General features: G+C 52.6%; 406 protein-coding genes, 9 tRNA genes, 1 other RNA gene, 2 pseudogenes and 1 riboswitch (2 of these 419 running past the window's edge). Of the genes and pseudogenes, 208 read left to right on the forward strand and 210 right to left on the reverse strand.

From position 1 onward, the window contains the following. Positions 1-111, forward strand: the 3' portion of a protein-coding gene (locus J4E05_RS02605) for a MarR family winged helix-turn-helix transcriptional regulator (protein WP_085591494.1). It extends 390 nt beyond the left edge of the window; 111 of the gene's 501 nt are visible here — the last part of the coding sequence; its start codon lies off the left edge, out of view; its stop codon occupies positions 109-111. After that, positions 108-1313, forward strand: coding sequence for a glycosyltransferase (locus tag J4E05_RS02610; protein WP_349592180.1), 1206 nt, complete (start codon positions 108-110; stop codon positions 1311-1313). The genes J4E05_RS02605 and J4E05_RS02610 overlap by 4 nt, the downstream gene beginning before the upstream one ends. A gap of 82 nt (positions 1314-1395) precedes the next feature. Here J4E05_RS02610 and J4E05_RS02615 read toward each other — a convergent pair whose 3' ends face one another. Together J4E05_RS02615 and J4E05_RS02620 are read right to left on the reverse strand one after the other, a co-directional pair. Continuing rightward, on the reverse strand, positions 1396-1863 hold the full coding sequence (locus tag J4E05_RS02615) for a M67 family metallopeptidase (protein WP_349592182.1): 468 nt from the start codon (positions 1861-1863) through the stop codon (positions 1396-1398). 64 nt (positions 1864-1927) lie between these two features. Beyond that, a complete protein-coding gene (locus J4E05_RS02620; RefSeq protein ID WP_349592184.1) occupies positions 1928-2335 on the reverse strand; it encodes a hypothetical protein in 408 nt (135 codons plus the stop codon). 252 nt (positions 2336-2587) lie between these two features. Here J4E05_RS02620 and J4E05_RS02625 point away from each other — a divergent pair, with 252 nt between their 5' ends. Beyond that, complete coding sequence (locus J4E05_RS02625; protein ID WP_349592186.1) at positions 2588-3586, forward strand: RluA family pseudouridine synthase; 999 nt, start codon at positions 2588-2590, stop codon at positions 3584-3586. A gap of 110 nt (positions 3587-3696) precedes the next feature. Then, the gene (gene rpoH, locus J4E05_RS02630; protein ID WP_085591503.1) at positions 3697-4551 is read left to right on the forward strand and encodes an RNA polymerase sigma factor RpoH; all 855 of its coding nucleotides are present in this window, start codon (positions 3697-3699) and stop codon (positions 4549-4551) included. Positions 4552-4893: 342 nt separating this feature from the next. On the opposite strand, the gene J4E05_RS02635 is transcribed toward rpoH, so the two are convergent. The 6 genes from J4E05_RS02635 to J4E05_RS02660 all read right to left on the reverse strand — a co-directional run bounded on the left by J4E05_RS02635 (position 4894) and on the right by J4E05_RS02660 (position 12799). After that, positions 4894-5394, reverse strand: a complete 501-nt coding sequence (locus J4E05_RS02635) for a hypothetical protein (protein WP_246832956.1) — start codon at positions 5392-5394, stop codon at positions 4894-4896. A gap of 11 nt (positions 5395-5405) precedes the next feature. Further along, positions 5406-7532 (reverse strand): protein kinase family protein, encoded by a 2127-nt coding sequence (locus tag J4E05_RS02640; RefSeq protein ID WP_349592188.1) that lies wholly within the window; start codon positions 7530-7532, stop codon positions 5406-5408. Positions 7533-7700: 168 nt separating this feature from the next. Further along, positions 7701-8996, reverse strand: coding sequence for an adenylosuccinate synthase (locus J4E05_RS02645; protein WP_085591508.1), 1296 nt, complete (start codon positions 8994-8996; stop codon positions 7701-7703). A gap of 50 nt (positions 8997-9046) precedes the next feature. Further along, complete coding sequence (locus tag J4E05_RS02650) at positions 9047-10213, reverse strand: ATP phosphoribosyltransferase regulatory subunit (protein ID WP_085591510.1); 1167 nt, start codon at positions 10211-10213, stop codon at positions 9047-9049. Between the two features lie 156 nt (positions 10214-10369). Beyond that, on the reverse strand, positions 10370-11551 hold the full coding sequence (locus tag J4E05_RS02655) for a phosphoserine transaminase (protein WP_349592191.1): 1182 nt from the start codon (positions 11549-11551) through the stop codon (positions 10370-10372). 306 nt (positions 11552-11857) lie between these two features. Further along, positions 11858-12799 carry an aromatic alcohol reductase gene (locus J4E05_RS02660; protein ID WP_349592192.1) on the reverse strand — a complete coding sequence of 314 codons (942 nt, stop codon included), beginning with the start codon at positions 12797-12799 and terminating at the stop codon, positions 11858-11860. 318 nt (positions 12800-13117) lie between these two features. On the opposite strand from J4E05_RS02660, the gene J4E05_RS02665 reads away from it, so the two are divergent. Further along, the gene (locus tag J4E05_RS02665; protein ID WP_349592193.1) at positions 13118-14014 is read left to right on the forward strand and encodes a LysR family transcriptional regulator; all 897 of its coding nucleotides are present in this window, start codon (positions 13118-13120) and stop codon (positions 14012-14014) included. A gap of 113 nt (positions 14015-14127) precedes the next feature. Here the strand turns inward: J4E05_RS02665 and J4E05_RS02670 are convergent, their stop codons facing one another. Both J4E05_RS02670 and J4E05_RS02675 read right to left on the reverse strand, forming a co-directional pair. Further along, positions 14128-15999: an SLC13 family permease gene (locus J4E05_RS02670; protein ID WP_349592195.1), complete on the reverse strand. Its 1872-nt coding sequence runs from the start codon at positions 15997-15999 to the stop codon at positions 14128-14130. 250 nt (positions 16000-16249) lie between these two features. After that, the gene (locus J4E05_RS02675; protein WP_349592197.1) at positions 16250-17275 is read right to left on the reverse strand and encodes a LysR substrate-binding domain-containing protein; all 1026 of its coding nucleotides are present in this window, start codon (positions 17273-17275) and stop codon (positions 16250-16252) included. A 131-nt stretch (positions 17276-17406) separates the two neighbouring features. On the opposite strand from J4E05_RS02675, the gene J4E05_RS02680 reads away from it, so the two are divergent. Together J4E05_RS02680 and J4E05_RS02685 are read left to right on the forward strand one after the other, a co-directional pair. Continuing rightward, a complete protein-coding gene (locus J4E05_RS02680) occupies positions 17407-18156 on the forward strand; it encodes an SDR family NAD(P)-dependent oxidoreductase (RefSeq protein WP_085591521.1) in 750 nt (249 codons plus the stop codon). A 124-nt stretch (positions 18157-18280) separates the two neighbouring features. After that, positions 18281-18943, forward strand: a complete 663-nt coding sequence (locus J4E05_RS02685; protein ID WP_085591524.1) for an SDR family NAD(P)-dependent oxidoreductase — start codon at positions 18281-18283, stop codon at positions 18941-18943. Positions 18944-19033: 90 nt separating this feature from the next. Here the strand turns inward: J4E05_RS02685 and J4E05_RS02690 are convergent, their stop codons facing one another. From J4E05_RS02690 to J4E05_RS02705, 4 genes are all read right to left on the reverse strand, one after another. Next, positions 19034-19858, reverse strand: a complete 825-nt coding sequence (locus J4E05_RS02690) for a PhzF family phenazine biosynthesis protein (RefSeq protein ID WP_349592200.1) — start codon at positions 19856-19858, stop codon at positions 19034-19036. Positions 19859-19918: 60 nt separating this feature from the next. After that, positions 19919-21301: a pyridoxal phosphate-dependent decarboxylase family protein gene (locus J4E05_RS02695; protein ID WP_349592201.1), complete on the reverse strand. Its 1383-nt coding sequence runs from the start codon at positions 21299-21301 to the stop codon at positions 19919-19921. Further along, positions 21285-22262, reverse strand: coding sequence for a threonine dehydratase (locus J4E05_RS02700; protein ID WP_085594146.1), 978 nt, complete (start codon positions 22260-22262; stop codon positions 21285-21287). Before J4E05_RS02700 ends, J4E05_RS02695 begins: the two co-directional genes overlap by 17 nt. A 135-nt stretch (positions 22263-22397) precedes the next feature. Next, positions 22398-22685: a DUF1127 domain-containing protein gene (locus J4E05_RS02705; protein WP_349592203.1), complete on the reverse strand. Its 288-nt coding sequence runs from the start codon at positions 22683-22685 to the stop codon at positions 22398-22400. A gap of 79 nt (positions 22686-22764) precedes the next feature. Between J4E05_RS02705 and J4E05_RS02710 the strand changes: the two genes are divergently transcribed. After that, positions 22765-24357 carry an aminotransferase-like domain-containing protein gene (locus J4E05_RS02710; RefSeq protein ID WP_349592205.1) on the forward strand — a complete coding sequence of 531 codons (1593 nt, stop codon included), beginning with the start codon at positions 22765-22767 and terminating at the stop codon, positions 24355-24357. Between the two features lie 140 nt (positions 24358-24497). After that, complete coding sequence (locus J4E05_RS02715; protein ID WP_349592207.1) at positions 24498-24878, forward strand: hypothetical protein; 381 nt, start codon at positions 24498-24500, stop codon at positions 24876-24878. On the opposite strand, the gene J4E05_RS02720 is transcribed toward J4E05_RS02715, so the two are convergent. Beyond that, the gene (locus J4E05_RS02720) at positions 24875-25840 is read right to left on the reverse strand and encodes a PaaX family transcriptional regulator (protein ID WP_349592209.1); all 966 of its coding nucleotides are present in this window, start codon (positions 25838-25840) and stop codon (positions 24875-24877) included. The two genes, J4E05_RS02715 and J4E05_RS02720, sit on opposite strands and share 4 nt — an antisense overlap. A 294-nt stretch (positions 25841-26134) precedes the next feature. On the opposite strand from J4E05_RS02720, the gene J4E05_RS02725 reads away from it, so the two are divergent. After that, positions 26135-28516 carry an AAA family ATPase gene (locus J4E05_RS02725; protein WP_349592211.1) on the forward strand — a complete coding sequence of 794 codons (2382 nt, stop codon included), beginning with the start codon at positions 26135-26137 and terminating at the stop codon, positions 28514-28516. Positions 28517-28518: 2 nt separating this feature from the next. Next, complete coding sequence (locus J4E05_RS02730; RefSeq protein ID WP_349592213.1) at positions 28519-29757, forward strand: SPOR domain-containing protein; 1239 nt, start codon at positions 28519-28521, stop codon at positions 29755-29757. A gap of 13 nt (positions 29758-29770) precedes the next feature. Here the strand turns inward: J4E05_RS02730 and J4E05_RS02735 are convergent, their stop codons facing one another. Then, positions 29771-30088, reverse strand: coding sequence for a DUF5818 domain-containing protein (locus tag J4E05_RS02735; RefSeq protein ID WP_349592215.1), 318 nt, complete (start codon positions 30086-30088; stop codon positions 29771-29773). Between the two features lie 156 nt (positions 30089-30244). Here J4E05_RS02735 and J4E05_RS02740 point away from each other — a divergent pair, with 156 nt between their 5' ends. The 4 genes from J4E05_RS02740 to J4E05_RS02755 all read left to right on the forward strand — a co-directional run bounded on the left by J4E05_RS02740 (position 30245) and on the right by J4E05_RS02755 (position 36366). Then, on the forward strand, positions 30245-30976 hold the full coding sequence (locus tag J4E05_RS02740) for a GGDEF domain-containing protein (RefSeq protein WP_349592217.1): 732 nt from the start codon (positions 30245-30247) through the stop codon (positions 30974-30976). Between the two features lie 126 nt (positions 30977-31102). Then, positions 31103-33118: a sensor domain-containing phosphodiesterase gene (locus tag J4E05_RS02745; RefSeq protein WP_349592219.1), complete on the forward strand. Its 2016-nt coding sequence runs from the start codon at positions 31103-31105 to the stop codon at positions 33116-33118. Further along, positions 33115-34983, forward strand: coding sequence for a diguanylate cyclase domain-containing protein (locus J4E05_RS02750; protein WP_085594164.1), 1869 nt, complete (start codon positions 33115-33117; stop codon positions 34981-34983). The genes J4E05_RS02745 and J4E05_RS02750 overlap by 4 nt, the downstream gene beginning before the upstream one ends. 12 nt (positions 34984-34995) lie before the next feature. Then, entirely contained in the window at positions 34996-36366 is a 1371-nt protein-coding gene (locus tag J4E05_RS02755; RefSeq protein ID WP_349592222.1) for a DUF2336 domain-containing protein, read from the forward strand. A 234-nt stretch (positions 36367-36600) separates the two neighbouring features. Here the strand turns inward: J4E05_RS02755 and J4E05_RS02760 are convergent, their stop codons facing one another. Together J4E05_RS02760 and J4E05_RS02765 are read right to left on the reverse strand one after the other, a co-directional pair. Then, the gene (locus tag J4E05_RS02760) at positions 36601-37080 is read right to left on the reverse strand and encodes a GNAT family N-acetyltransferase (RefSeq protein ID WP_349592224.1); all 480 of its coding nucleotides are present in this window, start codon (positions 37078-37080) and stop codon (positions 36601-36603) included. Positions 37081-37095: 15 nt separating this feature from the next. Next, entirely contained in the window at positions 37096-37347 is a 252-nt protein-coding gene (locus J4E05_RS02765; protein ID WP_349592225.1) for a sulfurtransferase TusA family protein, read from the reverse strand. A gap of 133 nt (positions 37348-37480) precedes the next feature. Between J4E05_RS02765 and J4E05_RS02770 the strand changes: the two genes are divergently transcribed. The 3 genes from J4E05_RS02770 (at position 37481) to J4E05_RS02780 (ending at position 40001) form a co-directional block, all read left to right on the forward strand. Further along, positions 37481-38404: a sulfite exporter TauE/SafE family protein gene (locus J4E05_RS02770; protein WP_349592227.1), complete on the forward strand. Its 924-nt coding sequence runs from the start codon at positions 37481-37483 to the stop codon at positions 38402-38404. 14 nt (positions 38405-38418) lie between these two features. Further along, complete coding sequence (locus tag J4E05_RS02775) at positions 38419-39246, forward strand: TIGR02186 family protein (RefSeq protein ID WP_349592229.1); 828 nt, start codon at positions 38419-38421, stop codon at positions 39244-39246. Between the two features lie 254 nt (positions 39247-39500). After that, complete coding sequence (locus J4E05_RS02780) at positions 39501-40001, forward strand: universal stress protein (protein ID WP_085594172.1); 501 nt, start codon at positions 39501-39503, stop codon at positions 39999-40001. Positions 40002-40068: 67 nt separating this feature from the next. Here the strand turns inward: J4E05_RS02780 and J4E05_RS02785 are convergent, their stop codons facing one another. From J4E05_RS02785 to J4E05_RS02815, 7 genes are all read right to left on the reverse strand, one after another. Further along, entirely contained in the window at positions 40069-42510 is a 2442-nt protein-coding gene (locus J4E05_RS02785) for a tetratricopeptide repeat protein (RefSeq protein ID WP_349592231.1), read from the reverse strand. A 187-nt stretch (positions 42511-42697) separates the two neighbouring features. Further along, complete coding sequence (locus J4E05_RS02790) at positions 42698-43621, reverse strand: hypothetical protein (protein WP_349592233.1); 924 nt, start codon at positions 43619-43621, stop codon at positions 42698-42700. Positions 43622-43843: 222 nt separating this feature from the next. After that, positions 43844-44281, reverse strand: coding sequence for a DMT family transporter (locus J4E05_RS02795; protein ID WP_349592234.1), 438 nt, complete (start codon positions 44279-44281; stop codon positions 43844-43846). A gap of 48 nt (positions 44282-44329) precedes the next feature. Continuing rightward, complete coding sequence (locus J4E05_RS02800; RefSeq protein WP_349592236.1) at positions 44330-45298, reverse strand: alpha/beta fold hydrolase; 969 nt, start codon at positions 45296-45298, stop codon at positions 44330-44332. 61 nt (positions 45299-45359) lie between these two features. Next, positions 45360-45977 (reverse strand): TetR/AcrR family transcriptional regulator, encoded by a 618-nt coding sequence (locus tag J4E05_RS02805; RefSeq protein ID WP_349592237.1) that lies wholly within the window; start codon positions 45975-45977, stop codon positions 45360-45362. Positions 45978-46214: 237 nt separating this feature from the next. Continuing rightward, complete coding sequence (locus J4E05_RS02810) at positions 46215-50078, reverse strand: PAS domain-containing hybrid sensor histidine kinase/response regulator (protein ID WP_349592239.1); 3864 nt, start codon at positions 50076-50078, stop codon at positions 46215-46217. A gap of 183 nt (positions 50079-50261) precedes the next feature. Next, entirely contained in the window at positions 50262-51344 is a 1083-nt protein-coding gene (locus J4E05_RS02815; protein WP_349592241.1) for a saccharopine dehydrogenase family protein, read from the reverse strand. Positions 51345-51504: 160 nt separating this feature from the next. On the opposite strand from J4E05_RS02815, the gene J4E05_RS02820 reads away from it, so the two are divergent. After that, entirely contained in the window at positions 51505-51951 is a 447-nt protein-coding gene (locus J4E05_RS02820; protein ID WP_085594182.1) for an Lrp/AsnC family transcriptional regulator, read from the forward strand. 78 nt (positions 51952-52029) lie between these two features. After that, positions 52030-53880, forward strand: coding sequence for an adenylate/guanylate cyclase domain-containing protein (locus J4E05_RS02825; RefSeq protein WP_085594184.1), 1851 nt, complete (start codon positions 52030-52032; stop codon positions 53878-53880). 183 nt (positions 53881-54063) lie between these two features. Here the strand turns inward: J4E05_RS02825 and ykgO are convergent, their stop codons facing one another. Together ykgO and J4E05_RS02835 are read right to left on the reverse strand one after the other, a co-directional pair. Then, the gene (ykgO, locus tag J4E05_RS02830; protein WP_007090004.1) at positions 54064-54189 is read right to left on the reverse strand and encodes a type B 50S ribosomal protein L36; all 126 of its coding nucleotides are present in this window, start codon (positions 54187-54189) and stop codon (positions 54064-54066) included. Positions 54190-54313: 124 nt separating this feature from the next. Beyond that, positions 54314-55357, reverse strand: a complete 1044-nt coding sequence (locus J4E05_RS02835) for a methyltransferase domain-containing protein (protein WP_349592244.1) — start codon at positions 55355-55357, stop codon at positions 54314-54316. Between the two features lie 397 nt (positions 55358-55754). Between J4E05_RS02835 and J4E05_RS02840 the strand changes: the two genes are divergently transcribed. Further along, the gene (locus tag J4E05_RS02840) at positions 55755-57098 is read left to right on the forward strand and encodes a DnaJ domain-containing protein (RefSeq protein ID WP_349592245.1); all 1344 of its coding nucleotides are present in this window, start codon (positions 55755-55757) and stop codon (positions 57096-57098) included. Between the two features lie 67 nt (positions 57099-57165). On the opposite strand, the gene J4E05_RS02845 is transcribed toward J4E05_RS02840, so the two are convergent. The 3 genes from J4E05_RS02845 to J4E05_RS02855 all read right to left on the reverse strand — a co-directional run bounded on the left by J4E05_RS02845 (position 57166) and on the right by J4E05_RS02855 (position 61517). After that, the gene (locus J4E05_RS02845) at positions 57166-58629 is read right to left on the reverse strand and encodes an aminoacyl-histidine dipeptidase (protein WP_349592247.1); all 1464 of its coding nucleotides are present in this window, start codon (positions 58627-58629) and stop codon (positions 57166-57168) included. Between the two features lie 299 nt (positions 58630-58928). Beyond that, positions 58929-60722, reverse strand: a complete 1794-nt coding sequence (locus J4E05_RS02850; RefSeq protein ID WP_349592249.1) for a sensor domain-containing diguanylate cyclase — start codon at positions 60720-60722, stop codon at positions 58929-58931. Positions 60723-61076: 354 nt separating this feature from the next. Next, a complete protein-coding gene (locus J4E05_RS02855; protein ID WP_085594209.1) occupies positions 61077-61517 on the reverse strand; it encodes a DUF3775 domain-containing protein in 441 nt (146 codons plus the stop codon). Between the two features lie 331 nt (positions 61518-61848). On the opposite strand from J4E05_RS02855, the gene J4E05_RS02860 reads away from it, so the two are divergent. Further along, the gene (locus J4E05_RS02860) at positions 61849-62481 is read left to right on the forward strand and encodes an NUDIX domain-containing protein (RefSeq protein ID WP_349592251.1); all 633 of its coding nucleotides are present in this window, start codon (positions 61849-61851) and stop codon (positions 62479-62481) included. A gap of 131 nt (positions 62482-62612) precedes the next feature. Beyond that, positions 62613-63611 carry a cysteine synthase A gene (locus tag J4E05_RS02865; protein ID WP_349592253.1) on the forward strand — a complete coding sequence of 333 codons (999 nt, stop codon included), beginning with the start codon at positions 62613-62615 and terminating at the stop codon, positions 63609-63611. A gap of 120 nt (positions 63612-63731) precedes the next feature. Here J4E05_RS02865 and J4E05_RS02870 read toward each other — a convergent pair whose 3' ends face one another. From J4E05_RS02870 to J4E05_RS02895, 7 genes are all read right to left on the reverse strand, one after another. Next, positions 63732-64769: an SGNH/GDSL hydrolase family protein gene (locus J4E05_RS02870; RefSeq protein ID WP_349592255.1), complete on the reverse strand. Its 1038-nt coding sequence runs from the start codon at positions 64767-64769 to the stop codon at positions 63732-63734. Positions 64770-64777: 8 nt separating this feature from the next. Continuing rightward, a complete protein-coding gene (locus J4E05_RS02875) occupies positions 64778-66121 on the reverse strand; it encodes an MBOAT family O-acyltransferase (RefSeq protein ID WP_349592257.1) in 1344 nt (447 codons plus the stop codon). A gap of 54 nt (positions 66122-66175) precedes the next feature. Continuing rightward, positions 66176-67900, reverse strand: a complete 1725-nt coding sequence (locus J4E05_RS02880; RefSeq protein ID WP_349592259.1) for a carbamoyltransferase family protein — start codon at positions 67898-67900, stop codon at positions 66176-66178. Between the two features lie 9 nt (positions 67901-67909). After that, the gene (locus tag J4E05_RS02885; protein ID WP_349592261.1) at positions 67910-68308 is read right to left on the reverse strand and encodes a hypothetical protein; all 399 of its coding nucleotides are present in this window, start codon (positions 68306-68308) and stop codon (positions 67910-67912) included. 23 nt (positions 68309-68331) lie between these two features. Further along, positions 68332-69264, reverse strand: coding sequence for an SGNH/GDSL hydrolase family protein (locus J4E05_RS02890; RefSeq protein WP_349592263.1), 933 nt, complete (start codon positions 69262-69264; stop codon positions 68332-68334). Between the two features lie 118 nt (positions 69265-69382). Then, the gene (locus tag J4E05_RS24055) at positions 69383-69538 is read right to left on the reverse strand and encodes a DUF5989 family protein (protein WP_503012320.1); all 156 of its coding nucleotides are present in this window, start codon (positions 69536-69538) and stop codon (positions 69383-69385) included. Between the two features lie 1056 nt (positions 69539-70594). Then, a complete protein-coding gene (locus tag J4E05_RS02895; protein ID WP_349592264.1) occupies positions 70595-71968 on the reverse strand; it encodes an MFS transporter in 1374 nt (457 codons plus the stop codon). A gap of 120 nt (positions 71969-72088) precedes the next feature. Here J4E05_RS02895 and J4E05_RS02900 point away from each other — a divergent pair, with 120 nt between their 5' ends. Then, on the forward strand, positions 72089-72976 hold the full coding sequence (locus tag J4E05_RS02900) for a LysR family transcriptional regulator (RefSeq protein WP_349592266.1): 888 nt from the start codon (positions 72089-72091) through the stop codon (positions 72974-72976). Positions 72977-73017: 41 nt separating this feature from the next. Here the strand turns inward: J4E05_RS02900 and J4E05_RS02905 are convergent, their stop codons facing one another. Further along, complete coding sequence (locus J4E05_RS02905) at positions 73018-73542, reverse strand: P-loop nucleotide/nucleoside kinase family protein (RefSeq protein ID WP_349592267.1); 525 nt, start codon at positions 73540-73542, stop codon at positions 73018-73020. Between the two features lie 165 nt (positions 73543-73707). On the opposite strand from J4E05_RS02905, the gene J4E05_RS02910 reads away from it, so the two are divergent. The 3 genes from J4E05_RS02910 to J4E05_RS02920 all read left to right on the forward strand — a co-directional run bounded on the left by J4E05_RS02910 (position 73708) and on the right by J4E05_RS02920 (position 76791). After that, positions 73708-74727, forward strand: a complete 1020-nt coding sequence (locus J4E05_RS02910) for an LLM class flavin-dependent oxidoreductase (RefSeq protein ID WP_349592269.1) — start codon at positions 73708-73710, stop codon at positions 74725-74727. A gap of 329 nt (positions 74728-75056) precedes the next feature. Next, a complete protein-coding gene (locus tag J4E05_RS02915; protein ID WP_349592271.1) occupies positions 75057-76631 on the forward strand; it encodes an L-lactate permease in 1575 nt (524 codons plus the stop codon). Position 76632: 1 nt separating this feature from the next. Continuing rightward, positions 76633-76791, forward strand: coding sequence for a hypothetical protein (locus tag J4E05_RS02920; protein WP_168184936.1), 159 nt, complete (start codon positions 76633-76635; stop codon positions 76789-76791). A gap of 75 nt (positions 76792-76866) precedes the next feature. On the opposite strand, the gene J4E05_RS02925 is transcribed toward J4E05_RS02920, so the two are convergent. The 4 genes from J4E05_RS02925 to rfbB form a co-directional block, all read right to left on the reverse strand. Next, on the reverse strand, positions 76867-78063 hold the full coding sequence (locus J4E05_RS02925; RefSeq protein WP_349592274.1) for an MFS transporter: 1197 nt from the start codon (positions 78061-78063) through the stop codon (positions 76867-76869). Next, positions 78060-78572, reverse strand: coding sequence for a TetR/AcrR family transcriptional regulator (locus J4E05_RS02930; protein WP_349592276.1), 513 nt, complete (start codon positions 78570-78572; stop codon positions 78060-78062). The genes J4E05_RS02925 and J4E05_RS02930 overlap by 4 nt, the downstream gene beginning before the upstream one ends. A 219-nt stretch (positions 78573-78791) precedes the next feature. Further along, on the reverse strand, positions 78792-79430 hold the full coding sequence (locus tag J4E05_RS02935; RefSeq protein ID WP_349592278.1) for a LysE family translocator: 639 nt from the start codon (positions 79428-79430) through the stop codon (positions 78792-78794). Between the two features lie 135 nt (positions 79431-79565). Beyond that, positions 79566-80618: a dTDP-glucose 4,6-dehydratase gene (rfbB, locus tag J4E05_RS02940; protein ID WP_085593357.1), complete on the reverse strand. Its 1053-nt coding sequence runs from the start codon at positions 80616-80618 to the stop codon at positions 79566-79568. 119 nt (positions 80619-80737) lie between these two features. Here rfbB and J4E05_RS02945 point away from each other — a divergent pair, with 119 nt between their 5' ends. After that, positions 80738-81928 carry a PA0069 family radical SAM protein gene (locus tag J4E05_RS02945; RefSeq protein ID WP_349592280.1) on the forward strand — a complete coding sequence of 397 codons (1191 nt, stop codon included), beginning with the start codon at positions 80738-80740 and terminating at the stop codon, positions 81926-81928. 25 nt (positions 81929-81953) lie between these two features. Here J4E05_RS02945 and J4E05_RS02950 read toward each other — a convergent pair whose 3' ends face one another. After that, a complete protein-coding gene (locus J4E05_RS02950) occupies positions 81954-82739 on the reverse strand; it encodes a helix-turn-helix domain-containing protein (protein ID WP_349592282.1) in 786 nt (261 codons plus the stop codon). Positions 82740-82853: 114 nt separating this feature from the next. On the opposite strand from J4E05_RS02950, the gene J4E05_RS02955 reads away from it, so the two are divergent. The 6 genes from J4E05_RS02955 (at position 82854) to rpmF (ending at position 86916) form a co-directional block, all read left to right on the forward strand. Next, positions 82854-83258 (forward strand): nuclear transport factor 2 family protein, encoded by a 405-nt coding sequence (locus J4E05_RS02955; protein WP_349592284.1) that lies wholly within the window; start codon positions 82854-82856, stop codon positions 83256-83258. Between the two features lie 236 nt (positions 83259-83494). Next, positions 83495-84208: an alanyl-tRNA editing protein gene (locus tag J4E05_RS02960; protein ID WP_349592286.1), complete on the forward strand. Its 714-nt coding sequence runs from the start codon at positions 83495-83497 to the stop codon at positions 84206-84208. A 128-nt stretch (positions 84209-84336) separates the two neighbouring features. Then, positions 84337-85197 (forward strand): sulfurtransferase, encoded by an 861-nt coding sequence (locus tag J4E05_RS02965; RefSeq protein ID WP_349592287.1) that lies wholly within the window; start codon positions 84337-84339, stop codon positions 85195-85197. A 182-nt stretch (positions 85198-85379) separates the two neighbouring features. Continuing rightward, positions 85380-86036, forward strand: coding sequence for a GNAT family N-acetyltransferase (locus J4E05_RS02970; protein ID WP_349592289.1), 657 nt, complete (start codon positions 85380-85382; stop codon positions 86034-86036). After that, a complete protein-coding gene (locus J4E05_RS02975; RefSeq protein ID WP_349592291.1) occupies positions 86033-86695 on the forward strand; it encodes a GNAT family N-acetyltransferase in 663 nt (220 codons plus the stop codon). Before J4E05_RS02970 ends, J4E05_RS02975 begins: the two co-directional genes overlap by 4 nt. Before the next feature lie 41 nt (positions 86696-86736). Next, a complete protein-coding gene (gene rpmF / locus J4E05_RS02980) occupies positions 86737-86916 on the forward strand; it encodes a 50S ribosomal protein L32 (protein ID WP_085593343.1) in 180 nt (59 codons plus the stop codon). A 171-nt stretch (positions 86917-87087) separates the two neighbouring features. On the opposite strand, the gene J4E05_RS02985 is transcribed toward rpmF, so the two are convergent. Then, positions 87088-88044, reverse strand: coding sequence for a threonine ammonia-lyase (locus tag J4E05_RS02985; protein ID WP_349592294.1), 957 nt, complete (start codon positions 88042-88044; stop codon positions 87088-87090). 255 nt (positions 88045-88299) lie between these two features. Here J4E05_RS02985 and metC point away from each other — a divergent pair, with 255 nt between their 5' ends. Further along, entirely contained in the window at positions 88300-89484 is a 1185-nt protein-coding gene (metC, locus tag J4E05_RS02990) for a cystathionine beta-lyase (RefSeq protein WP_349592296.1), read from the forward strand. Positions 89485-89564: 80 nt separating this feature from the next. On the opposite strand, the gene J4E05_RS02995 is transcribed toward metC, so the two are convergent. From J4E05_RS02995 to J4E05_RS03005, 3 genes are read right to left on the reverse strand one after another with little or no spacing between them, the layout of a single operon-like run. Beyond that, on the reverse strand, positions 89565-90374 hold the full coding sequence (locus J4E05_RS02995) for an iron chelate uptake ABC transporter family permease subunit (RefSeq protein ID WP_085593338.1): 810 nt from the start codon (positions 90372-90374) through the stop codon (positions 89565-89567). Then, on the reverse strand, positions 90367-91218 hold the full coding sequence (gene znuC / locus J4E05_RS03000) for a zinc ABC transporter ATP-binding protein ZnuC (RefSeq protein WP_349592298.1): 852 nt from the start codon (positions 91216-91218) through the stop codon (positions 90367-90369). The genes J4E05_RS02995 and znuC overlap by 8 nt, the downstream gene beginning before the upstream one ends. After that, positions 91199-91675 carry a Fur family transcriptional regulator gene (locus tag J4E05_RS03005; RefSeq protein WP_349592300.1) on the reverse strand — a complete coding sequence of 159 codons (477 nt, stop codon included), beginning with the start codon at positions 91673-91675 and terminating at the stop codon, positions 91199-91201. The genes znuC and J4E05_RS03005 overlap by 20 nt, the downstream gene beginning before the upstream one ends. Positions 91676-91810: 135 nt before the next feature. Between J4E05_RS03005 and hisI the strand changes: the two genes are divergently transcribed. The 4 genes from hisI to J4E05_RS03025 all read left to right on the forward strand — a co-directional run bounded on the left by hisI (position 91811) and on the right by J4E05_RS03025 (position 95459). Next, positions 91811-92212 (forward strand): phosphoribosyl-AMP cyclohydrolase, encoded by a 402-nt coding sequence (gene hisI, locus J4E05_RS03010; RefSeq protein WP_349592302.1) that lies wholly within the window; start codon positions 91811-91813, stop codon positions 92210-92212. A gap of 42 nt (positions 92213-92254) precedes the next feature. Next, positions 92255-93370, forward strand: coding sequence for a CobW family GTP-binding protein (locus J4E05_RS03015; RefSeq protein WP_349592304.1), 1116 nt, complete (start codon positions 92255-92257; stop codon positions 93368-93370). A 357-nt stretch (positions 93371-93727) separates the two neighbouring features. Further along, entirely contained in the window at positions 93728-94555 is an 828-nt protein-coding gene (locus tag J4E05_RS03020) for an aldo/keto reductase (protein ID WP_349592306.1), read from the forward strand. Positions 94556-94739: 184 nt separating this feature from the next. Next, positions 94740-95459, forward strand: coding sequence for a YitT family protein (locus J4E05_RS03025; RefSeq protein ID WP_349592308.1), 720 nt, complete (start codon positions 94740-94742; stop codon positions 95457-95459). Positions 95460-95530: 71 nt separating this feature from the next. Here the strand turns inward: J4E05_RS03025 and J4E05_RS03030 are convergent, their stop codons facing one another. From J4E05_RS03030 to J4E05_RS03065, 8 genes are all read right to left on the reverse strand, one after another. Then, positions 95531-96376, reverse strand: a complete 846-nt coding sequence (locus J4E05_RS03030) for a polysaccharide lyase family 20 protein (protein ID WP_349592310.1) — start codon at positions 96374-96376, stop codon at positions 95531-95533. 284 nt (positions 96377-96660) lie between these two features. After that, positions 96661-98358, reverse strand: coding sequence for a methyl-accepting chemotaxis protein (locus tag J4E05_RS03035; RefSeq protein ID WP_349592312.1), 1698 nt, complete (start codon positions 98356-98358; stop codon positions 96661-96663). Positions 98359-98785: 427 nt separating this feature from the next. Beyond that, positions 98786-98862: transfer RNA gene (locus J4E05_RS03040), tRNA-Arg, on the reverse strand. Positions 98863-98992: 130 nt separating this feature from the next. Beyond that, the gene (locus J4E05_RS03045; protein ID WP_085593328.1) at positions 98993-99286 is read right to left on the reverse strand and encodes an ETC complex I subunit; all 294 of its coding nucleotides are present in this window, start codon (positions 99284-99286) and stop codon (positions 98993-98995) included. A gap of 106 nt (positions 99287-99392) precedes the next feature. After that, positions 99393-99469, reverse strand: a tRNA-Pro gene (locus tag J4E05_RS03050). Positions 99470-99641: 172 nt separating this feature from the next. Beyond that, a complete protein-coding gene (locus J4E05_RS03055) occupies positions 99642-100088 on the reverse strand; it encodes a DUF192 domain-containing protein (RefSeq protein ID WP_085593326.1) in 447 nt (148 codons plus the stop codon). Then, entirely contained in the window at positions 100085-101197 is a 1113-nt protein-coding gene (locus J4E05_RS03060) for an acetoin utilization protein AcuC (protein WP_349592315.1), read from the reverse strand. Before J4E05_RS03060 ends, J4E05_RS03055 begins: the two co-directional genes overlap by 4 nt. A 204-nt stretch (positions 101198-101401) precedes the next feature. Continuing rightward, entirely contained in the window at positions 101402-102250 is an 849-nt protein-coding gene (locus J4E05_RS03065) for a LysR family transcriptional regulator (protein WP_349592317.1), read from the reverse strand. Positions 102251-102348: 98 nt separating this feature from the next. On the opposite strand from J4E05_RS03065, the gene J4E05_RS03070 reads away from it, so the two are divergent. The 6 genes from J4E05_RS03070 to J4E05_RS03095 all read left to right on the forward strand — a co-directional run bounded on the left by J4E05_RS03070 (position 102349) and on the right by J4E05_RS03095 (position 108487). Next, the gene (locus J4E05_RS03070; protein WP_349592319.1) at positions 102349-103317 is read left to right on the forward strand and encodes a quinone oxidoreductase family protein; all 969 of its coding nucleotides are present in this window, start codon (positions 102349-102351) and stop codon (positions 103315-103317) included. Positions 103318-103415: 98 nt separating this feature from the next. Next, positions 103416-103527, forward strand: a riboswitch (TPP riboswitch). Beyond that, positions 103518-104339 carry an ABC transporter ATP-binding protein gene (locus tag J4E05_RS03075; RefSeq protein WP_349592321.1) on the forward strand — a complete coding sequence of 274 codons (822 nt, stop codon included), beginning with the start codon at positions 103518-103520 and terminating at the stop codon, positions 104337-104339. It overlaps the preceding riboswitch by 10 nt. Next, positions 104336-105157 carry an ABC transporter permease gene (locus J4E05_RS03080; RefSeq protein ID WP_349592323.1) on the forward strand — a complete coding sequence of 274 codons (822 nt, stop codon included), beginning with the start codon at positions 104336-104338 and terminating at the stop codon, positions 105155-105157. Before J4E05_RS03075 ends, J4E05_RS03080 begins: the two co-directional genes overlap by 4 nt. A gap of 97 nt (positions 105158-105254) precedes the next feature. Continuing rightward, on the forward strand, positions 105255-106208 hold the full coding sequence (locus J4E05_RS03085) for an ABC transporter substrate-binding protein (protein WP_085593315.1): 954 nt from the start codon (positions 105255-105257) through the stop codon (positions 106206-106208). 180 nt (positions 106209-106388) lie between these two features. Next, a complete protein-coding gene (locus tag J4E05_RS03090; RefSeq protein ID WP_349592325.1) occupies positions 106389-107390 on the forward strand; it encodes an MBL fold metallo-hydrolase in 1002 nt (333 codons plus the stop codon). 248 nt (positions 107391-107638) lie between these two features. Further along, on the forward strand, positions 107639-108487 hold the full coding sequence (locus tag J4E05_RS03095; RefSeq protein WP_349592327.1) for an EamA family transporter: 849 nt from the start codon (positions 107639-107641) through the stop codon (positions 108485-108487). Positions 108488-108542: 55 nt separating this feature from the next. On the opposite strand, the gene J4E05_RS03100 is transcribed toward J4E05_RS03095, so the two are convergent. After that, a complete protein-coding gene (locus J4E05_RS03100; protein WP_349592329.1) occupies positions 108543-109847 on the reverse strand; it encodes an NAD(P)/FAD-dependent oxidoreductase in 1305 nt (434 codons plus the stop codon). Between the two features lie 115 nt (positions 109848-109962). Between J4E05_RS03100 and J4E05_RS03105 the strand changes: the two genes are divergently transcribed. Both J4E05_RS03105 and J4E05_RS03110 read left to right on the forward strand, forming a co-directional pair. Beyond that, positions 109963-111117: a trans-sulfuration enzyme family protein gene (locus J4E05_RS03105; protein ID WP_349592331.1), complete on the forward strand. Its 1155-nt coding sequence runs from the start codon at positions 109963-109965 to the stop codon at positions 111115-111117. Between the two features lie 169 nt (positions 111118-111286). Further along, positions 111287-112459, forward strand: a complete 1173-nt coding sequence (locus tag J4E05_RS03110) for a ChaN family lipoprotein (protein ID WP_349592332.1) — start codon at positions 111287-111289, stop codon at positions 112457-112459. A gap of 87 nt (positions 112460-112546) precedes the next feature. Here the strand turns inward: J4E05_RS03110 and J4E05_RS03115 are convergent, their stop codons facing one another. From J4E05_RS03115 to J4E05_RS03135, 5 genes are all read right to left on the reverse strand, one after another. Beyond that, positions 112547-113089: a Panacea domain-containing protein gene (locus tag J4E05_RS03115; protein ID WP_085593375.1), complete on the reverse strand. Its 543-nt coding sequence runs from the start codon at positions 113087-113089 to the stop codon at positions 112547-112549. 146 nt (positions 113090-113235) lie between these two features. Further along, complete coding sequence (locus J4E05_RS03120) at positions 113236-113700, reverse strand: hypothetical protein (RefSeq protein ID WP_349592334.1); 465 nt, start codon at positions 113698-113700, stop codon at positions 113236-113238. Positions 113701-113826: 126 nt separating this feature from the next. Continuing rightward, the gene (locus J4E05_RS03125; protein ID WP_349592336.1) at positions 113827-114354 is read right to left on the reverse strand and encodes an adenine phosphoribosyltransferase; all 528 of its coding nucleotides are present in this window, start codon (positions 114352-114354) and stop codon (positions 113827-113829) included. A gap of 127 nt (positions 114355-114481) precedes the next feature. After that, the gene (locus J4E05_RS03130) at positions 114482-114742 is read right to left on the reverse strand and encodes a hypothetical protein (protein WP_349592338.1); all 261 of its coding nucleotides are present in this window, start codon (positions 114740-114742) and stop codon (positions 114482-114484) included. 364 nt (positions 114743-115106) lie between these two features. Beyond that, entirely contained in the window at positions 115107-115376 is a 270-nt protein-coding gene (locus J4E05_RS03135) for a hypothetical protein (protein WP_085593373.1), read from the reverse strand. A 458-nt stretch (positions 115377-115834) separates the two neighbouring features. Here J4E05_RS03135 and J4E05_RS03140 point away from each other — a divergent pair, with 458 nt between their 5' ends. The 4 genes from J4E05_RS03140 (at position 115835) to J4E05_RS03155 (ending at position 120144) form a co-directional block, all read left to right on the forward strand. Further along, positions 115835-117550 (forward strand): methyl-accepting chemotaxis protein, encoded by a 1716-nt coding sequence (locus J4E05_RS03140; RefSeq protein ID WP_246833010.1) that lies wholly within the window; start codon positions 115835-115837, stop codon positions 117548-117550. Between the two features lie 573 nt (positions 117551-118123). Next, positions 118124-118918, forward strand: coding sequence for a motility protein A (locus J4E05_RS03145; RefSeq protein ID WP_085593295.1), 795 nt, complete (start codon positions 118124-118126; stop codon positions 118916-118918). A gap of 36 nt (positions 118919-118954) precedes the next feature. Beyond that, positions 118955-119650 carry an OmpA/MotB family protein gene (locus J4E05_RS03150; protein ID WP_085593293.1) on the forward strand — a complete coding sequence of 232 codons (696 nt, stop codon included), beginning with the start codon at positions 118955-118957 and terminating at the stop codon, positions 119648-119650. 122 nt (positions 119651-119772) lie between these two features. Then, the gene (locus tag J4E05_RS03155) at positions 119773-120144 is read left to right on the forward strand and encodes a VOC family protein (RefSeq protein WP_085593291.1); all 372 of its coding nucleotides are present in this window, start codon (positions 119773-119775) and stop codon (positions 120142-120144) included. A 186-nt stretch (positions 120145-120330) separates the two neighbouring features. Here J4E05_RS03155 and J4E05_RS03160 read toward each other — a convergent pair whose 3' ends face one another. From J4E05_RS03160 to J4E05_RS03170, 3 genes are all read right to left on the reverse strand, one after another. Continuing rightward, the gene (locus tag J4E05_RS03160; RefSeq protein ID WP_349592342.1) at positions 120331-121161 is read right to left on the reverse strand and encodes an MBL fold metallo-hydrolase; all 831 of its coding nucleotides are present in this window, start codon (positions 121159-121161) and stop codon (positions 120331-120333) included. Positions 121162-121310: 149 nt separating this feature from the next. Further along, positions 121311-122009 carry an SAM hydrolase/SAM-dependent halogenase family protein gene (locus tag J4E05_RS03165; protein ID WP_349592344.1) on the reverse strand — a complete coding sequence of 233 codons (699 nt, stop codon included), beginning with the start codon at positions 122007-122009 and terminating at the stop codon, positions 121311-121313. A gap of 123 nt (positions 122010-122132) precedes the next feature. Continuing rightward, positions 122133-123488, reverse strand: coding sequence for a tetratricopeptide repeat protein (locus J4E05_RS03170; protein ID WP_349592346.1), 1356 nt, complete (start codon positions 123486-123488; stop codon positions 122133-122135). 292 nt (positions 123489-123780) lie between these two features. Between J4E05_RS03170 and J4E05_RS03175 the strand changes: the two genes are divergently transcribed. Both J4E05_RS03175 and J4E05_RS03180 read left to right on the forward strand, forming a co-directional pair. Next, positions 123781-125052 carry an EAL domain-containing protein gene (locus J4E05_RS03175; protein WP_085593369.1) on the forward strand — a complete coding sequence of 424 codons (1272 nt, stop codon included), beginning with the start codon at positions 123781-123783 and terminating at the stop codon, positions 125050-125052. 102 nt (positions 125053-125154) lie between these two features. Next, positions 125155-126771: a DNA polymerase IV gene (locus J4E05_RS03180; RefSeq protein WP_349592348.1), complete on the forward strand. Its 1617-nt coding sequence runs from the start codon at positions 125155-125157 to the stop codon at positions 126769-126771. Positions 126772-127354: 583 nt separating this feature from the next. Here J4E05_RS03180 and J4E05_RS03185 read toward each other — a convergent pair. The 6 genes from J4E05_RS03185 to J4E05_RS03210 all read right to left on the reverse strand — a co-directional run bounded on the left by J4E05_RS03185 (position 127355) and on the right by J4E05_RS03210 (position 130725). After that, a tRNA-Glu gene (locus J4E05_RS03185) sits at positions 127355-127430 on the reverse strand. 36 nt (positions 127431-127466) lie between these two features. Further along, a tRNA-Glu gene (locus tag J4E05_RS03190) sits at positions 127467-127542 on the reverse strand. 35 nt (positions 127543-127577) lie between these two features. Further along, a tRNA-Glu gene (locus J4E05_RS03195) sits at positions 127578-127653 on the reverse strand. A 96-nt stretch (positions 127654-127749) separates the two neighbouring features. Then, positions 127750-129012: an MFS transporter gene (locus tag J4E05_RS03200; RefSeq protein ID WP_246833009.1), complete on the reverse strand. Its 1263-nt coding sequence runs from the start codon at positions 129010-129012 to the stop codon at positions 127750-127752. 42 nt (positions 129013-129054) lie between these two features. Further along, positions 129055-129747: a glutathione S-transferase family protein gene (locus J4E05_RS03205; RefSeq protein WP_349592351.1), complete on the reverse strand. Its 693-nt coding sequence runs from the start codon at positions 129745-129747 to the stop codon at positions 129055-129057. A 168-nt stretch (positions 129748-129915) separates the two neighbouring features. After that, on the reverse strand, positions 129916-130725 hold the full coding sequence (locus J4E05_RS03210; protein ID WP_349592353.1) for a substrate-binding periplasmic protein: 810 nt from the start codon (positions 130723-130725) through the stop codon (positions 129916-129918). A 592-nt stretch (positions 130726-131317) separates the two neighbouring features. Here J4E05_RS03210 and J4E05_RS03215 point away from each other — a divergent pair. Further along, entirely contained in the window at positions 131318-132046 is a 729-nt protein-coding gene (locus tag J4E05_RS03215; RefSeq protein ID WP_349592355.1) for a hypothetical protein, read from the forward strand. 165 nt (positions 132047-132211) lie between these two features. On the opposite strand, the gene recJ is transcribed toward J4E05_RS03215, so the two are convergent. The 9 genes from recJ to J4E05_RS03260 form a co-directional block, all read right to left on the reverse strand. Beyond that, the gene (gene recJ / locus J4E05_RS03220; RefSeq protein ID WP_349594634.1) at positions 132212-134011 is read right to left on the reverse strand and encodes a single-stranded-DNA-specific exonuclease RecJ; all 1800 of its coding nucleotides are present in this window, start codon (positions 134009-134011) and stop codon (positions 132212-132214) included. A gap of 1111 nt (positions 134012-135122) precedes the next feature. Next, entirely contained in the window at positions 135123-136175 is a 1053-nt protein-coding gene (locus tag J4E05_RS03225; RefSeq protein ID WP_085593267.1) for an NAD(P)-dependent alcohol dehydrogenase, read from the reverse strand. A gap of 50 nt (positions 136176-136225) precedes the next feature. Further along, positions 136226-136789: a TetR/AcrR family transcriptional regulator gene (locus J4E05_RS03230; protein WP_349592357.1), complete on the reverse strand. Its 564-nt coding sequence runs from the start codon at positions 136787-136789 to the stop codon at positions 136226-136228. A gap of 90 nt (positions 136790-136879) precedes the next feature. Continuing rightward, positions 136880-138172 (reverse strand): Hsp70 family protein, encoded by a 1293-nt coding sequence (locus J4E05_RS03235; protein WP_349592359.1) that lies wholly within the window; start codon positions 138170-138172, stop codon positions 136880-136882. Between the two features lie 280 nt (positions 138173-138452). Then, positions 138453-138899 (reverse strand): hypothetical protein, encoded by a 447-nt coding sequence (locus tag J4E05_RS03240; RefSeq protein WP_349592361.1) that lies wholly within the window; start codon positions 138897-138899, stop codon positions 138453-138455. 201 nt (positions 138900-139100) lie between these two features. Then, positions 139101-140060, reverse strand: coding sequence for a class II fructose-bisphosphatase (gene glpX / locus J4E05_RS03245; RefSeq protein ID WP_349592363.1), 960 nt, complete (start codon positions 140058-140060; stop codon positions 139101-139103). A 140-nt stretch (positions 140061-140200) separates the two neighbouring features. Next, complete coding sequence (locus J4E05_RS03250) at positions 140201-141505, reverse strand: homoserine dehydrogenase (RefSeq protein WP_085592618.1); 1305 nt, start codon at positions 141503-141505, stop codon at positions 140201-140203. A gap of 100 nt (positions 141506-141605) precedes the next feature. Continuing rightward, a complete protein-coding gene (locus J4E05_RS03255; protein ID WP_349592365.1) occupies positions 141606-142847 on the reverse strand; it encodes an LL-diaminopimelate aminotransferase in 1242 nt (413 codons plus the stop codon). Positions 142848-142984: 137 nt separating this feature from the next. After that, a complete protein-coding gene (locus J4E05_RS03260) occupies positions 142985-144517 on the reverse strand; it encodes an OmpA family protein (RefSeq protein ID WP_349592367.1) in 1533 nt (510 codons plus the stop codon). A gap of 191 nt (positions 144518-144708) precedes the next feature. On the opposite strand from J4E05_RS03260, the gene J4E05_RS03265 reads away from it, so the two are divergent. Together J4E05_RS03265 and J4E05_RS03270 are read left to right on the forward strand one after the other, a co-directional pair. After that, the gene (locus J4E05_RS03265) at positions 144709-146508 is read left to right on the forward strand and encodes a PHA/PHB synthase family protein (protein ID WP_085592623.1); all 1800 of its coding nucleotides are present in this window, start codon (positions 144709-144711) and stop codon (positions 146506-146508) included. Between the two features lie 123 nt (positions 146509-146631). Then, positions 146632-147504 (forward strand): NAD(P)-dependent oxidoreductase, encoded by an 873-nt coding sequence (locus tag J4E05_RS03270; protein WP_085592625.1) that lies wholly within the window; start codon positions 146632-146634, stop codon positions 147502-147504. 130 nt (positions 147505-147634) lie between these two features. Here the strand turns inward: J4E05_RS03270 and J4E05_RS03275 are convergent, their stop codons facing one another. From J4E05_RS03275 to J4E05_RS03300, 6 genes are all read right to left on the reverse strand, one after another. Then, the gene (locus J4E05_RS03275) at positions 147635-148606 is read right to left on the reverse strand and encodes a zinc-dependent alcohol dehydrogenase family protein (protein ID WP_349592369.1); all 972 of its coding nucleotides are present in this window, start codon (positions 148604-148606) and stop codon (positions 147635-147637) included. A 388-nt stretch (positions 148607-148994) separates the two neighbouring features. Further along, on the reverse strand, positions 148995-149297 hold the full coding sequence (locus tag J4E05_RS03280; RefSeq protein ID WP_349592371.1) for an ArsR/SmtB family transcription factor: 303 nt from the start codon (positions 149295-149297) through the stop codon (positions 148995-148997). Positions 149298-149573: 276 nt separating this feature from the next. Continuing rightward, entirely contained in the window at positions 149574-150845 is a 1272-nt protein-coding gene (locus J4E05_RS03285) for a cytochrome-c peroxidase (RefSeq protein WP_503012321.1), read from the reverse strand. 249 nt (positions 150846-151094) lie between these two features. Further along, complete coding sequence (locus J4E05_RS03290; protein ID WP_349592374.1) at positions 151095-151997, reverse strand: DMT family transporter; 903 nt, start codon at positions 151995-151997, stop codon at positions 151095-151097. 180 nt (positions 151998-152177) lie between these two features. Next, positions 152178-152738, reverse strand: coding sequence for a gamma carbonic anhydrase family protein (locus J4E05_RS03295; RefSeq protein WP_349592376.1), 561 nt, complete (start codon positions 152736-152738; stop codon positions 152178-152180). A gap of 103 nt (positions 152739-152841) precedes the next feature. Beyond that, complete coding sequence (locus J4E05_RS03300; RefSeq protein ID WP_349592378.1) at positions 152842-153714, reverse strand: DMT family transporter; 873 nt, start codon at positions 153712-153714, stop codon at positions 152842-152844. A 114-nt stretch (positions 153715-153828) separates the two neighbouring features. Here J4E05_RS03300 and J4E05_RS03305 point away from each other — a divergent pair, with 114 nt between their 5' ends. Then, positions 153829-155253, forward strand: coding sequence for an aminotransferase-like domain-containing protein (locus tag J4E05_RS03305; protein ID WP_349592380.1), 1425 nt, complete (start codon positions 153829-153831; stop codon positions 155251-155253). A 67-nt stretch (positions 155254-155320) separates the two neighbouring features. Here J4E05_RS03305 and argC read toward each other — a convergent pair whose 3' ends face one another. Continuing rightward, complete coding sequence (gene argC / locus J4E05_RS03310) at positions 155321-156367, reverse strand: N-acetyl-gamma-glutamyl-phosphate reductase (protein WP_349592382.1); 1047 nt, start codon at positions 156365-156367, stop codon at positions 155321-155323. A 158-nt stretch (positions 156368-156525) separates the two neighbouring features. Beyond that, on the reverse strand, positions 156526-157842 hold the full coding sequence (locus J4E05_RS03315) for a hypothetical protein (protein ID WP_349592384.1): 1317 nt from the start codon (positions 157840-157842) through the stop codon (positions 156526-156528). A gap of 292 nt (positions 157843-158134) precedes the next feature. Here J4E05_RS03315 and J4E05_RS03320 point away from each other — a divergent pair, with 292 nt between their 5' ends. Continuing rightward, positions 158135-158413, forward strand: a complete 279-nt coding sequence (locus tag J4E05_RS03320) for a hypothetical protein (RefSeq protein WP_349592385.1) — start codon at positions 158135-158137, stop codon at positions 158411-158413. A 92-nt stretch (positions 158414-158505) separates the two neighbouring features. Here J4E05_RS03320 and J4E05_RS03325 read toward each other — a convergent pair whose 3' ends face one another. From J4E05_RS03325 to J4E05_RS03345, 5 genes are all read right to left on the reverse strand, one after another. Continuing rightward, a complete protein-coding gene (locus tag J4E05_RS03325; RefSeq protein WP_349592387.1) occupies positions 158506-159402 on the reverse strand; it encodes a GNAT family N-acetyltransferase in 897 nt (298 codons plus the stop codon). Between the two features lie 114 nt (positions 159403-159516). Continuing rightward, positions 159517-160002 (reverse strand): 30S ribosomal protein S9, encoded by a 486-nt coding sequence (gene rpsI, locus J4E05_RS03330; protein ID WP_085592647.1) that lies wholly within the window; start codon positions 160000-160002, stop codon positions 159517-159519. Beyond that, a complete protein-coding gene (gene rplM, locus J4E05_RS03335; protein WP_085592649.1) occupies positions 160002-160469 on the reverse strand; it encodes a 50S ribosomal protein L13 in 468 nt (155 codons plus the stop codon). The genes rpsI and rplM overlap by 1 nt, the downstream gene beginning before the upstream one ends. A gap of 159 nt (positions 160470-160628) precedes the next feature. Next, a complete protein-coding gene (locus J4E05_RS03340; RefSeq protein ID WP_349592390.1) occupies positions 160629-161084 on the reverse strand; it encodes a PaaI family thioesterase in 456 nt (151 codons plus the stop codon). 251 nt (positions 161085-161335) lie between these two features. Continuing rightward, complete coding sequence (locus J4E05_RS03345; RefSeq protein ID WP_349592392.1) at positions 161336-162199, reverse strand: hypothetical protein; 864 nt, start codon at positions 162197-162199, stop codon at positions 161336-161338. 161 nt (positions 162200-162360) lie between these two features. On the opposite strand from J4E05_RS03345, the gene J4E05_RS03350 reads away from it, so the two are divergent. Next, positions 162361-163158, forward strand: a complete 798-nt coding sequence (locus J4E05_RS03350; RefSeq protein WP_349592394.1) for an enoyl-CoA hydratase — start codon at positions 162361-162363, stop codon at positions 163156-163158. Between the two features lie 166 nt (positions 163159-163324). Here J4E05_RS03350 and J4E05_RS03355 read toward each other — a convergent pair whose 3' ends face one another. Both J4E05_RS03355 and J4E05_RS03360 read right to left on the reverse strand, forming a co-directional pair. Beyond that, positions 163325-165052, reverse strand: a complete 1728-nt coding sequence (locus tag J4E05_RS03355) for an alpha/beta hydrolase-fold protein (protein ID WP_349592396.1) — start codon at positions 165050-165052, stop codon at positions 163325-163327. Positions 165053-165069: 17 nt separating this feature from the next. Beyond that, on the reverse strand, positions 165070-167301 hold the full coding sequence (locus J4E05_RS03360; protein WP_349592398.1) for a TonB-dependent siderophore receptor: 2232 nt from the start codon (positions 167299-167301) through the stop codon (positions 165070-165072). 583 nt (positions 167302-167884) lie between these two features. On the opposite strand from J4E05_RS03360, the gene J4E05_RS03365 reads away from it, so the two are divergent. Next, positions 167885-168520, forward strand: a complete 636-nt coding sequence (locus J4E05_RS03365) for a LysE family translocator (RefSeq protein WP_085592661.1) — start codon at positions 167885-167887, stop codon at positions 168518-168520. Positions 168521-168580: 60 nt separating this feature from the next. Here J4E05_RS03365 and msrQ read toward each other — a convergent pair whose 3' ends face one another. Next, positions 168581-169453 (reverse strand): protein-methionine-sulfoxide reductase heme-binding subunit MsrQ, encoded by an 873-nt coding sequence (msrQ, locus tag J4E05_RS03370; RefSeq protein WP_085592663.1) that lies wholly within the window; start codon positions 169451-169453, stop codon positions 168581-168583. Between the two features lie 240 nt (positions 169454-169693). Between msrQ and J4E05_RS03375 the strand changes: the two genes are divergently transcribed. Continuing rightward, positions 169694-170134, forward strand: coding sequence for a CoA-binding protein (locus J4E05_RS03375; RefSeq protein WP_349592401.1), 441 nt, complete (start codon positions 169694-169696; stop codon positions 170132-170134). A gap of 188 nt (positions 170135-170322) precedes the next feature. Here the strand turns inward: J4E05_RS03375 and J4E05_RS03380 are convergent, their stop codons facing one another. Both J4E05_RS03380 and J4E05_RS03385 read right to left on the reverse strand, forming a co-directional pair. Beyond that, positions 170323-171003 (reverse strand): hypothetical protein, encoded by a 681-nt coding sequence (locus J4E05_RS03380; RefSeq protein WP_085592667.1) that lies wholly within the window; start codon positions 171001-171003, stop codon positions 170323-170325. A gap of 182 nt (positions 171004-171185) precedes the next feature. Continuing rightward, a complete protein-coding gene (locus tag J4E05_RS03385; RefSeq protein ID WP_349592403.1) occupies positions 171186-172094 on the reverse strand; it encodes an OmpA family protein in 909 nt (302 codons plus the stop codon). Between the two features lie 264 nt (positions 172095-172358). Here J4E05_RS03385 and J4E05_RS03390 point away from each other — a divergent pair, with 264 nt between their 5' ends. The 3 genes from J4E05_RS03390 (at position 172359) to J4E05_RS03400 (ending at position 175163) form a co-directional block, all read left to right on the forward strand. Continuing rightward, positions 172359-173333 carry a mechanosensitive ion channel family protein gene (locus tag J4E05_RS03390; protein ID WP_349592405.1) on the forward strand — a complete coding sequence of 325 codons (975 nt, stop codon included), beginning with the start codon at positions 172359-172361 and terminating at the stop codon, positions 173331-173333. Positions 173334-173775: 442 nt separating this feature from the next. Next, complete coding sequence (locus J4E05_RS03395; protein WP_085592675.1) at positions 173776-174357, forward strand: DJ-1/PfpI family protein; 582 nt, start codon at positions 173776-173778, stop codon at positions 174355-174357. 455 nt (positions 174358-174812) lie between these two features. Beyond that, entirely contained in the window at positions 174813-175163 is a 351-nt protein-coding gene (locus tag J4E05_RS03400; protein ID WP_085592677.1) for a ribbon-helix-helix domain-containing protein, read from the forward strand. A 204-nt stretch (positions 175164-175367) separates the two neighbouring features. Here J4E05_RS03400 and J4E05_RS03405 read toward each other — a convergent pair whose 3' ends face one another. The 3 genes from J4E05_RS03405 to pyk form a co-directional block, all read right to left on the reverse strand. Beyond that, a complete protein-coding gene (locus tag J4E05_RS03405; protein WP_349592408.1) occupies positions 175368-176297 on the reverse strand; it encodes a hypothetical protein in 930 nt (309 codons plus the stop codon). Between the two features lie 6 nt (positions 176298-176303). Continuing rightward, positions 176304-177842, reverse strand: coding sequence for an HlyD family secretion protein (locus tag J4E05_RS03410; RefSeq protein ID WP_349592410.1), 1539 nt, complete (start codon positions 177840-177842; stop codon positions 176304-176306). A 475-nt stretch (positions 177843-178317) separates the two neighbouring features. After that, complete coding sequence (gene pyk, locus J4E05_RS03415; protein WP_085592683.1) at positions 178318-179742, reverse strand: pyruvate kinase; 1425 nt, start codon at positions 179740-179742, stop codon at positions 178318-178320. 272 nt (positions 179743-180014) lie between these two features. Here pyk and J4E05_RS03420 point away from each other — a divergent pair, with 272 nt between their 5' ends. The 3 genes from J4E05_RS03420 (at position 180015) to J4E05_RS03430 (ending at position 181866) form a co-directional block, all read left to right on the forward strand. Further along, positions 180015-180551, forward strand: coding sequence for a deoxycytidylate deaminase (locus tag J4E05_RS03420; protein WP_349592412.1), 537 nt, complete (start codon positions 180015-180017; stop codon positions 180549-180551). Positions 180552-180772: 221 nt separating this feature from the next. After that, a complete protein-coding gene (locus J4E05_RS03425; RefSeq protein ID WP_085592685.1) occupies positions 180773-181273 on the forward strand; it encodes a response regulator in 501 nt (166 codons plus the stop codon). A gap of 80 nt (positions 181274-181353) precedes the next feature. After that, positions 181354-181866, forward strand: a complete 513-nt coding sequence (locus tag J4E05_RS03430) for a transcriptional regulator (RefSeq protein WP_085592687.1) — start codon at positions 181354-181356, stop codon at positions 181864-181866. 97 nt (positions 181867-181963) lie between these two features. Here the strand turns inward: J4E05_RS03430 and J4E05_RS03435 are convergent, their stop codons facing one another. Then, the gene (locus tag J4E05_RS03435; protein WP_349592415.1) at positions 181964-182377 is read right to left on the reverse strand and encodes a hypothetical protein; all 414 of its coding nucleotides are present in this window, start codon (positions 182375-182377) and stop codon (positions 181964-181966) included. Between the two features lie 317 nt (positions 182378-182694). Here J4E05_RS03435 and J4E05_RS03440 point away from each other — a divergent pair. The 10 genes from J4E05_RS03440 to J4E05_RS03485 all read left to right on the forward strand — a co-directional run bounded on the left by J4E05_RS03440 (position 182695) and on the right by J4E05_RS03485 (position 192052). Beyond that, positions 182695-182771, forward strand: a tRNA-Asp gene (locus J4E05_RS03440). 526 nt (positions 182772-183297) lie between these two features. Continuing rightward, positions 183298-183374: transfer RNA gene (locus J4E05_RS03445), tRNA-Asp, on the forward strand. 462 nt (positions 183375-183836) lie between these two features. Next, positions 183837-185426: an ABC transporter substrate-binding protein gene (locus J4E05_RS03450; RefSeq protein WP_349592417.1), complete on the forward strand. Its 1590-nt coding sequence runs from the start codon at positions 183837-183839 to the stop codon at positions 185424-185426. Between the two features lie 11 nt (positions 185427-185437). Further along, a complete protein-coding gene (locus J4E05_RS03455; RefSeq protein ID WP_085592692.1) occupies positions 185438-186505 on the forward strand; it encodes an ABC transporter permease in 1068 nt (355 codons plus the stop codon). A 5-nt stretch (positions 186506-186510) separates the two neighbouring features. Then, a complete protein-coding gene (gene nikC / locus J4E05_RS03460; RefSeq protein WP_349592420.1) occupies positions 186511-187434 on the forward strand; it encodes a nickel transporter permease in 924 nt (307 codons plus the stop codon). A gap of 2 nt (positions 187435-187436) precedes the next feature. Next, complete coding sequence (locus J4E05_RS03465; protein ID WP_085592696.1) at positions 187437-188279, forward strand: ABC transporter ATP-binding protein; 843 nt, start codon at positions 187437-187439, stop codon at positions 188277-188279. Between the two features lie 4 nt (positions 188280-188283). Further along, a complete protein-coding gene (locus tag J4E05_RS03470; RefSeq protein ID WP_349592422.1) occupies positions 188284-189048 on the forward strand; it encodes an ABC transporter ATP-binding protein in 765 nt (254 codons plus the stop codon). Between the two features lie 11 nt (positions 189049-189059). Beyond that, on the forward strand, positions 189060-190109 hold the full coding sequence (locus J4E05_RS03475) for a dipeptidase (RefSeq protein ID WP_349592424.1): 1050 nt from the start codon (positions 189060-189062) through the stop codon (positions 190107-190109). 76 nt (positions 190110-190185) lie between these two features. Further along, entirely contained in the window at positions 190186-191136 is a 951-nt protein-coding gene (locus tag J4E05_RS03480) for an AraC family transcriptional regulator (RefSeq protein WP_349592426.1), read from the forward strand. Between the two features lie 166 nt (positions 191137-191302). Then, entirely contained in the window at positions 191303-192052 is a 750-nt protein-coding gene (locus J4E05_RS03485) for an SDR family oxidoreductase (protein ID WP_349592428.1), read from the forward strand. 99 nt (positions 192053-192151) lie between these two features. Here J4E05_RS03485 and J4E05_RS03490 read toward each other — a convergent pair whose 3' ends face one another. Beyond that, positions 192152-192574 (reverse strand): acyl-CoA thioesterase, encoded by a 423-nt coding sequence (locus J4E05_RS03490; RefSeq protein ID WP_085592706.1) that lies wholly within the window; start codon positions 192572-192574, stop codon positions 192152-192154. A 244-nt stretch (positions 192575-192818) separates the two neighbouring features. On the opposite strand from J4E05_RS03490, the gene parE reads away from it, so the two are divergent. Further along, positions 192819-194801: a DNA topoisomerase IV subunit B gene (parE, locus tag J4E05_RS03495; protein WP_085592759.1), complete on the forward strand. Its 1983-nt coding sequence runs from the start codon at positions 192819-192821 to the stop codon at positions 194799-194801. A 78-nt stretch (positions 194802-194879) separates the two neighbouring features. Next, entirely contained in the window at positions 194880-195800 is a 921-nt protein-coding gene (locus J4E05_RS03500; protein ID WP_349592430.1) for a glutaminase, read from the forward strand. A gap of 7 nt (positions 195801-195807) precedes the next feature. Here J4E05_RS03500 and J4E05_RS03505 read toward each other — a convergent pair whose 3' ends face one another. Then, complete coding sequence (locus tag J4E05_RS03505) at positions 195808-196395, reverse strand: cytochrome b (protein WP_349592432.1); 588 nt, start codon at positions 196393-196395, stop codon at positions 195808-195810. Positions 196396-196574: 179 nt separating this feature from the next. Between J4E05_RS03505 and J4E05_RS03510 the strand changes: the two genes are divergently transcribed. Beyond that, positions 196575-197186, forward strand: a complete 612-nt coding sequence (locus J4E05_RS03510; RefSeq protein WP_349592434.1) for a hypothetical protein — start codon at positions 196575-196577, stop codon at positions 197184-197186. A gap of 170 nt (positions 197187-197356) precedes the next feature. Here J4E05_RS03510 and J4E05_RS03515 read toward each other — a convergent pair whose 3' ends face one another. Together J4E05_RS03515 and J4E05_RS03520 are read right to left on the reverse strand one after the other, a co-directional pair. Beyond that, complete coding sequence (locus tag J4E05_RS03515) at positions 197357-198082, reverse strand: alpha/beta fold hydrolase (RefSeq protein ID WP_349592436.1); 726 nt, start codon at positions 198080-198082, stop codon at positions 197357-197359. A 9-nt stretch (positions 198083-198091) separates the two neighbouring features. Next, positions 198092-198658: a hydrolase gene (locus tag J4E05_RS03520; protein ID WP_349592438.1), complete on the reverse strand. Its 567-nt coding sequence runs from the start codon at positions 198656-198658 to the stop codon at positions 198092-198094. 206 nt (positions 198659-198864) lie between these two features. Between J4E05_RS03520 and J4E05_RS03525 the strand changes: the two genes are divergently transcribed. Next, on the forward strand, positions 198865-201129 hold the full coding sequence (locus tag J4E05_RS03525; protein ID WP_349592439.1) for a DEAD/DEAH box helicase: 2265 nt from the start codon (positions 198865-198867) through the stop codon (positions 201127-201129). 242 nt (positions 201130-201371) lie between these two features. On the opposite strand, the gene J4E05_RS03530 is transcribed toward J4E05_RS03525, so the two are convergent. Further along, positions 201372-201818 (reverse strand): Rrf2 family transcriptional regulator, encoded by a 447-nt coding sequence (locus J4E05_RS03530; protein WP_085592718.1) that lies wholly within the window; start codon positions 201816-201818, stop codon positions 201372-201374. A gap of 3 nt (positions 201819-201821) precedes the next feature. Further along, positions 201822-202319, reverse strand: coding sequence for a GNAT family N-acetyltransferase (locus J4E05_RS03535; RefSeq protein ID WP_246832990.1), 498 nt, complete (start codon positions 202317-202319; stop codon positions 201822-201824). Positions 202320-202898: 579 nt separating this feature from the next. On the opposite strand from J4E05_RS03535, the gene J4E05_RS03540 reads away from it, so the two are divergent. Further along, complete coding sequence (locus J4E05_RS03540; protein ID WP_085592724.1) at positions 202899-203378, forward strand: Lrp/AsnC family transcriptional regulator; 480 nt, start codon at positions 202899-202901, stop codon at positions 203376-203378. A gap of 162 nt (positions 203379-203540) precedes the next feature. On the opposite strand, the gene J4E05_RS03545 is transcribed toward J4E05_RS03540, so the two are convergent. Then, entirely contained in the window at positions 203541-204884 is a 1344-nt protein-coding gene (locus J4E05_RS03545) for an MATE family efflux transporter (protein ID WP_085592763.1), read from the reverse strand. A gap of 508 nt (positions 204885-205392) precedes the next feature. Here J4E05_RS03545 and J4E05_RS03550 point away from each other — a divergent pair. Both J4E05_RS03550 and J4E05_RS03555 read left to right on the forward strand, forming a co-directional pair. Continuing rightward, positions 205393-206088 carry an alpha/beta hydrolase gene (locus tag J4E05_RS03550; protein ID WP_349592442.1) on the forward strand — a complete coding sequence of 232 codons (696 nt, stop codon included), beginning with the start codon at positions 205393-205395 and terminating at the stop codon, positions 206086-206088. A 240-nt stretch (positions 206089-206328) separates the two neighbouring features. Further along, a complete protein-coding gene (locus J4E05_RS03555) occupies positions 206329-208026 on the forward strand; it encodes a methyl-accepting chemotaxis protein (RefSeq protein ID WP_085592728.1) in 1698 nt (565 codons plus the stop codon). A 162-nt stretch (positions 208027-208188) separates the two neighbouring features. Here the strand turns inward: J4E05_RS03555 and J4E05_RS03560 are convergent, their stop codons facing one another. The 4 genes from J4E05_RS03560 to J4E05_RS03575 all read right to left on the reverse strand — a co-directional run bounded on the left by J4E05_RS03560 (position 208189) and on the right by J4E05_RS03575 (position 209936). Continuing rightward, on the reverse strand, positions 208189-208629 hold the full coding sequence (locus J4E05_RS03560) for a DUF2155 domain-containing protein (RefSeq protein ID WP_349592444.1): 441 nt from the start codon (positions 208627-208629) through the stop codon (positions 208189-208191). Beyond that, positions 208629-208871: a hypothetical protein gene (locus J4E05_RS03565; RefSeq protein ID WP_085592732.1), complete on the reverse strand. Its 243-nt coding sequence runs from the start codon at positions 208869-208871 to the stop codon at positions 208629-208631. The genes J4E05_RS03560 and J4E05_RS03565 overlap by 1 nt, the downstream gene beginning before the upstream one ends. 135 nt (positions 208872-209006) lie before the next feature. Beyond that, a complete protein-coding gene (mlaD, locus tag J4E05_RS03570) occupies positions 209007-209498 on the reverse strand; it encodes an outer membrane lipid asymmetry maintenance protein MlaD (RefSeq protein WP_085592734.1) in 492 nt (163 codons plus the stop codon). Between the two features lie 75 nt (positions 209499-209573). After that, positions 209574-209936, reverse strand: coding sequence for an NADH:ubiquinone oxidoreductase subunit NDUFA12 (locus J4E05_RS03575; RefSeq protein WP_085592736.1), 363 nt, complete (start codon positions 209934-209936; stop codon positions 209574-209576). Between the two features lie 873 nt (positions 209937-210809). On the opposite strand from J4E05_RS03575, the gene J4E05_RS03580 reads away from it, so the two are divergent. The 5 genes from J4E05_RS03580 (at position 210810) to J4E05_RS03600 (ending at position 216779) form a co-directional block, all read left to right on the forward strand. Then, positions 210810-214532, forward strand: coding sequence for a vitamin B12-dependent ribonucleotide reductase (locus J4E05_RS03580; RefSeq protein ID WP_349592447.1), 3723 nt, complete (start codon positions 210810-210812; stop codon positions 214530-214532). 241 nt (positions 214533-214773) lie between these two features. Continuing rightward, positions 214774-214986 carry a DUF3185 family protein gene (locus J4E05_RS03585; protein WP_085592740.1) on the forward strand — a complete coding sequence of 71 codons (213 nt, stop codon included), beginning with the start codon at positions 214774-214776 and terminating at the stop codon, positions 214984-214986. A gap of 146 nt (positions 214987-215132) precedes the next feature. Continuing rightward, positions 215133-215360 carry a hypothetical protein gene (locus J4E05_RS03590; RefSeq protein ID WP_085592742.1) on the forward strand — a complete coding sequence of 76 codons (228 nt, stop codon included), beginning with the start codon at positions 215133-215135 and terminating at the stop codon, positions 215358-215360. Positions 215361-215519: 159 nt separating this feature from the next. Beyond that, on the forward strand, positions 215520-216344 hold the full coding sequence (locus J4E05_RS03595) for a DODA-type extradiol aromatic ring-opening family dioxygenase (RefSeq protein ID WP_349592449.1): 825 nt from the start codon (positions 215520-215522) through the stop codon (positions 216342-216344). A gap of 15 nt (positions 216345-216359) precedes the next feature. Beyond that, on the forward strand, positions 216360-216779 hold the full coding sequence (locus tag J4E05_RS03600; protein ID WP_349592451.1) for a secondary thiamine-phosphate synthase enzyme YjbQ: 420 nt from the start codon (positions 216360-216362) through the stop codon (positions 216777-216779). Between the two features lie 111 nt (positions 216780-216890). On the opposite strand, the gene J4E05_RS03605 is transcribed toward J4E05_RS03600, so the two are convergent. After that, a complete protein-coding gene (locus J4E05_RS03605) occupies positions 216891-218564 on the reverse strand; it encodes a phosphoethanolamine transferase (protein ID WP_349592453.1) in 1674 nt (557 codons plus the stop codon). A 187-nt stretch (positions 218565-218751) separates the two neighbouring features. Next, positions 218752-219657, reverse strand: a complete 906-nt coding sequence (locus J4E05_RS03610) for a DMT family transporter (RefSeq protein ID WP_349592455.1) — start codon at positions 219655-219657, stop codon at positions 218752-218754. A gap of 214 nt (positions 219658-219871) precedes the next feature. Between J4E05_RS03610 and J4E05_RS03615 the strand changes: the two genes are divergently transcribed. Then, positions 219872-220339, forward strand: coding sequence for a RidA family protein (locus tag J4E05_RS03615; RefSeq protein WP_349592457.1), 468 nt, complete (start codon positions 219872-219874; stop codon positions 220337-220339). Positions 220340-220528: 189 nt separating this feature from the next. Here the strand turns inward: J4E05_RS03615 and J4E05_RS03620 are convergent, their stop codons facing one another. Beyond that, on the reverse strand, positions 220529-221401 hold the full coding sequence (locus J4E05_RS03620; protein ID WP_349592458.1) for a LysR family transcriptional regulator: 873 nt from the start codon (positions 221399-221401) through the stop codon (positions 220529-220531). 116 nt (positions 221402-221517) lie between these two features. Here J4E05_RS03620 and J4E05_RS03625 point away from each other — a divergent pair, with 116 nt between their 5' ends. After that, positions 221518-222117, forward strand: coding sequence for a LysE family translocator (locus J4E05_RS03625; RefSeq protein ID WP_349592460.1), 600 nt, complete (start codon positions 221518-221520; stop codon positions 222115-222117). 16 nt (positions 222118-222133) lie between these two features. Here the strand turns inward: J4E05_RS03625 and J4E05_RS03630 are convergent, their stop codons facing one another. Further along, complete coding sequence (locus J4E05_RS03630) at positions 222134-222562, reverse strand: DMT family transporter (RefSeq protein ID WP_246832920.1); 429 nt, start codon at positions 222560-222562, stop codon at positions 222134-222136. 81 nt (positions 222563-222643) lie between these two features. On the opposite strand from J4E05_RS03630, the gene J4E05_RS03635 reads away from it, so the two are divergent. Next, positions 222644-223852: an FAD-dependent monooxygenase gene (locus tag J4E05_RS03635; protein WP_349592462.1), complete on the forward strand. Its 1209-nt coding sequence runs from the start codon at positions 222644-222646 to the stop codon at positions 223850-223852. A gap of 179 nt (positions 223853-224031) precedes the next feature. Continuing rightward, positions 224032-224499: a hypothetical protein gene (locus tag J4E05_RS03640; protein ID WP_349592464.1), complete on the forward strand. Its 468-nt coding sequence runs from the start codon at positions 224032-224034 to the stop codon at positions 224497-224499. Between the two features lie 165 nt (positions 224500-224664). On the opposite strand, the gene J4E05_RS03645 is transcribed toward J4E05_RS03640, so the two are convergent. Together J4E05_RS03645 and J4E05_RS03650 are read right to left on the reverse strand one after the other, a co-directional pair. Next, positions 224665-225210 (reverse strand): sugar O-acetyltransferase, encoded by a 546-nt coding sequence (locus J4E05_RS03645; protein WP_210402882.1) that lies wholly within the window; start codon positions 225208-225210, stop codon positions 224665-224667. A 189-nt stretch (positions 225211-225399) separates the two neighbouring features. Next, a complete protein-coding gene (locus J4E05_RS03650) occupies positions 225400-226323 on the reverse strand; it encodes an AraC family transcriptional regulator (protein ID WP_349592466.1) in 924 nt (307 codons plus the stop codon). 192 nt (positions 226324-226515) lie between these two features. Between J4E05_RS03650 and J4E05_RS03655 the strand changes: the two genes are divergently transcribed. Further along, positions 226516-227286 carry an SDR family NAD(P)-dependent oxidoreductase gene (locus tag J4E05_RS03655; protein ID WP_349592467.1) on the forward strand — a complete coding sequence of 257 codons (771 nt, stop codon included), beginning with the start codon at positions 226516-226518 and terminating at the stop codon, positions 227284-227286. Positions 227287-227399: 113 nt separating this feature from the next. Here J4E05_RS03655 and J4E05_RS03660 read toward each other — a convergent pair whose 3' ends face one another. The 3 genes from J4E05_RS03660 to J4E05_RS03670 form a co-directional block, all read right to left on the reverse strand. Then, positions 227400-228266, reverse strand: coding sequence for a phosphodiesterase (locus tag J4E05_RS03660; protein ID WP_349592469.1), 867 nt, complete (start codon positions 228264-228266; stop codon positions 227400-227402). 107 nt (positions 228267-228373) lie between these two features. After that, positions 228374-229378, reverse strand: coding sequence for a patatin-like phospholipase family protein (locus J4E05_RS03665; protein ID WP_246832921.1), 1005 nt, complete (start codon positions 229376-229378; stop codon positions 228374-228376). Positions 229379-229657: 279 nt separating this feature from the next. Further along, positions 229658-230704 (reverse strand): LysR family transcriptional regulator, encoded by a 1047-nt coding sequence (locus J4E05_RS03670; protein WP_349592471.1) that lies wholly within the window; start codon positions 230702-230704, stop codon positions 229658-229660. A 168-nt stretch (positions 230705-230872) separates the two neighbouring features. Between J4E05_RS03670 and J4E05_RS03675 the strand changes: the two genes are divergently transcribed. The 6 genes from J4E05_RS03675 (at position 230873) to J4E05_RS03700 (ending at position 240117) form a co-directional block, all read left to right on the forward strand. Then, positions 230873-233881: an FAD-binding and (Fe-S)-binding domain-containing protein gene (locus J4E05_RS03675; RefSeq protein WP_349592473.1), complete on the forward strand. Its 3009-nt coding sequence runs from the start codon at positions 230873-230875 to the stop codon at positions 233879-233881. A gap of 262 nt (positions 233882-234143) precedes the next feature. Continuing rightward, the gene (locus tag J4E05_RS03680; RefSeq protein WP_085590483.1) at positions 234144-235181 is read left to right on the forward strand and encodes an HlyD family secretion protein; all 1038 of its coding nucleotides are present in this window, start codon (positions 234144-234146) and stop codon (positions 235179-235181) included. 38 nt (positions 235182-235219) lie between these two features. Beyond that, positions 235220-238021 carry a ribosome-associated ATPase/putative transporter RbbA gene (gene rbbA / locus J4E05_RS03685; RefSeq protein ID WP_349592475.1) on the forward strand — a complete coding sequence of 934 codons (2802 nt, stop codon included), beginning with the start codon at positions 235220-235222 and terminating at the stop codon, positions 238019-238021. Positions 238022-238024: 3 nt separating this feature from the next. Next, the gene (locus J4E05_RS03690; RefSeq protein ID WP_085590485.1) at positions 238025-239173 is read left to right on the forward strand and encodes an ABC transporter permease; all 1149 of its coding nucleotides are present in this window, start codon (positions 238025-238027) and stop codon (positions 239171-239173) included. Between the two features lie 93 nt (positions 239174-239266). Continuing rightward, entirely contained in the window at positions 239267-239578 is a 312-nt protein-coding gene (locus J4E05_RS03695) for a Dabb family protein (RefSeq protein WP_349592477.1), read from the forward strand. A gap of 155 nt (positions 239579-239733) precedes the next feature. Further along, positions 239734-240117, forward strand: coding sequence for a DUF2750 domain-containing protein (locus J4E05_RS03700; RefSeq protein ID WP_349592479.1), 384 nt, complete (start codon positions 239734-239736; stop codon positions 240115-240117). Positions 240118-240290: 173 nt separating this feature from the next. Here the strand turns inward: J4E05_RS03700 and J4E05_RS03705 are convergent. The 4 genes and pseudogenes from J4E05_RS03705 to J4E05_RS03720 form a co-directional block, all read right to left on the reverse strand. Then, positions 240291-240519: pseudogene (locus J4E05_RS03705) on the reverse strand (transposase); the annotation flags it as partial. A gap of 128 nt (positions 240520-240647) precedes the next feature. Beyond that, positions 240648-240908, reverse strand: a complete 261-nt coding sequence (locus tag J4E05_RS03710) for a SemiSWEET transporter (RefSeq protein ID WP_349592481.1) — start codon at positions 240906-240908, stop codon at positions 240648-240650. A 193-nt stretch (positions 240909-241101) separates the two neighbouring features. After that, a tRNA-Val gene (locus tag J4E05_RS03715) sits at positions 241102-241178 on the reverse strand. Between the two features lie 15 nt (positions 241179-241193). Continuing rightward, a tRNA-Val gene (locus J4E05_RS03720) sits at positions 241194-241270 on the reverse strand. Positions 241271-241476: 206 nt separating this feature from the next. Between J4E05_RS03720 and J4E05_RS03725 the strand changes: the two genes are divergently transcribed. Together J4E05_RS03725 and J4E05_RS03730 are read left to right on the forward strand one after the other, a co-directional pair. After that, complete coding sequence (locus J4E05_RS03725; protein WP_349592483.1) at positions 241477-242346, forward strand: N-formylglutamate amidohydrolase; 870 nt, start codon at positions 241477-241479, stop codon at positions 242344-242346. Continuing rightward, positions 242343-242933 carry a GNAT family N-acetyltransferase gene (locus tag J4E05_RS03730; RefSeq protein ID WP_085590493.1) on the forward strand — a complete coding sequence of 197 codons (591 nt, stop codon included), beginning with the start codon at positions 242343-242345 and terminating at the stop codon, positions 242931-242933. Before J4E05_RS03725 ends, J4E05_RS03730 begins: the two co-directional genes overlap by 4 nt. A 1030-nt stretch (positions 242934-243963) precedes the next feature. Here the strand turns inward: J4E05_RS03730 and J4E05_RS03735 are convergent. The 3 genes from J4E05_RS03735 to dgcN all read right to left on the reverse strand — a co-directional run bounded on the left by J4E05_RS03735 (position 243964) and on the right by dgcN (position 247460). Then, positions 243964-245088, reverse strand: a complete 1125-nt coding sequence (locus J4E05_RS03735; protein ID WP_349592485.1) for a GGDEF domain-containing protein — start codon at positions 245086-245088, stop codon at positions 243964-243966. A 379-nt stretch (positions 245089-245467) separates the two neighbouring features. Next, complete coding sequence (gene dgcA / locus J4E05_RS03740) at positions 245468-246454, reverse strand: N-acetyl-D-Glu racemase DgcA (RefSeq protein ID WP_349592487.1); 987 nt, start codon at positions 246452-246454, stop codon at positions 245468-245470. Position 246455: 1 nt separating this feature from the next. Beyond that, positions 246456-247460 carry an N-acetyltransferase DgcN gene (dgcN, locus tag J4E05_RS03745; protein ID WP_085590502.1) on the reverse strand — a complete coding sequence of 335 codons (1005 nt, stop codon included), beginning with the start codon at positions 247458-247460 and terminating at the stop codon, positions 246456-246458. Positions 247461-247735: 275 nt separating this feature from the next. On the opposite strand from dgcN, the gene J4E05_RS03750 reads away from it, so the two are divergent. The 6 genes from J4E05_RS03750 to J4E05_RS03775 all read left to right on the forward strand — a co-directional run bounded on the left by J4E05_RS03750 (position 247736) and on the right by J4E05_RS03775 (position 254943). Then, positions 247736-249085: a glutamine synthetase family protein gene (locus J4E05_RS03750; RefSeq protein ID WP_085590746.1), complete on the forward strand. Its 1350-nt coding sequence runs from the start codon at positions 247736-247738 to the stop codon at positions 249083-249085. Between the two features lie 232 nt (positions 249086-249317). Then, positions 249318-250427, forward strand: a complete 1110-nt coding sequence (locus J4E05_RS03755; RefSeq protein ID WP_349592489.1) for a polyamine ABC transporter substrate-binding protein — start codon at positions 249318-249320, stop codon at positions 250425-250427. A gap of 169 nt (positions 250428-250596) precedes the next feature. After that, complete coding sequence (locus J4E05_RS03760) at positions 250597-251703, forward strand: polyamine ABC transporter substrate-binding protein (RefSeq protein ID WP_085590506.1); 1107 nt, start codon at positions 250597-250599, stop codon at positions 251701-251703. Between the two features lie 311 nt (positions 251704-252014). Continuing rightward, entirely contained in the window at positions 252015-253178 is a 1164-nt protein-coding gene (locus J4E05_RS03765) for an ABC transporter ATP-binding protein (RefSeq protein ID WP_085590510.1), read from the forward strand. Next, positions 253175-254104, forward strand: a complete 930-nt coding sequence (locus tag J4E05_RS03770) for an ABC transporter permease subunit (RefSeq protein WP_085581404.1) — start codon at positions 253175-253177, stop codon at positions 254102-254104. Before J4E05_RS03765 ends, J4E05_RS03770 begins: the two co-directional genes overlap by 4 nt. Next, the gene (locus tag J4E05_RS03775) at positions 254101-254943 is read left to right on the forward strand and encodes an ABC transporter permease subunit (protein ID WP_085590512.1); all 843 of its coding nucleotides are present in this window, start codon (positions 254101-254103) and stop codon (positions 254941-254943) included. Before J4E05_RS03770 ends, J4E05_RS03775 begins: the two co-directional genes overlap by 4 nt. 177 nt (positions 254944-255120) lie before the next feature. Here J4E05_RS03775 and J4E05_RS03780 read toward each other — a convergent pair whose 3' ends face one another. Both J4E05_RS03780 and J4E05_RS03785 read right to left on the reverse strand, forming a co-directional pair. After that, positions 255121-255831 carry a TetR/AcrR family transcriptional regulator gene (locus J4E05_RS03780; protein WP_085590513.1) on the reverse strand — a complete coding sequence of 237 codons (711 nt, stop codon included), beginning with the start codon at positions 255829-255831 and terminating at the stop codon, positions 255121-255123. Positions 255832-256142: 311 nt separating this feature from the next. Continuing rightward, positions 256143-256601 carry an Lrp/AsnC family transcriptional regulator gene (locus J4E05_RS03785; RefSeq protein WP_085582045.1) on the reverse strand — a complete coding sequence of 153 codons (459 nt, stop codon included), beginning with the start codon at positions 256599-256601 and terminating at the stop codon, positions 256143-256145. A 170-nt stretch (positions 256602-256771) separates the two neighbouring features. Here J4E05_RS03785 and ald point away from each other — a divergent pair, with 170 nt between their 5' ends. Then, entirely contained in the window at positions 256772-257887 is a 1116-nt protein-coding gene (gene ald / locus J4E05_RS03790; protein ID WP_349592494.1) for an alanine dehydrogenase, read from the forward strand. A 68-nt stretch (positions 257888-257955) separates the two neighbouring features. Here ald and J4E05_RS03795 read toward each other — a convergent pair whose 3' ends face one another. Further along, positions 257956-258423 (reverse strand): MarR family winged helix-turn-helix transcriptional regulator, encoded by a 468-nt coding sequence (locus J4E05_RS03795; RefSeq protein ID WP_349592496.1) that lies wholly within the window; start codon positions 258421-258423, stop codon positions 257956-257958. 142 nt (positions 258424-258565) lie between these two features. Here J4E05_RS03795 and J4E05_RS03800 point away from each other — a divergent pair, with 142 nt between their 5' ends. Further along, positions 258566-259753: a thiolase family protein gene (locus J4E05_RS03800; protein WP_349592497.1), complete on the forward strand. Its 1188-nt coding sequence runs from the start codon at positions 258566-258568 to the stop codon at positions 259751-259753. A 136-nt stretch (positions 259754-259889) separates the two neighbouring features. Here the strand turns inward: J4E05_RS03800 and ilvD are convergent, their stop codons facing one another. Next, on the reverse strand, positions 259890-261743 hold the full coding sequence (ilvD, locus tag J4E05_RS03805) for a dihydroxy-acid dehydratase (RefSeq protein ID WP_349592499.1): 1854 nt from the start codon (positions 261741-261743) through the stop codon (positions 259890-259892). 670 nt (positions 261744-262413) lie between these two features. Between ilvD and J4E05_RS03810 the strand changes: the two genes are divergently transcribed. Beyond that, the gene (locus J4E05_RS03810) at positions 262414-264483 is read left to right on the forward strand and encodes an O-linked N-acetylglucosamine transferase family protein (RefSeq protein WP_349592501.1); all 2070 of its coding nucleotides are present in this window, start codon (positions 262414-262416) and stop codon (positions 264481-264483) included. Positions 264484-264489: 6 nt separating this feature from the next. On the opposite strand, the gene J4E05_RS03815 is transcribed toward J4E05_RS03810, so the two are convergent. Continuing rightward, positions 264490-265131, reverse strand: coding sequence for a D-glycero-alpha-D-manno-heptose-1,7-bisphosphate 7-phosphatase (locus J4E05_RS03815; protein WP_349592503.1), 642 nt, complete (start codon positions 265129-265131; stop codon positions 264490-264492). A 271-nt stretch (positions 265132-265402) separates the two neighbouring features. Here J4E05_RS03815 and J4E05_RS03820 point away from each other — a divergent pair, with 271 nt between their 5' ends. Next, a complete protein-coding gene (locus J4E05_RS03820) occupies positions 265403-266278 on the forward strand; it encodes an AEC family transporter (protein WP_349592505.1) in 876 nt (291 codons plus the stop codon). A 15-nt stretch (positions 266279-266293) separates the two neighbouring features. On the opposite strand, the gene J4E05_RS03825 is transcribed toward J4E05_RS03820, so the two are convergent. From J4E05_RS03825 to glmM, 4 genes are read right to left on the reverse strand one after another with little or no spacing between them, the layout of a single operon-like run. Next, positions 266294-266653: a hypothetical protein gene (locus tag J4E05_RS03825; RefSeq protein ID WP_349592507.1), complete on the reverse strand. Its 360-nt coding sequence runs from the start codon at positions 266651-266653 to the stop codon at positions 266294-266296. Continuing rightward, on the reverse strand, positions 266650-267210 hold the full coding sequence (locus J4E05_RS03830) for a DinB family protein (protein ID WP_349592509.1): 561 nt from the start codon (positions 267208-267210) through the stop codon (positions 266650-266652). The genes J4E05_RS03825 and J4E05_RS03830 overlap by 4 nt, the downstream gene beginning before the upstream one ends. A gap of 23 nt (positions 267211-267233) precedes the next feature. After that, the gene (gene thiD / locus J4E05_RS03835) at positions 267234-268034 is read right to left on the reverse strand and encodes a bifunctional hydroxymethylpyrimidine kinase/phosphomethylpyrimidine kinase (RefSeq protein ID WP_349592511.1); all 801 of its coding nucleotides are present in this window, start codon (positions 268032-268034) and stop codon (positions 267234-267236) included. A gap of 56 nt (positions 268035-268090) precedes the next feature. Continuing rightward, positions 268091-269440, reverse strand: a complete 1350-nt coding sequence (gene glmM / locus J4E05_RS03840) for a phosphoglucosamine mutase (protein WP_349592513.1) — start codon at positions 269438-269440, stop codon at positions 268091-268093. A 374-nt stretch (positions 269441-269814) separates the two neighbouring features. On the opposite strand from glmM, the gene J4E05_RS03845 reads away from it, so the two are divergent. Both J4E05_RS03845 and J4E05_RS03850 read left to right on the forward strand, forming a co-directional pair. Further along, positions 269815-271857: a sensor histidine kinase gene (locus J4E05_RS03845; protein ID WP_349592515.1), complete on the forward strand. Its 2043-nt coding sequence runs from the start codon at positions 269815-269817 to the stop codon at positions 271855-271857. A gap of 2 nt (positions 271858-271859) precedes the next feature. Continuing rightward, the gene (locus J4E05_RS03850; RefSeq protein WP_349592517.1) at positions 271860-273944 is read left to right on the forward strand and encodes a sensor histidine kinase; all 2085 of its coding nucleotides are present in this window, start codon (positions 271860-271862) and stop codon (positions 273942-273944) included. 200 nt (positions 273945-274144) lie between these two features. Here the strand turns inward: J4E05_RS03850 and J4E05_RS03855 are convergent, their stop codons facing one another. The 15 genes from J4E05_RS03855 to J4E05_RS03925 form a co-directional block, all read right to left on the reverse strand. After that, positions 274145-274909, reverse strand: a complete 765-nt coding sequence (locus tag J4E05_RS03855) for a response regulator transcription factor (RefSeq protein ID WP_349592519.1) — start codon at positions 274907-274909, stop codon at positions 274145-274147. Positions 274910-275222: 313 nt separating this feature from the next. Beyond that, entirely contained in the window at positions 275223-276341 is a 1119-nt protein-coding gene (gene folP, locus J4E05_RS03860) for a dihydropteroate synthase (RefSeq protein ID WP_349592520.1), read from the reverse strand. Positions 276342-276360: 19 nt separating this feature from the next. Then, a complete protein-coding gene (ftsH, locus tag J4E05_RS03865) occupies positions 276361-278298 on the reverse strand; it encodes an ATP-dependent zinc metalloprotease FtsH (protein WP_349592522.1) in 1938 nt (645 codons plus the stop codon). Between the two features lie 111 nt (positions 278299-278409). Then, complete coding sequence (gene tilS, locus J4E05_RS03870) at positions 278410-279927, reverse strand: tRNA lysidine(34) synthetase TilS (protein WP_349592524.1); 1518 nt, start codon at positions 279925-279927, stop codon at positions 278410-278412. A gap of 16 nt (positions 279928-279943) precedes the next feature. Further along, the gene (gene ybgF / locus J4E05_RS03875; RefSeq protein ID WP_349592526.1) at positions 279944-281116 is read right to left on the reverse strand and encodes a tol-pal system protein YbgF; all 1173 of its coding nucleotides are present in this window, start codon (positions 281114-281116) and stop codon (positions 279944-279946) included. A gap of 145 nt (positions 281117-281261) precedes the next feature. After that, complete coding sequence (pal, locus tag J4E05_RS03880) at positions 281262-281765, reverse strand: peptidoglycan-associated lipoprotein Pal (RefSeq protein ID WP_085590554.1); 504 nt, start codon at positions 281763-281765, stop codon at positions 281262-281264. 129 nt (positions 281766-281894) lie between these two features. After that, positions 281895-283265, reverse strand: coding sequence for a Tol-Pal system beta propeller repeat protein TolB (tolB, locus tag J4E05_RS03885; protein ID WP_085590556.1), 1371 nt, complete (start codon positions 283263-283265; stop codon positions 281895-281897). Between the two features lie 347 nt (positions 283266-283612). After that, on the reverse strand, positions 283613-284653 hold the full coding sequence (gene tolA / locus J4E05_RS03890) for a cell envelope integrity protein TolA (RefSeq protein WP_349592530.1): 1041 nt from the start codon (positions 284651-284653) through the stop codon (positions 283613-283615). 6 nt (positions 284654-284659) lie between these two features. Then, a complete protein-coding gene (gene tolR, locus J4E05_RS03895; protein WP_085590560.1) occupies positions 284660-285121 on the reverse strand; it encodes a protein TolR in 462 nt (153 codons plus the stop codon). Between the two features lie 3 nt (positions 285122-285124). Then, positions 285125-285856, reverse strand: a complete 732-nt coding sequence (tolQ, locus tag J4E05_RS03900) for a protein TolQ (protein WP_085590562.1) — start codon at positions 285854-285856, stop codon at positions 285125-285127. Positions 285857-285863: 7 nt separating this feature from the next. Further along, a complete protein-coding gene (locus J4E05_RS03905) occupies positions 285864-286313 on the reverse strand; it encodes a YbgC/FadM family acyl-CoA thioesterase (RefSeq protein WP_085590564.1) in 450 nt (149 codons plus the stop codon). Then, the gene (ruvB, locus tag J4E05_RS03910; protein ID WP_085590566.1) at positions 286310-287389 is read right to left on the reverse strand and encodes a Holliday junction branch migration DNA helicase RuvB; all 1080 of its coding nucleotides are present in this window, start codon (positions 287387-287389) and stop codon (positions 286310-286312) included. Before ruvB ends, J4E05_RS03905 begins: the two co-directional genes overlap by 4 nt. After that, positions 287386-288087 carry a Holliday junction branch migration protein RuvA gene (ruvA, locus tag J4E05_RS03915; protein WP_349592535.1) on the reverse strand — a complete coding sequence of 234 codons (702 nt, stop codon included), beginning with the start codon at positions 288085-288087 and terminating at the stop codon, positions 287386-287388. Before ruvA ends, ruvB begins: the two co-directional genes overlap by 4 nt. Then, positions 288084-288605 carry a crossover junction endodeoxyribonuclease RuvC gene (gene ruvC, locus J4E05_RS03920; protein WP_349592537.1) on the reverse strand — a complete coding sequence of 174 codons (522 nt, stop codon included), beginning with the start codon at positions 288603-288605 and terminating at the stop codon, positions 288084-288086. Before ruvC ends, ruvA begins: the two co-directional genes overlap by 4 nt. An 81-nt stretch (positions 288606-288686) precedes the next feature. Further along, positions 288687-289433: a YebC/PmpR family DNA-binding transcriptional regulator gene (locus tag J4E05_RS03925; protein WP_085590572.1), complete on the reverse strand. Its 747-nt coding sequence runs from the start codon at positions 289431-289433 to the stop codon at positions 288687-288689. A gap of 654 nt (positions 289434-290087) precedes the next feature. On the opposite strand from J4E05_RS03925, the gene J4E05_RS03930 reads away from it, so the two are divergent. The 3 genes from J4E05_RS03930 (at position 290088) to J4E05_RS03940 (ending at position 297993) form a co-directional block, all read left to right on the forward strand. Further along, entirely contained in the window at positions 290088-292202 is a 2115-nt protein-coding gene (locus tag J4E05_RS03930) for a methyl-accepting chemotaxis protein (protein ID WP_246832925.1), read from the forward strand. 876 nt (positions 292203-293078) lie between these two features. Further along, positions 293079-295298 (forward strand): methyl-accepting chemotaxis protein, encoded by a 2220-nt coding sequence (locus J4E05_RS03935; protein ID WP_349592542.1) that lies wholly within the window; start codon positions 293079-293081, stop codon positions 295296-295298. A 478-nt stretch (positions 295299-295776) separates the two neighbouring features. Beyond that, positions 295777-297993 carry a methyl-accepting chemotaxis protein gene (locus tag J4E05_RS03940; RefSeq protein WP_349592544.1) on the forward strand — a complete coding sequence of 739 codons (2217 nt, stop codon included), beginning with the start codon at positions 295777-295779 and terminating at the stop codon, positions 297991-297993. Between the two features lie 115 nt (positions 297994-298108). On the opposite strand, the gene J4E05_RS03945 is transcribed toward J4E05_RS03940, so the two are convergent. The 8 genes from J4E05_RS03945 to J4E05_RS03980 all read right to left on the reverse strand — a co-directional run bounded on the left by J4E05_RS03945 (position 298109) and on the right by J4E05_RS03980 (position 304442). After that, positions 298109-298618 carry a copper chaperone PCu(A)C gene (locus J4E05_RS03945; protein WP_349592548.1) on the reverse strand — a complete coding sequence of 170 codons (510 nt, stop codon included), beginning with the start codon at positions 298616-298618 and terminating at the stop codon, positions 298109-298111. Between the two features lie 32 nt (positions 298619-298650). Continuing rightward, on the reverse strand, positions 298651-299367 hold the full coding sequence (locus tag J4E05_RS03950) for a cytochrome c oxidase assembly protein (RefSeq protein WP_085590748.1): 717 nt from the start codon (positions 299365-299367) through the stop codon (positions 298651-298653). A gap of 327 nt (positions 299368-299694) precedes the next feature. After that, a complete protein-coding gene (locus tag J4E05_RS03955) occupies positions 299695-301047 on the reverse strand; it encodes an Nramp family divalent metal transporter (RefSeq protein WP_085590583.1) in 1353 nt (450 codons plus the stop codon). 348 nt (positions 301048-301395) lie between these two features. After that, positions 301396-302313 (reverse strand): AraC family transcriptional regulator, encoded by a 918-nt coding sequence (locus J4E05_RS03960; RefSeq protein WP_349592553.1) that lies wholly within the window; start codon positions 302311-302313, stop codon positions 301396-301398. 337 nt (positions 302314-302650) lie between these two features. Continuing rightward, positions 302651-303466, reverse strand: coding sequence for a TIGR00282 family metallophosphoesterase (locus tag J4E05_RS03965; RefSeq protein ID WP_085590587.1), 816 nt, complete (start codon positions 303464-303466; stop codon positions 302651-302653). 126 nt (positions 303467-303592) lie between these two features. After that, positions 303593-303753: non-coding RNA, 6S RNA (ssrS, locus tag J4E05_RS03970), on the reverse strand. 58 nt (positions 303754-303811) lie between these two features. Continuing rightward, the gene (locus J4E05_RS03975; protein ID WP_085590588.1) at positions 303812-304150 is read right to left on the reverse strand and encodes a cell division protein ZapA; all 339 of its coding nucleotides are present in this window, start codon (positions 304148-304150) and stop codon (positions 303812-303814) included. Positions 304151-304154: 4 nt separating this feature from the next. Beyond that, entirely contained in the window at positions 304155-304442 is a 288-nt protein-coding gene (locus J4E05_RS03980) for a hypothetical protein (protein ID WP_085590590.1), read from the reverse strand. 240 nt (positions 304443-304682) lie between these two features. On the opposite strand from J4E05_RS03980, the gene tkt reads away from it, so the two are divergent. The 15 genes from tkt (at position 304683) to J4E05_RS04055 (ending at position 321531) form a co-directional block, all read left to right on the forward strand. Continuing rightward, on the forward strand, positions 304683-306692 hold the full coding sequence (gene tkt / locus J4E05_RS03985) for a transketolase (RefSeq protein WP_349594638.1): 2010 nt from the start codon (positions 304683-304685) through the stop codon (positions 306690-306692). A 102-nt stretch (positions 306693-306794) separates the two neighbouring features. Next, positions 306795-307802, forward strand: coding sequence for a type I glyceraldehyde-3-phosphate dehydrogenase (gene gap, locus J4E05_RS03990; protein ID WP_085590750.1), 1008 nt, complete (start codon positions 306795-306797; stop codon positions 307800-307802). Between the two features lie 113 nt (positions 307803-307915). After that, a complete protein-coding gene (locus J4E05_RS03995) occupies positions 307916-308389 on the forward strand; it encodes a hypothetical protein (RefSeq protein ID WP_349592558.1) in 474 nt (157 codons plus the stop codon). 60 nt (positions 308390-308449) lie between these two features. Further along, on the forward strand, positions 308450-309106 hold the full coding sequence (thiE, locus tag J4E05_RS04000; protein ID WP_349592561.1) for a thiamine phosphate synthase: 657 nt from the start codon (positions 308450-308452) through the stop codon (positions 309104-309106). A 102-nt stretch (positions 309107-309208) separates the two neighbouring features. Further along, complete coding sequence (locus J4E05_RS04005; RefSeq protein ID WP_349592564.1) at positions 309209-310153, forward strand: LysR family transcriptional regulator; 945 nt, start codon at positions 309209-309211, stop codon at positions 310151-310153. Positions 310154-310242: 89 nt separating this feature from the next. Beyond that, on the forward strand, positions 310243-311502 hold the full coding sequence (locus tag J4E05_RS04010; protein ID WP_349592567.1) for a YbfB/YjiJ family MFS transporter: 1260 nt from the start codon (positions 310243-310245) through the stop codon (positions 311500-311502). Between the two features lie 192 nt (positions 311503-311694). Beyond that, positions 311695-312261, forward strand: coding sequence for an elongation factor P (gene efp, locus J4E05_RS04015; protein WP_085590600.1), 567 nt, complete (start codon positions 311695-311697; stop codon positions 312259-312261). Positions 312262-312313: 52 nt separating this feature from the next. After that, positions 312314-313123 (forward strand): inositol monophosphatase family protein, encoded by an 810-nt coding sequence (locus J4E05_RS04020; RefSeq protein ID WP_246832926.1) that lies wholly within the window; start codon positions 312314-312316, stop codon positions 313121-313123. A 240-nt stretch (positions 313124-313363) separates the two neighbouring features. Further along, the gene (locus J4E05_RS04025; protein WP_349592570.1) at positions 313364-314968 is read left to right on the forward strand and encodes an OmpA family protein; all 1605 of its coding nucleotides are present in this window, start codon (positions 313364-313366) and stop codon (positions 314966-314968) included. A gap of 12 nt (positions 314969-314980) precedes the next feature. Next, entirely contained in the window at positions 314981-316165 is a 1185-nt protein-coding gene (locus J4E05_RS04030; RefSeq protein ID WP_085590604.1) for a flagellar motor protein MotA, read from the forward strand. Positions 316166-316169: 4 nt separating this feature from the next. Further along, positions 316170-317333 (forward strand): peptidoglycan -binding protein, encoded by a 1164-nt coding sequence (locus tag J4E05_RS04035; RefSeq protein ID WP_085590606.1) that lies wholly within the window; start codon positions 316170-316172, stop codon positions 317331-317333. Positions 317334-317542: 209 nt separating this feature from the next. Next, the gene (locus tag J4E05_RS04040) at positions 317543-318400 is read left to right on the forward strand and encodes a hypothetical protein (RefSeq protein ID WP_349592574.1); all 858 of its coding nucleotides are present in this window, start codon (positions 317543-317545) and stop codon (positions 318398-318400) included. 518 nt (positions 318401-318918) lie between these two features. Further along, positions 318919-319452 (forward strand): DUF2628 domain-containing protein, encoded by a 534-nt coding sequence (locus J4E05_RS04045; protein ID WP_085590610.1) that lies wholly within the window; start codon positions 318919-318921, stop codon positions 319450-319452. A gap of 153 nt (positions 319453-319605) precedes the next feature. Next, a complete protein-coding gene (locus J4E05_RS04050) occupies positions 319606-320178 on the forward strand; it encodes a hypothetical protein (protein WP_349592577.1) in 573 nt (190 codons plus the stop codon). A gap of 174 nt (positions 320179-320352) precedes the next feature. After that, positions 320353-321531, forward strand: coding sequence for a benzoate/H(+) symporter BenE family transporter (locus J4E05_RS04055; protein WP_349592580.1), 1179 nt, complete (start codon positions 320353-320355; stop codon positions 321529-321531). 54 nt (positions 321532-321585) lie between these two features. Here the strand turns inward: J4E05_RS04055 and J4E05_RS04060 are convergent, their stop codons facing one another. Further along, on the reverse strand, positions 321586-322017 hold the full coding sequence (locus J4E05_RS04060) for a VOC family protein (protein ID WP_085590616.1): 432 nt from the start codon (positions 322015-322017) through the stop codon (positions 321586-321588). A 354-nt stretch (positions 322018-322371) separates the two neighbouring features. On the opposite strand from J4E05_RS04060, the gene J4E05_RS04065 reads away from it, so the two are divergent. Then, entirely contained in the window at positions 322372-325854 is a 3483-nt protein-coding gene (locus J4E05_RS04065; RefSeq protein ID WP_349592583.1) for an indolepyruvate ferredoxin oxidoreductase family protein, read from the forward strand. A 74-nt stretch (positions 325855-325928) separates the two neighbouring features. On the opposite strand, the gene J4E05_RS04070 is transcribed toward J4E05_RS04065, so the two are convergent. The 4 genes from J4E05_RS04070 to J4E05_RS04085 all read right to left on the reverse strand — a co-directional run bounded on the left by J4E05_RS04070 (position 325929) and on the right by J4E05_RS04085 (position 328803). Further along, positions 325929-326372: an MmcB family DNA repair protein gene (locus J4E05_RS04070; protein ID WP_339779234.1), complete on the reverse strand. Its 444-nt coding sequence runs from the start codon at positions 326370-326372 to the stop codon at positions 325929-325931. Positions 326373-326466: 94 nt separating this feature from the next. After that, the gene (locus tag J4E05_RS04075) at positions 326467-326712 is read right to left on the reverse strand and encodes a DUF2312 domain-containing protein (protein WP_101268029.1); all 246 of its coding nucleotides are present in this window, start codon (positions 326710-326712) and stop codon (positions 326467-326469) included. Between the two features lie 119 nt (positions 326713-326831). Then, positions 326832-327992 (reverse strand): carboxylate-amine ligase, encoded by a 1161-nt coding sequence (locus J4E05_RS04080; protein ID WP_349594641.1) that lies wholly within the window; start codon positions 327990-327992, stop codon positions 326832-326834. 10 nt (positions 327993-328002) lie between these two features. Continuing rightward, positions 328003-328803, reverse strand: a complete 801-nt coding sequence (locus tag J4E05_RS04085) for an N-formylglutamate amidohydrolase (RefSeq protein ID WP_349592588.1) — start codon at positions 328801-328803, stop codon at positions 328003-328005. A 168-nt stretch (positions 328804-328971) separates the two neighbouring features. On the opposite strand from J4E05_RS04085, the gene J4E05_RS04090 reads away from it, so the two are divergent. The 3 genes from J4E05_RS04090 (at position 328972) to J4E05_RS04100 (ending at position 333296) form a co-directional block, all read left to right on the forward strand. After that, positions 328972-329784 (forward strand): FadR/GntR family transcriptional regulator, encoded by an 813-nt coding sequence (locus J4E05_RS04090; RefSeq protein ID WP_246832927.1) that lies wholly within the window; start codon positions 328972-328974, stop codon positions 329782-329784. A gap of 77 nt (positions 329785-329861) precedes the next feature. Further along, the gene (locus J4E05_RS04095) at positions 329862-331175 is read left to right on the forward strand and encodes a glycerate kinase type-2 family protein (protein WP_349592591.1); all 1314 of its coding nucleotides are present in this window, start codon (positions 329862-329864) and stop codon (positions 331173-331175) included. A gap of 405 nt (positions 331176-331580) precedes the next feature. Then, complete coding sequence (locus tag J4E05_RS04100; RefSeq protein WP_349592594.1) at positions 331581-333296, forward strand: methyl-accepting chemotaxis protein; 1716 nt, start codon at positions 331581-331583, stop codon at positions 333294-333296. 76 nt (positions 333297-333372) lie between these two features. On the opposite strand, the gene otnI is transcribed toward J4E05_RS04100, so the two are convergent. Beyond that, entirely contained in the window at positions 333373-334161 is a 789-nt protein-coding gene (gene otnI / locus J4E05_RS04105; protein ID WP_349592597.1) for a 2-oxo-tetronate isomerase, read from the reverse strand. A 170-nt stretch (positions 334162-334331) separates the two neighbouring features. After that, a complete protein-coding gene (gene gcvA, locus J4E05_RS04110) occupies positions 334332-335222 on the reverse strand; it encodes a transcriptional regulator GcvA (RefSeq protein WP_349592600.1) in 891 nt (296 codons plus the stop codon). Positions 335223-335346: 124 nt separating this feature from the next. Between gcvA and J4E05_RS04115 the strand changes: the two genes are divergently transcribed. Continuing rightward, entirely contained in the window at positions 335347-336024 is a 678-nt protein-coding gene (locus tag J4E05_RS04115; protein ID WP_349592602.1) for an FMN-dependent NADH-azoreductase, read from the forward strand. Positions 336025-336083: 59 nt separating this feature from the next. On the opposite strand, the gene J4E05_RS04120 is transcribed toward J4E05_RS04115, so the two are convergent. Then, a complete protein-coding gene (locus J4E05_RS04120; protein ID WP_349592605.1) occupies positions 336084-336998 on the reverse strand; it encodes a LysR family transcriptional regulator in 915 nt (304 codons plus the stop codon). Positions 336999-337116: 118 nt separating this feature from the next. Between J4E05_RS04120 and J4E05_RS04125 the strand changes: the two genes are divergently transcribed. Beyond that, a complete protein-coding gene (locus J4E05_RS04125) occupies positions 337117-338178 on the forward strand; it encodes an NAD-dependent epimerase/dehydratase family protein (protein WP_349592608.1) in 1062 nt (353 codons plus the stop codon). Here J4E05_RS04125 and J4E05_RS04130 read toward each other — a convergent pair. Then, the gene (locus tag J4E05_RS04130; RefSeq protein ID WP_349592610.1) at positions 338123-339430 is read right to left on the reverse strand and encodes an NAD(P)/FAD-dependent oxidoreductase; all 1308 of its coding nucleotides are present in this window, start codon (positions 339428-339430) and stop codon (positions 338123-338125) included. The two genes, J4E05_RS04125 and J4E05_RS04130, sit on opposite strands and share 56 nt — an antisense overlap. 211 nt (positions 339431-339641) lie before the next feature. On the opposite strand from J4E05_RS04130, the gene J4E05_RS04135 reads away from it, so the two are divergent. Both J4E05_RS04135 and hemN read left to right on the forward strand, forming a co-directional pair. After that, entirely contained in the window at positions 339642-340070 is a 429-nt protein-coding gene (locus J4E05_RS04135; protein WP_349592613.1) for an HIT domain-containing protein, read from the forward strand. Between the two features lie 40 nt (positions 340071-340110). Continuing rightward, a complete protein-coding gene (gene hemN / locus J4E05_RS04140; protein WP_349592616.1) occupies positions 340111-341505 on the forward strand; it encodes an oxygen-independent coproporphyrinogen III oxidase in 1395 nt (464 codons plus the stop codon). A gap of 129 nt (positions 341506-341634) precedes the next feature. Here the strand turns inward: hemN and J4E05_RS04145 are convergent, their stop codons facing one another. Continuing rightward, positions 341635-342696: an NAD(P)H-dependent flavin oxidoreductase gene (locus J4E05_RS04145; protein ID WP_349592619.1), complete on the reverse strand. Its 1062-nt coding sequence runs from the start codon at positions 342694-342696 to the stop codon at positions 341635-341637. Positions 342697-342872: 176 nt separating this feature from the next. On the opposite strand from J4E05_RS04145, the gene J4E05_RS04150 reads away from it, so the two are divergent. Further along, positions 342873-343760: a LysR family transcriptional regulator gene (locus tag J4E05_RS04150; protein WP_349592621.1), complete on the forward strand. Its 888-nt coding sequence runs from the start codon at positions 342873-342875 to the stop codon at positions 343758-343760. A 187-nt stretch (positions 343761-343947) separates the two neighbouring features. On the opposite strand, the gene J4E05_RS04155 is transcribed toward J4E05_RS04150, so the two are convergent. Continuing rightward, complete coding sequence (locus tag J4E05_RS04155; RefSeq protein ID WP_349592623.1) at positions 343948-344775, reverse strand: aldo/keto reductase; 828 nt, start codon at positions 344773-344775, stop codon at positions 343948-343950. A gap of 153 nt (positions 344776-344928) precedes the next feature. Next, a complete protein-coding gene (locus J4E05_RS04160; RefSeq protein WP_349592626.1) occupies positions 344929-345966 on the reverse strand; it encodes a mitochondrial fission ELM1 family protein in 1038 nt (345 codons plus the stop codon). 224 nt (positions 345967-346190) lie between these two features. On the opposite strand from J4E05_RS04160, the gene J4E05_RS04165 reads away from it, so the two are divergent. The 8 genes from J4E05_RS04165 to J4E05_RS04200 all read left to right on the forward strand — a co-directional run bounded on the left by J4E05_RS04165 (position 346191) and on the right by J4E05_RS04200 (position 356031). Then, positions 346191-348446, forward strand: coding sequence for a sensor histidine kinase (locus J4E05_RS04165; protein WP_349592629.1), 2256 nt, complete (start codon positions 346191-346193; stop codon positions 348444-348446). Then, positions 348443-349801 carry a sigma-54-dependent transcriptional regulator gene (locus tag J4E05_RS04170; protein ID WP_349592632.1) on the forward strand — a complete coding sequence of 453 codons (1359 nt, stop codon included), beginning with the start codon at positions 348443-348445 and terminating at the stop codon, positions 349799-349801. Before J4E05_RS04165 ends, J4E05_RS04170 begins: the two co-directional genes overlap by 4 nt. Before the next feature lie 530 nt (positions 349802-350331). Beyond that, positions 350332-351327, forward strand: coding sequence for a TRAP transporter substrate-binding protein (locus J4E05_RS04175; protein WP_085590661.1), 996 nt, complete (start codon positions 350332-350334; stop codon positions 351325-351327). A gap of 37 nt (positions 351328-351364) precedes the next feature. After that, positions 351365-351937: a TRAP transporter small permease gene (locus J4E05_RS04180; RefSeq protein ID WP_085590663.1), complete on the forward strand. Its 573-nt coding sequence runs from the start codon at positions 351365-351367 to the stop codon at positions 351935-351937. Positions 351938-351961: 24 nt separating this feature from the next. Then, positions 351962-353371, forward strand: coding sequence for a TRAP transporter large permease (locus J4E05_RS04185; protein ID WP_085590665.1), 1410 nt, complete (start codon positions 351962-351964; stop codon positions 353369-353371). Between the two features lie 308 nt (positions 353372-353679). Then, the gene (locus J4E05_RS04190) at positions 353680-354909 is read left to right on the forward strand and encodes a multidrug effflux MFS transporter (protein ID WP_349592636.1); all 1230 of its coding nucleotides are present in this window, start codon (positions 353680-353682) and stop codon (positions 354907-354909) included. 75 nt (positions 354910-354984) lie between these two features. Then, entirely contained in the window at positions 354985-355494 is a 510-nt protein-coding gene (locus J4E05_RS04195) for a DinB family protein (protein ID WP_349592639.1), read from the forward strand. Positions 355495-355521: 27 nt separating this feature from the next. Further along, positions 355522-356031: a DinB family protein gene (locus J4E05_RS04200; protein ID WP_349592642.1), complete on the forward strand. Its 510-nt coding sequence runs from the start codon at positions 355522-355524 to the stop codon at positions 356029-356031. A 16-nt stretch (positions 356032-356047) separates the two neighbouring features. Here the strand turns inward: J4E05_RS04200 and J4E05_RS04205 are convergent, their stop codons facing one another. Then, entirely contained in the window at positions 356048-356833 is a 786-nt protein-coding gene (locus tag J4E05_RS04205) for an enoyl-CoA hydratase/isomerase family protein (protein ID WP_349592645.1), read from the reverse strand. A gap of 341 nt (positions 356834-357174) precedes the next feature. Here J4E05_RS04205 and J4E05_RS04210 point away from each other — a divergent pair, with 341 nt between their 5' ends. The 10 genes from J4E05_RS04210 to olsC all read left to right on the forward strand — a co-directional run bounded on the left by J4E05_RS04210 (position 357175) and on the right by olsC (position 369035). Continuing rightward, on the forward strand, positions 357175-357867 hold the full coding sequence (locus tag J4E05_RS04210) for an orotate phosphoribosyltransferase (RefSeq protein ID WP_085590675.1): 693 nt from the start codon (positions 357175-357177) through the stop codon (positions 357865-357867). A 157-nt stretch (positions 357868-358024) separates the two neighbouring features. Continuing rightward, positions 358025-359689: a peptide ABC transporter substrate-binding protein gene (locus tag J4E05_RS04215; RefSeq protein WP_349592649.1), complete on the forward strand. Its 1665-nt coding sequence runs from the start codon at positions 358025-358027 to the stop codon at positions 359687-359689. Positions 359690-359695: 6 nt separating this feature from the next. Next, positions 359696-360649: an ABC transporter permease gene (locus J4E05_RS04220; protein WP_349592652.1), complete on the forward strand. Its 954-nt coding sequence runs from the start codon at positions 359696-359698 to the stop codon at positions 360647-360649. After that, positions 360646-361659, forward strand: a complete 1014-nt coding sequence (locus J4E05_RS04225) for an ABC transporter permease (RefSeq protein WP_349592655.1) — start codon at positions 360646-360648, stop codon at positions 361657-361659. The genes J4E05_RS04220 and J4E05_RS04225 overlap by 4 nt, the downstream gene beginning before the upstream one ends. Before the next feature lie 52 nt (positions 361660-361711). After that, entirely contained in the window at positions 361712-362314 is a 603-nt protein-coding gene (locus J4E05_RS04230; protein ID WP_349592657.1) for a hypothetical protein, read from the forward strand. Between the two features lie 246 nt (positions 362315-362560). Further along, positions 362561-363403, forward strand: a complete 843-nt coding sequence (locus J4E05_RS04235; RefSeq protein ID WP_085590685.1) for a universal stress protein — start codon at positions 362561-362563, stop codon at positions 363401-363403. A gap of 243 nt (positions 363404-363646) precedes the next feature. After that, positions 363647-365047: an aspartate aminotransferase family protein gene (locus J4E05_RS04240; RefSeq protein ID WP_349592660.1), complete on the forward strand. Its 1401-nt coding sequence runs from the start codon at positions 363647-363649 to the stop codon at positions 365045-365047. A gap of 602 nt (positions 365048-365649) precedes the next feature. After that, positions 365650-366867, forward strand: a complete 1218-nt coding sequence (hemA, locus tag J4E05_RS04245) for a 5-aminolevulinate synthase (protein ID WP_085590691.1) — start codon at positions 365650-365652, stop codon at positions 366865-366867. Between the two features lie 301 nt (positions 366868-367168). After that, positions 367169-367729 carry a hypothetical protein gene (locus J4E05_RS04250; RefSeq protein WP_349592663.1) on the forward strand — a complete coding sequence of 187 codons (561 nt, stop codon included), beginning with the start codon at positions 367169-367171 and terminating at the stop codon, positions 367727-367729. Positions 367730-368198: 469 nt separating this feature from the next. Further along, positions 368199-369035 (forward strand): ornithine lipid ester-linked acyl 2-hydroxylase OlsC, encoded by an 837-nt coding sequence (olsC, locus tag J4E05_RS04255; protein ID WP_503012322.1) that lies wholly within the window; start codon positions 368199-368201, stop codon positions 369033-369035. Positions 369036-369132: 97 nt separating this feature from the next. Here olsC and J4E05_RS04260 read toward each other — a convergent pair whose 3' ends face one another. After that, positions 369133-369879 (reverse strand): SDR family NAD(P)-dependent oxidoreductase, encoded by a 747-nt coding sequence (locus J4E05_RS04260; RefSeq protein WP_349592668.1) that lies wholly within the window; start codon positions 369877-369879, stop codon positions 369133-369135. A gap of 237 nt (positions 369880-370116) precedes the next feature. Between J4E05_RS04260 and J4E05_RS04265 the strand changes: the two genes are divergently transcribed. Beyond that, complete coding sequence (locus J4E05_RS04265; protein WP_349592670.1) at positions 370117-370983, forward strand: SOS response-associated peptidase; 867 nt, start codon at positions 370117-370119, stop codon at positions 370981-370983. 60 nt (positions 370984-371043) lie between these two features. Here J4E05_RS04265 and J4E05_RS04270 read toward each other — a convergent pair whose 3' ends face one another. Together J4E05_RS04270 and J4E05_RS04275 are read right to left on the reverse strand one after the other, a co-directional pair. Then, entirely contained in the window at positions 371044-371361 is a 318-nt protein-coding gene (locus J4E05_RS04270) for a hypothetical protein (RefSeq protein ID WP_349592672.1), read from the reverse strand. A 52-nt stretch (positions 371362-371413) separates the two neighbouring features. Beyond that, positions 371414-372271 carry a universal stress protein gene (locus J4E05_RS04275; RefSeq protein ID WP_349592674.1) on the reverse strand — a complete coding sequence of 286 codons (858 nt, stop codon included), beginning with the start codon at positions 372269-372271 and terminating at the stop codon, positions 371414-371416. A 441-nt stretch (positions 372272-372712) separates the two neighbouring features. Here J4E05_RS04275 and J4E05_RS04280 point away from each other — a divergent pair, with 441 nt between their 5' ends. Further along, the gene (locus tag J4E05_RS04280; RefSeq protein WP_085590706.1) at positions 372713-373033 is read left to right on the forward strand and encodes an ArsR/SmtB family transcription factor; all 321 of its coding nucleotides are present in this window, start codon (positions 372713-372715) and stop codon (positions 373031-373033) included. A gap of 71 nt (positions 373034-373104) precedes the next feature. On the opposite strand, the gene pdxH is transcribed toward J4E05_RS04280, so the two are convergent. Further along, positions 373105-373725: a pyridoxamine 5'-phosphate oxidase gene (gene pdxH / locus J4E05_RS04285; protein ID WP_085590708.1), complete on the reverse strand. Its 621-nt coding sequence runs from the start codon at positions 373723-373725 to the stop codon at positions 373105-373107. A gap of 139 nt (positions 373726-373864) precedes the next feature. Here pdxH and J4E05_RS04290 point away from each other — a divergent pair, with 139 nt between their 5' ends. From J4E05_RS04290 to J4E05_RS04335, 10 genes are all read left to right on the forward strand, one after another. Next, positions 373865-374344, forward strand: a complete 480-nt coding sequence (locus tag J4E05_RS04290; RefSeq protein ID WP_085590710.1) for an RT0821/Lpp0805 family surface protein — start codon at positions 373865-373867, stop codon at positions 374342-374344. A gap of 176 nt (positions 374345-374520) precedes the next feature. Then, on the forward strand, positions 374521-375441 hold the full coding sequence (locus J4E05_RS04295; protein ID WP_349592677.1) for a DnaJ C-terminal domain-containing protein: 921 nt from the start codon (positions 374521-374523) through the stop codon (positions 375439-375441). A 143-nt stretch (positions 375442-375584) separates the two neighbouring features. After that, a complete protein-coding gene (locus J4E05_RS04300) occupies positions 375585-376217 on the forward strand; it encodes an alpha/beta family hydrolase (RefSeq protein WP_349592679.1) in 633 nt (210 codons plus the stop codon). Positions 376218-376518: 301 nt separating this feature from the next. Then, on the forward strand, positions 376519-378015 hold the full coding sequence (gene scpC, locus J4E05_RS04305) for a succinyl-CoA:acetate CoA-transferase ScpC (RefSeq protein WP_349592681.1): 1497 nt from the start codon (positions 376519-376521) through the stop codon (positions 378013-378015). Positions 378016-378242: 227 nt separating this feature from the next. Beyond that, positions 378243-379598, forward strand: coding sequence for a mechanosensitive ion channel family protein (locus J4E05_RS04310; protein ID WP_349592683.1), 1356 nt, complete (start codon positions 378243-378245; stop codon positions 379596-379598). Positions 379599-379686: 88 nt separating this feature from the next. Then, a complete protein-coding gene (locus J4E05_RS04315; RefSeq protein WP_349592686.1) occupies positions 379687-380385 on the forward strand; it encodes a thermostable hemolysin in 699 nt (232 codons plus the stop codon). A 2-nt stretch (positions 380386-380387) separates the two neighbouring features. Then, the gene (locus tag J4E05_RS04320) at positions 380388-382406 is read left to right on the forward strand and encodes an AMP-binding protein (protein ID WP_349592688.1); all 2019 of its coding nucleotides are present in this window, start codon (positions 380388-380390) and stop codon (positions 382404-382406) included. After that, positions 382396-383187 (forward strand): SDR family NAD(P)-dependent oxidoreductase, encoded by a 792-nt coding sequence (locus tag J4E05_RS04325; RefSeq protein WP_349592691.1) that lies wholly within the window; start codon positions 382396-382398, stop codon positions 383185-383187. The genes J4E05_RS04320 and J4E05_RS04325 overlap by 11 nt, the downstream gene beginning before the upstream one ends. Next, entirely contained in the window at positions 383184-383888 is a 705-nt protein-coding gene (locus J4E05_RS04330; RefSeq protein WP_349592694.1) for a tetratricopeptide repeat protein, read from the forward strand. Before J4E05_RS04325 ends, J4E05_RS04330 begins: the two co-directional genes overlap by 4 nt. Before the next feature lie 199 nt (positions 383889-384087). Next, positions 384088-384537 carry a universal stress protein gene (locus J4E05_RS04335; protein WP_085590757.1) on the forward strand — a complete coding sequence of 150 codons (450 nt, stop codon included), beginning with the start codon at positions 384088-384090 and terminating at the stop codon, positions 384535-384537. A gap of 99 nt (positions 384538-384636) precedes the next feature. Here the strand turns inward: J4E05_RS04335 and J4E05_RS04340 are convergent, their stop codons facing one another. After that, positions 384637-385995, reverse strand: coding sequence for a YihY family inner membrane protein (locus J4E05_RS04340; protein ID WP_085590727.1), 1359 nt, complete (start codon positions 385993-385995; stop codon positions 384637-384639). Positions 385996-386199: 204 nt separating this feature from the next. Between J4E05_RS04340 and fabI the strand changes: the two genes are divergently transcribed. The 4 genes from fabI to J4E05_RS04360 all read left to right on the forward strand — a co-directional run bounded on the left by fabI (position 386200) and on the right by J4E05_RS04360 (position 389893). Further along, positions 386200-387030, forward strand: coding sequence for an enoyl-ACP reductase FabI (gene fabI, locus J4E05_RS04345; RefSeq protein WP_085590729.1), 831 nt, complete (start codon positions 386200-386202; stop codon positions 387028-387030). Positions 387031-387119: 89 nt separating this feature from the next. Next, the gene (gene aroC, locus J4E05_RS04350; RefSeq protein WP_349592698.1) at positions 387120-388208 is read left to right on the forward strand and encodes a chorismate synthase; all 1089 of its coding nucleotides are present in this window, start codon (positions 387120-387122) and stop codon (positions 388206-388208) included. 451 nt (positions 388209-388659) lie between these two features. Continuing rightward, on the forward strand, positions 388660-389280 hold the full coding sequence (locus J4E05_RS04355; RefSeq protein WP_085590733.1) for a TetR/AcrR family transcriptional regulator: 621 nt from the start codon (positions 388660-388662) through the stop codon (positions 389278-389280). A 157-nt stretch (positions 389281-389437) separates the two neighbouring features. Continuing rightward, the gene (locus J4E05_RS04360) at positions 389438-389893 is read left to right on the forward strand and encodes a DUF2269 family protein (RefSeq protein ID WP_246832930.1); all 456 of its coding nucleotides are present in this window, start codon (positions 389438-389440) and stop codon (positions 389891-389893) included. A gap of 74 nt (positions 389894-389967) precedes the next feature. On the opposite strand, the gene J4E05_RS04365 is transcribed toward J4E05_RS04360, so the two are convergent. Beyond that, positions 389968-391203 carry a DMT family transporter gene (locus tag J4E05_RS04365; protein ID WP_349592702.1) on the reverse strand — a complete coding sequence of 412 codons (1236 nt, stop codon included), beginning with the start codon at positions 391201-391203 and terminating at the stop codon, positions 389968-389970. Positions 391204-391322: 119 nt separating this feature from the next. Here J4E05_RS04365 and J4E05_RS04370 point away from each other — a divergent pair, with 119 nt between their 5' ends. The 6 genes from J4E05_RS04370 (at position 391323) to J4E05_RS04395 (ending at position 397384) form a co-directional block, all read left to right on the forward strand. After that, complete coding sequence (locus J4E05_RS04370) at positions 391323-392183, forward strand: LysR family transcriptional regulator (protein WP_349592705.1); 861 nt, start codon at positions 391323-391325, stop codon at positions 392181-392183. A gap of 401 nt (positions 392184-392584) precedes the next feature. Then, entirely contained in the window at positions 392585-393007 is a 423-nt protein-coding gene (locus J4E05_RS04375) for a GlcG/HbpS family heme-binding protein (protein ID WP_085593692.1), read from the forward strand. Positions 393008-393181: 174 nt separating this feature from the next. Then, entirely contained in the window at positions 393182-394297 is a 1116-nt protein-coding gene (dctP, locus tag J4E05_RS04380; RefSeq protein ID WP_349592708.1) for a TRAP transporter substrate-binding protein DctP, read from the forward strand. 77 nt (positions 394298-394374) lie between these two features. Beyond that, on the forward strand, positions 394375-395079 hold the full coding sequence (locus J4E05_RS04385) for a TRAP transporter small permease subunit (RefSeq protein ID WP_085593694.1): 705 nt from the start codon (positions 394375-394377) through the stop codon (positions 395077-395079). Then, positions 395076-396632 (forward strand): TRAP transporter large permease, encoded by a 1557-nt coding sequence (locus tag J4E05_RS04390; protein ID WP_349592711.1) that lies wholly within the window; start codon positions 395076-395078, stop codon positions 396630-396632. The genes J4E05_RS04385 and J4E05_RS04390 overlap by 4 nt, the downstream gene beginning before the upstream one ends. A 224-nt stretch (positions 396633-396856) precedes the next feature. Then, complete coding sequence (locus J4E05_RS04395) at positions 396857-397384, forward strand: DUF4760 domain-containing protein (RefSeq protein WP_085593696.1); 528 nt, start codon at positions 396857-396859, stop codon at positions 397382-397384. Here the strand turns inward: J4E05_RS04395 and J4E05_RS04400 are convergent. Continuing rightward, positions 397381-398142 (reverse strand): TlyA family RNA methyltransferase, encoded by a 762-nt coding sequence (locus J4E05_RS04400; protein WP_349592714.1) that lies wholly within the window; start codon positions 398140-398142, stop codon positions 397381-397383. The two genes, J4E05_RS04395 and J4E05_RS04400, sit on opposite strands and share 4 nt — an antisense overlap. 70 nt (positions 398143-398212) lie before the next feature. Then, positions 398213-398890, reverse strand: coding sequence for a GntR family transcriptional regulator (locus J4E05_RS04405; RefSeq protein WP_349592716.1), 678 nt, complete (start codon positions 398888-398890; stop codon positions 398213-398215). A 315-nt stretch (positions 398891-399205) separates the two neighbouring features. Between J4E05_RS04405 and dctP (J4E05_RS04410) the strand changes: the two genes are divergently transcribed. From dctP (J4E05_RS04410) to J4E05_RS04450, 9 genes are all read left to right on the forward strand, one after another. After that, positions 399206-400213, forward strand: a complete 1008-nt coding sequence (dctP, locus tag J4E05_RS04410; RefSeq protein WP_085593699.1) for a TRAP transporter substrate-binding protein DctP — start codon at positions 399206-399208, stop codon at positions 400211-400213. A 240-nt stretch (positions 400214-400453) separates the two neighbouring features. Further along, complete coding sequence (locus J4E05_RS04415) at positions 400454-401161, forward strand: TRAP transporter small permease (RefSeq protein WP_349592720.1); 708 nt, start codon at positions 400454-400456, stop codon at positions 401159-401161. A gap of 12 nt (positions 401162-401173) precedes the next feature. Then, on the forward strand, positions 401174-402493 hold the full coding sequence (locus J4E05_RS04420; protein WP_085593700.1) for a TRAP transporter large permease: 1320 nt from the start codon (positions 401174-401176) through the stop codon (positions 402491-402493). After that, positions 402493-403815 (forward strand): malonyl-CoA decarboxylase, encoded by a 1323-nt coding sequence (locus tag J4E05_RS04425; protein WP_349592723.1) that lies wholly within the window; start codon positions 402493-402495, stop codon positions 403813-403815. The genes J4E05_RS04420 and J4E05_RS04425 overlap by 1 nt, the downstream gene beginning before the upstream one ends. 6 nt (positions 403816-403821) lie before the next feature. Further along, complete coding sequence (locus J4E05_RS04430) at positions 403822-405348, forward strand: malonate--CoA ligase (RefSeq protein ID WP_349592726.1); 1527 nt, start codon at positions 403822-403824, stop codon at positions 405346-405348. 173 nt (positions 405349-405521) lie between these two features. Then, positions 405522-406508 carry a quinone oxidoreductase family protein gene (locus J4E05_RS04435; RefSeq protein ID WP_349592729.1) on the forward strand — a complete coding sequence of 329 codons (987 nt, stop codon included), beginning with the start codon at positions 405522-405524 and terminating at the stop codon, positions 406506-406508. Positions 406509-406647: 139 nt separating this feature from the next. Then, complete coding sequence (locus J4E05_RS04440; protein WP_349592732.1) at positions 406648-407598, forward strand: zinc-dependent alcohol dehydrogenase family protein; 951 nt, start codon at positions 406648-406650, stop codon at positions 407596-407598. A gap of 75 nt (positions 407599-407673) precedes the next feature. Then, entirely contained in the window at positions 407674-408456 is a 783-nt protein-coding gene (locus J4E05_RS04445; protein ID WP_349592734.1) for a glucose 1-dehydrogenase, read from the forward strand. Between the two features lie 318 nt (positions 408457-408774). After that, entirely contained in the window at positions 408775-410994 is a 2220-nt protein-coding gene (locus tag J4E05_RS04450) for a TonB-dependent receptor (RefSeq protein ID WP_349592737.1), read from the forward strand. A 243-nt stretch (positions 410995-411237) separates the two neighbouring features. Here the strand turns inward: J4E05_RS04450 and J4E05_RS04455 are convergent, their stop codons facing one another. The 6 genes from J4E05_RS04455 to J4E05_RS04480 all read right to left on the reverse strand — a co-directional run bounded on the left by J4E05_RS04455 (position 411238) and on the right by J4E05_RS04480 (position 417411). Further along, positions 411238-411591: a hypothetical protein gene (locus tag J4E05_RS04455; protein WP_349592740.1), complete on the reverse strand. Its 354-nt coding sequence runs from the start codon at positions 411589-411591 to the stop codon at positions 411238-411240. 558 nt (positions 411592-412149) lie between these two features. Further along, positions 412150-414066 (reverse strand): 1-deoxy-D-xylulose-5-phosphate synthase, encoded by a 1917-nt coding sequence (dxs, locus tag J4E05_RS04460; RefSeq protein WP_349592743.1) that lies wholly within the window; start codon positions 414064-414066, stop codon positions 412150-412152. A 131-nt stretch (positions 414067-414197) separates the two neighbouring features. After that, entirely contained in the window at positions 414198-415160 is a 963-nt protein-coding gene (locus tag J4E05_RS04465) for an alpha/beta hydrolase family protein (RefSeq protein WP_349592746.1), read from the reverse strand. 20 nt (positions 415161-415180) lie between these two features. Beyond that, a complete protein-coding gene (locus J4E05_RS04470; protein ID WP_349594644.1) occupies positions 415181-416020 on the reverse strand; it encodes a polyprenyl synthetase family protein in 840 nt (279 codons plus the stop codon). Between the two features lie 78 nt (positions 416021-416098). After that, positions 416099-416356 carry an exodeoxyribonuclease VII small subunit gene (locus tag J4E05_RS04475; RefSeq protein ID WP_085593708.1) on the reverse strand — a complete coding sequence of 86 codons (258 nt, stop codon included), beginning with the start codon at positions 416354-416356 and terminating at the stop codon, positions 416099-416101. A 125-nt stretch (positions 416357-416481) separates the two neighbouring features. Next, positions 416482-417411, reverse strand: a complete 930-nt coding sequence (locus tag J4E05_RS04480; protein ID WP_349592749.1) for a histone deacetylase family protein — start codon at positions 417409-417411, stop codon at positions 416482-416484. A gap of 482 nt (positions 417412-417893) precedes the next feature. Here J4E05_RS04480 and J4E05_RS04485 point away from each other — a divergent pair, with 482 nt between their 5' ends. Then, positions 417894-418211 (forward strand): ArsR/SmtB family transcription factor, encoded by a 318-nt coding sequence (locus J4E05_RS04485; RefSeq protein WP_085593711.1) that lies wholly within the window; start codon positions 417894-417896, stop codon positions 418209-418211. A gap of 129 nt (positions 418212-418340) precedes the next feature. Here J4E05_RS04485 and J4E05_RS04490 read toward each other — a convergent pair whose 3' ends face one another. From J4E05_RS04490 to J4E05_RS04505, 4 genes are all read right to left on the reverse strand, one after another. Then, positions 418341-419147, reverse strand: coding sequence for an EipB family protein (locus J4E05_RS04490; protein WP_246833032.1), 807 nt, complete (start codon positions 419145-419147; stop codon positions 418341-418343). A 38-nt stretch (positions 419148-419185) separates the two neighbouring features. After that, positions 419186-420253 (reverse strand): SPOR domain-containing protein, encoded by a 1068-nt coding sequence (locus tag J4E05_RS04495; RefSeq protein ID WP_349592752.1) that lies wholly within the window; start codon positions 420251-420253, stop codon positions 419186-419188. Between the two features lie 166 nt (positions 420254-420419). Beyond that, on the reverse strand, positions 420420-422207 hold the full coding sequence (aspS, locus tag J4E05_RS04500) for an aspartate--tRNA ligase (protein ID WP_349592755.1): 1788 nt from the start codon (positions 422205-422207) through the stop codon (positions 420420-420422). A 206-nt stretch (positions 422208-422413) separates the two neighbouring features. Further along, on the reverse strand, positions 422414-422992 hold the full coding sequence (locus J4E05_RS04505; RefSeq protein WP_349592758.1) for a SixA phosphatase family protein: 579 nt from the start codon (positions 422990-422992) through the stop codon (positions 422414-422416). Positions 422993-423271: 279 nt separating this feature from the next. Here J4E05_RS04505 and J4E05_RS04510 point away from each other — a divergent pair, with 279 nt between their 5' ends. From J4E05_RS04510 to J4E05_RS04520, 3 genes are all read left to right on the forward strand, one after another. Then, positions 423272-425422, forward strand: coding sequence for an RNA degradosome polyphosphate kinase (locus J4E05_RS04510; protein ID WP_349592760.1), 2151 nt, complete (start codon positions 423272-423274; stop codon positions 425420-425422). A gap of 41 nt (positions 425423-425463) precedes the next feature. Next, positions 425464-426933 (forward strand): Ppx/GppA phosphatase family protein, encoded by a 1470-nt coding sequence (locus J4E05_RS04515; protein WP_349592763.1) that lies wholly within the window; start codon positions 425464-425466, stop codon positions 426931-426933. A gap of 122 nt (positions 426934-427055) precedes the next feature. Further along, positions 427056-428351, forward strand: a complete 1296-nt coding sequence (locus tag J4E05_RS04520) for a DUF1835 domain-containing protein (RefSeq protein ID WP_349592766.1) — start codon at positions 427056-427058, stop codon at positions 428349-428351. A gap of 40 nt (positions 428352-428391) precedes the next feature. Here J4E05_RS04520 and J4E05_RS04525 read toward each other — a convergent pair whose 3' ends face one another. Further along, the gene (locus J4E05_RS04525; RefSeq protein ID WP_349592769.1) at positions 428392-429327 is read right to left on the reverse strand and encodes a LysR family transcriptional regulator; all 936 of its coding nucleotides are present in this window, start codon (positions 429325-429327) and stop codon (positions 428392-428394) included. Positions 429328-429424: 97 nt separating this feature from the next. On the opposite strand from J4E05_RS04525, the gene J4E05_RS04530 reads away from it, so the two are divergent. Further along, entirely contained in the window at positions 429425-430297 is an 873-nt protein-coding gene (locus J4E05_RS04530; protein WP_349592772.1) for an SDR family oxidoreductase, read from the forward strand. 69 nt (positions 430298-430366) lie between these two features. Here the strand turns inward: J4E05_RS04530 and J4E05_RS04535 are convergent, their stop codons facing one another. After that, positions 430367-430756 (reverse strand): winged helix-turn-helix transcriptional regulator, encoded by a 390-nt coding sequence (locus tag J4E05_RS04535; protein ID WP_503012323.1) that lies wholly within the window; start codon positions 430754-430756, stop codon positions 430367-430369. A gap of 116 nt (positions 430757-430872) precedes the next feature. On the opposite strand from J4E05_RS04535, the gene J4E05_RS04540 reads away from it, so the two are divergent. Together J4E05_RS04540 and J4E05_RS04545 are read left to right on the forward strand one after the other, a co-directional pair. Continuing rightward, the gene (locus tag J4E05_RS04540; RefSeq protein ID WP_349592775.1) at positions 430873-431244 is read left to right on the forward strand and encodes a nuclear transport factor 2 family protein; all 372 of its coding nucleotides are present in this window, start codon (positions 430873-430875) and stop codon (positions 431242-431244) included. Next, positions 431244-432038 (forward strand): SDR family oxidoreductase, encoded by a 795-nt coding sequence (locus J4E05_RS04545; RefSeq protein WP_349592778.1) that lies wholly within the window; start codon positions 431244-431246, stop codon positions 432036-432038. The genes J4E05_RS04540 and J4E05_RS04545 overlap by 1 nt, the downstream gene beginning before the upstream one ends. Positions 432039-432218: 180 nt before the next feature. On the opposite strand, the gene rnd is transcribed toward J4E05_RS04545, so the two are convergent. The 7 genes from rnd to J4E05_RS04580 all read right to left on the reverse strand — a co-directional run bounded on the left by rnd (position 432219) and on the right by J4E05_RS04580 (position 439639). Further along, entirely contained in the window at positions 432219-433454 is a 1236-nt protein-coding gene (gene rnd / locus J4E05_RS04550) for a ribonuclease D (RefSeq protein WP_349592781.1), read from the reverse strand. Between the two features lie 75 nt (positions 433455-433529). After that, positions 433530-434606, reverse strand: coding sequence for a succinylglutamate desuccinylase/aspartoacylase family protein (locus tag J4E05_RS04555; RefSeq protein ID WP_349592784.1), 1077 nt, complete (start codon positions 434604-434606; stop codon positions 433530-433532). 4 nt (positions 434607-434610) lie between these two features. After that, positions 434611-435516 carry a 30S ribosomal protein S6--L-glutamate ligase gene (rimK, locus tag J4E05_RS04560; protein WP_085593724.1) on the reverse strand — a complete coding sequence of 302 codons (906 nt, stop codon included), beginning with the start codon at positions 435514-435516 and terminating at the stop codon, positions 434611-434613. Positions 435517-435580: 64 nt separating this feature from the next. After that, the gene (locus tag J4E05_RS04565) at positions 435581-436108 is read right to left on the reverse strand and encodes an ATP-dependent zinc protease family protein (protein ID WP_349592788.1); all 528 of its coding nucleotides are present in this window, start codon (positions 436106-436108) and stop codon (positions 435581-435583) included. A gap of 223 nt (positions 436109-436331) precedes the next feature. Next, the gene (locus J4E05_RS04570; protein WP_349592790.1) at positions 436332-437024 is read right to left on the reverse strand and encodes an HdaA/DnaA family protein; all 693 of its coding nucleotides are present in this window, start codon (positions 437022-437024) and stop codon (positions 436332-436334) included. A gap of 19 nt (positions 437025-437043) precedes the next feature. Beyond that, the gene (locus J4E05_RS04575; RefSeq protein WP_349592793.1) at positions 437044-438276 is read right to left on the reverse strand and encodes an AI-2E family transporter; all 1233 of its coding nucleotides are present in this window, start codon (positions 438274-438276) and stop codon (positions 437044-437046) included. A 229-nt stretch (positions 438277-438505) separates the two neighbouring features. Beyond that, positions 438506-439639, reverse strand: coding sequence for a DUF2066 domain-containing protein (locus J4E05_RS04580; RefSeq protein ID WP_246833035.1), 1134 nt, complete (start codon positions 439637-439639; stop codon positions 438506-438508). A 294-nt stretch (positions 439640-439933) separates the two neighbouring features. On the opposite strand from J4E05_RS04580, the gene purM reads away from it, so the two are divergent. From purM to J4E05_RS04610, 6 genes are all read left to right on the forward strand, one after another. Continuing rightward, positions 439934-441007, forward strand: a complete 1074-nt coding sequence (gene purM, locus J4E05_RS04585; RefSeq protein ID WP_349592796.1) for a phosphoribosylformylglycinamidine cyclo-ligase — start codon at positions 439934-439936, stop codon at positions 441005-441007. Next, positions 440995-441669, forward strand: coding sequence for a phosphoribosylglycinamide formyltransferase (purN, locus tag J4E05_RS04590; protein WP_349592799.1), 675 nt, complete (start codon positions 440995-440997; stop codon positions 441667-441669). The genes purM and purN overlap by 13 nt, the downstream gene beginning before the upstream one ends. Continuing rightward, positions 441666-441872 (forward strand): hypothetical protein, encoded by a 207-nt coding sequence (locus tag J4E05_RS04595; RefSeq protein ID WP_349592802.1) that lies wholly within the window; start codon positions 441666-441668, stop codon positions 441870-441872. The genes purN and J4E05_RS04595 overlap by 4 nt, the downstream gene beginning before the upstream one ends. Before the next feature lie 15 nt (positions 441873-441887). Beyond that, positions 441888-442073: an aa3-type cytochrome c oxidase subunit IV gene (locus tag J4E05_RS04600; RefSeq protein ID WP_168184950.1), complete on the forward strand. Its 186-nt coding sequence runs from the start codon at positions 441888-441890 to the stop codon at positions 442071-442073. Positions 442074-442386: 313 nt separating this feature from the next. Then, the gene (locus J4E05_RS04605) at positions 442387-442521 is read left to right on the forward strand and encodes an aa3-type cytochrome c oxidase subunit IV (RefSeq protein ID WP_139835666.1); all 135 of its coding nucleotides are present in this window, start codon (positions 442387-442389) and stop codon (positions 442519-442521) included. Positions 442522-442784: 263 nt separating this feature from the next. After that, positions 442785-444491 (forward strand): methyl-accepting chemotaxis protein, encoded by a 1707-nt coding sequence (locus J4E05_RS04610; RefSeq protein ID WP_349592806.1) that lies wholly within the window; start codon positions 442785-442787, stop codon positions 444489-444491. A 181-nt stretch (positions 444492-444672) separates the two neighbouring features. Here the strand turns inward: J4E05_RS04610 and ndk are convergent, their stop codons facing one another. After that, positions 444673-445095, reverse strand: a complete 423-nt coding sequence (gene ndk, locus J4E05_RS04615) for a nucleoside-diphosphate kinase (protein ID WP_085595220.1) — start codon at positions 445093-445095, stop codon at positions 444673-444675. 308 nt (positions 445096-445403) lie between these two features. Here ndk and J4E05_RS04620 point away from each other — a divergent pair, with 308 nt between their 5' ends. Beyond that, on the forward strand, positions 445404-447296 hold the full coding sequence (locus J4E05_RS04620; protein ID WP_349592811.1) for an ATP-binding cassette domain-containing protein: 1893 nt from the start codon (positions 445404-445406) through the stop codon (positions 447294-447296). A gap of 62 nt (positions 447297-447358) precedes the next feature. Here the strand turns inward: J4E05_RS04620 and J4E05_RS04625 are convergent, their stop codons facing one another. Then, positions 447359-448351 carry a LysR family transcriptional regulator gene (locus tag J4E05_RS04625; RefSeq protein WP_349592814.1) on the reverse strand — a complete coding sequence of 331 codons (993 nt, stop codon included), beginning with the start codon at positions 448349-448351 and terminating at the stop codon, positions 447359-447361. A 57-nt stretch (positions 448352-448408) separates the two neighbouring features. Here J4E05_RS04625 and J4E05_RS04630 point away from each other — a divergent pair, with 57 nt between their 5' ends. Further along, entirely contained in the window at positions 448409-449401 is a 993-nt protein-coding gene (locus J4E05_RS04630; protein ID WP_349592817.1) for a carbon-nitrogen hydrolase family protein, read from the forward strand. An 87-nt stretch (positions 449402-449488) separates the two neighbouring features. Here the strand turns inward: J4E05_RS04630 and J4E05_RS04635 are convergent, their stop codons facing one another. The 6 genes and pseudogenes from J4E05_RS04635 to J4E05_RS04660 all read right to left on the reverse strand — a co-directional run bounded on the left by J4E05_RS04635 (position 449489) and on the right by J4E05_RS04660 (position 456118). Next, entirely contained in the window at positions 449489-450277 is a 789-nt protein-coding gene (locus J4E05_RS04635) for a MetQ/NlpA family ABC transporter substrate-binding protein (RefSeq protein WP_085595226.1), read from the reverse strand. Between the two features lie 57 nt (positions 450278-450334). Further along, the gene (locus J4E05_RS04640) at positions 450335-450994 is read right to left on the reverse strand and encodes a methionine ABC transporter permease (RefSeq protein WP_085595228.1); all 660 of its coding nucleotides are present in this window, start codon (positions 450992-450994) and stop codon (positions 450335-450337) included. 87 nt (positions 450995-451081) lie between these two features. After that, positions 451082-451810 (reverse strand): annotated as a pseudogene (locus J4E05_RS04645) (methionine ABC transporter ATP-binding protein); the annotation flags it as partial. Between the two features lie 369 nt (positions 451811-452179). Continuing rightward, complete coding sequence (locus J4E05_RS04650) at positions 452180-453871, reverse strand: methyl-accepting chemotaxis protein (protein ID WP_085595232.1); 1692 nt, start codon at positions 453869-453871, stop codon at positions 452180-452182. A gap of 251 nt (positions 453872-454122) precedes the next feature. Continuing rightward, positions 454123-454578: a DNA polymerase III subunit chi gene (locus J4E05_RS04655; protein ID WP_349592821.1), complete on the reverse strand. Its 456-nt coding sequence runs from the start codon at positions 454576-454578 to the stop codon at positions 454123-454125. 70 nt (positions 454579-454648) lie between these two features. Next, the gene (locus J4E05_RS04660) at positions 454649-456118 is read right to left on the reverse strand and encodes a leucyl aminopeptidase (protein ID WP_085595236.1); all 1470 of its coding nucleotides are present in this window, start codon (positions 456116-456118) and stop codon (positions 454649-454651) included. 285 nt (positions 456119-456403) lie between these two features. Between J4E05_RS04660 and J4E05_RS04665 the strand changes: the two genes are divergently transcribed. After that, a complete protein-coding gene (locus tag J4E05_RS04665; RefSeq protein WP_349592824.1) occupies positions 456404-457639 on the forward strand; it encodes an NnrS family protein in 1236 nt (411 codons plus the stop codon). A 15-nt stretch (positions 457640-457654) separates the two neighbouring features. Here J4E05_RS04665 and J4E05_RS04670 read toward each other — a convergent pair whose 3' ends face one another. Beyond that, positions 457655-458155, reverse strand: coding sequence for a GNAT family N-acetyltransferase (locus J4E05_RS04670; RefSeq protein ID WP_349592827.1), 501 nt, complete (start codon positions 458153-458155; stop codon positions 457655-457657). Positions 458156-458264: 109 nt separating this feature from the next. Then, a complete protein-coding gene (amrS, locus tag J4E05_RS04675) occupies positions 458265-459392 on the reverse strand; it encodes an AmmeMemoRadiSam system radical SAM enzyme (RefSeq protein WP_503012331.1) in 1128 nt (375 codons plus the stop codon). Between the two features lie 99 nt (positions 459393-459491). Between amrS and amrB the strand changes: the two genes are divergently transcribed. Together amrB and cysQ are read left to right on the forward strand one after the other, a co-directional pair. Then, entirely contained in the window at positions 459492-460961 is a 1470-nt protein-coding gene (gene amrB / locus J4E05_RS04680; RefSeq protein WP_349592832.1) for an AmmeMemoRadiSam system protein B, read from the forward strand. Between the two features lie 78 nt (positions 460962-461039). Beyond that, on the forward strand, positions 461040-461373 hold the beginning of the coding sequence (gene cysQ / locus J4E05_RS04685; protein WP_349592834.1) for a 3'(2'),5'-bisphosphate nucleotidase CysQ. The gene runs 482 nt beyond the window's last position; the window shows 334 of its 816 coding nt (coding positions 1-334); it begins with the start codon at positions 461040-461042; its stop codon lies beyond the right edge, outside the window.

Consider the following 461373-nt stretch of genomic DNA (forward strand, 5'->3'; position numbering starts at 1 on the left):
GCCCTGCATACATTACGCCGACTGGAGGAGTTCTGGACGCAAACCTTGCGTTACGGCGGCATCCCCGCATCAACAGCAATGATGACAAACGAGGCCCGTAACCGCCGATGAAAATCGTCTTTGTCCATCGTCGCGGACCGGGACAATTTGTACATCTCGCCTGCCACCTGGCAAATGCCGGGTGGCAGGTGTCGTTTCTTTGCGAAGGGATGAACGTAAAACTGCCCGGCATACGCGTATTACGGCATCGTTCCGCGAATGCCCTTCCCGATCACACCAAACCCGCCAGCCACATTGATTTACACAGCCAGATCGGACATCACGCCGCCGACACACTGGCAACCCTGGTGGCACAGGAAGGCAAACCCGACATCGTGTTTGGTCACATTGGCTGGGGCAGCATGATGTTTGCCCGCGATGTTTTACCTGACACCCCGTTATTGGGATATTGCGAACATTTTTATCATGCCAAGGGGCGTGACGTGGGGTTTGACCCCCGCGAACAGGTATCGTTTAACCAGCGCAAACAACTGCGCCTGCGCAACAGCAGCCAGCTTGTCACCCTGGAACAAATAGATGCCGGTGTCAGCCCGACACAATGGCAACGTGCGGCATATCCGCGCTTGTTGCGCAGTAAAATCGGTGTCTGTCATGACGGCATTAATATGCAACGCTGTAAACCTGACGCCAGCGTCAAATTCACCTTGCCCGATGGCCGGGTCATTGACCGCAATACACCTGTAATCACCTATGTTTCCCGCGACCTTGAACCCTATCGCGGCTTTCCCCAATTTATGCGCGCGGCAGCCAAAGTGGCCCAAACCCACCCCGACGCCATGTTTCTGGTTGCTGGTGGGGATGGGGTCAGTTACGGCGTCCCTGCCCCCGATGGCCGCCCGTGGCGCGAAGTCATGATGGACGAAACCGGCATGGACCCGGCACGGATCGTGTTTTTAGGGCAAATTCCGCACGAACAGCTTATCGCCCTGTTTCAGGTTAGCCGGGCGCATGTATATCTGACATTCCCGTTTGTATTGTCATGGTCGGTCCTTGAAGCCATGGGCTGTGCAACACTGGTGATCGGATCAAATACCGGCCCGGTCGAAGAAGTAATACAGCACGGAAAAAACGGCCTTCTGACCGATTTCTGGGACCCCGACCTGCTGGCAAGCCAGATTGGCGATGTGCTGGACCATCCGGCCCGCTACGAACCGTTGCGCCAGCTTGGCCGTCAACTGGTTCATCAAAAATACGACCTGGACCACTGCCTCGCCCGCCAGACCGGCGCGCTTGAACGATTGGCAGCCGGATAAAGCCATACGCGGAAAACCATCCGAATATCCGAATGAAGGGGGAAAGTATGAAAATGTGGGTGGATCCGATACAGATCCCCCCTTACAGAACCTGCCAGAGGCAATGCCGAAAGAACCTGGGGGCCGCATCATCTGATAAAATCGGCATGCGCTGATAAACCGCCCATTTGCGGGTGTTAACAGCGCTGCTGCCAACAATCAGCCAGTAAAATCCCGGTTGTTCAGCGCGCGCCAAATCTGTGTGCGAAGGTTCTGTCAGGCCATTCGGATGGGAATGGTAACAGCCAATAATATCCTCGCCCTGCGCGCGGGCTGTGCGATGCGTACGCAACAACACGGCAGGGTCAATTTCAAAGGTTATCGTCGGATCAGGCGACACATTACGTGCCGGGACATGCCGCAAAACCGGCCGCGCACAATCTTCAGGTGCGCCATCATCAACGGCCTTTGCAATAAGCAACCCGCAGCATTCCATCGGCCAGCTTTGCGACGCATGGTTCAATATGTCGTCAAGCACCTGTTGTGCGATAACGATTTTATCTTCTGGCATTTAATGTTGCCCTGCCCGGCCATGCTTCTGGTGTATCCGGTACCCGGGAATATTCCTGTTAGTGTTAGTTTGGCTTGATCAGCAATATCTGTCCCAGCACCGTTTTGTCCGTCATGGACACAACAATGATGCGTGCGCCCTTGGGGCCGGTCATATGCAAAAATGCCCGGTCACCTTCAATGCGAAAAGACAACAATGTTTCATCTGCTGCCAGATCAACATTAATTGTGCCAAACGGCCCGATCGTGGGTGCCACATCGCTGGCTGGAAAATGATCTGCCGTTGTTGCGGGTGCCGGGGCCGGGTTATTCCCGGCAACTGGGACTGAGGGCTGGGCAGATGTTGTTTGAGCAGGCACGTTTGCTGCCAGTCGCGCGGCTTTGTCACGCTGCAAGCCGTAAACAACCAAAACGATACCCACAAGGATCAACAACGCCATTACAGCGACAAGTATTTTAATAACGCGCATCATATTTCCGAAAAATGACTGATTTTCCTGCCCTGCCTGATCACAGGACACACCGACCATTATGATCGCAAGCACCCCATAAGGTGAAGCCCCGAATAAACACATATCCCCCTTGAATGCACGGGAATTGCAAATGGCGGTGTTTGCGCTATGTTGCGCCAACCCGCGTCGCACAAAACCAGACATTACCAAAATGGTCTTGTTGCATCGCTTTGTTTTCTTCCTGTGCTTCTATAGTGATGAAATACCAGTTCCATGTCTCTGCCATCTGCCCCTCAAGATAACCTTGTTTACACTGCACAGGCAAACGATGCCGGTGCGCGTCTTGACCGGGTACTGGCCACGGCCTGGCCCCAGGAATCGCGCTCGCGTCTGAAGGCACTGATTACCGATGGCCATTTGCTGGTTGATGGCGTGGTGCAAGACAGCGTGTCGGCAAAGGTCCGTGCCGGGCAAAACATGGTCTTGCAAATCCCGCCGGCTGAACCGGCAACACCGGAAGCCGAAGTCATCGCGCTTGATGTATTATATGAAGATGACGACCTGCTGGTAATCAACAAACCGGCGGGCATGGTGGTACACCCTGCCGCAGGGAATGAAAGTGGCACATTGGTCAATGCGCTTCTGGCCCATTGCGGCGACAGCCTTTCGGGTATTGGCGGCGTGAAACGACCCGGCATTGTGCACCGGCTGGACAAGGATACCAGCGGGGCAATGGTGGTTGCCAAAAATGACATGGCGCACCGTGCCCTTTCGAAATTATTTGCTGAAGACAAGGAAAATATCGAACGCACCTATATCGCTATTGTCTGGGGATGCCCCAAAGCGCTTGAAGGTAAAATCACAGGCAATATCGGGCGCAGCCCGCGTAACCGCAAAAAGATGGCTGTGCTTGTATCTGGCGGGAAACCGGCACTCACATATTATAATGTAGTGGATAAAAGGCCCGACTCCTTGGCTTCCGTCGTTAAATGCAAGCTCGCAACCGGCAGAACCCACCAAATTCGCGTTCATATGGCTCATATCGGGCATTCACTTGTATGTGATCCGGTTTACAGTCGCTCTCGTTCGGTCAGGCATCTTAGCCAAATGTCACAAGCAACCCTTACGGCATTCGGAAAACAGGCGCTACACGCGCAAACTCTTGGCTTTTCGCACCCCCGGACGGGTAACTTTATTACGTTCTCAGCCCCGATGCCGGATGATCTAAAAGCCGTATATGCTGCCCTGGACCTATCCTTAAGTTGTACATGATCTATACTTAATTATTATTTTTATATTGACGCCTCCTAATACCTATGTATACCCTATCTTCAGTGCTAGGGGATTTATGCACTTTTCCACAAGCGCATTGGGAGGCACCAATGAAACAGGGTAATGCAGTACCGACGATCTCTCCAGACGGCTTGACCGGCTATTTACAACGTATTCGTCGCTATCCGATGTTAGCACCAGACATCGAAACAGCCCTAGCCGAACGTTACCGTGATCATCAGGATGAAAAAGCCGCAGAAAAGCTGATTACCAGCCACCTGCGCCTTGTTGCGAAAATCGCCATGTCCTATCGCGGCTATGGCTTGCCAATCAACGAACTGATTTCCGAAGGTAATATCGGCCTTTTACAATCGGTTAAACGCTTTGACCCTGATAAAGGCTTCCGTATTGCCACATACGCCATGTGGTGGATCCGCGCTGCCATTCAGGAATATATTCTGCATTCGTGGTCGCTGGTAAAAATTGGCACCACGGCATCGCAAAAGAAACTGTTTTTCAACCTGCGCAAGTTGAAAAGCCAGATGCAGGCCATTGACGAAGGCGACATGACGCCCGAACAGGTTGAAACCATCGCTGAAAAGCTGAACGTTTCCGAAGACGACGTGATCATGATGAACCGCCGTTTAGCCGGCCCCGATCACTCGCTTAACGCCCCGGTTCGGGTTGAAGGCGAAGGCGAATGGGTTGATTGGCTGGAATGCGAAGACGACAATCAGGAAGTTCGCCTGGGTCGCCGCGAAGAATTTGTTGAGCGCATGAATTTGTTGAAAACCGCAATGTCGGGCCTAAATGATCGCGAACGCGATATTTTGACCCAACGCCGCCTGTGTGAAACGCCTGTCACCCTTGAAAACCTGAGCATGACTTACGGCATTTCGCGCGAACGTATTCGTCAAATTGAAGTCCGTGCATTTGAAAAAATCTGCCAGACGATGCACAACTAAAAAAGAAACCCCGTTGGTCCAACCCGATCAACGGGGCATCAATCTGGCTGGTAGTTATACGTAAACCACTGATATTTATGGCACAACACACCTAACGGCCCAGTTGGCGCCAGAAGCACCGTTAACAAATTGTCATCGACCTTTCGACAACACCATCACACCCCGCGCAGGCAAGTTTTCCCGTTTCTTGTCAGCGCCGAAAGAGCGGCCATTGCGGCCGTTCTTTTTGTATGCATCATTGCAAACCACCACGCATGAAATTACTGCGCCACCCTACGACACAGCCACAACGCCAGCGCAAAATGCCAAATTACATCAGAAACATGGTTTTAACCGCAAATTTCAGCGGCTGCCTTTTTCAATCTCGGAAATCAGGTTCTCGCCCCAAACCTTGATCAGGTCGCGCTGCTGTTCACGCAGTTCAACAGTTCGGCGCTGGGCAGTTAAATTCAGAACATTGGCAACAATCGGCGGCATTGCCAAATACATCAACCACCCCAGCCCGGCAGCACCATACATAATTGTCATTGTCATCGGATCAAGCAACTGATGGGTCGCCATTGCCATGCTTTGGCCCCCGTCCCGCCAAAGCTCCATCACATAAGGTGCCACGCCGGAAAAATTTAACCCGAAGACGCACCGCACCAGATACCGCCCCCGGTGACGATCAAAGAAAAATGCCAGCACCGATGGCAGCAACCCGACCACCAGCGTGATAAAGGTTGGCAAGGCGACCATAAACAGCAAAACAGCCATGACCAAAATCGCGAAAAACGATAATCCGCCCGACTTTTTACCTTGCTTGGACGATTTTCCCGCTGATTTGTCTTTTTTCTTTGCCATGCCTGATACCCTTACCAGACCGTCATCATGAACAAGGCCGAAACAGTCAAAAGCGCAATCATGGTCGAGGCAAAGGAGGCCACCTGACGGCCAATCTGTTCGGCCAAAATCAACCGCGCCGCCCCGGACGATTCCAGATCAAAAACTTCGCTATCGGCAGCGGAATATTCTTCGACGGCAGCGATAAATTCGTCCTGGTCCAAACGCCGTTCCTTCTCGTCGTTAATCAGATTGTACAATTCAACCAGATTACCGCGTTTCGCCAGTCTCGGAATTTCGCGTTCAACCTTTTCGCGCCGTTCCTTGTTATGGAAAACCTTGGTCGCCGGCTCCATCAGGCGCGCCACCCACAATCCCAGATGCGGCAAACTATCGGGGCCGTGACGCCATTGCACAAGGGCCAGCAAACTAATGATCGACCGGCTGAATTCAACTTCATCACCGGGGTTTTGCAACGCCGTTAACTGGGGTTCGGTGTCATCTTGCAACCGGACTGCGATAAACGCGGCAATATGCCGGTCCACCGGCCAGTTACTATGTGGTGTTACCGATGCAATTTTTTCCAGTGCGGGCAACAGCTGGGCGATATGAATAACATATTCGTTTTCCACCAGCGGGCTTAGGCAATGCTGGTTCTTAACCAGTGCATACAGGCAACGTTCATATCCGTATCCCATGCTTTGTTGCTGCATATAATATCGCAGGCCTTTATAAACCTGCTGCTGGGACTGAATTTCAGGCCGAAAACCGCTAATGCGCGAAAACCAGAATGTTGGCAAATCCCGAACCACGATTTCGGAAAATGCCTGGGCCCCGCGTCCATGCTGAACATCATAGGACAGCATGTATCCCAGACCATCGAGCATTGCCGAAAACGTTTTGTGACGTACGGGACCGTTCGGGTCCAAAATCGCAATCCCGCGCGATACCAAAACATCTTCCGCAGTGCGTTTATCACTGCCCGACCACGCCATTTGGCGCATCGCCTCGGACATCGCCTTGGATCGCTCAGCGTCATTCAGACCGCGTCGCAGCCAAACCTCGACCACGCCGTCGCGTAATGGTGCAAGAGATGCGGCCCAGTTATTGGCGATCCCGTTGGCTAGGCCACGTGCAGTATAATAATCGCGCCCGCCCACATTTTGCGCACGGGCTGCACGCCGGTCACTATTACCCTGCACCGGTTTCACACGGCGACCATCCAGCCAGTTATTTAGTTCCGACAGCCCCCAGCGTTCTTCAAAATCGTCGCATAACAACCCACGGATCGGTTCAATCAGGGTTAAGGGCAGCTTTTCATGCGCAGCAAGGGTTTGAAATGACCCGCGCGCCAGCTTCATCTCGATAATTTCCTTGTCGGAAAACTTTGACAGGGGCGTATGACCAATACCAAGGGCCGCAATTGTAATACCCAACGCATATAAATCATCGGACAAGGCACCGCCGCCCCGGCCTGCTGCTTCGGCTGTCATACGGTCAATCGGTTCATAAACCAATGGCTGCGCAAACCCTGGCGGGCACGATACACAGTCACCAACCACCACACTGGAGCGTTGCTCGTCGGCAAAAAACAGATTATCCGCACGCAAATTACGATGAGCCAGATTTTTATCCGACAAAATCGTCAGAATATTAATAACCGGCACAATAACTGCGGCAGGCAAATCATGTTCGTCGATAACGGCTTTTTTGCCACCATCGACAAATACCTTGCTGCCACCGGGCTTAGTGTAAAAACAAACAATGGTGCTGCGGTCCAGCGGGGGCCAATAAACAATTTCATAATCCAGCAAATCAAGCTGGCCTGACACCCGAACACCGGACAAAACACGCAACAGTTCTGATCGCGTTGGCAAGGAAGGGTCCGTTAACAGCGCAAAAATCGGACCATCATCGCGTTTAATGCCCTCGGCAACATAGGCCTGCGAAGGACCACAATCAAATTCCGGCAATCGCAAATCGGGGAAAACGCGGAAATTTCCGATATCGATATGCTTATTGCCAGCACCCCGGGGGGGAGCCGTTTCTGGTGACGGTGCTATCTGGTCTTCCTGACCATCGCCCGATATATCGCCATCCAAGCCAAACTCCAGCCCGGATTGTGCATCGTCGGGCTGCATCTTTGCGTTATCAGCCATCGAACCCGTGGTTTAACTGTTCATGAACAATCCAAACGATACTGCCGATACCCATAAGGGGCAAGACGTTATCGACAGGTCTTAAGATCGTCATCTATCCTTTTGCATTTAAACACAAAAAACCGCCCGTATTACCGGGCGGTTTTTACAATTAGGCATTCAGATATTCTAGGCGCTGAAAGGGTCGTGAACAAGGATGGTGTCGTCACGTTCCGGGCTGGTTGAAAGAAGCGCCACCGGTGCCTCAATCAATTCCTCGATACGGCGCACATATTTGATCGCAGTTGCCGGCAAATCGGCCCAGCTACGCGCGCCCATTGTGGTTTCCGACCAGCCGGGAATGGTTTCATAAACCGGCTTTGCCTTGGCCTGCAAACGCTGGTTAGCAGGCAAATGATCGTAAATTTCACCGTCAATGTCATAGGCGGTGCAAATTTTGATCTCGTCAAACCCGTCCAGAACATCAAGTTTGGTCAGGGCGATACCGTGAATACCATTCACCTTAACGGACTGGCGCACCAAAGTGGCATCAAACCAGCCGCAACGGCGTTTACGCCCGGTAACCACACCAAATTCATGGCCGCGTTCGCCCAAACGGTCGCCATCGGCATCAAACAGTTCAGACGGAAACGGTCCCTCGCCGACACGGGTGGTATAGGCCTTGGTAATCCCCAAAACATAACCAACACCCGACGGCCCAACGCCCGACCCGCCTGCAGCAGAACCGGAGATGGTATTGGACGATGTGACATACGGATATGTGCCGTGGTCGATGTCCAGCATCGTGCCCTGTGCACCTTCAAACAAAATACGCTTGCCGGCTTCTTTAAACTGATTAAGCGATTTCCAGACGGTGTCGGCAAATGGCAGAATTTTCGGCGCAATTTCTTTAAGCTGCGCCAGTAATTCGGCTCCATCCACTTCGGGCTGGCCCAAACCACGCAACAAGGCATTATGGTGGGTCAGAAGGTTATCAACCTTGGCTGCCAGCAATTCTTCATCCGCCAGATCGCCAACACGAATGGCGCGACGACCAACGCGGTCTTCATATGCCGGGCCGATACCACGACCGGTGGTGCCAATTTTGTTGTTGCCAGTGGCAGCCGCTTCGCGGGCCTTGTCCAGATTGCCATGCAGCGGCAAAATCAGGCAGGCATTTTCGGCAACACGCAGGTTTTCAGGCGTGATGGTCACACCCTGTTCCTGAAGACGTGAAATTTCAGCCAGCAAGGCCCATGGGTCAACAACCACACCGTTGCCGATCACCGACAGTTTCTTGTCGCGCACGATACCTGATGGCAACAGGCTTAATTTATAAACCTTGCCATCAATTACCAGCGTATGACCGGCATTGTGACCACCCTGAAAACGAACGACAACATCGGCACGTTCTGACAGCCAGTCAACGATCTTGCCTTTACCTTCGTCCCCCCACTGGGAACCGATCACGGCAACATTGGTCATCGCAAAACTCCTTGAGCGATAAAAAACAGCTTCACTTCTCCAGCGAAAGCCTACGCGTCCAGCGGTTGAACCCGCCCATCAAGATAAATGAAATCACAGCCCATCCGTGCCGCTTCCTTGCGGGCAGCATCGGCGGTTTTGGCTTCGGCCGCCCCTTCAAGGGCAGCAATGGTAACATGGCCTTCATGGCGCAATTTACGTGCTTCGCGCTGGGCAACACCCAAGGGCAAATAAACCCGCGCGGGTGATACCGGTGCATCAAGCCCGCGTAACACCGTATCCATAAATAATGACATACCGGTTGCCGCCTCGCCACTGGCCCCCCCGGCACGATAACGCCCGCCACGGCCCAGTTCGCCCCGCACATGCTTACCAAAAATGGTAAAGCTGACACCGGTCTGATAGCGGAAACCCGCCATTTCAACCGGGTCAATCGTCAAGGCGGCATCCAGGTCGGATGCTAAAATACGTTCGGCAACCTCGACCAGACGATGCAAATCTTCCGACGCGCCCAACGGCAATTCAAGCCGTTTCAGGCGCGGCAATGCGGTACTGGCCGGGCCTGCGGCCTCCAGCAAAGTTACCAGAACATCGGTTACCGGGCCGTTGGCCGCCTTGATTGCGGCAACGTCGCGGCGCTCCAGCGCTTCGGTCAGTTTTTCGCGATCATCAGGGGAAACCGAAAAGGCTTCAAACAGGCGGGTTGGCAGGGTCGGCAAATTCAAATCAACCGACACATCAGGCATACCGATATTTTCAAGGGCCTCAAGGGCCAGCAACACAATTTCGGTATCTGCCGCAGCACTGGAAACGCCAATCAGTTCCGCGCCGACCTGGGCAAACTGGCGTTCGGGGCGCAACTGCGTCCCCTGAATGCGCAAAACATCCCCGGAATAAGCCAGACGTAACGGACGAGGATCATCTTTTAACCGAGTGGCGGCAATGCGGCCCACTTGCGGGGTCATATCAGACCGAACACCCATCATCCGGTGCGAAACCGGGTCCATCAGGCGGAAGGTCTGCTTTGCCAATTCGGGTGCCGCCCCTTCAAGCAGGCTTTCTTCAAATTCAACCAAGGGGGTTTTTACGCGATCATAGCCAGCAAGGGCGAAACTCGCCATCAGCTTTTCGCGGATTTGCGCCTCTTGGGCAGCAACCACCGGCAGGACATCCTGCAAACCGGCGGGAAGAAGGGCTTTCCTGGCGAGTTCGGTCATATTTTCAGACTTTCCGGACTGTGCGTGCAAATTCGGGCAAGGCATCTGGTTCGCATGCGCCTTGCTCTGTGCATCCGGTAGCGGTTACTACCGTGTTGTGACGCACAGGGCAACGGGAAAACCCGAAAAACGCAAATAATATCTTGGGCGCTATCGTCAGCCTTGCTTGATTTCAGCTTTGGCAACGCCATATGCCCAATCAAGCCACGGCAACAACGCCTTGATATCGCTGGATTCTACCGTCGCACCACCCCAAATTCGCAAACCGGGAGGCGCATCGCGATAGCCATTAATATCATAGGCCACTTTTTCAGCATCCAGCAGTTGCGAAATCCGTTTTGGCAATAACGCCTGAATTTTTGCATCCTGTTCCAATGCCCACGGATCGACAATTTTAATGCACATCGATGTATTCGACGCCGTTTCCGGCTTGTCGGCCAAATCGGCCGCCCAGTCGCTTTGTACCAGCCATTCATCAAGCAAACGGCGATTTTCGCGGGTCCGTTCCAGCAAACCTTCCAGACCGCCAACATCCTGCGCCCACTTCAAGGCATCAATGGCATCTTCAACCACCAGCATCGACGGGGTATTGATGGTTTCACCCCGGAAAATACCGTCAATCAGCTTGCCGCCCTTGGTCATGCGGAAGATTTTCGGCATCGGCCAGGCCGGAACATGGCTTTCAAGGCGTTCAACCGCCCGCGGGCTTAAAATAATCACCCCGTGACCACCCTCGCCGCCCAGCACTTTTTGCCAGCTATAGGTCACAACGTCGAGCTTGTCCCACGGCAGTTCCATGGCAAAAATCGCCGATGTCGCGTCACAAAAGGTCAGGCCTTTGCGGTCGGCGGCAATCCAGTCACCATTGGGCACGCGCACACCAGCTGTCGTCCCGTTCCAGGTAAAAACCACGTCACGGTCAAAATCAACCTGGTCCAGATCCGGCAGCTTGCCGTAATCGGCCTCAAGCACGCGGACATCCTCAAGTTTCAGCTGCTTTACAACATCCGTCACCCAGGTCGAGCCAAAGCTTTCCCACGCCAGCATATCCACGCCGCGCGCGCCCAGCATCGACCATAATGCCATTTCCACCGCCCCGGTATCGGATGCGGGCACAACCCCCACCAAATAACCTTCGGGCAGGTTCAAAAGGTCGTGTGTGCGGTCAATCGCTTCTTCCAGGCGGGATTTGCCCAATGGAGATCGATGCGAACGCCCCAGAACCTCGGTTTCAAGCGCATCTGCGGACCAGCCGGGGCGTTTTTTACACGGACCCGACGAAAAATTAGGGCTGGCAGGGCGATTGGCGGGCTTGGGAAAATTGGCAATATCGACCATGGGGCTGTTCCTGATCAGACGGAAAAAACACCGCAATACCGGTTCTTCCGGCAATTTCACGGCACATTCACAAAAACGAAGCGCGATCCTATTGCCTTGATTGCAAAAGTCAAACGCGTTCAATGCAAGGGTTAATGCCGATTTGGGTATGCCCGCCCCCAAAACTGGTTTCATCCTGAGCACCGCAAAAGCCGGCCTGAAGGCACTTCTTCAAACCGGCTTTCAATTTTAAAACATTAACCAGGACATTTGTTCGTCAAGGAAATGCCCCAACAAGGCAAAATTCACCCTCACAAACAGAACATGCTAGCTTTTGGCCAACCGTTGGCGAAGCCAGCCTTTCACGTCTACCGTTTCAATATTGTTAGCAGCATTAAAAGTTTCGGACTTCGGCCAATGCATACCGTCACTTTGGGCAAATGCGGCACGGTATTTTGCCATGGTGTCCTCTGGCTGCCCTTCAAGATGTTTCGCCAGAATTGAATGCGTCCATTCTTCCCTGGTAAAAGTTTCGCCTGTAACTTCTTCGACGATGTCAGCCAGTTGACCGTAGGAAAGCGTATCCCCCGCCACAAACACCACTTCGTCAACAAACCTTGGTTCGGCGAGAATTATTTCTGTGGTTAACAACCCAATATCTTCCGGCGTTGTCACGGTAACCCTCGAATCCCAGCTCCCCAGCCCATGAATGGTTTTCCGCTCAAGGTTTACAACATCGAAGGCTGGCTCGAACAAAAAGCTGGTGAACATGCCGGTTGAAACAATGACCCATTCGGTCTTGTTTTGCGCCCGCAAAAGCAACCGCACATCATATTGTTCGTCAAAAACATCCTGATGGCTTCCATGGCCGACAATGTCGTAATCAACACCAAACTGCCATGGAAAATACCGCGAAACGCCCGCATCCAGGGCCGCATTGGTGATCTTTAGCTGGGTTCCCTTACCCGCAACGAACCCCGTACAACTTACAACCGTATGGAAAGGGCGAAAGAGGTCGGCCAGTTCGTCCGTTGATGTTTTCCCCAGATCAAAGCCCACGACCCTGGCCCCAAGTCCCTTCAGCTCACGGACAAGCGCTATATCTGCCGCATTTTCCGACTGAAGACTTGAGGGTGCAATAACAACCGTAAGCGGATTAAGCGCCGGGTCCAGCCGGGAGGCAAGTTCGCGCAAAACAGCAAGGCCAAGTTGACCCGCCCCCAAAACCAACACAGGCAACACCGAATTGGAAGAGATAGCATCAGGCATGATTATTCCTTTGTTACAAACATGGGAACGCCCGTATATGGCGTCCGTTGATGCGGAATAATCAGCCCAAACACCCCTTATAAACCATAATCGATTTCGAGTTTTTCTATTAGCAAAAATGGAATAATAAACCTAAAATCCAGCATCCAGTGCGAGATCTCTGATCAAAATTGTACACATTTTAACCATCGATACTTTTATTATTCCATAATCACCAATTGTTTGCGACGAGAGGTGCGCTCCCGCTTTCGCGCAACATCGCAAGACAGCGTTAACCAACAACGAATAGGGATTTGCTCATATCCCCAGGAGGTCGTCATGGATCGATTAAAAGCGATGCAGGTATTTATCAGGGTGGTCGACGCCGAAGGATTTGGCAAAGCCGCCGAAACACTCTCATTGCCCCCCTCTACGGTTACCCGTGCCATAAAGGAACTTGAAAGCAGCCTTGGCGTTCAGCTTCTCCAGCGCACAACCCGGCAAATCAGCCTTACGGCTGATGGCACAGCCTATTACGAGGCATGCCATCGCATTCTGGCCGAGATCGATGATGTCGAGGCATCCTTTCCCGGCCATGGTAAAACGATAAACGGCACATTACGGGTCGATGCCCCGGCCTCGATCACGCGTCATTTTATATTGCCCAAAATCAAAAACTTTATGGCCCGTTATCCCGATGTAAGGCTCAACCTGACGACCAGTGACCAAATTGCAGATTTGATAAAAACCGGGATCGATTGCGTTATTCGCACCGGCACCCCTGCAGATACAACCAGCCTCGTCATCCGCAAGATCGGAGACTTCAAATGGACCATTTGCGGGTCCCCCGACTATTTCAAACAATATGGCTATCCACAATCGCCTGGCGACCTGCAACACCATCGCAAAATAGGGTATTTATCAAGCAGAACCGGACGCCCGACGGACTGGACGTTCGAGATCGAGGGACGACCTGTAACCATGCGTGCCTCTGACACACCACGGGTCAATGATACCGAATCCTATTTGACGTGCGGTATCGAAGGGCTGGGCCTGATCCGTGCTGCCAGTTATGTTGTACAGTCAGCAATAAAAGACGGGAACCTGCAAGAAGTCCTACCGACTTTTCACGGGCCGCGCGAAACAATATCAATCATGTATCCGCGCAACCGGCATCTTTCGCCCACGGTGCGGGCATTTATTGACTGGTGCGTCGAAAGTTTCCCAAAATCATAGGCAACTGCGTTCCTAAAGCGGATATGCAAAAATTAACCCCGCCCTGAAAAAAAGCCCCGATGATCGGCTGTGATCATCGGGGCTTTGTATGCGCTAAAAGAAGGGCCCAAAGGCTACATTGAAAGCCCGTAATACCACGGCGCAAAGAGGCTAAACACAATCCACAACAAAAAGATAAGCGGCGTACCGGACTTGAGAAAGTCGATAAAACGGTAATGCCCGGGGCCCATCACCAAAAGGTTGGTTTGATAACCGACAGGCGATGCAAACGAACAGTTGGCCGCCATCACCACCGCAATCGCAAAAACATGCGGCGGCACATCAAGCTGTTGTGCCATGCCAATGCCAATCGGGGTAAACAGCACCGCACAGGCATTGTTGGATAAAACGTTGGTAAACAAGGCAACCATCAGGAAAAACACCGACAGAATAACCGGTGCCGGGGCCCCATGCAGCGCAGAAAGCAAAACATCCGCAACAAAGGACGCACCACCGGTTATTTGCAGGGCGTTGCCCAGTGCCAGTGCCGCAGCCACCAGCAATACAATTTTGCGGTCTATCGCCCGCGATGCCTGACGCATGTTCAGCGCACCTGATGCAATCATCAACCCGGCACCAATGAAGCTTGATATCATGATCGGCACTACCCCGGTCGCCGCCAATGCGATAACACCCAGGAAAATAAAGGCCGCCCGACGCGCATGAAACGGCCGCGGCAAGGCCCGGGTTGACCATTCCAGCAGCACCACATCACGGATGGTGCGCAATGCCTCGACATCCTCGGATCGGCCCTGCACCAGCAACACATCCCCGGCCTCAAGCCGGATTTCCGTCATCTGCGTGCGGATCATACGGGACCGTCGCTGAATGCCCAATACAAGGCATTTATACTGATAGCGAAAACCGATCTGTTCGAGGTTAAACCCGATAAGGCGCGACCCTGGCGGCAGCATAACCTCGGCCAGAAGCTGTGTTGTTTTGTTTTCGTCACTCGTGCTGCCATCATGCACAGCGGCGGCTTCGGCATGGATCAGGCCGGGATCTTTTTGCAGGGCTTCGGTCAATGCCTTGCGGGTTGCCGCCACCACCAGCACGTCGCCGGGCTGAATTTCCAGATGTTCATCAAACGGTGGCAAATCGGCATGTTCACGCCGGACAATCATTTGAATGGTGACATTGGGCAGGTTTTTAAAAAATCCGGCAACCGGCTTGGTCCCGATCATTTTTGATGCCGGACCAACGGTAATCTGGGCAATAAACTGTTTGCCACTTCCGTCCGGTTTTGTCAGGCGGCTGCTCATGGATGCAAGGGCAGGCAACAAACGGGGTGCAACCAGCAACACATAGAAAAAGCCTGAAAACGCCAGAACACAACCAACCACTGTAAATTCAAAAAATTCCAGCGGTTCCATGCCCAGTTCAATCAGTGAACTTGAAACCAGAAGGTTGGTCGAGGACCCGATAAGGGTGGTCATACCGCCGAGAATGGCAGCAAAAGACAGTGGAATCATCAATGAGCTTGGCGATCGCTGAATACGTTCGGCCAATGCCTGAATGATCGGAATAAAAATAACCACCACCGGCGTATTGTTCAAAAACGCCGACAGCAACATCACCACAAACAAGCCAACAAAAATCGCCAGCGAGGCGTTTTTACCGCCATGTTCCGTGATCAAACCGGCAATGTAACTGACCCCGCCGGTCAGAACCATGCCCTGCCCCACAACCAGCAACGCCAGAACGGTTAACAGGGCCGGGTTGGCAAAGCCCGACATCAACGTGTCCGGCCCTAGCAGGTTGTTGCCCTCGCCATCGTTCAGCGGGACGATATTAAAAAACAGCAACAACACCGCAATGATCGCCATTGACGTCATTTCAAGCGAGATGCGTTCCCATCCGTAAAGCACGAGCGAACCAGCGACCAGCGCAAGCACAACCCACATCTGCAACGGTGTCGCACTGTTTGCGACGACATTGTCTAGCACGTTGAATTTCCCCTGTCGCAAATGCCTTATACATCCCGCAATGCGGGCCGATATCCTTCAAAACCAAAGATATCATGCATGTTATTTCTATTACTTAGCCGAAAGCCCCGCCATGCGGTCAATAAAAATCGCGTGCGCACTATTGGGCAAGACGTTCAACATATCATTTTGCGCGTAAAAAAACGCCCTGACAATTGCATTTGCAACCCGGTCAGAGCGCCTTAAAAATAACCCGCCTCACCCAAAACGATCAGGCCGAAACCAGTTTTTTAACATCCGCAGGTGCCTGATTGTTCATCACACCATCCTCAATCGCACCTTCACGACAAATATAATGCGGGCACAGACGTTCAAGGGCTTCGTCACATTCCCACAGGGTGCGTTCCCGTGCCCGGTCGGTCAAATGATCGATCAGGGCGCGTACTGCCGGCGGCAAACCACGCCGCGCTTTAAACAGAATGTGCACAATGCCGCCCACAGCCCGCCATTCCGGCAATACCTGCACAAGCCGGCCCGCCTGAATGGCGTGGTGGGTGCTAAAACGCGGCAAAAGCGCAATGCCCTGCCCGCGCAATGCACATTGGCGAATCATGGAAATATCGCTGGTCGATAAACGCGGCGCAATATCAAGCATCCGCGTGTCGTCATTTGGGCCAACAAGCTGCCAGCGAATGGTATCGGCATCCTCGCCTTTGATGCTAAGGGTCGGAAAACGGTTAATGTCATCAACCGAAAAACCCGGCCCCAGTTTTTCCATCAAGGTCGGGCTGGCCACCATAATGGCGTCAGCAAGCCCCAGGGTTTTAACAATTAACGTCGCATCGCTATCAAGCGAATCGCGCACCCGAAACGCCACATCCACCCGATCTTCGATCAAATCCACCCGGCGGTTGGTTGCCATGATCCGCAATTGAACCTTGGGGAATTTTTCGCTGAAATCGGCCAAAACTTCGGCAAGGGCAGTTTCAAGCATTGCGGGCGGCACACTGATGCGCACAACACCTTGCTCAACACCTTTTGCTTCCGCCACAATGGCTTCGGCTTCCTCGGCTTCGTTCAAAATATTGGCACAGCGATCATAGAAAGCCTGGCCCAGTTCAGTCACCCGAAAGCGCCGACTTGATCTTTCGATTAACTTGACACCAAGCCGGTCTTCAAGTTGAGCTACCCGCCGGCTAAGTTTCGATTTTGGCTGATTAAGTGACCGGCCTGCCGGTGCAAATCCACCATGCGACACAACCTGCGCAAAGTAAAAAAGATCGTTTAAATCCTGCATGACCGACCTCATTGTTCCATATAATGAACGCAGAGTGCCGCAAAAAGGGACTTTTGTCTATATCTTACAAATCCTAAATTCTGTTGCATCGTCGACAAATCGGTTCTTTCCCACATTCCACCGGAGCCCCCATGAGTAAACTTCTTAACGGCAAGGTCGCCCTGATAACGGGGGGCGCATTTGGCATAGGTGCCGCAACCGCCCGGATGCTTGCCGAACAGGGCGCAAACATTGCCATTGGTTACGTTTGCGACCGCAAAATCGCCCGGGAAATGGTCGAGGAACTTGAGGCACTGGGGGTGAAAGCAAAATCGTTTGAAGCCGACCCGGCGGATAATTTGCAGGTCAGCGCAATGGTGCAAACGGCGTTCGCCCATTTTGGCCGCCTGGATATTCTGGTCAACGCAGCGTCAATTGCTGTTTGCGGCCAGGTAGACAACCCCGACGCCGACATCAATGGCTTAAAACGCCAGCAACAGGTTAATTTTTGCGCCACCGCCTATACCATTCGCACCGCCGCCCCCCTGATGCCGGAGGGCGGACGCATTATCACACTGGGGTCATGCCTGTGTGCCCATGCCGGGTCCAGCGGCCTGGCCGATTTTACCGCGACACAGGCGGCAATGGTGGGCTACACGCGAGGGGCAGCACGTGACCTTGGCCCGCGCAACATCACGGTAAACGTTGTGCAATCGGGCTTTGTAAATGACGAATTGCTGGACCCGCTGGCAAAATACCCCACCCCGATCCGAACCGCCGTCCCCCTGGGCCGCCCCGCCATGCCCGAAGAAGTCGCCGCCGCCATTGCCTTCCTCGCAAGCCCTGCCGCATCCTATATCACCGGCACCGTTCTAAATGTCGATGGCGGCTATGGTGCCTAGGCCAACACCTGGCACAGCGTTCCATAAAACGAACGCTAGGTCGCGACATTAGGGGCTATTGCCACGGCGATTTGGGTCGTAAGGTTTTTTCATACAGGAAAAACCTCTCTTTTGGAGAACGGCCATGAACAAACCATTGGCGGGCAAAATAGCCATCGTCACCGACGGACATTACGGCATTGGTGCCTTAAGCGCACAAACCCTGGCAGATCAGGGTGCCGACGTTATTATCAGCCACCCCGCACATGCATGGAATGCCGCCGGTATTGTTACCGGGCTTGAGGCACGCGGCGTTAACGCCCGCGCCTATGCCATTAATTGCGACAGGGTTTCGGGCATCAAAACCCTTGTTTCGCGCGTTATCGCCGATTTTGGCCAGGTTGATATTCTGGTCACCAACAATGTCTCTTTTGTTCTGCAAGATGACGAACGCATTTACAGTGCTGCCGCCATCGACGCCATTGCCCCGGTTATTCGCGAAGGCGGCCGGATCATTGCCATTGGCAAAACCGCAGCCGCACGTACAACCGAAAACATTAACGCCAGCAACAATAACAATGCCCGCCTTCATGACCTGATCACGCATAGTGCGAAATCACTACATGATCGCCACGTTACGGTTAACCGCCTGCAATCCAATATTCTGGGTCGCAAAAACCGGGCTTTGCCTGCCACGGACATATCGGTATTGGGCGACATTGCCAGCGGCCTGTCATTTCTCGCTGGCCCGGAATCAGATTTTGTCACCGGTACCACCTTTAACTTTAATGCCCTTCATGCTGCCTGAAAAACAACACCCCGCCAATGCTGCAAAACTGGCGGGGTGCTTCAGGCAGATATAGGGCGGGCAGGTAATTCAAACAGGCAAGACCAGTGCCTAGTCCGGCAAAAATATTTCACCTTTTAAATACAAAACCGCCAGCCCCTTAAGATGCACCCGATCGCCCTTGACGGTGCAGTCGATAAAACCGCCCCGCGATGATGCCTGATACCCAATCACATTGGTTTTGCCGGTTTTTAGCGCCCAATAAGGCGCAACAACGCAGTGCATATACCCCGTTACCGGGTCTTCATTAATACCCAATGCAGGTAAAAAATACCGCGACACCATGTCGCAGTCATCGCTGTCAGACGGTGCCGTTACAATCACGCCGCGCTCTGCCAGCGCTGCAAGAACCGACATGTCAGGCGTCATATGTCGCACGGTTCCGGCATCATCATAAACCAGCACATAATCGGTATCGCGACTGGCAACCTTAAAACAGGCAACAGCACGGTCTGATGACAGGGCGCTGGCAATATTTTCGGGCAACACCTCTTCGGTCAGCGGCTGCGCGGGAAAATTCAACACAATCGCCTCACCATCGCGCCGTGCAGTTAAAATGCCGCTTTTGCTTTGCAGGCGAATTTCATCGCCCGTAACGCCTAGCTGGTTAAACAGCACATAGGCACTGGCTAAGGTCGCATGGCCGCACAGCGGCACCTCAACAGTGGGGGTGAACCAGCGAATATGATAATCGGCATCACCATCGGCCACCTTCACGAAAAATGCGGTTTCCGAAAGATTGTTTTCCATCGCAATCTGTTGCATCACCCCGTCAGGCAACCAGCGTTCCAGCGGCACCACAGCCGCGGGATTACCGCCAAAAAGGTGGCTGGTAAATGCATCGACCTGATAAACCGGTAACGATGTATGGGTCATAAAAACTACCTTCTTCCCTGGCGTGGTCGCAAAACTTCCACGCAACATCACGTTTGACGACTATAGAACACCCTGAATGGCATTTTTAACAATAACCAGGTCATGGTCCCGGGTGCGCCAATTGCTAAACGCCGCGCGAAACCCGAAACGTTCATTATAAATGGTTGGCGTTAAAAACACCTTTTCGGTCGCATTTATACGGGCCAGAAGCTGGCGGTTGGCATCATCATTGCCGCGTCCGCAAAACATCACCACATTCAACAATGGGTCACGCAGCAAAATCAACTCGTCATGATCCGCCACCCAATGGGCAAGGTCACGTGCCTGATCACAATTACGTCGCACAATATCGGCAATACCATCCCGACCATAAGCCGTAATCGCCATCCAGATCGGCAAAGCCCGAAACCGGCGCGAATTTTCGACCCCGCGATTGATATAGTTATTGCCCGGCACAGTGGACGCCAGATACGGGGCAAAAGCCCGAAAACATTTTTCCAGCACCGAAATCTGCCGCGTCAGGAAAATACCGCAGTCATAAGGCACATTTAGCCATTTATGCCCGTCTGACGTAATAGAATCAGCCCGGTCAATACCGGCCAACAAATGTGCGCGACGCTCATCAAGGGCCGCAAACAACCCGAATGCAGCATCCACATGCAACCACGCGCCATGGGCCGCGCATAAATCGGCAATCGCGACCAGGTCATCAAAATCGGTTGCGTTCACCGTGCCCGCACTGGCAATAACCATTTTTGCCTTTGATGCACTGTTTACCAGTTTGTCAGCCAGATCCTGCACATGCATGGCTTCGGTGCCCGGCTCGGTCGCGACGCGAATAATATTGTTGCGCCCCACCCCGGAAACCGACAAATCCTTAATCATGCTGGCATGAGGGGTGGCGGAAAACACCTCGAACGAAGGCAGGGCAACAGCACCATCCGCGTCCACATCAATGCCAACCTGTTCGCCGCACCATTGCCGGGCTGTCACCACCGCCAAAAGGTTTGACGCCGTTGCCCCCGTGGTTAACGCACCATCAAACCGGGCACGCGGCAACCCGCCCAAATCACAAATCCAGTTAATAACCTGCTGTTCCACTGCCGATGCAACCGACCCTTCCGGCCCGGTCGCGTTCTGGTCAATGGTACTGGCGATCCAGTCGCCCGCAACCGCCGCCGGGGTGGCGCCACCGGTTACAAAGCCCAGGTATCGCGGGCCGCTGGATGTGGCAAGGTAAGGTAAAATATCCTGTTTCAGGGCATCAAGGGCCGCAAGCGCACCGTCACCCTGTGCCGGCAAGGGTAGGTAGGGGTTAAAGGTGCTGCTATCATGGCATACAACCGGGGCATCATCGCCCGATTTCAAATAATCCTGCGCAATTTCGCCAACTTTTGCAAAAATGTCGCCAATCTGGTTCAGGTCTTCAAATTTCCGGTTCATCTTCGTTACTTTCCTGCAGGATCTCTGCATAAGCATCGCGGTCAATATTGGCACCGCTTAAAATAACAGCGTTTTTCTTGCCAATGGCGCGGTTTTTATCTGCGATAATCGCGGCCAGGGCACAGGCACCGGCACCTTCGGTCAGGTTATGGGTGGCACTAAAATAAAGCCGCATCGCCTGTTTTATCTGATCATCGGATACGGCAATGATATCGGCCGCTCCGCGTTTGATAATTTCAAATGCTGAAGGGTCTGGCTTGCGACACGCCACACCGTCGGCAAAGGTCACAGCGGTTCCGGTTTCGCAAATCTCGCCCTTGTAAAAGGACTGGCGCACTGCATCGGCACCTGTGGCAACAACACCGATAATTTCCGTTTTAAGCCCCAGCGCATCGCGCGCCGTAATCAGGCTGCAAATCCCCGACCCCATGCCAATTGGCACATAAACCCGATCCAGTTTTTCGATGGCGCTGAACATCTCGATCCCGTAGGAGGCGACACCGCGCACCAGTTCGGGGTGAAACGGCGGCACCATAACCAAATCATCTTCAACCGCTTTTTGGCGGGCGAAATCGGCGGCGTCCTGAAAATCGTCACCATGTTCGATGACATCGGCACCCAGCGCACGCATGGAGGCATTTTTCTCACGCGAATTGCCAAAGGGTACAATAATGGTCGCCCGCAGGCCAAACACACTGGCAGCATAAGCCAGACTTTGGCCGTGATTACCCCGTGTTGCACTAATGATGCCGTTAATGATTTGTGTGGATCGTGACAAATATCGACAAAAAGTAAGGCCCCCACGCACTTTGAATGCACCCAGGCGCGTGTGGTTCTCGTGCTTGACATAAATGGACAATCCCGTTGCCCGGTCCAGAAGCGGCCATCGAATGGTTGGCGTTGGCGCAACATATTCATGCACAAAATCAGCAGCGTCGGTCAGTTCCCGAGCAGTAAACACATTGTACCCCTGTATAGAAATTGTAACCTTATGCTCAAATCTGCATTGTATGCCTATCCAGGATACAACATTGTCCCCGTTATGCGGGGTGGCGACCGGAACGCGAGGGAGCGGTGCGTTCCGGTCGCAACGCGGTTAAAAACCGCGCGGGGGGTGGTCCCGTAAAACCGGTGCAGAAACATACATATCGACATCGGCTCTTGTCAGCCCAACATCCTTAAGCAACCTGTCATCAAGCCGCTTTACATTGTTCTTTTCCCGGGATTCTTTTTGCATCCACACCAATTTTGCAAACAGGCGACGGATCGCTGTGCTCACAAAACCCTGGCGGGTTGCTTTTGCATCCCCTGCGCTCTGGTCTTGCGGCATTGCACCGCCTGCGAGAGTCGCAGGAAACCGGATTGTATCGTTACAATTCGTCATGATTTCCTCCTGCTTTCAAATTGTGTCGATTTCCTTTTGTCATTGACATTGTATCACTGTCAATTTAAACATTGTCACCATGACAATATGGATCCCCGACCTTTCATCCGGTAGCGGCCCGGTTTATCGCCGCATTGCGCAGGCCATTGGTGCTGCCGTTGAAAAAGGGCAATTGCAGGCGGGTGATCGCCTGCCGACCCATCGAGACATGGCTTATCATTTAGGTGTTACGGTTGGCACGGTAACGCGCGCCTATCGCGAGGCCGAACGCCTGGGCCTTGCCATTGGCGAGGTTGGGCGCGGCACATATGTCAGCGCACCCCTTGAAACGGACCCGCCCCTGTTGTTACCCGGCCATCCGGTTGCCTTTGGCAAAGGGTCGCAAGGCCCCCAGGCCCCGGTGATGAATGACGCCAACACAAACGCCCCCCATAGAACGGTTGCCGATATGCGACAAGACGTCGCAAATGGTTATGTTCAATCCGGCACCAACAGTGCCCCTGTCAATTTTGGCACCGCCGACGTTTCATTCACCCAAAACCGGGGCACAAACACGGCCTATCCGGTGACACTGGATGATGGACCGATCAATTTTCGTATGAATTGCCCCCTGCCCCCGCAGGAAACCCACATCAATCAGGTGTTGATCGACATCGCGCAAAGCGGCCCGATTGAAAACCTGATTACGTATAAAACCGAATATGGCATGCCCCATCATCGCCAGGCCCTGGCAAAAATGGCCGGGCGTTTCGGGCTGGATGACAACCCCGACCGGGTTTTGCCAACTGCGGGCGTGCAACATGCCATGACCGTCGCGCTAATGACGTTTACCCGACCAGGTGATCTGGTTCTGTGCGAGGAAATGACCTATCCCAACCTGCGCAGTCTGGCCGCAATGATGCAGTTTCGCCTGCGTGGCGTTGCGATGGATGAAGAAGGCATTTTGCCCGATGTTCTGGATAATTTGTGTCGCACACAATCGCCCAGGGTCATCTATTTAATGCCAACCCTGCATAACCCGCTATGCAGCACCATGAGCCACGAACGCCGCGTTGCCATTGCCGAAGTGCTGCGAAAACACAATCTGCTGCTAATCGAAGATGCCATTTATGGCTTTTTAAACCCCGAATCCCCCCCGCCCTTGTCATGCTTTGTCCCCGAACGGGCCATTTATCTGAATGGTATTTCCAAAAGTGTTGGCGGCGGTTTACGCATTGGTTTTATCCACGCCCCGATCCAGTATATTGCCAAACTGGCAAGCGGCATTCGCACCACCTGCTGGATGACACCTGGCATCAATCTGGAACTGGTCACCCGCCTGATCAATGACGGCACGGTTGAACGCTATGAACGCTGGCACCGCGAGGAAGCATCACGCCGGCTTGGCGTTATTCTGGGCAGCCTCAAGGGATATGATGTGCGCTTCCACCCCACCAATTATCACATCTGGCTAACCTTGCCCGACCATATCGAAACCAGCGAACTGGTCATGAATGCGGCAAATTCGGGTGTTATGTTAACTGCAGCCCAGCAATTTGCCGTTGGTGTCCCCCCACGTGGCTTGCGGCTGTCTTTTGGTGCCGAACGTTCAACCGAACGTATTCATCACGGCGTCAACATCATCCTTCGCCTGTTGCAAACCAGCGAATTTAGCGACGCCCAGGTCATGTAACGGCTATTAAAAAACGCACCCAAAACGGATTGGCCGGGTAGATTTACACATGCAATCACATTCACCCGCCAATCCGTAATGCCAGCCCTGCAATATGCATCCCCACAACGGACACTATTTTTATGCGCTAAAACCTTTATTTGGCGCAAATTCTTCCATGGCGCCGCCACTGCGTTTTTAATATTCTATTGCAATACACGCATTTTAAAGAGAAATACCGCGATGATCAAATGACGACAGATGCTATAAATCACGTCATTCCCGCCCCCAAACGCAATTCGCATTGGCTGGAAACAGTTTTTCAGGTCATCGCCTGGATTTTCCTTGTTCTTAACATCGCAATTGGCATGTCCATGCTATTTGCAAGCAATGTTTCAACAAACATGTTCTCCACTGCCATGGGCTACACATCAGGGATCACGTTTGCGATCAGTGGCATTATCCTTTGGGCCTTGTTTTTAGCTATTGCCTATGGCCTTAAATATCTGCGCAAAATCGAGGCAAATACAGCAAGGAACTAAACCGCAGCAGGCCCGCCCAGCCGGTTAAAAAACCAGGTGGCGAGTTCGGCTTTGCGCGATTTTAAATCCGGGGCAAGAATGTTTCCGCCCGGATACGGGCGCAAATGTTGCACAACAAATGGCTCGGATAACGGCACCAGTTGCCAATAAAGTTGCCTGATAACATCCCGTGCGCGGTGGCCGGCCCAGTTCGCAGGCAACAACCGGGCAGGCAGACCCGGGTCGCGCAACACCACCTGTTTAAAACCATGCATAAGCACCATGCGCAGCGCAAATGCCAGATCCGGCGTACATTCTGCAGCCAGATCAACCGATAACAGCGGTTCAAACAGGGCCAGTTTTTGCAGATATTCCTGCTGCAAGGATTGCAGGTCCCACGTCGATGCAACCATGTCCCGCAAGGATGCAGATTCGGCAATATCCTGCGTTTCCGCCCGCAACGAAATCGCGGCCGACGCCAGCCCGGTTTCCGCCAGAATTTGCCGGGTCAAGGCAATATCAATACCCGGATGGGCAAACACATTCCCCGATACGGCCCCAAACCCGCGCCAGGCCAGCATACGTGCAGCCACCCTTTTTTGTTCTGTTGTTATCACATGGTTATCAAACATGATCAGGGTCCATTGCCCATCCCATTCGGCAGCCGGGGCCGCATAAAACTGACGGCATCCGGGCTCGATCAATCGCCAGCCTTCCGACGTAACCCGATAAACCGCCTGCCGCCCCACCCTTTGGGTGTCAAGCCAGCCATCACGCGACATTCGAAACACAGCGGTACGCAACACCCGCTCACTAACCCCGACCGGCGCCAGCAAAGAAATCAGGTCGGCCAAAAAAACGGACTCGCCCCGTGGGCGCAACACATCACATAAAAAAGTAATGACAACCGCACGGCTGCTTAAATCAAGCCGGGAACGAATCATTTCAAACTGTGAATAAGTGTGGCTGGTTTGCCGGTTCATCCCTGTTCCCACCAATATATCCGGAATGGAAATTTTTGCATTTTTGCCCATTTCCATTATTGAGCCAGCTGGTCATTTTGCGTCTATGGCATCAGAATAAACATGATACACAATCATCTAAAATCGACAATATTTGTATCACGATGACGTAAATTATGCGGTGAAAGCACAGGAAAACAAATTTCACGGATGCAATGCTTGACCATTGCATATCCTTGCTTCCAAAATCACTTCGCACTTGCATTTGGCGACCTGCCAAATGCAAGTTTCCGGGGTCCTTACAAAAGAGCGCACATGCCGATTTCCCGCCTTGAAGCAGACGATTGCAGTTTTCCGCATTTCCGTATTCGCAGCCCGCAAAAGGACACAACGCCAGAAATTTTCGATTTCACATCGCATTACCGCGCGGCAGAGGCCCTGAAATTTGGCCTGTCGATGTCGGAGCCGGGCTTTAACGTGTTTGTGCTGGGTCTGGACCGGGCCGGGCGCATGACCGCGACAATGGATTATCTGAAAAAATCGATGGAGGACCATCCGGCCCCCGCCGACTGGGTGTATCTGAATAATTTCTCGCGCAGTAACCGCCCCCGCCCCTTTAGCCTGGAACCCGGCAATGGCCGCAAACTGACCGAGGCGATGGAAACCCTGATTTCCCATCTGCGCGAAGCCTTTGCCGCCGCTTTTAACGCCCCGGCGCACCTGACCGAAACCCAAGCCCAAACCGAAGAAGCGCGCCATCAGGTTCGCGATAAATTCGAGATTCTGCGCAATTTTGCCCGTGAACGCGGGCTTGATGTTCAGGAAAACGAAAAAGGTGTCATGATCGTCGCACTTGACGACGAAGGCGAACCCATCGCGATGGACAAACTTACCAAGGAACGCCGCGATACAGCCGACGCCGTTTTTGAAGAAGTCGCCGAAGAAGCCCGCAAAACCCTGCTGTCAACGCGCGACCTTGAAGACCAGATTGGCGATACGCTCGACAGTCTGCGCCGGTCGGCCGCGAGTGAGGTATTAAAACCCCGCATTGAAAAATTGCGCGAGGTTTTTACCGTGCCTGGCCTGAAGGCATGGTTCGACGCACTTGAAGCAGATATCCTCGATAATATTGATGCTTTTGAAGAACCCGACGATCAACCTGCAATCGACCTTGGCGATGGCAAAATGCCTGAAACGGTCGAAGATCGCTATGCCGTTAATTTGCTGATCGATCATTCCCGCGATGAGCATCCTGACGTGGTTCTGGAACCATCGCCCAGCTACGATAATTTGTTTGGTCAAATTCAATATCGCCCGATGGCAGGCGGAATGCACCCGCATTTCTCGCTGATCAAACCAGGGGCGTTGCATCGGGCAAATGGCGGTGTGCTGGTATTACGTGCAGAAAGCCTGGTTGAACATGAAGAAAGCTGGAACTACCTGAAAGCCGCCTTGCGCGACGGCGAAATCCGCATCGAGGAACGTCAAAAGTCCGGCCCGCCCACCGCAGGCGCGCCCGAACCGCGCGCCATTCCGCTTGATGTTAAAATTGTCATCGTTGGTGCGCCGAAATACTATTATTCGTTCTTTTCCCTGGATGTCGACTTTCGCAACCATTTTCGCGTCAAGGCCGATATCGACCCCGATATGCCAGCGATCGCCCGCAACATCACAACCTATACCGGGCTTTTGACCCGTTCGGTACAGGCACGTTCGGGCATCTCGATTGATACCGGCGCCATTCGCCAATTGCTGGGACAGGCCGCACGCTGGGCGGGCGAACGCGACAAAATTTCCGCCCAGATCGAACGGGTCGAAGATGTCGCGATCGAGGCCGGGGCACTGGCAAAAACAGCAGGCCGCACGACCATTCGTGCCGCCGATGTCAAACGTGCGATTGAAGAACGCCGCCATCGCAACAGCCGCCTTGAGGACAGATCCCACGAACGCGTGCAACGCCGCGAAGTCCTGATTGACAGCTTTGGCAGTGTTATCGGTCAGGTAAACGCGCTGACCGTGCTGGATTATGGCGATCACGCATTTGGCCTGCCCGCCCGTGTTACAGCCCGCAGCTATGTGGGCAACCTGGGTGTTTTAAATATTGAACGCATGGTCGATCTGTCTGGCCCGTTACAGCAGAAATCGGTCATGACAATCGAGGGTTTTTTAAAATCCCGCTTCGCCCAGGAATTTCCGCTGTCTTTTGCCTGTTCTGTCACGTTCGAGCAAAATTACGGCGGAATCGAAGGGGATTCAGCCTCGCTTGCCGAGTTATGTGCAATTATTTCAGCGATTTCTCAGGTGCCGGTTAAACAAAACATTGGCGTTACCGGGTCGATGAACCAGTTTGGCGAAGCACAGGTGGTAGGCGGTATTGCCCATAAAATCGAAGGATTTTATCGCATTTGCGCCGATCAGGGTTTTACCGGGGACCAAGGTGTTATTGTACCTGCAGCCAATGCCGAAAACATTATTCTGCGCGACGAAGTGGTTCATGCCATCCGTCAGGGCAAGTTTAATATCTGGACCATCGATAATATCAGCGATGCCATCGAAATTCTAACCGGCAAACCCTGTGGTGATACCGCAGATGGCAATTACCCCGAAGACAGCGTTTTTGCCAGGGCCATGGAACGATTACGCCGCAACGATGTGCTACTGCGCGAACGGCACGCTTATCCTAGCTGGTCGGAATAGTGATGCATTCTAACCCTAACATCCGATCTTGCGACCCTGCCCGTGCCCTGCCCAATGGTAAAACCGGCGGGCCGGGCCGCAATCTGGCACCTCAAAAATCGTCACAGGCCCGGCACCTGTTAGGCGTCACGGCACTGGTCGTATTGATGTGCCAGGCGGGGGGCGTCACACCCGCCCATGCCCAAAATGCCGCCCTTAACAGCAAGGCCGACACCGTATCCGGGCTTAATGCCATTCCCACCGACCTGCCCGGCAGTGCGCGGCGCAGCGCTGGCAACACAACAAACAGAAATGGGCCGCTTAACCTGCTGGAACTGGCAAAAGCACGCCACAAGAACGCAGGAAATACAGCCTATTCCCAAACATCTCCTGCCAGCACGGATCCCCGGACAACCGATTTCCTGCTTTCCAGCCGCTATCGCAATGACAAACTGGCAAAATCCGGCACCCCAAAATTAAAACGCCCGGCAGATGCCAATGTCATTCAGGCATCGATCATGCAATCAAATAACGGACAAAATGCCACCGCGTCACAATGGACGCAGCCAAGAATTCAAAACACCGCCCCGGTCAAAACTGTAACGCCCCCCACCATATCCAAACCGGTCATCTCACCACCAACACCGCCTGCCACCGCCCACCAACCCGCTCCTGCACCACAAAACAGCCAAATCATTACCCCGTGGGGCCACAAAAATAGTGATACAGATGCAGCCGGTACGACCAACAGGCCCCGCACCGGGAATACCGGCATAAACACGCAAAAAGACGATCCGGCAATGCCGCCAGTGGCAGGTTCTTCGGCGATTTTTGCTCTTCCCCTGGCGGCACCTGAACACCCCCAATCACAACCACCCGAACAAATGCCGACGGCACCGGCAATGACAAAACCCCATCAGGCAACAACACAGTCGCCATCACCGCAGGCAAACATGCACGCACCTGCCATCCCTGCACCCGACAGGACAGCGGCAATGCCACCAGTAACCAACGACGATTTTGTCATGCAGCTTGGCGCGTTTCGCACGGCCATTTCGGCTGAAACCTATTGGGCCAGTTTTGCCATTCGCTATCCCGACCTCGCGGCACAGCATCATCATTACCTTGGCGTTATTGATCTGGGCGAAAAAGGCCGGTTCCACCGCCTGCGTATTGGCGGCTTTGCCTCGCTTGCCCAAGCCAAAGAAAAATGCCGCCAGCTTGCAACTGACGGCACCGCCTGTATCGGGTTACCCCGATAGGACTTTATACAAATTACTGCCCGGTTTTTGCGGGTGCCAGCATGGTGATTTTATCAACAATCAGGGTCGACGCTTCACGGCATGTCGTCATTAGTGCCGAATGCCCGGTAACCCGTACAAGATCACCCGGGCGGAAACCTGATGCCTTGTTTGCCAGTGCATACAACGTCCCGTCATTGGCGCGGAATGTCACGCATTCCTGCCCCTGATCGGTAATTTCACCTGTTGTTGTAATCGTGTCGCGGTTAAATGTGCTGCATGCTCCAAGCATGACAACCAGAGAGGCTGCCGCAACAACTTTGACGTGCCTGTGACCCAACCAGAAACTCATTTCTCACGTCTCCTTGACGGATTTTCATTTAAAAAGCGGTTTCAAAGATATTGTTAAGACTCTTGTAACCGACAGCTTTTAAAAAAACACTTCTGATTCCATTTTGTAGCCGTTTCGACGTCCCCTGTCATTGCCTGAAACAAGCGATGGAACAACATGAAAGATGTTGATCTGCCCCTGCTGCAATCCTTATTAAAGGCTGCTTCCCTGCGCCCGGATCAAAAACAGCCGCGCCCGGATGAGCCGACACCGGAATTATCGACCCTGATTAAACATGTTCACAGCCTGCAAACCCGGCTTGATCAATCGGAAAACCGTGTTCGCCAGCTTGAAAATTTGCTTGATACCGACGATCTGACAGGCCTCCATAACCGGCGCGGTTTTTTGCGTTTGTTAAAACAAACCCTAGGCACTACCCCCAATTCCCGTCCTGAAACAAGCGTGATAATCGCCGACCTTGATGGTTTCAAAAAAACCAATGACCAACATGGCCATGCCGCAGGTGACACTGTTTTGCGCCATTTTGCCCACATCCTTAAAAAACACCTGGCCCTAAAAGATTTTGCCGGTCGGCTGGGCGGCGACGAATTTGCCGTTGCCCTGGTAAATCACGGCACCCCGCATGGTCATTCCTTTATTGATCGCGTCAAATCGTCCCTCGGCAGGTCACCGGTTTTATGGCACCATGCCCATATTGCGGTTGTTGCCAGTTTTGGTGTGGCAAGCAGCCATGATCACCGCAGCCTGAACCGTCTGTTGCACAGTGCTGACATGGAAATGTATCGTCACAAACATGGCACAGCTGGCATAACCCCAAAGGCTGGCTTGCAACAACGTGGTAAAAGCCACGATCCTGGCACAGGATGGGACCAGAACCTGGTATCGTGAAGCCGTTTATTTTTTGTGGTTTTCCTTCAATATCGCTGCAATAAGCGCTATCTATACCATTGGCGAGCATCAATCGGACCTGATAGCTGGTCTATAACAACATAAGAATAGCTTGGCGGTCATGGAATGACAGAACATTCTTCGGCAGATATTGGCGAAACAGACCGCGACCTTTTGGCCGCGATGGCGTTTTGCTGGGCCGACATGCTGCTTGAAGTGGACGAAAACGGCTATGTTCTTTTTGCTGCCGGTGCGATTGAAAGTTTGCTGGGCTGCACGCCCGAACGCCTTGTTGGCGAAGCCCTTGAACAATTGATTGTGGCGGCCGAACGTCCGCTTTTGCGGGCCTATCTGCACAGCAGCACCGGTATAAAACGGCTGGAAGAACTTGATCTCGACCTTCAGGTGCCCGCGACACACACCACGCCATCATCTGTTTTACCCATATCGATCAGCGGTTATCTGATCTCTGATCCGGTTGGCCGGTATTTTCTTGCAATTCGTCATCGGGCAATTCGCCCCCGTGCACGTCACGGCATCGACCGGCTTATCCTGCAACAGGGCATGTCTGGTCGAACCCGGCTGGCACGAAAAAAAACGACCGGAAAATTATCTGTGCCGGAAACAGCGATGTCGCGTTTTAACGAATTACCTGACACGGACGAACCAGATCAGCCAACACACCACAACACAGCACTGATTGTTCTTGAAAACCTGGCCGCCGCACGCAGCCGCGCCGAGACCGAAGCGGCCAACGAACTTTCCGACATGATCCGTCAACGCAACCGCGACGATCACCCCGGTGCGCAACCGTCTCACCGCCCGGGCATGCATGAACCCATGATCGAACTGGAACGCCGGATTGTGGCCTATGCCAGTGCCTTGCGCGCCGATTTAAACGACCCTGCCTTTTCTGAAACCGGCGACATACAGCAAGGCGAGCCCGCGCAGGACGCAACAGCATCAGCGTCGCCATCTGATGAAACCACCCAAACGACACCCGACATCGATAACACATCCCCCGCGTTGCAAACATTTCAGTCGGAAGGTAACCCGGCCAGTCTTGCACAGACCGAACAGGATGCGTTCGGTGTGCTGCACAATGTCGCCCATTCCCTAATCGAGCTTGAATCCGACGCCGACGAACCGGTTTTTGAAGGCCCTGACTATGAGGTTGCCCACGCGGTACATCATCAGCATGATGTTGAGGGAGATGGTTTCACCACCAACCTGACACGTGCGGTTGCCTATGCTCTTAACCGGTTGCACGCTCGACGCGATACCCGTGATGATGTCAGTGCCGAAAAACTTTCTGCCAGCCTGCCCGGGCTTATTCAGGAAACAATGAAATCGGTACGGGCATTTCGCGAAATTGTTAAAAACGGGTCCTTTACCGTCGCTCTTCAGCCAATCGTCAGCCTGAATGATGAAAAAATTCACCATTACGAGGCCCTCGCCCGCTTTACGGGAACAGACGACACCCTTGCCATCGACCAGATTATTCATTTTGCCGAAGGTACCGGCCTGATCACTGAATTTGACCTGGCGATGTGCCGCAAAGTGCTGGAATATATGTCGTCGGAACAATGCCCGCCCAACATGCATATCGCAATCAATCTGTCCGGGCATTCGCTTGAGCAGCACGAATTTGATACCGCCCTTTTGCAGGTTCTTGACGATTTCGCCATTGACCCGTCACTGGTTTATTTTGAAGTCACCGAAACAGCCCGCATCACCAATTTACGGCTGGTCAATGCCACCTTGCAGCAATTGCGGTCACGCGGGCATATGGTGTGCCTGGATGATTTTGGCGCCGGGGCCGCCAATTTTGAATATCTCAGCGCGCTTGACGTTGACGTTATCAAATTTGATGGTCGCGCCATGCAAACCGCCCTTGCCAACCCCAAGGGCCGGGCCTTTTTAAAGGCCACGGCGTCACTGTGTCGTGATTTGAAAATCAACACAATTGCCGAAATGATCCATAATGTCGCGACCTTCGAAATGCTGCGCGACCTTGGCATCGATTTTGGTCAGGGATACCATTTTGGTCATCCTGAAACTGTTCATTTTACCCTTAAAAACAATCCATTGGCGGGAAGCAATAACGCAAATACCCCCCCGCCAGCAGGAGACCGCCGATGATTTCTCGCCTGATCTATCGTAAAAAGAAATCAGTCCGTGAGAAAGTACCCTCCGCTGTCGACACACAGGTTGAAACGGTTGAACCTGCCCGTGCCAATCCTGCCGATATTGCCCAGTCTGACCCGAGCACCCTGCGCGAACGCCGCGCCGCTGCCATCAGCGGCACCCTGAACGCGCACGATGCCAGCGATGTTGACCAGAACGCCCTGCGATTTGAACTTGAACCATCCACCATGGCCCAGGCAGAGGCCCCGGTAATGGTGATGCGGCAAAACGGCACGCCATTATTTGCCAATAAAAACGCCATGGGTTTTGCCGACGGCATTCGCGAAGGACTGTTCCCGGAAATTGTCGCGCTGATCGCCCGTGCGCTTGAGACGCCAGGCGGCGTTGTCGAACTTTTGACATTCGAGGTTCAGCGCGGTACGGCAACGCTTGAACTCACCGCACTGCCAATGCGGGATGACTTTATTTTGTTGCTGCCCCGCGACGTATCGATGGACCGCAACCTGCGCGAGGCACTGATTGATTCGCGCCAGCGCTATCGCGATATCGTCGAGGTTTCATCGGCCTTTGCCTGGGAAACCGACGAAAGCGGCAAATTTGTTTTTGTATCCCCGCGTGGCGCGATGGATTATCAGGCAAAATCACTGTTGGGCCGCCTGCCAATCGATTTTATGATCGAAAAAAACGATCAGGATGCCGAACAGGTTTTTAAAACAATCCGTGCTGTACGCGACATGCCGATCTGGTTTTACCGTGCTAATGGCAACAGCGCCTGCCTGTCGGTTTCGGCAACGCCAATCATTAATCGCGACGGCAAATGGTGCGGGGCACGCGGCCTCGCCCATGACATTACCGAACAACGCCAGCATGAAACAGAAATTGCCAACGCCCGGAACCGCGACCGGTTAATTACCTATATCGTTCGGGCCATGCGCGATGAAATCAACCCGACCGAAGTGTTGCGCAATGCTGCCACGGCCAGTTCCCGGGCCCTTGCCTGTGCTGCCTGCGTCATTTTTCGTCCGGAACACGAAGATGGCGACATGGTTGACGTTGCCAGCCAAGGCGACGATGCCTGCAAAAAAATTGCTGCCGAAATTTTAAATTCCCTGCCTGTCGATATCGATAACCAGGAAATTGAAAATGGCAATTACTGGATCAAAATCCGCCGCTGTCATTATCACCACCGGGTTAATGGCGCTGTTGCCTTTATGTTTGAACGCGACCATCCCATTCCCAACGAGGGCGAACGCTCCATTATGGATGACGTTGCCGACCAAATCGGCATTGCTATTGAACAGGCTGATAACCACGACCGCATTGTTATGTTATCGCGAACGGATGGTATGACGGGCCTGTTAAACCGGCGGGCGTTTTTTGATGAATTGAAACGCCGTTATGCCCGCCTTATTCACCAGCCCAGCCCGGCCGCGCTGATGTATGTTGATATGGATAACTTCAAACTGGTCAATGATGTGCACGGGCATCAACGCGGTGACGAAGCCATCCTGACATTAAGCCGCATGCTGCAGGATAACACCCGCCCTGGCGACCTTGTTGCGCGACTGGGCGGCGACGAATTTGTCGTATGGCTGGATGGTGCTGATCGCAATGCCGCCGAAAGCCGCGCCAAAGACCTGATTAGCGCCAGCGCCACCTTGCGCCCGTTATCAGGCCGGGAAGACCGGCCATTGGGCATATCGCTGGGTATCGCGGTTCACGAAATCAATGAAACCGAAGACATTGACGATTTGGTGCAACGTGCTGATGACACAATGTATTTTGTAAAAAAACACGGCAAGGGCAGCTATGCCATTGCCGAACCTGTTGGTGTGCATACGCCAACCAGAACTGACTAGGGAGCCTACCCGATGAAGGGTTTTTTGCAGCGTGTCTTTACGCGGCGCAAGGAAACGCCAATTTCCTATGAGGAAGCCAAGGATATGGCCGCCAGTTCGGCAGCCCATGTTCGCGGAACCCTTGCGCAACGCCATGACACCCGACCGGAAATTTTATATTTTCTGGCAAATGACGCCGAGGCATCGGTTCGACGCCATGTCGCGGAAAACGAGGCAACACCGGTTCAGGCGGACCTGCTGTTAACCGACGACAAGGACGATGATGTCCGCGGGACACTGGCACAAAAAATTGCCAATCTGTCGGACGGGTTAACACCGAACGAAACCGATAAATTACGCCGCATGACCTATCAGGCGCTGGAAAAACTGGCGCGTGATCAGGCCATTCAGGTGCGGCAGGTTATTGCCGAAACACTGAAGGATCTGGTTCATGCGCCGCAACCGATTATTACCCAGCTTGCACGCGATACGGAAACGGTTGTTTGTGGTCCAATCCTGCAATATTCGCCGGTCCTGACCGAACTTGACCTGCTTGAAATCATTGAAACCAATACGGCATCAGGTGCGCTCAGTTTTGTGTCGCAGCGCCGTAATCTAAGCGAACGTCTGTCAGACGCCATTGCCGCCACCACCGATACCGATGCGATATCGCATTTGCTTGGCAACCGGTCTGCGCAAATTCGCGAGGAAACCCTCGATCAGCTTATTGATCGTGCCCCCGATATTCAGCAATGGCACGAACCGCTGGTACAGCGCCCCGCCCTTGGTCCGTCTGCAGCGGGCAAACTGGCCCGATTTGTCGCCCAGAACCTGATATCGGTGCTGGAGCGACGCAAGGATTTAAAAGACGACCAGCTTGCCATGGTGCGCAAAGTGGTTGAACGCCGGATCGAATCCGGTGAATTCAGTGCCGCAGTAAACCGTCAGGGAAAAGCTGACAAAAAAGGCAGCAAAAAGAACAATACCTACAAGGACAAAGCCGCAACACCAGACGACGAGGCCGCAGGCTCCAACGAAACCGAAGCCTATCAGATGGCACTGGACCTGCATGCCAAAGGCAAGCTGACGGACGCCCGCATTTCAACGGCGATGACCGAAAATGATGTTAAGTTTGCCCGGGCAGCGCTTGCTGTGAGGGCAGGAATTCCGTCCGAGGCCGTGGCAAAAGTGTTAAACACCCATTCAGCCAAAGGGGTTGTTTCATTGGCGTGGAAGGCAGGCCTCCCTGCCGATCTGGCCGTGAAAATACAGGTCAAACTGGGCCATGTCCCCCCCGGACAGGCACTTAACCCACGTTCAGGAAATACTTATCCGCTAAGCGAGGATGACATGCTCTGGCAGCTTGAGTTTTTTACCGGCATGGCAACAGTTGGCGTGCGTTAAAACAACAAGCCATCAAATATTTACAACAGGCTCCCCTGATATCGGGGCGTCTGTTGAATTATAAGGAAATATCTGCCGTTAAAAACTGCGCTTAGCATCACCTTGGCACCATCCTGCCCGCTATCTTCTGCCCCTAACCGTTTAGAATTCCGAGCGCGTTGATCTTTCTGCATTCGCGTGTGCATCGGGCAAAACCCGCGCCGGTTCACTATTTTCTGCCAGCCAATATGGGCCTTAAATGGCCGGGCGTCGCATGGAAATATGTGGGATACCGTCTTCGTCAAACGGATCACCTTCTGTAATAAAGCCCAGGCCCTGATAGAATCGTTCCAGATGTTGCTGGCCATTCAGGAACACCCCCAACCCCGAAAAATGTTTTTCACACGCCTGGATCGACTGCATCATAATAGCGCGACCAACACCCTGACCGCGCAAGGCCGATGCCGCAACCACCCGCCCGATTGCCGGGTCGCTTCCCTGCGCACTGTGATGCGGGTCAATACCGGCGGGCACAATGCGCGTTGCAGCCACCACCTTACCATCAATCTGGCCCAAAACATGAAATGACAGCGGATCAAGGCCATCAATTTCGGGAAAAATGCAGTTTTGCTCGATAATAAAAATTTGTTGGCGCAGCATCAGCAAATCATGCAACTGCCGCAGTCCCAGGTCATCAAAACGACCGTGCCACCAAACAATCTGTTCTGCTTTCATAGATATCAGGCTCCGTTAACTGGCGCGGTGTTCAATATGGTAAACAAACACATCGTCTTCCTGTAATGACGCCAGCAATACATTGCCCGTCATCTCGCAAAAAGACTTCATATCTGCAACCGAACCCGGGTCGGTTGCCATTACTTTTATAACGCCGCCTATCGGAACATCACGCAATGCCTTTTTGGTTTTCAAAACCGGCATCGGGCACATCAGGCCGCGTGCGTCCAAAACCAGGCTAAAAGGGTCCTGTGGCGAAACAGTCATGGCTTTTCCTTCATATTTTTCATCATCCGGCCGTTCAATTGGTCCCTGCGATGATTTGGCGATTGTTGCATTTGCACAATATGTTAGACTGGCCTTCAATAATCAATCAAACGCTCACGCCTGTGCTGCCGCAATGCAAATCTATCTGCCTATCGCCGAGATGTCGGTAAATGTACTGCTTATTTTAGGTCTTGGCGGCGGCGTCGGATTTGTGTCCGGATTGTTCGGCGTTGGTGGTGGATTTCTGATCACACCGCTTTTGATCTTTTTTGGCATTCCGCCTGCGGTTTCAGTTGCGACTGCCGCCAATCAAATTGTTGCGTCTTCATTGTCGGGTGTCATCGTCCATTGGCGGCGTGGCAATGTTGATGTCAAAATGGGTTTGGTGTTGCTGGTCGGCGGTCTTGCCGGGTCATCGTCCGGGGTGGGGATTTTTGCCTGGCTACGGTCGCTGGGGCAAATCGATCTGGTTATTTCGCTATGCTATGTGGTGTTTCTGGGCACCATTGGCGGCATGATGATGATCGAGGCATCGCGCGCCATTTTCCGCACCCGCCGCAAAAGCGGCACCGTCCGGCGCAGCAAAAAACATCAACACGGTTTTTTGCATCGTCTGCCGCTTAAGGTCCGGTTTTATCGTTCCGGCCTTTATGTCAGCGCGCTTTTACCCCTTCTGGTCGGGTTTCTGGTTGGTTTGCTGACGGCCTTAATGGGGGTTGGCGGCGGTTTTGTCATGGTTCCGGCCATGATTTACATTCTGGGTATGCCAACCAGCGTGGTTATCGGCACTTCCCTGTTTCAAATCATTTTCGTTTCAGCCAACGTTACCATCCTGCAATCGATCCAGACCCACACCGTGGATGTGGCCCTGGCATTGTTGCTGGTATCGGGCGCGGTTGTTGGTGCGCAGTTCGGGGCGCGGTTTGGTGCCAAAATCAAGGCTGAATATCTTCGTGCCGGTTTGGCCGCCCTTGTTCTGGCCGTGTGTATCAAGCTGGCACTCGACCTCGTCATCACCCCGAACGATCTGTTCTCTGTTGCGCCGGGGAATTTGTGATGGTGGCATCGGCTATGGCTTCGCTTGTCGCAATTGTTTGTCGCGCGCAAGCCGCTGCGCGACACAATCCTGTACAGCGCCAAAAATTCGGCCGTATTGACCTGTCTTTTGCCCTGTTCACCGCCCTGCTTTGCACAGCACTGGTGGCGATAAAACCTGCCAAAGCCGACCCTTTGGTCGTTGATCTGTCAAACCACCTGGTGGCGATCAGCACCGGTTTTACCGGCACCGATGTTTTGCTTTTTGGGGCGATTGAAAACAAGGGCGATGTTGTGATTACCGTTCGCGGCCCCGAACGCGACATGATTGTTCGCCGCAAGGAACGCAAGGCAGGCATCTGGATCAACACCAAAAGTGCTTATGTTCGCAATGTCCCTACATATTATGCCACAGCGGCCAGCCGCCCGATCGAGCTGATCGCCAATGACCGGCTGTTTGCGTCCTACCATATCGGGCTACAAAACCAGCGATTTGTCACCACGATGAATGGCGACGATACAGATGACAGCCTGTATCGCGATGCCTTGCTGCGCAATATGGAATATGTCGGCCTGTTTAACGACAAGCCCGCAAAAATTAGTTTTCTATCCAATCAGCTTTTTCGTACCGATGTTCATTTTCCGGCCAACACCCCAACCGGTACCTACGTGATTGATGTTTATTTGATCCGTGACGGGCGCATTGCCAGCATCAAAAGTACACCGCTTGTCGTTTCCAAAACCGGTGTCAGTGCCGATGTTTATGACTTTGCCCATCGCTATTCTGCGCTTTACGGCATTATCGCCGTCATCATTGCAGGGATCGCCGGTTGGGTTGCAAGTGTTCTGTTTCGCAAAAACTAACCCTCCCCGCCCCTTATTTTCCCATGCAATGCCACTGTAAAACTGGCCCGGTTTTCCTTACGACATGCTGCGGATTAATGCTGTCAAGCTGGCGTGCCGCAAATTTATTGCATGCAGCCATGCAGCAAACCGGCTAAAAATAGCTTGGATAATCGCCCTTTGATGCGGCACAATTTCAAAAAACATGGTGCCACCGCAGTCTGTGTTGAGGCGACACCGAACCCCACTGTAAAATCATCACAGGGCAGGAACCGATGAACTCCAACCAAGATGATCGAGAATTACTAAGTTCGAATAACCGAACATTTTTGGTAGTTGTCGATGACAGCGATGAAATGACCAAGGCATTGCGATATGCCTGTCGCCGCGCACAACATACCGGCGGACGGGTGGCTTTGCTTAGCGTTATCGAACCGGCAGAATTTCAGCACTGGATGGCCGTTGGTGATTTGATGCAGGAAGAAGCCCGCGAAAACGCCGAAAACCGGATCAATGATTTGGCAGGTTATGTGCATGAACAGACCGGCTTCATGCCATTGTTGTTCATTCGCGAAGGCCGCATCAAGGATGAACTTCTGAGTGTGCTGGAAGAAGAACAGATTTCAATTCTGGTTCTGGCTGCCAGCGCCAATAATGAAGGCCCGGGCCCCCTGATTACGGCCCTGACCAAAAGCGATGTTGTCGGCCAGCTTCGTTTGCCCCTGACCATCGTACCGGCAGCGCTATCCGATGCGGATATTGATGCGCTAAGCTAGGGCTGAACGACCAATTTTGCCCGCTATCAATATCGAACCCGACTTTAAAAACGGCCTGACAAATTGTTCAGGCCGTTTGCTGTTCAAGAAAATCCATATAAGCGACAAAAGATTCCTTTTGCCCAAACAAAACATGCGACCGGGTACGAATGGCTTGCGCAATAACCGACCGGCGACGTTTATCGGTCGCCAGTGTCAAAGCTGTTTCAACATAATCCGCCGAATTATAGGCAACGCAATCAAACACCGAAATTTGCCGGTAACAAGTGTGGCTGCGGCGTGTTCTGGCTTCCTTGCCTGGCAAGGTTACCAACGGCACACCCAGGCCAAGGCAATCAAACCCCAGCATGGCATCGTTCCAGGCCGGGCTTTCCAGCACCACATCAACCGCGCCAAGCAATGACAGCATTTCGGCACGGTTGCGCACATTCACAAACCGCATCCGTCCGGCAACATCACCATGATTAACGGCAAACCGCCGCCCCCATGCGGCGTCCCATGTGTCACGTTCCGGCGCAATCAGCAACAATTCGGCGGTTTCATCAAGACGCAAGATCTCGGCAATCAGCGGGTCAAAATCGGCACTTAACACATCAAGTGGCTGCGGGCATAAATAACTGTTGCGATCTTCATCTATCCGCCACTGGCGCTGTAAATCCCGCATTGACTGTTCGGGTACAGACGGACATTCCCCGTTGACAAACAAGCCCGGCAAACGCACCAGCTTTTCGGTATAGCGCCCTTCGCCACCAGCGGCTTCCCAGTCATCGGCGACAAAATGAAAATCCATATTCGATAAACCGGTCGTTGCGGCAATACCACCGCCCGCCACCTGTATCGGTGCCAAACGCCAGCTTGCCAGCAACATGGTATAGGCGTCGGCTTGCGCATCAACATAATGCAGCACATCAAATTCCAGCCCGGCAATTACTCCGGCGGAATGTTTCGGGTCCAGCGGCAGGCGCACCACCAGATCGGCATTAACATCAATGCGCGATGTAATGTCGTCCTCGCCCAGCGGCGGGCGCACCACGGTAATGTCAAACCGGTCACGATCCAGCGCGCTGACAAACCCCGCAATCCAGCGACCAATACCGTTATTGCACATATTGGCTGAAACAATACCCAGCCGCACCTTGCGTCCCTGCGTGGAAACCGCGTCCCGCACCACAGGAATATCGGCATCTGCCGCCAGTTGTTCCCAATAACGGCCCACCGCCATTAATTGCTCATCCCCGTGCGGGCGCAATGCCGCCCGCCAAACCGGCGGAAACCGGGTCAGTGTCATGGGGTCGATACGACCGGGTGCAGTCTGAGTACCATTTTCTTCATCCGATAAAATGGCATCTTCAACAATATCGCGAACGACCTCGTCATTTTGCGCATTGATATCAACTGGCACCGGCGAAAACAGCAACCGCCTGGCAGTGCGAAACAGGGTCGCGTCATCGCCATTGCGAATTTTACGGTCAATGGTTTTTTGTAAAACCTCGTGCGCCATCGCGGCGTCCGTCTGTTCGGAAAGCTCAACAGCCAGGCGAAACACGGCATCATCGCCGCCGCCAGCCCCAATCGCCGCGCCAAACCGTTCAACTGCTTCATTATGGCGGCCCGAAAGACTTAACCCCTCGCCCATCATCAGCAATAATTCGGGATCATCGGGATAGCGACGCACCAGTGGCTCAAGCGAGGCAATGGCCTCGCTGCCCTGGCCGGTCCGCAAATTAAGCAAAGCCAATGTGCGGCGTGCGCCTTCAGCATCGGGATCCAATGCCAGCACCTGACGCAAACAATGTAACGCCCCGGCAAACTGACCCAGACGAAACAGCGCCTCGCCATATGCCGTAAGGGCGGTCTTGTGTCCGGGCGATAGCCGCAAGGCCCGCATCAACGGATCACTGGCAGAAACGGTCCGCCCCTGATCAAGCAGAATTTGCCCTAACAGCACCAGTGCCATCACCATATCCTCGCGGATCGACAACGCATGTCGGCAGGCAGCTTCGGCCCCTTCCAGATCGCCGCTGTCGCGCAGACTGGCAGCATAATTTGCATTAATATCGGCGCTGTCGGGCGCCTGGTTCAGGGCAATCTGGTAATTTTCGCGGGCTTGATCCAAATCGCCAAGATCACGATAGGTATTGGCAAGGTTGCAATACAACGCCGGAGAATCGGGGCATAAGCGAATCGCCCGTTTAAACGCACCGACAGCATCGCGATTTTTACCTGCCGCTTTAAGCGCACGGGCATGGTCATGCTGAATTTCGGCATTGCTGGCATCGGCAATTGCCGCGCGGCCCATGCGTTCGGCAGCAATGTCAAACCGGCCCTGCTTTAATGCAACCAAACCCGCAAGATGCATGGGTTCAACCGCTTGCGGGTAAGCAAGCGTCAGCATGCGGCAGGCATCTTCGGCCTCCGCAAAATGACCGGCCTCGAACAAATCAAGTGCCGAATAAAACATCTCGCCCAGGTCAGACAATGAATTTTCAACCATTCGATCAGAACGCACATTTATATTCATGCGCGAACAATAACGACCAAGCGTTAACAAACCACGCAATTCAGTTGCGAACAATCAAACAGATCATTGATGTCGGGATCAATGATACATTCTGAATTATTTCAAGATGCATTGATCATAGCCGAGCCATCCGCCCGCAAATAATCGACAGAAACAACCCGGCGATATAAGACGATTAATAAAACCGGTTTTTTGCGACAATCCCCTTATCAGCATTTAATATTTTCCAGTCACGTGTACTGGCATTAACCAGCCCCCCCTGATGAAGGCACCGGGAAAGCAGCCCGTTTTCGCGAATTTTCATCAACCCCGAATTAAGGGTCTGAATAATTTCTTCGGCCCGGGGCGACTGGCGCGACACCATAAAATGTTGCGCATTTGGCATCGCCACTTTCAGGCCCGGCACCGGCAGCAACCTGCCGCCTTCAAATTCGCGCATCATGTCGGAACGTGGTGAAAATTCCAGCAACGTAAAATCAGCCCGGCCCTGTGCAATCAAATGATACATCTGTCCGGTTGTGCTCACCGGGTACAAACTGGCAAGGTTCATTTCAGTCAAAACCATCCAGTCCAGCCGCCAATGCGGGTTACTTACCGCAGTTAACCTGCGAATATCGTCAAGGTCGCGAGCCTTTTGCAAATTTGAATTATCCGGCAGGCCATATATGCCTTTAAACAGTTCGCCAGCCTCAATAAAAGCATCACTTTTCAACACACTGTCATTGCCAGCTATGTTAAAATCCCAGTCGGCTTTAACTGTTGCAACGCCATCTGCTACCATCAGGCGGCTGCGGGCGGAATTTGGCGAATCAATTCCGACCACATTCACATCCATCCCGCCTGCTTTCAGGGTTTCGCGCAACAAAACATAATTGGTTAGCGAAGTGTTGTTGTAATTTGGCCCGTTGCAACGGTCGCAAAAATCGCTCGATTGCGGGTCATCATAACATTTTTGCACACCGGGCAGGTCAATGGACCGCACAGGCATTATCACCGGCGGGTCGGCGTAACCGGCCACGGGCAGGCCAACAACCACAACAAACAGCACCACGGCGACCGCGCGGATCAGGCTGTTATGTAACATGTGCCAAAACTGCATTTGCCGCCCCTGCGCCAGGAACCTGAACAGAACCTTGATGGTTTATATCGGGTTTTGCCCGGCCATCTTCAACATGGCGCTGCCTTTATCCTTATCCGGTGTCAATGATACCAAACAAACAGCTGTCAAATAAGGCAAAATCCTGCGCAGCCCGGCCTGGACAATGACAATGGCAAAATAGCGAAACCACAATCACCTTCCGTCAAATGCCGGGCCACACATCTAGCGCAGCAAAAATGTTGCCATCAACAACAACCCGGCAGCAAGGCCGCGTTGCCATTCAAACGGCTGTGCATTCATACCAAGCATTCCAAAACTATCGATCACAAGGGCGCATAATACCTGCCCCGACATGATCAGGGCAATCATGCTTGCTGTGCCCAGGCGGGGTGCCACAATGGTGGTCGCCGATAAAACAACACAACCACATAATCCACCGGCCCAGGCCCACCACGGAACATGCCCTGCCCCTGTCATACGCGGCACACTGCCCAGCGACATAAACCCGGCAAGCGCTAAAATTAAAGTCAACACAAAACCGGAAAACGAGGCCGCCCACAGCGACGACCCCATTAATTTAGCCAACCGCGCATTCATCGCCGCCTGCACAGGCAACATGACACCGGCTGAAAATGCCAATACGGCATAAAACAGATACATGGGATTTTTCCATCAGGAATGGTGTGAACGCACAGCAGGAAACGAATTTTACCCGCCGCAAATGCGCCAGAATTCGTCGAGATGCGCCACCAGTTCAGCCGGGCATTCTTCGGGCATATAATGTCCAACCCCGGCAAAAACGCCGCCCCGGCAATCGGTTGCAATTTGATTTAGGGTATTAAACAAAACCGCACCCACACCATATTGCGCACCATAGGCCAATACCGGCATTGTCAGCGGGTCTAGCGCACGCTTACGCGATTGCGCCAGCCCTGCGTGTGAAAATGCCGTTTTGTAATATGCCAATGCGGCGCGCAAGGCCCCTGGCCGGGTGTTTACCCGCACATATTCATCCATTGTCGGACCATCAAAAACATGGCTTTGCACCGATTTGGCCGAAAAAAGCCAGGTCAAAAATGCCCGTTCACGCCCGGTAATTAAAATTTCCGGCAAATCATCCAACCGGTTAAAGGCAAAATGCCAGGTTTTAACGTTTACATCCTCGTCAGGAATGCCTGCTGGCGGCGGAGGTGTTATTCCCGGCAAGGCCCCGTCAAAAACCGCCAGGGTACGCACGACATCAGGGTAATCTACCGCCAGGGCATAGCCAATCCAGGTGCCAATATCATGGCCAACAACATCAATCGGCCCTTCTGCCAAAACTTCTGTTTGGTGCAAAAATGCATAAATTTCACTGGCAATTGTCGCCATGTCATATCCGGCAACGGGATGGTCTGAATCCCCCATGCCACGCGGGTCAATCGCAATTACCCTGCGTCCCTGTGCAACCAGTGTTTGCATCACAAATCGCCATGCAAACCAGCTTTGCGGCCAACCTGGAATTAACAAAACCGGCGCCCCCGTCCCGCCATCAACATAATGCAGGGACACATCCTTTATCAGGGCCGTATGCCGGTCAAAGACCTGCCAAAAACGCGGTGCATCAAAACCAGTTTCTTCACTATCCCAGGCTTTCGTCATTGCATTGCTCTTAAAAACTTCATTCTGTTTTGTCATTTTCATTTCCTGTTACAAAGGTTATTTTGGAAATAAACATTCCCAAAATAACCAAAAAAAATCACAGCAGCATTTTTAATGCCTGCGAAATCATCTGTTGCATGGCAACCAATGAATAGCCGCCCTTGCCAACAACCCGCATTCCCTGGATCAGGCACAGCAACATGGTTGCAGTACTCGCCGGGGCAATATCCTTACGAACAGACCCGTCGTTCTGGCCTTTTCTAATCAGGTCAGCAAATCGCTTTTCGTAACTGGAAAGCTGGCCTTCAATACGTCTGGCGATGTTTTCATCATTGCTTGCAAGTTCAACATTGCCTGCCACCACCAAACAGCCAAGCTGCCCAACCTTGCCCGATGCCAATTCGGCATAAACCTGTAATATCGCGGCAATTTCGTCATAACCGGTTGCAAACCCGGTTGTTTTTTGCGCCATTTCTTGCTGGCGTAATGCAATATACCGGTTCAATGCCGCCATAAAAATGGCCTGCTTGTCGGGAAAGGCCTTGTACAGGCTGCCTGCCGAAACCTTCATCGCGGCGGCCAGGTCACTAACCGATACCCCGTGAAACCCCTTTTGAGTGAAAACGGCAATGGCCCCGTCAAGGGCAGCGTCAATGTCAAATTCACGCGGGCGACCGCGCTGACCCGCTGTAAGCGATGAGGTTTTATTTGTCATGCACCGTATTTAGGAAACATTTATTCCCAAATCAAGCGTAAAATACAGTACCTTCATTCTTTGCTCTTATGTGATTGAATTTAAAACAAACGGGCATGTCGCCAGACATACCCGCTTGCACCATTACCTTCTGGAAACTCGCCGGATATCAATTCAAATCGCGACGATTCTTTCCTGAAATGCCAATCAAAATCGTAAATGCTGCAATTTGAAAATCCCGGGCAGCCTCTTGTCCGCCTAGATTGGCTGGTTTCCGCTCTCTTTGTAAAACCCAGTCAATATCCGCACAACATGCTCAAGGTCAATTGGCTTGCTGATATGGTCGTTCATACCTACCCCAAGGCAATCGGCCCGATCTGAAAGGGATGCATTTCCTGTCATGGCAATGATGGGCAAGTCAGCCGCTTTTTTAAATTTACGAATAATCCGCGTGGCTTCAAGCCCATCCATAACCGGCATCTGCACATCCATAATCACAACGTCATAGGTCTTATCTATATCCAATGCTTTTTGAACACCTTCTGCCCCGCTATTGGCCAAATCGACCAGCGCCCCTTCACTTCCCAAAAGCTCACTTGCGACAAAGCGGTTAATTTCGTTGTCTTCAACCACAAGCAATTTCATCCCCTGCAATCGCTTCATAGGCTCGGGCTCTGCCAGCGCTGACGAAGTTTCATCACTATCTGTGCCGGCATATTCAGCCAACACCTGCCCTAACTGCTTATATGAGAAGGGTTTATGCAGGTATTTATACAGCCCCGAAAATTTTTGCAGATCAAATTTGCTATCATCGCGCACCAGCGAAATAACGCCCAAACCATGCTCTGCGCCCTGGTCTATAGCCATTTGCAGCTTTAAAACATCACCATCAGGCAGGCGGAATTCATCGATAACAACCGTGCGCACAGCCCCCGTTTCAACAGGTTTTGTCATCTCGTTCTCAAACTCGGCAACAGATGAAATGACAAAAACCTCGTAGCCCATTTTACGGATTAAATCGGCGTAAACAGCACTGCTATGTGCCTGTGATGCAAACAGCATAACCGATACATCTGGCCGTGGTGCCAGCACCGTTGCGACATCCACACCCCCGTCAGAGGGCACATCAAACTTCAGTTCGAAAACAAATTTGCTGCCCTGCCCCAAAACACTTTCAACAGTAATTTGACCACCCAGCAACGATACCAGGCGATCACAAATCACCAGCCCCAACCCCGTTCCGCCAAATTCCCGCGATGTGGATGTTTCTGCCTGCGTAAAACCGGTAAACAACCGTGCCAGCTGATCTCGTGAAATGCCAATTCCAGTGTCCTCGACACAAAAACGCAGCATACAACTTTCGCGGTCTTTGGGACCGACCTGGGAAACAGAAACCCGCACAAATCCGTGTTTCGTAAATTTTAGCGCATTTCCTGCAAGGTTAATCAGGATTTGACGAAGCCTTAGACTATCGCCTTTCAAAAGCGGTGAAATACCCGGATCAATGTCAAAAACAATATCGACATCCTTACTTTGATTGGACCCGTATAATATGGCGCCAAGATCATGGAAAAGCTCGATAAGGTCAAACTCGTGAATATCAATTTCCAGCTTGTCGGCCTCGATTTTTGAATAATCAAGAATATCATTCAACAAACCCAGCAAAGCCTTTGCCGCACCGTGCGCCTTGCCCAGAAAGTCGCGCTGCCGGTCACTAAGATCGGTTTGCTGGGTAAGCTGTAACATCCCCAGAATGGCATTCATCGGCGTGCGAATTTCGTGGCTCATATTGGCAAGGAAATTAGACTTGGCAACACTGGCCTTGTCTGCATTTTCCCGGGCCTGATGCAGCAGGTCTTCCCGGTGTTTCTGGTCGGTAATATCGCGGTTAAAGCCCGTTATCCGTATTGCATTTCCATTCACGTCGCGTTCAACATTTGCACCCGCCTGAATGAATCGTGTATCGCCCGGTGAGGGAATAATGCGAAAAACAACATCGAAATCATCTGTCCCCCCGATCACAGCCTGCAACCTGTCTGTCAGTTCCCCCACTTCATCAGGATGCACTTTGGAACGCCAGTGCTCATAGCCAATGCCCGCTTCCTTTAAGGAAACCGGATAGCCATAAATCGAATACATCTGATCGTTCCATATGAGCGAATTATCGCCAATCTCCCACGACCATACGCCCATTTCGGCCACATCTGCGGCCATTTGCAACTGGTCCCGGGCCGCCTCAAGCTGACGCCCGAAATTTCGTTGTTCGGTAACATCTGTTGATACACACAAAAATCCGCTACGCACGCCGTTATCATCGCGAATTTCTGAAATAACCGTCGATGCCGTAAATTCACTTCCATCCGCGCGAACCTGGGTCCAGTCCCTGATCGTTGTCGCCCCGTTGCGCGGCTCAAAGAACAAAACATCCCCCGTCTGCACCCCGGCACATGCAATATCGGGCATTTCCTTGGCATATTTTTTCAATTCCGCATCTTTAAAAAATGCCTGTAACGAAACAAACCCGACAACATCATTTTCACGACACCGCAAAAGGTTTTCCGCCCCCGAATTGAAAACCCTGATGACGCCATTTTTGTCCGTCGCAATGATCGAAATTTCAGTCGCCGCGTGCAAAAGACTCAGAAGAAGCGAGTTCACATTTGTTAATTCGGTTGTCCGCAAGGCGATCTCTTTTTCCAGATGAAGGTTCATCTCGCTAATGCGTTTCCGTGCCTCCTTCTGGATCGTAAAGTCGCGCATGGTTTTAGATGAACCGATGACCTTTCCAGTTGGCGAAAGAATGGGCGAAATGGTGACGAACACCTCAATCATCCGCCCGTCCCGGTGCAAACGTTGCGTTTCAAAATTCTCAACGTCATCACCTTGTTCCAGGCGTTCTTTGATCGTTATTTCTTCGTTTCGCAAAAAATCCGGCACCAGAAAATCGGCAAAAATCCTGCCAATGGCATCTTCCTGGCTATAGCCAAACAATCTGGTTGCACCCGGGTTCCAACTGGTAATCACACCATTAAGGTCCTGGCCAATAACAGCATCAAACGAACTTTCAACAATAGATGCCAGTTCAGATCGCTGCTTGGCAATTTCGCGCCTGTTGCGCTGGCTCATCGAAACAACAGCAACAAGAAAGGCCAACGCAATACTGCCAACCGTCCCGCTAATCAGAACAATCTGGGGCGGAAACCGGTTTAAATTATCAATAAATTTTGCCCGGGGTGTCAGATTGACCAACCAGTTTCTGCCAAAAATACTGATATTGCCAATGGTCTCATATTCACTTTCATATGTGCTGGCTTCATCCATATTGGCAAAAAACCGTGCCGGATTTTCCGGGTCGGTAACATCCGCAAGGGTAACGCTAAATAAATCGTCATTAAGATGAAGATCGGCAAGAACCTCTTCCATCAGCAAAGGGGCATAACTCCAGCCAAAGGTGGCGGCAATTCTTTGTTGCGGGGTTAACACCGGCATGCCGGGCCGATAAATGGGCATCAATATCAAAAATGATTGCTGCGGGTTCCCGCTTGCCTGCACCAGTGTAATTGGCCCGGTTAACTGAACGCGCCCCGTTACCATTGCTTCATAAGCAGCCGTTCGCCGGTTTGTCTCCGAACCAATATCAAGCCCAACCGCCTCTGCATTGCGCTCAACCGGTTCAATATATTGAATAATATAACGTTCTTCGGTATGTGGATTTAATTGGCGAACGGCAAATCCCGGCGCGCCATCCTTTCGTGCCTGTTCAACAAAAACAGCTTCATCTTCGGGGAGGACCCGCCTGATAAAGCCAAATCCACGCGCGCCGGGAAATTCATCGTCCACGTCACGTGTTTTGCTGTAAGCGGCAAATTTCTGGCGCGTGATCCCGTTTTCACCTGCCGTCAGAATCGTTCCACGGGCACCGCGCAACCCGTATTGGTAAAGCGTAATACGCTCTATAATACTACCCGTCAGCAATTGTGACGTCTCGGCAACGGCCGATACAATATGGTTCCGGTTGCTATCACTTAACTTCCATGTTCCGCCAACTGTCAGCAGCACCCCGGCAAGTAATGTCGCAATTACAATAACATTCGGCTTGTGCCAATGCAGTTTTGTTTTCATTCGTCCACCCTGATGGCACCAGATCCTTCACTACATTGTTAAATTGGCCCTGACCGCTACGCTTTAAAGTCCCGAAACTTTAATTCTGCCGGTTTACCTTGCCGTCATTGCCACAAAGACATGCATGCAAAAACGGGCCTGCACATGACAGGCCCGTTTCCAAATACATATCGCTGGGATTAATCAACCTTCGTGCTGAAAATACCGGCCAAACCGGTTCCCCAGAAAATCATTCAGGGCAACCTGTTCTTGCTGGATATATCCTTTGCCCGGCAGCGTCCCGGTCAGAACCATATCCATTACCGCACACAGACCTGCCGATGTCGTCACCTGAATGGCCGACCAGTCGCGCGGGCCAATTCTGGTACCATGCACCTTGCGAATAAAGTTTTCCTCACACAGATACCCGTCGCGTTCCCCAACCGCATCGGCAAAGATCACAATGACATCCTGGCTGGTGATCGGCAGGGATTTTTCAAAAATATCTTTCATCAATTCCGGGCGTTGACCTAATGCCAGATCTTCGATCAGAATTTTCAAAATTTCCTGATGCCCGGGATAACGCACGGTTTTGTAGTCCAGGCTGTCAACCTTACCCTCAAGCATGTCACACAGCGCACCAACACCACCCGATGTGTTAAACGCTTCATATTCGGTGCCATCAATGGTGAAGCGTTCATAACCTTCCAATGGCAGAACCTCGATACGTTTGCCTTTATGAATGGCTTCGCACGGGTTCAGATATTCATTAATCAAGCCATCGGTTGACCATGTAAGGTTATATTTCAAACGATTGGTCGGGTTTTGCGGCAATGCCCCAACACGCAAACGCAAGCTGCGCACCTTATCAAACCGCTTGAACAAATCGTGGGCCGCAATTGAAATAAAGCCCGGGGCCAAACCACATTGCGGCACAAAGGCCCCATCGGCCCCCTTTGAAATTTCCCGAATGGCACGGGTCGTTTCAACATCTTCAGTAACATCAAAATAAGATGCACCAATGTCGCGCGCCACACGGGCAATCGCGACGTTCAAATAAAACGGGCATGTCGACAAAATCGCATCATGGCCGTTTGCAACCTCGCGCAAGGCGGCTTCGTCGGTTACATCAACTTTCACCAGTTTTGCCGCCCCATCCGGTGCGCAAACTTCCAGCATCTGGCCGTTTGCATCGGCAAGCGTCACCGAATAGTCGCCACTTTCATGCAACATAACCGAAACGATACGACCAATTTTGCCCGCACCCAGAACTAAAACTTTTTTCATTGCCATCTCCCGATAGGATTTTGCCGCCTGAAACAGCGATCATGGATCGTTGGGTTTGAATAATTTCAATCTTTGAATGCTCTGCCACTGGACTGCCGGAAACAACCCGGCAATACTGTCAATTCGTAATAATTAACCATCATTTTAATGGGTAAATCCGTTGAAACGTCAGCTTGATGATATCGACCGCCGCCTGATCGCCCGCCTGCAACAGGATGCCCGCCTTCCAACCGCCGCCCTTGCCCGCGATGTTGGACTGTCACGCAGTGCCGTTCAGGAACGGCTGGAGCGATTGCAAAAAAGCCAGATCATTCGTGGATATTCCGTAATTCTGGGGGAAGAAGCCCGCCCTCGCCTGCTGGCCGAGGTAATGATCCAGGTTGAACCGCAAAAATCGGCGGGCGTTGTTGGCGCGTTGCAAAAAATACCCGGCTGCATCCGCTGCCTTGCCATTTCCGGTGAATTTGACCTGATCGCCGAAATTTGTGCCGATACTCCCGAAGAACTCGATCAGATGCTGGACCGGATCGGAACATTAGGCGGGATCAAACGCACATCAAGTTCAATTATACTATCAACCAAGTTTGATCGCCGCCAATCACCTTAAACCATTCCCATTGGTCGCCAAACACAATAGAATTAAGCAATAATTTCCCGCTTTCGATCATGCCAGGGCTATTGATACGTGAACATAAAACGCCGTTTTTCTGTCCTGACCGTTCTTTTGACAAGTTTTCTGGCAACAAGTATTGGCGGGGTCGGACTTGCGCTGTATCTGGGCCTTGGTGCTGCCTATGAAAATACCCGCAATTTATGGGTTCTGGTCGCCGATAACGAACTGGTTTCGTTGCAGCGCGCGATGGGCGAACGCATGGACAATGTTGGCGCGCGCGCCAACTGGGTGGCATCGCAGGTGACGCAGGGGCGCCTTGACCCGGACTTTGATCTGGGGTGGGACAACACCATGCGTGCGCTGGCAGCCGATGAAATGAATGTCATGGCCTACGGTCTGGTCAATGGAGATCGCGAATTTACGGGCTATAACCCGCGCGACATGACCGAAATTCACCATATCCTGCCCGTTGACGACATGTTGATATCGGAAATATCGCAATTGCGCGGCCCAACCAATAACAGAACCAGTTTCCCCCGCTGGGACCCGTATTTCAAACAGCCGGTTATTGTCGACTGGGTGCCATTATTTCGCGACGGGCATTATCTGGGTGTTTTTGTTCAATATCTGTCGTTATCGAACCTGTCGCACAGTTTGGTACGCGGGCGCGAAAACGCGCCGGGTGTGCCTTTTATCATTATCGCCGGTAACCGCGTTCTGGCCCACCCAATGTTACAAAGCTGGGGTGATCACGTTGCCAGTGCGCTGTCTGATGGTGCTGATCAGATCGAACGCAGCCCAGTTCCCCTGCCCCGCACAGTTGATATTGGCGACCCGGTTCTGGCAGGCCTGGGCCAATCGGAGAAACTGGATTACCCTGCCTATAACAAGGGAACAACCACCAGCAACGTTCAACTTTCCGGGTTAAATATCGGCGGGACATATTCCGTTATCGTAACCAAGCAACTTGATAATACGCCGTTTTCTCCGCTGATATTGGGCATTCACTTTGAAGAAAGCCTGTTTGATGCCGAATTTGACAGGCTGGTTCTGACAGCCATTCTGGGCGGGATTGTCCTGCTGCTTTCGATTGTACTTGCCGTGTTTATGTCGCGGCACTTTACCCGGCCCATTCGCCGTTTCGCAACCGCCGCCCGCAGCCTGGAAGCGGGCCACCTTGATATGACCCCCATATTAACCGGTAGCCGCATTCGCGAATATGACGACGCAGCGCGATCATTTAACCATATGATTATTGCCCTGCGTGACCGTGACCGCATCAGCAGCCTGTTTGGCAAGTTCCTGCCGCCTTCAATTGCCCGTGATTTGCTGGCATCCGAAACTGATTCGGGCGTATTACCGCCCCAACAACGTGACGCCACCGTTCTGTTTGTTGATATTGTCGGTTTTACCACCATGTGCGAACAACTTGACCCCGCCCGGATTGTCGCCATGCTGAATGCCTATTTCGACACCGTCACCAACATCATCGAGGAACATGGCGGCATCATTACCCAGTTTCAGGGGGACGCCGTGCTGGCGGTTTATAATGCCTTTGACGAATTAAACGATCATGCCGACGCAGCCCTCGATACCGCCATTAAAATACAGCAGGCCGTTCAGGACCGCCTGTTTGACGGGCAGGAAATAACCTGTCGCTGTGGTATAAATACCGGTCGCATGATTGCAGGCAATGTCGGCGCCACTGATCGGCTTTCCTTTACCGTTCACGGCGATGCGGTGAACAGCGCATCCAGGCTGGAGGCCGAAAACAAACGCTTTGGCACCAAAATCCTGCTTGCAGACAGCACACGCAACCAGCTGTCCAACCCTGATCGCGTCATTGTCGCCGGGGATATCCTGTTGCGTGGCCGTAGCCAAACCACCGCCGTTTACACTGTCGCCAGCGACACCAGGTCATAGCCATTCATTGATGGCAATGCCCTGCCCCGCCTTGTGAAGCGTGATTAAGACCAGCAGGTAGCCAGACCATATTTATCAGGTCCACGACCGCAACACCGACGCGCAAAAATCTGCAAAAACAAAACGCCACCATCACAAGGATGGTGGCGTTTTGTAAAACCTGGTTTTAAGTCCGTAAGGGAACTAACCCTGACGTGCTTTAAAACGCGGATTCTTTTTATTGATGACATATACGCGGCCACGGCGGCGCACGATACGGCAGCCTTTTTCCCGCAGCTTCGCGGATTTCAATGAGTTCCGGATCTTCATAACAGTAAACCTTAGAAACTTTGGCCCTATTGGGAGCCGGGAAAATAGAAGGCACCCCAGTCCCTGTCAACACTTAAAACGCAATAATTTTGCCTCAAGTTATTAAACAGGCGGTGTCAGTGCGTTAGTCGTGCGTTGCGTAGAACCGATAATAGGCCAGTTCACCATTTTCAAGCATTTTTACCCGTCTCATCCACATTTCCATGTCATCTTCCAAAAAAGCGGCAAAATCGGGGTCCAAACCGCTCTTTTGTAGCTCGGCAAGCAGAATCATCCAGGCACTTTTGATCTGCTGGACATGCAATTCGGTTTCATCCTTGGCAATACGAATATCAAATCGCAGCTTTCCCAGCACATCTTTGTATCGATCTGCCGTCCATGGATGCGGTTTTTCGTCCTCTTTTTCAACCCAACTGCGATAATTGGCCGAAGACTCGTCGGCTTTTGCTGTCACCACATAATCGGTAATCAGCAATTGTCCCTGTTCACGTAGCGATTCGGTCAGTTTCAACAAAAAGGTATCTTTTTTATCGATGACGAACATTTCACCGAACGAATAGACCACGTTAAAATATTTCGACCGAAATTCAGGTGCCAGCGGGTCATATTGCTGAACCGGCACTTTTTTCTGGCTTCCCGTTGCAACAGACCGCTCCATCCCCAACAGGGCCAGTTCACCATCCTGTTCCAGCGCGGTCACCCACACCCCGAACTTATCGGCCAGCACACGTGCCGTACCACCAATGCGCGCCCCGATCTCAAGGCAGCTCATGGTTTCGTCCAATGCCAGCGGCTTTGCCAGTTCCAGCGCATATTCATGCCCGCCGGGTTTCATGATGCCGCGATCAAACAATTTGCCATACAGCTTTAATCGTTCCGGTGGCCAGCGGCCCACTTCTTCTTCCAGGTCAAGCTCGCCGGGTTCCTCTTCCACCGGGCGAGCGGCCAATACCAGCATTCGTTGCAACCAGCGCCGGTAATCAGCCAGTTGCTGTTCCATCAGGTAATATTCCGCCGGATCGTCATAGCCTTCCCAGCGCGCCCGAAGCCTTTTACGAAAAGGCACCTTAATTGCTTCCGTCGCGCCAAACGGGTCATCCGGTGAGATATTTTCATCCATATAGGGATTGGCATCCGATGATTTTCGTTGCCAGAACTTAAATTTCAATGGCACCGCCCGCTACACTATGCTGTTCAACATTCATGCGGGCCATCATCAATGATCGCCCCGGCAAGGTAAAGAGTGAAAGCACAACACATCACAAGCAACACGCACTATATCGCCCCCACGCCAGGCAGACGCACCATGGGCCGTCTCATTCGCAATAACGCCTAGCGATTTCACAAAACCGGCCCACACCACGCAATCGGGCCGCAATTGGCCCCGGCGTCGGTTAACTATTGTGCCAACGCCTTTGCTTTCTCAATAAAACACAAACAATTGTAGCGCCAAACGCCCTAATATTTCACAATATGCGTGCCAGCAATGGCAGCGTTGCCTGATAGACGGCGTTCTTGCGGGATACTCCGCTGGCCTGACTGATCCAAGAGACAATAAAAACCGCATGAGCCACGACCCCCTCATTCCCTATTACCGCCAACTGGGCCTTAAACCCGGTGCGAGTGAAAAAGAAATCAAACTGGCCTATCGCAAACTGGCGTTTGAATTTCATCCTGACCGGAATTCCGACGCCGATGCGGAAGAACGGTTCAAGGACGTCACCGAGGCTTATGAAATTCTGGCGGGGATCCGGCGTCGCCCGCCCACGGGCCCGTCTGGCGGCGCACGCGGCAACACAACAGCATCGGGTAAAAGCAATCCCTCCGGCGGCCCTGCACAGGGTGCAGAACGCCACCATACCACCAAACAGGGCTTTGCCGGGTCCGGCCGCAAACAGCAAAACAACCGGGAAGAAGACCGCTATGCCGAGGCAAGCTCGGCCTATCAGCGCCATCAGGCTAAAACCGGCCAGCGCGACCCAAAAGTAAACCCTGGCGCGCGCCGCCATCATAAATCGGCAAACCGAAATGGCGATACAAGCGGGTTTGCCCGCTGCGCCATTACCGATGTGATTTCAGCCCAGCCACGCCATATTGAATTTACAATCATTCACGGGTTTTTAAATTCCATCCGCCGGGAAACCATCAGCGCGGTTTTATCGCCGAAAGGTGCGCGCCGCATGGCTCTGCGCGCCAGCCTGCGTACATGGCTAAGCGGGTTTTGGGGCTGGCGCAGTTTTTTCCCCGCCTGGCGGGCCATTATTGCCAATATGCGGGGGGGAAACTTCCCTGCCGAAGCCAACGCACAACTTCTTTACAATCAGGCCACTGCATTTGAACGCACTGGCAATAAGCCACTGGCCCGTGCTGTTTTAATGCAGGCATCTGATTTTATTGGCAATAACAGGTCTGCACTGGCCGAACAGATACGCGCAAATTTACGCCGCCTTGATACCGGCCAACCGGCACGACGTGTACGCGATGAATGGAAACGCGTGGCCATGTTCGATGCCCTGATGCATCTGGGACCGGTATTTGTCGTTATTTTTGTCCTGTTGCTGGCCTTTGGACCGGCACATACGTATTTTAGCACCGAATTTCCCGGGCAGGTTCGCAACACAATCGAAACTGTCCGCAACAAGGTCGAAAACCTGATCTCCCCCAAAACCGATCCTTATTATGTCGATCAGCAATTTCTTAATTTGCGTACCGGGGCAGGTATTAAATTTCCGGTCATGCGACGGCTTTCACGCTTTGAAACCGTATTTCTTATTGGTGAAAACGAAAACTTCTGGATCCGGGTTGAAACAGAACTGGGTGAAGACGGCTATGTAAATGCCGACGCCCTGGTCCCCGGAGATGGCAGTGCGGCACGCGACGAATGGTGCAAACAAAATAAATGCGACTGACCCAACGGCCAGTCGCATTTAAAGAAAATCCTGAAACACCAATAACGCATATCGGCGTTAGACGATATTACACAGTCTTTGCCGGAATGGCCTTTAAGGCCGCCTGCAAATAATCCCAGAACCGGGCTACAGCCGGGATATGGGCACATTCATCGGGGCTATGTGCGCGTTTGATGGTTGGTCCAAACGATATCATATCCCAGTTCGGATATTTTGATCCCAGAACACCACATTCCAGCCCGGCATGGATCACTTTTACCTCGGCATCCCTGCCAAACAGGTCGCGATGTACAGCCTGCATCATATCAAGCACTTCGCTGTCCATATTGGGTTTCCAGCCAGGATAGGCATCGCCCCAGGTCACAGTTGCACCGATATTTTCAAAAACAGCCGTGGCAACATCCCGTGTTGCATCGCGCGCACTGGAAATGGAACTGCGTGCCGACAGGGTTACTTTAGCCTGCCCGTCGGCCACCGACACAATCGCCAGATTGATCGATGTTTCAACAACGCCGGGAACACTGGTGCTCATGGCTTGCACACCATTGGGGCTGCCCAGAATGGCATTGTTAAAGGTAATGCTATCAGCCGGGGTCATGGCACTTTCCGGCAAATCCACATTCGATGCGGCAATGGCGAAATTGGGCTCAAGATCGGCATATTCACCAGTCACGGCATCCTGAAATGCGGCCAGCGCGCGGTCAAAGGCACCTGCATTTTCCGCCGGTAAAACGATGGTGGCAAAGGATTCACGCGGAATGGCATTGCGTGCCGTACCTGCCTGGATCGACACGATCCGCGCATCCAGATCGCGCAATAACGGGCGCAAGAAACGCGCCATCAATTTATTGGCATTGCCCAGGCCCAAAATAATATCAATGCCCGAATGCCCGCCCTTAAGGCCGGTCAGCGCAATTTTACGTGCGATCAGGTCATTGGCAACCGTATCGGCACTATATTGCCAGCGCGCCACCAGGTCGCCGCCGCCAGCACAGCCGACATACAATTCATATTCATCTTCGGTATCAAGGTTTAACAGAATTTCGCCCTGCAAACGGCCCGGCTCCAGGTTCATCGCGCCGGTCAGGCCACGTTCCTCGTCCACCGTAAACAACAATTCCAGCGGGCCGTGCTCGACCGATTTATCGCACAGAACACCCAGCATTGCCGCAGCACCGATACCATTATCCGCGCCCAGTGTGGTGTTGTCCGCCGTAACCCATTCACCATCAACATAGGCGTTGATCGGGTCTGTATCAAAATTGTGGCTTGATCCGCTATTGGCCTGGGTCACCATATCAACATGGGATTGCAGAACCACCATTTTACGGTCTTCGTATCCCGGCGTTGCTGCAACATTCACCACCAGGTTGCTGCCGCTATCGCGATAATGGCTGCAACCATTGTCATCAGCCAGTTTTTCAATCATCTGCAACACCGCTTCTTCCTTGGTGGAAGGCCGCGGGATGTCGCACAGTTTTTGAAAATTGGCCCAAATTGCAGTTGGTTCTATTTGGCTGATATTGCCCACGGTGGCGCTCTCCTGTCTGGATCGAAACATACAGGCCCAAAGAACATATCAACATCCAGGACACAAACATTCCTGCGCAATGATCAACAAGATCCATCTTCCATCCGGCATTGTGAATGGAAAAAATTGGGGCAGCGCAGTGTATCCGGCCTGAAAACTGTTCTTAAAACCCGACAGCCTCCTAATTATCGCATATCCGAACCAATTTCCACCACCGCGTCAGGGATTTCCCGCAGATATCGGGTTAAGCGGGGCAAAACGGCAAAGTCAACGGTGCTGATCGGCATGGCACGAATGGCCTATTTTTCACCCGGTTCCAAATCAGTCCCGGCTTTTCCTTCACCATTGGATCGTGGCACATCATCGGGCATGATCATGGCTGCCGGCAGGGTCGGATCTGCATAGACAATCTGATTACGGCCATTTTGTTTCGCCTGATACAGGGCACGATCCCCCACCAGAAGGGCCGTTGGCAAATCGATTTCACTATCGCCAATATCGCCACCAATGGTCACCCCGATGCTGACGGTTACCGAAACGGCGTCGGCATTGCCCTCGTCATCCGGCAGGCGGATACTCCCAATCAGATTTGCCAGCTTTCGGGCAATTCCTGTTGTGACTTCGGCTGTGGCCGATGGCAATAACACAGCGAATTCCTCGCCACCCAAACGAACCACAAGGTCGTCCTCGCGCAAGGCACGCCGCAGCACTGCGGCAACTTCCTGCAACACCCGGTCGCCGCAAGTATGACCAAAACGGTCATTGATCTGCTTGAAATAATCCAGGTCCAGCATGGCAATGCCATATTGCCAGGCCTTGTTCCGCAACCGGCGAATATCCTGAAGGCGGCTAACGGCCCCTTCAAATCCACGCCGGTTCAAAACCTCGGTCAAAGGATCGGTCGATGCCAAAACCGCAAGCTGCTTTTCAACTTCCTTGTGGTCGGTCACATCCAGGGCAGAAACCATCATGCCCCCGCCCTGCAACCGGTTGGTCCGAATGTCGGCCAGGCGCCCGGACGGTGTCATCACCCCATTACGATCGGCATGGTCATGCCCGGCACGTGTCATTTCGCGGTAAATGGCGCGCAACCCCGATACATCAAATTCAGGGGTCGCTGCGGGGTAAACCGCCGGATTTTGCGCAAATAACCGCGAAAACTCGCGATTGAAATGCAAAACATGCAATTCCTCGTCAAACATTGCAACGGCGGTAGGCACCATACGAATGACTTCGGCCACCGCATTTTCAAGGCTGTTTTTATTGCGCATTAACATGCCTGTCATGCGCACTTCTTCGCGCACATCGTGGGCAGTCGTCAAAACGGCAGGCTTGCCATCATGCCACAAAATACGTTCATCGGTCAGGTCGCACCAAACTTCGCGCCCGTCATCAAGATAACTGCATTCCCGGCGCCGATCCCCGGCAACAACACCTTGCAAAACCTTCTGGCTATAGGCCGCACTTTGCTCACGCATGGACACATCAACAAACCGCGAAAGATCGGGGTTTGTCATAAAATCGCTTGCATTTTTGGCCCCGGTCAGCCGGGCGAATGCGTCATTTACATACAGGGCGGTCATGTCACGATGAACGGTTACACCGATAAATGACCGACCCAGCATATGATCAACCTGCATTGCGGTTGTGCCATTTTCGATCACTTGTGCCGTCGTCAACAACGCACGGCCATCTTCCCATTCAATGGTTTCGTCACTTATTTCCAGCCACACCGGAGAACCGTCACGGCGAATGTTATATACCTTTTTCCAGCCATGAAAGCCGACCGTCGCGATAAAACGATCATAAAGTTTCTGGGCTTCGCGATGAAAGGCTGGTGGAATATACTGCGCAATATCAGTATCTTGCATAAAATCGGCAGCATCCTTGCAGCCCATCATGCGCGCATAGGCATCATTGGCAAAAATTGCCTGCAAGCCCCGGTGAATAACGACACCTACAGCTGATTGCCCATAGAGACCTTCGATCTCTTTTTGCTCAAAGCGCGCCAACCCGTTCCCCTGACCGTGCCAGCCACCATGCCAAACGGCTTCATCCGTCAACAGGCAGCACACAACATTTTCTATCGTCAACTATAACCATTGGTTGATGCTTATTATATTCATTAAATATGAAGAAGCCGTAACGCACCAACACAATCATTTGTTCAACCCCGCACCCCAAACATCGGGCACCAGCGAAACCGTGCATATTGTATAGCTCCGGTACAGATACAGGAAAGACAAGATATGTCCAAAAAACAATAAATTATATGGCACGTCAAAAGCGGTCCATTCTACAGACCTATTCTTTCGAATATAATTCCATAGCGGCCTCGCCAACTGTACAGGCGCAAAACCGGGAACCGGGGGCCCATGCAACCATATCACTGGAAATCAGGCACCCGATTCAACTTCTAATGCAAATCACACAGAAACAACCCTGGGTTAACTTCCTAACATTTCAATCTCGCTAAGTGAAATGTCAAAGGCCGCCAGGCCTTCTTCGATGTAATCACCCAGCAAAGGAATTCCGGTTAAATACTCGGCGGTGTGGTTGGTATGGCCATCTTCGGCTTCGCTCAGCGCTTCCTGCCACTGATCGGCATCAAAACTGCCTCGCCCGATCCAGACCAGAGCGACAAGATGGCATTGCTCGTCCCAATTCAAATCATTAATCGCGTCAACCAGTTCGCTGTGGGTCGCATCGTCGCCATAGGCTTCCAAAACCTCACGAAACTGGTCGTCTGAGCCGTTTGATCCATAATCAGGCTCAACAACATCTTCCTGCACATCAAAGGCACGCGCCTTTAACAGGATAAAGGCAACCTTTTCCAGATCAATCGCTGGAAAATCCTCTGCTTCTGCATCATCGAGAACGTCCGACATAAAATTCTCCATTTGCCAACAAAAAATCACGTCATAACGCATCGGCACACGGCCAAAGCCGGGCCGGGAAACCAATATTTTATGTACATTTACCCGGCCCTGTCGGGGCAACACACATCATCGCCCGCGTCGCGCCATGATCCTGCCAATAGTTATGGTAACCATCTGTGCCCTGTAACAACGACAATCAGCACTTGTTCCCAAAACAGCACAGGCAATACCACAACAAGGACTGGCAACCACCCGCATCGCAAAACAACCCGGGATACTGGAAGCATCGGGCCAGCTACGATAAGGTCACAATTATACCGCGCACAACCGGAGAAAAAAATTGGATTATCGTGATGTCGACATCATCAATCACCAGCGGGGCTGGGATGGATATTTCAAACTTGACGTTTATGAACTGCGTCACAAACAGTTTAACGGCGACCAAAGCCAGATTATAAGGCGCGAAGTGTTAGAGCGCGGCCATGCGGTTGCCGTCCTGCCCTACGACCCGGTGCGTGACGAAGTAGTTTTAATCGAACAATTTCGCCCGGCCACCCTGAGCGTCCATAAAAACACCCCCGAAATGCCCGCCTGGCTAACCGAAATTGTCGCCGGCATTGTCGAACCCGGCGAAACCCTGCAAGACGTAGCCCGCCGCGAAACCATCGAAGAATCCGGCTGTTCGATTATCGGGGATCTCGAAATCATCATTCCGCGCTATTATGCATCGCCGGGGTGCAGCAGCGAAACAGTGCAAATATTCTACGGGCAGGTTGACAGCGAAAAGGCCGGCGGCCTGCATGGCCTTGACGAAGAAGGCGAAGATATTCGCGTTTTTACCAAATCATCCGACGAATGTTTTGCCATGTTACGCGACGGTATTTTCTGTAATGCCCCTACCATCATGGCCATACAATGGCTGACGTTAAACCGCGACCGATTACGCCACGCCGCCAGAACATCAATTAAATAACACAAATTTTGTGCGTATATTTTATTTGACACAAAATCTACGTGGTAATTTTAAAACTGACTTGACTTTTGTGTATAAAAGGACCAATCAACAGGCATATATTTTGTAATCTGATAATTCTGGAGTCTGTCATGGACATTCGCAATGGCACCATCGAGGCCATTGGCCGCACCCCGCTGATCCGCCTGAAAAAGGTATCGGAACTGACGGGCTGCACCATTTTGGGCAAGGCGGAATACACCAACCCCGGCGGGTCGGTGAAGGACCGTGCCGCCCTTGCCATTATTCGCGATGCCGAAAGAAACGGCCTGCTACAGCCTGGCGGCGTCATCGTCGAAGGCACGGCCGGCAATACCGGCATTGGCCTGGCAACGGTTGGCAATGCGCTGGGCTATCGCACGGTTATTGTCATTCCCGAAACCCAAAGCCAGGAAAAGAAAGACCTTCTGCGTCTGTTAGGGGCCGATCTTCGCGAGGTTCCGGCTGTGCCATACCGCGATGAAAACAACTATGTCCATGTGTCGCGCCGCCTGGCCGAAGAATTGGCAAAAACCGAACAAAATGGCGCGATTTGGGCCAACCAGTTTGACAATGTTGCCAACCGTCAGGGCCATTTTGACACCACCGGCCCTGAAATATGGGAACAAACCGACGGCAAGGTTGATGGCTTTATCGCCGCAGTTGGCACCGGCGGCACCCTTGCCGGTACGGCCATGGCTCTGCGCGAACGCAACAAAAACATTCAAATCGGCCTTGCCGACCCGATGGGTGCCGCCCTGTTTAACCATTATAAGCATGGCGAGTTGAAATCCGAAGGTGGATCAATTTCGGAAGGGATTGGCCAGGGGCGCATTACCGCCAATCTGGAAGGACTGGATATTGATCACCCCTTCCAGATCACCGACGCCGAAATGCTGCCAATCGTGTTTGACCTTTTAAAAGAAGAAGGCCTGTGCATGGGCGGCTCGACCGGCATCAACATTGCCGGTGCCGTCAAGCTCGCCCGCGAACTGGGGCCGGGCCATACCATCGTCACCATCCTGTGTGACCTTGGCACACGCTATCAAAGCAAGCTGTGGAACCCGGCATTCCTTAAGGAAAAAGGGCTGCCAAGCCCCGATTGGCTATAGTCAGTCGCCAGCCTTTTTGCCAACAAAAAACGCTCCCGAAAACATATCGGGGGCGTTTTTAATTCTGACAGCACGCCTTACTCAGGATCAATTATTACAATTAAGGTAGGTTAAAATATTTCAATTATAATCTGTTGATTTTACAAAATTCGCGACGGAATGTGCAAATACCTTGTTTCCCTTTGGCGTAAAGTGCCCGCCCCAATCCAAAAACATAGGCCCAGTACCCGAGAAAATATTCTTCATGTCGATCACTTGTGGAATATCTTGGTACTCCTTTTCCAAATCCACGCCTAATTCGGTCACCAGTCTCCTGAAAGCAAGATTATTTTTACTTAAATTCTCTACATTAACATTACCAACGTAAGGCGATGGCGGCACGACAATATATGTTTCGCTTCCAATATCACGACCGTATTCAATTATGCCTTTAAAATCGGAAAAAACATTTTTAATTAAAATATTCTTATAACTTTCATCAAGACAAGGTGATTGGTACTTATCTTGATCGCCGCTCAACACACTATATACTCGGGACGCTTTGTCGATCAATTTCATTACGGCCATTCTATGGACTTCTCTCGAAGAGAGATTGAACCCTGGAGTACAATAATTATAAAAATCAATTGGACCTTCTATTATAATAACCTTGTCGTACTTCTTCCCAAGCAGAGAAATCCTCTGCCAGTTTGCCTTTGTTTCTGCGATCATCTGTCCTGGGACCGAGAAATTACTAATTCGGTATTCTGGCAACTCCATTGCAAGCTGATTGGCGAAATTATCAACAGGACCACTAAAATAACCGAAACTCTGAGAACTTCCCAGGATAAGAATACGCTTCAAATTATTCTCTATGTTTTGATCATTATAATATTCAATTTCCCTATCCCCCCTCGCACCAATTTTATAAGAACCATAATCACCAGGTAGTGGAAGCTTACCAACGACACGCATCATCGAGTACTTAATGCCATTAACATCATCAAACGCCTGTGAAACATTTTTACGATCCACATCAACGGGCAAAGACTTAAGTTTTTTTACCCCCGCAAAATAATTCGTCAGACCTGGCTTCACATAAGAAATGAAATCCAGAAACCCATCAAACGAAAAGAAAAGAAAAGCAAGAAAAACGAGCACCGAAATTATCTTCTTCATTTCATTTCTCAAAAATCAAAATAATAAAAATTTTGCGGGTGAGAACTCGCGACAAAAGATCCGCCAACTATAAATCCAAGACAAGAAAAAAAAGTGATAAACGCCGGAACCTTCACAAACACCCCTCTAATCTTGTCCACTTGGTCAAAATAATGAAAAGAAAGTGCGATTAAAATTAGAAGAATGGTAGTCATGCCATCATCTGAAATATTACCAAAATTAAAATCCATAAAATAAGAGTAAAAACTAAAAGCCTCCTTTAAAGTTGAGGATCTAAAAATTACCAACAGAAAGGTCCATATTGAAAAATTTAAAAAAGTTCCTATGTATTCTAAATACCATTTTCTTTTTAAAATTCGATCGTAATCACAATAAGTCTCCAAGGCGATTATAATTCCTTGAACAGCACCCCACACCACAAAGGTCCAATTTGCTCCATGCCATAAACCGGACAGCGTCATAGTTAAAACAAAAGGAAGATATGGTAAGGATTTTCGCATTTTTTTATACATGGGTTTGAATAGATAGTCGCGTATCCAAAAACTAAGTGTCATGTGCCAACGGCGCCAAATTTCACGCATCGACTTCGATAAATAGGGAGAACTAAAATTCTCAGGAAAGTTAATGCCAATCATACCTGCTACTGCAATAGCCATATCAGAATAGGCGCTAAAATCACAATAAATTTGGATGGAAAATCCAATTGCAGCCACCAGCAACTCGGAACTATTATAGGAACCAGAATTAAAAAAAATGGGATCGGCATACCGAGCTATCGGGTCAGCAATAAAAACTTTCTTTCCCATTCCGGCGGCAAACAATGGAATATTATATATTATATTTTTACGAGTAACTTTAAATTTATCTAACTGCGGGATTAACTGACTTGTTCTGAGAATAGGTCCTGCAATCAAATGCGGAAAAAAAGATATATAGACGCTCGTATCCAGTATACTGTTTTCCGGGCGTTGCGATCTTGATAAATCCACCATCATACTGATCAATGTAAACGTAATAAACGATATACCAAGCGGCAGGTGAACCTGCAAATTAACAGATGACAACCCTATCGAATGCAAGAAAAAGTTCGCATATTTAAAATAAAAAAGAGGAAGAACCGAAATTACAATAAAGAACGGTAAAAGTTTAGTATTTTTACTTATGCATCGACATGCAACCCAACTAAAAATCATCAAAATTATTAGCAAAAAAACGTCGGAAACGAGCCAAAAAGAATAAAATAAAACACTTCCCAACAGGACATAATCCTTGACAAATCTCTTTGGCACAATAGATAGCATAAAACAAAATCCAACAAAAAATAAAATAAAACTTGGTAACTGAAAAAGCATTCCCACACCGCATAAAATAAGTAAAATCGCTAGCCAACGACCGCTAGGTTAGATTCATTTTTCCAGATAGACATTTCCGATAACAAGGCAATCGATACGTGTATTCATAAAGCATCTATATGCATCGGCCGGCGTCAAGACCATAGGTTCACCGCGGACATTTAAGCTTGTATTCACCAAAACAGGGCAATTTGTTAGAGATTTAAACTTAAGAATTAATTTATAAAAATCTGGGTTGAATTCTTCAGAAACGGTCTGAACCCGTGCCGTGCCGTCAACATGTACAACGCTAGGAACGACATCTCTGATTTCCGGTCTAGTTTTACATATAAAATTCATCAACGGAGACGGGGACGGTAAATCAAACCAGTTCGATGCATCCTCCTCCAAAACTGCCGGGGCAAACGGACGGAAAGATTCTCTGAATTTAATCTTAAGATTCAGCGTCTTCTTTAAATCTTTTACCCGAGGGTCGGCGAGAATCGAGCGATGACCAAGAGCTCTGGGACTAAACTCAGCACGTCCTTGCATCCACGCAAGTACTTTTCCATCAGCGAGGGCCTGGGCCGCCCGCTGCACCACCTGGTCAGGTGACAGCACCTGGTAACCGGCCTTACAGCTATCCAGATCCGCCAGAATCTGATCGAGTGTGAACTCTGGTCCAAGGAAAGGCATATAATTCTTCAAAACGGCTCTCGGGCGGCCCAAACCTATGTGATAATAAGCAAGCGCAGCCCCGAGTGCACTTCCTGCATCACCGGCAGATGGTTGCACCCAGACTTTATCAAAAATCTTGCTCTCTAATACCTTCCCGGTAGAAGCACAGTTCAAGGCGACTCCTCCACCAAGACAAAGAGACGATTGTTTCGTCAGTTTTTTTACATATGAAACAAGCATGAGAAATAGTTCGTCTGAGACCTGCTGCACTGATGCCGCAATGTCCATATGGATTTGCTCAATATTACTTTCTGGTTCTCTGGCTGATGTACAAAATATTTTTTCGAATTCTGAACCAAACATTCGCATTTCGGTGGCAAATCTAAAATTTTTCATCCGGAGACGAAAGCTACCGTCACTACGAATATCGACCAAGGTTTCCTTTATTTTTTCCGAATAAATAGGCGAACCGTATGGGGCCAGTCCCATAACTTTATATTCTCCGGAATTCACCTTGAAACCCAAAAATGCCGTTACTGCCGAATAAAGCAGGCCAAATGAGTGTGGGAAATTCAGTTCTGCCAAACGCTCAATCTTACCTTTACGCCCAATAGAAACTGTCGTTGTCACACGTTCGCCAACGCCATCAATCGTTAAAATTGCAGCATCTTCAAATGGAGACGGATAAAACGCCGCCGCACAATGGGAAAGATGATGTTCGGAAAAAAATAATTTCTTATTCCAGCCTGATTCAGGAAAATTATCCTGAAAATGGTTTTGTATTGTCTTTCTTTGAAATATCTTTTCTTTTAACCATGTTGGAACCTGCTTTTTAAAGAGACCGAACCCCTTTGGCGCAAAATGAATACAAGTCGCCAGTATTCTTTCAAATTTTACGAATGGCTTTTCATAAAAAACCACATGATCAATATCAGACAAGCCAAGATGACTATCAGATAATATCCATTTAATCGCCTCGATCGGGAAAGAACAATCATTCTTAACTCTGGAAAATCGCTCCTCCTGAACCGCAGAAACGATTTGACCATTCTTGATCAGAGCTGCAGCACTATCGTGATAAAACGCGGAAACACCAAGAATATAGATGTCTTTATTTTCCATAGTAAACCATCAAAACTGCTTCGTAAAATCAATATCGTTCGGGTCTTTTATATTTTCTATCTCCCAATAAGTTATGGGAGATTCCGACGGATTCGACGTCATGTCATCCAGTCGTAAAGCACGTAAAACCCAACTCATAGGCGTAATCACAAAAACAAAGACGACAAAAAACGCGACCACGCCAATTTTTTTGTGTAATTTTTGAATATAATAGAAAAAATTCGACAATTTCGACGGATAAAAAATCCCTAACATTATAATTATTACTGCGGCAGCAGTAAAGATCGGCCAAGCGAACCCATTATTGAAATATGAGATACCCGACAGAACCGAAAAGCCGCAACACATGGCGATGCTTTTTTTCCTGAGGAAAGATAAATCGTCATTTTCTTCCTTCTTATCAACCATTAAATTTCCCATCAAATAAATTTCTATTTATTAGATTCGTAAAATAATTTTATATCACCCACCGTCGCATCTGCCATTATCTTCAATGCTTTTCCATTCGGGTGAACATCTCGATCAGAAACCCAATAGCTGGAGGATGGTGGCCCCTTCAGCAAAGAAAGAGTACTTACATATTCAAATCCGTATTTGTCAGATAAACTCCTGATCTCTTGCTGCATAAAATTAAATTTATAGTCATTGAAATCATGCGGCTCAGGAACATCTAATATTATAATATTAGATTTATCTTTATTTTTTATTTTCAAAAGCTTGTCGAACGCGCTTTTTATAATTTTTTTACCTTCAGGGCTAGACCATTGTTTTTTATAACCATCAACCAGTGCCTGAGGACCATACTCGCCACTGGATAATTGTTCAAATATGGTTAAGCCTATTGCGGCCAACACACTATGCTCGACCAACCATCCGGCTGATTTGGTGGAAACCGAAGTTGTTGCGCGCGGAGCAACCATAATGACCAACGTGTCAGCTGTAATTTTATTTCTCAAGTCTATCCATTGCGATACAGCCTGATCAATATTACGGTTCCCAACTCCCACGTTTATGACATCAATAGAATCAGGCAATAACTTCACAAGATGGCCGCGGAGGGTATCATCCTCCGGAACCCCCCAGCCAAATGCGATGGAATCGCCGATTATAGCAACACGATGAGGCGCGTTTTTTACTGGCTCCGGCCCTCTCAATCCCAGACTATTAATTCTAACCGCAACATTTTCCAACATTGCTGTTCTGTTAGGGATATGATCATGCCCGACAGCAGGGTCCGCACTTTGTTTCTTCAATAACTTTGCGTAACGCCACATTTCAATTATATAATTCTGCTGGTTTGCCGTGGCAATCCGTATAATACCTTCACCAATTGCAAAAGCGACAACCACACCAGCGAAAGCCATAATTGAACTACGAACGAAATTCCGAAAATTCATGCTTCATACTCGCAATCATCCAAAAACAAAAAAAAAGCCTCAACGAACAACATTGAGGCTTGTTTAATTCGACATTCATAAAAATCTAAAATATCGCATACACGAATGGAGCCCATGCTGATCCGCTAGCGAAAAGAAAGAGAAAGGCACATAAGAACAAAACCAAAAAGAACGGTATAAGGAAAATTCGCCGACCTTTCGAGAAAAAAAATCCGCACAATTCTGATATAAAATCGCCCATTCCGTCCCCGACTGAAACCACAAAATTTAACTAATTAATTTTATTTTAACTACGACAACCAAGTAAATTTTAAGTAGACCAGCGTTAATTACAAAACACAGATCCACAAAAAACTTTGAGTATTGCAAATCATTTACGCCGCCCAAAACACCCTAACTTTACCTTGATACCATCATATCTCAATGCTGTCAAACATGCGCAAATAACCTCGACTAGCCATTCTCGCTACTAAAATATACGTAAGAATAGTCATTCACCGCTATCTTCGCCGCGAAATTTCATTTTTAACGATATAGACAACAATACGGCATCCTTTCAAAGTTTAAGGTTAATATATGTAAAATAAAATCGGCAGATCCTTACCGGACTGGATGTAATCCCGACCAACTTTTTTTCATCAGAAAATGATGATCTCCAAGCGGAACTACCTCCATAAAAGATGGGCATTTTGCAGGTTTGGATAATTTAAGGACTGAGTTCTATCTTGTACAAGACTCAGCTCTATGATTTTCAGTTTGCTACGGTCATTGTTGTAGTAATGAATATTCTCGTCGAGACGATTTCGATGCTGTCGATGCGGGTAAAGTGATTGGGATGAAATCATTCGTATCTAAGAACAGCAAAGAAGCTCTCCATGGCAGCGTTATCACGGCAGTTACCTTTGCGGGTCATGCTCTGTTCAATCTTGCGGCGCCGGGAGTGAGTACAAAAAAGATATTCTTGCGATCAAATACTTCCAAGAAAGTTCAAAAATAGGTTTTTTCTCCGGCCACAGCACACTCTGTCACATTGATCAGTCATTTCTGGGTATCTGAATTTCGTCATCGACCTCGAGATCCATGCGCGATAAGCGTCCTACTCAGTGACGCACTGTTGAACGATCGATACCAAAATGCTTGCTCACTTCCCGGCAAGCGGGCTCGCTGCTACCGTAGAATTCAACGACGCTATGTTTGAAAATCGTTGTGTATTTGGACATCCCTCCGAAGGTTAATGTCCAAATTTCGGGGGATCAGTTCAAGCTATGCTATGTCCGAGGCATTTCCATAGTCTACTTTATACAGGCCGGGTTTCAACCCTGCGCGCATAACACCATAAATGCCCGGAAACCAACAAGGCGATGATCAGCAACGCCCCGGCAAAACCGGCCACCGCCGACCAGCCCCTCTGCGTCCAGAACCAGCCGCCGATAGACCCCATCACGCTGGAACCCAGATAATAGGACAGCAAATAAAGCGACGATGCGTGACCCTTGGACTGTTTTGCCATCCGCCCGACCCAGCCACTCGCCACCGAATGGGCCATAAAAAAACCGCTGGTTAAAACAATGATACCGCCTATCACGCCATAAATTGACCCCATCAACGTCAAGGCAACCCCGGCCAGCGCAACCAGAATGCCAGCCGCCATTACCGGGCCACGCCCGTGTTTGTCCGCCAAGCCACCTGCGATAGAAGATGCCGCCATTCCAAACAGATAGACCATAAAAATAAGACTGATTGCGCCCTGCCCCAAATTATAAGGGTCCGCCACCAGTCGGAACCCGGCATAATTATAGACCGTCACAAAACAGCCCATCGACAGGGCGCCAATGACGAACACAAAGGGCAAGGCCGGGTGACGCAAATGTTTCGCCCACGCTTCAATATGATAAGCCAGTTGAAAACCCGGCCTGGTGGTGAAGTTCCGCGAAGGCGGCAGTAATATAAAAAAGCCAATCGCAGCCAGCAAATCCAACCCGCCCAAAACACCCAATGCCATTTCCCACGACGAAAATTCGGTTAGCAAACCCACACCAACACGCCCGGCCATACCGCCAAACGCCGTGCCGCCCACATACAAACCCATCGCCAGCCCCAACCCGCGCGGATGGATTTCCTCGGCCAGATAGGCCATCGCCACAGCAGGCACCCCGCCCAGAACAAAACCTTCAAGCGCGCGTGTCACCAGCAACACATGCCAGTCGGGAATAAATGCATCGGCAATATTTAAAGCCGATGCCGCGCACATCGACACAAACATCAACCGCCGCCGCCCAAACGCCTCGGACGCGGCCCCTGCCAGCAAAATTGAGAAAGCCAAAAACCCGGTCGTCAACGACAAGGCAAGCGAACTTTGCGTTGGGCTGACAGCAAAATCATCGGCAAAAGCCGGCAAAAGCGGCTGCACACAATAAATCAGCGAAAACGTCGCGAAACCGGCCAAAAACAGCGCCATTGCCACCCGGCGATAGGCTGGTGTCCCCGGCTCAACCCAGCTTTGGGCGGGATATGTCGTTTTAGGATCATCAACGTCGGCAAATTCGGGCCGGGTCGCCCTCATATCCTGATTTCGGTTATCCCGGCTCGTCTCGACTGCTTTTGCGGCTGCGTTTGCCGGTGCGGCGGTACTGCGAGGTGGCAGGTCCTGGTCTGCCTTTGGCTCTGTCATCTTCAATCCTTGGCGGGTAATAGGTCGCTGTTTTTATTTTATCCAAATTGTTGCACCCTGCGCGTCATCCGTCCAATATATGTTACTGCCATTTTCAATATGTTTTAGAGATACCAAAACGTGGAACTTCGTCATATCCGTTATTTTCTGGCTGTTGCCGAGCATGGCAACTTCACCCGGGCGGCCCAGCATGTCGGCATTGGTCAACCGCCGCTCAGCCAGCAAATAAAGGACCTGGAAACCGAAATTGGTGCAAAGCTGTTTCACCGTGTTCCGCACGGTGCCGAACTCACCGATGCGGGTGCGGCCTTTAAGGCCATTGTTGAACAGTTTCCCGACCTTGCCCAACAGGCCATACACGCAGCACAACGTGCTGCACGCGGCGAAGTCGGCACCATCCATGTTGGCTTTACCGGCTCTGCCGCGTTTAGCCCGGTTGTGCCCGCCGCCATTCGCGCCTTTCGCCGTGCCTGGCCCACCGTCAAACTTACCCTGACCGAAACCAATTCCACCCGGCTGTTAACCGACCTGATTGACGGGCAGCTTGACGCTGCCTTCCTGCGCCAAAACACCGTCGATCATGCCAACATCAAACTTCATGATCTGGGCGATGAACCAATGCTGGCCGTGCTGCCCACCGGCCACCCCGCCGCAACACACGAAACCATCCCGCTTGCCATGCTTGCGCATGACCCGTTTGTGTTAACCCCGCGCGAGGTTGGCCCCACCCATTTTGATACAGTGATAAATGCGTGTCGCAATGCCGGTTTTGAACCGGAGCTGGGGCAATCGGCCCCGCAAATCGGGTCGGTGATTAACCTGGTGGCTGCCGAAATGGGGGTGTCGCTTGTGCCCGCCGGCATGGGGCAATTGCAAGTCCGCGGGGTTGTTTATCGCCCGGTTAAGGGCACCCCTGCCATCGCATTTCTGGCACTGGCCTATCGACGCAATACCACATCAACCGTCATTCGCAACTTTATCAACAGCACAATTAACGGCCAAAATTAACCATTTTATCAATACCCGGGAATTAACCTTTAAACAAAAGCTCACCCTTTTCCGCCATCAAACAAGCGCGATATTACCTGTGTTACCAGTTGGGTGGCGGTGTTGCGCGCGCTATCAAGCACCCATTGCCCGTTTTGCCATGGTTGATAATCGCGTTTCTGTACAGCCTGCCAGTCCGGCAGCTTTAAATTTGGCACGCTTGGGTGCCGGGTTTCGATCCGCTTGCGATGCTCCGCCACATCCGAACAAATCAGTTCAATTTCAACAAATTTAACACCGGCCTTATGGGCCACATCGCGCCACGCGGCACGGGTTATTTCAAGCGGGTTCACACTATCGGCAATTACGTAATGGCCCAGCGCCAGATTATCGACCGCCAGCTGGTACGCAACCATGTATCCCTGCGGCCCCATTTCAAACGCGCCATCACCATATAAATCATGGGCATCACGCAAAGCCTGCTCGATGCTATCGATCCGCAGCCAAACTGCCGATAACTGTTCTGCCAGCATATGTGCCAGCGTGCTTTTGCCACAGCCCGGCAAACCGCCCAAAATAATCAACATGCGCAAAACCACCCGTCCATGCCCAACAATCCTATTATTTGACCGAGAAATAATACGCCAGCAACAGGTCGCGCTGGCGTTATGGCAATTTTACCCTAAATTAGGTCCTAACAGGCCCATTTGGCGCGGCTGAAAAATGCCCTGCGCCCAACAGGATATATTGTCATGACACGTTTCTCCATCCTTGACCTGTGCCCGGTAAACGACGGTGAACATCCGTCCGATGCCCTGCGCAAAACCCTTGAACTGGCCCAACAGGGCGAAAAGCTGGGCTATTACCGATATTGGCTGGCCGAACACCACAATATGCCCGGCATCGCCAGTGCGGCAACATCGGTGGTCATCGGCCATGTTGCCGGTGGCACCAAAACCATTCGCGTCGGGTCGGGCGGCGTTATGCTGCCCAACCACGCCCCTCTGGTCATTGCCGAACAGTTTGGCACCCTTGATGCCCTGTATCCTGGCCGGATCGACCTTGGCATTGGCCGCGCACCTGGCACGGACCAACGCACCGCCGCCGCCCTGCGCCGCGATATGCATGGCAGCGAAGAACGCTTTATTCAGGATGTTTTGCAGGTTCAGCAATTCCTTGCTCCGCTGGAAGGCAACCCGCCCATTCGTGCTGTACCGGGCTATGGGTCACAAGTTCCGATGTGGCTTTTGGGTTCCAGCCTGTTTTCGGCGGATCTTGCCGCCCGATTGGGCTTGCCTTTTGCCTTTGCATCGCACTTCGCCCCCGATTATCTCATGCAGGCGCTGGACCTTTACCGGTCCCGGTTTGAACCATCCGATCAGCTTGATAAACCTTACGCCGCCGCCGCGATGGGCTTTTTTGCCGCCGATAGCGACGAGGAAGCCCGGTTTATAGCAACCTCCATGCAACAACAATTCCTCAACCTGCGTCGTGGCAACCCCGGCAAATTACCGGCCCCGGTCAAGGATATGGATACGGTATGGAATTCAATTGAAAAAGCCGGTGTTAACCATGCCATGCGCTATGCCGCCGTTGGATCACGCGACACAGTACGCAGCAAGGTGCGCGAATTTTTGTATGAAACCCGCGTCGATGAACTGATTTTAACCGCCAATATTTTCGATCACGAGGCCCGCCTGAAATCGTTTGAAATCGGGGCCGAAATTCGCGATGACCTGACCGCAAAAACCGACAAGGCCGAGTGCGCCTGAGGCGCCACCGCCAAAATCAAAGACAGATCATAATTGTCTGTTTTGATTAAAACAGTCGCCTTATATTAAAAACCCGCCAGCCCGATAACACGGTTTGGCGGGTTTTCTATTTCCCCTGCCACCCCTGTATATGTTGAAAATAATGCCTTAACAGCCACTGCGTTATCTATCCCGAACCAATATACCAGCAAAGCAAACCACTTCCATAATGCGAAAATCCCCTTGCCGCACCTTGCGCAGATGTCAGGCATCGGACATGATACATGCGTGGTTAAAACGGTTTTGTGTTTAACCACAACGTCTTGTTCCCAAAGGTTCACGCATTCCCGATGATCAAGTTTATTCTGGCCGCCCTGCCCATTGCCACCATTCTGTTTTTAATGATCAAGGCAAACTGGGGCGCAGCCCGTGCCGGTGCGGCAGCATGGTTCATTACCGCCGCCATTGCGTTTTTTGCCTTTGGCACCCCGGTCGATATGCTGATCGTCGCCCAGGCCAAGGGCGTGATGCTGGCCCTGTATATTCTATATATCGTTTGGGCTGCCTTGATCCTGTATTTCGCGGCAGAGGAAGCCGGTGCCATTAAAACCATCGGGGCCGCCATTCGCAAACTGACCGACGACCGGCCGTTGCAATTGCTGATTTTGGGGTATGTTTTTGCCACCTTTTTGCAAGGTGTGGCCGGTTTTGGCGTGCCAATTGCCGTTATTGCCCCCTTGTTGCTGGGCATGGGCTTTTCACCGGTTCTGGCGGTTGCGGCCCCCATGATCGGGCATAGCTGGTCGGTTTTGTTTGGCAATATGGCCACCTCGTTTGAAGCCCTGATTGGCGTTACCGGCATCCCCGGCAGCGAGCTAACCCATTATTCAGCGATATTACTGGGCCTGTCGGGCTTTACCTGCGGGGCAGCTGTTTTGTGGCTGGATGGCGGGTTTTTAACCATTCGCCGCCGAATTGTGCCATTGGTAATCATTGCCGGGGTAATGGGTGTTGCCCAATATATGATGGCAAATTACGGCGTCTGGACGCTGGGTGGGCTAACCGCCGGAATTTTCGGTCTGATCGCATCGATCATTGTCACCCGGTTCTGGAAACCGCACCCCGACGACATTGCCGAACCGGGATCGGACGAAGCCCAAAAAATGCCCCTGATCGAGGGTTTAACCCCCTATCTGGTGTTCATGATCATTGTTGGCCTGGCAACATTCGTTGCCCCGGTCGAACATTTTTTATCCGGCGTGGAACTTACCCTGTCATTTCCGGCAATGGAAACCTCGCAAGGCTGGCAAATTGCGGCGGATAAAGCCAAGGCAATTGCCATTTTCGGCCATCCCGGCGCACTTTTGCTTTATACTGCTGCGATCAGCTTTACCTTTTTCAAATTGCGCGGGCGTTATGCCCCGGATATTGGCAAACGCATTGCCGGGCGCACCCTTAAAAGCGGCCTTCCCACCAGCATTGGCATGGTGCCGGTTATTGGTCTGGCGTTAATGATGGACCATGCTGGCATGACCTATGCGCTGGCGGAAGGCGGGTCAAAACTGTTTTCAGGTTCCTTTGCCATTGCTTACCCGGTGGTCGCCCCGGCGATTGGTGCCCTGGGGGCCTTCATGACCGGCAGTACCAATAATTCCAACGTGGTATTTGGCATGTTCCAGCGCCACACCGCCGAACTTTCAGGTCTTTCCACCGCCCTTATACTGGCAGCACAGGCCACCGGCGCGTCGCTTGGCAGTATGCTGGCCCCGTCAAAAATCATGGTGGGCTGTTCCACTGTTGGCCTGTCAGGCAAGGAAGGGCCGGTTTTGTCGGTTGTTTTAAAAACCGGGGTCATTTTAACCCTGCTATGTGGAGTTTGGACCCTGGGTATTTTGCTGGTCACAATGATACTGGGGGGAAACTAAGATGAAAAAGTTCCTGTTTAATCCGGTCTTTCTGGTACTGGCATCGCTTGTTTTACCGGTGGCATCGTTTCTGGCGATGAAAGGTAATGACAACCTGCTGGCCGATATCCTGTTTGGGATATTTGTTCTGGTGATGGCACTGATCGCCCTTCGCAAATAAAGCACTTGAATTTCAAATATAGAAATATCAAAACACCTGCCTGTCCCTTTGCATCACATGGCACACCCCACGCGCTTAAACCGTGGGGGAAGGCCCGCTCTTTTGCATGTCAGTTCGACGCTGGCCTTTTTGCGCCTTCATCACCCCGGGTAGCAGGGCAAGGCTGGCAAAAACAAGTACCGCCCCCGTAGGCCCAAACTCGTTTAACAAAAAGCCAAAAACAGGGGCGCCCGCTGTTTGCCCGATGGCGATGGTCAGAAAGCCAATCATTAACCCGGTAGCCGGCCGATCCGACAGGGCGGTTACCCCCCACACCAGATATACCCCGGTCAACATCACATAGGCCGCCCCGAACAAAACACCCCCGGCCAGGGTTGCGGCCATCACCGTGCCCAGCCCTGCCGCCAGAATACCGCAGGCCATTGCGGCCAGAAAAACCCGATGGACATGGTTAAGTCCGAACCGCGACACAAGTGCCCCGGCCCACGCCCCGACAATACCACCGCCCCCAATGGCAACCCACAACGCCCCGCTGCCCATGGCACCCCGGCCAAGCTGTAACGTGGCAAGCTGCCCGCCAAAGGACCAAATTGCCGTGCTTGCCGCCCCCATAAGAAAGGCCGCAAAAATCAAACGGGCGATATCGACTTTTAAAGGTGGCAACACCCCCTGTGCCAGGCCGGAACCGCTAGCAGCAACAGCCGGCGGAATGGTTCGCGCAAGCACACCCGCCAAAACAAGGGCCGCAACGGCAAATGCCGCAAATGCCAAACGCCATTGCCCACCAATGATCAGGGCGATGGGCCAGGACAACGCCACCCCCGCACTGGTCCCGGCATTGATTACGGTATTGGTGATATCCTGCCGGTCACGCCGCACCGCCGCAGCAACCGCCGCCGCCATTGGTGGCGATGCCAAACCGGTACTGGCCCCGGCAAGCATGACAGCACTGGCAAGCCAAAAGGCATTCGGGGCCGCCGCAATCCCGGCCATGCCGATGGCAGCAACCCCCGCCGCCGCCACCGCAACTGCCCGCGCGCCAAACCGCTCCGTCGCGAATGCCGATACAATGATGGAAATGCAATAGCCAAAAAATGACCCGCCGGAAATAACCCCGGCAAGGGAAGATCCAAGCGACAAATCGGCATCAATTTGCGGCAGGAACAGACCAAAGGCAAAGCGGGCAAAACCATAACATATGGCGATCAGGCCAAAGCCCACAGCGCCAAGACGTATGGCCGGGCTTATGGACAAGGTGACAGGCACGGTCATGGCCGGGCCTGCGCAACAAGTATGGCCGCTGCCTTGCGCGCCGCCATCACCGCCTCCGGCCCCCGATAAATGGCCGCGGCAGTGGCCCCTTCGATAAGAACAACAATCTGTTCCGTTAACATCGCATTGGTTTCATCATTGCTGCCAACTTCCTGCGCAATGATGTCCGCAATTTTTGCCCGCATTGCAGCCTTGTGCGCCAGAACGACCCGGGAAATTTCCGGCATGTCGCCGCCGGTTTCGCCATATGCACGCAAAAACAGGCAGCCGCGTGCCCCTTCGTCGCGCACCCAGCCTTCCAGAACCGCGAAAACAGCATCAATGCTATCGACCTCAAGGCGCGCCATGAAACGCTTTTCACGTTCGGACAATACCAGCCCCATAAGGGCAACTTTGCTGCCGACATGTTTGTAAAGGGTTCGGCTGGAAAGTCCTGCCGCCTGGGTTAACCGGTCCATCCCGGTTGCGGTGAAGCCGTTACGGTCAAAAAGCCGTTCAGCGGCTGTCATCAGATTTGTTTTGATATCCATAACCCAAGTGTAAAACGAACGTTTTACACTGTCAACAAACGACACCCGTCACTGGTTGCACACCACACAAAAAAACACCCCGTACAAAGGGGTGCCTTTACTTTAACCGATTGCAACATTGCACTTATTTTATGCCGGCGCCCACGAAACATGCCAGACTGCCCCCTGTTACAATCAGAAAGCAGCCTCGCAATATTCTTAAGGGCGAAAGGTTGCCAGCTTGACGCCAAAGGCAATAAACACACTGCCGGTAACGGCCTTTAGCACGCGCTGAAAGCGGCCATTACGCACGGCCCTTGTTAACCGGGCCAGCACCAGAATCATGGCTGTAAACCACACCGCGTTAATCAGGGCATGAACACAAACCAGCGTATAAGCCGCACTGATCGACCCCGCCCCCATCGGCACAAATTGCGGGAACGCGGCAAGATAAAAGATCGAGACTTTGGGATTTAACACATTGGTTAAAAACCCTTCGCCAAAGGCTTTGACAAGGGTCCGCTTACGCCGCGCGGGCGATGTTTCGCCAACGGTTTGAACGCCACGCCAGGCATCGCGCAGGGCCTTGATACCAACCCAGCACAAATAAGCAGCACCCAGCATTTTGACCGCAAAAAACAATTGCGCCGATTGCACCAGAATGACCGAAATACCCAGAATGGACAGGGTGCCGTGCACATAAAATGCGGTAACAAAGCCCGCAACATTAGCAAAGCCTGCCGCACGCCCCGATGTCGGCACGGTTTTGGCGATCAAAACACCATTAGGACCGGGCGACATCACCAGAAGCGACGTTACCAGTGCAAATGTCAGTATCTGGGACCATTCCATAGCCATAACCGCACCTTTTTGCCGGTTTGCAATTTACCGACAAAGGTTAGCTGATATTTTTTAAACCGGAAACAAACTTGACGTCAGGATACTAAAAAACCGGCGACTTTATATCGCAACCATCAGGCGCATATTTTGTTTTCAGGCGACGCCAAGACGCTGCCCCTGATATTTGCGGTCCAAAATAGGTTGCCACCATTGTTCATGGTTCAAATACCACGCCACCGTGTCACGCAACCCGCGATCCAGATCATACTGCGCCTGCCAGCCCAGCCGGTTTTCCAGTTTGGTGGCATCAATGGCATAGCGGCGGTCGTGGCCGGGGCGATCCTGCACAAATTCGATCAGGGCATCATCTTTGGGCAAGGTGCGATGGGGCGACAAATCGCGGACATGGGAAATAACCTGATGGACGATATCAATGTTGCGTGCTTCGTTGCGCCCGCCGACATTATAGGTTTCGCCCACCTGCCCGTGCTGCACGATCAGGCGCAAGGCGGCAACATGGTCATTCACATGCAACCAGTCGCGAATGTTGTGCCCATCGCCATAAACCGGCAATTTGCGACCGGCCATCGCGTTTAAAATCATCAATGGAATAAATTTTTCGGGAAATTGAAATGGCCCGTAATTGTTGGAACAATTCGATATCAATATCGGCAGGCCATAGGTGTGATGCCATGCACGCACCAGATGGTCGGACGATGCCTTGCTGGCCGAATAGGGCGAATTGGGCTGATAACGGCTGTTTTCATCAAACAAACCCTGTGCGCCCAGCGATCCATAAACCTCGTCGGTTGAAACATGCAAAAAACGGAAATTTTGCTGACGGTCAGGCGCCAGACCGCGCCAGTAATAAAGGGCCGCATCAAGCAACCGATAGGTGCCAACAATGTTGGTTTCAATAAAATCACCCGGCCCGTCAATAGACCGGTCCACATGGCTTTCCGCTGCCAGGTGCATAATGGCATCTGGTTTAAATTCATCCAGAATCCGTGCAATTTTGTCGCCATCGGCGATATCAGCCTGCATAAACCGATATCCCGGCGCCCCTTCAATTGCCGCAAGGGATCGCTGGTCGGCGGCATAGGTCAGTTTATCGATATTCAAAACCTGCCAGCCACATTCCGCGACCAGATACCGGCATAAGGCCGATCCGATAAAGCCGGCACCGCCGGTTACAACGACGCGCATGAAAACCCCTCGTTTCGTTAAGAATGACGACCACCAGACAACCATCCAAACATGGCCCGCAAAAGGCGTAATTAGGGTTTTGCGATTGCAATGTTCATTGTTTGTTCTATATTGGCGACATGGAAAAACGAACCGTCACCGCACCATCCGATTTTGAGGATTTTGACGCCGCCCACAACCGGCAGGCGCCGGACCCTGCGCTGCTGCCAGCACGGGCACAAAAAGGGCGCGGGGCGATTTCCAATATCAATGGCCGCTATGAAAAGCATTCCCATCATGCCTGGGATGACGGCTGGTTAATGGAAAATATCTACCACGACACTGGAGCAGGCGCGGACAGCAACGATGACTTTCCCCCTGCCCGCGTTAAAACCACACTGGGCGTGGATGGTGCGCGCAGTGTTATCACCCGCAATCAAAGCCCTGATGTACCATTTGACCGTTCGATCAACCCCTATCGCGGGTGTGAGCATGGCTGCATTTATTGTTTTGCCCGGCCAACACATGCCTATCTGGGCCTGTCACCCGGGCTGGATTTTGAAACAAAGCTGTTCTGGAAACCCGAGGCCCCGGCCCTGTTACGCAAACAGCTTGCCGCCAAAAGCTATATGCCGGCCCCCATCGTCATTGGCACCAGCACCGACCCGTACCAGCCCGTAGAGCGGGAAAAACAACTAACCCGTAACATCCTTCAGGTTCTCGGCGATTGCCATCATCCGTTTTCAATCATTACCAAATCCGCGCTGGTATGCCGGGATATCGACCTGATTGCGCCTATGGCAAAGCAAAACCGGGCCTCGGTTGCAGTATCGGTCACATCGTTTGATAACCGGTTATCGAACTTGTTAGAACCGCGTGCCAGTGCCCCGCATCGCAGGCTGGATGCTGTTGCAAAACTAAGCGATGCCGGGATTCCGGTAACGGTTTTATGTGCGCCGATCATTCCGGGTTTAAATGACAGTGAAATCGAAAATCTGGTCGCTGCCTGCCATAAGGCCGGGGCACAATCGGTTTCGCATATTGTGTTACGGTTGCCGTTAGAAATTGCCGATCTGTTTGATGAATGGCTGCAAAACCATTACCCGGACCGACGCGACAAGGTAATTTCCCTGATCCGGCAAATGCGCGATGGCAAATTATATGACGCAAATTTTGGCAGCCGCATGCGCGGCAACGGGCCAATAGCCGACCTGATTGCCCAACGCTTTAATCTGGCACGGCGCAAACATAATATGCAGGGGCGCTCGCTTAACCTTGATTGCAGCGGGTTTATTCGCCCCGGTGCGAACGGGCAATTATCCCTGTTTTAAAAACCGTTCGATGCTATTGCGGGGGCTAAAGACCCTGAATATCAAGATAGCGCCCCGGTGTTGTGCCGAATGTTTTTTTGAATGCTGCAATAAACGCGCTGATATTTTCATACCCCAGATCCAGTGCCACGGTTGTTACAGCCTGGCCCGCAGACAACATTTCCAATGCGGCCAGCAACCGTGCCCTTTGCCGCCACCCCTTAAACGTGAAGCCGGTTTCTGCGACAAAATAGCGGCTTAATGTTCGCGGGGCAATTCCCGCCCAATCGGCCCATTGCGCCATGGTTCGATTATCGGCCAGATCAATGGTAATTTGCCGGGCAATGCGACGCAAACGCGCGTCACCGGGTGCAGGCAAATTAAATGCAACCGGCTGTGCTGCTGCAATTTCGTCAATAATAACCTGCGCCAACCGATGCTGGGGCCCATTTTGCGGCCCCGCGGGCCAACTTGCGGCACGGGCAATAGCAGCCTGTAAAACATCATTGCCGTCAATGGTTTGTGGCGATGGTGGCAAACCGGCACATAAAGCCGGCGGGATATAAACGCTCCACCCTTGAAATGGCCCGTTTGATTGCAAAGCATGGTCATGGTGGGGCGGCACCCAGGCTGCATGCACCGCCGGAACAACCCAGTTCCCCGCCGTGGTTTCAATGCGGATCGACCCTTTTAACGGGCCGATCAACTGCCCATGGGCATGGTTATGCAACGCCGTTTCACGCATGGCAGAACTGCGCCGTAAAACAGCATGGATAGAAGATGACGCATTTACCGGGTCTAATACATTTGGGTCGATCAAATAATCAGGCATGGCCTTAAATCCGTATTCATTGGCATTGATACGTTAGCACGGCCAAATTTATAACGCTAATTTCCAGCAACCGGCAAATGGCATTGGGCCATTGCCCAACTGGAAGCAATCACCATGACCCAAACAAACGCAAAACAGCTTTTACAGAACCTGTTTGCAGCACTGAGCGACCCGGCGATAACGCTTGAGGATCTGTCCGGTTTTTTCACCAGCGACTATGTGCAACTCGTCGATGGCGAGACCCTGAACCTTGCAGGTTTTCTGGAACATGCCGCAACGTTGCGTGGCGCCCTTGAGACTGTCGATGTTGAATTTGAAACCATCATTGCCCGCGACAACACCATCGCCGACATCCATATTGTAAATGCCCGTAAAAAGAATGGCGGCAGGGTAAAAATGAAAGTAATCGCGTTTTACACGCTACGGGATGGCAAAATATCCCGGATCGAGGAATTAACCCACCTGATCAGTGGAAATGGTGCTGACCGCGATATGGGATCGCGCATTGACCCGAAATAACCGCAAATTCCTGAAATAAAACCAGGTTCACTCCGCCTAAACCAGCACATCCAGCCATGGTGTTGCACATCAAAACGGCGGGGTGAACGCAAACAAAATTGTGATGCCACAACCATTTGCTGGCGAAAATAGCAATTTTATCCTCGACAGCCCTGACAAAGCCGCGCCACCATGGTTTTAGAAAACGTAAAAACCGACGTCCGGCGCACCCGCGCCCGGAAAACAGGGAGCCCCAAATGACTGACCTTCTGTTTCGCAAGGATGCCTATCAGAAAGACTGTACTGCCACCGTTATTGCCCACCATGACCATGCCATCGCGCTTGATCAGACGGTTTTTTATGCCACCAGTGGTGGACAGACCGGCGACAAGGGAACGCTGGTTTTGGAAGATGGCAGCGAAGTGCCGGTAACCATTACCGTGAAAGACCGCGAATCGGGCACACCATTGCATGTGATTGCCGATGATCACGCCCTGCCGCCCATCGGCAGCAAGGTGCGCGCGGTGCTGGACTGGGAAACACGCCATCGTCACATGCGGTTTCACACCTGCCTGCATGTTTTATGCTCGCTTGTTGATGGCGGTGTTACCGGTGGCAACATTGCCAGCCACAAGGCCCGGCTGGATTTTGACATGGAAGACAGCCCGGACAAGGAAGAACTGACCGAAAAACTGAATGCCGTTCTGGCGCGCAATGCCGACGTTTATGACGGCGAAATCAGCATTGCCGAGTTGAAAGCCAACCCCGAACTGGTGCGTACCATGTCGGTGCAACCACCGATGGATGGCGACACGGTGCGTACCGTTACCATCGAAGGCATCGATTTTCAGCCCTGTGGCGGCACCCACGTGCGCAACACGTCGGAAATTGGCCAGGTTCGGGTATCGAAAATCGAAAAGAAAGGCCGACAGAACCGTCGCATCAATATTGTTTTTGACGAAGCCGAATAAAGTTTTCAGAATTGGTTGTCTGAACGGGCCGGTAAATTTAATAACGCCGGTTCGTATCTTTAAAAACAATGATCTTCGGAAACGACCGGGGACATGCAATACCCACCATTGCAAACCGGAGCTTGACCATGAGTGACCCCAAATCTGACGCGCTGGTTTCCACCCAGTGGCTGGCAGAGCATTTAAACGCCCCTGATGTGCGCGTGATTGATGCAAGCTGGTATATGCCTGGCAGCGGCAAGGACCCGCGCGCCATTTTTGATGCCAAACATATTCCCGGTGCCGTCTTTTTTGATATTGACGATATTGCCGCCGACGACAGTGCCCCCCTGCCCCATATGATGCCCGATGCCATCAAGTTTTCAGCCAAAGTCCGTAAACTGGGCCTGGGCGATGGTGTGCGCATTGTTGTTTACGCACAAACCGGTGTGGCATCCGCCGCTTGCCGGGCATGGTGGATGTTGCGCCATTTCGGCCATAACGATGTTGTGGTTCTTGATGGTGGATTACCGAAATGGGAAGCCGACGGCAACCCGGTGAGCGATGCGGCGACACCCCCACGCGAACGCCATTTCACCGCACGTGCCAACAGCTTTTTGCTGCGCGAATATGACCAGGTCCTGGCCAATGTTGATACCGGGCGCGAACAACTGGTTGATGCCCGTTCGGCCGAACGTTTTGCCGGCACCGCCGATGAACGTTGGGGCGCACCGGGCCGCATTCCCGGGGCCTATAATGTCCCGTTTGAAAAACTGCTTAATGCCGACGGCACCTTTAAGGATGGCGACGACATAAAAGTGGTTTTCAAGGATGCTGGCATAAACCTTGATAAACCGATGGTTACCAGTTGTGGCTCGGGTGTTACGGCCTGTGTGCTGGCCATGGGGGCCTATATTGCCGGTAAAAAACATACCGCTGTTTATGACGGATCGTGGGCGGAGTGGGCTTCGCGCCCCGAAAGCCCCCGCGCATCGGGCCAGCCCAAATAGGACCGCACAATGATTTTTTGGCCCCGCCCCCCTGCACCGTCACCGATATGCCCCGCGCGGCATAAACAGGTGCGGTGCAAGGCGGGGCCAAAGTTTTATGAATTGTACCATACCGCTTCATACAGCAATTACACCTGGGTCCCCGGCGCAAGGAACTGCCTGCAACCGGGCCGGAATTGCCCATGACCCAGCCCCCAACCGGCCAGCACCCTCGAAAACGACAACACCGCACCTGTTGTGATACTGATACGGCTGCCCCACCCCATCCAGCTGCCCCTGATGGCGCGGCTCCTGATCCAGGCCCGCAAACACCGCACCCCGTCCGCCCACCAATCCCTGCCGTTGCGAAGCCGGAAAATAGCGCACCCGAACAGGACATTATTATTGAGCGGCTATCGCTTGAGAATGCCGCTGATTGCGACGCGGTAATCAATTTGTGGTATGATGGGGACCTGATTAATCCGGACACCGCAAATGCCCGGGCGCATGATGATTTACAAAACTGTTATGCATCTGGTCGCGGATCGGTACTGATTGCCCGCCAGTCGCCCAAACGACCGGTAATTGCCACCATTATGGTGGGGCATGATAGCACTACCGGCTGGGTTCATTACCTTGTTGTTGCATCACGCGCCCGCGGACAGGGCCACGGGGCGACACTGCTGGAAACGGCCGAAAACATTTTATCGGCTGTTGGCCTGAAAAAATGCAAGGTTCACGCGGCATCGCCGCGTGCCGCAAAATTTTATCGTCGCCAGGGATATCGGCCATCAATGGCACCGGCCCAGGCCAGCCCCCTTGGCGACGACGGTTTTTTTGAAAAAAGGTTAACCTCATGACTGCAAAGACGCCCGGGAAACTGGAAGTCACCATCACCTATCTGGAAATGACCCATCAGCCAGATCGCCCGGCAGCGGTTATTCCGCCAGGCAAGGTTGCCATTGTGCGGGCCGAGGAACCGACAATATCGTTTTATCGCTATCTTTATAATACGGTCGGCGAACCGTGGATGTGGTGGTTTCGCCGCCAGCTTGGTGATCATGAACTTGAGCCGATTCTCTCAAGCCCGGAAAACCATGTTTATGTTCTTTATGTTGGGGGCGTTCCGGCCGGCTTTGCCGAACTTAGCCTGATCTTGCTGGAAGAAGAACGCCAGATCGACCTTTCCTATATGGGGCTGATCCCGGAATTTATCGGCAGGGGCTATGGCAAATACTTGCTGAACTGGGCTGTGGACACCGCCTGGAGCTTTTCCCCGCAACGTTTGACGGTAAATACCTGTTCAATGGACCATCCATCTGCGTTAGGGGCTTATCAACGGGCAGGCTTTACGGTATATGATCAGCGTACAGAGTTAATCGACGATCCCCGTGACACCGGGCTGATTCCTGCCACCGTAACCGTGGCGAACACGCCTGGCGCCCCAAAATCGCAAAAAGATGGCGAATTTGACAATTCGGATACTTTGATCGTTGACTTTCCCGACCGCGCAAGGTAACAAGCGCCCCTAAGTTTACCCAAGCCTGAGGATTATGACCCATGGCAGTGCCAAAAAGTAAAGTGACCAAGTCCCGTCAGGGCATGCGTCGCTCACATGACAAGCTCGCCGCGGGCTCGTACCGCGAAGACAAAGAAACCGGCGAACTGCATCGCCCGCACCACGTTGACCTGAAGACCGGTATGTACCGTGGTCGTCAGGTCATCGAACCGAAAATGTAATTTACGCCACGGCGGGTTATTACCCGCCTGCGTTATTGCATCGCGGTTTGCGACGCTGTTTTCCGCATCCCCTTTATCGGGGAATGCTGGTTTAAAAAAGGACGAGACCGCAAGGTTTCGTCCTTTTTTATTGCCTGATCGATAATCTCATGCCCGGTAAGGGACTGTTACCTATTGCCCGTCAGTTCCGGTGCCACACACGATAATGCCGGTTTTGCCCGGGTCAATATCGCCCAGTCGCCCTTGCATTACCGCGGCAATCCCGGCGGCTGCCGACAATTCAACCGACAACCCCAGATCACGCCACATCCAGCCTGCGGCGGCGCGCATTTCATCGTCCGATACCAGGACAATACGGTCAACATTTTTACCGATCAAATCGACATTTAATGCAGAGGACTGGCGGGGGGCCAAACTGGTTGCTGCGGTATTGACCGAAGGTAAAGTGACTACTTCGTTGTTTTTCAGGCTTTCAAACAGGGTCGGGGCCCCAACAGGTTCAACCCCGATAATGCGAATACCGGGACGCATCATTTTTGCCGCTGTTGCCACACCGGAAATCAGCCCGCCGCCCCCAACGGCCACCACCAGCGTATCAAGATCGGCGCGCTGTTCGAGCAGTTCCAGCGCAATTGTCCCCTGCCCCGCAATAACATTAGGGTCGGCAAAAGGATGGATATAGGCCATACCGGTTTCGCGCGCATGGGCGATGGCGGCATGGTTGGCCTCGTCCCAAACGGCACCGTACAATGTTACATCAACACCCGATTTTCGCAGTTTAGTGACCTTGGGCTTGGGTGTATTGGTTGGTAAAAATATTTTGACCGGCACATTTAAAACACGTGCCGCGTTGATAACCCCCATGCCATGGTTGCCGCCCGATGCCGTAACAAGCCCGTTTTTTAGAACATCCCCTTCAAGGTTAAGCGCTGCGTTCATCGCTCCACGCGCCTTGAATGACCCTGAAATCTGCAAATTCTCCAGTTTCAAAAACAAATCGGGGAATGTGACACCACCGTTTTTATAAACCGCCCCAAAATCGGGCTGACCAATGGCAAAAACCGGCGTGACACGCATGTGAGGCGAAATCAGACGGCGGGCTGCCCGAAAATCCTGAAGCTGAAGCACAAAACCTCCCTTGCAAAGCTGATAGCGGTTTTACATCATTTATCATCCCCGATGCGAGCCGCAATCGCAGGGACAAATTTACACACATCGCCCGTGTACGGCAAACAGGCCGCACTGGGCAACCAACATGCAAGATCTGGCCCATATCCACATCAAATTACCGTAAAAATCCTTGATCCCAATGCCTTGAGATGCTTTGTCTTAGCGAACAAATGACACATTGGTCGCCTTATTCGCGGCAAGGAGAAATGCCTTATGTCTACTGACAAAAATTTTAAATCATCGACACGGCTGGTTCATGCCGGGCGCCGGTCCAGCGAATATCATGGTGTGGTCAACCCGCCGGTTTTACATGCCTCGACCATTTTGTTTGAAAACCTTGAAGCCCTGGACAACGCCTCGCCCTTCCCGCACGGCAACAGCTTTTATGGCCGTCATGGCACCCCGACGCGCTATTTGCTGGAAGAAGCCATTGCCGAGCTGGAAGGCGGCCACGCCACCCTCTGCCTGTCATCAGGGGTGGCGGCCATTACCAATGCCATTCTGGCATTCGTTAAACCCGGCGACCATGTGCTGATCACGGATAGCACCTATTTACCTACCCGCAACCTTGCCAATACGTTTTTGAAAAAATTTGGCGTCGATGTCGAATATTACGACCCAACGCTGGGGGCTGATATTGCCGGTCTTATCCGCGATAATACCACCGTCATCTGGTGCGAAAGCCCCGGTTCGCTGACCTTTGAAATGCAGGATGTCCCGGCCATTGCCAAGGCCGCACACGCCAAAAACGCCAAGGTATTGCTTGATAACACCTGGGCCTCGCCCACCCTGTGCCGCCCGTTTGAGATGGGTGTGGATGTATCGGTTCAGGCCGGTACAAAATACATTGTCGGCCATTCCGATGTCATGATGGGTACCATTACCACCGCCACCGAAGAAGATTTTGTCACCTGTAAAAAGCAGGTTATCTTGTCGGGCGATTCAATTGGCCCGGATGACTGTTATCTGGCCCAGCGCGGGTTGCGCACCCTTAATGTGCGAATGCGCCAACATCACGAATCCGGTCTTGCCATTGCCAAATGGTTGCAAACCCGCCCCGAAGTAAGCCGCGTATTACACCCCGGTCTGCCCGATGACCCGGGACATGCAATCTGGAAACGTGATTTTATTGGGGCCAGCGGCCTGTTTTCCTTCATCCTGCACCCGGTCACCCGCCCACAACTGGCCAATATGCTGGACCATATGGACCTGTTTGGCATGGGCTTTAGCTGGGGCGGGTTTGAAAGCCTGCTTTTGCCATCTGATCCGAAAAAAATCCGCACCGCCACGACGTGGGACGACCCCGGCCAACTGGTGCGCATTCATGTCGGGCTGGAAGATACCGACGATCTGATCGCCGATCTGACCGCCGGATTTGAACGGTTGAAAACGGTATAATCAGTACTTACCGATCATAAAAAACGGCGCGGAATGGTTATTTCCCGCGCCGTTTTTTTATTTAGCCTGTTTTCCGGGGGCTAGCCCGATATACGGGCCAGACGGCGAAAAACAGGGGCAATCGCACTGCTGATTAAAAATAACCCTGCGGCCGAGATCACAATGCTGGGGCCTGCCGGGCTGTCTATATGCCACGACAGCGCGATACCGGCCAAAACCGCTGCCACACCAAACAAGGCAGCACCGATTGCCATTTGTTCGGGCGTGCGCGAAAAAAAACGTGCACTGGCGGCAGGGACGATCAACAAGGCCGTAATTAACAACACACCAACAATTTTAATGGCAATGCCAATCACCAGCGCCATTAACAACATGAAAACAACCCGCAGCCATTCAACCTTTACCCCCTCAACAGCGGCAATTTCGGGTGAAACGGTTAAGGCCAGAAGTGGTCGCCACATCCAGACAAGAGCAGTCACCGCCGCCCCGCCTCCAAGGCCCAGCAACCATAAATCGGTGGTATTGATCGCCAGAATATCCCCGAACAAATAGGCCATGATATCAACCGCGACACCCTGTACGAAGGCCAGCGCCACCATGCCCAGGGCCAGGGTTGAATGGGCCAGCATCCCCAAAACCGTATCACTGCCCAATTTGCTTTGCCGTTGCCCAAGGGCCAGCAACAAGGCTGCCATCAGGCAGGTGACAATCATGCCAAAACGCACATCAATGCCAAACAGCAACCCGACAGCCACACCCAACAGGGCGGCGTGTGCCAGCGTATCGCCAAAAAAGGCCATGCGTCGCCAGACAATGAATGTGCCAAACGGACCACACACAAGGGCCAGCAACACACCACCTGTTATGGCGCGCACCAGAAAACTATCCATGGAAATGTTCCTTGACCTTATCGCCCTGCCCCACCTGGTTCACCATATTTTTGGTAGTATGGTTGGCATCACCATGGGAATGATTATGGCCGTGATCATGGCCGCAACCACCCACCACCTGCCCCGACAAATCATGCTCGTGGTCATGTTCGTGGTGGTAAATGCCAATGGCATCGGCGGCCTGATAGCCAAACAGCGAGCGATATTCGGGGTGCTGGCGCACGGTTTCAGGCAGGCCTGAACAACAGACATGGCGGTTAAAACATACCACCTTGTCCGTCTTGGCCATGACCAGATGCAAATCATGCGAAATCATTAAAACCGCACAACCCTGATCGCGGCGAATGGTTTCGATCAAACGATACAAGTCCGCCTGACCGGCGACATCAACACCCTGGGTCGGTTCGTCAAGCACCAGCAAATCCGGTTTGCGCAACAGTGCGCGGGCCAGCATCACACGCTGGGTTTCCCCACCCGATAAATCGCCGATCTGACTGTTTAAAACCGCACTTGCCCCCACCTGTTTCAAGGCGTCAACCCGGTCTGACAGGCTGGCATGATGGGTCAGGTTTAAAAACCGTTTCACCGTCATCGGTAAAACCCGGTCAATCGCCAGTTTTTGCGGCACATAACCCACGCGCAGGCCGAGTTTACGGGTAATTACGCCGCGCTCGACAGCCTGCAAACCCAACAACGCCTTGACCAGGGTGGATTTCCCCGCTCCATTTGGGCCGATCAGGGTTATAATTTCACCGGCCGAAATCGCCAGACTGACATTATCAAGAACCGCCTCGCCGCCAAAAGACAACGACAGTTCCTGCCCCTCAATGAGCGGCACAGTCATGGCATAGCCCCTTGATTTCAATGGTGGTGGCTTCGATTTTAAAGCCGACGATGCCGGCAGCGGTACGTACGGCGCGGCTCATGTCTTCGTTCACGGCTTCGGCAACACGTCCACAATTACGACAAATAAAATATTGCCCCAAATGTTCGCAATCAGGCATGTCGCAGCCAAAATAGGCATTTAGCGATTCGATACGGTGAATAAGCCGCAACCCGACCAGAAATTCCAGCGCCCGATACACGGTAGGCGGCTGCGCCCGAACCCCTTCGGCCTGCAACGCATCGAGCAATTCATAAGCGGTGATCGCCTTGTGTGACTGCCAGATCAGCGTGAAAACGCGGCGACGCATATCGGTAAAGCGGGCATTGTTTGCCTCGGCCACAATTTCGGCCTGGTGCAGGGCACTATCGATACAGCGACCGTGATCATGCCCCTTGTCGGGGAAAAGGTCCGTCATTGTTGCGAGATCCTGGTGACATGTGATTATTAAGATCGCGATTGGGGATCGCTTTTGTTGAAGTGTTATATTATATCATTTCGTCAAGAGCCAACAGACAATTTAACTTTTGCCGATATGCCGGAGCCCGCCCAAATGACCGCGCCCTTTGCCGACATTGCCGACCGTTTGAAATTTAATGAACAGGGATTGATCCCGGCCATTGCCCAGCAGCACGACAGCGGCGAGGTTTTAATGATGGCGTGGATGAACCGTGACGCCGTGATTGAAACGTTAACGACCGGACGTGTCTGTTATTTTTCACGGTCGCGCAACAAACTCTGGCGCAAGGGCGAAAGCTCCGGTCAGGAACAGCGTCTGGTTGATTTTCGCTATGACTGCGACCAGGACACCATTTTGGTGCAGGTTGATCAAAAAGGAGTGGCCTGCCACACCGGGCGGCGAAACTGTTTTTATTTTGCCGTGCGCAACGGGGTGGAAACCATTATTTCCGAGCCGGAAATTTCGGTTGAAGACCTTTATGGCACCCAAAAATAATCTACTTCCACAAATTTCAATCGCGACCACAAAGGTATGATCATGGCGATCCGGGACGAACAAAATGAACGTATTGCGGCAACGGTTATTACCGGCTTTTTAGGCAGTGGGAAAACCACCTTGCTAAATGCGTTACTATCGCACCCGGGCATGAGCAATACCGCCGTTCTGATCAATGAATTTGGCGAAATCGGCCTAGACCATTTACTGGTGCGCGAAATTTCCGAAGATGTGGTTTTACTTAATTCCGGCTGTATTTGCTGTTCCGTACGTGGCGACCTGATCAACGGCTTGCGCGATTTGTTTTTGAAACGCACACGGGGCGAAATTGCCGCCTTTGAGCGCGTGATCATTGAAACCACCGGTCTTGCCGACCCGGCGCCGATCCTGCATACCCTGATGACTGACCCGCTTCTGACCAACAAATTCCGCCTTGATAGCGTGGTAAGCACGGTTGACGGAATTTATGGCAATAAACAGCTTGATGACCATGCCGAAAGCGTCAAACAGGCGGCCGTCGCCGACCGCATTTTGATCACCAAGGCCGATTTGGCGGCCGGGGATGATTTGGAAACCCTGGAAAAACGCCTGCACAGCCTTAACCCGGCTGCGCCACGTTATCGCGTGCATTTGGGCGATATTGCCCCCGACAAACTGTTTAATGCAGGGCTTTATAACCCCGAAACCAAGTCGCTTGACGTGCAAAAATGGCTGCGCGACGAAGCCTATGGCGATGACAGGGATGCCGGGCATAATCACAGCGACGAACACGAACACGAACATCATCATGAACATAGCCATGATGTAAACCGGCATGACGACCATATTTCGTCATTCTGTCTGACATTTGATGAACCGCTGCACTGGGATGCCTTTGTAACATGGGCTGAAATATTCACCCAAATGCGCGGCGAGAATCTGTTGCGGATAAAAGGCGTGCTGAACATTGCCGGTGAGGACAAACCGGTCGCCATTCATGCGGTGCAACATATATTTCATGCACCCGCCACCCTTCCTGCCTGGCCCAGCGATGATCATCGATCAAAACTGGTGTTTATCACCCGCGATCTGGGGCCGGATGTTATTCGCCAGTCTTTGCTGCAATTAAATGCAGCGGCGATTGAAACGCAGGGCCAAAACACCCCCAAATCCAATTAAATCAGCCAATTTGACGCATATCAAGGTATAGGCACCATCGACCTGTCAGGTTAGGGAAGGCTTGATACAGCCTCACTCTAAGTCCTGAAACTTTATAGCCGGTCGCGGCATTCACGGCCGGCTTTTTTCCTGTTTTCAGCGGATTTTACAGGCATTCCAATCCCCTTTTCCGCACAGGTATCAATCCCTCATCCCCCCGTACAGGTTGCAGATCATTTGATCTAAACTAATTCTCGGATTAAAATCACACTTAAATTGTACCATGGTTTTTGAAGCACAGGCATCACAGGGCCGCAAAATACGCCCATTTGTGCATCAACATGGCAAAATGACAATCATACACAGGGGATACGCACCATGATCACACGTGACATTCACGGGGTTTCGATACCTGCGCTTGGCTTTGGGACCTTCCAGCTTGATCCGCAGGCCGCCGAAACCATGGTGGCAAAAGCCGCCGAGATCGGATATCGCCATTTTGATACAGCCCAGATGTACCATAATGAAGATGGCGTTGGCCGGGGCTTAAAAGCAAGCGGCCTTGCGCGCGATGATTATTTCCTAACCACCAAGGTATGGCCCGATCAATTCCAAAGCGGCGACCTGCAAACGTCCGTAGTCGAATCTCTGCGCAAGCTAGACCTTAACCATGTTGATTTGTTATTACTGCATTGGCCCAACGATGACATCCCGCTTGAGGAAACCATTGCCGCCCTTAACGAAGTACGCAATCTGGGCATGACAAAACATATCGGCATTTCAAATTTTCCAACGGCCCTGATCGAAAAGGCAGTGGCCTATAGCAATCTGCCCCTTATGTGCAATCAGGTAGAATATCACCCGTACCTGTCGCAAAAAGCGGTGATGTCGTGCCTGAAAAAGCACGACATGTTACTGACCGCCTATTGCCCGCTGGCACGTGCCGAAGTGCTAAAGGATGATACCCTGATTGCGATTGGTAAAACCCACGGCAAATCGGCAACGCAGGTAACCTTGCGCTGGTTGATGCAACAGGATGGGGTTATGGCCATTCCCAAGTCGGGATCACCCAAAAATGCCAAAGCCAACTTTGATATTTTTGATTTCGAACTTAGCGATGCGGAAATGGCCCAAATAAATGGCCTTGCCCGCCCCGATGGCCGCATGATCAACCCTGATTTCGCCCCGAAATGGGATGCGGCATAAATTTCCCACGCAAATTGCCGCACAAAACCACCCGGACCGGCCCTTAAAAGGCCGGTCTTTTGCGTTGATGCGGCCATTTAAGGCATAAAACAGCGAATAAAAGACCCGTTGATGCCCGTGCTTGTTTCGCACCTGCGAAATACGTAACATTCGGCTATCCCCAAACATATCAATGATGGTGGCAATGGCCGAAATTCAGCAAACCCAGCCGGACCTGTCGACGATACCGGCAAATGCCGATCAAAAAACGGCAGAAGGTGCGACAACCGAGGCAGCACCACCGCCAACGCCAGACAAGCCCGCAAACTTACCAGGGCATCGCCTGTATGAAGATGCGATTGCCCTTATACTGGGCACATTGATTGTTTCGCTTGGGATCACCTTTTATACACAGGCCGTTTTAATTACCGGCAGCACGGCGGGTGCCGCTCTTTTGATCCATCATGCGACCGGGCTTGGTTTCGGCATTGTCTTTTTTGCCTTGAACCTGCCGTTTTACTGGCTGGCCTTTAAGCGCATGGGATGGGAATTTACCCTTAAAACCTTTATCGCTGTTGGCCTGGTATCAGCGTTCTCCCGCCTGACACCCCTTTGGATCAGCGTTGATATGCTGCATCCGCTTTACGCCGCACTTATTGGCGGGGGGTTAATGGGCGTTGGTTTGCTAATGCTGTTTCGGCATCGCGCGGGATTGGGCGGTATTAATATTCTGGCCCTGTATTTACAGGAACATCATGGCATTCGTGCCGGTTATTTCCAACTCGGCATTGATGCCAGTATTATGGTTTGCGCCCTGTTTTTATTGCCGTTTGACAAAGTACTGTTGTCGCTGGCCGGGGCCACTGTTTTAAACCTGATCATCGCCATCAACCATCGTCCGGGCCGGTATTTTGGCGTGCGTTAATCTGTAGAACCATTTTGAACCTTGAAATCATCTCGCGATATCAGGTTATGATCTCAAAGAGATAAAACGTTCTATTGCAACAGTTCTGATCGGCTGTTGGCGCGCTTGACATTTTTAAAATAAACCGTTTGCGCTGGTACTTTATCGGTTTCATTGGCGTTTTGATAACGCGAAACAAAGGACCGATACAGGCCATACTTAAAGTAAACCTTATCCGCCGTCATGGTCGGCCCGTGATAATCAAATTTAAGGATATTATCGGCCCATACCTGCAAAACACCGTCCGAACCTGCCGTCCAATGGGCATACACCGTAATATCGTGCCAACGCCCCCGCAAAACATCATCATTGATCAGTGTGTGATACCGGGGCTTGCTGCCGGTTACATGATTGTCAATGTGATAACCGGACTGATCAATTTCAAACATCCACGCCGGATGACTGCCTTCCTGATGAAACTGGCCCAGTGCCACCTTTGTCGGGGCGACATTGGCAAAATTATCAGGGATATAAAGCGACCAGCCATACCAGTATGAACTACCTTGCGGGTTACGATCGCCGCGCTCGCTTAGTTCTGAACGTTCCCGGTCACGGCCACAATCAATGGCGTTTTCACCCCCGCAATCACCGGGCCGCACCTCAAACCGTTCAACCACAGGTGTGCTTGCATCCGGTTTATTACCAGGTGCCAGAACGGGATCTGCCACCTGTTGATACCCATAGGTTTTATCATTTAACGACCGTACAAACGGACCAAAATTACCGCGCAACACCTGATCGGGTGACACTGCAGGCAACGAAACACTACCCGCATTTCCCACCATGACCCGGTTATTGGCAACAGCGGCCCCTGCCGCCAACGCTGTTATCAGCAACACACCGAAACATAACACCTGCCATCCCGTTTTTCGCGACATCAAGGCACATCCCATCGCCATTAGCCAAAGGCAATGTGACGTGTGATCATGTCGGCATCACGGCGAAAACAGGCGCCCTGACCAGACTTTCGCCGTAATTAACGCTGGCACCGCGATACGCGCATAACCACCGGTCACACGGCGGGAAAAACACCCTCCAGCCCATGCAAAACCTGCAGATCATTTATTGTTTGATAAGGATGCAGCAAAGTATTGTGATTGGCGCAAAACACACACCATCATTACTGTGTGATAACGGCAAAGCACTATTATAATATCAGCGATTATTTTGTAATTCCGCGCACACAATTTGTCAGTTCGACAATTCCCTGAAAAACAATATCGATATTGCGGGAAATGTCCTTGGTAACCGCTGTTTGTTCCTCAACCGCCGAAGCAACGGCATTTACATAATCACTTACAGAACTGGCTGAACTGGCAATATCCTGTGTCGAGGTTGTCACCCGCCGGGTAATACTTTGCATGGCATCAATCTGCGTTGCGATCTCGTCTGTTGCCCTGGCCGTCTGGGTTGCAAGACTTTTGACCTCGCCTGCCACCACAGCAAACCCCTTGCCCGCATCACCGGCCCGTGCCGCCTCGATTGTCGCATTTAAGGCCAGCAGGTTAACCTGATCGGCCAGATCCCGGATAATACCGACAACTCCCTCCATTGCTTCCGAAGTTTGTTCAAGATCGACACGTACCTGTTCTGCGGCATCACTTCTGGCAACAATCTCGTCAGCGACAGCTTGGGTTCTTTGCATGTTTAAGCTAATTTCGCCAATGGAGCTCAGCATTTCCTCGGACGAACTGGCGACGATCTCGGCACTTCCCGTAGAGTTTTCGGCCAATCCTGCCAAAACACCGCGAGCATGAACCTGAAGGGTAATATCGGAAGCAAATTTGACCACCTTGAACGGTTTGCCGTTCAAGTCCAGAACAGGGTTATAACTTGCGTTGATCCAGACTTCCTTGCCATCTTTTGCAATACGTTTGTAGTTCGATTCCAGAAAATCTCCGGAACGCAACGTTGCCCAGAATTCCTGATATTCCTTACTTTGGGCATAGTGTTTCTCGACAAACAACTGATGATATTTGCCTTTGATCTCGTCTAGCCGGTACCCCATCAGATCAAGAAATTTCTTGTTGGCATCCAGAATTTTGCCGTTCATATCAAACGAAATAACAGCCTGTACTTTATGAATGGCAGCAATTTGCGCAGCAGCATCAAGCGACGTCATTTTTTGCGTTGTAATGTCGGTAGCATATTTCACAACCTTGAACGGTCGCCCTGCCATGTCAAAAATTGGATTATAGGAGGCCTGAATCCAGACTTCCCTGTTTCCCTTGCCAAACCGCTGATACTCGGCAGACATATATTTTCCTGCCGATAGCTGTTTCCAGAATTCCTCATATTCCCGGCTTTTCGCAAACTCTGCCCCCACAAAGATTTTGTGGTGCTTGCCCTTGATCTCGTCAAGGCGATACCCCATCGCCCCTAAAAAATGGTCGTTGGCATACAATATCGTGCCATCAAGCGCGAATTCGATCACAGCCTGGGATTTACGAATGGCATCAACCTGCCCCGCATAATCGGCATTTTGCAGTTTTTGCTGGGTAACATCAGTCGCGATCTTGAATATCTTGCAGGGATTACCGCGGCGGTCCAGCACCGCATTATACGTAGCCTGCAGCCAGACCTCATGGCCGTCGCGGGCAATCCGGCGAAAAACCGCGGTAAAAGATTCGCCTGCCTTAAGTCGCTGCCAGAACTCCTGATATTCTACTGAACCGGCATCTTCCGGTGCCATGAAAATACGATGATGCTGGCCAACCACCTCGGCTCGGTCATAGCCCATAAGCTTTAAGAACAGCGGGTTGGCATCAACAATTTTACCATCAATTGTAAATTCGATCGTCCCTTGAGAATGCTTGATCGCGTCAAGAATATGATCCGCATCAGATCGGATACCAAACATGGAGCCCCTCCGCACAACCGTCATTGAACTGCGCTACCCCGCGCTTTCCCGACATGACACCTTGATTATTTACGAACAGTTGCCGGGTACAAAACAGCCAGCCCAATGGAAACACCCTTTATAACCGATCATTCCATAAGACCCTGATTGCATTCACACACAACCAACCTTCGACATAAAATGCACTGATAAACATATTGGAGTGCGCAATTGGACTTTTAATAGCACCGGCAGTATTTTAATATAATTTGCATACCATAGCACGAATGCAATCATTCCGTGTGCGCAAAAGGCAGGGGACCGTGGCATAACCATACACAAAGCACCGCATCGCCGCCCTCTCGGATCAAATCTGGTCGCAGCCCCACTTGCAAGCGCCCAAAACAAAAGGCTTGGGAACCATAAGCTCCCAAGCCTTTGAATTTATTGGCGATCCCTGCAGGACTTGAACCTGCAACCTACAGATTAGAAGTCTGTTGCTCTATCCAGTTGAGCTAAGGGACCGTAGAGCCGGGACTACAGGAAATTTACAAATCACACATTGGTGCAACTGTAATCTCAAACCCGGTTTCACAGCAAAACGGGGCGATAATCGCCCCGTGGTCCGGCTTGAAAAACAAACCCGGCAAATTAATCAGACAACACGCTTGAAAGCGAAATTGTCGGCATAGGATTTAAGCTGAATTTTGCGGCTTTTCGGCTGTTCGATCTCGGCAATCAGATTATGCTTGGCAGCAAACGCCTGTGCTTCTTCGAGCGTATCAAATTCCATCCGAACCTGACCACGGGTATCGGTTGACCCGATCCAGCCCATCAGATGATCCGGAAGTTTCTGGGCGCGGGGTTCAAATTCCATAACCCAATGCTTGGTCGCGGCGCGGCCGGACTGCATGGCATTTTTCGCGGGTTTGAAAACACGAACCTTCATCGACACCCTCGTTTAACTTGTCAACTGGCTGAAATACGACGTTACAAAATTCAGTCTACACCCAATCGGGCAACTTGAAAATGCAATCACCCGTTTCAAGATGAAATGGTCGGGAAGGCGGGATTCGAACCCACGGCCCCCTGCTCCCAAAGCAGGTACGCTACCAGACTGCGCCACTTCCCGACACGGGGAGGGATTTAGCACCTTAATCTGTTCGCGGCAAGCCCGGTTTAATGCTTTTTATCACCTTTTTTACAACAACATGTCGTTTTGGCGTTTCAAACAAAACCGGCAAGGGCAAACCAGATCGCGGAACCCGGCATAAAGCCGCCCCACCCTTTAAACCAATGCGCTATTAACGCGGCAAACCATCAACCGTATCGCCGACCTTGAAATCAAACTTGTCGGCCAGCCCCGCGTTTAGTTCCAGAACGAACCGTACCGGGCGCGGTGCCGAAATGATCGCTTCGGATTTTGGAACCGTGCGCGGCGCAATACCAACAATTTTGCCATCTTGCCCGATAAACAGCATATCAAGCGAAATAAACGTATTTTTCATCCACATCGACACATCGCGTGGCTGGCCGAAATCGAACAACATACCGTTATCGTCTTCCATGTGGGTCCGAAACATCAACCCCCGCGCCCTTTCATCGGGGCTTAAGGCAAGTTCCACATTAAAGACCTGTCCGTCGACCAAAAGACGCGATCGCTCAAAACCTGTGGCTTTTGCATTCAGGCCAGCCATAACCGCCGCACTGACAAAAAAGAATACAAACACCGTTTGAACGAAAGACTTCATACCCCATACCCTTTAAGAAACTGCACATGACCCCGGACTTCCGCCCGGATTTCCCCACCCCGCCAATCATCGGCAAGGGTTGTAAGCAAGTTGGCCGCCGGCTGTCTGCCAAGACGATGCGACCATTTTATGTCACGCAGTATTTCTTCTGCCGATTCCGGTAATTTTTCCGGAATTTCATTATTATTCACAGTTGCCCATATCCCGGCCCAACATCGGGCCACCCCGTAGGGATTGTATCCACCGCCGCCTAACACCATCAGTCGCGGTGCTATTTTTGCAAACTCCCTTACCACTTCCCAAACCGACCGGTTTCCCAGCATTTGTCGCGATTGTGGATCTTCTGCCAGCGCATCACACCCACATTGTAAAACCACCGCCTGCGGGCCGAAGTCTGCCGCCAGAGGCAATAAATACTCAAACAGCACAAAACGCATTTCATCGTCATTCATACCCGCAGGTATTGGCACATTGCGCGCCATGCCCCCGGCCATGTCGGTAACAGCGCCGGTTCGCGGCCATAAATCATGCTGATGAACCGAAACTGTTAAAACCCTGTCGTCATTTGTAAAGGCAAGCTGCACCCCGTCGCCATGATGCGCATCAATATCCACATACAAAATCCGCTCCAGCCCGCCATCCAGCAATGCCAGAATGCCCAGCACCGGATCGTTAAAATAACAAAACCCCGATGCCTCGGCGGCGCGACCATGGTGGGTCCCGCCCGCCGGATGATGGACAATGCCACCATCACGCAAAAACTCTGCCGCCAAAATCGATGATCCTGCCGACGTTGCCGGACGCCGGAAAATTTCCGGGTATATCGGGTTGCCGTTTTTCCCCAGCTTGTAGCGTTCCATCATATCGTCGGGCAGGCTTTGATCCCGTTCGGCCTGCATAACGGCAGCAATATAATCCGGCGCATGAAATCGTGCCAATTGCGCCGGTGTGGCCAATGGTCCGACAACATAATTATCCGCATTCACCCAGCCCAGCGCATGGACCATGTCAACCACCAGTGACACCCGTGGAATACCCAATGGATGTTTGGGACCATAGGACGAACCGCGATAAATTTCGGCGGCAATCATACGTGGCGGGTAGACCATAAAATGCCAGGACACCAGGGCGTGAACAAATGCAGCGAAACAACCAAGACCAAAGTATAGCCTTGACGGCCTCTGATATTAGGGTTTGCAGAAGCGTGCATAAATTTCAAGGGGGAATACGCAAAACCCCGCAAAATATTCGCGTTTATGTAACATTTCAAAATTTGAAGGATCTTCTTCCCTGCTGTCAACGATTTCAACCCGTCACGATCCAAGGCGGCCTATCGTTTTAATCAGAAAATCCATTCCGCTTCGCACCCGCGGGGCATGGCGCAAATCAGCATGAACCAGCATCCAGATTTCGCGGGCGGGGAAACTCTCGCGCTCCTGCAGTCTTTTCAAATCAGGATCCGCATCGCCAAGATAACAGGGCAACAAGGCAACCCCCAACCCGGAGCGCGCAGCAGACGCCTGCACATCCATATCATTAGATCGCAAAACAACACGCCGCCCGTCTAACCTGTCTTCCAGCCAGCGATATTGCGGAATATCTGCGCTGCTTTCGTCCCAACTGATCAGGTCCCAGTCTGGCTCGGCTTTGGTATAATCCCGGGCACCATAAAACCCCAATGGCATATCGGCCAGTTTGCGGGTAATCACGCTGGATTTTCGCGGCCGCGACAGTCTTATGGCGATATCAGCCTGGCGACGGTTCAAGTCGGCCGATTGTGTTTGCCCCTGCAAAATCACCTCGATATCAGGGCGCATTTCACAAAACCGGTTCAGGCCTGGCGCTATCACATGTCGCGCCAATGATGGCGGGGCGCTGATACATAATGGCACCGACACACCGGCAACCGCCCCTGCCGCCGCCCGCTCGACGGCAAACATCGCATCAAGTGCGCCCTGGCCTCGCCTGGCAAGGGCATGACCTTCCTGCGTTAACATCACAGCCTTGGGCAAACGATCGATCAAGCGAACGCCAAATGCCGTTTCAAGCGCCGCCACGCGCCGGGCAACCGTGCTGTGATCCACACCAAGCGTGCGTGCCGCGCCGGAAAAACTGCCCGCATTGGCAAGCGTTAGAAAATAACGAAAATCTTCCCAGTTCATTTGCGCATTATCACCCATTTACTATGCAAATATATGCAATTTCCCCCAAGAGAAATACCCCTTAATCCTGAGCCTGTCACAACATTCAGGAGAGAAACATGACCCGTATCATTCACATGGACCAGACCGGAGAACCATCGGTTTTATACGCCACTGATATTGCTTTACCTGCTCCACAGGACAACGAAATACAAATCAAACAAAGCCTGATCGGCGTTAATTTTGTGGATGTTTATTTCCGCAAAGGCCTGTATCCCATGCCCGCCCTGCCCGGCTGCATTGGTGTTGAAGCCGTGGGAACGGTTTGTGCCATCGGCAAGGATGTGCGTGATTTTAACATTGGCGAGCGGGTTGCCTATGCCGGTTTCCCGGTGGGCAGCTATAGCGCCCAGCGCAATGTTGCCGCCAACCGCGTGATAAAACTGCCCGATGACCTAAGTGATCAACAAATTGCAGGGTCATTGCTACGCGGACTAACCGCCTATTTCCTGCTGGTTCATCTGTGCAAAGTCCAAGCCGGGCAAAGCATTCTTGTCCATGCAGCGGCGGGAGGCCTGGGGCAAATAATGGTGCATTGGGCAAAACGGTTAGGTGCCACCACAATTGGCACCCTCAGCACGCCAGAAAAAGCCGAACTTGCCAAACAGCAAGGACTTGACCACGCCATATTCTATAAAGAACAGGATTTTGAAACCGCCATTGTCGCCCTGACGAACGGCCGTGGCGTTGATTATGCCTTTGACGGGATTGGCGGAGAAACACTGAGCAAAACCATCCGCACAACCAAACCATTTGGTACAACAGTCAATATTGGCCAAATCGGCGGTGATATGCCTTTGCTTGACGTCAGCGCGTTGACAAACCGGTTTTTAACTCGTGCCAGTGTTTTGGCCTTTATCAATGACCTGCAAGGATATCATCATGCGGCAAGCGCATGGTTTGATGTTTTACGCCAGTCATCTTTTCCGCTGGCCCAGGCATATGATTTTGAAAACGCATCACAAGCACATACCGATCTGGAAACCGGGGCGACAAGTGGTGCAGTTTACCTGCAAGTTAACCCCTAAACGCCCAACAGGTCCTTGTCGGCATCCAGATTGGCAAGGACCAAACGAAAAACATTAATCACGAAACTTGACGCAAGGGTTTCATCTGCGCATAGTCGCGTCATCTCCAGGGGGGCCTGTCGTAAACAGGCTGAGAGGTTCGGTGTTGCCGAACGACCCTTTGAACCTGAACCGGTTAAGACCGGCGTAGGAAGGATCGTATGACGTATACCGATGCAAAAACGCCCAATATAAGGCACATACCGGCACCAACTGACAGCAATCCGACATCTTTTGATGTTCATTTGCGCGGTGCCGGTGTTGAATTTAACGGCACCAGCCTTTTTCACGACCTTTCCCTTGATCTAAGTGCCAACAGCTTTACCTGTTTGCTAGGGCCATCCGGCGTGGGCAAAAGCACCCTTTTAAGATTTCTGGCCGGGCTTGTCGGCGACGCTGCCAGCGGCATTATTACCTGTGGCGACGGATTACCCTTGGCCGGGCGGGTTGCCTATATGGCGCAGCAAGATTTGCTGTTGCCGTGGCGATCCGTGCGCGAAAACGTTGTTCTTGGGGCGGTGTTACGTGGCGAAAAGCCTGATTTTTCCCGGGCCGATCATTTGATTGCCGAAGTCGGGCTTGGCAAAGCCGCCCAGATGCGCCCTGCCCAGTTATCTGGCGGCATGAAGCAGCGCGCGGCCCTGGCCCGCACCTTGATGGAAGATCGCCCGGTTGTTTTAATGGACGAACCCTTTTCGGCCCTGGACCCGCTAAACCGAATGCGCATTCAGGATCTGGCAGCCCGGGTTTTACACGGCAAAACCGTTTTGCTGGTCACACATGACCCGCTTGAAGCCCTTAGGGTTGGCCACAAGGTTGTGGTGTTGCAGGGCACACCGGCAATATTGTCCGATGCCGTTATTCCCCAAGGCACGATCCCGCGCGACATTACCGACCCCGCGATATTGAGCCATCAAGCCCGCCTGTTACACCAGCTGGGCGCAATATCGCCCCAAACCGGTGCGACGGAGGCCCCCCAATGACCCCGCCGCCGACAAAGCCCGCCCGTCATATATCGCGAAAACCGTTGGCCGAACGGAAACTGCTGAAACTGGCACGGCCCATTATCATCATCGTGGCCTTAATCGCCACCTGGCAGATCGTTGTAATGGTGACGGGCGCACCAAAATACATGCTGCCTGCCCCCTATGACGTGTGGCTGGCGCTGACCAACCGCCATGCGGTGCTGCTGGACCATGCGGGTTATACAATTGCCGAAACCGTAATTGGCCTGTTTGCCGGGGCACTTCTGGGCGCGCTTGCCGCCCTGCCAATGGCATTGTTCAGCCCGATACGGTTTTGGTTGATGCCGATATTGCTGGTATCACAAGCCATTCCGTTTTTTGCGATTGCCCCGTTGCTGGTGCTGTGGCTGGGGTTTGGCATGGCCTCAAAAATTGCCATGGCTGCCCTGATCATTTTCTTTCCGGTCACTGTGGCGTTTTTTGATGGATTATCCCGGACAGAACCGGGCTGGCTTGATCTGGCGCACACGATGGGCACACATCGCTGGCGTTTGTTAACACATATTCGGTTGCCAGCTGCCTTGCCCGCCTTTGCGTCGGGCTTTCGCGTGGCGACGGCGGTTGCCCCGATCGGGGCAATCATTGGCGAATGGGTCGGCTCCAGTCATGGGCTGGGATATTTAATGCTGCAAGCCAATGCCCGGGTTCAAATCGACATGGTTTTTGCCTGCCTTCTGATCCTGTGTGCCTTTTCGATCATGCAATATTTCATTGTCGATCAACTGTTACGCAGGCTGTTGCCCTGGCAACCCGACAGCCTTGCCCGTCACGATTAAACTTGCTGCTTATGCGCCAATAATCGCGGCCTGCCCGCAATTTTGCCACTGCATTTTTTTCATTTTCACCGTGCTTGTTTGAAACAGGGAAATAGTGATGTCACGCCTAAAATCCATATTATCGGCTGCAACCATCGGGGCGTCTTTGGCGCTGTCCGCATTACCCGCCCATGCCAACGAAAAACTGACGATCCTGCTGGACTGGTTTGTAAACCCCGACCACGCGCCGCTGATTGTTGCCAAGGAAAAGGGATTTTTCACCAAACACGGGCTGGATGTGGAATTGGTTGAACCGGCGGACCCTTCGGCCCCGCCGCGCCTGGTCGCCGCCGGGCAAGGCGATGTGGCGGTCAATTACCAACCGCAATTGCATGTTCAGGTCGCACAGGGTTTGCCGCTAACACGCATTGGCACCCTGGTGGCAACGCCGCTAAACGCGCTGGTGGTGTTAAAAGACGGGCCCATTAAAGATATCGCCGACCTGAAAGGCAAAAAAGTCGGTTATTCTCTGGCCGGTTTTGAAGATGCAGTTCTGGGAACCATGCTAAAAAGTCACGGTGTTGATATCAAATCGGTCGAACTGGTGAACGTCAATTTCTCGCTGTCGCCGTCATTATATTCAGGCCAGGTTGATGCGGTGATTGGTGCCTATCGCAATTTCGAATTGAACCAGATGGATATCGAAGGCAAACCGGGCAAGGCATTTTACGTCGAGGAAGAAGGTGTTCCACCTTATGACGAGTTGATCCTGACCATACGCAAGGACCATGTGGGCGACCCGCGCATGAAAAAGATGCTTGATGCCCTGGAAGAAGCCACCCAATATCTGATCAACCACCCCGATGATAGCTGGAAGGCGTTTGTCGCCGCCTATCCCAACCTGGATGATGAATTGAACAAACGCGCCTGGGCCGACACATTACCACGCTTTGCCTTACGCCCGGCCGCCGTTGATCGGGGGCGGTATGCCCGTTTTGCCCAATATTTGCTTGATGAAGGCATTATCGACCAAACACCTGACCTTGATAGCTATGTCGATGTAGTCGAATAACGTATTCATTTTAACGTGCCTGTCATTAAATGGGCCGGCATGACGAAACGGGCGGTACCTGCGGGTACTGCCTTTTTTTTGGGCAATATACAAATCGCACAGCACAAAATAATTCGCCCACTTGCGCAGCGTTGTAAATGCAACACATAGTAAAAGAACAAAAATGATAAGGGAAAACCTGTGAATTCTGTATCGCGCCCGGACCATCACACCGAAAACGGCTTTGAAAACCGCTATCCTTTACCGGAAGGCAAAAAATCGTTTTTTACGTTTTTACGCCGCCGGTTGTTTGGGCGTGAAAGCTGGCCCAAGGCCAAAGACCAGATCGGTAAAACCCCTGTTGTTTCACCCGATCTGGATGCCATTCACACCCCCAATCCCGATGTCGCCCAGGTCACCTGGATTGGCCATGCCACTGTATTATTGCAATATCAAGGACTGAACATTCTAACCGATCCGGTTTTTTCAGACCGGGCATCGCCCTTTGCCCGGATCGGACCCAAACGATACAGCCCGCCCGGCCTTGGCATTGATCAATTGCCAAAAATCGACATTATCCTTCTTTCGCACAATCATTATGATCATTGCGACCTTGAATCATTACGCCAAATTGGCAACGGCCCCACCCATGTCGTGCCGTTGAAAAATGCCTCGCTGTTAAAAGAAGCCGGGATTGACGGTTGCCTTGAAATGGACTGGGGCCAATACGCCGAAGTTAACGGTGTTAAAATTGTACACACGTCGTCCTATCACTGGTCCAGCCGCAAAATTAGCGACCGCAAGGAAATGCTTTGGGGTGGTTATGCCCTGACATTTCCCAACGGGTTTAAATTCTATTTTGTTGGCGACAGCGGTTGGAACGAACAATTATTTGCCGAAATGGGCGAAAAATATGGCCCGTTTGATTTAGGGCTTATTCCGATTGGGGCCTATGACCCGCGCGACTTCATGAAAACCGCCCACGTTAACCCCGAAGAAGCCGTTATGATCAAACAGGTGATGGGCGTAAAACAGGCCATTGCCATTCATTGGGGGACGTTTGTTTTAACCGCCGAACCTGTTGATGAACCACCCAAACGGCTTCATATCGCAATGGAGCGCGCCGGGTTAAACCCTGAACATTTTTTGGCGCTGCCGGTCGGCGGAACGCATCATCATATATCCGCGCCAGCGCAGGCGTAAACCGGTGCCGATGGGCATGCATCCCCCATCGGATTACCGATTAATCAAACCGCAAAGGCAGCAACGATGATTGCCTTTGCGGTTTTTTTTACATCATTTTCAAATCATTTTTAATCTTGGGCATTTTCCGCTATCCCGGCACTTGAACTGCCTGCAAAATTAGGAAACGATACCGCTTTCAAACTGGCACCCTCCAGGTGCCCGCAATCCCTTCCGGATTAATTGCCTCGCCAAAGGAAACAGCCCCAATGACCACAACAGTTTTTTTGGCGGTAATTGGCGCAGCCCTGATGCATGCGATCTGGAATGCCCTGATCAAGGGTGGCAAAGACAAAATGCTCAATATGACTGCCGTCATTTTTGGGCACGCCCCATTGTTATTGCTGCTTTTACCCTTTACCAGCCTGCCTGCCCCGGCAAGCTGGCAATATCTGGCGGGGTCGGTGGCATTGCATTTGGGGTATCAGTGGTTTTTGATCAATTCCTATCAATGGGGTGACCTTAGCCAGGTTTATCCAATTGCCCGCGGGTCGGCCCCGCTGATTGTTGCGACAGTTTCGGTCCTGTTTTTGGGCGTCGTGCTGGCCCCTATTGAAGGGATCGCCATTGCCCTGATCGGTTGCGGCATTATCAGCCTGTGCCTGGTGCGACATGCTGACGGATTACGCAACGGGCGGGCGGCACTGCTGGCATTGATTACCGGCTGTTTTATCAGCGCCTATTCCCTGACCGATGGCAACGGGGTGCGGGTGGCTGGCAATGTGATGGATTATTACGCCTGGCACACCATCGGCAATATTCTGGTTTTTGGCATTTTTGCGCATATTCAGCGGCCAGCAATTGGGCGGGACATTGCCCAACGTGGCAAAATTGCCTTTTTCATTGGTGGCAGCGCGTCCTTCACTGCTTACTGCACTGTCATGTGGGCGTTTTCACAGGCCCCCATCGCCCTGGTGGTGGCCTTGCGCGAAACCAGTATCATCTTTGCCTTGTTAATTGGCGTAGTGATGATGGGCGAAAAACTTAACCTGGTGAAACTGGCATCGACAATGATGACGGTGTGCGGCGCGGTGTTGCTGCGTTTTTCGCGCAGCTAACAATCACACCATAGCCCCCTGAAACGATGCCAGGCAGTTCCAAACGCCAAGGCTCTTATGGTAAATCATAGGGATGCCGTTTTTGCCCGGTTTCAAAACGCGAGAGCCGGAAAGCATCGAGATTAATTGACGCTTGCCCGGTTGTGATCCATTCCGACAACACCTTGCCAACAATTGGCCCCATGGCAAAACCATGGCCTGAAAAACCGGTAGCAATAAAAAAGCCCGCGGGATTTTCAAGCTGGTCAATCACCGGGACGGCATCGGGGGTCACATCGATGTCGCCGGCCCATTGATCAACAATTTGTGGTGTTTCGATATGGGGAAACAGGCGTTTAAACGCGGCCAGCGAGTTGCGAATACGTTTCGGGTTGGGCAAGGCTGTAGTTTGTCGACGCCCCATAAGCGGTTTATCCGCGGCCGGGCTACCGGGTAAATGATCAGCCAGATCATCGATAAACCGCATATCAAGATGGAAATTGAAATTGCGCCAGTTCGATTTGTAGCCCGGCAGGAAATCGGCAGCATAGCGAAAGCGCGACAGGGTAAGGTCGATATCGGTATTGATATCGTCCGACAGATTGAGCGACCCGTCGGCGCGCTGGCGAAACCCCAAACCATCGACAACCGCGCTGACCGCCGAAATCGGCGGCACCGGTTTGGTACGTATCACCGTGCCCCGGGTTGTTTGTTGCGGCAAACGACGGCCAAATCTGGCAACAAACTTATGCGTCAGGGCCCCGGCAGCGCAAATGACAATGCGGGTTTTAATCAATCCGCGTTCGCTGATAACACCGCTAACCTGCCCGCCTTCGGTTTCAATGCCCAATGCACCGCAACCCTGCAAAATTACCGCCCCCAGGTCGTGCGCCTTCTTTGCCAGCGCCGGGGCAGCTTTTTTTGGTTCGGCCTGCCCGTCATTCGCCGTGAAAATCCCCCCGACACCGGGCGATGTAATGCCGGGCATCAGGCTTTTCACCTCGGCCTGACCCAGCTTGCGCGTACCAATATCATAAGGTTGGGCATCGACCAGCCAGCGTTCATAACGGGCCATTTCGGCGTCATCCTTGGCAACATATAAAACGCCGCCCTGTCGCCATTCCAGATCGGCGCCAAGGTCGCGCTCCAGATTTGGCCAAATATCGATACAGGCCTTCATCAGGGGAAGTTCAACCGGATCGCGCCCCTGCTGGCGCACAAACCCCCATGCCCGGCCCGACTGATGCGATGCCACCGTATCCTTTTCCAGCAAAACAACCGACATTCCGGCCTTTTGCAGGTAATACGCGCTGGCGGCCCCCTGAATACCACCGCCAATAATGACAATGTCGGCCTGTTTTGGAAAGGTTTGCGTCTGCATGTGCATCATATCCCTGATAGAGGATCAACCGGGTATTTTTGTGGTTCCCCAAACTGATAGGGCGCATTAGGGTATACCCATTAAGCATGGCCACCACCATCAGGGAAACCAAAAAATGCCCCCGAAAACCAATAATCAGCACCCGGCCACTGTGGCCGCACAGGCACTGGGCTGGGTTGATGAAACAACACGGTCGGTCACCCCGCCGCTATACCCGTCAACCACATTTGAACGTAATACCGACCTTAGCTATCACGACGGGCGCTGTTACACCCGCGCCGATAACCCGACCTATGATCAGGCCTGTGCCGTTTTAAACGCCCTTGAAGGCGGCGCGGACAGCCGGTTGTTTGCATCGGGCATGGCGGCAGCAGTTTGTGTGCTGCAAGCCCTGCAACCGGGCGACCATGTGGTTGCGCCCAAGATTATGTATTGGGCCCTGCGCGGGTTTATGCAGGATGTTGGCGTACGGTCGGGCCTGACATTTGATTTTGTTGATAATGGCGACGCGGACGCATGGGCCAAACACATGCAGCCCGGTAAAACAAAGTTGGTATGGCTGGAAACCCCCGCCAACCCTGACTGGCAAATTACCGATATTGCTGCGGTTGCCAGTGCGGCCCACAAGATTGGCGCGGTCGTGGCCGTTGATAATACGGTGGCAACACCGCTAATTACCCGGCCAATTGAATTTGGCGCCGATATTGTCATGCATTCGGCCACCAAATACCTGAACGGACATAGCGATGTTTTGGCAGGCACATTAACCTGTGCAAAAAAAGATGCTTTCTGGGAACAGGTTTGCAAACAGCACAAAGGCGGCGGGGCCGTTCTGGGTGTGTTTGAAACGTGGCTGTTATTGCGCGGTATGCGAACCCTTTCGATACGGGTGGAACGCGCCAGCAGCAATGCGATGGCAATTGCCCGGCACTTTGAAAACCATGCCGAAATTGAACAGGTGCAATATCCGGGCCTTGAAAGCCACATTGGCCACGAGATAGCCAAAAAGCAAATGCACGGTGGCTTTGGTGGCATGATGTCACTGCGGGTTAAAGGCGGCACCGAACGCGCAGTCGCCTTTCATAATGCCTGCAAACTGTTTAAACGTGCGACGTCACTGGGCGGCGTTGAAAGCCTGATAGAACATCGCGCCTCTGTCGAAGGGCCAGCCAGCCCGGTTCCCGGCGATCTTTTGCGTATGTCTGTCGGCATCGAAAACATCGACGACCTGATTGACGACATTGAAACGGCCTTGAACCACACAAAATAACCATCGTCAGGTATCTTTTTTGCCAACAACACCGAACCGGAACATGCCAACAATTCACAACAAACCCCGGGCCGGGAAAACCGGCTTTCCGTTTATTGTTTATCTGCTGATTGTTCTATGCGTTGGTGCCGGTAAACCGGCGCAGGCGGCCGGCGGGGATATAAGCCCCATGTCGCCTGCGCCGGGATTAATCTATGATGTTGCCAAAGGCGACTATGTGCGGCTGGAAACCCTGCAATCCGCCGCAGCCGGGGCAAAATACATTTTACTGGGTGAAACCCACGACAACCTGATCCATCATCAACGTCAGGCCGAACTGGTGGATGTGCTATCGGGCGATGGTCTGAAACGGGCCGTTGTGTGGGAAATGATCAACCGGGACCAGCAAAAGGACCTGGATGATGCATGGCACGACAAAAAACGCGCGATCGATGATATTGGCGTCGCACTGGACTGGGACAACAGCGGCTGGCCGTCCTGGCAGGATTATTCGCCCATCGCCGAAGCCGCACGCCAGCACCAGTTACCCATGATTGCCGGAAACCTGCCCGATGACATCATTGGCCCCCTGATCGAAAAAGGCAACGCTGCCTTGCCTGCCAGCCTGGAAAAAAAGCTGGCTTTGCCACCTTTGCCCGATGAAACAAAAACACTGTTTGATCGTGAAATTGTCGATGTCCATTGCGGTGTTTTATCGCCCGATCAGGCACCACCTTTTAGCACCATCCAGTTCGCGCGTGATGCCTCGCTGGCACGTGCGATGTTTGATGCAAGCAAACAAAAAGGGATTAAGGGCGCGTTCCTGATCACCGGTGCCATGCATGCACGGGCCAACGTTGCAGTCCCCTGGCATTTAAAACGGTTTGACCCCAAAGGAACCAGCATTGTTATCATCATGCGAGAAGCCCCCAACCCCGGTGATCCATCGGTTTCGCCTGCAAATTATCTAAAGGCCTATGGCCCGGGTCATAGTGTTGATTTTATCTGGTTTACATCCGACCTTGCACGGTCAAACCCGTGCGATGGTATTACAATGCCACATGCCACGAAGCCGGATGCCCAAAATGGCACAGCGGACGACAACGAGGCAGTCGCCCCGGCGACCAGTGAAAATACCGGCCCGCCCCTGCCCGATGCCCCGGCAGCAAACGATGACATTACACAAGGCGATGATCAAAGCGACGATTTAACAACGCCGCCCGCAAACCAGGATAATTCAGCAAAGACAGCCCCCCTGAAAACCGGCCCCGCACCGCATTCGGGCCCAATAATTGACCCGGAACCCTCAAACAACCCGATGCGCCGCATCATGCCAATTCCCCCGGCGCGCCCGCAGGAATAGGCAAACAGGCCCCTAAAGGCAGCAAAGTTAACCGCCCGCGATGCCTGTTATTTGCCGAAAAACAACCGTTTTAATGCTGAAAACTGCCTATTTTAACCGCCGGGGTCGCCAATCGGTTGTGGCAACAGGCTTGCCTTTGTGCGAACGCATCACACGCGGGCGCACCACATCCTCGGCCTCGGGCGTGGTAGCTGTTTTACGAACCGCGGTATAGAACGTCACCATTTCATCAAATGATATCAATGTTCCCGGCCCGGCCCGCCATGCATCCTGATAGGGGGCGTGGTTCCGAATGGAGGCATTTAAATGATCCACCGAATGATGCCCAAATTGCCGCCAGACGCTTTCGATAAAGTGTTTTGTTTTATCATTGATAGATTTTAGCCGCACATCGGGGCGGGTTTCTTCCATCAACACATAAAGATTGGGTTCTATCGGGCCGGCTTCTTCGGCTACGAACAGGGCGGGCATCAACATTGCCCCATGATAGGACGCCCCAAAATAGCCCTGCGCCAGATATAACAACCGGTGCAATTTCTGGGGTTGCAGATATTCATTATCGTTCAGCGCGTGATCGATCAGCCGAAACGCAACATCAAATACCGAATAAAGAACCGGTTTTTGTTTCATACCTGCCCAGATCAAAACGAAAAACAATTACCCATTGGCAGGTTTAACCTGCATTGCACATGATAGCCAGCCCACCGCCATGCAACAAGGGGGGCAATAGCACAGCCCCACCACATAAATGCAGACCACCGCAAATACGTCCAAAATCAAATTTGGAAATCAAGCCGCTGACCACGTGCAGGCATGGCACCATGCGTTACGGCATTTACCATCGCATACATAGACTGGGGCGACCGGCGCGCGCCCAAATCAAGCGGACCTTCAAAGTTCAGAAAATCGGCAAAGCGCCAGTCCCCCCCTGAACCAGGACCGCTGGCATCACGCCCTGCCGCATCACGATTACCGCGCAACCGGGCCTGGGCACTGTTATTATCCTGAGGGCTTTGTCCGCCTTTGCCACCGCCATGCGGGGTGCCACGGCCATTTTTTTCGTCGATAAAGGCATTAAACAGGGTTCCGTCGGTATCGGAATGATAACCGAATTGTTCGTTGGTTTGTTCAATGCCCGCATCGCGGGTAACCGATGCAATACCGCGCGCGCCAGCCGGGGCAAGCCGCGTCATATGCATGGCGGCACTGGTTACCTGGACGGGGGGCAGTTGCGGTATCATCACCTTCACCATCGTTGAAAAGATGGGCGCTTAATTTATCTACCTTTGAGATTATACATTAAATGTCTGAAAAAATCACAAAAATCAGGCGATATTAAACTCCCGATTGCTCCGCTATATCGGTCGTCAGTCGCCTTCAAATTCAACAATATTAAACACCGGAACGCCCCGCTCACGTATACGAGCGGCCCCGCCAATATCGGGCAAATCAATAATAAAGGCGCAGGAAACCGGAACGGCCCCGGCCTTTTCAATCAGATCAATTGCGGCAAGGGCTGTGCCGCCCGTTGCAATTAAATCATCCAGGATCAGAACCCGCTGCCCCGGTTTGACAGCATCGACATGCATTTCAATAATGTCGGAGCCATATTCCAGGTCATACTCAACCGACACGGTTTTGGCGGGCAATTTTCCTTTTTTACGAATGGGCACAAACCCCACCCCCAACGCCAGCGCCACCGCCGGACCAATGATAAAACCACGGGCTTCAATACCGGCAATCACGTCAATTTTCTGGTCCTGAAACTCTCCGGCCAGGGTGTCTATCACTTCGCGCAACCCTTCGGCATCACCAAACAAAGTTGTGATATCGCGAAACATAATTCCCTTTTTCGGATAATCAGGAATGGAACGAATCAGCGATTTAATCGACATAACAGATGTGGCCTCCGGCCCGAAAATGACAAAACAAAGCCGCCATCGAAGTATCGACTGGCGGCCTAAAATCGGGCAGCGGAGCAAAAAATGCAATGCTGCAATATCTGATTTTTTCTATGTGCAATCAGGCGGCGTTATGAAATTCCATTTTGCGCCCGCCAACAATGGCCTGTCCGGTAACACCGCCCCCTACTACAATATGTGCAGCAGGTGTAAAGTCATCGGCCAGTTTACGGCTTATCTCGGCACGGGTTCCACGTGGCATGCCGATATCCGCAGCGCGCCGGTTGCCCCAGACGGCGCGATATAAACGGTAGTCATGATCGTTGATCTGACCAAATACCCTTTCGACTTCCATCAAGGTCTGAACATAACTTTTATTCATGTCCGCCATCCTGTTGCTCGTTTTCCCGGTATGCCCGGCAAACTGCCGGCACGGTCGCACGCCTTTTGTGTACTTCGTGGTACAGCGCATCGACCCCCGCGATATAGGCCGGGAAATACGGTTTCTCAACTGCAAGACGGTGACATGTTGGCGAACATTTTGTGACGATGCCCTGCGTCATTGCCCCTTTCATACAGAAAACCGCCAGTTTTTCCCGACGCGACGGCAACTTCCCTGTCACAACACGATGGCAAAAAACTTTTCACATCGGTGTCAATCAACATCGTCCACCCGCAAAAACAGCGGCGCGATGCGACAACACGATATGATCACTTTCCGTCGGTTCCGATTATGGTGTCAGGGATCAATGGATATTGTTAAGCGCGTCTTCAGCGTTTTCAGCCTGCTGGTCCATCTGTTTTTGCAGGGCTTCGGCATATTCCCCATAGATCCGCCCCTCAAGCGAGAGCTCGAGAAAACGGATATAATCCTGCTCGTTACCAATTTTATTGCGCGCCACAGTAATCACATCAAACGGGGATTCGGCATCCAGACCGTATTGCCGAATCAAAATCAGCATTTCAGCGGTGATTTCTTCCAGCTTCTTTTGTGCGTCGGCAAAAGTAATATTCATTATCAACCCCAATTTCTGATCTGTCTGACCTGATCTTTGATCGTTGGCACTATGTCCCATTTTGGTCAGGTATGCCTGCCTATCGCGGTAATTTCAACCATCGCGCCGCAACATTGTGCCCCGATGCACCGTCCCGGGCGGCAAACGCCCTGTGCCCTACCGGGCAGCACCGCCATCATCATAATAACGTTCCATTATCCGTTACTATTTAAATCACAAAATACGGGCAGATTACCCCTGTGATGCGATGACGGGACATACCACCATCACATTAGATTTAAATTTGGAATATTTCTGAATGACACCACCGACTTGAGGCAAATCAATGTTTCACCCGGGTAAAAGGGCGATTGGTATAAACACCAAATCAGGATGGTTAACTAGTCGTTGCACAGGCAGGTTTGGGAAATTTTTGCATGTGTGTTCATTTCCGGTTTTGACGGGTTCGAGGGAAATTGATGGCGCTTTTATCCAGTTGGAAACGGATGGGAATTCGTAAACGGTTTATGGTTGCATCGGCATTTGGTGTAACGGCAGTCATGGTGATTGCCCTGATCATGATCGCCATGACAGAACGCCACGCCATGGATGCCAAGCTAAAACAGCTTAGCGACAATGAACTGACATCCCTCCATGCCCTGATTGTGAACGTTATGGCCGCCCGGGTTGATGATTCGGACGATATCGGCATTCGCGTTTTCAATAACTGGTTTGACAGCCGCAACCAGGATTACCCCGGCGAATTATGGTCGGTCTGGGCACCCAAAACCTTGGCCTATATGCAGGAAAACGAAGAAAAACCCCTGAAACTGCCCCGCGACGCCATTGATGAAGAAGCCATTCAAACCGGTAAACTGGTTGGCCGTTACACCGATGATGGCACTTATCGCATGTCGATGCCGATTGTTTTAGGTGTGACCAAGGGTGCAGACAAGGAAGTATGTTTTACCTGCCACGGCGGGTTAATGGGCGAAGAAAAAGGCGACGTTATTGCCGTTTTGTCTTCCAGCCTTTCGGTGGCACCGGAACAGGCCAAAACCAACACCATCCTGATCGGCATTGTTATTGGCGGTATTATTGTTGCCATTTTAACCGTGGTCGGCATTCGCGCCCTGTTATCCAACATTGTGACCAACCCTTTGTCGCAGCTTGATGCCGTTATGCGTGATCTGGCCGAAGGCCGCATCGATGTGGATATTGATAATACCCAGCGTCATGACGAAATTGGAGCGATGGCCCGATCGGTAGAAGTGTTTAAAACCAATGCCATTGCCAAGGAACGGATGGAAAAAGAACAAAAAGCCGCCCAACAACAGCGTGAACAACGCATGGTACGGCTGGAATCGCTGATTGGGGATTTTGAAAAAATCATCGCAACGATTGTGTCGTCGGTTTCGACATCGGCAGACCGGATGCAAAACACCGCCCGCCAACTGGTAGGGGCCGCCGACCAGGCCAGTAAAAACGCCACCACGGTTGCCGCCGCATCCGAAGAAGCAACCACCAACGTTCAAACCGTATCTGAAGCTGCCGATCATTTATCGGCATCAATCACGCAAATTGGTGACAAGGCCCATCAATCAACCGAAATCACCGCCGAAGCATCACAGGAAGCCGACGTTTCAAGCCGCACTGTTGCCGGGCTTTCAGAAGCTGCGGGCAAGATTGGCGAAATTGTTAACCTGATTAGCGACATTGCCGGCCAGACCAACCTGTTGGCCCTGAACGCGACCATCGAGGCGGCCCGTGCCGGGGAAGCGGGCAAGGGATTTGCCGTGGTTGCCGCCGAAGTAAAAAACCTTGCCAATCAAACCGCGCGCGCCACTGACGAAATTTCGGAACAGATCAACGCCATTCAGAATGAAACGGGTAAAACAGTAAAATCCATTCAGGATATTTCCGAAGTCATCCTGCGTATCACCGACATCACGGGCACCATTTCCGAGGCCGTCCGCGAACAGGCCGATGCCACCAGCGAAATTGCCCGCAATGTTGAACAGGCCGCTATCGGCACCCAGGAAGTTACCCGCAATATTGAAAGGGTGAGCCACACCGTCGGCGAAACCGACAAATCAGCTCATTCCGTTCTGGAAGTGGCCGAAGAACTGGGCGAACTTTCGCAAAATCTGCGGATCGAGGTAGATCGCTTCCTTGATGGTATTCGCTCAGCCTGATACCTGAAACATTAAACAAAGCGCCCGGCGAAACCATTAATCGCCGGGCGCGTTTTTATACGCCTTGATAATGCTGTTACAGGCCTCATTAGCGCATCCCCTTTCCGATGATGCATGGAAACACTGCCCGAACGGGCGGCACCTGATGCCAATGTGAATGAGAATACGGTAAAGCTGCCGGCACCCTTGCATAAAGACAGACGGGAACTGCGGTAAGCGCACCTGCCCGGGCATATTCGATAATTGAAAAATCGTGGCACTGGTTCTTTTTTGGCAATCGGTGCCGGGGCTGAATTTTACCGCGACGCGATCACCCGAAAAAACAACGTCGCATCGTAAAGCGCACATCGCAGGTTCCCCCCCCCCTTATTTCTTGCAACTTTTGCGAACATCATGACACCTCAATAACGCAAAGGTCGAAAAACCGGCTTCATTCGTGCTTTGGGTGGCTCTTTGCTTAACAGGGGGGCAAACGCAGTCTATGATGATTACAGAAGTGCAACTGCCATTGGCAGATCTGCGAAGTGGGGGCGGAAGTCAGGAAGATTTCTGTTTGAAGGAACGTGAAAAGCGATGTCGCTGACAACGATTTTGGGGATTCTGGCCGGTATAGGCCTGTTTGTTGCGTCGATTTATATCTCGACTGACAACTATGTCGTCTTTCTTAGCCTATCGAGCGTGCTGATGGTGCTCGGCGGGACATTTGCGGCGACTTTTATTGCCTATGAGACAAGGTATGTCTGGCTGGCTGTAAAACTGATTTTTAAAATTTTCCGCGCCCAGCGTATGGGCCGCGGACAATTGACCGGTGAAGTTGGCCGCGTGGTCAAATGGGGTTACCTGATGCAGAAAAAGGGCATTAATGCCCTTGAACAGGAAATATCCCGGTTGGGCAAGGAAGAACCGTTTTTAGGCTGGGCAATGGAAATTGTCATTACCGGCTATAACGGTGATGACGTTGCCGACATGCTTTATAACGCCATCGACAGTTCCTATAACCGCAATCTGGTTCCGGTTGATATTTTACGCAGTATGGCAGGTGCCGCACCGGCATTTGGCATGATCGGAACGCTGGTGGGCCTTGTGATCATGCTTGATAAAATGGGCGATGACCCAACGTCACTGGGCGCAGGCCTTGCCATTGCATTGATCACGACGCTTTATGGCATTGTGGCGGCACGGTTCTTTTTCATTCCTGCGGCCAGTAAAATCCAGCAGCGCGAAGACATTATGAAATTTCGCAATTCGCTGATTGCCGAAGGCCTGATCATGCTGGCAGACCGCAAGGGGCCGCGCGCAATTCAGGACCGGATGAATTCGTTCCTGGACCCGGCCATCCATTTTAATATGGACAAGGCCCCGCAATAAACCGGTTTGGTTCTTTCTTGAATACAGGACATGCTTATGGCCCGGCGTCGCAGATCACCGCTCGACACTAAACGCCCCGCAGAAATCAACGAGGACTGGCTGGCAACCTATGCCGATGCCATCACCCTGCTGATGGCGTTTTTTGTCATGCTGGTCAGTTTTTCCAAAATTGAATTGCCGGTATTTGAAAAAATTCAGGCCGGGATCGCCCAGAATATTGGCAAACGCAGTGTTGTACGCCCCACCGAAATTCTTGAAACCGACCTGAAAGACGTTGTTTTCAACCTGGCACTCGACAAATCGGTCAAGGTGAAAACCGACGATGAAGGCATCGTGATGGAACTTGCCAGCGGGTCGTTTTTTCAATCTGGATCAGCCGATTTAACCCGCGATGCCGTTTTGTTTTTAAAGGATGTCGGCGACCTTTTAAAACAGCCCCGCTATATGGGCTTTCAGATCGAAGTCAAAGGGCACACCGACGATTCCCCGATTAACACCCCGCGCTTTCCATCGAACTGGGAACTCGCGGCGGGCCGGGCTATTGCGGTGGTCCGTTTTTTTGGCGCGGTGGGCGTTGATCCGCAATCAGACCGGATGCGTGCCATTTCCTATGGCGATACCATGCCCAAACTGCCCAATGAAGATGACCAGGGCAACCCGATACCGGAAAATCGTGAAGCCAACCGACGGATCGAAGTCCGTGTTTTCCCGAAATATTCACGCGGACTATAAGTCAGGTTAAATTACCGAACGCCAACACCCGCAGCGGCATGTTTTGTTTGCCGCTGTTTCAGCCCTTGCATAACTGTCGCAAGCAAAACAATGCTGCATTTCCCATCACATGGAGCCGCACCATGGCCCTTGGAAAAGTACTGATTTACGCCAAAAACATGGATGAAACTGCGCTTTTTTATCAAACGCATTTTGGCTTTAAGGCCGTGCAACTGGCAAATGACAGGATTATTGAACTGGTTGCCAGTGACGGGGGCGCAAATATCATGCTTCATCCTGCAGCCAAGGGACAAAAGCAGGGTCAAACAGGCGTGAAACTGATTTTCGACATTAAAGATGTTGAAGGTTTTTGTGCCCAGTCGGCAAAAAACGGATTGGATTTTGGCCCGATCCATCGGGCAGACGGCTATGTTTTTGCCAATGCCAAAGACCCCTGCCAAAACGCCATTTCGGTTTCAAGCCGGGCCTTTCGCAAAAATAACGATACTGCATAACCACAGCCGAAACGGACAAAGACGCAATCTTTGCCCCAAAAAAAGGACATATTGCCGGGCTTTATAACAGCACGTCATCGTGAAATGTCAACGCACGCACATGCCGTGCGAAGCAAAGACTACGTTCACGCCCCTAGGCCAACGGACGTAATTGGTTCAGATCAGCAGGGCTTGGAACCTGGCAGATTATTTTGCCCGAACCTCAACAACCATTTCGTCCCGGGCTGCAAAGACAGGAGGCCATTCACCTTGCGCCTGTTTTTCAATAGCTGCCATCATTGTATCATCGTGGTCTGGGTCATGGTGAAACAAAGCAAGCCGGGCAACCCCCGCCGCACGGCACAGGCGGATCCCCTCGCGCCAGGTTGAATGCCCCCAACCGATCCGTTTTTCAAATTCGGCGTCGGTATAGGTTGAATCATAAATTACCAGATCAGCGTCCCGAATAAATTCAAGCACTGTGTGGTCAATCTGCCCAATCTGATGTTCGGTATCGGTCACATAGCACACCGATACCCCGTCATATTCCACCCGATAGGCTGTCGCCCCGTTTGGATGGCGCAGGGGTGCTGTGCGTACGGCAATATCATCTGTTGGGTGCAGCGTCGTACCGGTTGCAAAATCGCAAAAAGACAACCCTGATCGCATTGCCGATAACGGTACAGGAAAAGTGGGGTTCGCCATTTGCGATGAAAATACTTTTTCGACCCCGCCCTGCCCGGTCAGATGACCGGCAAAAATTTCAAAACTATTGCCCGGGTCATAGGCGGGAACAAAAAACGGAAACCCGTTGATATGGTCCCAATGGGTATGCGTGAGAAAAATAGACGCATTTGATACCCCCCGGCGTACCAGATCGCGCCCAAGATTGCGAATGCCTGTTCCCGCATCAAAAATCAGAACCTTGCCACCGACCCGCATTTCAACACAACTGGTGTTGCCGCCATAAACAACATGTTCTGGCGACGGGCAGGCGATGCTGCCACGCACGCCCCAGAATTTGACCGTTATGGCCATATTGCGCGTTTCCCGTTCTTTTTGGCAGTCAGACCATGACTAAACTGCATTTGTAAACCTCGGCCTGGCATGGTGGCCTGTTCCGGGTATCTTTACGTTCTTTATTCTGCACTGGCCCAATCAACAATTGCGCCGGGTTTTATATCTGGTCATGCGCTTGCGCGTCCGCCATTAATTGCAATTTCAACCAGACCAAAAGCATTTTCGTACCAGAAAATGTCGCCCCGGCGAACATCGGAAAATGTCCGGGCCTGTTTAAGCGATAAATCACCGATTTTTAATGTCGCCCCGGCGTGATTTACGGTGGATGCCCGCAGACCCGTCATCGCGTTACCATAACCATCACAATAAATGACCTGCGAAAGATCATCCGGCCAGCGACAGGCATCGGCAAACCGGTCGTCCATGGTAATTTCATGGCGGGAAAATGCCTTGCCCGCCGCAATCATGCCTGCAACCGGCCCGAAAACATCCCGCCCGTGAAAGCTGGCGGACATGCGTTCAGGTTGCCAATCGATTTGCCAAAGCCGCGTCTGACGGGCCCTGCGCAGCAAAATTTCAAATAACCCATTATCCGGGCCAACAAACCATACCCCGTCACACTGGCAAACCAAACCACGCCGGTCACTGCCAACACCGGGGTCGACAACACACAACCCGACATCCCCGGGCATAAATTCACCCTGGCATGCCGCCAGCAAATAGGCTGCTTTTTGCGGGTCGCGATCCGGGGCATCGACCATCAGGTCAACCACCACGTCGCCCTGCCCGGCATAACGCAACGCCGCGGCGCGCATCGCCCCGCTATAAGGCCCGGTTGTATGAAAATCACTAAACACCAGAATCATGATTTTATCCTGTTATCATCACAGTTTGATCCTGGTTGACACAACCGCATATGACAAACATCACAACAAAGGCAAAGTTTATGGCACCGGAAAATCGACGGGCTGTCAGGCCCGCCGAAAGCATTATTTTACGTCGCAATACTGACCACGACGTTTTAAATCGGCACAAACTTTCGTGGCCCTGGCCGGGTCCATACCATCGGCCAGCAGGCGATAAAATGTACCTTTACCCGGCACCGATACCTTGCGAATTTCATGGTCCAGGCCACCAAGTTCATTGGCAAACCGGCTTCCCAAAATCAGCCAGCCCCGTTCGGCCTGGGTTTGATTACGATAGGATGCCAAATGAATTTCCGCCCCGCCCGATGATTTTACCGGCGCGCTGGCAACCTTGTTAACTGCGCGACTGGGGGCATCGGCACCGGTTGCCACCCGGCGCACCGGCTGGCCTTCCTGCGACACCATGCTGGCATTGGCCGGTTCAATAATCGATGCTTCAATCGCATTGCGTTCTTTTGTGAACTCGGTCGGTGTGATCAGCTTTTCTTTTTGCAAATCTTCAATGCGCGAAATTTTGCGCGCCGCATCCATCAAGCCCTGCGGGGCCGGGGCGGGTGTCGCGCGTTCGCGCGGTTCGGCCGGCAAAACCCCGTCAAGAATCGCGGTGCGTTCATTCACATGGTCCTGCACCGTAACAGCGCCCATTTGCAACGACTTATTAAGCTGCTCAAGTCGGCTTTGAATTTCGCGCCCGTCTGGCGGTTCACGGTCAAGATAAGCTGCGGGGGCCGGGGCTGTCATTGGCAATAGCGCGCCCAGATTAGCAGCTCGCCTGGCTGAAAACTCCTCGGGGGTGATGAGCCCGGCTGTTTGCAAGTTACGCAAAATTGAAAACCGCTTGGCGACATTTGCATTTGCCATCGCCGCATTTGCCGGCATCGATGGTTCGGCCCCGGCATCGAACGGAGCTTCCATCATCGGCATTCCATTAACCGGCGACGCCGCCACACTGTTGGCATCTGCGCTGACGCCAACCACACCTGGCAAGCCCTGTTCAAGCCGGTTCAGGTTATATTGGGCCGCGTCGCGCAGCGGATGCAACTGTGTGTTATTTGGCCCGGCCATCACAATGGTGCCGGGCGGATTGGATGCAATAACAGCGCTGTAATCCTGGCGGGCCTTATCGGGGCGGCCGGTATTCTGATAAACGATTCCGCGCCATAACAGCGCATATCCGTTTAACGGGTTGCGCGTAATAGCCGCATCAAGAAACTTTTCTGCCGCCGGATAATTCCCTGACACCACTTCGGACAAACCAAGGGCTGTATCGTCCTTGCCGGCAAATGATGTCGCCTGATTCCAGAAGTCGCGATCACCGATCGGGGCACATGCCGCCCCAACCGAAACCAGCCCTGCCAATATCAGGACACGCAGCCCACGACGACCAAAAGTCACGGTTTTATCTGTTACCGCGTTCATTACGCCAACCCCATATACCCAGATGCGAAACAAGGGACCACTTCCCCGTAGCCCTGTCAAGTTTGTGACACTGCGAATATTCATGTCCCATTCACAACAGTTTGGCTGATCGCCTTGCAATAATTCGTTAAAATCTCTTGGTTAATCCGTTGACTATGCGCTATGGCTTGCATTTGCCAGAAAAATGAAAACATACGCAAAAGTACAGATCTTAATCTCCCCTTCAGGGAGGTGTGCTTAAATTCACAAGCAAAGATACTAAAGTGCGTACCGTTTACTCAGGGGAATGTGCTTGATTGAGCCGCAACAATATGGGCAACAGGCATTGCAGGAACACCTGCTGCTTGATTATGTGCAACGCTTGGAAACCCGCAAGTTCGGGCATCGGGCGGTGCATATCCATTTGTCGCGCCTAAAACCGTTCCATCGACGCGATTATCATATCCGGGTTGCCACCAACACCTTTGAAAGTTACGTCAAACTTTTTGTCGGTCGCATTTTTGTGCTGAGCAATAATGACCTTTTGTTCATCTGGAAAGACAAGACCATTAGCGATGTTGAGCCGGGCGTTGAAACGCTAAGGTATCTTTTTCGCGACGACCCGGTGGCCCAGGACGAAAGCGAGGAAACCGGCTTTTGTACCTGGTATAACCTGAATACCGAGTTTCAGGAATTTTTGCTGCTTTGCCGCTATATGAGCGAAAGCGCGCAAAAACAGCAACGCCGGGATATGGCGGGCGAACAGAAATTCCAGTTGCAACCGATCAACGCCGACAATCTGGCACAGCTGGAAGAAACCATTCATACGGCTGATCTGTCTGCGCATATTCGCCAGCAACCGGTTTGTGTGCTGTCAAAAAACAATGGCGGCGAACTTCACCCCGTATTTGACGAATTTTTTGTCTCGATCGCCGAATTGCGTGACGCCGTCATGCCCAATATTGATCTGGCATCGAACAAGTGGCTGTTTCAGCACATGACCGAAGTGCTGGACAAACGCATGCTGAATTATTTGTGCAAGCGCACCTTCAAGACCCATGCATCATCCTTTTCAATCAACCTGAACCTTGCCACGTTAACATCGCGCGAGTTTGAACGGTTTGACGAAATCGTCCGCAAAGGGTGGCCCGGCAATGTAATTTTGGAATTCAACCAGGTTGATCTGTTTTCAAACCTGGAAACCTATTTGCGCCTGCGCGACGAATTTCATGAACGGGGCTACCGCATTCTGATCGACAATTTAACGGTTGAATCATTATCGTTTGTAGACCGTACCAGCCTGAAGGCGGATTTTATCAAAATCGCCTGGCGCGAAGAAATGACCGATAACGTCATTCGCAAAAAATACAGCGAAATGGATACGCTGGTTCAACAGTCTGGCCGGGAGCGCGTTATTTTATGCCGGTGCGACACGCCAACCGCCATTCGGTTTGGTCAGTCACTGGGCATTACGCTATTTCAGGGACGTTATGTTGACAATATGATTGCCCGTACCCGCCGGGCGAAAAATGCCAGCAAGGCCGCAAAAGCAGCCAAGGCCCCTGCCCCGAAAAAATCCCCCTGACACTGCCGCAACGGCATTTTATCCTGACAAAAACTGTCAGGCAGCTTTTGTTCGCGGCCAAATCTTCTTTGCAGATTGCGAACAAAAGAAGTACAAAAAGGTATGGTTTACGCAATTTGCCCCTCCTGCCTGCATAAATGGCGGCCATCTGTTTTGGCCGTATCTGCCATTTTATGCCCGCATTGCGGGGACAAACGCAGCATTGCCCATGCCGAATTACCTGAACTCGGTATCGGGCACCTAGATTGCGATGCTTTTTATGCCTCGATTGAGAAACGCGATCGCCCGGAGCTGGCCGATCAGCCTGTCATTATTGGCGGCGGCAAACGCGGTGTGGTGTCAACCTGCTGCTATATTGCGCGTAAATTTGGTATCCGTTCGGCCATGCCGGCCTTCAAGGCACGCGAACTTTGCCCCGATGGCATTTTTTTGCCACCCGACATGGCGAAATACCAGCGTGAAGGCATGCGGATTCGCGACATGATGCGGGCCGCAACCCCGGTTATTGAACCCCTGTCCATCGACGAAGCCTTTATGGATTTATCCGACGCCTATGAACGCACCGGCAAAAGCCCTGCGGAAAATCTCATTGCACTGCAAAAGCAGATTTTGCAAGAAGTCGGCATTACGGTATCCATCGGGCTATCCTATAACAAGTTTCTGGCAAAGATTGCATCTGACCTGAACAAACCGTTCGGCTTTTCGCTGATTGGCCAGGCGGAGGCCGTTGAATTTCTGTCTGACAAGCCGGTACGGATGATGTGGGGTGTTGGCCCGGCAATGGAGCGCAAACTGCATCAGGACGGCATTAAAACGATCGGGCAGCTACATGAAATCGATATCCACCGCCTTCAGGGGCGATATGGCAGTATCGGCAAGCGATTTTACCATTTTTCACGCGGACAGGATAACCGGCAGGTCGAAACCACGTCGGAACGTAAAAGCCTGTCATCGGAAACGACTTTTGGCGAAGACATTGCCGACAGCACCGCGCTGGGCGATGTTTTAACCCGGCTAACCGGGCGGGTAGCGCGGGACCTGGAACGCAAACGCATTGCCGGGCATACCGTTGTCCTGAAATTAAAGACAGCAGATTTCAAATCACGAACCCGCAACATGCGCCTTGCCTATCCAACCTTGCGCGAAGATGTCATTTTGCAAAGCGCGATGACCTTGTTACATCGTGAAATTGATGGCACCCGGTTTCGATTGCTGGGCGTGGGCGTGACCGACCTGTTTGATGCAGAAGATGCCGACCCGGATGACCTGTTTGCGATATCACCGGCAGCCGCCGCTGCACTGCCCGCCATAACAGACCCAACGGGCACCACGTTGCCCACCCCGCCTAAAACAGCCCCGTGCACCCTGACGGCAGGCGCAGCCGTCGCTGCACCACCACCTGCATCGCCCGCCATGGACGCGAAAAATGGCAGAACCGATAACGATAAACACGACAACACGTTGCCTCAGCCACATCCGCATACAGAACACCTGACACCGGCATTCGCGCACAGAGTGCCGTTCGCAGATAACCATGTTGCGATGACTGCGTCTGCGTCCTCGCATCCATCTTCAACATCATCAAACGCCACACAAACCGGCACGCCCCCTCAAAACAGTTTGTTGCCGCGCCCCACCGCCGAGCAATTGCGTGAAAGCCTGACGCGCCCCTATCGCAAGCACCTGAAACAGCCCCGTCAGCATAAATTCGTTTTTTAAAACGCCCCCCTTATCATCGTTGTAACGGCGCGGCTGCACGTGCCCGCAGGCGCACAGCCCGCCCCGGCACGCACTGTCAAATGCAGCCCGTGCAGATACCGGGGGCAAAGTATACAAGGCTTGGATAATTTCGGGCAGACTATGAACAATTCCAACCCATACGGCAATTGGGCAGCCGGCTTTGTTTTGCCCGGTTAAGGTACCGTTGCCAAAAGCAAGTAACATCGAAAAAATTCGCGTTTTAATAGAAATCAGAACGACACGAACCAAATGTGGTCTTTTACCCGCACCCTCCCTTTTGAACAGGTAAGGATAGGGATTTTTCGTTCCCTGACACGCTAGGCCAACCTATGCCGGGCTGTTCAAGCCTTATATCGCTGCGGCGGGCCGTAAAATGAAAATGGCACAAAATGAAAACAGGGAATATTGATTGCCGACCACGACGAAAATATATCGGGATCATGCCAACAAACCGAATCCTGATGTCAGAGGCGCCGTGCAAAATATTGAAATTATGCTGAAAAATAAAAAATCACCCAACCCGCTCGGGAAAGGTGATTGTGGGCATTTCCCAAAAAGGAAATGGCGTCCCCTAGGGGATTCGAACCCCTGTTGCCGCCGTGAAAGGGCAGTGTCCTAGGCCTCTAGACGAAGGGGACGCAGATCGCAAAGCGATTTTATGTTATGCTTACTGGTGGCGTCCCCTAGGGGATTCGAACCCCTGTTGCCGCCGTGAAAGGGCAGTGTCCTAGGCCTCTAGACGAAGGGGACACGGTCACCAATAAAGCATTTTCTTCGTTAACGGGTGGCGTCCCCTAGGGGATTCGAACCCCTGTTGCCGCCGTGAAAGGGCAGTGTCCTAGGCCTCTAGACGAAGGGGACGCGGTGCGTTAACGAGGCCGGTTTGTAGCGAGTGGACCGGGTAAGGTCAAGCGGGTTTTTTGCCCTTATGACGTTTTTTTTAATCCCTTCGCCATTTCAGCCATTTTTCTGGGCTTTCCGAGGTCGCCCGCCCAGCCAAAACGCCATTCCGGCAACACCAAGCCCGACCCCCAGAAAGCCAAACATCCATTGATAACCGATAATTGCCTGATCAGATGGATATTGGCCAATGATGACCCCTGCGAGCCCTTGCAAAACAAACAGCCCGCCAAAGGTCGCCAGATTAACTGTGGTCAGGGCCCGCCCGATCAGATGTTGTGGCACTGCCGCACGGCTGGCTGCATAATTCAGCGTTGCGCAGCTTCCTAAAAAACCATGTGCCATCATCAGAAAGGCCGCCAGCCACACGTGGGCCACACCAAAAGTTGCCTGCAACAGCAACAGAATGGTCGAGATAAAAACCGAAAACAGAATTAAGGGCCGTGCGCGCCCGCCCATCAAACGTGCCACATGCCCATAGCAAGGCGGCCCGGCGATCATGCCAATGGTCATCGCCAGCAAAATATTGCCAACCTGCACCGGAGCCAGATGAAACACATCATGCAAATATGGCCCGCCCCACAGGCCCCGCACCGTCAATATTGTCGGATAGGCAAAAAAACCAACCGCAACCAGCAACCACATCTGGCGGTTTTTCCAAACCTCCAGAATACCCTGCAGAACTTCACGCATGGTTTCACCCCGGCGGGGCTGTTTGCGTTGCATGTGCGGGGGTTCATCGCGGACCATAACAAATGTCAGGATCACAGCCAGCACACTTAACCCAGCCAGCCAGTAATATACGCCCCGCCAGCCCTGATATTCGATCAGGGCGGCAAGGGGCGTTGCCGAGGCCAGCACACCAAGCAGGCTGAGTGCGACGATAATGCCCGAGGTCGCCGCAAATTTTTCCGGCGCAACCCAGCGCGAAGCACAAACCAGCGTCGCCATAAAAGCAGCCGCACAGCCCATGCCGATAATCCCCTGCCCGATCATAAGGCCGGTCACGCTATGCGCCCTGGCAAAGACGATCACCCCCATCACGGTAATGATCATCATGACCCCATTGGTCTTGCGCGGGCCGAAACGATCCAGCATGACGCCAACGGGAATTTGCATCAGCGCAAAGGCAAAATGAAAACTGCCTGAAATAAGCCCAAGTTGCTCCGGGGTTACGCCCAGTTCCCCCCGAAGCGAGTCCGCAAGTAGCGCCTGCGCCGAGCGGTAAAACTGGCTAAGCGAAAAAGACAGCAAAAGCGGGACCAGAACCAGGACAAACGCAAGTTTGCTGTGGTTCGGGTGCTCCCGCTTTGTTGTCATATCTGTCTGGTTTTGTTCTGTCATCCTATCGGAATAGGACGATCAGGCCGCGCTCGCAAGCCTGTCTGCTACGTAACCGGGTGTATTGCCGTGATACGTTTTGTTTTGCAGGTAGGTCAGGAACTTCTCACGAAAACCTTCGCGAACCGAATGGATCACACTGTCGCGCGCCACCAGCGCGTTCGCCCAGGCCCGGATTTTGGGATAGGACGGCAGATAATCCTCGCCCAGCACATCTTCGACAATCAGCAACCGGGTAAACAGCGGCGCCCATGCGGTATCAACCAGGGAAAAATGATCACCGTTGAAAAATGTTCCACCAACCTGATCTTCCACCATACGAAACCCCTTGATCAGAGCATCACGATGGGCGTCGTAATCTTCACGGGTTTCGGCCATCATCATGCGAAAGGAATGCATCAGCTGATTGCCGCCAACTTCAACCCAGGCCCGATTTTGCGCCTTTTTAAGTGGATCGGCGGGATGCAGCGAGGGCGGGTTAACTTCGTCAAGGTATTCGTTAATGACGGCACTTTCAAAAAGGACTTCGCCCTTTTCACGCAGGACTGGCACCTTGCCCAATGGCGAAATTTCCAAAAACCAGTCTGGCTTGTTCGCAAGGTCAATATAGGTCAGGTCAAATTCAACGTTCTTTTCCAAAAGAGTAATGACAGAACGCTGAACAAAGGGACACAAATCAAAGCTGATTAATTCCGGTTTTGTGCTATCAGGCATAAAATATTCCCATGCAAATTATAAAAGGCCGACCAACGGCCAAGGATAACCCGGAAATAGGAAAATATTTTCTGTTTGCTACCCTTTGTCAAAAAATGACCCCGCAAAACAAAACAACACTGCAAAGTTAACAGCATCAACTTTTAGCGCAAAACGACGGCCGCAACACTAGTTCAAAAGGGAAAAACTGGTTTTGTGCGAAGACGGACGGTCAATATTAACGCCATAGCGCCGTTGAATTTCATCATAGACACCGTTGCGGTGCAATTCGTTAAGAGCCTGTCGCCATGGCACAATAACGGTATCGGGTGTGGACAGGGAAAAAGCCAGATACAGATCATATTCCCCCACCTCAAGTGCAGGTTCGACCAGATCAGTTGAAACACCAAGTTCGCGGCTTTGGCTTGCCATCACCAAATCAGCGGTTTCCCAAAGGGCTATACGCCCGCTTAGTAACATTTGCAGGCCATGATTTGGCGCATAAAGCGGCATCAGGTTGTCAAACCCAAGGGTTCGCAAAGCACGTTCCGATGCGCCGCCCGCCTGCACACCAATGGCAGATACCTTGCGTGCGTCCACAAGGGATCGCACTTTTACCGGGTTATCCGCCACCTGATAAAAGGCCGTCCTGGCATGGGTGATCGGGCCAACCCACTTAAATTCGCGTTCCCGTTCGGGGATACGCACCATGGAGAAAGCAGCGCTATAGGGTTCATTTTCCAAAACCGAAAGAACCCGCTTCCACGGCAGCATTTCAAATTCGCCGTTATGCCCTACCAGTTTTGCCATAGCAGCAACGATATCGGCACCAACACCGGCAATCCCGTTTTTAACGCGATAGTTAAACGGCGGCAGGTTTTCAGTATATAAATGGACAGATCTGGCGGCGCCAATATACCCCTGGTCTGGCAATTTTTCGGACAGGGACCCCGCAAATGCCATTCCGGGAATGGCAAGCAGTAACGCCAGTGCTGTCATTATGGGGGCAATCTGCCTGCACCATCCTAACCTATTGTCAGACATCAATTAAATACCGACACGCAGACACATCATTATCCCAAAAATGACACATGGCTGGTATCTTTTCAGCGCGCCGCTAAATACACGTTTTCAGGAAATTCAACCTGAAAAACACGACAAGCCATAAAAATACCTTGATCGCACAAGGACTTGTTGATTGCCAGCACAGCCAAACATCATTTACTGTAATCGACTTGCGATATTAAAAACAAAAGGACAAATCTTACCAAATTAATTCGCCCTGCAATTGTTCTTAATTTAATTCACGGCCACCAGATAAAGAACAGAATGTCCAAATCCTGTTGTTTGTCAGCAATGCTTTTCGGGCTTGATTTCGGTTGTTCCCACTATACTACCGTTTTACTACCCCCATCGCCCACTATACCGGCCTTTAACTCGAAAAAAAGTCAGCAATAGTTGAGCATGAAAAAGACTTATAACGAAAAAATTCGACATTCAACCAAAAAATTTCGCGGCGCATGTTTTTCGCGCCTTACGAGAACTTTACGCGACTTTTCGGCATGCCCCGCAACAAATCGGGACGGTGCAAATGGCAAAAAATAACCACGCCAAAGCGTTGCCAGTCCTTGACCCCGCCCTTGGCGAACGCATTCGGCATGTGGTTGAGATGTTTGACCGCAAAAAAGACGCAGCAGAAGTTGCCGGTGTCATTCCCGAACAACTTAATCGCTGGTGCCATGCGCAATCCGAACCCCGTTTTGTTGGCATTGCCCGGCTTGCCTCGGCGCAATCTGTTCGGCTGGAATGGATTGTAACAGGGCATGGCCCGGTTCATACCGACCCGGTGATGGAAACCACAGGCAGCCCGCAACATACCCGAGCCCGACGCGGCGCGCATCAGCATGTCAGCAACCTGGATCAAAGCAACGTTCATCACATGGGGGTGTCTGAAATTGTTGGCGCAAACATGGCCAATGGCGACGCCAATAACAGCGCCGAAGAAAAATCGTTGCCATCAGCAAAAGCGACCGCGATCAATAAAGATCAGGCAAACACGGCGAAAAGCCTTTCTCCTAATCGCCCCTATGACGACCTCGGCCTGCTTTCTGCGATTGTAACCGGATTTCTGACTGCCGAAGGCATTGATGATGCGCCGCGCATTACCCAGGATATTCTGGCAGCCTACAAGGAAATCACAACCCTGCTAGGGGATGAATTAAGCCAGGCAGATACCGGTATGATGATTGCGCAAATTGTTTCTGCCATTATCCGGCGTCATTCAATTTCCAATCGCAAAACCCCAACCGACACCCCCTGACATCAGCCCCGGGCAGGACAAAACTGCCGCAGTCCGGCACTGCTCATTACTTTGTCCAGCCCCCCCGCAAATTTTTATTATTTGTGATGTCGCAAACACCGCTATTCATCGCGCGCAAGAATAAACAGCGGCAAATGCAACCCTGCACCCCAACGGGCAAAACAATTAATCAAGTGCGGCGGGCAAGGCAACATCATCAATCATAAGCTGCACGCCTTCGCGTCCCTGCCAGTTATCACGGCGTAAATGCCCCAATATATGCAAGGGGCGCCCCCCGTGACGCAACAATGTTTGCCCCATATCATTATCCAGACACCGAAAGGCAATGGCTTTAAGGCGCCCCTTGCCATTACTGCCGGTTAAAATACATCGCACATGGTCAGCACCCACGACATCGGCCTTGATCACCCGGCATTCGGTAAAAACAAACCGCGGCTCTGCATTTCCGGCACCAAATGGCCCCATTTTTTCAAGTGCATCGATCAAATCCACCGAGGCCCCCATGGCGTGCAAGGCACCATCGACCGTCATGGTCGGGCGGATGTTGTTTTCAACAATCAGACGGGCAAAACGTTGTTCCAGAAAATCTTCAAATTCCGCATGATGGGCCGGATCAAGGGTAAAACCAGCCGCCATACCATGCCCCCCGCCATTGATCAGCAACCCCGCCTGACGGGCGGCGATAATAGCCGCACCAAGGTCAATGCCCCGCACAGATCGTGCCGATCCCTTATAAATTCCGTCCACCTGACCCATCACCAGTGCCGGCACATGGTAACGGTCCTTCAGGCGGCTGGCGACAATACCGATAACACCGGGGTGCCAGTCCTCGCCACCAACCAACACCATGGCACCGATCCGGTCCTTTTCTTCAACCTTGCGGATCGCCTGATCCAGCACGTAATCCTCGATCGATTTACGTTCGCGGTTATATTCATCCAACCGCACAGCAATCTTTCGGGCAGCTTCGGCGTCATCACCCGACAATAATGTGGTACCCAGCCCGGCTTCGCCCACACGACCGCCCGCATTCACCCGGGGCCCCAAAACAAACCCCAAATGATAGGCACTGAGGACTTCATTAACGCCACCAACGTCAGCGAGGGCTGAAATACCGCAATTACCACGATGGCGCATGATTTTAAGGCCCTGGGTAACAAAGGCGCGATTAAGGCCACGCAACGGCACCACATCACACACCGTTCCCAGCGCCACCAGGTCCAGCCATGTGCGCAAGTCTGGCGGGTGAATCCCCTTATCCTTAAAATATCCGCTTTCGCGCAAACTGCGACACAGGGCAACCGACACCAAAAAGGCGACCCCGGCGGCGCACAAATCGCCCATGCCACTATCATCATCAAGGCGATTGGGGTTTACAACGGCCAATGCCCGGGGCAGTTCGGGCTCGGCCGCGTGATGGTCAACCACAATTACATCCAGCCCGGCCTCGGCAGCGGTTTCCAGTGGCGCATAGGCAGTCACGCCACAATCCACCGTTAAAACCAGATCTGCACCACGGCGTTTCAGCTCAAGCAATGCAGGTGCATTCGGGCCATAGCCTTCGGTCAGGCGATCAGGGATGTGAACCACCACATCAAGCCCGATGGCACGAAACACACACACCAGCAAGGCCGTGCTGGTGGCACCATCAACATCATAATCCCCGAACAGGGCAATTTTCTCGCCATTAACCACCGCATCGACAATACGCGACACAGCCTTATCCATATCGCGCAGACTTGATGGATCAGGCATCAGATCACGTAATGTCGGTGTCAGAAATGTTTCCGCATCGTCAAGGCCAATACCGCGTGCGGCCATAACCCTGCCTACAATTTCGGGCACACCGAAACGCTGCGACAGGGTAACGGCCATACGGTCATCGCCCGGGCGTTGGCGCCACCATTTCCCGGTGACCGAATGTTCGATCCCCAAAAAAGTTGTTTCAAGAGATTGCTGTGTCATACCGCCATTGGATAGCGCAAACACGCATATCCTCAAACCCCGAAATCAGCATCACATCGTAAAAACTGCTTGCCAGTACGGGGCATCACGCAACTGGGCAGTATCAGTACAATACCGCCAGCACGAAGACTGGTTCCTTGATCCGGGTAACAAAGGAAATGCCAATGCCTACATCAAATAAGGAAAAACAGCAAAGCCCCGCACAGTACAATAGACCCGAGAAACAAAAACACAAAGACACCGATACACGACAATGCCCCTTTATGCTCTATCCATGCCCTGGATTATCGCCCCTCAAAGGCCAGTTCGCAACCACACCAGGTTACCCATCACACAAACCAGACATCAAGTATTTTCAAATTTTCATCTTACTTATATAAAAGCAGGATAAATATATAAACATTGCTACATTTCAAAAATCCGGAAAATTGCGTGATTTTGCAGAATATTTGAAATATTTATTTGAAAAACACATCAATAAATCCTTATAGAAACATATACTCTCCTGATTAAGCGTATAGTATCAACGATACTTTTGGCTTATATTATTCTGAAATCATCTTTTTTATTGACATTATTTCCAATTTTTGCCGCATCAAACACAGATGTTACTTGAGATCATCTTCATGTTATGAGAAATTCAAACCAATATCAAAAGGTGGTTCAAAACCACCGACGGTAAAATACCGTCAAAATCAACACGGGATCACGAGGCCTGTAAAATGAAGAAGTCCGCACGTCGCGGTCTTACCGCGATTTGTATTCTGGGAGGGATATTCTCCCTGCCCTTTGTTATGTTTTCACCCATGATGTTTGATGCCCCCGGGTCAGAAAACAATATCTATTTACACTTGCTGTTTGGCAGTGTGTTGCTGTTTCCATTGATGTCATTCTGCGGGGCATTTTTCCCGTGGGCGTTGCGACGGTGGGAATGGTCGGCATGGTTTTTTCTGTTCCCATTTTTCGGCACAGGATTTGTCGTGTTTTCGGCAACTCTTTTGCAAGTCAAATGCAGTGGCAATTTCGCCTGTATAACCTGACACTCAAAGCATCAAAAAAAGGCCCGCCACCATGGACGGGCCTTTCATCTATCTGATCGACAAAAGAAAAATTACGCCGCTGCGCGCAATGACTTCATATCGATAACAAAGCGATACTTCACATCGGATTTCTGCATCCGGTCATAGGCCTGATTAATGGTGTCGATGTTAATCATTTCAACATCAGACGTAATGCCATGCTCCGCACAGAAATCGAGCATTTCCTGGGTTTCGGCAATACCACCAATCAACGACCCGGCAATGCGTTTGCGACCCAAGATCAGACCCGCACCGTGAAAACCTTCCAAAGGCTCGACAGCACCAACAATAACCATCGTCGCATCCCGTTTAAGCAAACCGATATAGGGATTAAGGTCATGTTTGACCGGAATGGTATTAAGCAAAAAATCAAAGCTGCCAGTATGGGCCGCCATGGCATCGGCATCCTTTGATACCAGCACTTCATGCGCACCAAGGCGTTTGGCATCTTCGCCCTTGGCGGCTGATGTCGTGATCATGACGACATGGGCACCCAGGGCCGCGGCAAATTTAACGCCCATATGCCCCAAACCGCCAAGCCCGACAACACCGACCTTGTCGCCCTTTTTGACCTTCCAGTGACGTAGCGGTGACCAAGTGGTGATACCGGCACATAACAACGGCGCAACAGCCTTGGTATCGAGTTTATTCGATACACGCAGAACGAATTTTTCGTTTACCACCACTTTGCCGGAATAACCGCCAAAGGTGTGCCCGCCCAGTACTTTATCCTCGCCGTTATAGGTACCGACCATGCCGTTTTCGCAATATTGCTCCAGCCCTTCGTCGCAAGACGGGCAGGACTGGCAACTATCGACCATGCAGCCAACACCCACCAGGTCGCCGGGTTTAAACCCTTTGACATGGGCACCCACATCCGTCACCCGGCCAATAATTTCATGGCCCGGCACCACCGGATACATCGCCACACCCCAATCATTCCGGGCCATGTGCAAATCCGAATGGCAAACACCGCAATAATCAATCTCGATAGCAACGTCATGGGCGCCGGTCTGTCGACGTTCAATTGTCAGAGGTTCGATATCCGAGGTTGCCGATTTGGCACCATAAGCTGAAACTTGCATCTTCTCTCTCCGTGTATAGAGTGATCAGTCAGTCAATATATCGATAAAAATTATGCCTTTATGCCATTCCAAAAAACATCAAAGCTGCAATGGATATGCTTGCTGGCGTCAACACTGTCGAGTTTGAAACGCTGCAAAAAAGCAACCGCCACAGATAACTGTGCTGTAGATAACTCGCAGATATAGTCCACCGGCAAATCAACCAGCTGGTGCTGCTCAACGCCTTTGCGTAATTTGGCGACTTTAAGTTCAAATATTGCATCGGCACGTTCCAGTGTCGCAGCACTTAAAACCATGGCTGCTTTTAGCAATATTGAAACTTCATGATGCAAGGGATTGGCAAGTGCCCATTGAATATAGCCTCGCCAAATACCAAACATCACTTCTTTTACCGACATATCCTGACCCAGACTGGGCAGCACATTCCGGGCAATATCTTCCTTGATCGACAGATAAACACTGTCGATCAACTGTTGTTTTGTCGGAAAATAATTAAACAGCGTTCCGTTTGACACGCCCGCTTCCGAGGCAATTCGTGCTGTGGAAACCGACACGCCATCCCGGGCAAAAAGATTAATTGCCGTATCAATCAGATGTGTCTGCTTGTCTTTCATATCGGCAAACTATCAAAAAATGACTGATCAGTCAATCACACAGCGAAAACCTTTCTTCGTGCTCGCCCTGCCCTGAACTGACCAGCAATATCAGACAATCTGTTCGTCGGCGGCGATCATGGCCAGGCCGTGGGCAACCGACAAAAACGGCTGGCCGATTTCAACCTTGTCTTTGCCAAAACCGTCTTCAAACAACCGGCGCACAGCAGGCACATAGGATGTGCCGCCAGTCATAAAGACCTTGGAAATATCTCCGGCTTTCAACCCTGCCTGATCCAGGCATTGTTTGGCTGATTTTTCGATGTCGGCAATATCGGGGCTGATCCAGCTTTCAAAATCGGCACGGGACAGTTTTTCATCAATTTCGACGCCGCCATGTTTGAACTGCAACAACGCGTGATCACTTGATGACAACTCAGCCTTTACTTTCGATACCGACTGATACAGGAAAAAACCCAGTTCATCTTCGATGATGGTTACCAGATCGGCAATGTCATCGGCACTTTCGGCGGTGCGAATGATCGCCTGAAGATCCGCCATGGTCCGCTGGTTGCGCATCATCGAAAGATAATGCCACCGGGCAAAGGCAGTGTAATATTGACGCGGGACAGGCAATTTGCCGCCCATTGCCCGATAACTGGAGCCAAAGCCCAGGCGCGGCCAAACCACATTCTGGATAATACGATAATCAAAACTGTCGCCCGCAATGCCAAGGCCGGTATGCGCCAGCGCCTTAACCCCGGCAATCCCCTTGCCCGGTTCAAACCGGATCACGGAAAAGTCGCTGGTACCGCCGCCAAAGTCGGCAACCAGTACCGTTTCCGGGCGGTCCAGCGTGCGTCCATAATAATAGGATGCCGCTAGCGGCTCATAGACCATGGCTTCGACTTCAAAACCGGCCTGCTCGTATGATGCACGCAGGCGGGCCTCGGCAAAGGCATTGTCCGGGCGGCTACCGGCAAAGGCCACCGGACGCCCCGAAATTACCCGTCGCCCCAAATGTCCCAACTGATTTTCGGCATGATAATGAATTTGGTTTAGAAATGTCGAAATCAGATCTTCAAGGGAAAATGCCGTGCCGAAAATATCGGTCCCCTCAAAATCCTTGGCCGCCAAATAGGATTTGATCGACTGAATAAGCCGGCAATCCTGACTTTCACGCTGATATTCAGCAATGGCAAACGGGCCCGAACAGCTACGCAAGTGCGGAACAGACCCCGCAACCTTGATATCCTGTTCCTGCCAAAGATAAAGGATGGTGCGATAGGTATCGAAATGGTTGTTGCCGACTTCAAAGCTGGCAGACTTAACATTTCCTGCTTCATCTGCCACGGCGAGAACAGAATTGGTGGTGCCAAAATCCAGTGCAATAATTTCGGACATACGCGCAACCTTTCCAAACTGCTTGAATTTCTGTCCCGACAAGGGGGCGAAGGATGTACCCCAGCCATCGACGCACCGCAACCAAAAACCGCAGCACCGTCAATTTACGGGGCTGCGGTGAACACAAAACAGCAGAATTAAGGGAAATGATAAGCCAACACAGGCAAAGTTACCAAGACAGCGGCAGAAAATTGCGCCCCGGCATTCACGTTCATCACGTTAAAACCATATCGCCCCTACAGAGAGCCCATCGCACAGACAGGTCCTGGTGAATTTTCACCTAGGCGCTTCGATGGCGTGAGGGAAATACCATAGCAGTGCCCTCGTTCTGGCTGGAATGAGAAGGCCTTGCCGCCGCAAAACCCTTACGAAGCAAACAGGGAACCGCCAACATCGTCAGCAACAAAATGACACCCGGCAAAGCCAGACGTTGCCATAACGCCTGAAAATCGGCACCGACATCGGCAAATGTCCAGGCGGCGGTACCTGCGAATGTCAGCACGTAAAACCAGAAGCCCATCATTGACATGCGGATCATGAAAAATCCGGCCAAAAACAATCCGGCCCCCGCAGCCGCATAAAAAACCGATCCGCCCAGCATGATCAGCCAGACACCACCGGCGAAAATTGGCATCCCTGCACACAGAATTACAACCGCCAGTGCCAAAACGGCCCAATAGGCAATACCGCGCGATCTGGCGGGAGTTGGTGCTGTATCTGTACCCATAATGTCAAATACCCGAATGCAAGATCGTAAATGAAAACACTAGGATCAAAACGCTGCCGCATCTGGAAAGGTTCCAAATATTATTTGGCGACGACGCACTATTTGCTGCAAATTTCAAAACACACCAAATCAGCATTCGGACAACAAAAAACGGGATGCTTAAGCACCCCGTTTTTCAGTCTGGTCATAAAACCGGAAAACTTACTTGTACCAAACCTTACGGCTGAAATCATGCACTGCACGGATATAACGAACCGTGCCGCTTTGGCTGCGCATCACGATTGATTCTGTTTCTGCGCCATGCGCGAAACGCCGAACACCGCGCAACATGGCACCATCGGTCACGCCAGTGGCAGCAAACATCACATTGCCACGGGCAAGGTCCGTCAGGGTGTATTTACGGTTCAGATCCTCGATACCCCATTTATGGGCACGGGCAACTTCATCATCGTTACGAAACACCAACCGGGCCTGAAACTGACCCCCGATGCACCGCAGCGCCGCCGCGGCCAACACACCTTCAGGGGCTCCACCGGTTCCCATATAAATATCGATGCCCGAAGTTTTTTGCGACGTTGCAATAACGCCCGCCACATCACCATCGTCAATCAACATGATACGCGCACCGGCTTCGCGGGTTTTGGCAATCAATTCTTCGTGGCGCGGGCGGTTCAAAATGCAGGCAACCAGATCCGAAACATCACAACCTTTGGCCAATGCCATGCTTTTAAGGTTTTCACCGGGGGTCGCATCAAGATCGATGGCATCATCAGGCAAACCACCACCAACGGCAATTTTCTGCATATAGGTGTCAGGCGCGTTCAAAAAACCGCCCTTTTCAGCCATCGCAACAACTGCCAGCGAGTTCGGCCCGCCGGTCGCACAAATGGTGGTCCCTTCAAGCGGGTCCAGTGCGATGTCAATTTCAGGGCCTTCGCCACTGCCGACTTCTTCGCCAATAAACAGCATCGGCGCTTCGTCACGCTCGCCTTCGCCGATAACCACAGTGCCACGAATGTCGAGGCTGTTAAGCGCGTTGCGCATCGCATCGACGGCGGCCTGGTCGGCGGCCTTCTCGTCGCCGCGCCCCATCAACCCGGAACATGCCAATGCGGCTGCTTCGGTGACGCGTACTGTTTCAAGCGCAAGATTTCGATCCATATCTTCCGTCCTTGTCTGTTGGTGCGGGGTCTGGGGGCCCCGTCTCATTCTTCCCGGTAGGCGAATTCTTTGGTTATCCCAAAGTTATAACGCCCCGCTGGTGTAAACCTGCGGGGCGCATATGTCTTTTTTTTGTTTTGTTACGAAGCGAAATTTTCAATGCGCATCAAAACCGGCGGCTGCGAATTACTTTCGAATGCCGTAATGGTTTCAAGGGCCTCCTGCATCGCACCCTCGCTGGTTTCATGGGTAATGAAAACCACCGGCACCACGCCGCCTTCGGTTTCCGCCCGGCCATGCTGGATCATGGAAGCAACAGACACCCCATGCTGCGACAATGCCGTCGTCACCTTTGCCATCACACCAGGGCGATCCCACACCATCAGGCGCAGGTAATAAGGCCCTGAATGTTTTTCGAGCGAGGCACGCACGTTCTTTTTCAAACGCTTTGCCGGCACGCCAAAAACAGGTGCCGTGCGGTTTGACGCAATATCAACAATATCGGCAACAACAGCCGATGCTGTTGGACGCTCGCCTGCCCCTTTGCCTTGTAAAATAACCGGACCGACAAAATCGCCTTCAATCGCAACCGCGTTAAACACCCCCTCAACCTTGGAGATCTGGGTGTTACGATCCACCATTACCGGGGCGACACGTTGCTCGATACCTTCGGCAGTTTGCTTGGCAATACCCAGCAATTTAATGCGATATCCCAGTTCTTCGGCATATTCGATATCAAGGGCCGAAACACTGCGGATGCCTTCAATAGAAACCGCGTCAAAGTCAACCTCGATACCAAAGGCCAGACTGGCGAGGATGGCCAGCTTGTGCGCGGCATCAATCCCGTCAACATCAAAGCTGGGGTCAGCCTCGGCATAGCCCAGTTTCTGGGCTTCAGACAGGACATCACCAAAATCGCGGCCCTGCTCACGCATGGTCGTCAGAATATAGTTGCACGTACCGTTCAAAATGCCGGTGACGCGGCTGGCAGCATTGCCTGCCAAACCTTCGCGCAGGGCCTTGATCACGGGGATGCCCCCGGCAACGGCGGCCTCATAGGCGATGGTTACATTATGATCTTCGGCGATCTGGGCCAGTTCGGCCCCCTTCAGGGCCAAAAGCGCCTTATTCGCGGTAACAACATGTTTGCCTGCCATCAGGGCATTTTTGCAAACTTCATAGGCGATACCATCGGACCCGCCAATAAGTTCCACAACGATATCAACATTGTCATCGGTTGCCAAAAGCCGGGCATCTTCGTACCAGGTCAGGCCTTCGGTCGAAAAACCGCGATCACGAGTTCGATCCCGTGACGATACAGCTGTCACAATAATCTGGCGACCACAACGGTCGGTCAGAAGGTCGCGATGTTCACTGAGCAGTTTTACCGTACCGGCACCGACCGTACCCAGGCCAGCCACACCGATTTTGACAACGTCTTCCACGATAACTCCTTATCATTGCGGTATATTTTACCCATTATCGCACAAAATCCGGGGCGCAACACAGGCGCCCCGGAACATGTCGACAGTGAGTTATCGAATATTAGACGGTTTTCTTCAACAGTTCCCGTGCAGAATTTGCATCCGGGCATTTTTGGAAGAACTGTTTGATATTGCGATTGGCCTGGCGAATACGATGTTTGTTTTCAACCAGCGCAATACGAACATGGCGATCACCATATTCCCCAAAGCCCAGGCCCGGTGCCACGGCAACCCCTGCTTCCTGCAATAACAGTTTGGAAAATTCCAGCGAACCCAGTTCAGCAAACTGATCAGGGATAGGCGCCCAGGCAAACATGGTGGCCGCTGGCGACGGAATATTCCAGCCAGCCGACTGCATGCCCTCGATAAAAATATCGCGCCGGTCCCGATAAAGAGTACGAAACTCGTCGATGCAATCCTGCGGGCCGTTCAAGGCTGCCGTTGCTGCGACCTGAATCGGGGTGAAGGCACCGTAATCCAGATAGGATTTAATCCGCGTCAGGGCATTGATCAGTTTTTTATTACCGGTGGCAAAGCCAATACGCCAGCCTGCCATCGAATAGGTTTTTGACAGCGAATAAAATTCCACCGCAATTTCCTTGGCCCGCGGAATTTGCAGAATCGAGGGCGGCGGGTTGCCATCAAAATAAATTTCCGAATAGGCAATGTCCGACAGAATATAGATTTCATGCTCGCAGCAGAAATCGACCACTTCTTTGTAGAAGTTCAAATCCACCGTCAGGGCAGTTGGGTTGGCCGGGAAATTCAGCACCACGGCACTGGGTTTGGGCACGGAATGTTTCACTGCACGATGGAGTTGTTCCATGAAACTTTCGGCGTTAAACGTGCCCTGATCATCATGCCCGATTGGAATATGGCGCAGAGCGGCGCCGGCAATGATAAAGCCAAACGCGTGGATCGGATAACTGGGATTGGGCACCAGAATGATGTCGCCAGGGCTGGTAATGGCGGCGGCCAGATTGGCGAGACCTTCCTTGGAGCCGATGGTAACAACGGTTTCGGTTTCCGGATCAATATCAACACCAAAGCGACGGCCATAATAGGCGGCCAATGCCTTGCGCAAACCGGGAATGCCCCGCGACATCGAATAGCCATGCGTGCGCGGATTTTGCACCGTCTCTACCAGCTTATCGACGATATGTTGCGGTGTGGCCGGGTCCGGGTTGCCCATGCCGAAATCGATAATATCCTCTCCCGCTCGCCGCGCCGCCGCCTTCATCGCATTTACTTCTGCGAAGACATAAGGAGGGAGACGTTTTACGCGGTGAAATTCAGAGGACATTATCCTGTATCCTTATCAAACTCGCCCAAACGCAATTTTCTGCGACAAAGGCGACCTCTTGGTGAAAAAAGTTGCGCGCCACCCGACTTTATCCTGGTGGCGCGCCGTACAATTCGAAGGATGTACCTTTTTTACGCTCAATAATCCATAAAGATTTCGACGCGCCGATTTCCAGCTTCACCTGCCGGAACCCCTTCAAAATAGCGGGGATCAGACGCACCTTCGGCCGAAACGTAAATGGCGTCAGGGTTAACACCTAGGGCCAGCAACTGGTTGATTACTGCCGACGAACGGCGCTCTGAAATCATGCGATTGGTTTTTTCGTGTTCCTCGATCGACATGTTCTCGGTTCGGGACGACGCATGACCTATGACCTTCAAGCTGGCCGTACCATGTTTTTTCCAGGCGATGGCAACCTTGCGCAATACGGCTACATCGGTTGAACTTAATTTTGCCGACCCGTAAGCAAACTGGATTTGTGCAACTTGCGTATTATTCTCGGCATCTGGCATCCGGGTTACGGCCTTTACCCCAAGGCGCGATGCCAGTAATTCGTCGGGGGTTTCGCCAATCGCTTCGTCGTTAACGGTCACGTCCCCAACCACCGGCGCGGGTGGCACTTTGTTTTCAAGCTGGCTTTCGTCCACCTTGACCGACCCGTTATCGGTATACATCGAATAATCAAAATCGCCGCTGGCATCCTTACTGGTACCAGAGGGCATCGGATCCTTGTCAAACTGCCCCTGTCCTTCGGCAAGACGGCGTTTATACTGCGTCATCACCGGATCATCATCAGGAGCGGCAGGTGCAGGTTTTACGGCTGCCGAAGGGCTACTGGCTTCTGGCACCGGTGGTTCGGCATCAAGCTTTTTCGGCTCAAGTTTCGGTGCAGCCGGAACAGGCGGCGCATCGTTTATTTCAGCTTTGCTTTGTGCCTGTGCTGCGGCTTCGGCCTGTGTGTTGGCAGATGGGGCCTTTGCTCCGGTATCCTCGGCTTTCAGGTCGGGTGCGTCGGGCAACTCGGCAGCCTTGGGCACTGGCAGCGGATTATTGGCCGCCTTGGCGTTCCATTCATCGACAATCCGCGATCCGCTTGACGACGGGTCGGCATCGGCTATCGGTGTTGTTTTCAAATCAGCCGGCTTTGGTTCGGGCATGGCTGCGGCAGGTTCGGGCATTTTTTCCGGTGCGGCAGGTTTCGGGGCGGGGGCTGTGCCTTGTGTCGGCGTGCTAGTTGTCGCAACCGGTGCCGGTGCGGCTGGCGTGGCATCAGTCGATGCAGCCCCCTGCGGCGCAATCGGATTAACGGCAACATGGTCCGCCCTTCCTGTCGTATTGGTGTATTTGGCATTGGCACGGTCCGCGGCCAGACCGGCGATCAGGGTGTCGCGTTCGCTATCGCCAGTCACAACCGGGCGACTTGGGGTGTCGCCGAGACGGGGATAATCATTTTCCTGACCGGGAATCGGCTGTTCGGATTTTTCCGGCCCCTCGTCCCCGGTAAATGCATCGCCAATACTTTTGCCCCATTCAACAGGGTTGATGGCATCAGGCACCGACGAACAGGCCCCCAACATCAAGACCACGGCCAGTGCCGACCCTGTGTGAAGAAGACCGCGCAAGCCCGGCTGTTTATGCCCAGCGCGCAATGTCGGTTTCGAGACAGCCATTGATATTCCTTGCTCCAAAATGAAGAAACGCGTGCATATGATCTGCGACAAACACGTCATCTTATATTTCTTGTATCATGCCCTCGTGGCACGTTAGGCTGCGAAAGTCTAAGGATATGATAAGCTTGGGATCAAGCAGTGTTTCAACTTACGTGCCGATTATGACGGGCGATATCATAAAGGAATGCGCCATGACCGATCAACAGGCCAGCGAAACCGAAAATTCACATCCCGATCCCGAAGAAATTTCCGCCACGATGGCCGAAATTGCGGAAAGGAGCCAGCGTCTTGTTGCTGATTTTTTGGCACGCCAGGCCGACGACCCTGAAATAGCTGATCCTGACCCGCTAAATATCGGATCGGCCTTCATGGAACTTTGCACCCATATGATGCAAAACCCGACCAAACTGGTCGAAGCGCAGATGCAGTTATGGCAGAATTACATGCAACTGTGGCAAAATACCACGCTGCGGATGCTGGGCCAAGACGCCGAACCGATTGTAACGCCACTTAAAGGTGATCGTCGTTTTCGTGACGAAGCCTGGCAGGACAATGAAGTTTTCGACTATATCAAACAGTCCTATCTTTTGTCGTCGCAATGGATTCAGGGCCTAGTACACGACGTTGACGGGCTGGATGACAAAACAGCACAAAAAGTCGATTTTTATACCCGTCAGTTCGTTGATGCCATTTCACCAACCAATTTTTTGATGACCAACCCCGAAGTTTTGCGCACCACGGTCGAATCGGGTGGTGAAAACCTGGTTAAGGGTTTGCAAAACCTGCTTGATGATCTGGAACGGGGAAAAGGCAAACTTCAGATCAAAATGACCGACCTTGATGCCTTTAAGGTGGGTGAAAATGTGGCAACCACGCCGGGTGCCGTTATTGGCAAAACCGATTTGATGGAATTGCTGCAATATACCCCGTCGACCGACAAGGTGGCCAAGCGGCCGTTAATGATTATTCCGCCATGGATCAACAAATATTACATTCTTGATCTGCGCCCGGAAAATTCCTTTATCAAGTGGGCGGTTGACCAGGGGCACACCGTTTTTGTCCTGTCCTGGGTTAACCCTGATAGTGAACTGGCCGAAAAATCGTTTTCCGATTACGCCAAGGAAGGGATTCTGGCCGCACTCGACATGATCAAGGAAGCCACGGGCGAAGACGATGTAAATGCCATAGGCTATTGTCTGGGCGGCACATTGCTGACATCGACACTGGCCTATATGGCCAAAACAGGCGATGACCGCATTAAATCGGCAACGTTCTTTACCACCCTGACCGATTTTGAAAAACCGGGTGAACTTTCGGTATTTGTTGATGAAGAACAAATCGAAAGCCTGGAACAACGCATGGAAAAAGACGGCTTCCTTGATGGCCGCGACATGGCGACATCGTTTAACATGTTGCGCGCCAATGACCTGATCTGGTCGTTCGTTGTGAACAACTACATGCTGGGCAAGGACCCGTTCCCGTTTGACCTGCTATACTGGAATTCGGATTCGACCCGGATGCCAAAAGCAATGCACAGTTTTTATCTGCGCAACATGTACCAGAAAAACCTTCTGCGCGAGCCAGGTGGCATCAGTATTCTGGGCGAACGGATCGACCTGCGTGACATTAAAATTCCGGCCTATTTTCTGTCTACCCGCGAAGACCATATTGCGCCGTGGAAAGCAACCTATGCCGGAACGCAACTGTTATCAGGGCAGGTGAAATTTGTTCTGTCTGCATCGGGACATATTGCCGGTGTGGTTAACCCGCCAGCAGCCAACAAATATTGCCACTGGACTTATAACCGCAACCCGGCCGACCCGGACCAGTGGCTGGAAAAAGCGACCCAGCATGAAGGGTCCTGGTGGACGGACTGGCAAAACTGGATCAGCCGCCGCAGTGGTGGCGAGGTTGACGCCCGTAAACCCGGCGATGGCGACCGCAAGGTTATTGGCCCGGCACCGGGTGAATATGTAAAAGTCCGGCCATAATCACCGGTCTTTTTCCATAGCCAACAGGCACAGCATAAAAAACGATCGGAATACATATTCCGGTCGTTTTTTGATTTTATCAAAGCAGTCAGAACCCTGTTTTAAATGCGGACGGATACAAGCATGAGCAACACAATCGGCTTTTTGGGAGCAGGACGCATGGCAAGTGCCATGATCACGTGCCTTTTATCCAAGGGATATAAAATTCGCGTCTGGAATCGCAGCCCGGAAAAGCTGGCCCCGCTGACTGACCAGGGTGCCATTGCCTGTGAAACCCCCGCAGATACCGTTGAAAGCTGCGAATTTGTAATATCATTCATGGCTGACGACATTGCATCGCGTCACGTATGGCTGGGTGATAATGGTGCCCTTGATGCCATCGCCCCTGGTACGATTGCAATTGAATGTTCAACCCTGTCACACGCGTTCGTACGCGAACTTGCCGATATTATGGATGCTCAAAATATTCCCTATATTGATGCACCGGTTACGGCTGTTCCTGAACAGGTCGCACGCGGTGAAACCGTTTTTCTTATTGGTGCCGATCTGGCCGTTCTTGAACGCGCACGCCCGGTACTGGAATCTGTTGCCAGCAAAATTATCCATTTTGGACCTGCGGGGTCAGGAACGGTCTATAAACTGATGAACAATCTGATTGGCGCGGTTCACATTGCCTGCGCAGCCGAACTTGTCGCTATTGCCCAAAAGGCAGGGCTGGATAGCGAACAGGTTGCCCAAACCTTTTTAAGCGGGGCGCTTGCCAGCGGCCCCGCATCCATGACCCTGCCCGGCATGATTTCGGGCAACCACAATGAAGGCATTCATTTCACCACCGCCTTAAGGGCCAAGGACGCCAGCTATGCCATGCAACTGGCACAGGAACTACAACAGGCTGTACCGGTTGGGAATGCGGCCTGTTCCGTGTTTGAGCATGCTACCGAGGCCGGCATGGGTGATCTGGCACAAAGTGCAATTATCGACATTCTGAAAAATTAAACGGACGAACCGGGCGGTAAATCCGCCCGGTTATATGGACCGGCATCACAGATAAACCCGCCATCAATTAATAATCCGGGTATCGCCCGAAAGCACTGCGTTCGCGCTGCAATGCTTTCGGGTTTTGATTTTAAACCGTGACAACCACTTTCCCGCGCAGGTTATTTGCGGTTCCGGCTTCAAGATACGCATGGGCTTCGCCGATACGCTCAAGCGGAAAGGTCGCACCGATAACCGGTTTGACAAGGCCGCGTTCCAGAAGATCGGTCAGGGCATCAAGTTTTCCCCGGTTCTGACGTGTGAACACGAAATGATAGGATGCATTACGACCCCAGGCCTCGATCAGGTTTTGCGGTTGTGCAATATCGACCAATGTAACAACCCTGCCCATCTGGGCCAAGACAAGCGGGCTTCTTGTCAGGGTGTCGCCGCCTATTGTGTCAAAGACCACGTCAACACCTGCACCGCTGGTTGCTTCATTAACCACCGCAACGTAATCCTGTGCGTTGTAATCTATGGCAAGATCAGCACCAAGCCCCTCAACAAAGGCATGATGTTTCTGTGCTGCCGTCGTGAAAACACGGGCTCCCATGGCTTTGGCAACCTGGATTGCTATGCTGCCGACACCGCCAGCACCACCATGTACCAATATCGTTTCCCCAACCCTAAGCTGCGCGCGCGTAACGAACGCCTCCCAGACAGTACCCCCCACAAGCGTCATACTCGCCGCTTCCTCGTGCGTAAGGTTCTTTGGCTTGCGGGCAATCAAATCCACATTGGCGACATGCTGTTCGGCATAGGAACCCTGAGCGCCAAAAATCAAAGGCGTATAGTAAACCTCATCACCGACAGCAAACTCCGTTACTTCCTCGCCAATTTCCTCGATCACCCCGGAAATATCGTGCCCTGTGATTGCAGGAAGCGAAACATATTCTGCATAATCCCCCCGCCTGATTTGATAATCGAGCGGATTAACAGCCGTCGCGTGAACCCGTACACGTACCTCGCGCGCACCGACAGACGGCACGACAACATCTTTAATTTCAAAGGCGTCGTAGCCCCCGAATTTGGTTAGAACTGCAGCTTTCATTAAACGTTCCATTCTCTTATCCTTCTATTTATCGCGATATATCGATATATTAAACCGGTCTCGTTCCAGACAGGAGCATCGGCCCGAGACTTGTTATCTTCGAGTTCAAACCTCACCCCACATTGTTTGGGGTAAGTTATTTCCACTTTAACCTGTCATTGGCCCGGGCATACCGGCACGCTCAAGCTTGCCTGAAATATTACCCCCTGCCCGCAGGTCACTGATTAATAATCGTAACCTGAGAGCCTCAACGGCAGACATTGGGAGTAAAGCCCCGGATATCATCACGGCGAAAATATTGGCCACAACAGCGGTTTTGCTCGAACACTACATGCCTTATTCCTCTATTTATCGAGATATTTCGATGTATTGAGCCAAATTTAAAAGCCAAAACAGCCAGCTAGAGCTGCTGTTTTACAGCCTCTGCGAACTGACTAATCCCGTCCTCATCGCGCTTGTAATAGGTCCATCGCCCTCGCCGGGTTACTTTTACCAGCCCTGCCCTCTGAAGAAGTTCCAGATAACTGGACGTAGTGGACTGTGAAAGACCAATGCCTTCCTGAATGCTGCTTACGCAAACACCATCCACCGCAATATCGCCTTCATCCTGCGGCGGAAAATGCGCAGCAGGGTTCTTAAGGCCGTTCAAAATGGCGACCCGGGTTGGATTGGCAAGAGCCTTGATGACGAGATGAATGTCCATGTCATCTACATATCGGAATATATAGATTTGTCAAGCAGGCAAACAACCAATTTTTAAAACAAATGCATCTTGCCCCTACAGAGACAGCAAAAAACAACGATCAGTTCTGACTTAGGGGCAAACAACACGGCACCTATCGCCAAGCCGCTACCACCTTGTGGAAGGCCGTGCCCAGGCAAAACACTCGGCCGGAACGACCATAGCAATATCGATAACAAACAAAACACCCGCCTGAACTTATTCCAGGCGGGTGCATCAATGTTTTCCAGTACCAAATCAGTTTTGCGCGCTCTTTTCGGCTTTTGCCTGCTTCGCGGCTTCTTCCTGCGCCTTTAATAACGGTTCATACCGCTTGTCAGTCAGGGTTTTCAGAAACGCCACCAGCGCATTTTCACGACGGGTATCAAGGGCGTCACCCTTTTCAAGTTCAGTCAGTGAAATCGTGTCGGGGACTTCGGGTGCAGCCCACGGCTTTTTGGTTTCATTGTCGATCTGGGCGGCTTTGGACCGGCTGTTATATTTATTGTAAAATCGCACCACCGTTTTCAAATCATGAAATACACCGTTATGCATATAAGGTGCTGTCACCGCGACATTACGCAAGGACGGAACCTTGTATTTCCCCTTAAAGGACGGGTCGGTAATGGCCGGGTTATCCAAAAGGCCGTTATCAACAAAATCGGGGTTACGACCATCAGCCTCGCGCTGGGCGCGGTTCTGGGGAACACCAATATTGTGATACTGATAATTGGTAAAGGTTTCGCCTTTTGCACCGGCGGCCTTTAACTGGTGGCACTCGTTACAATTTGTAAATTGCTGGGAAAAGAACAACACCCGGCCCAGTTCTTCGTTCGGGGTCATTTTATAATCGCCTTGCAGCCAGCGGTCATATTTGGAATCAAATGGCGCGAACTGGTCGGTCTTTTCAAAGGCCGCAATGGCCTGTGTCATTGCGGTAAACGCGGCGTCATCATCATCCCAGATATTTTGGTCAAACAGCACCTTGAATGCGTTTACATAATCCCGGTCTTCCTTCAGGCGCGAAACAACATCATGAGCGCCGCCCATGCCCATTTCAATCGGGTTTAACGGCGGGCCACCGGCCTGTGCGGCAAGGTCCTTGGCGCGGCCATCCCAAAACTGCCCCCCAACCGGGACGCCGTCTTTGGTAATATGAAAATCGGGCGCCAGGCGTGCATAGGCCGCCATTGGCGCATTCCGATCACCAAAAGATGCCCCGTCATCGCCCATCGAAAACGACCCGTTGGCAACCGTATCGCGCGGGTCGCGAAATGCCGTTTCCGGGTCGTGGCAACTGGCACAGGCCTGACTGCGGTTTTTCGACAAATTGGTATCGAAATAAAGCGCTTCGCCCAGTTCGGACAAGGTTTTAAACGGCACCGACCCACCCGCCAGATGGGCATCACTGTTCGCGGCCCCCTGATCGTGCGGAACAACCTTTGAAGTTTGCGATGTTTCAGCACTATCGGGCGCTGCATTTGCCGCCAGGACCGGCAAGGGCATCATCGCCAAAATAGACAAGGCCACACCGCAACCAATGGCACTGGTCTTTATAAATGGCCGTAAAGCCAACAAAGATGGCTGATTTTTCAAAGCAGGACGATGCATGGTGGGACTTTCAGGCGCTGTGTGACCGCAAATCATTCTGAATTGCTTTCTACAGTCCCTATCTGTGCCATTCCTTGACAAAGGTCAAGACTCAACCGTTAAAAACAGCAAGAAACCCAAGGCTAAGACCAAACCATCAGGCACAACACCGATACCATGGGACACAGCCTAAACAGTCACCGAACGGCGGCGACGGCGAAGTAACGGCATAAGCTGCACACTTATAATGGCCACCAAAATCAGCCCGCATCCGGCATATTCCATGGGCAACAGACGTTCACCCAAAAATATGGCCCCGGCAATGGCCGCAAAAACGGCTTCCGCACTCATGATAATCGCGGCATCGGCCGCTTCGGTGTAATTTTGTGCGACACATTGCAGGGTAAAGGCCACCCCTGCCGACATGATACCGGCATATAGAATTTCAAACCCGGCACCATAAATGGATTGCAGGCTGAAATCCTCGGTGAAGGCCCCCATAACCATGCCCAACACACCGGTAACAAAAAACTGAACCGCCGCGACACTAAGCGGCGCGCGGGTTCGCTGTGCCATAATGCCAACAAGAACCACCTGACTGGCCCAGAAAAAGGCACTGCCAATAACCCAAAAATCACCACTGCCTAACCCGGAAAGATCCCCACCACTAAGCATATAGGTACCGATTACGCACAGCACCCCGCCGGGCCAAACTGCCCAATGCGGCACAATACGAAATACCAGCAACGCCAGGATCGGCACCGTCGGCACGTAAAATGCGGTTAAAAATGCAGCATTGGTTACCGACGTATCCATAATGCCAATTTGTTGCAGGATGGATGCCAGAAACATGGCAATGCCGGTTGCCAGCAAGCCCAGCTTATCGCGGGTGGAAAAACGATAACCGGCCAAATGCAGGCGTGAAACTTCGCGCAAGGCAAAGGGCAACACGGCCACCGTGCCAAGCAAGAACCGCACACCGGTAAAATAGAACGGACCGATGCTATCCATACTGGTTTGTTGCACAACAAAGGTCGTGCCCCAGATCAGGGCCACAAACAGGATAACGCCATTGGCTTGCCAGCGTGTCATGGTTTTGGTCCATCCCTAACGCGATCTGACGTCGCGATTTTAAAATTGTATAATATATAAATCCTCTTAGCGCAGGGGTCGCCGCGCTTCAAGAAATCTGTTTCATACATAAAAATTGCGATACCCGCCCCGCAGAACAGATATCGCAATGATTTGGTATAATGATCACAAACCGGTGCGTCAGTCTTCCGTATCAGGCAGGGAAACAATCGCATCGCCCGACGCAATACCGACACGATATTCTTCCGCCAGCCCGGCATAACGATCGGCCGACACCTTAAAAAATTCGATTTCTTCCTGGGTAAGTTCGCGAACCTTGCGTGCAGGGACACCAGCCCATAATTCGCCCGCCGGAATGCGTTTACCCGGCGACAACAAGGCCCCGGCACCCAGCATGGCACCCTGTTCAATCACACAGCCATCCATTACAGTGGCCCCCATGCCGACAAAACTGCGGTCTTCCAGCGTGCAGGCATGAATGACCGCCGAATGACCAATGGTAACATCATCGCCGATATAGGTGCCGAACTTGCCCTTGGCGACATGTACCATGGTCAGATCCTGGATATTGGTGCGCGCCCCGATGCGAATTTCATGCACATCCCCGCGAATCACACATCCAAACCAGATGCCGGTTTCCGGGCCGATTTCGACATCGCCAATGATGGTCGCATTGGGGGCGATAAAGGCAGTATCAGCAATTTGTGGCACTGCATCGCGATATTTCAGGATTGTTGGCATAATATCTGTCGTCCCTGTCTCTTTACGGGAATGGTTTGGCGCAGCTTACCGCCTTCACAACGCCAAGGGAACATGCAGCATTGCCAAACCGGCCCGGCAAATTTTAACGGCTCGGCCTGGCAAACCGCTTGGCCCCAAAAACACAGGCAATCACCGCGATCGTGACCATTACCATTGCCGGGTCTACGGTTTCCGATAAAATAACAGCAGCCAGCACCATGCCAAAAAACGGCTGCAACAATTGCAGTTGGCCAACCGCCCCGATACCACCCAGCGCCAACCCGCGATACCACAACAAAAATCCAACAAGGCTGCTAAAAACCGCGACATAGCCCAGCGACCACCACGACGCCCCGTCAATGCCGTGCAAATCAGCGGGAAAGGTAAAAAACAACAAAACCAGCATCAGGGGCAACGCAAATACCAGCGCCCAGCAAATCACCTGCCAGCCACCAATTTTACGCGACAAGGTTGCCCCTTCGGCATAACCCAGACCGCACACAACAATAGCGGCCAGCATTAACAGGTCGCCCCGGATCGCCCCTTGCACCCCGTTACGCAAGGCATAACCACAAATAAGCGCACTGCCCAGAATACTAAACAGCCAGAACACCGGGTTTAGACGTTCGCCGCCGCGCAGCACCCCGAATATGGCTGTTGATAACGGTAACAGGCCAATAAACACCAGCGAATGAGCCGATGTAATAAATTGCAACGCCAGTGCCGTTAACAGGGGAAAGCCGACAACAGTACCCAGCGAAACAATTAGCAATGACATATAATCGCGCCGTGATGGCAGCGATTGCCGTGTAACCAGCAACAGACAAAGTGCCACCCCTGCCGCCAAGACGGCCCGGGCCACGGTTAAAAACACCGGATCAAAACCGGTCATCGCCAGACGGGTGGCAGGCAAGGAACCACTAAAAATCAACATTCCCAAAAATCCGAATATCCAGCCCTGCGTTATGCGGCTCATCGCGAAATCCTCCTGTCTGTAAACAGGAACAGCAATCGCTTGCCCAACGCATTTGCACCAGACATAATACCAATACAATTTAACCAAACTGTATTGGTATTATTGGAAGTACAGATGACGATATCATCGCCCGTTGAAGACCATAACAGCACGCTTGTGGCTCAGGTTATGGCGCATATTAATGCCCGTATCGCGCAACGCAGCCTGATGCCTGGCGCGCGCCTGCCATCAATTCGGCAATGTGCGGATAAAATGGGTGTTTCCAAATCTACCGTGGTCGATGCCTATGACCGATTGGTCGCCGACGGTAAAATCACATCCCGGCGGGGTTCCGGCTTTTTTGTCGCAGGCCATTTACCCCCCTTGTCGATTGCGCAACTGGCCCCCAAACTGGACCGGGCGATTGACCCGTTCTGGGTATCGCGCCAATCACTTAGCACCGATGATAGCGTGTTAAAGCCTGGCTGTGGCTGGTTACCGCCAGACTGGATGCCACAGGATGCATTGCGCCGCGCCCTGCGTCAGATGGCCCGGGGCGAGCCTGGCAGCCTTACCGATTACGGGACCCCGCTAGGTTTACTGCCCCTGCGACAATTACTGGGGCGACGCATGGGAGATTACGGCATCCCCGCCCGACCGGATCAGATCATGCTAACGGAATCGGGCACACAGGCAATTGACCTGCTGTGCCGCATGTTGATTGAGCCAGGTGATACGGTTTTGGTAGATGACCCGTGTTATTTCAATTTCCAGGCATTGCTCCATGCCCATCGTGCAACAATTACAAGTGTCCCTTATCAAGCCGACGGCCCGGCAATGGATACATTCGAAAAAACCATCACCCATCATCAACCCCGGCTGTATGTCACCAATTCGGGCCTGCATAATCCAACCGGAGCCAGCCTGTCGCCGGCCAAGGCACACAGAATTTTAAAGCTGTGTGAAAAACACGGCGTCACCATTATTGAAGATGATATTTTCGCCGATTTTGAAACAACCGCCGCCCCGCGCCTAGCTGCGTTTGACGGACTGGAAAATGTTGTCCATATCGGCAGTTTTTCCAAGACCCTTTCGGCGTCGGTGCGCTGTGGCTATATCGCCACCCGGGGCAACTGGATCGACAAGCTGGTGGATTTGAAAATCGCCACCAGTTTTGGTGGCGGCAATCTGTCATCTGAAATTGTGCTGGCAGTTTTACGTGATGGTTCTTATCGCAAACATATGGAACAGGTGCGCCAAAAACTGGCACGCGCCATGACCGACGTTACCGCAAAATTTGGCCAATTGGGCATTACCCCGCTAACCCCGCCCACAGCGGGCATGTTTTTATGGGCGCGCCTGCCAAATGATATGGATGCAACCGCACTTGCCCATGCCGCCTTGCGCGAAAACATCATTCTGGCACCGGGTAATGTTTTCAGCCTGTCAAAAACAGCGGGCAATTTAATGCGGTTTAACGTTACCCAGTCGCAAGACCCACGGTTACTGGACTTCTTAAAAACCGGGATTTCAGAACAAAAACAAAACACAACATGTTGAAAAATAAAAAGACGCATTACCTGTTATGGGTAACGCGTCTTTGATTTGTCAGATTAGAAAGTACCGATCAGGGAAATAACGGCTCGATCTCAAGCCCCATGGTTTCGGGCAGGCCCATCATCACATTCATATTCTGCACCGCCTGACCAGACGCCCCCTTCACCAGATTGTCCTCAACCGCGACAATAATCACACGGCCTGGCACCCGGTCCCTGACGACACCAATCAACACATAGTTTGATCCGCGCACATGACGGGTTTGCGGTGTTGCACCAAAGGGCAAAACCCGCACAAACGGTTCATCCTCGTAACGTTTGGCAAGCACTTCGTGAATTTGCTCCGGCGTCACACCGTCAGCCATCTTCACATAGATGCTTTCCAGAATGCCCCGGCTCATCGGCATCAGGTGCGGGGAAAAGTTAATCACCACATCCTCGCCCGATGCCCATGCCAACCCCTGTTCAATTTCAGGTGCGTGGCGATGCCCGCCGGTACCATAGGCATGAATGCCTTCGGTCACCTCGGCATATAGCAGCCCTTCCTTGGGCGAACGGCCTGCACCGGTGGCACCGGATTTGGCATCAACGATCATGTCCTGCGCCAATACCAGTTTCTGTTCCAAAAGCGGCGTCAGGCTAAGCTGTACCGGGGTTGGATAACAGCCCGGGTTTGCAACAATCCGTGCCTTGGCAACTTTTTCGCGGTGCAGCTCGGTCAGGCCATAAACCACTTCTTTTTGCAATTCCTGGGCGGCATGTTCGGCCCCGTACCATTCCTTGTAGGTCGCGGCATCGAACAAACGAAAATCGGCCGACAGATCGACAACCTTGATATGGCATGGCAACCCGGCAATCACTTCCTGTGTCGTGCCATGCGGCAAGGCACAAAAAATGAAATCGACACTGTCCCAGTCTGCTTCGTCAATTCGGATCATAGTGGGCAGATTCAAATGGGCAAGATGGGGAAATACCTCGCCAAACGGACGCCCGGCGCGTCGGTCGGCGGTCAACAATACAATTTCGGCAGCGTCATGGTGCGCAAGAATGCGAACCAGTTCCGCGCCGGTGTATCCGCTGGCACCGAGAATTCCGACTTTAACCTTGACGTCGTTCATTTCAAATCTTGCTCCTTACAGCATATATTCGCGTTTGATTACGGGCGGATGTTGGCAAACATACCCCCATGATGCAAGACATTCCGCTCCGCGATCACACAGCCTCGCCATGCAACGGCTGCATATACGCAGAACCACGTGCAGATGGCATAAAAATATCATGGATTACGAGGCTTGCGCGCAATTGCGGGACAGGCGCTTTTCTCGGCCGGGCGGGCGGTAGCGAATCTTTTTATGGCTTCATAGCCGGTAACCGGCATTACCGGATAGGCCGGAACATAACGGTCATCTGAAAGCCCAAACGAACTGGCCCGCAACCCGGAACGCTTTTGCCAGATACGACGATGAGCATCGGACAGATCCACCTTGGGATCATCAATCAGAAAGATCGCATCGCGGGCCAGCCGATCGTTATATTTATGGGGAGATGGCAACCACGCGGCCAACTGACGGCGCATTTGCCCAGGCGATGGCACAATGCGGGTGCGAGAAACAAAATACTGCATTTTTTCGATCAGCGGGGCCAGGTTCCCTGGCGGGGCCCCGCCATGCGTGGCCCGGTCAATAAAAAAGGCCACATCAATTTCAGTCGGGTCGCGATGAATAACCGGCTTTAACGCCTTGTAAATCCTAAAAAACCGCTGCACCTTGCCGCCATCGGCATTGGCGGCTTCATACACCATGCTGTAGGCTTCCTGCACTTCGGGCAAGGCACCATAACGGGCAAACCGTTTTTTTAAATCGTTTCGCCGATGAGCATTGGCCCATGCGGCACACAATATGGTTTCCACACTGTCGTCATCGCCCAGCACCACCCGGCGCATGGTGTCGGCCTCTGGCCCAAATACGGTTTGCAATAATCCGGGATGAGCCTTTTCTGCCAGCACAATAATTTGCTGAATTTCAGCCCCATGCCCGGCCGTCGCCCCGCGCGGCCCCCATGTCAGATAGGATGCCTTGTCATTGGAATAACAGTTGCGGTCACCCTCGATAAATCTTTTACCGGTGGCTGGGTTACGTGACTGGCAAAAATTGAACTCCACCCGGTCAAAATCGGTTCCTTCCAACGCAAAGGTCAACTGATTTGCCCGCTCGATGGCATCGGGATATGGCATTATTTCGGGCATGATGGATTGCCACAGGCCAATGGTAACAGCCCCCTGATCCGCCGGGTCTTTTACCTTGTCCCTTCCCATTGGGCTGCACGGCAGGTAATCCTTCACAGCCTTTCGGGTGTTTTCTCCGATGGCACCGTCAGGTGCGCCATATTGCGAGGGTGATGTATGCTGGCATTTGGCGGCGGCAGCAAATAACCGTTCCTGAAACACCGAAACTATACTGAACTTTCCGACAGCAAGCGGGCGTTGATCATATTCATATAACACCTGATGCGGGTTGGCCGCGGCCTGCGCCCAGCCCCCCAACGGCATCATCATGCCTGCCATACACACCAGCATACATATAAATCGCTGCATCGTGCCGTGCCGCACCCAATTCATTCGTGCCTGCCAACCATGATAAAACCGTTTTGCGATACCAGTTCGTTCAGGTAGTCATTCCGCCATGCCAAAGTCAAACCAGCACCTGTTTTTACATCTATATTCCAATGATCAGGGCGACCAGCAAAATCCATCCATATCATTTTAAAGGCCGGCCTGTCACAGATTGGCCCTAAACCCTTGGCAGGGTTGGGCCCTGATACAGTTACCAATACGCTGATATTCACCCATAACCGTATGGTAAAAATTACAGCGAGATGACGATACCATGCCATCCGATAACGAGCCAAAACGCCATCGCCGCCCGGCCTTTACAGAAATGAGCCGTGACGCACAAAACGAACTTTTCAGCACGATGATCTATCTTGCGCTTTATATTGCAGGGCCAATGCTGGTGCTATTGGCCATCGCCCATACAGGGTTCGATCTGGTATCGCTGAACTTTGTTGTTTACAGCTTCATAGCGGTTATCGGGGCCATCATTCTGGCAAAATGCCTGCAACCCGTTGCCATTATCCTTATAAATAAAAGCAACAAACAGCGTTAACCGTTTTCAATAAAACGAAAAACCCCGAACCGTTTTACAAACCAGACAATCGTACCTTCTTGCATTTGATCCGGGGCTTTAAAACAACGTGATCACACGGCCTGCGCGACAACAAGGGTCTGTGGCTTTGCAAGCAGGGCCAGTCGATATGTGCCAATTACCTCAAAACCGACCGCTTCATATGCGCGGGCAGCAGCGGGATTATTTGTGAATAATACCGATGCCTTACACCCCCGTGCCCGGGCCGCCTGCAAACATTTGGCAACCAACAGGCGCGCATATCCCAAATTTCGGTATGCTGGCGGCGTCCAGACCGGGCCAAGCTGAACAATATCGGGTAATCGGGCATTAAAACCAGCCAGGGCAACCGGCTCCCCCTCCACGATCAACCCCCACCAGGCCCGATCTTCAAGGGCGGTAACCACACGCGCCGCGACCCGCCCGTCAAGTGACGGAGTTTCACCAGCACCCAGCGCTTCCATTTCATAATCGCGCATCCAGCGCAGCAATGTTGCTCGATCTATTTTTGCGGCATCAACCACCTGGTAACTATCGGCCAAAGGCGGCATTGATAGTTCAAGCCGATCAAGATCAAGGTGATAAAGGGCTTCGTCGTGGTTGGTTGCATAATGGCTATCCGTAAGGCCCCAGCACTGCATAACAGCTTGTGCCGCTTCTGATGGTCCCAATATGCCTGCAACAGGGCCTTTTACGTGATCCCGGCAAAAATCAGCCAATTGATTAATAATACCGACATTGCCGGGCGTCCCCTGCACCAGAACATTGCCAGCACGCATATGTGCAATCACAGCATGGACAGTGCCATCGGCAGCAACAGCGGCAAAATAATCGGCTGACAGGGGATGTTGACGTCGGCCCATACCGGCAGCACGCAAATTATTGCGCAGGAACATCGTGCTGCTGGTATGGGTCGACAAAAAGTGTTCAAGGGCGGCCCGGTCGGGCTCGTGCAGAAGTCTGAACTGCATGGTGTTTCCTGAAAATTAAGATGAATGACGGGTATAAATGAAAAGCTCAAAACAGAAAAAGCCCGCTGGCGTAACCAGCGGGCTTTGAAAATCGCGATTGCGTATAGCTGCCGGTTAGCGCTTCGAGAACTGGAAGCTGCGGCGGGCTTTGGCTTTACCGTATTTTTTACGTTCAACAGCACGTGAGTCACGGGTAAGGAACCCGCCGGCTTTCAGAACTTTGCGCAATTCCGGTTCGAAATTGATCAAAGCGCGTGAAATGCCATGACGCACAGCGCCGGCCTGGCCTGAAAGACCACCACCAACAACGGTGCAGAACACATCATACTGCTCGTTACGGGCAGCTGCACCGAACGGCTGGTTGATCAGCATGCGCAGAACCGGACGACCGAAATAATTTTCGAATTCACGGCCATTAACGGTGATCTTGCCTGAGCCGCGTTTGATCCAGACGCGTGCAATAGCATTTTTACGACGACCGGTCGCATAGGCGCGGCCCAGTTCGTCAATTTTCGGCTCCGGCAGGGTGCCTTCAGCAGCAGCGGCCTGACCGGCTGGCGCCAGATCCTTGAGATCTTCAAGAGTTTTGGTGTCGGCCATTACTTCGCGCTCCGCTTATTCTTTTCGTTCATTGCCGCCACATCCAGAACTTCCGGCTGCTGCGCTTCGTGCGGATGCTCGGTGCCTGCATAGACGTGCAATTTGGTCAGAACCTGGCTGCGCAGCGGACCACGTGACATCATACGCTCAACAGCTTTGATGATCACACGTTCCGGATGCTGACCGCCCAGGAGCTTGTCCATGGTGCGTTCTTTAATGCCGCCCGGGTAACCGGTATGCCAGTAAAATTTCTTGTCGGTCAGTTTACGACCGGTCAGTTTTACTTTTTCGGCATTGACGATAACGATGTGATCGCCACAATCCATATGAGGCGTAAACATCGCTTTGTGTTTGCCCCGAAGACGATTGGCAACAATTGCAGCCAAACGACCGAGAACGACGTCTTCGGCGTCGATCACGAACCATTTGCGCTCAATGTCGCTCGGTGTCGCAGTGAAGGTTTTCATAAATTCATTACCTGAAACTGGTTTTCACGGAGGGAATCGCCCCTCGCTGAAAGTGGGCGCAGTATGCCAATTTTTACCGGGAAAGCAACAGGAATAAAACGTTACAAAACAAACACTTATATAAATTGGTATTATTTTACCACATTGTTTTTCACTTTTTTATCCCGCTTTTGCCGCCGGCGGCATCGCATAGGTGCCCACGACATGCGCGCACAGGGTATTATCCACGGCAGAACGGATATGACATTGCGCGACCAGCAACCGCTTTCCAGCCTTTAGAACGCTGGCTTCTGCGATCAAATCCCCCGGCCTGGCCCCCGAAAGAAAATGCACCGTGGCCTCGGTCGTCACTGCATGATCGGCAACAGGAACATGCATCCAGGCAACAGCATAAAGAGCAATATCAGCCAATGCAAAAATTGCCGGTCCACATATCACATTGCCGGGCCTGATATGGCGCGGGTTAAAAGGTAACCGCAACCGCGCAACCGCACCGTCCAGACTTTCTGTTATAATTCCCATGTCACCGACAAACGGCACTTTTTCAGCCATGATCCGATCGAAATCGCGCTCGCTAATGCCAATTGTCGGCGCACCGTTTACGGTTTTATCCATTCCTGAAATATCCTGACGTTTTTCCAGCAGCTTTCGCTCGCCCGCTCATATTTACGTTAACGTTAACGTAAATATGAGTATCCGTCATTGAGGAATGTAACCATACCACCACATCCGGTATTCAATCGCGTTGGTGAACACTATCCAGCCCGGCCAATACCACACAACAACACTGTTATGCTGTCCGTAACAGGACAAATTGAACACGCAAGGAACCTGCCCGTCTGACGCTACGCCACAGCCGGTATATTTCAAAACAACGAATAAAGCTCGATCATGGTAAGCACCAGAACATACCCGACGGCTATTGCTGCAATCATATAGGCACCAATGCGCGGCGCCCATCTTTCAACCCCCTTGCGTTGCGGTTTTTCAACCGGCTTTGGCGGTCGGGATGCCAAACTGTCCAATGCAGCATAGCTTTCAGCCGTCGCACGCTTGCGTCCGGCATGTAACTGGTCAACCGGCTCGGTTGCCACAGGCTTTGGTGCTTTTGGGGTTCCCGGTTTTTTATCCGGCAAGCGCAACCCATGATGTTCAATTGCCATGTCAGTCAAATCCGGGTTGGGCACAGATGCCGCTGCATCATTTGATGGTACTTGTGTAAATCGCGAAAGAAGGTCATCTGTTTTAGAGTTTTCCGGTTGTGGTTTCTCCACGGCATCTTGTGGCTGATCTGTCGGGGCATCGCCCCGGGACGTGTTTGCATCGGCAATTGCAGCATTTTTGTTCGCATCTGTTTCATGTAGGTCGCCTTGCCCCCAATTATAAGAAGGTGGCGCTGCTGCCCTGTTTTCACCGGGCGTTTCTCCCGGATTTACAGAGGGCGTGTTGCCCGTATCCCAAACGAACTGATCCGATCCTCGCCCGTTTTTTAATGCCGGGTCAGGGCCAATTCGCGCAACATTGATCCCCTTGGCCGCCAGCCTTTCAATGGCTGCGGCTTTTTTTCCTTCAAATTCCCGTTCTATTACATCGGAACGATCATATTTATTCATCGAAGACTGCGTTGCGGGTGACAAAACCCGCCGGGTTTCTTGCAGCTTGCTCTCAGAAACAAATGCCGTAGGCGCCTTGTCCTGCGGGCCGCGTTCCGGTCTTTCGCGCTCTTCCATGACATTCACCTGATGTCAGCAACAGTTGCAGATACCGAGGCACTAGTAAGGTCCGCTATGATGTCAGAAAAGTCTGATTGAAGTGATAACAGCGACCATGCTTTTCATGCTATGACAAAAGTACAATTACGTGCAGAAAAAATTGCACCAGGGAGGAAAAAATGATCCAAAAAGATGAATTCGCCGGAAATTATGTAGTCCGTGAGGATAGCGACACTACTATTACACTTACAATGAACCAACCCAAAAACAGGAATGCCCTATCCTCAAAGATGATGTCGGCTTTGCTAACAGAACTTGATGCCATTGCTACGGATAAAAAAGTTCACACTGTGATTCTTGCGGCAAATGGCCCGGTATTTTGTGCCGGCCATGATTTAAAGGAATTAAAAGGTATCTCCGACTGCGATGGTCATGCCGCTTTATTTACCCAATGCAGTGACTTGATGATGCGTATTGTTACCCTGCCCCAACCGGTCATCGCACGTGTACGCGGCATGGCAACCGCTGCCGGTTGTCAGCTTGTTGCCAGTTGCGACCTGGCCGTTGCCAGTGAAACGGCGCGCTTTGCCACGCCAGGCGTCAACATTGGCCTGTTTTGTTCGACTCCGATGGTTGCGTTATCGCGCAATATCAGCCGGAAACATGCCATGCGCATGCTGTTAACCGGCGATCCGGTTTCTGCACATCAGGCGTGGCAAATGGGGCTGGTTTCCGACGTTGTTGCCGACGATATGCTGGAAAGTACAACCTTCGAACTGGCCGAGAAAATTGCTCGCAAATCAGCATCGACCATTAAAATTGGCAAGGAAGCCTTTTACCGCCAGATAGAAATGCCCCTGGACGCTGCTTATGATTATGCTTCGTCCGTCATGACCACCAACATGCAAACAGCCGACGCGAATGAAGGCATTGGAGCCTTCGTTGAAAAACGCCACCCCACATGGCACCACAAATAAAACGGCGAGAAGCAACCACAAACGGGATATAAGGTGTTTTACCTATGAGAAACGCCTTATATTCCGTGATAGTTGACGAAACCGCTAATGACATCAAACGCCATGCGTCGCGTATCGCCACGGGGCCCATTTCAGTGGTTCGCAAATTTCGCGGTATAACCACATGTTATTTGGCTTGTTCCGCGCCAAACAAGTCGATCAACCCGTCGGCCAGCGCCCCGCGCCACACCAGATAATCATGACCACCGGCAAATTCGCGGTAATGTACATCATAATTTTTGGCTTCCAGCACATCTCGCAAATGGCGGTTGGTATCAATGATGCCCCCTACCCCGCTATGACCGGTTTCAAACAAACCGGCACTTAGAAAAAAGCGCACCGGCACAACAGGCTGGTTAACAATATGGCGCGCGACAAATTCGTCAGCACTGGCCGCACTGTTGCGTGGATGCCACCAAAACGAGCCAGACATGGACAAGGCATTCCCAAATGCATCGGGGTGTCGCAAGGCAATTGTCGCGGCTGCCAACCCACCATAACTTGACCCCGCCAGCACGGTTCGCGCCGCCACTGCCTTTATCCCGGTTTCGGAAATGACCCACGGCAAAAATTCGGTTGCCATGGCATCGGCAAAATCAGGATTGGCAGGCAATTCACGGGCACGGGCGTCGGCATCGGGATTACTGATAAAAACGGCCATTACCGGCGGAATTTTACCCTCTGCCATCAGGTTATCCAAAATATCCGGTGTCGGAATTTTTGTCAGATACGCCCGGGCATCGAACACAAACAACAACACATTTTTCGGGTTCTGCGGATTAAAGCCAGTTGGTTTGTAAATATAAATATCGCGCTGATTACCCAGTATCGCACTGTCGCGCCGGTAATGAACCAATTGCCCCGGCGTTACGGGCCCGTCGGGGGCCGCCATACCCGGTTGCAGGGGTGCATCGGATAGTACCATGGTAGACTGCCGGTTAAAAAGGTCTGGACCATCGGCAGGCTGGGGAAAACGGTTTAACGGGTCCTGTTGGGCTGTTGCCAAAATGGCGACGCGCTGGTCCCGGGCCGAACCGGGAACATCCGGCACGTCAGGGGCCAATTGATACGACATCCGGGTCGAGGTGGGCACAACAAAACTTTTAAACCAGATATCGGATTGCTCCAGGCGATCGAGATATTCATGATTGCCCGAGGGCGCACCAAACAAACGCACATTATGCTGCGCCCCACGATAAACAAATGTCACCAAAACAAACCCGGGCGGTGTTAACCCTGCTTCAATAAGAGGCGTGCCTGTTTGTGCCACATGCCGCCAGAAACCATCGGTATTTCCCCCGTTTGCGACAACACGCGCCGCCTGGCTGATCAACTGACTTTGATAACCGGCTGCCGGGGCAATTTGCTGGTTAACCGGCACATGCATAGAAATCTGCAGATCAAACCCGTTCGCGTTATCGGCACTATCATCTGCGATTTTCGGCCTGTTTTCAGTTATCGTATAGGGTGTAAAATCTGCTTCTGCGCGGGTCAGCTGCAATGACACTTCACCCTCAGGGGCCACAAACTGAAACTCACCCTTGCCGGTGGACTGCCCAAGCAACCGGCGCAATGTCATGCCATTGTCGTCCAGCAGCTCCAGATCAATTGCAATATTGCCCGTATCAATCGTGCCCCGCACATAATCACCGGGCCGGGTTGCAAATGCCATAATGTGAACAGCACCAGACGCAGGCAACACCGCCTGAAGCGCCCCATCCTTGATAATGGAGTGCGCGGTGATGGTCATGCCGGTTTCCTGTGTCTTTTGACGTGGCTGGGGTGGCGAGGATGCCAGCGCAACTGACACCCCCGAAAACAACACCCACAGTGCAATCAGATATAAACGTATCATTTAAGATGAGGCCCCGGTTACCAGCTATATTTTAAAGTCGCGGTTACAGTTCGACCTGGCCCATAAAAACACGATGTCGAACCGGCACAGCTGGCAACATAGGTTTCATCGGCCAGATTAATGGCGTTAAACTGTACTTTCGCCCCTTCAAATGTGCTTGATAAAACCCCAAGGTCATAACTGATCATGGCATCAAACAAGGTCACGTCTGATACCTTGATCGTATTGGTACGATCGGTACTTTCGCCGATATATCGCACACCGGCCCCCAGCGCCAAACCGTCAAACATTCCCGATGCCAGTTCCTGTTTTAACCACAGCGATGCCTGGTTCTCAGGGGTGCGGTCGCGTTTCAGGCCTACGCTGTCCGGGTTGGCATCCTTGGAAATTTCAGCGTTAATGTGGCTGTAACTGGCAACAACATTCAAATGATCAAGCACTTCGGCATGGGCTTCAAGCTCATAGCCACGGCTTTGAATTTCGCCGGTCTGATAACTCAGATTGGAAACCGGATCGCGGGATACCACATTTTGCTGGGTGATCTGATATACCGATGCAATCAACTGATAACGGCCGCTATCGGGGCCAAACTTCATACCGGCTTCATATTGTTGCGCCGTTACCGGGTCATACGGCTCGCCGCTGCCATTGCTGCCCAGCTGTGGCTCGAACGAGGTGCTGTAACTCACATAAGGTGCCAAGCCGTTTTCAAAATTATAGATCGCCCCTAACCGGCCTGAAAAAGCACTATTGGAATAATCAGTTGAGGTTCCTGCGGCCCTGTCCTCGAACGTGTTCCTGGCCCAGTCATGTCGCCCGCCAGCACTTAGCGTTAACTGACCAATTTCAAGCTGTTCTTGCACATAAAGGCCTATCTGGGTTGCCTTGGTGCGTTCGTCATAGGAATAGCCATCGTAAACAACCGTGCCAATCGGCCCGTAATCGGGTGAAACCCAGTTGATGGGATAAGATGTGTTGCTGCGTTTATATTTGTTGTCATAAACGGAATGCTTTGCATCCAGCCCAACCAGCACCGTATGACCAAAGGCACCGGTCGCAAAATCAAACTGGGCCTGATTATCGATGGCAAACTGGTCGAGATCATCGCTATAGGATGTTGCCCGACGGTCAATGGTTTGATCATCAATCGTACTCCAGCCAACCATCGACTTAACGTCGCTTTCAACCATGGTGTATCGGGCATTCTGACGCAGGGTCACACCATTGCTTACGGCATGTTCCAGTTCATAACCTGCCGATGCCTGGGTCCGTGATGACTCTTCAAAATTCGGGTTCCCGATATAAAAATCCTGCGGAATATAGCCCGAACTGGTGGGGGTTACCAAACCTTGCGCCATCAAAAAATTACGTGTTCCGGCATCAGGGTCATTTTGATACATCAGAGAGACAGTCAGGCTGGTTTTTTCATTGGGGGACCAGTTGATGGATGGCATCACTGCGATGCGTTTTTTATCAACATCACCCGCCTGTTCGTCCTCGGTCATTCCCTTTGCAACCATGCGCCAGGAAATGCCTTTTTCCACCGATAGCACACCGGAAAAATCGCCTGCTGTTGAAAACAGGTTATCCGTACCGGCGGTAATTTCAACGGAATGTGCCGTATCGCCCGTGGGCTTTTTTGACACCAAATTAACAATGCCGCCCGGGTTGGCCTGACCATATAAAACAGAGGACGGACCGCGCAAAACCTCCACCCGTTCCAGAAAATATGGTTCCACCTGACCAAGCGACCCCAGACCGTAGGTCAAGCCATCAAGATAGCGGGGCACATAGGAAAAGCCGCGCACATACATTTCATCATGCATGTTGGAACCCCCACGATATTCGGTAAAGACACCGGCAGAATATCTCAGGGCTTCGGCAACTGATCCGGCCTGCTGGTCTTCGATTTGCGCGCCTGGCACCACGGAAACCGATTGCGGCGTTTTCATCAGCGGCGTGTCGGTTTTTGTACCAGCCCGGCTGCGTTTGGCAACATATCCCTGAACCGGGCCATCGCCGTGCTCGCCGGCTTCCTCAACCCGGATCGGGTCCAGCGTGATCGCACCATCTTCACTACTTTTGACATTCGCGCGGGTTTCCGTCGCATTTTCCGACTGTGCCATCGCGCTCGACATCGCAACCAGGCTTACACCTGCATATAAACCAACAACCAGCATGGCTGTGCTGCCCGATCGTGCCAAACGGCGATTTGCCCGTAAAACCTGTTGTGCCATAGTGCCCATCATTGCGATGTCCTTGATATTCCAGATCGATAAATTTGGATAAACCGGTCCCGTTCTGCCGTTTCGGGCAGTGACAAAGCGGTACACTCCGCTGGCCGGTCAGATTTTAATGCGAAAAAGGCAGCGATGGTGAAACCGCCCCCGAGGCCGAAATGACCGCTATGTGCTGGATTGTTCCAGACCTAGCCGGGAGACCCCCGACAATATGCCCTTACGCCGCATCATATTAATGCGTGGCGACACACCTTATGGCCCGAACACACAATAGGACGTCCGCGTTCTATTTGAACTTTGCTGATGCTCATGTTCTGACATGTATCCCCCGTTTTCAGACACCCTAGGATGTCCCGTCACCCGCATCATTCGGCATTCAATTTTGCAAATGATTATTAATATCTGAACGATGAGATAACAAAGATAAGAATGATTTTCATCCTCAAATACCTTTGCGCAGGCGTCATAACCATTTGCAAAAGCATCAATCGCCTGAAAATCTGTTTCGTAAATGATGCGCAAATCTTTGCCAGATCCATAGATATACGGCACAGTGGCGGTACATCCCCTTTCCATGGCAAGGATCACAACCATGACATTCGAAATCTGGGCAACCTATGTATTGGCCTGCAGCATTGTTTTGGCCATTCCGGGGCCGACCATTATGCTGGTGGTTAGTTATGCCTTGGGAAAAGGTCGCCAAACCGCATGGGCGACCGTACCTGGCGTTGCCCTGGGGGATTTCACGGCGATGACTGTTTCACTAATGGGGGCTGGTGCATTGCTTTCGGCGTCGGCCACAGCATTTAGCGCGTTAAAGCTGATTGGTGCGGTTTACCTGGTTTATCTGGGTGTAAAAATGTGGCGCGAAAAACCCCACCAACTTGAAGATTCCCACGAAACCCGGCGCAACCGCCCATCACGCATGTTTTTACACGCCTATATCGTGACGGCCCTGAACCCGAAAGGCATTATCTTTTTTATCGCCTTTGTCCCGCAGTTCATTACCCCACATCAGCCGGTAATGGCGCAATTTACAATATTAATTGCAACCTTTGTCAGCCTGGCGGTCGTAAATGTTCTCATCTGGGCGATGGCCGCTGGCACTATGCGCGCAAAATTCCGCAGCCCGCGCGCCATGCAAATCATGGGGCGAGCAAGCGGATCGGTGCTCATCGCTGCGGGGTTATTAACAGCGCTGGCACGCCGGGCAAATGCCGCCACCTGATAACGTGGCGGCATCCGTTTTACCCCGTCACAATCAGGCAACATGCCTGTCAAAATAATGTTATCGGCTGGCGACACGGGCACGCCCCGTGCGAATATTTCCCGATTGCGGGTTAAACTTACCCCACAATTGTTTGACCAATGGAAATGCCGTAATCAGCAAGCCAACAATCAGCACAGTCCAGGCGGGCCGCAACGGATACATCCAGTGAAAATTGGCCTCCAACACCACCAGCGGCGGAACGCCGGTCGCAATGGCAAACCAGGCATATTCAATTGCCGCTGTGCCAAGGGCTGCAGCAACCGCCAGCCCCAGCAATGTTGCAGGCGATTTCATTTTCCAGTTCATATTGCTGGCAAAGCGCGACAACATCAGCCACAGATAAAAACCGGCCATTAAGGTTGCTTCGGTAACGTCGAGTTTCGATTGCATGAAAAAATGCAAAATACCCAGAGCCGCAATAACATAGCTGGCTTTGTGCAGGCGTCCCCAGTTGCGCCCCAGGCGGCGCATCATGCCATTGGTCGAGGTGATGCCCAAAACGACCAGTCCCATCACAGCCACAAACCCGATAGTCAGATAGATACGCACGAGAATTTCGGTCGCAATGCGCGAAATATCAAATGACTGGTCAACAAAATATAACAACAAATGACACAGCGCATAGCCCATTGCCGCCAGCCCGACCATCCGCCGAACCAAAACAACGCGGGTAAATTTGGTCACGCGTCGCAACGGCGTAATAGCCAGCGAAATCAGCAACATGCGAATCGCCCAATCGCCGCTGCCATGAATAGCATCCTTGATTGGCAAGGAAACCCCTTCATGAAATAAAACCGGCCATAGCACGACGCATCCGGGTACAAGGATGGCGATAAACACCATCAATTTGAACATTGAAAAACGTCCGGAATGATCAAGCCACGGAAACATGGGCGCTTCCCTATTCTAGGTGTTCGTTCGTTCGGGTTACTGCCCCCCAACAAACCTAAGTAAATCGTCATGCCAATAGAACGCAAAAAGGTTGTCGGGGTCACTTAAACTCGTGATCAACTCTGCGCGAGGCAAAACCGGAAAAAAAGTGATGGGCCAGTTTATCGCCATTGTGCCGACGCAATGTCCCGATATTTTTTTGAAAGATTTACCATTTTCAGTTGATGGAAAGATTGGACAATGAGCACCTTTAACAACCCCGACAATATTGCCTTGCGGGAATTGTTTAACACCACCCAAACCATAGCCCTGGTTGGTGCAAGCCCAAAACCCGAACGGCCGTCAAACCGTGTTATGGCATTTTTGCTCTCGCACGGGTTTCATGTGATACCGGTTAATCCCGGCCAGGCTGGCAATAAAATTCACGGGCAACCTGTTTATGCCAAACTGGCAGATATCCCTGAACCGGTTGATATGGTTGATATTTTTCGAAATTCAGAAGATGCTGGCGGCGTGGTCGATGAAGCCATCGCAATCAACGCAAAATCGGTATGGATGCAGTTAAATGTGATTGATGAAGATGCCGCGCTGCGCGCCCGTGATGCCGGTTTGATCGCAGTTATGGACCGTTGCCCGGCCATCGAAATCCCCCAGCTGTTCGTGGCAGACTGGCACAAATAGGCATTTGCAATTTCACGAACATGCAATATCCGCCAAGCCGGCAGGCATACCTAATCCTGCCCGGCAGTTTTTCGGGCTGAAAATCGCAAAAAAAATCGCCCGCGTTTTAAATGCGGGCGATTTTAAATTTGTTAATCCGGGACGATACCAAACCGCTATCGCAGTTTCGATAATCTTCACATTAAATTTTATTTCTGGGCAGTAAGCGTACCGGCGATTTTTTTACTTCCGCCCTGACACAGGCGGATCAAATCGGGCAACAACCCTTTATTACCCATAAAAACCGGTTTGACAGCGCTCGTGATATCATAAGTGGTAGTGTTTTCCTCGAGCAGCGTATCAAAAATACCCGGTGCTTCGGTAATCAGCGACATAACGCCGCTTCGGTTGATGCGCAGCGAGGCAAAACCATCGCCATAGGCAACACGGGCGCATTCCAGTCCTAATGCACTATCAAATTCCGAAACCAGCCTGTAGCGCGGATTTGGCATTAAATTACCGCGCGTTAATACCTGGGTCGGCTTGAGCCCCGGAACCGGTACATATTTTGCCAGCCGGGCCTGCGACTGAACGATATATCCATCGGGGAAATAAACGGCGACATCCTCGGATAACAAGACACGGTCCCCCAAAATAGGACCTGACTGCAACAATGCCTTAATCCGCTTGCCGGGAATTTCACCGGAAAAGCCATTAAAACGCAGAACTTTCGAATCCCCACGTTCCTTGGCAAACAATTTTTCAAACGGTACCACAGGTGTTGGTTCGCCCGCCTGCGCTGATCCACCCGGAAAACTGGCCATTCCGAATACGATCACTGCCGCAACAGCACACAAAACACCCTTTTGCCAAAACGACTTTGTGTTCATTTTCCCCCCGGAGTCTCAATACGCTCAACCTGCACGGTTCAACGACTGTATGGGTTTATGCGTTCATTTCAAGCAGACTTTCTTCACCTGCCGCCCCGTTATTTTGACTATCCAAAAAAAACAACGGGATGGCATGATGCCATCCCGTTGCCGAAGATTTGGTAAAGGACCGATAATTTATCTTAGTTATCGATCGAAATGGTAACACGACGGTTACGCGGCTCGCGAACACCATCCGGAGTCGGGATCAAGAGATCGCCTTCACCAACAGCATCTTTCTTCACGCCATCAGCCTTGATACCGCGCGAGGTAAGAGCGCTTGCGGCAGCATCGGCACGACGCTCGGAGAGCTTCATGTTGTAGGAATTCGGGCCCGAGGAGTCAGTGTGACCAACAATCGAAACCGTACCCGGGCTGCTTGCCCACTGGTCAGCAGCGGCGTCAAGAACGCGTTTGGCAACCGGGGTAATGGCGGATTTGTCGAAGTCAAAGAAAATAGTAAAGAGACGCGGTGCAGCGGCAACCGGCTGGGTTTCTGCCGGAGCGGCAGCAACTTTCGGTGCTTTCAGCGTGTTGATTGCGTCTTCATATTCTTTCCAGCACTGGGTAATCAGGTCGGTCTGCCAACCTTCTTCGCTTTCTTCGATCCAGCAATCGTAACGAGCCTGCGCGGTCGCAGCAACATCAGGCATTGCTTCACGTGCGCCACCGTCAAGCAGGCCGATCAGTTCTTCACGAACGGCGCGCTTCTGTGCGATTTCCTGGTCGTCAAAACGCCAGTTTGCCGGATCTTCCGGAAGGATGGTTTCATTTTGCGCGACTTTTGCTGCCTTACGGGCAAAGAAGTCAGCGTCAAAGAAGTCATACCATTCATCGGCTTCGCGTTCTGCGTAAGCGATGTATTCGGCTTTCAGGTCTTTACCGAAAGCGGTGGTCGGTTCGGCACCATGCATAGCGGTGTCGAGCGAGCTGTCATACGTCAGCGGGTTGCCACCATAAGCAACAGCAGTGCCAGAGTTGTCGATGCTGCTACATGCTGCCAGCATACTTACGCTGCCAAGTGCGAAAAGGAAAGACGAACGAAACTGCATGTTATTTGCCCCAGTAGTTCAGGTTGTTATCAAACTCTAATAATAGTACCAAACGTGGTATTATTATGACCGGAAACGCGCAAAAAAGCGAAAGGTTCCAAGATATTATTTTTATTGCGATACCTCGTGATCTTTTCAAGCCTCTCAAACCGTGTAATCCTGTGATAATCATACTCCGTATATGAAAAAGAAGATCACTTTATTTTTGGTGACCAAGCATACGAGGTTCACATGGACGGCACAGACGCAAACACGATAGTCGAAATGATTCGCGCTTTTGCGCTTGGCATGGGCATACAAATCCTGAGCGCCATTATTATTCTGATCGTTGGCTGGTGGGTTGCTGGAAAAGCAGCCGCACTGGTTCGACGCGCTTTGAAAAATGCCAAATTTGTCGATAGCACCCTGAAACCACTTGCTGCAAGCATCGTGCAATACACGATCCTTGTGTTTGTGATCATCGCGGTATTGTCAAAATTCGGTGTTGAAACAACCAGCATCATCGCTGTTCTTGGTGCTGCTGGCCTGGCCATTGGCCTTGCATTGCAAGGAACCCTGTCCAACATCGCATCCGGCGTCATGATTTTAATGTTACGCCCGTTGCGGGTTGACGAATTTGTTTCTGCCGGTTCCGTATCTGGCACAGTGGTTGAAATCACCCTGTTCACCACACTGATGAAAACTGCCGATGGCGTATTTATTTCAGTGCCGAATTCACAAATCTGGAACAGCGCCATCACCAACTATTCACGTAACCCCACCCGCCGCCTCGATATCAAAGTCGGCATCGCCTATGATGACGACGTTGATGCCGCGCTGGAATTCATGAAAAACCTGGTTGCCAGCGACACGCGCGTTCTCGCCGAGCCTGCCCCGATGTCATTTGTAGCCAACCTGGGTGAAAGCTCGGTTGATATTACCGCACGTGGCTGGGCCAATACCCCCGACTTCTGGGCTGCCTTCTGGGATCTGAGCCGTCGTTCGAAAACCGAACTGGAAGCTGCCGGCTTTACCATTCCGTTCCCGCAGCGGGACCTGCATTTAAAGGCTGATAGCGCGGATGCCCTGTCTGCGGCAATGCAGGCCAAGGCAGAGGCCCCCAAACCCGCCCCTCGCGCCCGGGCGACCGCCTCGAAAGCCAAGGCGAAAACGGCAAAACCTGCGACCAGCAAAACCGCAGAAGAAGGCATTGGCGCCGATGCGGACTCGGAAAAAACCACCGGTGAAACCAAAGCCTGATCATTTATAATCAGCCCCGTCAAACCACATATGACAGGCTGCAACGAATGATACATATAATCACTTGCGTAAAAACGGATGGCCCAACCGCCATCCGTTTTTTTATTGCGGTCCGCTTGCGCCCCCGAAATCTCCGGCCATGTTTTAAATAATACCAAATGTCGGTGCGCGATTTTGCTCAAATCTTGCTTATCTTGCCCATGGCATTCGAAAAGCACAAAGCCATAGCGCCCCTTATCGGCATGCTGCATTTACCGGCTTTTCGACAAAACTGCTGAAGTGCCTAAACTGTAAATACTAAAAAATACCGGAGTCCCGAAATCATCCTGAACCTAGGCTATCCCGCAAGCGTTTTGGCACAAGTAGTAGCCAGCTGTTACCCGCCTTGCGTACGGATCACTTATAATAAGGTTGAACATCACATGATGGGAGGAACATCAAAATGGCTGCAAAGAAAATATTGATGCTGGTTGGCGATTACGCCGAAGATTATGAAACCATGGTTCCGTTTCAAACGCTTTTGGCCGTGGGTCACAAAGTTGATGCCGTTTGCCCCGACAAGGTAGCAGGCGACAGTGTTCGCACCGCTATCCACGATTTCGAAGGTGACCAAACCTATAGCGAAAAACGCGGGCATAATTTTACCCTTAACGCCGACTTTGAAGGTGCAAGTGCCGCAGATTACGACGCACTGGTTATTCCGGGTGGACGCGCGCCCGAATATTTGCGCCTGAATCCCAAGGTTATTGCGCTGGTCAAGGATTTTCATAGCGCGAACAAACCCATCGCGGCTGTTTGCCATGGCGCACAAATTCTTGCCGCTGCCGATATTATCCGCGATCGCAAAATTTCGGCTTATCCCGCCTGCGCCCCCGAGGTTCAGCTCGCGGGTGGCACCTATATGGACATTGCCATTGATGGTGCACATACCGATGGCAACCTTGTAACGGCCCCGGCATGGCCTGCCCATCCGCAATGGATGGCACAATTCCTTGCCGTTCTGGGAACAAAAATCGACCTGTAACCTGCCCTGTAACAGGCAACTTTATGCCAAAACAGGGATCTGAAAATACGGATGGCCCGTCAATGTATGTGTTGTTAACATTAACGGGCCATTTTAACAAACTGCTGCCTCTAGCGCACACGCCTTCTCCTGAAAATACCGAAATCGACATTGGCACACCGGATTGCTAAACGGGTAATGCCCATATGAGCCGTTCGGCAAGAACAGGCATCAGTACGCGCACCAAACAATAAAGACTTCGATCAGGCCTACCCAGTAAAGTTATCTCAAATGCCCTTTAATACAGTGCCAACACGCTTCTTTTCCCGGCGCTGTGCCAGTTGCACATACATCTTGCCATTTGACCTGCCATCCCTCACGATTTGCCAACGAGCATTGCCGATAACATGCTGGCAATAACAGTCCCCTTGCCATGTCCATCTCCATGTTGGTTGCAAGGTAGGAAAGGAAGTTCCATGTGCAAAATATATTCGGGTACTGACCCTGCCCTTTATGAAACAGCAACACGATCTGTTCGGATTAACGGCGTGGTGACAAGTTTGCGCCTTGAATTGCGTTTTTGGCAGATTATCGATGAAATCGCCCAGAAAGACGGTTACAGCACTCCGCAATTTCTGGGGTTACTACATGATGAAGTTGTTGCCGAACGAGGAGACATTCCAAATTTTGCCTCGCTACTTCGCGTCGTTTGCACCGTTTATTTGCAAAATCAGCCCCCCTACCCTGCATCAACGGCCATCAAAACCGGCACAACAGCCCGAACGCCTGGCCACCACGTATCCGCAATACAGGCGTCGTTAAGCTAATTTACCAACATAACACCTAGCGGATTCGCATTTTATCAAGGGGCTCCCCTTATTATCTGGCAACGACGGACAGATAGTCTCACAAATATTTCCGGGGTATTCACACACAAAGTTGCCCGCCCCCATCTCGCAGGGTTACCGGGTTATATCTTTAAAGGGTGAGGTTCGGCCTGGTTAGACGGGTATGTAAGCGTATTTTGTCGTTTAACTTAACCACGAAGCAATATCGCGGCTGTTAAAGCCCGGCGCGGTATTTCGGGCATTCCGAAAAGCATCACGCCCGCGCGCACCATCCACCGACCGGCTGGCCTGCATGCCAACGGCAACACCAAAATCCATTTTGGCCGGTGCCAGCCACGATTTACCGGTTTTTTCGGCACTATCGCGCTTTGCTTCACGGGTTTTCGCGTCGTAGATCCAACGCAATTCCTGCTTCAAAGTTTGATATTCAGCCGTATCAGGGGCTGCATTCACCTCGGATACAATCTGGATTTTTACCATTTGCGGAAAACAATCCAGACGCTCAAGCAGCATAAACTTCACGCTGGGCCGCACCGCATCCGAGCGCATAAGCTTAATAACCAGACGCTTGTAAATCTCGATCCGCAAGTTGCCGCTGGTGGCAAGTTCGATAAATTCGTCAACAAAATCGCGGGCTTCACGCTTCCCATCTAGCAAGGCGCGCAAATTTTCTGTCATGGCACGGCGATAAAATTCGCGAATTTCAACAACATGGTTTGATGCGCGATTGCGCACCACATGCATCGATTCGGGGCTAAAGGCATTTTTGGTCAGAAGTTTAATACAGTCATGCACCAGTTCGTGCTTGGTTGCGTCGCCAACAACTTCAAAAATACCGGAAATCAGTTCCTTGCATTTGGCATGTGGCCCCATACGAGTCGCCGCCGCAAGGGCCATCGGGCTTTCGGGGTCTTTGGTGGCAATAACAGCCAATGCCAACGGGTCGTCATATTGCAAAAGCGCCAGATCATTGCTGAGAAGATGTTCAGGCATCAAAAGACGTTTTTTATCACCCGCCCCCGTAACCGTAAGCGGCTCACGCGTACGATAACTGTCCTTGATCGACAGGGCATATTTTAAACCATCATAAGAAATCCCGAGATCGAGCGACATTTACGCCTAATCTCCCTTGCGCACAAAGCGGCGCCGCAAGGATGGCGATTTCGAACCGGCGGCATCCCCGCCCGCCGGGCCAGCCGCCCCGTCGCCAGTTTTTCCTGCATTGGCGGCCACAGTTGCCGACACCCCTGATGATTCGGGCGCTGGCACCGGACGCAATTCGGTAAAGAAATCGATATACCAGTCCATATCGCCGCGCGGCATGCTATAGCGGCCCCCAGTTGCCGGGGTTTCAATGGCTTCTTCATCAATACCGGAACTGATTTGCAAGACCACGGCGGATTGTGCCGACATGCCGGCACGCCAGGCCATTGCCGTAATCGCCCGCGCACTGCCTGAATCAAGTATTTTGGCAATCACCGACCCGGGCAATTGTGCATAACGGGCAAGTTCCCGTACAACGGCTTCATCATCGTTACGGGACAATGCATCAAGCACATATTGCTCGACACTTGGCGCACGAACTGCCGCACTTTCGGCGGCATTTACGGCATCCAGGCTTAATTCGGCATTGGCAATATCTTCGCCAATTGGTGGGCGCGTATCGCGGGCAACGCGGCTGTCAAACCGGACTTTTTCAATCCGCTGTCGCACGGCCTGGCGCAGGGCACGGGCGACTTCCGCGCGCAAACGCCCTTCTTCCACCAATGTGTCAAACAGGGATGCGGCAATAAAATGCGCCATCCGCCGTTGCGCCTGGCGCGACAACCGGTCACGGCCAATCAGAATACGTTCTTCCGGACTTTCGTGTTTATCGACAGGGGCGCGTTCGAGATGCGGTGCCATATCAACCACGTTGCGCGGCACATCGTCCGTTGCGCGCAACCGGGAAAACAGGCCTGCCTTTGCATCGGTTCGGTCCTGCATCCGCCGGGCTTCGGCCATGTTGGCCCGCAAACGATCGCGGGCCCGGGCGGTGGTGGTAAATTCACCCCGTCCGCGCATCAGGTCGAGAAAATCCGAATCGTTTAAAAGTTCAACATATTCAATAATATGGACCTGGCCTATTGCCGCCAGGTCAAGGCGCATACGGGCAGCTGCCTGTCGCGTCAAATAGGGGGTATGGCCCAGTTCCTGTTCAATCAGGGCGATCACCTGCGGGCGATAACAATCGGCCAGCCGAACAATGGCATCCATAAATTCGTCAACCATTTCCAGGCGCTGCGACGGGCTTAGGTCCGACAGGTGGCGCCGCAAACGGCGTGCGACATCCATCCGGGCTTCGCTGTTGTCTTCGCCGTGGCGCGTCGGCAGGTAAACCGCGTCCTCGTCATCATCAAGTTCGTCTTCATCTGCGCCAATCCGGGCGGCAAAATTTAAAAACGATTCATCGGATGATGACGTCAGATCGCCGCTATCGGCCTTGCGCCGCGGAATATAACCCGCACGCGAATTATTTTCGCTACTGCTTGCAGATGTCGAGAATTCACCAGGGGCGACAGTGCGAACAATGTCGGCCAGTTCGCGCAATTTATCGCCAGAACGGTCCTTGTTATCCGCGTCCTTTGATTTTTGCCGATTGAACATCCAGGCCAGCATGTTCCGTTTATTTCCCCGTTTTATTCCGGGTTTCAGCAACAATCAGCCGATTCCCGGGTCTGTTCTGGCGTCTGGCGCACGCCGTTCTATCAAGCAGCACCATCCGAAACAACATCTCAACCCAAAACTTCTTTGTAAACCAACCACCTGTCGTCAATGTGTCCCCGCGCAGGGTTGGCTCCCACGGGTTTCACTATCGACAGAAATGTTCAAAAAAACCTTAACGCCCCACCGCGCAAAACCCAGAAACCTCATATGGTTAGCCAAATCACATCCTTAACGCGACCCGCAGCCAGCCAAAACGCACAAATCACCATTATCATCCGCGGAAATTACCTCTGCGTATGGTTTGGCCACGCTTTTCCTGGACCACACAGCAACACACAACCGGCAAAAACAAAGGGCCGCCCGAAGGCAGCCCCTTGAAAAACACCGGAATTGGCGCAGTTATGCCAAATCCGGACTATTTTTAAAATCAGCTACGGCCAGAAAGCCATGCGATTCGCAAAATATTGGTAGCCCCGGGCGTTCCAAACGGAACCCCTGCCGTAATCACCAGAGAATCACCGTTTTCGGCAAATTCTTCTCGTTTGGCAACGTCACAGGCAATCCCCACCATTTCACCAAAATTGGTGGCATCGCGGGTGAAAACCGGGTGGATCCCCCAGCACAGCGCCAAACGGCGCGCCGTTTGAATTTTCGGGGTCAGGCCCAAAATTGGCACTTCAGGCCGTTCGCGGGCTGCCCGATAGGCAGTTGAGCCCGACGTGGTATAGGTCACAACGGCCTTGGCACCAATGGTCCCGGCAACCTGGCGGGCTGCGGCACTGATGGCGTCCGGGGCGTTATGTTCCGGGTCGGGGCGGGAGGCTTCACGCAGACGGAAATAAAGCTCGTCACGCTCTACCCGCACCATAATTCGGTTCATGATGCCCACTGTTTCCAGCGGATATTTGCCAACCGCACTTTCGGCTGACAGCATAACCGCATCGGCACCGTCATAAATGGCTGTCGCCACGTCGGATGCTTCAGCCCGGGTTGGTGCCGGATTTGTCACCATCGAGTCGAGCATCTGGGTTGCCACAATCACCGGCTTGCCGGCTTCGCGACAGGCCTTAATGATGCGTTTTTGCAAAATCGGCACATCTTCAGGCGGGCATTCCACACCCAAATCACCGCGGGCCACCATGATGATGTCGGAAAGAGCGACAATTTCATCAAGATGTTCAATAGCCTGGGGTTTTTCCAGCTTCGAGACGATGGCAGCACGACCATTGATGATCTTACGCGCTTCGGCCACGTCTTCGGGACGCTGAACAAAGGAGAGGGCCACAAAATCAACGCCCATCTCCAGACCATAAACCAGATCGATGCGATCCTTTTCGGTCAGGGGGGACATGGGCAGCATGACATCAGGCAGGTTAACGCCCTTGCGATTCGACAGCGGACCACCGACTTCAACAGTGCAATCTGCCGAATTGGCATCGCATTTATCAACCCGCATCCGCAATTTGCCATCGTCAAGCAACAGGTTGGCACCCGGCTGAAGAGCAGCAAAAACTTCGGGATGAGGAAGCGACACACGGGTTTGATCACCCGGCGTTTTATCCATGTCGAACCGGAATGATGCACCGGCCTCGATTTCGATTTTTTCGTCGGCGAAGGTTCCCACCCGAATTTTCGGGCCTTGCAAATCCATCAGCACGCCAATCGGGCGACCAAGTTTGGCCTCTACTTCCCGAATTGTTTCAAACCGTGCCTGATGTTCGGCGTGCTCGCCATGAGAGAAATTCAAACGAAAGACATCGACGCCTGCCTGGACGATCTTTTCCAGAACATCCGGGCTAGAACTTGCTGGCCCCAGGGTTGCGATGATTTTCGCCTTACGTTGACGGCGCATCCGCTTTTACCTCGTTGTTTTTCGGTTTCCATTGAATTCTGGCGCGACAACCAGAATGACACAGGGCGCGCCAGAATATCCTGATTCTTGGTGTCTGGGGGTCTTCCCTTAATAGTGAATCACACCCGCTTTGAACAGTTACTTTTCTGCTAAGCCAAGGCCGAATGACATTTTTTTCGCTGGACACCCCCCTGTCGACACCTCTTTAAAAGACAAATCAGCCATAAAATGCCCCTATGAACGTTTCGGGGCCCAATCGGGGATTTTTTAAAATGAGCAAATGGGACCATCGTTTTCTGGCACTGGCCGCCCATATCGCAGACTGGTCAAAAGACCGCAGCACCCAGGTTGGTGCTGTTGTAATCGGTCCGAAAAAGGAAATTCGTGCTGTCGGGTATAACGGCTTCCCGCGCGGGGTAGATGATACAATAGAAAGCCGCCATCAACGGCCAACCAAATACGCCTATACCGAACACGCCGAGCGCAATGCCATTTATAACGCCAGCTATACCGGCACCTCGCTTGATGGCTGCGCGCTATATGTAACACATTTTCCATGCAGCGATTGCGCCCGCGCCATTATTCAGGCGGGCATTGCCGAGGTTTATGTTGACCAGCAAAAACTGACGCCGGATTTTCTTGAACGCTGGGAAAACGACATGAACATATCAACTGAAATGTTTGGCGAATCCGGTGTGCGCGTCCGCCTTATTGACAATGACGGTGCCACAACCGTTTTGACCACCGAGACCGACGACACCCCGGATGGAGAAAATACGGTGACGACCAACGATATTAAAAATCAGTAATACTTCGATAACATGGATGAAAAACGGTGCCTTTCTCCGCAAAAGTACCGGGTTTTTACCGATGGATATCATGGAGTTCTCCCTTGCCGCCCGCCCGACAAACCGGTAAGAAAACAGAACCGGTTTATATAATCTAACCTGTTAACCTGGCTGCCAATTTGCAGAAATGTTGCCATCGACAGTGACAATCTTCGTTCAGCCCAACGCGGAAACTAGGCTTGATGAGTGCAAAAATCGATTTTAGCAAAATCAGTTTTCTGGTTGTCGATGGCGACAAGATATCGGCACAGGTCGTGTTTGATACATTGTCCTATCTTGGGGCGACAGATGTGCAGCGCGTGGGAAAACCCGAAGAAGCCTTTCGCATTTTACGGACCCGTCAAATAGACGTCATCATCACTGAATGGCGGCTGCGCGGCATGGACGGGCTGGAATTTCTCGATTCCCTGCGTAATTCGACATCTTCCCCCAACAGGTTTGTGCCGGTTATCATGCTAACCGCGCATTCCGAACAGCAATATGTCACAACAGCCCGTGATCTGGGCATTACCGAATTTCTGGCGAAACCATTTAATGCCAAGGCATTATACAGCCGTCTTATATCGGTCATTACCCGCCCGCGACATTTCATCAATACCAGCACCTATTTCGGCCCCGACCGGCGCAGACGTCAAACGCCGTTTGATGGCCCCGACCGGCGCGAAAGCAGCACGAGAAACTAGAACAGCGCCCGTAAAACAGGTAAGGTTGGATGCCCGTTATGTGGCATTCATTTTAACTTGACGGGACGCACCGAATTTAAATGAATGAGCAAAAGCCGCCCAAAGTTCAAATCATCCCGCCCCGCACTGAATTAAAACAGCGCGCGGTTAATTTCACCAAAGGCTTTGACGTCGAACTTGCGCCGGAACAACTTGAAGAACTGGAAAAGGTTGTCCAGCGCAGCAGTGATTCTTTTGTGCGCAGCATTGGCCATGATCTTGCCGAAACACGCCAGCTTGTCATCGCAGCTATCGGGAATCCCGACCTTCGCGGCACAGCAATAGAAAAAAGCGCCGACCTTGCCTATTCAACTAAGGCACTGGGCGGCACATTTGATTACCCCCTGATGACCCAAATTGCCAAATCACTGGAAATTTTCCTGGCACACCGCACAACGGCTTCCCGCCGCCAGCTTATGGTAACCCAACTGCATATTGATGCCATCTATGTTATTCTGGCCAGCCGGGTTACCGGTTTTGGATCATCGATTGAACAGGCAACCACTGTTGCCCTTGCCAAACTGGCGTCTCGCTACGCCGAACCTCGTGAATAATCCAGATGGGTTAACAGCATGTGCCTTGCCCGCATTTTTATTGCTCGCCCTCAAACCTAAAACCGGCCAGCGCCCGGTTGCCACAAACGGCCACAGCTTATTTCCCCTGCTGGGCATGCAAATGATGCATGAAATCTATCAGTTCAAAATTCGCATCTTCGTTTGCACCGGTTTTATCCGCACCGGTTGAATCCGACAAAACACGCATATCCTGTTTATGGCCCCCTGCCCCCAGCTTGTTCAGGCACACCAGAATGCCATCAAGTTCGCCAGAGATCGCATCAAGCCGGGATGTCATCCAGTCGCGTGCCACCGGCGCATCACCACGCAACATGGCATTTTGTGCGCCCCACAACATCACCATGCTGCGCAGCAAACCGAGCAAATCGGAAACCTCTTTCTTTCCGCATCCATCGGTGCCATTGCCCTGCGATACTGCGTCCGGCTTTATATGGGTCAGCGCGCCGTTAATTTGCCGCAACAGTGGCGGTATGGGTCCATCATCAATCATGGCAGGGTCCATTCCTGCTTGGCCGTTTTCTGGCAAACATGTTTGCCTAGAAACGATAGTTTACTGAAAACGTTACAGTTTTATTGTTACCTTTTCGCGTCTGCGAAAACGTTGATCCGTATCAAGAAGACTTCTAAACAACGGAAAAAACGGCATGGCGGGCAAATGGTAATTCGTCGTGCGACGCAACATCAAAAAAGAGAATTCCCCCCGGCAAAAAACCCGTCTGGGTTACTCCGATAAAAAAAACGTCCAATCGTGGAAAAAAGGACTTGTCAGACCGGGCGACCCTTTATATAAACCGCGCCACACACCGAGCGGGTGTAGCTCAGTTGGTTAGAGCGCCGGCCTGTCACGCCGGAGGCCGCGGGTTCAAGTCCCGTCACTCGCGCCATTTTCCCTTAGGGGAAAAACAAAAGAACGCCTCGATTTATTCGTTGGCGTTTTTTGTTTTTTAAGGTGTTTCTCCAACACACCCAATGCGCACTGGCCGCACAATAACCACCTGTTTTGGCAATCCCCCACTGACCACAAAACACGCATCCGGGCACGCATCCATCTGCCCTTTCTCCACATCCACCATAATGTAAGACCCGTGATCAAAAAATATCCCGGTCAATGCGGGTGACGATTGGGCAAACCAGGCTTGATGCCCTGGCGCACCATCACATACCCGTTTCATCGAACAGGTAATCATCGCTTTGCGGTATCTCGTGTTACGCCAAATGTGGCAAACAGGCATCACAACACCCCATTTTGCGGTTTGCGCCATGGTTTTTCCAACAGGCCAACATAGCGCCACCAAGATAACGCCGGCGTTTTTTGGCAGAAAACCGGGGCTGCCAAGTGCCTGTTATTTTTTTATAAAAAAACGCTTGCCAGACCCGGCAGCCCTTTATATAAACCGCGCCACACACCGAGCGGGTGTAGCTCAGTTGGTTAGAGCGCCGGCCTGTCACGCCGGAGGCCGCGGGTTCAAGTCCCGTCACTCGCGCCACTCTTTTTAGAGTACAAATAGGTCGCTGATCTCTGGATCATGCGGCTTTTTTTGTATCGATTTCCAGCATCCCCCAGCTCAATGCATATTATAATGTATGCAAAAACACAGAATGATCGCAGGGAACGAACCAATATATTGGTTCTATTGCAGAATCCGGCGGCGCGCTAAAAATTTCCCTTACAAATATTCAACCGTGCGGCGTCTCTTTATTGCCTGAGAAAAATCAAACACCATCCTTCCCAGGCAAAATCCACAATCTTTAATCGTTTTTATCTGCGTAATTTCCCGTAATATAATTATTAACGGTATTTTACATGCTAAAAGACTGATTTGCCGCGCCGCAGCATTGATCAGCCCCCCAAAGTGTGCTGTCATCTCGCCGTTACAAAAATGAGGCGAACAATGGTATTACCATTTTAACGTTCGCACCTTCGACATCACCAGTACGGGAGGCGCAACATGCGCAAGCTAATCGCAGGGCTGATTCTGGGAACCGCTTTGGCTTCGGCCCCGATATCGGCCATGGCAGAAACCCCTAAAAACGCGCTGATCATGGCGTTTTCAATCGATGACATCATCACCCTTGATCCGGCAGAAATTTTTGAATTTTCCGGCGCTGAATATTCCGGCAACACCTATGATCGCCTGATCGGTTATGACATCGACGACGTGTCCAAAATTCACGGCGTTGTTGCCGAAAGCTGGGACATCTCCGACGACGGCATGACCTACACATTTAAAATTCGCGACGGCATCAAATTCGCATCCGGCGATGCCCTTACCGCCGAAGATGCCGCCTTTTCGCTGCGTCGTGTGATCAAACTGGACCTGTCACCCGCCTTTATTCTGGGACAGTTCGGTTTGACCAAAGAAAATGTCGACACACAAATTACCGCACCCGATGACCACACACTGGTCCTGAAGGTCGACAAGCCTTATGCACCGACCTTTGTTCTGTATTGCCTCACGGCAGGTGTTGGTTCGGTTATTGATAAAAAAGAAGTCATGGCCCATGAAAAAGACGGCGATATGGGGCATGAATGGCTGAAAACCAACTATGCCGGTTCCGGTCCGTTCGAACTTAACAAATGGACCCCGAATGAAAGCCTGTCGCTGGTTGCCAACGACAATTACTGGGATGGCGCGCCGGCAATGAAGCGCGTGATCATTCGAAATGTAACCGAAGCTGCGTCTCAGCAATTGTTGCTGCAAAAAGGCGATATCGATATTGCCCGCAACCTTGAAGCCGACCAGCTGGCAGCCCTTAAGGGTAATGACGACATCAACTTCCAGAAACGGGCCAAAGGCACGGTCTGGTATCTGGGTCTGTCGCAGAAAAACGAATATCTGTCGAACCCCAAAGTTCGTGAAGCCCTGAAATATCTGGTCGATTATAACGGCATCGCCGATACCATTCTGGCAGGTCGCGGCACCATTCATCAGGCATTTTTGCCCGATGGCTTCCTTGGCGCCTCGAACGACAATCCCTATAAACTTGATGTCGATAAAGCCAAGGAACTGCTAAAAGAAGCAGGTTACCCGGATGGCTTTAGCGTGACCATGGACACCCGCAACACCACCGCCATTACCGCTATGGCGCAGTCGTTGCAGGCAACCTGGGCCCAGGCTGGTATCAATCTTGAAATCATCCCGGGTGATGGTGGACAGACCCTGACCAAATACCGTGCCCGCCAGCACGACATTTATATTGGCCGTTGGGGTGCCGACTATCAGGACCCGAATACCAACGCATCGACCTTTGCCTGGAACCCGGATAATTCCGACGATGCCGCAGCAAAACCGCTGGCATGGCGTAACAGCTGGGATCCGAAAGAAATGACGGCCGAAACCGAAGCCGCCATTCTTGAACGCGACACCCAGAAACGTATCGATATGTACAAAGACCTTCAGAAAAAGGTCATGGAGCGCGGTCCGTTTGTGGTGATGTTCCAGGAAACCGAAATTGCCGGTGTCCGCAGCAATGTTCATAACTTCAAACTTGGCCCGTCGTTTGACGACAACAAATATCGTTTTGTGACCAAGGACTAAGGAACGGTTAGATGTCTTCCGTGACACCAACCAGACGAGGCGGGCGCAAACGCGCCCGTCTCCTTTCGGGGCCAGGCGGCAGCATTCTGCGCGTAGTAGCTTCCGTGATCATCACGTTTTTCGGGCTGTTGCTCGTTACCTTTCTTATCGGCCGCATATTGCCGATTGACCCGGTTATTGCCGCCGTGGGCGACCATGCCTCCGAGGCAATTTATAATCGTGTCCGCGAGGAAATGGGCTTGAACCTGCCCCTGTGGCAGCAGTTTTTTGTTTATGTAAATAATGTACTGCATGGCGATTTCGGCAAATCGATCCTGACATCTCAGCCGGTTTTGCACGATATTGCCCGGGTATTTCCCGCCACCCTTGAACTGGCAACCCTTGGCACCATCATTGGTGTGATACTGGGTGTTCCAACTGGCGTTCTTGCCGCCGTTCACAAGGGAAAATGGCCCGATCATCTGGTACGAATTTTTGGCCTTGTCGGCTATTCGATGCCGATCTTCTGGCTCGGCCTGATGGGCTTGCTGGTTTTTTACATGAAACTGGACTGGGTTGCCGGACCAGGACGTGTAGATGCCTTTTATGCCGATTTCATCGAACCCACCACGGGTCTGATGCTGGTCGATACCCTGCTTGATGGCGATATCGACCTGTTCTGGAATGCCGTCAGCCACATCATTTTACCTGCGTCGCTTCTGGCGTATTTTTCGCTGGCCTACATCGCACGCATGACCCGTTCTTTCATGCTTGAGCAATTAAGCCAGGAATATATTCTGGCCGCCCGGGTCAAAGGGATTTCGGAATTTCGCATTATCTGGCGTCATGCCCTGGGCAATGTGATGGTACCGCTGGTGACCGTTATCGCCCTTTCCTATGCCAACCTGCTTGAAGGGTCGGTTTTAACCGAGACCATTTTTGCCTGGCCGGGCCTTGGGCTTTACATCACCAATTCTTTGCTTAATGCCGATATGAATGCCGTTCTGGGTGGAACGGTTGTTGTGGGTGCTGTGTTTATCGGCGTCAATATGCTGTCCGATTTACTTTATCGCCTGCTTGATCCGCGCGCCCGAAGGTAAAAAACATGCAAACAGTGACCAATCAAAATTCCGGTGGCCTGCGGCAGTGGCTCACATCAAACACGCCCCAGTCGCGTTTTCAGGCCCGCTGTGGCCGCACATGGCTGGCATGGACCAAACTAACCGAAAACCGGCTGGCCATGATCGGGCTGGGCATCGTCGTCGCCCTGATCCTTATTACCATTCTGGCGCCGGTTATTTCGCCCTATAATCCAATTGCCGCCGATCTGACCAAACGTATTTTACCCCCCAGTGCCGCCCACTGGTTTGGCACCGACCAACTGGGCCGCGATATTTTATCGCGCCTGATTTACGGGGCGCAATATACCCTGATGGTGGTTGGCCTTGTTGCCATTACGGCCGCCCCGGTCGGCCTTCTGATCGGCACGATTGCAGGGTATTTTGGCGGCTGGGTTGATGCCATTTTAATGCGCATCACCGACATTTTTCTGGCCTTCCCAAAACTGATTTTGGCACTGGCTTTTGTTTCGGCCCTTGGGCCGGGTCTGGAAAATGCCGTCTTTGCCATTGCCCTTACCGCGTGGCCCCCCTACGCCCGCATTGCCCGGGCGGAAACCATTACGGTCCGTCGGTCGGACTATATCGATGCGGCCCGCCTGCAGGGTGTTTCCAGTCGTGGGCTTATTCTGGGCCACATCATGCCGATGTGCATCAGTTCGGTTGTTGTTCGTGTCACCCTTGATATGGCAGGCATGATTTTGATTGCCGCCGGTCTTGGCTTTCTGGGTCTGGGCGCACAGCCACCGATGCCGGAATGGGGTGCCATGGTTTCCGAAGGTCGGCAGTTCCTGTTGCAACAATGGTGGGTCTCAACCGTGCCGGGTCTGGCTATTTTTGTTGTCAGTCTGGGCTTTAACCTTTTGGGTGACGGTTTGCGCGATGTGCTTGATCCGCGTGGAGGAGACTGACCATGACCAGTGAAACCCTGTTATCTGTTAAAAATCTGGCGGTCAGCTTCACCACATCAAAGGGGCCGGTGAATGCTGTGCGCGGTGTCTCGTTTGATCTAGGCCGCGAAAGGCTGGGCATTGTGGGCGAGTCCGGTTCGGGCAAGTCGCAAACCGGGCGGGCCATTTTGGGCCTAACCGCAGCCAATGGCAGCATTACCGCCGATAAAATGCAATTTCATGACGTCGATTTGCGCCACCTTTCGCCCAAACAATGGCGCAAGGTGCGGGGTGCGCGCATTTCCATGATCATGCAGGATCCGAAATATTCGCTCAATCCGGTCATGACGATTGGCGACCAGATTATCGAGGCCTATCGCGAACACCACAAGGTCGGCACCAAAGAAGCCACCCACCGTGCGATTGAAATGCTGGAAGCGGTTAAAATTCGCGATCCGCAACGTGTGTTCAAATCCTATCCGCACGAGGTTTCCGGCGGCATGGGCCAGCGCGTGATGATTGCGATGATGCTGATCCCGGACCCTGAATTGCTGATCGCCGATGAACCAACATCTGCCCTTGATGTAACGGTGCAGCTTCAGGTCATGGCAATTCTGGACGATCTGGTCCGTGAACGTGGCATGGCACTGATTTTCATCAGCCATGATTTGCATCTGGTTTCAAGTTTCTGCGACCGGGTTCTGGTGATGTATCAGGGCCATGTGGTCGAGGAAATTCGCGCAAGCGAGCTGGATCAGGCCAAACATCCCTATACGCAGGGCCTGTTAAACTGCCTGCCGAAAATGGATGGCAACCACGACGACCTGCCGGTATTGCAACGTCAGGCAAGCTGGGCCGAGGGATAAGACCATGATTGAAATTGAAAATCTGAATGCGTGGTTTGGTGAAAACCATGTCCTTAAAGACGTTTCGCTAAAGGTTCCTGCCAACGGCTCGTTCGGGCTGGTCGGCGAATCGGGCTCGGGAAAATCCACTGTTTTGCGCACCATGACCGGCCTGGTAGAGGACTGGGAAGGAAACATCGTGGTCGGTGGCCACGAACTGGGCCACAAACGCAACAAGGATTTCTACCGTCAGGTCCAAATGGTGTTTCAGGACCCGTTCGGATCGCTTCATCCGCGTCACACCATCGACCGTATTTTAAGCGAACCCGTTGCCGTGCATAAGCTGGGAAATTCCGATGCACGTGTCATCAAGGCGCTTGAACAGGTCGGACTGGATAACTCGTTCCGGTTTCGCTATCCGCATCAGCTTTCCGGCGGGCAGCGCCAGCGTGTGTCAATTGCCCGTGCCCTTATCCTTGAACCACGGGTTTTGCTACTGGATGAACCGACATCGGCACTGGATGTGTCAATTCAGGCAGAGGTTCTTAATTTGCTGTCGGCATTGCGCCGCGACCTGGGGCTGACCTATATCATGGTCAGTCACGATCTTGCGGTTGTGGCCCATGTCTGCGACGATATTGCCATTATGAACCATGGCCGCATTGTTGAACGCGCCACTGCCAGCCAGCTTGCCCAGGGTTCGCTTGAACATCCCTATTCGCAACAGCTTTACAAAGCCGCCGGTGGATATGACCGTGCCGTTATTGACAGCTTTGTTGATTGGGACTGACCGGAGTTACCATGACAATCGCCACCAACACCGAATTTGCAACCCCCTTCGCCCCGGCCGATAGCGCATTACGCGACTATAAACGCCAGCACGTCCCCTCCTTTACCTGGGATGCGCATGCCTGCTTGCCGCTGGACCCGATCATTCCGATCGACCTGCTTGATACTTATCGGGCTGGACATATCGATTATGTCTGCATCAATGTCGGCATGGATATGAATTCGGTGGCGCATATCATGCGGGTGATCGCCGATTTCCGCGCCAAAATTGCGGCCCACCCCGACAAATATATGCAGATCGAAAGTTTTGATGATCTGACAAAGGCAAAAAAGGCCGGTCTTCTGGGCGTTGGCTTTGACCTTGAAGGGTCAATGATGCTGCAGGACATGCCCGAAATGGTGCCGGTATTTGCCAAGCTGGGCGTCAAGCAAATTCACTTTGCCTATAACCGCAACAATTCAGTCGCGGGTGGCTGCCATGATGATGATATTCCGCTCACCGCGCTCGGCCACGAGATGGTCAAAGCCGTGAATGCGGCGGGCATGATCATGGATTGTTCCCATACCGGACGGCAAAGCAGCCTTGATATTATGCGCACATCCACCAAGCCGGTGGTGTTTAGCCATGCCAACCCCAAAGAACTGGGCGGGCATGAACGCTGCATTGACGACGAACAGATCAAGGCCTGTGCTGATACCAATGGCGTGATTGGGGTCTGTGGTTTCCAGCGTTTCATGAAATCGGCCAATGCCCCCGAAGTTCCCGACATGCTGCGCCATATCAATTATCTGGTGGAACTGGTGGGCATTAACCATGTCGGCATTGGTTTGGACACCATGCCATCTGTCAAGGGGGCCAACGACTTCCCCGAAGGCGTTGACCGGGCCTATTACTGGCCGGCAGAGCGCGGTTATGGCCCCAATGCTGGCGGTGCTGCTGTGTTTGACCCACGCAAGCTCCCTGCCCTTGCCGACGCCCTGATCAACGAAGGCTATTTGCCCGATATGGTTGATAAAATCATGGGTGAAAATTTCGTCCGGGTGGCGAAGGAAAGCTGGTAAAGCGCCAGGCAACATATTGTTCCCGACCCGGGAAACCGGGTGGGGAACCTTGCCATTACAATAACAGGAACACCGGTTGACGCCACAGACCAACCCGACAAGCACAAACACCCACAGTCCAACGCCCGCGCGCACGTCTCCCCTGGGCATGGATAATTTTGTTCCAAGCCGCAACCTTTTGGGAACCAAAGGTGCCGCCGGGAACGACATTTACATACAGATCTATTCACATCAGGCAAAGACGGCAGCATTTCTGGTTCCTGCCGTGGCTGAACCTATGCTGGTTTGGGTCGTTCGCGGATCGGCAATTGTCGAAGAACGTGAAATCGGAGGCGACTGGCAAACATCTCATGTCAAATCACATGATTTTTTCCTGACCCATTCTCACAGTCCATATGAAATTCGCTGGCAGGCTAATGACGACACCCCGTTTGAGGTCATGCACCTTTATTTGCCCATTCCCCTGCTTGAAACCGTCGCAAGAAAAACACCAAAGCAAACAGGCCAATCTTATTCCTGTTTTCTTGGTGAAGTTTCAGGAATTCGTGATGAAAAGGTCAGTACATTTCTGGGGCTGATTTACAATGAAATAACCAGCACTCAGCCCTCTAGCCTGACCTATATTGAGGGAATTGTGCAAAGCCTTACCGTCCATCTTGTGCGTCAATATGGACGGTCCGATAAAGATGCGAAAAACAGCGGCTCGCGGTTGCCTGCACACCGGCTGCATCGCGTTCAGTCCTATTTCAGGGACCACCTTGACGAAAAATTCGACCTTGATATCTGTGCCAAGGAAGCGGGATTAAGCCCTTATCATTTTTCACGGCTGTTTAAGAAAACAACCGGCACAACGCCATCACATTATTTTATCGCGCAAAAAATAGCAAAATCACAACAATTAATGCGCGAAACCGATTTAAGCATTCTGGAGATATCCCTAATGCTGGGATACGAGAGTTCCAGCCATTTTTCCAAGATTTTTAAACGCGAAACCGGTGTCACACCTCGACAGTATCGCCAGAAATAAACCTTCCCCAACCGACCAAAAGCAAAATTTTGCGCAAAAACGCGATAGTTTTCGCAATCCACCGCGAGAAGAAAAAAGCACCCCCTCGTAGGATCTGCCCTGTTGAGCAACCCGATATGTCACCGCACGACGGTGGATCGGGACTCTATCTTGACAGGAGTTCGAAATGTCCAATCTTGAAGGTAAAACAGCCCTTATTACCGGTGCATCAAGCGGCATTGGCGCGGCCACCGCCCGCAAACTGGCAGAGGCTGGTATCACTGTAGGTATGGCAGCCCGCCGTACTGATCGTCTTGAAACCCTGAAAACCGAAATTGAGGCCCAGGGCGGCAAAGCCGTGGTAATTAAAATGGATGTTAGCGATGTTTCATCCGTGGAGGCCGGTGTGGCAAAACTGGTTAAAACCACAGGCAGCATTGACATTTTGTTTAACAATGCCGGACTAATGCCACTTTCAGATATCGACCAGTTTAAAACTGACGAATGGCGTCGCATGGTTGATGTAAATATCAACGGAGTTTTAAACACCACCGCAGCGGTATTACCGCACATGATCACCGCAAAATCAGGCCATATTTTCAATACGTCCTCGATTGCCGGACGTAAAGTATTCAGTGGCCTTACGGTTTACTGCGCCACAAAACATGCCGTTACTGCGTTTTCTGACGGGTTGCGTATGGAAGTCGGCAAAAAACACAATATCCGCGTTACCTGCATTCAGCCCGGCGCAGTGGCGACAGAACTTTACGACCAGATCAGCGACCCGGCAGTAAAGGCGCAGATGGAAAATTTGCGTAACGACATGACCTTCCTTGAAGGGGACGACATCGCCAATACCGTGCTCTACGCAGTGCAGGCCCCCGGCCATGTCGATCTGGCAGAAATCTTTATCATGCCAACCGAACAAGGCTGGTAATCCGGCATTAACAATTAATCCCGGCGCCTAAAATAGACAAAGGCAGCACCTGAATGCTGCCTTTGTCCTTCATAGCATTCCTGATGCGCAACCTGCTAATCAGGCTGTCGCTTCATCCTTGCGTACCGGACGCGGGCGGCCATTGGCATCGATGGCCACGAAGGTAAAGGTGGCTTCGGTTACCTTAATGCGCGGCGGCTGATTACGACGCAGAACCCATGCTTCAAGATGCAGGACCATGGATGTGGTGCCGATACGGTCAATATCGCCATACACGCACACAACGTCGCCAACATAAACCGGGCGATGAAATGTCATGCCATCGACTGAAACAGTGGCAACACGGCCTTCTGCGATCTGACTGGCCAGAACACCGCCAGCAATATCCATTTGTGACATCAGCCAACCGCCAAAAATATCGCCGCTGGGGTTGGTATCGCTTGGCATTGCCAATGTGCGGGTACACATATCACCGCGCGGCATGGTGCTGTCGGCATTGGCAGTTTCATTTTTTTCGACCATCGCGCTCACTCCTGAACGCCGGAAATCCGGCGCTGTCCTGTGTTTTTTTTCATCGAACCCGGTTGCATTGCAAAACGAAAAACATTTTTATGAGCCGGGATTTAAATCTTATGGTACTCGTTTATCGGCAGGCCGTACCAGCGCCGAGTTAGCTATAGCAGAAATGCATTATACGCAACATTCGCAAGCTGGCATCGGGCCGCCAGATTATTCTATTAAAACAACCAGTTGCGTTCCGGGGAACATGACCGACCTTTTCGAAGATTCAAACCAAAGCACCACAAACGCGTATTCAGCCAAGGATATCGAGGTTCTCGAAGGACTGGAACCAGTCCGTCGCCGCCCCGGTATGTATATTGGGGGCACCGACGATACTGCACTCCATCATCTTGTCGCTGAAATCCTTGATAACTCGATGGACGAAGCGGTTGCCGGCCATGCCGACTGGATTGAACTGGAACTTCAGACCGACAATACGGTTCTGGTCCGCGATAACGGACGTGGTATTCCAACAGATCCGCACCCTAAATTTCCCGATAAATCGGCGCTGGAAGTGATTTTGACCACCCTGCACTCGGGCGGCAAGTTTTCCGGCAATGCCTATGAAACATCGGGCGGTTTGCACGGGGTTGGCATGTCGGTGGTGAATGCGCTGACCGACAAGTTCCGGGTTGAAGTTGCGCGTGACCGCAAACTGGTCTTTCAGGAATATTCCAAAGGGACGCCCCTGGGCCCGCTTCAGGATGGCGGCGCGGTAAACAACCGCCGTGGCACCACGGTTATTTTCCGGCCCGACCCCGAAATTTTCGGCGCACGCGCCAAACTGAAACCGGGCACCGTGTTTCGTATGGCGCGGTCGAAGGCCTATTTGTACAAGGGCGTTGAAATTCGCTGGTCTTGTGATCCGTCCCTGATCACCAGCGACGATCCGACCCCGCAAAAAGAAGTCCTGAAATTCCCCAACGGGATTCTCGACTATCTGGAAATGACGCTTAAAGGTCGCGATATGGTGACCGAACGCCCATTTGCCGGCGAAGCGAAGTTTTCAGACAGCCCGGGCCGTGTTGAATGGGCAGTTGGCTGGCCTGATGGCGGCGAAGGGTATTTTCATTCCTACTGTAATACCGTTCCCACCCCGCTGGGCGGCACGCACGAAGCCGGGCTTCGCTATGCCCTGACCAAGGCGGTCAAGGCATATGGCGATATGGTTGGCGTGAAAAAAGCATCGGCGATTACCGCCGAAGACGTTTTTGGCGGCGGCTGCGTTATGTTGTCGGTATTTCTGCCTGACCCGCAATTTCAGGGCCAGACCAAGGAAAAACTGGGCACGCAAAATGCCACCAAACTGGTTGAAACCGCCGTTCGCGACCATTTCGACCATTGGCTGACCGGGGACACAGAAAATGCCAAGCGCCTGCTTGAACGCATTATCATGCGCGCCGAAGAACGCCAGCGCCGCAAGGAAAAGAAAGAAACCAAACGCCAGTCCGCCACCCGGCGCCTGCGCCTGCCCGGCAAACTAACGGATTGTTCGCGCTCGATTGCGGCGGGAACTGAAATTTTCCTGGTCGAAGGGGATTCGGCTGGTGGTTCAGCCAAACAGGCGCGTGATCGCGAAACGCAGGCTGTTTTGCCGCTGCGGGGTAAAATCCTGAACGTGGCATCGGCAACCCGCGAAAAAATGATGGCCAACCAGGAAATCAAGGACATGATCGAAGCCTTTGGCTGCGGTGCCGGATCCGATTTCCAGTTAAAAGATCTGCGTTATGAACGCGTCATCATCATGACCGATGCTGACGTCGACGGTGCGCATATCGCATCCCTGCTTATGACATTTTTCTATCAGGAAATGCCCGGGCTGATTGACAACGGCAACCTGTTTTTGGCCATGCCGCCGCTTTACCGCCTGACACAGGGTGGCAAAAGCATCTATGCGATGGATGATGCCGAAAAGGAAACGCTGTTAAATACCGAGTTTAAAAACCCGGCCAAAGTTGAAATTTCACGGTTTAAAGGTTTGGGGGAAATGCCGTCCCAACAATTGCGCGAAACCACTATGTCGCACAAAAACCGGACCTTGCTGCGCGTTACCCTGCCCGATGCCGCCGAGCCGGACGGAAGGGAACAGACCAAGGACCTGGTCGGACGCCTGATGGGTAAAAAACCGGAATTGCGGTTTCAGTTTATTCAGGAACATGCGCGGTTTGTCGAGGATATCGACGTCTAATTCTGCGCCATATCACCTTCATCAAACCCGGCCTTTCAGTGCCGGGTTTTTTGTCCGCTTGTTTCAGGGGCCTGTGCTATGCGTGCCGATTATACATCAATTTTGGCTGATATTTCCGAACGTATAAAACAGCGCGATTTTCAAACCGCGCGCAATGCCGATTACATCCCCGCCCTGGCCGCAGTTCCCAGCGACCGGTTCGCCATGGTTATTCGCCATGTCAACGGGGCCGAATTTGCCATTGGCGATGCCGATATCCCCTTTTCAATCCAAAGTGTATCCAAGGTCTTTGCCCTGGTACTGGCGTTGCGAAGCTGTGGTAACGACCTTTGGCAAGCGGTTCGTCGCGAACCCAGTGGGTCGGCGTTTAATTCCCTGATCCTGCTGGAACAGGAAGAAGGTATTCCGCGTAACCCGTTCATCAATGCCGGTGCCATCCGGGTTTGTGATATGATTTCATCACGGTTTGCCAACCCGGATCGTTCCGTTGCCGAATTTTTGGGGCGTTTGTGCAAAAACCCCGAAATTCGCGCTGATAACGAGGTTTATCTGTCCGAAGACCAGCATGGCAACCGCAACCGCGCCATTGCCTATTTAATGAAAAGTTTTGGCAAACTCGATAACCCGGTCGAATCGGTTGTGCGCGCCTATTTCAAACAATGTGCAATCACCATGTCAGCCCGCGAACTGGCCCGGGCAACGCTTTTTCTTGCCAATCAGGGGGTTGGCATTGAAGGCAGCGAAGTTCTTTCGCCCTCTGAAGCCCGCCGTATCAACGCCTTAATGCTAACCTGTGGCATGTATGATGGCGTCGGCGACTTTGCATTTTCAGTGGGCATTCCGGCCAAAAGCGGTGTTGGCGGTGCAATTATTGGCGTTATTCCGAATGAATTTTCGGTTTGCGTCTGGTCTCCGCGCCTCGATAGCCGGGGCAATTCCGCCCCCGGGATTGCGGCGTTGGAAATGTTGACCGACGCCATCGGTCGTTCGGTTTTTTGAATAATTTTTACCGTCCCGGCAAATAGCGACGCAAAACATTGTCTTTGACAACAAAGTGATGCCACAAGGCGGCCCCGGCATGCGCCCCCGCCAAAATGATCAGGATTGTGGCCATGGTGCCGTGAACATTTTCCGCCAGTTCGTGCAACTCATGATTTGCTGTGAAATTCGGTAGAGAAAACAAACCCAACACCGAAAAATTACGGCCAATCGTCGTCATGGCTGTTAACCCGGCAAGGGGGACCGCCAGCATCAGAAAATACAGCACACCCTGCATAATTCGAGCTGCCAGATTGGTTTTTACGATGTTTGCGGGCGATATGGCATGTTGTTGGCGCACATTGGCAAGCACGGCAATAATTCGGGGTAAAAACAGTATCAGAACGGAAAGACCAAACAAAATATGCCATCCCATGACCGGCAACCGCTGTTCACGGGGTAAATCTTCCATGATCTTGCCAACGATAAATACGGCCACAATCAATACCGCCATCCCCCAGTGCAAAACAGGCACCAGCCAATGCGGGCGGTTCATCCCCTCGGGATCGACGATTCTGGAAGCAGACGCAGACAAATTTTGTGAAGGCACTGACATTTTGTGATCCTGCAAACTATGTTTTACGGATCACAATCATAATTCCCACCTGTAACCCCCTGATCCCTGAATTGTATCAATTTGTCCTCAGGCTTTGACGCATCCCGGAAAAGCGTTCAAACCTTTGATTACATAAACAAGAATACCCCTTGGGAAATCCCGTAAGGAGCCCGCCTGCCATGTTTGCCAAACGCCACCCCAAAGCCCTTTTTCTGGTTTTACTGGGTATCGCTGCCCCGCTGCTTGCTGCGTGTGGTGCCAGCACAATTGAAGCCCCGTTTTATGACACCACCGATGTTGCCGGTTTTAAACGCTATGCCGCCCCTTCCAACATCATGGTGATGGAAGTTCACGACGGGCAAACAGGCATTGATGATGCCAGCTGGGCCAATATGTTTTCCCATCATGGTTTTGCCCCGCAGCTAACCTTTATCTCTCCGCAACAAGCCAAAGCTGAAGCCGGAAGTATCAACGCAAGCCGGAACAAACCCACTTTACGTCCCAAACACCGAATGGTTGTTGTTGTAAATCCCACCCAAAACACGTCACGCGATGCAATGTGTGAAGATCCTCAAAATGCGGCCTTAACGCCCGGGCAAGCCAAAACACCAATACGGTTTGCGTTCTGTTCCGGGGACAGTGTGATTTCGGAATTGCGCGCCAATGTCGAAAACCCGATCGACCGTGAAAAAATCAACGATCTGGCACCAACAGTCATTCATTACCTGTTTCCCATCAGCCAGCCTGATCGCAACGACGACCATTGTTCACGTATGTCACCGGGTTGCTGATCCCCTCGCCTACAGCATTTTTCCTTTAATATGACCCATTTTGGCAGCGTCTGACGGCGTTACACCACTCGCCCGATGCGCCGCATCGTGCCGCGCGCTGTACCGTGCCAAACGACACGCCAAAAACAAACAAAACGGACTGTAAAATACGCTTGAGTAAAACGGATACTTTAGCGAGCCAACAACGACATCAACCCGTTTGCGAAAATCTCCGGTGCTTCCAATGGCACATAATGCCCGGCACCGGGTATTTCCTGAAATGTTGCATGCGGAATTTTCTGCGCCATCGTCAGCTGCAGTTTCGGGGGAATAATGGCATCGCTCTGCCCCCACATCACGTGGCAGGGAATTGTAATGTGGGCCAGGTCGGCGAAATAATCCGCTCGGTTTGCAACCGCGATCTGCTGGCGGCAAAAAACATCACGCCCCAACGAGGCTGCCATTTCCTCGAGTACGCTTAACAGGCTGGTCTGGTGCCGGTTATCGGGATGCAAGGCGCCGTCAAGCAACGGGCCATTAAAACCACGAAAAACCGGTTGCTGTTTTATCATCCGCGCCATCAACACACGCTTGCGCCGCGATACCGCGCTTTCGGCGCAAGCACGCGTGTTTACCAGCATCATGTGGGATATTCGCCCAGGACTGCGGCGCATAATTTCATGCGCCACGTATCCCCCCATCGACATACCAACCAGGGCAAAACGATCCGGCATTTGCCGCAATACCTGGTCTGCGATGTGCCCAATCGACTCCCCTTCTGCCATATCGATAAAATGCGGCCGAAATCTCAGTCCTGCCTGGTTGTTAGTGATGAAGGGAAGGGATTTTTCCCATAATCGTTCGTCCGCCAGCATACCGGGCAAAAAAGCAACATTCTGAATCGTTTTGGACGTCACGGTCCAAACCTAACGGATCAACGCACTAAGTTCCTTGAATTCCGGCGTCCCCGCAACCCGCAACCACTCAAACATAACGCTTTCACGGGTAACAATTCCGGCCCCGGCATCGCGCATTCGTTCTATCCCGAAAATGCGGTCTTCCTGCTTACGCGATGTTACGGCATCGGCGACCACAAAAACCTCACGACCACGATCAATCAGGTCCAGAACGGTTTGTAGCACGCACACATGCGTTTCCATCCCGGCAATCACAACCTGGTCGCGACCGGGAATTTCTTCAAGTTTATCGATGAAACCGTCGGCAATAACGCAGGAAAAACTGTTTTTACGCACCACATTGCCGCCGTCGGCGATATCTTTTGCATTTTCCAGCAAATCGAGGATGGGTTTGCTGGTATGCCCCAGCCCTTTGGGATATTGTTCCGTCACGATTGCCGGTACCGACAGGCGGTTGGCGCACTTTAGTAGGAAACAGCAGGCATCAACCGTTTCAACCGGGTCAAGGCAGGCGGGATAAAGTTTTTCCTGAACATCGACAATAACCAGAACAGAACGGGTGACATCCATTAACATCGTCAGTCTCCTGATTGGCAGCACGTTTAGGCCACGATACGCCTGCAAGGACCGTCAAACAAGCATGTGGCAGGTTAAAAATACGCTGCAACCACCTTTTTGAAGGCGTTTTTCTTGACTTGGGACGGGCTTGGCTTTACCACCCAAGCAGATTTGTCTTTAAGTAAATCAATCTTTAACGCATTTGTTGCGGGAACCCGAATCATATGACTTTCGCCGATCTCGGTCTGAGCGAAGATATCCTCAAAGCCGTCGCAGACGCCGGCTATGACACGCCGACCCCCATCCAGCGCCAGGCCATTCCTTCTGTCATGATGGCACGCGACATTCTTGGCTGCGCGCAAACCGGGACGGGCAAAACGGCCAGCTTTGTTCTGCCGATGCTTGATATTCTTCATCATGGCCGTGCGCGCATGCGGATGCCGCGCTCCATCATCCTTGAGCCAACCCGCGAACTGGCCACCCAGGTGGCACAGAATTTCGACACCTATGGCAAATATGTGCCCCTGTCGAAAGCGCTGGTGATTGGCGGGGAATCGTTTGTTGAACAACAAAAGATTCTGGAAAAAGGTGCCGATGTTATCATCGCAACACCTGGCCGCCTGATTGATACCTTCGAGCGCGGAAAACTGCTTCTGTCTGACTGCAAATTGCTGGTCATCGACGAAGCGGACCGCATGCTTGATATGGGTTTCATCCCCGACATCGAAAAAATCGTCAATATGTTGCCCAAGCAGCGCCAAACGCTGTTTTTCTCGGCAACCATGCCCAAGGAAATTCGGCGTCTGGCCGACAAATTCCTGAGCAACCCAAAGGAAATCACTGTTTCCGCGCCCTCAAGCATGGCAACCACGCTTGAGCATAAACTGGTTGTTATTGACGAAATGGACAAACGCGAAACCCTTCGCCGTTTGATCCGCAATGAAGACATCAAAAATGCTTTTGTGTTCTGCAATCGCAAAAAAGATGTCGATATTCTTTATAAATCCCTGACCAAACACGGCTTTAACGCCGGTCGCATGCATGGTGACCTGGTACAAAGTGAACGCACCGAAACACTCGACAAATTTAAATCCGGTGACATTACCGTTTTGATTTGCTCTGACGTTGCCGCACGCGGCATCGACGTTGCCGATGTGTCACATGTGTTCAACTTTGACGTGCCGTTTAATGCCGAGGATTATGTCCATCGCACCGGGCGTACCGGCCGGGCCGGACGTGCCGGCAAGGCCTTTACCCTTGCTACCCCGGAAGACGGCAAGCTGGTTGAAGCCATTAACAAAACCATCAATATGACGATTCCGATTACGTCAGTTGAGGGTATTGAAATCCTTGAGCTGGATTTCAGCGGCAAAAAACGCCGTAACAAACGCAACACCCGTGCCAAAGGTGGCGACCGCGAACGTGGCCGCAACAATGACAACGGACGCAATGGCGATGACAATAACAATCGTCGCAATGCTTCGCGCCGTAATGGCCCACAAGATCAGAAAGCCGCAGCACCGGCCCCAGGTTCGGCACCGTCGCCAGACGCACCGAAACCTGCTGAACGCCCGGCATCCCAGCCAAGCCCGGCTACTGGCAACGCCCAGACACCTTCAACACCGGTGTCGGCTGCCCCGGCCACCTCGCGACATGTCCGGGATCCACGCGAAGACCGCCATCAAAACCGCCCGCAGCGCGACCGTAAAAATCATAATCGTCGCGACCGCGATGATCATGATGACAAACCGGTTATCGGCATGGGCGATCATGTGCCGGCATTCCTGTTGACCGCGGTGCCGCTTTCTTCGTTACGTAAACCGGCAAAGGTTGAAAAAGACGAAGAAGAAACCAAACCGGCCCGGAAATCTACCCGCAAGGCATCACCTCGCAAAACCGGGTCTTCGCGGAACAACCGCAAACCCACCCGCAATAATGATGCCAGCAAAACGCCGGAAACCGAAAATACCGACAAACCTGCCACTGCTGTTGAAGCAACAAAAGTTGAACAGCCGCAACCTGCTGTGACGCCCGCTGCTGAAACATCACCTGCTGCGACATCAAGCCCGGCACCGGAAACTGCCCCGGCAGAAAACACCCCGGCCCCGGCTGCCGCACCTATGAGCACAACGGAAACAACACCTGCGTCGGCAGATCCGGAAAAACCCGCTGCCAGTTCCAGCCCCGAGGGCGAAAAAACGACAGAGGCAAAGGCACCGGCCAAACCAAAGGCCCGCGCGCCACGCAAACCGCGCACACGGGCCGCGGCCAAGCCAAAGGCAACCGCCAAAACAGCGGATACAGCTGATGGTGATACGGCAACAGGTGACGATGGTGAAAAAGTGAAAAAGGCCGCCCCTAAAAAGGCAGCCAAACCACGGGCACCGCGCAAGCCGCGTAAAAAACCGGCCACCACCACTAACAGTGAAACCGCACCGGCCGATGTCGCACCTAATGCGGATCAATCCAGCCCGGAAAATGCCGGTTGATCACAGCAACAATGGAAAACAGGAAGACCCCCTGTTTTCCTGTTGTCTGCTGATCGGTACAGCATGAAAAACCAAAAAGCCGCCGGGAAATTCCTCCGGCGGCTTTTTGCAATTAAATTCTTAATATTACACAGTATTTAACAAGCACCCTGTCGTGGCATGTCACCGTGCGAGTGTGTAGCGTCATAAGCCGGGAAATCACAAAGGCTGTCTAACGCCTGCTTCCAACAGAAAAGATACAATCAGACGGCTCTGAACAGCCCGGTTGGCAGTTTTCGCTCGGGGCGGCGTTTGCGCATCAGCTTTAACATGGTTTCAATCGAAATCGATTGCAGCGTGGCATAGGTGATGGCCTCGATCTCGTCCATGACCAGCGACAATGCGACACCGGCATTGGTTTCCTGTACAATCCCGTTCGATGGCCCTGCGCCAACCTCTTCAAATAATTCAACAACATCAAGCAAGGTTGTGCGTTTGGCATTACCGCAAAAACGGTACCCCCCCCCGGCCCCCCGAACCGATTCCACCAGCCCGGCCCGGCCCAGATCGCGCAGCACCTTGGCCAAATGATTGGTCGAAATATTATAGCGCTCGGCAATTTCCGAAGCCGAAAGCTGACGCTGCGTATCCTCTGCCAGTTCCAAAACCGCATATAGGGCAAATAATGTCGCTTTTTGCAGGGACATCATGGCTTAGCCCTCCTCTTCCATATCGGTTTCAAGCTGGATAAAAGGCCCGGCCATCATTCCCTGGGCACGGAAAAACGACATCAGGTCGGTGGCATCGCGCGGGATCATGGTGCGAACTTTTTGCACCCCGGCATGGCGGAAACATTTGCAAATCTCGCGATATAAAATTGTCCCAACGCCCCCCATGCGCAAATCAGGCTCGACGCTAACGGTGCCAACCCAGCCACACGGTACAGAATTAAATTCCCACGACCGCACTTCACCAAAAATACAGCCCAGCAAGGTATCGCCTTCTTCAGCAATCAGGAAAAACCGGCTATCCTTGCGATTGCCGTAACGTACGAACAGATCGTCCCAATAGTCGGGCTTACGCAAACCGGTGGTGCGTTCATCAAGATCGACAACGACCGGAAGATCTTCCTTCACGGCAGGCCGGATATTGATTTTATGATCGTCGATATGAACCAGGTTATAGCCCGGTCTGTCTTGTGCTGCGTCCACCAAAACTGCCTTTCCTGTCCCGCTGGCACCCAAATGCCTCGGCGCCCGTATGCAGGAGATGTCGCCCATCTCAAATACGTAATTTAGTACGATTATACTACACTGTCAGGATGGCAAGCAGCAATGATAAGTTCACCCCGTGCGGCGCCCAAAACACACCGCAACGCGACGATACAGCAATTAACCGCATCCACGGCACAACTCTGCTTACCTTGGTTGCCCCGTTAATGTGCAATAACGCTCATGCTGCTGCGCAGCAACACCTAAATGCAACCTGCACTGCAAAACGCCACTTTCCTGATCACAACCGCGTCCATTAGACGCAAATATTCCTAAAACATCCGAGGTCACGATTATGACCTGGCAATCAACTATGTGCGACATGCAAACGGGCGCAACAATAACGTTTAACCAAACAGAATTAGCCGGAAAAACAACGCAACGATTGACAGATGGGCGAAGTCATGGCTTATCGCGCCAAAGAGATTGCTGCGTAAAAACCGTCTTTCGGGCAAAAATTTTGCGCAGCCCGCCTGTTACAATCGATCAGTATTTTCGTCCAAGGGAGTGGGGCACGCCATGGCGCGCAACGGTTTTGATGCAATTGACCGCAATATTCTTCGTGAAATTCAGGAAGATGGCCGCATCTCGATGGTCGAACTGGCCGACAAGGTTGGCCTGTCGGTGTCGCCGTGTTTGCGCCGATTGCGCAAGCTTGAAGAAAGTGGCGTTATTCGCAAATATGTCGCCTTGCTTGACCCCTCTCATCTGCATCTCGGGGTGAATGTTTTTGTCACCGTCTCCCTTACCCAGCATGACGAACCGTCACTTCGCCGGTTTGAAACCGCAGTGCAGCAACATCCCGAAATTGTCGATTGTTATGCAATGGTCGGCAATCAGGATTATATGATGCGGATTGTGGTTCAGGACCCCGCCGCCTATCAACGCTTCCTGTCCGAAGTGATGATGAAACTGCCAGGGGTTGCCAACATCAAATCCAGCTTTACCCTGCACGAAGTCAAAAACAGCACCCGATTGCCAGTTCCGGAAACCGAATAAGCCACCCTGCTTGGCCCGACCCCCAAAATTATCCATTTCCAGCTGCAAAACACCGTGGAAATAGTTCCGACACAAAGCATGTCGTGAATTCATCGCATTTAAATGCAATGGCCCCGGTGCAAGGCGCAAAACGCCATTAACATAGAATGCCCTACCTGGGTTCTAACCTTTGCCAAAGCTGGCGACATTGCGAGGGATAATGGTGGGGAACAACCCGGCCAAAGTTAACCCGCGCAACAGAAAAAACAGGTTAAATGCCGCCCACAGGGCATGATTACTGTTCAGGACAACCGCGCCCCACGCAAAAACAGCAAACAAAGCGACCGAACATAGCATCATATTGCGCCAGTGCCGGGTTTGCATTGCCCCTAGAAACACCCCGTCAAACTGAAACCCCAGCACACCGGTTATGGGTAATAATATTGCCCATGGCAAATACTGATAAGCCGCGTCGCGCACGTCATTAATGCTGGTTAACCCATCAATAATTGGCACACCTAACACGGCAAAAACCAGCGCCATCGCACAGGCCGAAATCACTGCCCAGACGGTTGTTTTGCGCACGGCCCACAAAAACTGTTTGCGTCGTTCCGCCCCATAGGCCTGCCCAACCAGGGTTTCAGCTGCATGAGCAAAACCATCCAGTGCGAATGACCCGAACATCAGAAAATTTTGTAAAACCGCATTTGCCGCCAGTGTCACCTCGCCAAACCGGGCGCTAAAACTGGTAAACAGTGCAAAGGCAGATGTCAGCGCCAACGTGCGAATAAAAATATCGCCGTTCACCTTCATCAGGCGCAACAACTGGATACGGTCAAACAATGCCACGTCACGCCAACGCCCGCCCAGCCGGGCCAGATGGGGTTGCATCAAAAACCAGCCGAGTGCAACGCCGGAATAATCAGCAATCACAGTGGCCCCCGCCACCCCGCGCACGTCCCAGCCAAACCCCTGAACAAACAAAATATCCAGAATGATATTAAGCGAATTCAAAACCACCTGAAAAATAAATACGGCGCGGCTGTCCCGCATCGCCAGCAACCAGCCCAACATGCAATATTGCATCAATGTTGCCGGGGAAGCCCAGATACGAACATGAAAATAATCGCGCGCAGCAGCCTCGACATCGGACGATGGCGCAATCAGGCGCATCGCCAGTTCGACAATGGGCCACTGCAAAACCATCACCAGCAACCCGGCAACAAGGGCAATCAAGGCACCACGGGCAAACACTGCCCGCACTTCACAGGCATCACGTCGGCCTGCGGCCTGCGCAGCTAGCCCCGTCGTCGCCATGCGCAGAAAGCCAAAGCTCCAGAACACATAACTGAAAATCAGGGCGCCAATTGCCACGGCCCCAATATAATGCGGACTATCAAGATGGCCCACCACCGCTGTATCAACCGCACCTAACAATGGCACCGTCGCGTTTGACAGAATAATCGGCACCGTCAGTGCTAAAACACGGCGATCCCCCTTGCCCAACCAACGGCGAGAATTTGGCATTGCGACCTCATTACAGGTAAAAAGCAAATCAACGGGTGGGGTTTGTCCCAACCGCATTTGCGCATTTTTGAACTCTTGTCATTTTCATATCCTGCACCCGTGCCCTTGGCGAGATTTGATTGAAAAAACCCGCCTTACACAGACCAAAAATCATGAAATTTCAGGAAAACGTCCGGGGATTGTGGGATGTATCCAATATCCCGTTCGGTGATTCATTCGTATCAACGGGTATAACTCCAACTGATTACCCACAAACTGTTATTTAATTAAATTCATTTTCCACCTAAGGGTGTGTCCGAAAAATAACGTTTAATTGGCGTATATTACGGTCCACAACCATACAACTGCCAAAACATTGAGCATCTGCTCAGGAAATTTATCCACAATTTTATCCACAATTTTATCCACAATCCGTATCAAATACCGGCCTTACAGGACAAATCCTTGCCCTTAACCCGCAGTTACGGCAGGGTGCATTTCAGTCTGACCCAGGTTTGGAAATACATATATGTCGCAAATTACCCTTGAAGGACCCGTCGTTCCGGCGGCATCGGGAACCACCAAAAGCATTGTTATTTTTCTGCACGGATTTGGTGCCGATGGCAGCGATTTAATCGGCCTTGCCCCGGAACTGGCACCAGCCCTGCCTGATACGGTGTTTTATTCGCCCAACGCCCCCCATCCTTGCGAAATGTCCCCCTTCGGCCGCCAGTGGTTCAGCCTGGCTTCCTATGACCCCGAATTTTTACGCCGCGATGCACACACCATGCCCACGGCATTAAAGGCCCTGGCCGAAGGTGCACGCGAAAATACGGCATCGCTCGCAGGCTTCATCGACGAGGCCCTGATGCAGCATCAACTTGATGCTGGCAAACTTGCTCTGGTTGGTTTTTCACAAGGCACCATGATGGCGTTGCAACTTGGCCCGCGCTATCCGCAACAACTGGCCGGGATCGTCGGTTTTTCGGGTGCCCTTCTGGGGCATGATACCCTTGCACCTGAAATTGTTTCGCGCCCGCCCATTACCCTTATTCACGGCAGTGCGGACCCGGTTGTACCGGTTCAGGCATCACATATGGCGCAATCCGTGCTGGCCGAAAACGGCTTTGACGTCAACTTGCACGAACGTCCGGGCCTGCCCCATGGAATCGACGGCGAAGGCCTCGCTATTGCCGCTAAGTTCCTAAAACAACACCTTTCCTGACGGCGAACGGCCCGTCATCGTTTGTACCTGCCCGCCCAAAACCCGTCTGACGGCAGACGGGTTTTCTTTATCAATACACTGTCTTCAGGGTTTTGCTGGAATGATGCCAGATCTAAACATTATTTTTCTCTAATAACTGCTACAATCGTATAGCTATCCTATATCAATTCCTGTCCGAATGTGTCTATCCTATCCCGGGATTTTCAGAAGCCACAGCCTTCACAAAAAACGGGGACCGGGATGTTGGGAAACATTAGGATCAGCACAAAAATCACACTCATATCGATTATCGCCCTTATCGCCCTGGTGGCATTTGCGATAATACAGCTTTCGGTGTTGCGCTCTGAACTGCTTGCCGATCGACAGGAAAAAATTAAATCCGATACGGATGTTCTTGTCACAATGGCCGATGGTTTTCTGACCTATGCCGAGGAGGGCAATCTGTCTCGCGAAGACGCCATTGCCCTGTTTTACAAAACCATCATGAAAAGCAGTTACGACAACGGCACCGGATATTTCTTCGCCTATACCCGCAAAGGCATTGCACGGGCGAATGGTGCCAGTCCGGCAACAGTTGGCAAGGACCTGTCAAATCTCAAGGACCCGACCGGCACCTATGTCGTTCAGGCGCTTATCAAGGCAGCGTCCCAGAAAGATGGTGGTTTTTTCACCTACCAATGGCCAAAACCGGGTGAAGCCAAAGACGTCACCTTTGACAAACTTTCCTATGCACGCTCCCTGCCCTGGGGTGACGTAATTGGCACCGGCATTTACATTGATGACGTTGACCGCGCCTTCTGGAACAATGCCAAGGTCGTGATGGGAATTGGCTCTGCCTTTTTACTGGTGCTGCTTGGCGCCGGATACCTGATCGGGCACGACATTGTCGGGGCATTATCCAGGCTTTCCACCCGCATGACCGAAATTTCAGCCGGTCAACTTGATGACGAGGTTGAAGGCCAGGAGCGGCGCGACGAAGTGGGCCAAATGGCAACCACCGTTGTTACCTTTCGGGAACAGGCGATCCACAACCGCAAGCTTGAAGCCCGGCAGCGCGAAATTGAAATGCAGTCGGAACAGCAACGCAAGGACGACATTCGCGCCATGGCGGATGCCCTTGACCAACGCGTAAAAGGTTTGATCCAGAATATTATTCGGTCAATTGGCAATATGAATAATGCCATAACCGCGATGCAGACTGCAGCCAAAATGAATTGTGAGTTTTCAACCGCCGTTGCCACTGCCACCACCCAGACATCGGCCAATGTTCAAACAGTATCTGCCGCCACCGAAGAACTAAGTGCGTCTTCTGACGAAATTGCCCAGCAAGTGACCCATTCAGCCACGGTATCGTCCAATGCAAACGCCGAGGCCATTCGCACCAATGCAACCGTTGCCGGCCTGTCCGAAGCGGCCCAGCGCATTGGCGACGTGGCGCAGTTGATTGGTGCCATCGCAGAACAAACCAACCTTTTGGCCCTGAATGCCACCATCGAAGCCGCCCGGGCCGGGGATGCAGGCAAGGGATTTGCCGTTGTTGCCGCCGAGGTGAAAAACCTTGCCAACCAAACGGCACGCGCAACCGAGGAAATCAACCAGCAAATTACATCGGTTCAAAACGAAACCGGCGATGCCGTAAAGGCCATCCATCGGATATCGGAGACCATTGCCCGCGTTGCCGAAAGCTCATCGGCAATTTCGGCCGCGGTTGAAGAACAACACGCTGCGATTGAAGAAATTTCGCGCAATGTGCAACAGGCGGCATATGGCACACAGGAAGTCTCTGAACGGATAGACAGGGTGAATGAAAACGCAGGCAAGGTTTCAACCGAAACCGGCACCCTGGCGCAAAATGCGGAACAACTGGTAACCGAGGCAACATCGCTGGAACAGGCAATTGAAATGTTCCTGAGCGACCTTCGCACCAAAGCAGCCTGACCGGTCTGGCCTGTTAGAATTACGACCAACAAATAAAAAACCACCGGCGCAATCCGGTGGTTTTTTCATATTTGCGCATCGTTTGGCGTGTTGACCAAAAATATCAACATCTGCTCACACACGACGCTGATATGCAAAACAGCGCGTTACGACACGGGTGTTTTAACCATTATTCTCCGGGGGCATCTCGTCTCCTGACGTCGGGCTTTCACCCGGCTCCAGACATTCCTTCACCCAGACATCATAAACCGGGTGTTCCAGTGCCGACAGGCCAGGCGTTGAGGCAAACATCCAGCCATTAAAAACCTCGACATCGGTTTTATCTTCGGAACGATGATCAACAATTTCCAGAAAACCGGCACTTTCAGGCCGTTCTTCAGGTGGCGTGCGATAGCAGGCGTCAACCTTAATCGTCAATGACCCAAAATCAACACTTTGCCCGACCGGCACTTCGAAAGTCGAAATACGCGCCGTAATTTTATCAAGCCCCTGAAGCTGAGCAACATCAGCCTTGCGATAATCCAGCGCCGACGCGCCAGTCACCCCCGCCAGAACAAAACCGGCTGCAAGCGTACCTGTTACCAACAGGGATTTAACATTCATCAGGATTTTTTCTCCGCCGTCCCATAGGGATTTTCAAGTTCCGCGACCACATCTCGCATAACGGCACGAAACTGCTCTTCGTCACATCCCATCAACAGGGCATCTTCAAGAGCGTCCTGCATCATTTCACGCAGTTCGACAAAATTCTCGTTCAGAACCTTGATTTTCTCGACACAGGATAACGGCGCGCCATCAGGGTTATGCCAGGTTGGCATATCCGTTGTGATGTCTGACTTGCTCATAATCTGCTCCGCTCCATATCAGGGCATCAAAGGTTTACAGGGTAAACAGATGATGCTTCGTCAAAAGATGCAAACCAAACCGGGCCAAATCATGACGATGTGCAAATCGTCACATCCCGGCCCGTCAAAACAGGCCTAGTTCCCTGCCGGGGCGGCCTGGGCATCGGCCTTGTCACCACCGGATGACTTGTTCGAATAAATCACCTGGCCAATCAGCTCTTCAAGGTTTACCGACCCCTGAGTATACTCAACCGACCCGCCCGGCGGCAACATGTCAACATCTCCGCCAGGTTCCAGCGACACAAACTTGCCGCCCAGAAGCCCATCCGAAGCAATTTTCGCAGCACTGTCGGTCGGCAATTCCACATCGGACCGGATTTTCATGTGGATCACGGCCATATAGGTTTTCGGGTCAAGTTCCTGCGATACAACCGAACCGACCTTGACGCCGGAAATCCGCACATCATTGCCCGTTGCCAGGCCATCAATGCGGTTAAAGCTGGCATTCAGCTCGTACCCGCCCTCAACCGAGCGCAACCCTGCACGGGAATAGGAAAAAACAGCGAAAGCGACCGCAACGCAAATAACTGCGCCACCTGCCAGTGTCTCGACCAGCCTGTTGCTCATACCTTGTTCCATCCTTGCAATAATGTCGCATAATACCCGTTTAAAACGGGCCTGATCCAAAATCCGGGCTGAAAATCAGCCTTCCGGTGTCCATGACTGATAATCGCCAGTGGCCTTGGCACGTTGCCCACCCTGGTAATCATGGCCCTTGGGGCGATAGGCATGTTTGGTGCCCGTCAGATTTGGCTGATGGTCTTTTTGCCAGTCATAACGGTCTTCCGCTTTTTCCGACAGCGGCGCATCAAGGGTATAATGCAGCCATGCATGCCATTCAGCCGGCACCTTGGAGCCTTCGTCGATGCCCTTATAGATCACCCAACGCTTTGCTTTACGGCCCTGCGCGGCCTTTTTTTCGGTATAGTAAACATTACCATAACGGTCTTCGCCAACGCGCTTGCCAAACAGCGAAGTAAAGATACGGGTCCCGACGGTGGCCATATTTGCGGTCTCTCTCCAAATTGTTTTTGCCCTGCCAGACAGGACGACGGTTGCGCGAACGCGCACCGAGGACAATTACGCACCTTATATGTCCCGATGTCAGAGCAAAGTCAATGTTTCAAGCCGAAGCATTGCATTGCACCATCATCGTTTTTACCCTGGCTGCCAGACACCGCACATCGTCAAATTTCCCCCACAAGGGCATGAAGATGCACGACTCTTTGAAACGATACGGTTTGGGGCTTTTGTCCCCCATGTTATCCACAGCCAAAGCAAGTTGGAAACCCTTTGAGAATAAAGGAAAACTATAGTTTGACCAATCATTGAAACCGTCTTTTTTCACATAAATTACATGAACTTAGCTGTCAGAATCTGTCAGATTCCAGGCAGAGGTAATATATTGTTAACCCGCAAGGCTGGATTTCATCGGCAAACAAAGGTAACTTGTGTCCGTCGCAGGGTCTGACGGTTATCGACCTACTATATGTAGCGTATTGTATAGCGAGTCCCTGTAATATTGCGAAACACTGCCGATAAAAAACCCCGACATTCCAGTTGCTTGTGGGTGATTCAACTATTGTTAACCAGATCGGCAAAAACTCTCATTACAGCAAAGATGCCACATACCGCTACATGTAGTAGCTTAATTTGATGTCAACCACAAAGTTTGGTGGACGGGGCACTTTTCATCCCCTTATAATGCGCTCCCGCGGGCCTTGTGCCCCAGGGTGAATTCCACCAATAATTTGGCCAAACCGGACACGACCAATTCCCTAAGGTCGGTGGGGCGGCTTGACGTTGTGAGCAAACAATATCTGGTCTATCAGATACTGGCCGCATTGCGCCGTATCGGGGCCAATAACGGAGCAAACCATGCGGATTACCAGGCAGTTCACACAGGAAGATGTCAGCCCGTATGCCGACATCGATTTTCGCAAGTCATCCTGCAAAATCAAAAACCCCGATGGCTCGACCGTTTTTGAAATGAACGACATTGACGTGCCGTCAACCTGGTCGCAGGTGGCAAGCGATGTTCTTGCCCAGAAGTATTTCCGCAAGGCGGGCGTTCCCGTTGCTTTGAAACCGGTCAAGGAAAAAGACGTTCCCCAATGGCTTTGGCGCCACGAGGCCGACAAAACCAAACTGGAGAAAATGCCTGCAGAAGAGCGCTATACCAGCGAGCTTAGCGCGACCCAGGTATTTGATCGTCTGGCGGGCACCTGGGCTTATTGGGGCTGGAAAGGCGGCTATTTCGATGGCGAATCCGATGCCCGCGCCTTTTTTGATGAAATGCGTTACCAGCTTGCCCATCAGATGGGCGCGCCGAACTCGCCGCAATGGTTTAACACCGGCCTGCATTGGGCCTATGGCATTGACGGTCCGGCACAGGGCCATTCCTATGTTGATTATCTGACTGGTAAGCTGACCAAATCCACCGGTTCTTACGAACACCCGCAGCCTCATGCCTGCTTCATCCAGTCGGTTTCTGACGATCTGGTCAATGAAGGCGGCATCATGGATTTGTGGACCCGTGAAGCCCGCCTGTTCAAATATGGCTCGGGCACCGGATCAAACTTTTCCAACGTGCGCGGCGAAGGCGAATCACTTTCGGGTGGCGGGCGTTCCTCGGGCCTGATGAGCTTCCTTAAGATTGGCGACCGTGCCGCGGGTGCCATCAAATCGGGCGGCACCACGCGCCGCGCTGCCAAAATGGTGGTGGTTGATATTGACCACCCCGATATTGAAAAATATATCGACTGGAAAGTCGTTGAAGAACAAAAGGTTGCGGCCCTTGTTGCCGGTTCCAAACTGGCGGAAAAACACCTGACCGCCGTTTTGACCGCATGCAACAACTGGGACGGTGCCGCCGATTCTGATGAACGGTTGAACCCGCGCAGCAACCCGCAGCTTAAAGAAGCCATTCTTTCAGCACGTTCTGTGATGATCCCCGATTCTTACATCAACAAGATCATTCAGTTCGCCCGTGAAGGCTTCACCGAAATCAGCTTTAAAACCTATGACACCGACTGGGATTCGGAAGCCTATCTGACGGTTTCAGGCCAGAACTCCAATAACTCGGTCCGTGTGTCGAACGACTTTTTGCAAGCTGTTCTTGATGATGGCAACTGGAACCTGATCCGCCGGACCGATGGCAAGATTGCCCAAACCATCAGCGCACGCGATTTGTGGGACAAAGTTGGCGAAGCCGCCTGGGCCTGTGCCGATCCCGGCATCCAGTACGACACCACCATCAATGAATGGCACACCTGCCCCACATCTGGCCGCATCAATGCGTCCAATCCGTGCTCGGAATACATGTTCCTCGATGATACTGCCTGTAACCTGGCATCGATGAACCTGATGAACTTCCGTTCAGATGATGGCGGCATTGATGTTGCGGCTTATGAACATGCCGTGCGTTTGTGGACCGTGGTTCTGGAAGTATCGGTTTTGATGGCACAGTTCCCATCGGACCGCATTGCCGAACTGTCCTATCGTTACCGTACCCTTGGCCTGGGCTATGCCAATATTGGCGGCCTGCTGATGAGCATGGGCATTTCCTATGACAGCGACGAAGGCCGTGCCATTTGCGCGTCCCTGACCGCGATCATGTGTGGTGTTTCCTATGCAACATCCGCCGAAATGGCGGGCGAGCTGGGTGCCTTTGCCGGCTATGCCGACAATGCCGATGAAATGCTGCGCGTTATGCGCAACCATCGCCGTGCCGCGCACGGTGAACAGGAAGGTTACGAAGGCCTTTCGATTAACCCCGTACCGCTAATCGCCGCTGACAGCCCCTATGCCGAACTGCCCGTTGCGGCCCGTGCAGCATGGGACAAGGCACTGGAACTGGGCGAAAAGCATGGCTATCGCAACGCCCAAACCACCGTTATCGCCCCGACCGGCACCATCGGCCTGGTGATGGATTGTGACACCACCGGAATCGAGCCGGACTTTGCCCTGGTGAAATTTAAAAAGCTGGCTGGCGGCGGTTATTTCAAAATCATCAACCGCACCGTTCCCGTTGCCCTGGCAACGCTGGGCTATACCGAAAACCAGATCCGCGATATGGAAAAATACGCGGTTGGTTACGGCACGCTCAAGGGCTCGCCAACCATCACCCACGACGCTCTTCGCGCCAAAGGCTTTGACGACGCAGCCCTGGCAAAGATTGAAGGCGCGCTTGAAAACGCATTCGACATCAAATTCGTATTTAACAAATACACCTTTGGTGAAGAATACTGCGTCAAGCAGCTGGGTCTGAATGGCAAAGCGATTAGCGATATCAGCTTTGACATGCTGGCCGCCCTTGGCTTTAGCAAAAAAGAAATCGAAGCTGCCAACACCTATGTATGTGGTGCAATGACCCTGGAAGGGGCGCCGCATTTGCGCGACGAAGATTTGTCGGTGTTTGATTGTGCAAATCCGTGTGGCCGTACCGGCAAGCGTTACCTGTCGGCTGACAGCCACATTCGCATGATGGCCGCTGCCCAGCCGTTTATTTCCGGTGCAATTTCCAAAACCATCAACATGCCCAACAATGCCTCGATCCAGGATTGCAAGGATGCCTATATCCATTCCTGGAAACTGGGCTTGAAGGCAAATGCGCTCTATCGTGATGGATCGAAACTCAGCCAGCCGCTAAACTCTGCCCTGGTTGAAGAAGACGATTATGCCGATCAGCCAACCGCTGCCAAGGCAACCGAGGCGTCGGAAAAGATCGTCGAAAAAATCATCGAACGGGTTATTCGCGGTGATCGCCGTTCGCTGCCCTCGCGTCGCAAGGGTTACACCCAGAAGGCCACCGTTGGCGGCCATAAGGTTTACCTGCGCACCGGCGAATATGAAGACGGCAAACTGGGTGAAATATTCATCGACATGCACAAGGAAGGTGCAGCTTTCCGGTCATTGATGAACAATTTTGCCATCGCGGTTTCCATTGGCCTGCAATATGGCGTGCCGCTGGAAGAATATGTCGAAGCCTTCACTTTCACCCGCTTTGAACCGTCGGGCATGGTGTCGGGCAACGATGCGATCAAAATGGCAACCTCCATTCTTGATTACATGTTCCGCGAACTTGCCATTTCCTATCTGGGCCGCAACGACCTTGCCCATGTTCAGCCCAACGACATTCTGCCCGATGCCGTAGGTTCGGGCGTTGCCGAAGGCAATTTGGGTGACGAAGCCAAAGCCGAAGACAAGGCAATTGATACCATTCGCAAAGTAGCGTCTAGCGGGTTCGTCCGTCGTAACCTGTATGTTGTAGATGGTGGCCTGCCGACGGAAGAAACCGTTACCTTAAAGGCAACCGGAACAGATCATGCCCACAGCCATGATCATGACCATAGCCATCACAGTGCTGAAACCGCATCGGCGGCATCCGCCGGGACGGCTTCATCTTCGCAAAATAACGCTATTCTAACGGTCAGCGAAGAAGTCATGTCAAAAACCGATGCCAAAATGGACCGTATCCGCGAAGCCCGGATGAAGGGCTATGAGGGCGACGCCTGCCCTGATTGCGGTAACTTCACGCTGGTACGTAACGGCACCTGCCTGAAATGCGATTCTTGTGGTGGCACCACCGGTTGCTCGTAAAACATAGCACGCAAACCTGATCTAAGTGCTGCAAAGCCTTGGCATTATCAACCGGTCGGAATTATTTCCGGCCGGTTTTTATTTATCCGTGTAATTGGTCATAAAATTCGTCGTTATCCCCCTCACACAACGGAACATCTTTGTTTTCACAGCGTTATCGCTTGGTTCGCCTGTCATGGACCAATACCGGAACAAGACAGGCTCCAAAAATAACAAAGTCTTTCAGACAGGAGTTTCCCCGATGGCTATGAGCCGTGTTCTTGGTGCCGTTTTGCTGGTTGTTGGCATTTTGCTGCTGGTCTTTGGCCTAAATGCGACCGACAAACCGGTTGAGGAATTGTCCAACACTTTCCTTGGTCACTACACCGATGAAACCATGTGGTATCTGGTTGGTGGTGGTGCCGCTGCCGTTGCCGGTATTTTAATGGTTCTGTTCGGGGGCAAGCGCCGCTAATCAGGCGCACAAACAACAAAATCACGGTTTCTTCCGATGAAAAAGCAATCACCGGTTCCCATATGCACTAACGCGTTATAGTCTTTGTGCCATAAAAAGTTATAAGACTGTTATCTGTAGTGTTTGCGCGTCGGGAGAAACCACCAATGTCCCAGACTGGACAGCGACTATCGGACAAGATCATTCTCGCCCATCGCCAGGCCGTTGAAGAAGGCAAGGCAGAGGTCGCAGAAATGCTTATTCAGGCGCTGGAAATTGACGCTTCCTATGTTGGCGGGCCGCAGCCGGAACAACGCGAAAACCTGGAAGATGTCGAAGGTGCCTTTAGTTTGCAGGCCGAGTTTCGCGCCAAACATGGCCGCAGTCATCCATGACTTAAACATCCCCTGCCCGACACCATATTTCCTGTTTTTCACACAATACCGGTCGACATAGCCGGTTTGCGAACAGATTGTTGCCAAAGCGGCTCTGGTCGGGGGCACCGTTCCGCGTAATGATATCCCAAACAGATTTCATTTTGCGAAGGCCAACACATGCCCCATTCTTCCAACATTCCCCAAACCAACGCGCTGGCCCCGATATTTATTTCCCACGGGTCGCCCATGCTGGTTGCACGGCAAAGCACACCGGCATTCAATTTCCTTCACACCGAATTACCTGACCATCTTGATGGTGCGCAGGCCATTCTTATCGTTTCGGCCCATTGGCAGGCCCCCGTTGCCACCATTTCAACCGCACAGCACCAGGAAACCATCCACGATTTTTACGGTTTTCCCGATGCGCTGTATCAGTTGCATTACGATGTTGCAGGTGCCCCGGACCTTGCCAGCACCATTGCCCAGAAAATTGGTGCAAAAACCGATGACCAGCGCGGGCTGGACCACGGCGCATGGATGCCGATGATTTTGGCGCGTCCACAGGCAGATATCCCTGTATTTCAGCTTTCCATGATCGAAAATGGCAGCCCGGCCGATCATTTTGCCCTTGGCAAAAAATTACGCGACCTGCGTGAAATGGGGGTTTTGGTAATAGGCAGTGGCGCCATGACCCATAATTTACGCGCCCTTGACCGCAATGACGGCCCCAATGCCGACGCCTGGGCCGAAGAATTTTGCCAATGGATGGTTGAAAACACCAAACAGCACGATATCGACACGTTGCTGGCCTATCGCTCAAAGGCCCCTCATGCCCTCATGGCCCACCCTCATGATGACCATCTGATGCCATTTTATGTGGCCCTTGGTGCTGCCGATGATCATTACGTCTGTAAAACACTGCATCACAGCATCGAATTTGGAAACCTTGCCATGACAGCGCTTCGCTTTTACGATCAGGAAACGTCGATTAAAGCAGCCTGAAACAGGAAGTTCCTATTGCAGCAATATCAAACCCGGCTTGAAATTCGGACACAAGGCCAAGGTCTGATCGAATTTACACATTTGGTCGAAGACTGGCTGAATGAATGCGCCCTTGAAAATGGTATTCTGACCGTGTTCTGCGCCCATACATCAGCCAGCCTGACCATTCAGGAAAATGCTGACCCGGACGTGCAGCATGACCTGCAAGTGTTTTTCAAACGCCTGGTCGCCGAAGACCCGAACCTTTATCGCCATACATGCGAAGGGCCGGACGACATGCCGGCCCACATTCGTGCCGCCCTTACCAACGTGTCCCTTGGCATTCCTGTGCAAAATGGCCGTATGGTTTTGGGAACATGGCAAGGCATTTACCTGTTTGAACACCGCAATGCCCCGCATCGCAGGCAAATCAACCTGCACATCGTCGGCCAATAAACCGGCTGGTTCTGCCTGCAAAGTACGGCAATGGCAGGTATCTATCTTCTGCCATTGCCAAGTATCCTGCCATGTCACTCACGACACGCCCAGGGTGGCTGCATCGTAGCATTATTGCAAAACCGTTGCCCTGGCGGCGGCTATGCCAACACTGGGGCACTGTGCGAAAATATCCTGCTTTTTATGGTACAATTTCGTCTGAATACCAAAGGCACCCAACACAGTTGAAAAAATGTTATCTTGCGAAAAGTCACGGGTTTTGCCTATCGCATCAAAACATTTCAGATCGATGTGCCGGTCCTTGATAAACCCGTCCGACATCCAGACCTGAAATGGCACATGGGTTTGTTGCTCTGGCGCAAATCGATACGGGGTGCCATGCAAATATATGCCCATTTCCCCCAAAGATTCACCGTGGTCCGACAGATAAATCAGCGCAGTATCGTATTTATCCTGATAACTGGCCAGTTTTGCGACCAGTTGCGATATTACGAAATCGGTATAGCGGATCGTATTGTCGTAAGAATTGACCAGTTCTTCATGGCTGCAATTTTCGATATCACTGCGCGGGCAGTCCGGCATAAAAGTACGAAATGCCTTGGGGTAGCGTTTATAATATGTTGGCCCGTGGCTCCCGATCAGGTGCAAGCCGACCAACCGGTCGCCAGTACCTTTCATATCGGCAATCTGCTGGTCAATATTGCGCAACATTGCTTCGTCAAGGCAGGCATTGTCAGCACATAAATCCGGGTAATCTGCGGGGTTAAGGGTCATATGGGGGATGCGATCGCATACCCCTTTACAGCCATCATCATTTTCTTTCCAAAAAACCGAAACCCCGGCCTTTTGCACCACATCAAGTAAACCTTCGCTATTGCGCGCCCGGTCCGTATCAAACCCTTCGCGGTTATCGGCCGAAAACATGCACGGCACCGAAATCGCTGTGGCCGTACCACAGGAATGCACATTCTGAAACGACACCAGATTATCAATTTTACGGGTAAACGGGTTGGTCGGCCGGTCATACCCGTTAACGGCATAATTTTCGGCGCGCGCGGTTTCCCCAATCACCAAAAAGACCAGTTTTGGTTTGGCACCCGGTTCTTGTGCTGCCAGCGATGCGTCCTGCCCAATAATTTTAAACGGCACGTCGCGCGTCAGATAGCGGCGTTTGACATATTTAATCGTGCTGGCAATATAATTTTCCGGCACGACCTCCTTGGCAAGTTCGCGATTATTGCGCCCAATCGAGGCATAATCCTGATAAAAAAAGCCAACAAAACCCGCAACAATCACCAAAAAACCGGCCATGGCACCAACCCGGTGATACAGGCCCTGATACCAGCGCTCGGCATATGTCACACGCACAAACAGCAGCAAAATGGCAGGTAAAACCCCCATCAACACCACCATCGCAACCGAGTGCCCGTTGACATAGGAAACGGCTTCGCGACTGTTGGTTTCAAAAATATTCTGGATCATCGCACGGTCAAAAACGATGCGATATTTCACCATGGCAAAACTAACCATCGCCCCGGTGATTAACACCAGAATAAAAAACGGCTTTAGCGTAAAGCGCGACGAAAAAGGAATAAAAACAAAATTCAACGCCGCAACAAGCACGATCGGAATTGAAATGACAAAACCGATGCTAAAATTATCCAGCGCGGACAAAATTTCGTAAAAATGGCGCAAAAGCGCGAAATTAAGAACAAATGCAAAATACAGCGACAGGGCAAACACAAGTGTCAGTACCCGAACGCGGATCAAAACGGGGGTTTTCAATCGCGTTACCTTTCCAACCATCACAAGACAAGGGATCAACCCCTGCCATGCGTGTTGAAAATGGCCGTTACACGATCAGGGGCAATCGCACCCTAATGCGGCTTCCTGACAGTAAGCTGAAACAGCCAAAATGCCCGCCCCTTAACGTATCGAACCTCAATTCACAGTCGGTTTAACCATCCAGATATCAAACTGTTGTGACCGGGCCACGCCGGCGCTTGCTGCTATACAATGCCAGTGCGCTATGGCTGGCTAATGTCACAATCACCACTGCCCCGGCAATCAGGGTGGTGGATGACGGCACTTCACCCATAAAGACCCATACCAGCCCGGACCCTAATATCGCTTCGGTCAGCATGATCAATCCTACCTCGGCAGCCGGTATGCGTTTCGCCCCCATCGATATGAACGTAAACGACAGTGGTAACACCAGACAGCCCAGTAATATCAGCCATAACGGGTCCCACGGGAACAACGCCAACGGTGTTGCAGCGGGCGCAACACAAATGGCAACCAGCAAAGCCCCAACCATCATCGCACGAACTGTATCAACCGCAATTCTTGCCCCTAGAACATTGAAATAACACGCCATACACAATGCTGTGCCCAATGCCAGGATATCGCCCAGCATGTGTGCACCGCCCAAACCGTTGCCCACAATAATCGCCAGGGCCGCAAACACCACAATGGATGCCACCCAGGTGCGCAGCGGTTGCCTGCGTTTAAACAGAAATGCACCGATAATGCCGCTGATCAACGGAGTTGCCGCAATAATCACCAGGGTATTGGCCGCATCGGTGTTCTTGATCGACAAAATAAAACAGGCGCTGGTGCCACCGTAAAACACCCCGGCAAAAATTTCGTCCCGCCGCGGGCGAATGGCCTGCCATAACGGCTGGTGCGCCCGCCTGCCCCGCCATGCCGCCGCCACCGTCAGGGTAAGGCCAAGGATCAACAACCGCCAGAAAGCGGTCGTCATATCGTCCGCCCGGATCAAACGGATCAAAAGGGCATCGGGGCTTAAAATGGTGATACCCAGCAACGCCAGCCACCCGCCATGCACCCTGTCGACCCAGTTGTTCGAAACCGTCATTATCCGTTTCCCCATTTTATATGGCCTGATTTTTATGCCGTATCGGGCTTTCTGCACGGGAAAATAACAAATTACAAATGAGCAATTTAGAACAATAGCGAATTTGGCCTAAAACCGGGCATAATTGCACACAAAGAAAAGGTTTTGTTCGCGCCTTAACCCCGATAGATTACGCCAACAAATCCAGACTGCCCCATAAACAAAGGAAACTGTCATGTCAGGAAAAATTGACGCCCGCCTTAGCGAACTTGGCATTACCCTGCCGCAGGCGAATGCACCGGTGGCAAATTATTTGCCCTATGTTCGTTCAGGTAACCTTGTGAACATTTCCGGCCAGATCACCATGGAAAACGGCGAGCTGAAATTCATCGGCAAACTGGGCAAGGAATACGGTGTTGAAGAGGGCCAGAAAGCCGCCCGTTTATGCGCGCTAAATCTGATTGCGCAGGTACGTGCCGCGGTCGGCGACCTTGATAAAGTAACCCGCGTTGTCAAATTGAACGCCTTTGTCAATTCCGCGCCCGAATTCACCGACCAGCCAAAAGTCGTTAACGGCGCATCGGACACCATGGTCGAAATTTTCGGTGATGTCGGCAAACATGCCCGCTCCGCCGTCGGGGTGGCATCGCTACCTTTGGGTGTCGCCGTTGAAATTGATGGCGTTTTTGAAGTCGCCGACTAAACATTCCGGCGCCATCAACACCTTACCTATATCAAAACCGGGCCAATGCGCCCGGTTTTGTCTTGTTCTACCATCTCAGCTTTCCGGCATCGGGCAATTTTGAATAAAAAGTCATAGGCCAAAATCATCAAACCAGATGCCCTCTATGCGTCCTGATGTGAAAATCCTATTGTCAATCGCTTCTCACAATCAGGGCTGCGGCCCATCCTTGCCAAACAAATGATTACGCAGATGGTCAGCCAGCGCGCGTACCGCCGGTTTTGCCCCATCTGGTATCCAATACATATTAATGGCGAAGGCGGGCAGTGATGGCAATTCGGGATCATCGTTCATAATTTCCAGATCATCGGGCACTGTTGCTGCCAACCAGACGGTTACCGCCATGTCGGTTCGCACGGTAACAGCAGTTGCTTCGATATTTCCGCTTTCAAATACCGTTCTCCAGGCCACTTTGCGGCTTTCCAGTGCATTAAAAACTGCCGGGCGAAACGCACAGGACTGGCTGACCATGGATACAGGCAAAGGGCGTTTGGCACGTGCGGTGCCGCCCTTGGCACCCACCCAAACCAGCCGTTCAATACGCAAACATTCCCCATTGCCCTGCCCAACGGGTTCCTCGATCAGGGCAACATCAATGTCGCCTGCCGCAAGTCCGGCTTTCAAATCTGGCGATGCGGCACAAACCAGCGACAATTCAACCTGCGAAAACGCGGCATTATAACTTTTTAAAACAGGCGAAATTCCCTTGCCCACCAAATCAAAAGGCACACCCAGGCGCACTTGTCCGCGCTGCACATCCCCGGTCATTTCAGTCCAGATTTCATCGTTCAGGGCTAAAATTTGCCGGGCGCGACCAAAAAGACGTTCTCCCGCACCAGTCAATCGCAAACCACGCCGGTCACGTTCAAACAAGGACGCTCCCAGAACATCCTCCAGCCGTCTCACCTGCTGGCTTACTGCACCCTGGGTTAGATGCAATGTGGATGCTGCCGCTGTCATGCTGGCCTTCTCGGCCACCGTAATAAATGTGCGAATTAATGCCGTATCAAGATTTCCTGCCATAAGTAGCATTATGCATTGTAATGCCAACCATTACAAACATTGCCTTTCATAATTCAAAGCGGCGGTATTTGATGGGCCGACATTACTTTGTCAGCTTATCAACGGAATAAAATACCATGACGCTGGACGCATTGGGGCCATTAGCCCTGTTCACATTAATTGCAACCATTTCGCCTGGCGGGGCGACCACACTGGCAACGGCATCGGGCCTGCAATTTGGTGTGGCACGTTCCATTCCCATGATTTTCGGCATTGCTGTCGGAATGGCAACCCTGGCCGCCGCCGCAGCAGCAGGGTTGGCAAGCCTGGTTCTGGCAAGCCCGATATTACATATGTTGCTGAAAATTGCCGGAACGGCTTATTTGTTATGGCTGGCATTTGTTATCGCAGGTAGCGGTCGCCCCCAACAAAAGGCAGACCTTGGCAAACCTGTAAGTTTCCTGGGCGGGATGGGTCTTTTGTGGCTAAACCCGAAAGGCTGGGCCATGACAATGGGCGCTGCTGCGTCCTTTTCCAGCCTGATCACAAACCCGGTCAGTCTGGCGTCCCTATTGGGGCTTGGCTTTGGTGTTTCAGCGATATTTTCCTTATCGCTATGGTGTAGTACCGGTGCCATTCTGGCGCGATTATTAAAATCGGATATCCAATGGAGAATCCTGAATATCGCGCTGGGAATATTGCTGGCAGCGTCGATCGTTCCAATATGGGTTCTATAAACCCCAGGTCATGACATTAATGTTTTCCAACAGCATTTAACCCCACAACACCGCCGATAATCATTAACAGAAACACGCCCTTGATGGCGGTAACCGGTTCTTTGAAAAACACCATGCCGATCACCGCGATGGCAGCCATCCCCAAACCTGACCAGATGGCATAAGCCGTGCTGACCGGTATGGTACGAAGTGTTATGGAAAGCACCCAGAAGCTGATCGCGTATAAGCCAAGCGTCAATGTGGTAAAACGCCAGTCGCGAAACCCGTCGGAAAATTTAAGGCTGACCGTGCCCGCAACTTCAAGGCTGATCGCGCAAATCAAATACAGCCACGCACCCATTTTTTTGTTCCCGTCACCAATGCCAAAATCGCCGCGAGCATGCAGAAAATCAACACGTGGCGCAACCACCGGGTTTGCATGACTGGTTTTCGGCCACCTCGCCACGATCCAGCACTTTGCCCAACCGCCAAAGCGTTCTATATATCAGGGGAATAAAAGATTTCCGGCAACACGGGTGGACAGATAATGCAAGAAACCGAAATCCTGATCGCTGGTGGCGGCATCGCCGGGTTAAGTGCAGCAGCACGCCTTGCTGCCGATGGCCACCAGATTGTCATTGTTGACCCCGCCCCGAAAGATACCCCCGACACAGCCACAACCGACCTGCGCACCACGGCATTTTTAAAACCGGGTATCGACACCCTGACCTATGCCGGTGTTTGGGATGACATGCAGCAAAGCGGTGCACAATTACGCGTCATGCGCATCGTTGATGCGGGTGGGGCCGAACGTACCCCCCGCGAAACCGCCGATTTTGATGGTGCAGAAACCAGCGATGGCTATTTTGGCTGGAACATCACCAACATTGCCGCCAAAGCCGCCCTTTTACGTAAAATCGCCACCCTTGATAATGTGCGTTTAATGAATGACTGCAAGGTAACCGGCTATCGCGCACCCACACCGGCTGGCCCCGGCCCGGCGATTATAACCCTGTCGAATGGGCAAAAATTTGCTGCGTCGCTTGTTCTGGCAGCTGACGGGCGCAATTCGACCCTGCGCGATCTGGCTGGCATCCGTTTTAACCGGTGGTCTTATGAACAGGATGCGCTGGTATTTGCCGTTTCCCACGATACCCCGCACGATAATATTTCGACCGAAATTCATCGTTCGGGCGGCCCGCTTACATTAGTGCCGATGCCCGACCATAACGGCAAAGCCTGTTCATCGGTTGTCTGGATGGTGCCACATGCCCGCGCGCAAACACTGGCCGCGATGGATGATGCGGCGCTGGCCCGCGAGCTAACGACCGAAACAATGAACCTGTTTGGCCCGGTTGATATTGTAACACCGCGTGCTGTTTGGCCAATGGTGGCGCAAATTGCCCATCGGTTAACTGCGCCACGCCTGGCGTTAATTGCCGAAACCGCCCATGTGGTACCGCCCATTGGCGCACAGGGCCTTAATATGAGCCTGCATGACATCGAAACGCTGGCAAAGCAGATCGACCTTGCGAAGCTGGAAAACCGCGATATCGGCAGCGATGCCTTGCTGCATCGCTGGGAACGTCGACAGTGGCCAAAAACCGTTGGCCGGGTTGGTGGCATTGACCTGCTAAACCGTGCTGCAATGGCAGAACCAAAATTCCTGCGAGACTTGCGCTATAGCGGGCTTTGCGCGATCAACCATATCGGCCCGTTACGCCGCCTGGCAATCAAGGCCGGGATTGGCAAATAACACCCGATAATACCGCAACCCGCCTAAAAACCGACCAGATGCACATCTGTTTGCCCCGGCCTGGTTCTGTTGATGGTTCACAAATTGCCCCTGCCCACATTCTTGTCAAATTATGGGTGTAGGCTGCAAATGTCTGACCCAAAAAACGCGAAAAAACGCCCACGACAGGAGACACCGACATGTTCAGAATCCCCGGTAAAACAGGTATCCTCGCCCTGGCATTAACATTGTTTATTGGTGTCGCAACCAGTTTCCCGGCCGCTGCGGCCAATGGCGACAATACCCTGCGCCAGGATATTGCCAAAGCCACAGCAGGCCATAAATTGACCGCCGATGAACTTGAACGCATGACAAACGTTGTCACCGAAATCAAAAACAATAAAGACGACTATGATTTGAAATCGCCGAAACCCAAATCACTTGATGAAATGGTTGCAAACCTGAATAACCAACCAAAAATCAAGGCCCTATTAGCCAAAAACGGATTTAACGCGCGTGAGTATCTGATTGCCAGCATGACATTGGCCCACAGTGCTGTTGCCGTCCGGGTTGGCCCCGATAAAATCCCCAACACCGATCCTGATAACCTTGAGTTTATTCGCAATCATCAGGCCGCAGTCGATACATTGATGCAAACCCGGCGTTAACCGCCCCCTAGCAGGCATGAACGCACGATACGCAACTGGCAACAAATGCCCCCATCCCGGCCCGTCAATCCAACAATATCTTTTCGGTCTCAAAGCCCCTGTTGCCATACTGCCCTGCCAAATCCCATAAAACAGGTTGGCACCGGCAACGTGTAAAGCACAGGTTCAGGCCACAGATGACCGGTTAATCATTTCACGGGCCGGGTTACCTACCACCGTCATTCCTGCGCGAACATCACGTGTCACCACCGAACCGGCCCCGATAATGGCATTGTCGCCAATATGAACGCCACCCATAATAATTGCACCGCCACCAACCCAGACATTTTCCCCGATAAAAACCGGCCGGGCAATTTCAAGGCCGTCCTTGCGTAAAACCGGGTCTTTATGATGTTGCGGACAATAAATTTGCACATTAGGCCCCAGCATGGTGCCCGCCCCGATATTTATTTCCGCACTATCAAGAAATGTGCAGCCCGAATTGATAAAAACCTGGGCACCAAGATGAATGTTGCAGCCATAGGCACAATGAAATGGCGCTTCAATACGGGCGTCCGGGGCCGCATAAGCCAGCAATGCCAATAAGGCCGCTGTGATATTGCCGCGATCATCGGGCGGCGTATTATTGTGGGCAAAGACAGCATGACGTGCCGCCATCCTCATGTCTGCCAATTCGTCATCCAGGCACCGATACCACTGCCCGGACACCATTTTCTCACGCTCGCTTGCCGTCAAAACGCCATTCCCCCGATTGTATTTTGCGATGACTTTGCCCCAGGATGACGCTCACCGCAAGAAATTGGCCGGGAAAAGACCAATAAAACAAACACGGTAAACAAATATGGGTTACCTGCACGGATCGTTTAAACCCGTCACAGTTGCACCGATATAGCAGGCCACTTAATTGATCGTAGTTGTGCGCATACGGGCAATACTTTGCCGTGGAGTCATGCCAAACAAGCGGGCAAATTCACGGCTAAACTGGCTACTGCTTTCATAGCCAACCTCATAGGCCGCCTCGGTCGCCGACAGGGCATTGGTCCCCATCAGGTGGCGGGCTTCACGCAGGCGCAATTCCTTTTGATATTGCAACGGCGTCATGCCGGTAAGCGATTTAAAATGCTGATGAAAGGATGAAACGCTCATCCCGGCCATCTCGGCAAGCTGGTCAATCCGCAGGCTTTCGTTAAAGGCACTGCGGATTTTATGGATTGCCCGGGCAATGCGTCTTGTATGCCCGTCTGGCAGGCTCATGCGGCGCAAAACATCACCTTGCGGGCCAGATAACAGCCAATAATATATTTCTCGGCGAATTAACGGGTACACCACGCTGATCGCCTGGGGCCGCTCTAGCAGTTGAAAAATACGTCCGGCACAATCAAGCATCGCGTCATCGACATTTTCAATATACAGCGCGGGCTGGTCTGTTTTGCTGCTTGTATTGCCTGCGCCAACATCCTTTTCAATTTCCGCCAATAAATCGCGGATTTCAGCAAGGTCAATATCGATCGACATTGCCAGAAACGGTTCGTCGCAGGTGGCCCTGGTAACCTTGCCGATCACGGGTAAATCAACACTGACAACAAGGGACTGCATTGCCTGAAAACCGGTGGTTTTTCCGCCCACTGTCACCTGCTTTGCACCTTGCATGACCAGACATAAAACAGGCCGGTACATCATGTGTATCAGCCCTGTTGGTGCGGTTTCGCGCATGACCATAACCCCGTCAATCGCGGTTTTATGCACGCCGTTCTCCGCGCCCAGCCCCGCCAGGCAAGATGAAAGTGCTGTTTTGATTTCGTCATATTTCGGACCAAACACCATGACCGCGCTTCCCTATCAGGACAAAAAATTACAGAGGATTATTCCCGTAAAACTACCCTGACCCGCCGCATTGACAAAGCCCCTTCACCACGTTTTGGAGAATCAGGCAAAAACTTCGCATGACCGGGCATGCAGTAAAAACGCGGCAGGCGTAGCTTGCAATCAACACAAACCCGAACGGAGATTTTGCACATGACAGCGCAAACCGCATCCAAAATTGCCATTGTTACGGGCGGCAGCCGTGGCCTTGGTCGTAACACCGTTGTTAATCTGGCCCGCAAGGGAATTGATGTTGTTCTGACCTATCATTCAAACCGTGCCGAAGCTGACGCAGCCGTAGCAGAAATTGCCGAACTGGGTGGCAATGCCGTTGCCCTTCAGCTTGACAGCGGCGTCACAGAAAGTTTCGATGATTTTGTTGCCAGCCTTAAAACCGCCCTGAGCGAAAATTGGGGCCGCGGCAGTTTTGACTTCCTGGTCAACAATGCCGGTATTGGCATTAATGCGCCGATCACGGAAACCACCGAAGAACAATTTGATCGCCTGATGAATATTCACCTCAAAGGCGTGTTTTTCCTGACCCAGAAATTATTGCCCCTGATGGCCGATGGCGGACGCATCATTAACCTTTCAAGCGGCCTTGCCCGCTTTAGCGGCCCGGGTTATGCGGCCTATGGCATGATGAAAGGCGGGATCGAGGTTTTCACCCGTTATCTGGCAAAGGAATTGGGCGCACGCGGCATTACGGCCAACACCGTGGCCCCTGGTGCCATCGAAACCGATTTTGGTGGTGGTGCTGTTCGTGACAATGCCAATTACAATAAAATGGTCTCAAGTGTTACCGCCCTTGGTCGTGCCGGTGTTGCCGATGACATCGGCCCCATGATTGCGTCGCTGCTTTCTGATGACAATCGCTGGGTCAATGCCCAACGGATCGAGGTTTCCGGCGGGATGAACATTTAACCCGGCACACCTCACCCACTGGTCATATCCGAGGCCATCCGGTTTTAGCTGGCAACTATTGCAGCAGGGTCTTTTCACCCCTGCTGCAATTTGCGTAAACAAACAGAGGCATCTCAGCCAATCAGCTTTCCGGTCTTATCAAAAAACGGATAAGGGCCATCATAATGACCGATATAACTTGTATGCGTCAAAAGCCCCTGCCCATGCATGGCATCCGACCAGAAATGCAGCAAAATAGCCGGTGGCTCCAGATTAAACGCCGCCGGGCCATTTTTGCGAAAATCACCAACAACCTGATGCGCCACCGACGGTGCCACACTTAGCGGAACGCCGTGCCACAAACAATGTATGGGCCGGTGGATATGACCGCAAATAATGCCCACGACTGACCCATGACGTGCCAACACCGCCGCCAGCCCCGCGGCCCCGATTTCATCCACCGGGGTGTCGCCGCTGTTGGTATCGGGCAGCAACCTGAGCCCGTCCATATGGTCTATTCCACTGATGATGGGCGGATGATGCATGAAAATCAGGGTTGGCTGATCAGGGTGGCGGGCCAGTTCACGATCCAGCCACGTCAAACGTTCCGCACATAAAACGCCATGCCCGAACCCTTCATGCAGGGTATCAAGCGCAATAAGGTGCAATGGAAAATCCCGCACTGCATATTGCAAAAACCCCCCTGCCTGCGCCGGTATTGCACGCGGAAAGGCACGATGCAGCGCAACCCGCCTGTCATGATTGCCCGGTATCATGTACCAGGGCGATGACAATGGTGCCAATATTTCAGCTACCAGGTCATATTCCCCGGCAATGCCGATATCACCAATATCCCCGGTAAATAAAATGACATCGGGTGCCGGGTCGAGCGCCTGCGCATGGGCCACCGCATTTTCAAGGGCGGTCGCGGTATCCACCTGGCCATAGGCAAGCTGGCGATCCGCACGAATATGCAAATCCGTTATTTGGGCAATTAACATGGCCGCGCCTTTCACAAGGAAACCCCGATGCAAGGATCACAGATTACGGCGCGCGCCTTCCAGAACAATATCGAAATAACGAAACTTTTATGACGACATCGCCAAACCTAAACTTCGGGCAACATGGCATCAATATCCAGACTGGGGCGCACCCCAAGGTCGGACTGATGCGTCTTTAAAAATGCTTCGCTTGCCTTACGGCCCTCGTCACGCAGCATTTCCAGAAACGACCATTCACCGTTCATTTTCGACGATGCATCAAGATCCAGCATCACATCTCCGGTGATGCGGTGCATCCGCATTTCTGCCCAACGCGCCCCTTCCTCTTCCTCGTCACTGACCACGCGGCGCAACAGGGCAATCATGCGCAGTTCTTTTAACAACACCGAATTAAACGATACTTCGTTTAACCGGCTGGCAATATCGCGGGCGGACTTTGGCGTGCCCTGGCGTTCAACCGGGTTGATCTGCACCAGAATCGTATCTTTGGCCGCGCATTCACGCACCAAAGGCGCAATTGCGGGGTTGCCCGAATATCCACCATCCCAATAAGGCTCGCCGTCAATTTCAACGGCATGATACATCATCGGCAAACAGGCAGACGCCAGCAGCACATCAACATCAATGTCCTCGTTGCGAAAAATGCGCCCACATCCGGTTTGCACATTGGTTGCCGTCACAAACAGGCGAATATCGCCATGAGTCAGCCGATCAAAATCCACCATTTCATTTAAAATATCCGACAGCGGGTTGCCCCCCAGCGGGTTTAGCTGATAAGGCGAAAAAACCCGCGCTGTCATATCCATCATTTGGAAGAACGGCGAATTTTCCAACGACCAGTTGCCTAGCAAAATATCAAGCGGGCCACGTTGAAGCGGACTAAACCGCGCAGCATCAGATATTTTTCGCCAAAACTTTTCCAGGGCTGCCCGACCGCCTTCGCGACCGCCTTGCGCAACGCCATCGGCCATAACCGCGGCATTCATTGCCCCGGCCGATGTCCCGGAAATCGCTTCGATGTCGATCCAGTCTTCCTCAAGCAACCTGTCCAGCACCCCCCAGGTAAAGGCACCATGCGATCCGCCGCCTTGCAACGCCAAATCAATCGACAACCGGTTTTGCGCATTAAATGGCGGTTTACCACAAATTTTCGGCGTTCTCCGAACGGGTCGGGAAATGGGCTTTGGCCGGGATTTTGTTTTCCGGGACGGGGAAGATACAGAAGAATCAGGCGCCATCTTGTTCTCCAATCGGGACAGTATCAGGGCCTGTTTCCGGCCCATTATGCACGACATCGTGCCCTGTGCGGGCGATGCTGCATTGCGAAGATAGCATCCACCTTAACTGTAGTCGTTCAAAACAAATCGCAAGGGGCAACAGAACAAAGGTTTTCAAAACGGCAAATGCCATCGTAACCGCGCGGCCAACGGCATGGTTGGTGCCCGATCAAGAACGATATCAAGAAAAATACGCGCAATTGGCGACAGGCTTCGACTTTTACGGCGAATAACACCAATTTGGCGTTCGCGTACCGGCGCCCCAAGGGGAACAAAAACAAGGTCACGGCTGGCCTCTACCCGCGCGGCCAGTTCGGGCAAAATAGTAATGCCGATGCCCGCGGCAACCATGGCACAAAGCGTTACTGTGTTTGATGTTTCCACAACAGGCCGAAGCGCATGGCTACGCCGTATATCGGCTTTATCAGGGTGCCCTCCGTCCGGTTCGAATTCCAAATGCGAACGGTCCTGATGGCCGCCATCCAGCGCATCGGTAACGATGGAAGCAGGCGGGGCATTGAACCCGCTGTGCCGGGCCAATATCGCCCCGGTTCCCGATTCCGGCCCCAGGCCGACAAAAGGGTAATCCACCAGTTCATGCCACAACACCTGAGTACGGCCAGCAAAAGGATGATCATGGCGACACACCACCCCCAATTGATCACTAAAAAGCGGTTCGAACTGAATGTCGGGCAAGGGCTTCCAGTCGCCAGCGATGCCAAAATCAACTTCTCCCTTGGCAACCGCGTCATGAACTTCGCCCGCATTCATTTCATCCAGCCGCAAACTGGCATCGGGGTGGGCGGCATGAAACTCGACAATAATCTGCGGTAAAATTCGCGTCAGCACCGATGGTGCAGCGGCAACAACAACCTTGCCCCCCAACCCTTTGGACTGCGCATCAAGATCATCAAGGGCCATTTCAAAGTCAGCCATCAGGCGGCGCGCCACCGGTAAAAACCGCCCCCCGCCCGTGCTAAGTGCGACCTGCCGGGTGGTTCGGTCAAACAACGACATGCCAATAATGTCTTCAAACTGGCGAATGGTTGCCGTCAAGGTGGGCGGGGTTATGCCCAACACGTTGGCGGCCTGCGTAAAGGACCCCTGTTCCGCAACAGCAATAAACCCGCGCAAATGGCGCAAACTGACCGATGACAACATTTTAAAACCAGCTTTATTATATGTAAAAATCGAATAATAATTCGGAATTTTCGATTTGTACAATCAATCATAATCCGGTTGAATAAGGTGACATTACAAAAACAACCGTCCACATTACGCCATAGCCGCCCTGCCCAACATATCCCGTCCCCGTAGACAGAGATTTCGATGATCCCGAAACTGACCCCTGATCGCAGCCTTGATGATCTGACACTGGCATTTTTAAAAACGCTGGAACTGGAAGGCAAATTTAGCGGTGAAATCCATGCCGATTTCCCCACCCGCCTGATCCATGCGACAGATAACAGCGTTTATCAGGTCATGCCGCGTGCCGTGCTGCAACCGCGCCAGCGCGACGACATCAATGTGGTGATGGAACTGGCAGGACGCGCCGAATTTCGCCGGGTCAAACTAACCCCGCGCGGCGGCGGAACCGGCACCAATGGCCAATCACTTAATAACACCGTGATTGTCGATACATCGAAATACCTCAACAACATCATCGAGTTTGATGCGCAAACCGGGTTGGTGCGGGTTGAACCCGGTGTGGTGCTGGAACAATTAAATACGTGGCTAAAACCACACGGCTTTTTCTTTCCGCCCAATGTGTCAACCGCCAACCGCGCCACGGTGGGCGGTATGGTCGGATCGGACAGTTCGGGTAAAGGATCGCGCATTTACGGCAAAACCAGCCATTACATCGAAAAAATGACGACAGTTCTGGTGGATGGCAGCGATTTTGTCACATCGGCCCTGGATGCCGAACAAACCGCCATCGAGGCAGCGCAAAAAACCCGCATCGGCGGCGTTTATCGCAAAATCATCGACGAAATTTCACCGCGCCGCGACCAGATCAAATCCACCTTCCCGGAAATGAATCGCGGGCTGACCGGCTATAACCTGAAAGAAGCGGTTAGCGATGACGGTGCCAGCAACCTTAGCTTCCTGATCGCCGGTGCCGAAGGCAGCCTGGGCCTGACCAAGGAAATCACCTTTCGCGTTATTCGCCTGCCCAAATACAAAGCCTTAACCGTTGTACGCTATGCCAGCTTTGATGATGCCCTGCGCCATGTGGGCCGTTTGGTGGCCTTTGATCCAATTGCGATTGAAAGCATCGATGACAAGGTAATGAAACTGGCCGAGCAAGACGAAAGCTGGCATTTGCTGGCCAAGCTGCTGGGCACAGACGGCGCGACCATACCAACACGCGGGTTTAACGTGGTTGAATTTGCCACCGATGACGCCGATGAACTGGCCGAAAAACAGCGCCAACTAGCGCAATATCTGGCCGACAATCCGAACGAGGCCAATGCCCCCATCGGGTCGGTGGTCGCCACAGACCCGGCCCAAATGGCCGCGATCTGGTCGATCCGATCCAAAGCGGTCGGATTGCTGGGCAACCTTGAAGGCAAGCGCCGCGCCACCCCCTTTGTCGAAGACACCGCCGTTCCGCCCGAAAACCTGGCTGATTTTATTGCCGAATTTCGCGCCTTGCTGGATAGCGAAGGGCTGGATTACGGCATGTTCGGCCATGTCGATGTTGGCTGCCTGCATGTGCGCCCGTTGCTCGATATGTGCGACGAGGAAGACGAAATTCGCCTGCGTCGCGTCTCGGACGGCGTGGTGGAACTGACCAAAAAATATAACGGCCTGATCTGGGGCGAACATGGCAAAGGTTTTCGCGGTGAATTTTCGCCGGTCTATTTCGGGCCGGAGCTTTATGATGTGCTGCGCCGCATCAAAAAGGAATTTGACCCCGAAGGACAGCTTAACCCCGGCAAAATCGCATCGCCCTATGGCATGGATTTGCCGATAACCCCGATTGATGAAGCCCCGATGCGCGGCCAGCTAGACCGCCAGATCGAAGCGGGGCTGAAAAACGAATACTTGAACGCAACACGCTGTAACGGCAACGGCGCCTGTTTTAACTATGACGATTTCGACGCCATGTGCCCGTCTTACAAGGTCACGCGCGACCGGGTGCATTCGCCTAAGGGCCGTGCGGGCATGGTACGCGAATGGATCCGTCAGATCAGTGTCGGCACCGATGCCGAAGCCCCCGAGCTGGCCTTTGCCAATGCGCGCGACTTTTCCCACGACGTTTATGACGCCATGAATGGATGCCTTTCGTGCAAGGCATGTGCGGGGCAATGCCCGGTCAAGGTGGATATTCCCGAAATGAAATCGCGGTTTTTGGCCGCCTATCATGCCCGCTATCCGCGTCCGTTAAAGGATTACGTCATTGCCCGCCTGGAACGGCTGGCCCCGCTAACAGCATCGGCCCCGGCTCTGTTTAATATGCTGCAATCCCTGCCGCCGGTGAAATGGGCCTTTGCCCGCTTTGCCGGGCTGGAAGATTTGCCCAAAACCAGTACGCGCAAACTGGCCCCGGCCCTTCATGCCCGTGGTATTGCCCCCTTTAGCAAAAACCAGCTTGTAACCCTGAGCGATGCCGAACGGGTTAAATCTGTCTTGCTGATACAGGATTGTTTCACCACCCATTATGATGTCGAAACATTTTTGGGCCATGTCGATTTGCTGCGCAAACTGGGCTATCGGGTTTTTGTGCCGCCGTATCGCCCCAATGGCAAAGCGCAGCACGTCAAAGGCTTTTTAAAACAGTTCGACAAACAAGCCCGCGACAATGATGCAGTTTATGGCGACCTGGCGCAGTTTGGCATTCCGATGATCGGTATTGAACCCAGCGTAACGCTAACCTACCGTCAGGAATATTCCCAACGGCTGCAAAACCGGCCCGATTACCGGGTTAATTTGTTTCATGAATGGCTTGAAAGCGAAATTCGCAATGGCCGCTTAACCCCGCCAAAAATGACGACCACCATTGATCAAAACAGCGTGCCAACCCTTTTCCCCCATTGCACCGAAAAAACATCGATCCCCGATGTCAGCGTGAAATGGCAAAAAATATTCGATGCCTTTGGCATCAAACTGGCGGCCGAACGTACCGGATGTTGCGGCATGGCCGGGGTTTATGGCCACGAAACCGCCAACCACGATAATTCGCGCCGCCTTTATGAAATGAGCTGGCAGAAAAAAGCCGAGAAAACCGGGGTGAATAACATGCTTGTCACCGGTTTTTCCTGCCGATGTCAGGTTAAACGTCAGGAAGGTGTGCGCCCCCAAAGCCCGGCGGAATATCTGGCCCGGGTTCTATAACTCCGCATACCGCGCAAGTCGCCCGCCAGTATCTTCAAGGTCCGCACACTGTTGCGGGCCTTTTTTGGTTATGCACCCCGGCAAGACACTGGAATATCAGGTTTGTTAAGGATCAAAGACGGCCATCACCCGTTAAGTTAGAATAATTGGCAAATATCACCCGCTTCTCGCTGGCAAATCGATAATACCAGTGTATTCTAATATTGTGCGGTGCGGAATGTCCTGCCAGCACATCGACAATGTGATTCTGGAGCCTGCTTTTATGAAAACCCTGCGCCCTGTTCTGATTGTGCTGGCCATTCTGATTATCGTTGCCGGTGGCGGATATTATGCCTGGTTGCAAAATCAGGATGACTTGCCTGACTATATCGCATCGGGCAATGGCCGGATTGAGGCCGAAGAAATCCACGTCGCCACCAAATATGCCGGACGGGTTTCCGAAGTGCTGGTCGATGAAGGCGACCGGGTAAATGCCGGGGATATCCTTGCCAAAATGGATACATCCGAACTGGATGCCCAACTGGCACAGGCGTTGGCGCAAGAAGCCCGTGCCAAAGAAGCCGTCCCCGAAGCCAGGGCTGAAATTGTTCAACGCGAGAGCCAGTTGCGCCTGGCAAAACAACAATTGGATCGCGCGCAAAAACTGGTAAAAAATAACAATATCGCCCGCGAACAGGTGGACCAGCGCGAAGCGGACCGCGACATTGCTGTCGCCCAGCTTGAAGCTGCCCATGCCCGCCAGACCAGTGCCGAACGATCTGTCGAAGCTGCGGGTGCGGAAGTGGCGCGCATTCAGGTGCAAATTGATGATTCCGTTTTAACCGCCCCGCGTGGCGGCCGTGTGCAATACCGTCTGGCCGAACCGGGCGAAGTTCTGGCTGCGGGTGGCAAGGTTGTCACCCTGCTGGATTTAACCGACGTTTACATGACGGTGTTTTTGCCCACTTCGCAAGCGGGCCTGGCCTATGTTGGCAACGAAGCACGGATTGTGCTGGATGCAGCACCTGATTTTGTCATTCCTGCCACGGTTTCATTTGTTGCCGACAATGCCCAGTTCACCCCGCGCGAAGTTGAAACCCGGACCGAACGCGAAAAACTGATGTTCCGGGTTAAAATCCGCATCAGCTCGGATCTGCTGGAACAAAACATTGAAAAGGTCAAAACCGGCCTGCCTGGCGAAGCCTATATCATTCTTGCATCCAACAGCGGTTGGCCGGACCGTTTAAAAGTTCACCTGCCTGCCGGGGCTGGCACCGTTGATACCACAGATCACCCGGCCAGCGGGACCAGCGACCAATGATTCCCCCCACCGGTGATACACACCCCCAGAACAACAGCATGACGAACGGTCCCGACACCCGGCCAGCCGTGCGGGTCGCAAATGTTTCACATCACTATGGTAAAACCGATGCCCTGTTAAACATTAATCTGGATCTTGATCAGGGGCGCATCGTTGGTTTTATCGGGCCTGATGGCGTAGGAAAATCCACCCTGCTTGGCTTGATCTCCGGGGCGCGGCAGGTGCAAAAAGGCGACGTCATAACGCTGGGCGGTGACATGCGCAACGCCCGTCAGCGTGCCAAAACATCGCCGCGTATTGCCTATATGCCCCAGGGGCTAGGTAAAAACCTGTATATGGATTTAACCGTACGCGAAAATCTGGAATTTTTCGGTCGCCTGTTTGGGCAAAAAAAGTCCGAACGCGCCCAACGCATTGAAAATCTTGTTCAAAGCACCGGGCTGGCCCCATTTACCAACCGGCCGGCAGGTAATCTTTCGGGCGGCATGAAACAAAAGCTGGGCCTGTGCTGCGCACTGATCCACGACCCGGACATTTTAATTCTCGACGAACCAACAACCGGCGTTGACCCGTTATCACGTCAGCAATTCTGGGATTTAATCGATAGTATTCGCAAGGCACGCCGGGGCATGACCGTGCTGGTTGCCACCGCCTATATGGATGAAGCCAGCCGGTTTGACCATTTGATTGCCATGAATGACGGCAAAATCCTGGCGCGCGGCACGGCGCAGGAATTATTGAAACAAACAAAAACCGACAGCCTCGAAGCTGCCTTTATCGCCCTTCTGCCCGAAGACCAGCGCAAGGACCACAAGGAACTGGTTATTCCGCCGCGCCCCGAAAGCGGCGATAAACCCGCCATCGAAGCAAAAGACCTGACCAAAAAGTTTGGCGATTTCACCGCTGTTGATCATGTCAGTTTTCGCATTGAGCGGGGCGAGATTTTTGGATTTTTAGGCTCTAACGGGTGCGGCAAAACCACCACCATGAAAATGCTGACCGGCCTGCTGCCCGCATCCGAGGGCAAGGCATGGCTATTTGGCGAACCCTCGAACGGCACCGACCTTAAAATGCGCGAACGGGTCGGCTATATGTCGCAGGCCTTTTCGCTATATTCCGAACTCACCGTGCGTCAAAATCTGGATTTGCACGCGCGGCTGTTTCACTTGCCGCCCGATCAACTCTCGTCACGCATCGATGACCTTTCAACCCGGTTTGGCTTGACCCATTATATGGATGATCTGGCTGAAAAACTGCCATTGGGGGTGCGACAGCGCCTGTCGCTGGCTGTTGCGATCATTCATTCGCCTGAAATCCTTATTCTTGACGAACCCACATCGGGGGTAGACCCGATCGCACGCGATGATTTCTGGCAATTGTTAATCGATCTGTCGCGCAATCAGGATGTGACAATTTTTATTTCCACCCATTTCATGAACGAAGCCGCACGGTGTGACCGTATTTCCCTGATGCATGCTGGTCAGGTTCTCGATAGCGACACGCCAGCGGCACTTGTAAAAAAACGCGGCACCGAAACGCTGGAACAGGCCTTTATCGCCTATCTGAAAGAGGCCACTGGCGACACTGACAAAACCGGGCGGAGTACGAATGCCAAAGATGCCACGCCTGGCATTGGCGAGATTAGCACCGACGAAGATGCCGAAAACGAGACCTTTATCGCGGCCGCCAACTGGGCGGAAACCGCTGTTCCCGGCTTTAGCCCGCGTCGCATGTGGGCCTATAGCCTGCGCGAGGCAATGGGGTTAATTCGCGATCCGATCCGGCTGGTCTTTGCTTTGCTTGGCACATTAATTTTAATGCCGGTTTTTGGCCTTGGCATTACGTTCGATGTTGAAAACCTGACCTATGCCGCACTGGATCGTGACCAGACCCCCGAAAGCCGCACCTATCTGGAAGGTTTGGCCGGATCGCGATATTTCACGGAAAAACCACCCCTGCACAGCTATGCCGAAATGGAAAACCGCATCAAAAGCGGTGAACTGGCACTGATAGTAGAAATTCCGCCAAATTTTGGCCGCAAGCTGCAACAAAATCGTAGCCCGGAAATTGCCGCTACCATTGATGCCACCATGCCGTTTCGCGCCGAAACCATCCATGGTTATGTGCAGGGCATTCACCAAAAGTATGTTGGCGACAACATCATGCGCGAAACCGGCAATGTGGCAACCACCCTGCCCGCCGGCATTCAGGCCCGCTATCGCTATAATCAGGATTTCAAAAGCATCTATGCCATTGTGCCATCGGTGATTGCCTTGTTGCTGGTATTTATTCCAGCGGTGCTGATGGCGGTTGGCGTGGTGCGCGAAAAGGAACTGGGCTCGATTACCAACCTGTATGTTACTCCGGTAAGCCGGTTTGAATTTTTGCTTGGCAAACAATTGCCCTATATAGCATTGGGAATGATCAATTTTTCCCTGATGACATTCATGGCGGTTGTTGTCTTTGGTGTGCCGGTAAAAGGCAGCTTTCTGGCATTGGTCCTAGGGGCTTTCCTGTTTGTGGTCTCAACAACCGGGCTGGGATTGCTGATTTCGTCTTTCACCAAAACCCAAATTGCCGCCCTGTTTGGCACCGCCATTGCCACCATGATCCCGTCGGTCATGTTTTCGGGCATGATGCAGCCAATATCCTCGCTTGAGGCCGGGCCGCGCGTTTTATCCATGATCATTCCCACCTCGCACTTCATGACCATCAGTGTCGGGGTCTTTACCAAGGCATTGGGATTAATGGCGCTATATCCGCAATTCATCATTCTGGCATTGTTTTTTCCGGCCCTGACAGGCCTTTCAATGCTGCTTCTTCCCCGGCAGGAGCGCTAGGACATGAAACTGCGTCATCGTCTTGAAAACATCTATCGCCTGGGGATCAAGGAACTGTTCAGTCTGCGACAGGATGTGGTGTTGCTGGCCCTGATCGTCTGGGCATTTTCGTTTGCCATTTACACCGCGGCCACCGGCCTGTCACATGACCTGCATAACGCATCAATTGCCGTGGTCGATCAGGACAGATCGCAACTTTCAACCCGCCTGCGAGATGCGCTTGAAAAACCCTATTTTAAAACGCCGGTCCTGATCAATTACAGCGATATCGACCCGGTAATGGATAGCGGCCAATATACCTTTGTGCTGGTTATTCCCACCGATTTCGAAGCCGATGTGATTGCCGGGCGAAAACCCGATATCCAGTTAAATATCGATGCCACCGCCATGATGCAGGCGGGAATTGGCGAAGGATATATCAACAGTATTTTCAGTCAGGAAGTTCGCACATGGATGGGCGGCAAAACCCAGGCTGCAGGCGAAACGGCACAATCTCCAATCGATCTGGTCTTGCGCTACGCCTTTAACCCCAATGCCGAAAGTTCGTGGTTTACCAGCGTTATGGAAATCATCAATAACGTAACCATGCTGTCAATCATTCTGGCCGGGGCGGCACTGATCCGCGAACGCGAACATGGCACCATTGAACATTTGCTGGTGATGCCACTGGCCCCGTTTGAAATTATGATGGCAAAGGTATGGTCAAACGGGCTGATCATTCTGGTTGCGGCAGGCCTGTCATTGGGGCTGGTGGTTGAGCTGATGCTTAAGGTCCCCATTGCCGGGTCCGAAGCCCTGTTTTTGGCAGGAACGGTCTTATACCTGTTTTTTGCCACCGCACTGGGCATTTTTCTGGCCACGCTGGCACAATCCATGCCGCAATTTGGCTTGTTGTTTATGCTGGTGGTCTTGCCCATGCGCCTGCTTTCAGGCGGCTATACCCCAACCGAAAGCCAGCCACAGCTCATGCAATGGATCATGACATTTGTACCATCAACCCATTATGTCAAATTTGCCCAGTCGATCTTATATCGCGGTGCGGGGCTGGATATTGTCTGGCCGGAATTTGCCATGGTCGCAGGCATTGGCGGGCTGTTTTTTGCCTTTGCCGCCTTCCGGTTTCGGAAATCCATTGCCGTAATGCGCACATAAATCGTGGCAAGCGGCTGGCGATGCGGTATTTTGCGCCCACATAACAAAAACAACCGCCCATCGCCAATTGGCCAATACAAGGAAGTACGCCTGATGATCCGCCATATTGTTCTGGTTAATTTCAAACCTGATACCAGCGAAAAAACAATTCAAAACCTGTTTGATCGCCTGGCAGCACTCCGCGACCAGCTACCCGGCATGCGCGATTTCGACGCCAGCCCGTCGATCAGCCCCGAAGGGCTGGAACAGGGTTTCAGGCACGGCATTTGCATTGATTTTGTCGATGAAGCCGCCCGGGATGCCTACCTTGCCCTGCCCGACCACAAAGCATTGGGGGCGGAACTGGTCAGCCTTGCCGAAGGTGGCATCAAGGGCCTGCTGGTATTTGACCTGAAAATAGGCTGATCAAGCGGTAGAGAAGCTACAAAAGGTATAGATGTCAGCATTCAAATTTGTAGGATCGTAGCCTTCATCGACTACGGCGTAAATGCGACGACAATGGTTTGAAGAACAACAGAACGCCACTAGAATGATTCAATATAAATTTATATGATATCACGATGGAAATTAGTCAGAAACAAATCAATGCTGTTGTTGCGCTGCCAGGGCCAGACAGATACGCGCACTTCATAAAAAAAATCGTGGATCGAGAAGAGGTTTGGGGGCTACATCTTGATGGATGGGCTTTGGCAGGACAAGGAGAGGATAAAAATTTATTTCCGGTTTGGCCTTTAAAGGAATATACGCTTTTATGCGCCGATCATGAATGGAATGGTTTTGTTCCAAAATCACTTTCTCTTGAAGAATTTGTTGATGAGTTGTTGCCGAAATTGAAGAGGGATGAAGTAGGCGTTGCTGTTTTTTATACACCATTTGATCTTGGAGTTGTTCCCTCTTTTGATCAGCTGCGTGAGGATATAGAAAATGAAATTAAAAAATACTAAGTTTTGATAAATCTCTGACAAACCTTCTCCTATCGAACCTCCATCAGGATAACTTTCTCCCCCAAAACCCCGTCCAGGTCCGCAATCACCAAAGCCCCCTCAAAACCCTGTTAGATCGGTATAGGAAAAAAGGGTTTTTACGGACATCAGCTTGCGCTTACAGTCAGGAATTAAAGCCCTCGGCGAATAATAACACCCTGAAGCATTTCACGATCAAGCATCAGGTCGGCAACAATCTTTTTGAGGCGGTTATTCTCGTCTTCAAGAGCCTTGGGCCGACGCATCTCGTCGGGCAACAAACCCGCATATTTATTTTTACAATTAAAAATACGTCGCCTGACTGATGCCGGCCTTGCGGCATATGCCCGTAACCAGCATTCCACTCTCTCCCTACTTCAAGATGAATACTTTCTGCGCGTCCGAGAATTAGATGCTTTCATATCTTCCGCGCCTTATTGCTAACCAAAAATCTGGCGCGGAAAACTCCAATCAAAAACGATCCAATTTAAAAGGCGCAGAGCAATTCGCGATCAGCCGTGCCGGATTTTGAACCCCAGAATGATGGATGCGAGCAGGAAGGTCAGCCCGTTGGAAATGATCACGGGCCAGTCACCGTTGAGCAGACCATAGACAAACCACAGCGCGATGCCGGTACATAATACCAAAAACATGCCCAACGATATGTCTGCAGTTGATCGGGTGCGCCATGTGCGCAGGACTTGCGGCAAAAAAGCCAGCGTCGTCAGGCTGCCTGCCAGAAGGCCCAAAACCGTTTCAAATGGTAACCCCATAGCATGCTCCTGCATCACGAAAGCAACCTGTCACTTGAATGCATTCAACACACAATCTGCACGCTTTCAAGTCAGAAAAAGTTCAATCCATAAAATTTCAAAAAATTATGAAAAAACAAGGCATTGGGGAACCGGGAAAAGGGACAGGAACGGCCCGAATGCACAAAACCCCGCCAAACGGGCGGGGTTGGAATGGTGGGCCTAACAAGACTCGAACTTGTGACCTCTCGCATGTCAAGCGAACGCTCTAACCAACTGAGCTATAGGCCCTTATATGTGCGAAGATGGTGGGCCTAACAAGACTCGAACTTGTGACCTCTCGCATGTCAAGCGAACGCTCTAACCAACTGAGCTATAGGCCCATCTTGCCATCTTCCGTTTGCCGCAATATGGTTACTTGCTAAAATGCTTTAGCGTTGTTTCTTGCGGCGCAGCGGTATTTAGCCCAAGGCTTGCAAAGGTGCAACCCCCCATTTGGCTTTTTGCAAAAAAATCTTCATGATAAGAGAATGCCTCGCCCGATTTGCACCATGTTGGTGCCCCTGACAGCCCGTGCGACGAAAGCCACATGAACCTGATGCCACCTGAACAAAGCACCAGCACCCCGGCGACTGTTTTTTTGCCGCAACAACAGACCCTCCCTGTGGTCTTTGCATCCCCTCATTCTGGTCGGGCCTATCCCGATGATTTGGTGTCGCAAGCACGAATCGATGCTTTTGCCCTTCGTGCATCGGAAGATGCCTTTGTTGACCGGCTGTTTGCCGCTGCCCCCCAAAGCGGCGCACCACTTCTATGTGCCAATTTTCCCCGTGCCTATGTCGATGTTAATCGTGGCGCGCTGGAACTTGACCCCCGCATGTTTGACGGTGAACTCCCCGAAGATGCAGATATACATTCAATGCGCGCCCTGTCCGGGCTCGGGTCGATCCCGCGTGTGGTCAGTGGCGGGGTGGAAATTTACAAAACCCGCTTGCCAATTACGGATGCGTTGCAACGTATCGATGCCTGTTACACCCCCTACCACACCGCCCTGCAAAAGCTCATCGACACCACACGTGACCAGTTTGGTTATTGTATCCTGATCGATTGTCATTCGATGCCAGGCGATTCGATGAATTCCACACAGTCTCCGGTTGAACTGGTCCTGGGTGATTGTTACGGACGATCCTGCCACCCGACATTAACCCGTTTTGTCAGCGAATGTTTTCGCGACATGGGCTATCGCCCGGCCTATAACGACCCCTACGCGGGCGGTTATTGCACCCGTCACTACGGGCAGCCTGACCAGCACGTCCACACCCTGCAAATCGAAATTAACCGCGCCCTGTATATGGAAGAAGAAACCCTGACACCCCATCGCGGTTTCACTGTTCTGCGCGATCAGATGAGCAAACTTATCGACACCTTTCACCAGTTCGACGGGAGCCCCCTGGAATGACCGCCGCCACCACCGATCATAAACTGGGCGATTTGCTGATCCGCGATGCCCGACCCGATGACTTTGCCCGCATCACCGAAATTTACGGCCACCATGTGCTGCATGGTCTTGCCTCGTTCGAGGAACGCGCCCCCGAAATTGCCGAACTGACGGCACGCTGGCAGCATGTGCGCGAACGCGGCCTGCCCTATCTCATCGCCGAAATTGACGGCAATGTCGAAGGCTTCGCCTATGCCGGCGCCTATCGCCCCCGCCCGGCCTATCGCTTCACCGTCGAGGATACCATTTATATTGCCCCGGAAATTGTCGGCAAAGGGGCCGGGCGCGCCCTGTTGTCAGAACTGATCACGCGCTGTACCGCCTTGGAATACCGCCAGATGGTCGCCATTATTGGCGATTCCGCAAATGTTGCCTCCATCGGCCTTCATGCCCGGCTTGGCTTTCGGGTGGCGGGAACGTTGCAGTCGGCGGGCTATAAACTGGGCCGCTGGGTCGATAGCGTGATCATGCAGCGCGGCCTTGGCGACGGCGATGGCACCATCCCCGAGATGGATCCCCGAACAACACCTCCCCCAAACACGCCATGATAAAGCGGACAAGTCGCGTAATTACCGCCACTTACACCGCAACGCACAAAACGGTAACGAGATTTTTTCCGGAGCCCGAATAGCACCCAAATTGTGCCACGCCACAATCAAAAACGCTGAAAACCCTAGATTCCAGACAAAAAAAAGGCCGCCTATGACAGCGGCCCAAGTCTAGGGAGGAAACGTCCAAGAAACGAGCGAACTAGTCGCTCGCCGGAATGCGCTACGTCCTACCGCAGCGCACAAATGGAGAATAGCCAGATCCTCGCTGCCTTGCAACATGTTTCTGTCTATTTTTTTATCATTAAAATTTATGCTGTTTTTTTGACCAAAAATTCACAGGACTGACACTTTTTCGATCCGCAGATGCCGCAAATTGTGGCACCTGGTCAGTAAACCTGTCCAAAATTTCAAAAGAATCGGGGCCGAATCGCCAGCATTAATTCGGGCGAAATTTTCAATTTCCCATTCTTAATGTCGGAAAACGAAGATTCTATCACCCCGGCATCGTCAAATTTTCTGAAAATCGGTAACCCAACACCACATCATAACGTGCTCAGCTCATGATCAGGTGTTCCTGCACCGTGCAAAGCCCTTAAAAAAGCACAGAACAGAAAAAGCTACACCCGGGCCAGGGGCACAATAGCTGCAATGACAAACACCTGCACCTTCACCAGCACAACCAAACACACCGCACGTCACGACAAGAAGGATGTAAAGCACGCGACATCAAGCCCGAACCCATCTAATCGTTCCCACCCCTGCGTACCGATCCGATAGTGCCTTGCCCCGCTTATGGCATTGAAGCCATAAAAACTGCAGAAACAGCAGGCGATGCTTCATGCTGGTTATGCAGCACCACGAAATTTCAAAATGACGGGAAATTGCACGCCCGGGGCCGGGGCTAGGGCCATGATCATGACCAGGAGATTCTTGCCCCTTAAACCCGGATTTGATCTGGGAACGTCACGCGTTCCAAACAAGGTGATATCCCCGAACCTGCGGCCAGAAATTTGTGGATATGGCAAAATCAGGAAATGATTGTTCCGACAGATAATGACGGTTCGCAGGCCGGGTGCAAAATCACAGTCGCCCCGGCCCCTTCAGGCCGGGCGGGGCGCGAAACGATGCGGGAAATTCCCATACCGTCTGTTTCCTGATCTTTTTTAATTTCATACATACGCTGATCCGCCAGATCAACCAGCGTATGGGGATCTTCTATTTTGTCTTCAATACGCTCGGCAATGCCGACGCTACAATGCTGACGCCCCCCGTCAGGAAGCTCTGTTAGGCCATCTTCAACAACACGGCGCATCACTTCGCGCGCCTGCGCCGTACTAAGACCAGGCAGCAGGACCAAAAATTCCTCTCCGCCCCACCGTACAACTACATCGCCACGGCGCAGGCCCTCAACCAGGCTTTCACCACTTTTGGCCAGAATACGATCACCGCGGTCATGACCGAACTGGTCGTTCACCTGTTTGAAATTATCCAGATCGACAAATGCAATTGCAAACGGGCGGCAATTACGTCGGGCGGCTTCAAACCCCAAAAACAGCATTTCGCTGCCAAAACCACGGCTATACGCCCCTGTCAGGGGGTCCTGCGCAATTTGCTGAATATTGATAATGGTTCGGTGTAACTGCAACAATGCCGATAGTGCCGCCGTCATCGTCATAACCAGAAAAAGCACCCGGGTGGACATTAACCCCGCATCCACCGCACCCGTGGTATCGGGCAGCAACCCCGACACATCAAGCGCCGCAGGAATAGCCAGAAAAGCGCAAACCTCAATCAGGGACAGGGGCATTGCGGCAAGCAACATCCCCATTGCCAGCAACAATAACGAATGGGTCATTACCGACGCGGCCAATGCCGCAGGATCGGCCAGTGACAGGCCAAACAGCACCCCCGCAGACACCATTAAAAGGGCAAAGGGCAATAAAGGCATCTTGCGCCGCAACCGCGAACCAAAGCGCCCGTCAAGAACCACCCAAAATGCCACCAGCACAACGACCAGCCGTGACACATTTAAAACATTGGCAGAAAACAACGTTTCATAGGTGCCGTCCCATAACGGGGCGCAAAACAGAAACAGCAGAACAAAACCCGCTGCCAGCCGCCCGGTATGACGTAAAATTTCCGAACGCCGCAAACGCAAGGCATCGTTATGGAAAAAAGGTATGACAAGATCGCGACAATCATATCGCAATCGCCCTCGAAGGGAAGACGCCAAAGGATATTTCGAGGCTGGCACCAAGGGGCTCCGTCACCTATTTCGACCAGGAGCACCCAGCGCCCCGGAAATTCAAAGCTATCCTCACCTTATAATTGCGAAATGACAACTATCCATAAGAGCAGCAAATTCGCAATAAAAGTAAATTAGCAGCAAATTTTCGGAATTATTATGAATATAATCGGTATATTATACGCAATATTTAGTGGTAAATGCCAAAATGACAAAGGGGCAGTTTTGCAACTGCCCCTTTATTCATCACCTGCACTGACAAAGAACCGACGTCACACCTGTCAGATCATCCCCAAAGATTTACATCCGGCAATGCCATCACACCTTTGGTAAATTCAATGCCATCGTCGCGATCTTTTGCCATCCAGAGCGGCCCGTCCAGGTCAACAATGCGAGCTTTTGCGGCCACCACCATGGCAGGTGCCATCGCAAGCGATGTTCCAACCATGCAGCCCACCATCAATTGCATCCCCGCCTCGAGGGCAGCATCGGCAAGTTCAAGTGCGCCGGTCAGACCGCCGGTTTTATCGATCTTGATATTGATCATGTCATAAAGCCGGGCCAGACGCGGAATATCGGCCACCGTATGAACCGATTCATCCGCGCACAGCAAAACCGGGCAATCAATATCTACCAGCCCGTCATCATTGCCCGCAGGCAAGGGTTGTTCGATCATTTCGACACCCAGCGCATCAAGCTCGGCCCCGATATCGCGCAACAGCTCGATTGACCAGGCCTCGTTGGCATCAACAATCAAACGCGATGTTGGCGCGCCTTCACGCACGGCCCGCACCGATTCCAGCACGTTCTCGCCGTTCAGCTTTAACTTCAAAAGCGGCGCGGATGCCGCTTTTTTAGCTGCTTCACGCATCGCATCAGGGGTATCAAGGCTTAACGTTTCTGCCGTAACCAGCCCTTCGGGCGCTGGGGTTTCAAGCCCGGGCAAATCCCAGACCCGGCGGCCAAAACGTTTGGCTTCCAGGTCCCAATAGGCACAGTCAACCGCATTGCGCGCGGCCCCGGCCTTCATTGCATCTTGCAATTCCGTCCGTGTCATACCGCGATCAAGTGCGTCTGCCTGTGCCGTGATATCGGCAATCACCTGATCAATCGACTCGCCATAACGGGCATAGGGAACACATTCCCCGCGCCCGCTAAATTCCCCATCACTCAGGGTAACAACCACCACTTCTGCCTGGGTTTTCGCCCCGCGTGAAATTTTAAAAGCTGTTCGTAGCGGCCAGACTTCGGATGTGACGCTTAATTTCGGCACATCAGATCTCCTGCAGTTTGTCGACAATCGGGGCAACGCCGTTGCGCACCGGATCCACACATGGCAGGCCAAATTCAGCCGACACGTCCGCCATCAGCTTTTTTGCCGCCGCGTCATCAAGGGCCTTGGTGTTAATGGCAAACCCCACCACCACACAATCGGGGTTGGTCAGGCGCGCATGCATCAGGTTAACTTCCAGCGTGGTTTTCAAATCCGGCAGGGAATAACCGGGCAAACCGCGCATATGGGTACGAGTCGGCTCGTGGCACACCACCAGAGCATCAGCCTGGGAGCCATGCAACAGGCCCATCGAAACGCCCGCAAACGAGGCATGGAACAGGCTGCCCTGCCCTTCGACAACATCCCAGTGATCCGCATCATTGGCCGGAGCAATGGTTTCAACAGCACCGGAAATAAAATCGGAAATCACCGCATCAACCGAAATGCCTTCGCCTGCAATGAAAATGCCTGTCTGCCCGGTGGCGCGGAAGGTTGATTTAATGCCGCGCTTTTTCATTTCTTCTTCAATGGCCAGGGCGGTATACATTTTACCAACCGAGCAATCAGTGCCAACGGCCAAAACGCGCTTGCCGCTGCGCTTTTCGCCATTGCCAATCGGCAATTTTCCGCTGAAGTGACGCACGTCAAACAGCGAAACGCCCTTGGCGGCGGCGGCTTCAACCAGTTCAGGGATCGTGCTCAGCTTGGTGTGCAAACCATTGGCAATGTCCATACCGGCGTCAATCGCGGCCAGCAGGGTTTCCATCCATGCCGGTCCGATAATACCACCACGGTTGGCAACGCCCAGAACCAGGGTTTTCACACCCGCTTCGCGGGCTTCGGCAATGGTCATATCTGGCAGGCCAAGGTCGGCATGGCAGTTTTCCAAACGCAATTGGCCCTTGCACCATTCCGGGCGCCATTGTTTGATGCCAATGGCGGTCTTCGCGGCCAGTTCATCCGGGGCATCGCCAAGAAACATTAGATAGGGATGTTCGATTTTCATTCTTTACCTCCTTGACCAGCACACAAGCGCTGAACTTATAATCTGAAAGCGACTATAGCCTGAATAGGACGTTTCCTGCCAGTTTTACTCTTGGGTCATATTCGGCTATATCGTTAGATGTTCGCATTGAATTCGGAAAAACGCATAAAAAACCGAAATTTATTCGATCATTTGCCAACTTAAACACAGTTTGTTGTAAAGGACGCCGGTAAAAACCGGTAAAAAAGCAATAAACTGCAATTATGAAGGACTGGCGTGAAAGCGCCCGACTTATGATGAGTACGGATCTCAAAACGTGGCTATCCGAACGAAAAATTGAAGAAGTCGAATGTATTGTCCCTGACATGTCAGGGGTGGCACGCGGGAAGGTGTTGCCAACCCAAAAGTTTTTGCGCGGGGTTGAAAACAAAAGCCTCGCCATTCCCGAGGCAATTTTCTGCCTGACTGTCACCGGTGGATACCCCGAAGAAACCGATGCATTTCTGGACCCGGCGGAAAAAGACGTGGTGATGGTACCTGATGCCGAAACCATTCGTGTTGTTCCCTGGTACGAAGAACCAACCGCCCAGATCATTTGCGATTGTTACCATTTTTCCGGCGAGGAAGTGTCGATTTCCCCGCGCAATGTTCTTAAACGGGTCCTCAAACAGTTTGAAAACCTGGGCATGCGCCCGATCATTGCCCCGGAACTTGAATTTTATCTGGTTGCCAAAAACACCGACCCTGACAACCCGCTTGAACCGCCTGTCGGGCGTTCTGGCCGACCGGAACGGGCATCAAACGCCTTTGGCATTGATGCCATTAACGAATTCGACCCGCTGATCGAAGACCTTTACGACTATTGCGAGGCCATGAATATCGATGCCGATACCATGAGCCACGAATCGGGCCCGGCACAGCTGGAAATGAACTTTAACCATGGTGCGCCGCTCGAACTTGCCGATCAGTCGTTTTTGTTTAAGCGCACGCTGCGTGAAACGGCATTAAAACACGGTGTCTATGGCACATTTATGGCCAAACCAATGGGCAACCTGCCCGGCAGCGCCATGCATATTCACCAAAGCCTGATCGATATCGACACCGGCAGAAACCTGTTTTCCAATGAAGACGGCGAAAATTCCAAACTGTTCCTGAACTATATTGGTGGCTTGCAGCGTTATTTGCCCGCGGCAATGCCGTTGCTGGCCCCGAACATGAACAGCTATCGCCGGTTGCAGCCGTGGTCGGATGCGCCAATCAACATGCACTGGGCACTGGATAACCGCACGGTTGGCCTGCGCCAGCCCAACGGCCCGCCCAGTGCCCGCCGGATCGAAAACCGCATTCCGGGTGCCGACGCCAACCCTTATCTGGCGATTGCGGCTTCTCTTGCCTGTGGCCTTTTGGGCATTCAGGAAGAAATCGATCCGACAACACCGATCGAAGGATCGGGTTATGACCGGGCGCATTCCCTGCCCCGACATATCCACGAAGCCCTGGCAAAATTCAGCCGGTCCCGCCCCTTAAAGGAACTGCTGGGTGACGAATTTTCTGCCGCAGTTCTGGCAGTTAAGGAAGCCGAATGGGATGCATACCAAACCGTGATCAGCGCATGGGAACGTGAGCATCTTCTGCTTAACGTTTAACCCTGATCGTTTTAATGTGCCGTGAATTCACGCAAATATTGCGCCGAAATCGATATTTCGGCGCAATTATTTTTTGTAATATACGAAATAAACAGCATAAAATTCAAAACACGCCAAGACTCTGATTCAAGTGTTTGACAAAATCCGGAAACCTCACAGGATTATGGCAGGCATGGGAGGAACAGGGAGGCCCCCATGATAAATGACGTTGCCACCAGGGAGGCACCGCAAAATGAAACCAAACAAAAAATCTATCAGCCTGACAGCCTTTACGACCGCCATTGGCCTTTTAAGCCTTGCCCATAACGTATCGGCACAAGAAGTTTTAAATATTTACAACTGGTCAGACTATATTGCCGAAGATACCGTCGCCAATTTTGAAAAGGAATTTGGCGTCAAGGTTAACTACGATGTTTATGACAGCACCCAGATGGTCGAGGCAAAGTTGCTGGCTGGCAATTCCGGTTATGACCTTGTGGTGCCAACGCTGGCCGATGCCGAGCGCCTGATCAAGGCCGGGTTATTCTTGAAACTCGACAAGTCGCAATTGCCTAATTACAGCAATCTGGACCCGGCAATTCTCAAGCAAACAGCCAAATACGACACCGACAATGCCTATGCCGTACCCTATTTGTGGGGCACAAACGGCATTGGCTATAACGTTGCCAAAATCAGGGAAGTTTTGGGCGATGACGCGCCGGTCGATAGCTGGTCGATGGTATTTGACCCCAAATATGCCGAGGCTCTTGGCAAATGCGGGCTAACCATGCTGGACGATCCCAGCGAAATTGTCCCCCTTGTTAGTGCTTATTTAGGTACTGCCGACACGCCGCAAAACATTGAAACCGTCGAGGCCGCAATGGCGCAACTTGAAAAAGTTCGCCCTTACATCACCTATTTCCACAGTTCCCAATATATCAACGATCTGGCGAATGGTAACATTTGCGCCGCCATTGGCTGGTCGGGTGATATCTATATGGCCGCGTCACGCGCTGCGGAGGCCAATAATGGCAACGAGATCAAATATGTTATTCCCAAGGAAGGCACGTTGATCTGGTTTGATACCATGATGATCCCGGCTGATGCCTCGCATCCTGACCTTGCCCTGAAATTCATCAACTATATTTTGCGGGGCGATGTCAGTGCGGCAATCACGAATTATGTCGAATATGCAGGCCCCAACCTGGCCGCAATGGATATGATCGAGGACCGCATCAAAAACAATCCCGGCGTTTATCCGTCAGACGAGGTGAAAGAACGACTGCGTTCCAAGGTTGAACCCGGGCAAAAAATTCTGCGCACCAGAACCCGGTTATGGACCAAACTGAAAACCGGCCAATAAACGCGATCAACATCAAGGTTTATGCGTGCTTGAAAACACAAAATTAGTGGCGTGCCAGTATCTTGTGTTTGACAAATCCGCGAACCGTTTAAAGGATAGATCAGAGCTTGCAGGGGCAACATCCCCCGTTTGCCTGTCTCAACGCTGTCATTAAGGGAGGCACAGCGACATGTCGTCACTAAAAAAATGCACCACCAGCCTGGTTGCGCTGGTCGCGGCTGTTTCAGCCCATGCGACCATTGCATCGGCCGAGGATGTATTGAACATCTATAACTGGTCGGATTATATCGCCGAGGATACCGTTGCCAATTTCGAAAAGGAATATGGCGTAAAGGTCAACTACGATGTCTATGACAGCAATCAGGTTGTCGAAGCCAAATTGCTGGCAGGACATTCGGGCTATGACATTGTTGTGCCAACTCTGGCCGATGCCCAACGCCTGATCCAGGCTGATATTTTCCAGAAGCTGGATAAATCCAAATTGCCAAACTATGGCAACCTGGACCCGGCTATTTTGAAACAGACTGCCAAATACGACCCCGACAATGCCTATGCCGTACCCTATATGTGGGGCACAAACGGCTATGGCTACAATGTCGACAAGGTTAAGGAAATTCTGGGCGATGATGCCCCGACCGATAGCTGGGCGCTTATTTTTGATCCGAAATACGCCGAACCGTTGTCAAAATGTGGCCTGACCCTGCTTGATGATCCGGGGGAAATGGTTGATCCGGTTAATTTCTATCTGGGTAATGGCGACAAACCGCAAAGCAAGGAAACCATTCAGGCCGCGATGACGCAGCTTGAAAAAGTTCGTCCGTTTATCACCTATTTCAACAGTTCCCAGTACATCAACGATCTTGCCAACGGCAATGTCTGCGTTTCTGTCGGTTTTTCCGGCGACGTGTTTATGGCGCGTGACCGTGCCGACGAAGCCGAAAATGATGTTCACATCAATTATGTGATCCCGAAGGAAGGCACGTTGATCTGGTTTGACACCATGTTAATCCCGGCCGATGCACCGCACCCCGATCTGGCACACAAATTCATCAATTATGTTCTTGATGCCAAGGTTAGTGCCTCGATCACCAACTATGTTACCTATGCTGGCCCGAACCTGGCAGCGATGGAATATGTTGATGATGAAATCAAAAATAACCCCGGCATTTATCCGTCGGACGAGGTAAAGGCAAAACTGCGCGCCAAGGTTGAACCCGGGCCCAAATTGCTGCGCGAACGGACCCGTTTGTGGACCAAATTGAAAACCGGCCAGTAAGGTCTGTTTCAATAAAAAACGGATATACACAAGGCGCGGTCCCCCCGCGCCTTGTTTTTTTAATGACTCGTATTACGCAACGCGAAAAAACCCTTCGCAAACGCAAACACACGATGGATAAAAGCAACTTCTGTGAAGCAAAAAATGCTCAATTACTGAACAGCACCGCCCATTTTCCCTGCATTTTAGCCAAAAACACCATCTAAACGTTCGAAATATCGCACACCACTCTTTACAGATTGCGGAATTGCTTCATCCTGTTAAGCAGAAAAAAGATAAATAGTTTCACAACATCAGACGGGAGAATCCTGGTGTCGCAGGGGGCCAATCAGCAAGAAGCACGCGAATGCGTGCAGTCAAGCCAACCGTGGAACGATCCGGATGCGGTTCCGTTTATCCGGTTTGAAAAAGTAACCAAAAAATTCGGCGATTTTTACGCTGTCGACGATGTATCGCTTGATATTTATCGTCACGAACTGTTCGCCCTGCTGGGTGGTTCAGGCTGTGGTAAAACCACCTTGTTACGCATGCTGGCCGGGTTTGAAGAACTGACCGACGGCAAAATCTTTATTGATGGCGTGGATATGGCCGGCGTTCCACCCTATGAACGCCCCACCAACATGATGTTTCAATCCTATGCGCTGTTCCCGCATATGAGTGTTGAAACCAATGTGGCCTTTGGCCTGCATCAGGACGGTTATTCAAAATCTGAAATCAAAGACCGCGTCGCCGATATGCTGGCACTGGTGCAAATGAGCAAGTTTGCCAAACGCAAACCGCATCAGCTTTCGGGCGGACAACGCCAGCGTGTCGCCCTGGCGCGGTCACTTGTCAAACAACCCAAGGTTTTGTTACTCGACGAACCGTTAGGGGCGCTTGATAAAAAACTGCGCGAACAAACCCAGTTTGAACTGGTCAATATCCAGGAAAAACTTGGCACCACCTTTGTCATGGTGACCCATGATCAGGAAGAAGCCATGACAATGGCCTCGCGCATTGCTGTGATGAATGAAGGGGTCATCAAACAAAAAGGTACCCCGTTTGAACTTTATGAATACCCCAATTCCCGCTTTACCGCCAATTTCCTGGGTCAGGTCAACCTGATTGAAGGAACACTGGTTGATGATGACGAAAAATACGCCATCATCCGGTCTGACGATATTGGCGGCGATATTTATATCGACCACGCGGTTCAGGGCCATGAAGGCACCACACTTTGGGTTGCCCTGCGGCCGGAACGCCTGCGTCTTTGCACCGAAAAACCCGAAGACAGCGCCCATAACTGTTTTGGCGGCAAGGTCGAGGAAATCGGCTATCTTGGCGGCCTTTCGACCTATCACGTCCGCCTTGACAGCGGCCTGCGCATCAAGGTTAGCGAACCCAATACCCATCGCCACAATGAACCGCGCTATACGTGGGAAGACCGGGTTTGGGTAACCTGGGAGACGGGGTCCGCCTCGGTGCTGAACCAATGAGCGAGATAAAACCAACCCTTAAACAACGTTTTGACCGCTGGATGATCCGGCATGGGCGGGTTCTTGTTATTGGCTTGCCCTATTTGTGGCTGTTCCTGTTTTTCCTGGTGCCGTTCCTGATTGTTTTAAAAATCAGTTTCGCCACCGCCGAATATGCCCAGCCGCCCTATAGCGCGCTGTTTCAATGGGTGGATGAAGGGGTCAATGTTGCCATCAATTTTGGCAATTACCTGTTTTTGCTTTCCGACAGCCTTTATATCACCGCGTATCTGAATTCGATCCGTATTGCCGCCATTTCAACCGTCATCACGCTATTAATCGGCTATCCAATGGCCTATGGCATTGCCCGGGCCAAGGGGTCTACGCGCAACCTGTTGCTGATGCTGGTGATTCTGCCGTTCTGGACCAGCTTTCTGATCCGCGTTTATGCCTGGATCGGCATTTTGGACCGCGAGGGATTAATCAACGCTGCCCTGATGGGGATGCACATCATTTCCGAACCCCTGATTATGCGCCAAACCGAATTCGCGGTTTATATCGGCATTGTCTATACCTACCTGCCCTTCATGATCCTGCCGCTGTATTCAACGCTCGAAAAAATGGATGGCAGCCTGCTTGAAGCTGCCCTCGACCTTGGCTGCAAACCATGGAAGGCGTTTTTGAAGATTACGCTGCCGCTTTCCATGCCCGGTGTTCTGGCAGGGTCCTTGCTGGTTTTCATTCCTGCTGTGGGCGAATTCGTAATTCCGGAACTTCTGGGCGGCCCCAATACCCTTATGATCGGGCGAACCTTGTGGAACGAGTTTTTCTCCAACCGGGATTGGCCAATTGCATCCTCTGTTGCGATCGCCATGCTGATTTTTCTGGTCGTGCCGATCATGTATTTTCAGCACATTCAGGGTAAAACCGAGGAGGCCGGGAAATGAGCGGCAAAAGATCAATCTTCTTAACCTCGGCACTGTGTTTCGGTTTTGCCTTCCTCTATGTGCCCATCCTGCTTGTGATCATTTATTCGTTCAATGAAGGCAAACTGGTTACGGTCTGGGCCGGGTTTTCAACCAAATGGTATGTCGAACTGTTTCAGGATGACGGCATGATTGACGCTGCCTGGAACAGCCTGCGTATCGGGGTTATGTCAGCGACCCTTGCCCTTGCCATTGGCACCCCGGCCGGGCTGGTGATGTCACGGTTCGGGCGTTTTAAAACCCGCACCATGTTTTCCGGCATGATCGCAGCCCCGCTGGTGATGCCCGACGTTATTACCGGCCTGTCATTGCTGCTGTTATTTGTTACCATGGAACAGCTTATCGGCTGGCCCGAAGGCCGGGGCATGACCACCATTGTCATTGCCCACACAACATTCTGTGCGGCCTATGTCGCCGTTGTTATTCAATCACGTCTGGCCGGGATGGATAGCTCGATCGAGGAAGCGGCGATGGATCTGGGGGCCAAGCCCACCAAGATTTTCTTCCTGATCACACTGCCAATGATTTTACCGGCCCTGATGGCAGGCTGGCTTCTGTCTTTCACACTGTCGCTTGATGATCTGGTCATTTCCAGTTTCGTGGCCGGCCCCGGTTCCACCACCCTACCCATGAAAGTCTTTTCGTCGGTCAGGCTGGGGGTTTCGCCCGAAATCAATGCGTTGGCCACCCTGATCATTGTTGCAATTTCAATCCTGATCATTATTGCCAGCATCCTTGTCATGCGCTCCGAACGGCAACGCAGCCGCCAGATACAGGATGATCCCGGAATTGTCGGCTAATTGATTATGATGTCTCGTCGACAATAAAATAAAACACAAAACCGCCCGGCCTTGCCCCGGGCGGTTTTCGTTTAACAAAAGCCACAAAATGCTGCGTTTATCACGGCGAACGATCAATAAAAAAGGATGGCCGAACAAAATGCGGCCATCCTTTTTCAATTCACAGTCACAAAATAACTATAAAACAGCCGGTGCATCCTGCTGCCCAACATTGCTTTGCTTCATCACCGTAATTTCGGCGCGCCAAAACTCGATGACAGCCGTTTCGGCAGACTGGGAGAAATCAATAATCATGTCTTCAAGGGCATTCTGGCGCATCAGCACCACAACCCTGGCAGGCACCTGCGACATTTGCCACAGCCCCAATACAAGGGCGAACGAATTCGCCATCAGGTTTCGGGCCTGTTGTGCCGTAATGGCATAAATTTCAGAAAGCGCATCCGCAGTACGTTTAACCATAGCGGCCACATACCGCTTATGGATCAACACGCTTTCGTCATCGGCCCCTTGCTCCAGCACACCATGCGATAGTGATGCCAAATGCAAAAACCGTGATCTTTTAACAAGATAGTCAACAAACTGGCGGGCAACACGCAAGGCATCGCGTTCTGCAGGCGGGCGAAGGGCCTCCTGCTCGATCATATCCAGATTGTTTTCGCTCCATCCCTTGAAAAAGCGACGGAGCACCTCAAGAAACAAGGCCTCTTTGCTGGAAAAATAAAGGTATAATGTGCCTTTGGCCAGGTTGGCCTTTTTTGCAACTTCCGCCGCTGACGGCAGTTGCCCCTCACCTTCCAGAAAAAGCGCCTCGGCGGCGTCTATTATATCGTTCCTACGGCGCAGTTTTTGTTCATGACTGCGTGCGCGAACGAGGCATTCGTTTTCCATAAATTGTTCTTCCCCGGTCTTCTCCCCGGCAGATTATTGCCCGCAAAGAAGTGCAGAGTCAAACAACCGTTCCCGCTATCACCTCATTTAACGCTTCACAAACATCCGATACGCAATGCAGCCATGCGGTCAGCAATGTCAAAACGATGCAGCATTTTTAAGAATGGCTAAAGCCAATTGCATGATTCTGCATGTTTTTTCGATCATCCAAAATGACTATTGGTCATCTTTGATAGCGTTTCTTCTGCCAAAACAACAAAATCAATTTTCGTATGATCACCCGCCAAAACACGACAACCGGGCATTGTTTTTCACACGGGCAATTCTGTGGTACGTTTCACTTCGCGCAGGGTAATAACGGTTTGCACCCGTTCCACACCGGGTAACTGGGTCAGGACTTCGCTGTGGATACGTTCGTAATCCGATGTGTTGCTGTACACAACATGCACCAGATAATCGCTTTGCCCTGCCAACAGGTAACATTCGACGACTTCGGGAACAGACTGGATTTCCCGTTCAAAATCTTCCAGCGCCTGCCGCGTTTGCCGGGCAATGGAAATATTGACAAAGGCATTGCCCGGTTTACCGATCCGTTTCGGGTTTAGCAACATGGCGTAACGGTCAATAAACCCGGCTTCTTCAAGCAGGCGTACACGGCGCAAACAAGCCGAGGCCGACAGGTTCACTTTTTCCGCCAGATCCGCATTGCTAATGCGCCCGTCCTGCTGCAGCAAGCGCAATATCATCCGGTCGCGATCGTCGATGTCCATTCGAATGTTTCCCTGACATATTGGCATTTTCTTAAAATAATCTGCCAACATTACCATTTTTTGCGGCCCAAATTGAAGAGAAATTGCCATAATTTTAGGGTAACGTTCAAACATAACTAAAAGCCGGGCAAAAAGCCCACCCGCCACTTCAAAATCCGGGAGGTCACACGATGTTAATCGGTGTCCCAAGAGAGATCAAAAACCATGAATATCGCGTCGGCATGACCCCGTCATCCGTACGCGAAGCCATTACCCACGGCCACAAGGTCATTATCGAAACCAATGCTGGTGCCGGTATTGGCTGTAGTGATGCCGATTATCAGGCAGCGGGGGCCACAATAATTGATACTGCCAGCGAGATTTTTGCCACCGCCGAAATGGTGGTCAAGGTCAAGGAACCGCAAAAAGTTGAATATGAACAACTGCGCCCCGGTCAGTTGTTATTTACCTATTTGCATCTGGCACCGGATCCTGAACAAACCAAAGGCCTGATCAAATCGGGCGTAACCGCCATTGCCTATGAAACCGTCACCGACCGCAACGGCGGCCTGCCATTATTGGCCCCGATGTCGGAAGTGGCCGGGCGCATGGCACCCCAGGTGGGGGCTGCTGCCCTGCAGAAAGCCAATGGCGGACGCGGGATGTTGCTGGGGGGTGTCCCCGGCGTTTCCCCGGCCAAGGTGGTTGTCATTGGCGGTGGTGTCGTTGGCACGAATGCTGCCCGCATCGCGGCAGGCATGGGGGCCGATGTCACCATTCTTGATAAAAACATCAAACGGTTAACCTATCTCGACGATATCTTCGGTCCGCGCATCAAAACCCAATATGCCACCATCGATGATACCGAATCGCTGGTATATGATGCCGACATGGTTGTCGGGGCGGTTCTGATCCCCGGTGCTGCCGCACCAAAACTGATCCGCCGTGAACAACTGTCAAAAATGAAGCCAGGCTCGGTCATTGTGGACGTCGCCATTGATCAGGGCGGGTGTTTTGAAACATCCAAAGCCACCACCCACGCCGACCCGATTTATATTGTTGATGACGTTGTGCATTACTGCGTTGCCAATATGCCCGGTGCGGTTGCCCGGACATCCACCTTCGCCCTGAACAACGCCACCCTGCCCTTTATGCTCGCCCTCGCCGACAAGGGCTGGAAAAAGGCCTGTCAGGATGATGTTCATCTGGCAGCGGGCCTTAACGTGCATGATGGCAACATCACCTATGAAGCAGTTGCTCGCGAACTGGGCTACGATTATCTGCCTTTGCAAAAAGCACTGGCATAGACCGAAAACACCTTAAAATCTGTTTTGTGCAAACCCCGCTGTCACGGCGGGGTTTGTCTGTTCGGGCGTTATTCAGCTTGAGCGCGCTCAAACGTCAGCAAGGTTTTGCGCAGCATATCAAACTCTGCCGACCCCAGATTGTAACGCAACCGCGACTGCACCTTTTGCCAGTCGCCTGCGGCGGCATCAAATGCAGAACGGCCAGCATCGGAAACCGATAAAAAGCGCCGCCTTTTATCGGCAGGGTCCATCCGCGATATCACCAGCCCCGCCTTTTCCAATGGTCGCAACCCGCGCGACATGGCTGACTGGTCCATAAACATGGCATCGGCCACCGCCTGTACCGACGGGTTTGCCATTCGCTGAATATGCGCCAACAGGGTAAATTGGCCGATGGTCAACCCGTGCCGCGCAAGGGCGGCATCATATTGCCGGCTGACCACGCGCGTTGCACGGCGAAGGGCATGCGCCATACAGACGCCGGTCAGGGCCAGGGCAACCGCATCCGCGCGGGGCGATTTTTCATGTTTGGTCACACAGCAACTCCCGGTTGGCGGTTAAGGGCGGCATGATGATTGCCAAGTTCATGCATATGACTATATATTAAATGCATATGCATTTAATAGCCCGGCTTGACACGCCAGCAACATCGCCAACCTGCCATGAATGGACACAGACATGACCCTTCCCGATATCGTTTTATGCGCCCCGCGCCGCACGGCCATTGGCAAATTCAACGGCACCCTTGCCCCCGTTTCCGCAACCGACCTTGGCGCGCGGGTTATTGCCGGGGTTATGGCCGATGCCAAACTGTCTGCTCGCCAGATTGACGGCGCAGTGATGGGCAATGTGGTGCAGGCAGGCAACAAAATGAACCCGGCGCGCCAGGCCGTGGTTAATGCCGGGCTGGGCGATGCGGTTCCGGCAGTAACAGTAAACCGTGTTTGTGGTTCAGGGGCCGAGGCCATTGCCGCTGCTGCCCGTGAAATATGGCTGGGCCATAGCGCCATCATGATCGCGGGGGGCATGGAAAACATGGACCGCGCCCCGTATTTGCTGCCCAACGCCCGTTTTGGCTATCGCATGGGGCCCGGTGAAATACAGGACAGCATGTTGCTAGACGGCCTGCATGATGCCTTTTCGGGCGAACATTCAGGCTGGCACACCGAAGATTTGATCACGGAAAAAAACATCTCGCGCGACGATCAGGACCGCTGGGCCGCCCGCTCGCACCAGAACTTTGCAGCCCGCCAGCAAAACGGGGCGTTTGAGGGCGAAATTACTGCCATCGAAATTGCCGGTAAAAAAGGAACAATCACGTTTGATCGCGATGAATCGGTTCGCCCGGAAACCAGCATCGATGTGCTGGCAAAATTACGCCCGGTCTTTCGCCCCGATGGCACCATTACCGCCGGCAACGCACCGGGTTTAAACAGCGGCGCTGCGGCCATGATTGTCGCCAACCGCGATGCCGCCGAAAAAGCAGGCCTACGTCCGATGGCACGGCTGGTATCTTACGGCGTCGCGGCCGTGGCCCCGGCGATGTTTGGCATTGCCCCCGTCCCCGCCGTGCAACAGGCACTGCATCGCGCGGGATGGCAGCGTGGCGACATTGACCGCATCGAAATTAACGAAGCCTATGCCGCCGTGCCGCTGGCAGTGCTACGCGAACTGGGGCTGCCCGAAGATATCGTCAATGTTGATGGCGGGGCCATTGCGCATGGCCACCCGATTGGGGCCACCGGGGCCGTTTTAACCACCCGTTTAATCCATTCCATGCAATGCGATGGCCTTAAACGCGGCATTGTCACCCTGTGCATCGGCGGCGGTCAGGGCATTGCGCTGGCGCTTGAAATCATCAGCTGATTTAAAAGGGGCGGGCTTCTCTGAAGCCCTTGTCAATCGCTTCACAAGCCGTGCGGCGAAAATTTCCATAAAAAAAACCACCCGGCACGCCAAAGCATACCGGGTGGCTTTAAAATTCAGATAGCGACCTTCAGGATCAGAATTCAACCTGCGTCACGTCGCGCACAGCGCCCTTATCGGCACTGGTAGCAAGGGCGGCATAGGCCCGCAATGCCGTTGTCACCTTACGCTTGCGCGGTTTGGCGGGCTTCCAGGCAGCCGCACCTTTGGCTTCCATTGCTTCGCGGCGTGCAGCCATTTCGGCATCGTCAATCGCGATATGGATGGTCCGGTTGGGAATATCGATTTCGATGGTGTCGCCCGGTTCAACCAGGGCAATATCGCCACCAGCCGCAGCTTCGGGTGACACATGACCAATTGAAAGGCCCGACGTTCCACCCGAGAAACGACCATCAGTGATCAGGGCGCAAGCCTTACCCAGCCCCATCGATTTCAGATAGCTGGTCGGATAGAGCATTTCCTGCATACCCGGCCCACCCTTGGGTCCTTCATAACGAATGACAACAACGTCGCCTTCCTTGACCTCACCGCCCAGAACCTTGGCAACGGCTTCATCCTGGCTTTCGCAAATAACAGCCGGGCCGGTAAATTTCAGGATGCTGGCATCGACACCGGCAGTTTTAACAATACAGCCATTGATCGCCATGTTGCCAAACAGAACAGCCAAACCGCCATCCTTGCTATAGGCGTGTTCAATGTCACGAATACAGCCGCCTTTTTCGTCCATATCCAGATCGTCCCAGTAACGTTCCTGACTAAAGGCGACCTGACTGGGTACACCACCTGGCATGGCACGATAGAATTTCTGAACATTTTCATTGGTGGTTCGTCTGATGTCCCATTTTTCAAGGGCCTCCGCCATGGTTTTGGCATGAACAGTCGGCACATCCGTATGCAGCAACCCGCCCCGTTCCAGTTCGCCCAGAATACGCATGATGCCACCGGCACGATGCACATCTTCCATATGATATAACGGATGAGACGGCGCCACCTTGGACAGATGCGGAATCTGACGGGACAGACGGTCCATGTCCGTCATGGTAAAATCAAGTTCGGCTTCACGGGCAATTGCCAGCAAATGCAACACCGTGTTGGTTGACCCACCCATGGCAATATCAAGTGCCATTGCATTTTCAAAGGCTTTGAAAGATGCAATGCCGCGCGGCGTTGCGGTAATGTCGTCTTCTTCGTAATAACGGCGCGCCAAACGAACTGATGTGCGGGCAGCTTCAAGGAACAGTTCCTTACGTGCCGCATGCGTCGCCAGAACCGATCCATTGCCAGGCAAAGCCAAACCAAGCGCCTCGGCCAGGCAGTTCATGGAATTGGCGGTAAACATGCCCGAGCACGACCCGCAGGTCGGGCAGGCAGAACGTTCGACGACAGCCACCTGTTCGTCCGAAATTTTCGGATCGGCCGCCTCAACCATGGCATCAACCAGATCAAGATGGCGTTCCTTGCCATCAATCGTCACCTTGCCGGCTTCCATCGGACCACCCGACACAAACACGCAGGGAATGTTAAGGCGCATGGCCGCCATCAACATGCCAGGGGTAATTTTATCGCAATTGGAAATGCACACCATGGCGTCGGCACAATGGGCATTAACCATGTATTCAACCGAGTCCGCGATGATTTCGCGCGACGGCAGGCTGTAAAGCATACCGTCATGCCCCATCGCAATGCCATCATCCACGGCAATGGTATTAAATTCCTTGGCGACACCACCCGAAGCCTCAATCTCGCGTGCAACCATCTGGCCCAGGTCTTTAAGATGAACATGGCCCGGTACAAACTGGGTAAAGCTGTTGACCACCGCAATAATCGGCTTGTCAAAGTCTTCATCCTTCATGCCTGTTGCGCGCCAAAGGCCGCGCGCGCCCGCCATATTGCGACCATGGGTGGTTGTACGAGACCGATATTCCGGCATGGGTCGACCCTCTCTTTATACGTGATATTTTTGAACTCGCGTTCTAGCACAGACTTGGCGTTGTTTTACAGTTTTTTGGCTGAAAGTTTCGACAAACCTGCCATGCGGGTATTTTTATACCTGTCAGCTTACAGGCAAAAACCCGGGCGAACCAGCAGCCATAACCGCACTAACCCAAATGTACTGCCCCATTGGATTATGTACGCCAATCACCCTATCCCAAAGACCCACAAGATCAATCAAACGAATAGGAGACGGTGCCGTCACGAAAGAATATTTTAATATTCGATTATCGCCGCCAGGCGATTCTCCCACTCCCATTCTCGCCCCGGCCCGTTTGTGGCTGGGGTTTTTTTTTTGGGAGTTACCGTAACACTCATTGCCACAGCAATGGCCCGCCACGGTTTGGATAGCAACAGGTATACACAAACACCACACGCCCGGCATTATCGATGCCTGCTTTCTTCGCACGTAGTCTGCAAACCGGAGTGCTGCAATCCCAACTGCCACATTTGATCGACGGCAGAACCGTTGCACTGGCGACAGGCCATAGCATTGTCAATTTCCAGGTATTAAAGCATTTGATGTTAAAGCACTAACATCCGAATAAGATGACAAACCAGCCCCGGTTACGTCATTATAGGACAGGACATCAAAAACAAGGCATTGCATGACAGCCGAGCTTTCAACATTGCTGCGGCGCGGACTGGCGGCCCACGAAGGCAACCGCCTGCAAGAAGCGGAAAAAATTTACCGCCGCGTTCTCGATATCGCCCCGAACCATAACGAGGCCGAGCATCTTCTTGCCACTCTGCTGACTCGCGAGGGGCAGCATCGTGAAGCCCTGGAACTGTTCGAAAGCTGCATTTCGCGCATGGGGGCCAACCCGGCGGCCCGGTGCAACTATGCCATTGCCCTGGAAGCCAACGGCGAAATAGACCGCGCAATTGACGAATTTCGCCTGGCCCTTAGTTATCACGGCGATTTCCCAACCGCCCTGTTTCATCTGGCCCGCCTTGAAAAGGCCCGCGGCAATTATGGCCAGACAATCGACCTTTTGGGGCGAATGCTGAACCTGCATAACGGCAATTTTGATGCATTTTTACTGTTTGGCGAAGCCCTGAATGCGTTAGGACAATACGAAGCCGCCCTGATGGCATTTGAAAATGCTGCCGAAGCCGCCAAACTTGATTCAGATAAAATCAACCAGGTTGGCGCTGTTCTGTTGCGACTGGGTCATATCGACGCGGCCCAAAACCTGTTTTCACGTGCGTTAAGCATCCATAGCGATCATGTGCCATCAATGGTCAATATGGCGACATCCCTGATCGCATCAGGCCGATACCAGCAAGCCAGCAACGTGCTGGAAGCCGCCCGTGAACACGCCCCTGAACTGGCCGATATCGAAGCCCTGTTTGCCGACATTCTGATCCGGGGGGGCGATACGGCCCACGGGGTTGCCCGCCTTGCTGCTTTGGTCGAAAAAAACCCGGCCCGTGCGGATTTTCATGCGCGGCTGTTGTCGGCCCTTTTGTATTTGCCGCAATTTGACGGCCCGGAATATTTAAAACAGGCACGACAATGGGCGCGATCACATTTACCCCCCCTTGCATCCCCGCCCAAATTTGCCAATACCCGTAGTACTGACAGGCGCCTTCGCATTGGCTGGATATCGCCCGATTTTCGCGATCACCCGTTATATGCGCGGTTAATGGGGCTGGCCCGCCATCATGATCGCAATCATATAGAACTGTTTTTATATTCCGCCGTCACCCGCCACGACGACATCACCCGCCAGTGGCAAATTGTCGCAGATAGCTGGCGCGATGTGGCAGGACAGGATGCCGAACGCATTGCAGATCGCATCCGAAAGGACAAAATCGATATTCTGGTTGATTTATCGGGTTTCACACGCGACCACCCGATCGAGGTATTTGCCTATCGCCCGGCCCCCGTACAGGTCACATTTTATCATGCATCAACCGGCATCGGGCAAATTGACCACATGTTCGGCCATGTTGACATGACAGCCGCAGGTGCGGCCGAAAACCGCCTTTGTAGCGAAACATTACACCGCCTGCCCCATGCCGGCTTTGCCTATACCCCGCCCGAGAACAGCCCGGCAACCGGCCCGTTGCCTGCCCTGCTAAACGGGTATTTGACCTATGGCTTTGTTGGTACGTTACCGCGCATTAGCGATACGGTCTTAAACAGCTGGGCACGGATTATGAACAAAGCAGCCCGTAGCCGCCTGATCATACAGGCGGAAGGGCTGCATGATGATTTTGTCCGCCAGAATTTTCTGGATCGTGCCCGTCAGGCCGGTTTGCATGTTGATCGCATCACATGTCAGGGGATTAACCCTGATAAAAACCGGAACATCACCATTTATGACCAGATAGACATTGGGCTGGATCCGTTCCCTGCCAATAACATTACTGCAGGCTGCGACATGTTATGGCATGGGGTGCCGTTTGTAACACTGGCTGGCACCATGCCGTCGGCACGGTGCGGGCTTGGGGTGCTTGGCGATGTCGGGCTGGATGCGCTGGCCGCCGAAACCCGCAATGGATATGTCGAAAAAGCCGTGCTTCTGGGCCGCGATATTGATGCCCTGTCCATGATCCGGCGAACATTGCGTGATAGGGTAATGAAAGCCAGCATGATGGACCACCGCATGATTGCCGCTGATTTTGAGGAGGCCTATCGCGATGTCTGGCGGCTGTGGTGCATACAGTAACCGGTCCTATTTGGCGATGGCACCACTGGCAAACAACTGGTTCACTGCGGCCAACAGGTCGTCTGCAATAAATCCGGCCTCCTCGGCAGCGGCGGGAAGTAACGTTTCCCTGGCGCCATGTCCTGTCCGCACCATCACGGTTTTAAGGCCTGCGGCATTGCCCGCGCGAATATCGGCAATTTTATCACCAACCAGCACACTTTCAGGGCGATCAATTGCAAAATCCTCGCAGGCGGCAAAAATCATACCGGGGCCGGGCTTGCGGCAAATGCTTTCCTTGCGATATTCACCCTGCCCATCAGTATGAAACGGCGAATAATAAATACCCTGTACGCTTGCCCCGGCATCGGCCAGCAGCTCCGTCATCCGAATATGCAAATCATACAACTGGTCTTCGGTTAAGAACCCGCGCGCCACACCGGATTGATTGGTCACAACCACAACCGGCACGCCTGCTGCGTTAATCCGGGCAATGGCCTGTGCCACACCGGGGATCAACACCATGTCTTCCGATCGCGACAGATAATGCACTTCCTCGTTTATTACCCCGTCACGATCCAGAAAAACAGCTGGCAAAGGGTTGCGCTGATCCCGCCATTTGGGCGACGGGTCGATCAGGTGCCGGCGCACAAAAGAATAATCGGTCATATCAAAAATGCCTGTCCAGCGCTGTGTTAACTGCGAAACTGAGAGTACCCGGCTTAAATCCGGCAACCTTAAAATGGGATAACCAATGCCTTACAGCAAGGCACAAATATAACGGCCCCACATTTAGGAAGTTTCACAATACGGCTTTCGATGGTTAGAAAACAGCCGATAAAACATCGGCATTATAACTGGTATTACCATTATTAACTTGTCGGACCCTGCCAGAACATGGCAATTACCAAGGCTGGCGTAGTTGTCAGGGGGATGATCCATGTTTGCAAATATTTTTGCCATTCTGGCTCCGGTTTTTATCACAACCGGTCTGGGATATTTCTGGGCACGGGCCGGCAAACATTTTGATACATCCCTTGTCACATCGCTTGTGACCTATTTTGGCACGCCATGCCTGACCTTTGCCGCCCTTGCCACCGTTAAACTCGGCGCAGATGCCCTGTTGTCGATGGGCACTGCAGCGGTTCTTTCCATTCTGGCCTTTATTGCCATTGGCTGGCCAATCCTGAAACTGTTCAAGCTATCCCCGCGCACCTATTTGCAATCGCTAAGCTGGCCCAATATTGGCAATGTCGGGTTACCGCTGTGTTTGCTGGCATTTGGCAATGATGGTTTGGCATTAGCCGTGGCATTTTTTGCCGCGATGATTGTGTTGCAACTTACTGTTGGCGTGGCGTTTGTCGCCGGCACATTTTCAATTCGCTCGCTTGCGAAAATGCCGATTGTTCCGGCAACATTAATTGCAATTGTGTTTCTGGCAACCAAAACGCCGGTTCCGGCCTGGCTTTACAACACCACCGATCTGATCGGCCAGCTCACCATCCCGTTAATGCTGTTTACATTGGGTGTATCTTTGGCACGGCTTAAGCCGGTCAGCCTGCTTCGCAGTATCGGCCTGTCGGTTTTGCGTCTGGCGATGGGGTTTGGTGTCGGAATTGGATTATCGGAAATTCTGGGGCTGGACGGAGCGGCCCGAGGGGTTGTGATTTTGCAATGTTCAATGCCGGTCGCGGTTTTTTGTTACCTGTTTGCCCAGCTATACGACAACGACCCCGAAGAAGTTGCCGGGGTTGTTATTGCATCAACCTTTCTCGCTGCAATCAGCCTGCCTGCCCTGTTATGGTATGTTCTGTAACAGTCTGGCCGGTAATCAGGGCGTAATTTTCAGTCGGTAATGGCCGGTATGGTCGTCGGTGGGATAGAACCCCACCGCACAATCATAAGATCCGCGTGTTAAATCCGGGTCATTGTTTTCCCCCGCCAGCTTACGCACAACGTTCTTGCATTTTTCAACGCTATCAAGTCCTTCGCCCGCAAACTTGAAGGCCGACCGATCGTTTTTATCGGGGTAATAAACGGCGGTTACACTTTCCCACGGGGCCGCATTATCGGGCCATATCTGATTGGCGAACCATTCGCGCGGGCCGCCCAGTGTTGACCATGCCAAAACGGCAATAATACCCACGGCCAATAACCGGCGGGCCATTCGCCCGCGAATAAAATGCATCATTTATCGTTCCAGCCAATATCCTGAAAATGGCTTCCGCGGTAAACGGCGTCGCAATCGAGATAATATTCGTCAAGTTGGGGCGGTTTTTGCGACGTTCCCGATAACATCGCATGAACCTGCCCGCGATGATGTGTTTGATGCACAAACAAATGCGACAACACCGCCCCTGCTGTCTCATAGGCCATTTCGCCCTTGCCTCGGTCCAGTGTAACCATTTCCAGGGCAGCGTCCCCTGTCAGTTTTTCGCAAAAATCCAGCAATTCACCATCGCTGGCGCGCTGGGCTTCGGCCAGGGTCGTTATATCGGCAAACGGGTTGGCACGGGTAAAACAATCCCGCCCCCGACCGCCGGATTTAAGGGCATCAATATAATACCAATCCACGATCAGGATATGATTGAGGGTTTGCAGGATTGTTGGGAAAAATGACGTGCGCCCTGCTGTTAGCTCTATCTGCGGCAGTTTTTCACAACAGGCCAATAGACGAAAATTCGACCAGGCATTATTCCGGGCCTGATCAAAAAACGATGTTCCCGGCATTGCCGTGCGCATGGGCATAACACGTGGCTTTCTATTGCGGGTTATTCACCAGTGACGGGATGGGCATGGTTTAGCGGGCCATTCCCCTTGCCGAAATCAGGGGCGGTACGGATGGCTTCACGTACATAAGCACGCGCACGCGCCACCGCATCCCCCAGATCAAGCCCCTGGGCAATCCCTGTTGCAATGGCACTGGCAAGGGTGCAGCCTGTACCATGGTTATTGTTCGACGGAATACGATCTTCTTCAAAGCCGGAAATACCGTGTTCCCGATCCCACAAAATATCGACAATCCTGTTTCCCTCGGAATGCCCGCCTTTGACCAGAACAGCATTGGCCCCCATCGCGCCAATCTTTTCTGCCGCCAAAATCATATCGGCCTCGCTGGTAATGCGAAGACCAGACAAAACTTCTGCTTCGGGAATATTAGGAGTTAAAACAGTGGCACGCGGTATCAGCAGTTTGATCAGGCTTTCAACCGCATCTTCGTCCAACAGGCGTGATCCGCTTTGCGAAATCATTACCGGATCAATCACCACAGGCACACCGGCTGCTTTGCCATCCAGCAAGCCGGCAACAGCCTTGATCACGGGGACAGAATGTAACATACCGGTTTTTAGGCAATCCGCACCGATATCATCGAGCATCAATTCAGCCTGCTGGATGATAAAGGCAGGGTCGATCCCCAACACGCCAAACACGCCCTGGGTGTTTTGTGCCGTAAGGGCTGTAATCGCCGTGGCGGCATAGCCCCCCAGCACAGTCACGGTTTTAATGTCTGCCTGAATACCCGCACCACCGGAACTATCAGAACCGGCAAGGATCAACACACGCCCCTTCATCGGGAATCTCCTGTTCTTCAAACCCAAATTGCGGAAAGCCGAAGCCTGAACCGGCTTTAGGCGGTTACCGTATTGATTTGCGCAATAATACCATCAACAACACGTTCGACATGGATGGCATCATCGCCTTCAGCCATCACCCGGATCAACGGTTCAGTGCCCGATTTGCGAATAAGCACTCTGCCGTTACCGTCAAACGACTTTTCCGCGGCTGAAATCGCCTCGATCACACTGGTATGGCCCAAGGGGTCGGTTCCGGCAGCATAACGCACATTTTTCAAAACTTGCGGCAGCGGATCAAATACATGGGTCATCTGTGATACCGGGCCGTCATGCCCCGCCAGCACAGCCAGCACCTGCAAGGATGCCAGCAAGCCATCACCGGTCGAGGCGAAGTCCGACAACACAATATGTCCGGACTGTTCACCGCCAACATTACAACCAAGGGCACGCATTTGCTCGACCACATAACGATCCCCAACCTTGGTGCGGATCAGGCGCAATCCCTGATTTTCCAGATACCGTTCCAGACCCAGGTTTGACATCACCGTTGCCACCAGGGCATTGCCGCGCAACTGGCCGGTTTTGTGCCAATGTGCGGTTACCAGCCCCATTAACTGGTCGCCATCAATCAGGCGACCGTTTTCATCGCACATCTGAACACGGTCAGCATCCCCGTCAAGGGCAATGCCGACATCGGCTTTTTGTGCAACAACCAGGTCGCACATGGGTTTGGTGTGGGTCGAACCACAATTATCATTAATATTAAAACCGTTTGGTGTGGTGCCAAGTTCAATAACGTCTGCACCCAGTTCACGCAAAACCATCGGCGCAACGCTGTAGGCGGCACCATTGGCGCAATCAAGGACAATTCGTAATCCTTCAAGCGTTACATGCCCCGGCAACGACGATTTGACGGCTTCAATATAACGCCCCGGTGCGTCCTCAATGCGCTTTGCCCGGCCCAATGATTTGGCCGGTACCAGCAGCGCCGAAAGATCACTTTCCATCAGGGCTTCAATTTCGCTTTCAACCGCATCGGATAATTTGAAACCATCCGGGCCAAACAGCTTGATGCCATTATCTTCAAACGGGTTATGTGATGCGGAAATCATCACGCCAATATCGGCCCGCATCGATTTGGTCAGCATTGCAACCGCAGGCGTAGGCATTGGCCCCACCAGAATTACATCCATACCCATCGATGTAAAACCGGCGACAAGGGCTGGTTCAAGCATATAACCCGACAACCGGGTATCCTTGCCGATCACCACACGATGACGGTGGTTGCCGCGGGTAAAATATTGCCCTGCGGCCATACCAACCTTAAGGGCGACTTCGGCCGTCATCGGCGCACTGTTGGCAGTTCCACGGATCCCGTCGGTCCCAAAATACTTGCGGCTCATGTGTTGTGTTCTTTCACTATGCTTGATCCGGCATCTCAACAACCGGGTTCCTTGCTTGATCGTCCGGTTTCGGTCTGCGGTTATAACAAAGTCAGGTCAGAATGCCACCGGCTTGTCCATTCTTGTTCTTATACCTGCCCCAGCCAAACAGATGGTTTTGTATATACCGGACAATGAAGCGGTTCAAATCCGCATAACAAAGCAATGGCATCAGGCCTGATTTAACGTTAACACATAAACGGGGTGGTTTTTGAGGGTCCAGGGGATTGATACCGTCAAAAAAAATAGCAATGGGGATATACCGGCAACTTTCGCATAACGTGCAAAGTGTTGGCCAACAAACACGACCGGAACGCATCCCCGAACAAACGGAAATGCATAAAAAACGGTCCATTTTTTATATTCTGATTGCTGTCTTTTATACCGTTCTTTTCCTGACCGGAAGCATCGCACATGCCCAGGGCGCACGTCTGACGGTTACACCGCCAGGCAAGCAGGCCCTGTTTGACATGTCGTTGGACCCGTATATCGTTCGCCTGAACGACCCGGAACGAATTCTGTCGTTTCGCGAAGTCGTAGAGCGGCCTGCCAAGGATTTTGTCCCGGTCCACAATTCGATCAGTGCGGGATATACCCGTGACGCAGTCTGGTATCGGGCAGAATTTGAAGTAGAATTTCCCGACACACCGGAAACAGCGACATCACACAATATGCGCCTGTTTCTGGAAATAAGCCCGCCTTACCTTAACCGGATTGATGTTGCAATCTTTAGCATAAATGCGCAAAAATTCGTCTGGCGCGACCTGCTGGGTGATGCCATCAAGGCAACCAGCGACACCATAAAAAGCCGCTACCCGACAACCCGCCTTCCTGATCTTGCGCCGGGTAAATACAGCATTGTTTTTCGGGTGGAAACAACCAGCACCAACACCCTGTCAGCCAGCTTTCGCAATGATTCGACCCTGATGTCAAAAGGCGGGCGCGCCCTGATCCTGTCAAGCATTCTGGTCGCTGCCCTGACGGTTATCGGCGGCGTTTATCTTATCGGCGGTGTATTGATCCGCGATATTTCGCTGTTCTGGTATGGCAATTACGTTTTGTCAGTGGCGATAACGTGCATTGGTCTTTCCGGGTTAGGCCTTTTACTGTTGCAACCTCTATGGCCTCCTTTAAATGACATCGTAACAGGTGGCGGTTCGGCCCTTTCTGTGGCAACCAGCGTCATGATGTGGGTTACGGTTATTAACTTGCGCCAGTTAAACCAGCGTCTCTATCGGGCTTATTGTATTTATGCCGGTATTGCGGCCTCGATGGTGCTAACATCGCCGACCTCCTATTACACCGAATTTGGTCATTATTTTCTGTCGTTTCACCTGCTCGTGCTTGTGAGCATGTTTATCTGCCTGATCTATCGTGTCTGGCTCACTCCGCGGGGCATGCACCTGTTTTATCTGGTCGCTTTGGGTCTTCCCTGCATTGCAGCTGCCCTTTATGTTGCCTCTTTGGTCGGCGCGGCACCAACTAACCAGCTCACCCGGGTTGTTTATCCGGTAGCTACCATTTTCCATCTGATCCTGATGGGAATAGCGATGGCGTATCGCACCAGTTATCTTGAAAACTCGCGGATTGCAGCACAAAGCCGGCGCCATCGAACCCGCCTTCTTGCCGAAGAACAACGCGAATTCATTACCATGTTAGGTCACGAATTTCGAACACCACTGGCAATCATTCAACGATCAGCCGAGTTAATTTCGTTGCATCTTGGTGATGCCGGTGAAGGTATCGCAGATCGCATGGCGCGCATCCGTAACCACGCAGGTCAATTATCCGGGCTGGTGGATGTTTTTCTGACAAAAGACACCCTTGATCGCGGGGCGTTCACCCTGAACCGCCAAACCGTCAATCTGTTTGACTTCCTTGCCGGTATTATCGGTTCCGTTGATCAGGAGGGCACACAAATTGATATTACCCTGCACGGCGATGCCGATACGTCCATCAATGCGGACCCGACCCTTTTAAAACTTGCCATCATTAATGTCATTGAAAACGCACGAAAATATGCGCCAGGATCGCCTGTTTCAATTGATTGCAATCATCGCGGCGACGGATATGCCTATATCCGCCTGGTAGACCACGGACCTGGCATGAACGAAGAAGACCTGTCACAGGTTTCCCTGGCATTTTATCGGGGTAAAACCTCGGATGGTACCCGTGGCGTTGGCCTGGGCCTGCATATCGCCAGCCGCATTCTCGAGGCCCATAACGGGGCGATCACAATGTCGGTCGCCGAAAAAGGTGGCACCACAGTTATTTTCAAACTGCCAATTGATCGCGAAGCAACCATTTACAATATCCGCCACCGCAATACCCAACGGATAACGTCGGGCCGAAATGCGCGCAAGACGGGGGCAGATTGACCATGCTGTTTACTGCTTTGGCCAAATATAAAAGCGCGCTGATATATCTAAAATCATACAGGCCTGTTTCCGGGTTGCTGTTGCTGATGCTTATTGGCCTGATAACAGGGACTGACGCCCATTACAGCCCGGCACACGCTGGCCTGGCCCCTCCGGTCGATATTTCGGCACCTTTGTCGGACGATATTTTATTCACCGGGCATATCGCCAGTTACCAGGACCCGGAACAGAACAAAACCCTAAACGACATTCGCGCCCTGCCCGACAGCGCCTTTACCTCCCACACCAAAGTCCCGGCCTTTGGCTATACCAACAATGCTATTTGGTATCGCATTGATTTGATCGCATCCAACCCGATCCGCGAAAGCCGCCACATCGATATCGGCCCCATCTTTTTGAACGTGATCAACCTGTATCTGACCCAAAAAGACAATCCGGTGCCTATTTGGTCGGTACTCCTGGGCGACCATGTTCCTTCAAGCCAACGTCCTGTTTTGGCACCGGAACACCTGGCTCCGTTTCCGGCAATAGATAAGGGTAAATATACCCTCTACATTCGCACACAGTCCAACAGCACTCAATTTATCGAAGCATCCTTGCTATCAAATGATGCTCAAATCAGCCGGTGGTCGCTGGGCCTGGCGGCAAAGGGGCTTTTTATTGGCGTTTTGATGATGATGTCGATCATTTACGTGGTGATCGGCTTTTTTATCCGTGATTACGCTGTTGCACTTTATGGCGCCTGCCTGGCGGCATTTGGCACATTATCATCGGCTGTTGGAGGATTATTTCTTACCCTTTTTGCCCCGGAATGGCCCTATACCAATGATTTGCTGGTAGGGGCAGGAACGGCCATTAACATCGCGGCAGCCAGCCTGCTTTGGGTCAATATTCTTGATATCGGTTCGGAATGCCGGTTTTGCAAAAAGATTTTCTATAGCTATTCCATCATTATTTTATTGGGGTCTGTCACGGCGACATCGCCACTTTACACCACCTTTGCCAGTTACTGTCAGTTATCACATACATGTATCATGTTAATTTACATCAGTTTTCTGATACGGCGCATCATTCATAATCCGCGTTTTATTGTTCACTGGATTTACCTGACTGTGATGGCGGTGCCCACCACCGCCCTGATGGTATATTACCTTGCCCTAAACCACTTCCTCCCCGTCAATGACATAACCGCCGCAGCATACCCCTTTGCGCTGGCGGCACATCTTGTTTTGATGAGCGTGCTGATGGCATTGCGCATTACAGCCATTGACCGAGATCGTCTGAAAGCTGCCAATCTGGCTGAAAGCACGGAAAAGATTGTTCAGGAACAGCGCAAACTGGTTTCCATGCTATCGCACGAATTTCGCACCCCTTTGGCGGTGATCCAGCGGGCTGCTGAAATGGTAACACTGCGTCTGAACAAAGATGCCCTTGCCCGTGGCGAGCATGGCGTTCCCCGCCCTGTAACAGACCGGCTGAAACGCATTCAGGACCAGTCAGGAAAACTGGCAAGACTGGTTGATGTGTTTTTAGGCAAGGATAACCTGAATGCCCCGCAATTTGCCCTGGCCCGAAAACTGATCCCGGCCAAAGGCTTTCTTCAGGAATTTATCACTCTGGCCCAGCGTGAAAACGCCAAACTTGACCTTGTTTATAACGGCGGGGCCAATAACGTTTTATATGCGGATGAAACGTTGCTGGGGCTTGCACTTACCAATGTTATCGAAAATGCGCGCCGCCACCAGCCAGGAGAACCCATTTCGCTGGTCGCGCACGAAGAATACAATATGACACTGAAAATAGACATATCCCATCCGGGGTTGGACGGGGCCAAGGCCGTTGACATTGAAACCCTGCGCAATTCGATGTTTTCGATTCAAAGCACTCTCGAGCAGAATTCAGGACCGAACCGGTTTTACGAGAAAAAAACCAATCTGGAAACCATCACCCCGCGCAATGGAATTGCATTGGGCTTACACATCACCCAGCGCATCATTGCCGCGCACGGCGGTAAAACCGATATTGTTTCAGGGGCGGAACAAGGATTTAATATCCGTATTATCCTGCCACTTGAAGCATCGCTATAACACGCAAGCCCAACTTATACACAGGCAGTGCAGCCAACAGAACCAGACCATGCCGGAAGGCCAGGGTAAAACAAACCGAACATTTATTCAGTCGGCTCAAAAATCAGGCCGCACCAACAAGATCGAACACTGTATTATTCAGACACGCACCAAACCGGTCCTTTTGACCGATCGCAAACAGCATATCCGGACATTTGATATTACGCGTTGGAACGAACTTTTACCTGCGACACGTCGACATCGACTTCTTCGCCAACAATCAATGCAGGTGACGTAAATGCGTATCCCCGGCCGTATGCCGTGCGAACTGGCAATTCATCGCCCGTATCTTTGGTAATTTTCTGGCGAACACGGCGAATGGCTGTATCCAGGTTTCGGCAATTTTCGGCAGTATCTGCCTTGCCCAGCGCCTTGACAATATCGGGACGGGTCAGCCACCCGCCATTAGCGTCGATCAAAACGCTAATAATTGTACGTTCCCCGGCCGTTAACACCGCACTGCCCCCCCCTGGCGACGTTAATGTCCAGTTCAGACGATCAAGTTTCCAGCAATCATCCTGACCTTCCGACGCTGTTTCATTTGCGGCATCGGGCCCTGGGGTTGTCACCCGGCGCAATAAGGGGCGCAAGGCAGCTTCAATTACAGAAAGCGGGCTATCCTTGGTCAGGTAAACATCAGCACCGGACTGATAGCCAGCCAAATGTTGATCCATTCCTGAAAGCGATGTCAGCATCATGATCCCGCAATCAAGTTTATTACGGGTGAAGCGTGCCAGATCGAACCCGTCGGCATCAGGCAACATCACGTCAAAAATAACGGCGGTTGGAGTTAAGTCTTCAAGGGCACGATGAAATTCCTGGCCACTTTCACACCCGACAACATCAAACCCGCAAATCTCCAGATATTCACAAAGATCGCGATTGAGGTCTTCATTGTCTTCGACCACAAAAATGCACGCAGCCATTTATTCTGCTCCGACCGACCCGATAGCACCAGAAACGCTTTTACAATATTGCACCACAACGATGTCAATATTCAATCGGGTTCGTATTTTTATCCTACCGGCGGGAAAACAGGTAACGCAGATGCAACACTGCATACTAGAAAAAGTTCTTCCGGTAATACAGATATGAAGACAATGGACGTCAATAGCAAGCCAGAAGCATCCCGTGTCAGAAATTGACAGAATTGGTTAAACGCAAAAAGAAAAAGGTGGAAACGATACATTTATCGCCCCCACCTTTTTCAAACGAACATAAAAATACGATCAGTCGGCGTTATACTGTGCCAATGGCCGATGCGATGCTTAAGGCCTGCACTGTCTGTTCCACGTCATGGACACGCAAAATCTGCATTCCCTGGCGCCAGCCATTCAGGGCCGCGGCCAATGACCCGCCCAACCTTTGTTTTGGCGATGCCGACGGATCAATTTTACCGATAAAGGATTTACGCGATGCGCCCAGCAAAACCGGGCACCCCAAACCGTGAAAAATAGACAGGCGTGACAGAAGTTCCATATTGTGCGTAAGCGATTTGCCAAATCCGATACCCGGATCGACACAAATGCGGTCCCGACTAATCCCGGCGCGCTCACAACTTTCGATACGGTCCAGCAGGTAATCGTAAACATCAAGCACCACACAATCATACCGGGGATTGTCCTGCATGGTGCCTGGTTCGCCCTGCATATGCATCAAAATGACTGGCGCCGTATCAGACTGGCTGACAAATTCCAGCGAGGCTTCTTCGCCTTCAAGCGCCGTCACATCATTAACGATCTGTGCGCCTGCCTCCATTGCTGCTGCCATAACAGCCGCATGGCGGGTATCAACCGAAACACAATGCCCGTCATCGGCGAGGGCACGGATAACAGGAACAACGCGTTCAATTTCTTCTTCAATCGAAACTGCCGCCGCACCGGGACGGGTAGATTCACCACCAATATCAAGAATGGATGCGCCCTGCCCGGCCAAAGCCCGGCCATGGGCAATGGCACGTTCTACCGTGTTATGATCCCCCCCGTCAGAAAAGCTGTCCGGGGTAACATTGACAATGCCCATGATATGGGAACTATCCATATCCTGATTGGCGAATGCCCGGCGATTGCCCGTTAAACGGTCTATGACAGCATTGATTTCGTCTACCCGACCGGAATTTTGCACCCACCCTTCAAGAGCAAGTAACGGCAAAATCATGCTTTTCGCCCCGCCGTTTTCACGACGGCGGATAATCTCAAGTGCAGAAAACCCCCGACGACCACCTGCCAGTGGCAGCGTTTGCGGGTCATCCGCGCGGTCAATAAAGCCGGTAGGCACGTAATATAACGGTCCATCAAAATCAGCAAAGCCCCGCACATCGGCGGGGCTTCGCAGGACCGATCCTTCGATCTTGTCCATAGGTTAGCAAACTTTCATTTTAGCTGCCCGGCTGCGGTTCGGGTGACAATTCACCCCCGCCTTCACCCGGGTTTTCCTTGCGTGTGCCCGACGTCGGAACAGCAGAACGACGACCCGGAGTGCCACTATCGGCACCTGTGCCACCGGTATGTCCCGGACGATTGATTTCCTCGCCACGCAGCAGGGCTTCGATTTCCTTGCCGCTCAGGGTTTCATATTCCAGAAGCCCTTTGGCAAGAACATGCAAATCGTCGATATGTTCGGTCAAAACGCGACGGGCAAAGCTAAGCGCCTCATCCGAGAACCGGCGAACTTCTTCGTCGATCAGCTGTGCAGTTTTCTCCGAAACGTTCTTGTGCTGGGCAACCGAGTGACCCAGGAACACTTCTTCCTGGTTATCCACATATTTCACGTTACCCAGTTTTTCGGAGAAGCCCCATTCCGTCACCATCTTGCGCGCATATTGCGTGACCATGTTGATGTCGGACGACGCCCCGGTGGTAACCTTGTCCTTGCCGAAAATAAGTTCTTCGGCAACACGGCCCCCCATGGCAACAGCCAGATCAGAAATCAGCTGTTCGTAGGATTTGGAAACCTGGTCACGTTCCGGCAGGCGCATCACCATACCCAATGCACGACCGCGCGGAATGATGGTTGCCTTGTGAATCGGATCGGAAGCCGGTGTATGCAAAGCCACCAACGCATGACCACCTTCGTGATATGCTGTCAGTTTCTTTTCATCATCGGTCATGATCATGGAACGGCGCTCCGCCCCCATCATGACTTTATCCTTGGCGTTTTCAAAATCCGACATGGTGACAACGCGCTTGCCAAGGCGGGCGGCCGCAAGGGCAGCTTCATTGACAAGGTTCGCCAGGTCCGCACCCGAGAAACCCGGGGTCCCACGTGCAACCGTCCGCAATTCAACGTCCGGTCCCAGCGGAATTTTGCGGGCATGCACACCAAGAATATGCGCACGGCCTTCCAGATCCGGGTTTGGCACCACAACCTGACGATCAAACCGGCCCGGACGCAGCAATGCAGGGTCCAGAACGTCGGGACGGTTGGTAGCAGCCACCAGGATCACGCCTTCGTTGGCTTCAAAACCATCCATTTCGACCAGAAGCTGGTTCAGCGTCTGTTCGCGTTCATCATTACCACCGCCAAGACCGGCGCCACGATGACGCCCAACGGCATCAATTTCGTCGATAAAGATAATGCAAGGTGCGTTCTTTTTGCCCTGTTCGAACATGTCACGCACACGCGATGCGCCGACACCCACAAACATTTCAACAAAGTCCGAACCCGAAATGGTGAAGAACGGCACGTTCGCTTCGCCTGCAATGGCACGTGCCAAAAGGGTTTTACCCGTCCCCGGAGGGCCGACCAAAAGCATACCTTTGGGGATTTTGCCGCCAAGACGTTGGAACTTTTGCGGATCGCGCAAAAAGTCGACAACTTCTTCGAGTTCGTTTTTGGCTTCTTCAATACCGGCAACGTCTTCAAAGGTCACCCGACCGGACTTTTCGGTCAGTAATTTGGCCTTTGATTTGCCAAAACCCATGGCTTTGCCACCGCCGCCCTGCATTTGACGCATGAAGAAAATCCACACACCAATAATCAAAAGCATCGGGAACCAGCTGATCAGCGCGCTCATCAGCGGCGACAGCGATTCTTCTGGCTTGGCAACAATACGAACACCCTTCTTGTTCAGTCGATCAACAAGGTCGGGGTAGTTCGGGGTGTACACATTGACGGTGCGACCGTCGCGCGTTTGCGCCGTAAGAGTTTTGCCCTGAATGGTCACTTCAGAAATCTGCCCGGAATCAACATCCGACAGAAAGTCTGAAAATGCCAGCTGTGACTGGCCCGACCGTCCGGATGGCGACTGGAACAGGTTAAACAAAGCCACCAAAAGAATGGCTATGATGACCCACAGTGCGAGATTTTTTCCCATATTCTTTCCAAGCTACTGGTCGCGAACAATATCCGCCACTACGCGGCAGGCACCCCGCGACATGACCTGACCCATCAGATAATAACAGGCTGGCCCGGCGCAAGTACGAAGTCACGGATTTGCGACGAATTTAAAACCACCTTCCCACAAAGGGGTCGATGGCGCAAACCGCCACGTCACTCTGATTGCCAAAAACAGCTCCAACTGAGCTGTCGGGCAACCGGCGGCGGATAATACGTCGGAAAGCGCACAAATCTCAAGGCCAGCGACAGATAAAGGCTGATCTTGCCACAACAGAACGGGTAAAACAGCCAGCGCCTGACGCGGGCGGGATGCCCAAAATGGCACAAATTGCGCCATCGCACGGCGAAAAGCCCGCTTGTGAAACGGGTCACACATCCCAAGCGGCGCAATCGAAAAACCGGCAAAATCCCCGCCTGTCGCGGGTTTCACACCCCCTTCAAGCTGCAATTCAAACCGTTGATCCCACCTGTTCTTCTGTCCGGGCCATACAGGCTGTGGCGTTTTATCCATCCGCCCGGCTTCGCGATAAATTAGGATATGATTTTTCCGCCGATGCAGAACACACCCGGCAAGACTGTGCCGTGCAGGTTCACTTTGCCGTATTAATTGTAGAATCTGGCGAACCGAGTCTCGTGCCGGAGCATAACTTGCCCCGCCGACACAGCGTAAAACATGACCGATGCCATAGGCGGCAATATCAAAATCAGACAATCCCGATATGCTGCCCCTTCCGGGTCTTGTGGGGGCGCTTTGATCATCCATGAAGCCGGGCCAGTTAACGGATGCCACCCCGTCAGGTGCCAAATAAACATGACGGGCTAAAAACGCGCCAACAGCATTTTCAATATGTTGACGGGCCCGGGCCAGGGCACTAAAATCGTGCAGTGATATTGCACCTGATGATAAATTTTGCCGTTCGCGCAATTCCTGCCTGATGCGAACCCGTTCAAACGCCAAATTGCGATTGGACGGGTCCTCCAGCCATTTCTGTCCATTCGTTACCTGGTCGGAATTTGGCGGCGCAAACCCGCGAAGCGTCGCAACCAGGTTTGTACGCGGGACAGACAATAATGGCCGCAAAAGGCGACAATGGCGTAAATATCGTTGCCTTGACATCCCCGCCAGCCCCACCGGGCCACTGGCATGGTTTTGGCGCATAATGATCGTTTCAGCCTGATCATTTAAATGATGGCCCACCAAAACATGCAAAATGCCCAGCTGCGCGGCAAGTTCGTCAATCAGCCGATACCGCGCCGCCCGTGCTTCCTGCTGGATCGCCGCCCCCGGCTTTGGCCCTTGCCAATGCAAAACCCGGTGATCAATACCGTATTGCGCCAGTTGAAGCTGCACCCATTGCGCCTCGGCTGCGGCAGCCGGGCGCAAACCGTGATCAACGGTCACTGCCAGCACCTTGCCATTCCGTTCAGCACACCATTGTGCCGCCAAAAGGGTCAGCGCCATGCTATCCACGCCCCCCGAAACAGCAACCATCAGGCGGGGCGCTGTCTCGAACGGGGCAAAGGAAGACATCAGGGCGGAAAAGGAAACGGCGTCAACGGGAACACCGTCTGACGCCGCTTGTTGTTCGGGCTCGCTATTGGTCATAATCGCCACAAGCGCCTTATTTGCAGTTGCGGTTTTTCTTTTCCTGACGGGCACGGTCGAGAATAACCGTTGAAGACCCTTCAAAATTAGACAGCAAATGATCATAAGTCAGACAGGCGTCGTCCGTTTTGCCAAGGTTCGCCAGCGACATACCCAGTTTCAACAAATTGTCTGCTGCTTTCGGGCTATCGGGATAATTCTGAAAGCCTTCGGTAAAGGCCAGTGAAGCCTGATCGTAATTGCCCCGTACATAAAATGTTTCACCCAGCCAGTATTGGGCATTCCCTGCCAAAGGATCCTTGGGGTGGGCTTTAACAAAGGCACGTAAGGCAGCTTCGGCCTCGGGGAACTTTTGTTGACGCAACAAGCCAAACGCATAACGATACTGGTCCTGCGGGCTTCCTGCAGGCAGGACACCATCAGCCGCACTTGCCGTCTCCGCAGCGTCGGCACCGGCAGCACCCGCACCACTACTATTTCCTTGCGGGCCCGATGGAATTTCGGGTGCCTCACCCTGCCCTTTAATCACGCCAAACAACTGCGTACCATTTTTATCCAAAGGCTGCCCGCCAGTGGCCCCGCCCAGATTGCCACCAGAAGCACTGTTCCCCGGCGCAGCGGTGCTGCCTGCAGTGTTGTCTTGCGGGGCGGACATGCCCCCTGCCATCGCACCGGCGGCGGCACCTGTACCAGCTTGCCCGGTCTGGGTATTTTTGCCTTCAAGCTGGCTTAGGCGAAAGTCAACGTCCGAAATCAGGCGATCCAACCGATCCGACATCTGGCGAACCTTGTAACCTTGCTCTTCGATCTGGCCGGTTAACTGGGTGATCTGGGCCTGCAAATTATCGATTTGAACCTGTTGGCGCGCGGCGGCCGGTGTATTGTCGGCCCCGCCGGTTACCGCACCTGATGAAGCTGCCCCGCCACTGGCAGGCGGGCCTTCGCGGTACACATAGCGTTGCAGCAAATCAAGATCCTTGCGCAACTGCTCGACCTGGCGCGACATCGAGGCATCCTGCGCCATAACCGGGGACGTAAACCCGACTGTCAAAAAACCCAAAATCACCAGCGAGCCCATTTTTGCCAGCAACGACGGGCGTGTATTATGCGAAACAGACAAAACAGCAGGGGCCGCTTTGCGAGATAGCAAGGAAACGCCACGGATCATGACGGGTTCTGGTCGGATCATTTCCCGGTCCTTTTTGGTCAAACTCAGTAACATGCAACAGATTTCAAACAAAAATCGTTGCGCTGTCAAACGGCAAAAATAAGGCGCCTGCCCCGAAACCGGGACAGGCGCCTGAAATCAAACCGGTTTTCAAACCAGCGCGCGATTAACGGACAACCGTTACAGCGCGGCGATTTTTGGCCCAGCTGGCTTCGTCATGACCCAGAGCAACCGGGCGTTCCTTGCCATAGGAAATGGTTTCGATGCGGGACGGTTCAACGCCCAATGCAATCAAATAATCCTTGGAAGAGTTCGCACGGCGTTCGCCGAGTGCAAGGTTGTATTCGCGCGTGCCGCGTTCGTCGGCATGGCCTTCAACCAGAACAGTGTACTGCGGGTATTTCTTCAGCCATGCAGCCTGGAGTTCCAGAGTGCGACGGGCTTCTGCCGACAGGTCATACTGATCGTAGTCAAAGAAGACGCGATCGCCAACATTGACAGCAAACCATTCCGGGCTGCTTTCAGAAAGCGCATTGGAAGTGGTGGTATCAGCAGGCTGGTTCATTGTAGAGACACCTTCGCCCTGCGAATTCGCAGAACTGTCCGGTGCTGTTTCACAAGCGGCCAAAAGAGCAGCAGCAGCAAAAACACTCAGAATCCGAAGTTTCATTTAAGTTTTCCCCTTAACACCGGACGCATTCGCCCGAGTTGGTTTTTACCATGTCTCGCGACACCATCACATGCTCGCTTTAAAAACGAATCGCATACGGTGTTTCGCAAAGACTATACAATTGAGAAATCAGGGAATCAAGGGCGACCATGCCGGATCCGAACCATCCGCCGGTGTAACGATTTCACGTTCGTTATAACCGGTCAAATCAATCGAAAACAGGCGATATTTGTCCTTGGTTCCGTCCTTGGACGGGATTTGGCGATGGAACATCAAAACCCGACCATTCGGTGCCCATGTCGGGCTCTCTACGAGATACCCCTCGGCCAGCAACCGTTCACCACTGCCATCTGGCCGCATAACACCAATATAGAACCGACCTCCTTGCGTCTTCGTGAAGGCGATCAGGTCGCCACGTGGTGACCAGACCGGTGTGGAATATAATCCACCACCAAAGCTGATCCGTTGCACGCCACTTCCATCTGCATTCATCACGTAAAGTTGTTGTCCGCCACTACGGTCCGAGTTGAAAACAATGCGCGATCCATCAGGCGAATAGGATGGCGATGTATCAACCGCGGGGTGCCGCGTCAACTGGCGCTTTTCGCGGGTGCGCAAATCCAGCGAATAAATTTCACTATTGCCGTCCAGGGCCTGGCTCATGACCACCGAATTACCATCTGGTGAAAATCTTGGGGCGAAAGTCATCCCCGGGAAATCTCCCAGAAGTTCAAGCTCTCCGGTGTCGATATCAAGAACGTAAACCCGTGGCTTGTCGTTAAAATACGACATATAGACCACTTCCTGCGCGGTCGGCGAAAACCGTGGGCTTAGAACAAGAAACTTGCCGTCGGTCAGGAAACGGTGGTTTGCACCGTCCTGGTCCATGATGGCCAGCCGCTTGGTCCGGTTTGTTGCCGGTCCCGATTCGGACACATAAACGATGCGGGTATCGAAATACCCGGTTTCACCGGTTATACGTTTGTAGATCTCGTCAGCAATCTTGTGGGCGATCCGCCGCCAGTTGCCCGGCTGTGTGCGATAGGCAACACCGGCCATCTGGTTTTCAGCCAGAACGTCCCACAAACGAAATTCCACTCGCAATAACCCGTTTGCCTCGGTCAGGACCCGGCCATTGACCAGGGCCTGGGCGCCAATTGTGCGCCACTCGGCAAAGTTGGGATTGACCGCCAGCGAACTGGCGCTCTGGATAAAGGCCTTTTCATCAATCGTTTTGAAAAGGCCCGAGCGCGCCAGATCGTTGCTGATCACCTTTGTAATATTCTGCCCGACATCGGTTTCCGAAACGCCCTCGCCTGCGAAACGTGTCACGGCGATCGGCATCGGTTTAACTTCACCGCGTGTAATATCAACACGCAGTTCTGCTTGCGCCGGGGCGGCCGCAGCAATGGTCAAGCCAACAGCAACGGCAAGGGCACACAGGCCAGCCAGCCCGCGTACATGCCAGTGTCGTTTAAAAGCCTTGGTCTTGGTTGTCATCCTGCCTCGCTTTTCTCCACGCGTTTTCAAAAGGATAGCTCGTTAACCCGTCAATTCACGCGCGTCAAAACTGGACGTGAATTTGCGCTAGAATTGCATTTAATCCAGCGGCACTTTCAGGGGGCTGCATTGCGGTTTTAGCACATCATTTCATGCAGATTTCGCTATGCAGCATTTCTAAAAGTTGCCTCATGTTAATATCCGATTCCTGCCTGTCTTCAAAGGCTTACCAATATCGTTAAACGTCTTCTCAAACAATCACGGCATAAAACAACAACAATTGGCAATCATTCCGGCGAAATTAGGGTCAATTCACCACAATTTCACAAATATTTCCTCAAATCAGCCTACATTCCCAACATTTCACGCATGTTAAAGGTCATTACGACTGTATTCCAAAGGTCATATTTATTTTCCGGCAGCTTAAGCGGACTACAGGCCGGGTTTAAAACGGCCCGCAAGGCACTTTCCGCAACTGTCCGCTTCGAGGCATCACTGCCAATTTCATTTCGGTTGGCAATCTGGGCACCCCGCACTGTCCGGTCCGGATTTACCTGCACATTCAGATAAACCACAAAATCCGCGTCCTTGGACCCAACCGGCGGGTTCCAGCATTGCGCGATCTGGCGCTTCAAGGCGTCAAGCTCGCTCATGCTCAAACGATCATCCAGGCGTGTTGCCGTTTGCTCGCTGGCTGTTTCCTTGGCCGGTTTTTCCTTCGGCTGATCAGGAACAGGTTCCTGTGTGCTTTCGGTCTTGCGCACATCTTTCAAGATATCGGCAAGTGTTCGCTTCGGCGCGGGTTCTGCCTTTTTCTCGGGTTTTGGCTTTGGTTCCGGTTTGGGCTCGGGCTTTTTTTCTTCTTTTTTCGGCTCAGGTTTTTTCTCGGGCTTGGGCTCCGGTTTCTTTTCCGGCTTTGGCTCCGGTTTTTCCACCTTCTTTTCAACCGGCTTTGGCTTGGCCTTTAATTCACCGTCATCGCTTTCGGGCACCGGTGCGGCTTCGGGGGCTTTTTTAACCTCCGGTTTTGGTTTTGGCTCAGGTTTTGGCTCGGGCTTAGGTTCCGGCTTGGGCTCGGGTTTCGGCTGGGGCTTGGGTTCCGGTGTTGGCTCCGGCGTGGGCTCGGGCTTGGGTTCCGGCTTTGCCTGGGGCTTGGGTTGTGGCGTCGGTTTTTCCTTGGGCTGCGGCTTTGTCGCCGGCTTGTCCGCAGGTTTTGGCAGCGGCGGCGCTTTTTTCATGGCTGCCGCAAATTCATCCACCGTCACAACATCAACCGACACCGACTGCATTTCCAGCGGCTCAGGTTTAAACAGGTCAGGCAAGCCAAAATAGGCGATCAAAATGATCACCAAATGTACCGCCAGTGAAATCAGCACATTACGCAGCATGACCGTTTATTTGCCTTTATCTGGCAGATCGGCGATCAGGGCCACCTTGCTAAAGCCGGCCTCGTTGATCCGTCCCATCAAATCCATCACCTGGCCATAATCGACAGCCTTGTCGCCCTTTACAAAAATACGGGTATCCTGCTTGTTTTCGGTAATGGCCCGTAATTTCGCCACCAGTTCGTCGCGATCCACCGCGCTGTCCATAATATAAACAGCACCCTCTTTGGTCAGCGACACCACTAGCGGCTCGTCCTGACCGGTCATTTGTGTTGCACTGGCCTTGGGCAAATCAACATCGACACCTGCCGTAATCAGCGGTGCTGTGACCATAAAAATCACCAGCAGCACCAGCATCACATCGACCATTGGCGTAACGTTGATGTCGCTCATGGCCTTACGGCCACCGCGCCCCCGACGTCCGCGCCGCCGACCACCACCGGAATTTCCCGAAGCTAGTTGTCCGCCCATGGATCAATCCCGTTTTTCGTCAAGCTGGCGCGAAAGGATCGAACTGAATTCGTCAACAAACGCTTCAAGACGATTGCCATAACGGTTCAGGTCGCTTGAAATTTTGTTATAGGCCACCACAGCCGGAATAGCCGCAACCAGACCAATAGCCGTCGCAAACAGCGCCTCGGCGATACCCGGTGCAACCACCGCAAGCGATGTGTTTTTCGACGCCGCAATAGACTGGAACGACGCCATAATGCCCCAAACAGTGCCAAACAAGCCAACAAACGGGGCCGTAGAACCAACAGAGGCCAAAAAGGTCATGTATTTTTCAACACGGTCCATTTCACGGCCCAGCGTTACTTCCATTGCCCGTTCAAGGCGTTGTTGCAGGCGCGCGCGCATGGTTTCGCCGCTAACGCCGCGTGCATTTGAGCGCCGCCATTCCCGCATGGCCGAAACAAAAATGGCCGCCATCGGGTCTTTGGGCCGGTCTGCGATACGATCATAAAGATCCTCAAGCGACCCGCCCGACCAGAAGGCTTCTTCAAACTGATTAGCCTGGGCACGCAATTTGCGCAGGCGAAACATCTTTTCAAAGACAATCGCCCAGACCCATACGGACGACAGCAACAGGCCAATCATAATGACTTTGACGACCAGACCAGCCTGAACAAACAGCCCCCACACCGACATGTCGTGCGCCATAACCGACTGGCCAAGCGACACGGCATCGACAACCTGATTTTCCATCGTTTCTTTAGCCCTCGTTCACATCCAGATAGTCACTGAACACATTTCTTAATTCATCCGGCAGGCGTTGCGCCCGAAAGGTTTCCAACGACATGCAGGCCAGAACGATATCGATCACGACCAGTTCCTCGCCGTCCCGCATAATTTTTTGTTCAAAACCCAGTGACGCACCGCCAATTCGGACCAACCGACTTTGCACAGTCAACCGATCCTCAAGCCGCGCAGCCCGACGGAAATCGACGGTACAATGTCGAACCGCTATGGCAACTTTGTGGCGTTCAGCGATGTTTCTATTGGAAAAACCCAATAAATTCACCATTGACGTCCGTGCGCGCTCGGCAAAAGCCAAATATTGCGCGTGATATACAATTCCGCCGGCGTCAGTATCTTCATAGAACACGCAAAACGGGTAAATGTGGCGTTTTCCGTCTATTGTGCCAAACAGGGATTCTGTCATTGCTCGCCTTCGTCATTTGCATTGTTCAGGGCTTCGCTTTCGAAAAGGTCCGCCATTGGCACACCGGCCTGATTGCGCGGCGGCGTCAGCCCCAAATGCACAAATCCCTTCACACCCAGCATCCGCCCGCGCGGTGTGCGCTGTATAAGCCCCTGCTGAAGCAAATAAGGCTCGATGACATCCTCGATGGTATCGCGTTCCTCGGACAAGGCGGCGGCCAGCGTATCAACGCCGACCGGCCCGCCACCATAATTGCTGGCAATACAGGTCAGATATCGGCGATCCTGGCTATCAAGCCCCAGATTATCGACTTCCAGCCGTGTCAGGGCGGCATCGGCGATAAAATCATTGACCGGCGACTTACCGGCCACCACAGCAAAATCTCTTACACGGCGGAGCAATCGCCCGGCAATACGCGGGGTTCCCCTTGACCGGCGGGCAATTTCCATTGCGCCATCGCGGGTCATGTCAAAATCAAGCAGCCGTGCCCCGCGGGCAACGATATCAACCAGCTCTTCGGGTTCATAAAACCGCAAACGTAACGGGATGCCAAAACGGTCGCGCAGCGGTGTCGTCAACAAACCCGACCGGGTTGTGGCCCCCACCAGCGTAAAGGGGGGTAAATCAATACGAACAGAGCGCGCCGCCGGCCCCTCGCCAATGATCAGATCCAGCTGAAAATCTTCCATCGCCGGATACAGAATTTCTTCAACAGCGGGGTTCAACCGGTGAATTTCATCGATAAACAAAACGTCACGGGGCTGTAAATTCGTCAGCAATGCCGCAAGGTCGCCCGCCTTGGCAATGACGGGGCCGGACGTTGCCCGAAAGCCAACGCCAAGCTCACTGGCAACAATTTGCGAAAGGGTTGTTTTGCCCAATCCCGGGGGACCGAAAAAAAGCACATGATCCATGGCTTCTTCGCGTCCGCGTGCGGCCTGAATAAACACATCAAGGTTTTCGCGCACTTCCTTTTGCCCGGTAAAATCATCCAGGCGACGGGGGCGTAATGATCCATCCTGACGGTCTTCTGCGTGGCGTTCACCACTTAACAACCGGTCGTCTTCCTCGCTCACGCGCTAAGCTCCTTCAGACCCAAACGGATCAGGGTATCAAGGTTCCGGTTTTCGCCCGCCTGCTGGGATGCCCGGCCAACGGCCCCGAAGGCCTCGGAACGACCATATCCCAAATTAACCAGCGCGGAAACGGCATCGGCCATCATCGCACCATCATCAACAACCGGGGTCTCAGGCACGGCAGGTGCAGCTTTTACCGTGCGTTTACGGGCCGGCTTTGTATCTGCCGCAGGTGTATCCGCACCTTCGGCCCTTGAAACCGGTGCAACGGGTGCTGCGACGGGCCCCAAATTCAATTTTGCGGCCTTGTCTTTTAACTCGCCCACAATCCGCGTTGCCACCTTGGCCCCCACACCGGGGGCGCGGCAAAGTGCGGTTGTGTCTTGCGATGCAAGGGCACGCAAAAGGTCCGTCGGGGACAAAACCGACAGCAACGCCAGCGCCACCTTGGCCCCCACCCCCTGTACCGTGGTTAACAGCGAAAACCATTGTTTTTCGGCACTATCGGCAAAACCATAAAGATGAATATGATCTTCACGGACATGGGTTTCGATAATCAGCCCAGCATCCCCGCCCGCTTGCGGCAACATCGACAAGGTACGCCGCGAGGCAAAGACCAGATAGCCAACACCGTTAACATCAATGATAACGCTGTCTTCGCCGATAAAATCAACAATGCCACGCAATTTGGCAATCATCGGGCAGATCCCCCGTTCTGGTTCTGATAGCGGGCCATCATCTGGCGGTTTCCGGCATGTTGCGCATGGCAAATGGCAATGGCCAACGCATCGGCGGCATCGGCTCCGGCAATTTTGCACCCCGGCAACAAGGTGGAAACCATCATTTCAACCTGCTGTTTGGCCGCATGACCGGCACCGACCACCGTCTTTTTAACCGCATTTGGTGTATATTCGGTAACCGGAATGCCCATGCGTGCAGGCGCCAGCATGGCCACACCCCGCGCCTGCCCCAGTTTAAGAGTTGATACCGGGTTTTTATTAACGAAGGTTTCCTCAACAGCGGCCTCGTCGGGCTCCCACTGATTGATAATGTCGGTCAGGCCCGAATAAAGCTGCACCAGCCGTTCAGCCAGCGACAACGCCTGGGTCGAGGTTACAACACCGTTGGCAACATGGCGCATATGATTGTCGTTCAGGTCGATCACGCCCCATCCGGTACGCTGAAGACCGGGATCGATGCCAAGAACCCTGACCACGTGACAATCACCTGCTGTTATTATTGACGTCAAAATACAATACGCCCGTCATTCAAAGCAAAATGACGGGCGCAAGCAAGATCAGTTATCGAGGGCCGCGACGATTTCGTCTGTCCATTCGACATTCGTCCAGACATTCTGAACGTCGTCATTATCTTCAAGCACATCAACAAGTTTCATGATGCTTTGTGCCTGATCGACAGTGATTTCAGCCGTGGTGACCGGACGAAATACCAGTTTGGCGCTTTCAGGATCACCAAAAATTTCGGTCAGGGCTTCACGAACGCTGTTCAAATCTTCGATTTCAGTTTCGATGACATGGTTTTCATCATCCGATTCCGCATTGGCAGCGCCCGCTTCAAGGGCAGCTTCAAAAATCGCGTCGGCATCGCCTTTGTCCGCCGGATAAACAATTTCGCCAATCCGGTTAAACATAAAACCAACCGAACCGGTTTCACCAAGGTTACCACCGCTTTTGGTAAAGGCTGCGCGTACTTCGGATGCGGTACGGTTGCGGTTATCGGTCAGGGCTTCGACGATTACGGCAACACCTGCGGTACCATAACCTTCATAACGAACTTCTTCAAAATTGTCGCCTTCACCGGCGCCGAGCGCTTTTTTAATCGCACGGTCGATATTGTCCTTGGGCATGTTCTGCCCACGGGCGGCAGCAATGGCCGCACGCAAACGCGGGTTACTGCCAATGTCGTCGCTGATCTTTGCCGACACCGTGATTTCACGGGCAAGTTTGGTAAAGATTTTGGCGCGCTTTTTGTCCTGCGCGCCCTTACGGTGCATGATATTCTTAAACTGGGAATGACCGGCCATAACCTGAAACCTGTATTCTTGAATTACGTTATCGATCTGGTGCCGCCCGGGCCCCTGTCAAACTGCCGCCAATACATACTGTATTTTTCGCCAGCCCAACATTGTGAAAACCTGTGTTGCGCCTCCCCTTAAAGCCCGGTTACAGGCCCTTCAGGCAAATGCAATGCACGCTCCTATAACGTGTTTGCGGTCCGAGGTCCAGCCATCGCACGCACATTCAGCTCGGAAACCGCACGTCCCTCCCGCTTGCCGAACGTCACTGCAAATCAACAAATGTGATCCCAACAAAGCCGTCAGGTGTCGTGTCCGAGACATAAAATCAAATGCATTTTGTTTTCACGAACAGGCTTGCCTATTGCGAAGCCAGACAGAATGCAACAATATCGGAAGAGAATAAGACAGAATAAAACAACGCAAACCAGGTTTGAACCGGCAAGGGGTAATCGAACCGAAACAAAGGGTGGATACGCGGATACCTTCAAAAAGGTCCGTGCCTCAAAACCGGTGAGGGTGAACACCGGCGCAACAAAAAGGTAGGACAGAATGGGAAAGAAAACAGGGACCCCGAAACAGCCTAAAAAAAATACCAAAAAAAATCAGTCGGGGCTTGGGGTTAAAGGGAAACTTCTGATTTCCTTTGCTTTGGTTGGGCTTATGGCTGTTGCGGCCGTTATCGTCGGGGTATTTGCTTTTGGCCGGTTTGGCGTAACACTGGCCGACATCACAGAAGACAAACTGCCGCCAATGTTCACAGCACAGCAACTGGCAACAGAAAGTGCAGAAGTCGTTGCTATTGCCCCCCGCATCATTGCCGCTTCCAGCCAGGAAGAAGAACAGACGGTCAAGGATGAACTTGATCAGCGTCTGATCGGGCTGAGCGCCAAGATCGACGAGTTGCGTCAATCCGGGCTGGAACCCGAGATTCTCGAAGAAATCGACACCAACCGTCAGCAACTTGAACAGGCCCTGACCTCCTTGCATGAAGCAACCCAGGCCCGTTTCGAGATTTCCAGAGAAAAAGCCGAAAAAACAAAAGACTTTCTTGAGCTTAGCAAACGTTACGGGGATACGCTCAAACCGCTTTTGTCCTATACTCAAAATGACATCGCCCAGGCCGATGCCGAAGTAAAAAAACTTCGCAAAGACCCGGCATCTGCCGAAGAAACAACCAAAGAAGACATGGTGGCGCAGTTTTACAAGCTGCATGACGCGGTGCAAACCCGCGCCCCGATCCTTGATATTGAACGTCAGGGGGCAACAGCCACCAACATGATCATTGCCGCCACGACCGAAACCCAAGCCGTGCGACTGTCCATTACCGCCGTTCGTATTCGTGGCAACTATGCAGATGCCCGCGATCTGGTGAACGGAATGGACAATGAGAAGCTGAAAAAATACTACAATGAACTGATCGATAAAATGGAAGCCTTGTCGATTGGCGATGACAGCATTCCGACCTTGCGGACCAAGGAACTAAAAGCAATCGACACGGCACAGAAATTTGTTGCCGAAAGTGCGCAGGCTGCCGACACAATGCGCGTTGGCGTTTCCCAACTGGTAGATGCCCTGCAAAACAGTGTCGACACATCGGCAGCCAGCGCAGAAACGTTGCAAAAACAAAGCTCGACCATTTTGTATGCTGTCGGCATTGCCGCGATCCTGCTGTCATTGGCCATTTACGTGATCTATGTCCGGGGTAACTTGCTACGCCGGTTGGATGGTTTGCAAAAAACCATGGTCACACTGGCTGGGGGTAACCTTGATGTCGCCGTGCCGGTCAAGGGCCACGATGAAATCACGGCTATGGGCCGCGCGGTTGAAGTATTTAAGGATAATGCCCTTAAAGTTCGGGATATGCAGGCCGAAGAAGAACGCCTGAACCGTGAACGCAATGAAAGCCTGCGCGACGAACTGCTGGGCCTTGCCGATACCTTGCAGGGCGAAGTTGAAAGTGCCGTTGGCGAAATTGCCGCCCTTGCCGAACAGCTGCAAGGCGTTTCCGGGCAAATGAGCCACAGCGCCGAACTGGTGTCGACACAAAGTGAAGACGTCGCATCGTCGGCACAGGAAGCCACTGGCAATGTGGAAACTGTTGCAGCCGCAACCGAACAGCTTTCAGCATCAAATGCCGAAATCAACCGGCAAATGGCGGAAAGCACACGCATTTCCAACGATGCGGCGCAAAAAGCACGCGAAACCAACGAACTGGTGGTTAGCCTGTCGCAATCAGCAAACCGGATTGGCGAAGTAATCGCCCTGATTACCGACATTGCCGAACAAACCAACCTGTTGGCCCTGAATGCCACCATCGAGGCTGCCCGCGCCGGCGATGCCGGTAAAGGCTTTGCCGTGGTTGCCGCCGAGGTCAAAAACCTAGCCAACCAGACGGAAAAAGCCACCGACGAAATTGCCGGGCAAATTACAGGCATTCAGAAATCGACCGGAGAGTCTGTTTCTGCCATCGAAATGATTGGTAGTATCATTGAGAATATCAATGAAATTGCCACCACCATTTCGGCGGCCATTGAACAGCAAGGCTCGGCCACCAACGAAATCACCCGCAATGTGCGGGGGGCCGCCGACCGGACACGGGCCGTTTCAAGTTCCATTACTGATGTTGCCAATGAAACGGCCAAAACCGGTGAATTGTCGGGGCAGGTTTTGCAAACCGCACAAACGGCATCGGAAAAGGTCGAAAACCTGCAAACCCGGATCAACAATATCCTGCAGGACTTGCGCAAGCAGGCCCACGACCGCGCGGCATCATAACCGGAACACCAACATTAACCGACGCGTCCACCGCTTGGGGAACCCGCCGGATTACAAACCCTACCTGACCCCGTTCAGAAACTGAACGGGGTTTTTCCTTGCCTGAAACAACGGTTTTTCAATGTTCCGAACCATTGTACGGCTTAGCCAAAGGCCCAACCATGCCCGCTAAATTGCAAGGTTAACTCTGCGTAACTTCGGCCCCTGCCCCGCACGCCCAATGCGCCGCCTCGTTTGATAAATCCCTCCATCAAAGACAGACAGGATAAAACACCCGCGGTGACCGGCATTATATAAGGCGACAACCAGTTTTATATTTGATGCGACACTGGGTCCGCGTCGCAATTATGCAGCTTTAAGGCATGTTTCCGTTAATAACCCTGAACAAAAACACGTCCCTGTATCTTCGAGTCTGCCAGCTTGGTCACGGCCTCGTCGAAGGTTCCGGCTAAAAGCAGATGGACCTACCCTTTTGAACTTTTTATCTACCTCTACGGCGAAACATTATAAACTTCGCCCGTCATGGACTAGCCAAAAGTCTATGCCGTTGAAGTTCCTTCTTAAAATTGTTCCAGACCCGAATATCGAGTGGCCTGAACAAATTTACCGGAACTCTCATGCCGGCGTCATTGTCGCGATATCGACGAAACATCATTGAATTACACAATTAACGATATCAATTTATCATCAAAATGTTATCGTTATGGGAATGAAGCTGATTTGACATCCCTTTTATCAAGGCTGCCGAAAACGGCCCTGTCAAATGCAGCCAATATAAAAAGAAGACCCGCCAGGGTGGCAACAACCAATCACCTGTAACCATCGACAGATTGGCCATGTCTTGCTGATCGCCCGTCTCTAACGAGGATAGGGAAAATGACTTCAAAATCGGGGATCTCTAACCAGCAGCCGACAAGGAAAAATGCCTACACAGCGAACGGTGTGAAGGGCAAATTGCTGGCATCATTTACGATCGTTAGTCTGCTTGCCGTGTTTGCAGCAATGATCGGGGCGTATTCTTTTAATAAATTTGGCACCGAACTGACCGACATTACGCATGAAAAACTGCCGGCAATGTTCACAGCCCAAAATCTGGCAACTGAAAGCACCAAAATCGTCGCCATCGCCCCGCGCATTGTGGCCTCTACCAGCAACGAGGAAGAACAGACTGTTAAGGCCGAACTCGACGCACGCCTTAAGGGTGTTGCCGAAAAAGTCGCCACGTTACGGGATACAGGCCTGATGCCTGAAACCCTCAACAAGATCGAGGAAAACAGTGCCAACCTGCGCGATACCCTCAACAAGCTGTTCGAGGTTACACGCCAGCGTTTACAGGCTGCTGAAGAAAAATCCAAAGCCGTCAAGGATTATCAATCGTTGGCTGACCGGTATGCCAGCACGTTAAAACCGTTATTATCCTATACCCAGAATGATCTGGCACAGCTTGGGGCGGCAATTGACGAACTTGACGGCAAGCAGGACGAGAACATTGACCGGTCCAAGGAAGACCTGGTGCAGTTGCTGGTCAAATATCGCAATACCATTGCTGCGCGCGCCCCAATTCAGGAAATTGGCCGTCTGGGCAACGAAGCAGGCAGTTCGGTAATCGCAACCACAACCGAAACCAGCGACAACAAGCTCTCAATCGTATCGGTCCAGGTGAAGGGCACTTATGCCGATGTGCTGGACCTGGTCAATCAGATGGAAAACAAAAAACTGCAAAAGTTTTATACCGATCTGGTCGACAAGATGCAGAAACTTTCCAGCGGGGACGGCAGCCTGCCTGAAATTCGCCAGCGTGAACTGGCCGCAGCTGCCGCATCGGAACAACTGGTCGCGCAAAGTGCGCAATATGCCGACACCATGGGCAGTGGTGTTGATGAACTGGTAACAGCCCTGCAAAGCCAGGTTGATACCGCAGCAGTTGAAACAGAAACCTTGCAAAAACAGGGCACCCTGATTTTGTACATGGTGGCTGCCAGCGCTATTCTGATCTCGCTTGCAATTTACGTTATCTATGTCCGGGGTAATTTGTTGCGTCGCCTTGAAAAACTGCAACAGGCAATGGTGACACTGGCCCGCGGCGACCTTGATGTTATGGTGCCCGCCAGAGGTAACGACGAAATTACCGCAATGGGCCGTGCCGTCAAGGTATTCAAGGACAACGCGATCAGGGTGCGCGACATGCAGGCGGAAGAAATACGCCTGACCCGTGAACGAAATGAAAGCCTGCGAGACGAATTACTGGGCCTTGCCGACACGCTGCAGGATGAAGTCGACAGCGCCGTGGGCGAAATTGCCACTTTGGCACAGCAGCTTCAGGGGGTTTCCCGGGAAATGTCGCAAAGTGCCGAAACGGTTTCGGGGCAAACCGAAGAAGTGGCATCATCGGCCCGCGAGGCTACCGGCAATGTCGAAACGGTTGCCGCCGCAACCGAGGAACTTTCGGCGTCGAATGTGGAAATCAACCGCCAAATGACGCAATCAACCCGCATTTCGGCCGAAGCATCCCAAAAGGCACAGCAAACCAACCAATTGGTCAATAGCCTGTCGCAATCAGCCACGCGTATTGGCGAAGTAATTGCCCTGATCACGGATATTGCCGAGCAAACCAATCTGTTGGCCCTGAATGCCACCATCGAGGCGGCCCGTGCCGGCGATGCCGGCAAAGGTTTTGCCGTGGTGGCCGCCGAGGTTAAAAACCTGGCCAACCAAACGGAAAAAGCCACCGACGACATTGCCGGACAAATTCTGGGCATTCAGAAATCAACCGGAGAATCTGTAACGGCTATTAGCGAAATTGGGAAAATCATTGAAAACATCAATGAAATTGCCACAACCATTTCCGCAGCCGTCGAAGAACAAAGTGCCGCCACCAATGAAATAAGCCGTAATGTACGCGGGGCCGCCGAACGCAACCGTATGGTTTCAACATCAATCGGAGATGTGGTGGCCGAAACATCAAAAACCGGCATATTGTCCGGCCAGGTGCTGCAAACGGCACAAAGTGCTTCCGAGAAGGTCGAACATATGCGTATCCGCATTAGTGAAATTCTCGATAACTTGCGTCAACAGGCTTATGACCGGGCCAACTGATACAACTCTGATTATTATCGCGTGCAAGCCAATGCACAACGGCGTAAACAGAACCTGATTATCGACGGCCCGCTATTTTTTGGCGGGCCGTTGTTTTGAAAAAACACGACTCTGAACCCGAAAATGCACGTAAAAACCCTGATACGCCCCAACGTATCACGACCTATGGTCATATTATCGATACCAGAAGAATAATAAATTCCGAAATTAGAATAAGTTATCTATGCATCTGTACAAAATACAAACCGATTACTTGTATTTTGCCGGTATGTTATGAATAAAAAGCAAATTCGGGAGTGGGCCCGTTGGGGGACAAATATCAATCCGGCCCGCACTAATACAAACATATTTTGAAATCTCCGATTGCTGCATTCCTGCGGCAGATGGAACTGGCATTGTGAAAACATAGCCCCGGAACGTTCGTTCCCAGCAACCGGGTCTCTCGCGTGCCAATGGCAGAACACAGGGTCAAGACTAAATGCAACAGACTACAGGGGGCCGGAACCAGCGAAAATCCGTGCAAAAGAATGGCATGGGCGTACGCGGAAAACTGCTTGTGTCCTTCGCACTGGTTGGGCTGATGGCCGTTATAGCCGCCGCCGTAGGCGCGATATCATTTGAACGCTTCGGCACACAGCTTGATAACATTACCGAAGCCAAACTGCCGCCGATGTTCAGTGCGCAGCAACTGGCCACCGAAAGTGCCGAGATCGTTGCCATTGCCCCGCGCATTGTCGCAGCGTCGTCACCCCAGGAAGAGGAAAGTGTGAAGGCCGAGCTGGACAACCGGGTTGTTTCCCTGAAAAACCGGATTGAACAGCTTCGCGATTCCGGCATGCAGCCTGATACCCTGGACGTCATTGAAACCAACAGCGCTCAATTGCAGGAAACCCTAGCGCAGTTGCATGAACTGACCCAGAAACGGTTCCAGATTGGCGACGAAAAAGCTAAAAAACTGACCGATTTCCAGCAATTATCCGATCGCTTCGTCAGCACCTTGAAACCGTTGATGACTGTTACGTCCAACGAACTTGGCCAGATTTCGGAAATGGTCAAGGAACTGCGCAAAAGCCCGGTTTTGCAAACCCGCCAGCCTCGCGAAGACCTGATCGCGTCGCTGTTTAAATATCATGACAGTGTTAGCAAGCGCGCACCGCTGGTCGCCCTGACCAATCTTGGCAACCAGATTTCAAATATTGTAATCGGCTCGGCCTCAGAACGCGACATGACCCGCCTTTCCATTGTTGGCGTGCGGGTACGCGGCAGTTATGCCGATGCCTCAAACATGCTGCAAGACCTGGGTAATCCCAAACTGATCAAGTTTTACGAAGACCTGATCGACAAAATGCAGAAGCTTTCTGTTGGTGAAGGCAGCCTGCCCGATCTGCAATCGCGCGAATTGCAGGCCGCTATTGATTCCCAGCAACTGGTTGCCAAAGCTGGTGAATTTGCGTCAACGATGGGCTTTAGCGTTGATCAGGTTGTTGAAACCCTGCAAAGCGATGTTGATGGTGCCGCAACCGCTGCCCGCGATCTGCAACAGCAAGGGTCGCTTATTTTGTACATCGTCGCCGCAGTTGCGGTGCTTTTGTCGCTGGCGATCTATGTCATCTATGTTCGTGGCAATCTGTTGCGCCGCCTTGGTGGTTTACAGCAAACCATGGTCACACTGGCCGGTGGTAACCTTGAAGTTGTCGTCCCTGCCAAGGGGAATGACGAAATTTCGGCCATGGGCCGCGCGGTTGAGGTATTCAAGGAGAATGCCCTGAAAGTGCGCGACATGCAGGCCGAAGAAGAACGCCTGAACCGCGAGCGCAACGAAGCCCTGCGCGACGAACTGCTCGGCCTTGCCGATACCTTGCAAGGCGAAGTTGAAAGTGCCGTTGGCGAAATTGCAGCCCTTGCCGAACAACTGCAGGGTGTTTCCGGGCAAATGACGCAAAGTGCCGAACTGGTTTCGGGGCAAAGCGAAGAAGTTGCCACCTCGGCGCGCGAAGCCACCAGCAATGTTGAAACTGTTGCCGCTGCAACCGAACAGCTGGCAGCGTCAAACGCCGAAATTAACCGGCAAATGGCCGAATCCACCCGCATTTCCAACGATGCGGCACAAAAGGCTCGCGAAACCAACGAACTGGTCGTCAGCCTGTCGCAATCAGCCAATCGCATTGGCGAGGTCATCGCCCTGATTACCGACATTGCCGAACAAACCAACCTGTTGGCCCTGAATGCCACCATCGAGGCCGCCCGGGCCGGCGATGCCGGTAAAGGCTTTGCCGTGGTTGCCGCCGAGGTCAAGAACCTTGCCAACCAGACGGAAAAAGCCACCGACGAAATCGCCGGGCAAATTTCCGGCATTCAGAAATCCACCGGAGAGTCGGTTTCCGCGATCGAAATGATCGGCAGCATCATTGAAAGCATCAATGAAATTGCCACAACCATTTCGGCAGCGGTTGAAGAACAGGGTGCCGCCACCAACGAAATCACCCGCAATGTTCGCAATGCAGCTGACCGCACCCGGATGGTTTCAACCTCCATCACCGATGTCGCCGAGGAAACCGGCAAAACCGGTGAACTCTCCGGCGAAGTTTTGCAAACATCGCAAAATGCGGCGAAGAAAATTCAGGGCCTGAATGACAGCATCAATACCATTCTGGAAGATTTGCGCCGCAAGGCTCATGACCGTGCTGCTTCCTGATTTTCCCTGACACCCTAAACAAAATGGCCCGTCATGTATGTGACGGGCCATTTTGTTATTTGCTTGCCGTTATCATATCTGCCCACAGGGGCCGGAAGGCCGTGTGGCTTCTGGCTTAATGCCCGCCTTCTGCCTCGATCACGATCTGAATTGTTTTGTGCCCGGCCTTGCCAAAATCCAGATCCAGGTCAAACGCCCCGCCAGCCGTAAGGGGTTCTTTCAAACCTGTCAGCCAAATATGTTCGCGCCAGGCCGCCAGACCCACTGGTTTGTTCGGGGCAAGTGTAATGCTGTCAACCCAGCTTTCCACACCGTCCTTTTCCACCCTGAAACGCACCTGATCTGCGATCGGGGTGGTTGCCCCCACCAGTGTGACCGGTTCAGACCCGCCATTTAACAAGGGACCAAATACAGCAGCACCCTTGGCATTTTGCTCGGCAGGCGGTGCCCAGAAATGACCGATCATAATTTTGCCAAGCACATAGCTATGCGCGTGTGCCTGGCCCGAAAACAGGGTGGTCATGCCCGTACCAGCCGCACCGGCCAGCACAATGGCGCAGGTGACCGTCACAGCCGGTTTGCGCAAGTGTTTAAACGGCATCAAGATCAACGAACAGATTTTCATGTCCAAGAATTCCCCTGCTGGCTGCCCTGCGTCTAGTGACGGCGAACATCGTTTTCAAGATCGATATTTTCCGAATTCGACAATTCGGCCTCTTTCTGGTCCGAACCGGATTTAAGTTCGCGTGCGTCCGAAATCTCCTGCTCGGTCAGATCGGACTGGCGATAAAAGGTGTAGGACAGGGTGATATCCTTAACCTCGGCGGTATTCGGATCTTTGTGGATCTGATCGTCAATATATAAAACAAGCGGCATCCGTGCGCTTTCTCCCGGCGCCAGCTTTTCATTGGTAAAACAGAAACATTCGATTTTAAAAAAATACTGGGCCGATTTATAGGGCGTAACGTTAAAGACCGCGCGCGCCACAATCGTTTCATCCGAATTATTTTTGGCATAATAATACACCTTCACCGGTTCACCCAGCTTGGCCTTTACCATCCGTTCCTCGGGGTAAAACTCCCACGGCAGCCCTTTGGCAACATTGGCATCGAAATAAACTTCGACCATATCATCGGCAATTGCCGCCGCTTCGCCCGTTGAATTACCATTTGCACCATTTGCAGATGCCCCGGCAGTTTTATTGGGGACCGAAATTTGGCGAACCGTGCCCCCAACCCCGGTTACGGCACAAAACATGCGATAAAGCGTCGGCGAATAAACCACCAGCGTGACCATAACGGCAAAGGCACATCCCATTGCGATCAGGGTGCGGCGTTTTCCCTTCTTGCGGTGGTTTTCCGGGCGATCATTCATGGCGGTTTCTTTTGCTGTGACGACAAAAAAGACGACAGGCAAAATGCAACATTTTCCGATTGTCTGTACAGATAACCCGACAAACGGCAGGCAAATGGCAAATTGCGCTCGGCGCACTATAAACATCCCGGCGCACGACGTAATTGCGAATTATTAATAATCCAAAGAAAATCGCGGCAGAGGCGAAAATTCGTATCAATGCCCTGCCCGGCGTTCAAGCCTGGATATGCAAAAAGGCCGGAAATATCCGTCACATTCGTGTGAGGTTATTTCCGGCCTAAAATGCTGAAATCCAATATATTTTATAACCCGACGGCGGCCTATGCCCTAAACCGCGCCAACCGAAATGTCGTAAAGCAGTTTAACATTCAGCGCGATAATGATCAGTGCAATGATTGCGGAAACAAAAGTTAACCAGCGCGGCGCGCACAGTTCCTTCATTTTCTGTTTTGATGCCGTAAACATTACCAGTGGCACCACCGCAAAGGGCAACTGAAAACTCAGCACCACCTGCGACAGGATCAGCAATTTCGCGGTTTCGGCCTGACCATAAATCACCGTTACGGCAATCGCGGGAATAATGGCAACAACCCGGGTCAATAACCGTCGCAACCACGATGGCAGGGTCATTTTAATAAACCCTTCCATCACAATCTGGCCGGCCATTGTTGCAGTTACAGTCGAACTAAGACCACAGCAAAGCAAAGCCACACCAAACAAAATCGGTGCCATCGACGCCCCTAAAAGGGGGGCCAGCAATTCATGCGCCTTGCCGATATCATCAACGTCGGTTTGCCCGGCCACGTGAAAGGTTGCTGCGGCCAAAATCAGGATAGAAGCATTAATGACCAAGGCAAAGGTCAACGCCACCGTTGAATCCAGTGTGGCAAAACGCAGGGCTTCGCGCTTGCCTTTGATCGAATGTTCATAGGCGCGTGTCTGCACAATACCGGAATGCAGATACAGATTATGGGGCATTACCGTGGCACCAATAATCCCCAGCGCCAAATACAGCATGTGCTGATTGGTCAAAACATTTACGGTTGGGGCAAAGCCGGTAATCACGCCATACCAGTCCGGGTCGGCCATGGCGATCTGGATGGCAAAACAAACCGAAATAACGCCCAAAAGTGCAATGATAAACCCTTCGACCCAGCGAAAACCGCGACTTTGCAACCACAAAATCACCAGGACATCGGCCGCCGTAATCAACACGCCCAGTTCCAGCGGAATGCCAAACAACAAATTCAGGGCAATTGCTGTGCCGATAACCTCGGCAAGGTCGGTGGCGCAAATAGCAAGTTCCGCCAGCAGCCATAACGGCCATGACATCCAGGTTGGAAACGCATCGCGGCAGGCCTGCGCCAGGTCACGCCCGGTGGCAATCGCCAGCCGGGCGCATAGCGACTGCAAAATAACCGCCATGATGTTTGACAGCAACGCCACACATAACAGCGCATACCCGAACTGCGACCCACCCGCCAACGAGGTTGCCCAGTTTCCCGGGTCCATATAGCCAACTGCAACCAGATATCCCGGCCCGGCAAAAGTCAGAAACTTGCGGAAAAAACCGGCATCCGGCGATACCGCAATCGACCGAAACACTTCAACAAGAGAAGGTTGATCGGCATCCAGCCGCCAGTCACCCTGCTTGCGTTTCGCTTCACCAATGTCGGCCATTCGTCATTCTCCGCGCACGGGAAACCGATCCCGCTTAGATTTTAAATAATTACAAACCCGGCTAGTTCCGTCTGACAGCCTTCACCGACATAAGGTCAGTCAAACAAAGTCAGCAGATCATCAGGAAATTTGTCCCCAATTGTTGTGCGGACTTTAAAAGTTAGTCAAGGCTAAATTTTCACAAACACCAATTCTCCACCCGGAACCTATTCTTTCGGGTGTTTTTATGCTCGCTGTTTTCATATATCCGGGGGTACAGCATAACCACGCAGGCCAAAATCACCTGCAATACAGCAATATTTTACAACCGCTGCATTCATCCTCGCGGAAAATCACAGGCTATACCTGTCACGCAACCTCAACCATCCCGGCAGAAGACGAGAGTCGCAATTGTTCGACATCCCGTCTGGGAGGCGCACCGAACATCCGGCGATATTCGCGTGAAAACTGCGATGGGCTGTCATAGCCGACATGATATCCGGCACTGGCCGCATCCATCGCATTTACCATAATCAATGAACGCGCTTCTTGCAGACGCAGCTGTTTTTGATATTGCAGCGGGCTCATGGAAGTAATGGCCTTAAAATGCTGATGCAACGCCGAGGGGCTCATATGCGCCTCGCGGGCCAGAATCTCGACGCTAAAGGGTTCGCGAAAATGGTTTTTTATCCATTCGATCGCACGTGATACCTGGTTCAATTTGCTATCGGCCATTGCCAGTTGCTGCAACCGAACACTTTGCGGGCCATTTAACAGGCGATATAAAATTTCGCGCTCGATCAACGGGGCCAGAATGGGAATATCGCGCGGGTTTGCCAAAAGTTCCAGCAAACGGATCGATGCATTGATAATCTCTGGCCCGGCATCGCTAACCTGCATTGCGGGTCCCGGCTGGCGACCGGTTGCCACAATATTGTTTTCCCGTGCCTCCATCATGATGTCGGCCATGACTTTGGTATTCAGATCCAGGCGCAAACACAAATAGGGGCATTCGGGGCTGGCGACGGTAACTTCACCCAACACCGGAACATCCAGTGACACGGTTAAATATTGCCCCGGTCGATAAACATAAACACTTTCGCCCATTAACGCCGTTTTTTCGCCGCTTGCCAAAATACAGATCGACGGCTGATACACCACGTTAACCGGTTCCATCGGGGCATCCGCCCGCAACAGCACAACACCGGGAATGGCCGTATCGTGGCGCCCGGTGCCGGTGCAATTTTGTTCAATCAGTTGTGCAAATTTATCCAGACCATCGGTCATGACGTTATGCCTTTTTCTCACCTGAATACCAAAATGTCGCCTGATGGCTTACTTGGTTCAAAAAATACATAATCATCGATTGCACAAAACAACAGACTGTTTTTTCGCATTTGCAGGATTGTGCAATCTTTGTAGAGGACTGGGCTATCGGGTCTAAAAAGTTTGCGGTAGGGTCGTCGCATACCGGATTACAGCCGTGCAGCCATCAACTCCCCCCCCCCCCGACCCCGTGATGTCTGCACGGTTGGAAACGGCGCAAAACGGGCCGATGCATCCCTGCATCGGCCCGTTTTCATCTGTGAATTTCGGTGTCTGTTAAAACGATAGGCTGATATTATCAGGCGCTGGGCCAGGCACCGCGTAACCGCCCGCCAATGCGAACCGGCTCGATCCGTTTGGCCAAGCCTGTTTTGTCATCGGTTTCCACATAAACACCACACACTGTGGCCGGGCCCTCGGCAGGTTCCAGCCTGCCTGACGGCATTTTAGTCAGAAACTTGGCCACCGAACTTTCGTGTTTCATCCCGATCACGGAATTAAAATCACCGCACATGCCAACATCAGTCTGGTAGGCTGTGCCGCCTGGCAAAATTTGCGCATCCGCCGTTGGCACATGCGTATGTGTCCCCAGAACAAGCGACGCACGCCCATCGCAATGATGGCCAAATGCCATTTTTTCCGATGTTGTTTCGGCATGAAAATCGATCAGAACCGCATCAACATTTTTACCCAGGCGATATTTACCCAACAATTTGTTGGCCCCCTGAAACGGGCACGATAGCGGGTCCATAAACAGGCGACCCATCATGTTAACAACCGCAACTTTTTTGCCCGACCGTGCCGTAAATACACAATCGCCACGTCCCGGCGTACCATCAGGAAAATTCCACGGGCGCAGCAGGGTTTTATCTTCGTCGATATAGGTGATGATTTCGCGTTGATCCCAGACATGGTTGCCCGTGGTCAGCACGTCGGCCCCGGCATCATAAAATTCGCGGCAAATTTTTGCAGTTACACCAAACCCGTGGGCCGAGTTTTCAACATTCACCACGGCAGCATCAACCTGCAAACGATCGCGCAACATTGGCAATGCTTCCAGTGCCGCCTTGCGCCCGGATTGCCCCAAAACATCGCCTAAATGTAAAAGCCGCATTTTTAATTCCGTCTATCACACCGCATGACCAAACGCGGCAATCCCACCCACCGGGCAGGTCATCCCCCGATCACAAATTTCAATTAAACCAGCCAAAAAGGAAAATTCCCGCTTCCCCGAAGGAAAGCGGGAGCCACCACTGCCGTTGACCATGTGGTAATTCCTCGTGACCTGCGTGTGCAGGTGGGCGCCATATAACGAGACCACGGTCCCGCCAGGGACAGCTCCCTAGAGAAATGAGCATCGGCCCCGGGAATTAGCGAATCTGACGCGCAGGGCAGCCCCCTTTTGGATCCACTTTTGATCGCCCCGAAGGACGCATCGCAAGCAGTATCCGATGCGAACTTAGTCAGCTGCGAGCTTTTGTGCAATAGCCTCTATACGAGAGGCGAGATTTTCCATGCTTTGCGCCATACGATCAGCATCATTCGGGGCAACCGCCCCTTCGGGCAAAGCGGCACTGGCCGGCACCGAAAGTTTTTCGTGAGCATCACCAAGTTCGTCGGCAATCAACAGGCTGGTCATGACCAAAAGGCGCTGTTCGCCAATCTGGCCGACCATCCCGGCAATCTCGCTCACACGTTCATCGACATATTCTGCCAGCTGGGAAAGACGGGTTTCCTGCCCATCCTCGCAGGCAACATCATAACTGCGACCATTAATACGCACTGAAACCTGTGCCATGATTTTACGCCTGCTTTTGTTCAGTTTCGTCGCTCAGGACCAACCGCAATTGCCCCACAGCACCGTCAAGGCGTTGTGAAACTGTTTCGGTTGCCTGCGCCAGCACATCATAATCGTGCTTTAGGGCATCCAGCTCGGCACGCATTTCTTCAGACCGTGCCTGGGCGGCCGCATTCTCGCTTTCGCCAGACAGGGCGTTCGCTTGTGATCGCGCCAGCCGCGACTCCACCGCCTGTTCAAGGGCGGCAAGGGCAATTTCAAGACGTTCACCGGCATTTTGCAGACGTGACATATCGTCCTTCCTGATCCTTCATAATCGTTTCACAAGATAGGTCGTGACAAAGCAGGGCGTCAACTGTTCCGCGATACTGCCCGTTCAAAACCGTTCTGATCGCCATCATATCACGTAAGGATTAACCGCAATCTAAGCAATCCAGTCAGTTTTTCGACAGAACAGGTTGACGTATGCGGATCGCGGGGGCATGTTCCGCCCGTCTTATTTGATTTATTCAGCCGTAGTAATCAACGCCCGATAGCGAACCCCCAGGAAGCGCATTCAATGACGAAAACAGCAGAACATAGCCGCATGGCAAATGCCATTCGCTTTCTTTCCGCCGACGCCGTGGAAAAAGCCAATTCCGGCCATCCGGGCATGCCAATGGGCATGGCGGACGTCGCGACTGTTCTCTTTACCAAGTTTTTGAAATTCGATCCGAAACATCCGCATTGGCCAGACCGCGACCGGTTTGTCCTGTCTGCCGGTCACGGGTCAATGCTGCTTTATTCGCTGCTGTATCTTACCGGCTATGAAGACTTTGATCTCGACCAGATCAAAAATTTCCGTCAGCTCGGCGCACGTACTGCCGGCCACCCGGAATATGGTCATGGTGCCGGCATCGAAACCACCACCGGCCCGCTGGGTCAGGGTATTGCCACCTCTGTCGGCTTTGCCCTTGGCGAACGCATCATGAATGCGGCCTATAATAACGACCTGGTTGACCATTACACCTATGTGGTTGCCGGTGACGGCTGCCTGATGGAAGGCATTTCGCAGGAAGCCATTTCGCTGGCTGGTCATTTGCAGCTTTCCAAGCTGATCGTGCTGTTTGACGATAACGGCATTTCGATTGATGGCCCCACGTCGCTGTCGACCTCGGAAGACCACAAAAAACGTTTTGAAGCCGCAGGCTGGGATGTCCAGCAGATTGACGGCCACGATGCCGATGCCATCGAAGCCGCCATTGCCAAGGCAAAAACCACCGGCACCCCGTCGCTGATCGCATGTAAAACCGTTATCGGTTTTGGCGCACCGACCAAGGGCGGCACCTCGGCTACACACGGGTCGCCGCTGGGTGCAAAAGAACTGGCCGGCGCACGCGAAAAACTGAACTGGTCCTACGAACCGTTTGACGTCCCGCAGGATGTGCTTGAAGCATGGCGTGCAGCCGGTGCCCGTGGTGCTGACGAATTTGCGGCCTGGGGCGCACGTTTTGATGCGCAGGACGCCGATGTTCGTGCCGATTTTGAACAACGGGTCGAAGGCAAACTGCCGGAAAACTGGGTCGAAGCATTTAATGCTTACAAGAAACAGATTACGGAAGAACTGCCCAAAATCGCCACCCGTAAATCCTCGCAGAATGTGCTCGAAGTTCTGACCAAGGAAATCCCGGCGATGATCGGCGGCTCGGCTGACCTTACCGGGTCCAACAACACCAAAACAGCCGTTCAGGAACCGATTTCGGTGCAAAGCGGGTATGAAGGCCGTTACATCTATTACGGCATTCGTGAACATGGCATGGCAGCGGCCATGAACGGCCTGGCGTTGCATGGCGGCATCCTGCCCTATGGCGGCACCTTCCTGGTCTTTACCGACTATTGCCGCCCGGCCATTCGCCTGTCCGCCCTGATGGGCCAGCGCGTTGTTTACGTTATGACCCATGATTCCATCGGTCTTGGCGAAGACGGCCCGACCCATCAGCCGGTTGAACATGTTGCGTCCCTGCGCGCCATGCCCAATGTCACCATGATCCGCCCGGCCGATGCGGTTGAAACCGCCGAAGCATGGGCCATGGCGATTACCAATGAAACCGGCCCGACGGTTTTGGCCCTTAGCCGCCAGAACCTGCCGGTATTGCGCACCGAATACCGCGAAGACAACCTTGTTGCCCGTGGTGGTTACATCATTTCCGAAGCCGAAGGCGACACCCAGGTCACCCTGATTGCAACCGGTTCGGAAGTTGAAATTGCCGTTGATGCCCAGGCAAAACTGAAAGCCGAAGGCATTTCAGCCGCTGTGGTTTCCCTGCCTTGCTGGGAACTGTTCGACGCACAGTCGCCCGAATATCGCAAAAGCGTTCTGGGGACTGCCCCGCGTATTGCCATCGAAGCCCTGTCGGTTTTCGGTTGGGAAAAATATGTCGGTGAAAACGGCAAGGTCATTGGCCTGCATGGCTTTGGCGCGTCGGCACCGGCACCGGAACTGTATGAACATTTCGGCATTACCGCCGATGCCATGGTCAAAGCGGCCAAGGAACTGGTTTAATTTCCGGGCCGGATCGGTAATATGCCGATCCGGCCTTTTTGATTGTCCCCGTCTGCGGGGTTTGACCGTCCGGTCACAATCAGTATGTTTTTGGAGGAATTAATGGCTATTCGTGTTGCGATTAATGGTTTTGGCCGTATTGGCCGTCTGGTTCTGCGTGCGATTGTCGAAAGCGGCCGCACCGATCTTGAAGTCGTTGCCATCAATGATCTGGGCGACGTCAAAACCAATGCCCACCTGCTGAAATATGATTCTGTACATGGTGTTCTTGCCAATGACGTCAAAGCCGAAGGCAATGATCTGGTCATTGATGGCAAGGCCATCAAGGTTTGTTCCGAACGCGACCCGGCCAACCTTCCGTGGGGCGAACTGAACGTCGATATCGCTTTTGAATGCACCGGTATCTTTCTTGATGAAGCAGGCGCAGGCAAACACCTGACCGCAGGTGCCAAACGCGTTCTGATTTCCGCCCCGGCAAAGGGCGACATCAAAACCGTTGTTTATGGCGTTAACAGCGACAGCCTGACCGCTGATGATATCATTGTTTCAAACGCATCTTGCACCACCAACTGCCTGGCACCGGTCGCCGATGTTTTGAACAAAACCGTTGGCATCACCAAAGGCTTCATGACCACCGTTCACGCCTTCACCGGCGACCAGAACACGGTTGACAGCCTGCACAAGGATTTGCGCCGTGCCCGCGCAGCATCGCTTTCCATGATCCCAACCTCGACCGGGGCGGCCAAGGCTGTTGGTCTTGTTCTGCCGGAACTTAAGGGCAAGCTGGACGGAACGTCGGTTCGTGTGCCCAGCCCGAACGTCTCCATGATCGATCTGACCTTTGTTTCGGGCCGTGATACCACTGCCGAAGAAATCAATGCCGCCATCGCAGAAGCCGCCAATGGCCGCCTTAAAGGTGTGTTGGGCGTAAATGATGCGCCGCTGGTATCGATTGATTTCAATCACAATCCGAACAGCTCGACCTTCGATTCGACCCAGACCCAGGTTATTGGTGGCAACTTCGTGCGTATCCTGTCCTGGTACGACAACGAATGGGGCTTCTCCAACCGGATGTCCGACACCGCTGTTGAAATGGCAAAATATCTGTAATCCAGCCGGATAAACCAGATAATGGGGGCGGTCTTTGGATCGCCCCTTTTTTATGGGTGAATTTTGGCCTCCTGCCTTTAATAATGGTGCCCCCTTTCAAACACTGGATCACCATGTCACCGTTGACGTTTCATATCCGTATTCACAGCTTCACCGGTGCAGCCCTTGCCTGCCGCGTTATGGGCACGAAACCTTTTATTTTACATAGCCCGATAAATTGCGGCGAAACACATGGCGCAAAATGGTTTGCCGCCTTGCTGGCAGAACTAAACAATGCCTGGCCCAACTGCCAGTTCGAGGGGGCCATAGATTGCACCCACCACACCGGGCAGGCCTTATCCGCGCTGGAATCAAACATCGCCCATGTTATCGTTGGTGATATTTCCGCCGATGCCATGGCAAGTTTACGCGCCATCGCCCGGCAAAAAGGCAGCCATATATGGGCCGCCACGATGTTTGACCAACCCCGTGCCGATGCCACCACCACGCGGGTTCAAAATGCCATGATGTTGCATGATATGGACGATCACTTCCTTCCCGAACACGAACTGGAAAAACGCCTGCGGGCGGCATTGGCACAGCTTTGATTGCCAAGTTCGTTCGGGCAGGATAAACAGGCGATGTAATAGCAAACAGGAACCTCCGCCGTGAATGACGACGCACAAACCGGCCTTTATCTTCTAACGCCTCCCAGCATTGATCTGGCAACCTTCCCGGATCTGCTTGCCCGCGTGTTGGATACCGGTGCGGTTGAATGTGTTCAACTTCGTCTGAAAGACATCGATGATGAAGGTATCATCGCCGCGATCAAAAAGATTTTGCCGGTTTGCTCCAAACGCGACATTCCCCTGATTTTAAATGACCGCCCTGATCTGGCCCATAAAACCGGCTGCGATGGTGTCCATATTGGCGCCGAAGACGGAAGTTACGCCGAAGCCCGTAAAATCATGGGCGAAGAACATGTTGTCGGCGTTTCGTGTTACGATTCCCGCCATCGGGCCATGGATGTGGGCGACAAAGGGGCCGATTACGTTGCATTTGGCGCATTTTTCCCCACCACCACCAAAACCCCCGGCACCTGGGTTGAACCGGAAATTATTGAAATATGGACCACCTTTACCACGGTTCCCTGTGTTGCCATTGGCGGCATCAATGCCGATAATCTGGCACCATTGGTAAAGGCCGGGGCCGATTTTGTTGCCGTTAGCGGGGCCATCTGGAACCATCCTGACGGGGCCGAAGCAGGCGCCCTTGCCATTGCCCGCGCCATTGCAACAGCCAGCGAAGATCTGGTCGCAAAATAGCCGGCATATTGCCCTGCCCCTGATTACGGCCTATCTTTCATCTGATCACCCGGTGCAAGCATCGTGCTTATGCACGACCTCGTGAATACAGGCGTATCAGTCATGGATATTTCCGATTTGCAGGTTTTTGCGACCGTCGCCCGGCTGGGCAGTATGCGCAAAGCAAGCGAAGAACTTAATACAGTACAATCAAACATCACCGCCCGGATACGTATTCTGGAAGAAAGCCTTGGAACATCCCTGTTTGAACGCCATCATCGCGGCGTGAAGCTAAGTGCGGCCGGGCAGCGCCTGTTACCCTATTATGAACGGCTTGCGCATTTAATGTGCGAGGCCAGGCAAGCCACAATTGATGATGGTGTGCCAACCGGCCCGCTGAAAATCGGCTCGCAGGAAACAACGGCAGCCCTGCGCATTTCGCCAGTACTGGCCAAGTTTTTGCAAAAATACCCGGATGTTAATTTAAGTTTGCGCACAGAAACCACTGCCGGCCTGATTGATGCCGTTCTGGAACACAAACTTGACGGTGCCTTTGTGTGCGGCCCGGTTGACCACCCCAATTTAACCGCCCTGCCCTGTTTTGCCGAAGAACTTGTTATTTACGGCCCGGCAGAGATGACCTCAATCGCGCAAACATGTGATTCCACCACGTTACGAATTGTTGTGATGAATGCCGGTTGCCAGTACCGCTTCATGCTGGAAGATTTCCTGGCTCGTCTTGGCCGTAAAAACGTACCGGTTCTGGAATTTGGCACGCTGGAAACTGTTATAAACTGCGTTTCGGCAGGATTGGGCATTACCATGCTGCCACGGGCCCTGTTGCCCCATGTCAGCCGAATTGGGCCTGTTTCCCTTCATCCCCTGCCCGCAAGCAGCACCCATGTTGAAACGGTATTTATCCAGCGCAAGGATGCCTTGCAGACCAGCGCACGATCGGCGCTGTTTCAAACCATTGCCCAACATTGGGACGATATTAACACCCTCAATAACCAGTCTCAAACTGACCTGCCACTGGAGGCAAAACCAGGATTAAGGGTGATATCTTAAATAATGATCACTGTTATCATTATAATTCGTTTTCAATGATCTCCAACACTCACTAGCATCACGCCAATTCCCATGATCAGGACAGCTTGATGCCCAGTGCTTCCCGCCTTTCATCCGATACCCGGCTTTATATCTGGGCAGGTTTTTGCACCTCGCTTATCGGGGTTGGCCTGTCGCGGTTTGCCTATTCCGCCTTAATTCCGGCCATGATCCATCAACAATGGTTTCTGGCAGGGAGCGTTGCCTATCTTGGCGCGGCCAATCTTGCCGGTTATCTGCTGGGGGCTTCCTGCGCACGTTTGGCCGCAGCAAAACTGGGAAATCGCAGTGCCTTGCGCCTTGCGATGCTTGTTGCCGCCATCAGCTTTTTTGCATGCTGGCAACCGGCCTCGTTCTGGTGGTTCTTTCCATGGCGTATTTTATCGGGTCTTAGCGGCGGCTTTCTGATTGTTTTAGCCGCACCAACCATTTTACCGTCCGTGCCGGTTGCAAAACGCGGCTTTGCCATGGGCCTTATTTTCAGTGGTGTTGGCACAGGCATTATCATTTCAGGTACTCTTGTGCCAATCCTGCTTGCCCATGATCTGGGATGGGCCTGGATTGGACTAGGTGGAATTTGCGTTGTTTTGATGATGTCGTCCTGGTTTCTACTGCCCGCCGACACCTCAGCACACAAAACGGCCCCCGATACCGCATCCACCCCGTATAAAGTGCCCCAAAAACCGGTAAAAACCCGAAAATTGCCTCATATGACGGTGTGGGTGGTCGGGCTGGTTTACGCGCTTGTCGCGATTTCCCTGGTGCCGCACATGGTGTTTCTTGTCGATTATACGTCGCGCATTCTCGCACTTGGTGATGGCTTTGGCAGCATGTGCTGGACCATATTTGGCATAGGTGCCCTATGTGGGCCGGTCACGCTGGGCAAGCTGGGCGACCGGTTCGGGTTTCGGGTAACCTTAACGGGTATGTTACTGGTGGACATGGTGATGACAGTCATCCCGGCCCGGGGCGAAAATCCTGTCCTGCTTTTGGTGTCGGCCTTTGTGGTCGGGGCCACGGTACCTGGTGTTGTGTCGCTTATTCTGGGCTGGATCCATGAATTAATCGACGATGCAGATGACCGTCATCAGGCCTGGAGCTTTACCACAACCCTGTTTTCCATCGGCCAGGCCGCATTTGCCTATATCTTTGCCTGGGTATTTTCCCAGGGTCCCACACAGGCCCACCAGATTTATATATTGGCCGGGTTTGCTGCTGCGGCGGCAATGATCCTGACCTTTTGTTTCCCTGCCATTCAGCGCAGAATGTCTCCGCTACCTGGTCAAGACATCAAAACTGCGGTGGAATAAACCTGCAAGCTGGCCCTGCCAGCCCCAGAAAAACACCGCCTTACCTTTTGAAAATGACGAGCCATGCAAACGCACAAGGCGCGCATGCGTTTGCATGGCACGAAGATACTTGCGGGAAAGCCTGCGAACTGATAGTTAGACGCCACTTTTTTCCACATTGTGAATCTGTGATCTGAAAGAACGGTTGGTGCCATGAAAATCAACGGCAACGAAATCCGTCCGGGCAACATTATTGAACATAATGGCGGCTTGTGGCGCGCAGTGAAGACCAATGCAGTAAAGCCTGGCAAAGGCGGTGCATTTAACCAGGTTGAACTGAAAAACCTGCGGGACAATACGAAGCTTAACGAACGCTTCCGTGCGTCTGAAACTGTCGAACGTGTTCGCCTCGACCAGAAGGACTATACGTTCCTGTTCGCCGAAGGCGACATGCTGACCCTGATGGACAGCGAAACTTTCGAGCAGATCACAGTCAATTCAGAACTGATTGGCGACCCTGCGGTATTCCTTCAGGATGGGATGGTTGTTACCGTCGAATCCTTTGAAGAAGAACCGATCAGCGCAACTATTCCCGAACACGCAACCTTCCAGATCGTGGAAGCCGATGCTGTGGTAAAGGGGCAGACCCAATCCTCGTCCTACAAACCGGCTGTTCTTGAGAACGGTGTTCGCATTCTGGTGCCGCCGCACATTGAATCGGGTACCCGCATCGTCGTGAATACTGCCGAAAGCACCTATCTTGAGCGCGCAAAAGATTAACTTTCAGCGTCGCTCGTTTTTTCAGACACATTCAAACACCGGGAGATGAGCCGTGCGTGGCGCCGCCCGTCGTTCAGCAAATATCAATGTTATGTTCAAGGCCGTCGAAAAGGCGGCCTATGGGCTTAAGCGCGACTTCGGTGAAGTCGAAAACCTTCAGGTATCAATGAAAGGCCCGGGCGATTTTGTTTCGGCTGCTGATCATCGTGCCGAAAAACGCCTGCGCGAAGAACTGGAACGGGCCCGCCCCGGTTATGGTTTTCTGCTTGAAGAAGGTGGGGAAATCAAAGGGAGCGATCCGGAACACCGCTGGATCATTGACCCGCTTGATGGCACCACCAACTTCCTGCATGGCATTCCGCATTTTGCCATCTCGGTTGCCTTGCAACGGGGGGACGAAATCATTGCCGGCATTATCTATGATGTCGCCAAGGACGAGTTCTTCTGGGCTGAAAAAGGCGTTGGCGCGTATCTCGATAACCGCCGGCTGCGTGTTTCTGGCCGCCGCCGTTTAAACGAGTGCGTTTTGGCCTGCGGGATTCCACATGTCGGGCGCGGTGATCATGCTGTGTTTGAAAAACAGCTTCATGCTGTGATGGATCGTTGCTCTGGTGTACGCCGTTTTGGCGCAGCGTCGCTGGATCTGGCGTATGTTGCTGCCGGTCGTTATGACGGTTTCTGGGAAACACATTTAAGCCAGTGGGATATTGCCGCCGGTATCTTGATGATTACCGAAGCTGGCGGGTATATCCGCGACATCAATGGTGGCACCAACATGCTTGGTACGGGCAGTGTGGTTGCAGCAAATGATTCGATCCAGCCTGTGCTGGCCAAGACTTTGAAGAAAGCCGTTTCCGAATAATTCGGGATCGTTTTTCGCGAAAATCATAAAGGCATTCACAAATTGTTGTGGATGCCTTTTTTGCGTTCAGGTCAAACCGGTTGTCGACAACAATATGGTAAGTTATGGTGCCAAAGAACGGTCCGGGAGGGAAGACCCGGGACGGAACTGGGGTAGCACTTTGCGTGCCGTAAGATCGTCACAAAAATCGCATTCAATGCGAGCGGTCGAAAAACAGGATAACAAGGGGCCTGCGAATTGATGAAGGGGAATACAAAGATTTCGGCGATTGCCATTGCGGCGGCGCTCGGAACATTGATGGCGACCAGTCATGGTGCCAGTGCCCGGTCGTTTTCTCCGGCAATGCCCGGCAGCAATGTGCAGGTTGACTGGGGTGTTCTGGACCAGCTTGGCAACAGCGAAACCGATACATCAGGCGGTTCATTTTCCGGCCATGATACAAATCCCCGGATCAAGATCGACAGCCAGCTTTTGATTTATCCGCAAACCTCGCCAAAATCACGCTTTCTGGCCCCGCAACTGCTGCTAACGCCCCCGGGCGGGGCGCAGCGCTTCGATGCCGCCAGCACCCGTAACACCCCGGGCAACACTATTGATGATCTTGAAACAGTCGTCATTGATGGCGCAGGTGTTATTCCTTCAGACACCAGCGCACAAAGCCCGCAAGCGCCTGTAATTTTACGGCCGCCGGTCGAACGCGTGCAATTACGCGCGCCGGCATCCTTTCCTTCACGCCCTGCCGTCGAAGAATTCCCTGCGGCAACGGCCCCTTCATCTGGCCGCACCACAGGCAATCTTGGTGGCCCGCTTGCGGCAGACATGGAAGATGATGGCGCACCGCAAGTTATTCATCTGGTGCAACCCGCCCCGCACCAATCGTCCGCCAGGACTCTCGACGGGTTACCACGTGCCAAACCGGCTGAAAATGCTGCCAGCCGCGTGGCGGTTAGCGCAAACGCCACCCCGGCGACTGCTATGACGGTATCTGCCCCGGCACATGTCGCAACACCGGCATCGGCTCCGGCGGCAAAACCTGCCAGTTTGCTAACGCCTGCCCCTGCGGCCCCCGTGGCAAAAATAGTGCAAGTGGCCGATAAAAATACTGGCACCACAAAGGCGACCCCACCGACAGCGCCAAAAATTACCGAACCACATATTGATACTCCGCGTGAGGCCCCCAAAAACAAAATGGCGGTCCCACCCGTAAATACAGTGCCGTTACCCGACAAAAACGCCATTAAACCGGCCCCGAAACCCAAAGACATCCCCTCAGTCACGCCCAATCCGCTGGAAAAAGACAACGCAGTACCAACGGCACCCGCCCCCGCACCGGGCACAACAACTTCGCCTCAAAAAATGACCGAGCCGCAGGTACGCGTGATGCCCAAACCGCCGGCGCCCAAACCCGCCATCCACAAAGCTGCACCGCTGCCTGAACCCCGCCCTGCCCCGCAGCCGCAAAAGCAGCAGCGCGAAACGGCTTCGGCACCGGCATCGCTGGCGATGGACAAGCCAAAGGCAGAAGTTACTGCAGGGGGCGATTACAGCCTGCCCTTCTCTGAAAACAGTTTTGAACTCGATAATGGCGCCAGGAAAAGACTTGACGCCATTGTTCGGACGCTAACCAAAGATGACGACTTGCGCGTTCAGCTTCAGGCCTATGCCGCTGGTGAATCCCAGAATGCGAGCAAAGCCCGTCGTCTTTCGCTTTCGCGTGCCTTGCAAGTCCGTTCCTATCTGATCGACAGCGGCGTACGATCAACCCGAATTGATGTTCGCGCGCTTGGTGCCAATGTCCCCTCCGGCCCGGCTGACCGCGTCGATGTTAAAACCGTTCAACGCTAGGATTTATCTGTCATGAGCAATAATGCGTCCAACGGCGCGGCCAGCATTCCGGTTATTACCAAACCTGGTGCCTATCTGACCCGGATGGGAATTTTTACAGCCGTTATCGTCGCCATCGCAGCCCTGTTATATCCGACGCTGTCTGGTGCCTTTTTGGCCAGTGCAGTATTGAACGGCCTGATCATTGGCGTATTTATCATCGGCGTCGTTTATACATTTCGCATGGCCTTCAGCCTGAATCCCGAAGTCGCCTGGATTGAAGATTTTCGCCGTAATCGCCCCGGTCTAAGTGCACAGGATACGCCCAAACTGCTTGCCCCGATGGCGCGCATGATGCAGGAGCAGCGCCGCGACCGACCACAGCTTTCAACCCTGGCAACCAGCACCATCCTCGACTCGATCCGGTCACGTCTGGATGAAAGCCGCGAATTATCGCGCTATCTGGTAAGCCTTCTGGTGTTTTTAGGTCTGTTGGGAACGTTCTGGGGGCTTCTGCAAACTGTTAACTCGGTTGCCGACGTGATTGGCAACGTCAATGTTGGTGGCGGCGGCAATATGGAATTGTGGTTTGGCCAACTTAAGGAAGGTCTCTCAAAACCGCTGAATGGCATGGGTACGGCTTTTTCTTCCTCGCTGTTTGGTCTGGCCGGGTCGCTGGCTCTTGGCCTTCTCGACATGCAGGCAGGTCAGGCACAAAACCGTTTCTTTAACGAACTTGAAGAATGGCTATCAAGCTTCACCCGTGTTTCTTCGGGCGGGCCGCTTTCTGATGGAGAACAATCGGTTCCGGCTTATCTTTCAGCCCTGATCGAACAGATGGCCGATAATATGGAAGGGTTGCAAAACTCGATCCAGCGTTCCGAGTCCTCGCAAATCAAATCGCACAACACCCTGATCGATCTGGCCGACAAACTTTCGACCCTGACCGACCAGATGAAGGCTGAACAGCAATTGATGGTCAAGCTGGCGGAAAGCCAGATGCACCTCAAACCGGTGCTTGACCAGTTGTCCGATTCAATGAAGGGCGGCAGCTTCGGTATTGATGACAATACCCGTGCACATATCCGCTCGCTTGATAACCAGGTTGGGCGCGTCGCTGACGAACTGACCATGGGACGGCAGCAGCAGACCCAGGAAATTCGAAGCGAAATAAAACTTCTGGCCCGTACCATCGCCGCGATCGCCGAGGAGGGTTAACCCCATGTCCGGCTTGTCTCGCCGCCGCAGTCGCGATGTAAATACCTGGCCTGGCTTTGTAGATGCCCTGGCAACACTTTTGATGGTGATCATCTTCCTGCTGATGATCTTTGTTGTTGCACAGGTCTATCTCGGCGCGGCCCTCTCGGGTCGCGACAAGGCCCTTAGCGACCTTACATCGCAAGTTAATGAACTCACCAATCTGTTGTCGCTTGAACGCAACAATAACCAGGAAATGCAGCTGGAACTAACCCAGCTCACGACCGAGCTTTCGACCACCAGCGACGACCGTGATGCCCTAAAAAATCGGGTTTCTGCGCTGGCTGACAAACTGTCATCAGCGCAAATGTCCGCGGCTGAGCAGGAAAAGAAACTGCTGGCGGCACTGGCTGCGCTGGAAGACAAAAAATCCGAACTAAGCAAGCTGGAAGAAAAAGCCGACCAAACCCAGCAAGACCAGAAATCGCGAATTGATGAACTGGCAAAACTTCTGGCACAGCGCGCGAGCGAGCTTGATGATCAAAAAGACATCAGTGAATCTGCTCGTGCCCAGGTTGCGGCCCTAAACCAGCAATTGCTGGCAGTGCGTCAGCAACTTTCAAAATTGCAGGATGCCCTGGAAATTTCCGAAGCCGAGAGCAAGGATAAAGACGCCCAGATCGTAAATCTGGGACAGCGCCTGAATGCCGCACTGGCATCAAAGGTTGCGGAATTGCAGCGTTACCGGTCCGAGTTCTTTGGCCGTCTGCGTCAGGTGCTGGGCGATCGCCAAAACATCCGCGTCGTTGGCGACCGTTTTGTCTTCCAGTCCGAAGTGCTTTTTGGTTCCGGTTCAGCTGACATTGGCGACGAAGGCAAGGTCCAGCTGGCGAAACTTGCTGATACCCTAAAGCAGATCTCGACCGAAATTCCCGATGATATTGATTGGGTTATGCGGGTAGATGGCCATACCGACAAGGTTCCGATCCGCAATAACGATTTCAAATCAAACTGGGAGCTGTCTGCTGCCCGGGCAATTTCCGTGGTCAAATTCATGATCGACCAGGGCGTGCCGCCCAAACGGCTGGTAGCAGCAGGCTTTGGCGAATATCAACCCCTTGATAATCGTGATGATGAAATCGCCTATCGCCGAAACCGGCGAATAGAATTTAAAATTACGGAACGTTAAAATAAAAAAGAGCTCCTTTTGGGGGCTCTTTTTTATGCCACACCACACAACTCCTGATAGTATATTCTACGGGTCTAAAATATTAACTTTTGAGAACGGGACAGATGTTGGGGATCAAGATACTTTCTAAACTGACGGCATTAAGTTGCGGACTACTTTTAACGGCTTGTGTCAGCGACGGAGCGCCAAGAGACTCTATTGGGCGTTCAATGAGCCTTGAAAGCAAGGGATCGTTTCAACCATATCAAACCCATTTTAATGCTTTTACATTTCTAAAGCCTTCCCAAACCTACAAAACGGAAAGCATTGAACGCAATAATGGCTCTGTCTGGACTGAACAGATTATTTCAGACAAAGATTCAATATTCATTACCATCGAACATGTGAATGTTGCGTGGTTCCGGCAAAGCACGGAAGATGACATGCTTGATCGCAATACATTCCGTAAATTGGCCACTGAATTTGATATCCCCGAAGACAAATACGTTCAAATTGACAAAATTTCGCCACGGACCAAAGGTTTGATCGCGACAAATGGTAAATGCACTGTCGCAAGGTTTGTTAAGCGCTTAAAAGTTCTTACGGGTGCCCGAAATGAAAGGGGATATCCCGATACTGCTGTCATATTCGTGAATTGTGGCGATAGCTTAACAATACCTGCCGAAGAGCTTGTTCAAAAAATAGACTTAATTACCGAAGCTGAAAGAACAGAGCTGGCAAAAACCTATAAAAACATCGGCCCGCTGACGCCGAAAGACAAGAACAAAGTGCAATTCACTATATCGTGGGATGGCATTGCTAAAGACATGCAAGGTGAGGTCAAACTGACTGCCAAAGGGGCTGCGCAGACCGATTTCACGGTAACGATAGCTGAGCCAACCATGACCTGCGACGGCACTTCAATCACAGACGACAAGACACAATGGACCGGGACCTGGTCGTTAACCTGTTCGGACAAAAGAACGGCCAATGGTGTTTGGACCAGCCTTGGAAAGGGTAAAGGGCAAGTTGGAACAGGTCAGGATAATAAAGGTAAAGATGTAGAATTTACGATTGGAAAAAGTTAAAAACAGAAAACCACTGGTTTAATCGTTAAATAGCCAGCACTCTGATGCTATAATTATCCTAAATTCAAGAATCAAAGAGCTCACAAACAGGGCTCTTTTTTTTGATCAAAAATGAATGCCTATTACGGATCTGAATTACAGATACCATTACTTTTCCGTCAATGATTAGAACGAAAAAATATTAAAAATCAATCATATTGGCGAAGTATTTGGGCTGGCGGTTATCTTGCGTGCATATTCCCGCAAAAATAACGTCATAGATGCCAGCCAAAAGGCTGGCAGCCTGCGCATTTTTAACATTGAAACCGGTTTTCTCGCAGATCAAGGTTGATGCTTCCCAAGCGAAGCATCCCGGCAACCAATGGTATCAATTGTCAAATTTTTGCCACCTTTGATCGGTACTTGAAAAACCGTCCAAAAATAAAACAAGTTCAACGCAAACAATTGAAGCCAAAGCCAAAAGGCAGCTTCGCAATACAAAACAAGAGCAAACCATCGAGCAGAAGGTTCCCTTACCTATGAATGAGAACGCAACCACAGCAAATCATCAAAAGAACTATAGCCCATCCTGGCAACGGCGATTTGATTTACTGGACTCTCTTGACGCAGACAAACTTTCCATGAGCGCAGTGACAAAAACAGAAAAATACAAGTCCCTAAGCTTTTGGCAGAAATTCCGGCTGATGCGCAACTTCCTCGCGTTCTTTTTCGGTGGGCTTTATTATCTGTGCAAGGGCATGTGGGCGAAGGGCCTTTTTATCATTGGCGCGTCGTCGCTTTACGGCATCATTCTTCTTTCAATCGAAATCAGCGCCGGGCGTATCGTTATTCCGACAATTGTTTACTGGTTACCCCCCGCAGTCATCGCCTCGCAACTGGCAAACTTTGATTATTATCGCAAGGAAAAGCTGGGCGAAAAAATCTGGGCGAAAATTCCGGCTATTTTTGCGGACCTGAAAGTAACATTGCCCTTGGCGATTATTGCTTTGGCAACCAATTTCTATCTGGGTTATCACGCCGCAATGACCATTCCTGATCCTTATTTCGGTTAAAATCGGCCAAATTCCAATTTATCGGCGCGTAGCAGGGCACTGTTACGCGCCATTTTTATGCCTTATCGGAACTTCACCCTGCCTAATATGTTCTGGAACTATTCAACTATCCGGCACATCCCGCTGGTCTCGAAACCAAGACAGGAGGGACACATGACCCAGACGCCCGAAAAAAGCCACCGCCAGATCATTGGTGTTTTCGACAATGCCGATGACATGCACCACGCACTGGAGGCCTTACAAAAAGCTGGTTTTAATCGATCGGAAATGAGCCTGATTGCCAATGAACTGACAATCGACGAAAAACTGGGCCATATCTATCGCAAAACCGAAGATCTGGAAAATGATCCGGCAACACCGCGCATTGCCTATACATCACCCGACCCAACGGGTGACGCAGAAGGTGCGCTGATCGGCGCACCGATGTATGTTGCCGCCTTCACCACCGCCGGTATCATGGTCGCCGCGGGTGGACCGATGGTTGCGACCATTGCGGCCATCCTTGGTGCTGGCGGGGCCGGTGCCGCTGCTGGCGGTGTTCTCGCCAAACTGTTTGGCAAACAGCATTCCGATAAGGTTCAGCAAAAACTTGAAGATGGCGGCCTTTTGCTTGCTGTGCGCAGCGATGATGACCGACAGGAAGAAAAAGCACATCAGATTTTGTCGAAACACAGCAATGACGACGTTTTTATCTATGACCCGCCCGGTAAAACCTTGCCGGAATGATGAGTGACCCGGAAATTTGGAAATTGTCGGCATATTGAATGTCGCGCACCATCCACCGGCAATAAAAATTCCAAACAATCATGTCGACGTAATTGTGCCGCAACAGTTTTTGTGGATTAACAACAAAAGATTGGCTAGCTTCGCGTGGTTATTTTCACCCGCTGGAGCCAGCCAATGCTGCGTGACATATCCTCCCAAAGCTTTTTTATGGGTTTTCTCGCTGCATTTGTCGGCACGGCAAGCTCCTTTGCTGTTGTCTTGCAGGGGTTAACAGCTGTCGGCGCCTCGCCGTTCGAGGCGGCATCCGGACTAATGGCACTTTCGATTTCAATGGGGATATGCGCCATTGTCCTGTCGCTTAAAACGCGCATGCCAATCAGCATTGCCTGGTCCACACCGGGGGCAGCGTTACTTGCAACATCCGGCGCAGTCGAAGGCGGGTTTCCGGTTGCTGTTGGTGCCTTCATCATTTGTGCCATCCTGATCGTGATTTGCGGCACATGGAAACCTTTGGGCAAGGCTGTTGCAGCGATTCCCGGCCCGCTTGCCAATGCCATGTTGGCCGGGGTATTGCTGGGTTTATGCCTGGCCCCCATCAAAGCCGTGGCATTTAACCCGGTATTGGGCCTGCCGATTGTACTGGCGTGGTTAATTGTCGCGCGTTTTAACCGGTTATTTGCGGTGCCTGCCGCTTTGGCTGCGTTTGTGCTGGTTCTTATATTTGGTGTTAACTTTCCCGACGGTGCCATCACCAATTTGCATTTATCACTGGTGCCACCCGTCGCGTTTGTGGTGCCGCATTTTAACCTCGCCGGGTTGGTGGGTATTGCCCTGCCCTTATTCATCGTCACCATGGCTTCGCAAAACATTCCGGGAACGGCTGTTTTACGAGCGCACGACTACAACACCCCGCCCGGGCCGTTATTTGCCACAACCGGCATCTTTTCGCTACTGTCGGCCCCATTTGGTGGCCATGCGGTAAACCTTGCCGCCATTACCGCCGCCATGTGCGCAGGTGAAGATGCGCACCCCGACCCTCAAAAACGCTATTGGGCCGCCATTTTTGCTGGGATATTTTATGTTGTCTTTGGTTTGCTGGCTGGCGTAATCACCGCCCTTGTCAGCCTGGCCCCAACCATCCTGATCGAGGCCGTGGCAGGGCTTGCCCTGATTGGCGCATTTTCAAGCTCTGTCGTTGCCGCCTTTCGCGATGAAAATAACCGCGAAGCCGCAGCGGTTACATTTTTGATAACCGCTGCCAGCCTTACATTTTATGGAATTTCCGGCGCATTTTGGGGGCTTGTCGCGGGTGGGCTAATTTATATCCTTACCCATTTGCGAACAAAAACCTGATCACATCTATCGCAGCGTGCCGGGCCATTGTCATCCCGGCACGTTTTTAAAGCATCAATCTTGCGGTATTACCATCTGCCCGTCTTCGGTGATATTCCAAAACGGATTATAGGCCACTTCCCAGGGATGGCCATCAAGGTCGCAAAAATAGCCTGAATACCCACCCCAAAATACCTTCTCGGCCGGTTTTTGAATAACCGCCCCCGCCTTTTCCGCCTGGACCATAACGGCATCAACTTCGGCCTCGTCCCGGGCATTATATGCAAGTGTGATGCCGGAAAAACCCGCACCACTATCGGTAAAATTCCCGTCTTTCACCAGATCATCGCGGCCAAACAACCCAATAATCATGCCGTTCATCTGATAGAAAACCACTTTACCCTCAACCGCACTGGTCGCTTTCCAGCCCAGACCTTCCTCGTAAAAACTGCGGGCAGCAGCAAGATCGCGCACACCGAGCGTCACCAGACTAAGACGTTGGTCCATTTCAGGGCTCCTTGTAAGGGGTAAAAGGATATTACCGGACGGTACCACTGCCATCGTCAAAAACAAAGATGGACTCGCATCCTGCAAAACTTTGCACCGCACAAGAGACGCAAGATAATTGCGCGCAAATCGGTACCAAAATAAGCAAATAACAAGTTGACGCAACGTCAACCCGTACAATCAGGCGTTTTGACCATTGCAATGCGAGAGTGATTGAAAAAAGGTCAGCATTCATTACCATTATTGCAAAGTAACGGGTATTTCGCATCGCCCTTATCCGCGCCATATTAATTAATAAAAATGCGAAAACCCGCGAGGCTTCCCGCAAGAGACAAAGACCAGAGAGGTCATCAGATGGCAAAGTTGGCAAAAGTTACCCTGGACGACAAATATACCCTGGAAGAAGGTCGCATTTACCTGACCGGTATCCAGGCGCTGGTGCGCCTGCCTTTAATGCAACGGCAATTGGACGCACGCGCCGGTTTAAACACGGCAGGCTGTATTTCGGGCTATCGCGGGTCGCCCCTGGGCGGGCTGGATCAACAGTTATGGCGGGCAAAAAAGTTCCTGACCAAACAGCAGATCGAATTTCAGGCTGGCGTCAACGAAGACCTTGCCGCGACCGTTGTCTGGGGTAGCCAACAGGTCAACATGTATCCTGATGCCAAATATGATGGCGTTTTTGGCTTATGGTATGGCAAAGGCCCGGGCGTTGACCGGTCCGGCGATGTTTTCAAACATGCCAACTATGCGGGCACGTCAAAAAACGGCGGTGTTCTTGTTCTGGCGGGGGATGACCATTCGTGCAAATCATCCACCCTGCCCCACCAAACCGAATATGCCTTTATCGATGCGCAAATCCCGGTTTTAAACCCGTCAGGCGTACAGGATATTATCGATTTTGGCCTGCATGGCTGGGCCATGAGCCGATATTCGGGTTGCTGGGTGGCAATGAAAACCATTGCCGAAACGGTTGAAAGTTCGGCTGCTGTTGATGTTGCACCGGGCCGCGTTGCCCCGATTATTCCCGATTTTGAACTGCCCGAAGGTGGTGTTCACATCCGTTGGCCCGATACGCCAAAGGAACAGGAACTGCGCCTGATGAAATTTAAATTATATGCCGCCCTGGCCTATGCGCGCGCCAACAAGCTGAACCGCATTGTGATTGATAGCCCAACCCCGCGCCTGGGTATTATCACCACAGGCAAGGCATATCTTGATGTCATGCAGGCATTTGATGATTTGGGCATATCGGAACAGGACGCCGCCAATATCGGCATTCGGGTTTTAAAAGTCGGCATGAGCTGGCCGCTAAACCGTGATGACGTACGCGAATTTGCCCAGGGTTTGGAAGAAATCATCGTTGTTGAAGAAAAACGCGCGGTGATGGAAAACCAGGTTAAGGAACAGCTTTATAACTGGCGCGAAGATGTGCGCCCAACCGTGATTGGCAAGTTCGACGAAAAGGGCAACTGGAACCTGCCGTCCATGGACGAGCTAACCCCGGCGCGGATTGCACAGGTATTGGCTGCGCGAATCAACCGCTTTTTTGACAGCCCCAAAATTCACGAACGCATTGAATGGCTGGCGCAAAAAGAACGTGAAATTGCCGAACCCCGGCCCGATGTGGCGCGTATTCCGTGGTTTTGCCCCGGCTGCCCACATAACAGCTCTACCAAAGTACCGGAAGGCAGCCGTGCCATGGCCGGTATTGGTTGCCATTACATGGTTAACTGGATGGACCGTTCGACCGAGACCTTCACCCATATGGGGGGCGAAGGTGTCACCTGGATTGGTCAGGCACCCTTTACCAACGAAAAACACGTTTTTCAAAACCTGGGTGATGGCACCTATTATCACTCCGGCTCGCTCGCCATTCGTGCTGCTGTCGCCTCGGGGGTCAATATTACCTATAAAATCCTGTTTAACGATGCGGTTGCCATGACAGGCGGCCAACCGGTAGACGGGCCAATCAGTGTGCCGCAAATCACCCGGCAGATGGCCGATGAAGGGGTAACCCGCATCATCGTCCTATCCGACGAACCCGACAAATACCCGATCGATGCCCATTTTGCATCGGGTGTCGATATTCGCCATCGCGATACCCTTGATGAAACACAAAAAGAACTGCGCGAAGTTCCGGGCACATCAATCCTGATTTTTGATCAAACCTGTGCGGCGGAAAAACGCCGCCGGCGCAAACGCAAACTGATGGTCGATCCGCCCAAACGGGTTTTCATCAATGATCTGGTCTGCGAAGGCTGTGGTGATTGCGGGGAAAAATCCAACTGCCTTGCCGTTGTGCCGGTTGAAACGGAATTTGGCCGCAAACGCGCCATTGACCAATCGGCGTGCAATAAGGATTTTTCCTGCCTCAACGGGTTTTGCCCCAGCTTTGTCACCATTGAAGGTGGCACCCTGCGCAAACCGGACGCCGCCGCAAAAGGTGACAACCATGGCGACGCCGTTTTTGCCTCGCTGCCCAAACCCGTACTTCCATCCCTGGCAGAACCGTGGTCGGTATTGGTAACCGGGGTCGGCGGCACCGGGGTTGTCACCATCGGCGCGCTTTTGGGCATGGCCGCCCATATTGAAGGCAAAGGCATTGTCGGCTTGGATATGGCGGGCCTCGCGCAAAAGGGCGGTGCCGTTGTCAGCCATATCCGCTTTGCTGATACCCAGGAAAAACTTCATGCCGCCCGCATCCCGGCAGGTGAAGCCAATGTGGTGCTGGGCTGTGACTTGCTGGTGGCGGCCAGCTTTGAAGGCCTTGCCAAAATGCGGCGCAACTTTACCCAGGCCGTAATCAACACCCATGAAACCATCACCGGGGCCTTCACCCGTAACCCGGATTTCGAGCTAAAAAGCAACGAGCATAAAAAGGCCATCGCCGATGCCTGTGGGGCCGATGCCGTCAGTTTTGTCGAAGGCAGTGATGTTGCCACACGTTTAATGGGCGATTCCATCGCCACCAACCTGTTCATGCTGGGTGTGGCCTGGCAAAGCGGATTAATCCCGATTACCGAAGAAGCCCTGATGCAGGCGATTGACCTTAACGGTGTCGCAATCGAGATGAACAAGCAGTCCTTTTACTGGGGCCGTCTGTTTGCCCATGATCCGCAAAAAGTGATTGATGTGATTGGCCCGAACGAAAAACAGGCTCATCCCATTGCCACCACCCTTGATGACATGGTTGCCAAACGCAAAACCTTCCTGACCGGTTATCAAAACGCAGCCTATGCCAACCATTATGATGCATTGGTGCGCAAAGTGGCGAGCGCCGAACAGAAACTGGGCGACGGGCATGATCATCTCGCCAAAGCCGTAGCAAAATACTATTTCAAACTACTGGCTTATAAGGACGAATACGAAGTCGCCCGTCTTTATACCGACCCGGCTTTTAAAGCCAAGTTGCGCAAAAACTTTACCGGTAAGTACAAGGTAAAATTCCATCTGGCCCCGCCTGCCCTTGCCAATCGCGATGCCACCACCGGGCACTTGAAAAAGCAGGTCTTTGGCCCGTGGATGATGTCAGCCTTTGGTATATTGGCGAAATTCAAATTCCTGCGCGGTACCGCAATGGACCCGTTTGGTAAAACCCACGAACGCAAGACCGAACGTACCCTGATCACGCAATATGAACAATTGGTGGACGAGATCATTGCCGGGCTGAATGCCGACAATGACCGCATTGCCGGTGCCCTTTTGGCCCTGCCCGAACAAATTCGCGGTTATGGTCACGTTAAGGATGCCAATATTGCCAAGGTAAAAGAACGCGAGGCCGAATTGCGTCAGCAGTTCCACAACCCGCCCGAACATTTGCAGGCTGCGGAATAAACCGGCGACCGCAACGATGTGACCAAACAAAACGCCGCAGCATCCCATTGCTGCGGCGTTTTGCATTTCAGCAGCTAGGAAATCAGCATATCCATCTTATCATCGCCGCGCAGGCGGCCGGCGGCCAAACGGCCAAAATCAATCAGCAGCTTTTTACGGCGCGCGGCGTTCAGCTTGCTTTCTTCGGCGGGTCGAATAATCGCCGCTTCAAAGCGGTCAGCAACAATCAATCCCTGATCATCGGGGATCAAATCACGCGGAAATTCCATCGGCACGGCAAAGAACAATCGGTCGCAATAATCGCGGTAACTTTGCCATTTGGCATCCACGCGGAAATCCTCGACCGATGACTTAACCTCAACGGCCCACAATTCGCCCTTTGTCCCCATTGCCAATACATCCAGCCGGCGCCCGTTGCCGAGCCGTAATTCCGTGATGCACGCCATATTGTGGTGATGCAGCAGTCGGCACACACCTTCGGTAACCTCGGCAGTTATTTCGGGGCGGGATCGGGTCATGATCGCAAACTCCGTCGTCTCAAATCAAAAAGGCCCGCTGTTTCCAGCAGGCCCTTGATAGCATTTCTGGCTGTCAGTATCTGACAGGAGAAAATCAGCTCATGCCAAGCGCGCGCTTGTAAACTTCAAGAATCTGTTCCTGTTCGGAACGTTCATGTTCTTCAATTTTACGCAGGCGGATAATCTGGCGCAGGATTTTCACGTCATAGCCAAGGGCTTTGGCTTCGCCGTAAACTTCTTTGATATCGGCCATCAGGTTGGCCTTTTCTTCTTCAAGGCGCTCGATACGCTCGACATAGGATGCGAGCTGGTCGGCTGCGATTCCTCCGACTTCGGTCATTCTCTGATCTCCGATGATATGCGGGGCGCTGCGCATAATGCGAAACGCAAAATTTTAAGGCGGCGCGACGATACCCAAAGCACCAATTGATGACAAGCCTTCAGACAATCCCACAGCGGTTAAATCGGTTTTGTCCTGACAGGGCTGGTTTCCGTAATCAGATAATCAGCGACTTCAACCAGCGCATCACGCGGGCTAATGCCCCGCTCGATCGCGGCATTATAGATATTGCGTTGCCGGTCTGCGCTGGTGCCGCGTTCCAGAATTTTACGCGCATGTTCCACTTCGGCAACACAGCCAAAATGTTCGGCATCAGGGCGGATAAGATCGAGAATTTCTTCGAGCAAATCGGCATAAGGCACAATTTCGCCACGACCAAAATCGATCAACCCGGCGGCATCACCTGCCGTACTGCCATAGCGGCAAGCCCGCCAGCGATTTTCGCGGATCAGCATGTTGGCATAAATCCGCCAGCGCTGGTTATTGTGCCGCAACCGATAAAGCATGCGAAAAATACACCGGGTCAAGGATGCCACGCACACCGCATCTTCCTGATTGGTACACACATCTGCAATGCGCATTTCAAGGGTTGGCCAGCGATCACTGGGGCGCAAATCCCACCAGAGTTTGGTGCCATCCTCGATCACGCCTGCATTAATCAGCATATCAACATGACGGCGATATTCCGCCCATGAACCAAAGACCTCGGGCAAACCGGTGCGGGGCAAATTATCAAACACCGACAGGCGAAAGGTTTGAAGCCCGGTATCGCGCCCGCGCCAAAACGGCGAGGACGTGGTAAGCGCCAAAAGATGGGGCAGAAAATAGGCCGCCTGGGCCATTAATTCGATGCGAAGGTCGTTATCCTCAATCCCGACATGCACATGCATGCCGCAAATCAACAACCGTTCCACCACCGTGCGCAAATCACGCGCGATGGTGCTATAGCGTTCGCCCTCGGTATGTTTCTGGCTATCCCAATGGGCGAACGGATGGGTTGATGCCGCCAATAGCGACATATCATAACGGGCCGCAACATCGCACAGCACACCGCGCATATGGGTCAGCTCACGCTGTGCATCCGCTGCACTGTCACACACCTTGGTGCCAATTTCGACCTGGCAGCGCATAAACTCGCTCGACACATGGTCGCCAAGTTCTGCTTTGCAATCCTTTAGAAAACCGGCGGCCGGGTCGGTTGCAACATCACGCGTTTCGCGGTTCACCAGCCAGAATTCTTCTTCAATCCCAATGGTGAAGCCCGGTTCCTTGCGCAAAATTGCTGGCAAATCAGTCTCTCCTGATTTTATAAAGGTTGGGGTCAGCCAAAATGCTTTCGAAAGCATCGCCCAGAATTTTGGCCCATTTTTCACAGCCCGCATCAGTATCGATCAGGTCCTGCCGAATTTCAATCGATACACATGGCAAATTAGCAGCCTCGGCATGATGGTCGATGGTGTAGTCGGCCATATGACGCCCTGAATACGGTTCGTTATCGCCAATCGTCAAATCCGGGTTTTGCGCCCGCAGTTTTTCCAGAAGCGGAACCGGAATACGCGCATCCTCGTCCCACAAAACCCCAATTTCCCATGGCCGTTCAAAACCCTGAAAAACCGGAGTGAAGCTGTGGATTGCCAAAATGGCCGGGGCAATTTTACGGGCATGAAAACGTGCGATCCGTTCCTCGATCGCCCAGTGATAAGGCAGAAAAATCTCCCTGATCCGTTTCATATGCTCGGCGGGGGAAATGTTCTGATTGCCCGGCACCACTGTTTTATCGGCAATTTCGGGCAGACCTGTCGGGTCCCACAGCTGGCGATTACAGTCAATCACAAGGCGGGAAAAACCGCCCAAAACAGCCGGGCAATCAAACCGTTCCACCAGAATTTCGGTAACCTTGCGCGCCCCGATATCCCAACCGATATGGCGTTTGCGTTCCGTCTCGGGCAAACCAAGAGTGCCCAGGGATTTGGGAATGGCGCGCGACGCGTGGTCACACACAAACAGCGCATGTCCCTTGCCGTCGTCATTTAACACATCAAACGGGGCGGGATCATCACTGCAAAGCAGTTGCGCGGGATGGTGGCTCACGCGAAGTCTCCTGATATTGGGGCAAAGATGAAAAGGCCTGGCCGGTGGAAAAGACCAAACAGTCTGGAATCACTTTCAAATGCCTAGCAATTTGCAAGGATTCTGGCAAGTCAGTGAATACCGACCACGCAAATCATTCATTTTCGCGACAACTTCACGTAAACTGGTATGACCATTAAGCATAATCCCAATTGCCAGAACCCGGAGAGTCCGTTCCCGATGCAGCCAACGCCGCACACATCCCGCGACGATATCAGCACCACCAACGAGGATGGCCGCCCCAAAAGAGTGGCCGACCGGGTAGCCGACGCCCTGCTGGCCCAATTTGCCCAAGGTGCGTATTTGCCCGGCGAACGCCTGCCCGGGGAACGCCAATTGGCCGAAGACATGAATGTCAGCCGGGTTTCGGTGCGCGCAGCCTTGCAGAAACTTAAAACGCGCGGATATCTACGCGCCGTACAAGGCGGCGGAACCGAAGTTTTATCATCGACAGGCATCGAAATGGATGTTGCGATGACCGATCTGGTGCGCGGGTCCATCACCAATCTGTCTGATTTAATGGAACTGCGCCGCACGCTCGAAACATGGGCGGCACGCCGCGCCGCTGAAAACGCCACAGACGAACAGCTGGCGGAACTTCGCAGCAGCTTTCAGCGCGCCCATGACCCGCGACGGGCGGTTAAATACCGGGCAGAGGATGACCACCGCCTGCACATGATGATTGCCAAAGCCAGCGGCAGCATCATTTATTATCACCTGATGAAAATGCTGCATGACGTTTTGCAAACCGCCCTTGATGAAATTCGCTTTCATATTTTTGCCGGACCGCAATTTGACAACATGGTGCAGGCCCATCATCAGGCGATTATCGACGCCATTGCCGCCCGCGACCCGGACCGCGCCGAACAGGCGATGTATAACCATTTGGGGGCCGTGATCGCCCATGTGACCGAACGCAATAAAGACCGGTCACAAAATTAATTCCGTTAACATTGGCCCGCCAAACCCGCCCCAAATGGCGGTAAAACAATATTCCTGTCCAGACCGGAGACATATCCATGTCCTTGCAGCCTGCCAGATTGCCCGAACCGCCCCGTAACATTTTGCGCAAATTGATGGACGCGGCCCTGCGCGCGGCCGACCCGGCGGTGCAAATTCCACACAACATGCCGGTTTTGCCCCGCGGCAAAACCATCGTGATTGGCGCGGGCAAGGCATCGGCCCATATGGCACGCTGTTTCGAGGATTGCTGGATCAAAGCCAACGGCCGCGATGATATTGAAAACAGGCTGGGTGGGCTGGTCGTCACCCGCTATGGCCATGCGGCCCCCTGCAACCACATTGAAATTATCGAGGCATCACACCCCGTACCCGATGCCGCCGGACAAGAAGCCGCCCAACGCATTTTTGATATCGCCAGCAAAGCCGGGCCGGATGATTTGGTTGTCTGCATGATTTCGGGGGGCGGATCGGCCCTTTTGGCCTTGCCCGCACCCGGCATTACCCTGGAAGATAAACAGGCCATCAGCAAAGCCCTGTTAAAAAGCGGGGCAACGATTTCGGAAATGAATTGCGTGCGCAAACATCTGTCCGCGATCAAGGGCGGGCGACTGGCACAAGCCGGGGCAAAGGCCCGCATGGTGACCTATCTGGTGTCTGACGTGCCCGGCGACGACCCGGCGATTATTGCATCTGGCCCGACTGTTGCTGACCCCACCAGCCAAAAAGAGGCCCGCGCCATTCTTGCGCGCTATGGCATTGCACTGCCTGCATCGGTAGAAAAAACCCTGAATAACTACGATTTTGAAACCATCAAACCCGACCATGACTGCTTCGCCGGCAATGAAACTGTCATGCTGTCCCGCCCACAAGATTCATTGCTGGCAGCGGCCAAAGCCGCGTCAGAACTGGGGTTGAACCCGGTTATTCTGGGCGATGCAATTGAAGGGGAATCGCGCGAGATTGCCAAAATGCACGCTGGTATCGCCCGGCAAGTCGCCCGGCATAACCAACCTGCTGTAAAACCCTGTGTTTTGCTTTCGGGCGGGGAAACCACCGTCACCGTGCGCGGCGAAGGCGGCCGTGGGGGCCGTAATGCCGAGTTTATGTTGTCACTATTGCTGCAATTGCGCGACGAAGCGGGCTTTGCCGCCCTTGCCATTGATACCGATGGCATTGATGGCAGCGAAGATAACGCCGGTGCGATTATGAACAGTGAAAGCTGGGCCAAGGCCCAAACCCGGCAAATAGATTTGGCTGATTATCTTGATCGTAACGATGCCTATAGCGCGTTTAAAAAACTTGATGACCTGATTGTCACCGGCCCGACGCTGACCAACGTGAACGATTTTCGCGCCATCCTGATTTTTTAACAAAGACCCGCTTTTACAGACAGATCGCACCCGGGCTGGCAGCTCTGGTCCGGGCGATCCTTCATTAATTCATCACATAATTTCCGGAAATGTCGTGACCCAAGCCGATTCGCAAGGGTTGAACACAGAATCCGTGATCCATTTCGCTGGCAAAACGCGGCTAGCGAAACCACGCATCTGCGTGAGCATTCTTTTCAAAGAAAATCACCTCTCAAACGCCTTCACCCGTCGGAAAAATTCAAAGTCTCACCGTCAATAATGAAAATTGAACCTGAACTTCAATTACAATTCATAGTAGAATAACAATCGATTTTATATGCGCATATCAGAAACCTCGCGCCACGCGAGAACGATCTTCCATGTCTGTTCAGCAGCATCTTTGCTGCGATTATAGAGGATGCCATCATGTCGTTCCAAAATGTCAGGCTGAAACTGAAAGTTCTGTTCGGGATCCTAAGTCCCCTTTTGTTTTTGCTGGTGCTTGCAGGTGTTTCCGTCTTCAGCATTCGCTCCATGCTATCGACAAGCAAATGGGTCGAACATACCAACGAGGTCCTAATTGATATCGAGACGATCACGGCATCTGCAATCAACATGGAAACCGGGATGCGCGGATATCTTCTTTCGGGGAACGAAGACTTTTTGGCCCCCTATAATGAAGGCGAAAAAAACGTCTATTCCCAAATCGAGAACCTGAAAAAAGTTGTTTCGGACAATCCAACGCAAGTAAACCGCCTTAATGAAGCGGAAAAAATACTCAAGGACTGGCAAGCAAATGTGACGAAGCCAATGATCAATATCCGGCGCGATATTGTGGCTAATCGCACCAGCAATGGCAGCGGCATTACAACAATGGATGGATTATCCAAACTTGTTGGCGAGGCACGGGGAAAAACATATTTGGACCAGTTCCGCGCCATCATGAATGACATTCACGGCGCGGAAGCAAAACTTCTTGATTTAAGACAAGCCGAAAATCACGACACGGTTTTCTTTGCCTATAGCATGATTGCGGGTTGTGTCGTGATTGCGCTGGGGGTTGGCGTCATCATGGCATTTGTCATTGGCGGTGCCATTGCCTCTCCCATTATTCGCATGACAGAAACCATGCGCGTCCTGGCATCAGGGGACAAAACCATTGACGTCCCCGACACAGACCGGGGCGACGAAATTGGCGAAATGGCAACCGCCGTCGGGGTTTTCAAGGAAAACATGATAAAAGCGGACCAATTGGCAGCGCGCGAAGTTGAACAAAGCAAAGAACGCGAAACCAGGGCAAAAAAAATAGAACAGGCAACCGGCGATTTTGACGTCGTCATTGCCCAGGTATTAACCGCGGTTATTTCGTCGGCATCCCAAATGGGCAATACGGCAAACTCGATGCTCGATACCGCGAACAATACCAACCAGCGCGCCGCCACGGTTGCCGCGGCGTCCGAACAGGCATCCGCCAATGTACAAAGCGTTGCCACCGCCACCGAACAACTATCTTCGTCTATTAACGAAATCAGCCGGCAAATTTCACAATCATCCGACACCGCACAACGTGCTGTGGACGAAGCTGAAGCAACCAACCAGCAAATGCAGGGCCTGGTTACCGCGGCTCAAAAGGTCGGCGAAGTTGTCAGCCTGATTTCAAATATTGCCCAACAGACCAATCTTCTGGCGTTGAATGCCACAATCGAGGCAGCCCGCGCCGGCGAGGCCGGAAAGGGATTTGCGGTTGTGGCAAATGAAGTCAAGAGCCTGGCCAATGAAACAGCCAAGGCAACCGGCGAAATCAGCCAACAAATTGAAACAATTCAGACCGAAACACACATGGCCGTCGACGCCATCCTGTCAATTACCAAAACCATTGATGAAATGAACGCCATCACGGTGGCAATTTCATCGGCAATGGAAGAACAGGATGCCGCAACCAAGGAAATCACCCGCAATATTCAGCAGGCATCGACCGGCACCAACGATGTCAGCGCCAATATTATAGAAGTCAGAAATTCCGTCGGAAATACCGAAAACGCCGCCGGACAGGTAAGCGATGTCGCGCGGGACCTGACAACAAAAGCAGACGACCTGAAATCACAGGTCGAAACTTTCCTGACCTGTGTACGCACGGCCTGACAGGCAAGACATTTTGTACTGACCGGATAGAACATGCCGCCTCCGGTCAGACTTTTCACAAGAACACGCATAAGCCTCAGGAGACACTGCCTTGCCACAGCGAAAGCCAGCCAAGGCCTTCTTCCGTTGTGTCCTGGGGTTTGTATTCACATCCAATCCAGCCGTCATACCCCAACCGGTCAAGCAGATAGAACAGGAACGAACAATTTAACTCGCCCCGGTCAGGTTCATGACGGCCCGGCACCCCGGCAATTTGCACATGGCGAATTTTGGGCAAATGTTTACCCAACCGCGATGCAATGTCGCCGCCAACAAGCTGGGCGTGATAAATATCAAACTGCAATGCCAGATTGGGATGGTTAAGCTGGTCAATAATCACTGCCGCCTGCTCGACAGAATTTAGCAAATATCCCGGCATCTCAATGCCACTAATTGGTTCGATCAGTATGGTAACGCCTGCCTTGGCTGCTTCATCGGCGGCATATAACAAATTATCGCAATAAAGGCGGGCCAGTTCGCCAGGGTCTTCGCCCTTTTCCATATTGCCTGCCATGCAATGAAGCATGTCGCAGTTCAGGGCTGCGGCATAATCCAGCGCCCTGAAAACAGAATCGCGAAATTCATCTTCGCGGCCCGGACGGCACGCCAAACCCCGGTCCCCGGCATCCCAGTCGCCAAGTGGCAAATTAAACAAAACCTGGGTTAAATCATTGTCGGATAACTGGCGCTTGATGTCGTTCATCGCCATGTCATAGGCACCAATATATTCAACCCCGCTAAACCCGGCAGATGCCGCAGCAGCAAAACGTTTTTCAAACGGGTGATCAGCAAACAAAAACGACAGATTGGCACAAAACCGGGGCATGGGATCATCCCCTTTCACGAAACATGAACAACCCGTGCATGATTTGCCCTCATAGTGTTGCCGTCAACATAGATTCTGTTGTGCCCGCGCGATTAAAGTAACGCCTTTACCAAAACCCGGTTTAGCCACACGGTAACGTAGATATTGTTAAAGGAAATATGCGTTAACTTTCACCGATCCTTATCACGGGCAATTTCCGCAGCGATCCATTCGCCAAAAGCCTGTATTTCGGCTTGACGGGCACCTTTGCCACTGTGAAGCAAATGATATTGATACCCCCGTATCTGCGGGCCAAAAGGTTGCTCTAAAAGTCCGCTTTGGCGTTCCTGCACCGTCATTTCAAAACTGGCAAGTACGACACCGTGCCCGGCGATGGCCGCCTGAATGGCATGGGTATCATCGCTAAACGCAAGGCCGGTTGTTAAATCTGCATCACGGATCCGGGCTGTATCAAACCAGCGCGCCCAGGTTGGCGTCATCGCATCAGAATGCAACCATTTCAGATGCAACAATGGTGTTTTTCGCAAATCATCGGGTGTTTGCACATTCAGAACCGGGCTTGCCATTGGCGCAAAATGCTCAAAAAACAGGGGCTGCACAATCAGCCCCGGATAAGGACCTGCACCATAACGTATGGCTGCATCTACACTATTTTCTGCCAGATCAACGACATCGACCGATGTATGCAAACTTAAATGAATGTCAGGATGCGCCACCTGAAACCGTGGCAAACGCGGCAACAACCATTTGGCCGCAAATGACGGCAACACCGAAACAGTCAGGCTACGTTGTGCTTTACGCCGTTTTAAGTGTTCTATAACGCGGGAAAACTCATGAAACCCGTCACGCAGCACCGGAAATAATTCCTGCCCGGCGTTGGTCAACTGCACCTGCCGGGGCGCACGATCAAACAGGCGCAGGCCAAGCGTTTCTTCAAGCAAACGTATCTGATGGCTGATTGCTGTTGGTGTTACAGCAAGTTCGGTTGCGGCCTTTTTAAAACTCAGGTGTCGGGCCGCAGCCTCGAACGCGCGAAGGGCAGCAAGAGGTGGCAATGACATATAGGTGAATTTAACTCATCTAATAGTTGACGTATTCGATTTTGATTATATGCAATTTACCGTCAATTATTACCACAGTTTTGCACAAATAAAGATGATTTCAATTCATCACAGGAGCACCATTGTGGCAACCATTTTACATATCGACAGCAGCGCACGGCCTGGCCGCTCTGATCTGGCCCCGCACGGGTCGCACAGCCGCAGGTTAACTGCGCGTTTCATCGAAAACTGGCTTCAACATCGCCCCGACGATACGATTATGTATCGTGATGTTGGCGCAAACCCGCCCGCCCCTGTTACCGGCGACTGGATCCACGCCGCTTTCACCAAACCGGATCAGCGCGAACACTGGATGCAGGATGTTCTGGCCGAAAGCGATATGCTGATTGATGAATTGCTAAAAGCCGATGTGATCGTGGCTGGTGTGCCCATGTATAACTTTGGCATGCCCGCCCAAATGAAGGCATGGATTGAAAATATTGTCCGCGTCCGGCGAACCTTCGGCTTTGACCGGTCGCGCGGCACCATCCCTTATTGGCCGATGGTAACCGACAACAAATCCGTTGTCGTTTTATCATCCAGGGGCGATTACGGTTATAATCCCGGCGAAAGAATTGCCCATTTAAACCATGTGGAAGGCGGCGTTTTCACCCCGCTGGAATATATCGGCATTACCGATCACCACAGCGCCGCAATCGAATATGACGAATTCGCCGACACCCGAACGCACCAGTCAATTATGACGGCGGAAAACGATACCGCCAAAATCGTTGAGAAACTTGTGGCTCAACATGGCACCTGAATAATCCGGGCATGAACAAAGCTGTCAGCAAAGGGATTCATCGCTTTGCTGACAGCCCCCTAAATGGGCATCGCCGCTGTTCGCTGGATCCGCCAATAATCCTTCATACCGCTTACCAACGCATCAAACACAACCCGGCAGCGCAAATTATTACGCAAGTCTTCGTGCATGGTCACCCAGCTATCAATGACAAATGAAAATTCTGGCAAAACATGCACCAAATTCGGGTCGCGGCGGGCGACACCAACCTGACAGGCACCAATGCCGTATCCGGCACGGATCATTGCCAAATGGGCAAGATGCTGGTCGGATCGAAACGAAAAATGGCAGGTATGAAACGCCTCGGGCAAGGATTGCATCATTCGCCGATCTTGCGGGTCCCGGTCAATACCGATCAGGTCGTGTTCAACCAGCCCCTCAATGTGCTGCGGCATACCTTTGCGCGCCAGATAATCCCAATGGGCAAACAGGCCCAGATTAATTTCACCAATATGCTGCACCACCAGCGCATCCTGACGCGGCGTAACCATCCGTACGGCAATATCGGCATCCCGGCGCAACAAATCTTCAACCTGGTTGCCAAGCGCCAGTTCTATTTCCAGATCGGGATAATTCCGCCGCAAATCGGTTAAAATACCGGGCAAAACCTCGACCCCGATCACATCACTGGCGGTCACGCGCACCGTACCGCGCACCCCCTCATCCAGGCCGCTGGCCGCACGCAAAATCATATCGGCGGCAGCTTTCAGGTTTTCGGCATGGGGGCGTAATGACAAGGCAGCATCGGTAGGCAACAAACCGCCTGACGACCGGGTAAACAGGGTAACACCCAATTGACGTTGCAACTCGTCAATATGGCGGCCCAATGTCGGTTGGGTCAGGCCAAGAGCACGCGCCGCTGCCGACAATGATCCATGCGTCAGCACCGCCAGAAAACTTCGATAAAGGCCCCAGTCCGGTTCATACCCATCCATACATATTCTTATATCAAATATACAAACTTATAGAATACCGTTTATTCTGTTTTCCCCTACCCTGTGCATCTGAATAAACCCGTGCCCCGCGCACTTCCCCTCGCACAGGAGACCGCATATGGCAACCGCCCCAAAAACCGCCTTGATCCTGGGTGCCAATGGTGGCATTGGCCGCGCCGTTATGAACGAACTCATCGGTCAAGACTGGCACATTCGCGCCCTTGTTCGCGCCCTGCCCGATATATCAGCAGCGCCCCCCGTATCCCCGCAACACGCCCGGCCAATCGACTGGATCGAAGGCGATGCCTTAAATAAACACGATGTTTTGCGCGCCGCCGAAAATATTGATGTTATTATTCATGCTGTAAACCCGCCAGGTTATCGCAACTGGTCGACATATGTTTTACCCATGCTTGATAACAGCATTGCCGCCACCATTGCCAACCGCGCCCGCATCGTTCTGCCCGGCACTGTTTATAATTACGGGCCAGATGTTTTTCCCGATATTGACGAAAACGCCCCGCAAAACCCGAAAACCCGCAAAGGAACCATTCGCACCATCATGGAACGCAGGCTTGAAAACGCCTGCACCAAAGGGGCGCGGGTGTTAATTTTACGCGCCGGTGATTTTTTTGGCCCCACCGCCAAAAATAACTGGTTTTCCCAGGGCCTGATCAAACCGGACAAACCGGTTAAAACCATCATTTATCCCGGCGCAAAAAATACAGGCCATCAATGGGCTTATTTACCTGACGTCGCCGAAACAATATGCCGTTTGCTGGCGTGCGAAAACCAGTTAGACAATTTTGCCCGTTTCCATTTTGGCGGCCACTGGGATGCCAGCGGCACTGACATGATTAATGCCATTCGCACCGCCTGCAACAACCCGGCCCTGCCCGTGCGCCGGTTTCCGTGGTGGCTAATCAAACCGGCCACGTTATTTGTGCCGTTTCTGCGTGAAATCGACGAAATGAAATATCTGTGGCGTCAACCTGTGCGGCTGAACAATTCACGGTTACGGACATTTCTGGGCGAAGAACCCCACACCCCGTTGGAACAAGCCGTTAAAACCACACTGGCCGCATTCAACTGCCTGCCAAAACACATGCATACCGCCAAAAGCGCTAATTCTGGCGATACATATTCGCCTTTTCCGGGTCCGGTTCGACCGGGCCAATGATTAACCGCGCACCTTTTTTGCGAAAGATATAGCTCCAGGCCCATTGCACCAAAACCAGCGCCGGGGCCCGAATGCCGATCAGAAAATAAATATGGGCAAGGCCCCACACCCACCAGGCAAGGAAACCCTTTAATTTAAACCCATTAAAATCAATAACAGCCCGGTGTCGGCCAATTGTCGCCAGATTACCTGCATGTTTATAGCTAAACGGTTCGCTATCCTGCCCTTTGATACGGTCAAGGATACGTTTACCAACATATTTTCCCATTTGTTTGGCGGCCGGGGCAATGCCGGGCACCGTTTGCCCGTCTCGCCATTCCACATGGGCGGCATCCCCAATCACAAATGCATCGGCATGGCCGGGAATGGCAAGGTCAGGTGTAACCTCTACCCGGCCACCCCGGTCTATTTTGGCACCAGTCCAGTCGGCCATATGGTCAACCTTGACCCCGGCCGCCCAAATGACATTGGCACTTTGAATAAATTCATCACCAATTTGAACACCTTGCGGGGTAATATCGCTGACCGGCTGATTTAAAATCACCTCAACCCCCAGCTTTTCCAGCGACTGGCGGGTATATTCGGACAAATCTTCGGGAAAAGCGCCCAGCAAGCGCGGCGCGCCCTCGGCCAGAATTATACGTGCATCACGCGGGTCGATACGGCGAAAATCGTGCGATAAAGCCTGCTTTGCCAATTCGGCAATGGCACCGGCCATTTCAACGCCGGTTGGCCCGCCCCCTACCACCACAAAATTCATAAATTGCTGGCGGGTTTCTTCGTTTTCAGCATTTTCGGCCCGTTCAAACGCCAATAAAAGACGTTTGCGAATTTCGGTTGCCTCGCCGATGTTTTTTAGTCCCGGCGCCACCTTTTCCCAGTCATCATGCCCGAAATAGGATGTCGCAGCCCCGGTCGACAACACCAGATAATCATATTCCACCCGGTAATCACGCGCGATAATGCTTTTGCCCGCCAGATCAATGCCTGTGACCTCGCCCAAAAATACCGAAACATTGGGGGTATGGCTGAAAATACTGCGAATGGGCCAGGCAATTTCGGCGGGCGACAAATCGGCTGTGGCAACCTGATATAACAGGGGCTGAAACAAGTGGTGGTTGCTGCGGTCAATCAGCACCACTTCGACCTCCTTGCCAACCAGTTGACGCGCAACGGCAAGCCCTCCAAACCCCGCCCCAACAATAATTACGCGAGGTTTCTCGCCCGTTTTGGCAATTATTTTTCCCGGCATTTTATCAACACTCCATCACGGACCCGACCCCATGATGTATCGAAATACAGCATAGCATTTCGCATGGTCCCCATACAAACGCCTGAAAGCAATGACAGTTCCGCCTGTGACGCAGGTAACATTTGCCATACGTCACCTACCGCGCAGGACAAGACAAAACTTTGCTGATATAAACACTCCCGTCGCAGATATCGTAAAACAGGGCCTTGTCATGACTGATCCTTTTCGCTTGCATCCGCAACTGGCCGCCGACACCGATCTGGTAACCGAAGGGCCGCTGTCACGTATTTTAATGATGAATGATGCCCGGTATCCGTGGCTGATTTTGGTGCCACGTCGCAACGACCTGATCGATTACGACGACCTGACCGCCGACGAACGCGAGATGCTGGGGCGCGAATGTGCCGAAACATCCAAAACCCTGAAGCGCCTGTTTAACGCCAATAAAACCAACGTTGCGATGCTGGGCAACATGGTGCCACAACTTCATTGCCACGTTGTTGCACGCTTCCCGAATGATCCCGCCTGGCCCGGCCCGATCTGGGGTGTCGGTCAATCGCTTCCATTTCGTGAAGACGATGCCAGAGACCGCCTTTCGGCCCTGCGCGCCGACCTGATTTCAGCGTTCCGTCACAACTGAACCAGATCTTGACGCACATCAAGGCGGTGGATTTGGAATAATGCAAAAAACGCTTCATCACATTGATGAGGCCATATTCGCCATGACATCCACCGCCCTGCATCAGAAATACGACTTGCGCCTGCCGCGCTATACCAGCTATCCGACCGCCCCGCATTTCAGCCCCGCCGTCAATGGTGTGGTTTACCGGCGCTGGTTATCGGAACTGGACCAAAACCAGCCCTTGTCACTTTATTTCCATGTACCCTATTGCGAGGAAATGTGCTGGTTCTGCGGCTGCAACACCAAAATTACCAAGCATTACGGCCCCGTGGGTAGCTATGTTGATGTGCTGCGCGCCGAAATTAAAAATGTGCTATCGGCCCTGCCGGGCAAATACCCGGTTGCCCATATTCATTTTGGCGGTGGCAGCCCCACCATTCTAAGTGCCGATGACCTGCGCAATATTATGGGTGATATTGCACAGGGCTTCGCCATTTTGCCCGACGCCGAAATTGCCATTGAAATGGACCCGCGCACCGCCAAGCCCGACTTTATGGATGCAATGCGCGATTGCGGCTTTACCCGATCCAGCATCGGGGTACAGGATTTTAACGACACCGTGCAAAAAGCGGTAAACCGTGTGCAGTCGTTTGAACTGGTTGCAGGTGTGATTGCAGGATTGCGCGAACGCGGCATGACCGGCATCAATGTTGATTTGATGTATGGGTTGCCGTTTCAAACCATTGATGGCGTGATGGATACCGTTGATAAAACCGTAACCCTGAACCCCGACCGTTTATCGGTATTTGGTTATGCCCATGTACCCTGGATGAAAAAACACCAAAACCTGATCCCGACCGAAGCCCTGCCGGGCACATCGGAACGGTGGGCGCAATATGACGCCATTCAAAAACGCCTGTCCGAACACGGATATGTTGCCATCGGACTGGACCATTTCGCCCGCGCCGACGATGAAATGGCCCAGGCCATGCTAGCAGGTGATTTACACCGGAATTTCCAGGGTTACACCACCGATCGCGCCGAAGCCCTGATTGGCATGGGCCCGTCGGCGATTTCGTCGCTGCCACAAGGATATGCCCAAAACGACCCGGCTTTGGCCCGCTGGAAACGCTGCGTTGAAGATGGCCTGATGGCCATCGAAAAAGGCATCGCCATCACCGACGAAGACCGCATCCGCCGTGATGTAATCAACGAACTGATGTGCCATCTTTCGGTCGATCTGGATGAAGTTTGCCGTACGCACAACGTGCCTGTATCACGCTTTGCTGCGGAACTTGATCAAATCCGTAAAATGGCAGTCGATGACATTGCAACGGTTTGCTGCAACACCATCACCGTAACACCAACCGGCCGCCCGCTGGTCCGTGCGGTATGCGCCGTGTTTGACACATTTCTGGATCACAGTGCAAACCGCCATTCACAGGCCGTGTAATAGTATAATCTGACCATCATAAACAAAACCGGGGCTGACATGTGGTTGTCGGCCCCTGTTTTGTTCCACATGAATATGCTAGGGCACAGATCATATAAACAGCTGTGACCAGCACCCTCCCGGTGTCTGTTACATCCGCACCGACGCCGCGTCTTCAATCTCGCGCACCAGCGTCGCTACAAGCTCGGCTGCTGGCAAAGCGCGCGAAAGTGGTGCCCCCTGACCGGCCCACTGCGCACCAAAACCATATTCACCTTGGGCTTTGCCTGCCGCATTCAGGGCCTTTCCCGCGTCATAGGCAATTGGGTATTCCGGCACGACCTGATCGCGGGCACTTTCCTGCAACGCTGTAAACCGGTTGGCAAGGGCGCGCGCCGGACGCCCGGAAATGATCGACGTTAACCGGGTATGGAAAGCACCCGGACCACCCAGCGCCCGGCGATAGGCATCGTCCGCCGCCGATTCAGGGCATCGAATAAAGGCTGTGCCGATCTGGGCCGCAATCGCCCCAAGGTCAAGTGCCGCCGCAATACCGGCCCCGTCCATAATACCCCCCGCAGCCACAACCGGCACCTTGCAGTGGCGCACCAACAAACGTGTCAAAGCAAAGGTGCCCAAACCTTCATCATATACCGCAGGATCAAAAATACCGCGATGCCCACCCGCCTCAATACCTTGGGCGACAATAACATCAATACCTGCCGCCTCTATTTTTCGGGCTTCATCCAGACTTGTCGCCGTCGCCAACAACGTAATTCCCGCCTGTTTTAATGCGGCAATGGCCCCGGCTGCCGGCAAACCAAAATGGAAACTGACGACCGCGGGTTTGACCTCTAACAGCAACGACAGCATATCGGGATCATCAATAAAGCTTTTGTAAATTGTACGTAACCGCGCGGGGGGTTCAGCGTCAAATTCGGCAAATACCGGTTTTAGGTATTCAAGCCAGGCTGCTTCATTTTCCGGGCTTGCCTTTGCCGTCTTATGCGCAAAAACATTAACGTTAAAAGCCCGGTCTGTTCGGCTTTTTACCTCGTCGATCATATTTCGGGCACCATCTGCATTGGTTGCCCCCACACCAATAGAGCCAAGCCCGCCCGCGTTGCACACTTCCGCCGCCATCGTCGGTGTTGAAACACCTGCCATCGGAGCCTGAATAATAGGCAAAGCAATATCCAACCTGTGTAGCATTGTGTTGTCTCCTTGGCTGTTTGCGCATCATTGGCAACGGCCCGAAATCGGCCCTTTTGATCATCGTTCGAGCTATAACTGACACAAAAAAATTCTCAAATAAAGAATTTATTGTTGTATTTATTCCCTTATCAAGAATATAAAATCTGGATCGATCCTGCAACGGAGAAGTTTTTATGGATATCGCCTCGCTTGCGGTTTTTCGCACTGTCGCCCGCGAACAGGGCATTACACGCGCGGCCGAACTTCTTGGTCGCGTGCCCTCAAACGTCACAACCCGTATTCAGCAACTTGAAACCGAAATCGGCGTTGCCCTGTTTCAACGCGACAAAAAACGTATGATTTTAACCGGCGAAGGTCTGACTTTTCTGGACTATGCCGAACGCATCCTTAACCTGGCCGACGAAGCCCGGCAGCTTGTAAACCCGGCAGCACCGGTTGGCACCCTGCGTGTCGGATCAATGGAAAGCACAGTCGCAAGTCGCCTGCCCGTCCCGTTAGCAACATTCAACAAAAACTGGCCGCAGGTTACGATCGAACTTTCAACCGCACCAACCCGCCAACTGATCACAGCCTTGCAGGCCCATCATATTGATTGCGCCCTTATTGCTGTTCCGTCTGGCGAATGGTGGCTTGGCCAGGCTGAGCTCGACAAAGTCCCTGTTTTTCGCGAAGAACTGGTATTGCTTTTGCCGCCGGGCCACCCCGACATTGAACACGCAACAGACATTGAACCAAAGGCTTTGGCCGCTTTTGCACCGGGCTGTACCTATCGGATGCTGGCCGAGGAATGGTTAACCCAATTTGGGTCGCGCAAAGCCCATTTCACCATTCAGGAAGTTAATTCCTATCATGCGATGTTTGCCTGCACCGCCGCAGGATCCTGCGTTAGCATCATGCCGCGCAGCGTTGTCAATTTGATCAACCATTTGGGCGACGTCAAACAACATCCGCTTACAACGGTTGATACCTATCTTGCCTCGCGCCCGGGTTTTTCCACCCCGGCATTTATCGAGTTTCAAAAAATCCTTAGCGCGAATGCCGATTTTAAAAGCGAAGCCTGAAGCAAAACCGTCGTCATAACGCCAACCAGACGCCCGCCAATGTGCGCGAAATGTGGTGTCCGTGCTTGATAAATTCCCACACCATGGCGTGCAGCCGCCATTCACAGCCAACCTGCACAGAACACAAAAAACAAGGACTGGCAGCACTTAAGCTGCCAGTCCCCGAAGCCTGATTGCCTGGGGCAAATCAGTTATCCCAAACCGGAGCAAGTCCGTCGGGACTGACAATTCGGCCATCGGGCCGTGCCAGTGCCGATATCGCCTGCATATCGGCTGTCGAAATTTCAAAATCAAAGATATCGAAATTTTCCACCACGCGTTTCTCGCCCACAGTTTTGGAAAGTGCAATCAGGCCATCTTGCTGGATCACCCAGCGCAGAACAATCTGCGCAACGGATTTTCCATATTTGGCCCCAAGTTCCTTCAAAACATCGTCTTCAAACACCTTGCCATCGGCCATGGCGTAATAAGATGTAATCGACATTCCTGTCTCTTTTGCGGCAGAAATCACTTTTGACTGATCAATATAGGGATGAACCTCGATCTGGTTGGTCACAATCGGGGCATCGCTCAGGGCAACGGCATCCGCCATTAATCGGGTGCTGTAATTACTAACCCCGATATGACGCACTTTACCGGCCTTGCGCACTTCGTTAAGCGCGCCGATCTGCTCAGCCAGGGGCACTTCCATTTTCGGCCAATGCAACAGCAACAAATCAACATAGTCGGTTTTCAGCTTTTTCAGGCTTTCCTCGACAGATGCGATAAAATCATCATGGCGAAATTTATCGACCCACACCTTGGTGGTCAGGAAAATATCGTTACGTGCCACCGATGACCCGGCAATAGCACTGCCAACTTCGGCTTCATTGCCATAAATCTGCGCGGTATCGATGTGGCGAAAGCCGATTTCAAGTGCCTTGGGCACAATGCGCAACACGTCTTCGCCCGGCATCCGAAATGTACCAAAGCCCAAAGCAGGAATATCGGCACCATTGGCTTTTACGTTATGCATCCATAGTCTCCTTGTTGATTTTTTCGCGGTATATCGCCCGCTTGTTTTCAACCCGAAATCTATGTCTGTTCTGAAATCATGCAAGGAAGAAGCCTGCGAATTAAATTCCAAGCTGTCGATCATCCGCCACGCCGCACAGTGTCACACTGTGCATCAGCCCCGCTCGCCGATCAATTCAAGGCAGCGCTGGGCAACTAAGCGTGCCGGCTGCAGGGACGGATGGCGAAAGGCTTCCAGCCTCGTCACTGACGGCACGTCATTCACGGGCAGTTCCCCTACTGCCAATGGCCGGGCAAACCCGCGATCAAACAGGTTTTGATGCAAACGACGATGGCGCGGAGCGGCAATACCATCCGGGGCATAAATATAAACTCCACCCAGGGCTGCACAGGCCTCGCAGCACATTGAAACGGAATCACCCGTAACAATCAAAATATCGGCCAGTGCCAAAAACCCGAAATAAGGGTTGTCTTCGGTACTGTTCCAGCCATGCAAATGAAATGGCACATTTGCCTTTTCCAGCAATTCTGCAATCAGGGCTTCATTTTCGCGCCCGGTACGGCGACTGGTCGTCACCAGCAACGATCCGCCATTATAACGTGCAGCATTAATAGCGGTTTCGGTCACATCGCGGGCCATGGCGGCAGTAAACCTGGTTTTTTTGGTGCTGCCGCCCACAATCAGGGCAATCAACGGGCGCGGCATCCCCTGAAACTTCCCCTGCCATGCCTTGCCTTCCAGCACCAGCCGGGTTTCACTGATGCGATGGGGCGCACCGGGAATCTCCAGTACATTTTCGGCGGGCCTCACGCCGTCATGGGCGGGAACGGCGATAAGGTCAAATTCCCTTTCACCACCATCGGGCCGCATGATCTGGCAAATCCGGGTTTTGCCGCCGCTTTGCCGCTTGATCCAGCGCGCCACCGGGGCTGTTCTGCGGCCGGCAGCAATAACCAGATCGGGCCATGGTGCCTGCAATTTTTCGCGGGATCGCGGGGTTACACCCAGCAAGGATGCCCGGCGAATGAAATTGGGCAATCGCGCAGCCCCGCCATAGGAAATGTCGATACGCTTAAACGGGCATGCCATGGCTTCGGCCACCCCAACCGCCTGATTGACATTGCCGGGCCGATCATCGGCCAAAACCCAAATCCGGTTTTGGCCGGTTTCCGTCATTGCATTATCTGTCATTCTATCCCGCATCATCGCGTAGCAGCCTGAACGTGGCGTTCCTCTCTGTTATAAAACAGACAAAAACAATTACCAGCCCCGCAACATCATCGCCCGGCACGACCTTTTATGGGGCATTGCCGCATTGGGAATGAAAATATCGCAAGACAGGCAGAAACAGGGCATATTACAAAAAATCATCCAGTGCTTTTGCTGTGCCGATAAATCCGGGAAATGTCCACCCAATGTTAAAAACATCGCAATCCGTTCGCCGCAGTGCGCGCCTTGTGCTGGTGGGCATGTTGCTTTTGTTGCCCGTCACGATTTTTATCAGCATGCAGGGCTGGCGCGAAACCCGCATTGTGACGCTGGAAGAAGAAGGGCGAAACAAACTGGAACTTTATCGTTCCAACCTGCAAGGGGCGATCAAGGAACACGAATATCTGCCAATCACGCTGGCATCGGACCGGCGCATTTTAACGCTGGCGGGCATGCATCACCCCACGGCCGAAGATACCAACGAAGTTAACCGCTATCTGGAAAAACTGGCGGCTGACAGCGGCGCATCCGACATTTATTTTATGGACAATACCGGCGAAACCATTGCTGCAAGCAACTGGAACAGCAACGCATCCTTCGTCGGCCGTAATTTTGGGTTTCGCCCGTATTTCAAACAGGCAATGGGTGGAAATACCGGGCATTATTTTGCCTTTGGCATCACATCGAACGTGCCAGGATATTATATTTCCCATCCGGTTTTAACCAATGGCCGCGACATTGCCGGGGTGATGGTGGTTAAAACCCACCTTGAAACGCTGGTTAATCGCTGGGCGCGCGGCGGCGAAAGCGTTCTGGTCGAAGACGAAAACGGCATTGTCATTATCTCCTCGCACCCGGAATGGCGCTTTCGCGATTTGCGCGGCCTGTCCGAAGGGCAGCGCCGAAATGTTTTAAAATCACGCAAATATGGCGAATACCCGTTAACCGCCATGCCCGTGACCAAGGGCAACTGGCCGCGTGATGGCGTGATGTCCACGCTGGAACTGGCGTCCATTCCCACCGAAACCCCGATAGAACACGACACCACCATCAGCGATGACCGGCCCAACGATGTAAACACCACAAACATTACCCCCGACCCGGCAGGAAACAATGCCATCACCAACACCGACGACGGGCTAAACCGCACCTCTGCTCCGTTCGGAAAATCGGTTGCAGGCTTTCCTGCTCCGCGTCTGGATGACAGCCAGTCTGCATCTTCACGAACGCCCGCAACCACCCGGTATTTAACCATCGGCAGCACCCTGCCCCGGCAAGGCTGGCGCATATTTTTGCTAACTGACAAGGCCGTTCTGGACCAATCCATTCTGGCTGCTGCCTTTATTGCCGGGGCCATCCACATCATTATCATGGGCACCATTTTTATGTTGTTGCAGCGTCGGCGCGCCATGCTTGAACAGCTTGAAATTCGCGACTGGTCGCAACGCGAACTGGAACATCAGGTAAAATTGCGTACCGCCGATTTGATGAACACCAATGTGCGCCTGGCCGAAGAAATTACCGAACGCCAACGCACCGAAGATGCCCTGCGCACCGCCCAGGCCGAACTGGTGCAGGCCGGAAAATTAGCCGCCCTTGGCCAAATGTCAGCCGGGATCGCCCATGAAATAAACCAGCCGCTAACCGCCATTCGCAGCTATGCCGACAATGCCCGCCAGTTTTTTGCCCGCGGGCAAACCGAACCCGTTGAACGCAATTTAACCCGCATTTCCGAACTGACCGAACGCATGGGGCGCATCACCAACCATTTAAAAACATTTGCCCGGCGCCCCGAATATGACAGCGGCCCGGTTGATGTTGCCCATGCCATTCAAAAGGCCATTGATCTGGTACGTGAAACAGGCCGCGTATCAAATGCTGTTATCGCGTTTCCACGCCCGAAACAGGGCATGTTTGTAACCGCCGAAGAAACCCAGCTTGAACAGGTTTTTATCAATCTGCTTACCAATGCCGCCGATGCCAGCCGCGATCAGGATGACGCACGGATTATGATTGATATCACCCGCGGGTCTGATCGTGTTTTTGTCAGCGTATCGGACAATGGACCGGGCATATCGGACCAGACCATGCCACAACTGTTCGACCCGTTTTTCACCACCAAACAATTTGGCGACGGGCTGGGGCTTGGCTTGTCAATCTGTTATGGCATCTTGCGCAGTTTCGGGGGCACCATACGCGCCGAAAACCTTCCCGCCCCTGACGGCGGCGCATGTTTTATTGTTGAATTGCGCCCGGTTGATACAACCGGCACCGGCATCGAACGACGCAATATCGCGGCAGGCTCGACGGCGGCGAAAGCCGGTGTTAAAACACCCGTCCATGAATTTGCACTTTTAGACGACGAAACCGCCACTTCCTTCGCCCGCGATCCGGCAACGGGCGCAGGCAAGGCAGGACCCGGCGTGTTTCGATCCGTACTGCGACCAAAGGATAAGCGGTGACCCACCCCTGCGAACACGTACTGTTTGTTGACGATGATGCCGATGTGCGGGAAGCCGCACAACAAACGCTGGAACTGGCCGATATCCCGGTCGAATGTTTTGAGCGCCCCGAACTGGCCCGCGACCGTATCGCCAAAGGCTGGCCCGGCATTTTGGTGACCGACATTCGCATGCCCAAAATGACCGGCATGGAATTGCTGGAACAAACCATCACAATTGACCCTGACCTGCCGGTTATTCTGGTAACCGGGCACGGCGATGTGGCAACGGCCGTCAAAGCCATGCGCAGCGGGGCCTTTGATTTTATCGAAAAGCCGTTCGCACCAGACTATTTTATCGACATCGTACGCCGGGCCTGCGCACACCGCCGCCTGATCAGCGAAAACCGTGCCCTGAAAGCCGAACTGGCCCGCCACCTGCCCGCCAGCAACGGCCTGATTGGCCGAACCCCGGCAATGGAAAAACTACGCGGGTTAATTGGCAATATCGCCACCACCAATGCCCATGTCCTGATCAACGGTGAAACCGGTGCCGGCAAGGAAGTTGTTGCACGCACCCTGCACGATATGTCGGGCCGCAATGGGCCGTTTGTTGCCATCAATTGCGGTGCTGTGCCCGAAAACCTGATTGAATCCGAACTTTTCGGCCACGAAGCCGGGGCGTTTACCGGCGCAGACCGCAAACGCATAGGTAAATTTGAATTTGCCAATAAGGGCACGGTCTTCCTTGATGAAATCGAAAGCATGCCATTATCGTTACAGGTAAAGCTGTTGCGGGTTTTACAGGAACGTGCGCTGGAACGTCTGGGCTCCAATACCACCCAACCCATTGACCTGCGCGTGGTCGCCGCCACCAAGGTTGACCTGCGTGACGCGGCATCGCGCGGCGAATTTCGCGAAGACCTTTATTACCGCCTTAATGTTGTTCAGCTGCACATCCCGCCGCTCCGTGATCGCAAGGACGATATTCCCCTGTTATTTGCCCATTTCCTCAAACAGGCCGAAGACCGGTTTGGTCGCAGCTTCGACCCGCTGGACCCGCAGGAACTGGCGCGTTTTTCCAGTTATGACTGGCCGGGAAATGTGCGCGAATTGCGCAATGCTGCCGAACGCCGTGTGCTGGGCCTCGACACCCTGACACATGAGGCCGGTAACGATGCCGACTTAACCCTTCCCCTGCCCCGTCAGGTCGAAGCCTTTGAAAAAAACCTGATTTGCGAAGCCCTGCGTAAACATGGCGGCAATGTAACAGCCACGGTTTCCACCCTGGGGGTCCCACGCAAAACATTCTATGACAAACTGGCAAAATACGAAATTTCACCCGCCGATTTTCGTAACCGCCCCGAAAACGACTAACACCACCACCTTTTCGTATACTGACGATACGGTACGCCCTGGTATCCCTGATATCCCGGGCATCCCTGTTCCGCATCAACCTACACTATCGATCCGGGCCGTTCTTCACATTTTCAAACCAGTTCATTCCCCCTGCCAGCTCTCCACCATGGCAAGGTAAATGCTCCGTATCCGGGGCCATGGACAAAACCTTTACGCGAATAATTTAAACCTTTTTTCGTTGGTATTTCGCAGAAATTTCCCACATGCTGTTAAAAGGATGTCGCCAAAGCGCGAAATTAATGTGCGAAAAACCACACATATTAGTTTTGCACTGTGCGGAAATCATAACAAAAATAACAGCTTACGCTGCAATGCACCATAAGCCAAAAGCAAGCCAAATAGCTGATATGCTTTGTGGTTATAACGCAAACAGCAAACTGGCCCGGAAGTTGCTTATTCAGGGCAGCGCCTGTTACGGCGGGATAGAATGACGCCGATTCAATGGCGCACTATTGGGAAAACGCATTAAGCTTTTAGGGAGAACATATATGCGTCCGGTTACTAAAAAGATTCTGATCGCAAGCGCGGCAATGCTGGCTGGCCTTGGCATGTCTTACAATGCTTCGGCTCAGGAAGTTATCAAATTTGCGCACGTTGTTGCTCCGAACACCCCGAAGGGCAAGGCTGCAGATTACTTCAAAAAGCGTGCAGAAGAAATTCTTGGCGACAAAGTCAAAGTTGAAATCTATCCGAACTCCCAGCTTTTCGATGACGACAAGGTTCTGCCGGCAATTCTGCGCGGCGACGTTCAGTTTGGCGCACCGTCACTTGCAAAATTTGGCAAATGGACCAAAAAGCTTGGCATTTACGACCTTCCGTTCCTGTTCAAGGATATGGATGCCGTTTCCTGCTTCCAGGACAGCGACAAGGGCAAGGGCCTGTTTGATTCCATGGCCAGCAAAGGTCTGACCGGTGTTGGTTACTGGCATAATGGCCTCAAGCAGCTTTCAGCCAACAAGCCGCTGCGCGAACCGGCCGATGCCAAAGGCCTGAAATTCCGGATCCAAAGCTCGGACGTTCTTGCTGCACAGTTTGAAGCTGTTGGCGCTGTTCCGCAGAAAATGGCTTTCGCTGAAACCTATTCGGCCCTGCAGACCGGTGTTGTCGATGGTCAGGAAAACACCTGGTCGAACATCTATTCGCAGAAGTTCTACGAAGTTCAGGATTACATCACCGAATCCAACCACGGCTTGCTTGATTATATGGTCGTTACCTCGACCAAATGGTGGGAAGGTCTGGATCCGGAAATTCGTGATGGTCTGACCCAGGCAATGCAGGAAGCCACCAAATACGGCAACGATCTGTCGGCTGATCTGACTGCACAGCAACGCAAGGAAGTCCTTGATTCGGGTGAAACCGAACTGGTCGAACTGTCCGATGCACAGTTCAAGGACTGGCAGACGGCGATGAAACCGGTCTGGACCCAGTTTGCGGGTGAAATCGGTCAGGACCTGATCGACGCCGCCGCAGCCTGCAACAAATAATTCCCTGTAAATCTCTCTGGATAAGGGACCGTTTACGATGATCTCGACGGTCGTTACCCGGCTGGAGGAGGGCTTCATCGCCCTCCTGCTTGCCGCCATGACTTCTCTTACTTTCGCCAATGTCATTGCCCGGTACGTGTTTAATTCCGGCATCACCTGGGCTCTGGAAATGACACAGTTCCTGTTTGCCTGGCTGATCCTGTTTGGCATGTCCTACGGGGTTAAGATTGGCAGCCATATTGGTGTCGATGCGCTGGTGAAACTGTTTCCGGCAACGCTTCAGCGCATTATCGGCCTGATCATTGTTGCGGCCGGGTTGCTTTACTGTTTCTGGATCACCAAAGGTGGCTGGGAACTGGTAACCTTCAACCACATGCTGGAAATGGAAGCCGAGGATTCACCCCTGATGCTGTGGGTCGTCTATCTGATCATGCCGATTGGCGGGGCCTTGCTGGCCTTTCGTCTGGCACAGGTCGGCTGGCGCATCATTACCGGCCGACAAACCGGCTTCACCCTGGCTGACGAAGCCCGCGAAGCCATCGACCAGCTGGGCGGTCAGGCTGATGTAAATGACGATGCAAAGAACGGTTCACACCGTTCCGCATCATAGGCATCAAAGAGGGATCGCTTATTCATGACCATTGCATTCCTGTTTGTTCTGCTGTTCGTGCTCATGGCATTCGGCGCGCCAATTGCCCTGTCGCTGGGGGTGTCGTCGCTGGCAACCATTCTGCTGTTTGGCAGTGACAGCCTCGCAACACTGGCAGAAAAACTGTTTAGCGGGATGGAGCATTACACCCTTCTTGCCATCCCCTATTTCATTCTTGCCTCAACCTTTCTATCGACCGGCGGTGTCGCCCGCCGTCTGATCAATTTTGCGGTTAACAGTGTGGGCTGGTTCCCTGGCGGCCTTGCCATGGCATCGGTTCTGGCCTGCATGTTGTTTGCGGCTGTGTCGGGCTCATCCCCGGCAACCGTGGTGGCGATTGGCTCCATCGTGATTGCCGGCATGGTCAAATCGGGCTATCCGCAAAGTTTTGCCGCCGGGGTGATTTGTAACGCCGGGACACTGGGCATTCTTATTCCGCCGTCCATCGTGATGGTGGTTTATGCCGCTGCAACCCAGGTGTCGGTTGGCCGCATGTTCCTGGGCGGGGTTATTCCCGGTCTGATGGTGGGCATCATGCTGATGCTGGCGATTTATGTGGTCGCCAAAATCAAAAAGCTGCCCAAACAGGATCGTCCGTCGCTTGGCGAATGGGGCGGCAGCCTGCTCTCGGCATCGGGTGGCCTGCTTCTTGTGGTCCTGATCATGGGGGGCATTTATGGCGGGGCCTTCACCCCGACCGAAGCCGCCGCCGTGGCCTCGTTTTACGCCATGCTGGTTGCTGTGCTGTTTTACCGCGACATGGGCCCGATCAAGGATCAGCCCTGGATCCCCGAGGGGGGCAATACCGGCTTTGGCGCGATTGCCACGCGCAATATCGGCCTGATGGGCAAGGCAATTGTTCTGTTACCGTTTGACAAGGACATTCGCCACGTTCTGCTTGAGGCTGGCAAAGTGACCATCATGCTGATGTTCATCATTGCCAATGCCATGCTGTTTGCCCATGTGCTGACAACCGAACGCATCCCGCATACCATTGCCGAAACCATCATTGGCTGGGGCCTTCCGGCCTGGGGTTTCCTGATTGTTGTCAATATCATCCTGCTGATTGCCGGTAACTTCATGGAACCGTCTGCCATCCTGATGATTATGGCGCCGATCCTGTTTCCGATTGCGATGAAGCTGGGCATTGACCCGATCCATCTGGGCATCATCATGGTGGTCAATATGGAAATCGGCATGATTACACCACCGGTGGGGCTCAATCTGTTTGTCACATCGGGCATAACGGGAATGCCATTGCTTAAGGTCGTACGCGCAGCTTTCCCGTGGCTGATGATCCTGCTGGTCTTCCTGATCATCATTACCTATATCCCGGCGATTTCAACATGGTTGCCAACCCTGTTGATGGGCCCGGAAAAAGTGATGAACTACTAGCATCACCACATGATCTGACCTTCAAAGGGGTATTCCGGCTGCGGAATACCCCTTTTTCATTTGTAAAATTGCATGGCTGCCATTCCGGCCTTAAAGCTTCTGCCTATTTGAACGAAACAGATTTTTATGGATAATAGACACCATTGAATCGTTTCAAACAAAATCAGGCAGGCAAAACGTTTCCTTCCCACAATCAGGAAGACGTTTATCATTCGGGGACAAGGCCACCACCGCCCGAAAAACCGTCCGCCCGAACCACGACCCTTAATTTTATTAACCGTCATGAAAAACCGGGATCGGACCGCCCCATGAACAGCCTTGCCGTGCCGCTAAATACCAAACGGCTTGCCATTTTGCTGGCAGCACTTACCGCCATTGCGCCCTTTGCCATCGACACCTATTTGCCCGCCATTCCGGCCATGGCAAACGATTTTGGTGCGCCCATTCATGATGTCGAAGTGTCCATCAGCTGTTTTCTGATCGGCTTTGCCCTGGGGCAGTTGGTGGGCGGCCCCATGTCGGATCGGGTCGGTCGGCGCCCTGTCGCCCTTACCGGCCTTGCAATTTATGTGTTCGCGAGTGCGATTATTTTAACAGTGCAAAGCCCGCTTGCCCTTAACATCATGCGGTTTGTTCAGGCCATTGGTGGCGGTTTTGCCCTTGTTATTGTCGGGGCGTCGGTGCGCGACCTGTTTGACGGCAAGGAAGCCGCGCGCATGTTTGCCCTGATCGCCGTCATCATGATGATCGCCCCGCTGGTGGCCCCGACGGTCGGTGCCGGTCTGCTCAGTTTTTCCTCATGGCGGTCAATTTTTGTCCTGCTGGTACTTTATGGCAGCCTGATGCTGGTGATTGTGTGGATGAAACTGCCCGAAACCACCAAATTGCGCCCCCGTTATGCCGGTCCGGCCCGGCGGGTGTGGTGGACCTATCTGGAAGTTTTGCGCACACGGAATGCCGTTGGCTTTATGTTGGCCCACACTGGTGCAAGCGCAGTGATGTTCAGCTTTCTCACCGACTCTCCGTTTATGTATATCGATTATTTCGGCGTTGAACCGGCCCATTTCCCCTATTTGTTCGGGGCAAATGTGCTGACCATCATCTTTTGCAACCGCATCAACAACCCGTTGCTTAAACGCATGGAATGCCACCAAATTCTGGCCATCGGCGTTAGTGTGCAACTGGCTGCGACCGTCGCCCTGTTCGTAACCTGCAATTTTTTCACCCCGTCGCTTTATGTGGTCGTGCCTCTTATCATGGTTGCGGTTGGGGCCATCGGCCTGACGGCCCCCAACGCCACGGCATCCTTCATGCAATATTTCCCCCATATTGGCGGCACGGCAACCGCCCTGATGGGAACCATGCAGTTTTCATGCGGGGCACTGGCCGGGGTATTTTTAGGCTGGTTGCATGCCTTTGAAGATGGATTATGGCCGGTCACCACCTGCATGTTGGGTTTTGGCATTTTTGCCAATATCATGACCCATCTGGTTGCCAAACCCAAACAGGCCACCGAAAACACTGCCATCGCCATTTAACCCAACAGGGCCGCCATCACGGCCCTGTTGCCATCTACCCGGCCCTTCCCCGTCATAAACTGCGGAATAAAGCCAATGTCCCTGATGGATTTTAACGACTGCGGACTGGTGTTGGCCCGCTATAACACCTGGCAAAACCGCGTTTTGTTTGCGTTATGCGATCAGATTGGCGATGACGCCCGCAAACAAAGCCGGGGCATGTTCTTTGGGTCGATCCATGCAACCCTGAACCATATTCTCTATATCGATCAGCGTACTTTATCCCTGCTAAACGGCGGCACCGTGGGCGCATTTACACCGGCAATTATCATTGCCGATGATTTTACAGAGCTACGGCGCCTGCGCGTTAAAACCGATAATGCAATTGACGATTTCGCCAGCAGGCAAAACCCCGCCTGGCAGGATAAAACCCGCATCTTGCACGATATTGATGGCAAAACAAACGATGTCCCTTTGCAGATATTTTTTCTGCAAATGTTTAACCACCAAACCCATCATCGTTCACAAATCACGGCCGAGCTTTACAAAATGGGCCTTGATTATGGTGTAACCGGCATGCCGTTCACACCCAACCTGCCCTTCTGAATTTCAAGAACAACTGGAAAAACCAACATGCCACTTATGGATTTTAACGCCTGCGGGCAGGAACTGGCCCGCTATAACAGCTGGCAAAACCGCGTTTTATTTGACTTGTGCGACCAGATTGGCGACGACGCCCGAAGGCAGGATCGGGGTATGTTCTTTGGGTCGATCCATGCAACGCTGAACCATATTCTGTATATCGATCAACGTATTTTAACCCTGCTAAAGGGTGGCAACCCCGGCGCATTTACCCCGACGATCACCATTGCCGATGATTTTGCAGAACTGCGTCGCCTGCGCGTTGAAACCGATGCCACCCTGCAAACCCTTACCAGTTCGGGAAACACAGCATGGCAGGATAACATTCGCACCCTGGCCGATGTAACGGGGAAAGTGCGCGATGTGCCGTTACAGGTGCTATTTCTGCAAATCTTTAACCATCAAACCCATCACAGGTCGCAAATCACCAGCGAACTACATAAAATGGGCATTGATTATGGTATTACCGACATTCCGCTAACCCCGAATATGCCGTTCTAATCACAAACAATAGCGGCTATCGGCCCTGAAAAACCGGTTTGCGTTTTTCAAGAAACGCCGAATAGCCTTCCTCGAAATCGTCGCTGTCAAATGCCAGATAGGCCTCGTCAAATTCACGGGCCGAAATACTGCCCCCTTCAGTCAGCCGGTTGATCATTTTTTTATGCATCCGCTGGCTGATCGGTGCGCCCCGGGCGATCCGGTTACTGACATTGGCAATTTCGCTGTCAAAATCAGCCAATGGCACGACCTGACTAACCAGGCCAATATGCAGGGCACGGCTGGCATCAAACATTTGCCCTTCAAACAGCACTTCCATCAAGGTCGCGCGTCCCAGCACATCAAGCAGAATTTGCAGTTCCGGATAACCCAGTGTTGCCCCCAGTTTCATAGGGGGCATCATGAAACGGGCATCATCGGCAGCAATGCGAAAATCGCACGCCGCCGCCAAAACCATTGATGCGCCGACGCAAACCCCGTCTATCGCGGCAATAACCGGATGCATACAGGACTGAATATTTTGCAATGCCTCGGCATGAAGCAGGCCATAATCACGGGCCTTGTTAAAGCCACGCCTCTCGCGCACAAATTCATGAATATCAGCCCCGGCACCAAACCCGGCACCGGCACCACCGCGAATAACCACACAGCGCAAATCATCGCGCGCGCCCAAATCGGCAATCATCCGCGAAAGTTCGGCCCACATCGGTTTGGTTAGCGCATTTTTGCGTTCAGCCTGATGAATGGTCACGGTGGCAATGCCCGCATCGATATTTGCAATCAGCCCGGCGTCTGTCATCATGGCACTGCCCCCTTAAAGCAAATAATTCCGTGTGGTTACCGATAACGCGATTTGCGCCAATTGCCAATCCGCCACAGGTTCGCCATTACAATAAATTACAATTCACAGATGTGCATCCTCAATTCCAGCCACCCGAAATTACAATCTGCCTATGCTGATGATATCCTGCCTCAAAACATCATTTTGTTTTAGATCTGATATTTCCATTCTGTCGGTATAACTTTGCTGCCAGACATCAATAAATTGTTATTCCTGACCATTTGGTCAGCGGCTTTTCTTTGCGCTTTGGCCGATAAAAGGCTAAGACGGGCGCGTTATCCGAGCCCAGAGGAAATACAGCCATGTCAGACCCGTCCAAAACTGCTTCGCATTGTTCATATGCTGCCAAAACTGTCGCCCGTATCCTGCTTGATATCGGTGCGGTCAATTTTCGCCCGGAAGAACCCTATATCCTGACATCCGGCTGGGCCAGCCCCACCTATATTGATTGTCGCAAGCTGATTTCGTTTCCACGTGCACGCCGCAAAGTCATTGATCTTGCCGCCCGCCAGATTTCGGACAATGCCGGTTACGAACGGTTTGACGCTGTTGCCGGTGGTGAAACAGCTGGCATTCCCTATTCAGCCTGGCTGGCCGAGGCCCTGGACCTGCCGATGCAATATGTGCGCAAGAAACCCAAAGGTTTTGGTCGCCAGGCCCGCATCGAAGGCGATATTCATGAAAACCAGCGTGTTTTGCTGGTCGAAGACCTGGCAACCGATGGCGCATCAAAGGTTAACTTTGTTAATGCCCTTCGTGACGCCGGTGCCGAATGCAAACATGCGTTTGTTGTCTTCTTTTATGGCGTGTTCCCCAATGCCCTTGAAGAACTGAAAAAAGACGATATCGAACTGCACTATCTATGCACCTGGCACGACGTGCTGGCTGTCGCCCAGGAAGGCGAATATTTCAGCAAGGAAGCGATCGCCGGTGTACGTGATTTTCTGGCCGACCCGATTGGCTGGTCAAAATCGCATGGCGGCAAACACGATTAATTCCTGCTTTTCGCCGCCAAATCAACCGATGTTGAAAGCCGCCCCAACCGGGCGGCTTTTTGCATGGCAACAACACGGCGTTGCACCAAAGCAAAAATTCAATCACATTGAAAGACAATGACAATTTGACGGGTCCGCCCGCGCGACGGAGGCATGAATGCGTAAACTGATCGGGATTTTGCTGTTAGGCTGGGTCACCCTGACATCAGCCGGCATTGCCCAGGCCAACGAAACCCTTAAAATCGGTATTAGCGGCTACCCCGAAACCTTGCATCCCGCCTTTTCATCCTCTGCGGTGCAATCCTATATCCTGGGCTTCGTCCGCCGTCCGATCATGGTTTATAATCACGCCTGGAAAATCGCCTGTATGCTTTGCGATACAGTGCCATCCTTTGACAATGGCCTGGCCAAAAAAGTCCCATTGGCAGATGGCAAGGAAGGCGTACAGCTTAGCCTGTCATTGCCTGAAAATGCCAAATGGGGTGACGGCGAACCGCTAACAACCAAAGACGTTGCCTTTAGCATTGCCGTTGGCCAAAACAAGGATGTCGCCGTTGCCGACAAGGAAGTTTTCGACCGGATTGTCGATTTCAAAATCGTTGATGACCACCATTTCACTGTCACGCTCGACCGGATCGATTACAGCTATAACGCCTTTATGGGTGTTGAAATTTTACCTGCCCATCTGGAAAAACCGATTTTTGACGAGGACCCGGCAACCTATCAAAAACGCAGCCTGTATGTCACGGCACCCGCGACCCCCGGCCTGTGGTTTGGCCCCTATCTGGTGACAAAGGTCATTACCGCCAGTGCCGTGATGCTGGAAGAAAACCCTTACTGGTGGGGGAAAAAACCGCAAATCGCCGCCATTCAACTGCGCAATTTTGAAAACACAGCCGCCCTTGAGGCATCCTTGCGCGCAGGCGAGATTGATTATACTCCCGGCGAAATCGGCCTGTCGCTGGATAAAGTGATCGGTTTTGAAAAACGGTTCGGCGATCAATACGATATTATTTATAAAAAGGGCCTGTCGTTTTATCATCTTGACGTGAACAGTGCCTTTGCCCCGCTGGGAGACCGCCGGGTACGTCAGGCATTGCTATATGCCATTGACCGCAATGAAATCAGCCAAAAACTGTTTGCCGGTAAAAATGCGCCAACGCTGGATTTCATTCATCCTGACGACCCGGTTTTTACCGACGATGTCCCCCATTACCAATTTGATCCCGAAAAAGCCGATGCCCTGTTAAATGACGCTGGATGGACGCGCACAGGCAAGGCCATGCGCAAAAATGCCGCAGGCGAAACCCTGCATTTCACCCTGTATGGCGCCACAGAAAGCAGCACCGGGCAGTTAATTCAGCAAGTCTTGCAAAACCGCTGGAAACAGGCGGGTATTGATGTGGATATTTTAAACCAGCCCGCCCGCGTTTTGTTTGGCGAAACCCTGCCGCAACGCAAATTTGATGGCCTGGCGATGTTTGGCTGGATATCGGCCCCCGAACACTTGCCACTCACCATTTTAAAATCCGATCAGATCCCAACCGCCGAAAACCATTACGAAGGCCAAAACTATACCGGATATAACAACCCCAAAGTGGATGCCCTGATTGACCAGATCGAGCTGGAGCTTGATTTTGATAAACGCGTTCCGCTGTGGCACGAATTGCAAAAAATATATGCAACCGACCTACCTGCCCTGCCCCTTTATCATGGTGAAAGCGGTTTCATTTTCCCCAAATGGCTAAAGGGCATTCGCCCTACAGGCCATATGTATCCCAGCTCGCTTTGGGCTGAGGAATGGTATCGCACGGATCAATAAACAGACATGCGGCGTTTTATTTTCAGTCGGCTTTGGCAAACCGCATTGGTCATGGTTTTGGTATCGTTTGGGGCTTATGTCCTGATCGGGCTGATGCCGGGCGACCCGATTGATCTGATGATCACGGCCAATCCGTCTATCACATCCGCCGATGTTGCCCGTCTTAAAGGCCTCTACGGGTTGGATCAGCCGTTAATTCTGCGCTGGTTGCACTGGTTGTGGGCGGCCCTGAACGGGGATTTTGGCTATTCCCGCCTGTTTACCCAACCTGTCACCACATTGATTGGTCCAGCCTTGGTCAACAGCCTGAAACTGATGCTGGCAAGCTGGGCGCTATCGCTGGCCATTGCCCTTCCTGCCGGCATTTATGCAGCGTTAAAACCGCAATCCTTTCGTGATTACGGCATTAACCTTGCCGCTTTTGCCGGCGTATCGATCCCGCCTTTCTGGCTGGGGCTGGTGGCGATTTTGGTTTTTGCCGTCACCCTGCACTGGTTGCCTGCGGGTGGCACCGGCCAGCTTGACAATGCCAGTGGCTGGGCGGGCTTACGCTATATGGTTTTGCCCGTCGCAACCCTGACCATTGCCAGTGTCGGCTCGCACATTCGCTTTGTCCGTGGATCCATGATCGAGGTTATGCGCCAGGATTTTATCCGCACGGCACGTGCCAAGGGCCTGTCGGAACGCGGCGTTGTCATCCGCCACGCTTTGCGCAATGGCATGATGCCGGTCGTGACCCTGCTGGGGCTGGAATTTGGCAGTTTGTTTTCGGGCGCATTGATCACGGAAACCCTGTTTTCATGGCCCGGCATGGGGAGACTTATTTACAATGCGGTGATCGGGTCTGATTACAATCTGGCAATGGCCGGGTTGATGCTGGCAACGCTGGTTACCTTGATCGGCAATTTGCTGGCCGACATTGGCTACAAACTTCTCGATCCGCGGGTGAAGCTGTCATGACCCAGCCGCAAAAAAGCAACATCACCCCCCATTCCCATCCCAAATCCGCCAGCCCGTGGCGCCTGGCAGCACGGCGGTTTTCGCGCCATAAGCTGGCATGGATCAGCTTGCTGATTCTGATGCTGTTTGCCATTGCATCGCTATGCGCACCGCTGGTTGCCCATTTTCTGGGAACGGACGCGCAGGCGGTTGATTTATTCTCGCGCTATGGCGCACCCGGCCCTGATCATCCGCTCGGGACGGACGAACTGGGCCGAGATGTATTACTGCGCCTGTTATATGGCGGGCAGGTATCGTTAATGGTCGGGGTTAGTTCGGCTTTGTGTGCAGCGGCTCTTGGCACCATCATTGGTGTGATCGCCGGGTTTCGCGGCGGCTGGATCGACGGCTTTTTAATGCGTTTTACCGATGGGGTTATATCCCTGCCGTTGCTGCCATTGTTAATTGTGCTGGCCGCGATTGACCCTGGCAAACTTGGCATTCCACGCGACATTATCAATGGCGAAAGTTTCAGCCTGTATCGCATTATCCTGATCATTGCCCTATTCGGCTGGACCACCGTGGCACGGCTGGTACGTGCGGCAACACTGGCCCTGCGCGAACGCGAATTTGTAATGGCGGCAAGGGCGCTTGGCGGTGGACCGGTGCGCATTGTTATGCGCCATATTTTACCCAATGTTGTTACGCCCATCATCATTGCCACCACGCTGGCAGTGGGCAATGTGATCTTGATGGAAAGCGTACTTAGTTTTCTGGGCTTGGGTATTCAGCCCCCTGTGCCCAGTTGGGGAAATATGCTGACCCATGCGCAGGAATTTATCTGGGATGCCCCGCTGTTGGCCCTATGGCCGGGATTGCTGATTTTTATGACCGTTATTGCGGTAAACTTTTTGGGTGACGGGTTACAAGACGCACTGGACCCACGGGCAGATACGGACAAAATGCCCGACGCTGGACAGAATGACGCACAAGCGGCACAATGGAATGATCCAAGGGAAACAACGTCATGACGGCGACACCCCGGAACCGGGGCGACGCAACCGGTAGGCAAAGGAGCCTTGCATGACATATCAAAGCATATTTGAACGGCTCGCTTCGCTGGCAGGTTTGGCAACGCTTTTGGCCATCGCGGCCTGTGCGCCAACCTATTCGCAGCAACAAAATGCAGCCAACGCCACACCATCCGGTATTGTCACCCCCTGGAGCTGGAACGAACAAAAGCCCCCGGCAGCACAACGACAAGCAACCGCGCCTGCGGCACAACCAACCCCCGTTGCCTCCAGCCCGTTTACAAAGGACAAAGCCCAACCGGCACCGTCAACGCCGGTCGAAAGCATCGCGCTATCGCCATTACAGAAAAACGAACTTGAAGAGGCCCGTATTGCCCTTGGCATTCTGGACCGCATGGCAAACCGCTGCCTGACCGAAGCAGATGCCGCGTCCTGCACCACTTTACAAGTCAACTGGCCCAACCTGTCACGGCAATTACGCCAAAGCCTGAGCGTGATTTCAGGCGAGGACTTTGCCGATCCCATCGTCCCGCAAACCGGCAGGAGTTTTCCGGTAACATCGTCACAAATGGGCAATGTACCACGCCGCCCGGCCACCGCGCCGCAAATGGCCCCGTCAATGCAAAAGGAAATTCCGATATCACCCGGCGGCTAGACAACGTCCGCCGGTAAATCGAAAATTCCGACATAGTGTTTCGTCGCAAACACATTGAATTTTCAGACCAATGCCCTTAACGTTTGCGCGCATTACGTTATTTGGACTGCACACGGGCAGGTTTTTAAGCGTTGTTTTGAGATAGAACAAAGTTAACGTCAAATCGCTGGTTTATCCTGCCTTCATCATTATCGCCCGGCTGTTTTAACCCTTTGTCCGGGCCGCGCAGGAAGGAGCTTCTGGCAGATGTTTCGTGATATGCTTGTTCACATCGACAATACCAAACCATGCACCGAAAGGTTGTCGGTTGCGCTGACGGTTGCAAAGGCACACAAAGCCCATCTGACCGGTGTTTATGTTTTACCGCGCGCCGAAATTCCACGTTTCATGGAAGTCCAGATCTCGGCTGACATCATGGAAGCCCAGCGCCGCACCATCCGCGAAGGTGCCGCTGAAGCCAAAGTTACCTTTACCGATGCCTGCGAAAAAGCCGGTGTGCCGTTTAGCTGGCAGGAAGTAAATTGCCTGGCAACCGAAATTGCCGACACCGTTGCCATGTATGCCCGCCATCATGACCTGACGGTTCTGGGCCAGTATGACCCGGAAAGTTCTGATCCGTCGTCAACATCGGAAATGCCCGACAAGGTTATTCTGACCGCTGGCGCGCCGGTTCTGGTTGTGCCACGTTATGGCAAATACGAAACCGTTGGCACCCGTGTCATGGTCGCATGGAAACCCTATCGCGAGGCTGTTCGCGCCGTAAATGACGGCATGTCGTTTCTGGAAAATGCCAAATCGGCGCTGGTTCTGTGCGCGGACCCCAACAAAGCCGCGCGTGATTCCATTCCGGTTCCCGGTGTGGACATTGCCGACCGCCTGGCACGCCACGGCGTTAATGTGCGCAAGGAAACCATGAATGCCGAAGGCATCAGTGTGGGTGACCTGTTATTGTCGCGCGCCGCTGATGAAAGCATCGATTTGATGCTGTGCGGGGCCTATGGCCGCCCGCGCCTGCGCGAACTGATGCTGGGCGGTGTCACCCAACACCTGCTTAAACATATGACGGTTCCGGTGCTGTTTTCGCACTAGTCTTTTTCAATATCCCGTCGACCATTCGCACAAAACGGCTGATCGCAAGATTGGCCGTTTTGCCTTTGCGCCTGCCCCGCCGCGCGCAAAATTGCACCTTCCAGCCTTTTTTCGGTTTGTTGATCCCCTTGTCGCAGTGCCCCGTCGCCGCATTTGCATCCCTGATGCAAGAAATGATTCCCCCTTGCGAAACAAGCCGATAAAGTCGCGACAAACATCCTTACCCGATTTACGAGGTTCACCATGTCCACCACCACAGATACCTCCCCGGAAACCACAGGCAGTTCGTTGGGAAATTCTGCTGCCAGCCGCGATGTTGCCAGTGTTTTGCACCCTTACACCAATTTTACCGCGCACGAAAAAACCGGCCCGCTGATCATTACCAAAGGCAACGGTATTTATGTGAGCGACGATAATGGCCGCGACTATATCGAAGGTATGGCTGGTCTTTGGTGTGCATCGCTGGGCTTTAGCGAAAAACGGCTGGTGGCTGCGGCAACAAAACAGCTGGAAACCATGCCATTTTACCATAACTTTGCCTCGCGCAGCACCGACCCGACCATTGATCTGGCGGCAAAACTGCTTGAACTGGCCCCGGTGCCGATGTCGAAAATATTTTTCGCCAATTCCGGGTCCGAGGCCACCGACAGTGCGATAAAAATGGTGTGGTATTATCACAATGCCATTGGCCGCCCGGAAAAGAAGAAAATCATTTCGCGCAAGCGCGGCTATCACGGGGTAACGGTGGCTTCGGCATCGCTAACCGGGCTGCCGGGCAATCATAAACTGTTCGATTTGCCAATTGATCGCATTTTGCACACCGAAACCCCGCATTTCTGGCGCGAAGCCCAGCCCTATGAAACCGAAGAAGATTTTGCCACCCGTATGGCCGAATCACTGGAAGACCTGATTCAGGCCGAAGGCCCCGAAACAGTAGCCGCCTTTATCGCCGAACCGATCATGGGGGCTGGCGGGGTGGTTGTACCGCCACGCACCTATTTTGAAAAAATTCAGGAAGTGCTGGACCGCTACGACATTCTGTTTATTGCCGACGAGGTGATTTGTGGTTTTGGCCGTACCGGGCGCATGTTTGCCACCGAAACTTTCCGCCTTAAACCCGATATGATCACGGTGGCAAAGCAGCTTTCATCGGCCTATCAGCCGATTTCAGCGCTGTTCATCAATGAAAAAATTTATCAGGCTCTGAAAAAAGGGGCGGATGAAGTTGGCGTATTCGGGCATGGTTTTACCTATTCCGGCCATCCGGTTGCCGCTGCCGTCGCCCTTGAAACCCTTAAAATTTACGAAGACGATGGCATTATTGATCATGTTCGCAGTGTTATGGGGCATTTTCAGCAACGCCTGCGCGATCTGAACAAATTTGAAAATGTTGGTGAAACCCGGGGCAAGGGCCTGATTGGTGCCTTTGAACTGGTGGCTGACAAATGTGCCAAAACACCCTTTACCCCAACCGGTTGGGCAGGAAAGGCCGTTGCCGAGCTTTGCCTGCAACACGGGGTTATCCTGCGCGCAATGGGCGACAGCGTTGCCATGTGCCCGCCATTAATCATTACCGATGCGCAAATTGATACCATGTTTGACGGCATAGAAGCCGCCCTGACCCAGTGGCAACAGGCAATTTAACGGCTATCACCCTGCCCGGCGCAGACTCGATCTTTCCCGGGGCCTTGCATATCGCTCAGGCCCCGGGCATTCATACCTGCCAGGCAACGGACCAATAATTTAGAAACGATGTTTCATGGTGCGTTGCGGCGACTCTGCCATCGGATATTTCGCAACTCATCGGGGCGAAAACCGTGGGAATTTGCACCAGAACTGCCTGCCAGATAATTGATTTTCATCACATAACCGTGTTGAAACAGTCACGGTTTCGCATATTTCTTGCCATTTAAACCATGCATGTGTGCCATGTGGGCAAAATTACGGCAGTTGGGCTTGCCAAACCCGGCCATTACCGCCAAATTGGTACCAGGGGCGAGATCGACACATAACAGGATGGAACGCCTTTCTGCCAGCATGGTTCGTGGTGAGACTGGAATCGCTTAAAAATTTGATGCGGGTCAATGCGGTGGACCAATAAATGGTCAATAACCGCACCACACCCCCGGACAGGACGCGCCCGGAAATGCTGTTCCCGCCAGATCAAAACGATCAACGGGATAGATAAGGACCTTCGCGGGTTGTACCGCACACAAACCGTGAAGCGACAGGCGAAAGATGCAAAGATGAATTATAACAACTTCTTCAAAGACGCGCTTGGTGGCCTTAAGGCTGAAGGCCGTTATCGTGTATTCGCCAATCTTGAGCGCATCGTCGGTGAATTTCCGCGTGCCTGGCTTCATACCGGAAATGGTGAGGACCCGCGCAAAATTACAGTGTGGTGTTCAAACGACTATCTTGGCATGGGGCAGCACCCCAAGGTTCTTGAAGCCATGCAGGCCGAAATTACCGGACAGGGTGGCGGTGCCGGTGGCACGCGCAATATTTCCGGCTCCAACCATGTCCATGTCGCACTCGAAGAAGAACTTGCCGATCTGCACGGCAAGGAAGCGGCCCTTCTGATGACATCAGGTTATGTCGCCAACTGGACGACCCTTTCCACATTGGGCACCAAACTGCCCGATTGTGTGATTATTTCCGATGCGTTCAACCACAATTCCATGATCGAAGGCATGCGCCACTCCAAGGCAGAGCGCCGCATCTGGAAACATAATGACGTTGAGCATCTCGAACAGATTCTGGCTGACCTTGGCCCTAACCGCGCCAAGATTGTCGCCTTTGAATCGGTTTATTCGATGGATGGTGATATCGCACCGATCAGCGAAATTCTTGACCTGTGCGAAAAATACAATGCCCTGTCCTATCTTGACGAAGTTCATGCCGTTGGCATGTATGGCCCGCATGGCGGCGGTGTTGCCGAACGCGACGGTGTAATGGACCGGGTTGATATTGTTCAGGGGACGCTTGCCAAGGCATTTGGTGTTATTGGTGGTTACATTGCCGGTAAAACCGAAATCGTCGATTTCGTGCGCAGCTTTGGCAATGGCTTTATCTTTACCAGTTCCCATCCGCCCAGCATTGCCGCAGGTGCCCTCGCCAGCATTCGTCATTTAAAAGAAAGCAATGTTGAACGCGAAGCGCAAAAAGAACGCGCCGAAACCCTGCGCCAGCGCATGCGCGATGCCGGCCTGCCGGTGATGGATGCCCCCAGCCATATTGTACCGCTGATGGTGGGGGATGCGGCGATGTGCAAGGAAGCCAGCGACCGCCTACTCTATGATCACGACATTTATGTGCAGCCAATCAACTATCCGACAGTGCCGCGCGGCACAGAACGCCTGCGCTTTACCCCTGGCCCCCTGCATAATGATGAATTGATCGACCATCTGATCAATTCATTGCTGACCGTCTGGGGCCAGTTGGGCATTCAAAAGGCCGCCTGACCCCATAACGGCTTTGTCACAAACTGTGTGCACATAACAGTTTCAAACCCCGCCCCTATGGCGGGGTTTTGTTTGCCTGCGCCATGGTCATCCCCCCTTTCATCTGCCCGGGTTTAAGAACGGACAACGCAACAATCCCCGGCACATTTTGTTGTCAGACCCTTTGCCGCTTTGTCCTGTTTGCAATTGCGCATCTTGGCTCTATATTCTGATGGTGGAAAATAATTGCAGTCCCTCAATATACTTGCAATTAAGAACCGTTCGCGTTAACGTCGGAACCTGTAATGGATCGGGAACCGCCATGTATACGGATAGAACCTTGCTGCCCAAAGAATGTCTTCGCCTCTGCGCACTTGGAACTTTGGCCCTGTCGGACAAACCGATCAGTTATGCTGATCTGGCCAATCTGGTGCGCCATTTCACGGCCCATATCATGGGGCCGTCGCTCGACATGATGGGGTCTTCGCTTCAGCTTTTGAAACTTGAAGGGCTGGTGCGTGAAACATGTGGTGCAGGTGGCAAGGGTGAAGGTGAACTATCCCTTACCAATGCCGGGCGGCAAAAGTTTGATGAATTAATGCAAGGCACCCTGCGCGATACATCGGGCGAGCTGTCACGTTTGGTCATGGCCCTTAAAATGCGATTTCTGCATTTGCTGGATGATGAAACCCGCCGCGACCAAATTGAAATTCTGCAAGATGTTTGCGAACTTGAACTGGACCGGATGCTTGTCCTGCGCGAACAACATGCCGATGATGTGGGTGCCTTTGTTGGCTGGATCGATATGGAAATTTCCCGTTTGCGCCAAAAACACGCGTGGCTGACCACGTTAATTGCCCCGGAAAATGTATCTTCGTCCTGAACAGCCCGGCGACGTCTCGGCCCTTGCGGGGGGATCATACAGGCATGTTATAAAGCCCCGCACTGCGACGGCGCCAAACAACTTGTTATGGAAAAACGCTGCAAATCAACCATCGGCTGTGTTGATTATTGCTAAAATACAGGGGAAAATCCCCGATCACGCCGCCTTTCCCCCGTAATGATCAATAACAATCCAGCCAACTGCCCCTTCCAAGGGCGTTGTCAATTTAAATGCGGCTTGAACTAGCCGATTAATCCGCCTTCACGCTGGCCCAAAATCCAATCCGGCCCTTCATTACCAAAGTTGCAATCAACCTGTGCTGGTTCCGACGTTGTGAAATACAAATTATCAGCATATTTGACCGCAAACAAAAGTGGCGCTAAAGTCATTTTTTTGCAAAATATTGCCGTGATTTCATGGCGTAATGGCAACTCACCTGCTTTGTGCCTGTTTTTGAAAGAGTGTAAACTTGTCCAATTCCGATACAACGATACAACAAGAAAACTCTTACGAGCCCACACAAAATTTCGGTACAGACGGGATCAATCCCATGGAGAGGCCAAGCCGAATCACCCGGTTTTTTATGGCAATTGTTTCATGGGCCGAACGCCTTAATTATAAATACGCCAAACTGGGAAATCCGCCCGTTTACGACAATGCGACCTTTCCATGGGCTGCCGAAGTTGAAAAAGAATGGCCTGCCATTCGCAAGGAACTGGAGCAGGTTTTACAACGCCAAAGTGACCTGCCGTCGTTTCAGGATATTTCAACCGACGTCAAAACGATTTCGACCGATGCACATTGGAAAACATTTTTCATTCTGGGCTTTGGTATAAAATCGGAACAGGCAATCAGGACCTGCCCGGAAACGTGGCGCATTGTGAATAAAATCCCGGGTCTGACAACCGCGATGTTTTCAATCTTTGAACCGGGCAAGCATTTGCCGCCGCATCGCGGCCCCTATAATGGCGTTTTACGGATGCATCTGGGCCTGATTGTTCCCGACCCTGCCGACAAACTTGCCATTCGTGTTGACCAACAGATATGCCACTGGCAGGAAGGCAAGGTTCTGATTTTTGATGACGCCTATGAACACGAGGCGTGGAATCACACCGATAAAACCCGGGTTGTGCTGTTTGTGGACTTTGAAAAGCCGTTAAAATTTCCGGCCCGCCTTGTTCATAAAATCCTGATGAGTCTGGCCATTTTCACGCCGTTCCTGAAAGAAGGGCTGGATAACCATAAGGAATGGGAAAAGAAATTTTACGCCGAAGCCGAAAAGTTGCGTAATCAGCCCGGAAAATAAAGCAACACGTTATCGCCGATTGCAAAATGGCAGTCGATATATGCCAAAGAACCCCGGTTTAATCAAACCGGGGTTCTTTGTTATCTGGTTGGCAAAATCAGTAAAGATGCTGTCCGCCGGTTACAAATATCTCGGTGCCAGTGACATAACTTGACTCGTCACCGACCAGATAATGCACCGCCGCGGCCACATCTTCCGGCGTTCCCATGCGGTTCATGGGAATACGCGGCACCAGGGCTTCGTATTCCGGCGAAATCATAGCCGTTTTAATTTCGCCAGGCGCAACAGCATTAACCCGCACGCCAAGTTCGGCAAATTCAACAGCCATTTCGCGCGTCAGGCCGGACAAAGCCGCCTTTGATGTTGAATAGGCCGATCCGGCAAAAGGATGCACATAATGCCCCGCAATCGAGGTGATATTGCAAATGGCCCCTTTCCCCCGGTGAAGAGCAGATGCAAAACCACGTGCCAGCATTAACGGGGTGAAAAAGTTAATTTCAAAAACATCGCGCCACCCGTCAAGGTCACCATTCAGGCAACCAAGGCGTTCCTTGTAGGGTGTTTTGGGCGACACCCCGGCATTATTGACCAGGGCATGTAACGGGTCATCGCCCAGCACATCATTTGCCTGGGCAATAAAACTTTCGACATCTTCGGGTTTGGACAGATCGGCACGAATGTGAATGCCTTGAGATGGGTCCCGCGGACAGCTGGGCGGTGGTGCCTCGCGCGAACAACAAATAACCCGCCAGCCACGCTGGGCAAAATAACCAACGGTCACATGGCCAATCCCACGGCTGGCCCCGGTAAGAACAACGGTTTTCGGGGCGGCGGCGTTGCTCATAAATGGCTTCCTTGCTGGTGGCGATACTGACCGCCGTTTATATCACTCAGGCCCAACAGAATGAAGACACCCGTTGGGGGTTTCAGCCCGATATTTTACAGAGCATTCTTCGATGGTAGTCTGGCATCGGAATAAAACCATAACCCACCCGCGAATTGCTGACTTTGATGTACCTTGTTGATATAGGCCGGTTAAACAGCAAACGCTACCAGCCCGCCAGGGGAAAAGGCAAAAGTCATGTGCAGCCGGTTTGATTTAAATACCGACATTCGGGCATTTCAGGCCCGACTGGCATTGGATATGGCCGAAATGATACGGCAACGTCCCTTGCCCTTGTCGCCCGCGACACGGCAAAACCGCATCAAACATAATGATGATCCGGCCCCATCGGCTAAATCGGCGGACCATAAAAATCATGTTGATCAAACAAACCCAAAGGCCCCGCAAAAGACGGCACAGGACAAATCTGCCACAGACATAAGTGAAGATGGCGCAAGCAATGAGACAGGCGATAATCTTGAGAATAGCGGATTTAATGGATTATCGGGAATCAAGCGCCCAACAGACCCGATCGCCGTCATTATACCGGCATGGTCCCTATCGCTGCGAAAATGGGGTTTAGCCCGCCACGACGGTGCCGCCAATATGGCAAAAAGCCAGGCTGCAAAAGGCCTGCTTATTAATGCCCGTGCCGAAACGCTGGCGCAAAAACGAACATTTCGCCCGTTATTGCAACGGCGCTGCCTGATACCGGCCACCGGCTGGTTTGAATGGCGCAAGAATGGGCAAAATCGTTATAAAAACCATATCACCCTGCCAAACCATGCGCCGTTTCTGTTTGCCGGGCTGGAAAACGGTGACGACGTTGTGATCATCACATGCCCGCCATCCCCTGTGATCCGTCATATTCACAACCGTATGCCCGCCATTATCGGGCCCGGCCATATCCATAAATGGCTGGATCAACAGCAGGATTTTTCTGCGGTGCGGCATATGTTGCACCCCGTCCCCAACCATCTTCTGGCGTGGAACGAAGAACCACAGGCGGGATCGGCACACACACCTTCATCACCGATTTCCGACAACCAGTTTGACCTGTTTTAAGACTTTCGTAAGCGCAAGTCGAAAGAAGGCTGACGTCACTTCCTGCCGATGAAAGACAGGTTATTCGACATCAATATCGTTAGCGCCACAGGGCACAACAGCTTCCACGACCCTGTGGGGCGAACGTGCAAAAACAGCACCCAGATCGGGTAATTGTGCCGTTTCCGCAATTTCAGAAGCCAGTTCTTCAGACATTGCAGCGAAATCGATTACATCGCGCAAAGACAACATTGGGATAACCCCCTCGCCAGACATTTCTCCAGGACGCAAGCCCGCCCCACGACATTTTTTTGTAATAATTACCCAAACCCTGATCCTTTTTGTTCGCAGGCGCAACAAAAAAAGGCGCAGAAAACTGCGCCTTTTTCCTGTCATCATACTAATATTTCGATTTTCTGATGGAATTTCAACAAGATGGGTTACGTATGCGTCAATGCATTATCCACAAGGGCAAGGAACACTTGGCCAGCATATCCTGGGTAACACCGCCCAAAATCATTTCCTTAAATCGGGAATGGCTGTAAGCCCCCAAAACAACACTATCGGCGCCGCATTTTTCAGCCGCATCCATCAAGGCTGCCGCAACATTGGACTGATCGGGCCGTAAATCCACATTGGCCTTCACCCCGTGCCAAACGAACTGATCAGCAAGGGCCTGTGCGGTTGCCCGGCCATGTGGCACCTCGCCCACACTGACAATGGTAATCTCGCTGGCCTGCCGCAAAAGCGGCATTGACGACGTAACAGCCCGGGCAGACTCGACCCCGCCATTCCATGCAATCATAACCTTGGCGCCAACATCGGCAGGAACAACACTGGGTGTCACCAGCAATGGTCGCCCGGTTTCCATCAGGCAGGCATCAAATGTCAGCGACGCGGCAGCTTCGCGCGGGTCACGGCCAATCACCACAAGGTCAAACAAACGACCGCGACGGGCAACCGTTTCATCTTCCCGCCCGTCATCGCGGCGCCACGCACAGGTTGGCTGCAATGTCGCCTGCGGGAAATCGGCCTCGGCAATACCGGCGGCCTGACGCGCCTGAAAATAGGCAGATTCGGCATTTGCCAGGCGTTTTTTGGTTTCCTTCTCGGCCGCTCCCATCATTTCTTCAATGATCAGGCCCGACATGCCCTCGCCCACAATCGGAATAACATCCTGTGGTTCAGGGGCAACAAACAAAACTTCCAGATGGGCATCAAACCGCCGGGCGACATTAAATGCCAGCGACAAAACCCGCTGGTCCATATCCGATCCAGCGACCGGAGCCAAAATCGTACGTACAGCCATGGTCTAAATACTCCACATTCGCGTTGAACCTGACACATTAACCAGCCTTTCGGGCCGGAATTTCAAACGAGGAACAAATTCCTCTGAAAAAACAGTATCACGTCGATTATCTGCACTGTCTTTGTCTGAAATCAAAACTTTCGAATTTGTCAAATCTGCGCTCCAACCTGATCGCAGGCAAATTATTACTGGCAATATTGCCATTTGGTTCAATCGCCCCAATCTTGAAAGAATGACGGGTCGCTTGCTTCTGGTAAAACGGGTCTCATCACGACAATTGGATCAAATTCCGTTTTAATTTTGACGAAAGCACCAAAACTGTAACATTAAATTTGTTAACAGGCGAAAAGGTTGGCATTTTATGGTACTTTATCGCTCGTTCCAAAATGGTTTCACCATCGTTCAACGCACTTGCAAGCCTACAGGCCAAGACCAAAAACAATGAACTATAACGAATTGTACGACAACGCGCTTGAGGCATCCGAATTTCTGAAATCGCTGGGCAACCAGTGGCGATTGATGATTTTATGTTCGCTAGGCACAACAGAAAAATCTGTTGGCACACTGGAAGGTGAATTGCAGCTCAAGCAATCCGCCCTGTCACAGCATCTGGCACGCTTGCGACGCGACGGGCTGGTTAAAACCCGGCGCGATGCACAAACAATATATTATTCAATCAAGGACCCCAACGTAATGAAGGTGATCCTTGTGTTACAGGAAGCATTCTGCCCGCCTGAAAACCCGGATGCGGAACCGCAATAGCGGCCCCCACATAACAACCCCATGCACCGGATGGGGCAAAGCCCCGCCCACGCCCGGACCCGCTACCAGGTTTATGGAAACAGTTTTTCCACCAGCCAGCCGGTCCCTTCGGCGTCACGGGTGTAAAGCTGGCGGTCATGCAGGCGAAACGTTCCTTCGGACCAGAACTCGATGCGGTCGGGCACCAGGCGGAAACCGCCCCAATGATCGGGGCGAGGCACCTTGCCAAAGCCGAATTTTGCGGTAAATTCCGCCACCCGTTTTTCCAGGTCAAACCGGCCTGACATCGGGCGCGACTGCACAGACGCCCATGCCCCGATCTGGCTGCCGCGCGCGCGAGATTGAAAATAGGCATCCGACTCGGCTTCATCCACCCTGGTAGTCGGCCCTTCGATTCTCACGCAACGTTCCAGTTTTTTCCAGTGAAAGCACAATGCAGCATAGGCATTTTCACCAAGTTGCGTGCCCTTGCGGCTTTCGTAATTGGTATAAAAAACAAACCCTTCGGGATCGAACCCTTTTAGCAACACAACGCGCGCAGAGGGCCGCCCCTGTGCATCTGCGGTCGCCAGTGTCATGGCGTCAGGATAGGTATCTTCCTTGTTTTTCGCCTCACGGAACCACACATCAAACAAATCGAATGGATCATTGTGGGCGACATGCCCAATTTTTGTCGTAATTTTCTCGTCCATTACGCTAAACGGTCCTTTGACAACGTATAAGGTTCAACTGGTTGGCATCTTGCGACAGACAGGATCATACAACAAGACCAGTCCGCCTTTTTAAATACATATCGGTTGGGACAGTAAAGACAAGGTAGGCATGAATATAATGAAAGCACGTTCTTTTATCATCCCCGTGATGCTCGGCACATTTTTGATGGCGGGTTGCGCTGAAAACCAGGGCACCAAACAGACCGCAGGCGGCCTTTTGGGCGCTGTTGGCGGTGCTGTTGCAGGCGCACAGTTTGGCAAAGGCAAAGGCCAGCTGGTCGGTGTGGCATTGGGGACACTTGCCGGTGCCATGATCGGCAGCGAAATCGGCAAGTCGCTTGACAATGCCGACCGTGCGATGATGCAAAACACCACCCAGCACACCCTTGAAACCGCACCGGTTGGTCAGACAAGCACCTGGTCAAACCCCGATAGCGGCCATTCGGGCACCATCACCCCGACCCGGACCTATCAGAAACCTGAAAACGACCAGTATTGCCGTGAATACCAGCAGACTGTCATGATCGGCGGCGAAAAACAGCAGGCCTATGGCACGGCCTGTCGTCAGCCCGATGGCACATGGAAAGTCGTTAATTAACGACCGCATGAACAGGCAAAACGGCGCAGCGCAGTAGCCCTGCGCCGTTTTTGTATATGTTGGCTAAAAATTGCAAAAACACTTACGATCATAACCAAGACCCGCTAATAATAGCCGCGTGCCGATAACACCGTTTTCGGCCCCATCATGTTTCACTTTTTCCAACCAGGCTGGCAATGCAGGACCCATACAAGATCCTTGGCGTAACCAAAACGGCCTCGCAGGACGAAATAAAAAAAGCCTATCGCAAACTTGCGCGTGAACTTCATCCGGACCTTCATCCGGACGACACCAAAATTGAAGAAAAATTCAAAAAGGTTTCCGCTGCATACCATTTGCTGGGCGATGCCGAACGCCGCAAAAAATACGATAATGGCGAAATCGATGCCGACGGGCGCGACACCGGGCCATTTGGCCGGGCGGGTGCCGGTGGCGGCACCTATCGCAGCAGTGCGGGTGCGGGGCGCGACCCGTTCGGTTTTGGCGGCCACAATGCCGAAGATATTTTTGACGAAATTTTTGGCAACCGTGCCGGCGCACGCGGCGGTTTTGGCGGGCAGCGCGATACCCGTGTCAAAGGCCCCAATATTTCCTATGAACTTAGCCTTGATTTAAAAGAAGCCCTGATGGGCACAATCAAGCGCATCAATCTTGCCAGCGGCAAACAGTTAGAAGTGCGCATTCCCCCCGGCAGCGAGGACGGGCAAACCCTGCGCCTGAAAAATCAGGGTATGGCGGGTATGCATGGGGGCGATGCCGGCGACGCCTTAATCAAGCTGCATGTCCATACCGACCAGCAATTTCGCCGCGAAGGCAATGACCTTCATTGCGAGCTGGCCATTTCCCTGCCCGAAGCCCTTGTTGGCGGGTCAATCGAAGTGCCAACAATTGATGGCAAGGTTTCAATGAAAATCCCCGCGAACGCCAATAGCGGCACCACCATGCGCCTGCGAGGCAAAGGTGCGCCCTATGACAAAGGCGACAAACGCGGCGACCAGTATGTTCACCTGACGGTAAAACTCCCGGAAAAACGCGACCGGGAGTTGATCGATTTCATCGAAAAATGGTCCCGTGACCATCCCTATTCGGTGCGATAACACCTAAAACAACATATCAATCAGGGCCGTTACACACCATATTTGTAACGGCTCTGTTTATTTTATCGCCCGGCCGATTGATACATTCCCACACCTGTCCCGCCCCGGTTTACTTTCGCAGGTTCCTTAAAAACAGAGGCCCCATGACTGTCAATATTATCTGGAATGGCCCGCATACAGCCGACCTAACCGTTATTCTGGCGCACGGGGCCAGCGCACCAATGGACAGCCCCTTTATGACTGAAATGGCACAAAGGCTGGCGACACATGGCTATCGCGTGGGACGGTTCGAATTTCCCTATATGGCAAAGCGCCGTATCGATGGCAAAAAACGCCCGCCAGACCGCGCGCCGGTTTTAATTGAAACCTTTCACAGCCTGATCAATCATATTGGCGCCCCTGAAAGGCTGGTCATCGGCGGTAAATCGATGGGTGGACGCATCGCCAGCATGATTGCCGATGACATGACTGTGAAAGGCTTGCTGTGCCTGGGTTATCCGTTTCACCCAACGGGCAAGCCGGAAAAAACCCGCATAGATCATTTGCACACGCTAAAAACACCAACACTTATTTGTCATGGTACCCGCGATCCGTTTGGCTCGCCCGATGAAATCGCCAAATATTCCCTTTCACCTGCAGTGCTTATGCATTGGGTTGAAGACGGCAACCACGATTTTACACCGCGCAAAAGCTCCGGGCGCGATACCGGGCAAAACCTGGATGATTGCGTCCGGGCAATTCACAGCTTTCTGCAGAACCTTATCGCCCAGCCCTAAAACACAGTGACCAAACCCGATTAAAGAAATGCAACAGTTGACGGGTGTTTGTTAAGTCTGCCTGTCGCCTATGGGATATGGGATATGGGATATTTCCATTAAGGGGCCGGTTAATCTGTTTTGGTCAATACAGGCAAATATAAACCGGTCGATCTGATCAATATCAACGCCATAGCGATCTCGCTTTAATATTAGCAATGCGGAAAATACAGATAGCTCCGCATTTTTCGCACACCTTTCATGACCCTTGGTCATTTATGTGTTGAAGGATCGTCATTGATCTGCTCGCAAAGGAAGTTCCATGCACCGTCAGCGAATACGTCATCCGCGATTTTGGGATCGTGTTGTTAGCGCCGAAGAAGCCGCCAGCCTGATCAAAGATGGCATGGTCATTGGCATGAGCGGATTTACCCGCGCGGGCGAGGCAAAGGCGGTACCCATGGCGCTTGCCGAACGGGCAAAAACCGACCCGCTTAAAATAACGTTGATGACCGGCGCATCGCTTGGCAATGACCTGGACAAAACCCTGGCCGACGCCCATGTACTGGCACGCCGTATTCCGTTTCAGGCCGATCCGGGCCTGCGCAAGGCGATTAATAACGGCGAAGTCATGTTTGTTGACCAGCATTTGTCAGAAACGGTTGAACAACTGCGGACACAACAAATTCCAGCCATCGACATTGCAGTGATCGAGGCCGTCGCCATTACCGAAGAAGGCGGCATCATTCCGACAACGTCGGTCGGCAATTCGGCCAGTTTTGCCATTCTGGCAAAAAAGGTAATTGTCGAAATTAACCTGTCGCAATCCGACACGCTGGAAGGCCTGCACGATATTTATATTCCGTCACGTCGCCCGACCCGCCAGCCAATCCCGGTGGTTTCGCCCGAAAGCCGGGTGGGGTTTCCGTTTATTCCGATTGATCCCGATAAAATTGCGGCCATCGTTGTTACCCAAAAGCTTGATAGTTCATCCACCATCCTGCCCCCCGATGATGACACCCGCGCCATTGCCGGGCATCTGGCGGATTTTTTGGGTAACGAGGTGCGCAAAGGCCGCCTGACCAACGAATTACAACCCTTGCAGGCTGGAATTGGCACCATCGCCAATGCAGTGATGCATGGCTTTATCGACACGCCATTTCATAATCTGAAGATGTATTCCGAGGTATTGCAAGACTCGACCTTTGATCTGTTTGACGCCGAAAAACTGGATTTCGCATCCGGGTCGTCAATCACCCTGTCGCAGCCCAAATACCAGCAAGTCATTGCGGATATGGGCCAGTATAAACACAAACTGATCCTGCGCCCGCAAGAGATCAGCAACCACCCCGAGGTGATCCGTCGGCTGGGGCTTATCTGCATCAACACCGCCCTGGAATTTGATATTTACGGTAATATCAATTCCACCCACGTTGGCGGCACGCACATGATGAACGGCATTGGCGGATCGGGAGATTTTGCCCGCAACGGCCATATGTCGGTGTTTGTCACCAAATCCATTGCCAAGGGCGGCAATATTTCCAGCATCGTTCCGATGGTTAGCCATGTTGACCACACTGAACACGATGTCGATATCGTAATCACGGAAACCGGTTTGGCCGATTTGCGTGGTTTAGCCCCGCGTGAACGTGCCCAAACCATTATCGCCAATTGTGCCCACCCGTCCTATCGCGATGATCTGGCCGATTATTATCGCCGGGCCTGTGGCCGTGGCGGTCACACACCCCACCTGATCGAAGAAGCCTTTTCCTGGCATGCTGCCTTTCGCACCCATGGCAGCATGAAATCAGACACCTGACCAAACCTTACCCCGACGATATACACCAAAGGATGCCTTTAACCGGGCATCCTTTGGTGTAACCGGCCTGCCCTGGCAAAACAGACGCAGATATTTTCCATACCGTTTTGGCTGTAATTCTGACCCGTGATGTTATGATCACCGTACAGGATTAAAATACGCGCCATATAAACCCGGCCTTACGCCGGAAAACAAACAGGCGCGTGCGATCAAACAGGCGGGCATGAATGGACAATTTCTGGCAATCAGACCGAATACTGGCATGGTTTGAACGGGCAACTGCCTGGATTGAAGCCAATTTATTGCTGGTACCGATCCTGTTACAGGTTGCAGCCGTCGCCTTTGCCGCCGTTCCCGCTGTTTTACTGGCATCCCCGGTTGCCCGATTGTTAACCCGGCTGCAAAACTGGCAAGGATTAAGCCACATCCCCGGGTTACGACGGTTTTGTGCCTCTCTGCCCGGTCTGTCGTTTCCCCTTGTTTTTGTGGTCATCATTTGGATCCTTGATGGCATCGCCATTCAAACATCCTACCCCCACAACGTGTTGCGCCTGGTTGCCAGCCTGCTAAATGCGTGGATTTTCATCCGCCTTGCCAGTGCCTTTATGAATGATCCGATTTGGGGCCGCACCATTGCCATTGTCGCTTGGAGCATCGCCGCCCTTAATATCGTCGGTCTGCTGACCCCCACCATCGACATGCTTGACAGTATCGCCCTTCAACTGGGGTCGGTCCGTGTATCGGTCTACGGGTTGATCAAGGCCGTTTTATCGCTGGCAATATTGCTGTGGGTGGCATCGTTTGCATCGCATCTGTTTGAACAGCGTATTAACCGGGTGCATCGGTTAACGCCATCGGTGCAGGTATTGCTGGTCAAGCTGCTTAAAATCGTTTTGCTATCGATTGCGGTGTTTTTTGCCCTGTCCACAATTGGCATCGACTTGACTGCACTGGCAGTTTTTGGCGGTGCAGTTGGTGTGGGCATTGGCCTTGGTTTGCAACGGATCGTTGCTAATCTGATCAGCGGGTTGATCCTGCTTTTGGACCGGTCGATCAAACCCGGCGACGTTATTGCCATTGGCGATACCTTTGGCTGGATCCAGTCGTTAGGGGCCCGTTACACTGCGGTGCGCACGCGCGATGGCACCGAATTTCTGATCCCCAACGAGGACCTGATCACCAACCAGGTTGAAAACTGGAGCCATTCGGACCTGCAATTGCGCCTGAAAGTCCCGGTCGGTATTTCCTATAACAATGACCCGCATCAGGCGATTGCCCTGTGCAATGCCGCAGCGGCAAAATGCAAACGCGTTTTACAAAGCCCCGGCCCCAATACCTTGCTGCGTGGCTTTGGCGATAATTCCGTCGATCTGGAAATCCGGTTCTGGATCAACGACCCGCAAAATGGGCGCGGCAATGTCATCAGTGAAGTTTTGCTTCATGTCTGGGATGAATTTAAGGAAAACGGTGTCGAAATTCCGTTCCCACAACGCGACCTGCATTTACGCAGCAGCGATATAAGTTTGCGTGTTGAAACACCTGGCCCCCGCACACCCACGGATCTTTCCCACCCCGAACTTTAACCTTCCCTGATATTGCCACAGTTCTTTCAGGTTCCTGTCAGCAGAACCTCGCACACTGCCCCTATCACAATGCAGGGGCAAACTGCACATGCTCAACCTGACCTATACCGAGAACGGCATTCCTGCGGCCTTGATGACAATCAAAAAGCGGGGCTTCCTTGATCATTTGCAAATGCACGCCGGTGCGATTTCGATATTGAGCCTGCTTGCGGCAGAACGGCCGGAAGTGGAAACATTTATTGCAAATATCTATGCCGATACATATGACGCTGCCCTGAAGGTGCAATATAGCAACCTGATGAGCGTACGTGACGACACCGGGCGTATCGTTGCCGCTCTCGGTTTTCGTTCGGCCGGGCACGGTCCCATTTTTCTGGAACAATATCTTAGCGCGCCTGTCGAAGATGTTCTTGGGGTTGCCCGGCATCAAATTGTTGAAATCGGCAATCTGGCAGCATCGGGCACCGGCGCATCGGCATTTCTGTTCGCGGCCCTGTCGGCCTATCTGCATCATAACGGTTTTACCCACGCCATCGTCACAGGCACTGCAAGCCTGGAAAAACGGCTTCATAAAATGGGCCTGAACCCCCAACGACATGCCACCGCCGACCCATCACGCCTGACCAACACCCAAACCGGCTGGGGCCGTTATTATGCCACCTGCCCCCACGTATTGTCCGGCTCGGTTGCCGATGGCTATCAACGACTGCAAACACGGCTGGGCGCCCATTACACCCATGTTCGCCCTCGCCTGCATCTTCAACTTAAACACAATGGCGAAGGCTGATCATGCTGTTTTCCTTTATTCAATCTCATGACCAAAACCATATTGCCTTGCGCAGTAACGATCACGAAATCACCTATGGTGCCCTGCTTCGCCAGATTGACGATTATTGCGCCCGCCTGACTGATGTAGACGTTCTTGGACTGGCACTGGACAACACAATTGAATGGCTTTTATGGGATTTGGCAGCCCTGAAAACAGAAACCGTCTGTGTGCCGATCCCGCCATTTTTTACCCGTCAGCAAATCGACCATACGATTGCACGGGCAGGCATTACACATATGGTTAGCCCGGCAGGTTTACAGGCAACCGGGCAATCAGCATCGCCTGCTATACCCCCGGGCACCGCCAAAATCACCTTTACATCGGGCACCACCGGAACGCCAAAGGGCGTATGCCTGCCCGCATCGGCGATGGAAAACGTTGCCCATTCCATTCATACCATGCTGGGAAACGACTTTGCCGGCACGCATGTTTGCGTGCTGCCCCTTGCCATCCTGCTTGAAAATGTTGCCGGGGTGTATAGTGGCCTGATGGCGGGCTGCACCATTGTTCTGCCGCAGTTAGGCGACTTTGGCGCAAACTATTCCAGCCTGCATCATCAGCTGAAACAAAATGCCGCAACATCCGCCATTATGGTGCCCGAACTGATGCGCGCCTTGCTGCTACAGGTTATCAAACAGGGGCCCTTGCCAGACCTTAAATTTCTGGCAATCGGTGGATCACGGGTTGACCCGCATCTCATCAAACAGGCGCGCAACCTTGGTTTGCCGGTCTATGAAGGATACGGCCTGTCTGAATGTGCATCGGTGGTTTCAATGAATGTTCCTGGCCATGACAGGATCGGTACCACCGGCAGCCTGTTACCGCATGTTCAGGCCAGCATAACCGACGGTGAAATTGTTATTCATCACCCGGGATTTCTGGGATATCTGGGCGAAACAGCCCCCGACCACCATCTAACCAGCGACCTTGGCCATATGGACGAAGACGGATTTGTCCATGTTACGGGGCGTTGTAAAAATGTTCTGATTACATCAATGGGCCGTAATATTTCACCTGAATGGCCTGAATCGGTTTTACTGGCACAACCGGGAATTTACCAGACCATCGTTTATGGCGACGGCGACCCGCATCTAAGCGCCCTGATTGTGCCAACCGGCCCCCATGCCGATGTTTCCGCCTGCATTGCCAGCGCCAATGAAACCCTTCCCGATTACGCCCGGATCAAACATTTCCGCATCGTTGCGCCCTTTACCGTTGAAAACGAATGTTTGACCGGCACAGGACGCCCCCGCCGAAAAAACATCCTTCAGCAATATCTCTCCCCTCTTGCCGTCAAGGAAACACCAATGAATTTTTATGACCAACTCGTTGCGCAAACTACAATTGCGCGCGCGGAACTCTATCGTGTTCCCCAGCTTGTCGATGGTCTGCAAGGGCGCATTTCACGCCCCACCTATATTGCCTATCTGACCGAGGCCTATCACCACGTCAAACATACCGTTCCGTTTCTAATGGCTATGGGCAGCCGCCTTCCCGATGAAAAACGCTGGTTACACAAGGCAATTATTGAATATCTGGACGAGGAAGAAGGCCACGAGGAATGGATTCTCAATGATATTGCTGCCGCAGGCGGGGATAAGGACGCCGCACGCAAGGCCGCGCCCAACCTGGAAACACAGGTGATGGTTGCCTATAATTACGATTACATCACACGCAAAAACCCTGTTGGTTTTCTTGGCATGGTTTTCATGCTGGAAAGCACATCAACCCAAATCGCCAGCATGGGTGCCGATGCCGTGATGAATGGACTGGACCTGCCCAAATCGGCCTTTACCTATTTGTTTTCACATGGCTCGCTTGATATCGAGCATATGAAATTCTTTGAAAAAACCGTCAACCAAATCACTGATCCAGCAGATCAGGCGGCCATCATCGAAGTGGCGACAAACACTTTCCGTCTGTTTGCAAACCTGTTTGGTGCCATTCCCCATGCAAGCGAGGTACGCGATGTCGCTTAAGGATAAAACGGTTTTCATCACCGGCGGCACCGGCGGGATCGGTGCGCCCCTTGTCGAACTGTTACGCGCACGCGGTGCAATCGTTGCTGTCTATGACCGCGCCCGCCTTGGCGATCTGAACGAAACCGTCGATAACACCTGCAACATGCTGCGCGGTACCACACCGGACATTCTCATCAACATGGCTGGCATTAACGATTTCAATCGTGCCGAAGATCAGGATTACGGGCTTTTGCTAACTTTGAACCTTCTGGTTCCCATGCGCCTGTCACAGGCGGTTCTGCCAGCGATGCGCTGGCGCGGCAGCGGCCAGATCGTTAATATCGGTTCGATGACCGGGTTTATTCCGCTACCGCATTTTTCCGGTTACGTGGCGGCAAAGGCAGGCCTGAAAGGGTTTAGCGATGCCTTGCGCCGCGAGGTTTCGCAAGATGGCATTGCCATCACCCATATTGCACCGCGTGCCGTAAAAACAGCCATGAATACAGGCCATGCCGGGTTACTGAACCAGCGCACAAAAACCCGTGAAGACGCCCCGGATAAAATCGCACACCGCATTGTTCGCGCCATTGAACGGCGCGAAACCGACGTGCGCATTGGCTGGCCCGAACGTGCCTTTGCCATCCTCAATGCCGTTTTTCCAGCACTGATCGACAAGGGCCTGCAAAACAACCGGATGACTGGCGAAGAAATTCTTGCCGCGAACCGGGACGTGGCATCGCCGACCCTGTCCCTGTCTAACATTCCATCTAACCATGTTGATGAAAGAAAACAGGCATGAACAGCCGTTTCGCCCGCCTCGCCTATGCCTGTGCCTGTTCCTGTATTGCCCTGACAGGATTGTTCATAGAGGCCGCACAGGCAACACCGGCCCCCGCCGCACCCAATGCCACCAGCCCCGTTATGGCGGGCGTCGCGCAACTTCAGCATGACTGGGCGCGCATCAAATATCAAACCCCGGACAAGGATCAGCAGCTTGATGCCATTCATCAGCTTGAAACCCGGGCCGACGCCCTGACTCATGAATATTCAGACAGCCCCGAAGCCATGATATGGAAAGCGATTATTCTTTCAACCGATGCGGGGTTGGATCAGGGCCTGTCAGCACTTGGCAAGGTCCGCGATGCCCGTGCCCTGTTTGAACAATCCATCAAACTTAACCCCAATGCCCTGAACGGTTCGGCTTATACGTCACTTGGGTCGCTTTATTATCAGGTTCCCGGATGGCCACTTGCCTTTGGCAGCAACACCAAGGCCGAGGAATTTTTGAAAAAGGCACTGGCCATCAACCCCGACGGCATTGATCCCAATTATTTTTATGGCGATTTTCTATTGCAAAACAAACGCTATGAAGACGCACGCGCCTATTTTCAACATGCCCTTGCGGCCCCTGACCGGCCCGACCGGCCCGTTGCCGATTCCGGGCGACGGGTTGAAATAAAACAGGCCCTGGCCAAAATTGACAACACCCTTGCCCATTAAAGGAGAAACGCTTCAAGCCACATCCTAGCTGTTACCTATCCGGGCAGTTATCGGAAAGGTTACGAATCCTGCCACCCTTCAAAACCCTAAATTCGGTTTTTCTGATATTATGACTTGCCCCTGATGGTTGAACTTGGCATGGCTGATGGCATGGGATAACATTTTGTTTCCACCAGCTTTTCACAATAAAGGCCACACCATGTACAAGAAAATCCTGCTTGCCTATGATGGCAGCCAAGAAGGCCGTGCGGCCCTGAAACAGGGTGCTGAACTTGCCGTTATGTGCCAGGCCGAAGTTTGCCTTCTTGCCGTGCTGGCACCGGATATAGGGGTAATTTATGCCGAAGCTGCGGTTCCGTCTGATTTACCGGACCGAATGCTTGCCGATATACAAGAAAGCCTGAACGAGGGTAAGGCGAAGTTGCAGGGCATGGGGCTGGCCGTTGAAACCCGTTTGGAAAACGGCATTCCCGCCAGCGAAATTGGCAGGGTTGCCGAGGTTATCAAAGCTGATCTGATTGTGGTTGGTCACCGTGAACAGGGCGCATTGTCGCGCTGGTGGGGCGGGTCAACCGGTGCATCACTTTTGGCACATGCCAAATGCAGCACCCTGATTGCCATTGCCCCGACACCGTCAGACCCTGCCTGAAAAGACATTTCACGTCAGACCAAAATACATACCATTCAAATGCCGGTCGCCCATGCAACCGGCATTTTCTTTAACCCTGCATTGCGCGCAAAAATACCGTCACTCGACCTGGCGGTTCATTTCATCAGGGTCAATGTCAACGGGTGCCGATGAAGTCCCGTCATCCTCGACAGGTTGTGGCACCTTGTCCTCCGGGCGGGGGCTTTGAAACAGGTCGCTAATTGATACATCAAGCAACCCCTGACGGGTATCGTCAAGCTCCAGCAATTTATCGCGCACACGTCCGGGCCAGCCGCTATTGACCTCAACCAGCAACAACCGGTCATGATCCAGAAACAGGCCCAGCCGGGTCATTAAGTGACCAAGTTTTAAACGCGACAAATCCCCCGATAATAACCAGCGATGTTTTTCGCTGCGTTCGATCAGGTTTTCGCGGCGCAATGCGGCCAGCGCCCAGTTCAAATCCCGCCCGCCCATTTTCAATTCGCGTAATAACCGGCGATAGCTTGGCGGTTTATCGGCCAGTTGAAACCGTGCCTGCAGATATTCCAGCAGCTTAAGCACCGCAATCAACCGTTCGGTATGACCAGGGACACCTCCGCGCGGGTCCGGCACCAGCCCGGCGGCCCGTGCTGCCCGCCATTCGGACCGTGCGGCGGCCACCTGTGCGCCCAGCAAGATGACCATCCAGGTCAAATACATCCAGATCAGAAAAATCGGCACCACCGCCACGGCACCATAAATGGTCTGATAGGTCGGGAATGTGCTGACATACAGGCCAAAACCCTTTTTCAAGGCTTCGAACAGAACCGCCGCAACCACCCCGCCAACGGCCCCGTCAACAATGACGACAGACCGGTTTGGCATTCCTAAAAACAATAAGGTAAAGGCAATGGCGGATAAAAAGAATGGGGCCAAAAACCCCAACTGGCCAATTTGCGCATCAAGGGCGTCGCCGCCGATCATGTGACGCATGGCAAAAATATAGGACGCCATCGACAGACTAAGGCCCAACAATAACGGCCCCACTGTAATCAACGCCCAAAAAACCACCAGTCGCGACAAAAGTTTGCGAGGCGTTGTTACCCGAAAAACATCGTTCATCACGGTTTCGATAGAGCCAAGCAACATCACTGCCGTGAAACCCAGAACCACCGTGCCAATGGCCGTCATCTGGCCGGTATTTTTTAAGAAACCGGCTAAATAATCAGCGACTTCAGAACCGGTTTCGGGCAGGAAGTTGCTGAAAATCAACCCGGAAATCTGATCTTTCCATTGATCAAACACCGGAAAAGCCGAAAGCACGGTCAGCGCGATTGCCAGGAACGGAACCATCGCCAGCAACGTGGTGTATGACAAGGCACTCGCCCGTTGCGGCGAGTTGTCATGTAAAAACCGCATAAACGCATAGCGCCAAAATCCGGTACGATCGTCGAGCAATTTTCGCCAATTCACCATTAAACGCTTAATCCTGTGCAATTTCCGGCTATAGTGAGATAAGCAAGCCAGAATAACGTGCCATGCAAAGATAAAACAGGCCAGATTGATTTTGGCCGGGCTTTGTGTAGGATGCGGATAATATTGAATGTCTCCAGTATACGTTCCCGCCCGAACCGGGTACGGTTCCAGATACGGAGAGAGATCGCCTGAACGAGAGGAAAAATGAGCCTGTCCGCCGATAACCTTTCAGGCCTGATGGCCGGTAAACGAGGCCTGATCATGGGCGTCGCCAACGATAAATCCATTGCATGGGGCATTGCCCGTGCCGTAGCCGCTGCGGGTGGCGAAGTTGCGTTCACCTATCAGGGCGATGCCCTGGGCAAGCGCGTTCGCCCGCTGGCGGAAAGCATTGGCAGCGACATTGTCTTGCCCTGCGATGTCAGTGATCCCGCCAGCATTGATGAGGCTTTTGCGGCCCTGAAGGAAAAATGGGACACCATTGACTTCATCGTCCATGCCATTGGCTATTCCGACAAAAACGAACTTCGGGGCCGGTATCTTGACACCTCGCCCGAAAATTTCGCCATGTCGATGAATATCTCGGTCTATTCATTTACTGCCGTTGCCCAGCGCGCCGAAAAAATGATGACCAGTGGTGGTTCAATGCTGACCCTGTCCTATTACGGGGCAGAAAAGGTGATGCCGCATTACAATGTGATGGGGGTTGCCAAGGCCGCCCTTGAAGCCAGCGTCAAATATTTGGCCAACGACCTTGGCCCGGATAATATTCGTGTTAACGCCATTTCCGCCGGGCCGATCAAGACCCTGGCCGCTTCCGGGATTGGCGATTTCCGCTATATCCTGAAATGGAACGAATATAATTCACCGATGCGGCGCAATGTTACGATCGATGATGTCGGTCGGTCGGGTCTGTATTTCCTCTCCGACCTGTCAACAGGTGTGACGGGCGAAACCCATCATGTCGATTGCGGCTATCATACCGTTGGCATGAAACAGGTGGATGCCCCGGACATTACGGTCAGCAAACCCTAATCGCGATCACGATATCATTACCGGGTCGCCCACGGGCGGCCCGTTTTGTCTGTCTCAATCGTTAACCTCTTGATGTCTGGATATCTCTGATGGCTGGCAACAGTTTTGGCTCTCTGTTTCGTTTTACCACCTTTGGCGAAAGCCACGGCCCGGCCATTGGCTGCGTGGTGGACGGGGTGCCGCCGCGCCTTGATCTGTGCGAAGCCGACATTCAGAAATATCTGGAAAAACGCAAACCCGGCCAGTCCCGCTTTACCACCCAGCGCCGCGAACCTGACGAGGTTAAAATTCTTTCAGGTGTGTTTGAAGGCAAAACAACCGGCACACCGATTGGCCTGTTGATTGAAAATGTCGATCAACGCTCCAAGGATTATGGCGAGATCAAAAACCAGTTCCGCCCCGGCCATGCCGATTACACCTATTGGGAAAAATACGGCATTCGCGATTATCGCGGCGGTGGGCGTTCATCGGCGCGTGAAACCGCCATGCGAGTTGCCGCCGGTGCCGTTGCCCGCAAAATTTTGGGCGATGACATCAAAATTCGCGGGGCCCTGGTTAAAATGGGCACCAAGGAAATCAATCGCGCCAACTGGAACTGGGACGAGGTTGATAACAACCCCTTCTTCACCCCCGATGCCGACGCCGTGCCGGTTTTTGAAAAATATCTCGATGGCTTGCGCAAGGATGGGTCATCGGTTGGTGCCGTGATCGAGGTGGTTTGCTCTGGCGTACCGGTTGGCCTGGGCGACCCGATTTACGACAAGCTTGATGCCGACCTTGCCAAGGCAATGATGACGATCAATGCCGTCAAAGGCGTTGAAATTGGCAATGGTTTTGAAGCTGCCGAACTGACCGGCATTGAAAATGCCGATGAAATGCGCATGGGCGAAGATGGCAAACCGGTTTTCCTGTCGAACCATGCCGGTGGCATATTGGGCGGCATTTCATCGGGTGAAGATGTTGTTATCCGTTTTGCTGTGAAACCGACCAGCTCTATCCTGCAACCGCGCCACAGCGTCGATACCGCAGGCAAGGATGTGGATGTCGTGACCAAGGGCCGCCACGACCCCTGTGTGGGCATTCGGGCCGTCCCGGTTGGCGAAGCCATGGCCGCCATTGTGCTGGCTGACCACCTGTTGCGTCACCGCGCGCAGTGCGAAGGCTGGAACAAGGCCTGATCAGGGTTGGGTCAGAGGCGCACCGCGTCCCCACTCGTTGGTTGACAATAAACACCATAGACCATCATTTGGCAGGGCACATGTGGCCCTGCCTTTTTGCTGAAGCGGGCCTTGCGACGCTGCTTGTCATTGCTGCCTTTAACGGGCAGGTGCCAAAACTCCGCCTTGCGATATCACTTTGGCGACACATCCTGTCACGCCAGCGCATTTTACGGCTTTCCTCATATCAGCCGGGTGGCTTAAAACACCCCATCAAACCACCGCAACCTGCACAGCCCAATACCTGAAGCCTTAAACCAGCCACAAGCTGCCGGTACAACAACATCACTATTTTCCGCCCCTTGTACTGACCTACCGAAAAAGGCTGATTTCTGCGGTATTTGCGCTTGACGCACGTGGCAGCTTTGAATATGTTAACATTATTAACATACATAAAAAACGACACGAGCATATGAGCAAATATCACCACGGCGACGTGCGCAATGTATTGCTGCGCGAAGCCGAAACCATCCTGCGCAAGGAAGGCCCGGGCGGCCTGTCTTTGCGTCGCCTCGCCCGGTTAACCGGGGTTTCCGAAGCCGCCCCCTATCGCCATTTTGATGGCAAGGATGGCATTTTGGCGGCAGTGGCAATTGCCGCATTGGAACGCTTTGGCGAACGGCTGGAAGAAACCGCCAGATGCGATCTGCCGCATGAAGAACGCATCGTCGCACTCGGTGCGGCCTATGTCGAATTTGCCATCGAACATCCACAGCATTTCCGGCTGATTTTCGGGCGCGAACGCCCACCGCTGGACCAATACCCCGATCTGCGCGATGCCGCCGACAGTGTTTTTGATATTTTGCAACGCTCTGTTACCAATCTGGACCAGCGCGGTGACATGACACTGGCCGATGCCGCCAATGCCTATAACCGTGCCCTGGCGGCCTGGAGCCGGGCGCACGGTATTGCGACCCTGGTAATTGATGGCATGATATCGCCACCACTGGACCAACCTTTGCAACAATTCGTCTTTGGCCTTCTGGCCGAGGATCTGGGCATTCCCGCCAGCTTGCAAAACACAAAGAAATAACAGCAAAAAGAACATGTATTTCACGTGGTATGCCCGACTATAGCCGTGCATCACACCAGCCTTTCCTTTACCAGTGCCTAATCTGGTCCACGCCGAACAATCGCCCCCGTTTCCCCCGTTTCTCGTTGCAATCAAAGGCAGCCTTATGGATTTCATCTTGATAAAATTTATCCATCTTGTCGGGGTGGTGCTGTTTCTGGGCAATATCATCGTCAGTGCAGTGTGGAAAAATGCAGCTGATCGCACAAAAAACCCGGCGATCATTGCTTTTTCCTGCCGGCTGATCAAAATCACAGACCTGGCCTTTACCGCAGGCGGTGTGGTGTTAATTGCAATCGGGGGCCTTGGCATGTATCACATCGGGCGCATTGACCTTGCAGCCCGCGTCAATCTGCAAAGCGGCATAACGCTGTTTGTGATTTCGGCAATTATCTGGCTTTTGGGGTTGATCCCCCTACAACGTCGCATGGCGCGCCTGTCGCATATGGCAGCAGCACATAACGCGACCACCCTGCCCGACACCTATTTTCGCGCCGCACGGCTGTGGAATTTTCTGGGGGCACTTGCGGTTATTTTGCCAATCATAACCTTGTGGCTTATGCTTAACCCCTAAAGACGCTGCACCGCCCGTTCTGCCCGCAACGCCAATGCCGCCTTGCTTTTCAGCGGGCAGGAAAGGCTTTGTCCTTATATCGCCCGGCGGCGGCGAAATACCGTAATATAGGCCACCGCCGCCATAACAAACGCAGCCCCCAAACCATGCCAGGGGTTTAAAACCTCGCCCAGCACAAGCGCCCCCAGCAATGCCGACATAAAAGGCTGCCACAATAAAATAATCGATCCGGTTGCTTCATCAACGCGTTTAAAACACACCGACACCATACCCTGCCCGCCGATATGGGTTAAAAATGCCAACCCGCACAAGGCCAGCCAGCCCCCTGCCATCACCGGCATACCGATATGGCCATCAAAAATCACCATATAAACGGCCAGAACCAGCGCCGTAACCGCCGTACTCCATAGCATGATCTGCAAGGCGGAATGATCCTGGCGCAGACGGGCAATAACAACGAAATACGCGCCATAAAACCCTGCCGCAACAATCGCCAGAATATCCCCATAAACCGACCCGTTGCCCCGCGCGCTGGCAAAAAACAGGCACATTGCCCCCAACATGGCAATCGGCAAGCCCTGCCAGAACCGTCGGCTGGGGCGGCGCGCCAATCCCATCAGGCCAAAACAGCCAACGAAAAGCGGGGCCAGGTTATTTAGTAAAATCGCGTTGGCAACGGTTGTCATGCCAATCGCCAGATGGGCAAACATTAAATCGGCAGCAAACAAAACACCTGCAAATATCAGCAACTCGGTTTTACGTTTGGTATGCGGGGCAAAATGCGTGCCCTGTTGGGGCGTTACAGCGTTCAATGCTGCCTTGCCACCCCCTAAACGCCGTTTTGCGCCGAATAATGGTAAAATCAACACCTGACTTGCGATCAAAAAAACCGGGGCCGATAACATTGACCGCCAAAATGCCGATGCCTCGGCCGAAACACCCGACAACCGGACAAAAATTGGGCCCAGCCCCATCAGGCTTGCCGCCAGCAAAAGCCCCAATACCGGCCACAACATGGTGCGTGGGGTGGGCGTTTTTTCATCTGTCGCACCGGCCGCCTGTTCATCTTTGAATGACGCGGCTGACACACCCATTTCAACTTCTGAATCAGCCGGGGCTTTTGCATTTTGGTCATTATTATTCGTGCGGGCATCTGACCTGCCGGTCGTATCGGCCCCATCCGCCGCTTCGACACCGTTTACACCATCTGCATATTCGCCATGCCTAGCTTTCTTGCGATCAGGGCAAGCAGGCGAAACTGAAATACTGGCGGGATTGTGCATAACCGGGGCCTCGATTAATAAAGACATTGTGATATTGCGCAACACCAGCCAGATTACCCTGTGCCGGAGCAAGCGCGGCCTCACCATGCCTGCAGTCGCGGGCAAAGGGAAATCGGTTTGACTTATAGCGGAAATAACAACTTCTTATGGCGTTATTAAATGTCGAGATTGATTGGCTAAGAACCTTTTTAACTGTGCTGGAAACGCAAAGTTTTACCCGCACGGCCGAAATTCTTTTGCGCACCCAGCCTGCAATCAGCCAACAAATCAAACGTCTGGAAGAAACGGTTGGAACACCCCTTGTGTCCCGGCATCGCAATCAGGTTTTACCAACCGCCACCGGCCTTGTGGTAAAATCCTATGCCGAAGACATTATCGGCCTGAATGACCGGATGGTTGCCGACCTGCTGGAAGGTGCCCCGCCCGTTTTACGCATTGGCCTGCCCGACGATTATGCCGCCATTTTCCTGCCCGAAATTTTACGTTCAGCCGCACAGCGCCTGCCGCAAACCGAAATCAGCTGCCATTCGGGCTACAGCACCACCCTGGCAAAACGGGTGGCACAAGGCGAACTTGACCTTGCCATCATGACCGCGGAATCCGATGGTGAAAGCCTGCATGTTATTTCCGAACCGCTGGTGTGGGTTGCCAACCCTGATTTTGCCCTGTCACAACGCCCGCTGCCTGTTGCGGTGTATCATGATCATTGTTCGGTTCGCAGAAGTGGCCTGGCGGCCCTGCGCCGCGATGAAATCCACCACCGCATCAGCCACAGCAGCAACGCAAATTCCATGCTGGTGACTGCGGTTCGTGGTGGCCATGCCCTGGGTGTTATGCCCGCCTGCACTGCCCGCCATGAAGGGCTTACAATTGTGACAAGCCCCGACCTGCCCCAATTGCCCGCCATCGACATCGCATTAAAAATACGCGATCAGGCAAGCCCGGCGCTTCGCGAACTTGCCATCAGTGCCATTGCCGCGCTAGGCCGCGAAAACAACGCTGCCTAGACCTGTTTGCGCACGGCACCCTAAAACATCATCATAACGCATTAAAAACAATTGGTTAGTCGGGTTTTCACCTTGAAAATCCGAAAGCTGTTTTGTGTCTGGTGTCCCTGGTCTTTCCACGATGCGAAAAGCAAATTTAAAACATTTGCGTCAATGAAAGACCTTCAAATAGAATTTGATAAACAGAATAGTTGCCCAGGGTTGAAGAAGACCAATCGCATTTTTCTACCCGCAATGGACAACCCGTAAAGGGAGGCGAAAAGCCCGGCACACCGCCAACCGGCATCAACTGGTTGCGCCAGCATTATGGCGTGGCGGTTGTTTTGGTGCCTATATTTTAGAAACACAGCGCGCAGTCATCTGTGCCTGACCACAAAATTCAAAAGCATAACGGAGACTCCATGCTAACGATCAAACGCCTTTCAATTGATGATGCAAAAATACTGATCGATGGCGCACGGGCAAAAGCTACCGACATTGGCGTGCCGATGTGCATTGCCATTGTTGATGAATCAGGCACGCTCATTGCGTTTGAACGCATGGATGGCGGCAAGGTAACCAGCACGGTTATCGCCCAGGACAAAGCCTTCACTGCCGCTGCCGCACGCAAGGCAACACACGATTATAACGCATCGGCCCAACCCGGTAGCCTGGCCTTTGGCATCCACACCGAGGTCGGCGGGCGACTATCGATTGTGGGCGGCGGAATCCCGGTATCGGTTGATGGCGAGGTTGTTGGGGGCATCGGCCTGAGTTCAGGCACCCCGCAACAGGATATGGAATGCGCGCAGGCCGGAATTGATCACTTTTTGGCCCGGCTTTAACCGAACCGAATAAACTTCGCAGCACAGAAACGCTGTGCTGCAACCGCGACAAGGAATGGGAGACTGCCCATCGCAGAATACGAAATGGCACATGACGTGCCATTTCACCCCGGACGCCGACCGATCAATAAAAATCACGGCATGCGTCCTTTACCTCAACGGGAGGAAGAACTGATGAGTGACGTAACCAAAACCGGCATGGATCGCCGGAATTTTCTACGTACCACCACACTTGCCGCTGCGGGGGCAGCTGTTAGTGCGCCGTTCCTGTCCAATACTGCCCTTGCCGCCGGCACCACCTGGAAAATCCAGTCAGTGTGGGATGCGGGCACGGTGGGTTACACCCTGTTTGAAGAATGGTGTAACAACATGGCCGAAAAAAGCAGTGGCGAATTAACCTTCAAGCCATTCCCGGCCAAAGCCGTTGCCGCCGATAACAATGCCCTGTTTGATTCGGTACGCACCGGCGTTTTGCAGGCCATGAACCCCTTTACCCTGTATTGGTCAGGTAAAATTCCGGCATCGGTATTTTTGTCATCCTACCCCGCCGGACCAGACCAGCCCGCCCAGTGGGACACCATGTTTTACGGCTTGGGTATGCTGGAAAAAACCCGCGAAATTTATAAAAAATACGGCCTTTTTTATGTCGGCCCCATCCATCACGATGCCAACGTTATCCATTCCAAAAAACCGGTCAACAGCCTGGCCGATCTTAAAGGCATGAAAATTCGCCTGCCCGGCGGCATGGTTGCCGAAGTATTTGAACAATTCGGCGTTTCCACCGTCAGCCTGCCAGGATCGGATATTTTCCCCGCCCTTGAAAAAGGCACCATTGATGCTGCCGATTATGTCGGACCGGCCGTGAACTGGGATCTGGGTTTTGCCCAGGTAACCAATTACATTCTGTTTGGCCCCCCTGGTGTGATGTCGGTTTACCAGCCGGTCGATTTGATGGACCTGACAGTAAACATGCGGGCCTGGATGCAACTTCCCGACCCGATGAAACAACTGGTCGAAGACCAGGTTCATGCCTATTCGTTGCATCACTATGTCACCATCCAGAAACGTAATGTCGAAGCACTGGAAAAATTCAAACAGGCGGGTTCAAAAGTTTCCCGTCTGAGCGCCGAAGACATGCAGGAATTCCGCCGTGCGGCCATCCCGGTCTGGTATCGCTGGGCCAACAAAAATGACGATGCCAAGGAAATTTTCAAGCTCCAGCTTGAATTCCTGATGAACGATATTGTTGGCTATATCTCGCCAGACGACATCAAGGGCCAGTCACTTTGATCTGAGCAAACCGGGGGCCGCTTTGTGCGAATATCGCCTTGCCCTGCCCCCGGTATCTTTTTGCGTGGGAGGAATTCATGTCTGGCCTTCAAGAAGGTTTCGGCTTTGTCATGCCGCACTGGCTGTATTGGGGATGGCTGGCCGTCATGCCCCTGATCATGATTGCGTGGGAAAGCCGCCAATCAAAAAAAACAGCCCCCCAACCGGACCATCAAGATCCGGCGGCAGACCTGCTGGCCGAGGAAGACCCGCTGATCCGCTATGGGATCAAGGGCAATATCGTTACCCGTATCATTGATTGTCTTAGCGAAAAATCCGGCCTGTTCATTGCATTCTGGACAATCAACACCGTGATTTTTTACTTCTTTGAAGTGGTGATGCGCTACCTGTTCAATATGCCAACCATCTGGGTGCATGAAGCATCGTTCCTGCTTTTTGGCATGCAATATTTGCTGGCAGGGGCGTATGCCATGCTGCACGGTGCCCATGTAAGGGTTGATATCGTTTATAACCTGCTGCCTGACCGGGGCCGGGTGGGCATGGATGTTTTTACATCGGTCTTTTTCTTTATTTTCGCGCTGGCGCTGGCCGGTACATCCTTACGATTTTTTACCGATTCCTACGACATGGGTGAAACCACGGTTGAAACCTGGGGCATTCAATACTGGCCGGTCAAAGGCATGATGTTGCTAGGTGCCGTCCTTATCCTGCTTGCCGGTGTGTCCAAACTGATCAAGGACATCATGCTGTTTGTTGAAATGGGCAAGGAGGGCGCACGATGACTTCGTCTGCAACATCACCAACAGCCCCCCGCACCCCGCGCCCCAACAGCGCAATGGGCAAATTCGGGACCTGGCTTTTAATCATCGCATCCGTGCTGGCTGCTTTTGTTGTCACCGTCGAGGTGATCAATATTCTGCTTTATGATCCCTGGAGCGAGGAGGTTTTCCTGTTTCGCAGTGCCGGTATCCTTGCCAGTGTCGATATCAGCACATTAACCTGGATCATGTTCGGATCATTGGTCGTAGTGCTGATGATGGGCCTGCCGCTGGCCTTTGTTACCGGCGGGCTTGGGGTGGTGTTTATCTATCTGGTGGGAGATTCCACCATGTTAAACATCATTCCCGGTCGCATCTTCCCGATGATGACCAATTCGGACCTTGCCGCCATCCCCTTGTTCATTTTCATGGCATCCATGCTGGAACGCGCCGGCCTGATCGAGGAAATGTTCAACGTTGTCTATAAATGGCTGGGCGGGCTTAGTGGCGGGCTGGCTGCAGCCACCATTCTGGCATCAACCATCCTTGCTGCCATGGTCGGTGTCATCGGCGCCGCCGTTGTCACCATGGGCATAATTGCCCTGCCCGCCATGTTAAAACGCAATTACGATCCACAAATCGCCATCGGCTCCATCATGGCGGGTGGCACCCTTGGTATTCTTATTCCACCTTCCATTCTGGCCATTCTCTATGCCGTGGTGGCCCAGCAATCGGTGGGCGAACTGTATCTGGGTTCTGTCGTTCCGGGACTTTTGCTCTCGGGTATGTATATTGCCTATGTCGTCGTGCGCAGTATTAAAAACCCCAAACTGGGGCCTCCGGTGCCAGTATCCGAACGTATCAGCTTTGCCGATAAGCTACGCCTGCTGCGTGATCTGATCGCACCGCTTATTCTGGTGTTTCTGGTTTTGGGGTTGCTGTTCGCCGGGGTTGCCACACCGGTTGAAGCCGCCGGGATCGGGTCGTTTGGCGCGGTCATCGTGGCCATGATGCATAAACGCTTTTCGCTAACCGCCCTTCGCGAAGCCTCGATCGGCACGCTCAAGGCTTCGGCGATGGTCTTGTGGATCATGTTTGGCGCGTCGATCTTTGTCGGGTTTTACATTCTGCAAGGGGGGCAGACTTTCATTACCGAAGCCATCCTTGGCACCGGCATGTCATCCTATGGCATCTTGTTTTTGCTGATGGTGTTGTTGGTTATTCTGGGCATGTTTCTGGACTGGGTCGGCATTCTGCTGCTTGCCGTGCCCATTTTTGTGCCCATCGTCAAGGCGTTAACCTTTGATGGCCTATTTGGCCTGCCTGCTGTCGCGGGCGATGATGTCGTGCTGTGGTTTGGCGTTCTGTATCTGGTTAATATGCAAATGTCATTCCTAAGCCCGCCATTTGGCTATGCCCTGTTTTACATTCGCGGTGTCTGCCCACCTGAAATATCAATGGCGACCATCTTTAAGTCGTCTCTGGTTTTTCTGGCCCTACAGGCCCTGGGTTTGGCAATGTGCATTCTTTTACCCGGCATTGTCACCTGGCTGCCCAATCTGGTTTACGGGCACTAACCTTTGGTCATCTAACGCAAAAGACCCACACAATTTTGTGTGGGTCTTTATTTGCCATGTGTCCAGGGCGCTATCATTTCCGACAGAGCGCACGACGAATAATCGATATCTTTAAAACCCACGTTCAGTTTCCATTACAGACCACTCCATCAGCATAGTAGAACCAGTTAACGTAAAACTTATATAATCAGATATCGTGATATATTCAAGGTAACGATTAAACAATGGATATTTCAACAGACCTGATCATACCGGTAATTTCTGCAATTGTTGACTGGAGTAAAAACCTTCTTCCTCAACAAGCGGTTCTTATTACCGGGGCCCTGGCGACAACAGGATGGATTTTTTCGGCTTCCCTTACTCGTAAGCTCAGCCGCAAACAACATACAATGTCTGCTTTGCTAGATGACGCAGAATTTCGCAAAGGGGCGGCCATCATTCGTGATTACGTCAAACAAAATCGTTACCCCATCCCCGAAAACGACGAATATAAAAACTGGCAATCGGGAATGAGGGCCTGCCTGAACCACTATGAGTTTTTATGCTCCGGCATTCTGCGGCGCGATTTTGACGAAAAACTTATTCGCATCAATGAACGCTATAACCTGATCACAATCTACAGCTACGCCTATAGCTATATCCAGTCATTACGCGCCGAAAAGCCACATGGCGACCAAACCGTTGATCGGCAAAATCTGTATCGCTCACTGGAAAAAGTCGCCCGGCGCTGGGCTCCTCCATGGACACGTTAAGACGTCCGATCAGACGCCCCGCCGTCCTTGCATCCCCCAATCAGGAATTCAACATTTCCTTCGGGGCCGGTAATCGGACTGGTCGCAATACCCAGTACGCGCCAGCCAGGAACATTGGCCAGCCAGTCGGAAATAGTATCGCACACTTCCTGATGTAATTCGGGTTCGCGCACCACGCCTTTTTTACCAACCCGTTCCTTGCCAACCTCAAATTGCGGTTTGATCAATGCGACCAAATATCCGCCGGGTTTTACAAAATCCATGCTCGCAGGTAAAACCGTGCGCAGGCCAATAAAACTGGCATCGCACACCACAATATCAACCGGGTCCGTAATCTGTTCAGCGGTAATATGGCGGGCATTGGTTTTTTCCATCACAACCACGCGGTCGTCATTGCGCAGTTTCCAGTCCAACTGGCCCTGCCCGACATCAATGGCATAAACCTTTGTCGCCCCATTTTGCAGCAATACATCGGTAAAACCGCCCGTCGAACATCCCACATCGATGGCGGTAAAACCGGTGGCATCGATGGCGAATTCGCCCAGGCCCTTTTCCAGCTTTAACCCGCCGCGTGATACCCACGGGTGCGGCTGGCCGCGCAAGGTAAGGGATATATCCTCGCGCACCTGCATCCCGGGTTTATCAAGCCGCTGCTCACGGGTAAATACATCCCCGGCCATAATATGGGCCTGGGCCTTGCCAAGGCTTTCGACCATGCCGCGGTCGACAAGCATCTGATCCAAACGTTTTTTTGCCATGCGGGTTTGTAACGTACCTGTATGAAAAAATCACGCGCGGTTTACGCAAATTTACCTGCGGGAACTGTCGCTAGCTTGCCAATGGTTCCAGATAGGCGCGCGGCACCATTGCCAGCAAATCGTTAAGGGCTTCCCCTTGCACTGCCAAATGCGCACGCATTAAATCTGCCGCATTATCGGCTTTGCCGCTGGCAATCGCCTCGAGAATTTCAGCATGTTCATTATTGGATTTTTCCACCCGGCCCGGCCGATGCAGCTGCAAACGACGATACGGCGACAACCGGTTACGCACCGTTTTGGTCTGCCGCTCCAGATACGAATTTCGACATCCGGCATAGATTGCCTCGTGGAAACGCACATTGGCCGCATAATAGGCATCGGCATCCACCTGCCCGCGCAGGGCATCGCATTCGGCGGAAAGTTCATAAAGCCGGTCTATATCGGCCTTTGCCATGCGCCGCGCGGCCAGCCGGGCACACATGGCTTCAAGCTCGGCCATAACCTCAAACATCTCGATCAGTTCACCAACCGTGATTGATGCAACAACCGTTCCACGCCGGGGTAATGTTGCCACCAGTCCGCTTCGCGCCAGGGATTGCAGGGCCTCGCGCACCGGCGTTCGCGAAACATTAAAGCGTTCGCTCAGGCCGCGCTCGTCAAGGCGGTCGCCCGGCTGAAGCAACCCGGTAACAATATCGCGCTCCAGTGCCTGCACCAGATCTTCTGCCAGTTTGCCGTTTCGCGCCATCAGGCGTCCTCCATAAAAGCCGAAGCGTGGTATACCAGAACATAAATTCCGGCCCGTTTCAAAGAAATTCAGAAGCAAAAACGCAGGCAATTTCGCTGCATTGCAAAATCAAAAGTCTTTTTAAACGGGGTTTTTCAGCATTCCAGCGCACCTTCCGTATGTGGCATTGCAAAAGGCCAATCTGGTATACAAAAACAGATAGACAGCATGCCAGAAATCTGTAACGCTTTCTCTCATGGCGAAAAGCGCCACAACAAAAAAGCGCATAACGCGCATTGCGATTACATGAAACGCAGCTTCATCCGGGAGGATTTGATGAAGATTTTTAATGCTACTTTGAAAGCATCTGTGGCAGCTGTTGCCCTGGCCGCCACAGCTTTTGGCATGTCGGGCATTGCCTCGGCCACGACCCTTAAACTGTCGCACCAATGGTCAACCAGCGATGTTCGCAACAAGGTTGCCGAAATCATTGCTGACGAAGTCAAAGCTGCCGATGTTGATCTGGAAATCCAGATTTTTCCGTCCGGTTCGCTGTTCAAAGCCAAAGAACAATGGACCCCGATGGAACGTGGCCAGCTTGACATGATTGTTTACCCGCTGGCGTATGCCGGTGGTCGCCACCCTGAATTCAACCTGACGCTGATGCCTGCCCTGATCAAAAACCACGATCACGCCAACCGCATGAACAAATCTGAATTCATGGCGCGTCTGGAAAAGATCCTGAATGACAGTGGCGTTGTCACGGTTGCCCATGGCTGGCTGGCCGGTGGTTTTGCCTCGACCAAGGGCTGCATTCGCACCCCGGACGATGTGAAGGGCTTGCAAATTCGTGCCGCAGGCAAATCGTTTGAACAGATGTTGCAGGGGGCTGGTGCCTCCATCGCCGCCATGCCCAGCTCGGAAATTTATCCGGCCATGCAAACCGGCGTTCTCGATGCCACCAACACAAGTTCGTCCAGCTTCGTTTCCTATCGTATTTACGAACAGGTAAAATGCTATACCCCTGCCGGTGCCAACGCCCTTTGGTTCATGTATCAGCCGGTTCTGATGTCCAAGAAAAGCTACGACGCGCTGAACGACGCGCAAAAAGAAGCCCTGGCTGCGGCTGCGAAAAAAGCCGAGGCATTTTATGATGCCGAAGGCCGGAAGGAAGACGAGACCAGCGTTAAGGTCTTTAAGGAAAACGGCGTTGAAATCGCCGATCTGACCGACGAAGACTTCCAGAAATGGCAGGATCTGGCAAAGAAAACCTCCTATGCCGAATTCGTCAAGGAAACCCCGGGTGGTCAGGAACTTCTTGATCTGGCCCTGTCGGTGAAATGATGTTTTTCCGGCGTCGCACAGCTGCGACGCCGGATTTCCCGACACGTGTTTGAGGGTCCATACCTGTTAATATAAGCGGACAGGCAACTTTTATGGGTGCGAAATACAAGCAAAAACCCATAAATCGAAATATCCCCGATCAAGGAATTTAACGGTGGCCCCGGCCCCCGAACAATTGCCCCTCGATCAAGCAATGTCTCCGTATTAACAGGCCTGGACCTTAACATAAGGAGGCCACGCGTGAACAACGCAGCCGTTCATTCTACGTCGCTTCCGATTGACATGCCCGACCCGCACGGGAGTACCCGGATTGTGCAGACCAAATCTTCAAATTCACCTTTTCCGCCACCACCCGATATAGAACCGCTGCCGGAAAAGTCGCAAAATTCAACGACGCATTCTGATAGCACCACCCCACCAAAAGGTGGCGCTATCGGGGCCTTTATTCACGGCGTTCACATGCTGTCAAAAATTTGCGGTGCCGCGTCGGCAGGCATGTTTACCATTGCCATGCTGATTATCTGCCAACTGGTTTATATGCGCTACGTGTTAAACGCATCCACCGTCTGGCAAACCGAAGCAGTTATTTTTCTGATGATCGGGGCCACACTGGTTGGCCTGCCTTATGTGCAAATGATCCGCGGCCATGTAAATGTTGATTTGCTGCCGATGTATTTAAAACGCGGTAATCGCAAAATTCTGGCTGTGATCATTTTGCTTCTGGGCCTGGCGATCAGTGCGCTGTTTGGATTTTACGGTATTGAACTGGTTATCGAAGCCCATAGTGGCGGCTGGCGTTCGGAAACAGTATGGGGTGTTGCTCTTTGGAAACCCTATAGCGCACTTCCCATTGGTTTTTGCCTGCTGTTTTTACAGTTTCTGGCCGATCTTTTGGGCCTGATCACAAACCGTACCACCCCGTTTGATATCCCCGAAGACGCCGTATAAGGAGAGCACCTGATGGATCCCTTGCTTCTTGCTGCCCTTGTCGGCATTGCAACCACCCTTGTTCTTTTCTCCGGCATTCCGGTGGGCATTGGCCTTCTGGTGATCAGCGTCGGTTTTATCATGATTTTCGATGGTGTCGGTTCGCTGCCGCTGCTGCCTGAAATCCTGTTTGGCAAACTCGACAGTTTCGAGGTTCTTGCCATTCCCATGTTTATTCTAATGGGGGCCGTTGTGGCATCGTCCCGCGCCGGGGGTGACCTTTATTCCGCCCTTGATCGCTGGCTTACCCGCGTTCCCGGCGGGCTGGTCATTTCCAACCTTGGGGCCTGCGCCATTTTCTCGGCCCTGTCAGGTTCGTCGCCTGCAACCTGTGCGGCCATTGGCAAAATGGGCATTCCGGCCATGCGCCAGCGCGGTTTTCCCGATACGGTTGCCGCCGGGTCAATTGCCGCAGGCGGCACGCTGGGTATTTTGATCCCGCCCAGCGTCACCATGATCATTTATGGTATTTCCACCGAAACCTCGATCGGGCGGCTGTTTTTGGCCGGGTTAATGCCAGGCCTGATGGTGACGGCCCTTTTCATGACCTGGTCGATCTATTCCACCTGGCGTCAGGGCCATGCCGGCACCGCGCTGGCATCTGTTTCCTATAGCTGGAAAGAAAAATTTGAAATCCTGCCGCGTATCCTGCCGTTTCTTGTAATCATTGCGGCGGTTTTGTTTGCGCTGTATGGCGGTGTTGCCACCCCGTCTGAAACAGCAGGTGTTGGCGCGTTGTTCTGCCTGCTGACTGCGGTTGTGGTTTACCGGATGTGGCAGCCTTCCAAACTGTGGCACATCCTGCGCGATACCACCCGTGAATCGGTCATGATCCTTCTGATCATTGGGGCAGCCGGTTTGTTTAGCTATATGCTGTCCAGCCTGTTTATCACCCAGTCGATTGCCCACTGGATTTCCGATCTAGATGTTAATCGCTGGGTCTTGATGGCGTTCATCAATGTATTCCTGTTGATCAGCGGTTTTTTCCTGCCGCCGGTCGCCGTAATCCTGATGTCTGCGCCCATCCTGTTGCCCGTTATCATCAGCGCCGGCTTTGACCCCTATTGGTTTGCCGTGATCCTGACGATCAATATGGAAATCGGCCTGATCACGCCGCCAGTTGGTTTGAACCTGTATGTCATCAACGGCATTGCCCCCGACATTCGCCTGCAAACCATCCTGAAAGGGGCCATGCCCTATGTCGCGTGCATGATCGTTGCCATTATCATTCTCTGTATCTTCCCTGAAATTGCCACCTGGTTGCCCAATGCCATGATCGGAGGAGGCCGCTAATGTCTGGAATTTCTGTTCGCAACTGGATTTCATCCATTGCCGACCGCGGGCGTGAATTGCTTGATCTGCCTTTAAGCACCCCGCAGGACCCGTTCCTGCGGCTGGCAACCCTGTGCCATGATCTGGTGTCGCAAAAGGGGGAGGCGCGCGGCACAGCCCTTGCCCGTGAAGTCGTGCGTGGCTGGGAAAACCTTAAAGAAGACGACCATTTGCGTTTTTTCGAAATGATGCAAAACGAGTTTTCAGCCGATCAGGTCGCCGTTATTGCCGCGGCCGATGCCTATAAAGCCGATCCAAATGAAATTAATCTGGCGGCATTAACGCAGGCATCGGAACCTGACCGCCAGGAATTATTGCGCCGGATCAACATGGCACCGGGTGGGACACGTGCCATTGTCGATATGCGTAATTCCTTGCTAAATCTGATCAAGACCAACCGCCATCTTGAACCGTTAAATGCCGATATGCAGCATTTGCTGACCAGCTGGTTTAATCGTGGCTTTCTCGAACTGCGTCATATCGACTGGGAAACCTCGGCATCAATCCTGGAAAAACTGATCCGCTATGAAGCGGTGCATGAAATTCAGGGCTGGGATGATTTGCGACGCCGACTGGCCGATGACCGCAAATGTTTTGCCTTTTTCCACCCTGCCATGCCCGACGACCCGCTAATTTTTGTCGAAGTCGCCCTTGTACATGGCCTGGCAGACAGCGTGCAGGCCCTGCTGGCCCCGGAAATTGACGAAACGGCGCAATCCAAAGCCAACACCGCCATTTTCTATTCGATCAGCAATTGCCAAACCGGGTTACGCGGTATTTCATTTGGCAATTTCCTGATCAAACAGGTGGTCGAGGAACTGAAACGCGAATTTCCCAAGCTGGACCAGTTCGCCACCCTGTCACCCATTCCCGGTTTTATGGGCTGGTTACGCACCCGGCAAAAGTCAGACAATGACGATGCCAAACAGGCGGCCGAGATATTGGCAGCAATGGAAGATGACAGCTGGGTAAATGATAGCACGCGCGCCGATGCCCTTAAAAAACCCACCTTGCAACTCTGTGCGCGCTACCTCGCCCATGCCAAACGCGGCAAATCCCCGTTGGACCCCACAGCCCGCTTCCATCTGGGCAACGGGGCGCGGCTGGAACGCCTGAACTGGATGGGCGATATCTCGACCAAAGGCTTGCGCCAGGCAGGCGGGTTGATGGTAAATTATGCCTATCATCTTGATAATATTGAACGAAACCACGAATCACTGGTCAATGACGGTAAAATCGCCGTATCGCGCGCCGTATCGCAGCTTGCCGGTAACCAAGGATAGCCTTCCATGTCAGAAAACCTGCTTAACGAATTTATCAAACGGTTCCCGGCCGATCGCTCGCGCCCTTTCCTCACAGAATATGACGGATCAGACGTTAGCTTTACCGACCTTTTGAACCGCACCGGGCGCTATGCCAGCGTTCTTGCCGGTCATGGTGTAATCAAGGGCGACCGCGTTGCCGTTCAGGTCGATAAATCGTCCGATGTGATTGCGCTGTATCTGGCCTGTTTGCAACTTGGTGCCATTCATTTGCCGCTCAACACCGCCTATACCGGCGATGAAATTGCCTATTTCCTTGGCGATGCCGCCCCGCGCGTTTTTGTGTGTCGCCCTGACCGGCTGGAAACATCCCAAACCCTGGCCGCACAAAATAATGTTGCTGCCGTGCTGACCCTTGGCACAAATGGCGATGGTTCCCTTAACGACGAAGCCGCCACAGCCACGGCCTTAACCGATATTGCCGATGTTACAAGCGACGATATTGCAGCAATTCTTTACACATCGGGCACCACCGGGCGCTCCAAGGGGGCCATGCTTAGCCACGGCAACCTCACCTCGAACGCGCTGACCTTGCACAAGGCATGGGGCTTTCAACCCGATGATGTGCTGTTGCACGCCCTGCCGCTGTTTCATACCCACGGGCTGTTTGTTGCGGTCAATATCATGCTGCTTAATGGTGGCAAAATCATCTTGCTGTCGAAATTCGATGCCGACGATGTTTTGGAACGCCTGCCAAAATCAACGGTGCTGATGGGCGTTCCCACCTTTTATACCCGCCTTCTCGCACATCCCGGTTTTAACCGCGATGTTGTGTCAAACATGCGTTTGTTTGTTTCGGGCTCGGCCCCGCTTCTGGCTGAAACCCACGACCAGTTTTTCGAACGTACCGGTCTTAAAATTCTTGAACGTTATGGCATGACCGAAACCTGCATGAACACATCCAACCCGTTGGATGGCGAACGCCGCCCCGGTGCCGTTGGCCCAACACTTCCCGGTATTGAAGCCCGCGTTTGCGACAAGGATGGCAATATTTTGCCGCACGGCGAAATTGGTGTGCTGGAAGTCCGTGGCCCCAACGTGTTTAAGGGTTACTGGCAAATGCCTGAAAAAACCGCGTCGGAATTTCGCGCCGATGGCTTCTTTATTACCGGCGATCTGGCAACACTGGGCGATGACGGCTACATCACCATTGTTGGGCGCGACAAGGACCTGATCATTTCGGGCGGCTTTAACGTCTATCCCAAGGAAGTCGAAGAAATCATCGGCGACTATGACGAAGTGGGCGAAGTCGCTGTCTTTGGTTTACCCCACCCCGACTTTGGCGAAGCGGTTGCTGCCGTTATTGTCCCGGCCAGTGCCAGCGGGTTTGATGAACAGGAAATTATCAAACGCACCCAGGACAAGCTGGCAAAATTCAAGGTTCCCAAGCGGATCTGGACAATTGATGAATTGCCCCGCAACACCATGGGTAAAGTGCAAAAGGCCCAGTTGCGTTCTCAATATGCCGAAACCTTTACGGGCGGCAAAAACTGACTTCCCGGTGATCTACCGGCATGGTGCGTTGTACCGCCAAGCGGCGCAATCAGCACCTGCCGATAACATTGTTTCACCTGACTACGCCGGGCAACAATTGCTGTTGTCCGGCGTCTTTTTATCGGCTCCAATACGGCCATCCTTATTGTGATCCTTTTGCGGAGAACTGCCCCATGACCGCACTAAACGCCCGTCAGATATTAATTGAAGCCCATGGCCCCGCCAGCAACATGGCCGTTAAGGAAGTTTCCCTGCCTGCGCCCGGACCAAACGAAGTTCGCGTTCGCCATACGGCCATCGGCTTTAATTTTATTGATGTCTATCAGCGCAGCGGGGCCTATACCCTGCCCTTGCCCAGCCCGTTGGGCCACGAAGCCGCCGGTATCGTCGAGGCCGTTGGCAGCAATGTTACCGATTTTGGTATTGGCGACCGGGTTGCCTATATGAATGCCGGGCTGGGTGCCTATGCCGATATGCGCAATGTTAGCGCCGAAAAACTTGTTCCCCTGCCCGATAATGTGTCCGACGAAGCCGCTGCCGCCCTGATATTTAAGGGAATGACAGCGCAATATTTGCTTAAACACACCTGCCCGGTCCAGGCGGGGGACATGGTGATTGTCCATGCTGCCGCCGGTGGTGTCGGGCAAATCCTGTCGGGTTGGGCCAAGGCACTGGGTGCTTTTGTGGTTGGTACTGCAGGGTCAGACGAAAAATGTGCCATTGCAAAAACAGCAGGGTGCGACATTGCGATAAATTATCGCCACGAAAACTGGGTGGACGCCCTGTTGACCGCCACCAATGGGCGCAAAGCCCGCGTGGTTTATGATGCCGTTGGCAAGCATACCTTCATGCATTCGCTGGATCTGGCCCAACCGTTTGGCATGGTGGTTCTTTATGGGGCGGCATCTGGCCCCGCCCCCGACATTGCCCCCGAAATATTGAACAAAAAGGGCTGCCTGTTTTTAACCCGCCCATCGGTCTTCCCGCATAATGCCGAACAAAACCGTTTTCGGGCCAATGCCGCCGATTTGTTTGATGCAATTGGCCGGGGCTATGTCAAAGCAGGCATTGGCGCACGCTTTCCCCTTGATGAAGCTGCCAGGGCCCACGAACTGGCCGAAAGCCGGTCCAGCGCCGGACCAATTTTGCTGATCCCCTAAATACAACTGACCAACCTGTTTTTATCCATCTTTCCCCGTTATTCGCGCCACGATTGCGGATAACGGGGAACCTTCTGGCTGTTCGCGATCAAACGCATTAGGGTGTCCCAAAACCAACCCGACAACAGGCAGCATTTGAATGGATAATTCGGCCCTATGGTATCGACAGTTTGGTACCCCGGAAGATGTTCTGACCTTTGAAACCAGGGCCCTAAAGCCATTGGCGGGTGGCCTTGCCCGCGTGCAAATGCTGGCAGCCCCCCTTAATCCGTCCGATCTGATCCCTATCACCGGTGCCTATCGTCACCGGATCAGTCCGCCGCAAATTGCCGGGTACGAGGGCCTGGGGGTCGTTACCGAAATATCGGCCAGCACCGCCTGCCCGTTTAAGGCTGGGCAACGCGTTTTACCATTGCGCGCCAACGGCACATGGCAAAATTACGTCGATGCCGATCCGGCATGGATGGTTGCCGTGCCCGATGATATCGACGATGAAATTGCCCTGCGCGGCTATATCAATCCGTTAGCGGCATGGTTGATGCTGGATTTATGGCCAGTAAAGGACAAACACATTGTCGTCACGGCAGCGGGGTCGTCCTGTGCCAGGTTGCTGATCCAGTGGGCAATCGCAAACGGGGCCGCCTCGGTACATGGCATATATCGCAGCGCGTCACGCAAGGCAGAAATCGTGGCCCTTGGTGCCACCGCAATTGATATGACCAATCAACCGGCCATCGAAACACTCGCCGCACAGACCGATATTGTGTTTGATGCTGTCGGTGGTGATCTGGCCCGTTTGCTGCTGGGGCATATGCCACAAGGATCATCGCTGGTTTCTTACGGGTTGCTATCGGCTAAGCTGTTTGCCCTGCCGGAAAATGCCCACGCCAAAATCCACCGCTTTCATTTACGGGACCGGCTGGAAACGGTATCACCGGCAAAATGGCAAAGCTGGTTTGATCAGCTTTGGCCAGTGCTGCGCGATACATTCCTGCCGCCATTGGCAATTTACGATTTTGCCAACTGGCAAGCTGCAATTGAATATTTCAACCAGCCCGGCCGCGCCGAAAAACCGGTCTTGCAGTTTTAATCTGGAACCCCTCCGATTTAGTCCCGTTAAACGTCTACGGCCCCGTTCCCATCCAATCACCACAAGGAAACATTTATGAGCGATCAAAACCACGCACAGGTTGCCTTCATTACCGGCGGCGCACAGGGGCTGGGGTTGGGCATCAGCCGGTATTTATTAAATAATGGCTGGAAAGTCATGATGTTTGACCGCGACGAAGAAGCCGGCCACGACGCCATGGATGCCCTGGACGAAACAAGTCGGACACGCTGCCTGTTTTTTGCCGGTGACGTAACCGATGAACAGGACGTGGCCATTGCTGTTCAGCGCACGGTTGACCGATTTGGCCGCATTGACGGACTGGTTAACAATGCCGGTATCGCCAACCCCGATAACGGATCGTTTGAACATCTGGACTGGCAAGCCTGGCGTCGTATCATAGATGTTAATCTGGGCGGTGCCTTTCTGGTGGCAAAACATGCGACCCAGCATTTACGAAAACATCATGGTGCCATCGTCAATATCTCGTCGACACGCGCCTTTCAATCCGAAGCCAATAGCGAAGCCTATGCCGCAACCAAGGGCGGGCTTGTGTCGCTCACCCATGCCATGGCCATCAGTCTGTCAGGGGATATTCGCGTCAACGCCATCGCCCCGGGCTGGATCGAGGTGGGCGACTGGAAAAAAGCGTCGGAAAAAACACAGCCCAACCATAGCGAAAGCGACAAAAAGCAGCACCCCGCCGGCCGGGTTGGTATCCCCGATGATATTGCCCACGCCGTCGCCTTTTTGCTGGATGGCGAAAAGTCCGGCTTCATTACCGGTGAAACCCTGCGCATTGACGGCGGCATGACACACAAAATGATCTATCAGGATTAAATCCGCCTGCCTTCAACAGTGCGACTCGTTCGCATTGTTAAATAACAACACCAAATAACAGCCCCTGTCAGCCGATATAGCCAGGGGCTGTTATTTATTTTCGCGTCAGATCACACGCAAAAAGCGTAAATCCCCTATACCCCTTCCATTCTTCACACGTAAAAGTGGCTATTCCACAAACCACAGAATTGAAAAACTGAGCTTTTATATCGCTACTGATAATCATGATCATTATCATTGCGATTGATTATTAATAATGTTATCGGAGGGTCAGTTTTGCAGGCACGAAGGCCTGCGTAAAATTCTTGGGGAACCGATATGTCACTTTCTGCAAAATGCTATGGCCCGTTGGGATTGGCCCTTCTGGCATCTGCAAGCCTGCTTGCACTATCAAGCGGCACTGTCTTGGCACAGGAAGCATCCACGACCAAAACAAAAGACAACACCATCCAGCTTGATCCCATTACAGTCGAAGGCCAGGCACAGCAGGAAGCTGGCGACCCAACCCCACCCGTTTATGCCGGCGGCCAGGTTGCCACAGGTGGCCGTGCTGGTATTCTGGGGAACAAGGATACGCTTGATACGGCAATCAACACATCTTCCTATACCGAAAAGCTGATCAAGGATCAGCAGGCCGATACCATTGCCGATGTGGTCGATAATGACCCCGGTGTTGTCACATCCTACAGCTATGGCGGATCGGGCGATCGTTACATGATCCGCGGTTTTGTCCTTGATGGCGATGATGTTTCGCTTGATGGCCTGTATGGTACGGCACCGCGCCAGTTGGTGGATGTATCGATGTATGATCGCGTCGAAGTCACCAAGGGGGCATCGGGCTTTATCAACGGCATGTCACCAGGCGGCAGCGGCATTGGCGGTGCCATCAACCTGGTTCCCAAACGTGCCACCGACACCCCGATTACCAGCCTGACCACGACCTATGGCATGGACAGCGAAGTCGGCACCCACCTTGATGTGGGCCGCCGTTTTGGCAAGGACAACCAGTTTGGCATCCGCGCCAATCTGAAATACAGCGACGGCGAAACATCCATTGATGATGAAGAACGCGAAACCATCGCCGGTGCCCTGTCATTTGATTATCGCGGCGACGACACCCGCATCACCATCGATAGCGGCCATAACGAAAAAAACACCGATCACGGCCGCACATCCATCACGCTTAACAGCGCGCTGACAGCAATCCCCGATGCCCCGTCCGCATCCCACAATTTTAACGCCGATGGCACCTGGGCCGACCTGCAGGATGATTTTGTCCAGGGCCGCGTTGAACATGATTTCAGCGAAAATGTGATGGGTTATGCCGCCATTGGCACCCGCCATATGGAAGAATCCGGTATTTATTCCACCTCGCGCATCGATGGCACCGATGGCACCATGAGCTACAGCAGTTCCTATATCGTGCGTGAAGACACCACCAACAGCGCCATGGGTGGCGCGCGGGTAAAATTCGAAACCCTTGATATTTCACACGAACTCAATGTTGGTGCATCGGGCATGTGGAGCAAAAGCCATCAGGCCTGGGCCTTTGCCAACGGCTTTGCGCGTAACAACGGCAATATCTATGGCGAAACACCATCATCCTACCCGGCACTGGGGGCTGCCACCGGCGATCTGAACAATCCCGGCCTGCGCAACACCAATGACCTGACCAGCTATTTCATTGCTGATACGCTTAGCTTCCTTGAGGACCGCGTACATTTTACCGCCGGTGTCCGTCGCCAGTCCGTCACCACACGGCAGTTCGACCTGACCAGTGGTGCGCGCACCATCAATTACAGCGCCGATGAATACACGCCGATGTTTGGTGTCGTCGGAAACGTGACCGAACAGGTCTCCGTCTATGCCAATTACATGGAATCACTTTCGCCGGGTGAAACTGCACCCTCTGCCGGTTCGGACCCGACCCTGACCAACCCCAGCGAACAGCTTGCCCCCTACACGTCCGAGCAATATGAAATCGGCGTCAAAGCCGATTACGGCACCATTGGCGGCAGCATCGCCCTGTTCCAGATCGAAAAGCCGTCGGCCTATAAAAATGCCAGCAACACATTTGCCGCCGATGGCGAACAACGCAACCGCGGACTGGAACTTCAGGTATTTGGCGAACCGGTTCAAGGCACGCGTATTCTGGGTGGCGTCACCCTGCTCGATGCCCAGCTAACCGACACCCAAAACGGCACCAATAATGGCAATAGCCCCATTGCCGTGCCCGACTATGTCGCAAAACTGGGCGTGGAATATGATTTGCCCTTCCTTCATGGTGCAACGGTCAATGCCCGTGTCATCCATACGGCGTCGCAATATGCCGATGCTGCCAACACCCTTGAAATTCCGTCATGGACGCGTCTTGACCTTGGCGCCCGTTATGAAACCGAAGTTGGCAACTATCCGGTTACCATGCGTGCCAATGTCGAGAACGTCACCAATAACGACTATTGGGCGTCGGCCAATGGCGGGTATCTGACGATGGGCGCGCCATTAACCGCAAAGGTCTCGCTAACGGTTGATTTCTAATTCATCTGCCATCTGCACAAAAACAGACGCCACCCTTTAACCGGGTGGCGTTTTATTTTGGCAAATGGACTTGGCATTTGTCACAACTGGCAGGCTAACCTTAACCGTTCCCAAGTATAAACAAGGTAGCCAACGTCATCCCTGTCAGTAAAACGGTCGCTTTGGCAACAAACATTTCCCAGGGTTCGTGAAAGCGCCGGGCAACATACCGGCCATTTTGATTTAAACTTGCCACGGCAAATATCATTGCAGCGTTCCGTTGCCATTATCGGGATGCAACACAGGAATATCCTGCTTATCGTCGCTGGCAGATATTGACGGCCCGGTAACGTTGCATTGGCCCTGATCGATCAAAATGGCATGGTCAAGCGCACGCGGATCAATAGGCAACGTCCGTTCCACGATCGCGCTGCCCTGCTGGCCGCGCACATGCAACAACGTTGCTGTCCGACGATAGGCAAGAAACGAAACCCCTTCGATCAGCTCTTCTTCAGTTTCAACGTCATAATCGCCACCGGGAAAGGTTTCGTCGTAACCCTTCAATTTAAAGGGTCCAAAAAAGACAACCTGCTTATGGCTTACGCGCGTGATTGGCATTTTCATCACCTTTAAAATATCAAATGAACAACGGAAAAAGGGGAAAATTCCCCTTCCACCATTCGCCTGAAGGCTAGCTTTTTTTGGCTGATTTTGCTTCCGGCTTTGCCTTTGGCACAGCGGAGTCAACCGGATGAGCGGCCTTCGCCGGCTGATTGGCAACAGGAGCAGTTGATTTATTCTGAGAGGCAGAGAATTTCTGGAAACTCATCATGCTTCCTCCATTTTGAAAGCCAGGAATCTGACTTAGTAAACCAACGTTGCGCCTTTTAAATAAAAAAGTCAATCGACAATAAATAAATACCCGAAAATTACTTAATTTTACCAAAATAAAAAGACATAATTAAAACATAAACCCAAAAAATACCTTCACTACTTGAAATAAAAATATATTTTATCAAGTAAAACTTCGGAAAAATCCCGAGATCATTTCATACAACCCTACGCCGAGTTCCTGCACCGCCAACGAAAAAACGCCGCCAAAATAAACCTGGCGGCGCTTCAAAGTCTTGTTTCCAAATCGGCTAAAAAGCCTGAATTTGGCCCGTAAATGATAATTTATGCCCGGGCTTTATTTTCCGAAAGCCCCAAGGCATCAAGGGCTGTACGAACAATTGCGTTCGCATCCAGGCCTGCTTCAGCATATTGCTTTTCCGGTTTGTCATGGTCCAAAAGACGGTCCGGCAATGCCATTGTCCGCACCTTTAACCCGTGATCAAGCAAACCTTCACCGGCCATATGCTGCAGGACCATCGCCCCAAAACCACCTATCGACCCCTCTTCAATCGTGATCAATACTTCGTGGTTGCGGGACAGTTGTGCAATCAATTCACCATCCAGTGGCTTGGCGAACCGGGCATCGGCCACCGTGGTCGACAAACCACGTGCGCCCAGATCTTCAGCCGCTGATAAAGATTCGGCAAGGCGCGTACCATAAGACAGGATCGCAATCTTGCTGCCTTCACGTAAAACACGGCCCTTGCCAATTTCCAGCACATGGCCTTCGGCTGGCATTTCAACACCAACGCCTTCGCCGCGCGGATAGCGAAATGCACTGGGCCGATCATCAATAGACCAGGCCGTTGTGGTCATATGTACAAGTTCAGCTTCATCTGCCGCTGCCATCAACACAATGTTGGGCAAACAACCCAGATACGCCAAATCATAGGCTCCGGCGTGGGTTGCACCATCGGCCCCGACCAGCCCGGCACGGTCCAGCGCAAAGCGTACCGGCAGGTTTTGCACCACCACATCATGCACCAGCTGGTCATACCCGCGTTGCAGGAACGTCGAATAAATGGTGCAAAACGGCTTATAGCCTTCGCATGCCATACCGGCCGCAAAGGTGACGGCATGTTGTTCGGCAATACCAACATCAAATGAACGTTCGGGAAAGGCATCGGCAAACAGGTTAACACCGGTGCCTGATGGCATGGCTGCTGTAATGGCGGTAACTTTTTCGTCTTTCTCGCCCAGCTTCACCAGCGTTTCGCCATACACCTTGGTGTAAGACGGCGCATTGGGGGTTGGCTTGGCCTGCTTACCGGTCACCACATCAAATTTGGCAACACCGTGATATTTATCGGTCGCGTTTTCGGCCGGGGCATACCCCTTGCCTTTCTGCGTTACCGCATGGATCAAAACCGGGCCATCAAGGTCGGCATCACGTACGTTTCGCAGTACCGGTAATAAATGGTCCAGATTATGCCCGTCAATCGGCCCGACATAAAAGAAACCCATTTCTTCAAACAGGGTTCCGCCGGTTACCATACCCCGGGTATATTCTTCAATTTTGCGGGCAGCTTCCTCGATCTGGCGGGGTAAATGTTTGGTCAGGCCCTTGGCAGCATTGCGCAAGCCCTGATAACTTTTGCCCGAAATCAAACGTGATAAATACCCCGACATCGAGCCGACCGGCGGGGCAATCGACATGTCGTTATCGTTCAAAATCACGATTAACCGTTGATCGGTGGCCGCGGCGTTGTTCATCGCCTCGTAGGCCATGCCCGCACTCATCGCGCCATCCCCGATTACGGCAATAACGTTTTTACGGTCATCACTTGATAACTGGTTGGCAACCGCCATGCCCAACCCGGCCGAAATCGATGTCGAGCTATGACCAGCCCCAAACGGATCATATTCGGATTCCGACCGTTTGGTGAAACCTGAAAGCCCGCCACCCTGACGCAAGGTCCGAATGCGATCGCGCCGCCCGGTCAGGATTTTATGGGGATAACACTGATGGCCCACATCCCAGATCAGCCGGTCATGCGGCGTATCAAACAGGTAATGGATGGCAACGGTCAGTTCAACAACGCCCAGCCCGGCCCCCAGATGGCCGCCGGTCACCGAAACGGCATCAATGGTTTCCTGTCGCAATTCATCGGCAAGCTGGCGCAATTGTGCGGGCTGCAACTTGCGCAGGTCTGACGGGATCGTAACAGTGTCAAGCAGCGGGGTCTTGGAGGTGATCATGCCGAACTCGATTTTTGTGTTCTCTCAGCGTTGAATATCATTCCAACAGGGTGACGCTTTGATAGCTTCATTGCAAGGGGCGTAAAATAGCGAGGTTATGCAAAATTAGCGACCCCGAAATTATGGCAAATTCAACGCGAATAAAGCCGATTTAAAAAGTGATGTACCAGTTGTTGCACACTATCGTGGATATGGTGCCTTTCCCGGCCAAAATCCCGGCATAAATGGGGAAAATTTTTCGCAATATATTCCGTACAGGGCGGTAAAAACGAAAAATGCCCTGAACCCTTTATCCGTACAAATTTTGCCCGGCCTTGTAGCAGCGCACGAAACCGGACAGCATTGACATCATGCAATAATACTTCGTCCGTATCGGCCTCGATAAACAGCATTGGCATATCAAGGGGGGCGACACTTTCCCTTGTCGCCGTAACGCCAAATGCCGGTGCAATCATAATCAACGCGGAAATACGATCATCCCGCGCCAGAACAATCGGGGCGCCGTGCAAGTCGGTCAAGCGGCCAAGGGCAGCATCACCTGGCGCAAATTCGCAAATCACGCGATCACCATCCTGGTTCACATTGCAATATTGCGTCCATGCACTGGCATCAAACTGCCACCCGCCCAGCTTTAAAACCGTGGCCCCGCCGGCTGAATGTCCCAAAGCTGCAATTTTGTCAGTGTCGATATACGGGGCAATATCATCATGATCCAGCAACAGATCAAGCGCCTGTCGCATTTCAAGCGGCCGACGTTCAATAATCGTCAATGACCGGGCATCGCTGGCATCCAGGTAGTTATCGCCCACATGCTGTGGTGCTGCGACAATAAAGCCCCGTCGCGCCAAAAATTCCGCCAGCCAGAAATGCACAAACCGGTGCCCTTCCGACCCGTGCGAAATCATCACCAAAGGAAACGTTCCGGCATGGGCAAAGGGGGCATTGCGCGCCGCCGCGCTGGCAACCCCCATATGACGCACCGGCGTTTCCGCGGCAACAGCCGGATACCACAACGCCAGCGGAAACGGGTCCCGGTCAAAAACCCGATCCCGAAATCCGGCGGTGTAAGGCGGCTTGTCAGATGAAGGCATCATGGGCGCAAAGCCGTCACATACTAGCGTTGGCGGTTAATCACAAACCGGGCAACAGCGCGTAGCGATTCCGCTTCATCATCAAAAACATCCAGATGGTCAATTGCCTGATCACACAACATTTGCGCCTGCTCGCGCGCCTGATCCAGCCCCAGCAGTTTCACAAAGGTCGATTTTTCCTGCTCGACATCCTTGCCCGCCGTTTTGCCAAGATCGGCACTACTGGCTTCCACATCAAGCAAATCGTCCTTGATCTGAAAAGCCAGGCCCATATCGTGGGCATAGGCGCGCAGGCCCATGCGCATGCTGGTCGGTGCCTTGCCTAAAATCGCCCCTGCTTCACAGGCAAAAGCAAACATCCGCCCGGTTTTTAACAAATGCAAATGGGTCACCTGTGCCTCGCTCAGGTTTTGCCCTTCGCCTGCCAGGTCAATCATTTGCCCGCCAACCATGCCGTGCGGCCCGGCTGCACGCGCCATTGCCCGCACAAGCTGGGTGCAAACACGCGGGTCCGGGTGGGTTTCTTCGTCCACCAGCACTTCAAATGCCTGGGTTAACAGGGCATCACCGGCCAAAATGGCGGTCGCTTCGTCAAACTGTTTGTGGCAACTGGGTTTGCCGCGGCGCAAATCATCATTGTCCATTGCCGGTAAATCGTCATGGATCAACGAATAGGTGTGCACCATTTCAATGGCCGCCGCAACGCGCAGCGCGGATGTGCGCGACACCCGGAAAAGCCCGGCCGATGCCATCACTAAAAAAGGCCGCAACCGTTTGCCGTCACCCATTGTCGAATAGCGCATCGCTTCAAACAGACGCTGTTCAATCTGTCCATCGGGACGCGGCAAAATCTTGTCAAGCATGGCACCAAGATCGGCAGAAGCCTCTCCCAATGCAGAAATCAGGTCATAGCTCACCTGGGACTCCGCCTTGAATGTGAATTATTCGATTTCGGTGGCTGTGGCGCTCGGGCGGCCATCGGCACCCAGCGTAATTTTTTCGATACGTTCCTCGGCGGCGCGCAGTTTTTCGGCACAATGGCGTTTTAATGCAGCACCGCGTTCGTACGAAGCAATCGCATCATCCAGGCCGACCTGCCCCTGTTCGAGCTGCCGCACCAGTGTTTCCAGCTGGCCCAGGGCCTCCTCGAAACTTAATTTGGCGATATCTTTGGGAATAACAGGGTTTGCATCGGACATGTTTGCTCCTTTTTATTGGCTGGCGCGGAGTTTACGCGCAAGGATAGATCAGGGCAATACAAAGCCCCCGGGATTAATTCCCCCGGTGCCGGAAAAAAACATTGCCCGCACGAAACTGGTGAAATCTACCCCATCATCAGGGCGCGCACATGGGCAACGACCGACGAAGCCAGCGACGGCAAATCGTATCCGCCCTCCAGAATCGACACAACCCGGTTATCACAGCACTGGCTGGCCACCGCCAGAAGCTGTTCTGTCATCCAGGAAAAATCGTTTTCAACCAGTGACAACCCCGCCAGCGGATCGTTCCGGTGGGCATCAAAACCGGCCGAAATAATCAGCAATTCGGGGTTAAACCCGGTCAGACCAGGCAAAACATAATCGTGAAAAGCTGTTTTCATTGCCTCTGTGCCGGCCCCTGCGGGCAACGCCACATTTAATATATTGTTGGCGCAACCACGGTCTGCCGGGTCGCCCGTGCCGGGGTAAAGCGGCCATTGATGGGTTGAACAATAAAACAGGTCCGGGTCGTTATAAAAAAGATCCTGTGTGCCATTGCCGTGGTGAACATCAAAATCCATCACCGCGACCCGTTTGATGCCGTATTTTTCACGCGCGTAATGGGCGGCAATCACAGCATTATTAAACAGGCAAAATCCCATTGCCCGTTCATATTCGGCATGGTGACCAGGCGGACGCACCCCGACAAAGGCATTACGTTCATGCCCTTCCATCACCGCATCTACCGCAACACAACACCCGCCAGCGGCCCGCAATGCCGCTTCGCCAGATGCGGGCGATATATAGGTATCACCGTCAAGCGACACGGCCCCGTTCGCCGGAATACGGGAAAACACACCATCAACATAGGCCGGGTCATGCACCCGTTTCACCAGATCAATATCTGCGCGAACAGCTTCCTCGCGATGCAAAAACATAAATTCCTCGCCCTCAAGCACGCGCTGAATCACGCGCAGGCGGTCTGGCTGCTCGGGGTGGCCGGGGCCGGGGTCATGCTCAATACAGGTACGATGCGTGACAAACAGTGTCGCCATTGCCGTCTGTTACCTCCCTTTTTTGTTTTGCAGCCTGTTGCTGGCCGACGCCACCCTGCCCCTGGTTACGCACCATGCCGGGGCTGACCTGTGCCACATCCATGTAACGCTACGTAACACTTGGCTTGACGCAAAGAAGAATCGGCGGCAGATTTGGCAATCATTGCGTCGTTCGATGCAACCTGCCTTGGCATAGATCATTACGCCAGCCAAAATAACCTCGACCAAAGTTGAATTTTGACAGTTTTCGCAAATTTCCCATAAAATACTGCGAATACTCGAAATCTCCAGATATAACCTGTCCATAAAGGTGAAAAGCAATACTTTAGAACAGCATTTTCGGCGCGTACGGGATTGCTCTTGCCGCCATAAGTCTATAAAACGCCAAGGTTGTGAAAAAATGAGCATAGTCTCATCTGTGATAGCGGGGTAAACTATCATACTTTCGCAACCGGGAGTAAATCCGGGATGAAGTGAGGCAAATGGAAATAAAAGAATTAGAACAACAAGCCGAACGGGCGAGTGGACTATTAAAAGCCATGAGCAACCAAAGCAGGCTGATGATATTATGCCAATTGCATACTGGCGAGAGATCGGTTGGCGAACTGGAACGAATTATCGGGCTTAGTCAGTCCGCGCTGTCCCAGCACCTTGCCAGATTGCGGCGTGACCATCTGGTCAAAACCCGCCGAGAAGCACAGACGATCTTCTATTCCCTGCATGGAGACGAGGCCATTCGCGTTATCACGACGTTATATGACCTTTATTGCCGCGACGATCAGGACACCGTTGTGGCTTAATCCACTGCATTTAAAATATGCTTTCTCAAAAATGGCCTGCCGCGACAGTTTTCCGGCAGGCCATTTTTTATCTGTTATGCAATCCAGGTTAAACCGACAACATCGCGAACCAAAGATATCAAGATAAGATCAGTCACATTGCGGGGCAGGCAATTCACGCACCCGGATCAAATCGCCCTTAAGCTTGAAATCACCGTAATTTTGCACCAGCCCCTGGGCCACACCGTTTTTACCGTAATCAATCGACATTTCATAAGCAGGCCGGTCATCATCGCTATCGACCGGGAAAAACGCCATGCTAATCCGATGAAACGGTTTATCAGCAATATGATTTTCATCCCTGGCCTTGTTATCGGCCTTCTTTGCGCCCGAAACCACGGCAGATATCTGATAGGTTGGCGTATCGCCCCCGCCATCAAAAACCCGGTCGCTGGCAAAGGCATCGCCATCTAGCGCGTGCTGTAATAATTTGATGGAATGCTGGGTCGGAAACAGGGTTTCAACCGGCAGCTCCTCGGTTATATCGACCGGCTTTTCATAATGCACAACAACCTTGTCGTCCTGGCGTTCAGCATTACCGTTAATCTCGTCGGTCAAATATCCGTCCTGAAAATCACGCACCCGAAACCGGTAATGTTTTGCGGCGAAATCCTCCCACTGCGTCATGCTATAGGATGAATTAATCGCGCCGCCTTGCGGGCCCTGCAAAATCAGCGAATTGCGTAATTCCGAAATCCAGCCGTCACACACCTTTTCAAACCGAAAACCAAAGGCCCCGCGCGCCGCAATAACCGAACTGTTGGCACTGGTGGAAACCAGGCGCAACCGATATTCTGCCACATGCGACACCAAACCGTTTGCCGCCGGAGAAGGCCCTGCCTGCGCACTGCATCCCGCCAACGCAGCACCAAATACCACCGTCAGCGCAATTGTCATCTGACGGCCTGCTGCTTTTCGCAATTTTTTTGGCAAATCTATTCTCCGCTGTCCACGACACTTACGATCCATGAATCCTTGATGCCATTTTTGGCAGTAACAAGGCGCAGATCATTTGCACGCGACATATCCATTGGACCTACTGCAATTCTAAGATAAGGCGTACCCTCTACTGTCGCAGGAATCAATTGCGGATGATATTCCGCATACTGATTCAGGGCGATTTGCGCCCGCCTGTTGCTGGTAAAGCTTCCCAGAACCACATATTTACCCGCAGCCGCTTTCCCGGCAACACGATCTGGCGTTACTTTCTCAAGCGCATCCCGCCCGGATGCCTGACGCGCATCGTCTTTACCAGCATCTTTTCCCGTAATAATCCTGCCTTTGGCGGCCGTTTTTACCGGTGTGGCAACAGGTGCCGGTGGCAGGGCAGATTTTTGCTGTGCACTGGTCTTTTTAACCCCGGCAGGTTCGGGCATTGTTTGCGGCACGCTGCTGCTATCAGCATTCGCGTCCACACCATCGTCCTGCCCACTCGCATCATGCTCCGGGCCGGTTTTGGCAACGCTTGCGCCATCGCCCACTGGTGCTGTCATCCCGCCGTCCGCGCCGGGGATATCGGCCTTGGCATTACCTGAAAGATCATTGCTGTCGCCCGTGTCCACCTTGTCACCCAACAGGTTTTTAGGTTGATCAAGCTGGCTTGCGGCCGGGGGAACGGCGACAATCACCATGTCAGCCGAATTCTGATAGGGATGAAGGCTGGCATAACGCCCCGGCTGGCTCCAGTCCTCTTTCGGGGCATTTACGGCATAAATTGTTGTGCTGGCCCCTGATAACTGGTCCGCAACGGATCGTCTGTCGCGCGCAGCAAAACCCGATGCCGCGTCAGACCCCACCTTGCAATCGCCATTACCAAACAGCGACGCCTGGGTATCACATCCCTGCCCGGCAACCAGCGCACGCTGATTTTCGGCAACGGTGCGCCCCGTCGTCACATAGCTGATCAGATCATCCGCCATTTTCGATAATGTCGTGCCATCCCCTGACCCGCCACATGCGCTCAGAAACAGAGGGACTGTTGCTGCTATCAGGAACCTTTTCACGGTCCGTCTCCCATCGATAAAACCGTCTTCATCCAATTTTGACGCACAGCACCTTAATATAAGGGTAACACCGGTTGCAAATTCGCAACAAAAAAGAGCGATCAGCCCCGCCGATCGCTCTTTTTTCAAATTAATGCCATCACAATGGCCATCGCAAAGACCAAAATCAGTCTTTTTTGGCCTTCGGCGGCAACTGAACCCGCAAATGCAGTTCCTTAAGCTGACGATCATCAACCACTGAAGGTGCATTCATCATCAAATCCTGTGCCTGCTGGTTCAGCGGGAAGGCAATGACTTCGCGAATGTTCGGTTCATCGGCCAGCAACATGACGATACGGTCAACACCCGGGGCCGAACCACCGTGCGGCGGGGCGCCAAATTTAAACGCGTTCAACATGCCACCAAAGCGGTCTTCGACCACGTCCTTGCCATAACCGGCAATTTCAAACGCCTTGTACATGATGTCCGGGCGGTGGTTACGAATGGCACCCGATGACAGTTCGATCCCGTTACAAACGATGTCATACTGCCACGCCTTGATATCAAGCGGGTTCATGTTTTCAAGGGCCTCAAGCCCGCCCTGCGGCATCGAGAACGGGTTATGGCTGAACTCGATCTTGCCATCATCGTCTTCCTCGAACATCGGGAAATCGACAATCCAGCAGAACTTGAACTTGCCTTCTTCGCGCAGGCCAAGATCGTCGCAAATCTTTTCGCGCGATTTACCGGCAAACTTGGCTGCGGCCAGCGGCTTGTCACAGGCAAAGAATACCGCATCGCCATTGGCAACACCGGTGGTTTCCTTGATCAGGGCGATACGTTCGGCATCCAGGTTTTTGGCAATCGGGCCTTTGGCGTCGCCGTTTTCATCATAAACGATGTAACCCAGGCCAGCGGCCCCTTCATCACGCGCCCATGCGTTCAGCTTGTCAAAAAAGCTGCGCGGGCGGTTGGCGGCACCGGTTGCCGGAATGGCACGAACCACCGAACCGCTTTCGATGTTTTTGGCAAAAATGCCAAAATTCGATCCCCGGAAGGCTTCGGTCACATCCGAAATGATCAGCGGATTACGCAGATCGGGCTTGTCCGAGCCGTATTTCGCCATCGATTCATCAAACGGAATGCGCGGGAACGGATAATCGGTAACGGTACGACCACCGCCAAATTCAACGAAAATCTCGTGCAGAACCGGCTCGATCGCGGCAAAGACATCTTCCTGGGTGGCAAACGCCATCTCGAAGTCAAGCTGATAGAACTCGCCCGGCGACCGATCGGCACGGGCGTCTTCATCGCGGAAACACGGTGCGATCTGGAAGTATTTATCAAAGCCCGAAACCATCAGAAGCTGTTTAAACTGCTGAGGTGCCTGCGGCAGAGCATAAAACTTGCCCGGATGGGTGCGCGAGGGGACAAGAAAGTCACGTGCGCCTTCCGGCGAGGATGCGGTCAGGATCGGCGTCTGGATTTCAAGAAAACCCTGTGCCGTCATTTTCTGACGCATCGCCGAAATCACCTGAGAGCGCAGCACGATGTTCTTATGAACACTTTCGCGGCGCAGGTCGAGGTAACGGTGACGCAGGCGAACTTCTTCGCCATATTCCACATCGCCAAACACCGGCATCGGCAAAACATCAGCCGAGGACTGAACGGTGATTTCCGATGCATAAACCTCGATCTCGCCGGTTGGCAGGTTCGGGTTAATGGTTTCGGCGGTCCGTTTAACGACCTTGCCATCAACCGTAATCACGCTTTCGGCGCGTGATTTTTCCAGAACCGCAAAAAGCGGGCTGGAAATGTCGATCACGACCTGGGTGATACCATAATGATCGCGCAAATCGACAAACAGAAGGTTGCCGTGGTCGCGTTTGCGGTGAATCCAGCCAGAAAGGCGGACTTGGGCATCGGCGTCGGAAACGCGAAGTGCATTGCAATTATGTGAGCGATAAGGATGCATGGTCTTTCCAGGTTGCGTTATATTTTGGGCCGCGAATTGGCCGCAAAGGTGCATGGCTGACCGGCGCTGTCAAACAAAAAACGCTTAAAGCCGCACGCATCACTGCCAAACCGGCAACAAATAACGTCCGCCCCATCGCGATCCTTGCCTGGCACAGCAGCCAGTATATGAATTTGACGGTATAAAACGCTTCTCGCCTGCCCGCGTCAAGTATCGGCGGGTCTGTCGTCTGTTCCACGGATCACATTGTGCGTTCCGGTTAACAGATCATCGCGCAAATCACGCACTTTGACAAACCGTGTCAGGCGTCCCTGACCCCATTCAACATTTACCCAGCTATCAACATCGAATTCGAACTGACACAAGGCACAAGTGGGATATTTTTGCGCCATGTCGCCCCGCAATCCGTGTTCATCCACCCCGATCAGGGCCTGCGCCAAACATTCTAACCCCGGATTATGCCCCACCATCAAAACCCGGTCGGCTTCGTCATGGGTTTGATGCAGGCATTTTAACAGCGTGGTTTCGGCGGCCATATACATATCACGGGCGTAAATCACCTTGGCGTCATCGGCAAAACCACGCCCTAGCAAACCAACCGTTTGCACCGTGCGTTGCGCGGTCGAACACCATACAAGATCGGGGATCAGGTTCTGTTTATACAAAAACCGCCCCATCACCGGTGCCGCCTTTTCCCCGCGGGCATTCAGGTCGCGGTCGTGATCTGCGCGGGCCGGGTCCGCCCAACTGGATTTGGCATGGCGCAATAACAACAGTGTCTTCATAAACAACTGGCTCGTTTGTGATGGGTCAATGTTATCAGGCACAGAAATGCCATAACTGACCCAACGGCACCAATGAAAAAACTGACATATAACTGTAGGATTTTCCGCACGCGTTATTGGCTATTCTGCCACGTCGAATCTTGTAGCGCGCCATCAGGAACACATGCTTTTTTCGGGTTACAAATTGCAGTTTAACAAACAGTTATCGTATACTCGCAAGCGAAAGACATGGTGGCGTCTTAATTCCAGTACCACATGGCTCATGGCAGGAGGCTTTGCGTGACACACGCTGCGGCAATTCAATCAAGTGCAATTTCCATTGATTCGGAAAAGCGCTTTATCAATCGCGAACTTTCCTGGCTGGCGTTTAATGGCCGTGTTCTGGAAGAAGCCCAAAATCCAAATCATCCGTTGCTTGAACGTCTGCGCTTTTTGTCGATTTCTGCCAGCAACCTTGACGAATTTTACATGGTCCGTGTTGCCGGTCTGGTCGGGCAGGTTCGTGCGGGCATGACCAATATCAGCCAGGATGGCTTAAGCCCGTCGGAACAATTGCGCGCCATTACCTACGATGCCAACCAGGTTTTGCAAGACCAGCAGCGCATCTGGCAAAAGCTGCGCGGGGACATGCACCAGCTTGGCATTTCCGTAATCGAACCCGATGATTTAACCCAGACGGACCGTAAATGGCTGGACGGATATTTCATGCGCGAAATATTTCCGACCCTAACGCCGCTGGCGATTGACCCGTCGCACCCGTTTCCGTTTATTCCCAATCTGGGTTTTGCCATCGTCATGCAGTTGTTTGACCCGTCAGACGGGCACAATATGCGCGGGCTGATCCCGATGCCGCCGAAAATAGGGCGTTTCTTGCGCCTGCCGGGCAAAACCGAACGGTATTTGCCGCTTGAACAGGCTGTCCTGATGTATCTGGGCAAACTGTTTCCCGGCTTTGATTTGATCGAACATGGCCTGTTCCGCGTCATTCGCGATTCGGATGTCGAAATCGAGGAAGAAGCCGAAGATCTGGTGCGCGTGTTTAAAACCGCGCTAAAGCGCCGCCGTCGCGGCAGCATCATCCGGCTTAAGGTCAATGCCTCGATCCCGGAAGACCTTTTGAATTTCGTGATCGACGAACTTCATGTCGCCCCGGAAGAGGTCGTCAAGGTTGACGGGCTGTTGGGGGTGGTTGACGTTAAACAGTTAATTGATTCCGATCTGCATCACGATTTGCTGTTTCCGCCCTATGCCGCGCGCTACCCCGAACGGGTCCGCGATTTTGGCGGGGACTGCTTTGCCGCCATTGGCAAAAAGGACCTGGTGGTTCACCACCCGTTTGAAGATTTCGATGTGGTTGTACAGTTCCTGTTGCAGGCCGCGCGCGACCCCGATGTGGTTGCGATTAAACAAACCCTGTATCGTACGTCCGAAAACAGCCCGATTGTGAAGGCCCTGATTGCGGCGGCCGAAGCTGGCAAATCGGTTACCGCCATGGTCGAACTTAAAGCCCGGTTCGATGAAGAAGCCAACCTGCGCTGGGCGGCCGACCTGGAACGTGCTGGCTGCCAGGTTGTCTATGGCTTCCTTGAATGGAAAACCCACGCCAAAATTTCGCTGGTCGTGCGCCGCGAAACCCACGGGCTTCGTACCTATTGCCATTTTGGCACCGGCAACTACCACCCGATCACGGCAAAATTCTATACCGATATTTCGTTCTTCTCGTGCGATCCGGCACTGGGCCGGGATGCTGGCAGCATTTTCAATTTCATGACCGGTTATGCAACGCCGCGCTCACTTGAAAAAATTGCCATCGCCCCACACACCATGCGCCCCAGCCTGATTGCCAATATCGAAAAAGAAATCGAAAATGCCGAAGCAGGCAAGCCTTCGGGGATCTGGACCAAAATGAACAGCCTGGTTGACCCGGTGGTGATTGATGCCCTGTACCGGGCGTCACAGGCCGGTGTCCCGGTGGACCTTGTGGTCCGTGGCATTTGCTGTTTACGCCCCGGTGTGCCGGGCCTGTCGGAAAATATTCGGGTTAAATCCATCGTTGGCCGGTTTTTGGAACATTCGCGCATTGTGGTATTCGCCAATGGCGCAAAACTGCCATCGCGCAAAGCCAAGGCGTTTATTTCCTCGGCCGACTGGATGCCACGTAACCTTAATCGCCGGGTCGAATGCCTGGTGCCAATTGAAAACCCCACTTGCCATCGCCAGATCATCGAACAAATCATGATTGCGAATTTGAAAGACACCGCCCAAAGCTGGTATCTCCAGCCGGACGGATCTTACGAACGCTGCGAAGCGGGCAAGGATGCGTTTTCGGCCAACGATTATTTCATGACCAACCCGTCCCTGTCCGGGCGGGGCAGCGCCCTTGACGAAGACAACGTGTCTTCGGTGCCGGTTCTGGTCCTCGACGAATAGAATAACCAGGTACATTCAGACATATGCTTACCGAACACAGGGTGTCCAAACGTATTGCCATTATCGACGTCGGGTCGAACTCGGTCCGACTGGTGGTATTTGATGGTCAAACCCGCGCACCGGCCCCGATTTTCAACGAGAAGGTCATGTGCGGCCTGGGGCGTGACCCCGATGGATCGGGTAAGCTGAATGCAGAAGGGGTTGAAATGGCAATCGGTGCCTTGCGCCGGTTTGCCACCCTGCTGCGGGCCATGAAAATATCGCGTGTCGATGTGCTGGCAACCGCGGCTGTCCGTGCTGCCAGCGATGGTAATATTTTTTGCCAGCGTGTGCTTGATGAAACCGGCCTTCGGGTCAAGGTCATTGATGGCCTTGAGGAAGCCCGCCTGTCCGGCCTGGGTATTATATCGGGTGACCCGCACGCAACCGGCGTTATGGGCGATATCGGCGGCGGGTCGCTGGAACTGGTATTACTGGATCAGGGGCAAATTCAGGAACGGGTTAGTCTGCCGCTGGGGGCAATGCGCCTGCATGCGGTCTTTGGCAACAAACGCGATGCCCTGGAAGCCGAAGTAAACCACTATCTTGATACCGTACCATGGCTGGGCCAACCGCAAAAACTGCCGCTTTATGCCGTGGGTGGGTCGTGGCGCTCCATTGCCAAACTTTATATCGCGCAAGAAGATTATCCGATTTCCGTGGTCCACAACATGACCATGCCCAACAGCGAAATTTCCGACCTGACCAAAATCATTTCACAACAAAGCCGGGCCTCGCTTGAAAAAATTGGTGGCGTCTCAAAACGCCGGACCGACAGCCTGCCCCATGCCGCCCTTGTCATGCACCATTTGCTAGGTCGCATGAAGGCAAAGGAAGTGATCTTTTCCGGGCATGGCCTGCGTGAAGGCTGGATGTTTGAAGCCCTGCCCCAAGAAGTCCGCGACCGCGACCCGCTGCTTGAAACCTGCCTTGGCTTTGCCGAAGACAGCGAACGTTTTCATCAGCATGGCGAAGAACTGTATCGCTGGACAGATCCCATTTTTCGTGAACAGCCCGCGAACTTACGGCGTTTACGCCTCGCCGCCTGCATCATTGGCGATATCGGCTGGAACGACCACCCCGATTACCGTGCCCAGCAAAGCTATAACCGCATTGTACGCCACCCCTATCTGGACCTTAGCCATGTTGACCGGGTGTTTTTGGCCTATACCATCGGTTCGCGCTATACCGGCAATTTCCGGGGCGATGCTGCCAGCGAACGATTGCTTGACGAAGATACACGTAAAACCGGCCGCCTGTTTGGTCATGCCATTCGCCTGGGTCATACACTGTCAGGCGGGGTCGAAGGTATTTTGCCCCATTGCGAATTGATACTGAACGACAAAACCCTGACCTTGCGTCTGGATCGCACCATTGGTGACCTAAACGGTGAAGTCGTCGACCAGCGCCTGTCAAAACTGGCAAAACTGATGGAATGTGACAGTAAAATAGAAATTTTTAATCCAACCTGATATGTGAAAGCATCACTTGTCCTGATCGGCCCGCCCCTGTACCCGATAACCCATCATCGTGCGGCCGGTATGGGCGGGCGATACCGACAGGTGATTATGGCGCACAAAGGGAATGCAACGAAATGGCTGGCACGAAAACGGTAAATGGCAATATTTCCCGCGGTGTCCTGGATGTCGATGCGTTAAAAACGCAATCGCGCAATTTGCTGAAATCCCTGCGTGCCGACGACGCCGATGCCCGCAAACGCCTGAAGGAACATCATCCCAAGGCCGCCAACCGCAAAGCCGCCGAGATCAAGGTGTCGGATGCACAGCAAATTCTGGCGCGTGAGAACGGCTTTATCAGCTGGCCGGAAATGAAAACCCATATCGACCAGATGGTGCTAACCGAACAACAAATTGCAACCGGCTGGATGACTGTGCCCGATACACCGGGCACCTTGCATATCCGGTGTGGTTCGGACATTCGCAACACGCTGGAACTGGCCGGTTTCAAAGGCCACTTTCAGGAATTCGCCGATCCGTTCTGTCAGGGGCCTGTACCCGATGTTCCCTTGCCTGTTTTAATGCAATTACGGGCCGATTTTATTGCCAGCGCCTATGGACTGGACCCCGAACAAACCCAAAACCGCCAACACGCCGAATACAGCGCGCTGATGGCCGCCGGCGATTATCGCCATATTGTTTTGTGGTTTGAACATGACAGCTACGATCAGCTTATTCTGGCCTTTCTGCTCGACTTTTTCGGTGCCTTGCGTCTTGCCGCCAAGGTCGAACTGATTTGCATAAATTCCGTGCCCGATGTTGATAAATTCACCGGCCTGGGCCAGCTTACCCCCGATCAATTGCGCTGGGCATGGGAAAACACCCGCGCACCAATTGGCGATTCCCATTACGATCTGGGGCGCAAGGTCTGGAAAGCGGTGCGCGCCGCCAACCCCGCCGATCTGGCAACATTTGCCAAATCGGCCTCAGCCACCCGCCCGATCGGGTTGATGGCAAAAGCCCTGCAACGCCATTTGGCCGAACTGCCCGCCAGCCACAATGACCTGTCGCTGACGCAACAACTTGTTCTGGAAATTCTGGCCGAAGCAGGCCCGCTAAGCGCGGGGCGCGTATTTGGCCGCCTGATGCGCGACAAGGAACCCCTGCCATTTTTGGGCGACATCATGCTGTGGCATATTCTCGCTGATATGGCGACAGTTGCAGACGGCACAGAACCGCCCTTTAGCATCGACGACACCACCCTGCCCTGGCCGGATCGCACCCTGACCCTGACCGAAACCGGCACCCGGATCATGCGTGGCACCAAACGGTTTTTCGAAACCTACACCGGCACACGCTGGGTGGGGGGCGTAAAAATCACCGCAGATCCCGACTGCCCGCATTGGGATATCGCGCGCAAGGTTGTTGTTTGATCCGGCAAACTTACAAAACCCCATCGGGCCCGGTCTGGTTTTACTGTTTTGATTTTCTGCCGGCTATTGTGCGGGCAATACGAAATATCTCGTCGCGCAGCCATTGGTGCGAACGGGACGCCGCATTGCGTACATGCCAGCTTTGACAAAATACGTATGATGGCAACACAACCGGGCACCGGCAAACGGCATACCCTGCCATCACGCTATCAGCCAGACGTATCGGCAGGGTGGTAATTACCGGGGTGCCTGAAATCAGCCGTGGTAAATTACCAAATGTTGCCACCTGCAACACGGTGCGCCGCGACCGCCCTATCCGTGCCAGTTCCGTATCGATGGCTGATGCTTCGTCGTCATCGTCAAAAACAACACGCGCATGTGATGCCGCACAATAGCGCTCCAGAGTATCAGGCGGGGCAGAATGAAAGCGGGGATCAAAATAACATTGAACGTTTTCATCAAATAACGAGCGCTGCATGATGTCGCTGGCATCACCGCCATAATCAATGGTAATCGCCATATCAAGTTTGCCATCACGCAATTTATCAATCATGTCCTGCTTGCGGCGTACCGGGCGAATTTTAAAGGTAATATCCGCTGCCAGTGCCTGAACACGGGCAAACAGCGTCGGTAACAGCACAGCGGCCTCGTAATCGTTCGCACCAATTGTGCAATGCAGGTGATGTTGCGGATTATGCGGGTCGAACTGGTCGATCCGGGTCAGGCTGCGCATATCTTCCAGCAAATGGCGGATACGGGGTGCCAGATCATGGGCATGGGCCGTAGGGGTAATACCCCGGCCTGCACGCACAAATAACGGATCGCCAACAACCTGGCGCAACCGTTCCAGGCCATGACTGACAGTGGGCTGCCCCACCCCAAGCAACGTGGCTGCCGCTGTGACCGATCCCTGATCGTAAATGGTTATAAATAAACGCAACAACCGAAAATCCAGATCCAATTCATCGATATTCATGCATGTTTTCCATTCATTTCATCGAATTGATCATATGCCAAATTCACGGCAGGATCAGCGCCAACATTGCGGTTGCCCGCATGATTTTTGGAGAAAAATGATGAAAAAACTGATTACTGGCGCCACCGGCCAATTTGGCACCCTTGCCCTGAGCCATTTAAGCACCCGTATCCCGGCAAGCGAAATTGTCGTCAGTGTTCGTAACCCGGACAAAGCTGCCGACATTCGCGCCAACGGCATTGAAGTCCGTCAGGGCGATTTTGACGACCAAACCTTGATGGAACAGGCTTTTGCCGGAATTGACGTCGCCCTGATTGTTTCCGCCGAAGCCGACAACGAAACCCGCATCCGCCAGCACCGCACCGCGATCACAGCCGCAAAAAATGCCGGTGTAAAACACGTTATTTATACCAGCGTGATTGATCCGCGAGCTGACAGCGCCTTTACCTATTCCGCCATCCATGCCGATACCGAGGCCTTTATCAAGCAAAGCGGCCTAACTTACACCATTCTTCGCAACAGCTTTTATGCTGACCTGTTATTAGGCGGCGTTCCCCATGCGCTTGAAACCGGGCAATATGCAGCACCGGCAGGCGATGCGGGCATTACCTATATTCCCCGTAACGATCTGGCTGAAATTGCCGCCATCGTCCTTGCCAACCCGGCAGAGCATGCCAACAAAACCTATGATCTGACCGGCGCCAAGGCCATCACCCATGCCGAAATTGCCGCCATCATCGCCAGCGCGACGGGCAAGGACATTGCCTTTGCCGATTTGCCGGGCGATGTTTATGAAGGAATTTTACGCAGCCTTGGCCTGCCTGAACATGCCGTCATCGCAGTTGCCGGTCTTTATCTGGCGGCAAAAAATGGCGATTACGCCACGGTCAGCACGGATGCCGCCAGCATCCTTGGCCGCCAACCGCAATCGGTGGACGACTTTTTAAAACATGCCCTGAACAAAGGGTAAGTCCCGCATCGAACCAGCCGTTTAAAACCACCACAGGCGAATGCTCCCACCCGGGGGCATTCGCCTTTTTTATACTGTCGACCCTACATTTGTTGCAGTCGGGGTGTCGTTTTGGTCTGATGCCGGATCTGTCGGGCGCAAATCGGCCCATTTCAACAAGGCATCAAGTACCGGGCACAGGCGCTGCCCCCAATCGGTCAGGCAATATTCCACCTTGGGCGGCACCTGATGATAAACAATACGTTTTACAATTCCATCGGCTTCCATCTGGCGCAATTGCTGGATCAGCATCTTTTGCGAAATGCCGTCAATGGCACGCTCCAGCTGCGAGAATCGCTTTACCTGCCCGCCAAAAAGATGAAACAAAATCACCAGCTTCCAGCGTCCCTCAAGCATCTTCAAAATTTCTTCAACACCGGCTGCCGGTGTTTCCGCCCCAAAACCCCATTTCTTACTCACGGGTAAGTACCTTACTTTTTTGTCGGTTCTTGTGCTTTTCCCAGTATAGCGCCAGCTTGCAGGCATCACAACGACCGCGGGGCACCCCCGCGCATCACAGACAAAAAGGCATCCCCATGACAGTCCTTCTTCCCGCTGCCATCGCCGGATTTTTTGACCAATGCACGGCGCGTAACTTTGCCGGTGTTTGCACCTGTTTTAGCCCCGATGCCCATGTTTACGACGAAAAACAAAATATCAACGGCCATGCTGCCATCGAAAAATGGATTACACATGCCATTGGCAGCACCGACGCCGTTCACGTCGTCACCTCGGCCACAGCCCTGCCCGATACTCCCGCCGCAAACCGGCAATCCCTTGCCGATATCACCGATGGGCAGCTTCGCGTCACCGCCGATGTATCGGGTAATTTCAAAGGCTCGCCTGTCAATCTGACCTATCTGTTCACATTGCACGACGGTAAAATTACAGCACTGGAAATTGGCTGATGCATAACATTCATTATCAAATCGACCCGACAGAATTTACCGGCAAACGGGTTCTGGTAACCGGCGGGACCAAAGGCATGGGACACGCCATGTTGCACCGCCTGCATAATGCCGGGGCAACTGTTGCCAGCACGGCCCGAAGCGCGCCGGAAAATCACCCGGGCCTGTTTATCAGCGCCGATGTCTCAACCGTTTCAGGCACCCGAGAAGTGATTGATACCATTATCGCGCAATGGGGCGGGCTGGATATTTTGATCAATAATGTCGGTGGCTCATCCGCACCTGGTGGCGGGGCACTTGGCCTGTCCGACGATGATTGGGAAAACACATTTAACACCAACCTGATGGCTGCCGTACGCCTGGATCGCGGGTTTTTACCCGGCATGATTGCGCGCAAAAACGGTGTTATCCTGCATATATCCTCTATCCAGCGACGTTTACCTTTGTTTGAAGCCACACTGGCCTATGCCGCTGCCAAAGCCGCCCTTAGTACCTATAGCAAGGGGCTGGCGAAGGAAATGGGGCCAAAAGGCATTCGCATTAACACCCTGTCACCCGGCTTTATTGAAACCACCGCGGCCAGCGCCCTGATCGAACGGCTTGCCGGGCAACAAGGCAGCACCATTGATGCTGCCCGCAATGGCCTGATGCAGTCACTGGGCGGCATTCCCATTGGCCGACCCGGCCGCCCCGATGAAGTTGCCGAACTTGCCGCATTTCTGGTGTCAGACCGGGCAATGTCAGTTCACGGCGCGGAATACACAATTGATGGCGGAACCGTGCCAACTGTTTAAATAGCGGGGCAATACAAGGCCCCTTCACCGAACGTTAGCCAGGCGCAACACGCCCAATGTGGCACATGGCACGTATGGCAATCACACCTGCCACCCTTGTAAAACACCCAAATAACAAAACCCCGCCATTCAATTGTGAATTGGCGGGGTTTTAAATGTTTGCGCGCACACCGATCCGGCTCAGACGTCGGCGTCCACACCAATTTCCGCAACGGCTTCTGTTTTGGCATCCTGCCTGGGTGGCGTATCAGATGCCGCTTCAAGTTCAACCAGGGCAACTTCACCGTTTTCAAGCTTCAAGGCAATCTGCCCATGCTTCAGACGAAGGGCGTATTGGCCAAAAAGTTCGCGGCGCCAACCATGCAAGGCGGCAACATCGGCGTTATCGTCCGCAGCAATGTTTTGTAAATCATCGCTTGATGCGACCAAACGCTGCGCCACACCTTTTTCTTCACTGCACAGCTTTAGCAATACCTTGAGCAATTCCACCGTTGGGCCAATTCCGGCGGGCAATTCAGTGCGAACCTTGGGCACGGGCCAGCTTTCCTGCGGCTCGGCAAGGGCGGCCTTTATCGCATCGATAATTGCCTGCCCCTGTTTGCTGGCACCAAAATTGCGGCCAACACCCCGGGTTTTATCAAGATCATTTTCGTTTTGCGGCTGACGGGCCGCAATATCAAGCAAGGTATCGTCGCGCAAAACCCGGTTACGCGGCAGGTTTTTGCGTTGGGCTTCGGTTTCGCGCCATTCGCCCAATGCCCTGGCAACTGCCAGAAATTTCGGGCTGTTGGACCGGGTTTTTAGCCGCAGCCATGCCTGTGCCGGGTCGATGGTATAAATGCCAGGGTCGGTCAGGCGTTCCATTTCTTCAAACAGCCACGGTGCGCGGTCATTGGCCGCCAAGCGTTCGTGGAAGTTTTCATAAATGGTGCGCAAATGCGTCACATCCGAAATCGCATAGCTAAGCTGCTTTGACGATAACGGGCGGCGCGACCAATCGGTAAAGCGCATCGACTTGTCGATGTTTTTACGAGCAACCTTGTTCACCAGCGTTTCATAACCAACCTGGTCCCCATAGCCCAAAACCATGGCGGCAACCTGGGTATCAAACACCGGGTGCGGCACCTTGCCGTTTAGATGAACAAATATTTCAATATCCTGCCGGGCCGCGTGAAAAACCTTGATCACGCTTTCATCCTGCATCAGATCAAACAAAGGCGTTAAATCAATGCCATCGGCCAGCGGGTCAATCGCGGCACCGGTATCGGTAAATTCGGGGCTGCATACCTGAACCAGGCACAGTTGCGGCCAATAGGTCGAATCCCGCATAAATTCGGTATCGACCGTAACATAATCAAATTGCCGCAGCCTGTCGCACAGCACGCGAAGGTCTTCTGTTTTTGTAATCGTTTCCATGAACCCTGCTATAACATTGCCCGGCAAAGTTCGCCAGTGGCTTGCCCGTTATCATACGGAAAATGGTCAATGGACCTAGATAATTTCATCTTCATCAAGCAGCGGATCAGACTGAAGATGGGTTTCAATGGCATCAAGCCGTTCCTGCAATTCCGCCGGACGCTTGATCGATGCCACATGAAACAGCGCATCACCCTGATTAACAATCGGCAAATTGGTCCGCCCGATGATCAGGCCATCCTGCCGGGCCAGCACCTCGGTGTCAGTCTGGCCAAACGGGTCGGACACTGCGGCAACAACATCGCCTGCCCGCACAAAATCACCCGCCAGCTTAAACGTTCGCAACAACCCGCCAACCGGGGCGCGCAACCATTGGCTACCCGATGATTTAAACGATGGCAAACGCGGCGCACGCACCGACCGTGCGGCCACCATGCCCAATTCACGCATCACACGTAAAACACCCGAAACCCCGGCCCGAATGGCCATTTCGTCAAAACGAAGCCCCTCGCCCGCTTCATAAAGCAGAATCGGCACGCCAATATCCTTGCCCGCCTGGCGCAAGGACCCTTCGCGCAAGGGTGATGTCAGGATAATCGGCGCACCAAACGATTCGGCATAGGACATGATATGATCATCGCCTTCATTCACCCGCACCTGGGGCAAATTCACGCGGTTCGCGGCAGCGGTGTGCAAATCAATCCCGAAATCGGACCGTTCGACAACTTCTTTCAAAAACAGATGGGCAAGCTGCCCGGCAAGCGAGCCATGGGCACTACCCGGAAAGCAACGATTAAGATCGCGCCGGTCAGGCAGGTAACGGGTGTGGTTTAAAAACCCAAATGCATTCACCACCGGCACCGCCAGCAATGTGCCGCGCAAATGGCGCAATACCGGCGATTTTAAAACCCGGCGAATAACCTCAACACCGACAATTTCGTCGCCATGCACAGCTGCACTGACAAAAAGGGTCGGCCCCGGTCGTTTGCCATGCACGACATTTACCGTCAAATTAACCGGGGTATGGTTCGATAAAAGTGAAATTGGAATATCAACAAGCTGACGGGTGCCGGGTGCGACTTTTTTGTTTCCAAGTTCAAAGTCGGAATTTTTCCGGCGCTGCTGCGCCACCGTTTCGTCGTATTCCAGCAACTTGTTATCCTTTGCCTTTTGTCTTTACCTTACCGGGCCGATAGTCGCGCTCCATGAATTCAATAATCATGGCGGCAATATCTTTTCCGGTTGCCCCTTCGATGCCTTCCAGCCCCGGCGAGGAATTTACTTCCATCACAACCGGCCCGTGGTTGGAACGCAAAATGTCCACACCGCACACATTAAGCCCCATTGCCTTGGCGGCTTCAACGGCTGTTGCACGTTCCTGCGGGGTAATACGTATGGACTTGGCCGATCCCCCCCGATGGATGTTGGATCGGAAATCACCCGGTGCGCCGGTTCGTTCCATGCTGGCAACCACTTTGCCGCCAACAACAAAACAGCGAATATCGGAATTACCCGCTTCCTTGATGAATTCCTGCACCATGATGTCAACATTGGCCCCTCGAAAGGCCTCGATCACGGATTTGGCGGATTTTTCGGTTTCGCCCAAAACCACACCAATGCCTTGGGTACCTTCCAGAAGTTTGATCACCACAGGCGCTCCGCCCACAATCGACAAAACCTCGTCGGTTTTGCGCGGGTCGTGGGCAAAGGCGGTAACCGGCAGGCCAATGCCCCGGCGCGCCAGAATTTGCAACGAACGCAATTTATCGCGCGACCGGCCAATGGCAACCGATTCATTGAGCGGATAAACGCCCATCATTTCAAACTGGCGCAACACCGCCAGACCAAAAAACGTCACCGACACACCGATACGCGGAATAACCGCGTCATAACCGCTCAGCTTTTCACCGCCATAATAAATTTCTGGTTTCATCGATGTGATGTTCATCGTCACCCGCAGGGTGTTGATCACATCAATCTGGTGGCCGCGTGCCTCGGCGGCCTCCACCAGCCGCTTGTGGGAGTACAGATTGGCGTTGCGTGCAAGCATCGCGATTTTCATAAAATGGACTCCCGTTAAAGCAAAACTATGTGGAACGCCAACAACACCGCAACACAGGCGAGCGTTATTCACCGACCGATTGTTCGGCCATATAAACGTGTTCCGGCTTTCCCGCCAGATAAGATTTTGCCGGTTGAACCAAAAATCTTCCGGCCTTGATCGCTGTGCGCCCCAGCAACATCGGAAAACCCATTAACGACCGGTTCGCCAGCGATATTTCCACCTTCACCCGATGGTGACCAACCGCAATATGGGTGGCAACAATATAGCGTTCATCCTGTTTGCCGTTGGAACTGCGAATGTGGCGAATAGCCAATAAAGGCGCCTGGCAGTTTACCCGACCATGCCCGTCACCACGGTAATGGGGCAAGACAAATTTGACGAATTTTTTATGATCAATTTCAACAACTTCGATATGGGTCGCATGGATTGATGATGTCCGCGCCCCGGTATCAACCTTTGCCTTGATCAGGGGCACGCCAAAATCTGGCAACCCGATCCATTCCCGCCACCCTAACACATGACCACCCGCCACCAGGGCATCGGTTTGCGATTTAAGGGATTTTTTCACGACATTGCGTTTTTCGATCACACAACTGTTCCTGCCTGTTATTGGAATACCCTGTATAGCGCCAACAGTTTCAGCTACCTATTGCAAAACACAGAGTTTCTCCACTTTGGCATGGCAACCACGTAATACAAGGACGCGCTGTTTCATCCCCATCCCTTGGTGACTGGTAAACGCCTGCGACACCACACGGTTCCAACAATGGATTATGCCGTTGTCCTTTTGCCCCCGGGCGACCATTGGCCGGCTATGGGTTATCTTCCATCACGGCACGCACCAGTGGCAGGGTAACGGCGCGCTTTTCGGCAAGGGCGCGGCGGTCAATTGCCGCGACAAGCTGGGTTAGGGCCGCAAAGGAACGCTCAATACGCGGCACGATATAGGCGACAATTTGCGGGGCCGGTGCAATCTGACGATCTGCAAACAGCTTTATCAGCAATCCTACCAGCAAATCATCATCGGGCGGGGATATTTCACACACCAGCGCCGCCCCCAGACGGGACCGCAAATCGGCCAGTTTTACATTCCAGCGCGAGGGCGGCTGTTGTGCTGTCAGCAACAAGTGCCCGTTGCGTTCTTTCAACATATTATACAGATGAAAACACACCGTTTCATCCAGGGCCATATCGGCATCTTCAATGACAAGCCCGGTATCATCGCCCAGCAATTTATCGGGGTTAGCCCCGATCAGGTCCGCCCCGGCGACACTTGATGCCCCGGACAGCGCCCGCCACACCTCGGCCAGGTGGCTTTTCCCGGACCCGGCCGGGCCATACAAACACAGGGCCGGTACCGGCCAGGCTGGCCAACGGTCTATCCAGGCAACAGCCTCGCGGTTGCAATTGGTCACCATAAAATCCGCCCGTGCCAAGGCCGGGCGCATTTCCAGCGCCAGGGGCAATTGCTGCGGCATTACGGGTTCCATCGTCGGTGCAGTCATTGTTTGTGTTTCAATTTCATCATCCGCGGGGGTCTTCGGTCGTGTCATTTTTAGGTGTATCGGGTGCAGATGCAGGCGGCGGCGTTTTGACGTGCGCATTCGTATCCGGCGATGCAGTGCCTTCCTGCCGGGTGGCAATAACGTTTACTTCACCGTTACCGTCAACACCGGTTCCCGCCCCGGCGGCAATCGGATGTGGCGCATGATCATACAGGCGGCTATCGAGATATTGCGCCAGGCCATATCGCACCAGCACACCAATCGCGGCAGCAACCGGCACCGCCAGCATCACCCCTAGCAACCCGAACACCGCGCCACCAGCCAACAGGGCAAACATCACCCAAACGGCATGCAGGCCAACTTTATCGCCAACCAGTTTCGGTGTCAGGAAGTTGCCTTCCATTAACTGGCCCAGCAAAAACACACCAACGACAAACACCACATCCAGCCCAAGGCCAAACTGGGCAATCGCCACACCCAGCCCCACGGCAAAGCCAACCAGCATGCCAAAATAAGGGACAAACGACAAAATACCGGTCATCAGGCCAATCAGAAACCCGAATTCCAACCCTACCAGGGTTAGCCCTACGCCATAAAACAGGCCCAGCAACAAGCAGACCGTGGATTGCCCACGTACAAACCCGGCAAGGGTAAGATCAATATCGCGCGCGCATTGGCGAATATCGCCCGCCAGCCGGCGCGGCAACCAGCTATCAATCTTGGCAACAATTTTGTCCCAGTCGCGCAGCAGATAAAACGAAACCACCGGCGTAATGAAAACCAAACTCAGGAAATTCAACAGCGCCAGGCTTCCTGTCAAAAGGTTGCCCAGAATGTTACCGGCCCATTTAATGGCATTGGCCGTTTGCCCCTTGATCGATTCGCCAACGCTATTAAGCGTCTCAGGGGCAATTTTGTCGGCGATATGCTGAATATAAGGCCCCGCCTGCGTCCGCAGATCAGAAATATAACCCGGCAGGCGTTCCAGGAACCCGGCAAGCTGACTGCCGATAAGCGGCACGATCAACAGCAACACAAAAACAAGGAATAAAAAGAACAGCGCTGTGATAATCGCCGTTGCCACCGTGCGGCTAAGGCCGCGCGCCTCGAGTTTATCTGCCAGCGGATCAAGAAAATAGGCAATCGCCATTCCCGCGACAAACGGCAATAAAATACCGGAAAATAACCACACCAGAAAAAAGAACGCCCCAAGGGCAAAAAACCAGAAACGCATCTGATCGCGGATCGTCATGTCAGTTTCCTGTCTTCCCTGCGACGTTCAATGGCAACAGCCATCCCTGTGCCCCCATTTGGCGGCGACGATAGATATTTGCAGCACCATCATAACACAATGTTGCATCGCAAACAGACGGGCACACGTCCCATGGCCGTGCGCCCGTTAAATTTTCCCGGTCCAACCGGGCTGGTTGATGCTGCCTTATATCATTGCCGCATCAACAACAAAGCCAAATTGCCCCGGCTTAGGGATTGCCCATCAATTTAGCCAGCCGGTCACTGCCCGATGGCTCAACAAACCACAATTGGTCAATTTGCTGCAAATCAAGGTTTTGTTGTGCCAACGCAACACGGAACTGGTCCGGAGTCCCGGCAAATTCAACATCAACCTGTACTTCGCGCCGCGACATCGCCACGACCCGCATCAGTTTAATCACCGGCAGGTTCTCAAGGCGGCTTTCAATACCGGCCCAGTCATCCATGCTGGTAATTGGTACAAACAGCATTAATTCGCCGCTGGCGCTGTAATCAATCATACTGGCCTGCTTCCAGCTGCTTTCCAGCCGGGCGCGCACGTCGGCGGCGGCCCGTTGCAGCATTGCCGAAACCGACTCGCCCTCAGCCTGACTTTCATGCACACCGAAAACCTGCGGCGCCCCGCCAGCATCATATCGCGTCACCGACACGTCCACTGCCTGGCCATTGCCACTTCCGCTCATGGTCGCATCTGCAACGGCAACATTGGCCCCGTAACGCTGGCCGATTTTGTCAATTGCCGCCTGGTCACCCCCTTGGGCCTGTTCCACCGAAACCGTACCGATATCGCCCAGATCCCCCACAGCAAGTGTTACAGGCACCAGTCCGCTATTGTTGCTTACCTGGTTCCAGGCATCGCGCCACGGGTTGGGGTCGTCCCACAGGTTCGTGTATCCCTGATCAGAATATACCGGCAAAATCAGAACCTTGCGGGCCGTCGTTTCGGCAAAGGGCACATTGCGATTACGCAAGAATGCCCGCACCTGGTCGGCCTTAAAGCGCACGGTCATGTCGGCGATATAGCGCACCGACGAGGTTTTTTCGTTCGACACGCCAAAATCACGCACCATATTGGTAATCGTACGTTGATCGGGTGTAGCAACACCTGCCCCGCCGTCTGAAACCGTTAACCGGTTGATCAGGCGCGAAAATGCGGCACGCTGCCCGCTTGCCAACGCCACATCGCGGGCTTTGGTTGCACTATCGGCGCGTTCATCCACATGAACGCCGCTAACAGTATACAAATCCTGCGCAACAGCAGGCGTTGCCGCCGCTGTAACCAGAACCAGAATTCCGGCGATCATTCCGGCCAGCAGATGAATTGGTTTTAATCGATCCAGCACGTTTGCCTCTTTGCCCGTTTTGTCATGGTTCAGGCCCCTGAAAATGGTTTGCCTGTGCCTTTTACCAGCGCGGCTTCACAAAGACCTTGTTGCATAGGTAACGCATGACGGAAAGAAAAGTCTCCCATGCACAGCAGATCATTGCATTCATCACGGGTTTGAGTATTTTCGGGCCAGCGGAATTTATCAAGTCCGCGTTTATCATCGCTACCATGTTATCACTGCCGGGGTGACGATGATAAACGCGGGCTTATCCGCTTTCCCTTTTAAATTCAGTGAGTGCGAGGATCGCCCATGACCGCCCGCAACGGCCTCACCTATAAGGACTCCGGCGTTGATATTGATGCCGGTAACGCCCTTGTCGATGCAATTAAACCATTGGCCAAGGCCACCAGCCGTTCCGGTGTTTCCGGCGGACTGGGTGGATTCGGCGCACTTTTCGACCTTAAAGCCGCCGGTTACAACGACCCGGTGCTGGTTTCGTGCACCGATGGCGTCGGCACCAAGCTGAAAGTCGCCTTTCTGGCCGACAAGCACGATACCGTTGGTATTGACCTGGTTGCCATGAGCGTGAACGACCTTGTTGTTCAGGGTGCCGAGCCACTGTTGTTTCTGGATTATTTCGCCACCGGCAAACTGGCGGTCGATAAAGCAACCGATGTGGTTGCCGGTATCGCCGAAGGTTGCAAACAGGCCGGTTGTGCATTGATCGGTGGCGAAACCGCCGAAATGCCGGGCATGTATGCCGATGGCGAATATGATCTGGCCGGTTTTGCCGTGGGTGCGGCTGAACGCGGCGACCTGCTTGATGGCAGCAACGTTGCCGAAGGCGATGTTATTTTGGGCCTGGCATCCAGTGGTGTGCATTCCAACGGTTATTCGCTGGTCCGCAAGGTTGTTGAAAAAGCAGGCCTTGCCTATGACGATGACGCCCCGTTTGCACCGGGCACAAAGGTTGGCGAGGCCTTGCTTGAACCGACCAGAATTTACGTCAAAAGCTGCCTTGCCGCCCATAAGGCCGGTTATGTAAAGGCCTTTGCCCATATTACCGGCGGCGGCCTGACCGAAAATGTCCCGCGTGTTCTGCCCGAAAATGCGACGGCCGTTTTCGATGCCGATTGCTGGGATTTCCTGCCGATTTTCAAGTGGCTGGCCAAAGAAGGCGGCATTCCGTCAGTTGAAATGGCCCGCACCTTTAACTGCGGCATCGGCATGTGTGTTGTCGTTCCGGCAGACAAAGCCGACGAAGCCGAGGCCCTTTTTCGCGAACATGGCGAAACCGTCAGCCAGATTGGCACCATCGGCCCGCGCGCAGGCGATGGCCCCCAGGTGATCATTAAAAACATGGGCCGGGCATGGGAAAAGTAAACCGGCTGAAACTGGCGGTTCTGGTTTCGGGCAGCGGCAGCAATTTGCAGGCCATCATTGATGCCTGCAATAGCGCCGATTATCCGGCGGAAATCGTGCTGGTTTTTTCCAACCAGCCCGATGCCAAAGGGCTGGACCGCGCCCGTAACGCCGGGATCGAGGCCAAAAGCCTGGCCCATAAGGGTTATCCCGGCGGACGCGAAGCCTATGACCATGCGGTAAGCGAACTGATTGCGCAAAGCGGGGCGGATCTGGTGGTGCTGGCCGGGTATTTGCGATTGGTTAGCGAAAGTTTTGTCAAACGCTGGGAAGGACGGCTGATCAATATTCATCCGTCCCTGCTGCCATCGTTTAAGGGCCTTCATGCCCACGAACAAACCATTGCCGCCGGGGTTAAATATTCCGGCTGCACGGTGCATTTTGTCGTGCCCGAAATGGATGCCGGCCCCATCATTGCCCAGGCTGTTGTCCCGGTATTGGCCGATGACGACGCCCAGAGCCTTGGCCAGCGCATTTTGCGCCAGGAACACCGGATTTACCCGCAAGTGATCCGCTGGATTGCGGAAAACCGGGTGGTTGTTGGCGATGATGGCCGGGTTACCGTTCGCGATTCGCACAGCCCGGATTTTGCCCAAATCAACCCGGTCACCCGACAGGGATGAAAGCACCGCTGGCGTCAATGGTGGTGCCAGCTTTGATTTATGCCTGCTGCCAAACCCAATTCAACCATCGCGTTTTACGCAAATGGTTGAATTGGGCGATAAAAACCCGTCTTGCACGCGATGCAGCAGCCGTTTATAACAAGAAAGACTCCAGAACAATCTGCCACCGAATTTTAGTTGGAGGTTTTTCGGTTTCGCCATGATGCATGAATTACATTATGGCAGTTTGGTGCCACATTGTTCTGGCCGTGCCCTTTTATAAAATGGAGGCCCCTGTGCAGGGAAACGATTACGAACTGACCAACACCCACAAAGACATCTATGCCGGTTATACCCGCTTTGTAAAATATTCGACCGGCAGCGTCATTGCTCTTGTGGTTTTGATGGCACTTTTTTTACTGTAATTTCAGTCAATTAATCATATTGGCTTTTTGTGCTGTGCTTCACGCACGCCTGAAACTAATCAAACCGCCCATATTATCGGGCGGTTTTTTTTATGCCCGAAATCACCAGCTTTCGCCAGGCAACAAGGCCCGGAAAACGTCATTTCTCATGCCGGAAAACTTCAATATTTGCATTAATTCCAAAGGTTTTCTCGCCATTAAATAGTTACATTCCCGGCACAAATTCACCCCGCTGGTGTTGCTTAATAAAACCATCAAAAACCGGTTACATCCAAAGTAACCAACTGCGACACCATTCTTTACGGAGGATGACATGCAAGGTAGCGGATACGACCCTAATCTGGTTCAGGAACACGAAAAGACCTGGCACAACTTTGTCTGGTTTCTTTTTACCAACGTGCTGGCGGCAGCAGCAACGTTACTGCTTCTGATGATTTTTTTCCTGTAGCCGGAAACACCCCGGGAAATATACATGATATATCGATTACAGGTTCGGGCGGGTGCCCCTTACCACCCGCCCGAACCTGTTTTTAAGCATTCGCAGACTGAAATATCGGGATCAAAAGCACATTTGCGGCAAATAGTTTGCGATAAAAATATGTTTCAAAGCCTGTTTATGCCCTTAAATGGTGCAATTGAAAATTTCGGTCATTGAACAGCGGGCCGGCCCCCCAATGTATAGAAACACATTCGCATTCGGGGACCGTCACAATGCCATTCAACAAAAATATCAGCCAGCGCCTGTTGTTTGCCTTTATTATTATGGCGGTCATCACCGCAGTTACCGGCAGCGCCGGGGTAATTTTCACCCTTGGCATGGGCAAGGAAGCCGACAAGGTGGCGGTCGAACTGGCACCGCTTGGTGATGCGGCAATGGAAATCAAGCTGACGGCAACCCGTGCCCACCTTGTTTTCGAAGAAATAATGTCAGGTGACGGCAGCGAGGATATCCAGGAAGTATGGGACCTGCTGGCGGAATGTGCATGGTATGTCGATGCCATCATTTCGGGCGGACAAAATGACGAAGGCACCTTTGTCGCCAGCCAAAACGCCGGTGTGCAAAACAAGATGATCGAAGTGAAATCATCTGTTGCCGAATTTACCGCCAGTGCCCATCAACGATACGATGCCAAACAGCAACAGGGTAACAGCACCAATCTTACCGCTGGCAGCAGTGCCGATGAAAAATTCGATACTTCGTTTGACCATTTCATTGAACTGGCCGACGAAGCCGAAGAATTGATCCATGATGACATGGATGCCGGGGTCGAGAATTTGCACGACCGTGTTCAAATATCTGTCTTGACGATGATTGTGATTACCATAGCCGGCTTTGTGGTTGCTGCCCTGTTTTCGATCCATGCGCGCAAAAACATTTCCCGGCGGATTGATCAATTATCAAGCAACATGAAAACCCTGGCGGCGGGGAATGCAAACACCTCCATCCCCTATACCGATGACATTGACGAAATTGGCGACATGGCCCGGTCTGTTCAGGTTTTTCAACGCAACATGGAACACACAGAACAACTGTCGCAGGAAAAAACCAAAAACCAGGAGCAGCTTAATCGCGCCAATGAAAAACGTAACGATGCCATCAGCCAGTTCGATCGCGAAATTGCCACTGTGGTTTCCAGTGTTTCAGCCGCCGCCAGCAAAATAGACCAGACATCCGGCGCGCTGACCCAAAACGGCAAGGCAAACATGGCAATGGCCGAAGAGGTCAATCACGCATCTTCAAATGCCAATGGCAGCGTTGAAACCGTTGCCGCCGCCGCCGAGGAACTGACCCATTCCATTCGCGACATTACCCAGCAGGCCAATACATCATCCGAAATTGCCCGACAGGCTGTGTCACAGGCAGATCACACCAACCAGCTGGTCGCCGGGCTGGCCAACTCGGCTGCACATATTGGCGAGGTTCTGGGCCTAATTTCCGATATCGCCAATCAAACCAACCTTTTGGCGCTAAACGCCACCATCGAGGCCGCCCGGGCGGGCGATGCGGGCAAGGGATTTGCCGTTGTTGCATCCGAGGTAAAAAACCTGGCCACCCAAACCGCCCGCGCAACCGAGGAAATCAGCAAACAGATTGGCGATATTCAAACGGCCACGCGGGAATCCGTTACCGCGATCGAGGAAATTTCGCGGATCATTTCCAACATGGACGATATTTCGTCCTCTATCGCCATCGCCATGAGCCAGCAGGCCGATGCCACCCGCGACATTGCCCAAAATGTGCAAAACGCATCTGATGGCACTTATCAAGCCGCACAAAAGGCCGGAACAATCAAAACTGCGGTTTCCGACAGCCAACTTACCGCAAGCGAACTCGCAGCCGCCGCACATCAACTAACCGCCAGCGCTCAGTCGCTACGGGCATCGGTCGACGGTTTCTTTGGCAAGGTTCGTAATTAACGCCCACAGGCTCAATCCCGCTGCTCCGGTCGGTTAACGCACCTGCCACTATCCCCTCGCACATAATCAGCAGGGCATCGGGTACAGACCGTAAATGACGACAGACAACAAAAAACGCCCCGTACACAAGGTACGAGGCGCTTTTTAAATCACTTAACCGCGAAAACGCGGTCCGCCGCGATTAACCAACGATGTCGGTCTGGGCGAAGAAATAAGCAATTTCGATAGCTGCGTTTTCAAGCGAATCTGAACCGTGGACCGAATTTGCTTCGATCGATTCAGCAAACAGCTTGCGAATGGTGCCCTCATCGGCATTTGCCGGATTGGTTGCGCCCATTACTTCGCGATATTTTGCAACGGCATTTTCGCCTTCCAGAACCTGGAGAACGACGGGGCCGGAAACCATGAAGTCCACCAGTTCGCCGAAGAACGAACGTTCCTTGTGAACGGCATAAAAACCTTCAGCCTGTTCACGGGTGAGACGAGCACGTTTCTGAGCAACAACACGCAGACCAGCTTCTTCGATCACTGCATTGATCTTGCCGGTCAGGTTGCGACGGGTTGCGTCAGGCTTAATGATGGAAAAAGTATATTCGATAGCCATTGGTTTCACCTAGCTACTTGTAAAAATTCATTACCCCCAAGACAGGTTGGCGCTATATAAACGGCCTTTTCGCGCAACGCAACACATAGTTAACCATTCGCATTTCAGCCCTGCGTTTCGCGCATCGGGCTAAAATCACCCTTATAGTGATACCAACAGGGCAAAAAACGGGCAGTTCCAGTACCTTGCCCGAATATTAAATCTACCCGAATACCCTGGATGACATTTTCAAGAATCCTTGCGTATCGCGGCCCCCTGCCCTATTGAAGGGCTAGAGAAACAACAGATTCCCTAACACAGGCGCCAGCATGCTGAATATTTCCAACATCACTTACCGCATCGGCGGCCGGGTGATCTTTGACCAAACCAGTCTTACCATTCCGGCCGGACACAAAATTGGCCTGATTGGCAGTAATGGCGCGGGGAAATCAACGCTGCTAAAACTGATCGCCGGGCAACTTATGCTTGATGGTGGCGACATTACCCTGAATGCACGGGTTCGCATGGGGATGGTCTCGCAGGAAGCCCCTGCCGGTTCACGTTCCCTGCTTGATACCGTGCTTGCCGCCGATACCGAGCGCGCCAGCCTGTTAGCCGAGGCCGAAACCGCCACCGATGGCCACCGCATCGCCGAAATCCACACCCGCCTGGCTGATATTGACGCCCACACCGCCGAAGCGCGGGCAGCCTCTATTTTGTCCGGTCTTGGTTTTGATGGCGAAGCCCAATTGCGCGCCTGTGATGATTTTTCGGGTGGTTGGCGCATGCGTGTGGCCCTGGCAGCCACCCTGTTTTTGCAGCCCGACCTGTTGCTGCTTGACGAACCGACCAACCACCTTGACCTCGAAGCCACCATTTGGCTGGAACAATATCTGATCAACTATCCCGGCACGATCATTCTGGTCAGCCATGATCGCGATTTGCTGAACCGCGCGGTCAAACATATTGTTCATTTGCATAATTCGCAGCTAACCCTGTATGGCGGCAATTACGATAAATTTGCCAAAACCCGCCGCGAACAGATGGAACTGGCATCAAAGCATTACGAAAAGCAGATTGCCCAGCAAAAACACCTGCAGTCCTTTATCGACCGCTTTCGCGCCAAGGCCAGCAAGGCCAAGCAGGCACAAAGCCGTGTCAAGATGCTGGAAAAAATGGGTCCGGCCATTGCCGTGGTCGAAGACCGCAGCATCACCTTTGATTTTCCAAGCCCGCAGGAACTGCCGCCGCCCCTGATCACGATTGATAATGGCGATGTCGGCTATAACGGCAAGCCTGTTTTGCGCAACCTGAACCTGCGCATCGACATGGATGACCGTATTGCCCTGCTCGGTGCTAATGGTAATGGTAAATCCACACTGGCAAAGTTGCTGTCTGATAAACTTGAATTGATGAACGGTGAAAAAGTTTCATCAAACAAGCTGCGCATCGGATATTTCGCCCAGCACCAGACCGACGAACTGGTGATGGAAAACACCCCCTATCAGCATTTGGCCGCCCTGATGCCCAATGTCATCGAAAGCAAGGTTCGTGCCCAGTTGGGCCGCTTTGCCTTTGAAGGCGATAAAGGCAATACCAAGGTTAAAAACCTGTCGGGGGGCGAAAAGGCACGGTTGCTGTTTGCCTTGATGACGCTTGATGCCCCGCACATGCTGATCCTTGACGAACCGACCAACCATCTGGACATTGATGCCCGCGATGCCCTGAACCACGCGCTGAACAATTACGAAGGTGCCGTGATCATCATCAGCCATGATCCCTATCTGATCGAGGCCTGTGCCGACCGCCTGTTACTGGTGGCCGACGGCACCGTCAGCAATTTCGATGGCGACGTGAACGAATATCGCCAGTATTTGCTGGACCGCGCCCGTGCTGATCGCCGGGCGGGCAAAAATTCGGTTGCGGCAACACCGGAACAAAAACGCGACCGCAAGGCCGAACGCCAGGCGGCTGCCGAAAAACGCAAAATTGCAGCCCCGCTTCGCAAGGAAATTGAAAAACTTGAAAAGCAGATGGCACAATGCACCACCAAAATTGCCGCGATTGAATCAGAACTGACCGATCAATCACTTTACACTGCCGGCAGTGCCGACCGTTTGAACAAGCTGCAAATGGATATGGCCAAGATCAAATCCGACCTTGCCAGCACTGAAAGTCTGTGGCTGGAAAAACAGGAAGAATATGAAGCAATGGTCGCATAAATAAAGCGGCTGCTCATTTCCAGGATCTTTCAAATACCCGCCATATGGCGGGTATTTGTGTTTTAAGAGGTCACCTCCACCTCTGCCCCGCCATCAATGCCCACATGATTGCAAACCGCATCACGCACCAGCATGCGCATCCACGACGCGGCAGCATCATCTTGCATTTCACGACGCCAAACCAATGACACCGGGTATCGCCCCAAATCCAGCGGGGCCGCACACACCTGCAAGCCACTGATGCGAGCCAATGCCAAAGCCGCATGGGTTGGAATCGTCGAAACAGCAGCAATCCCGCGTAAAAAGGCGGGTACAGCGGCAAAATGGGTCAAACCGGTCTGAATTTTGCGGCTTCGTGCCAATGGTCTTAGTTTTTCATCCACAATGCCTTCGCGCCCGGAATAGGAAACCAGGATATGCGGCAGGGCCAGATAATCCTCAAGCGATAGCGGCATGGCACATCCGCACGCCACGGCATCAAAAATACAGGCATAACCCGATTGAGCGATTTGCTCTTGCGCCAGCCATGACCGTTCCGGTGGCCGGGCAATAACCGCCAGGTCAAGCTCGCCCGTTTCCAGCATCTTTTCCACCGTATGCCGATTGCTTTGATGGAAAGACACCGAAACATTCGGGGCTTTGCTTAACAAGCGTTGCGAAACGGCCGGGCCAACGGCCAATTGAAAGTCGTCCGACATGCCCAGCGAAAAATGGTGCGCATCCTGTGCGGGGTTAAAATCCAAACCATCACGAAAGGCATCGCGGATCAACAGGGCACCGTGTTCAATATTTTTCGCCATTTCAATGGCACGCGGAGTGGGCTGCATGCCGCCACGCGTACGCACAAATAACGGGTCCCCGGCGGCCTCACGCAAACGGGCCAGTGCTGCACTTAACGCTGATTGGCTTAGCGACAAACGATCCGCCGCCTTTGACACACTTCTTTCCTGCCATATCGCCATAAAGGCGATGGCAAGATTAAAATCAAATCGCGCAATATCACTTAGATTAATATTTTGAACCATAAACAGCAATTTGACTGATGATAAAGCCATCGTCAAGATTGCCCGCAAGGACATATATTTCCCGTCATAGCGCAACAGGAGCCCCACATGCCCCAGCATCGCGTCGCAGTTATCCAGGCTGGTACAACCCTTTTTGATACACCCCGCACACTTGAACGTATGTCCGCCCTGTGCGAGGAAGCCCGGCACAACACTGTTGAACTGGCAGTTTTCCCCGAGGCCTATATTGGCGGATACCCCAAGGGCCTTGATTTCGGGGCCCGTGTTGGCACACGCAGCGAAGCAGGGCGCGATGATTATTTGCGTTACTGGAAGGCCGCCATCGAGGTGCCGGGACCAGAATGCCGCACCATTGGGTCATTCGCGGCGAAAATGAAGGCGCATCTGGTGACGGGTATCATTGAACGCGACGGTGGATCGCTTTATTGCGCGGTGCTGTTTTTTGCCCCCGATGGAAGCCTGTTAGGCAAACGGCGCAAATTAATGCCCACCGCCAGCGAAAGGCTGATCTGGGGCCAGGGTGATGGATCAACCCTGCCGGTTTTTAACACCGACATTGGTAAAATCGGTGCCGCCATTTGCTGGGAAAACTATCTGCCCCCGTTGCGCCAGACCTATTATAACAAAGGCATCAATATCTGGTGTGCGCCCACCGTTGATGAACGTGAAATATGGCAAACATCGATGCGCCACATCGCCTATGAAGGGCGCACCTTTGTGCTTAGTGCCTGTCAATATCTGACCCGCGCCGACGCCCCCGAAGATTACGCCTGCCAGCAAGGAAACGATCCCAAAACCACCCTGATCCGGGGCGGCAGCGTGATTATCGACCCGATGGGCACCTGCCTGACCGAACCGGTCTATGACCGCGAAGCGGTGATTTGGGCCGATATTGATACCGATCAGGCCATTCGCGGCAAATACGACCTTGATGTTGCAGGCCATTATGCCCGGCCCGATGTTTTTTCGCTGACCGTTAACGAAACCCCGTTTCGCACCGGCAAGGCCGCCTGCCCGCCTTCGTTGGAACCGGCATCACCAACACCGGAACAAACGCCGCAGCCCGACACCGCATCGTAAAATTCAACATACAGCACGCACCAAACAAAACGGCCCCGGCATATGCTGCCGGGGCCGAATTTCTGGTCGCTGTTTGAGGTCGGTATTTTAAAATACCGGAACAACAGCGCCATCATATTTTTTATTGATGAAGTCGCGGATGGTGTCTGAATTATAAGATTCCACCAGGGTTTTCACCCAGGGTTTGTCCTTGTCATCGGTGCGGGTCACAATCACGTTGGCATAGGGGCTATCCTTGCTTTCAATCGCGATTGAATCCTTGGTCGGGTTCAGCTTTGCTTCGATGGCATAGTTGGTGTTGATCGCAGCTGCATCAACATCGGCCAGCGAACGCGGCAACTGGGCCGCATCAAGTTCGATGAAATCAAACCCTTTGGGGTTGTCGGTCACGTCCAGCGGACTAACCACCAAACCGGCAGCCGGATCAACCTTGATCAGGCCTTTTGACTGCAACAGCAACAACGCACGGCCGCCATTGGTCGGATCGTTCGGGATCGAAATTTTTGCCCCGTCCGGCAGATCATCCAGGCTTTTATATTTGTCCGAATAAATGCCCATCGGGGTGACAAAGTTATAACCGACAACCGACAGATGGTAACCACGATCCTTGATCTGGTTATCAAGATACGGCACGTGCTGAAAGCTGTTGGCGTCAAGGTCACCATCATCAAGTGCCTGGTTGGGCAGCACGTAATCGGTGAAGGTAACGATGTCGAGCTTCAGGCCCTTTTCGGCCGCAACCTTGGCAACCTGCTCCATGATTTCTTCATGTTCGCCGGCGGTAACACCGATTTTGATTTCATCCTGGGCAAATGCCGGGATGGCAAGGCTGGCCGTCAGAATGACAGCCGCACTCAGGGTTTTAAAAAACCGCATGGGAAGGCTCCTTTTTAGCTGCATTTGAATGTTAAAATGCGGAAATGTGTAAAGTTCTCAGATATTGCGTTTATCGGCCTTGCGCGCCAAATGATCGCCAAGCATTTGCACCGCCTGCACCACCACAATCAGGGTAATGACAACCGCCGCCATCACGTCAGGGCGAAACCGCTGATAGCCATACCGAATGCCCAGATCCCCCAGGCCACCGGCGCCAACAGCCCCGACCATCGCGGAATAACCAATCAGGGTCACTGCCGTTAAGGTCAGGCCATGAATAATGCCCGGCAAGGCTTCGGGCAGTAAAACCTTGGTCACCACCTGCATCGGACGGGCCCCCATGGCGTGGGCCGCCTCGATCAGGCCGCCGTCAACCTCGCGCACGGCCCCTTCGATGATCCGGGCAATAAACGGGATCGCCGCCACCGTCAGCGGCACAATGGCAGCAGACGTACCAATCGATGTTCCGACCAGAAGGCGGGTGAAGGGAATAATGGCAACAGCCAGAATGATAAACGGCACCGACCGCGTGGCATTGACAATCGGCCCGATGGTTTTTTGAAAAACCGGTGCTTCAAACAGTTCGCCCCGGCCCGATGTTGCCAGCAACACCCCCAAAGGCAAACCAATCGCCGTGCCAATCGCCAGTGACGCAAACACCATATAAAGCGTTTCCAGCGTTGCCTGCCCTAAAATGGGAAGAAGTGTGGACCACATGGCTTAACCCTCCTGCCCGATAGATGTACTGGCAGACTGATCTGCGTTTGCCGCAACACCCGGTTTGAAATCCAGAAACTCGTCAGCCAGCAAGGATTGTGTCGTTGGATGCTGCGGATTGGCGAAAATACCCTCGACCGCACCCTGTTCCACAATCACGCCGCCATCCATCACGGCAACACGATCGCAAAGCTGTTTAACCACCGCCATTTCGTGGGTAATCACCACCATGGTCAGGCCGAGGCGTTTGTTAATATCGCGCAACAATGCCAATATCTGCCGGGTGGTTTCCGGGTCCAGCGCCGATGTTACTTCGTCACACAAAACCACTTTCGGGTTGCTCGACAATGCCCGCGCAATGCCCACACGCTGCTTTTGCCCGCCTGATAATTCAGCCGGATACCGATCGCGTTTGTCTTCCAGGCCCACCAGCGGCAATAACGGGTCAATCGCAGCAGCGATTTCCGTCTTGCTGGCCCCTGCCAGTTCTAGGGGCAAGGCAATATTGTCGTAAACCGTGCGCGACGACAGCAGATTAAAATGCTGAAACACCATGCCCAACTGGCGACGAAACAGCGGCAAATCGCGCTTCGACAATTTGGTCACATCGGTGCCATCGACAATGACACTGCCCGATGTCGGCATTTCCAGCAAATTGATACAACGAATCAGGGTAGATTTCCCGGCCCCGGAACGGCCAATCACGCCGACAATTTCGCCCGCTGCAATATCAAGGTCGATACCGCGCAAAGCGACATGTTCGGGGCTGCCCCGCCGGGCAGGATATGTTTTGTGCAGGTCGGTCAGCCGAATCACGGCGCCCTCCTTTTCAACATAAAAAAACCGTCTGCGGCATCACCGAGACGGTCGTTGCAAAAGGCGCACGCCCAACTCGCTTTAGCCGTATTTATTACGCGCCCGCAAGCTGAGAAGCAAATCGGCGCGTTAGATGACAATTATATAAACATGCCTGAATATGTAATTCAATGTCACACACCATGCATTTCACGCATGGCTTGTATGTATCCACTTATAATTACAACAAAATATTGTTCAATCTTCATGCCCGATGGCCCGAAAACCACATCGTGTGGGAAACGACAAGGCAGGCAGGGGCTGGATGCCCAATCAACATCCAGCCCCTCGCCTTGTCGCCAGATTCACACCAGCCTGAATAAAGGGCGGTTATTTATTTCTAATCCCGTCCAGAAAGGCCGACACGGCGGCTTTTAATTCACCAGCCTGATGTTCCAGTTCATCTGACAATGCCTGTACCTCGCCCGCGACCGTCTCTGTCTGACTGACCGACGACGATACATCGCCAATATTTTGCGACACATCGCGGGCACCATGGGCGGCTTCTTCCACATTTCGGGCGATTTCCTGGGTCGCGGCACCTTGTTCTTCCACAGCAGCAGCAATCGCGCCGGTCGAACCATCAAGCTGGCGGATGGTTTCGGCAATTTCGCTAATGGCTGTCACCGCCGTACCGGTGGCCGTTTGAATGCCGCCCACTTGCGAACGAATATCCTCGGTTGCTTTGGCTGTCTGACTGGCAAGCACCTTGACCTCGTTAGCCACCACGGCAAAGCCCTTGCCCGCATCACCGGCGCGCGCTGCCTCAATTGTCGCATTCAGTGCAAGAAGGTTGGTTTGTTCGGCAATATCGGAAATCAGGGAAATGACCTCGCCGATCTGGGTCGCGGCGTCGGCAAGAAGTTCGATTTTCTGATGAGTGTCCTCAGATTTACTAACCGCCCCGGTTGCCACGCGCGACGATTCCGCTACCTGGGTGCTGATTTCCCGGATTGAGGCCGAAAGTTCCTCGGCGGCGGCGGCAACGGTATCGATATTTGTCGACATTTCCTGCGACGCAGAAGACACAATCACCGATTTTTCGCCCGCTGTACGCGCCGTTACATTCATCGACCGCGCCGAATGCTGCATCTTGGCTGCGGCACTGGTAACATACTCGACAACATGGCCAACATTGGCTTCAAAACTGTTCGCCATTTCAAGCAGGGCTGCGTGTTTTTCCTGCTCTGCCTGTTTTTCGTGTTCCTCTCGCTGGCGCCGCAGGTTTTCCATTTCTATGGTTTTGGACTTAAACACATCCATCGAACGCGCCAGATCGCCAATTTCGCTGCGATGATCGGTATAGGCAACTTCTATGTCATGATCACCATCCGCCAGACGCAACATATTGTCCGAAATATTTTGCAGCGGCTTGGTAATCCCGCGCCCGATCCACAAGGAAATCATGACAATAAACCCGGCAATCACGATCACGACGGTTATCATGGTCAGCAGGCTTTTCTGAAAAATGGCGTCAACATCATCAACATAAATGCCTGTCGCCACAATCCAGCCCCATGGCTTGAACATTTTCACGAACGAAATCTTGGGCCGTGTTTTGGATTTATCCGGCGTTATATAGGTATAATCAACAAACCCCTCGCCATGTTCTTTGACCATATCGACAAACGCCTGATAATGACGTTTCCCCACCCCATCGACAGCCGCCGACATATTGCGACCGACAAGCTCGGGTTTAACGGCATGAATCAGCACCACCGGCTGCTGATCAAACACGAAAAAATAGTTGGTTTTATCATAGCGCAAGGCCCCGACCGCACTGGCCGCGGCTTCTTTGGCCTGCTCTTCACTCAGGGCACCTGACGTGACCTGCTGGTAATAATGATCAATCAGCGATACGGTTGAATTAATCAGCGCGCGCGTCTTGTCCTTGCGATCCTCGACCATCTGGGTTCGCAATTCGGATAAACCGAACGCCCCGACCAGAATTGCGGCCAGCACCGCGCCCCCGACAATCAGTAGCAACCGCTTGCCAATTTTCATTGAATTTAGCGTGAACATTCCCGAATTCTCCCCGTATAGCCCTGTCTTGACGCGCCCGCACAGAATCTGCGTCTGGCATTGTCGACAACGACATTATTTCGCACGTAAAAAACGCACCGTTATCTACACTTGGGGATAGGAAGCCTCTACTTCCAGTGGTGGCAGGCAACAGATTATTTGCGTTGGGGAATTTATAGTCTCGCCCACACCCCGGTCACGCCGCGATTTGGAAAAGGAAACGTCACCGTCGTGCCGAATGGCACAATCTATCAGCTTTCCGCTTTCTTTTCCCACGAACCGCCCGGTGTTTGCTGCCAATAGGACAATTTATGGCCGGCATCTTTCCAGGTTTTCCAACGCGTGCGGGCTTCGGCCACCGCGTCAAAATCGCGATCATCAAACAGCATGATCACGCGTTCATAATCGGCAATTTTTTCGCTGTTGGCACGATCTGTCAGAAACAGGAACTGGGCATTGTTGGGGCATTCATCGGCAACAGTCAGCCACACCGGTTGTAATTGCGCATCGCCATCCTGTGCGCTGCCATGCGGCAACCAACTGGCATTATCATAAGTCCACAGTAATGTATTAAGCGCATCTAACCGGGCGTCGCCCTGTGTCATCACAACGGCACGCTTTTCGCGCTCCAGTGTTTTTAACAAAAGCGTCGGCAAAGCCCGCTCCAGCGGGGTGTTGGTTAAATGGTAGAACCAGATATCGCTCATGGTTGCTTCATACGATGCAATGCCGCATCAGGGCAAGGATTGTCCCCGCCCTGATGCGGCAAAAGCAAAATCAGCCTTCGTGATTGTCAGCCACAAAACGGTCCAGCAGGCGTACGCCATAGCCGGTTGCCCCCTTGGGGGTGACTTCACTGTCTTTGGTGGCCCAGGCCATTGCCGCAATATCAAGGTGCGCCCATGGGCGGTCCTTGGTGATAAAGCGTTTGAGGAACTGTGCCGCCGTGATCGAGCCTGCCGGGCGACCGCCAACGTTTTTCATATCCGCAATGTCGGATTTCAGCTGATCATCATACGCCTTGCCCAGCGGCAAGCGCCAAACCGGTTCATTCACCGCAAGGCCCGCATTGGTAATTTGCGCCGAAAGCGTATCATTATTGGAAAACAGCCCGCCATTTTCATAACCCAGGGCAATAATGATCGCCCCGGTCAGGGTTGCCAGATCAACAATCAGGCTCGGGTCATATTTTTCCTGCACATAGGTCAGGGCGTCACACAAAACCAGGCGGCCTTCGGCATCGGTATTGATCACTTCAATCGTCTGACCCGACATGGATGTCACCACATCGCCCGGGCGCTGTGCGGTTGAAGACGGCATGTTTTCCACCAGGCCAATCACACCAATCACATTTGATTTGGCATTACGGCCCGCCAGTGCCTTCATCAGCCCCGACACAACACCGGCACCGCCCATGTCAAACTTCATGTCTTCCATGCCAGCGGCCGGTTTAATCGAAATCCCGCCGGTATCAAAGGTCACCCCCTTGCCAACAAAGGCAATCGGGGCTTCTTTTTTCTTGCCACCGTTCCAGCGCATCACCACCAGATAAGGCTTTTGTGCCGACCCCTGTGCAACACCCAAAAGCGCGCCCATGCCCAGCTTTTTCATTTCCTTTTCGTCAAGAACATCGATTTCGACACCCAGCTTTTCCAGCGCCTTAACTTCGGCAACAAAGCTTTCCGGGTACAAGACGTTGGCGGGTTCGGACACCAGATCGCGGGTGAAGAACACACCATCGATCACTTTTTTGGCGTTCTCGAACTGTTTTTTGGCTTCTTTGGGTTCTTTAACTGCAACTGAAATCGCTTTCAGTGCCGGTTTGTCGTCCTTGGTTTCGGTGGTGCGATATTTATCAAACCGGTAATCGCGAAGGGCCGCGCCAGTGGCAAAATCGCTGGCCAGTTCATCCATATCAAACAGAACGGTAATGTCTTTTTCACCTGTGCCCTGTGCGGCAACAGCAACCTGACCGCCCAGTTTTTGCGCGGCAATCACATCAAATTCGGCTTCGCTGCCAATGCCAAAAATAACAATGCGCGACAGCTCGACATTTGCGGGTGAAAGGATTTGCAGGCTTTGCCCTGCCTTGCCCTTAAAGGTCGATGCCTTGATGGCCCGTGCAACAGCCCCCTTGGTGGCTTCATCCAAGGCAATGGCGCTGGGCATCAGATCGCCGCCCTCGGTGGCAAAGGCCACAACCGCGCCGGAAGCCGGAACTGCGAGATCGGAAAAAGTGATCTTCATATCTAAAAGGACTCCTGAAATTTTCTGGGTCTGTTTATGCACAAGTTATGCACGAGTCCGCCACCCGGTTGCGGACATATCGCGAATGTATCCCGTCTGGGTCAAAAACCCAATCTTCCCAATTTAGCGTGATGCCCGCCGAAAGAAAGGGTTATCCCGTATCGAAACAAAAAAATCATCCCTGCCATCCTGCTCCGGTCGCTTTAAAATTGCTAAAAATCAAGGCGGCGATTTTACGGCCATGCATGATGACAAACCAACGTATCAAAGCTGCAAGGTTTCATCATGGTTTCGCGCCCCATTCCCATCCTGCCAACCGAACCGGCATCGGCTCAGACACCCGCTGCCCAACCGCTGCCCATCTGGCGCGGAGCGTTTCGCCCGTTATTTTTACTGGCCGGGTTGCAAGCCATTATCGGGGTTGTGTGGTGGTTATCCTCCATGATCCACGGGCTTTGGGCGCCACAACTGGGCACAACCGCCCTTTGGCATGGTCATGAAATGATCTTTGCCTTTGGCGGGGCGGCATTGGGTGGCTTCTTGCTTACTGCAATTGCCAACTGGACCGGGCGCCCCCCTTTGCAAGGCCGCACCATTATGCTGCTGACCTTGTGCTGGCTGGCGGGCCGGGTGGCAATGGTATATGCCGCCAACATCAATCTGACGGTTTTGCTGGTGGCCGAACTTGCCTATTTCGTGGTGCTGATCGCGCTTGCCGCGCGCGAACTGATTGCGGGTAAAAACCGCCGCAATCTTAAATTATTGGCCGTTATCGCAATTCTGGCGGTTATCGACGCCCTGTTTGTGCTGGCGGCAAAAGACGGCATTCAACTGGATGCCGAAATTTTCCCGCGCGCGGGCATCTTCATCTTTCTGGTGCTTATCGCCCTTATCGGCGGGCGGATCATTCCCGGTTTCACCCGAAACTGGCTGATCCGCGCCGGGAAATTACCTGGCATGGCCGAACCGGTTTCGTTTAACCGGTTTGATGCCCTGTGCATGGGCACCCTCATCGCGTCGGCCATTCTGGCCTTTACCCCGTGGCAACAAGGTGCTGGCATTGTTTTAATGGCAACGGCGGTTTTGCACTATGCCCGTCTGGGCCGCTGGCGCGGCATTCATACAACCCGCGAACCGCTGGTGATTATGCTGCACGCGGCCTATTTCTGGCTGCCAACCAGTTTGCTGCTTATGGGTTTTGCCCTGCTACGCCCCGATTTATACAGCCTTAACGATGCCCTTCATGCAGGCGGGGCCGGTGCCATGGCCTGCATGATCATGGCGGTTGGCGGACGCGCCGCACTGGGCCATACCGGCCGGGCGCTTGCGGCGGGCAAGGTCTTTACCATCGGGTTCTCGCTGATCTGGCTGGCAACCGCCCTGCGCCTGATCGCGCCTGTGGCAGGCAACGCCTATCTAACCGTTCTGGCTGCGGCAACCTTGTGCTGGGTTGGCGGCTGGCTGTTATTTGTGCTGCGTTATGCCCCGATCCTGATCGGACCGCCGGTAAAAAAAGGATAGCTCCAACAACAGCCTTTACACCGGCTGATCAAGCATATCATCCGTCCACAGACCCATACCCGCAGCACTGCCTTTGACATATTCCACCTGCCCGTCGTCGGCATCCCCGGTTAACACCCAGCCATGACGTTCATAAAACCCGTGGGCGCGGATTTTGGGGTTGGCATCGGTGGTGAGTGATATTTCATCGCAGCCCTGGGCGAAAAGCCAGTCTTCAGCGGTTTTTAACAGGGCAGAGCCAATGCCCCGCCCGTCAAATTCCGGATCAACGAACAGCGCCCACAGCGTTGCCTCTTTGGGTAGGGCAATGGCAAAACCGGCGATAACAGGGCCATCCCCCGCATCGGCGGTTTCTGCCACCCAAATGCCCGTGCCGTCTTTTAACCAGTCAAACCATGCCGTTTTGGTAATACCGCGCGCCGTCAGCTCCGCCATCGTCAGGCGGTTTTCGGTAACCTTTAACCGAATGGTGAAAACAGCCTCCACATCGCTGGCAATGGCGGGTCGTATGTTCAAATTATTTGGTCCCATGCAGGGGTTCGCCCGGTGCAAACCACCCTGACCGCGTTTTTATCGCAGCAGTCCGCTGGCGCAAATAACAAAACACAAATTGATGATACCATCCTTACGACCCTGCCTGCGGCGGGCTTAACCGTACCGGCTGGCGTTTGCGGCCCCAATTGCCCGGTTGCGGGCGAAACACCCCGGCACAGGTGGTACCGCATTGGGTGCAATGGCCCTGTGCATCCAGTTTCCAGTCCGATAATTCATACCAGTCCCGGCCAATCAAACGGGTATGGCACTGATGGCAATAAGTGCTGGATGCAGCATGGTCATGCACATTACCAACATACACATAGCGCAGCCCGTTTTGCCGGGCGATATTGCGCGCCCGGATCAGGGTTTGCGCCGGGGTGCGCGGCGTATCCATCATTTTCCAGTCGGGGTGAAAGGCACTGAAATGCAAAGGCACATCAGGGCCAAGATTGGCCATGATCCAGCGAGTCATCGCATCAAATTCATCATCGCTGTCATTTTCACCCGGGATGACCAGATTGGTCAGTTCAAACCACACCCCGGTTTCCTGTTTTAAGTAAACCAGCGTTTCCAGCACATCATCAAGATGGGCCGAACAAAGCTTGTGATAAAACGCCTCGGTAAAACCTTTTAAATCGACATTGGCGGCATCCATATGGCGGAAAAACTCGGTGCGCGCATCCTTGCCAATATAGCCCGCTGTCACGGCAATGGTTTTAATCCCTGCCGCCCGGCACGCCTTTGCCACATCCTCCGCATATTCCAGAAAAATCACCGGGTCGTTATAGGTAAAGGCCACCGCCGAACAGCCCCATTGTTTTGCGGTTTGCACAATCATATCGGGGGTGGCAAGGCTACCCACCGCATCCATTTGTCGTGCCTTGGAAATTTCGTGGTTCTGGCAAAATTTGCAGGTCAGATTGCAGCCCGCCGTGCCAAAGGACAAAACCGGGCTTCCGGGAAAAAAATGGTTCAGCGGCTTTTTCTCGACCGGATCAATACAAAACCCCGATGACCGGCCCCAGGTGGTCAGCACCACCTGATCATTCTGCCGTGCGCGCACAAAACAAAGCCCGCGCTGCCCCTCGCCCAGCTTGCAATATCGCGGGCAGACATCGCATTGAATGCGACCGTCATCCAGATGGTGCCAGTAACGGCCCGGCACAGTATCGGTTAAGGGGGCTTGCGCACCGGTTAATGTGGGGGGTGCGGTCATCATGGTCAGGTCCGCCTTTTAATAAAATGCAGCATCCTTTGAAAATCTAGTCTCACACGCTATCTTTTGCAAAGGATCGCAGATCAAAAGGGATGCGCCATGACCATTATTCGCCCTGCCGCCATTGCCGGTACGTTTTATCCCGCCGATGCCAACGAATTGCGCGCAACCATTGCAAACCTGATGGCATCTGCCGCCACCCACGCCCCGCGCGAAAGTGCGCCCAAGGCCATTATCGTGCCCCATGCCGGGCTGGTGTTTTCCGGTGCCATTGCCGCCGATGGCTTTGCTACCCTTTTGCCTGCGACCCGCACCATCAAGCGTTTGGTGATTATTGGCCCGGCCCATCGCATGGCGTTTCAGGGCATTGCCGTGGCCGATGCCACCGCTTTTGCCACCCCCATGGGGAATGTGGCGGTGGATGAAGCGGCGATTAACAGCGTTCTGACCCTGCCGCAGGTGCAGCGCCTTAATGCAGCACATGTGCAGGAACACGGGCTGGAAATTGAATTGCCATTTATTCAGCATATTTTTGATAATCAGCCCGACATCACCATCGTGCCTCTACTGGTCAGCCGGTGTGCCGCGCATCAAGTTGAAGAAGTGGTTGAAAAACTGTGGGGCGGGCCGGAAACCCTGATTGTGATTTCGTCCGACCTGTCGCATTTCCACGATGATGCCACAGCGCGCCAAATGGATGACCGCACCCGCCAGCTGATTGAAAATTTCCGTGCCGAGGAACTGGGTTTTGACGATGCCTGTGGTTGCCTGCCCATTGTCGGCCTGCTACGCGCAGCGCGCAAACGCGCCATGGATGTGAAAACGCTTTCACTGCAAAATTCCAGTGCCACCAGCGGCGAGACATCCCGTGTAGTGGGTTACGGCGCATGGGCCTTTTACGATAGCGCACCGCATGATTCCAAAAATAATGAAAGCGGTTTCACCGATGCCACCCAAAACATTCTAAACCGGCATGGAAAGGGGTTGCTGCGCCTTGCCAGCCAGTCAATCCGCCATGGGCTGGCGCAGGATGCCCCCCTGCAAGCGAACATCGACACGTTGCCAGATGAGCTGAAACACCCCGGTGCCTGTTTTGTGACCTTGAAGTTAAATGGCGATTTACGCGGGTGCATTGGGTCCATCATCGCACATCGCACTCTGGCGCAAGATGTGTGTGAAAACGCTTTCAAGGCGGCCTTTGGCGACCCGCGCTTTGCCAAAATTACGGCGGCAGACCTGACGGATGATCTGGAAATGTCGATTTCGGTATTATCAAAACCACAGCCGTTTCCCTTTGAAAGCGAAGCCGATTTTATCGACAGGCTGACCCCGTTTGAGGACGGTATTATTTTATCTGATGGCAACAAACGCGGCCTTTTTTTGCCACAAGTCTGGGATCAACTGCCCGACCCGACAGATTTTACCCGCCACCTGAAACGCAAGGCAGGATTGCCGATGGATTACTGGTCACACACCCTGACAGCGCAACGCTTTGTCACACGCGGGATTGAAAGCAAAACCGTGTTTGCACCGGGCACCCTTTGGGCAGAACACAACCATCACCGGTAAAGATACGGACTGGACCTTTCTTGTAAAATTGCCTAGGTCATCCCCTATGAACATATTCCCCCAGACAAAGGATTTCCCATGACCAACGGCTTGCCCGCAAATGCCCACGCCCTTGAAAACGGCCTGATCGAGATTGCCCGCAAGGCCGGTGCGGCAATCATGGAAATCTATAAAACCGATTTTGAAGTGCGATCCAAGGATGACGCGTCGCCGGTCACCGAGGCCGACGAAGCCGCCGAAGCCATTATTCTGCCTGGCCTGCATGCCCTGACACCCGATGTTAAAATCGTATCCGAAGAAAGTGCCGCGGCAGGCGATATTCCCGATGTATCAACGGAAACCGATTTTTTCTGGCTGGTAGACCCGCTGGATGGCACCAAGGAATTTATCAAACGCAATGGCGAATTTACCG

Source organism: Thalassospira sp. NFXS8 (assembly GCF_040148805.1).
Taxonomy (GTDB): domain Bacteria; phylum Pseudomonadota; class Alphaproteobacteria; order Rhodospirillales; family Thalassospiraceae; genus Thalassospira.

Coding starts and splice junctions, on each gene's coding strand:
- J4E05_RS02610 (WP_349592180.1), top strand. CDS start 108: ATGAAAATCGTCTTTGTCCATCGTCGCGGACCGGGACAATTTGTACAT.
- J4E05_RS02615 (WP_349592182.1), bottom strand. CDS start 1,863: ATGCCAGAAGATAAAATCGTTATCGCACAACAGGTGCTTGACGACATA.
- J4E05_RS02620 (WP_349592184.1), bottom strand. CDS start 2,335: ATGATGCGCGTTATTAAAATACTTGTCGCTGTAATGGCGTTGTTGATC.
- J4E05_RS02625 (WP_349592186.1), top strand. CDS start 2,588: ATGTCTCTGCCATCTGCCCCTCAAGATAACCTTGTTTACACTGCACAG.
- rpoH (WP_085591503.1), top strand. CDS start 3,697: ATGAAACAGGGTAATGCAGTACCGACGATCTCTCCAGACGGCTTGACC.
- J4E05_RS02635 (WP_246832956.1), bottom strand. CDS start 5,394: ATGGCAAAGAAAAAAGACAAATCAGCGGGAAAATCGTCCAAGCAAGGT.
- J4E05_RS02640 (WP_349592188.1), bottom strand. CDS start 7,532: ATGGCTGATAACGCAAAGATGCAGCCCGACGATGCACAATCCGGGCTG.
- J4E05_RS02645 (WP_085591508.1), bottom strand. CDS start 8,996: ATGACCAATGTTGCCGTGATCGGTTCCCAGTGGGGGGACGAAGGTAAA.
- J4E05_RS02650 (WP_085591510.1), bottom strand. CDS start 10,213: ATGACCGAACTCGCCAGGAAAGCCCTTCTTCCCGCCGGTTTGCAGGAT.
- J4E05_RS02655 (WP_349592191.1), bottom strand. CDS start 11,551: ATGGTCGATATTGCCAATTTTCCCAAGCCCGCCAATCGCCCTGCCAGC.
- J4E05_RS02660 (WP_349592192.1), bottom strand. CDS start 12,799: ATGCCTGATGCTATCTCTTCCAATTCGGTGTTGCCTGTGTTGGTTTTG.
- J4E05_RS02665 (WP_349592193.1), top strand. CDS start 13,118: ATGGATCGATTAAAAGCGATGCAGGTATTTATCAGGGTGGTCGACGCC.
- J4E05_RS02675 (WP_349592197.1), bottom strand. CDS start 17,275: ATGCAGGATTTAAACGATCTTTTTTACTTTGCGCAGGTTGTGTCGCAT.
- J4E05_RS02680 (WP_085591521.1), top strand. CDS start 17,407: ATGAGTAAACTTCTTAACGGCAAGGTCGCCCTGATAACGGGGGGCGCA.
- J4E05_RS02685 (WP_085591524.1), top strand. CDS start 18,281: ATGAACAAACCATTGGCGGGCAAAATAGCCATCGTCACCGACGGACAT.
- J4E05_RS02690 (WP_349592200.1), bottom strand. CDS start 19,858: ATGACCCATACATCGTTACCGGTTTATCAGGTCGATGCATTTACCAGC.
- J4E05_RS02695 (WP_349592201.1), bottom strand. CDS start 21,301: ATGAACCGGAAATTTGAAGACCTGAACCAGATTGGCGACATTTTTGCA.
- J4E05_RS02705 (WP_349592203.1), bottom strand. CDS start 22,685: ATGACGAATTGTAACGATACAATCCGGTTTCCTGCGACTCTCGCAGGC.
- J4E05_RS02710 (WP_349592205.1), top strand. CDS start 22,765: ATGACAATATGGATCCCCGACCTTTCATCCGGTAGCGGCCCGGTTTAT.
- J4E05_RS02720 (WP_349592209.1), bottom strand. CDS start 25,840: ATGAACCGGCAAACCAGCCACACTTATTCACAGTTTGAAATGATTCGT.
- J4E05_RS02725 (WP_349592211.1), top strand. CDS start 26,135: ATGCCGATTTCCCGCCTTGAAGCAGACGATTGCAGTTTTCCGCATTTC.
- J4E05_RS02730 (WP_349592213.1), top strand. CDS start 28,519: ATGCATTCTAACCCTAACATCCGATCTTGCGACCCTGCCCGTGCCCTG.
- J4E05_RS02735 (WP_349592215.1), bottom strand. CDS start 30,088: ATGAGTTTCTGGTTGGGTCACAGGCACGTCAAAGTTGTTGCGGCAGCC.
- J4E05_RS02740 (WP_349592217.1), top strand. CDS start 30,245: ATGAAAGATGTTGATCTGCCCCTGCTGCAATCCTTATTAAAGGCTGCT.
- J4E05_RS02745 (WP_349592219.1), top strand. CDS start 31,103: ATGACAGAACATTCTTCGGCAGATATTGGCGAAACAGACCGCGACCTT.
- J4E05_RS02750 (WP_085594164.1), top strand. CDS start 33,115: ATGATTTCTCGCCTGATCTATCGTAAAAAGAAATCAGTCCGTGAGAAA.
- J4E05_RS02755 (WP_349592222.1), top strand. CDS start 34,996: ATGAAGGGTTTTTTGCAGCGTGTCTTTACGCGGCGCAAGGAAACGCCA.
- J4E05_RS02760 (WP_349592224.1), bottom strand. CDS start 37,080: ATGAAAGCAGAACAGATTGTTTGGTGGCACGGTCGTTTTGATGACCTG.
- J4E05_RS02765 (WP_349592225.1), bottom strand. CDS start 37,347: ATGACTGTTTCGCCACAGGACCCTTTTAGCCTGGTTTTGGACGCACGC.
- J4E05_RS02770 (WP_349592227.1), top strand. CDS start 37,481: ATGCAAATCTATCTGCCTATCGCCGAGATGTCGGTAAATGTACTGCTT.
- J4E05_RS02775 (WP_349592229.1), top strand. CDS start 38,419: ATGGCTTCGCTTGTCGCAATTGTTTGTCGCGCGCAAGCCGCTGCGCGA.
- J4E05_RS02780 (WP_085594172.1), top strand. CDS start 39,501: ATGAACTCCAACCAAGATGATCGAGAATTACTAAGTTCGAATAACCGA.
- J4E05_RS02790 (WP_349592233.1), bottom strand. CDS start 43,621: ATGCAGTTTTGGCACATGTTACATAACAGCCTGATCCGCGCGGTCGCC.
- J4E05_RS02795 (WP_349592234.1), bottom strand. CDS start 44,281: ATGTATCTGTTTTATGCCGTATTGGCATTTTCAGCCGGTGTCATGTTG.
- J4E05_RS02800 (WP_349592236.1), bottom strand. CDS start 45,298: ATGACAAAACAGAATGAAGTTTTTAAGAGCAATGCAATGACGAAAGCC.
- J4E05_RS02805 (WP_349592237.1), bottom strand. CDS start 45,977: ATGACAAATAAAACCTCATCGCTTACAGCGGGTCAGCGCGGTCGCCCG.
- J4E05_RS02810 (WP_349592239.1), bottom strand. CDS start 50,078: ATGAAAACAAAACTGCATTGGCACAAGCCGAATGTTATTGTAATTGCG.
- J4E05_RS02815 (WP_349592241.1), bottom strand. CDS start 51,344: ATGAAAAAAGTTTTAGTTCTGGGTGCGGGCAAAATTGGTCGTATCGTT.
- ykgO (WP_007090004.1), bottom strand. CDS start 54,189: ATGAAGATCCGGAACTCATTGAAATCCGCGAAGCTGCGGGAAAAAGGC.
- J4E05_RS02840 (WP_349592245.1), top strand. CDS start 55,755: ATGAGCCACGACCCCCTCATTCCCTATTACCGCCAACTGGGCCTTAAA.
- J4E05_RS02855 (WP_085594209.1), bottom strand. CDS start 61,517: ATGTCGGACGTTCTCGATGATGCAGAAGCAGAGGATTTTCCAGCGATT.
- J4E05_RS02865 (WP_349592253.1), top strand. CDS start 62,613: ATGGACATTCGCAATGGCACCATCGAGGCCATTGGCCGCACCCCGCTG.
- J4E05_RS02870 (WP_349592255.1), bottom strand. CDS start 64,769: ATGAAGAAGATAATTTCGGTGCTCGTTTTTCTTGCTTTTCTTTTCTTT.
- J4E05_RS02875 (WP_349592257.1), bottom strand. CDS start 66,121: ATGCTTTTTCAGTTACCAAGTTTTATTTTATTTTTTGTTGGATTTTGT.
- J4E05_RS02880 (WP_349592259.1), bottom strand. CDS start 67,900: ATGGAAAATAAAGACATCTATATTCTTGGTGTTTCCGCGTTTTATCAC.
- J4E05_RS02885 (WP_349592261.1), bottom strand. CDS start 68,308: ATGGTTGATAAGAAGGAAGAAAATGACGATTTATCTTTCCTCAGGAAA.
- J4E05_RS02890 (WP_349592263.1), bottom strand. CDS start 69,264: ATGGCTTTCGCTGGTGTGGTTGTCGCTTTTGCAATTGGTGAAGGTATT.
- J4E05_RS24055 (WP_503012320.1), bottom strand. CDS start 69,538: ATGGGCGATTTTATATCAGAATTGTGCGGATTTTTTTTCTCGAAAGGT.
- J4E05_RS02895 (WP_349592264.1), bottom strand. CDS start 71,968: ATGACAGAGCCAAAGGCAGACCAGGACCTGCCACCTCGCAGTACCGCC.
- J4E05_RS02905 (WP_349592267.1), bottom strand. CDS start 73,542: ATGTTGATTATTTTGGGCGGTTTGCCGGGCTGTGGCAAAAGCACGCTG.
- J4E05_RS02910 (WP_349592269.1), top strand. CDS start 73,708: ATGACACGTTTCTCCATCCTTGACCTGTGCCCGGTAAACGACGGTGAA.
- J4E05_RS02915 (WP_349592271.1), top strand. CDS start 75,057: ATGATCAAGTTTATTCTGGCCGCCCTGCCCATTGCCACCATTCTGTTT.
- J4E05_RS02920 (WP_168184936.1), top strand. CDS start 76,633: ATGAAAAAGTTCCTGTTTAATCCGGTCTTTCTGGTACTGGCATCGCTT.
- J4E05_RS02925 (WP_349592274.1), bottom strand. CDS start 78,063: ATGACCGTGCCTGTCACCTTGTCCATAAGCCCGGCCATACGTCTTGGC.
- J4E05_RS02930 (WP_349592276.1), bottom strand. CDS start 78,572: ATGACAGCCGCTGAACGGCTTTTTGACCGTAACGGCTTCACCGCAACC.
- J4E05_RS02935 (WP_349592278.1), bottom strand. CDS start 79,430: ATGGCTATGGAATGGTCCCAGATACTGACATTTGCACTGGTAACGTCG.
- rfbB (WP_085593357.1), bottom strand. CDS start 80,618: ATGCGCGTCGTTGTAACCGGCGGTGCCGGCTTTATCGGATCGGCCTTA.
- J4E05_RS02945 (WP_349592280.1), top strand. CDS start 80,738: ATGGAAAAACGAACCGTCACCGCACCATCCGATTTTGAGGATTTTGAC.
- J4E05_RS02950 (WP_349592282.1), bottom strand. CDS start 82,739: ATGCCTGATTATTTGATCGACCCAAATGTATTAGACCCGGTAAATGCG.
- J4E05_RS02955 (WP_349592284.1), top strand. CDS start 82,854: ATGACCCAAACAAACGCAAAACAGCTTTTACAGAACCTGTTTGCAGCA.
- J4E05_RS02960 (WP_349592286.1), top strand. CDS start 83,495: ATGACTGACCTTCTGTTTCGCAAGGATGCCTATCAGAAAGACTGTACT.
- J4E05_RS02965 (WP_349592287.1), top strand. CDS start 84,337: ATGAGTGACCCCAAATCTGACGCGCTGGTTTCCACCCAGTGGCTGGCA.
- J4E05_RS02970 (WP_349592289.1), top strand. CDS start 85,380: ATGACCCAGCCCCCAACCGGCCAGCACCCTCGAAAACGACAACACCGC.
- J4E05_RS02975 (WP_349592291.1), top strand. CDS start 86,033: ATGACTGCAAAGACGCCCGGGAAACTGGAAGTCACCATCACCTATCTG.
- rpmF (WP_085593343.1), top strand. CDS start 86,737: ATGGCAGTGCCAAAAAGTAAAGTGACCAAGTCCCGTCAGGGCATGCGT.
- metC (WP_349592296.1), top strand. CDS start 88,300: ATGTCTACTGACAAAAATTTTAAATCATCGACACGGCTGGTTCATGCC.
- J4E05_RS02995 (WP_085593338.1), bottom strand. CDS start 90,374: ATGGATAGTTTTCTGGTGCGCGCCATAACAGGTGGTGTGTTGCTGGCC.
- znuC (WP_349592298.1), bottom strand. CDS start 91,218: ATGACTGTGCCGCTCATTGAGGGGCAGGAACTGTCGTTGTCTTTTGGC.
- J4E05_RS03005 (WP_349592300.1), bottom strand. CDS start 91,675: ATGACGGACCTTTTCCCCGACAAGGGGCATGATCACGGTCGCTGTATC.
- hisI (WP_349592302.1), top strand. CDS start 91,811: ATGACCGCGCCCTTTGCCGACATTGCCGACCGTTTGAAATTTAATGAA.
- J4E05_RS03015 (WP_349592304.1), top strand. CDS start 92,255: ATGGCGATCCGGGACGAACAAAATGAACGTATTGCGGCAACGGTTATT.
- J4E05_RS03020 (WP_349592306.1), top strand. CDS start 93,728: ATGATCACACGTGACATTCACGGGGTTTCGATACCTGCGCTTGGCTTT.
- J4E05_RS03025 (WP_349592308.1), top strand. CDS start 94,740: ATGGCCGAAATTCAGCAAACCCAGCCGGACCTGTCGACGATACCGGCA.
- J4E05_RS03030 (WP_349592310.1), bottom strand. CDS start 96,376: ATGTCGCGAAAAACGGGATGGCAGGTGTTATGTTTCGGTGTGTTGCTG.
- J4E05_RS03035 (WP_349592312.1), bottom strand. CDS start 98,358: ATGTTTGGTATCCGATCTGATGCGGATCATATTCTTGACGCGATCAAG.
- J4E05_RS03045 (WP_085593328.1), bottom strand. CDS start 99,286: ATGAAGGTTCGTGTTTTCAAACCCGCGAAAAATGCCATGCAGTCCGGC.
- J4E05_RS03055 (WP_085593326.1), bottom strand. CDS start 100,088: ATGAAGTCTTTCGTTCAAACGGTGTTTGTATTCTTTTTTGTCAGTGCG.
- J4E05_RS03060 (WP_349592315.1), bottom strand. CDS start 101,197: ATGGTCTACCCGCCACGTATGATTGCCGCCGAAATTTATCGCGGTTCG.
- J4E05_RS03065 (WP_349592317.1), bottom strand. CDS start 102,250: ATGAACTGGGAAGATTTTCGTTATTTTCTAACGCTTGCCAATGCGGGC.
- J4E05_RS03070 (WP_349592319.1), top strand. CDS start 102,349: ATGACCCGTATCATTCACATGGACCAGACCGGAGAACCATCGGTTTTA.
- J4E05_RS03075 (WP_349592321.1), top strand. CDS start 103,518: ATGACGTATACCGATGCAAAAACGCCCAATATAAGGCACATACCGGCA.
- J4E05_RS03080 (WP_349592323.1), top strand. CDS start 104,336: ATGACCCCGCCGCCGACAAAGCCCGCCCGTCATATATCGCGAAAACCG.
- J4E05_RS03085 (WP_085593315.1), top strand. CDS start 105,255: ATGTCACGCCTAAAATCCATATTATCGGCTGCAACCATCGGGGCGTCT.
- J4E05_RS03095 (WP_349592327.1), top strand. CDS start 107,639: ATGACCACAACAGTTTTTTTGGCGGTAATTGGCGCAGCCCTGATGCAT.
- J4E05_RS03100 (WP_349592329.1), bottom strand. CDS start 109,847: ATGCAGACGCAAACCTTTCCAAAACAGGCCGACATTGTCATTATTGGC.
- J4E05_RS03105 (WP_349592331.1), top strand. CDS start 109,963: ATGCCCCCGAAAACCAATAATCAGCACCCGGCCACTGTGGCCGCACAG.
- J4E05_RS03110 (WP_349592332.1), top strand. CDS start 111,287: ATGTCGCCTGCGCCGGGATTAATCTATGATGTTGCCAAAGGCGACTAT.
- J4E05_RS03115 (WP_085593375.1), bottom strand. CDS start 113,089: ATGAAACAAAAACCGGTTCTTTATTCGGTATTTGATGTTGCGTTTCGG.
- J4E05_RS03120 (WP_349592334.1), bottom strand. CDS start 113,700: ATGATACCGCAACTGCCCCCCGTCCAGGTAACCAGTGCCGCCATGCAT.
- J4E05_RS03125 (WP_349592336.1), bottom strand. CDS start 114,354: ATGTCGATTAAATCGCTGATTCGTTCCATTCCTGATTATCCGAAAAAG.
- J4E05_RS03130 (WP_349592338.1), bottom strand. CDS start 114,742: ATGAATAAAAGTTATGTTCAGACCTTGATGGAAGTCGAAAGGGTATTT.
- J4E05_RS03135 (WP_085593373.1), bottom strand. CDS start 115,376: ATGAATATTACTTTTGCCGACGCACAAAAGAAGCTGGAAGAAATCACC.
- J4E05_RS03140 (WP_246833010.1), top strand. CDS start 115,835: ATGGCGCTTTTATCCAGTTGGAAACGGATGGGAATTCGTAAACGGTTT.
- J4E05_RS03145 (WP_085593295.1), top strand. CDS start 118,124: ATGTCGCTGACAACGATTTTGGGGATTCTGGCCGGTATAGGCCTGTTT.
- J4E05_RS03150 (WP_085593293.1), top strand. CDS start 118,955: ATGGCCCGGCGTCGCAGATCACCGCTCGACACTAAACGCCCCGCAGAA.
- J4E05_RS03155 (WP_085593291.1), top strand. CDS start 119,773: ATGGCCCTTGGAAAAGTACTGATTTACGCCAAAAACATGGATGAAACT.
- J4E05_RS03160 (WP_349592342.1), bottom strand. CDS start 121,161: ATGGCCATAACGGTCAAATTCTGGGGCGTGCGTGGCAGCATCGCCTGC.
- J4E05_RS03165 (WP_349592344.1), bottom strand. CDS start 122,009: ATGATTCTGGTGTTTAGTGATTTTCATACAACCGGGCCTTATAGCGGG.
- J4E05_RS03170 (WP_349592346.1), bottom strand. CDS start 123,488: ATGAACGCGGTAACAGATAAAACCGTGACTTTTGGTCGTCGTGGGCTG.
- J4E05_RS03180 (WP_349592348.1), top strand. CDS start 125,155: ATGGTTTACGCAATTTGCCCCTCCTGCCTGCATAAATGGCGGCCATCT.
- J4E05_RS03200 (WP_246833009.1), bottom strand. CDS start 129,012: ATGACAACAAAGCGGGAGCACCCGAACCACAGCAAACTTGCGTTTGTC.
- J4E05_RS03205 (WP_349592351.1), bottom strand. CDS start 129,747: ATGCCTGATAGCACAAAACCGGAATTAATCAGCTTTGATTTGTGTCCC.
- J4E05_RS03210 (WP_349592353.1), bottom strand. CDS start 130,725: ATGACAGCACTGGCGTTACTGCTTGCCATTCCCGGAATGGCATTTGCG.
- J4E05_RS03215 (WP_349592355.1), top strand. CDS start 131,318: ATGGCAAAAAATAACCACGCCAAAGCGTTGCCAGTCCTTGACCCCGCC.
- recJ (WP_349594634.1), bottom strand. CDS start 134,011: ATGACACAGCAATCTCTTGAAACAACTTTTTTGGGGATCGAACATTCG.
- J4E05_RS03225 (WP_085593267.1), bottom strand. CDS start 136,175: ATGCAAGTTTCAGCTTATGGTGCCAAATCGGCAACCTCGGATATCGAA.
- J4E05_RS03230 (WP_349592357.1), bottom strand. CDS start 136,789: ATGAAAGACAAGCAGACACATCTGATTGATACGGCAATTAATCTTTTT.
- J4E05_RS03235 (WP_349592359.1), bottom strand. CDS start 138,172: ATGTCCGAAATTATTGCACTGGATTTTGGCACCACCAATTCTGTTCTC.
- J4E05_RS03240 (WP_349592361.1), bottom strand. CDS start 138,899: ATGGGTACAGATACAGCACCAACTCCCGCCAGATCGCGCGGTATTGCC.
- glpX (WP_349592363.1), bottom strand. CDS start 140,060: ATGGATCGAAATCTTGCGCTTGAAACAGTACGCGTCACCGAAGCAGCC.
- J4E05_RS03255 (WP_349592365.1), bottom strand. CDS start 142,847: ATGTCCTCTGAATTTCACCGCGTAAAACGTCTCCCTCCTTATGTCTTC.
- J4E05_RS03260 (WP_349592367.1), bottom strand. CDS start 144,517: ATGGCTGTCTCGAAACCGACATTGCGCGCTGGGCATAAACAGCCGGGC.
- J4E05_RS03265 (WP_085592623.1), top strand. CDS start 144,709: ATGACCGATCAACAGGCCAGCGAAACCGAAAATTCACATCCCGATCCC.
- J4E05_RS03270 (WP_085592625.1), top strand. CDS start 146,632: ATGAGCAACACAATCGGCTTTTTGGGAGCAGGACGCATGGCAAGTGCC.
- J4E05_RS03275 (WP_349592369.1), bottom strand. CDS start 148,606: ATGGAACGTTTAATGAAAGCTGCAGTTCTAACCAAATTCGGGGGCTAC.
- J4E05_RS03280 (WP_349592371.1), bottom strand. CDS start 149,297: ATGGACATTCATCTCGTCATCAAGGCTCTTGCCAATCCAACCCGGGTC.
- J4E05_RS03290 (WP_349592374.1), bottom strand. CDS start 151,997: ATGACACGCTGGCAAGCCAATGGCGTTATCCTGTTTGTGGCCCTGATC.
- J4E05_RS03295 (WP_349592376.1), bottom strand. CDS start 152,738: ATGCCAACAATCCTGAAATATCGCGATGCAGTGCCACAAATTGCTGAT.
- J4E05_RS03300 (WP_349592378.1), bottom strand. CDS start 153,714: ATGAGCCGCATAACGCAGGGCTGGATATTCGGATTTTTGGGAATGTTG.
- J4E05_RS03305 (WP_349592380.1), top strand. CDS start 153,829: ATGACGATATCATCGCCCGTTGAAGACCATAACAGCACGCTTGTGGCT.
- argC (WP_349592382.1), bottom strand. CDS start 156,367: ATGAACGACGTCAAGGTTAAAGTCGGAATTCTCGGTGCCAGCGGATAC.
- J4E05_RS03315 (WP_349592384.1), bottom strand. CDS start 157,842: ATGCAGCGATTTATATGTATGCTGGTGTGTATGGCAGGCATGATGATG.
- J4E05_RS03320 (WP_349592385.1), top strand. CDS start 158,135: ATGCCATCCGATAACGAGCCAAAACGCCATCGCCGCCCGGCCTTTACA.
- J4E05_RS03325 (WP_349592387.1), bottom strand. CDS start 159,402: ATGCAGTTCAGACTTCTGCACGAGCCCGACCGGGCCGCCCTTGAACAC.
- rpsI (WP_085592647.1), bottom strand. CDS start 160,002: ATGGCCGACACCAAAACTCTTGAAGATCTCAAGGATCTGGCGCCAGCC.
- rplM (WP_085592649.1), bottom strand. CDS start 160,469: ATGAAAACCTTCACTGCGACACCGAGCGACATTGAGCGCAAATGGTTC.
- J4E05_RS03340 (WP_349592390.1), bottom strand. CDS start 161,084: ATGGATAAAACCGTAAACGGTGCGCCGACAATTGGCATTAGCGAGCGC.
- J4E05_RS03345 (WP_349592392.1), bottom strand. CDS start 162,199: ATGGAAGAGCGCGAAAGACCGGAACGCGGCCCGCAGGACAAGGCGCCT.
- J4E05_RS03350 (WP_349592394.1), top strand. CDS start 162,361: ATGATCCAAAAAGATGAATTCGCCGGAAATTATGTAGTCCGTGAGGAT.
- J4E05_RS03355 (WP_349592396.1), bottom strand. CDS start 165,052: ATGATACGTTTATATCTGATTGCACTGTGGGTGTTGTTTTCGGGGGTG.
- J4E05_RS03360 (WP_349592398.1), bottom strand. CDS start 167,301: ATGATGGGCACTATGGCACAACAGGTTTTACGGGCAAATCGCCGTTTG.
- J4E05_RS03365 (WP_085592661.1), top strand. CDS start 167,885: ATGACATTCGAAATCTGGGCAACCTATGTATTGGCCTGCAGCATTGTT.
- msrQ (WP_085592663.1), bottom strand. CDS start 169,453: ATGTTTCCGTGGCTTGATCATTCCGGACGTTTTTCAATGTTCAAATTG.
- J4E05_RS03375 (WP_349592401.1), top strand. CDS start 169,694: ATGAGCACCTTTAACAACCCCGACAATATTGCCTTGCGGGAATTGTTT.
- J4E05_RS03380 (WP_085592667.1), bottom strand. CDS start 171,003: ATGAACACAAAGTCGTTTTGGCAAAAGGGTGTTTTGTGTGCTGTTGCG.
- J4E05_RS03385 (WP_349592403.1), bottom strand. CDS start 172,094: ATGCAGTTTCGTTCGTCTTTCCTTTTCGCACTTGGCAGCGTAAGTATG.
- J4E05_RS03390 (WP_349592405.1), top strand. CDS start 172,359: ATGATTCGCGCTTTTGCGCTTGGCATGGGCATACAAATCCTGAGCGCC.
- J4E05_RS03395 (WP_085592675.1), top strand. CDS start 173,776: ATGGCTGCAAAGAAAATATTGATGCTGGTTGGCGATTACGCCGAAGAT.
- J4E05_RS03400 (WP_085592677.1), top strand. CDS start 174,813: ATGTGCAAAATATATTCGGGTACTGACCCTGCCCTTTATGAAACAGCA.
- J4E05_RS03405 (WP_349592408.1), bottom strand. CDS start 176,297: ATGTCGCTCGATCTCGGGATTTCTTATGATGGTTTAAAATATGCCCTG.
- J4E05_RS03410 (WP_349592410.1), bottom strand. CDS start 177,842: ATGCTGGCCTGGATGTTCAATCGGCAAAAATCAAAGGACGCGGATAAC.
- pyk (WP_085592683.1), bottom strand. CDS start 179,742: ATGCGCCGTCAACGTAAGGCGAAAATCATCGCAACCCTGGGGCCAGCA.
- J4E05_RS03420 (WP_349592412.1), top strand. CDS start 180,015: ATGAGCAAATGGGACCATCGTTTTCTGGCACTGGCCGCCCATATCGCA.
- J4E05_RS03425 (WP_085592685.1), top strand. CDS start 180,773: ATGAGTGCAAAAATCGATTTTAGCAAAATCAGTTTTCTGGTTGTCGAT.
- J4E05_RS03430 (WP_085592687.1), top strand. CDS start 181,354: ATGAATGAGCAAAAGCCGCCCAAAGTTCAAATCATCCCGCCCCGCACT.
- J4E05_RS03435 (WP_349592415.1), bottom strand. CDS start 182,377: ATGATTGATGATGGACCCATACCGCCACTGTTGCGGCAAATTAACGGC.
- J4E05_RS03450 (WP_349592417.1), top strand. CDS start 183,837: ATGCGCAAGCTAATCGCAGGGCTGATTCTGGGAACCGCTTTGGCTTCG.
- J4E05_RS03455 (WP_085592692.1), top strand. CDS start 185,438: ATGTCTTCCGTGACACCAACCAGACGAGGCGGGCGCAAACGCGCCCGT.
- nikC (WP_349592420.1), top strand. CDS start 186,511: ATGCAAACAGTGACCAATCAAAATTCCGGTGGCCTGCGGCAGTGGCTC.
- J4E05_RS03465 (WP_085592696.1), top strand. CDS start 187,437: ATGACCAGTGAAACCCTGTTATCTGTTAAAAATCTGGCGGTCAGCTTC.
- J4E05_RS03470 (WP_349592422.1), top strand. CDS start 188,284: ATGATTGAAATTGAAAATCTGAATGCGTGGTTTGGTGAAAACCATGTC.
- J4E05_RS03475 (WP_349592424.1), top strand. CDS start 189,060: ATGACAATCGCCACCAACACCGAATTTGCAACCCCCTTCGCCCCGGCC.
- J4E05_RS03485 (WP_349592428.1), top strand. CDS start 191,303: ATGTCCAATCTTGAAGGTAAAACAGCCCTTATTACCGGTGCATCAAGC.
- J4E05_RS03490 (WP_085592706.1), bottom strand. CDS start 192,574: ATGGTCGAAAAAAATGAAACTGCCAATGCCGACAGCACCATGCCGCGC.
- parE (WP_085592759.1), top strand. CDS start 192,819: ATGACCGACCTTTTCGAAGATTCAAACCAAAGCACCACAAACGCGTAT.
- J4E05_RS03500 (WP_349592430.1), top strand. CDS start 194,880: ATGCGTGCCGATTATACATCAATTTTGGCTGATATTTCCGAACGTATA.
- J4E05_RS03505 (WP_349592432.1), bottom strand. CDS start 196,395: ATGTCAGTGCCTTCACAAAATTTGTCTGCGTCTGCTTCCAGAATCGTC.
- J4E05_RS03510 (WP_349592434.1), top strand. CDS start 196,575: ATGTTTGCCAAACGCCACCCCAAAGCCCTTTTTCTGGTTTTACTGGGT.
- J4E05_RS03520 (WP_349592438.1), bottom strand. CDS start 198,658: ATGTTAATGGATGTCACCCGTTCTGTTCTGGTTATTGTCGATGTTCAG.
- J4E05_RS03525 (WP_349592439.1), top strand. CDS start 198,865: ATGACTTTCGCCGATCTCGGTCTGAGCGAAGATATCCTCAAAGCCGTC.
- J4E05_RS03530 (WP_085592718.1), bottom strand. CDS start 201,818: ATGATGTCCCTGCAAAAAGCGACATTATTTGCCCTATATGCGGTTTTG.
- J4E05_RS03540 (WP_085592724.1), top strand. CDS start 202,899: ATGGCGCGCAACGGTTTTGATGCAATTGACCGCAATATTCTTCGTGAA.
- J4E05_RS03545 (WP_085592763.1), bottom strand. CDS start 204,884: ATGCCAAATTCTCGCCGTTGGTTGGGCAAGGGGGATCGCCGTGTTTTA.
- J4E05_RS03550 (WP_349592442.1), top strand. CDS start 205,393: ATGTCGCAAATTACCCTTGAAGGACCCGTCGTTCCGGCGGCATCGGGA.
- J4E05_RS03555 (WP_085592728.1), top strand. CDS start 206,329: ATGTTGGGAAACATTAGGATCAGCACAAAAATCACACTCATATCGATT.
- J4E05_RS03560 (WP_349592444.1), bottom strand. CDS start 208,629: ATGAATGTTAAATCCCTGTTGGTAACAGGTACGCTTGCAGCCGGTTTT.
- J4E05_RS03565 (WP_085592732.1), bottom strand. CDS start 208,871: ATGAGCAAGTCAGACATCACAACGGATATGCCAACCTGGCATAACCCT.
- mlaD (WP_085592734.1), bottom strand. CDS start 209,498: ATGAGCAACAGGCTGGTCGAGACACTGGCAGGTGGCGCAGTTATTTGC.
- J4E05_RS03575 (WP_085592736.1), bottom strand. CDS start 209,936: ATGGCCACCGTCGGGACCCGTATCTTTACTTCGCTGTTTGGCAAGCGC.
- J4E05_RS03580 (WP_349592447.1), top strand. CDS start 210,810: ATGCGGATTACCAGGCAGTTCACACAGGAAGATGTCAGCCCGTATGCC.
- J4E05_RS03585 (WP_085592740.1), top strand. CDS start 214,774: ATGGCTATGAGCCGTGTTCTTGGTGCCGTTTTGCTGGTTGTTGGCATT.
- J4E05_RS03590 (WP_085592742.1), top strand. CDS start 215,133: ATGTCCCAGACTGGACAGCGACTATCGGACAAGATCATTCTCGCCCAT.
- J4E05_RS03595 (WP_349592449.1), top strand. CDS start 215,520: ATGCCCCATTCTTCCAACATTCCCCAAACCAACGCGCTGGCCCCGATA.
- J4E05_RS03610 (WP_349592455.1), bottom strand. CDS start 219,657: ATGACGGTTTCGAACAACTGGGTCGACAGGGTGCATGGCGGGTGGCTG.
- J4E05_RS03615 (WP_349592457.1), top strand. CDS start 219,872: ATGTCAGGAAAAATTGACGCCCGCCTTAGCGAACTTGGCATTACCCTG.
- J4E05_RS03620 (WP_349592458.1), bottom strand. CDS start 221,401: ATGGCAGGAAATCTTGATACGGCATTAATTCGCACATTTATTACGGTG.
- J4E05_RS03625 (WP_349592460.1), top strand. CDS start 221,518: ATGACGCTGGACGCATTGGGGCCATTAGCCCTGTTCACATTAATTGCA.
- J4E05_RS03635 (WP_349592462.1), top strand. CDS start 222,644: ATGCAAGAAACCGAAATCCTGATCGCTGGTGGCGGCATCGCCGGGTTA.
- J4E05_RS03640 (WP_349592464.1), top strand. CDS start 224,032: ATGTTCAGAATCCCCGGTAAAACAGGTATCCTCGCCCTGGCATTAACA.
- J4E05_RS03645 (WP_210402882.1), bottom strand. CDS start 225,210: ATGGTGTCCGGGCAGTGGTATCGGTGCCTGGATGACGAATTGGCAGAC.
- J4E05_RS03650 (WP_349592466.1), bottom strand. CDS start 226,323: ATGGTGTTTGGTCCGAAATATGACGAAATCAAAACAGCACTTTCATCT.
- J4E05_RS03655 (WP_349592467.1), top strand. CDS start 226,516: ATGACAGCGCAAACCGCATCCAAAATTGCCATTGTTACGGGCGGCAGC.
- J4E05_RS03660 (WP_349592469.1), bottom strand. CDS start 228,266: ATGTTAATTGCCCAAATAACGGATTTGCATATTCGTGCGGATCGCCAG.
- J4E05_RS03670 (WP_349592471.1), bottom strand. CDS start 230,704: ATGTTGTCATCGGTCAGTTTGCGCCATTTGCGCGGGTTTATTGCTGTT.
- J4E05_RS03675 (WP_349592473.1), top strand. CDS start 230,873: ATGATCCCGAAACTGACCCCTGATCGCAGCCTTGATGATCTGACACTG.
- J4E05_RS03680 (WP_085590483.1), top strand. CDS start 234,144: ATGAAAACCCTGCGCCCTGTTCTGATTGTGCTGGCCATTCTGATTATC.
- rbbA (WP_349592475.1), top strand. CDS start 235,220: ATGACGAACGGTCCCGACACCCGGCCAGCCGTGCGGGTCGCAAATGTT.
- J4E05_RS03690 (WP_085590485.1), top strand. CDS start 238,025: ATGAAACTGCGTCATCGTCTTGAAAACATCTATCGCCTGGGGATCAAG.
- J4E05_RS03695 (WP_349592477.1), top strand. CDS start 239,267: ATGATCCGCCATATTGTTCTGGTTAATTTCAAACCTGATACCAGCGAA.
- J4E05_RS03700 (WP_349592479.1), top strand. CDS start 239,734: ATGGAAATTAGTCAGAAACAAATCAATGCTGTTGTTGCGCTGCCAGGG.
- J4E05_RS03710 (WP_349592481.1), bottom strand. CDS start 240,908: ATGGGGTTACCATTTGAAACGGTTTTGGGCCTTCTGGCAGGCAGCCTG.
- J4E05_RS03725 (WP_349592483.1), top strand. CDS start 241,477: ATGAACCTGATGCCACCTGAACAAAGCACCAGCACCCCGGCGACTGTT.
- J4E05_RS03730 (WP_085590493.1), top strand. CDS start 242,343: ATGACCGCCGCCACCACCGATCATAAACTGGGCGATTTGCTGATCCGC.
- dgcN (WP_085590502.1), bottom strand. CDS start 247,460: ATGAAAATCGAACATCCCTATCTAATGTTTCTTGGCGATGCCCCGGAT.
- J4E05_RS03750 (WP_085590746.1), top strand. CDS start 247,736: ATGAGTACGGATCTCAAAACGTGGCTATCCGAACGAAAAATTGAAGAA.
- J4E05_RS03755 (WP_349592489.1), top strand. CDS start 249,318: ATGAAACCAAACAAAAAATCTATCAGCCTGACAGCCTTTACGACCGCC.
- J4E05_RS03760 (WP_085590506.1), top strand. CDS start 250,597: ATGTCGTCACTAAAAAAATGCACCACCAGCCTGGTTGCGCTGGTCGCG.
- J4E05_RS03770 (WP_085581404.1), top strand. CDS start 253,175: ATGAGCGAGATAAAACCAACCCTTAAACAACGTTTTGACCGCTGGATG.
- J4E05_RS03775 (WP_085590512.1), top strand. CDS start 254,101: ATGAGCGGCAAAAGATCAATCTTCTTAACCTCGGCACTGTGTTTCGGT.
- J4E05_RS03780 (WP_085590513.1), bottom strand. CDS start 255,831: ATGGAAAACGAATGCCTCGTTCGCGCACGCAGTCATGAACAAAAACTG.
- J4E05_RS03785 (WP_085582045.1), bottom strand. CDS start 256,601: ATGGACATCGACGATCGCGACCGGATGATATTGCGCTTGCTGCAGCAG.
- ald (WP_349592494.1), top strand. CDS start 256,772: ATGTTAATCGGTGTCCCAAGAGAGATCAAAAACCATGAATATCGCGTC.
- J4E05_RS03800 (WP_349592497.1), top strand. CDS start 258,566: ATGACCCTTCCCGATATCGTTTTATGCGCCCCGCGCCGCACGGCCATT.
- ilvD (WP_349592499.1), bottom strand. CDS start 261,743: ATGCCGGAATATCGGTCTCGTACAACCACCCATGGTCGCAATATGGCG.
- J4E05_RS03810 (WP_349592501.1), top strand. CDS start 262,414: ATGACAGCCGAGCTTTCAACATTGCTGCGGCGCGGACTGGCGGCCCAC.
- J4E05_RS03815 (WP_349592503.1), bottom strand. CDS start 265,131: ATGACCGATTATTCTTTTGTGCGCCGGCACCTGATCGACCCGTCGCCC.
- J4E05_RS03820 (WP_349592505.1), top strand. CDS start 265,403: ATGTTTGCAAATATTTTTGCCATTCTGGCTCCGGTTTTTATCACAACC.
- J4E05_RS03825 (WP_349592507.1), bottom strand. CDS start 266,653: ATGATGCATTTTATTCGCGGGCGAATGGCCCGCCGGTTATTGGCCGTG.
- J4E05_RS03830 (WP_349592509.1), bottom strand. CDS start 267,210: ATGCCCATGCGCACGGCAATGCCGGGAACATCGTTTTTTGATCAGGCC.
- thiD (WP_349592511.1), bottom strand. CDS start 268,034: ATGAAGGGGCGTGTGTTGATCCTTGCCGGTTCTGATAGTTCCGGTGGT.
- glmM (WP_349592513.1), bottom strand. CDS start 269,440: ATGAGCCGCAAGTATTTTGGGACCGACGGGATCCGTGGAACTGCCAAC.
- J4E05_RS03845 (WP_349592515.1), top strand. CDS start 269,815: ATGCATAAAAAACGGTCCATTTTTTATATTCTGATTGCTGTCTTTTAT.
- J4E05_RS03850 (WP_349592517.1), top strand. CDS start 271,860: ATGCTGTTTACTGCTTTGGCCAAATATAAAAGCGCGCTGATATATCTA.
- J4E05_RS03855 (WP_349592519.1), bottom strand. CDS start 274,909: ATGGCTGCGTGCATTTTTGTGGTCGAAGACAATGAAGACCTCAATCGC.
- folP (WP_349592520.1), bottom strand. CDS start 276,341: ATGGACAAGATCGAAGGATCGGTCCTGCGAAGCCCCGCCGATGTGCGG.
- ftsH (WP_349592522.1), bottom strand. CDS start 278,298: ATGGGAAAAAATCTCGCACTGTGGGTCATCATAGCCATTCTTTTGGTG.
- tilS (WP_349592524.1), bottom strand. CDS start 279,927: ATGACCAATAGCGAGCCCGAACAACAAGCGGCGTCAGACGGTGTTCCC.
- ybgF (WP_349592526.1), bottom strand. CDS start 281,116: ATGATCCGACCAGAACCCGTCATGATCCGTGGCGTTTCCTTGCTATCT.
- pal (WP_085590554.1), bottom strand. CDS start 281,765: ATGAAACTTCGGATTCTGAGTGTTTTTGCTGCTGCTGCTCTTTTGGCC.
- tolB (WP_085590556.1), bottom strand. CDS start 283,265: ATGACAACCAAGACCAAGGCTTTTAAACGACACTGGCATGTACGCGGG.
- tolA (WP_349592530.1), bottom strand. CDS start 284,653: ATGCTGCGTAATGTGCTGATTTCACTGGCGGTACATTTGGTGATCATT.
- tolR (WP_085590560.1), bottom strand. CDS start 285,121: ATGGGCGGACAACTAGCTTCGGGAAATTCCGGTGGTGGTCGGCGGCGC.
- tolQ (WP_085590562.1), bottom strand. CDS start 285,856: ATGGAAAATCAGGTTGTCGATGCCGTGTCGCTTGGCCAGTCGGTTATG.
- J4E05_RS03905 (WP_085590564.1), bottom strand. CDS start 286,313: ATGACAGAATCCCTGTTTGGCACAATAGACGGAAAACGCCACATTTAC.
- ruvA (WP_349592535.1), bottom strand. CDS start 288,087: ATGATTGCCAAATTGCGTGGCATTGTTGATTTTATCGGCGAAGACAGC.
- J4E05_RS03925 (WP_085590572.1), bottom strand. CDS start 289,433: ATGGCCGGTCATTCCCAGTTTAAGAATATCATGCACCGTAAGGGCGCG.
- J4E05_RS03930 (WP_246832925.1), top strand. CDS start 290,088: ATGGCTGTTGCGGCCGTTATCGTCGGGGTATTTGCTTTTGGCCGGTTT.
- J4E05_RS03935 (WP_349592542.1), top strand. CDS start 293,079: ATGACTTCAAAATCGGGGATCTCTAACCAGCAGCCGACAAGGAAAAAT.
- J4E05_RS03940 (WP_349592544.1), top strand. CDS start 295,777: ATGCAACAGACTACAGGGGGCCGGAACCAGCGAAAATCCGTGCAAAAG.
- J4E05_RS03945 (WP_349592548.1), bottom strand. CDS start 298,618: ATGAAAATCTGTTCGTTGATCTTGATGCCGTTTAAACACTTGCGCAAA.
- J4E05_RS03950 (WP_085590748.1), bottom strand. CDS start 299,367: ATGAATGATCGCCCGGAAAACCACCGCAAGAAGGGAAAACGCCGCACC.
- J4E05_RS03955 (WP_085590583.1), bottom strand. CDS start 301,047: ATGGCCGACATTGGTGAAGCGAAACGCAAGCAGGGTGACTGGCGGCTG.
- J4E05_RS03960 (WP_349592553.1), bottom strand. CDS start 302,313: ATGACCGATGGTCTGGATAAATTTGCACAACTGATTGAACAAAATTGC.
- J4E05_RS03965 (WP_085590587.1), bottom strand. CDS start 303,466: ATGCGGCTTTTACATTTAGGCGATGTTTTGGGGCAATCCGGGCGCAAG.
- J4E05_RS03975 (WP_085590588.1), bottom strand. CDS start 304,150: ATGGCACAGGTTTCAGTGCGTATTAATGGTCGCAGTTATGATGTTGCC.
- J4E05_RS03980 (WP_085590590.1), bottom strand. CDS start 304,442: ATGTCACGTCTGCAAAATGCCGGTGAACGTCTTGAAATTGCCCTTGCC.
- gap (WP_085590750.1), top strand. CDS start 306,795: ATGGCTATTCGTGTTGCGATTAATGGTTTTGGCCGTATTGGCCGTCTG.
- J4E05_RS03995 (WP_349592558.1), top strand. CDS start 307,916: ATGTCACCGTTGACGTTTCATATCCGTATTCACAGCTTCACCGGTGCA.
- J4E05_RS04005 (WP_349592564.1), top strand. CDS start 309,209: ATGGATATTTCCGATTTGCAGGTTTTTGCGACCGTCGCCCGGCTGGGC.
- J4E05_RS04010 (WP_349592567.1), top strand. CDS start 310,243: ATGCCCAGTGCTTCCCGCCTTTCATCCGATACCCGGCTTTATATCTGG.
- efp (WP_085590600.1), top strand. CDS start 311,695: ATGAAAATCAACGGCAACGAAATCCGTCCGGGCAACATTATTGAACAT.
- J4E05_RS04025 (WP_349592570.1), top strand. CDS start 313,364: ATGAAGGGGAATACAAAGATTTCGGCGATTGCCATTGCGGCGGCGCTC.
- J4E05_RS04030 (WP_085590604.1), top strand. CDS start 314,981: ATGAGCAATAATGCGTCCAACGGCGCGGCCAGCATTCCGGTTATTACC.
- J4E05_RS04035 (WP_085590606.1), top strand. CDS start 316,170: ATGTCCGGCTTGTCTCGCCGCCGCAGTCGCGATGTAAATACCTGGCCT.
- J4E05_RS04040 (WP_349592574.1), top strand. CDS start 317,543: ATGAGCCTTGAAAGCAAGGGATCGTTTCAACCATATCAAACCCATTTT.
- J4E05_RS04045 (WP_085590610.1), top strand. CDS start 318,919: ATGAATGAGAACGCAACCACAGCAAATCATCAAAAGAACTATAGCCCA.
- J4E05_RS04050 (WP_349592577.1), top strand. CDS start 319,606: ATGACCCAGACGCCCGAAAAAAGCCACCGCCAGATCATTGGTGTTTTC.
- J4E05_RS04055 (WP_349592580.1), top strand. CDS start 320,353: ATGCTGCGTGACATATCCTCCCAAAGCTTTTTTATGGGTTTTCTCGCT.
- J4E05_RS04060 (WP_085590616.1), bottom strand. CDS start 322,017: ATGGACCAACGTCTTAGTCTGGTGACGCTCGGTGTGCGCGATCTTGCT.
- J4E05_RS04065 (WP_349592583.1), top strand. CDS start 322,372: ATGGCAAAGTTGGCAAAAGTTACCCTGGACGACAAATATACCCTGGAA.
- J4E05_RS04070 (WP_339779234.1), bottom strand. CDS start 326,372: ATGACCCGATCCCGCCCCGAAATAACTGCCGAGGTTACCGAAGGTGTG.
- J4E05_RS04075 (WP_101268029.1), bottom strand. CDS start 326,712: ATGACCGAAGTCGGAGGAATCGCAGCCGACCAGCTCGCATCCTATGTC.
- J4E05_RS04090 (WP_246832927.1), top strand. CDS start 328,972: ATGACCATTAAGCATAATCCCAATTGCCAGAACCCGGAGAGTCCGTTC.
- J4E05_RS04095 (WP_349592591.1), top strand. CDS start 329,862: ATGTCCTTGCAGCCTGCCAGATTGCCCGAACCGCCCCGTAACATTTTG.
- J4E05_RS04100 (WP_349592594.1), top strand. CDS start 331,581: ATGTCGTTCCAAAATGTCAGGCTGAAACTGAAAGTTCTGTTCGGGATC.
- otnI (WP_349592597.1), bottom strand. CDS start 334,161: ATGCCCCGGTTTTGTGCCAATCTGTCGTTTTTGTTTGCTGATCACCCG.
- gcvA (WP_349592600.1), bottom strand. CDS start 335,222: ATGTCATTGCCACCTCTTGCTGCCCTTCGCGCGTTCGAGGCTGCGGCC.
- J4E05_RS04120 (WP_349592605.1), bottom strand. CDS start 336,998: ATGGATGGGTATGAACCGGACTGGGGCCTTTATCGAAGTTTTCTGGCG.
- J4E05_RS04125 (WP_349592608.1), top strand. CDS start 337,117: ATGGCAACCGCCCCAAAAACCGCCTTGATCCTGGGTGCCAATGGTGGC.
- J4E05_RS04130 (WP_349592610.1), bottom strand. CDS start 339,430: ATGCCGGGAAAAATAATTGCCAAAACGGGCGAGAAACCTCGCGTAATT.
- J4E05_RS04135 (WP_349592613.1), top strand. CDS start 339,642: ATGACTGATCCTTTTCGCTTGCATCCGCAACTGGCCGCCGACACCGAT.
- hemN (WP_349592616.1), top strand. CDS start 340,111: ATGCAAAAAACGCTTCATCACATTGATGAGGCCATATTCGCCATGACA.
- J4E05_RS04145 (WP_349592619.1), bottom strand. CDS start 342,696: ATGCTACACAGGTTGGATATTGCTTTGCCTATTATTCAGGCTCCGATG.
- J4E05_RS04150 (WP_349592621.1), top strand. CDS start 342,873: ATGGATATCGCCTCGCTTGCGGTTTTTCGCACTGTCGCCCGCGAACAG.
- J4E05_RS04155 (WP_349592623.1), bottom strand. CDS start 344,775: ATGCATAACGTAAAAGCCAATGGTGCCGATATTCCTGCTTTGGGCTTT.
- J4E05_RS04160 (WP_349592626.1), bottom strand. CDS start 345,966: ATGACAGATAATGCAATGACGGAAACCGGCCAAAACCGGATTTGGGTT.
- J4E05_RS04165 (WP_349592629.1), top strand. CDS start 346,191: ATGTTAAAAACATCGCAATCCGTTCGCCGCAGTGCGCGCCTTGTGCTG.
- J4E05_RS04175 (WP_085590661.1), top strand. CDS start 350,332: ATGCGTCCGGTTACTAAAAAGATTCTGATCGCAAGCGCGGCAATGCTG.
- J4E05_RS04180 (WP_085590663.1), top strand. CDS start 351,365: ATGATCTCGACGGTCGTTACCCGGCTGGAGGAGGGCTTCATCGCCCTC.
- J4E05_RS04185 (WP_085590665.1), top strand. CDS start 351,962: ATGACCATTGCATTCCTGTTTGTTCTGCTGTTCGTGCTCATGGCATTC.
- J4E05_RS04190 (WP_349592636.1), top strand. CDS start 353,680: ATGAACAGCCTTGCCGTGCCGCTAAATACCAAACGGCTTGCCATTTTG.
- J4E05_RS04195 (WP_349592639.1), top strand. CDS start 354,985: ATGTCCCTGATGGATTTTAACGACTGCGGACTGGTGTTGGCCCGCTAT.
- J4E05_RS04200 (WP_349592642.1), top strand. CDS start 355,522: ATGCCACTTATGGATTTTAACGCCTGCGGGCAGGAACTGGCCCGCTAT.
- J4E05_RS04205 (WP_349592645.1), bottom strand. CDS start 356,833: ATGATGACAGACGCCGGGCTGATTGCAAATATCGATGCGGGCATTGCC.
- J4E05_RS04210 (WP_085590675.1), top strand. CDS start 357,175: ATGTCAGACCCGTCCAAAACTGCTTCGCATTGTTCATATGCTGCCAAA.
- J4E05_RS04215 (WP_349592649.1), top strand. CDS start 358,025: ATGCGTAAACTGATCGGGATTTTGCTGTTAGGCTGGGTCACCCTGACA.
- J4E05_RS04220 (WP_349592652.1), top strand. CDS start 359,696: ATGCGGCGTTTTATTTTCAGTCGGCTTTGGCAAACCGCATTGGTCATG.
- J4E05_RS04225 (WP_349592655.1), top strand. CDS start 360,646: ATGACCCAGCCGCAAAAAAGCAACATCACCCCCCATTCCCATCCCAAA.
- J4E05_RS04230 (WP_349592657.1), top strand. CDS start 361,712: ATGACATATCAAAGCATATTTGAACGGCTCGCTTCGCTGGCAGGTTTG.
- J4E05_RS04235 (WP_085590685.1), top strand. CDS start 362,561: ATGTTTCGTGATATGCTTGTTCACATCGACAATACCAAACCATGCACC.
- J4E05_RS04240 (WP_349592660.1), top strand. CDS start 363,647: ATGTCCACCACCACAGATACCTCCCCGGAAACCACAGGCAGTTCGTTG.
- hemA (WP_085590691.1), top strand. CDS start 365,650: ATGAATTATAACAACTTCTTCAAAGACGCGCTTGGTGGCCTTAAGGCT.
- J4E05_RS04250 (WP_349592663.1), top strand. CDS start 367,169: ATGTATACGGATAGAACCTTGCTGCCCAAAGAATGTCTTCGCCTCTGC.
- J4E05_RS04260 (WP_349592668.1), bottom strand. CDS start 369,879: ATGAGCAACGCCGCCGCCCCGAAAACCGTTGTTCTTACCGGGGCCAGC.
- J4E05_RS04265 (WP_349592670.1), top strand. CDS start 370,117: ATGTGCAGCCGGTTTGATTTAAATACCGACATTCGGGCATTTCAGGCC.
- J4E05_RS04270 (WP_349592672.1), bottom strand. CDS start 371,361: ATGATGACAGGAAAAAGGCGCAGTTTTCTGCGCCTTTTTTTGTTGCGC.
- J4E05_RS04275 (WP_349592674.1), bottom strand. CDS start 372,271: ATGGCTGTACGTACGATTTTGGCTCCGGTCGCTGGATCGGATATGGAC.
- J4E05_RS04280 (WP_085590706.1), top strand. CDS start 372,713: ATGAACTATAACGAATTGTACGACAACGCGCTTGAGGCATCCGAATTT.
- pdxH (WP_085590708.1), bottom strand. CDS start 373,725: ATGGACGAGAAAATTACGACAAAAATTGGGCATGTCGCCCACAATGAT.
- J4E05_RS04290 (WP_085590710.1), top strand. CDS start 373,865: ATGAAAGCACGTTCTTTTATCATCCCCGTGATGCTCGGCACATTTTTG.
- J4E05_RS04295 (WP_349592677.1), top strand. CDS start 374,521: ATGCAGGACCCATACAAGATCCTTGGCGTAACCAAAACGGCCTCGCAG.
- J4E05_RS04300 (WP_349592679.1), top strand. CDS start 375,585: ATGACTGTCAATATTATCTGGAATGGCCCGCATACAGCCGACCTAACC.
- scpC (WP_349592681.1), top strand. CDS start 376,519: ATGCACCGTCAGCGAATACGTCATCCGCGATTTTGGGATCGTGTTGTT.
- J4E05_RS04310 (WP_349592683.1), top strand. CDS start 378,243: ATGGACAATTTCTGGCAATCAGACCGAATACTGGCATGGTTTGAACGG.
- J4E05_RS04315 (WP_349592686.1), top strand. CDS start 379,687: ATGCTCAACCTGACCTATACCGAGAACGGCATTCCTGCGGCCTTGATG.
- J4E05_RS04320 (WP_349592688.1), top strand. CDS start 380,388: ATGCTGTTTTCCTTTATTCAATCTCATGACCAAAACCATATTGCCTTG.
- J4E05_RS04325 (WP_349592691.1), top strand. CDS start 382,396: ATGTCGCTTAAGGATAAAACGGTTTTCATCACCGGCGGCACCGGCGGG.
- J4E05_RS04330 (WP_349592694.1), top strand. CDS start 383,184: ATGAACAGCCGTTTCGCCCGCCTCGCCTATGCCTGTGCCTGTTCCTGT.
- J4E05_RS04335 (WP_085590757.1), top strand. CDS start 384,088: ATGTACAAGAAAATCCTGCTTGCCTATGATGGCAGCCAAGAAGGCCGT.
- J4E05_RS04340 (WP_085590727.1), bottom strand. CDS start 385,995: ATGGTGAATTGGCGAAAATTGCTCGACGATCGTACCGGATTTTGGCGC.
- fabI (WP_085590729.1), top strand. CDS start 386,200: ATGAGCCTGTCCGCCGATAACCTTTCAGGCCTGATGGCCGGTAAACGA.
- aroC (WP_349592698.1), top strand. CDS start 387,120: ATGGCTGGCAACAGTTTTGGCTCTCTGTTTCGTTTTACCACCTTTGGC.
- J4E05_RS04355 (WP_085590733.1), top strand. CDS start 388,660: ATGAGCAAATATCACCACGGCGACGTGCGCAATGTATTGCTGCGCGAA.
- J4E05_RS04365 (WP_349592702.1), bottom strand. CDS start 391,203: ATGTCTTTATTAATCGAGGCCCCGGTTATGCACAATCCCGCCAGTATT.
- J4E05_RS04370 (WP_349592705.1), top strand. CDS start 391,323: ATGGCGTTATTAAATGTCGAGATTGATTGGCTAAGAACCTTTTTAACT.
- J4E05_RS04375 (WP_085593692.1), top strand. CDS start 392,585: ATGCTAACGATCAAACGCCTTTCAATTGATGATGCAAAAATACTGATC.
- dctP (WP_349592708.1), top strand. CDS start 393,182: ATGAGTGACGTAACCAAAACCGGCATGGATCGCCGGAATTTTCTACGT.
- J4E05_RS04385 (WP_085593694.1), top strand. CDS start 394,375: ATGTCTGGCCTTCAAGAAGGTTTCGGCTTTGTCATGCCGCACTGGCTG.
- J4E05_RS04390 (WP_349592711.1), top strand. CDS start 395,076: ATGACTTCGTCTGCAACATCACCAACAGCCCCCCGCACCCCGCGCCCC.
- J4E05_RS04395 (WP_085593696.1), top strand. CDS start 396,857: ATGGATATTTCAACAGACCTGATCATACCGGTAATTTCTGCAATTGTT.
- J4E05_RS04400 (WP_349592714.1), bottom strand. CDS start 398,142: ATGGCAAAAAAACGTTTGGATCAGATGCTTGTCGACCGCGGCATGGTC.
- J4E05_RS04405 (WP_349592716.1), bottom strand. CDS start 398,890: ATGGCGCGAAACGGCAAACTGGCAGAAGATCTGGTGCAGGCACTGGAG.
- dctP (WP_085593699.1), top strand. CDS start 399,206: ATGAAGATTTTTAATGCTACTTTGAAAGCATCTGTGGCAGCTGTTGCC.
- J4E05_RS04420 (WP_085593700.1), top strand. CDS start 401,174: ATGGATCCCTTGCTTCTTGCTGCCCTTGTCGGCATTGCAACCACCCTT.
- J4E05_RS04425 (WP_349592723.1), top strand. CDS start 402,493: ATGTCTGGAATTTCTGTTCGCAACTGGATTTCATCCATTGCCGACCGC.
- J4E05_RS04430 (WP_349592726.1), top strand. CDS start 403,822: ATGTCAGAAAACCTGCTTAACGAATTTATCAAACGGTTCCCGGCCGAT.
- J4E05_RS04435 (WP_349592729.1), top strand. CDS start 405,522: ATGACCGCACTAAACGCCCGTCAGATATTAATTGAAGCCCATGGCCCC.
- J4E05_RS04440 (WP_349592732.1), top strand. CDS start 406,648: ATGGATAATTCGGCCCTATGGTATCGACAGTTTGGTACCCCGGAAGAT.
- J4E05_RS04445 (WP_349592734.1), top strand. CDS start 407,674: ATGAGCGATCAAAACCACGCACAGGTTGCCTTCATTACCGGCGGCGCA.
- J4E05_RS04450 (WP_349592737.1), top strand. CDS start 408,775: ATGTCACTTTCTGCAAAATGCTATGGCCCGTTGGGATTGGCCCTTCTG.
- J4E05_RS04455 (WP_349592740.1), bottom strand. CDS start 411,591: ATGCCAATCACGCGCGTAAGCCATAAGCAGGTTGTCTTTTTTGGACCC.
- dxs (WP_349592743.1), bottom strand. CDS start 414,066: ATGATCACCTCCAAGACCCCGCTGCTTGACACTGTTACGATCCCGTCA.
- J4E05_RS04465 (WP_349592746.1), bottom strand. CDS start 415,160: ATGATGCCTTCATCTGACAAGCCGCCTTACACCGCCGGATTTCGGGAT.
- J4E05_RS04470 (WP_349594644.1), bottom strand. CDS start 416,020: ATGCTTGACAAGATTTTGCCGCGTCCCGATGGACAGATTGAACAGCGT.
- J4E05_RS04475 (WP_085593708.1), bottom strand. CDS start 416,356: ATGTCCGATGCAAACCCTGTTATTCCCAAAGATATCGCCAAATTAAGT.
- J4E05_RS04480 (WP_349592749.1), bottom strand. CDS start 417,411: ATGGCGACACTGTTTGTCACGCATCGTACCTGTATTGAGCATGACCCC.
- J4E05_RS04485 (WP_085593711.1), top strand. CDS start 417,894: ATGGAAATAAAAGAATTAGAACAACAAGCCGAACGGGCGAGTGGACTA.
- J4E05_RS04490 (WP_246833032.1), bottom strand. CDS start 419,147: ATGACAATTGCGCTGACGGTGGTATTTGGTGCTGCGTTGGCGGGATGC.
- aspS (WP_349592755.1), bottom strand. CDS start 422,207: ATGCATCCTTATCGCTCACATAATTGCAATGCACTTCGCGTTTCCGAC.
- J4E05_RS04505 (WP_349592758.1), bottom strand. CDS start 422,992: ATGAAGACACTGTTGTTATTGCGCCATGCCAAATCCAGTTGGGCGGAC.
- J4E05_RS04520 (WP_349592766.1), top strand. CDS start 427,056: ATGGCTGGCACGAAAACGGTAAATGGCAATATTTCCCGCGGTGTCCTG.
- J4E05_RS04525 (WP_349592769.1), bottom strand. CDS start 429,327: ATGAATATCGATGAATTGGATCTGGATTTTCGGTTGTTGCGTTTATTT.
- J4E05_RS04530 (WP_349592772.1), top strand. CDS start 429,425: ATGATGAAAAAACTGATTACTGGCGCCACCGGCCAATTTGGCACCCTT.
- J4E05_RS04540 (WP_349592775.1), top strand. CDS start 430,873: ATGACAGTCCTTCTTCCCGCTGCCATCGCCGGATTTTTTGACCAATGC.
- J4E05_RS04545 (WP_349592778.1), top strand. CDS start 431,244: ATGCATAACATTCATTATCAAATCGACCCGACAGAATTTACCGGCAAA.
- rnd (WP_349592781.1), bottom strand. CDS start 433,454: ATGGAAACGATTACAAAAACAGAAGACCTTCGCGTGCTGTGCGACAGG.
- rimK (WP_085593724.1), bottom strand. CDS start 435,516: ATGAAAATCGCGATGCTTGCACGCAACGCCAATCTGTACTCCCACAAG.
- J4E05_RS04570 (WP_349592790.1), bottom strand. CDS start 437,024: ATGACTGCACCGACGATGGAACCCGTAATGCCGCAGCAATTGCCCCTG.
- J4E05_RS04575 (WP_349592793.1), bottom strand. CDS start 438,276: ATGACGATCCGCGATCAGATGCGTTTCTGGTTTTTTGCCCTTGGGGCG.
- purM (WP_349592796.1), top strand. CDS start 439,934: ATGACCGCCCGCAACGGCCTCACCTATAAGGACTCCGGCGTTGATATT.
- purN (WP_349592799.1), top strand. CDS start 440,995: ATGGGAAAAGTAAACCGGCTGAAACTGGCGGTTCTGGTTTCGGGCAGC.
- J4E05_RS04595 (WP_349592802.1), top strand. CDS start 441,666: ATGAAAGCACCGCTGGCGTCAATGGTGGTGCCAGCTTTGATTTATGCC.
- J4E05_RS04600 (WP_168184950.1), top strand. CDS start 441,888: ATGGCAGTTTGGTGCCACATTGTTCTGGCCGTGCCCTTTTATAAAATG.
- J4E05_RS04605 (WP_139835666.1), top strand. CDS start 442,387: ATGCAAGGTAGCGGATACGACCCTAATCTGGTTCAGGAACACGAAAAG.
- J4E05_RS04610 (WP_349592806.1), top strand. CDS start 442,785: ATGCCATTCAACAAAAATATCAGCCAGCGCCTGTTGTTTGCCTTTATT.
- ndk (WP_085595220.1), bottom strand. CDS start 445,095: ATGGCTATCGAATATACTTTTTCCATCATTAAGCCTGACGCAACCCGT.
- J4E05_RS04620 (WP_349592811.1), top strand. CDS start 445,404: ATGCTGAATATTTCCAACATCACTTACCGCATCGGCGGCCGGGTGATC.
- J4E05_RS04625 (WP_349592814.1), bottom strand. CDS start 448,351: ATGGCTTTATCATCAGTCAAATTGCTGTTTATGGTTCAAAATATTAAT.
- J4E05_RS04630 (WP_349592817.1), top strand. CDS start 448,409: ATGCCCCAGCATCGCGTCGCAGTTATCCAGGCTGGTACAACCCTTTTT.
- J4E05_RS04635 (WP_085595226.1), bottom strand. CDS start 450,277: ATGCGGTTTTTTAAAACCCTGAGTGCGGCTGTCATTCTGACGGCCAGC.
- J4E05_RS04640 (WP_085595228.1), bottom strand. CDS start 450,994: ATGTGGTCCACACTTCTTCCCATTTTAGGGCAGGCAACGCTGGAAACG.
- J4E05_RS04650 (WP_085595232.1), bottom strand. CDS start 453,871: ATGTTCACGCTAAATTCAATGAAAATTGGCAAGCGGTTGCTACTGATT.
- J4E05_RS04655 (WP_349592821.1), bottom strand. CDS start 454,578: ATGAGCGATATCTGGTTCTACCATTTAACCAACACCCCGCTGGAGCGG.
- J4E05_RS04660 (WP_085595236.1), bottom strand. CDS start 456,118: ATGAAGATCACTTTTTCCGATCTCGCAGTTCCGGCTTCCGGCGCGGTT.
- J4E05_RS04665 (WP_349592824.1), top strand. CDS start 456,404: ATGGTTTCGCGCCCCATTCCCATCCTGCCAACCGAACCGGCATCGGCT.
- amrS (WP_503012331.1), bottom strand. CDS start 459,392: ATGACCGCACCCCCCACATTAACCGGTGCGCAAGCCCCCTTAACCGAT.
- amrB (WP_349592832.1), top strand. CDS start 459,492: ATGACCATTATTCGCCCTGCCGCCATTGCCGGTACGTTTTATCCCGCC.